The organism is Candidatus Brocadia sinica JPN1 (assembly GCF_000949635.1).
In the GTDB taxonomy this organism is placed as follows: Bacteria; Planctomycetota; Brocadiia; order Brocadiales; family Brocadiaceae; genus Brocadia; species Brocadia sinica.
Genome location: NZ_BAFN01000001.1, coordinates 1,787,161 through 2,248,533 on the forward strand (window position 1 = coordinate 1,787,161; position 461,373 = coordinate 2,248,533).

The 461,373-nt window shown below is 42.6% G+C and carries 426 protein-coding genes, 9 tRNA genes, 8 pseudogenes and 8 riboswitches (2 of these 451 cut by a window edge); of the genes and pseudogenes, 235 read left to right on the forward strand and 208 right to left on the reverse strand.

Annotated elements, in window-relative coordinates; translation table 11 throughout:
* Positions 1–1,148, reverse strand: the 5' portion of a protein-coding gene (locus tag BROSI_RS07930) for a DNA internalization-related competence protein ComEC/Rec2 (RefSeq protein WP_052563202.1). The gene continues 1,354 nt to the left of window position 1, outside the view; 1,148 of the gene's 2,502 nt are visible here — the first part of the coding sequence; its start codon is at positions 1,146–1,148; the stop codon falls past the left edge of the window.
* 290 nt (positions 1,149–1,438) lie between these two features.
* Here BROSI_RS07930 and BROSI_RS07935 point away from each other — a divergent pair, with 290 nt between their 5' ends.
* From BROSI_RS07935 to BROSI_RS07945, 3 genes are all read left to right on the forward strand, one after another.
* On the forward strand, positions 1,439–2,125 hold the full coding sequence (locus BROSI_RS07935) for a phosphopantothenoylcysteine decarboxylase domain-containing protein (protein ID WP_082059112.1): 687 nt from the start codon (positions 1,439–1,441) through the stop codon (positions 2,123–2,125).
* A gap of 195 nt (positions 2,126–2,320) precedes the next feature.
* The gene (locus tag BROSI_RS07940) at positions 2,321–4,714 is read left to right on the forward strand and encodes a glycosyltransferase (RefSeq protein WP_082059113.1); all 2,394 of its coding nucleotides are present in this window, start codon (positions 2,321–2,323) and stop codon (positions 4,712–4,714) included.
* 11 nt (positions 4,715–4,725) lie between these two features.
* Positions 4,726–5,601 (forward strand): class I SAM-dependent methyltransferase, encoded by an 876-nt coding sequence (locus BROSI_RS07945; protein ID WP_052563205.1) that lies wholly within the window; start codon positions 4,726–4,728, stop codon positions 5,599–5,601.
* A gap of 20 nt (positions 5,602–5,621) precedes the next feature.
* Here the strand turns inward: BROSI_RS07945 and BROSI_RS07950 are convergent, their stop codons facing one another.
* Complete coding sequence (locus BROSI_RS07950) at positions 5,622–7,796, reverse strand: TonB-dependent receptor plug domain-containing protein (RefSeq protein WP_052563207.1); 2,175 nt, start codon at positions 7,794–7,796, stop codon at positions 5,622–5,624.
* Between the two features lie 864 nt (positions 7,797–8,660).
* On the opposite strand from BROSI_RS07950, the gene BROSI_RS07955 reads away from it, so the two are divergent.
* Positions 8,661–10,211, forward strand: a complete 1,551-nt coding sequence (locus tag BROSI_RS07955) for a PAS domain-containing protein (RefSeq protein WP_052563209.1) — start codon at positions 8,661–8,663, stop codon at positions 10,209–10,211.
* Positions 10,212–10,483: 272 nt separating this feature from the next.
* Here the strand turns inward: BROSI_RS07955 and BROSI_RS07960 are convergent, their stop codons facing one another.
* The 11 genes from BROSI_RS07960 to BROSI_RS08010 form a co-directional block, all read right to left on the reverse strand.
* Entirely contained in the window at positions 10,484–12,775 is a 2,292-nt protein-coding gene (locus tag BROSI_RS07960) for a tetratricopeptide repeat protein (protein ID WP_052563210.1), read from the reverse strand.
* 29 nt (positions 12,776–12,804) lie between these two features.
* Positions 12,805–13,476, reverse strand: coding sequence for a phosphate signaling complex protein PhoU (gene phoU / locus BROSI_RS07965; protein WP_052563212.1), 672 nt, complete (start codon positions 13,474–13,476; stop codon positions 12,805–12,807).
* Between the two features lie 116 nt (positions 13,477–13,592).
* Complete coding sequence (gene pstB / locus BROSI_RS07970) at positions 13,593–14,378, reverse strand: phosphate ABC transporter ATP-binding protein PstB (protein WP_052563213.1); 786 nt, start codon at positions 14,376–14,378, stop codon at positions 13,593–13,595.
* A gap of 131 nt (positions 14,379–14,509) precedes the next feature.
* Positions 14,510–15,388 (reverse strand): ATP-binding cassette domain-containing protein, encoded by an 879-nt coding sequence (locus tag BROSI_RS07975; RefSeq protein ID WP_157842442.1) that lies wholly within the window; start codon positions 15,386–15,388, stop codon positions 14,510–14,512.
* A gap of 23 nt (positions 15,389–15,411) precedes the next feature.
* A complete protein-coding gene (modB, locus tag BROSI_RS07980) occupies positions 15,412–16,083 on the reverse strand; it encodes a molybdate ABC transporter permease subunit (RefSeq protein WP_052563216.1) in 672 nt (223 codons plus the stop codon).
* Positions 16,084–16,234: 151 nt separating this feature from the next.
* A complete protein-coding gene (locus BROSI_RS07985; RefSeq protein WP_052563217.1) occupies positions 16,235–16,444 on the reverse strand; it encodes a TOBE domain-containing protein in 210 nt (69 codons plus the stop codon).
* 135 nt (positions 16,445–16,579) lie between these two features.
* A complete protein-coding gene (gene modA / locus BROSI_RS07990; RefSeq protein ID WP_082059115.1) occupies positions 16,580–17,389 on the reverse strand; it encodes a molybdate ABC transporter substrate-binding protein in 810 nt (269 codons plus the stop codon).
* 11 nt (positions 17,390–17,400) lie between these two features.
* A complete protein-coding gene (locus BROSI_RS07995; protein ID WP_052563219.1) occupies positions 17,401–18,900 on the reverse strand; it encodes a hypothetical protein in 1,500 nt (499 codons plus the stop codon).
* A 157-nt stretch (positions 18,901–19,057) separates the two neighbouring features.
* Complete coding sequence (locus BROSI_RS08000) at positions 19,058–19,465, reverse strand: TOBE domain-containing protein (RefSeq protein WP_052563220.1); 408 nt, start codon at positions 19,463–19,465, stop codon at positions 19,058–19,060.
* Between the two features lie 160 nt (positions 19,466–19,625).
* Positions 19,626–19,970, reverse strand: a complete 345-nt coding sequence (locus tag BROSI_RS08005; RefSeq protein WP_052563222.1) for a winged helix-turn-helix domain-containing protein — start codon at positions 19,968–19,970, stop codon at positions 19,626–19,628.
* A 153-nt stretch (positions 19,971–20,123) separates the two neighbouring features.
* The gene (locus BROSI_RS08010) at positions 20,124–20,429 is read right to left on the reverse strand and encodes an NHL repeat-containing protein (protein WP_052563223.1); all 306 of its coding nucleotides are present in this window, start codon (positions 20,427–20,429) and stop codon (positions 20,124–20,126) included.
* A 69-nt stretch (positions 20,430–20,498) separates the two neighbouring features.
* On the opposite strand from BROSI_RS08010, the gene BROSI_RS21305 reads away from it, so the two are divergent.
* The 5 genes from BROSI_RS21305 (at position 20,499) to BROSI_RS08035 (ending at position 22,912) form a co-directional block, all read left to right on the forward strand.
* Entirely contained in the window at positions 20,499–20,747 is a 249-nt protein-coding gene (locus BROSI_RS21305; protein ID WP_052565720.1) for an AbrB/MazE/SpoVT family DNA-binding domain-containing protein, read from the forward strand.
* The gene (locus BROSI_RS08020) at positions 20,744–21,061 is read left to right on the forward strand and encodes a type II toxin-antitoxin system VapC family toxin (protein WP_052563225.1); all 318 of its coding nucleotides are present in this window, start codon (positions 20,744–20,746) and stop codon (positions 21,059–21,061) included. Before BROSI_RS21305 ends, BROSI_RS08020 begins: the two co-directional genes overlap by 4 nt.
* 308 nt (positions 21,062–21,369) lie before the next feature.
* Entirely contained in the window at positions 21,370–21,561 is a 192-nt protein-coding gene (locus tag BROSI_RS08025; protein WP_052563227.1) for a hypothetical protein, read from the forward strand.
* Positions 21,558–21,734: a type II toxin-antitoxin system HicA family toxin gene (locus BROSI_RS19040; RefSeq protein ID WP_082059116.1), complete on the forward strand. Its 177-nt coding sequence runs from the start codon at positions 21,558–21,560 to the stop codon at positions 21,732–21,734. Before BROSI_RS08025 ends, BROSI_RS19040 begins: the two co-directional genes overlap by 4 nt.
* A gap of 830 nt (positions 21,735–22,564) precedes the next feature.
* Positions 22,565–22,912, forward strand: coding sequence for a hypothetical protein (locus BROSI_RS08035; RefSeq protein ID WP_157842443.1), 348 nt, complete (start codon positions 22,565–22,567; stop codon positions 22,910–22,912).
* Between the two features lie 170 nt (positions 22,913–23,082).
* Here BROSI_RS08035 and truD (BROSI_RS08040) read toward each other — a convergent pair whose 3' ends face one another.
* The 14 genes and pseudogenes from truD (BROSI_RS08040) to dinB all read right to left on the reverse strand — a co-directional run bounded on the left by truD (BROSI_RS08040) (position 23,083) and on the right by dinB (position 32,264).
* Complete coding sequence (gene truD, locus BROSI_RS08040) at positions 23,083–24,129, reverse strand: tRNA pseudouridine(13) synthase TruD (RefSeq protein ID WP_230400658.1); 1,047 nt, start codon at positions 24,127–24,129, stop codon at positions 23,083–23,085.
* A 47-nt stretch (positions 24,130–24,176) separates the two neighbouring features.
* Positions 24,177–24,578, reverse strand: coding sequence for a tRNA pseudouridine(13) synthase TruD (gene truD, locus BROSI_RS08045; protein ID WP_052563235.1), 402 nt, complete (start codon positions 24,576–24,578; stop codon positions 24,177–24,179).
* Positions 24,575–25,444, reverse strand: coding sequence for an urea transporter (locus BROSI_RS08050; RefSeq protein WP_157842444.1), 870 nt, complete (start codon positions 25,442–25,444; stop codon positions 24,575–24,577). Before BROSI_RS08050 ends, truD (BROSI_RS08045) begins: the two co-directional genes overlap by 4 nt.
* Positions 25,445–25,497: 53 nt before the next feature.
* The gene (locus tag BROSI_RS20455) at positions 25,498–26,133 is read right to left on the reverse strand and encodes a HEPN domain-containing protein (protein WP_200891722.1); all 636 of its coding nucleotides are present in this window, start codon (positions 26,131–26,133) and stop codon (positions 25,498–25,500) included.
* Between the two features lie 173 nt (positions 26,134–26,306).
* Positions 26,307–26,528 (reverse strand): DUF2283 domain-containing protein, encoded by a 222-nt coding sequence (locus tag BROSI_RS08065; protein WP_052563241.1) that lies wholly within the window; start codon positions 26,526–26,528, stop codon positions 26,307–26,309.
* Positions 26,516–26,827, reverse strand: coding sequence for a hypothetical protein (locus BROSI_RS08070; protein ID WP_052563244.1), 312 nt, complete (start codon positions 26,825–26,827; stop codon positions 26,516–26,518). Before BROSI_RS08070 ends, BROSI_RS08065 begins: the two co-directional genes overlap by 13 nt.
* A 50-nt stretch (positions 26,828–26,877) precedes the next feature.
* A pseudogene (locus BROSI_RS21310) lies at positions 26,878–26,967 on the reverse strand (transposase); the annotation flags it as partial.
* 55 nt (positions 26,968–27,022) lie between these two features.
* Positions 27,023–27,145, reverse strand: coding sequence for a HEPN domain-containing protein (locus BROSI_RS21315; protein ID WP_082059355.1), 123 nt, complete (start codon positions 27,143–27,145; stop codon positions 27,023–27,025).
* Between the two features lie 103 nt (positions 27,146–27,248).
* On the reverse strand, positions 27,249–27,884 hold the full coding sequence (thyX, locus tag BROSI_RS08075; RefSeq protein ID WP_052563246.1) for an FAD-dependent thymidylate synthase: 636 nt from the start codon (positions 27,882–27,884) through the stop codon (positions 27,249–27,251).
* 1 nt (position 27,885) lies between these two features.
* Positions 27,886–28,191 (reverse strand): hypothetical protein, encoded by a 306-nt coding sequence (locus tag BROSI_RS08080; RefSeq protein ID WP_052563249.1) that lies wholly within the window; start codon positions 28,189–28,191, stop codon positions 27,886–27,888.
* Positions 28,188–28,862: a hypothetical protein gene (locus BROSI_RS08085; protein WP_052563250.1), complete on the reverse strand. Its 675-nt coding sequence runs from the start codon at positions 28,860–28,862 to the stop codon at positions 28,188–28,190. The genes BROSI_RS08080 and BROSI_RS08085 overlap by 4 nt, the downstream gene beginning before the upstream one ends.
* On the reverse strand, positions 28,855–29,676 hold the full coding sequence (locus BROSI_RS08090) for an ORC-CDC6 family AAA ATPase (protein WP_420886073.1): 822 nt from the start codon (positions 29,674–29,676) through the stop codon (positions 28,855–28,857). Before BROSI_RS08090 ends, BROSI_RS08085 begins: the two co-directional genes overlap by 8 nt.
* A 35-nt stretch (positions 29,677–29,711) precedes the next feature.
* Complete coding sequence (locus tag BROSI_RS08095) at positions 29,712–30,863, reverse strand: IS4 family transposase (protein WP_420886074.1); 1,152 nt, start codon at positions 30,861–30,863, stop codon at positions 29,712–29,714.
* A 651-nt stretch (positions 30,864–31,514) separates the two neighbouring features.
* Positions 31,515–32,264 carry a DNA polymerase IV gene (gene dinB / locus BROSI_RS08100; protein ID WP_157842445.1) on the reverse strand — a complete coding sequence of 250 codons (750 nt, stop codon included), beginning with the start codon at positions 32,262–32,264 and terminating at the stop codon, positions 31,515–31,517.
* A gap of 461 nt (positions 32,265–32,725) precedes the next feature.
* Between dinB and BROSI_RS08105 the strand changes: the two genes are divergently transcribed.
* The 7 genes from BROSI_RS08105 (at position 32,726) to BROSI_RS08140 (ending at position 40,185) form a co-directional block, all read left to right on the forward strand.
* Entirely contained in the window at positions 32,726–33,616 is an 891-nt protein-coding gene (locus tag BROSI_RS08105) for a 3'-5' exonuclease (protein WP_200891723.1), read from the forward strand.
* Positions 33,617–33,857: 241 nt separating this feature from the next.
* Complete coding sequence (locus BROSI_RS08110; protein ID WP_052563255.1) at positions 33,858–34,955, forward strand: two-component system sensor histidine kinase NtrB; 1,098 nt, start codon at positions 33,858–33,860, stop codon at positions 34,953–34,955.
* A gap of 41 nt (positions 34,956–34,996) precedes the next feature.
* Positions 34,997–36,343: a sigma-54-dependent transcriptional regulator gene (locus BROSI_RS08115; protein WP_052563257.1), complete on the forward strand. Its 1,347-nt coding sequence runs from the start codon at positions 34,997–34,999 to the stop codon at positions 36,341–36,343.
* A 443-nt stretch (positions 36,344–36,786) separates the two neighbouring features.
* Complete coding sequence (locus BROSI_RS08120) at positions 36,787–37,440, forward strand: protoglobin family protein (protein WP_052563258.1); 654 nt, start codon at positions 36,787–36,789, stop codon at positions 37,438–37,440.
* A 51-nt stretch (positions 37,441–37,491) separates the two neighbouring features.
* A complete protein-coding gene (locus BROSI_RS08125) occupies positions 37,492–37,698 on the forward strand; it encodes a ferredoxin (protein ID WP_052563260.1) in 207 nt (68 codons plus the stop codon).
* A gap of 578 nt (positions 37,699–38,276) precedes the next feature.
* Positions 38,277–38,771 (forward strand): response regulator, encoded by a 495-nt coding sequence (locus tag BROSI_RS08135; protein ID WP_082059118.1) that lies wholly within the window; start codon positions 38,277–38,279, stop codon positions 38,769–38,771.
* A 139-nt stretch (positions 38,772–38,910) separates the two neighbouring features.
* Complete coding sequence (locus BROSI_RS08140; protein WP_052563264.1) at positions 38,911–40,185, forward strand: multicopper oxidase domain-containing protein; 1,275 nt, start codon at positions 38,911–38,913, stop codon at positions 40,183–40,185.
* 167 nt (positions 40,186–40,352) lie between these two features.
* Here the strand turns inward: BROSI_RS08140 and BROSI_RS08145 are convergent, their stop codons facing one another.
* The 17 genes and pseudogenes from BROSI_RS08145 to BROSI_RS08220 form a co-directional block, all read right to left on the reverse strand.
* Entirely contained in the window at positions 40,353–41,111 is a 759-nt protein-coding gene (locus tag BROSI_RS08145) for a protein-L-isoaspartate(D-aspartate) O-methyltransferase (protein ID WP_230400659.1), read from the reverse strand.
* Between the two features lie 464 nt (positions 41,112–41,575).
* Positions 41,576–42,565: a selenide, water dikinase SelD gene (selD, locus tag BROSI_RS08150; protein ID WP_420886075.1), complete on the reverse strand. Its 990-nt coding sequence runs from the start codon at positions 42,563–42,565 to the stop codon at positions 41,576–41,578.
* 130 nt (positions 42,566–42,695) lie between these two features.
* Positions 42,696–43,190 carry a cytochrome c gene (locus BROSI_RS08155; RefSeq protein ID WP_052563266.1) on the reverse strand — a complete coding sequence of 165 codons (495 nt, stop codon included), beginning with the start codon at positions 43,188–43,190 and terminating at the stop codon, positions 42,696–42,698.
* Positions 43,191–43,302: 112 nt separating this feature from the next.
* Positions 43,303–44,577 (reverse strand): aminotransferase class I/II-fold pyridoxal phosphate-dependent enzyme, encoded by a 1,275-nt coding sequence (locus tag BROSI_RS08160; protein WP_052563267.1) that lies wholly within the window; start codon positions 44,575–44,577, stop codon positions 43,303–43,305.
* A gap of 11 nt (positions 44,578–44,588) precedes the next feature.
* Positions 44,589–45,617 carry an L-threonine 3-dehydrogenase gene (tdh, locus tag BROSI_RS08165; protein ID WP_052563268.1) on the reverse strand — a complete coding sequence of 343 codons (1,029 nt, stop codon included), beginning with the start codon at positions 45,615–45,617 and terminating at the stop codon, positions 44,589–44,591.
* Positions 45,614–46,813: an HIRAN domain-containing protein gene (locus tag BROSI_RS21320; RefSeq protein WP_420886076.1), complete on the reverse strand. Its 1,200-nt coding sequence runs from the start codon at positions 46,811–46,813 to the stop codon at positions 45,614–45,616. Before BROSI_RS21320 ends, tdh begins: the two co-directional genes overlap by 4 nt.
* Positions 46,814–47,380: 567 nt before the next feature.
* A pseudogene (locus BROSI_RS21325) lies at positions 47,381–47,632 on the reverse strand (CPCC family cysteine-rich protein); the annotation flags it as partial.
* Positions 47,633–48,349: 717 nt separating this feature from the next.
* Positions 48,350–49,123, reverse strand: coding sequence for a nucleotidyltransferase domain-containing protein (locus BROSI_RS08175; RefSeq protein WP_052563269.1), 774 nt, complete (start codon positions 49,121–49,123; stop codon positions 48,350–48,352).
* Positions 49,086–49,886 (reverse strand): PDDEXK nuclease domain-containing protein, encoded by an 801-nt coding sequence (locus BROSI_RS08180; RefSeq protein ID WP_052563270.1) that lies wholly within the window; start codon positions 49,884–49,886, stop codon positions 49,086–49,088. The genes BROSI_RS08175 and BROSI_RS08180 overlap by 38 nt, the downstream gene beginning before the upstream one ends.
* Positions 49,883–50,137, reverse strand: coding sequence for a hypothetical protein (locus BROSI_RS08185; RefSeq protein ID WP_052563271.1), 255 nt, complete (start codon positions 50,135–50,137; stop codon positions 49,883–49,885). Before BROSI_RS08185 ends, BROSI_RS08180 begins: the two co-directional genes overlap by 4 nt.
* A 178-nt stretch (positions 50,138–50,315) precedes the next feature.
* Entirely contained in the window at positions 50,316–50,756 is a 441-nt protein-coding gene (locus BROSI_RS08190; protein ID WP_052563272.1) for a hypothetical protein, read from the reverse strand.
* Entirely contained in the window at positions 50,753–53,965 is a 3,213-nt protein-coding gene (locus tag BROSI_RS08195; protein WP_052563273.1) for an Eco57I restriction-modification methylase domain-containing protein, read from the reverse strand. The genes BROSI_RS08190 and BROSI_RS08195 overlap by 4 nt, the downstream gene beginning before the upstream one ends.
* 29 nt (positions 53,966–53,994) lie before the next feature.
* Positions 53,995–55,128, reverse strand: coding sequence for a Fic family protein (locus BROSI_RS08200; RefSeq protein WP_052565728.1), 1,134 nt, complete (start codon positions 55,126–55,128; stop codon positions 53,995–53,997).
* Between the two features lie 298 nt (positions 55,129–55,426).
* The gene (locus BROSI_RS21330) at positions 55,427–55,561 is read right to left on the reverse strand and encodes a hypothetical protein (RefSeq protein ID WP_420886077.1); all 135 of its coding nucleotides are present in this window, start codon (positions 55,559–55,561) and stop codon (positions 55,427–55,429) included.
* 44 nt (positions 55,562–55,605) lie between these two features.
* Positions 55,606–56,562 carry a carbamate kinase gene (gene arcC / locus BROSI_RS08210; protein WP_052563275.1) on the reverse strand — a complete coding sequence of 319 codons (957 nt, stop codon included), beginning with the start codon at positions 56,560–56,562 and terminating at the stop codon, positions 55,606–55,608.
* The gene (locus BROSI_RS08215; RefSeq protein ID WP_052563276.1) at positions 56,559–57,878 is read right to left on the reverse strand and encodes a cyclic 2,3-diphosphoglycerate synthase; all 1,320 of its coding nucleotides are present in this window, start codon (positions 57,876–57,878) and stop codon (positions 56,559–56,561) included. The genes arcC and BROSI_RS08215 overlap by 4 nt, the downstream gene beginning before the upstream one ends.
* Complete coding sequence (locus tag BROSI_RS08220; RefSeq protein WP_052563277.1) at positions 57,875–58,576, reverse strand: dTMP kinase; 702 nt, start codon at positions 58,574–58,576, stop codon at positions 57,875–57,877. Before BROSI_RS08220 ends, BROSI_RS08215 begins: the two co-directional genes overlap by 4 nt.
* Positions 58,577–58,894: 318 nt before the next feature.
* Between BROSI_RS08220 and BROSI_RS08225 the strand changes: the two genes are divergently transcribed.
* Both BROSI_RS08225 and BROSI_RS08230 read left to right on the forward strand, forming a co-directional pair.
* A complete protein-coding gene (locus BROSI_RS08225; RefSeq protein WP_082059121.1) occupies positions 58,895–60,085 on the forward strand; it encodes a M20 family metallopeptidase in 1,191 nt (396 codons plus the stop codon).
* Between the two features lie 157 nt (positions 60,086–60,242).
* Positions 60,243–60,980, forward strand: a complete 738-nt coding sequence (locus tag BROSI_RS08230) for a polyprenol monophosphomannose synthase (protein WP_052563279.1) — start codon at positions 60,243–60,245, stop codon at positions 60,978–60,980.
* A 185-nt stretch (positions 60,981–61,165) separates the two neighbouring features.
* Here BROSI_RS08230 and BROSI_RS08235 read toward each other — a convergent pair whose 3' ends face one another.
* From BROSI_RS08235 to BROSI_RS08275, 9 genes are all read right to left on the reverse strand, one after another.
* The gene (locus BROSI_RS08235) at positions 61,166–63,649 is read right to left on the reverse strand and encodes a DEAD/DEAH box helicase (protein ID WP_052563280.1); all 2,484 of its coding nucleotides are present in this window, start codon (positions 63,647–63,649) and stop codon (positions 61,166–61,168) included.
* Positions 63,646–63,909 carry a PDDEXK nuclease domain-containing protein gene (locus BROSI_RS08240; protein ID WP_052563281.1) on the reverse strand — a complete coding sequence of 88 codons (264 nt, stop codon included), beginning with the start codon at positions 63,907–63,909 and terminating at the stop codon, positions 63,646–63,648. Before BROSI_RS08240 ends, BROSI_RS08235 begins: the two co-directional genes overlap by 4 nt.
* A complete protein-coding gene (locus tag BROSI_RS21335; RefSeq protein WP_052563282.1) occupies positions 63,899–64,174 on the reverse strand; it encodes a GIY-YIG nuclease family protein in 276 nt (91 codons plus the stop codon). The genes BROSI_RS08240 and BROSI_RS21335 overlap by 11 nt, the downstream gene beginning before the upstream one ends.
* Complete coding sequence (locus tag BROSI_RS08250; RefSeq protein WP_052563283.1) at positions 64,171–64,995, reverse strand: PDDEXK nuclease domain-containing protein; 825 nt, start codon at positions 64,993–64,995, stop codon at positions 64,171–64,173. The genes BROSI_RS21335 and BROSI_RS08250 overlap by 4 nt, the downstream gene beginning before the upstream one ends.
* A gap of 56 nt (positions 64,996–65,051) precedes the next feature.
* Entirely contained in the window at positions 65,052–65,489 is a 438-nt protein-coding gene (locus BROSI_RS08255; RefSeq protein WP_052563284.1) for an endonuclease domain-containing protein, read from the reverse strand.
* Positions 65,486–67,453, reverse strand: a complete 1,968-nt coding sequence (locus BROSI_RS08260) for a site-specific DNA-methyltransferase (RefSeq protein WP_052563285.1) — start codon at positions 67,451–67,453, stop codon at positions 65,486–65,488. The genes BROSI_RS08255 and BROSI_RS08260 overlap by 4 nt, the downstream gene beginning before the upstream one ends.
* A gap of 74 nt (positions 67,454–67,527) precedes the next feature.
* Complete coding sequence (locus BROSI_RS08265) at positions 67,528–68,517, reverse strand: ATP-binding protein (protein ID WP_052563286.1); 990 nt, start codon at positions 68,515–68,517, stop codon at positions 67,528–67,530.
* 20 nt (positions 68,518–68,537) lie between these two features.
* Positions 68,538–68,975 carry an AlbA family DNA-binding domain-containing protein gene (locus BROSI_RS08270; protein ID WP_052563287.1) on the reverse strand — a complete coding sequence of 146 codons (438 nt, stop codon included), beginning with the start codon at positions 68,973–68,975 and terminating at the stop codon, positions 68,538–68,540.
* A 220-nt stretch (positions 68,976–69,195) separates the two neighbouring features.
* Positions 69,196–69,609, reverse strand: a complete 414-nt coding sequence (locus BROSI_RS08275) for a hypothetical protein (protein WP_052563288.1) — start codon at positions 69,607–69,609, stop codon at positions 69,196–69,198.
* A 721-nt stretch (positions 69,610–70,330) separates the two neighbouring features.
* Here BROSI_RS08275 and BROSI_RS08280 point away from each other — a divergent pair.
* From BROSI_RS08280 to BROSI_RS19810, 8 genes are all read left to right on the forward strand, one after another.
* Entirely contained in the window at positions 70,331–71,749 is a 1,419-nt protein-coding gene (locus BROSI_RS08280; RefSeq protein WP_052563289.1) for an FAD binding domain-containing protein, read from the forward strand.
* The gene (locus BROSI_RS08285; RefSeq protein WP_052563290.1) at positions 71,736–73,991 is read left to right on the forward strand and encodes a molybdopterin cofactor-binding domain-containing protein; all 2,256 of its coding nucleotides are present in this window, start codon (positions 71,736–71,738) and stop codon (positions 73,989–73,991) included. The genes BROSI_RS08280 and BROSI_RS08285 overlap by 14 nt, the downstream gene beginning before the upstream one ends.
* 6 nt (positions 73,992–73,997) lie before the next feature.
* Positions 73,998–75,125, forward strand: coding sequence for an XdhC family protein (locus BROSI_RS08290; RefSeq protein WP_052563291.1), 1,128 nt, complete (start codon positions 73,998–74,000; stop codon positions 75,123–75,125).
* A 239-nt stretch (positions 75,126–75,364) separates the two neighbouring features.
* Positions 75,365–76,276 carry a bifunctional methylenetetrahydrofolate dehydrogenase/methenyltetrahydrofolate cyclohydrolase FolD gene (gene folD, locus BROSI_RS08295; RefSeq protein ID WP_052563292.1) on the forward strand — a complete coding sequence of 304 codons (912 nt, stop codon included), beginning with the start codon at positions 75,365–75,367 and terminating at the stop codon, positions 76,274–76,276.
* Between the two features lie 28 nt (positions 76,277–76,304).
* Entirely contained in the window at positions 76,305–76,526 is a 222-nt protein-coding gene (locus BROSI_RS08300; protein ID WP_052563293.1) for an addiction module protein, read from the forward strand.
* Positions 76,523–76,828 (forward strand): type II toxin-antitoxin system RelE/ParE family toxin, encoded by a 306-nt coding sequence (locus BROSI_RS08305; protein WP_052563294.1) that lies wholly within the window; start codon positions 76,523–76,525, stop codon positions 76,826–76,828. Before BROSI_RS08300 ends, BROSI_RS08305 begins: the two co-directional genes overlap by 4 nt.
* Positions 76,829–76,834: 6 nt before the next feature.
* A complete protein-coding gene (locus BROSI_RS08310; RefSeq protein WP_052563295.1) occupies positions 76,835–77,440 on the forward strand; it encodes a hypothetical protein in 606 nt (201 codons plus the stop codon).
* A 120-nt stretch (positions 77,441–77,560) separates the two neighbouring features.
* Positions 77,561–77,725 (forward strand): hypothetical protein, encoded by a 165-nt coding sequence (locus BROSI_RS19810; RefSeq protein WP_157842448.1) that lies wholly within the window; start codon positions 77,561–77,563, stop codon positions 77,723–77,725.
* A gap of 247 nt (positions 77,726–77,972) precedes the next feature.
* Here BROSI_RS19810 and BROSI_RS08315 read toward each other — a convergent pair whose 3' ends face one another.
* From BROSI_RS08315 to BROSI_RS08330, 4 genes are all read right to left on the reverse strand, one after another.
* Positions 77,973–79,763 (reverse strand): ASKHA domain-containing protein, encoded by a 1,791-nt coding sequence (locus tag BROSI_RS08315; RefSeq protein WP_052563296.1) that lies wholly within the window; start codon positions 79,761–79,763, stop codon positions 77,973–77,975.
* Positions 79,764–79,798: 35 nt separating this feature from the next.
* Positions 79,799–80,812 carry an MtaA/CmuA family methyltransferase gene (locus tag BROSI_RS08320; protein WP_052563297.1) on the reverse strand — a complete coding sequence of 338 codons (1,014 nt, stop codon included), beginning with the start codon at positions 80,810–80,812 and terminating at the stop codon, positions 79,799–79,801.
* A gap of 278 nt (positions 80,813–81,090) precedes the next feature.
* A complete protein-coding gene (locus BROSI_RS08325; protein ID WP_052563298.1) occupies positions 81,091–82,143 on the reverse strand; it encodes a uroporphyrinogen decarboxylase family protein in 1,053 nt (350 codons plus the stop codon).
* Positions 82,140–82,847: a corrinoid protein gene (locus tag BROSI_RS08330; RefSeq protein WP_052563299.1), complete on the reverse strand. Its 708-nt coding sequence runs from the start codon at positions 82,845–82,847 to the stop codon at positions 82,140–82,142. The genes BROSI_RS08325 and BROSI_RS08330 overlap by 4 nt, the downstream gene beginning before the upstream one ends.
* A 49-nt stretch (positions 82,848–82,896) precedes the next feature.
* Between BROSI_RS08330 and BROSI_RS20190 the strand changes: the two genes are divergently transcribed.
* The 6 genes from BROSI_RS20190 (at position 82,897) to BROSI_RS08350 (ending at position 86,706) form a co-directional block, all read left to right on the forward strand.
* A complete protein-coding gene (locus BROSI_RS20190; protein WP_162183228.1) occupies positions 82,897–83,037 on the forward strand; it encodes a hypothetical protein in 141 nt (46 codons plus the stop codon).
* Between the two features lie 529 nt (positions 83,038–83,566).
* Positions 83,567–83,734, forward strand: a complete 168-nt coding sequence (locus BROSI_RS19815; protein WP_157842449.1) for a hypothetical protein — start codon at positions 83,567–83,569, stop codon at positions 83,732–83,734.
* A gap of 116 nt (positions 83,735–83,850) precedes the next feature.
* The gene (gene hutU, locus BROSI_RS08335; RefSeq protein WP_230400660.1) at positions 83,851–85,536 is read left to right on the forward strand and encodes a urocanate hydratase; all 1,686 of its coding nucleotides are present in this window, start codon (positions 83,851–83,853) and stop codon (positions 85,534–85,536) included.
* A gap of 24 nt (positions 85,537–85,560) precedes the next feature.
* Positions 85,561–85,842 carry a DUF433 domain-containing protein gene (locus BROSI_RS08340; protein ID WP_052563300.1) on the forward strand — a complete coding sequence of 94 codons (282 nt, stop codon included), beginning with the start codon at positions 85,561–85,563 and terminating at the stop codon, positions 85,840–85,842.
* Complete coding sequence (locus BROSI_RS08345) at positions 85,839–86,189, forward strand: DUF5615 family PIN-like protein (protein ID WP_052563301.1); 351 nt, start codon at positions 85,839–85,841, stop codon at positions 86,187–86,189. The genes BROSI_RS08340 and BROSI_RS08345 overlap by 4 nt, the downstream gene beginning before the upstream one ends.
* A 187-nt stretch (positions 86,190–86,376) precedes the next feature.
* Complete coding sequence (locus BROSI_RS08350) at positions 86,377–86,706, forward strand: 4a-hydroxytetrahydrobiopterin dehydratase (protein WP_052563302.1); 330 nt, start codon at positions 86,377–86,379, stop codon at positions 86,704–86,706.
* Positions 86,707–86,819: 113 nt separating this feature from the next.
* Here BROSI_RS08350 and BROSI_RS08355 read toward each other — a convergent pair whose 3' ends face one another.
* The 4 genes from BROSI_RS08355 to cysK all read right to left on the reverse strand — a co-directional run bounded on the left by BROSI_RS08355 (position 86,820) and on the right by cysK (position 90,598).
* Positions 86,820–87,845 carry a zinc-dependent dehydrogenase gene (locus tag BROSI_RS08355; protein ID WP_052563303.1) on the reverse strand — a complete coding sequence of 342 codons (1,026 nt, stop codon included), beginning with the start codon at positions 87,843–87,845 and terminating at the stop codon, positions 86,820–86,822.
* A gap of 75 nt (positions 87,846–87,920) precedes the next feature.
* Positions 87,921–88,718 (reverse strand): 3-hydroxy-5-phosphonooxypentane-2,4-dione thiolase, encoded by a 798-nt coding sequence (lsrF, locus tag BROSI_RS08360; protein ID WP_052563304.1) that lies wholly within the window; start codon positions 88,716–88,718, stop codon positions 87,921–87,923.
* A gap of 213 nt (positions 88,719–88,931) precedes the next feature.
* Complete coding sequence (gene cysE / locus BROSI_RS08365; RefSeq protein WP_052563305.1) at positions 88,932–89,669, reverse strand: serine O-acetyltransferase; 738 nt, start codon at positions 89,667–89,669, stop codon at positions 88,932–88,934.
* A complete protein-coding gene (gene cysK / locus BROSI_RS08370; protein WP_052563306.1) occupies positions 89,669–90,598 on the reverse strand; it encodes a cysteine synthase A in 930 nt (309 codons plus the stop codon). Before cysK ends, cysE begins: the two co-directional genes overlap by 1 nt.
* A gap of 316 nt (positions 90,599–90,914) precedes the next feature.
* Here cysK and BROSI_RS08375 point away from each other — a divergent pair, with 316 nt between their 5' ends.
* The 6 genes from BROSI_RS08375 to BROSI_RS08405 all read left to right on the forward strand — a co-directional run bounded on the left by BROSI_RS08375 (position 90,915) and on the right by BROSI_RS08405 (position 99,120).
* The gene (locus tag BROSI_RS08375) at positions 90,915–91,175 is read left to right on the forward strand and encodes a DNA-directed RNA polymerase subunit omega (protein WP_157842450.1); all 261 of its coding nucleotides are present in this window, start codon (positions 90,915–90,917) and stop codon (positions 91,173–91,175) included.
* 311 nt (positions 91,176–91,486) lie between these two features.
* Positions 91,487–92,431: an ABC transporter ATP-binding protein gene (locus BROSI_RS08380; RefSeq protein WP_052563308.1), complete on the forward strand. Its 945-nt coding sequence runs from the start codon at positions 91,487–91,489 to the stop codon at positions 92,429–92,431.
* Positions 92,432–93,142 (forward strand): ABC transporter permease, encoded by a 711-nt coding sequence (locus BROSI_RS08385; protein WP_052563309.1) that lies wholly within the window; start codon positions 92,432–92,434, stop codon positions 93,140–93,142. It abuts the gene before it with no gap.
* Complete coding sequence (locus tag BROSI_RS08390) at positions 93,139–94,842, forward strand: GldG family protein (protein WP_052563310.1); 1,704 nt, start codon at positions 93,139–93,141, stop codon at positions 94,840–94,842. Before BROSI_RS08385 ends, BROSI_RS08390 begins: the two co-directional genes overlap by 4 nt.
* A gap of 76 nt (positions 94,843–94,918) precedes the next feature.
* Positions 94,919–97,366, forward strand: a complete 2,448-nt coding sequence (locus BROSI_RS08395; protein WP_052563311.1) for a DUF4340 domain-containing protein — start codon at positions 94,919–94,921, stop codon at positions 97,364–97,366.
* A gap of 362 nt (positions 97,367–97,728) precedes the next feature.
* Entirely contained in the window at positions 97,729–99,120 is a 1,392-nt protein-coding gene (locus tag BROSI_RS08405) for a trypsin-like peptidase domain-containing protein (protein WP_157842451.1), read from the forward strand.
* 162 nt (positions 99,121–99,282) lie between these two features.
* Here BROSI_RS08405 and BROSI_RS08410 read toward each other — a convergent pair whose 3' ends face one another.
* From BROSI_RS08410 to BROSI_RS08450, 8 genes are all read right to left on the reverse strand, one after another.
* On the reverse strand, positions 99,283–99,561 hold the full coding sequence (locus tag BROSI_RS08410) for a MoaD/ThiS family protein (RefSeq protein WP_052563314.1): 279 nt from the start codon (positions 99,559–99,561) through the stop codon (positions 99,283–99,285).
* Between the two features lie 192 nt (positions 99,562–99,753).
* Positions 99,754–100,998: a threonine synthase gene (gene thrC, locus BROSI_RS08415; protein ID WP_052563315.1), complete on the reverse strand. Its 1,245-nt coding sequence runs from the start codon at positions 100,996–100,998 to the stop codon at positions 99,754–99,756.
* A 79-nt stretch (positions 100,999–101,077) separates the two neighbouring features.
* Positions 101,078–101,200, reverse strand: a riboswitch (SAM riboswitch).
* 293 nt (positions 101,201–101,493) lie between these two features.
* Complete coding sequence (locus tag BROSI_RS08425) at positions 101,494–104,196, reverse strand: M16 family metallopeptidase (protein WP_052563317.1); 2,703 nt, start codon at positions 104,194–104,196, stop codon at positions 101,494–101,496.
* Between the two features lie 233 nt (positions 104,197–104,429).
* Positions 104,430–104,996, reverse strand: a complete 567-nt coding sequence (gene gmhB, locus BROSI_RS08430; protein ID WP_052563318.1) for a D-glycero-beta-D-manno-heptose 1,7-bisphosphate 7-phosphatase — start codon at positions 104,994–104,996, stop codon at positions 104,430–104,432.
* On the reverse strand, positions 104,993–105,571 hold the full coding sequence (locus BROSI_RS08435) for a D-sedoheptulose-7-phosphate isomerase (protein WP_052563319.1): 579 nt from the start codon (positions 105,569–105,571) through the stop codon (positions 104,993–104,995). Before BROSI_RS08435 ends, gmhB begins: the two co-directional genes overlap by 4 nt.
* 18 nt (positions 105,572–105,589) lie before the next feature.
* Positions 105,590–107,113: a D-glycero-beta-D-manno-heptose 1-phosphate adenylyltransferase gene (rfaE2, locus tag BROSI_RS08440; protein WP_052563320.1), complete on the reverse strand. Its 1,524-nt coding sequence runs from the start codon at positions 107,111–107,113 to the stop codon at positions 105,590–105,592.
* Between the two features lie 29 nt (positions 107,114–107,142).
* Positions 107,143–107,784 (reverse strand): response regulator, encoded by a 642-nt coding sequence (locus BROSI_RS08445; protein ID WP_052563321.1) that lies wholly within the window; start codon positions 107,782–107,784, stop codon positions 107,143–107,145.
* The gene (locus tag BROSI_RS08450) at positions 107,777–110,140 is read right to left on the reverse strand and encodes a PAS domain S-box protein (RefSeq protein ID WP_052563322.1); all 2,364 of its coding nucleotides are present in this window, start codon (positions 110,138–110,140) and stop codon (positions 107,777–107,779) included. The genes BROSI_RS08445 and BROSI_RS08450 overlap by 8 nt, the downstream gene beginning before the upstream one ends.
* Positions 110,141–110,593: 453 nt before the next feature.
* Between BROSI_RS08450 and BROSI_RS08455 the strand changes: the two genes are divergently transcribed.
* From BROSI_RS08455 to BROSI_RS08470, 5 genes are all read left to right on the forward strand, one after another.
* On the forward strand, positions 110,594–110,950 hold the full coding sequence (locus BROSI_RS08455; RefSeq protein WP_157842452.1) for a hypothetical protein: 357 nt from the start codon (positions 110,594–110,596) through the stop codon (positions 110,948–110,950).
* A 57-nt stretch (positions 110,951–111,007) separates the two neighbouring features.
* On the forward strand, positions 111,008–111,160 hold the full coding sequence (locus BROSI_RS19820; protein WP_157842453.1) for a hypothetical protein: 153 nt from the start codon (positions 111,008–111,010) through the stop codon (positions 111,158–111,160).
* A gap of 384 nt (positions 111,161–111,544) precedes the next feature.
* A complete protein-coding gene (locus BROSI_RS08460; protein WP_052563324.1) occupies positions 111,545–111,778 on the forward strand; it encodes a ribbon-helix-helix domain-containing protein in 234 nt (77 codons plus the stop codon).
* Positions 111,775–112,089: a type II toxin-antitoxin system PemK/MazF family toxin gene (locus tag BROSI_RS08465; protein ID WP_052563325.1), complete on the forward strand. Its 315-nt coding sequence runs from the start codon at positions 111,775–111,777 to the stop codon at positions 112,087–112,089. Before BROSI_RS08460 ends, BROSI_RS08465 begins: the two co-directional genes overlap by 4 nt.
* Positions 112,090–112,157: 68 nt before the next feature.
* Entirely contained in the window at positions 112,158–113,243 is a 1,086-nt protein-coding gene (locus tag BROSI_RS08470; protein ID WP_052563326.1) for an MBL fold metallo-hydrolase, read from the forward strand.
* A 10-nt stretch (positions 113,244–113,253) separates the two neighbouring features.
* Here the strand turns inward: BROSI_RS08470 and BROSI_RS21340 are convergent, their stop codons facing one another.
* Entirely contained in the window at positions 113,254–113,610 is a 357-nt protein-coding gene (locus BROSI_RS21340; protein WP_082059360.1) for a type II toxin-antitoxin system HicB family antitoxin, read from the reverse strand.
* Here BROSI_RS21340 and BROSI_RS08475 point away from each other — a divergent pair.
* The 50 genes from BROSI_RS08475 to BROSI_RS08730 all read left to right on the forward strand — a co-directional run bounded on the left by BROSI_RS08475 (position 113,509) and on the right by BROSI_RS08730 (position 178,263).
* The gene (locus BROSI_RS08475) at positions 113,509–115,227 is read left to right on the forward strand and encodes a 2-oxoacid:acceptor oxidoreductase subunit alpha (protein WP_052563327.1); all 1,719 of its coding nucleotides are present in this window, start codon (positions 113,509–113,511) and stop codon (positions 115,225–115,227) included. The two genes, BROSI_RS21340 and BROSI_RS08475, sit on opposite strands and share 102 nt — an antisense overlap.
* A 98-nt stretch (positions 115,228–115,325) precedes the next feature.
* The gene (locus tag BROSI_RS08480; RefSeq protein WP_052563328.1) at positions 115,326–116,189 is read left to right on the forward strand and encodes a 2-oxoacid:ferredoxin oxidoreductase subunit beta; all 864 of its coding nucleotides are present in this window, start codon (positions 115,326–115,328) and stop codon (positions 116,187–116,189) included.
* A 435-nt stretch (positions 116,190–116,624) separates the two neighbouring features.
* Positions 116,625–116,915, forward strand: a complete 291-nt coding sequence (locus BROSI_RS08485) for an RNA recognition motif domain-containing protein (protein ID WP_052563329.1) — start codon at positions 116,625–116,627, stop codon at positions 116,913–116,915.
* A 194-nt stretch (positions 116,916–117,109) separates the two neighbouring features.
* Positions 117,110–117,529, forward strand: a complete 420-nt coding sequence (locus tag BROSI_RS08490) for an FKBP-type peptidyl-prolyl cis-trans isomerase (RefSeq protein WP_052563330.1) — start codon at positions 117,110–117,112, stop codon at positions 117,527–117,529.
* A 120-nt stretch (positions 117,530–117,649) separates the two neighbouring features.
* A complete protein-coding gene (locus BROSI_RS08495) occupies positions 117,650–118,570 on the forward strand; it encodes a 3'(2'),5'-bisphosphate nucleotidase CysQ family protein (RefSeq protein WP_052563331.1) in 921 nt (306 codons plus the stop codon).
* A gap of 59 nt (positions 118,571–118,629) precedes the next feature.
* A complete protein-coding gene (locus BROSI_RS08500; protein ID WP_052563332.1) occupies positions 118,630–118,875 on the forward strand; it encodes an HP1242/YdcH family protein in 246 nt (81 codons plus the stop codon).
* Between the two features lie 106 nt (positions 118,876–118,981).
* Positions 118,982–120,010, forward strand: a complete 1,029-nt coding sequence (locus BROSI_RS08505) for a zinc-dependent alcohol dehydrogenase family protein (protein WP_052563333.1) — start codon at positions 118,982–118,984, stop codon at positions 120,008–120,010.
* Between the two features lie 123 nt (positions 120,011–120,133).
* Positions 120,134–120,249, forward strand: a riboswitch (cyclic di-GMP riboswitch).
* 249 nt (positions 120,250–120,498) lie between these two features.
* Entirely contained in the window at positions 120,499–121,842 is a 1,344-nt protein-coding gene (locus tag BROSI_RS08510) for a sigma-54-dependent transcriptional regulator (protein WP_052563334.1), read from the forward strand.
* A gap of 473 nt (positions 121,843–122,315) precedes the next feature.
* Entirely contained in the window at positions 122,316–122,576 is a 261-nt protein-coding gene (locus BROSI_RS08515) for a DUF3467 domain-containing protein (RefSeq protein ID WP_052563335.1), read from the forward strand.
* A gap of 65 nt (positions 122,577–122,641) precedes the next feature.
* A riboswitch (cyclic di-GMP riboswitch) is annotated at positions 122,642–122,757 on the forward strand.
* 139 nt (positions 122,758–122,896) lie between these two features.
* On the forward strand, positions 122,897–123,139 hold the full coding sequence (locus BROSI_RS08520; protein WP_052563336.1) for a hypothetical protein: 243 nt from the start codon (positions 122,897–122,899) through the stop codon (positions 123,137–123,139).
* Between the two features lie 26 nt (positions 123,140–123,165).
* Entirely contained in the window at positions 123,166–125,115 is a 1,950-nt protein-coding gene (locus BROSI_RS08525; protein WP_052563337.1) for a phage tail sheath subtilisin-like domain-containing protein, read from the forward strand.
* A 31-nt stretch (positions 125,116–125,146) separates the two neighbouring features.
* A complete protein-coding gene (locus tag BROSI_RS08530; protein ID WP_052563338.1) occupies positions 125,147–125,647 on the forward strand; it encodes a phage tail protein in 501 nt (166 codons plus the stop codon).
* Between the two features lie 22 nt (positions 125,648–125,669).
* Positions 125,670–126,575 carry a T4 family baseplate hub assembly chaperone gene (locus tag BROSI_RS08535; protein ID WP_052563339.1) on the forward strand — a complete coding sequence of 302 codons (906 nt, stop codon included), beginning with the start codon at positions 125,670–125,672 and terminating at the stop codon, positions 126,573–126,575.
* Entirely contained in the window at positions 126,562–127,695 is a 1,134-nt protein-coding gene (locus BROSI_RS08540) for a hypothetical protein (protein WP_052563340.1), read from the forward strand. Before BROSI_RS08535 ends, BROSI_RS08540 begins: the two co-directional genes overlap by 14 nt.
* Before the next feature lie 12 nt (positions 127,696–127,707).
* The gene (locus BROSI_RS08545; RefSeq protein WP_052563341.1) at positions 127,708–128,547 is read left to right on the forward strand and encodes a Pvc16 family protein; all 840 of its coding nucleotides are present in this window, start codon (positions 127,708–127,710) and stop codon (positions 128,545–128,547) included.
* Complete coding sequence (locus BROSI_RS08550) at positions 128,544–130,790, forward strand: ATP-binding protein (protein WP_052563342.1); 2,247 nt, start codon at positions 128,544–128,546, stop codon at positions 130,788–130,790. Before BROSI_RS08545 ends, BROSI_RS08550 begins: the two co-directional genes overlap by 4 nt.
* Complete coding sequence (locus tag BROSI_RS08555; RefSeq protein ID WP_052563343.1) at positions 130,787–132,118, forward strand: eCIS core domain-containing protein; 1,332 nt, start codon at positions 130,787–130,789, stop codon at positions 132,116–132,118. The genes BROSI_RS08550 and BROSI_RS08555 overlap by 4 nt, the downstream gene beginning before the upstream one ends.
* 25 nt (positions 132,119–132,143) lie before the next feature.
* Positions 132,144–132,839, forward strand: coding sequence for a hypothetical protein (locus BROSI_RS08560; RefSeq protein WP_052563344.1), 696 nt, complete (start codon positions 132,144–132,146; stop codon positions 132,837–132,839).
* 5 nt (positions 132,840–132,844) lie between these two features.
* On the forward strand, positions 132,845–133,435 hold the full coding sequence (locus tag BROSI_RS08565) for a LysM peptidoglycan-binding domain-containing protein (protein WP_052563345.1): 591 nt from the start codon (positions 132,845–132,847) through the stop codon (positions 133,433–133,435).
* A gap of 3 nt (positions 133,436–133,438) precedes the next feature.
* Positions 133,439–134,557, forward strand: a complete 1,119-nt coding sequence (locus BROSI_RS08570; RefSeq protein ID WP_052563346.1) for a phage late control D family protein — start codon at positions 133,439–133,441, stop codon at positions 134,555–134,557.
* A gap of 400 nt (positions 134,558–134,957) precedes the next feature.
* Positions 134,958–135,773 (forward strand): phage baseplate assembly protein V, encoded by an 816-nt coding sequence (locus BROSI_RS08580; protein ID WP_052563348.1) that lies wholly within the window; start codon positions 134,958–134,960, stop codon positions 135,771–135,773.
* Positions 135,774–135,855: 82 nt separating this feature from the next.
* On the forward strand, positions 135,856–136,221 hold the full coding sequence (locus BROSI_RS08585) for a GPW/gp25 family protein (protein WP_052563349.1): 366 nt from the start codon (positions 135,856–135,858) through the stop codon (positions 136,219–136,221).
* Positions 136,222–136,414: 193 nt separating this feature from the next.
* Complete coding sequence (locus BROSI_RS08590; protein WP_052563350.1) at positions 136,415–137,986, forward strand: baseplate J/gp47 family protein; 1,572 nt, start codon at positions 136,415–136,417, stop codon at positions 137,984–137,986.
* A 2-nt stretch (positions 137,987–137,988) separates the two neighbouring features.
* Positions 137,989–140,025 (forward strand): phage tail protein, encoded by a 2,037-nt coding sequence (locus BROSI_RS08595; RefSeq protein ID WP_052563351.1) that lies wholly within the window; start codon positions 137,989–137,991, stop codon positions 140,023–140,025.
* A gap of 147 nt (positions 140,026–140,172) precedes the next feature.
* Positions 140,173–142,092: a DUF6519 domain-containing protein gene (locus BROSI_RS08600; protein WP_052563352.1), complete on the forward strand. Its 1,920-nt coding sequence runs from the start codon at positions 140,173–140,175 to the stop codon at positions 142,090–142,092.
* A gap of 152 nt (positions 142,093–142,244) precedes the next feature.
* On the forward strand, positions 142,245–144,743 hold the full coding sequence (locus BROSI_RS08605; protein ID WP_157842454.1) for a choice-of-anchor X domain-containing protein: 2,499 nt from the start codon (positions 142,245–142,247) through the stop codon (positions 144,741–144,743).
* Between the two features lie 378 nt (positions 144,744–145,121).
* Entirely contained in the window at positions 145,122–146,066 is a 945-nt protein-coding gene (locus BROSI_RS08610; protein ID WP_052563354.1) for a hypothetical protein, read from the forward strand.
* Positions 146,067–146,110: 44 nt separating this feature from the next.
* Positions 146,111–147,295: a S8 family peptidase gene (locus tag BROSI_RS08615; protein WP_052563355.1), complete on the forward strand. Its 1,185-nt coding sequence runs from the start codon at positions 146,111–146,113 to the stop codon at positions 147,293–147,295.
* Between the two features lie 415 nt (positions 147,296–147,710).
* Complete coding sequence (locus BROSI_RS08620; protein WP_052563356.1) at positions 147,711–149,162, forward strand: hypothetical protein; 1,452 nt, start codon at positions 147,711–147,713, stop codon at positions 149,160–149,162.
* Positions 149,163–149,449: 287 nt separating this feature from the next.
* Positions 149,450–150,346 (forward strand): thermonuclease family protein, encoded by an 897-nt coding sequence (locus BROSI_RS08625; RefSeq protein WP_052563357.1) that lies wholly within the window; start codon positions 149,450–149,452, stop codon positions 150,344–150,346.
* A gap of 661 nt (positions 150,347–151,007) precedes the next feature.
* A riboswitch (cyclic di-GMP riboswitch) is annotated at positions 151,008–151,119 on the forward strand.
* 89 nt (positions 151,120–151,208) lie between these two features.
* Entirely contained in the window at positions 151,209–152,327 is a 1,119-nt protein-coding gene (locus BROSI_RS08630) for a radical SAM/SPASM domain-containing protein (RefSeq protein ID WP_082059125.1), read from the forward strand.
* 252 nt (positions 152,328–152,579) lie between these two features.
* Entirely contained in the window at positions 152,580–152,978 is a 399-nt protein-coding gene (locus tag BROSI_RS08635; RefSeq protein ID WP_052563359.1) for a hypothetical protein, read from the forward strand.
* Positions 152,979–153,107: 129 nt separating this feature from the next.
* Positions 153,108–155,030 carry a M4 family metallopeptidase gene (locus BROSI_RS08640; protein ID WP_162183229.1) on the forward strand — a complete coding sequence of 641 codons (1,923 nt, stop codon included), beginning with the start codon at positions 153,108–153,110 and terminating at the stop codon, positions 155,028–155,030.
* Between the two features lie 50 nt (positions 155,031–155,080).
* The gene (locus tag BROSI_RS08645; RefSeq protein ID WP_052563361.1) at positions 155,081–156,022 is read left to right on the forward strand and encodes a C1 family peptidase; all 942 of its coding nucleotides are present in this window, start codon (positions 155,081–155,083) and stop codon (positions 156,020–156,022) included.
* A 117-nt stretch (positions 156,023–156,139) separates the two neighbouring features.
* Positions 156,140–157,891: a M43 family zinc metalloprotease gene (locus BROSI_RS19825; RefSeq protein ID WP_157842456.1), complete on the forward strand. Its 1,752-nt coding sequence runs from the start codon at positions 156,140–156,142 to the stop codon at positions 157,889–157,891.
* Positions 157,892–158,000: 109 nt separating this feature from the next.
* Positions 158,001–159,119, forward strand: coding sequence for a zinc metalloprotease (locus BROSI_RS08655; protein ID WP_200891726.1), 1,119 nt, complete (start codon positions 158,001–158,003; stop codon positions 159,117–159,119).
* Positions 159,120–159,195: 76 nt separating this feature from the next.
* Positions 159,196–159,585 (forward strand): hypothetical protein, encoded by a 390-nt coding sequence (locus tag BROSI_RS08660; protein ID WP_052563362.1) that lies wholly within the window; start codon positions 159,196–159,198, stop codon positions 159,583–159,585.
* Between the two features lie 97 nt (positions 159,586–159,682).
* Positions 159,683–161,494 (forward strand): flavin monoamine oxidase family protein, encoded by a 1,812-nt coding sequence (locus BROSI_RS08665; RefSeq protein WP_052563363.1) that lies wholly within the window; start codon positions 159,683–159,685, stop codon positions 161,492–161,494.
* Between the two features lie 114 nt (positions 161,495–161,608).
* Entirely contained in the window at positions 161,609–161,911 is a 303-nt protein-coding gene (locus BROSI_RS08670) for a hypothetical protein (protein ID WP_157842457.1), read from the forward strand.
* Between the two features lie 37 nt (positions 161,912–161,948).
* A complete protein-coding gene (locus BROSI_RS08675; RefSeq protein WP_052563365.1) occupies positions 161,949–163,676 on the forward strand; it encodes an alpha-amylase family glycosyl hydrolase in 1,728 nt (575 codons plus the stop codon).
* Between the two features lie 531 nt (positions 163,677–164,207).
* The gene (locus tag BROSI_RS08685) at positions 164,208–165,977 is read left to right on the forward strand and encodes an IS1634 family transposase (RefSeq protein WP_052563367.1); all 1,770 of its coding nucleotides are present in this window, start codon (positions 164,208–164,210) and stop codon (positions 165,975–165,977) included.
* Positions 165,978–166,198: 221 nt separating this feature from the next.
* Positions 166,199–166,972, forward strand: coding sequence for an ATP-binding protein (locus tag BROSI_RS08690; protein WP_052563368.1), 774 nt, complete (start codon positions 166,199–166,201; stop codon positions 166,970–166,972).
* Between the two features lie 160 nt (positions 166,973–167,132).
* Complete coding sequence (gene cooS / locus BROSI_RS08695) at positions 167,133–169,097, forward strand: anaerobic carbon-monoxide dehydrogenase catalytic subunit (RefSeq protein ID WP_082059126.1); 1,965 nt, start codon at positions 167,133–167,135, stop codon at positions 169,095–169,097.
* 27 nt (positions 169,098–169,124) lie between these two features.
* Positions 169,125–171,308: an acetyl-CoA decarbonylase/synthase complex subunit alpha/beta gene (gene acsB, locus BROSI_RS08700; RefSeq protein WP_052563370.1), complete on the forward strand. Its 2,184-nt coding sequence runs from the start codon at positions 169,125–169,127 to the stop codon at positions 171,306–171,308.
* Positions 171,309–171,359: 51 nt separating this feature from the next.
* A complete protein-coding gene (locus BROSI_RS08705; protein WP_230400662.1) occupies positions 171,360–171,998 on the forward strand; it encodes an ATP-dependent Clp protease proteolytic subunit in 639 nt (212 codons plus the stop codon).
* Positions 171,999–172,140: 142 nt separating this feature from the next.
* Positions 172,141–173,481 (forward strand): acetyl-CoA decarbonylase/synthase complex subunit gamma, encoded by a 1,341-nt coding sequence (gene acsC, locus BROSI_RS08710; protein ID WP_052563371.1) that lies wholly within the window; start codon positions 172,141–172,143, stop codon positions 173,479–173,481.
* Positions 173,482–173,498: 17 nt separating this feature from the next.
* Positions 173,499–175,433 (forward strand): ASKHA domain-containing protein, encoded by a 1,935-nt coding sequence (locus tag BROSI_RS08715; protein ID WP_157842458.1) that lies wholly within the window; start codon positions 173,499–173,501, stop codon positions 175,431–175,433.
* A 14-nt stretch (positions 175,434–175,447) separates the two neighbouring features.
* Positions 175,448–176,239, forward strand: coding sequence for a nucleotide-binding protein (locus BROSI_RS08720; RefSeq protein ID WP_052563373.1), 792 nt, complete (start codon positions 175,448–175,450; stop codon positions 176,237–176,239).
* 121 nt (positions 176,240–176,360) lie between these two features.
* A complete protein-coding gene (locus BROSI_RS08725) occupies positions 176,361–177,320 on the forward strand; it encodes an acetyl-CoA decarbonylase/synthase complex subunit delta (protein WP_052563374.1) in 960 nt (319 codons plus the stop codon).
* A 157-nt stretch (positions 177,321–177,477) separates the two neighbouring features.
* On the forward strand, positions 177,478–178,263 hold the full coding sequence (locus tag BROSI_RS08730) for a dihydropteroate synthase (RefSeq protein ID WP_052563375.1): 786 nt from the start codon (positions 177,478–177,480) through the stop codon (positions 178,261–178,263).
* A gap of 214 nt (positions 178,264–178,477) precedes the next feature.
* Here the strand turns inward: BROSI_RS08730 and BROSI_RS08735 are convergent, their stop codons facing one another.
* Positions 178,478–178,675, reverse strand: a complete 198-nt coding sequence (locus tag BROSI_RS08735) for a hypothetical protein (protein ID WP_052563376.1) — start codon at positions 178,673–178,675, stop codon at positions 178,478–178,480.
* Between the two features lie 147 nt (positions 178,676–178,822).
* On the opposite strand from BROSI_RS08735, the gene BROSI_RS08740 reads away from it, so the two are divergent.
* The 6 genes from BROSI_RS08740 (at position 178,823) to BROSI_RS08765 (ending at position 185,575) form a co-directional block, all read left to right on the forward strand.
* Entirely contained in the window at positions 178,823–179,221 is a 399-nt protein-coding gene (locus tag BROSI_RS08740) for an acyl-CoA thioesterase (RefSeq protein ID WP_082059127.1), read from the forward strand.
* A gap of 129 nt (positions 179,222–179,350) precedes the next feature.
* On the forward strand, positions 179,351–179,917 hold the full coding sequence (locus tag BROSI_RS08745) for a lipid-binding SYLF domain-containing protein (protein WP_052563377.1): 567 nt from the start codon (positions 179,351–179,353) through the stop codon (positions 179,915–179,917).
* Between the two features lie 161 nt (positions 179,918–180,078).
* Positions 180,079–180,177: riboswitch (cyclic di-GMP riboswitch) on the forward strand.
* Between the two features lie 55 nt (positions 180,178–180,232).
* Positions 180,233–180,958 carry a tetratricopeptide repeat protein gene (locus BROSI_RS08750; protein WP_052563378.1) on the forward strand — a complete coding sequence of 242 codons (726 nt, stop codon included), beginning with the start codon at positions 180,233–180,235 and terminating at the stop codon, positions 180,956–180,958.
* Between the two features lie 244 nt (positions 180,959–181,202).
* On the forward strand, positions 181,203–182,681 hold the full coding sequence (locus tag BROSI_RS08755; RefSeq protein ID WP_052563379.1) for a B12-binding domain-containing radical SAM protein: 1,479 nt from the start codon (positions 181,203–181,205) through the stop codon (positions 182,679–182,681).
* Positions 182,682–182,905: 224 nt separating this feature from the next.
* Positions 182,906–184,165 carry an adenosylhomocysteinase gene (gene ahcY / locus BROSI_RS08760; protein WP_052563380.1) on the forward strand — a complete coding sequence of 420 codons (1,260 nt, stop codon included), beginning with the start codon at positions 182,906–182,908 and terminating at the stop codon, positions 184,163–184,165.
* A 93-nt stretch (positions 184,166–184,258) separates the two neighbouring features.
* Entirely contained in the window at positions 184,259–185,575 is a 1,317-nt protein-coding gene (locus BROSI_RS08765; RefSeq protein WP_052563381.1) for a DUF1015 domain-containing protein, read from the forward strand.
* Positions 185,576–185,866: 291 nt separating this feature from the next.
* Here BROSI_RS08765 and BROSI_RS08770 read toward each other — a convergent pair.
* The 7 genes from BROSI_RS08770 to BROSI_RS08800 all read right to left on the reverse strand — a co-directional run bounded on the left by BROSI_RS08770 (position 185,867) and on the right by BROSI_RS08800 (position 192,893).
* Positions 185,867–185,940: transfer RNA gene (locus BROSI_RS08770), tRNA-Asp, on the reverse strand.
* 38 nt (positions 185,941–185,978) lie between these two features.
* A tRNA-Val gene (locus tag BROSI_RS08775) sits at positions 185,979–186,055 on the reverse strand.
* 64 nt (positions 186,056–186,119) lie between these two features.
* Positions 186,120–187,601 carry a TrkH family potassium uptake protein gene (locus tag BROSI_RS08780; RefSeq protein WP_052563382.1) on the reverse strand — a complete coding sequence of 494 codons (1,482 nt, stop codon included), beginning with the start codon at positions 187,599–187,601 and terminating at the stop codon, positions 186,120–186,122.
* Between the two features lie 32 nt (positions 187,602–187,633).
* On the reverse strand, positions 187,634–188,989 hold the full coding sequence (gene trkA / locus BROSI_RS08785) for a Trk system potassium transporter TrkA (protein WP_052563383.1): 1,356 nt from the start codon (positions 188,987–188,989) through the stop codon (positions 187,634–187,636).
* A gap of 26 nt (positions 188,990–189,015) precedes the next feature.
* Positions 189,016–191,133 (reverse strand): HEAT repeat domain-containing protein, encoded by a 2,118-nt coding sequence (locus BROSI_RS08790; RefSeq protein ID WP_052563384.1) that lies wholly within the window; start codon positions 191,131–191,133, stop codon positions 189,016–189,018.
* Positions 191,134–191,367: 234 nt separating this feature from the next.
* Positions 191,368–191,982 carry a hypothetical protein gene (locus tag BROSI_RS08795; RefSeq protein WP_162183230.1) on the reverse strand — a complete coding sequence of 205 codons (615 nt, stop codon included), beginning with the start codon at positions 191,980–191,982 and terminating at the stop codon, positions 191,368–191,370.
* Positions 191,983–192,149: 167 nt separating this feature from the next.
* On the reverse strand, positions 192,150–192,893 hold the full coding sequence (locus tag BROSI_RS08800) for a type 1 glutamine amidotransferase (protein WP_157842459.1): 744 nt from the start codon (positions 192,891–192,893) through the stop codon (positions 192,150–192,152).
* Between the two features lie 329 nt (positions 192,894–193,222).
* Between BROSI_RS08800 and BROSI_RS19060 the strand changes: the two genes are divergently transcribed.
* The gene (locus BROSI_RS19060; RefSeq protein ID WP_082059128.1) at positions 193,223–193,405 is read left to right on the forward strand and encodes a hypothetical protein; all 183 of its coding nucleotides are present in this window, start codon (positions 193,223–193,225) and stop codon (positions 193,403–193,405) included.
* A gap of 162 nt (positions 193,406–193,567) precedes the next feature.
* Here BROSI_RS19060 and BROSI_RS08810 read toward each other — a convergent pair whose 3' ends face one another.
* From BROSI_RS08810 to BROSI_RS08825, 4 genes are read right to left on the reverse strand one after another with little or no spacing between them, the layout of a single operon-like run.
* On the reverse strand, positions 193,568–194,317 hold the full coding sequence (locus tag BROSI_RS08810) for a hypothetical protein (protein ID WP_052563388.1): 750 nt from the start codon (positions 194,315–194,317) through the stop codon (positions 193,568–193,570).
* A complete protein-coding gene (locus BROSI_RS08815) occupies positions 194,310–195,125 on the reverse strand; it encodes a hypothetical protein (protein ID WP_052563389.1) in 816 nt (271 codons plus the stop codon). The genes BROSI_RS08810 and BROSI_RS08815 overlap by 8 nt, the downstream gene beginning before the upstream one ends.
* 1 nt (position 195,126) lies before the next feature.
* The gene (locus tag BROSI_RS08820; RefSeq protein WP_200891727.1) at positions 195,127–195,846 is read right to left on the reverse strand and encodes a hypothetical protein; all 720 of its coding nucleotides are present in this window, start codon (positions 195,844–195,846) and stop codon (positions 195,127–195,129) included.
* Positions 195,847–195,899: 53 nt separating this feature from the next.
* The gene (locus tag BROSI_RS08825; RefSeq protein ID WP_162183231.1) at positions 195,900–197,141 is read right to left on the reverse strand and encodes a DUF6754 domain-containing protein; all 1,242 of its coding nucleotides are present in this window, start codon (positions 197,139–197,141) and stop codon (positions 195,900–195,902) included.
* Between the two features lie 384 nt (positions 197,142–197,525).
* Between BROSI_RS08825 and floA the strand changes: the two genes are divergently transcribed.
* From floA to BROSI_RS08840, 3 genes are all read left to right on the forward strand, one after another.
* On the forward strand, positions 197,526–198,554 hold the full coding sequence (gene floA, locus BROSI_RS08830) for a flotillin-like protein FloA (protein ID WP_052563391.1): 1,029 nt from the start codon (positions 197,526–197,528) through the stop codon (positions 198,552–198,554).
* A gap of 53 nt (positions 198,555–198,607) precedes the next feature.
* Positions 198,608–198,693, forward strand: a tRNA-Leu gene (locus BROSI_RS08835).
* Positions 198,694–198,839: 146 nt separating this feature from the next.
* A complete protein-coding gene (locus BROSI_RS08840) occupies positions 198,840–200,207 on the forward strand; it encodes a bifunctional folylpolyglutamate synthase/dihydrofolate synthase (protein WP_052563392.1) in 1,368 nt (455 codons plus the stop codon).
* 107 nt (positions 200,208–200,314) lie between these two features.
* On the opposite strand, the gene BROSI_RS08845 is transcribed toward BROSI_RS08840, so the two are convergent.
* The 11 genes from BROSI_RS08845 to BROSI_RS08895 all read right to left on the reverse strand — a co-directional run bounded on the left by BROSI_RS08845 (position 200,315) and on the right by BROSI_RS08895 (position 212,301).
* The gene (locus tag BROSI_RS08845) at positions 200,315–202,174 is read right to left on the reverse strand and encodes a response regulator (RefSeq protein WP_052563393.1); all 1,860 of its coding nucleotides are present in this window, start codon (positions 202,172–202,174) and stop codon (positions 200,315–200,317) included.
* 3 nt (positions 202,175–202,177) lie between these two features.
* Positions 202,178–203,902, reverse strand: a complete 1,725-nt coding sequence (locus tag BROSI_RS08850) for an FAD-binding protein (RefSeq protein WP_052563394.1) — start codon at positions 203,900–203,902, stop codon at positions 202,178–202,180.
* 130 nt (positions 203,903–204,032) lie between these two features.
* Positions 204,033–204,407: a succinate dehydrogenase, cytochrome b556 subunit gene (sdhC, locus tag BROSI_RS08855; RefSeq protein WP_052563395.1), complete on the reverse strand. Its 375-nt coding sequence runs from the start codon at positions 204,405–204,407 to the stop codon at positions 204,033–204,035.
* Between the two features lie 66 nt (positions 204,408–204,473).
* Complete coding sequence (locus BROSI_RS08860; RefSeq protein WP_261338850.1) at positions 204,474–204,896, reverse strand: succinate dehydrogenase/fumarate reductase transmembrane subunit; 423 nt, start codon at positions 204,894–204,896, stop codon at positions 204,474–204,476.
* Between the two features lie 108 nt (positions 204,897–205,004).
* Positions 205,005–205,577 carry an orotate phosphoribosyltransferase gene (gene pyrE / locus BROSI_RS08865; protein WP_052563397.1) on the reverse strand — a complete coding sequence of 191 codons (573 nt, stop codon included), beginning with the start codon at positions 205,575–205,577 and terminating at the stop codon, positions 205,005–205,007.
* A gap of 40 nt (positions 205,578–205,617) precedes the next feature.
* Positions 205,618–206,553 carry a malate dehydrogenase gene (gene mdh, locus BROSI_RS08870; protein ID WP_052563398.1) on the reverse strand — a complete coding sequence of 312 codons (936 nt, stop codon included), beginning with the start codon at positions 206,551–206,553 and terminating at the stop codon, positions 205,618–205,620.
* Between the two features lie 43 nt (positions 206,554–206,596).
* Positions 206,597–206,827 carry a DUF433 domain-containing protein gene (locus tag BROSI_RS08875; RefSeq protein ID WP_230400664.1) on the reverse strand — a complete coding sequence of 77 codons (231 nt, stop codon included), beginning with the start codon at positions 206,825–206,827 and terminating at the stop codon, positions 206,597–206,599.
* Between the two features lie 21 nt (positions 206,828–206,848).
* A complete protein-coding gene (locus BROSI_RS08880) occupies positions 206,849–207,211 on the reverse strand; it encodes a DUF5615 family PIN-like protein (protein WP_052563399.1) in 363 nt (120 codons plus the stop codon).
* A gap of 40 nt (positions 207,212–207,251) precedes the next feature.
* Positions 207,252–208,496 (reverse strand): isocitrate dehydrogenase (NADP(+)), encoded by a 1,245-nt coding sequence (icd, locus tag BROSI_RS08885; protein WP_082059130.1) that lies wholly within the window; start codon positions 208,494–208,496, stop codon positions 207,252–207,254.
* 349 nt (positions 208,497–208,845) lie between these two features.
* Positions 208,846–211,806, reverse strand: coding sequence for a tetratricopeptide repeat protein (locus tag BROSI_RS08890; protein ID WP_052563400.1), 2,961 nt, complete (start codon positions 211,804–211,806; stop codon positions 208,846–208,848).
* On the reverse strand, positions 211,807–212,301 hold the full coding sequence (locus BROSI_RS08895) for a coiled-coil domain-containing protein (protein WP_052563401.1): 495 nt from the start codon (positions 212,299–212,301) through the stop codon (positions 211,807–211,809). It abuts the gene before it with no gap.
* Between the two features lie 372 nt (positions 212,302–212,673).
* Between BROSI_RS08895 and BROSI_RS08900 the strand changes: the two genes are divergently transcribed.
* Positions 212,674–213,222 (forward strand): Uma2 family endonuclease, encoded by a 549-nt coding sequence (locus BROSI_RS08900; RefSeq protein WP_052563402.1) that lies wholly within the window; start codon positions 212,674–212,676, stop codon positions 213,220–213,222.
* Between the two features lie 6 nt (positions 213,223–213,228).
* The gene (locus BROSI_RS08905; RefSeq protein WP_052563403.1) at positions 213,229–214,386 is read left to right on the forward strand and encodes a glycosyltransferase family 4 protein; all 1,158 of its coding nucleotides are present in this window, start codon (positions 213,229–213,231) and stop codon (positions 214,384–214,386) included.
* Here the strand turns inward: BROSI_RS08905 and BROSI_RS08910 are convergent.
* The 39 genes and pseudogenes from BROSI_RS08910 to BROSI_RS09095 form a co-directional block, all read right to left on the reverse strand.
* Positions 214,358–215,890 (reverse strand): ArnT family glycosyltransferase, encoded by a 1,533-nt coding sequence (locus tag BROSI_RS08910; protein ID WP_052563404.1) that lies wholly within the window; start codon positions 215,888–215,890, stop codon positions 214,358–214,360. The genes BROSI_RS08905 and BROSI_RS08910 overlap by 29 nt on opposite strands.
* 30 nt (positions 215,891–215,920) lie before the next feature.
* The gene (locus BROSI_RS08915; RefSeq protein WP_052563405.1) at positions 215,921–216,697 is read right to left on the reverse strand and encodes a glycosyltransferase family 2 protein; all 777 of its coding nucleotides are present in this window, start codon (positions 216,695–216,697) and stop codon (positions 215,921–215,923) included.
* 7 nt (positions 216,698–216,704) lie between these two features.
* Positions 216,705–217,763: an NAD-dependent epimerase/dehydratase family protein gene (locus BROSI_RS08920; RefSeq protein ID WP_052563406.1), complete on the reverse strand. Its 1,059-nt coding sequence runs from the start codon at positions 217,761–217,763 to the stop codon at positions 216,705–216,707.
* Positions 217,764–217,774: 11 nt separating this feature from the next.
* On the reverse strand, positions 217,775–218,839 hold the full coding sequence (locus tag BROSI_RS08925; RefSeq protein ID WP_052563407.1) for an NAD-dependent epimerase/dehydratase family protein: 1,065 nt from the start codon (positions 218,837–218,839) through the stop codon (positions 217,775–217,777).
* Positions 218,840–218,859: 20 nt separating this feature from the next.
* Positions 218,860–219,651 (reverse strand): glycosyltransferase family 2 protein, encoded by a 792-nt coding sequence (locus tag BROSI_RS08930; protein WP_052563408.1) that lies wholly within the window; start codon positions 219,649–219,651, stop codon positions 218,860–218,862.
* Between the two features lie 150 nt (positions 219,652–219,801).
* Positions 219,802–220,239, reverse strand: coding sequence for a type VII toxin-antitoxin system HepT family RNase toxin (hepT, locus tag BROSI_RS08935; RefSeq protein ID WP_052563409.1), 438 nt, complete (start codon positions 220,237–220,239; stop codon positions 219,802–219,804).
* 9 nt (positions 220,240–220,248) lie between these two features.
* Positions 220,249–220,665, reverse strand: coding sequence for a nucleotidyltransferase domain-containing protein (locus BROSI_RS08940; protein ID WP_052563410.1), 417 nt, complete (start codon positions 220,663–220,665; stop codon positions 220,249–220,251).
* Between the two features lie 353 nt (positions 220,666–221,018).
* The gene (locus tag BROSI_RS20195; RefSeq protein WP_052563411.1) at positions 221,019–221,246 is read right to left on the reverse strand and encodes a ribonuclease toxin HepT-like protein; all 228 of its coding nucleotides are present in this window, start codon (positions 221,244–221,246) and stop codon (positions 221,019–221,021) included.
* Between the two features lie 4 nt (positions 221,247–221,250).
* Positions 221,251–221,487 carry a hypothetical protein gene (locus tag BROSI_RS20200; protein WP_052563412.1) on the reverse strand — a complete coding sequence of 79 codons (237 nt, stop codon included), beginning with the start codon at positions 221,485–221,487 and terminating at the stop codon, positions 221,251–221,253.
* Positions 221,484–221,825, reverse strand: coding sequence for a nucleotidyltransferase family protein (locus BROSI_RS08955; RefSeq protein WP_157842460.1), 342 nt, complete (start codon positions 221,823–221,825; stop codon positions 221,484–221,486). Before BROSI_RS08955 ends, BROSI_RS20200 begins: the two co-directional genes overlap by 4 nt.
* A gap of 568 nt (positions 221,826–222,393) precedes the next feature.
* Complete coding sequence (locus BROSI_RS08960; protein ID WP_052563414.1) at positions 222,394–223,890, reverse strand: hypothetical protein; 1,497 nt, start codon at positions 223,888–223,890, stop codon at positions 222,394–222,396.
* A gap of 360 nt (positions 223,891–224,250) precedes the next feature.
* Positions 224,251–224,970 (reverse strand): glycosyltransferase family 2 protein, encoded by a 720-nt coding sequence (locus tag BROSI_RS08965; protein WP_052563415.1) that lies wholly within the window; start codon positions 224,968–224,970, stop codon positions 224,251–224,253.
* A gap of 189 nt (positions 224,971–225,159) precedes the next feature.
* Positions 225,160–225,612, reverse strand: a complete 453-nt coding sequence (locus BROSI_RS08970) for a type II toxin-antitoxin system VapC family toxin (protein WP_052563416.1) — start codon at positions 225,610–225,612, stop codon at positions 225,160–225,162.
* A gap of 222 nt (positions 225,613–225,834) precedes the next feature.
* The gene (locus BROSI_RS08975) at positions 225,835–226,164 is read right to left on the reverse strand and encodes a DUF5615 family PIN-like protein (protein ID WP_052563417.1); all 330 of its coding nucleotides are present in this window, start codon (positions 226,162–226,164) and stop codon (positions 225,835–225,837) included.
* Entirely contained in the window at positions 226,157–226,480 is a 324-nt protein-coding gene (locus BROSI_RS08980; RefSeq protein ID WP_052563418.1) for a DUF433 domain-containing protein, read from the reverse strand. Before BROSI_RS08980 ends, BROSI_RS08975 begins: the two co-directional genes overlap by 8 nt.
* A 6-nt stretch (positions 226,481–226,486) precedes the next feature.
* Positions 226,487–226,729, reverse strand: a complete 243-nt coding sequence (locus BROSI_RS08985; RefSeq protein WP_052563419.1) for a hypothetical protein — start codon at positions 226,727–226,729, stop codon at positions 226,487–226,489.
* Between the two features lie 70 nt (positions 226,730–226,799).
* The gene (locus BROSI_RS08990; protein ID WP_052563420.1) at positions 226,800–227,015 is read right to left on the reverse strand and encodes a glycosyltransferase family 2 protein; all 216 of its coding nucleotides are present in this window, start codon (positions 227,013–227,015) and stop codon (positions 226,800–226,802) included.
* A 64-nt stretch (positions 227,016–227,079) separates the two neighbouring features.
* Complete coding sequence (gene tnpC, locus BROSI_RS08995) at positions 227,080–228,498, reverse strand: IS66 family transposase (protein ID WP_052561421.1); 1,419 nt, start codon at positions 228,496–228,498, stop codon at positions 227,080–227,082.
* A 302-nt stretch (positions 228,499–228,800) separates the two neighbouring features.
* Positions 228,801–229,763 carry a glycosyltransferase family protein gene (locus BROSI_RS09000; protein WP_052563421.1) on the reverse strand — a complete coding sequence of 321 codons (963 nt, stop codon included), beginning with the start codon at positions 229,761–229,763 and terminating at the stop codon, positions 228,801–228,803.
* Complete coding sequence (locus BROSI_RS09005) at positions 229,750–230,838, reverse strand: DegT/DnrJ/EryC1/StrS family aminotransferase (RefSeq protein WP_082059362.1); 1,089 nt, start codon at positions 230,836–230,838, stop codon at positions 229,750–229,752. The genes BROSI_RS09000 and BROSI_RS09005 overlap by 14 nt, the downstream gene beginning before the upstream one ends.
* Positions 230,839–230,849: 11 nt before the next feature.
* Entirely contained in the window at positions 230,850–231,845 is a 996-nt protein-coding gene (locus BROSI_RS09010; RefSeq protein ID WP_052563423.1) for an NAD-dependent epimerase/dehydratase family protein, read from the reverse strand.
* Positions 231,842–232,573: a class I SAM-dependent methyltransferase gene (locus tag BROSI_RS09015; RefSeq protein WP_052563424.1), complete on the reverse strand. Its 732-nt coding sequence runs from the start codon at positions 232,571–232,573 to the stop codon at positions 231,842–231,844. Before BROSI_RS09015 ends, BROSI_RS09010 begins: the two co-directional genes overlap by 4 nt.
* Positions 232,570–233,400 (reverse strand): TIGR04325 family methyltransferase, encoded by an 831-nt coding sequence (locus BROSI_RS21345; RefSeq protein WP_420886078.1) that lies wholly within the window; start codon positions 233,398–233,400, stop codon positions 232,570–232,572. The genes BROSI_RS09015 and BROSI_RS21345 overlap by 4 nt, the downstream gene beginning before the upstream one ends.
* A pseudogene (locus BROSI_RS21350) lies at positions 233,380–234,285 on the reverse strand (glycosyltransferase family protein); the annotation flags it as partial. The pseudogene BROSI_RS21350 and the gene BROSI_RS21345, both read right to left, overlap by 21 nt.
* Before the next feature lie 9 nt (positions 234,286–234,294).
* Entirely contained in the window at positions 234,295–235,212 is a 918-nt protein-coding gene (locus BROSI_RS09025; RefSeq protein ID WP_052563425.1) for a hypothetical protein, read from the reverse strand.
* A 152-nt stretch (positions 235,213–235,364) separates the two neighbouring features.
* Positions 235,365–236,582 carry a hypothetical protein gene (locus BROSI_RS09030; protein WP_200891729.1) on the reverse strand — a complete coding sequence of 406 codons (1,218 nt, stop codon included), beginning with the start codon at positions 236,580–236,582 and terminating at the stop codon, positions 235,365–235,367.
* Positions 236,554–237,507 carry a class I SAM-dependent methyltransferase gene (locus BROSI_RS09035; RefSeq protein ID WP_052563426.1) on the reverse strand — a complete coding sequence of 318 codons (954 nt, stop codon included), beginning with the start codon at positions 237,505–237,507 and terminating at the stop codon, positions 236,554–236,556. Before BROSI_RS09035 ends, BROSI_RS09030 begins: the two co-directional genes overlap by 29 nt.
* A gap of 132 nt (positions 237,508–237,639) precedes the next feature.
* A complete protein-coding gene (locus tag BROSI_RS09040; protein ID WP_052563427.1) occupies positions 237,640–238,356 on the reverse strand; it encodes a hypothetical protein in 717 nt (238 codons plus the stop codon).
* A 16-nt stretch (positions 238,357–238,372) separates the two neighbouring features.
* Positions 238,373–239,716 (reverse strand): flippase, encoded by a 1,344-nt coding sequence (locus BROSI_RS09045; protein ID WP_082059131.1) that lies wholly within the window; start codon positions 239,714–239,716, stop codon positions 238,373–238,375.
* Between the two features lie 335 nt (positions 239,717–240,051).
* Complete coding sequence (locus BROSI_RS09055; RefSeq protein ID WP_052563429.1) at positions 240,052–240,270, reverse strand: type II toxin-antitoxin system HicA family toxin; 219 nt, start codon at positions 240,268–240,270, stop codon at positions 240,052–240,054.
* Complete coding sequence (locus tag BROSI_RS09060) at positions 240,271–240,489, reverse strand: type II toxin-antitoxin system HicB family antitoxin (RefSeq protein WP_052563430.1); 219 nt, start codon at positions 240,487–240,489, stop codon at positions 240,271–240,273.
* A 337-nt stretch (positions 240,490–240,826) separates the two neighbouring features.
* Entirely contained in the window at positions 240,827–241,342 is a 516-nt protein-coding gene (locus BROSI_RS09065) for a nucleotidyltransferase domain-containing protein (RefSeq protein ID WP_082059132.1), read from the reverse strand.
* Positions 241,343–241,546: 204 nt separating this feature from the next.
* Entirely contained in the window at positions 241,547–241,900 is a 354-nt protein-coding gene (locus BROSI_RS09070; RefSeq protein ID WP_200891730.1) for a nucleotidyltransferase domain-containing protein, read from the reverse strand.
* Positions 241,901–242,035: 135 nt separating this feature from the next.
* Positions 242,036–242,167: a nucleotidyltransferase domain-containing protein gene (locus tag BROSI_RS21355; protein WP_082059364.1), complete on the reverse strand. Its 132-nt coding sequence runs from the start codon at positions 242,165–242,167 to the stop codon at positions 242,036–242,038.
* A 362-nt stretch (positions 242,168–242,529) separates the two neighbouring features.
* On the reverse strand, positions 242,530–242,715 hold the full coding sequence (locus tag BROSI_RS09075; protein ID WP_052563432.1) for a hypothetical protein: 186 nt from the start codon (positions 242,713–242,715) through the stop codon (positions 242,530–242,532).
* 22 nt (positions 242,716–242,737) lie between these two features.
* A complete protein-coding gene (locus tag BROSI_RS09080) occupies positions 242,738–243,226 on the reverse strand; it encodes a ferritin-like domain-containing protein (protein ID WP_052563433.1) in 489 nt (162 codons plus the stop codon).
* A 182-nt stretch (positions 243,227–243,408) separates the two neighbouring features.
* On the reverse strand, positions 243,409–243,876 hold the full coding sequence (locus BROSI_RS09085) for an aminoacyl-tRNA deacylase (RefSeq protein WP_052563434.1): 468 nt from the start codon (positions 243,874–243,876) through the stop codon (positions 243,409–243,411).
* An 85-nt stretch (positions 243,877–243,961) separates the two neighbouring features.
* A complete protein-coding gene (locus tag BROSI_RS09090) occupies positions 243,962–244,537 on the reverse strand; it encodes a flavin reductase family protein (RefSeq protein ID WP_052563435.1) in 576 nt (191 codons plus the stop codon).
* A 141-nt stretch (positions 244,538–244,678) separates the two neighbouring features.
* Positions 244,679–245,278 (reverse strand): peptidoglycan DD-metalloendopeptidase family protein, encoded by a 600-nt coding sequence (locus BROSI_RS09095; protein WP_052563436.1) that lies wholly within the window; start codon positions 245,276–245,278, stop codon positions 244,679–244,681.
* A gap of 452 nt (positions 245,279–245,730) precedes the next feature.
* Here BROSI_RS09095 and BROSI_RS09100 point away from each other — a divergent pair, with 452 nt between their 5' ends.
* Complete coding sequence (locus BROSI_RS09100; RefSeq protein WP_052563437.1) at positions 245,731–249,198, forward strand: DNA polymerase III subunit alpha; 3,468 nt, start codon at positions 245,731–245,733, stop codon at positions 249,196–249,198.
* A gap of 203 nt (positions 249,199–249,401) precedes the next feature.
* Here BROSI_RS09100 and BROSI_RS09105 read toward each other — a convergent pair whose 3' ends face one another.
* Positions 249,402–249,599: a hypothetical protein gene (locus BROSI_RS09105; RefSeq protein ID WP_052563438.1), complete on the reverse strand. Its 198-nt coding sequence runs from the start codon at positions 249,597–249,599 to the stop codon at positions 249,402–249,404.
* Positions 249,600–250,195: 596 nt separating this feature from the next.
* Here BROSI_RS09105 and BROSI_RS09115 point away from each other — a divergent pair.
* The 6 genes from BROSI_RS09115 to BROSI_RS09140 all read left to right on the forward strand — a co-directional run bounded on the left by BROSI_RS09115 (position 250,196) and on the right by BROSI_RS09140 (position 257,481).
* Positions 250,196–251,386 (forward strand): nucleoside-diphosphate kinase, encoded by a 1,191-nt coding sequence (locus tag BROSI_RS09115; RefSeq protein WP_052563440.1) that lies wholly within the window; start codon positions 250,196–250,198, stop codon positions 251,384–251,386.
* An 11-nt stretch (positions 251,387–251,397) separates the two neighbouring features.
* The gene (locus BROSI_RS09120) at positions 251,398–252,072 is read left to right on the forward strand and encodes an MBL fold metallo-hydrolase (RefSeq protein WP_052563441.1); all 675 of its coding nucleotides are present in this window, start codon (positions 251,398–251,400) and stop codon (positions 252,070–252,072) included.
* Entirely contained in the window at positions 252,065–254,590 is a 2,526-nt protein-coding gene (gyrA, locus tag BROSI_RS09125; protein ID WP_052563442.1) for a DNA gyrase subunit A, read from the forward strand. Before BROSI_RS09120 ends, gyrA begins: the two co-directional genes overlap by 8 nt.
* The gene (locus BROSI_RS09130; protein ID WP_052563443.1) at positions 254,571–255,368 is read left to right on the forward strand and encodes a glycosyltransferase family 2 protein; all 798 of its coding nucleotides are present in this window, start codon (positions 254,571–254,573) and stop codon (positions 255,366–255,368) included. The genes gyrA and BROSI_RS09130 overlap by 20 nt, the downstream gene beginning before the upstream one ends.
* Positions 255,369–255,398: 30 nt before the next feature.
* The gene (locus BROSI_RS09135) at positions 255,399–256,907 is read left to right on the forward strand and encodes a lipopolysaccharide kinase InaA family protein (RefSeq protein WP_052563444.1); all 1,509 of its coding nucleotides are present in this window, start codon (positions 255,399–255,401) and stop codon (positions 256,905–256,907) included.
* A gap of 97 nt (positions 256,908–257,004) precedes the next feature.
* Positions 257,005–257,481, forward strand: a complete 477-nt coding sequence (locus BROSI_RS09140; RefSeq protein ID WP_230400666.1) for a cytochrome P460 family protein — start codon at positions 257,005–257,007, stop codon at positions 257,479–257,481.
* Here BROSI_RS09140 and BROSI_RS09145 read toward each other — a convergent pair.
* From BROSI_RS09145 to BROSI_RS09170, 6 genes are all read right to left on the reverse strand, one after another.
* Positions 257,462–257,965, reverse strand: a complete 504-nt coding sequence (locus tag BROSI_RS09145; RefSeq protein ID WP_052563445.1) for a hypothetical protein — start codon at positions 257,963–257,965, stop codon at positions 257,462–257,464. The two genes, BROSI_RS09140 and BROSI_RS09145, sit on opposite strands and share 20 nt — an antisense overlap.
* 18 nt (positions 257,966–257,983) lie before the next feature.
* The gene (locus tag BROSI_RS09150) at positions 257,984–259,102 is read right to left on the reverse strand and encodes an NADH:ubiquinone reductase (Na(+)-transporting) subunit F (RefSeq protein WP_200891731.1); all 1,119 of its coding nucleotides are present in this window, start codon (positions 259,100–259,102) and stop codon (positions 257,984–257,986) included.
* Positions 259,103–259,196: 94 nt separating this feature from the next.
* Complete coding sequence (locus tag BROSI_RS09155) at positions 259,197–259,802, reverse strand: electron transport complex protein RnfA (protein ID WP_230400667.1); 606 nt, start codon at positions 259,800–259,802, stop codon at positions 259,197–259,199.
* A gap of 10 nt (positions 259,803–259,812) precedes the next feature.
* A complete protein-coding gene (gene rsxE, locus BROSI_RS09160; RefSeq protein ID WP_052563446.1) occupies positions 259,813–260,424 on the reverse strand; it encodes an electron transport complex subunit RsxE in 612 nt (203 codons plus the stop codon).
* A 322-nt stretch (positions 260,425–260,746) separates the two neighbouring features.
* Positions 260,747–261,409 carry an FMN-binding protein gene (locus BROSI_RS09165; protein ID WP_052563447.1) on the reverse strand — a complete coding sequence of 221 codons (663 nt, stop codon included), beginning with the start codon at positions 261,407–261,409 and terminating at the stop codon, positions 260,747–260,749.
* Positions 261,406–262,437 carry an RnfABCDGE type electron transport complex subunit D gene (locus tag BROSI_RS09170; RefSeq protein WP_157842461.1) on the reverse strand — a complete coding sequence of 344 codons (1,032 nt, stop codon included), beginning with the start codon at positions 262,435–262,437 and terminating at the stop codon, positions 261,406–261,408. Before BROSI_RS09170 ends, BROSI_RS09165 begins: the two co-directional genes overlap by 4 nt.
* 665 nt (positions 262,438–263,102) lie before the next feature.
* Between BROSI_RS09170 and BROSI_RS09175 the strand changes: the two genes are divergently transcribed.
* From BROSI_RS09175 to BROSI_RS09340, 35 genes and pseudogenes are all read left to right on the forward strand, one after another.
* A complete protein-coding gene (locus BROSI_RS09175; protein ID WP_052563449.1) occupies positions 263,103–263,552 on the forward strand; it encodes an Hsp20/alpha crystallin family protein in 450 nt (149 codons plus the stop codon).
* Between the two features lie 20 nt (positions 263,553–263,572).
* A complete protein-coding gene (locus BROSI_RS09180) occupies positions 263,573–263,977 on the forward strand; it encodes an Hsp20/alpha crystallin family protein (RefSeq protein ID WP_052563450.1) in 405 nt (134 codons plus the stop codon).
* A gap of 64 nt (positions 263,978–264,041) precedes the next feature.
* Positions 264,042–264,239: an indolepyruvate ferredoxin oxidoreductase subunit alpha gene (locus BROSI_RS20995; protein WP_200891732.1), complete on the forward strand. Its 198-nt coding sequence runs from the start codon at positions 264,042–264,044 to the stop codon at positions 264,237–264,239.
* A 33-nt stretch (positions 264,240–264,272) separates the two neighbouring features.
* Positions 264,273–264,638, forward strand: a complete 366-nt coding sequence (locus BROSI_RS09190) for a class II SORL domain-containing protein (RefSeq protein ID WP_052563451.1) — start codon at positions 264,273–264,275, stop codon at positions 264,636–264,638.
* A gap of 40 nt (positions 264,639–264,678) precedes the next feature.
* Complete coding sequence (locus BROSI_RS09195) at positions 264,679–264,873, forward strand: hypothetical protein (protein ID WP_052563452.1); 195 nt, start codon at positions 264,679–264,681, stop codon at positions 264,871–264,873.
* Positions 264,874–264,971: 98 nt separating this feature from the next.
* Entirely contained in the window at positions 264,972–265,322 is a 351-nt protein-coding gene (locus tag BROSI_RS09200; protein WP_052563453.1) for a c-type cytochrome, read from the forward strand.
* A gap of 156 nt (positions 265,323–265,478) precedes the next feature.
* Entirely contained in the window at positions 265,479–265,841 is a 363-nt protein-coding gene (locus BROSI_RS09205) for a c-type cytochrome (protein WP_052563454.1), read from the forward strand.
* A 79-nt stretch (positions 265,842–265,920) separates the two neighbouring features.
* A complete protein-coding gene (locus BROSI_RS09210) occupies positions 265,921–267,003 on the forward strand; it encodes a 6-phosphofructokinase (protein WP_102046791.1) in 1,083 nt (360 codons plus the stop codon).
* Positions 267,004–267,120: 117 nt separating this feature from the next.
* A complete protein-coding gene (locus tag BROSI_RS09215) occupies positions 267,121–268,041 on the forward strand; it encodes a hypothetical protein (protein WP_052563456.1) in 921 nt (306 codons plus the stop codon).
* An 18-nt stretch (positions 268,042–268,059) separates the two neighbouring features.
* On the forward strand, positions 268,060–268,824 hold the full coding sequence (locus BROSI_RS09220; RefSeq protein WP_052563457.1) for an SDR family NAD(P)-dependent oxidoreductase: 765 nt from the start codon (positions 268,060–268,062) through the stop codon (positions 268,822–268,824).
* A 42-nt stretch (positions 268,825–268,866) separates the two neighbouring features.
* A complete protein-coding gene (locus BROSI_RS09225) occupies positions 268,867–269,982 on the forward strand; it encodes a cytochrome-c peroxidase (RefSeq protein ID WP_052563458.1) in 1,116 nt (371 codons plus the stop codon).
* Between the two features lie 3 nt (positions 269,983–269,985).
* Positions 269,986–270,507 (forward strand): cysteine dioxygenase, encoded by a 522-nt coding sequence (locus BROSI_RS09230; protein ID WP_052563459.1) that lies wholly within the window; start codon positions 269,986–269,988, stop codon positions 270,505–270,507.
* Between the two features lie 111 nt (positions 270,508–270,618).
* On the forward strand, positions 270,619–271,878 hold the full coding sequence (locus BROSI_RS09235) for a Glu/Leu/Phe/Val family dehydrogenase (RefSeq protein WP_052563460.1): 1,260 nt from the start codon (positions 270,619–270,621) through the stop codon (positions 271,876–271,878).
* Between the two features lie 433 nt (positions 271,879–272,311).
* On the forward strand, positions 272,312–272,815 hold the full coding sequence (locus tag BROSI_RS09240; RefSeq protein ID WP_052563461.1) for a ferritin-like domain-containing protein: 504 nt from the start codon (positions 272,312–272,314) through the stop codon (positions 272,813–272,815).
* A gap of 36 nt (positions 272,816–272,851) precedes the next feature.
* Positions 272,852–273,862, forward strand: a pseudogene (locus tag BROSI_RS09245) (PLP-dependent cysteine synthase family protein); the annotation flags it as partial.
* A gap of 141 nt (positions 273,863–274,003) precedes the next feature.
* A complete protein-coding gene (locus tag BROSI_RS09250) occupies positions 274,004–275,146 on the forward strand; it encodes a cystathionine gamma-synthase (RefSeq protein ID WP_052563463.1) in 1,143 nt (380 codons plus the stop codon).
* Positions 275,147–275,242: 96 nt separating this feature from the next.
* The gene (locus tag BROSI_RS09255) at positions 275,243–276,595 is read left to right on the forward strand and encodes a cytochrome b6 (RefSeq protein ID WP_052565753.1); all 1,353 of its coding nucleotides are present in this window, start codon (positions 275,243–275,245) and stop codon (positions 276,593–276,595) included.
* Positions 276,596–276,716: 121 nt separating this feature from the next.
* Positions 276,717–277,406, forward strand: coding sequence for a superoxide dismutase (locus tag BROSI_RS09260; protein WP_157842462.1), 690 nt, complete (start codon positions 276,717–276,719; stop codon positions 277,404–277,406).
* A 256-nt stretch (positions 277,407–277,662) separates the two neighbouring features.
* On the forward strand, positions 277,663–278,121 hold the full coding sequence (locus BROSI_RS09265) for a MamS/MamX family magnetosome protein (protein WP_052563464.1): 459 nt from the start codon (positions 277,663–277,665) through the stop codon (positions 278,119–278,121).
* A gap of 163 nt (positions 278,122–278,284) precedes the next feature.
* Positions 278,285–278,476: a DUF4405 domain-containing protein gene (locus BROSI_RS09270; protein WP_052563465.1), complete on the forward strand. Its 192-nt coding sequence runs from the start codon at positions 278,285–278,287 to the stop codon at positions 278,474–278,476.
* A 148-nt stretch (positions 278,477–278,624) separates the two neighbouring features.
* Positions 278,625–279,467 carry a hypothetical protein gene (locus BROSI_RS09275; RefSeq protein ID WP_052563466.1) on the forward strand — a complete coding sequence of 281 codons (843 nt, stop codon included), beginning with the start codon at positions 278,625–278,627 and terminating at the stop codon, positions 279,465–279,467.
* A 298-nt stretch (positions 279,468–279,765) separates the two neighbouring features.
* Positions 279,766–279,838 (forward strand) — tRNA-Cys (locus BROSI_RS09280).
* Between the two features lie 14 nt (positions 279,839–279,852).
* Positions 279,853–279,937 (forward strand) — tRNA-Leu (locus BROSI_RS09285).
* A gap of 102 nt (positions 279,938–280,039) precedes the next feature.
* On the forward strand, positions 280,040–280,273 hold the full coding sequence (locus tag BROSI_RS09290; RefSeq protein WP_052563467.1) for a hypothetical protein: 234 nt from the start codon (positions 280,040–280,042) through the stop codon (positions 280,271–280,273).
* A 50-nt stretch (positions 280,274–280,323) separates the two neighbouring features.
* The gene (locus BROSI_RS21160; protein ID WP_052563468.1) at positions 280,324–281,436 is read left to right on the forward strand and encodes a peptidylprolyl isomerase; all 1,113 of its coding nucleotides are present in this window, start codon (positions 280,324–280,326) and stop codon (positions 281,434–281,436) included.
* Positions 281,436–282,203 (forward strand): cytochrome c biogenesis protein CcsA, encoded by a 768-nt coding sequence (ccsA, locus tag BROSI_RS09300; RefSeq protein ID WP_052563469.1) that lies wholly within the window; start codon positions 281,436–281,438, stop codon positions 282,201–282,203. The genes BROSI_RS21160 and ccsA overlap by 1 nt, the downstream gene beginning before the upstream one ends.
* A 94-nt stretch (positions 282,204–282,297) precedes the next feature.
* Positions 282,298–283,269: a hypothetical protein gene (locus tag BROSI_RS09305; RefSeq protein ID WP_052563470.1), complete on the forward strand. Its 972-nt coding sequence runs from the start codon at positions 282,298–282,300 to the stop codon at positions 283,267–283,269.
* A gap of 102 nt (positions 283,270–283,371) precedes the next feature.
* On the forward strand, positions 283,372–283,524 hold the full coding sequence (locus tag BROSI_RS19830) for a hypothetical protein (protein ID WP_157842463.1): 153 nt from the start codon (positions 283,372–283,374) through the stop codon (positions 283,522–283,524).
* A gap of 403 nt (positions 283,525–283,927) precedes the next feature.
* A complete protein-coding gene (gene uvrA, locus BROSI_RS09310; RefSeq protein ID WP_052563471.1) occupies positions 283,928–286,753 on the forward strand; it encodes an excinuclease ABC subunit UvrA in 2,826 nt (941 codons plus the stop codon).
* A 303-nt stretch (positions 286,754–287,056) separates the two neighbouring features.
* Positions 287,057–288,169: a lysylphosphatidylglycerol synthase transmembrane domain-containing protein gene (locus BROSI_RS09315; protein ID WP_052563472.1), complete on the forward strand. Its 1,113-nt coding sequence runs from the start codon at positions 287,057–287,059 to the stop codon at positions 288,167–288,169.
* A gap of 170 nt (positions 288,170–288,339) precedes the next feature.
* The gene (locus BROSI_RS09320) at positions 288,340–289,560 is read left to right on the forward strand and encodes an efflux RND transporter periplasmic adaptor subunit (RefSeq protein ID WP_052563473.1); all 1,221 of its coding nucleotides are present in this window, start codon (positions 288,340–288,342) and stop codon (positions 289,558–289,560) included.
* Positions 289,560–290,261, forward strand: a complete 702-nt coding sequence (locus BROSI_RS09325; protein WP_052563474.1) for an ABC transporter ATP-binding protein — start codon at positions 289,560–289,562, stop codon at positions 290,259–290,261. The genes BROSI_RS09320 and BROSI_RS09325 overlap by 1 nt, the downstream gene beginning before the upstream one ends.
* The gene (locus BROSI_RS09330) at positions 290,236–291,393 is read left to right on the forward strand and encodes an ABC transporter permease (RefSeq protein ID WP_052563475.1); all 1,158 of its coding nucleotides are present in this window, start codon (positions 290,236–290,238) and stop codon (positions 291,391–291,393) included. The genes BROSI_RS09325 and BROSI_RS09330 overlap by 26 nt, the downstream gene beginning before the upstream one ends.
* Positions 291,394–292,560 (forward strand): ABC transporter permease, encoded by a 1,167-nt coding sequence (locus BROSI_RS09335; RefSeq protein WP_052563476.1) that lies wholly within the window; start codon positions 291,394–291,396, stop codon positions 292,558–292,560.
* 41 nt (positions 292,561–292,601) lie between these two features.
* Positions 292,602–292,925, forward strand: a complete 324-nt coding sequence (locus BROSI_RS09340) for a DMT family transporter (RefSeq protein ID WP_052563477.1) — start codon at positions 292,602–292,604, stop codon at positions 292,923–292,925.
* A 187-nt stretch (positions 292,926–293,112) separates the two neighbouring features.
* On the opposite strand, the gene BROSI_RS09345 is transcribed toward BROSI_RS09340, so the two are convergent.
* Together BROSI_RS09345 and BROSI_RS09350 are read right to left on the reverse strand one after the other, a co-directional pair.
* Positions 293,113–293,349, reverse strand: coding sequence for a toxin-antitoxin system HicB family antitoxin (locus BROSI_RS09345; RefSeq protein WP_052563478.1), 237 nt, complete (start codon positions 293,347–293,349; stop codon positions 293,113–293,115).
* On the reverse strand, positions 293,346–293,765 hold the full coding sequence (locus BROSI_RS09350; RefSeq protein ID WP_052563479.1) for a putative toxin-antitoxin system toxin component, PIN family: 420 nt from the start codon (positions 293,763–293,765) through the stop codon (positions 293,346–293,348). The genes BROSI_RS09345 and BROSI_RS09350 overlap by 4 nt, the downstream gene beginning before the upstream one ends.
* A gap of 686 nt (positions 293,766–294,451) precedes the next feature.
* Between BROSI_RS09350 and BROSI_RS09355 the strand changes: the two genes are divergently transcribed.
* Both BROSI_RS09355 and BROSI_RS09360 read left to right on the forward strand, forming a co-directional pair.
* A complete protein-coding gene (locus tag BROSI_RS09355; RefSeq protein WP_052563480.1) occupies positions 294,452–295,426 on the forward strand; it encodes a putative metal-binding motif-containing protein in 975 nt (324 codons plus the stop codon).
* Positions 295,423–296,574, forward strand: a complete 1,152-nt coding sequence (locus BROSI_RS09360) for a hypothetical protein (protein ID WP_052563481.1) — start codon at positions 295,423–295,425, stop codon at positions 296,572–296,574. Before BROSI_RS09355 ends, BROSI_RS09360 begins: the two co-directional genes overlap by 4 nt.
* 362 nt (positions 296,575–296,936) lie before the next feature.
* On the opposite strand, the gene BROSI_RS09365 is transcribed toward BROSI_RS09360, so the two are convergent.
* Together BROSI_RS09365 and BROSI_RS09370 are read right to left on the reverse strand one after the other, a co-directional pair.
* Positions 296,937–297,617: a rhomboid family intramembrane serine protease gene (locus tag BROSI_RS09365; protein WP_052563482.1), complete on the reverse strand. Its 681-nt coding sequence runs from the start codon at positions 297,615–297,617 to the stop codon at positions 296,937–296,939.
* 254 nt (positions 297,618–297,871) lie between these two features.
* On the reverse strand, positions 297,872–298,366 hold the full coding sequence (locus tag BROSI_RS09370; protein ID WP_162183232.1) for a peptidoglycan recognition protein family protein: 495 nt from the start codon (positions 298,364–298,366) through the stop codon (positions 297,872–297,874).
* Between the two features lie 469 nt (positions 298,367–298,835).
* On the opposite strand from BROSI_RS09370, the gene BROSI_RS09375 reads away from it, so the two are divergent.
* From BROSI_RS09375 to BROSI_RS09395, 5 genes are all read left to right on the forward strand, one after another.
* Positions 298,836–300,194 (forward strand): NAD(P)/FAD-dependent oxidoreductase, encoded by a 1,359-nt coding sequence (locus BROSI_RS09375; protein ID WP_052563484.1) that lies wholly within the window; start codon positions 298,836–298,838, stop codon positions 300,192–300,194.
* 14 nt (positions 300,195–300,208) lie between these two features.
* Positions 300,209–300,727 carry a Crp/Fnr family transcriptional regulator gene (locus BROSI_RS09380; RefSeq protein WP_052563485.1) on the forward strand — a complete coding sequence of 173 codons (519 nt, stop codon included), beginning with the start codon at positions 300,209–300,211 and terminating at the stop codon, positions 300,725–300,727.
* A gap of 251 nt (positions 300,728–300,978) precedes the next feature.
* Positions 300,979–301,959 carry an ABC transporter substrate-binding protein gene (locus BROSI_RS09385; protein WP_052563486.1) on the forward strand — a complete coding sequence of 327 codons (981 nt, stop codon included), beginning with the start codon at positions 300,979–300,981 and terminating at the stop codon, positions 301,957–301,959.
* A gap of 64 nt (positions 301,960–302,023) precedes the next feature.
* Positions 302,024–303,655, forward strand: a complete 1,632-nt coding sequence (locus BROSI_RS09390) for a sensor histidine kinase (protein ID WP_162183233.1) — start codon at positions 302,024–302,026, stop codon at positions 303,653–303,655.
* A gap of 16 nt (positions 303,656–303,671) precedes the next feature.
* A complete protein-coding gene (locus BROSI_RS09395) occupies positions 303,672–304,814 on the forward strand; it encodes an adenylate/guanylate cyclase domain-containing response regulator (RefSeq protein WP_052563488.1) in 1,143 nt (380 codons plus the stop codon).
* 523 nt (positions 304,815–305,337) lie between these two features.
* Here the strand turns inward: BROSI_RS09395 and BROSI_RS09400 are convergent.
* Positions 305,338–307,839, reverse strand: coding sequence for a tetratricopeptide repeat protein (locus tag BROSI_RS09400; RefSeq protein ID WP_052563489.1), 2,502 nt, complete (start codon positions 307,837–307,839; stop codon positions 305,338–305,340).
* Positions 307,840–308,283: 444 nt separating this feature from the next.
* Here BROSI_RS09400 and BROSI_RS09405 point away from each other — a divergent pair, with 444 nt between their 5' ends.
* The 7 genes from BROSI_RS09405 (at position 308,284) to BROSI_RS09435 (ending at position 312,530) form a co-directional block, all read left to right on the forward strand.
* The gene (locus tag BROSI_RS09405; RefSeq protein WP_052563490.1) at positions 308,284–309,180 is read left to right on the forward strand and encodes a DUF4438 domain-containing protein; all 897 of its coding nucleotides are present in this window, start codon (positions 308,284–308,286) and stop codon (positions 309,178–309,180) included.
* Between the two features lie 140 nt (positions 309,181–309,320).
* The gene (rpsB, locus tag BROSI_RS09410; protein WP_082059367.1) at positions 309,321–310,016 is read left to right on the forward strand and encodes a 30S ribosomal protein S2; all 696 of its coding nucleotides are present in this window, start codon (positions 309,321–309,323) and stop codon (positions 310,014–310,016) included.
* Positions 310,017–310,219: 203 nt separating this feature from the next.
* Complete coding sequence (locus tag BROSI_RS09415; RefSeq protein WP_052563492.1) at positions 310,220–310,807, forward strand: translation elongation factor Ts; 588 nt, start codon at positions 310,220–310,222, stop codon at positions 310,805–310,807.
* 33 nt (positions 310,808–310,840) lie between these two features.
* Positions 310,841–311,560 carry a UMP kinase gene (gene pyrH, locus BROSI_RS09420; RefSeq protein WP_052563493.1) on the forward strand — a complete coding sequence of 240 codons (720 nt, stop codon included), beginning with the start codon at positions 310,841–310,843 and terminating at the stop codon, positions 311,558–311,560.
* Positions 311,561–311,572: 12 nt separating this feature from the next.
* Positions 311,573–312,133 carry a ribosome recycling factor gene (frr, locus tag BROSI_RS09425; RefSeq protein WP_052563494.1) on the forward strand — a complete coding sequence of 187 codons (561 nt, stop codon included), beginning with the start codon at positions 311,573–311,575 and terminating at the stop codon, positions 312,131–312,133.
* A gap of 230 nt (positions 312,134–312,363) precedes the next feature.
* Positions 312,364–312,439: transfer RNA gene (locus tag BROSI_RS09430), tRNA-Lys, on the forward strand.
* A gap of 16 nt (positions 312,440–312,455) precedes the next feature.
* Positions 312,456–312,530, forward strand: a tRNA-Glu gene (locus BROSI_RS09435).
* Between the two features lie 112 nt (positions 312,531–312,642).
* Here BROSI_RS09435 and htpG read toward each other — a convergent pair.
* Complete coding sequence (gene htpG / locus BROSI_RS09440; protein ID WP_052563495.1) at positions 312,643–314,553, reverse strand: molecular chaperone HtpG; 1,911 nt, start codon at positions 314,551–314,553, stop codon at positions 312,643–312,645.
* A gap of 572 nt (positions 314,554–315,125) precedes the next feature.
* Here htpG and BROSI_RS09445 point away from each other — a divergent pair.
* Positions 315,126–316,022, forward strand: a complete 897-nt coding sequence (locus BROSI_RS09445; protein ID WP_052563496.1) for a glycine--tRNA ligase subunit alpha — start codon at positions 315,126–315,128, stop codon at positions 316,020–316,022.
* Between the two features lie 64 nt (positions 316,023–316,086).
* Here the strand turns inward: BROSI_RS09445 and BROSI_RS09450 are convergent, their stop codons facing one another.
* A complete protein-coding gene (locus BROSI_RS09450; protein WP_157842464.1) occupies positions 316,087–317,580 on the reverse strand; it encodes a tRNA modification GTPase in 1,494 nt (497 codons plus the stop codon).
* 302 nt (positions 317,581–317,882) lie between these two features.
* Between BROSI_RS09450 and BROSI_RS09455 the strand changes: the two genes are divergently transcribed.
* The 6 genes and pseudogenes from BROSI_RS09455 (at position 317,883) to BROSI_RS09480 (ending at position 327,073) form a co-directional block, all read left to right on the forward strand.
* Positions 317,883–322,310 (forward strand): PAS domain S-box protein, encoded by a 4,428-nt coding sequence (locus BROSI_RS09455; protein ID WP_162183234.1) that lies wholly within the window; start codon positions 317,883–317,885, stop codon positions 322,308–322,310.
* A 181-nt stretch (positions 322,311–322,491) separates the two neighbouring features.
* Positions 322,492–323,373, forward strand: a complete 882-nt coding sequence (locus BROSI_RS09460; RefSeq protein WP_052563499.1) for a Druantia anti-phage system protein DruA — start codon at positions 322,492–322,494, stop codon at positions 323,371–323,373.
* The gene (gene tnpC, locus BROSI_RS09465; RefSeq protein ID WP_052563500.1) at positions 323,360–324,730 is read left to right on the forward strand and encodes an IS66 family transposase; all 1,371 of its coding nucleotides are present in this window, start codon (positions 323,360–323,362) and stop codon (positions 324,728–324,730) included. The genes BROSI_RS09460 and tnpC (BROSI_RS09465) overlap by 14 nt, the downstream gene beginning before the upstream one ends.
* Positions 324,731–325,007: 277 nt before the next feature.
* Positions 325,008–325,871, forward strand: a pseudogene (locus BROSI_RS09470) (DEAD/DEAH box helicase); the annotation flags it as partial.
* A pseudogene (locus BROSI_RS09475) lies at positions 325,868–326,191 on the forward strand (DNA methyltransferase); the annotation flags it as partial. The pseudogenes BROSI_RS09470 and BROSI_RS09475, both read left to right, overlap by 4 nt.
* A 54-nt stretch (positions 326,192–326,245) precedes the next feature.
* Positions 326,246–327,073 carry a restriction endonuclease gene (locus tag BROSI_RS09480; RefSeq protein ID WP_052563503.1) on the forward strand — a complete coding sequence of 276 codons (828 nt, stop codon included), beginning with the start codon at positions 326,246–326,248 and terminating at the stop codon, positions 327,071–327,073.
* 325 nt (positions 327,074–327,398) lie between these two features.
* Here BROSI_RS09480 and BROSI_RS09485 read toward each other — a convergent pair whose 3' ends face one another.
* The 5 genes from BROSI_RS09485 to BROSI_RS09505 all read right to left on the reverse strand — a co-directional run bounded on the left by BROSI_RS09485 (position 327,399) and on the right by BROSI_RS09505 (position 331,828).
* A complete protein-coding gene (locus tag BROSI_RS09485; RefSeq protein WP_052563504.1) occupies positions 327,399–328,427 on the reverse strand; it encodes a DNA polymerase IV in 1,029 nt (342 codons plus the stop codon).
* Positions 328,428–328,610: 183 nt separating this feature from the next.
* Positions 328,611–329,981, reverse strand: coding sequence for an IS66 family transposase (gene tnpC / locus BROSI_RS09490; RefSeq protein WP_052563505.1), 1,371 nt, complete (start codon positions 329,979–329,981; stop codon positions 328,611–328,613).
* The gene (locus BROSI_RS09495) at positions 329,968–330,849 is read right to left on the reverse strand and encodes a Druantia anti-phage system protein DruA (RefSeq protein ID WP_052563506.1); all 882 of its coding nucleotides are present in this window, start codon (positions 330,847–330,849) and stop codon (positions 329,968–329,970) included. Before BROSI_RS09495 ends, tnpC (BROSI_RS09490) begins: the two co-directional genes overlap by 14 nt.
* Positions 330,850–331,196: 347 nt before the next feature.
* Positions 331,197–331,625: a PIN domain-containing protein gene (locus BROSI_RS09500; protein ID WP_052563507.1), complete on the reverse strand. Its 429-nt coding sequence runs from the start codon at positions 331,623–331,625 to the stop codon at positions 331,197–331,199.
* Positions 331,622–331,828, reverse strand: a complete 207-nt coding sequence (locus tag BROSI_RS09505; protein WP_052563508.1) for a hypothetical protein — start codon at positions 331,826–331,828, stop codon at positions 331,622–331,624. The genes BROSI_RS09500 and BROSI_RS09505 overlap by 4 nt, the downstream gene beginning before the upstream one ends.
* A 298-nt stretch (positions 331,829–332,126) precedes the next feature.
* Here BROSI_RS09505 and BROSI_RS09510 point away from each other — a divergent pair, with 298 nt between their 5' ends.
* A complete protein-coding gene (locus BROSI_RS09510) occupies positions 332,127–332,405 on the forward strand; it encodes a helix-turn-helix domain-containing protein (RefSeq protein WP_052563509.1) in 279 nt (92 codons plus the stop codon).
* Positions 332,396–332,782, forward strand: coding sequence for a type II toxin-antitoxin system VapC family toxin (locus BROSI_RS09515; protein ID WP_052563510.1), 387 nt, complete (start codon positions 332,396–332,398; stop codon positions 332,780–332,782). Before BROSI_RS09510 ends, BROSI_RS09515 begins: the two co-directional genes overlap by 10 nt.
* A 121-nt stretch (positions 332,783–332,903) precedes the next feature.
* Here the strand turns inward: BROSI_RS09515 and BROSI_RS09520 are convergent, their stop codons facing one another.
* The 6 genes from BROSI_RS09520 to BROSI_RS20290 form a co-directional block, all read right to left on the reverse strand.
* Positions 332,904–333,152 (reverse strand): hypothetical protein, encoded by a 249-nt coding sequence (locus BROSI_RS09520; RefSeq protein WP_052563511.1) that lies wholly within the window; start codon positions 333,150–333,152, stop codon positions 332,904–332,906.
* Positions 333,153–333,163: 11 nt separating this feature from the next.
* Positions 333,164–333,391, reverse strand: a complete 228-nt coding sequence (locus BROSI_RS09525) for a hypothetical protein (protein WP_052563512.1) — start codon at positions 333,389–333,391, stop codon at positions 333,164–333,166.
* Between the two features lie 3 nt (positions 333,392–333,394).
* Positions 333,395–333,562, reverse strand: coding sequence for a type II toxin-antitoxin system HicB family antitoxin (locus BROSI_RS19075; RefSeq protein WP_082059137.1), 168 nt, complete (start codon positions 333,560–333,562; stop codon positions 333,395–333,397).
* Positions 333,563–333,577: 15 nt separating this feature from the next.
* Positions 333,578–333,853: a type II toxin-antitoxin system RelE family toxin gene (locus BROSI_RS09530; RefSeq protein ID WP_052563513.1), complete on the reverse strand. Its 276-nt coding sequence runs from the start codon at positions 333,851–333,853 to the stop codon at positions 333,578–333,580.
* The gene (locus BROSI_RS09535) at positions 333,850–334,068 is read right to left on the reverse strand and encodes a hypothetical protein (RefSeq protein WP_052563514.1); all 219 of its coding nucleotides are present in this window, start codon (positions 334,066–334,068) and stop codon (positions 333,850–333,852) included. Before BROSI_RS09535 ends, BROSI_RS09530 begins: the two co-directional genes overlap by 4 nt.
* A gap of 240 nt (positions 334,069–334,308) precedes the next feature.
* A complete protein-coding gene (locus BROSI_RS20290; RefSeq protein WP_164468391.1) occupies positions 334,309–334,479 on the reverse strand; it encodes a ribbon-helix-helix domain-containing protein in 171 nt (56 codons plus the stop codon).
* 141 nt (positions 334,480–334,620) lie between these two features.
* On the opposite strand from BROSI_RS20290, the gene BROSI_RS09540 reads away from it, so the two are divergent.
* Genes BROSI_RS09540 through BROSI_RS21360 form a run of 3 tightly spaced genes read left to right on the forward strand, consistent with a single transcriptional unit; the run spans position 334,621 to position 335,877 of the window.
* Complete coding sequence (locus BROSI_RS09540; protein ID WP_052563515.1) at positions 334,621–335,268, forward strand: phage antirepressor N-terminal domain-containing protein; 648 nt, start codon at positions 334,621–334,623, stop codon at positions 335,266–335,268.
* 2 nt (positions 335,269–335,270) lie between these two features.
* Entirely contained in the window at positions 335,271–335,759 is a 489-nt protein-coding gene (locus tag BROSI_RS09545; RefSeq protein WP_052563516.1) for a tyrosine-type recombinase/integrase, read from the forward strand.
* Positions 335,760–335,769: 10 nt separating this feature from the next.
* Positions 335,770–335,877 carry a hypothetical protein gene (locus tag BROSI_RS21360; protein ID WP_157842465.1) on the forward strand — a complete coding sequence of 36 codons (108 nt, stop codon included), beginning with the start codon at positions 335,770–335,772 and terminating at the stop codon, positions 335,875–335,877.
* Positions 335,878–335,907: 30 nt separating this feature from the next.
* Here the strand turns inward: BROSI_RS21360 and BROSI_RS09550 are convergent, their stop codons facing one another.
* Positions 335,908–336,174, reverse strand: coding sequence for a transposase (locus BROSI_RS09550; protein ID WP_052563517.1), 267 nt, complete (start codon positions 336,172–336,174; stop codon positions 335,908–335,910).
* A 78-nt stretch (positions 336,175–336,252) separates the two neighbouring features.
* Between BROSI_RS09550 and BROSI_RS09555 the strand changes: the two genes are divergently transcribed.
* The 4 genes from BROSI_RS09555 to BROSI_RS21365 all read left to right on the forward strand — a co-directional run bounded on the left by BROSI_RS09555 (position 336,253) and on the right by BROSI_RS21365 (position 338,081).
* Positions 336,253–336,483: a Mor transcription activator family protein gene (locus BROSI_RS09555; protein WP_082059140.1), complete on the forward strand. Its 231-nt coding sequence runs from the start codon at positions 336,253–336,255 to the stop codon at positions 336,481–336,483.
* 244 nt (positions 336,484–336,727) lie between these two features.
* Positions 336,728–336,916 carry a helix-turn-helix domain-containing protein gene (locus BROSI_RS09560; protein WP_052563519.1) on the forward strand — a complete coding sequence of 63 codons (189 nt, stop codon included), beginning with the start codon at positions 336,728–336,730 and terminating at the stop codon, positions 336,914–336,916.
* 18 nt (positions 336,917–336,934) lie between these two features.
* Entirely contained in the window at positions 336,935–337,414 is a 480-nt protein-coding gene (locus BROSI_RS09565; RefSeq protein WP_157842466.1) for a site-specific integrase, read from the forward strand.
* Positions 337,365–338,081, forward strand: a complete 717-nt coding sequence (locus BROSI_RS21365; protein WP_082059368.1) for a site-specific integrase — start codon at positions 337,365–337,367, stop codon at positions 338,079–338,081. Before BROSI_RS09565 ends, BROSI_RS21365 begins: the two co-directional genes overlap by 50 nt.
* Here the strand turns inward: BROSI_RS21365 and BROSI_RS09575 are convergent.
* Positions 338,038–338,113: transfer RNA gene (locus BROSI_RS09575), tRNA-Val, on the reverse strand. The genes BROSI_RS21365 and BROSI_RS09575 overlap by 44 nt on opposite strands.
* 86 nt (positions 338,114–338,199) lie before the next feature.
* Positions 338,200–338,499, reverse strand: a complete 300-nt coding sequence (locus BROSI_RS09580) for a SemiSWEET family sugar transporter (RefSeq protein ID WP_082059141.1) — start codon at positions 338,497–338,499, stop codon at positions 338,200–338,202.
* A 238-nt stretch (positions 338,500–338,737) separates the two neighbouring features.
* Here BROSI_RS09580 and BROSI_RS09585 point away from each other — a divergent pair, with 238 nt between their 5' ends.
* On the forward strand, positions 338,738–339,229 hold the full coding sequence (locus BROSI_RS09585) for a DUF456 domain-containing protein (RefSeq protein ID WP_052563523.1): 492 nt from the start codon (positions 338,738–338,740) through the stop codon (positions 339,227–339,229).
* A gap of 60 nt (positions 339,230–339,289) precedes the next feature.
* Here the strand turns inward: BROSI_RS09585 and BROSI_RS09590 are convergent, their stop codons facing one another.
* Positions 339,290–340,750: a TolC family protein gene (locus BROSI_RS09590; RefSeq protein ID WP_162183235.1), complete on the reverse strand. Its 1,461-nt coding sequence runs from the start codon at positions 340,748–340,750 to the stop codon at positions 339,290–339,292.
* 302 nt (positions 340,751–341,052) lie between these two features.
* On the reverse strand, positions 341,053–341,616 hold the full coding sequence (folE, locus tag BROSI_RS09595; protein ID WP_230400670.1) for a GTP cyclohydrolase I FolE: 564 nt from the start codon (positions 341,614–341,616) through the stop codon (positions 341,053–341,055).
* Between the two features lie 398 nt (positions 341,617–342,014).
* Between folE and BROSI_RS09600 the strand changes: the two genes are divergently transcribed.
* Entirely contained in the window at positions 342,015–342,428 is a 414-nt protein-coding gene (locus BROSI_RS09600; RefSeq protein ID WP_157842467.1) for a DUF3568 family protein, read from the forward strand.
* A 38-nt stretch (positions 342,429–342,466) separates the two neighbouring features.
* Here the strand turns inward: BROSI_RS09600 and mutS are convergent, their stop codons facing one another.
* Both mutS and BROSI_RS09610 read right to left on the reverse strand, forming a co-directional pair.
* Complete coding sequence (gene mutS, locus BROSI_RS09605) at positions 342,467–345,115, reverse strand: DNA mismatch repair protein MutS (RefSeq protein ID WP_230400671.1); 2,649 nt, start codon at positions 345,113–345,115, stop codon at positions 342,467–342,469.
* The gene (locus BROSI_RS09610) at positions 345,076–345,534 is read right to left on the reverse strand and encodes a GIY-YIG nuclease family protein (RefSeq protein ID WP_082059143.1); all 459 of its coding nucleotides are present in this window, start codon (positions 345,532–345,534) and stop codon (positions 345,076–345,078) included. Before BROSI_RS09610 ends, mutS begins: the two co-directional genes overlap by 40 nt.
* A 253-nt stretch (positions 345,535–345,787) precedes the next feature.
* Between BROSI_RS09610 and BROSI_RS09615 the strand changes: the two genes are divergently transcribed.
* The 5 genes from BROSI_RS09615 (at position 345,788) to BROSI_RS09635 (ending at position 351,569) form a co-directional block, all read left to right on the forward strand.
* Positions 345,788–346,237: a glycine cleavage system protein H gene (locus tag BROSI_RS09615; RefSeq protein ID WP_052563527.1), complete on the forward strand. Its 450-nt coding sequence runs from the start codon at positions 345,788–345,790 to the stop codon at positions 346,235–346,237.
* Positions 346,238–346,254: 17 nt separating this feature from the next.
* The gene (locus BROSI_RS09620; RefSeq protein WP_052563528.1) at positions 346,255–347,292 is read left to right on the forward strand and encodes an N-acetyltransferase DgcN family protein; all 1,038 of its coding nucleotides are present in this window, start codon (positions 346,255–346,257) and stop codon (positions 347,290–347,292) included.
* Between the two features lie 23 nt (positions 347,293–347,315).
* Positions 347,316–348,362 (forward strand): dipeptide epimerase, encoded by a 1,047-nt coding sequence (locus BROSI_RS09625; protein WP_052565760.1) that lies wholly within the window; start codon positions 347,316–347,318, stop codon positions 348,360–348,362.
* A gap of 185 nt (positions 348,363–348,547) precedes the next feature.
* Entirely contained in the window at positions 348,548–349,729 is a 1,182-nt protein-coding gene (locus BROSI_RS09630; protein ID WP_052563529.1) for a M20 metallopeptidase family protein, read from the forward strand.
* A gap of 67 nt (positions 349,730–349,796) precedes the next feature.
* A complete protein-coding gene (locus BROSI_RS09635; protein ID WP_082059144.1) occupies positions 349,797–351,569 on the forward strand; it encodes a carbon starvation CstA family protein in 1,773 nt (590 codons plus the stop codon).
* A gap of 53 nt (positions 351,570–351,622) precedes the next feature.
* On the opposite strand, the gene BROSI_RS09640 is transcribed toward BROSI_RS09635, so the two are convergent.
* From BROSI_RS09640 to BROSI_RS09655, 4 genes are all read right to left on the reverse strand, one after another.
* Entirely contained in the window at positions 351,623–352,603 is a 981-nt protein-coding gene (locus BROSI_RS09640; protein ID WP_052563531.1) for an acyl-CoA thioesterase, read from the reverse strand.
* A 117-nt stretch (positions 352,604–352,720) separates the two neighbouring features.
* A complete protein-coding gene (locus tag BROSI_RS09645) occupies positions 352,721–354,844 on the reverse strand; it encodes a tetratricopeptide repeat protein (protein WP_157842468.1) in 2,124 nt (707 codons plus the stop codon).
* A gap of 271 nt (positions 354,845–355,115) precedes the next feature.
* Positions 355,116–357,593, reverse strand: coding sequence for a YfhO family protein (locus BROSI_RS09650; RefSeq protein WP_052563533.1), 2,478 nt, complete (start codon positions 357,591–357,593; stop codon positions 355,116–355,118).
* 88 nt (positions 357,594–357,681) lie between these two features.
* Positions 357,682–357,984 (reverse strand): type II toxin-antitoxin system PemK/MazF family toxin, encoded by a 303-nt coding sequence (locus BROSI_RS09655; RefSeq protein ID WP_052563534.1) that lies wholly within the window; start codon positions 357,982–357,984, stop codon positions 357,682–357,684.
* Positions 357,985–358,162: 178 nt separating this feature from the next.
* On the opposite strand from BROSI_RS09655, the gene BROSI_RS09665 reads away from it, so the two are divergent.
* Complete coding sequence (locus BROSI_RS09665; protein WP_082059145.1) at positions 358,163–360,616, forward strand: spermine/spermidine synthase domain-containing protein; 2,454 nt, start codon at positions 358,163–358,165, stop codon at positions 360,614–360,616.
* A 97-nt stretch (positions 360,617–360,713) separates the two neighbouring features.
* Here the strand turns inward: BROSI_RS09665 and BROSI_RS20205 are convergent, their stop codons facing one another.
* From BROSI_RS20205 to BROSI_RS09715, 9 genes are all read right to left on the reverse strand, one after another.
* Positions 360,714–364,166, reverse strand: a complete 3,453-nt coding sequence (locus BROSI_RS20205) for a hypothetical protein (protein ID WP_052563536.1) — start codon at positions 364,164–364,166, stop codon at positions 360,714–360,716.
* Positions 364,167–364,510: 344 nt separating this feature from the next.
* A riboswitch (cyclic di-GMP riboswitch) is annotated at positions 364,511–364,627 on the reverse strand.
* A 31-nt stretch (positions 364,628–364,658) separates the two neighbouring features.
* On the reverse strand, positions 364,659–366,233 hold the full coding sequence (locus tag BROSI_RS09680; protein ID WP_052563538.1) for a thiamine pyrophosphate-binding protein: 1,575 nt from the start codon (positions 366,231–366,233) through the stop codon (positions 364,659–364,661).
* Positions 366,234–366,235: 2 nt separating this feature from the next.
* Positions 366,236–368,098: a thiamine pyrophosphate-binding protein gene (locus BROSI_RS09685; protein ID WP_162183236.1), complete on the reverse strand. Its 1,863-nt coding sequence runs from the start codon at positions 368,096–368,098 to the stop codon at positions 366,236–366,238.
* Between the two features lie 41 nt (positions 368,099–368,139).
* A complete protein-coding gene (locus BROSI_RS09690; protein ID WP_052563540.1) occupies positions 368,140–370,563 on the reverse strand; it encodes a peroxidase family protein in 2,424 nt (807 codons plus the stop codon).
* Positions 370,564–370,714: 151 nt separating this feature from the next.
* Positions 370,715–373,081, reverse strand: coding sequence for a GMC family oxidoreductase N-terminal domain-containing protein (locus BROSI_RS09695; RefSeq protein ID WP_052563541.1), 2,367 nt, complete (start codon positions 373,079–373,081; stop codon positions 370,715–370,717).
* 93 nt (positions 373,082–373,174) lie between these two features.
* Positions 373,175–375,301 (reverse strand): metallophosphoesterase, encoded by a 2,127-nt coding sequence (locus BROSI_RS09700; protein ID WP_052563542.1) that lies wholly within the window; start codon positions 375,299–375,301, stop codon positions 373,175–373,177.
* A 64-nt stretch (positions 375,302–375,365) separates the two neighbouring features.
* A riboswitch (cyclic di-GMP riboswitch) is annotated at positions 375,366–375,477 on the reverse strand.
* A gap of 154 nt (positions 375,478–375,631) precedes the next feature.
* Complete coding sequence (gene sucD, locus BROSI_RS09705; protein WP_052563543.1) at positions 375,632–376,504, reverse strand: succinate--CoA ligase subunit alpha; 873 nt, start codon at positions 376,502–376,504, stop codon at positions 375,632–375,634.
* A 2-nt stretch (positions 376,505–376,506) separates the two neighbouring features.
* The gene (sucC, locus tag BROSI_RS09710) at positions 376,507–377,679 is read right to left on the reverse strand and encodes an ADP-forming succinate--CoA ligase subunit beta (protein WP_052563544.1); all 1,173 of its coding nucleotides are present in this window, start codon (positions 377,677–377,679) and stop codon (positions 376,507–376,509) included.
* 5 nt (positions 377,680–377,684) lie between these two features.
* Entirely contained in the window at positions 377,685–379,094 is a 1,410-nt protein-coding gene (locus BROSI_RS09715) for a 2-isopropylmalate synthase (protein WP_052563545.1), read from the reverse strand.
* Positions 379,095–379,315: 221 nt separating this feature from the next.
* On the opposite strand from BROSI_RS09715, the gene BROSI_RS09720 reads away from it, so the two are divergent.
* The 3 genes from BROSI_RS09720 to BROSI_RS09730 all read left to right on the forward strand — a co-directional run bounded on the left by BROSI_RS09720 (position 379,316) and on the right by BROSI_RS09730 (position 382,488).
* On the forward strand, positions 379,316–379,873 hold the full coding sequence (locus BROSI_RS09720) for a YceI family protein (protein ID WP_052563546.1): 558 nt from the start codon (positions 379,316–379,318) through the stop codon (positions 379,871–379,873).
* A gap of 197 nt (positions 379,874–380,070) precedes the next feature.
* Complete coding sequence (locus tag BROSI_RS09725) at positions 380,071–380,559, forward strand: QcrA and Rieske domain-containing protein (RefSeq protein WP_052563547.1); 489 nt, start codon at positions 380,071–380,073, stop codon at positions 380,557–380,559.
* A 141-nt stretch (positions 380,560–380,700) separates the two neighbouring features.
* Positions 380,701–382,488 (forward strand): cytochrome b N-terminal domain-containing protein, encoded by a 1,788-nt coding sequence (locus BROSI_RS09730; RefSeq protein WP_052563548.1) that lies wholly within the window; start codon positions 380,701–380,703, stop codon positions 382,486–382,488.
* Positions 382,489–382,680: 192 nt separating this feature from the next.
* Here BROSI_RS09730 and BROSI_RS09735 read toward each other — a convergent pair whose 3' ends face one another.
* Positions 382,681–383,238, reverse strand: coding sequence for a Uma2 family endonuclease (locus BROSI_RS09735; protein ID WP_052563549.1), 558 nt, complete (start codon positions 383,236–383,238; stop codon positions 382,681–382,683).
* 161 nt (positions 383,239–383,399) lie between these two features.
* Between BROSI_RS09735 and BROSI_RS09740 the strand changes: the two genes are divergently transcribed.
* The 8 genes from BROSI_RS09740 to BROSI_RS09775 all read left to right on the forward strand — a co-directional run bounded on the left by BROSI_RS09740 (position 383,400) and on the right by BROSI_RS09775 (position 390,914).
* The gene (locus BROSI_RS09740) at positions 383,400–383,999 is read left to right on the forward strand and encodes a TetR/AcrR family transcriptional regulator (protein ID WP_052563550.1); all 600 of its coding nucleotides are present in this window, start codon (positions 383,400–383,402) and stop codon (positions 383,997–383,999) included.
* Between the two features lie 111 nt (positions 384,000–384,110).
* Positions 384,111–384,914 (forward strand): CBS domain-containing protein, encoded by an 804-nt coding sequence (locus BROSI_RS09745; protein ID WP_082059146.1) that lies wholly within the window; start codon positions 384,111–384,113, stop codon positions 384,912–384,914.
* A 19-nt stretch (positions 384,915–384,933) separates the two neighbouring features.
* Positions 384,934–385,977: an HlyD family secretion protein gene (locus BROSI_RS09750; protein ID WP_230400672.1), complete on the forward strand. Its 1,044-nt coding sequence runs from the start codon at positions 384,934–384,936 to the stop codon at positions 385,975–385,977.
* Positions 385,977–386,909, forward strand: coding sequence for an ABC transporter ATP-binding protein (locus tag BROSI_RS09755; protein ID WP_052563553.1), 933 nt, complete (start codon positions 385,977–385,979; stop codon positions 386,907–386,909). Before BROSI_RS09750 ends, BROSI_RS09755 begins: the two co-directional genes overlap by 1 nt.
* Positions 386,910–387,012: 103 nt before the next feature.
* On the forward strand, positions 387,013–387,981 hold the full coding sequence (locus BROSI_RS09760; protein WP_052563554.1) for an ABC transporter ATP-binding protein: 969 nt from the start codon (positions 387,013–387,015) through the stop codon (positions 387,979–387,981).
* A 61-nt stretch (positions 387,982–388,042) separates the two neighbouring features.
* Positions 388,043–388,639: a hemerythrin domain-containing protein gene (locus BROSI_RS09765; protein ID WP_200891734.1), complete on the forward strand. Its 597-nt coding sequence runs from the start codon at positions 388,043–388,045 to the stop codon at positions 388,637–388,639.
* Positions 388,640–388,648: 9 nt separating this feature from the next.
* Positions 388,649–389,782 carry an ABC transporter permease gene (locus tag BROSI_RS09770; protein WP_052563555.1) on the forward strand — a complete coding sequence of 378 codons (1,134 nt, stop codon included), beginning with the start codon at positions 388,649–388,651 and terminating at the stop codon, positions 389,780–389,782.
* Position 389,783: 1 nt separating this feature from the next.
* Positions 389,784–390,914 carry an ABC transporter permease gene (locus BROSI_RS09775; RefSeq protein WP_052563556.1) on the forward strand — a complete coding sequence of 377 codons (1,131 nt, stop codon included), beginning with the start codon at positions 389,784–389,786 and terminating at the stop codon, positions 390,912–390,914.
* Positions 390,915–390,973: 59 nt separating this feature from the next.
* On the opposite strand, the gene BROSI_RS09780 is transcribed toward BROSI_RS09775, so the two are convergent.
* Together BROSI_RS09780 and BROSI_RS09785 are read right to left on the reverse strand one after the other, a co-directional pair.
* Positions 390,974–391,963, reverse strand: coding sequence for an ABC transporter substrate-binding protein (locus tag BROSI_RS09780; protein WP_052563557.1), 990 nt, complete (start codon positions 391,961–391,963; stop codon positions 390,974–390,976).
* 135 nt (positions 391,964–392,098) lie between these two features.
* Positions 392,099–392,551, reverse strand: a complete 453-nt coding sequence (locus tag BROSI_RS09785; protein WP_052563558.1) for a PAS domain-containing protein — start codon at positions 392,549–392,551, stop codon at positions 392,099–392,101.
* A gap of 458 nt (positions 392,552–393,009) precedes the next feature.
* Here BROSI_RS09785 and BROSI_RS09790 point away from each other — a divergent pair, with 458 nt between their 5' ends.
* Complete coding sequence (locus BROSI_RS09790; RefSeq protein ID WP_157842470.1) at positions 393,010–393,402, forward strand: helix-turn-helix domain-containing protein; 393 nt, start codon at positions 393,010–393,012, stop codon at positions 393,400–393,402.
* Positions 393,403–393,433: 31 nt separating this feature from the next.
* Here BROSI_RS09790 and tnpC (BROSI_RS09795) read toward each other — a convergent pair whose 3' ends face one another.
* Positions 393,434–394,804: an IS66 family transposase gene (gene tnpC, locus BROSI_RS09795; protein WP_052563560.1), complete on the reverse strand. Its 1,371-nt coding sequence runs from the start codon at positions 394,802–394,804 to the stop codon at positions 393,434–393,436.
* Positions 394,791–395,672: a Druantia anti-phage system protein DruA gene (locus BROSI_RS09800; RefSeq protein ID WP_052562620.1), complete on the reverse strand. Its 882-nt coding sequence runs from the start codon at positions 395,670–395,672 to the stop codon at positions 394,791–394,793. Before BROSI_RS09800 ends, tnpC (BROSI_RS09795) begins: the two co-directional genes overlap by 14 nt.
* 535 nt (positions 395,673–396,207) lie before the next feature.
* Here BROSI_RS09800 and BROSI_RS09805 point away from each other — a divergent pair.
* The 16 genes from BROSI_RS09805 to BROSI_RS09880 all read left to right on the forward strand — a co-directional run bounded on the left by BROSI_RS09805 (position 396,208) and on the right by BROSI_RS09880 (position 407,901).
* Entirely contained in the window at positions 396,208–397,275 is a 1,068-nt protein-coding gene (locus BROSI_RS09805) for an MBL fold metallo-hydrolase (protein ID WP_052563561.1), read from the forward strand.
* Positions 397,276–397,631: 356 nt separating this feature from the next.
* Positions 397,632–397,814, forward strand: a complete 183-nt coding sequence (locus tag BROSI_RS09810; protein WP_052563562.1) for a ferritin family protein — start codon at positions 397,632–397,634, stop codon at positions 397,812–397,814.
* A 16-nt stretch (positions 397,815–397,830) separates the two neighbouring features.
* The gene (locus tag BROSI_RS09815; protein ID WP_052563563.1) at positions 397,831–398,187 is read left to right on the forward strand and encodes a ferritin family protein; all 357 of its coding nucleotides are present in this window, start codon (positions 397,831–397,833) and stop codon (positions 398,185–398,187) included.
* Between the two features lie 92 nt (positions 398,188–398,279).
* Complete coding sequence (locus BROSI_RS09820; RefSeq protein WP_052563564.1) at positions 398,280–398,822, forward strand: ferritin family protein; 543 nt, start codon at positions 398,280–398,282, stop codon at positions 398,820–398,822.
* A gap of 105 nt (positions 398,823–398,927) precedes the next feature.
* The gene (locus BROSI_RS09825) at positions 398,928–400,349 is read left to right on the forward strand and encodes an aspartate ammonia-lyase (protein ID WP_052563565.1); all 1,422 of its coding nucleotides are present in this window, start codon (positions 398,928–398,930) and stop codon (positions 400,347–400,349) included.
* A 118-nt stretch (positions 400,350–400,467) separates the two neighbouring features.
* Positions 400,468–401,007 (forward strand): cytochrome c, encoded by a 540-nt coding sequence (locus tag BROSI_RS09830; protein ID WP_052563566.1) that lies wholly within the window; start codon positions 400,468–400,470, stop codon positions 401,005–401,007.
* Between the two features lie 244 nt (positions 401,008–401,251).
* A complete protein-coding gene (locus BROSI_RS09835; RefSeq protein WP_052563567.1) occupies positions 401,252–401,779 on the forward strand; it encodes a cytochrome c in 528 nt (175 codons plus the stop codon).
* A 116-nt stretch (positions 401,780–401,895) separates the two neighbouring features.
* The gene (locus BROSI_RS09840) at positions 401,896–402,096 is read left to right on the forward strand and encodes a hypothetical protein (protein ID WP_052563568.1); all 201 of its coding nucleotides are present in this window, start codon (positions 401,896–401,898) and stop codon (positions 402,094–402,096) included.
* 22 nt (positions 402,097–402,118) lie between these two features.
* Positions 402,119–402,280 carry a rubredoxin gene (rd, locus tag BROSI_RS09845; protein ID WP_052563569.1) on the forward strand — a complete coding sequence of 54 codons (162 nt, stop codon included), beginning with the start codon at positions 402,119–402,121 and terminating at the stop codon, positions 402,278–402,280.
* Positions 402,281–402,322: 42 nt separating this feature from the next.
* Positions 402,323–402,919 (forward strand): hypothetical protein, encoded by a 597-nt coding sequence (locus BROSI_RS09850; RefSeq protein ID WP_157842471.1) that lies wholly within the window; start codon positions 402,323–402,325, stop codon positions 402,917–402,919.
* Positions 402,916–403,860, forward strand: coding sequence for a thioredoxin-disulfide reductase (trxB, locus tag BROSI_RS09855; protein WP_082059147.1), 945 nt, complete (start codon positions 402,916–402,918; stop codon positions 403,858–403,860). Before BROSI_RS09850 ends, trxB begins: the two co-directional genes overlap by 4 nt.
* A gap of 101 nt (positions 403,861–403,961) precedes the next feature.
* On the forward strand, positions 403,962–404,405 hold the full coding sequence (locus BROSI_RS09860) for a ferritin-like domain-containing protein (protein ID WP_052563572.1): 444 nt from the start codon (positions 403,962–403,964) through the stop codon (positions 404,403–404,405).
* A 469-nt stretch (positions 404,406–404,874) separates the two neighbouring features.
* A complete protein-coding gene (locus BROSI_RS09865; protein WP_052563573.1) occupies positions 404,875–405,183 on the forward strand; it encodes an MTH1187 family thiamine-binding protein in 309 nt (102 codons plus the stop codon).
* Positions 405,184–405,225: 42 nt separating this feature from the next.
* Positions 405,226–405,840 carry a DJ-1/PfpI family protein gene (locus BROSI_RS09870; RefSeq protein ID WP_082059148.1) on the forward strand — a complete coding sequence of 205 codons (615 nt, stop codon included), beginning with the start codon at positions 405,226–405,228 and terminating at the stop codon, positions 405,838–405,840.
* An 87-nt stretch (positions 405,841–405,927) separates the two neighbouring features.
* Positions 405,928–406,455, forward strand: coding sequence for an NTPase (locus BROSI_RS09875; protein ID WP_052563574.1), 528 nt, complete (start codon positions 405,928–405,930; stop codon positions 406,453–406,455).
* A 636-nt stretch (positions 406,456–407,091) separates the two neighbouring features.
* Positions 407,092–407,901, forward strand: a complete 810-nt coding sequence (locus tag BROSI_RS09880; protein WP_052563575.1) for a sigma-70 family RNA polymerase sigma factor — start codon at positions 407,092–407,094, stop codon at positions 407,899–407,901.
* A 32-nt stretch (positions 407,902–407,933) separates the two neighbouring features.
* On the opposite strand, the gene BROSI_RS09885 is transcribed toward BROSI_RS09880, so the two are convergent.
* From BROSI_RS09885 to BROSI_RS09905, 5 genes are all read right to left on the reverse strand, one after another.
* Positions 407,934–409,154: a transporter family protein gene (locus BROSI_RS09885; RefSeq protein WP_052563576.1), complete on the reverse strand. Its 1,221-nt coding sequence runs from the start codon at positions 409,152–409,154 to the stop codon at positions 407,934–407,936.
* 131 nt (positions 409,155–409,285) lie between these two features.
* Positions 409,286–410,053 carry an Ig-like domain-containing protein gene (locus BROSI_RS09890; protein ID WP_052563577.1) on the reverse strand — a complete coding sequence of 256 codons (768 nt, stop codon included), beginning with the start codon at positions 410,051–410,053 and terminating at the stop codon, positions 409,286–409,288.
* A gap of 95 nt (positions 410,054–410,148) precedes the next feature.
* Entirely contained in the window at positions 410,149–412,305 is a 2,157-nt protein-coding gene (locus BROSI_RS09895) for a serine/threonine-protein kinase (RefSeq protein WP_052563578.1), read from the reverse strand.
* Positions 412,306–412,374: 69 nt separating this feature from the next.
* Entirely contained in the window at positions 412,375–412,842 is a 468-nt protein-coding gene (locus BROSI_RS09900; protein WP_052563579.1) for a SoxR reducing system RseC family protein, read from the reverse strand.
* A gap of 16 nt (positions 412,843–412,858) precedes the next feature.
* Positions 412,859–413,176 (reverse strand): HU family DNA-binding protein, encoded by a 318-nt coding sequence (locus BROSI_RS09905; RefSeq protein ID WP_052563580.1) that lies wholly within the window; start codon positions 413,174–413,176, stop codon positions 412,859–412,861.
* A gap of 373 nt (positions 413,177–413,549) precedes the next feature.
* Between BROSI_RS09905 and BROSI_RS19090 the strand changes: the two genes are divergently transcribed.
* Positions 413,550–413,687, forward strand: coding sequence for a large ribosomal subunit protein bL34 (locus tag BROSI_RS19090; RefSeq protein WP_007220107.1), 138 nt, complete (start codon positions 413,550–413,552; stop codon positions 413,685–413,687).
* A gap of 68 nt (positions 413,688–413,755) precedes the next feature.
* Here the strand turns inward: BROSI_RS19090 and BROSI_RS09910 are convergent, their stop codons facing one another.
* From BROSI_RS09910 to rlmN, 4 genes are all read right to left on the reverse strand, one after another.
* On the reverse strand, positions 413,756–413,944 hold the full coding sequence (locus BROSI_RS09910; RefSeq protein WP_052563581.1) for a ferredoxin: 189 nt from the start codon (positions 413,942–413,944) through the stop codon (positions 413,756–413,758).
* Between the two features lie 134 nt (positions 413,945–414,078).
* A complete protein-coding gene (locus BROSI_RS09915) occupies positions 414,079–415,545 on the reverse strand; it encodes a TldD/PmbA family protein (RefSeq protein WP_052563582.1) in 1,467 nt (488 codons plus the stop codon).
* Positions 415,542–416,933, reverse strand: a complete 1,392-nt coding sequence (locus tag BROSI_RS09920; protein ID WP_230400673.1) for a TldD/PmbA family protein — start codon at positions 416,931–416,933, stop codon at positions 415,542–415,544. Before BROSI_RS09920 ends, BROSI_RS09915 begins: the two co-directional genes overlap by 4 nt.
* A gap of 219 nt (positions 416,934–417,152) precedes the next feature.
* Complete coding sequence (gene rlmN / locus BROSI_RS09925; protein ID WP_052563584.1) at positions 417,153–418,211, reverse strand: dual-specificity RNA methyltransferase RlmN; 1,059 nt, start codon at positions 418,209–418,211, stop codon at positions 417,153–417,155.
* Positions 418,212–418,452: 241 nt separating this feature from the next.
* On the opposite strand from rlmN, the gene BROSI_RS09930 reads away from it, so the two are divergent.
* Positions 418,453–419,592: a phosphatidylserine decarboxylase gene (locus BROSI_RS09930; RefSeq protein WP_052563585.1), complete on the forward strand. Its 1,140-nt coding sequence runs from the start codon at positions 418,453–418,455 to the stop codon at positions 419,590–419,592.
* 261 nt (positions 419,593–419,853) lie between these two features.
* Complete coding sequence (locus tag BROSI_RS09935; RefSeq protein WP_052563586.1) at positions 419,854–420,390, forward strand: REP-associated tyrosine transposase; 537 nt, start codon at positions 419,854–419,856, stop codon at positions 420,388–420,390.
* A gap of 1,603 nt (positions 420,391–421,993) precedes the next feature.
* Here BROSI_RS09935 and murJ read toward each other — a convergent pair.
* Complete coding sequence (murJ, locus tag BROSI_RS09955; protein ID WP_082059152.1) at positions 421,994–423,613, reverse strand: murein biosynthesis integral membrane protein MurJ; 1,620 nt, start codon at positions 423,611–423,613, stop codon at positions 421,994–421,996.
* Between the two features lie 379 nt (positions 423,614–423,992).
* Between murJ and gap the strand changes: the two genes are divergently transcribed.
* The 5 genes and pseudogenes from gap (at position 423,993) to BROSI_RS09980 (ending at position 428,143) form a co-directional block, all read left to right on the forward strand.
* Positions 423,993–424,994, forward strand: coding sequence for a type I glyceraldehyde-3-phosphate dehydrogenase (gene gap, locus BROSI_RS09960; RefSeq protein WP_052563591.1), 1,002 nt, complete (start codon positions 423,993–423,995; stop codon positions 424,992–424,994).
* 41 nt (positions 424,995–425,035) lie between these two features.
* Complete coding sequence (locus BROSI_RS09965) at positions 425,036–426,262, forward strand: phosphoglycerate kinase (protein WP_052563593.1); 1,227 nt, start codon at positions 425,036–425,038, stop codon at positions 426,260–426,262.
* Positions 426,263–426,351: 89 nt separating this feature from the next.
* Positions 426,352–427,035 carry a ribulose-phosphate 3-epimerase gene (gene rpe / locus BROSI_RS09970; RefSeq protein ID WP_052563595.1) on the forward strand — a complete coding sequence of 228 codons (684 nt, stop codon included), beginning with the start codon at positions 426,352–426,354 and terminating at the stop codon, positions 427,033–427,035.
* 218 nt (positions 427,036–427,253) lie between these two features.
* Positions 427,254–428,042, forward strand: a pseudogene (accD, locus tag BROSI_RS09975) (acetyl-CoA carboxylase, carboxyltransferase subunit beta); the annotation flags it as partial.
* Positions 428,043–428,068: 26 nt separating this feature from the next.
* A tRNA-Asn gene (locus tag BROSI_RS09980) sits at positions 428,069–428,143 on the forward strand.
* A 359-nt stretch (positions 428,144–428,502) separates the two neighbouring features.
* Here BROSI_RS09980 and BROSI_RS09985 read toward each other — a convergent pair.
* Complete coding sequence (locus BROSI_RS09985) at positions 428,503–428,847, reverse strand: recombinase zinc ribbon domain-containing protein (RefSeq protein ID WP_157842472.1); 345 nt, start codon at positions 428,845–428,847, stop codon at positions 428,503–428,505.
* Positions 428,848–428,919: 72 nt separating this feature from the next.
* Here BROSI_RS09985 and BROSI_RS21370 point away from each other — a divergent pair.
* From BROSI_RS21370 to BROSI_RS19845, 3 genes and pseudogenes are all read left to right on the forward strand, one after another.
* Positions 428,920–429,376 (forward strand): annotated as a pseudogene (locus BROSI_RS21370) (transposase).
* Positions 429,377–429,461: 85 nt separating this feature from the next.
* Positions 429,462–429,869 carry a hypothetical protein gene (locus BROSI_RS09990; RefSeq protein ID WP_157842473.1) on the forward strand — a complete coding sequence of 136 codons (408 nt, stop codon included), beginning with the start codon at positions 429,462–429,464 and terminating at the stop codon, positions 429,867–429,869.
* On the forward strand, positions 429,850–430,077 hold the full coding sequence (locus BROSI_RS19845; RefSeq protein ID WP_157842474.1) for a hypothetical protein: 228 nt from the start codon (positions 429,850–429,852) through the stop codon (positions 430,075–430,077). The genes BROSI_RS09990 and BROSI_RS19845 overlap by 20 nt, the downstream gene beginning before the upstream one ends.
* A gap of 619 nt (positions 430,078–430,696) precedes the next feature.
* On the opposite strand, the gene BROSI_RS10005 is transcribed toward BROSI_RS19845, so the two are convergent.
* The gene (locus BROSI_RS10005) at positions 430,697–431,773 is read right to left on the reverse strand and encodes a Clp1/GlmU family protein (RefSeq protein WP_052563607.1); all 1,077 of its coding nucleotides are present in this window, start codon (positions 431,771–431,773) and stop codon (positions 430,697–430,699) included.
* Positions 431,773–433,506, reverse strand: a complete 1,734-nt coding sequence (gene recJ / locus BROSI_RS10010) for a single-stranded-DNA-specific exonuclease RecJ (RefSeq protein WP_052563609.1) — start codon at positions 433,504–433,506, stop codon at positions 431,773–431,775. Before recJ ends, BROSI_RS10005 begins: the two co-directional genes overlap by 1 nt.
* 443 nt (positions 433,507–433,949) lie before the next feature.
* Between recJ and BROSI_RS10015 the strand changes: the two genes are divergently transcribed.
* The 4 genes from BROSI_RS10015 to BROSI_RS10030 all read left to right on the forward strand — a co-directional run bounded on the left by BROSI_RS10015 (position 433,950) and on the right by BROSI_RS10030 (position 439,147).
* Positions 433,950–435,839: an ABC transporter ATP-binding protein gene (locus BROSI_RS10015; RefSeq protein ID WP_052563610.1), complete on the forward strand. Its 1,890-nt coding sequence runs from the start codon at positions 433,950–433,952 to the stop codon at positions 435,837–435,839.
* A complete protein-coding gene (gene rfbD, locus BROSI_RS10020) occupies positions 435,836–436,711 on the forward strand; it encodes a dTDP-4-dehydrorhamnose reductase (RefSeq protein ID WP_052563612.1) in 876 nt (291 codons plus the stop codon). Before BROSI_RS10015 ends, rfbD begins: the two co-directional genes overlap by 4 nt.
* A 274-nt stretch (positions 436,712–436,985) precedes the next feature.
* The gene (locus tag BROSI_RS10025) at positions 436,986–438,485 is read left to right on the forward strand and encodes an FAD-binding oxidoreductase (RefSeq protein WP_052563613.1); all 1,500 of its coding nucleotides are present in this window, start codon (positions 436,986–436,988) and stop codon (positions 438,483–438,485) included.
* A 140-nt stretch (positions 438,486–438,625) separates the two neighbouring features.
* Entirely contained in the window at positions 438,626–439,147 is a 522-nt protein-coding gene (locus BROSI_RS10030; RefSeq protein ID WP_052563615.1) for a Slp family lipoprotein, read from the forward strand.
* Positions 439,148–439,172: 25 nt separating this feature from the next.
* Here the strand turns inward: BROSI_RS10030 and BROSI_RS10035 are convergent, their stop codons facing one another.
* From BROSI_RS10035 to BROSI_RS10065, 7 genes are all read right to left on the reverse strand, one after another.
* On the reverse strand, positions 439,173–440,021 hold the full coding sequence (locus BROSI_RS10035) for a universal stress protein (RefSeq protein ID WP_052563617.1): 849 nt from the start codon (positions 440,019–440,021) through the stop codon (positions 439,173–439,175).
* Positions 440,022–440,523: 502 nt separating this feature from the next.
* The gene (locus BROSI_RS10040; RefSeq protein ID WP_052563618.1) at positions 440,524–441,552 is read right to left on the reverse strand and encodes a VWA domain-containing protein; all 1,029 of its coding nucleotides are present in this window, start codon (positions 441,550–441,552) and stop codon (positions 440,524–440,526) included.
* 120 nt (positions 441,553–441,672) lie between these two features.
* Complete coding sequence (locus BROSI_RS10045) at positions 441,673–442,257, reverse strand: hypothetical protein (RefSeq protein ID WP_052563620.1); 585 nt, start codon at positions 442,255–442,257, stop codon at positions 441,673–441,675.
* Positions 442,258–442,314: 57 nt separating this feature from the next.
* Positions 442,315–442,659 (reverse strand): hypothetical protein, encoded by a 345-nt coding sequence (locus tag BROSI_RS10050; RefSeq protein WP_052563622.1) that lies wholly within the window; start codon positions 442,657–442,659, stop codon positions 442,315–442,317.
* 13 nt (positions 442,660–442,672) lie between these two features.
* Positions 442,673–443,731: an S-methyl-5-thioribose-1-phosphate isomerase gene (gene mtnA, locus BROSI_RS10055; protein WP_052563624.1), complete on the reverse strand. Its 1,059-nt coding sequence runs from the start codon at positions 443,729–443,731 to the stop codon at positions 442,673–442,675.
* Between the two features lie 272 nt (positions 443,732–444,003).
* Positions 444,004–444,510 carry a 5-(carboxyamino)imidazole ribonucleotide mutase gene (gene purE / locus BROSI_RS10060; RefSeq protein ID WP_052563626.1) on the reverse strand — a complete coding sequence of 169 codons (507 nt, stop codon included), beginning with the start codon at positions 444,508–444,510 and terminating at the stop codon, positions 444,004–444,006.
* Positions 444,511–444,533: 23 nt separating this feature from the next.
* A complete protein-coding gene (locus tag BROSI_RS10065) occupies positions 444,534–445,307 on the reverse strand; it encodes a phosphorylase family protein (RefSeq protein ID WP_052563628.1) in 774 nt (257 codons plus the stop codon).
* Positions 445,308–445,531: 224 nt separating this feature from the next.
* Here BROSI_RS10065 and hpnH point away from each other — a divergent pair, with 224 nt between their 5' ends.
* Positions 445,532–446,527, forward strand: a complete 996-nt coding sequence (hpnH, locus tag BROSI_RS10070) for an adenosyl-hopene transferase HpnH (RefSeq protein WP_052563630.1) — start codon at positions 445,532–445,534, stop codon at positions 446,525–446,527.
* A 275-nt stretch (positions 446,528–446,802) separates the two neighbouring features.
* On the opposite strand, the gene tnpC (BROSI_RS10075) is transcribed toward hpnH, so the two are convergent.
* From tnpC (BROSI_RS10075) to BROSI_RS10090, 4 genes are all read right to left on the reverse strand, one after another.
* A complete protein-coding gene (tnpC, locus tag BROSI_RS10075) occupies positions 446,803–448,221 on the reverse strand; it encodes an IS66 family transposase (RefSeq protein WP_052561421.1) in 1,419 nt (472 codons plus the stop codon).
* 493 nt (positions 448,222–448,714) lie between these two features.
* Entirely contained in the window at positions 448,715–449,194 is a 480-nt protein-coding gene (locus BROSI_RS10080) for a hypothetical protein (protein WP_052563632.1), read from the reverse strand.
* Between the two features lie 235 nt (positions 449,195–449,429).
* Positions 449,430–449,544, reverse strand: a riboswitch (cyclic di-GMP riboswitch).
* Between the two features lie 38 nt (positions 449,545–449,582).
* Positions 449,583–451,649: a squalene--hopene cyclase gene (gene shc / locus BROSI_RS10085; protein ID WP_052563634.1), complete on the reverse strand. Its 2,067-nt coding sequence runs from the start codon at positions 451,647–451,649 to the stop codon at positions 449,583–449,585.
* A gap of 212 nt (positions 451,650–451,861) precedes the next feature.
* On the reverse strand, positions 451,862–453,628 hold the full coding sequence (locus BROSI_RS10090; protein ID WP_157842475.1) for a mechanosensitive ion channel family protein: 1,767 nt from the start codon (positions 453,626–453,628) through the stop codon (positions 451,862–451,864).
* A gap of 451 nt (positions 453,629–454,079) precedes the next feature.
* Between BROSI_RS10090 and BROSI_RS10095 the strand changes: the two genes are divergently transcribed.
* The 4 genes from BROSI_RS10095 (at position 454,080) to corA (ending at position 457,284) form a co-directional block, all read left to right on the forward strand.
* Positions 454,080–454,751, forward strand: coding sequence for a hypothetical protein (locus BROSI_RS10095; RefSeq protein ID WP_052563637.1), 672 nt, complete (start codon positions 454,080–454,082; stop codon positions 454,749–454,751).
* A 117-nt stretch (positions 454,752–454,868) separates the two neighbouring features.
* A complete protein-coding gene (locus tag BROSI_RS10100; protein ID WP_052563639.1) occupies positions 454,869–455,420 on the forward strand; it encodes a hypothetical protein in 552 nt (183 codons plus the stop codon).
* Between the two features lie 141 nt (positions 455,421–455,561).
* Positions 455,562–456,140, forward strand: a complete 579-nt coding sequence (locus BROSI_RS10105) for a DUF488 domain-containing protein (protein WP_052563643.1) — start codon at positions 455,562–455,564, stop codon at positions 456,138–456,140.
* Between the two features lie 76 nt (positions 456,141–456,216).
* Positions 456,217–457,284, forward strand: a complete 1,068-nt coding sequence (gene corA / locus BROSI_RS10110; RefSeq protein ID WP_052563645.1) for a magnesium/cobalt transporter CorA — start codon at positions 456,217–456,219, stop codon at positions 457,282–457,284.
* Between the two features lie 348 nt (positions 457,285–457,632).
* On the opposite strand, the gene BROSI_RS10115 is transcribed toward corA, so the two are convergent.
* The gene (locus tag BROSI_RS10115; RefSeq protein WP_052563647.1) at positions 457,633–458,610 is read right to left on the reverse strand and encodes a hypothetical protein; all 978 of its coding nucleotides are present in this window, start codon (positions 458,608–458,610) and stop codon (positions 457,633–457,635) included.
* Between the two features lie 307 nt (positions 458,611–458,917).
* Between BROSI_RS10115 and BROSI_RS10120 the strand changes: the two genes are divergently transcribed.
* Both BROSI_RS10120 and BROSI_RS10125 read left to right on the forward strand, forming a co-directional pair.
* A complete protein-coding gene (locus BROSI_RS10120; RefSeq protein ID WP_052563648.1) occupies positions 458,918–460,162 on the forward strand; it encodes a putative sugar nucleotidyl transferase in 1,245 nt (414 codons plus the stop codon).
* A 10-nt stretch (positions 460,163–460,172) separates the two neighbouring features.
* Complete coding sequence (locus BROSI_RS10125; RefSeq protein ID WP_052563650.1) at positions 460,173–460,880, forward strand: RNA ligase partner protein; 708 nt, start codon at positions 460,173–460,175, stop codon at positions 460,878–460,880.
* Between the two features lie 104 nt (positions 460,881–460,984).
* Here BROSI_RS10125 and BROSI_RS10130 read toward each other — a convergent pair whose 3' ends face one another.
* Positions 460,985–461,373: the end of an RNA ligase gene (locus BROSI_RS10130; protein ID WP_052563652.1), read on the reverse strand. It continues 736 nt past the right edge of the window; 389 of the gene's 1,125 nt are visible here — the last part of the coding sequence; its start codon lies off the right edge, out of view; its stop codon occupies positions 460,985–460,987.

Sequence of the window (461,373 nt, forward strand, 5' to 3'; positions counted from 1 at the left end):
TTGAAAAGATCGGATGGGTTTCTGATGAGGATAAAAAACATGGCTGCAAAGATACCACTGGTAATGTCCCATTGCCTGCGCACTAAAAAACTGCAGAAGAAAACAACAGCCATCATACCGGCACGAAGCACAGGTGGATTCAGTCCTGTTAAAATGGTGTATAGGGTAACAATGAGCAGAATAATAAGCGTTGACAAAGTTTGGTTTATTCCTAAGAATCGCAGCGGTAACAGTACGGTAAAGACTACGATTCCTACGTTAAAACCACTAATAGCGATGAAGTGGATGATGCCCGTTTTCATAAAATTATCAATCGTTTCGTTCGGGAGGTTTGCCCTGTCGCCCAATAACATGCTGCTGATCAATGGCGCGCTGTTACGAAAGGTATAGGTGTAGATGGTGTTATTTAAAGAATTATTGAGTGCATAGATAAAACTGTAGAACCAGTTATTGCCGTATGATCCTCTGACCTGTATATTATCCGTATTTACAACCGTCATCAAACCACGAACCGACGGCATTTGACGTTGCAAGTAACTTTTGTAGTCAAATTCGTATGGATTGCCGGGAGGTTTTGGTAGGAATGCATACCCGAAAAGTGTCACTCTTTGCCCATAAACGAACTTGTTTACAACAGGCAACGTATTGTTCGTCTTAAAAATTTCCTCTTTTGACGGATATATATTTACTTTCACAATGCCTGATATATTTTTCCATCCTGATGCCGTTTCTATCTCTTCTGCGCGGATTATAAAAGATATTTTGTAATGAGATTTCCTTGAAATTTGCCCTGATTTGCCCTGAAGTAATTGTTTATTCACTGTGTTTTCATCCAGGAGAACAGGCTGATTTATAATTACCCCCGTGATGCGTTGTAAGGATTTGTGGGTGGTTAGAACACGCTCAATATGGTTAGTGGGAAGAAAATCGGTCCTGGAATCGTAATATGCTATTGATATCACAACAAAAAAGACAGACAGGCACGGTAGGAAAAATATGCTGAATTTGTATGAATATACAAATAGAAAGCAGGACACCCATAATAGAAAACCAGTCCCAAGGGTAAGATAAATGGGAATCTTTGTGCGTGACCCCACGCAGATACCGAATATAAGCAAAAGGGTGATAAAAACGGCAGGTCGTTGCATAATTCATCGTTTGTACATATTTGTAATACCCATAGTGTTTTTTGTGCATCAAGCGGCCAAAAATTTCCCATTAGCACTGGAGACAAAATCTTAGCGAACCTTGTTCCAGTGTGTTGAGTTTTGACTTTACATCCATCAAGTGGATTTTTTCGGCTTAGATTCCTTAAATATTGTAATACATCGTCAGAAATATTATAATTTGTTGCATTACGATTACGGAAAAATAAGAGAACCTTATCATAATTTTACTATAGACTCAACTCTTAATCTTTTCAGAAAGGTCGTAAAATATGGGGAGTTTGGAAGGGGTGCGTGTTATGATAACCTCTGGGCCAACCAGAGGTTATATAGATGCCGTACGATACATCAGTAATAAATCGACAGGGAAGTTAGGGACTGTGATTGCGACTGAACTGCTGAAAAGTGGCGCTTCTGTAACGTTTGTTTATGGGATGGGCAGTAGTATTCCAGATGTCGCTTTATTAGATAAAGGTTGTGCCGGTAGATTGATACTTATTGAAGTTGAAACGATAGACGACTTATTAACCACGGTCCAAGAAAAACTGAAAGGCAATTTATTCGATGCCATTATACATGCTATGGCAGTGCTTGATTATGTCCCGGAAACACAGAGTAGCGACAAGACACCTTCGGATAAAGATAAACTGGTCGTGACCTTTGTAAAGACACCCAAAATTATAAAATTGATGAGGAATTTGTGGCCACATGCCTTTTTCATCAGTTTTAAATTAGAGGTGGGATTATCACAAGATGCGCTTATTGAAAGGGCGTACGCATCCCTGTTAGAAAACAGTGCGGACTTAGTCGTGGCCAACAATCAGGATGAAATTGCAGGAGAGAAGCACCGGGCTTATTTGATCAATTTACATAAGAAAATTGAATTTAGGTGTGAAACCAAGCAAGATATAGCGGAAAATCTGGCGAATAGAATATCAAAACAACATGATAAATATTGATTTATTACCGGATAAAAGGTAGACTTGTATTGTTTTTAGAGTCTGTGTTTGCCTGCAAAAACACAGAAAAATAAGTCTTTTGAGGCTGAAGAGATATGTCTTGATTTAAACATAACAGAACATTCCTTTCCATATTCAGGAAAAAATCAAATTTTTTCCACCATATTTTAACTTTGTTCTGGTAATAAATACCTCATGAAGAGTCTTTATCGGGCTGATTTACATGTCCACTCAAGCTTTTCCGATAAGCCATCCTTTTGGGCAATAAGGAAATTAAATTGCCCAGAAAGTTATACATCCCCTGAATTCATATACAATACGGCAAAAAAGGTGGGGATGGATTACGTCACCATAACAGATCACGATACCATTAACGGCGCTCTTGAGATAGCCCACCTGCCAGGGGTATTTATCAGTGTTGAGGTCAACACCTATTTCCCCGAAAATGGCTGTAAGATACATGTTATTGCGCTTGATATATCAGAAGATGTATTTAAAGAAATAATGGGCTTAAGAAAAAATGTTTACGAGTTGGTGAGATACCTTCGTAAGACCGGCGTAGTCCATTTCGTTGCGCATCCTTTGTTTGACCTGAATGGAAGGCTTACGATAGAAACGATAGAGAAGATGTTGTTGTTGTTTGATGTATTTGAAGTAAGGAATGGTATAAGGGCTGAACGATTCAATAAATTAATAGAAGACATAATATCTTCGTTAACCAAAGAGAAGTTAGATGTCCTCTCAGACAAGCATAATATAACTCCTTATGGAGTTGCGGCATGGAAAAAGGCAATAGTGGGTGGCTCAGACGATCACAGCGGTTTTTTTATTGCCAGGTCATATACTGCGTCTCCGGATGGAAGGACATCAAAAGACTTCATATCCTCCATAAGGGAGCGTAAGACGTGGGCGGAAGGGAATGATGGAGACCCATTGACCCTTGCCCACAATATATACGGAATCGGGTATAGATTCTATAGAGAGCGCATACATTCCGGCAAAAACAGCTCAACGCCTTTTGTCAACTTTCTTTTGAACAGATTCTTTAAAACAAAACCGGAAAAAATCTCTTTGGGTGAAAAAATTAAGTTTTTCATCAGAAAAAACATGCCCGAGACTAATAACAATTACCATGGCAAAACCTTTGAGGAAATACTGGACAGGGAAGCCAAAAGACTGATTAACGATCAGAAACTTCTTGAGAGGTTTAATGCCAAAGATAGAAACAGAAGTATATTTGCAATAATAAGTTATCTTGCTAACAGGATGATTTATATTTATACGAATCAGCTTATGAAGACGTCTTTCGGTAATGGTATTTTCCAGACAGTTCAGTCACTGGGCACCCTGGGCATTATCCATTTTCTTACTTCACCGTATTATATAACCCATTACTATCAGCATAGGAGCAAAAGACTGATGAAACAATTAAGAAAAAGCTTCATGTTGCCAGATGGGGATGGCCACAGAGGGAAAATTGTCCTGTTTACAGACACCATCAATGAAATAAACGGCGTTACGGTGGCAATAAAAAAAATGATAGAGACTGCAAAGACCACAGGGATCAACTTAACAGTTATTACCTGCTGCAATGAAGAAACATCATTAGAAAACGGGATAAAGAATTTTAAATCCATAGGAGACATTTCATTGCCTGAATATCCTGAATTAAAATTGCATTTTCCGCCGGTACTCGATGTAATTGATTATATTGAGAGAGAGGATTTTACGGCAATTCATATAAGCACACCTGGCAACCTTGGCCTTTTAGCCCTTGCTATTGCAAAACTAATGGACATACCGGTACGTGCCACTTATCACACAGATTTTCCGCAATTTGTAATAAATCTAACCAATGATGTATTCCTTGAGAAAGTAGCATGGAATTATATGATCTGGTTTTACAATCAGATGGAAGAGGTATTGGTTCCATCAAAAAGCACACAGGACCAAATTATTGAAAAAGGGCTTTCCCCCGAAAAGATAAGGCCTCTGCCGAAATGGGTCGATATTGAAATCTTTTCTCCTCAAAAGAGGGATTCTTGTATATGGAAAAAATATAATATGGATGGAGAGGTGAAATTCCTTTATGTAGGGCGGCTCTCAAGGGAAAAGAACCTTGGCCTTTTAGCCGATGCCTTTATCAATGTAATAAAGGCAGGTTTCCGCAGCTATCTGATTATCGTGGGGGATGGACCTTACAGGAGTAATCTTGAAAACAAATTAGAGGGATATCCAGTTTTGTTTACCGGCTTTCTTGTAGGCGAGGAACTTTCCGCAATATATGCCTCATCGGATGTTTTCGTTTTTCCCAGTGCCACCGATACATTCGGCAATGTTGTGCTTGAGGCGCAGGCATCAGGGCTTCCTGTCATTGTATCTGATGAAGGCGGACCAAAGGAATTAATGATCCATAATGAGACAGGTTACGTTGTCAAGGCAAATGACCGATCGGCATTGGTAAATACCCTGGTATCTTTAATAAAGGATAGAGAAAAAATCAAAATCATGGGAGAAAGGGCAAGACAATTTGTGGAGGCAAATACTAAAAGCCCGGAAGATATGTGCCTTACTACATTAATTCTTTAAACAGGAACAGTATGTCCGAATGTACTGTATGCAACATTTGTGCGCATCCGGGGAAATTTGAGAATGCTTTAGAAGGAAAGGAAATCTATTCCAATGTGCGAGAATTTAAGCATGAAAAGTTCACTGTATGGCGTTGCCTGAACTGCGGCTCCTTGCATTCCAAAGAGGCGGTAGATCTCAATTATTACTACAAACACTACCCAGTAAAGAACCACACCATGAATTATGCGACCCGCAAGTCTTATCGCAATCGACTTCGGTTGTTACGGAAACACGGATTTAAAAAAGGGCACACGATTCTTGATTTTGGCTGTGGCCAAGGTCTGTTTGTTTCGTTTTTGCTTCAGTGCGGATACAATGCTTCTGGTTATGACTCCTATGTTGAAGAGTATTCTGACAGAAAGGTAGTAAACAATGTTTATGATGCTGTTACCTCATACGATGTAATAGAGCATGACAACCAACCGGTTGAATTTTTTGAGCAACTTGTCCGTTGTTTAAAGCAGGGCGGGTTGCTGGCAATCGGAACCCCCAGCGCCGATAAAATTGATTTGTCCAATCCAAAGAAATTTTCTATGGAACTACATCAACCCTATCACCGTCATATACTTTCGGAGGAAGCCTTATTAAAACTTGGAGTACATGCAGGCTTGGATATCGTAAAGATTTACCATCGCTTTTATTTTGACACGTTATATCCAATGGTGAATACCCGGTTTCTTAAGGCCTATGTTCGTTGTGCCGGCAATTTTATTGACGTCATCTTCGAGGCGCCTCGTTTGGGGCTTTTGTTCACTTCGCCGCAACTGCTATTTTATGCCCTTGCTGGTTATCTCTTTCCGCCGCCGGGAAATATCACCGTTTTTTTCCGCAAGGGGCGCTCCTGACAAATCGCTGAAGACCTCTGTTAGAACTGGTAGCTTAATCCAACAAAAAACGTCCTTTCCGGCCTTGGGAAATCATCTGGAATGGAAATCGGGCCTGGATCACTGTAATCTTTGTCGAGCAGATTAAATACCGTACCTTGTACTTCCATAGTTTTAAAGAATCCTTTTCCAATAACAGAAAGGTTGAGCAGTGCATAAGCGGGTAGGTCGCTCCTTGGATCGTCTCCTTCCCTGGAACGCCTCCCACTGACGAAGGTGCTCAGGTTCGTGTTTATATATTTCCAGTAGTGTACATTTACGCCGAAGTTACCTTTGTGTTTCGCAACGAATGGCAGGTCGTTTCCGTCATTGTCTTCTGAATGCTGGAAAGAATAATTCATGAAGACGTAGTTGTCTTTGATAATATTCACCTTGGTCTCCGCCTCGATACCTTGGACTCGTGCATTTCCAAAATTTTCATACTGTCGGATATTTTGATTTGATTCCATGTCACGGAGGACAATAAGGTCCTCAATGTCATTATAGAAATAATTCATACTGCTCGTAACATGTTTGTTAAACTGGTAACTTAATCCAATCTCATAGGTTTTAATTTTTTCGGGATCTAAATCCCCATTTCCCTGAATGGCAGGGTTATTGTCGGTAAACAGCTCAACGAAGTTGGGGGCACGGAATGCCTCTCCGTAAAGCAGTTTTAGGGCCGCATCTTTCATGAACGCCCATGCTAAGCCTGCCCGTGGGCTGGTCTGGCCGCCAAAATCGCTGTATTGGTCGTGTCGTACCCCTAATGTCAGGTTTAAAGTATCAGTAATGTCCCAAGTGTCTTGCATATAAACTGCCCATATCCTTCGTGTGGTTTCTTTAATGAAGTCGGGAGATTCTGAAAAATCTTTTGGAGCCAGCGTTACTGTATCAAAGTTACTTGAAAAATGGACATTGGTTTGATTTATTAAGCGATATTCGAAACCCCATGTAAGCACATTTCCATCAAACAGTTCATAATCAAAGGGAATTTCTGTACCGACTATCTTTTGAGTCGCTATGCCGTTACCAATAAGTCCGTCAGGATACGTTACAAAATCAGGTATGCCGTCTCCGTTTACGTCCCCCAAAGGTACCGTTGCTCCCTCTGGCAATGATTCAACGTAATAATTATTGTCGAATTGATCGTAATAGACCCTTGGCTTGAGAGTAAATTTTTCATGAAAAGTTTTTTTATACCCGGTTTCGACAAAGACATAGTTACTTTCCAAATCAGTTTCGTCATTTAATGCGAATTGAGGACCAATAAAAGGGCCCTGGTTTTTGTTAATGTACAACCCCTCAACGTAGATATCTTTGTAAGTTACCCGAAGGTTCAGGTCATATTCCTGTCTTCCGTCTTGTATCTTTCCCGGTGCCTGTGAAAAAGGGGCGGGAGAAAGGGAGTCTTCTTCTACAATACCATCAAAGCCGGTGGTCTGCCTGTAGTGGGCCATTCCAGAGATGTTGACCTTCCCGTACGTCCTGCCAAAGACGATGTTTTCTTCATAGGTATCAAAACTCCCGTAACCACTGCTCACCCTTACGCCGTCAACGTCCTTTGCATCTTTCGTAATGATATTGATAGTTGCCGAAAACGCATTTTCACCGTATACGGCAGAACCTGGTCCCCTGATGATTTCTATCTTTTTTATATTTTCCACGGGAAAATCATCAAAGAGAATAAAAGCTGCACCGCCAAAAGGGCTATTCACAAAATGACCATTGATCATTATCCTTACATGCTCTGAACCTGTAAGGCCACGTACGGTGGGAAATACGCCCCCGAAATCGCCACTCTTCAGGATTTCAAATCCTGGTGCGACCCTCAGGAGTTCAACGAAGGTACGGTACCCCAAATTCTTAATCTCTTCCGCCGTGATCACCGTAACAATGCTCGGCGCCTTGCCAACGGGAGTTTCATGCCTTGTAGCAATGGCTACTTCTTCATCAAACCCAAACCAGATAGCCTCTGTTGAGATTTCTTCTTCCAATGCAACTTTCATGTCGCGTGTATGCTTTTCTTTGCTGCGGAATGTGGTTGCTATGGGCGGGGTTGTTTCTGTATCCTCAGCATGAATTTCGGATGAATGAAAAGCGATATCTATGAATAAAATGCTTAAGGACAGGAAGACTGGAAATAAGAACTTGCCACGTATTATCCTTTTGGCCATAAAAGATGCCTCGTTGGCTTGAATCGTAATGTGTTAAACGCTACTACCTATCATAAACCTAGCGGTATTGTTAGGAAATTTCATTCTATTTATGCGGTTTTTAGGGTAGCGTGGGCAAACGGAATTTGTCCATGCTTACGTTAAACAATTTTTTCGTGTTGTTTCTAAAGTATATAAGGGACTTTGTCAAGAGAAATTTTTTGCCCGGTTTTTTACGTTGGGGTAGCGCTTTTCTCTAAGACATGAACCTCTCGCGCATATTACCCAATGAAGTAAAATAAAAAGATCTTTTACTTTGCGCCCTTGCTTACTCAGGGTTTTGCCTGTATTGTGCAAACGTATTGAGTTGGAAAACAATGTAATTGGTTCGCAATACAAATGCCGCATGCAGACAGGGGAAGAAATTTAAGGAAATGTCCATAAGTATTTGAATTTTAAGCGCTTCTGGACAAATAAAGAGGATATAAGCAACAATGCATTTGTTCAAATGAAAGTGCAAAAAGTGTGACATGCTACAGAAGTGTGCCGTCACACATATGTGTCATGACACATTATTGCTTGTAACATGCCTGTAACCAAAAGGGGTTGTTCGGCCAACTACAAAAAGTTTTTACAAAATAACAATACGTTAAATTTCCCCTGTTTCTGATAATTTCCGGTATCTGTTAAATCTGAAAGCTGAATTTGATAAACACGTCCTTGTGTTGTACAATAAAGGGCATATCATTTGCCCTTTGGTATCTTAAAGACATGCATTTAAAATAAAACCGAAGGATGTGATAGTTGTCATATCAAAAAACAATTTTGCGAACCTCTTTGCCATGAAATGTCATACGTGTACACAATCTCAAGGAGTGCTGCAAGATGAGCCTGTTTCCCTCGCTTAAGAGAAAATTACTCACATTAACGCTCTGTATCTCACTCATACCTATTGCTGTAATCACAACAATCTGCTACTTTCATGCCAGGGGCGCCCTAAAGTATCAGATTCTTGAGCAGTTGAAGGCAGTTGCAGAGTCAAAGAGGCTTCACGTCCGGTCGTCTATGGAAACAAGAAAAGTACGAACCATAGATTTCAGTTCCGATGGGTTTATCAGGGATAGGCTTGAAAGGGTTATTCGTGGCAATGTGGTTAAACAGGACGCAGTAATTGGCTTGAATAAATACTTATTAAAGAAAAAGCTGCCGCTGGACAGTTATCTTATAGCAATAGCCATTGCAGACAGGCACGGCAAGGTTGTCTCGTCTACCAATGAGAAGTTGATTGGCAACGATATTTCGGACCAGGATGTGTTTGTGCAAGGGATAAGTGCGGGGCATGGTAAGGCTTATATTACACCACGCTACTTCCCTTACTTTGGCACAACCTGTATCTTAAGCTCTGCGCCAATTATCTCCGGGCAGGATGTCAATCCCCCGGGGATTATTATCAATGCCCATAGCCTTCCATTTCTGAATGAAATTACAACCAGTCGTGTCGGAATGGGAGAGACCGGCGAGGTATATCTCGTGAACAGAGATAAGATAATGGTCACTGAGTCAAGGTTTATAAACGGCGCATCTCTCAAACAGCTAGTGGATACGGAGCCGGTTCGCAAGGTCATCGAGGATAATAAGGAAATCGTTGGTATTTATCCGGACTACCGAGGCGTGCCTGTTGTTGGCGCCGCGTTGAATATACCTGAATATGGCTGGATACTTTTGTCAGAGATAGACAAGAAGGAGGCGTTTAAGCCGTTAAAGACGTTGAGCATTGTAGTATTGATTTTTGGCATAGTTGGCGTTGTTGCAGTTACCTCCATGGGAATCATCTTTGCCGTTTCAATGTCAACGACTATCAAAGACATAACAGATGCTGCGGCGAAACTTGCGGGGGGAGACCTCGACTATAGAGTAAAGGTGACCCGCGAGGATGAGATTGGCGCCCTGATGAATGGTTTTAACGCTATGGCGGATAAACTTTCTCTGGAAATTAAAGAGCACAAACGGGCTGAGGCGGCGCTGCGGAAGAGCAAAGAACAGGCACAGACAATTCTGGACAACACCCCGGCTGTCGTCTATCTCAAAGATACTGATGGCCGCTACCTGCTGATAAATCATCAATACGAAAGACTCTTCCATGTAACGAAGGATCAGGTTATCGGTAAAACCGACTATGATATTTTCCCAAAGGCGTTTGCGGATGCCTTTCGAATGAATGACTTCAAGGTACTCGAAACGAAAAATTCCTTGGTGATTGAAGAGATTGCCCCCCACGACGATGGAATGCACACCTATATTTCCTTAAAATTTCCCCTGTACGACTCCGTTGAAGGTCTTTATGGGGTATGTGGCATATCTACAGACATCACCGATCGTACACGAAAAATCGAAAAAAAATCAAATACCTCAACGCGGCGACAAGCGGATATATGACTGTTTTTTTCTTAAATTTTGCTGAAGGATTTTTCCGATTGGGTCAATGGTCTTACGTTGCAGGTGAGAGCCAGTTGTGAATCGCGTGCAAAAGATTTAGGAATTTCAAATAAAAATTTCCTCCTCCTTAATCCCCTCACTGAGGGGGACAAACAACTGTTCCCCGCTGGCGGGGGCGAAGGGGGTGGACTCCAGTCGGGAAAATTTGTATTTATAAGTAGCCGAAGACCTAATTTAATGTTCACTATAGCAAAGATAAAAGGGAGAAACGGTTATTTCTTTATCAAGTCAAGTTCTGAAATTAGCGGAAATATATTCGAGTCCTTTATATAATTCGGGTCGTATTGCAGCATTTGGAGGAAGTGTTCTCTGGCTTTTTGCTTATCCCCTTTTGTAAAGTAGACCACGCCGATATTCTTGTGAGCGCTGGCGTTTTTCGGATCATACTTTATGGCCATCAGAAACTCCTGCTGCGCTTTATCGAATAATCCCTTTTGGCAATAGACTGCCCCAAGGTTGTTGTGGGCATTGGCATGATTGGGGTGCAATTCCAGGGCCGCTTCGAGTTCAGATATAGCCTTGTCTAAATCGCCTTTTTCGGTATACACATATCCCAGATTGCTGTGTACTTCTGCATAATTATTATAGACTGCCAATGCCTTTTTATACTGAGCTATGGCTTCGTCTAACATGCCTTTTTTAATATACGCACTGCCGAGGTTGTTAAAGACCTGGGGATTATGCATGCCCATACTGACCGCTTTCTGAAAATACGTGATGCCGTTATCCAGCAAGCCTTTTTTAATACAGGCATTTCCGAGATTATAGTAAGCCTGGGGAAATACAGGTTTATATTTTATTGCCTCAACATACTCGGCAATTGCCTTGTCGATGAGTTCCTTGTCTATGTACATCGTTCCCAGGCTATTATGCCCTTCGGGATAATTCTTTTTTAAACGAACGGCTTCTTCTAGTTCGCTAATGGCCCTATCCAATTTTCCTTGCTTGTAAAAATAATTTCCCAGGTTATTATGCGCATCATAATTTTGGGGCTGTTTTCTCAGAATAGCTGTCCAAAAGGTATACTCGTTCTGCCAGACTTTATTTCTCAAGATGGTTTTTGTTGTAAAAAAAATGCATACGAGTGATAGAAAAAGCAGAGTGAAGAATTTGTTCAATGCAGTTTTGCCCTGGAGAAACCTCTTTTTTACAACAAATTTTTTTGACTTTTCTTCAAAAACATCCCTTAGTTTCCCCAGTTTATAGGGGGATTGAGGGTGATTGCCAGATAATTTGGTTGTTAGCTTGCCTAACAAAAGTCCACTCATGACAACACAAAATCCAGCAACCGGAAAATAAAGATACCGTTCTGCCATGATATGACCAATGGGGATAATATTTAAAACGGGCAGTAACGCAACAAAGAAACAAAGCATAAACAGGCCATATATACCCTTTACGGTTTTGAAAATAATGATACCCACGGCAACAAGGAGAAAAACACTGGTAATGAAGGAGAAATTGAAGACGGATAAGACCGGGGAAATCGTATAATCAGCGCTCAGACGGAACGGGAAGAACATAAGCTTTACATAGGCAGCCAGTATCTTGGTCATCGTCATAAAATTTATCGCAATGCTTCCCTTTACATAACCAGGGGATATTTCTAACGGGTTTTTTAAGATGACAAAGCGAATCAATACATAAAAAAGACTTACCAGGATGTATCCAGAATAATAGGTTAAAAAATCTTTAATCTGACTTGATTTTGTAGGTCTAATGGCCTTATCGTTGTTTGGTTTTACGAGAGAAACCGGATTTACTATTCCCTCCCCAATTGAGGGAGTGAAAACTGGGTTTTTCCGTTTACAGAAAAACCAGAAGAAGAGGATAAATAACGGCGTAACGATAGCCGTCTCTTTGGAAAACAGTCCTATCAGGTAGGTTGTGAGAGCCAGCACATAATAAATCCTCCTGTGCCACTGAGATGCAAGGCGGTGTGGTTGTCTGTTGCTTGTCCCTCTTTTTCCTTGCTGAGAAAGCGGGAGAGGCGGTGTGGCCGGGTATGCAATAAGATATCTCCGTCCGGATTTCATCAGACAAAGGCACGACAACAGAGAAAACAGGGCAACGAAGATATCTTCCCGGTAGCTAATGGCATTTACGGCCTCCGTCACGCAGGGGTGGATTGAAAAGAGAACGGACGAGAGCAATGCAACGGAGCGTATTCTTATAAGCCATAGTAAGAGAGAGTACAGGATGACGCCAGTTATTGCATGGAGAATGACATTGGTCAGATGATATCCGAAGGGTTTGATGCCCCAGACTGCGTAATCAAGAAAATAGCTGAGGGTAACAACAGGGCGATAGCTTAATTCATTGGAAAGGTGAAAATAATCTCTGCTGAAAATTTTGGGAGTATTATGGAGTGATCGTATAAAATAATTATCTTCGATCACACCGATGTCGTCGTAAACAAACCCACTATGGAGTGAATTTAGAAAAACACATACGGGTATAAGTACCAGGAGGATATAGGGGACTTTGGGATTTTGTATTGCCACGGAAGAAGGTTTTAAATTTTCTTAAGAAACTAAGGTTCTTCGAGACTATAACTACGGTGTTTGACGACCTTAGCTTTGACAATGTAGACAACTTCTTCGGCAATGTTGGTGGAGTGGTCGGCAATTCTTTCCAGATGGCGGGAAATGAGAAGCAGGTGAACGGCGCGTGTTATATTTGCCGGGTCTTGCATCATATAGGTCAACAGTTCCCTGAATATCTGGTCATTCAGGGAATCAACCGTGGAATCCCGTTCGTATACCGAACGGGCTAGTGCAGTATCCTTGTTTACAAATGCATCAATGCTGTCTTTTACCATGGTTTGAGTAATTGCCGCCATCCTTGGGATATCGATGAGTGGTTTTAGTTGTGGTTCCTGGTTGAGCGGGATTACTCGTTCTGCAATGTTCACGGCAAGGTCACCCATGCGTTCGAGGTTGTTGGTAATTTTGATTGCCGATGTGATAAACCGGAGGTCAATAGCCATGGGCTGTCGTAATGCCAATAAATCCACACATTGTTTATCAATCTCCAATTCTAAGGAATCTACCTGTTCATCACTTTTCACAACAAGCCGGGCCAGCTCGCTGTTCCTCTCGATAAGGGATTTTACCGCATTGGCGATGGCGGTCTCTACCATAGAAGCCATCTGGATAAGATTCTTTCGGAGCGCTCCTAATTGTTGATCAAAATGCCTTTCCATGTAGTATCACACCATAAAAATATTTTTTAAACAAGTTTTTTGCCTCCCCATATCCCCTCCTTGCGAAGGGGAAAGAGGGGTGGTCTATTTGGTTGCAGCTAGGTGGCACTAGGTTATTACCCAAATCTCCCCGTAATATATTCTTCTGTAACCTGTTTTTCAGGATTTGTAAAGATCTCTGTGGTTATATTATACTCTATTAACTGCCCATGCAATAAAAATCCCGTATAATCAGAAATACGCGCCGCCTGTTGCATATTATGGGTGACAATCACGATTGTATAGTATTTTTTTAAATCTTCAATGAGTTCTTCTATTCTGGCTGTTGCCGTGGGATCCAGTGCGGAACACGGCTCATCCATTAACAGGACTTCAGGGTCAACTGCCAGCGCCCGTGCAATGCAAAGCCGTTGCTGCTGTCCGCCGGAAAGTCCCATTGCGCTCTGGTCCAGCCGATCCTTAACTTCATTCCATAGGGCGGATTTGGTCAAACTATCCTCCATAATTTCATCTAATCGTTTCCTGTCTTTAATTCCGGATAGTCGGGGTCCAAAGGCCACATTATCGTAAATGGTTTTGGGAAATGGATTCGGTCTTTGGAATACCATGCCAACGCGCCGTCTGAGGTCGACCAGGTCGATATCGCGGTCATATACATTTTTGTTATCCAGCAATACCTTTCCCTTCACCTGTACTTCATTGGTGATTTCGGAGATACGATTGATCGACTTGATCAGGGTCGATTTCCCGCAACCGGAAGGTCCTATGATTGCCGTAACATTGCATTCAAAAAAATCCATTGAAACATCGTTTATGACTTTGCGATCCCCATAAGAAAAGGTAAGTTCCTCAAGCTTTACCTTTGCCTTTTGTTGTCCTTTTATGCTGTGTTCAACTTCCATGAGAAAAGACCCTCGGATTTAAATCAGGCATTTGTCGATTTATTATGCCACCAAAAGATAAACTACAAAGAAAAATTTCACAAAAATAAAATCTTATACCGTATAATTATTAAGAAATTGTTAAGATTGTGTTAAGATTTCGTAAAGACCTTAAATAAGATCACGTCGGAAGACTTGGCGCCGATTACCACATCATCTCCGACCGTTAAGTTCAGCCGGTGTATTTCTTCCGTATCAATAAGAGTCTTAAAATACTGGCCCTCATGCATAACGGTAACGGCGGCCATAATGGAGTCGGATTCTAGATCCACCACCTTTCCTACGATCTGAATACGCGTGCTTAGTCTCTTTCCCATAAATATCTCTTCCGGTGTCCCCCGCTTCACTACCTTGCCGGACTCCAGCACGATCACATAATCAGCCAGTTTGTACACCTCCGTCACATCATGGGTTACATAGAGCGTGGTTATGCGAAGCTGTTTTAGGATCCGTTTTAAATCCTCCTGTAATTGCCTGCGTGTTTCCCAATCCAGCGCTGAAAGCGGTTCATCCAGGAGCAAGATATCTGGTTTCCTGGCCAGGGCACGGATCAGGGCAACCCTTTGCTTTTGCCCCCCGGATAATTGAGCGGGATAGTGACGTTCGTAGCCGGATAACCCTACCAGGGATAAAAGGTCTTTTGCCTCTTTCAATCTCTCTTTTTCTTTTATCCCATACGCTACGTTTCTTTCCACCGTTAAATGGGGAAATAAGGCAAAGTCCTGGAATACAAATCCCACGGAACGTTGCTGAGGGAGGATATCAATCGCTTTTGACTCATCATACCACACTTCTTCTCCCTTATGGATCATCCCTCCGTCAGCCCTTTCCAAACCGGAAATCAGGCGCAATATACTCGACTTTCCCGCCCCTGAAGGACCAAATAAGGCTGTTACTTTTTCATGAGGAATCTCAATATTTACATTCAGTCCGAATTCTCTCCATGTTTTTTTAATACAGACCTTTATCAAGACAAAAGACCCCCACATTCCCATTAGAACATGCGCATAAAAAAACGCCTATTTATAAAATAAACTACCGTGAGTACGACAAATGAAAATGCCAGTAAAATGGCCGCATAAATATTCGCAGTTCCGTAATTCAACGCCTGCACCTCGTCATAGATAGCTACTGAGGCAACCTTTGTGATTCCTGGAATATTTCCGCCAATCATCAGGACAACTCCAAATTCACCCACGCAGTGCGCAAAGGAGAGTATGCAGCCCGTTATAATGCCTTGCCGAGAGAGTGGAAAAATAACGAAAAGGAAGGTATATAATTTAGACCTGCCAAGGCTCCATGATGCCTCGAGCAATCTTTTATCTACCCCCGTAAAAGCAGACTGAAAGGGTCGTATAGCAAAGGGCAGGTTATAGATGAATGAACCCACAACAAGTCCTTGAAAGGAGAAGGCCAGTGTCTTGTTAAAAATACCCTCGTACCAACGCCCAACAAAACTGTTTCCCCCAATGGCCATGAGGAGGTAAAAGCCCAAAACGGTCGGTGGAAGAACAAGGGGCAAGGCTACCACAGACTCAACGAAGAACTTCCCGCGAAACCTTGAAAAAGCAAGCCAGTTGGCGAAAGGGATGCCCAAGATAAATAATAAGAGTGTTGTAATGGTAGAAAGCTTTAAGGTTAAGAGAAAAGGTGCCGCAAAATCCATGGAAAGATAGTCCTGTAGTTTAAAAGTATTTAGCCTATTTACGTCTGTACATACGGGTATTTTACATAATAACGACTAGTATGCAAGGAGTTAACATAATTTAACGTGTATGATTTCTCTCTAATTGGTACGACCTCTTGTTTTCTTCTGGTTAGTCTACCATGATCATCACGTTGGAAGCTTTGATAACGGCGTAAACCTCCTTGCCTTTTGCCAGTTTCAGTGTTTCTGCCGAGTGTTTGGTAATTACCGATATAATTTCAGCCCCGCCCGGCAATTCTATATCCACTTCCGTGTCCACCATGCCATGCTTCACCTCTTTGACTTTACCTTTCAAAATATTACGAGCACTGATCTTCATGCCTTTCTCCTTTCCTCCAGAGACGGTTCCAGATCACCAATCTCTATGATAAAATCAGGATATCTGGGTCCTCAGGGGAAACCGTTCCCCATTTATAAGCAAGTTAACAATATTTTACCTTGAAATATTGTTACTCTATTTTGGGAGTACAAAACCATACTCTGAAAGTATTTTTCTTCCCTTTTTTCCTTGCACAAACTTCAAAAAAGTCTTTATGTCTGATTTATCTTTACCCCTTTGCAATACTGTACAAACCTGTTCCAGCTTATTATATGATTCATCGGGAATGATCCAATAATTTCCGTCATTCACCATCTTGGGTGAAATTGCCAGAGACAGGGCAATAATCCCCGCATCAGCCGCTCCCGTTTGAACAAACTGTGCCGTTTGTGAAATGTTTTCGCCAAAGACCAGTTTGTTCTGAACCATATCCCATAATTGATAATATCGAAGCGCCTCCTTGGCTGCGCGACCATACGGTGCGTGCTTTGGGTTTGCAATGGTCAGTTTTTTTACTTCAGGCTTCAAAACGATATTGAGCCCTTTTTGGGGATTTAAGGCAGGCCTTTTAGGAATCCAGAGCACAATCTTCCCGATAGCATAAAGGTATCGCTGGCCTTTTACGGCGAGCCCTTCTTCTTCAAGACGAGTTGGATAGGTAGCATCCGCAGAGAAGAATAGGTCAAAAGGGGCACCCTGTTTAATCTGTGCATAAAAATTACCAGAGGAGCCATACGATACATCAACGTGAATGTCAGGATTTGCCTGCTCAAAGATATGACAAATATCATCCATGGCAAACTTTAAATCAGATGCGGCTGCAATAAGGATTTTTTCATCTGCGCGGACGGTATTGTGAAAAGCTATGAATAAAAATAGTAACCAGGTTGCACATGCTATCGATAGAAAACCCGCAACCCGTCTTTTCGGTATTTCCAAACGCATTATGTCCTCCTTTAAAAGATCATTTGATATTGTAATCTGAATCTGTTTTCGTCTTTATCTTCTACTGCGGTCTCTGTTACGAAGTGTCCTACGTCAGCCTGTACCTGTTGGCGATGTCCGCGCATGTAATAATTGATGCCAACCGTATACTCCGTCTGAACATCATCCCGTACATCCTCATTAGGATCAAGCATGGAGTAACGGGCAGCAACTTCCAGTTTTTTGGGCAGCACAAAATACCCTGCCTGGGTATAGAAACCGTCAGAAGTTATTGAATCGCCGTCACCTTCCGGGTCATTCTCCCGTATATAATATTCACTATCCCAGGTAAATCCCCTGTATCTCACACCCAGGTCAACATTGCCGATTGCAGAATCGGTGTCTTCCAGCTTTTTATCCCTCTCCTTTGCATTATAAACGAATGATGCGCCAATGACGGCCTTTAAATTTTCTTCGTATTTCAGGTCAGTTTCATCCCAGCCCGTTGCTAAGTTGTAAGAATTATACCATCCAAAGGGATAATACCGTGCAGTAAGCACATACATGAGTTCGTTGTCGACGTTTTCATCCCTACCAAACGCCTTTGAGGGATTTTGACCGGCGCCGCGGAAAACGGCTGCGTGGTATTCCGTATGGGCATTAAATGGTCGTCCAAAGATGTCCAGGCCGTAATCGCGGTCCTGTTTAAATGCATCGCTGGCAATGGATCTGTCCTGAAGCAGGAGCTTAAAACCTGATGAATTCCATTGACGGTTAGCCGGAACCTTAAAATATCCGGTCTTTACACTGAACGCTTCCTCGGCTGCCGCTGGCGTCCACCAGATATAATAATCCCTCAGATTTGCCTCAAAGCTGTCTGCGTCAAGTTCCACGTTATAATACAGATCCTTGCTATAGATATTGCCGCCAAAGCAAAGCCTCGCCCTGCGCACATCGATATCGGTTATATCAGCTTCGTCAAAATCCTCATCCTTGTCCTTGTAGGTAAAGCGTGTCTGGAATCTGAAACCCACATTTAGGGAATATTTTCCATCTTGTGTTTGAAAACCTATGGAGGCCTTTTCCTTGTCGGGCAGATAGTAGCCGTTAACAGGTTCATTTTTGCCAGGTAAACCTAATCCCAGTTTTTCCCGCGCCTCGTCTGATGCAAGGTAGTTTTCCACTTCTTGTTGTACCTCTTGTTTCATTTCCTGCTTTACCTCTTCTTTGATCTCTTCTTTTGTAGCTGCTACAGGTTTTTCACTTATAGCCTCGAGACGGTTTTTCAATTCTTTTATTTGCTCTTGCTGGCTTAATGCCAATGCCTCCATCTGTTTCATCATTTTCTGCTGAACGAAAAATGCCTCTTCCATCTGTTGTAATTGTCTTTTCAGGTCATCTATTCCACCTTCAAACACTTCCTTGCTCTGAACAACATCCTGGGCAATTGCATTCTGTGCTTTGCCAGCAGAACATAGAGCACAAAATACCATAGCCAGCGATAAACCATATTGAAACCATCTATTTCGCATGTATCCTCCTTTTCGTTATTGTTATATCATTTGTGACATAACGCATATATAAAAATGGGCATCAGATTCTACCGTAGCCAGCCCTATAAGGTATTTCAAATAATATACCCGAAAACAACGTATTCCCGACTGTACACCTCCTTTTAATCTCTTCATGCTAAATTTCCTTTGATAATATCAATTCCGTTGATTTTACAATGGCCGTTACTTCATTTCCTTCCTGAAGGTTCATTTCTTTAAGAGAGGTATTGGTAATGATGGCATGGAGCATATCACCCTGAGATTCCAGATAAATCTTTGACAATACGTCCCCCTGAACGATCTCCCTGACAACCCCTTTAGTCCTATTCCTTGCACTCAGCATCCCCGAAAAGGATTTTGCAAGCATGATATCCGTACCCTTGATGAGCACAGATATAGCATCACCCACCGATAGATGCATATCTTCACATGATGCCCTTGTGATGATGACGCTCAGAGGTATGTCCTTCCATAAGATTTGCACATGGGCATGGATCTGTCCTTGTGTTATGCTGACAATTGTTCCGCAAAGTCTATTCGCCATCCACCACTACCAGAGAATTTCAATATCAGTTCATCCCCTCTTTCCAGCGGTGGGGAAAAACGTTTCCTCCGTCTGTCCCCTCCGTGAGGGGGTAAAAGGGGGAGGTGGATGAATTGATACGAATTTTACAATAAAATACAGACACGAAAAACGGCAAGTTTTATGAGGATTTCTTGCTTCCAAACATATGTTTGAATTCCTTTTCCATCAATGAGGTCATCCGATCTGTGAACTTTTGGTATTTCAGGAGCAGTACCTTTGCATCCGGTGTCAGGGTTGCCCCCCCTCCACCCTTCCCCCCGGTAGTAACCTCCAGTAATTTTATCCCAAGTGCCTTTTCTGTTGCCTTGATCTTTCCCCAGGCAGCCCGATACGACATGCCCAGTTCCTTTGCCGCAGCATTCAAAGAACCCAGACGGTCTACAGCTTCCAGCAACATCCTGCGCCCCTCAGCAAAGGCCACGCCGCCATTTTTTTCAAACCATATCTTAAATTTTACGTTCATATTTGCAATGCATTATGTCGAAATAGATACAACGATGTCAAGGAAAAATTTGTTTAAATGGGGAAAGCCATGCGTATTTCCTCCCTAAAAAGGGGATGCAGGGATGTGTTCTCACTGAAAAACTTCGTTCAGAGAAATAGTTACGTTTTTCCTTCAGACTCCGGTCTTCTGACTAATGACCAGGAGTTGCCGGAAAACCGGGATGAAATCGATAGATATAATACGGCGGCTCATCTTAATCTGCTTTGCGGATTTCATCATAACATCTTGAAGGGCGCTATCGGTAAAGTAGAGAACTCCACCGGGCACGAAACTAAAACCATCAGGGCAGTGAAATTTTCTAGGATCCTTAAATAATGTCTGGAGTTTGCCTCCTTGGTCAATCCTATGGATGGCAGCATTCTCCATATCGGTAATATAGATATTTCCTGCATCATCGGTGGTAAGGCCGTCACTCATTGTTATGTCGGCAAGCTTACCATAAACAGTTTGACATTATTTTGGTATTAGATAAAATTGTTACTTGACATTTTTTATCGATCATACTATTGTTTTACAGGAGATTTATCGACGGAATCAGTAAAAGTTTCCCCAAAATATCAGGTAGTTATCCCACAATCAATCCGTGAAGCATTGAAAATCCATCCGGGAGAAAAATTCCATATTTTGCAATATGAGAGCCGGATAGAATTTATTCCTGAAAAAGAGATGAAATCAATGCGTGGCTTTCTCAAAGGAATTGATACAACAGTAAAATGGGATAACGATCGGATATGAATCTTGTCGATTCCTGTGGATGGCTCGAATACTTTGCTGATGGCCCTAATGCAGACTTCTTTACCCCTCCAATTGAAGACACAAAGAATCTTATCGTTCCTACCATATGCATTTATGAAGTATTTAAGCGAGTCTACCAGCAACGTGGTGAAGGCGCAGCATTACAAGCTATTGCATTAATGCATCAGGGTAAAATTATATCATTAGATGACACCTCTGCTCTTCATGCTGCCAAATGTAGTATAGACCATAACCTTCCAATGGCTGATAGTACTATACTTGCAATTTCTCGATTGAAAAAAGCCACCATATGAACTCAGGATGCGAATTTTAACGGTATCAGGGGCGTCAAATATATCGAGGCACAAAGGAAAAGAAAAAGTAACTAATCCGGCGCTCAACGCGGACGAACAAAAAGTGTGAGCGGTATTTTTGTCTTGATTTATTCCAGTGAGAAGGGTATTTTTACCGGACAAAGGGGAGAAGTACGCCTTTTTCGAGCATACGATTTTAAAGAATATCAGAGTTCTCAAAATATTTCCGTGAAAACATGATGTCCTATGGAGTTTTATTGAAAAACCATAGAATGTGGAGTTGTACAAAAAAATATAGGAGAAATAACATGGAAAGGAAAAAATATGTATATTGGCAAGATGGTGATACGTGGCTGGGTTACCTTGAAGAATATCCAGATTATCAGACTCAAGGAGAATCACTTGAAGAATTAAAAGAGAATTTAAAAGATATTTATCAAGAATTAACTAGCGGTAACATTCCATGCATACGTAAGGTTGCTGAGCTTGAAGTTGCATGAAAAGAAGAGATTTAATAAAGCAAATTGAAAAGATGGGGTGTATTTTAATCCGTCACGGTGGAAAACACGATTGGTACCAGAATCCTACAACAAAAGTGTCGCAGCCTGTACCAAGACACAACGAAATTAAAGAATATTTAGCCAAACATATAATAAAAATGCTTGAAAACTAAGCGCCGAATAAGGTACTCCACCTGACAGCTATTCCGCGCAAGGCCTTTAAGAATAGAATAGATGACGTAATTTTCTGTGTCACTTCAAGAAGTAGTGCAAGTTTTGTAGGTTGGGTGAAGCAAGGCGCACCCAACAAACCATTGTGCCGATGGGTTCACTTCGTTTAACCCATCCTACTCGAATACTCGCCTTAACGGGGTTGGCCCAAGGTTATATCCTTGTTGTGGAAAGAACCGGATAGTGCGGGTGGAAACATTACTCCTCCGCACTCATTCACCGCCTAGAAAGGGGTAATTTTGTCTTGATTTATTCCAGTGAGAAGAGTATTTTTACCGGACAAAGGGGAGAAGTGCGCCCTCTTCGAAAGGATGACTTTAAAGAATACCAGAGTTCCCAAAATATCTCTGTGAAAATATGTTATCCTCTGAAGTTGTTGTATTGAAAACCATCGAATGTGGAGTTGTATAAAAACGTATTTCTGACTGCAGCCGTGTGATTGAATCCCCAAGGGTTGGGAACGGCGGCTTCGTTCAACTATATTTTATCGGTAATTAAGCTTGTGAAGAGGAATCATAAGATTATTACTTTGCATAGCAGATTCTGATAAAATAGGTACGGTTTTATTCCACTGTTCAACTACGGATAATATACTTAATGTTGGCAAGAGCTGAATGACCATCCACTTGAGCGAGATCCCTTGGGAGGCGGTCGCGGCAATCGCAACCTTTTTAGCGGTCGTCGCTGCGCTGGTTCCAATCTGGCGTGCGCACGGCGACGAAAGGCGCACGCCAAAAGCCTCAGAATTCGTCTGTGATCGAAGCTCATCCTCTTGCGGCCAAGCCTGGGCCGGGTTGTGCAGGGAGGCCATATCAATTACCCGGCAGCGGTCCTAAAGAAGGAGGAATTCCGCGAGGCGGTTCGCTCGATTGGCGCCATGATGCAGGAGTCATCCGTTCTGGAGCCGGAGGATCAGGATCGGCTCGGCATGGCATTCGCGAACCTAGAAATGACCGCAGGGCTCTACGACACCCCTGAGCTGACCGTGGACAGCACCAAGGACGTACTGGCATTGATCGACAAGGCGGTTTCAGTCATGGAGAAGTGTGGCCTATTGCACGGCCCCGTCCAGGCGCCCTGGGAAAACGGTGGGAAGGAACAAAGTAGCCGTGCAGGCTAATCTTGCGTTCGAGCGGATCGCCGGCCCGCCTCCGCTTGCCGCTCAAGCGCGGCGTTAGACACTAGAGAATATGGGTGCGAATGCTTTTGATTGCTCTATGAGAGAGTTAGTTATGGCCAATTCAACTGCTTTGATTCCACCGCAATAAAAAACCAAAAGCTATTCGATAATCAACAGAACAATCTCTTGATAAACATGGTGCCATAGCATCCCCTCGGCAGGAAAAACTTCAGGGTTAACTTTTTCTTGCCCTGGTAAATCTCATCCTCCGCATAATCAACAACAAGATCTTCAGGAGTGACTATTGCCTTCCTTTCGATACCCTTGAAAAAGGCCTGTCTTAATTTTCTTATATTAAACATGGGGGATTTTAAGTTGTTTTCTTTCAAAACCTCTGAAAAAAGGTTTTTTGTAAAATCGTCGGGCATCCTGATATTGGAAGCGGGCATGGGAATGACTAACGTGCTTAAATACGCTTTGTTTTTATCGTCTAATTGCGTGTAAAATAAATAATCCCCTGCAATTCCCTTAGAAATTTTTAAATCAGGCCTTCGGCAGCTAATTTCCCCTCCCTTGATGGGACTTCGTCGTGAGCGCTCAGTCGAACGAGGGGAGAGGGGAGGGTGATTCTTTTTTTCTCTCCACTCAACCTCCCCCATTCCTTTGGCTTTGCTCAGGACAGGCAAGGGGGAGGAATTGATCGTTTTGGAAGTCCCGAACATGAAACTATCGTTGCTGACTAATCGAATAATTTTCCGTAAAAATTCATTCCAAATGTGCGATTGATATGCAGAAAAAAAGAGGACCATTTTTTCATGGGATATCCTTTGAAGAATGGGAATAAATCCCTTCGGATGCTTCTCCAGGTATCTGAACGTTTCCTTTTCAAACTTGCTCGTGGCTCCTTTTAGACACACTTGCCAGTTACCCCAGTTTTCATAAAAGAATTTTCTGTGTTCCTTTTCTTCTTTACTGTCCTCCGGATGGATACTGGAAAAATATATCTTTAATGCCCCGTTATAGTGTTTCTTAAGAATTTTTTCGGCGATAAATCCCTGCCTGGCATCAAAACTGCCAAATCGCTGATCATCAAAATAGTTAGGGTAACCGTCCCGTTTTACACGGTCAATCTCATGTAATGCTGACGTTAAATCATTTTCTGCAAGATTCCTGACAACAATTTGAAATCTGTTCCCCGTTATGAGGTCGGGTCCCATAGGCCTGTCCATATAACCCACAAAGCTCAGGGAATAGTTTTCTTCGTCTACCTTTTGCGGGACGGGATATTCATGCAGTGATATTGAATTTGATAGTACTTCTTTGTCGTTTGTATGAAACCGTGAATTCGGGGGCTTAATCCGGGATTTTTTTCTCCTCTCTCTATCCTCCCCTTGCGAAGGGGAGGATAAAGGAGGGGTTGTTTTTTATCGCCCTGCCGTGCGATTGTTATATATTGCGATGTAAAGGCATATTTATCCTTTTTGCCGCCATAGGAAAAATACGAGTGCGGTATGCTGAATTTTCTGGAAAGCATCTTTAAGATGTCAACAGTGTTCCACCCCCTCTTTCTGAGGAGATAGACACGGAAATTTCCGTCTTTTTGTAATGGAAGGTCTGCGACCTCTTCCACAATAAAATCTTCTGGTTTAACCTTTACTTTAATCATGTATTATTTCTTCTTATTTTGCTATTGATCAACAAAATCAACCACGTGGATATCACGAACGGTGCGGTCAGAGTAATTATACCAAGATTCATAATTCCATAGGTTATGAAAACAGAAACAATACTGGATACTGTTGCCAGAATTATATGATGCCACTTTTTATCTGAAAATGCCATGCCGCATAAAACTCCATTAAAACCAAACAACCCTACGTTTATCATAGTGAGGGGAAGTGAAAACAGAAAAGCTATAATAGCCCCAATCAAAGACCCCAGGAGTACATAGAACGCAGATATCCTTGAACTTACCAATATTCCAATAAATACTATGATACCAGAAATCATATTTTCCTGAAACATTACCTGCCCAATACCCTTACTCACAGCGGTAATAATTTTTAGGTTACTTGCATCTGATAATGATGCTGCTTGTAAAGGAACAATCCTGAATGTTACGAGAAAGAACATTACGATCCAGGTTGAGACAATGAACGGTGCGGTATAAGGAGGCAATTTCCACGTGCTCATTACCTTTCTGATGATTGATGATAGGATAGAACCGAAAACTAAGGCAATAGCAGATGAGATGTTGAGTCCGAAGAAACAAACAATCGCCAAACCCACCAGGGCGCCGTTATACCCGTAGAGACCTTGTTCAATATCACTTTTGTTATATTTAAGGAATAGTGCCGTGAACGTACCAACGAAAACACCTATGATAGCACCAATACCCATGGTCCAGGAGTTACAAAAAATCCCTGCCAAAAACAAGATGCCCGTTGTTACATTATTGAGTAAAAATACCTGACTAATTCCCCGGAAAAGGATTTCTGCAAAATTTTTAACATTTATTAAAATCTGTGTCATCTGTGCAATCTGTGGTTTTCGAGAGATTTTCATAGGTCTGAGGCAATACGGTATCAGCCATATATTACTTCACCATCTTTGACATAATCCACAACCGATGATTCTTTTTTTTCCCATTCTTCCAGGGTCATAGCGACAGCTTCTATTGGCTCAAAGACCTTATAAATGGCATCAGAGAGGATGTCTATTCTCTCCCAATAATCCTTGCCTGAAAAGTCCTCGGATATAACAACCACATCGATATCGCTTCCTTCCTTGTATGTACCCGTGGCATAAGAACCAAATAGTATCATTTTTGCTATTCTTATATCTTTGGATTCTAAGGCTTTTCTAAAACGAGACAAAATCTCTAAAACTGCGTTTTTATCCATTCCAACGCCTTCCTTGCTCCTTAAAAGTATATCCTTTACAATAGGCCGTGTAAAATCCTTTTGTAGCTTGTCTAATTCCTCAGGGTATCTCGTAACGATACTGGCTTCGTTAAGTTTTACAAGAAATCTTCCAACAGGTTCTGAAGGTTTAATACCAATTTTGTTTAGCAGGTAAACAAGATTATGAACCTTTGGCGGTATTTCTTTCAATCTTTGAAGGTAAAGTCCTTTTAAGGCCTTTTCAATGGATAAATGACACATAAAGACGGCATAAATATACCTATTGCTGTCAAAATTTCTCTGCCGTGTCCATATCATAATCAGCTTGTTTCAGCCATTCTTGAGGATTTTTAGTCATTTTCTTCTTCTACTATTTCGTGTTATCGGGATTTCCCTTATCAAATTTCATTCAAGCGTTTTTTGTTGCCGCCTTGAACGACGAATTATCGTTGGGATAGAATTGGACGTTGGCCTGCCAAATTGTTCAAATGTCAGTTTTTCTTTAAACTATTTACCAATCGTTCTTTTACCCCGATAAGCGTTAAGCCAACAACCTCTCCTATATCTTCTCTATACCTTACAATAGCCCCTTCTCCAATATCAACTCCGACTGCTTTTTGAGGCTCACCAATACTGATATAGAGGACATCGGCCTCCTCATCATAATCCCAGCTGAGGTTTTCTTTTTTATCAAGTATTTTTATGGCTTCCATAGAATTTTTCTCCTCTCCGAAGGTTTAGGGGTGTAATAGCCTGTTATTATAAAACCATCTGTATCCGTGACTTCCTTGTATACTACAACCAGATACTTGGTAGTAAGAGGACTTTTCTCATAGAATCTCATCGCGATTAGTTCACCAAAATCACCTTGCTGTATAAGATGTGGCTCGGTTACGGTTTCCAGCACACGTTCCTTCTGGTTGTCCATTTCGGGATGCCTCATAATTATATGCTTCCACCTTTCCGTTGTTAGCCTTATGGGTACATTGTTTTTTGACGTAACAATTATCATCGATTTTGCTTATCCCACGAATATGATTTGGTATTCCAATAAATTTCTTTAATTGTTATAAAATATGCGCCTGCCCTGGAATAATCATGTTCCTTCAATCGGATTGACCGTCGGTGGTGTTTGTCCGGGTCGTAGGTCATTTTTTTCCCCCGATTGTACCGTTATGCCGATGTAGGGACACGGTGCACCGTGTCCCTACGGTGTGGATAAATGACACATAAAGACTGTGTAAAAATATCGGTTATTGTCGAACATTATTTCTGCTGTTTTAATATCATAATCAGCCTGTTTCAGCCACTCTTGATGACATTCACCTATAAGTCTTTCTCCTTTTGCTCATTAAGCCCCATTACCTGTATGTGTGTTGAAGACGCAGAAAGGCGTGTTTAATAAGGTGCTTTAATGATATCTATTTTAATAATCAATATACTATGTCGTCGAATATTACAGGTATCCGCTTTTTGAATTGATCCAGTAAAGGGCAGGCTACTTCTCTTATTTGTGGATGAGCAGCATTCGATGTTCTGAGTTTAAAGAAATGTCGCCATTCTCGCAAATTCATTGTGACAACTATTTCTGTCTTTAAGGAATTAGGCAAAACATTTCTTGCCTCTTGGGGGGTAGCACCCAAATTAATAAGTTCAAGATAGGCTTTTTCAGCTTCCTTCATTGCCTTTTCCCATACTTCATATTTCTTTTTATCTGCTTCACTAGCAGAATTCCAAAAACACGGATTAATTACAGTAATTTCTCCACCAAATTTGCCTGCTGAATAATTACAATACCGAGTGGACTCCTGGGTGTAACTTGCCATTCTATGACGGACAATCTCGTGGGTTATACCTCTATCACATATTATACGTACCGTTATATTATAATGTTCGATTACCGATTCATGGTTCATATCCAAAATTTTTTTAACAAACTTCCTTGCAGAATCAGGGGTAATCTTATCTTCTGTTTTATAAGCTGTCCTGCCAGCCTTTTCGATATTCTTTAAAATTATTTCTCCATCAACATCACTTTCGATAATAAATGATGGTTTTATACTTTTCATGTTACTCCTTTTTAGAATCAATTTCAGTTGGAAGTATCCAGGTCTTTCCTATGCCTTCTGAATAAAAGAGATCATTATGCCTTAATGGTGCATTGTAAATCAGTGAAGTATTTGTGGGATTTGTTGCCCAATAAAGATACAGTCCAAATATTTGAGGTTTTGTTCCCATAGGAGAAATCAGACAATTGTATTTTGAACAACTTTCAGAAAGAATAGTTTTTAGTTGCTTAGCTACTAAAACAGGATTTTTCGAATTAATGTATTGAATATTGGAATCTCCAACTATATTTATAATTTCTTTATTCATCTCTTCCGTCCTTCCTCCCATTTTGAATGATATGCGGGCTTTGGAATTAAAAGAAGGCATTCCGTTGGGTCTATATTTTCTAATAATGCCATTGCTCGACTTCCTTCGTAACCCAAAAAAATGACTAATAAACAATCTTTTGCAAAATCATAGTTCCCAGAAAAAAGTGGAATAGGAAAGATTTGTTTTATACCAAAAGAAAGAGGTTGAAAGAGATCGATAATATATTCTTTGGGTTCTGTATATAAAAACCTGCACTTATGGAAAAGACCTTTTTTGTCCAACATATTGAGCAAAATAAGAATATGCCATTTTATTAAAGTACTAACATCAATCGTAATTCTGGGAGATTCAGAATTACAAATTTGTTTCTCGATTTTTTGAATAATTTCATTCATCATCGGCATGGTAGATTCTTCATCGATTAAAAGTTCTTCGATTGGGCCAACTTTATTTAATATATCATGCATTTCTTTAAGATTTTCTTCTCTTTTCTTATTTTTATGAGAATATTTTAAAATGAGCACTTGCTTTGCTTTATAGTTTTTATCTAATTTTTTAAGAGTACCTAAGCATCTTATTTCCGGACTTCCGGATGATATAAATATGTTGTCAGCTACATTGTTTACAATCGTTGTTATTGTTTGAATTTCTAAAAGTTCTTTACTCAAGAGTCATCCCCTTAAACATTGGGTAAGTTGTTTCACTTGTTCTTTGTCTTTGCTGAAGTATTTTCTTTGTTTCTGCACGGCTATCGGAATCTAAAAGGTACGATAATTCTTTGACGGTAAAATTGCATCTTCCCCATCTTGCTCTATAACTAATTTCTAAAGCTGGTGAATAAATTCTATTTAAAACATAATCTTTAGTTCGTATTGTAGTCGTATGTTTTGGACGATAAGAACTCGTTTCTTCCCTTTTATAAAGAATAGATTCTCTTACTGAATGGATTAGAAAATTGTTAAGAAGGCGACTTTCATCCGTATTTAAATTCTGAGGATCTTTTATACTAATGCTTAAAGTCTCAGGTTCGCTTGAGTGGAATAACAATCTTTCTCTAAATATATCACCAATATCGGTTACAAACTGGTACATCATTTCACCATTGATACCACCGTATGCCTCTATATTTTTATGAATTTTTTCCAAATAGCCTTTAGAAACAATATGGGCTGCCCAGTTTTGATCTTCTACCGAAATCTTTTCTCCCTTTTTCACATTTGTACCTTGTCCTTCAGCTCGATAAAATGCCATACCAACTAAATTTAAGAAGATTCTGATTATTCCTGATGACAGATAAGTATATGTATCAAAACCAGCATAAATTTTTCTTCTTGATTTTCTTCCCTCAACTTTTCCCTTTTCTCTTAGAAGTCTGAAAATTGCAGCGACTTCTAATTTATTACGATATTCGCTCATTTTATCTTCTTGAAATTTATCGCCTTTAATTTTTTTTATAAATTCGTCTATTATGGTTTGAGGTATTTCTGGTTCAGAAAGATTTTCTCAGCATTGTCCGGTTAAGTTTTTGCGTGGTCATAATTTTTAGCATGTTCTTTGAAATTGTAGTTACCAAAAGGAGAAAAGTTTAAGTTTCTGGCTTCATTATTTATTTTGATTCTCAACTCTCTGACTCTTTTGATAGAAACTTTTTCTTTGAAATTATTGTGACAGTAAATAGCAAGTAGAAGATAGGTAATTAACCCTGCAAGTATTTGAACCATTAATCCGTGCTGTGATCGTGCGATAAGATGATAGACCTTGAGGTGGCGCTTCCACCAACCAAAGAATATTTCAATATTCCAGCGAAGCTTGTAAAGAGAAGCGATATCTTCAGCAGTAAGGTCATGGCGGTCAGTTGCAACCCAATACTCTTTAGCGTCTATCCAATACCCGATAAGGCGAACAGGTTTTTCTGTCTGATTCACCTGGGGTGTTCCAAGCAGGACAAGGGCATCATAAAAGACTATGCTCCCTGGCTTGAGAGGATTGGTTTTTATAACGGATTTATTTGTATTCTCTTTGATACGGCAGACAAAATGCTTTCCTTCTGTCTGCCATAGGTCAAAGTCTTTATGGCACTGATAATAACGGTCCATGATTCCCGTCTGACCAGGGGAGAGTATTTTGTTTACGAAAGGGCGTTCGTCACCTTTACCATCGGTAAGGTAAATTTTTGATGGAATAGAATGGTTAAGATTAAAACCAAGGTGGGCTTTTGCTTTTTTTGCCCCCTTTCGGTAATCTGCCCAATGCATGGAAAGGACTGCGTCAATGAATGAACCATCAATACTGACGAGTTCCCCCAGATGTTCATATTCCTGGGGGAGCACCTTTGTGGCATCGGCTTGAAGTTTCGTGAAAATAAAGAGGAGTTGCTCGATGCCTCTGTGGTTGATGGCCTCGAAAAAGCTGCTCTTTTTGATACCGTCGGGAGGCGCTATTTCGGTTCTGGCAAAATCATCCTCTTGGAGTTCCTGAAGGAGATCTCTGCCTGAGGAATGTTCTTGGAGATGGTAATAAATAAGTGCTTTGAGTTGTTGTTCGAAATTCATCTGCAACGGCCTGTTTCCTTTTGATTCAAGAGGTGGCACCGAATGAAAAATATTCTGTACAGGACTAAACAGTTCATGAAACGTGGGAATTTTTTGCTGTTTGCAAAACGGATCAATGGTATATGGCATTTTTATAACTCCTTTATAGTTAAAGTGTTATAAAAATTTTGCCATCATTGACTATTTCAAAAAGTCAAGCAAAAAATACCTCTTTCTAAAAAAATTTATTGTCTTTTGTTTTACGCAAATTTCTAACCGGACAATGCTGAACTTTAATGCAGTTTTTTTACCGGAGTATTTTTTTTTTAATTCTTGAAATTTTTTTGCTACTTTATCAGACATTTTATCCTACTTTTTTACGTCTTTTGAAACAATACATTCAATAGTCTAAAACACCTTTCCTAAGTTCGGCAAAGGTATTCTCACGTATACCACTCACAAATCTTGATAATGGAATTGATTTCTTTTCTCGATAAGTGCTTTTTGATTAACCATAAATTTCAATTTATTTATTTGCGGATTCTTTTTTAGTAAGAGTTATAATTGCATCAAGTAATACCCGTCCCTAAAAGACAATTAATTTAAGCTGGTCAATTTATAGCTCATATTCTTTTTCTTTGCAATGTATTTTCAATTTAGTGGATTCGCGTACTCTTAATACACCCTACCCCAAAAAATAATATGTGACGTGTAGGGTGGATTAAGGCCGATAGGTCGAATCCACCTTTTTATAATGATGTCCGTGTAATAAATAGGTGCTACCTGCTGCTACGTATTTTCTTTTCTGATAGATTTTGTTTTACGGTGGGTAGTAATAAGAGGACTCTCATCTATTCCCCTTGATGCCTCATAGAGACATCTCCCCTGAGACTTCCCAAATTTCTCAGAAAGTTTATCCAGAGGTATTGCAGCAAGGTCTCCGATGGTTTCTACACCCATCTCCTTTAAAGATTGCTCAGTCTTCGGTCCTACCCCTAAAAGCCTTCCTACCGGTAATGGCCAGATACGACTTTCTATATCGGCTTTGGTAATGATCGTGATTCCATCCGGTTTTTGCATATCGGAGGCCATCTTTGCAAGGAGTTTGTTGGGGGCTATTCCAATGGAACAGGTAAGACTTGTCTCATCTATAATTATCTTCTTGATCTCCTTTGCAATCTCCTCCGCCGGTTTGTCTATGCGCGATATATCAAGAAATGCCTCATCAATGCCCGCATCTTCCATGATGGGACAGAATTTTCCCAGAATATCTTTTATTCTTTCAGAGACCCTTGCATATTCCTTATGATCTGCGGGGAGGAAGATGGCATGGGGACATAACTCGCGTGCCGTCTTTAATGGCATCTTAAAATAGATCCCAAATTTTCTGGCCTCATAGGATGCAGTTGATACCAAATCCATCTTTGTGGGGTCTCCGCTGTCACCGATTACCAAGGGCTTGCCCCTCAGTTCCGGGTGTCTCTGCTGCTCAACTGCTGCAAAAAACGCATCCATATCTACGTGAAGTATGCGTCTCATAAATAATTCGTAATAATTTAGCTTTTTGAAAAACATCTTTCAACTGCGTAAATCGCAGAAAATCTATTAGCATAATTGCCACATTACAACAATATAGTATAGCGTTTCATAAAAAGGTAAACACAGAAAAAAATGTCATTGCAAGGAGCAGTTGTATAAAAAGGCTTGAGATTGCTTCGCTATCGCTCGCAATGACAAAAGGGTGTATGACTTTTCATGAAACGATAGAGAGAGTATTGCCCCGTAAAAACCTCTTTTATTAGGAAGTTTTTTACCTCCCCTTCATCGTTCGACTGATTCCTCGACTCCGCATTTTATATAATTCTTGACTCTCCTGAATAAAGTATTCAATAATAGTAGTAATAATTCGTATTATTGGCGTTGTACTTTTTCTGATGTGTGAGGTTAATGCCGGGCATGATTGTTAGGCGGATAGTGAAAATTGTTTAATATGATGATCTATGAGTATTAAAATGGCTATTTTGTCCTCTCTGAGGAGAGACACGCTCAAGCGCATCATTCATGCTTTTCAGATAAGAGGCATCGACATTCAGAATAAGAAAAAAATGTGCGAGGCCTTATGCGATCTGCCTGGTGTGTCGGCGAAAATTATTCTCCCCTATCTGAGCGATGCTAAAGTTCAGGCAATTTGTAAGAGCTGTGGTATATCAGGCAAGGGTTGTCGTGAGGAACTCATGGAACTGTTGCTGCAAGAAGAGAGCCGAGGTGCTGGGAATTCTTTTCGGGATAACGTATTTAGTGATAAAGGGATTCCATTAAAGAATCGCCTGCATCCGGCCCGGCCGGAATCGGTTTCTTTGGTACAACCAAAATTAGCAAATAGTCCGGATGCCAATAACTGCTTTGTTGCGATTGATTTTGAGACCGCAGATTATGGCCCTGACAGCGCCTGTTCGGTCGCATTAGTCAGGGTGTTGAACAACCGGATCATTGATAAGGTGCACTTCCTCATCCGCCCGCCACGCCGTACGTTTGTGTTTACGTATCTCCACGGAATTTCATGGAAACACGTTGCCAATGAGCCTACATTCGGTGAACTGTGGCCGCATATAACTGAGAAACTTGCAGGCGCCGAATTTATTGCGGCACATAATGCAGCCTTCGATCGTTCAGTCTTCATGGCATGCTGCCAGACCGCTGCCCTGCCGCCACCGGTACTGCCGTTTCAATGCACGGTACGGCTTGCCCGCAAGACATGGAATCTCCGCCATGCAAATTTGCCCAGCGTTTGCACTTATCTTGGCATTCCCCTGAAGCACCATGATGCGGTATCTGATGCTGAGGCTTGTGCCGGGATTGTAATTGCGTCAAGATTGCACATGAATTCCTGACAGCCCTTCAAATCCTGAGATAATAGTGTGATGCCTCCGCCAGCCTGTAAGAAAATAGCAATGTGTTTGTTTCTGTTTTTTGACATTTACTTTTATTGAAATTTTGATAGTCTTAATAAATGGAATGAGGTTGTTTGGTTAGTCGCTGAATAAAAATATTTTGACATTATTTTTCTCAATTCTCCCTTTCTTCTTTTATTTTTGCTTCCGACTTATTCGGGTCAGGATAAAACGCAAATATATGGATAACAATAGTAATGCAATAACTCAGATCTTGAATTATGCGCTGGACTATACCAGCAAGGGGATTATGATACAGGATACGAACAGGAAGGTGGTGTTTTTTAATCGTGCCTGTGAGGAGATCACAAAATGGCGGAAAGAGGAGATCGTTGGCAAGGATTGCGGTGATATTTTTCAATGTCATACCTCGACAGGTATGTGTCTGACGGAGAAATATTGTCCAGGCATGGAGATTTTCAAGGGCAGGCTTTCTCAAGCTTCCAGAGAGCTGTTGATCCGGCGGGGCGACGGCAGTGAATCCTGGGTGGAGACGAGCGCTGCGGCTATCGCTGATAGCGAAGGGAAGGTGACCCATATTGTTACCGTTATAGAGGATATTGGTGAACGGAAAAGGTTCTCTGATGAAGTCCTCAGGTCAAAAACCTTGTCTACCCTGGGCGCATTTACTGCAGAATTGGCGCACGAAATCAAAAATCCTTTAAATGCCATGCACATCCAGATGATGGTGCTGGAGCGGGAAATACGGGATATTCCAAAAATACATGAAAAATCAAAAAAGGAATTGCTTGAGACGGTTTCTGTGGTTCAAAAGGAACTTACCCGTTTGAGTGGATTTGTCGAAGAGTGCCTGCATTTTTCAAAGACAGGGGAACTCAACAAACGGTATGTCGATATTCATGGGGTACTCGACGAAATTGTTTCTTTGCTCTTGCCTCAGGCGCAATTGAGCGGTATTCAGGTGGAATTAGCAGTTGCTTCTGAACTGCCAAAAATAAATGTGGACAGGGATAAGATCAAGCAAGCAATCCTGAATGTCATGATTAACGGCGTCGAGGCAATGCCTGACGGCGGGAAGCTGCTGGTAAGTGCGAAACAGGTGGAACATGAGATACGGATTTCCTGTCAGGATACCGGTCCGGGCATTCCGGATGAGGTGAAAGACAAAATATTTGATCTGTTTTATACCACCAAGGACGGGGGCACCGGGATAGGGCTTTCTTTTGCCCAGAATGTTGTTCAGGCCCATGGAGGAGCGATACGGCTGGAACCATCGAAAAAAGGCAGCAAATTTGTGATTGCGATTCCAATAAACTAGTTTATCTTTGATTTTTGAGATTCAAGGTATTTGCGATTTTTATGACAAAGCCACGGTTGTTACTTATAGATGATGACAAAAATGCGCTGAACGGATTGGTGAAGATATTGACGCATGATGGGTATTCCGTTTCAGGTGTCCTATCGGGTTATGAGGCATTAAATCTTCTCTCCCGGAAAAATTTTGATATCATCATCACGGATATGAAGCTGCCGGGGATGGGGGGATTATCGCTGATCCATGAGATACGAAAGAAAGAAGTGTCGGCTGCAATTGTGGTTATTACCGCTTACAGTTCCGTAAAAACGGCTGTGGAAGCGATAAAATGCGGTGCCGATGACTATCTGACCAAACCAATCAATCTGGAAGAATTACATGTAGTCTTGGAAAAATTATGGGAGAGACAGCAGCTGATTGCCCAAAACCACATATTAAGGGAGAAGCTCAAAGATAAGTATAAATCTTTCGAACTTGTTGGAAGTACGCTGCAGATGCAGCAAATATTTCATATGATAGAGGATGTTGCCCCCAGCACGGCTTCGATCCTGATTTTAGGTGAAACGGGGACGGGGAAAGAACTCATTGCCAATGCTATTTATTCCCGAAGCGAAAGGGCGAGCATGCCTTTTGTCGCCTTACATTGTGCTGCATTGTCAGAAGGCGTGCTGGAAAGCGAGCTTTTTGGCCATGAAAAAGGAGCATTTACCGGCGCCGTTCAGTCCAGAAAAGGACGGTTTGAGATGGCAGACGGAGGCACACTTTTCCTGGACGAGGTGGGTGAAATGAGTTTAAAGGTACAGGTGAAACTCCTTCGCGTTCTGGAGAAGGGTGAGTTTGAGCGAGTTGGTGGTGAAAAAACCCTGAAGGTTGATGTGCGGCTGATTGCTGCGACGAACCGGGATCTTGAAAAAGAGGTCTCAGAGGGAAGATTTCGCGAAGACCTGTTTTATCGGTTAAATGTTATTACTATCCATTTGCCGTCACTGAGGGAGAGAAGAGACGATATCCCCATCCTTTCCAATTTCTTTGTTATTAAATATGCCAAAAAGTATAAAAAAGAAATCGACGGTTTTGCCCCTGAGGCAATGGAGGCGCTTTGTGCGTATCACTGGCCCGGGAATGTAAGGGAACTGGAAAACGTTGTAGAAAGGGCTATTGTGTTGTGTAAAAAAAATATGATCTCTGTAGATCATTTACCGAAAAATATTATTCCGGTCAAGGAAGATGTTTCAACTATCAAAATTCCTTTAGGAACCTCGTTAAAAGAAGCTGAAAAGGAAATTATCCAGAAGACACTTCAGATGGCGCAGGGAAGCAAGAGAGAAGCCGCCAAAATACTGGGCATATCGAGCAGAAAAATCGAATACAAAGTAAAAGAGTGGAGTTAGAAACGAAATTTTTTCAAATCATTTTTATCCCCATATCCAGATTCCCGCAAAATTTTCACATAACGCATATTTTTCATTAAATCATTTCTTTCACTTAATCACACAGACGAATAATACGGATAGGTCAAGTGCCTTTTAAAAAAGGTGTTTATGACTTTTGTTTGGCTGGAAATTCCGGTTGGCATCTCTTTTGTTGTTGAAGATATGCGACATCAATGTCAGTCGTAAAGATACATGCATTGAAGTTCTTTGTATTGTGTGTTTTTCCTTTGGAGGTATACAGTTAAATGTTTTCATTGGAGGGGAGGTGCAGATGTAGCTCAGTGTATATTTTGTGTGTTGAGCGTCATGTCGATCAACGCATTGTTGTTACGTTGTACGTGCAGATAAACACAGTAATCTTAAGTAAACATTTTTCGGTTTTTAGAGGAGGTTAAAATAATATGTCAATCATGTCAAATGCTTATATGAAAATGTTTCCGATGGAAGCGGAGAAGAAGGTTTCGGCTGGCAAGCGCAATCCCGTTTTGGATGTCCCTGAATTTAACAAGGCATGGAACCTTTACCGGGATACGAGCCTGGACATCATGAAGCGTTACGAATATATGGCCCAGTGTGTTAATTTTACGGATAAGGATACTGCGGCTATTAAGGAATCAAAAGATATCATAGTCGCAAATCTGAAGGCGATTCTTGACCACATTTATTATGAAAAGCTGATAAATGATCCGTGGTTATCCAGATGGTTCAGGGATGAAAATGGGAAGATAGCCAAGGAATACGTCGACATCCGGAGGGCGAGGCAGCAAAGATTTTTGGTTAAGATACTGGAATGCAAATGGGATGAAGAGTTCTGGAATTTTGTCCGTTGGGTTGGCGCAGTGCATGTGCCCATCTTTGGTTTTGAAGACCTGTATATACCGATAAGGCTGAATCTTGCCCTGTGGGGGTATATACATCAGTATTTGTTTAATCTCTTTGCCAACGAATTAAAAAATGATCCGGAGAAGTTGCGCAGGATCACAACTGCCTGGACAAAGCTTTTTTGGATAATTATAGATGTTTATCACATCGATTATTTTGGGCCATGGATGTAACGATGCAGGGCTCAGAGGTGAGTTTCCAGTTTCATGAAGGAGGTTTTGGGTATGAAGATGAAAACAGTCTGGTTTGAGGGCGATTGTATTAAGTGTTCAATGTGTGTTGAGGAGGCATCCGGGGCATTTGATTTTGTGAAAGAACTTGGGCCTCAGGTGAAATCCGGTGTCGATGTTGCCCTCCATGCTGAGGATATAAAACGAGCTGCTGATATCTGCCCGACCCAGTGCATAAAATATCATGTATTGCTTTCTTAAATGGTAAGAAAGTAAACGGTCATGCCACAAGTCACAGAGTTTGTTTTTGTGACTTGTGGCAAAAATTTGAATTTTGAATCAATTGTTATCCTGGTCCGAACGAGTTTGAATGGCAAAATAAAAATTGCAGTGAAAAATATTTCTTCGCTGGTTCAATCGCCTCTGATAGAACCGGAACATGTGGTGTCATTCCATCCTCACGGCGCGTTTTCAGGCTTTAGGGCGCCGTTCAAATATATGGTTCAATCTACAAATTGAATCAGCTATGAGATGTATAATTGGTATACTTTCCTCCTTCTTCCTCCCTGCCTTCAAATGTATTCTCTACAGCTAATGAAGATCCAATAGAATTTCCTCCTGAAAATTAGCTATCAGTAAATTTTCCTTGCTCATGAATTCATCGAAATTGTATCAACGGGAATCGAAAAATTTTCAAGCAATTTTCTTGTAAAATCCATATTCCCGTAAATTTTTCGTTAGCAATGCCCTTTTTCTTACGAACCAACCAATTTCTGTGATGGGGAAATTGAGAAAGTCAGTTTTTCTAACAATTGAATTTATAGATAGATACACCAATTATGGTAATCGTTAAATACCTGATTGGTATGCGACTTGTTATCTACGTAATAACAAGTAATTTTTCTAGTCCCTCTTATTTATTCTCAGTTATGGTAAAACCTCGATTATTACTGATAGATGACAACAAAAATACATTGGATGGGCTGGTAAAGATTCTGAAGGGTGATGGTTATCTTGTTTCCGGCGCTTTATCCGGTCATGATGCATTAAAACTGCTCTCCGAAAAAAGTTTTGATATCATTGTTACAGACATGAATATGTCCGGAATGAATGGATTGGCGCTGATCCATGAAGTGAGAAAGAGGAATACATCAATAGCGATTGTGGTTGTTACCGGGAGTAAATCGATAAAAACCGCTGTAGAAGCTATGAAGTATGGCGCTGACGACTACCTCACGAAACCGGTAAACGTAAATGAGTTAATCCTGGCATTGAAAAAAATATGGGACAAAAGACAGTTAACAATACAAACCCAATTATTAAAGGAGGAATAAAGGATGATCGAAAAGAAAATGATGCCATTTTTTCAGGATTGATGGAGGTATTCCCATTGGTCATTAAGACAGGAAATTTGAATTGTGCAATAGTAATGGTATATTTTGTTTCACGTAATTTTTGAAGAAAGGGAATGTCATGAAAGCGTCAAAGTTATTGGGGTGGACGACTGCAATAATGCTGGCAGGTATTGCAACCTATACTGTTATGCCGGATGTATCTGGTGAAGAGGCAAAACAAGCCGAGGCCTGGGGTCTCAGCCAGGAGGAACAGGAATTAATCAATGTGACAAATGGAGATCTCATTGGGGATCGCGCCAAAGATGGGGCATGGGAATTCCACCTGTACACCACCGATGGATATATAGAGATGGCCAATGGCGAATTGGTGTGGGTGATGGGTTATACTCACGCCAGGGGAAGCTTCAAGGACGTGGGAGAAGTAAAAACAAAAGAAGAGGTGGAACGACTGTTAGAGCCCGTTAAAGTACCCAGTGACACACTTCACCTTTTTGTCGGAGAAAAGGCACGGATTACGTTACATAATACGGGTATACACTCCTGCGATGAACACTCAGGGATTAACCACGTGGCGCATACTATTCACTTTCACGGCCTGGATTTGACACCAGCGGTTGACGGTGTGCCTTCGCTGCCGGTTGACCCTGTGCTGGAACATAAAGCTTTTACCTACGAATTGACTCCACAATACGAAGGCTCTTTTTTGGGTCATTGCCATGTGGACAGTTTTAATCATATCCTGGCCGGTATGTATTTCCCAATTATTATCCATCAGGACAAGACAAAGACGGCGTATGGGTACAAGTATGACCGTGATTACACGTTATTTTTTAGCGAGCTGTCTTCAACGGCAAATGAACAGTTGCAGGAGACAGGCATTGTTCACGGACTCCAGGACTGGAAGGCCGATTATTTCCTGATTAATGGCAGGACTTTTACCGATAACCTCTATCATCCCCGTTCAATAATAAACGATCCCCGTTCGAGGATTGTTGCATACGAGGACGAGACAGTCCTGTTGCGTCTCATGGCTATTGGCGCAGATCATGTGTTTGCTCCTCATCCGCATGGATACCATATGGAAGTAATCGCATTGGATGGAAGGAAATTGAAGAGTTCGTATGAAAAAGATACCCTCTGTCTTGCAAGTGGGGAACGAGTTGATGTGCTGGTGAAAATACCTCACTTTGCCAGCCAGAGGAAATGCATGTCTTGCAATTTAGGCGCGGGGATTACCATCATGCATGACCATAATCTTCGAGGCATGGTTTCAACCGGCAAGTATCCTATGGGTGCATTGACGATATTTGATGTGCGGTCAAAAACAAAGGTTGCAAAGCCTGAAGAACCTCTCATCAAGGAGGGTAAACCGTATAATCCTCTGGAACACTGAGTTTTATTATTACGATCTTTCCTCTGAACCTCCCCTGACCTCCCGTGGGGTCTTTCGTCCTGCGGGAGGTTTTTTTTATTGTGGATGTATGTTGTTTTGGCTTTTTACGCGATCACTTTGTAAAACCCGCATTTTTAGAATTATGAATTCATCAAAATTATGGGATATTATTTTCGGAGAAGAGGAACAAATCGGACGGGAATAATGGACTCTTTTACAACCTTTGAGGATGCATCCTTGGTGATCAACATGAGGTCCTGAACTGCGTAAACACCACCTACAGGAATAACCATCCGACCACCGGCTTTCAGCTGGTCAATAAGGGGCTGGGGTATATGTTCTGCAGCCGCGGTGACGATAATCGCATCAAAAGGTGCATGTTCCGCCCATCCCTTATAACCATCGCCAATCATGACTTCTATATTTGCATATCCCAATTGTTTTAACCGTTGCCTGGCTTCTTCTCCCAAATCTTTTATAATTTCAATGGAGTAGACCTGTTTCACCAGCCTGGCAAGGACGGCTGCCTGATATCCCGAACCAGTTCCCACCTCTAATATAACATCGTTATTTCCTGTCTGTAACAATTCCGTCATAAAGGCCACGATATAAGGCTGGGAGATGGTCTGTCCGTAACCAATGGGTACAGGTTGATCGTAGTAACTATACGAACGGGCTTCTTCAGGGATAAACAAATGGCGGGGTACAGACTCCATGGCTTCTAATACCCTTTTATCTCTTACCCCCCGGTATGCGATTTGTTCTTCTACCATGCGCTTCCGCTGCCGTGTAAACGTATCTTCATCCACGACGGAGTGCATGCCGCCCATGGCAAAGATCATGTTTTTGTCTGGTATGAAACGGGCGGCACAAGAAATTGCAATAATTGTGAATAGAGTAATAAACACGATATGCACGATCTTCACAGAATTTCTTTCTTCCGACCTCTGAAAAAATTTTTTTGAGAAGGTTTTTACTATTCCCTTATCCCATAGAGTTAAGTTAAGGAATCAGTAATCACGGTTAATCTCTTCTTTGTATTGAATCCTCCATGTCCCCCGCTGGCGGGGGACAATGGATTGCAATATCTCCAGCAGTTTTCATATCCTTGTGAGTCATAAGCAGGCACGGACAAACACGGCTTGTCCATGCACCTCAAATCGCTTAACTTAACACCTATGTCCTTTATCCCCTCCCTGCGAAGGGGAGGGAATAAGGATGGTTAATTGAGTTGTGGCTGTGCAGTACGATAGTATTGCTCTGAAAAAACTCCTTTTTCCCGAAAATTTTCATGAACCATAAGGGACAAAAAAAGTTTGAATCAGGAGGTACGATTTTAGATTTGAGATTTAAATCGTACATCTTTGCGCCAACTTATTCCAGGCATGGTTCATGATATAACGATGATAGACACATTCCTCCTTTCAACTACCTCGCCAACGATATTTGCAGTCATAACGCCTCTTTTCTGGAGTTTTGCACAGAGCGCCTCCGCCTTTTCTCTTGGAAGCGAGATAAGCAGCCCGCCTGAGGTCTGCGCATCAAATAGAATGTCAATCAACGCTTCCGGCACCGTGGAATCTATGGTAATGGCGCCCTTCAAATATTTTTTACTGAGCTTTGATACCCCCGGTATCAATCCCATCTTGACATAGCGTTCGCAACCTTCAAATACTGGTATGCGTTCAGCGAAGAAGGACAGTGTCGCCTTGCTGGCCTCTGCCATCTCATATGCGTGACCCAGAAGGCCAAATCCGGTGATATCCGTACAGGCGCTGACTCCTACCTCCAGCATCGTTTCAGAAGCCGTTTTGTTTAACTGGCACATGCTTCTGGTAACAAGGTTTATATCTTCCTCAAAAACCTTACTGGCCTTGATCGCCGAGATAATCAATCCTGTGCCAAGAGGCTTTGTCAATACCAGCACATCACCTGCCCTGGCGCCTGCATTGGTTACGATCCTATCGGGGTGAATGGTTCCTGTAACGGATAATCCATATTTGATCTCATTATCCTGGAGGGTGTGGCCTCCAACAATCGTTGCGCCTGCCTCATTGACCTTGTCAGCTCCGCCCTTGAGTATTTCCACCAAAATATCTTTATCCAGAAATTTTAAGGGATAACAGAGGATATTCATGGCCGTAAGGGGCTTGCCACCCATGGCATAAATATCACTTAAGGCATTGGCAGCGGCTATTTGTCCATAATCATACGGATTGTTTACCACCGGTGTAAAAAAATCCAGGGTCTCTACCAGCGCCAGCTCTTCGTTAATCTTATAAATGCCGGCATCGGCGAAGGTCTTTGGGCCAACCAATACCCGATCATTTGGGTAATCGGGTAAATGTTTGACCACGTACGCCATGTCTTCGACAGGGATCTTGCCTGCTCACCCACCGCAGGTGGCATAATCAATCAATCGCTTTTTCCCCCAAACCACAGAGATCACCCCCCTCTCTTAAAAATGGCAAATACCAATATATAGGTTTTTATGAAATTTTACCTATTGTTTACTGAAACCACGAAGTAGATTCCTCTTTGGGATTGAATTTGGCATGGCATTCGTCGCAACTGTTTACTACCTTAAAAAAGGCAGCCGTGACCTTGTCTTTGTTCTTTTCCTGGCAGGCGCTGATTAACTCCAGTGCGCTCATGTGGAATTTGACATCAAGGTTGACAAACTCTTTCGGCAGGTCTTTTTTGTTAGCTTCTGTGAAGGCCACAGGGCTTGCATTTTTGAGTTTTTTTGTATCCTTTTTAATAGCCTCCCAGTCCTGCTGATGAATCGATGATGACAAATGTTTTAACAACACCTTGATGTCTTTCATGTGCACGATGAAACCTTGCTCATTCTTGATAAAACCAAGTTCTTCGCGTGGTCCTGATTCAGTTTGCTTTTTTTCGGGAGAAACACGGTTTTCCTCTGACACTTTCGTTTCTTCTTTGCCACAACCAAACATGTTCATACTTACGATTGCAATTGTTACAATAATGAATTTCTTCATATGAAAACACCCAAAACCTTATGAAAAAAACCAAAAAGTAATAATTTACGAAAACAGATATACTTTTGCATACTAAATACTTTTCTCCGAAAAATCAACAGAAAGAATATCTTCACGGTAGTATTCCCAGGAATTTTCCAATTTTTTTAAAGCGTTCAATTGCCCATGTAAGATCTTCCCTGGTGTGTGTGGCTGAAAGCATCACGCGAATACGGGCGTGGTCTAGGGGCACTGTAGGATAACCAATAGCCTGAGCAAAGATGCCATCTTCAAATAACCGTTGGCTAAAATCTTTTGCTATTTTAGCGTCCCCTATCATAACTGGGGTAATAGGTGTTTTTGTGTTTCCGAGGTTAAACCCTGCCTGCCTCATCTTTTCCTGGAAAAAAGCGGTATTTTCCCAGAGCTGCCGGACCAGTGAGTCTGAAGCGGTTAAAGTATCTACTGCCGCAATGCAAGCTGCCACGTCGGGCGCAGTAACAGCGCTGGAAAAAAGGAAGGGACGACCCTTTTGTGCCAGAAAATCCGTCAATTTTTTGCTTCCTGCAATGTATCCCCCCACCACGCCGAATGCCTTTGACATTGTGCCCACCTCGATATCAACTCTGCCGTGCAAATTAAAGTGGTCGGCAATGCCCCTGCCGCCTCTTCCCAGCACCCCTTCGCCGTGTGCGTCATCCACCATAGTAATGGCCCCGAAATTTTCAGCAATATCCACGATTTCAGGTAATGGTGCAATATCCCCCTCCATACTGAAAACCCCATCTGTGATAACAAGGAATCGCCCGGTTCTCTTTTCGTTATGAGATACTTTTCTCTCCCCCCCTTGCGAAGGGGGGGATTGAGGGGGTGTATTTTCAGCCTCCTTTGTGAGTCTCTGGTTCATGCGGATTTCATCGGAAATCTTTGACTGAAGATCTTGGGGGTTACAGTGTTCATATCGGACAATCCTGGCCTTAGAAAGGCGACATCCATCAATGATACTTGCATGGTTGAGTTCGTCAGAAAAGACAACGTCGCCTTCCCCAACGATTGCAGGGATAACCGCCAGGTTTGCGCAGAACCCGGATTGAAAGGATACCGTGCTTTCGGTGCCCTTAAAGAAGGCAAGTTTCCGTTCCAGCTCTTTATGGAGGGTCGTCGTCCCCGCAATAGTCCTCACCGCAGCAGGTCCTACGCCATAATCCTCAATTGCTTTTTGCGCGGCTGATTTTAACTGAGGATTATTGGCAAAACCCAGGTAATTATTTGAACAGAGATTAAATACCTTCTTCCCGTCAACAGTAATCCATGATCCCTGAGGCCCTTCAATTGTACGGATGTGAACCAACAATCCCGTTTCTCTTAACTTGCCGAGTTCTTCGGTAATAAAATGAAGTTTGTCCATGATAATATTCCTTAAACAGTTAAAATAACCTTCCCGCACTTCCCATCCTTCATGAGTTTCATGCCCTTTTCATAGTCTTTCAAGGAAAACTGATGGGTAATAATCGGGCTTGGGTCGACGAGTTCTGAGGATAAGAAGCGCGAGGTCTTGTACCAGGTAGAAAATACTTTCCGCCCCGTTATTCCATAAATACGGATCTTTTTGAAAATAACTTCCTTGTTCAGGTCGATGTTAACGCGCCTTTCATAAATACCTAAGATTGAGATTCTCCCCCCAGGGGTAATGACTTTCAGACCTTGATTGAGTGCCTGGTTATTGCCAGAAAATTCAAGGACAACGTCCACACCGTTATTTTTTGTTGCCTCAAGGGCAATTTGGGTCACATCCTGCTTTCTTGGATTGATAACGATATGTGCCCCCATCTTTTTGCCGATAGCCAGACGGTAATTGTTTGGGTCAGAAATGATAATCAATGAAGCGCCACATGCCCTGGCAATACCGGCAGCGAAGAGCCCGATCGGTCCCGCGCCGAGGATTAAGACCGTCTTTGCCGATATATCCTCGGCCAGAACGGTATCGACGGCATTTCCAAAGGGTTCCTGGATGGTTGCCCATTCATCGGGGATTTTTTCATCGTTTTTCCACAAGACGTGCTCTGGTAGAACGAGGAACTCGGCAAAGGTACCATCATGATCAACACCCAACAATTTGAAATTCCTGCAAACCTCCGAATATCCGTTTGCACATTGGTAACAATACCCACAGGTGAGATGGCTTTCGGCAGAAACCCGGTCCCCGACCTTTACCCGCGTTACTTCCTCCCCCATCTTTAAAACATTCCCCACGAATTCATGTCCTATAATGCGCGGCGGTGTGAAGCGGTGTTGTGCCCAGCGCGTCCAGTCGTAGATATGCACATCCGTGCCGCAGATCGAGGCAATCCTGACCTTGATAATCACGTCTCCTGGCCCCATCTTTGGGGTGGGCACTTCAACAAATTCCATACCTTTTGTACGTTTTGTTTTGACAACGGCCTTCATCTGTGAAAATCTCTTTCTGTCTGAGTTTTCATTTTGAGAAAAATTGTTGTATCGGTTTCATTCGTATAATAACGAGCAAAGATTTCTGCTTGTAATTTTACCTCATTATCCATGATGGGCGCTAGTATCTTTGCGACTGAACGTTTTATGTAGCCAAGTCTGCCAAAACTTTCTGTTTCAGCAGCTATTGCATTTTCATCATGTTGATTATTTGGTTCACGAATAAGTGTAACCATTTTATCATTAAGATATTCATCAAGTCTTAAATATTTTGCCCATTCTATAAATCGCATCCCCACAATATTAGTGATTATATTGCCTTTGTGTAACATGTCCATAAATTTTGGAATACAAACATTCGCTTTTAACCATGCAAGCAAGTCTCTATTACATTCGAGCCCGAATCCAAAGCCAGAGTAATTTCCTTCACAGAACAGTTCGTATTCCACTATCGCCCATTCCATACTATTATCCGTAATTATGTTTGATAAATCTTCTTTTTTTGAGATGAGAAATACCTTATCTTTTTGCCATATTTTCTGTATTGTTTTAAGGAATAGGTAAATATCTTTTATCCTTGCGGCATCAAGAACTCGCTGGAATTCGCTGGCAGGGTCAAATTCAAACACCTTCACTTGCGAAATTGCAAGTGTTTTCACCTTTTTATCGTTAACAGAAACTTCTTCAATGAGAAACTCTCGAAGGACATCAATTTTAAAGACAAGCGACATTTCCTTGATTTTATCGGGGTTTTCCAGCAGACCCAGATCTTTGATCATTTCCTTATTGCTATGAAACCCTGGAAGGTAAATGGTCTGTGGCTTTTCTTTAAGGTCTATGAGTTTATCTTTTTTTTCATCACGTTTGTATTGATTGTTGTAAAGGTAACAAGCCTTATGAACAGCATATCCAAGTATCTCTTTTACCGAAGCGCTCACGCCAATTTTTCTCAGCCGGTTTTTCACATACAACGTCCTATCGAGAATTCTTTTGATAACTTCGTCCTTGTCATCGTTTAAAATGGCAAGAAAAAGTAAAGAAACTGGTTGAGTATTTTTAGAATAATTTATGATTTCATCCCCTGTTTGAAATTCTTTGCCTCTGAGAAATGCCCAGGCTTTACTTTCTTCAGCAAATAGTTCTCTCCAATAAACTTTTTCAATTTTATTTTTCCCGTAAGCGCGCGGCGCAGCCATATCTTCATCTTTTCTGCATCTGTAGCAAACATTAGGTCTGATGAAGACTTCCTTAAAAACACGATAGGGGATAAAATCCGACAACGCAGAAGGCCGAACGCTGATATATTGATTCACCGGCCATGAATTTGGATTCCTAAAGAAACACGTGCAACCAACATATGCACCACAGCATCTGCAATTATACAGTGGAGCAAACCCATTACTATCTGTTATTAATTCAAGATGCAAATGGCTACATATCTTAACATTCTCAAGCCATTTCCAAAAACTGTCTTGTGCTTTCACAATAAATTCCACGTCATTGATGCTTTCAGCCTTGAGAAGCCAATACCGTATTTGTTCATCCTTAATTTTGCCTAAAGCATCAGACCTGGCATTGCAATAATTTTCCTGAGATCTTTTGTTGCAACGTCTTATATCCTTTTTTTCATTTCTGCATCTGTTTAATTTCTTCTTAAAAAAAAGAAATGATATTGACTTGAAAAGGTTTACCGGTAAATCTCTGTTTTTTTCGAATTCCTTTTGCAGGGTAAGTATGTTTTCTTGAATTTGGTGAAGCGGTAACCAGGTAGAATCACGAATATCCCACAGGCTGGGTGGTTGAACATAACTCAAACATTCCTGGTCAGAGGCACCGTAAAGGATAAAGTTTAACTGCGCCTGTCTTAGTGAAGGTGAATTTGGGCCACCTTCGAGGTCTGGGTCTTCATATTGTGAGGGATCATCTTCCCAGTAACATATTGGGCACAGGTCATAATTACCTGACTCTGCCAACGTTTTGTATCCACAGCATGGGCAGGTACACTTTACTTCAATTCTAAAACCCCCGATAATTCCCCCGGCAATTAATTTGCTTAAGTCGTCTTCGTCATCATCAGTCCAATACTCATTATCATATTCTGTCGTAAGAAAGTGACGGAACTTATAACTAAATTCTGCTCTAAATTCCCCTTTGTTGAAAAGACCTTCCAGATAAATTTTGTTGTCCTTGTTATAGGTATTTTCAATAATCAAGTAAAACTGTTCCTTGTTATCCACAGGATAAGCTTTCAATTTGAAAATGTCAGATTCATCGTCAATATCGATCTGACAGGGCAATTTACCCTGGTTAATATTTTCGATCCATGTAACTAAGCTTTTGTAAGGTGAATATACCGACGAGGTGTTTATCGTTATTTCATCATTATCCCATTTTAAAGCCATGTCTATCCAGCCATACATATACCCAAATCTTCCATGCAAATGGTAGCCTTTTTTGGGTAAACGATATTTGTATATGGGCAATATCCTTCTTTGAAATATCAACCTTTATATTTTGAGGATATGAAACATACCTGTAAGGATTTTTCTCCATGAGCGAGTATTCCGTTAACGAAGAATTGTGAAACAACTTATCCTTCAATTACTACTGTTTTAAGGCAGGAGAGAAGTATTTGGCTGTGTTTTGTACAACCCTTTATGTTTCTATCTTTTATGCAGGTAAACTTGAGCCCGTTTAAGAAAGAGGAACGCAACCCAACTTTCTGCCTACTTTTACGACCATACCTCATCCAAAGCAGATATAAATAAACCGTTCAACTGATCTGTTGAGCGTTGATCTGTATCATCTGTAAATTGTTTGCCTTCAAATCGTTCAATTTCCCTGTCTATAAAATTACTTATTACCGGAATACGAGGTCCGTAATCTAATTCTTCACCCTGCTCTTTAGATTTTATCAGTTTTTCGATCTCCTGTTTCAATTCCCCCGAGTTAAAGAGTTGATTGACCATTACCCTAAACTCCGTTGGTACAACACCCCACCCTCTTTCAAGCCAGTTGATAGCCAATATGGGGCGAAGCACGTAAAAATACTTTTTTATCCAAACCTGTTCTCCTCTCAGATATTCACGATAGTTGCCGCGCGCCATATGCAAGTAATGATACATGCATGTTTTTGGGGAATAATAGGTCTCTACCAATTGACTCATCTGTGTGACAGTTGAATACTTTTCCCAATAAACGATTGGCGAACCCAGCCATTCTATAAGCGGCGGATTCGATTTGCGAAACAGCCTCAAAGCCTTGCGTAAATCCCAACCACTCAAATCTATCTGGTCATTGATCGGTCGTTCAATAACATCCCGTTTCTGTTCCAGGTCAATGGACAAGTACCAATTTTTGGGATGAAGGTATAAAAAGCGCACATCAAAATCACTATTGGTTGAAGGAAAACCCCAAGCCCGGCTTCCCGATTCACAAGCGTACAGTATTTTTACACATTCTTCGTTTTCAACATTGTTTAATCTGGTTATTATTTCTTCTTTCATATCCCGGCTTGAACCTACCGATCTTTAATTCTACTGCTACAAGACACCTCAGGAGTCTATGATAAAATAACAAATCCACTTTATAATCCTCATTGCCAACAGTCAGCTTTTGTTCTTCTCCTACAAAGGTAAAATACTTACCAAATTCGAGAAAGAATTGTTTTAAATTCCCTAGAATAGCTTTCCGTAAATCTTTCTCAACGAAATCGTCTTTTAATCCAAGAAAGTCAAAAACATATTCATCTTTAAAGTGTGCCAGAAAACCCTTTTCTTTTGTATGAGGTATTAACTTATCTGCCTTTTTGGAAAGCATAAACCTCTCGTAGAGCGATGAGTTTATCTGCCTTTCAAGTTCTCGGCGTGACCATCTCTCTTTTAGACAGGTTTTAAGATAAAATTCTTTCTCTTCTATGCTCTGAGTCTGAAACAATATTAAAAGATTATGTGTCCATGATAATTCTGTCACCAGTGGTGACAGTTTTGGATAGCCTTTATATGTTTCGTATAATTTTTTCATTCTCCAGAGGTTTTCCTTAGAAAACCCCTTCATATCAGGAAATGCTTTTTGTAAATCCTTTGCCAGTGTCTCCACAATACCTTCGCCCCACTTAGAGACCTCTATCTTCTCATGCATGCCCCTTCCTATGAGAAGATACAATTCCGTTAATTGTTTGTTAACAGCCTGGTAGGCCTTCTGTCTTGCAAAAGAAATTTCTCTTTTTAACCTGCCCAGGAATGCACTGTATTCGTTCTTTTTTATCATACAGTTTTAATATCTTGTTTGAGTATTTTGTTTATCTTCATACGAACTTCAATATTCAAAATATACTCATGAAGCAATCTATACAAATCGAAACCGGTTGCAGAGGCAGCAGACATATTGTTAATCAAGACTAATGCAACAATACCTTCATCGATGCCTTGTCCCGTTAACTTTTCATGATATTTTTCATGAGAAATGCGCTCTTTTGTAAATACAGGAAAATCTGGCTCACAATTGTGAAATTCTTTCAAAGCCTCGTATAGTAAGTCTCTGGCTTTTTTTCTTTTTGGCTTTGCTTAGTTAATGTCATAACATTACCTTTCATAAAGAGATTAAGGACAATAAATGTCAAAAATAGTGTCAGGAATTAAAACTGACGGATAAATCAAATTGTTGGGTCAAGTTGCAAACCTGAACCCGCTTTGTGTTTCAAGGTTTATTACTGATTACATCTTCATTAATTTTGCTTATAATAACTTTTACTTCTGACAAACAGATGTAAGCTTCAGATTTCCATTTTTCTATTGGCCAACGTGGTAAGCAATCAATATAAGGATCGCCCAGCAGTACAACATCAAGAAAATTAAGTTCAGAGAGTACATTAGAAATTTTTAACCATAGAGTTTCTGGAGCATATTCACGAAACTGCATCCTCATAGAACCCCAATTGCTGAAATCGGATGAATAACCATGAGCTAATAACCATGCCTCCATTGCCCACATCAGAGCAGAACCCATTTCATTACATACCCAGTTAATCATACTACCAGAATTCAAGCCATAGTTGGCATAATCAATACAGCTATTAGCTGTTTGTAACTTTTGTAAGGCTTTTTTATAAGATGATTCGCAGTTGTTTGGGTTTTTCATAAATTTCCCTTTTCAACAATCACGATTTCATCTTCCGTCAATCCATATGATTCATACACCAACTGGTCAATCAGACGGTCGGTGACGTCTATCTGGCGCTGGATGACAGTTTTGTCATGATTCGTCTTTGACGATACAAGTTGTTTGTGCAGTTCAAGCATCTGTCTAACAAGAGCAACCATATGGCCATGGTACGACTTGTCCGATGGGTTGGATGAGTTGATTGTATGAATGGGAATTTGTGAAAAATACATGGGTTTATATTCAAAATAACCTCCCTGTTTGGTAGAGGAAATCGAATGCATGACGAAATCGGCCACCCTTGAATTCAATATTCCAAGCAGGTATAAATCGTCCGTGGCAATAATAGATGTTTTGTCATTCGAATAAAAACCTGAATTATCTACGGTATATGAGGCGCTTTGCACAATAGTTGGAATAATTATCTTTGGTTTTTCAAATTCCGCATAGTAATCGCAGGCCCTTAGTTCCCACCAGTATTCGCCTTTATCATAACGCTTTTCGGCCTTTTCTTTGAATGGCAACAAATGAGTTGCTATTGATGGGTAATTTTGTTTAAACCACTTCCATGCATCTGCAAAACTGGAAGACTTTTGGCCAGTCCAACCTTTCGGGATAAGAATCAGGTAGCGCCCTTCGTCTTCTATACAATACCTCTTTACGTCTCGCCCAATTAGGAATGGCTTTATAATCTCTCTGCTTTTGGGGTCTTCAGAAATGAGCCTATTTCTTGTTTCTGCATCTATCACAAATGCCTCATTGAGTCCTGTTAAAACACCTCGATAGATTTTACCTTTTACATATTCTTTCAAAGGAATTCCGGCCTTTTTCAGCTTGTTAAGCAACGCAGCGCTTCGTTCATCTGCAAGCGACCAGCCCGTGTCATCAAGGATGGATAGTTTTACAGAATGGCGGTTTTCTTTTACATAGTCCTCCAGACTTTCAAATTCAAGTGTCTTTACCTTGACTGCGGTAAAGGCAGATGAAGGTTTACCTTTCCCGATGACAAGAATGCATGGATACGTCGTAGCTTGCTGGAATACCGGCAAGTCCCCAAAATCGACAATTTGTTCAATACATTGTCGTTTTAACCACTTTCTGAGTGGCTCACCATAATTAGCCCGCATCCACTTGTTTGCAACTATGTAGCCGAAAATCCCTTTATCCCTGAGCAACGAAACACCTTTCTCAATAAAGTACGCATAGAGATCGGCCATCCCATGGTACACAGTGTATTTACACCGGAGATATTCTTTCAGGTCGCCTAAGCCTTCCTGCCTTACGTATGGTGGATTCCCAATTACTACATCAAACCCACCATTCTCCATGATCTCAGGGAACTCGGTCTCCCAGTCGAATGGATTGATCCGGTAGCGTTCCTCGTCTGAGGCCTCCCCCTGTATCCCCCTCCGTGAGGGGGACAAAGGAGGAGGGGATGTGTTATAAAAATCTGTGCCTATGAGCGAGTTGCCACACTTGATGTTGTTGCCGAGATCAGGCAGGGCACGTTCGTGGAAGAGTTTGAGTTGTCTTACAATAGTTTGCTCGGACTCGCCTTCCAGCACCTTCAAAAGGAGGGACAGCTTGGTTACCTCTACGGCCTGTAGGTCGATGTCCACACCATAGATGTTGTTGAGCAGGATGCGCTTGCGCTCGGCGGTGGTTAGACGCCAGTCACCACCCATGCCCTGGTATAATGTTGGAGAGCGTCCGGTTGACCATTTCTCAGGGCCATCAGCTACGTACCAGTCACAATGCCAGTCAAGCAGATATTTATAAGCACCCAGGAGAAAAGAGCCGGAGCCGCAGGCAGGGTCGAGGATTTTTAGGTTGGATACCTGTTTTGGATTTTTGAACACACCCCTAGCCCCTCTCAAGAGGGGAATAGAAAATCCCCTCCCGGGAGGGGATTTAGGGGTGGGTAAATCCCCTCGTGTTTTCCCGTAAGCGGGCGAGACAACCCCACCCTGACCCTTCCCGCAAACAGGGAGGGAAATATTTTTCCCCCTGTTTTCTGGGGAAGTAAAGGGGGGAACAAGGCGGCCAACGGTATTCTTTACGATGTAATCAACGATATAGATCGGTGTGTAGTAAACTCCTCCTGCCTTCTTGACCTCAGGCTTGTCCTCCACCACCGCGCGATGACCAGCCGTAAGGCGGATTACCTTGCCCAGGAATTGCTCGTAGACCTGACCAAGAATGTCGGCAGAGAGGACGGAGAATTCGTACGGGCTATCGGGATAGTACAGATTTTTGATGATATCCTTGAGTACGCCGTCGTCAATGGTCAAGCTCGGCGTGAGGGTATCAGGAAATTCAGAACGTCCCTTTTCCTTTTGGAAATGAAACAAACCGGAGTTGTAACGTTCATCGGCACGGTGGAATATTTCGCAGAGGCGTGCATATACACGGTCGCCGTTCTGCAAGGCCATGAGGCGACCATACCTTTCAATGCCTCGATCCTCGCAGATGCGCAGGAAGATGATGCGGTCAATGATGCGCTGAATGGCAAAGTTCAGGTCATGCTGGGTCAAGTCTGGATTGCGCAGCGCCAGGTTGCGGGCAAGCACGTCACGCCAGGATTCGATTTCTTTTAGAAATGCAGTATCAACCTCAGCGGTGCCTTTTTTGGCCTTGCCCGTTTCGGCATATTTATCAAAAGCGCCCTTGAGTACCGCATCGCGTGAGAAGATGGATGCGATCTCATCCCAGCGCTGTGCATACTCGGTGTAGTTCAGGTAGAGGATGCGGGCAGTAGAAGGTTTGTCAGTCTTGTCCGGTTTTACCCGGCAGTCGTATACGACGAACTCCTCAAAATCAGTAAGGATACTGAGCGGGAGCTTGGCAGACCATGCGTATCGGCGCAATTGAAATGCGGGGTCGACATCCTCTTTGAGATTGACCGCGGGCTTCTTTGTCTCCACAAAAAACTTGCGGACGCCACCGGTGCGGAAGCAATAATCCGGGGCCTTGGTCATACCGCCGACCTTGATGGAGTCCTCGTGTATTACGTCTTTGTAAGCCTCGGCGTAACCCTTCTCGTTGTTCACGTCCCAGCCCAGTATCTTAAAAAACGGATCGACAAATTCACGCCGAAGCTGGGTTTCGTTGTATGTACCGGAGCGATATGCCTCGCGATTGTTGTCGAATCGTCCGATCAGCCCAAGAATTTCCTGAGGAACAGTCATCTTTTTCTTAGTGTGTTCAATTTAATTTACTATCTTTCAAATAAATTCAGATACTCCGACAAGGAAAATAATCGGTTGCGGGCAAATCCAGTAATTTCCTGGAAAAGACCCAATCGTTGAAAATCTTTTACAAGCGCATTGGCAGAAGGGAATGTTATTTTAAGCTTTTCAGCAATTTGATTAGCATTCACTATTGGTTTGGAAAATAAGAGTTTTAACAACTCCTGTGCTATTTTTGCCCGTCTTCCAAGGGTTAATATCTTCGCTTCGTAATTCTGACGGAGTGTAATAATTCTTTCAAATGTCAGCGTTCCATTTTTTGCGGTTTCTATAATTCCGGACAAAAAAAATCTGATCCATTGTTCAATGTTATTCGATGATCGAACCAGTGTCAGTGAATCATAGTAAGCACCTTTGTTCCGTTCGAAAAAATCAGAAAGATATAATGTGGGCCTGCGCAAAATTCCCCGCTCGACAAGTTGCAGGGTAATAAGCAGTCTCCCGATTCTCCCATTACCGTCTAAAAAGGGATGGATAGTTTCAATTTGATAATGGCTCATTGCGATGTTAATCAGATGAGGAATGTTCAATTCCTGATTATGCCAGAATTTTTCCAGGTCACTTAACAATCCAGGAAGCTCATTTTGATGAGGGGGGATAAAGAAGGCATCCTGTAAACTTGATCCACCGATCCAATTCTGACTGGTTCTTATTTCACCCGGATTTTTATGTTTTCCTCGCACGCCTGAAAGCAGTATATTATGAGTCTCTTTCAAAAGTCGCATAGAGAGCGGTAACTTCTCAAGTTCGGCAATAGCATAGTTCATTGCCTTGATATAGTTTTGCACTTCTTCCCAATCATTGCGTCTTTCAGGGTCAATTTCTTCTTCCGGTAACAGCGCCTCGTCGATTCCTGTTCGAGTACCTTCAATACGGCTTGAAGTAGTGGCTTCCTTAACCACATGCATTTGAATAAAAAAATTTACATCCGGCACAAGGAGTGAATAGACATTAAGTTCGCCTAACAACCGTCCCGCCTCCTCCAAAAGAATAGTAATTTTTGCATCACGCCATTCAAAAGGTTTATTGATAAGTGAAGGGCTAAAACTTTTATCATGGTATTTCTGTTTGTAAGTACCGGACAAAAATGTGTTTTCTTTCATATTTAATGGTTGATAAAAACTTTTAATAACAAAATTCATATTAAAAATATATCAAATATTTTTTAATATGCCAATATCTATTAAATATTACAGCGCTATTATTTAATAGATGTTTTGTTAATATCGAGAAGATTGCAGCACTTTTAGAAAATTGCCCTTGCGCGGTTACACCCCAACCGGTTTTAAAGGCATCTCTCAATCGTGCATATCTGATTTGAAGTGAGATCCTGACCACGGGAATCACCCGATAGAGAAATGCACAAAAGGTAAGGGAAATGACCCCGAGAAAAGTTTTTGATTAAATTCCGCAGATAATATCTGCGGTTTTTCTCTTGCTATCTGGTTTTTTTGTATCTCCCTCTGATTCCTCAAATTTGCCAGACACTGTCTGGCAAATCTTATCTGGTGGATAAACCCGGTAGAATTGTCGCATTTGCTGAAGATTTTGTCGGGAAAAACCACGACCAAACCTCTTTATCAAATTGAATTTTTTATAATTTTTGTACCAGTACGGCCATCCAGGGCATCTTTGACCTTATCAATGGACGTGATGATTGCCAGCTCACCGCCCCAGGTTAAAAAATTCATGGCCGCCTGAATCTTTGGTCCCATGCTTCCCGGCGGGAAATGGCCCTCCTGGAAATATCTTTGGGCTTCATTTACTGTTAACCTGCTTAATGCCTGCTCATTCGATTGCTTGAAGTTTAAAAAGGCGTGTTCTACTCCGGTAAGCATCATGAGACAATCAGCTTTCGTATCCCGTGCCAGGACACTGGAGGCAAGGTCTTTATCAATAACAACGTCAACCCCCTCTAAATCTCCGTCTTCTTTCAGAATAACAGGGATACCACCTCCACCAGCGGCTATGACAATTTCGCCAGCCCCTAATAGGGTTTTTATAGCCCTTTCTTCCACAATTTTCAACGGGTTTGGTGAAGGAACCACCCGACGGTATCCCCTGTGGCTGTCTTCAACAATGTGCCAGCCTTTCTCCCGGCGAAAGTTCTCTGCTTCTTCTTTCGTAAAAAAGGGTCCAATGGGTTTGGTGGGATTTGAAAATGCCTTGTCATCTTTATCGACTATGACCTGCGTCAAAACGGTGACGACACATCTGTCGATTTTTTCTTTTCGTAATCGATTTGTTAAGGATTGTTGAATCATATACCCTATCGCGCCTTCGGTGTCTGCCACACAGACGCCCAGGGAAATCTCGGGTACCTGATTCCGGCTGGCCTCTACCATGAGTAACAGATTACCTACCTGGGGTCCATTTCCATGGGTAATGACCACCTCAAAGCCCTGCTTTAAGCAATAGATAATGCCATCCAGACTCTTCTGGACATTCTCAAATTGCTCTGCAATCGTGCCCTGTTGTCCCTCCCTGATAAGGGCATTTCCTCCTAAGGCAATGACGACAGCTTTGGTTTTCTTCATCGTAGCCTTGTTTCAAGGAGTTCTTTGAGTGTAGGTGTGCTTATTTCCTGTAAATTATACCGAACACGGTCGGTGGGTTTGTCAATGGATATGAGCTTTCTCAGGTCGATAGGGGTGCCGATAATTACCGTGTCGCAGGGAACTCGGTGTATCGTTTCGCTCAACTCTTCCATCTGCGAATGACCATAACCCATAGCCGGTAAGAGGCCGCCGATGTGTGGATGTTTCTCAAAGGTTTCGGCAATCGACCCTATGGCATAAGGTCTTGGGTCGATGATCTCTTTTGCTCCATAACGTTCTGCTGCAAGGGTTCCGGCGCCAAAAGCCATACCTCCATGTGTCAGGGTTGGGCCATCCTCGATGATTAATACACGCTTGCCTTGTATGCGATCAGGGTTTTCAACCGTTACAGGCAATGCAGCATCTACGATAATAGCATTGGGATTTGACTGTTTTGCATGCCCTTTAACAAGGCTTATATTTTCTGGCTTTGCAGTATCTTCCTTGCTGATGACGACAATATCTGCCAGGAGAAGATTGGTTTCTCCTGGATAGTAGCTAATCTCATGTCCAGGCCTGTGCGGGTCTGCAAGGGTAATATGAATATCGGGTACATAGAAAGGGGTGTCATTATTGCCACCATCCCATACGATAATATCCGCCTCCTTTTCAGCCTCCGTAAGAATTGCTGCATAATCCACACCTGCATACACGATCGTGTGTTGTTCCAGATGAGGCTCATATTCTTCGATTTCTTCAATGGTACAATCGTGTTTTTTCAAGTCATCATATGAAGCGAATCGTTGCAGGCGCTGTCGGGAAAGGTCACCATAAGGCATCGGATGTCTTATAACAACAACCTTTTTCCTCATTCCTTTTAGAATCTCGCAGACCCTTCGTGAAGCGGGACTCTTGCCACTGCCGGTTCTGACTGCGCAGACAGCAATGACTGTCCTTTTGCTTTTTATCATGGTTTGTTTTGGACTAAGGAGGGTAAATTGCGCGCCTGCTGCATTTACAAGGCTGGCCTTGTGCATAACGTACTCGTGCGATACGTCGCTATAAGAGAATACCACCTCATCAATCGCATGGAGTTTGATGAGGGATGCCAGGTTTTCTTCAGGTTCAATGGGAATTCCGCCGGGGTATAACTTGCCTGCCAGAGAAGGAGGGTATTGCCTTTGTGCAATATTCGGTATCTGTGCTGCTGTAAATAAAATTACTTCATATTCGGGATTATCACGGAAGTGGACATTGAAATTATGGAAATCTCTCCCGGCAGCCCCCATAATGATGATTCTTTTTCTGTTTGTCATAAGGTATCCTGTTGCTGTTTTTGTAAGGTGCTTTTTACCGCGTGCCATACCTTATCCGCAATGAACTGTGTGGATAACAACATACCGTTTCCTGTGCAATCAATAGTTATCCAGTCCTTTTTTCCTTTGGCAATTTCCAGAAAAGTTTGTTGTGCGTATCGTAAGTGATTGATGTCCTCTTCGTGGATATCCTTCTTTTCGCCTGACAGATAAGAGCGTTGTTCTTTTTTTTCTATAAGATGATAAGCGATCTCGGCTGGCACGTATAACAGGATGTTTAAGTTTGATCGCGGAACGGCGAATACCTGGTGTTCCAATTTGTCCAGCCACTGGAAAAAACTTTCTTTCTCCGCAGGGTTACTGATTTTACCGCCCTGGTGGGCCATGTTGTCGCACACATAGCGGTTTGATACGATAATCTTGCCTTCACCAAGCCAGTTGTTTATCTGTTCCTTGCACTCCCAGCGGTCTCCCGCGTAGAGAAGTGAGGCCAGATAAGGACTCACGGAGTCTGCGCTACCGAATTTACCCTTGAGGTATTTTGCGACCATGTCAGCAAAGAAAGTTTTTCCATACTGAGGGAAGTCAGTGATAACGGCGGGGTATCCCTCTTTTAGCAAGCGCTCGTACAAAAGTTTTGTCTGTACCGTCTTACCGCTGCCATCGATACCTGTAATGACCATAAGCTTTCCCTGCATTCAATTTACTCCAGTTAGTTTAAAAGATTATTCAGCGTATTTTCAAACACTACTGCTGTAAGCAAACAAAATCAGGCAATTCACCCTTTAATGCCCGTTTCGTCAACAGGGGGCAAATCTGAGCCGGCTAGTTCCGCATTGACTTTTTCCTCAAAGGTTTCCTACTGCAAAGCCATAACGAAATCGACCTTATTTTATGGAAAACTGAAGGTTGAATCAATCTTTTAATTTGAAATATTCCGGGCTGCACGGTAAGATTATTACGATTGTTTTAACGTTTTCATTATCAAATTTTTAGTTACTTTTAAAAAAATTCTTATGAATAATTCATCTTCGAACAATCTCGTGAATCGTGTGAAAAACTACATGCAAAATGAGGAAAAGGAAATTGTCGACCTTACCTGCAAATTAATAAACGCAAGGACCGAGAATCCCCCCGGCGATGAAATCCTTGCGGTACGTATTGTTGAGGACTTCTTTCAATCATTGCGGATTCCATATAAAATTTTTGAGAAGGTAAAGAACAGGGCAAATATCGTTGGATACATAGGCAAAGGCTCTCCTGCATTGCTGGTTGCATGCCATTTAGACGTTGTACCGGCGGGTGACGACTGGAAACGGAACCCCTTTGATGCGTGGATAGAAAATGGACGCATCTACGGAAGGGGTGCCTCTGACAATAAGGGACAAATGGCATCCATGATGGCCGTTGCAAGATTTCTCAAAGAGAATGAATCCAGATTAAAAGGGCAATTCATATTAGCAGGTGTTGCCGATGAGGAACGGGGTTCCACCCTTGGCTTGGAATATTTAGTGAATGAATGCGGCATCAAAGCCGATTACGCTATTATTCCTGACGTTGCGCATAATATGCAGTTAATCGATGTAACAGAAAAAGGAGCATTATTTTTAGAAATCACGTCACATGGCAAACAGGCACACGGCTCCCGGCCGGAAACAGGGATAAATGCCATATGGAATATGATACCCTTGCTGGAACGTATAAAACAATTAAAGTTCCAAAAAACATCACATCCGCTCCATACCCCACCTACTTTTAATCTTGGATCAATCCAGAGTGGAACAGCCCCGAATATAGTACCTGCCCTCTGCAAGGCACAGATTGACATTCGCTATTTGCCGGATGATTCAGCCGATAACATTGTCAACAATATAAAAAATATTATTAAAGAAGTAGAGGCCCAGTATTCCGCAAAATTTGACTTAAGAGTCATCTCAAACCAGATACCCACTGTCGTCCCTATCGACAATCCTTTGGTGGGGTTAATTTCAAAGCACACTTTAGCAGTATTGGGAACCAGGCCACAACCGAAAGGAATGTCTGGCGCGACGGTAACAAAGCAACTCATTCAAAAGGGTATAATAGCCGTTGGGTTTGGCCCGGGCGATGAGACCGAGGCACATGCAACAAACGAATCCATCAATATTAAGGAACTGGTTGATTTTGCTCAAATTATGTCATTGATTGCCCTTGATATATTATCGTAACTATTTTAATTTCATGAAATATTCACGCCACCCACTCTGCACAACAAGGTATGGGATTTTATCACCATCTCCTTACCTCTCCCATCAAGGGAGAGGAATAATGAGGGGAAGCCCCGTCTCCCCTTGCGGAAGAGGGTTAGGGTAAGGGGTATTTTAGATGAAAACATACGTAATGATCCCGACTTATAATGAACGGGAAAACATAGGAAAATTAATCCAGGAAATAGTAAATCTCAAAATTCAAGACCTTCATATTGTCGTTGTGGATGACAACTCACCTGACGGCACATCTGAGGTGGTAACAAATCTGTCAAAAAAACATCCTGAGGTGGAACTGCTTCTCAGGGCAACCGAAAGAGGACGGGGCTCGGCTGGTATCGCCGGTTTCAAATATGCCCTGGAACACGGGGCCGACTCTGTAATCGAAATGGATGCAGATTTCTCTCATCACCCCAAATACATTCCTCACTTATTAGAAGCGCTCCATGATGCCGATATGGTCATTGGTTCCCGGTTTATAAGCGGCGGGAAAGATGTCAACAGGGGTATCATACGCAAGGCAATCACAATCCTGGCGGGTATCTATGTAAGAGTTCTGTTAGGATTAAAGATCAAAGACGTTTCTTCAGGTTACCGATGCTTTAAACGAAAGGTACTGGAGGCAATAGAGCTGGACTCCGTGGTCTCAACCGGCCCGTCCATCGTATCTGAGGTATTTTACCGGGCACACTTGAAGGGCTTTTCGATCAAGGAAATCCCCATTGAATTTGAAGATCGTACACACGGTCAAACAAAACTCAATTACAAAATCCTTGTAAAAACCCTCCTCATGGTCTTAAAATTCAAACGATTGAATAAAAAGGGATTGTTGTTTAAACCATCCATAGGAAACTAATCTGCAGATTAAACACAACTCTTTGTTTTCTTAAACGTAAGACCGGCATCCTGCCTCTGCGTCTAATTCTTTACCCATGTTTTAGGAGATGAACAGTTTTTGTTAATTTCTCCTGCATGGACAAAGAAATTATTCGCTTTGATACTCATAACTCTTTACCAATGTATCAAAACTCATATTTACCATTACCGCATTATGCGGAATTGGTTAGACGCAGGTCTTAGCCACTTAATCACTGCTCTGTCCTGCTCTAAAATGACCGAAAAATCTTTTTCTGTCTTGAAATCAAATTTATACAGATTGTGGTATGCCTTTCTGAAACCACTGAATACCTTATTGGGAATGGCATTGGTTGGAGTGATTGTCTCGGTAAAATGATGAATGCTGTCTTTCGTGTATTTTGAAAAATTATGTTCTTCTATTCTTGTAAAAGGCCTTACCAGGGGTTTTTCATAACTTGGCGCTTCAAAGTAAAAATGTTGCATTAACTGTGCATAGATATATCCTCCAATCTCTTTTTTATTATATTGAACGACATTCATCAATTTATCGTCATCAAGGTGCATCCTGAATTTCTCAATTGCCTGACCAGTTAATCTAAAAAGCAAATCAGACTGTTCATCATAATCTATTTTAGGGTAATTCATGAGTTCATTCACAACGATATTTTCCGGACTGTCATGTATACCCCTGCCCTTCCCGCTTATAATATCAACACTATTTTCCTGCTCACGAAGCTTTTTTACCAAAATTTCTTCCGATACCGGTTGGTAATTAAGACTCCTCGTATCAAGGTCAAAATCCTTGAAGCCCGACCTTACTTCATTGCTTTGCTGAATAGTAATTCTTGGAATTTCTATAATGTTCTGCACAAAATCATGTACCACCGTTTCATAAGCTGCCTCAACTTCTTTTATCATTTCTGCGGCAAATAAATTTTTCTGTGGTGAACTGAAGATATTTTGCTTAATCTTTTCTACCGCTATTCGTTTGATTTCTGACTTTGTCAATTCATTAACGTTAGTTACCGCATTATTGAGTTCTGGAAGCGTAGAAAGAATGGTCTTTCTGAGTTCTAAATTAATCTGTGCTTTTTGCTGGCTTTCAGGTTCGGCAATAAGCTTAATCTTTTTTTGCTCTTCCTCAAATTTTTGTTCAATGTTTGAAATGGAAGTGATTACCTCTTTTTGCCCAATAATTTCCTGTGGATCAATTTCTATAATATTTTGCCTTTTGATAATAGAATCGGGTTGATTGGCCGCGTCAATTATTTCCTGAAATTTATCATGGGCGACAATCGTAAGTTTATCCACTTTATCAATACCCGTTCTTTTCCCATACGGCAAGCGTAAACCCCTGCCAATAGTCTGTTCTCTCAAGGTCATGGACGTAGCCGTTCTTAAGGGAATAATCGTATAGAGATTAGTTACGTCCCAGCCTTCTTTCAGCATATTGACATGAATAACAATTTCGATTTTATTTTCTGGCTTTTCCAAAGAAATCAGCTGTGCAATATTTTCTTCTTTTTCCGTACCCGTCTGGCTGGAGTGGATTTCCATTACCTTATCGGCGTAATACCCTTCAAAGAATGCGTCTGAAATGATCAAATGCTTTAATTTACCGGCATGGGTCGTATCCTGGGCAACAACCAGCACAAAAGGCTTTACAGGTTTTACTTTATTATCACGTGCATAAATATCCAAGGCCACTTTCGTGTCTTCGTGGATACGAATGCCGTCTTCCAGTTTTATCCTGTCCAGTTCATCATTGGAATATTGGGAAGGGTAAAAGTCTTTGCGGGTAGCCACTGCTGGCTCTTTCACAAAACCGTCTTGGATAGCCTTTGCTAATGAATATTCAAACACGACATTTTTAAACTTAATAGCACCTCCGCTTCGTTCTACTTGTGGGGTTGCGGTAAGTTCTAATCCTAAAATGGGGTTTAATTCATTAATAACCTGCATTCCCCTATCTGCCCTATAGTGATGTGATTCGTCCATCAGCAAAACCAGATCATCAAGGCTGGAAAGGTAATTGAAATAAGAATCTCCTAAATATTCTGAAAGCCTTTTTACTCGTGGAAGCTTACCGCCCTTTGTTTCGGCATTTATTTTCGAGATGTTAAAGATATTGATATGGATATCGGATACAAACATTTTTTTCTGACGTAGTACATTATAACTATAATTATCACCGGTAATAATACGAGGCTGGTTATGAACAAACTCTTCAATGCCCTGAAATACGTATTTTGGGCAATTCGGATTGGAAAAATCCTCAATAAGCTTATTATAAATGGTAATATTCGGCGCTAACACGAAATAGTGCTTTATCCCCTTTGAAAGATACGAATAGGCAACAAACGCCCCCATCAGTCGGGTCTTGCCAACCCCTGTGGCCAGCGAAAAACAGATTGACGGGAAATTTCTCTCAAAGTCAACGCAGGTAGGATAGGCGCTTTTAACTTTCTCCAATTCTTGTTGAAGGAAAGAACCCACCCCTGAATCCCCTCCCAAGAGGGGACTTTTATGCTCCCCTCTCGAGAGGGGATTGGGGGTGTGTTTTTTTAACGTTAGTTTGTCCGTCAGCTCTGCCAGTATATTCAGGCTGTCAGCCTGTGGCGGACGAAGGCTTAAGCGATTTTTAATTGCAATGGCTACGCGGTTCATTTTTTGTCCTTGCTCAGTTTTATTTCCATTTCTATGAGTTCCTTTTCACGTAATATTTCAGTTTTCAATTCTTCTTCTGTCGGCAAATAGGGAATATATCTGGAAATATATATCTGCTTTTGTCCTTCCGGTAAAGTGTACTTTACAACAGCTTTGTTTTTCTCAGCACAAAGGAGTATGCCGATAGGTTCATTTTCTCCCTCTACCATCTGGGTTCTTTTATAATAATTGACATACATCTTTACCCAGTTAGATAACATCGCCTACCTCCTCTACGTAGTTCGCTATTCGATTTTTTAAATATCGTTTACCCCAAGAGGATTTTAGGTACTTTTCCCGTTTTGTTGCATCTTGTTGGTTTAAACATGCTTCGTAATAGACAAGTATAACTGGCAATCGGGATTTGGTTGAATGAACCTTTCCTTTATTATGTTCGTTCATCCGCTTAAGAAGATTATTAGTATAGCCAACGTAATAATAACCATCCTTTTCAGAAAGCAAAGTATATACATAATAAAAACTCATGCAGCTACCTCATATCTAACAGGGTAAATCTGTCCAATATCCTGATGGGTCAGTTTCCCTACCTTCAGGTCTATTAGCACAAAACAACGTGTGAGCCTGTTATAAAAAACAAGATCAATATAAAAATGGTCTCCATCGAGAGTAATCCTCTGCTGGCGTGCAACAAAAGAAAAACCTTTTCCCAATTCAAGCAAAAATTGCTGAAGCTTGTCTATCAATGCCTGCTCAATATCCTTTTCCAAATACCTCTCTTGTTTCTCTAAACCGAGGAACTCAAGCACATAGGGGTCTTTTACAATGTCCGCAGGAGATGCAATATGATGGCCCTTTTTTGCAAGTTCGAGCACTCCTTTTTTGTCCTTGCTCAATGCAAGCCGCTCAAAAAGCAGAGAGTTTATCTGTCTCTCAAGCTCTCTTGTACTCCAATTGCTTGTAATTGTTTCTTTTATGTAAAATTCACGGGCTTCCGGCTTTTCTATTTTTAACAACAACCTGTAATGTGTCCATGTCAATTCTCCACGCAGTGCGTGGAGATTCTGGAAGGAAAGATAAAATTGTCTCATGTACCAGAGATTGGTTTTATTAAATCCCTGACCGTATTCAACCGTCAGTCTTTTAGCAAGCTCTTCGATAAGAGATGCGCCATATTCAGCCCGCTGCTTACCTTGCTGTTCTTCCTCTATAATAATTTTACCAATATACCAATAGGCCCGTACCATTGCTGCATTAACAGCTTTGAAAGATTTTGACCGCGCCTTTTCAAGAACTGTCTTTATGCTTTTATACGTCTGTTCAATCGTGGATGCTGGACTATTTTTCATATGCTTCTTCCTTTGGAAAAAGGCTTTTTTGTCCGCTCATTTTTTTTGTTCGACCATTACTCTTCTTTAGTAATGGGAGAATGTCTCTTAAAATTCCCCTCTTGGGAGGGGTTAGGGGTGGGTAATGTTGCGTGTTCTTTAATCCAATTTTCGATAACCCACAAAACACCTTGCATATTCTTCTTTATGTCTGAATCATAAAACCTCAGAAACCTTATTCCGAGAGATTCCAATTTTGATTGTCTTATTCTATCTTCTTCACTCTTGTTTTCGTGACTGATACCGTCAATTTCGATTGCTAACATCAATTCATTACAGAAAAAATCCACAATATAATTATCTATCGGCTTCTGACGGTCAAAGTCATACCCGCACATCTTTTTCTTCTTTAAATACCTCCATAACAATGCCTCAGATAAAGTGCTGCTTTTTCTTAATCGTCTTGCCACTTCCTTCAATTTAGGGTTATAGGGTATGATGATCTTCCGTTTCATTTGAATAATTTTCTTTGTTTCACATTTTTTCCTGTGGAATTATCTTTGTTGGGCTTTTTATCTCTACCCGATTTACCCACCCCTAAATCCCCTCCCGAGAGGGGACTTTCATGCTCTCCTCTTGAGAGGTGGTTGGGCGTGTGTTTATTCCCCTCTTGAGATATTCCCATCTTATTCCCCTCCTTGGAGGGATTCTTCAAATTCCCATCCTGGGAGGTCTCTTTCTTTATATTCCCCTCTTGGGAGGGGTCAGGGGTGGGTTCAGGCAAATTGATGATATTTAGGCTATAATCCTCTTTTCCAAATTCACACCTGCCAAGCAACATCTTGGGAATCTTTTTTATGGTAATAGCAGCGTAACGATTTTCGCAGGCTTTCTGAAAAGATTTACAACAAATCAGCAGGCTTTCGTCCGGTTTCATTTCTTCGTGAATCTTATCCAGAGACTGTACCGTAACAAACTGTGTAGTAATAAAAATATAATCCTTTTCCGTAGAACGACCCTGTTTCCAGTAAATATGCTCGTCCGGGCAGTATCTAAAGCCTTCGTGTTTTGCCATCGCTGCGGCAAGCATATCGGCATTATAACGTTCGTCAATAATCCAGTTATCATGTTTATCCTTTTTCAGTAAACTCGGGGCTAAATAGTAATATTTGAAACCACCGCCGCCCTGCCAACCCACCCCTTTCTCCCCTCCCAGGAGGGGACTTTTTTTATTCCCCTCTTGGGAGGGGCTGGGGGTGGGTTCATTCCCCTCTTGAGAGGGGTAAGGGGTGTGTACAATTCTTGATATGCCGCCCTGATCCGTTCCGTCAACAACCTTTTTCAACCGCGGCAGACAATGGGTATGGCAATGTTCGCCAAGTTCAATACTTATCCACCTGCGCCCCATCTTATGAGCAACAGCGACAGTCGTGCCTGAACCTAAGAAGGAGTCCAAAACCCAATCGCCGGGGTTCGTAGCTAAGGTTAGAATGCGCTGGATTAAGCGTTCAGGCTTTGGCGTTGCAAAAACATCATCGTCATTAAATACCTTTACTTCACGCTTCGCTTCCTGATTATCTCCGACCTCTGTTCTGTACCAAATTGTTTTTGATACAATCCCTTTTTGAACCTCTGATAAAAATCGTTTAAATCTTGGTTTATTATTTCCTGATGCACCAAACCAAATTCTTTTATCTGCAATAAGTTCTTCCATCTTTTCTTTACCATAAACCCAATGACGATTATTACCTGGCGAAAACACTTTGCCTGTCGGACCTACAATTTCGTATACGCCATATTCAAAAGGTTCTTGAGCGGTTAAATCAGACGATGTCCATGACCCTCTTGGGTCATTGTCTGGATTAGAATAACGGAAATCCATATCCTCAGTTCTTGGCAATAAATTAGGCCTCCAAATGTCTTTATTCTTGGCATAGACCAAAATATGATCGTGACTGTCAGAAAGCCATTTCGCGTCATTTTGCGGTGAAAACTTCTTTTCCCAAACGACATTGCTCACAAAATTCCTTCTTCCAAAAATCTCATCACAAAGCACTTTCAGATAATGACATTCATCATTGTCAATTGTTATCCATAGTGTTCCGTCATCACGTAACAGCCTGTGCAGTATTTCAATTCTTGGCTTCATCAGACTCAGCCAGATGGAATGTTCCAGCCCGTCATCGTAATGTTCAAAGGCATTGCCGGTATTATAAGGCGGGTCAATGCATGCGCACTTTATCTGTCCTGCAAAGTCCTGCTCAAGGGCTTTCAGGGCAAGCAGGTTATCACCATAGATAAGCATATTACCCACCCCTGAATCCCCTCCCAGGAGGGGACTTTTATACTCCCCTCTCGAGAGGGGGTTGGGGGTGTGTCCATACGACTTTTCAGGATCTTCAATCAATATACACGGCTCTAGCTTTGGCTGATTATCCTTGTCTATCCACGTGAGTTCAAGTTTTTGGTTTTTGTTCATGTTTTTTACAGTTCAGCCTTTTATTATTCCTGCAGGATAATAAGATTTTTTGTAAGTTATTGTTAATATTAAAATTATAACGATGGAGACTTCTTATTATCCGAGAGCCAGGATAATAAACTAATAAATTTTCTCTCTGCCGCAGAACCAGCTTTTCGATAGCATGCATTTTTCTTACCTTTACTCATATCCACTTCAAGCATTTCCATGTCAACCCACTTCTTAAGCATTTTTGAAGCTTTCAGCGTGTCAACAGAAGCAATCCTGCACAATTGTCCGTTTGTAATAAATCCATTGCGGTCAATCCAGTTGCTGACCTGCTCCCATATTGGAGGTCGTTCTTCGTTGAGCAGCAGGACAACTATCGAATCCCTCCGCGAAAAATAAAACGGAGGATAAAGTCCCTCTGCACGCATGGTTGCAAACATCATTCTCACTCCTTCTCCGGCATCGATATTAGGTGGTTCGGGAAACTCCCTGAGACAGTTTACGATAAGAGGATTGCGGTTGAAAGAACCTGCGAACTCAATGGTATCTGTCGTTATATCTCCGGGAAAGAGTCCAGGGCTTTCCACTTCAATGCGATTATCGAAAATCCTTATATGGACATCACGATTTATATGATAGTCTCTGTGAATAACGGCATTGGTTATCGCTTCTCTGATTACTCGTGTCGGATAACGATGCACTGTTTCAAACCCCGACTTTGCAAGAGTCAGACCTTTTGCTATTTCATTGATTACGTAAGCATATGCATCGGCAATTTGTTTTATCAGCGGTCCGGTAATTGTTTTCGGCGGCTTGAGCAGATTAGGAACAGCTCCATGTTCGATACGTGTTCCGGCATAATGAAACACTCTCACAGCAGTTTTTGAAGATAAAATGCCTGAAGGGTCTTCTGCAAAACAAAGGATAGCGGCTCTTGTAGGTAAGATAACATCATTTTCTTTCCGTGCTAGGCCGGTTCTGAACATCCTATCCTTAATGTCGCCTGAACTAATCCCTCTGTTTTCGCAGTAGCTTTTCCATGAGTTGGTATGAAGAAGTTCAAATGGAACGTCCACGAGTTCGCTCTCGGCGCTAATTACACCCCTTCGGAAGCGGTCATCTCACGATTGCCTTTATCGAGACGCTTACATGTACCGTCTTCGACAATAGAATGAACCTTCGGACTCTTCGGAACGTTGATAATAATAATCTCTCCAGGATTACCGTCATGCAGTCCGCACTTGAGAGGCGTCCATGTAAGAGCATCTATAGGAGGAGTAATTTGGTGTTGTACTTTTTGTCTGAGTTCATCAACAGCTTCAGCATTCTCATGGATGCCTAGAAGTCGATCGGTTCCCTTTGCCTTTGAGTAATCCTCCATCCCTAAAACTAAAAAGCCTCCTTTTGTATTTGCAAAGGCAACGATGGTTTCCAGGGCTTTCCGAACCATTTTACCTGAAACACGCTTTGCCTCAAAGGATATGCTTTCATCCCATGAAATAAGTGTTTCGATGATTGATTGGTTATTTTCCATTTTTAAACTCTTCTGATGTATCATACAGTTTTATCATACGAGGTCCTCATTAGTTTAATCTCAGTCTGGCATTTCGGACAAGTAATCATGGGCTCTGTCATAAATCTCTCCTTGATGGTCTCAACAAATCGGCATACCAATGAGCAACGCTGTCCAGAGCCAATTCTCCTTGCCTATTCATGTGAGTTCTAATCATTTGTTGTTTTGCATTATTGGCATTTTAAATAAGTTTCCATCTAATTGTAAATAACTCTGATTTTTCAACCTTTTGTTGTAAGCGTGCCTCTATCTCATCTATCAGTCTTTCCTTCCTGTTATCTACTTCATCCTGTGTCTGATACAAATTTAAACGCATGGCGTTACGTTTCTTCTCCATTTCTTTTATCTGCCGATGTGCCGTTACCTTCTCTTCGAGATTCAGTATCTTTTTCGCCTCTGTCTTTCGGCATTTTATCTCTTTATCTAATTCTTTCAATTCAATTTCCATGCTGCTTTTCACATTTTCTGCCCACCTGTTTAATTTTTCCATCTCGGTATCGAAGAAGCCTGCGTTACGTTCAGCATTCATTTGCAAGATTTCGGCTTGCTGTTTTTGGGCTATTTGATTGATAAGATTCTTAACATGAAAACCCACCCCTGAATCCCCTCCCAAGAGGAGACTTTTATACTCCCCTCTTGAGAGGGGCAAGGGGTGTGTTCGTTTTCAACTTTACCATTACCTATCAAATCAGAAATGGGGTTTATCGTTGCAGGTAGGGAAAGTAGCCTTTTACATTGCTCAATAATACGTTGTGCTAAAGGATGGCCAAGCCTGTAAATATTGATATCTTCGGTGTTCCTTCCAAGCCTATAGAGGCCAGGATGTATCTTTTCTTCTGGAAAAGGATTTTTCTGCGGAGTAAAAGAATAATCATCTGCTACAAAATCAGCATAAGGTTCAAGGTAGTATTTGGTAATCTGTCATAGCCAGTTTTCGTATCGTGTCAGGTATTCTTTGCTTTCACTTAGGCTTACCTTTAATTTCTTTTGGTTTATGTACGGAGTATAAGTCATTCAAAAACGTAATTCAATACTATTTTAAGCAAATTCACGTGCTGAATGAGCCTGATAAAAACTTGCTCAGGCATTAGAGGCAAAACGCAGAGTCGACATTCTCGAAGGCAAATACTTTGTAATGCTAAATAAACAACCCAAGGTGTCTGTTTATCACCGACATGAAGGATTATACCCTCAAAGGACAAACCGGATAATTTTAGTTTTTTATTGCATGTTTTGGCATTTTATTGAATTATTTAAGTTCAATTACATGAAAATTACCGTAATTAGAAAAAATTGTTTTTGTGATGGTATGCTTTATGGCATCGGATATTCACTTCATACTTAACGATAAAGAAACATGCACTTCAGAGAGTCCTGGGATGCTCGTGTTAGACTATCTGCGGAGAATACAGCGATTGACGGGCACGAAAGAAGGATGCAAGGAAGGGGACTGTGGGGCATGCACGGTATTGATCGGTGAGTTTGAAGGCGATAAGGTAGTTTACAAACCTGTTACCTCATGCCTGATGCCTTTGGGCGAACTCCACGGAAAACACCTGGTTACTATTGAGGGTTTGAACACGACACACCTTTCGCCGGTACAGCAGGCAATAGTTGATGACGGAGCTACTCAATGCGGTTTTTGTACACCGGGCATCGTTGTTTCTCTGACAGGTTATTTGATGAAAGAGAAAACGGAAATACATGAAGAGGGTGTAAAAAAGACCCTCAGTGGTCATCTCTGTCGTTGTACAGGCTATCGTTCCCTGAAGCAAAGCGCATCCTTCCTGAAGGATACCGTCAACGATCATACGGGAATAGACGCCCTCGTTGCGAACAGGATGCTTCCCGATTATTTCCCCCAAATTTCCGATCGGCTACGCAAGATTCAATCCCCTGTCAGAGGACCAGGGGATACATCAACTGACTATTGCATTGCCGGTGGCACTGATCTCTATGTACAAAAGGGAGAATTGTTGCCGGAATCCAAGGTGTATCTTTTGAATTTGTATCCCGAAATGAAAGCCATCTCGAAAAAGAACGGTTCCATACACGTTGGGGCGCTGACAACTTTTGAGGCATTTGCGAATCATGCTGAAATAATAAATATACTCCCTGAGATTCAAGTGTATATGTCTCGTATAGCCTCCTTGCAGATTCGTAACCGGGCTACTCTGGGAGGAAACATAATCAATGCCTCACCCATAGGGGATCTGACGATCCTTCTCCTGGCCCTGGAAGCAGTATTGGTTCTGAAAAATGATGCAAAAAGCCGAACCGTCCCAATTACCTCTTTTTTTAAGGGATACAAACAACTCGATAAAATGCCATCAGAAATTTTGACAGATATTGTAATACCGGAATTCCCGGTACATACGAAAATTCATTTTGAAAAAGTTTCCAAGCGGAAATATCTGGATATTGCATCGGTGAATAGTGCAATAAAAATTCGTTGTGAAGATGGGATCATTTGCGAGGTTGGTCTGTCAATGGGCGGTGTTGCTCCGATCCCCTTATTTTTACGGGCAACCTCTCACTATTTCACCGGCAAGCGAATTTGCAGGGAAGTCGTTGAAGGAGCATTTCCCATTATTCAGCAAGAAATTTGTCCAATCGGCGATATCCGGGGAAGTGTGGATTACAAAAGGCTTTTGGCCCGACAACTCATCATTGCCCATTTTACAAAACTTTTTCCGGACAGAATGACGGTAAAGGATTTTTATGAAACAGAGTGACGCCGTCTCCCACACACGGGGTGAATCTCAATATGTGGATGATATGCCACCGCCTTCAGAGATGTTGTACGCCGCCGTATTTTCTTCCCCGGTAATGCATGGGAAGATCACAGCGCTCCGCATTCAGGACGCATGCTCGATGGATGGGATCGTTGCGGTATTAACGTCAAAGGACATTCCCGGCGAGAACCAAATAGGGCCGATTATTCAGGATGAAGAGCTGCTCGCCGGCGAGGAGGTTTGTTATGTAGGACAGCCCGTGGTGTTGGTAATCGGCACGAGTCCCGAAATTGCCAGAAAAGGCGTCAGGAAAATTACCCTGGACATTGATGAACTCCCTGCTGTTACCGATCCGAAAGAGGCCTTTTTAAAAGGGAAAACTATCGGCTTACCCAGAACCCTTATTCTTGGTGATGTAGAAACTACCTGGCAACAATGCGATCTCGTTCTGGAGGGTTCTTGTGACATTGGCGGTCAGGAACACGTTTACCTGGAAACACAGCGGGCACGCGCAATTCCTCTCGAAGAAAATAATTTCTGCATTTATTCTGCTACGCAGGGCCCGTCGGCGGTACAGAAGCATGCAGCAAAGGTATTGGGATTGCCAAGTCACAACATCGAGGTTGAGGTAAAACGGTTGGGAGGAGCTTTTGGCGGTAAGGAGGATCAGGCAACATCATGGGCCTGCATGGCTGCACTTGCAGCATGGCATACCAAAAAACCGGTAGAACTGGTACTTGGGCGTGCAGATGATATCAAAATGACCGGGAAACGGCACCCGTATAAATCGGATTTCAAAATTGGTGTAACCAAAGAAGGTAAAATACTGGCGTATGAGGTAAAACATTACCAGAATTCAGGAGCCACTGCGGATTTATCACCTGCTGTTTTAGAACGGACACTGTTTCACAGCACGAATAGTTATTTTATACCAAATGTGAAAATTTTTGGTGTCTGCTGCCGGACCAATCTGCCTTCGAATACCGCTTTTCGGGGATTCGGCGGGCCACAAGGAATGTTTGTCATTGAAAGCGCTATCGCAAAAGTTGCAGAAAAACTGGATATGCCCCGTGAAGAAATTCAGGCAAAAAACCTGCTCAGGGAAAACGATCTGTTTCCCTATGGACAACGAGCCGGAAATTGCAAGAGTCTTTTGACATGGAATAAAGCCGTGGAGAAGTATAAACTGAGTGAAATCCGTAAAAGGGTGAATGACTATAACAAAACTCACTTTGAGACAAAAAAAGGCATAGCAGTAATGCCCATCTGCTTTGGCATCTCATTTACCACGACCTATATGAATCAGGCAAGTGCATTAGTCCACGTATACACAGATGGCAGCATAAGTGTTTCTACCGGTGGGGTGGAGATGGGACAAGGATTGAAATCAAATATTGCAAGTATTGCCGCAAAAGGGTTCGGGGTAGGGGAACATCGTGTTAAGATTGAGAGCACAAACACCACCCGGATTGCCAATATGTCGCCGAGCGCCGCCAGCGCTACCACGGTATTGAATGGAAATGCAACACTGGTAGCGATTGAACAAGTGCTTGACCGTTTAAAATCTGCGGTTGCCAAAGAACTCGGCGTGCAGGATAAAGGGAGAATTACCATTGTTGACGAAAAGGTGCTCTGCGATGGATGCAAAACAGACTGGACGTGGGATCGGCTGATTCAAACAGCACACCTGAACCGCATCGGTCTTTCTGCTCACGGGTTCTTTGCGACACCTGACATATATTTTGACAAGGTAAAAGAAAAGGGGCATCCGTTTGCCTATCATATTTTTGGGACAGCAATTATTGAGGTAACCCTGGATTGCTTACGTGGTACGTACGATATTGATTCTATCAGGATCGTACACGATTTGGGCAGGCAACTGAGTGAACTTGCGGATAGAGGTCAAATTGAAGGTGGTCTGGCTCAGGGATTGGGGTGGATGACTATTGAAGACCTGCGTTTTAATGAAAAGGGGCAATTACTTTCAGGTGCGCTGGCAACGTATAAGGTCCCCGATGTGTATTTTATGCCCGACGATATAGAGCTAACGCTCCTCGAAGATGAAGGAAATGCCTTGGGACCCTATGGGAACAAGGCAGTTGGCGAGCCGCCTCTCATGTATGGAATTGGTGTATTCTTTGCGATCCGGTGCGCCATGCGTGCCTTCAGACCGCAAAAAGAATTTGCCTTTGTCTCGCCTTTAACACCGGAACGTGTTTTATTGCAACTCTATGTTGATTAGGAGACCATGAAAGAAGTTATCGAGGAAGCGCTCGGTTTAATGGAAAAAGGTGAACCTTGTGTACTGGCAACTGTTATCCATACAAAAGGATCCACCCCGCAAAAGGCAGGTGCAAAACTATTAATTCGCAAGGACGGAAGCTGTGCTGGCACTCTTGGCGGCGGATGCGTTGAAGGAGAAATCTGGTCTGTGGCCAAACAGCTATTAAGCACACAAGGAGACCCGTTGTACCGCAAATACGATTTAAACGAAGCGTTTACCGCAAGGGATGGACTTGTCTGTGGCGGCACCATGTTTTTCTTTATTGATCCCCTTGCAAGTACCGGTAATTTTCAGTCATTTGCAACAGAAATTGTACGGGCATATCGTGGTGAAATGCCGGCAGCATTGGCTACGGTGGTAAACTCTCCCACGGGAAGACCCAAATTGGGGTCCAAATTGCTCATTCGGGAAGATGGTACTGTTCAGGGAAGTTTTGACAACCGTAAGCTGGAACTGGAAACTATTGCCATAGGAAAAATACTGGCAATTCATGGGGGAAGCAGACATTTCAAGACCGCGGACGATACAGAAATATTTCTTGAGGGTTTTACTTCTCCACCCACACTGATTTTAATAGGCGGCGGACATGTAAACCAGGCGGTTTCGAAATTGGCTTCACTCCTGGGATTTCGCATGTATGTTATTGATGACCGGGTTGAATTTGCCGATAAAGAACGTTTCCCGGAAGCAGAAACCCTGGTAATTTCTGATTACAGCAGAGGACTCGAAAATGTATCTGTCAATTCAAACACATATATTGTTGTGGCCACACGCGGTCATCGGTATGACGATTTGGCTTTGGCTGCAGCCATCCGGACTCAAGCCCGCTACATAGGATTATTAGGAAGCAGACGGAAAACGATCGAGATTTATAAAAACCTTTTGAAGGAAAAAGTACCGCCGGAACGTTTACGGGGAGTGTATGCCCCGATAGGACTAAACATCGGCGCTATTACACCGGAAGAACTTGCGGTCAGTATCATGGCGGAAATCATCATGGTACGCAACGGAGGCGATGGAATGTCCATGAAAATGAATACTGCAAATCTAGATACCCTCATGAAGCACGAAGATCCCGATCAGGCATTATGAAACTGAGCACATAGCAATTTGATGGCCTTGTTCCGCTTAAGTCATCAAGGAAAAAACAATCATCTCCTCAATTGTTTAAACCATCACAAAATAATACGGTCAAATTTATTTAGGGTTTATTCTAGCTTGACAAATCGCATTAATTCGGATAATTTGGCACAAGTATTATAATGCAGGATATTTGTTACGTATATCTGAATTTTCTTTAAGCATATTTTAGAAAGGAATATTGTAAGTTCATGGCTGCAAAATTAATCAAAGGAACTGAAATCGGAGAGCAAATTCTCCAGGAGATTACGACAGAAGTAGCACACATTAAAGGAAAATATGGCATTGTGCCAGGACTGGTAACCATTCTGGTAGGTCAAAACCCTGCTTCTGTATCATATGTTACTTTAAAAATTAAAACTGCTCACATGTTAGGTTTTAAAGAGATACAGGATAATCAACCCGTTGATATTTCGGAGAAAGACCTTCTCGCGCTTATTAATAAATACAACAAAGATGATTCAATTCATGGTATCCTCGTTCAACTTCCCCTTCCAAAACATATCGACGAAAAAAAGGTAATCAATGCCATTGACCCTGATAAGGATGTTGATGGTTTCCATCCGGTAAATGTCGGACGTCTTATGATCGGCGGCGATGAGATAAAATTCCCGCCATGCACGCCAGCCGGCATTCAGGAACTGATTGTACGTTCCGGCATTGAAACAAGCGGAGCTGAGGCCGTCGTCGTTGGACGCTCAAATATCGTGGGCAAACCGATTGCCAACATGCTGGTTCAGAAAGGAAGAGGGGCTGATGCAACGGTTACAGTTGTTCATACAAAGACCAAAAATTTAGCCGAACATTGCAAGCGCGCAGATATCCTGATCGTTGCCGCGGGTGTGCCGGGCCTTGTAAAGCCGGAGTGGATCAAGCCGGGTGCATGCGTTATCGATGTAGGCGTCAACAGGGTTGGTGAAAAGCCCAGCAAGGACGACCCCAAAAAGATGGTTCCCATTTTAAAAGGCGACGTTGATTTTGAAGCGGCTAAAGAAATTGCCGGATACATAACCCCTGTTCCCGGCGGTGTTGGGCCCATGACTATTACCATGCTGATGAAAAACACCTTAAAATCTCTCAAATTTAAGTTGGGCATCCAATAGAATAAAAAGTAAGAAAGGAGTGAATAGCATGAAAAAAATAACCGCAACCGATACTCTTGTTTTATCAATCCCGGAAAGGATTCAGCTCGTTGAAGATATTTGGGATACCATAGCTGCTGAAGCAGACTCTGTCGAATTAACTGAAGAAGAGAAAAAGATCGTTGATGAACGGCTGGCGGCATACCACAGAAATCCAGAAATAGGGTCTCCGTGGGAAGAAGTTTTAAAAAGGCTCACCGGTAATAAATGAAATACAAAATAATTATCAGGCCTGAGGCTGAAGACGACTTAAAAGAAGCGTTCGTATGGTATGAAGGCAAAAGGAAGGGCTTGGGTTATGACTTCTTGTTGCAGATTGACGCAGCACTGAGATTTATAGAAGAAAATCCGACAATTCATCCGATAGTGTTTAAAGGAACAAGAAAACATCTTATCAGGCGGTTTCCTTACAAAGCAATCTACCTTGTTGAAAGAGAAAATATTGTTGTGCTTGCAGTAATTCATGGTAAACGAAACCCCAAGCTAATACAACATCGAATAGAGAACATCTAATAAATAATGACTGAAAAACAATTTACAGCAGAGTTGCTCGCCGCTGTCTCACCTGCAATTACCGATGCAAAAGCTGATTCTGACGTCAGCGTTCTTTACGAGATGCCTATAGATGATGACGGCGTTGTTCAAATGGGTGTTGACACCGACACAGGGTTACCAATTCGAGGTAAAGGGACTGGATTTGAACAAGATTTCTTAATTTATGAGGAAAAAACTGAGGGTCATACGACTATAATTCCAAGAGTGATTGCAGAAGTAAAATATGGCGGTGTTACAACCCACGATGCAATTGTTTATTCGTATAAAGCAGAGTGCATCAAGCGCATTTACCCTTTCTGTCGATACGGCATGATTCTCGGTGGCATGAAGACAATTCCTGGTAGGGTGTTGCGTCATGGCCGAAATTTCGACTTCATTTGCGTCGTGGCCTACCCTTTCTTATCTGATCAAATTGGGGAAGCAAGCAGACTGCTCCTTGAGGAGTTGTGCATTTCTCGTATCACAGGATCAATTATGAGTGGGAAGAAGAAATTACAAGTGTTTTCAGCGAAGAATTCAAATCAAAGAGTGACATCCTCTAACAAGTCACTCAAGGTCGACCCGGAATAACGCTGGTTTGATTTTGGCAAAAGTCTGTGGCCGGAACGGCTTAGTTATTGTTAGGCACAGGGACAATGAGAAATCGAGCTGATGAACAAATTCTATGTCTTATAACGATATAAATTATGAATGGGCAAAAAAGGGAGGCCCTCTAGGCGAAAGACTGCTTTTGAAGAATTTGATGCCGCAACATGGGATAAACAGATTGAAGAAGATGTAAAATCAGGCAGGCTTGACGCCATTGCAGAGCAAGCTATTTCCGATTTCAAAAAAGGCAGATTCAAGGAGTTATGAGTCACTTTACCAGATTAAGTTAAGCGCTCTCAACAACGCTTCTTCGCTGGGCACGCCAATCTTGCATATTGCACCGAAATGTTTTTAGACTTCAACAGGGTAAAACAGCAAGGACTTTGAACGCTTCAAAAGTCTTGATTCAGGCTACAAGCCTGAACCAGCCGTTAGATAATATCCGTTGGGTAGCGTGGATTAAGCAGCAAAGCGAACCCACCATTCATTACTAGAAAACATTGGTTTATAAAATTTAAAAATGCATCTCCCTGACAAAAACATCCTCAAACTCCGGGATTTGAGAAAGTTCCAACATCTGAGCAGTCCTGGCAATTTGAACCGCTTGGTTCATCAATTTTTTATCTAAGAGCACCCTTACAGCGCCCTCCAGGCTGGAATTGCCCACAAAAGAAATCCTTGTATTTGTTGCCTCAGGTAAAAGACCGATGCCAAAAAGGATTCTTTCGTTCAGGTGATAGCCAAATCCCCCTGCGATGATGATTGTTTTCAGTTCCTCTGCCTTGACGTTACATCTGGCAAGTAAGATTTCAACCCCGGCCCTGATGGCGGCCTTTGCCAGTTGAACCTGCCGTATGTCTTCCTGTGATATTGACACGTTATCCGTCAAACGGAAATAACGTTTCCCATTTTTCTCAAAGAGATTCTTTTTATATTCTATCGTATTGTTGTGTAAAGACTTCTCATTTATGCAAACATCTTTACACCCCCCTTCGCCCCCCTTGATAGGGGGGATTAAATTGGAGCTTGATAGGAGGGATGTTAAATTGCTGCTTGGTAGGGAAGATTCGGTTGCGGGTTGCTGCGCCAGGTTATTTACACGATCGTGGGTCTGCAAACGCCCCCGGGGATTTACAAGGCCAGTCCTGACAAGTTCCGAGACCAAATCCAAAAGCCCACTTCCGCAGATACCTCTTGGCTGACCACCACCGACAACTTCCAAAGACAATTCATCGTCAAATCTGACATGTTCAATCGCACCTTCACCGGCCCTCATGCCGGAGCTTATGGTCATTCCTTCGAAGCAGGGACCGGCAGCAGTAGACGATGCAACGGTGCGGTCGTTCAGGATAAGTGCAATCTCCCCGTTGGTGCCTATGTCGAGAAAAAGGGCAGGTACTTCTAAGGATTTCATGTCAATGGCCAGAAGCCCGGAGACGATATCACCTCCCACATAGGCAGAAATGCATGGGAAGGTTGTTGCCGGGGCTTTTGCAGCAATATGAATGGAGAGTTCCCGGGCTGTAGTAGTACAGATATCAAGGGTTTCGGCCTGATAGGGATACTCACCGATCCTCTTTATTTCTTTATTTAAGAAAATATGCTGCATCGTCGTATTGCCGGACCCTACGATCTGATAGATGTTCTCCGGCCTTACAGACCTTTCAGAAGATAAAACCTGAATCAAAAGATTAATGGCAGAGATGAGTTCTTTGTGCATCCTGAGAAGGCCATCCTGTCGGGATGCGGCATATTTTATCCGCGACATGACATCGTGACCGTAGTACACCAGAGGATTCAGCGTTGACGAACTGTTCAATACCTCGCCACTAGTAAGGTCAACTAACGACGCGACCAGCGTCGTTGTTCCGATGTCTATAGCTATCCCATAGGTCTGGTCTTTTGTATTACCATTCTCCGTGAAAAGCGGATTATCGTTAGCATACACATTTGTAAAACAAAGGTCATGCTCATTATATATCAGCTCTTTTTTTATGTAAGGATCGATACTGTATGCCCTGTTACCTCCTGAATAAAAGCCTTCAACAATCTTCAGCGCTTTCTTTTCATGTGACGGGAGAATAATCTCAATGTCCGCTTCTACTGGAGTTTTACAGGCAAGAACTGTGTGGAGAATTCCTTCTTTCCTTATCTGTACCAGATCCCTTCCGCATTTACCGATGCCACCGCAGGGACCCTCAACATTTACACCAAGACTCCTTGCCGCCTCCAGGATGGTAATTCCCTTTGTCACCCTACCACTGATTTTTATTGGATAAAAAGTTATTTCTATTTCCTGACTCATTTAAATCGTAAATCATAAATCTGAAATCGTACATTTTAAACGCTTTTTGCTGTTTCTGTCATGGCCTTGATATGTCTGACAGGTGTTTTGGCACTGAGGCCACATGCAGGGGCAAGAATATCGATACCGAAATCTAAAAGGTTCTTTGAGACCTTTTGGATTTTATCAGACGGCCCGTTTTGCAGGAGTACGGTACTTACGTTACCCATCAGCTTTTTGCCTGGAAGCGAGCCCCTCGCTTCTTTTATGTTTACAGCAGAATCCACACTGATGCATTTCGTGGCCAGCCTTTCAATTTGTTTGTAGGCGGAACTTACATCCCCGCAGATATGCACGATGACCGGTTTGCCAAGCGCATGCATACGATGTATCATCTTATTGAGATAGGGAAGTGCAAACTCATCGAACATATTCGGGCCGAGTATTTCACCCGTTGCAGAGGGATCGGATATTACGATAAGATCAGCACCGCTCCTGATTAGCGCCTCGCCGTACCTGATACCATTATCCGTTAAAAAACCAAGCATACCGTGAACTTCTTCAGGTATCCGTCTGAGTGCTTTAAAAAGTGCCGTCGCATCTATCAGAGAAGTGGCAAGGCTTAACGGGCCTATCAAATTTCCAATTACCGGAATATCAGGATATCTCTGGTTCAACAGGGAAGTACACGCAAGAATGACGGGAAGGCGCCCATCTTTGTAAGGATTTAATTCTTTTAAACTTCTCCACTCTTCAGCGGATTTCAATGGATAATGTATTATACGGGGTTCGGTAACCTCGTCACCGTCCTCCACTTCTCCGCCCAGGGCCTCGGCCTCTACCGTCATACAGAAAGGGATGCCCAGGTTTTCAATCCCTGCCTCATCGTGCATGGCAATCGAAAGCGTTGCCATCTTTTCTGCATCCCTGTGTACCGCTGGCCAGCGACAATCCGTCTTTTCCATAACCTCTCTGCTGGCCATAGTCATCATGCCACCGGGACTGATAACCGGAGGTCTGTCAACCTTCTCGCCACAAAGAACTTTTAGTAATCTTTCTTTTTCTGTCATAAATATATTCCAAAATACCGCTCACCAAAACCCTCTCTTAGAAGGGGCGAGGAACTTTCAGCTGCTCGCTTCCAAACTCCTGTTTGGGAGTGTAGTGGACGAGAAACTCAGTTTCTCTACAATGGTGTTCCCAAACAGGAGTTTGGGAACAAGCAGTGGTGGTTTATTTAAAGGCTATTTTAAAACTGCTAAAATGTTACGAAATTTTTTGGTAGATTCGCTTCGCTCAATCCACCTTTATACTTCAGCACCTGCGTTTATCCGAGAAAATCCTCGTCCTAATTTACATGAATCGGAAGCCGGGCAAACCTCCTGCCTGCCTCAAGAAATGCAACCATATTCTCGTGCGGCGTTTTGATGGGCACCTCGCATCCAGTAGCCAGTACAAATCCCTTCGGGTTGTCGGATGCCTTAATCACACAATCCTTTACCATAGTGGTTATTACCTCCGGGTTCCCCTTGAGCATGCCATCTGCAGGGCTTACATTCCCCATCAAACAGACCTTATCGCCTACCAGTGTCTTAGCCTCAAACAAATCAATGTTATCGATACTCAGGATATCAGCTCCGCTCTCAGCCATGCACTGTATTACCCTTTTTGTCTTACCGCAAATATGGAGTACACCCGGCAGGCTGAAAGAATGAATATGCGCATATACCTCCTTGAGGTACGGCAGGACAAATTCCCTGAAATGCCTTTCACTTATCATGGAACCTGTAGCTACAGGTTCAACGGTAACAGGCACACCGCCTGCCTTTACAAAGGCATCGATAAGGTTTTTAACCGACTGGGTAGCAACCTTCATTACGGTATGAATCAATTCCGGATCTGTATAAAGTTCTTTAATAAAAGTCTCCGTTCCCCGTAAAGCAGCAGATGTCGTAAACGGCGCCCCGATAACGGGCACTATAAAGACCTCATTCCCAATAACATCTACACATCGCTTCACTGCCTCCAGGTACACCGGAAGTCTCCCGTCCTTCTCCGGGTCTACTGGTTTTAATTTCTTCAAGTCTTCCCGTGTTTGTATAAATGGGGTTTCCACCTGGGGTGCGTCATCTTCGGGAAAATACATTTTGGTGCCCATCGCCTCTGCCAGAGTAGAGGTGGTAGAAAAAATATAAACGATATCGTGATGGTATTTTTTAAAGCAGGCGATATTTGCATCTCCCATGTTTTTGCCATTTGTGCAAAAACTTCTTACCGTGAGATTTAAACTTCTTGATGCATAATTCAGGATCAGGGGACTTACGAGAAACCTGTCGACATCCTTCCCCTGCAGGATTGCAAGCATCCTCTCTTTGGGTGTCATTTCATCAGCACAATTCATCGCGCACCTTCCCGGTTTTTCCTGACACTCACGAGTTCCGGAGTTTTCATCGTTCGTGGTATCTGAATGCCCTGGAACATACCCCTTGCGACCTTGACTGCCTCGGCGGCATTCTTTGCATAGCCATCGGCGCCGATGTTCCCTGCAAATCCCGGGGATATAGGGCCACCGCCAACCATGACCCTGGAAGGTATTCCTGCTTTCTTCAGGTCTTCAATAACCACTTGCATGCCATCCATCGTTGTGGTCATGAGGGTAGAAAGGCAAACAAGGTCAGCGTTTAACTCGCCGGCAGTATCAACAAACTTTGCATAGGGGATATTTCTGCCCAGATCGTGTATTTCAAACCCGGCGTTATCCAGCATGATTTTCACCAGATTTTTCCCGATATCATGGGTGTCCCCCTTTACGACACCGATAACCACCTTTTTCTTGTTCCACGCCGTCTCCTTTGGAAGATAAGGCCTGAGCACTTCGATTCCGGCATACATGGCATCGGCACACAGGAGTATTTCCGGAACAAAGTACTCCTCGTTCTCAAACAGTTCGTTGACCTTTTCCATCCCCCGCGCAAGACCATCCGTTATTGCTTCATAGGGATCAATTTTGCAGCTTATTGCTTCAGCAGCTGCTTTACTGGCGCGAACTATGTCCATATCAATTACGGCCTGAGCCAGGTTATGTAAAATATCCGATTTTTCCATCTGTATAGACACCTCCTGTTTGTTATTTTAAAAAACAAAGAACTATCCAATGAACTATTGGAAGAAGGACGGTGTCTTTCCCTTACAGAATGCTGAGAAATGGATGAAGGAATATCTCTTGATGAACAACCGGTGGATTGCAGGCAAAATACCTTGTGCCTTTAAAAGACGTGTTCCGTGTGGATTATGAAGAGTCCATACCCTGTCCATCGAACCCGGAAATGGCACCGCCACTTCAGTAAGTATGCTCACCCATATTTGAGTAACAGGTGTTTTTCCCTGATCATGGCTGGACTCCAAAAATATTAACGTAAAATGAAGCTAACAGAATCACTCTACAATCTCAGCATATTATGATTATACAAATGAGTCGATATTTTACAACTTCAAAAAGTTAGTTCGATCAGATACCTGACATTACCTGTTATAAAAGGAATTTCAACCTTTTATGATTCCCCTTTAGAAAGAGGGGATACAGGGGTATGTAAATTTGCCGGAACACACCCCCGGCCACTCTTTAATTTAATTGTATAGGAATTTTCACTTCATTTAAGCGGTATTCGGTATAACTTGATAGTCGTTACCGGATGGAAGGAGAACCTTACCGTTGTTGGTTGTTTTCGTACCCGGTACTATACTTTTGTATTTTTTGCATTTTTATGGTTTAATATCCACAAAATTGCAATGAACATCTTTACATTTTCCGGAGGAAAATAATAATGGATATCCTGAAACAAGTTGCCGAGTTGAAGGAATTTTTAGGAAAGATTTATTGTTTTATTGAAGATAATGAAGACTCATTCAAGGACGGAGTTGAGGCCGAAGAAATAAAGAACGAAACATGGAAGTGGATGCAGGAATTGGCTAAATTTCTACCTGAAGTTTAATTCTGAAAATACTTATTTGAACACTGATAAATACAGATACCACAAGCATAAAAAAAGTATTTATCTGCGTGTATCTGCAAAAATCTATGTCCTGATTTCATAAGGAATATATATCTATGACGCGACCGATGTTTTACGATCTCAGACCGCAGATGCCTATCAAGGCGCCAACGGGCACTACCCTTACTTGTAATAACTGGGATAGCGAGGCGGCCCTGCGTATGTTGATGAACAATCTTGACCCCGATGTTGCTATCCAGCCGGAAGAACTCATCGTCTACGGAGGCGCAGGCCGTGCCGCAAGGAATTGGAAGGAATATCAGAGAATAGTAGCTGCCTTGAAGACGCTAAAAAAGGACGAGACCCTGTGCGTTCAGTCGGGTAAACCCGTCTATATTGCCAGAACCCATGAATGGGCCCCGCGCATTGTCATTGCTAACTCCAACCTGGTTCCGGCATGGGCAAAGCAGGATGTGTTTGACGGATATGATGAGATGGGACTTACCATGTATGGGCAGATGACGGCAGGAAGCTGGATTTATATTGGCACCCAGGGCATTTTGCAGGGGACATACGAAACCTTCGCTGCCCTTGCCAAAAAGGCATTCAACGCAGAAACCCTTAAAGGCAAATTTGTACTGACAGCCGGTATGGGAGGTATGAGCGGAGCCCAGCCATTAGCCGTAACCATGAACGATGGGGTGATGCTGTGCGTAGAGGTACGGAGAGAACGCATAGAGAAAAAAGTGAAAGAGGGCTATTGTGATAAAATGACAGATAACCTGGATGAGGCGCTCCAATGGGTCTTCGATGCAAAATCCAAACAATTACCCCTCTCGGTAGGTTTGGCAGGAAACGCCGCAGAGGTCCACCCTGAACTGGTAAAACGGAATATTACCCCCGATGTGGTAACAGATCAAACCCCTGCCCATGATCTGATGTCCTATGTGCCGATAGGAGATGTGAAGGAACTCGATAAACTGAGGGAAAAGAATAAACGAGCCTATAAAGAAAAGGTATTGGATGCCATTATCGACCATGTAAAAGCCATTTTAGACATGCAAAGGAACGGGGCTGTGTGCTTCGATTACGGCAACAATCTGAGATCCCAGGCAGAGATGGCTGGTGTCTCCATGAGAGACTCGAATGGACGATATTGGTATCCTGGTTTTGTGCCTGCATTTATACGACCTTTATTTTGTCAGGGAAAGGGGCCGTTCCGGTGGATAGCATTGTCGGGTGACAAGGCAGATATTGAAAAGATTGATGAAGCGGTTATTAAAAACTTTCCTGATGATACATCACTGGTAAGATGGATAAAGCTTGCCAAAGAAAAGGCGCCACAATTGGGACTGCCGGCAAGGATTTGCTGGTTAGGATATGGAGACCGTGCCAAGATGGGCCTGATAATCAATGACATGGTGAGAAAAGGTGTTGTCAAAGCGCCAATAGTCATCGGCAGAGACCACCTCGACTGCGGGTCTGTGGCATCTCCGTACCGGGAGACTGAAGATATGAAAGACGGCAGCGATGCCATCGCCGATTGGCCGCTGATAAACTTTGCCCTGAATGCCATAAACGGCGCCAGTTGGGTAAGTTTTCATCATGGGGGTGGTGTGGGAATCGGTAATTCCCTCCACGCGGGCATGGTCATCGTGGCCGACGGTACAAGGGAAAAAGATGCAAGACTTGAAAAGGTATTAACGGCAGACCCGGGGATTGGAATTGCAAGGCACGCAGACGCAGGTTACGAAGAGGCTATACAGGTAGCAAGGGAAAAGGAAGTAATAATACCTGAATAAATTTTGGAAAGGAGGTTGGTTTCTATGGGACTTACGGTGAAAAAATCAAAAAAACATCCTTACATTACTAAACAAAAGGGAATATGTGGTGGTAGAAGTGTAATCGAAGGTACCAGAATACCTGTATGGTCTATTATCAAATGGTATAAAGTTGGTATGTCGATAGAAGACATTATAAGAGAATTTCCTCAATTAATTCCTTCACAAATTCATGATGCATTTTCATATTATTATGATAATCAGAAAGAGATAGAAAAAGACATCACGGAAAACGAAACCGAGGCATTTTTCAGAAATGTTAAATGATAAAGTTGTATCTTGACGAAGATGTCCCGGAGGCAGTAGCTATGTCATTACGATTGAGAGGATATGACGTAATAACTGTCAAAGAAACCGGAAAGAAGGGTCTTGCGGATATTGAACAGCTTAAATACGCGTCCTTGGAAAACAGGGTTATATTTACTCATAATATGGCTGACTTTTATAAAATTCATTCGGATTTTATTAAAAAAGGGCTTGATCATAATGGTATCATACTTTCAAAACAACTTCCAATAGGAGTAATCGTTAAGGCTCTGCTAAAGTTATTTTCAAATTTAAATTATGAAAATGTCAAAAACAAAATAATTTGGTTGAGTGATTGGGTTGTATAAAAATGGCAATGGCCCTGGATACAGGCAGCAAACTGGCATTAAATGGTTATATCTGGGAAAAGAGAGTAGAAGATAATTTTCACATTTTGATATGCACCTTTAATCTTTAATTTATAAAGACAAAGTACATTTATAGTTATCCAACTTGAAACAAAGAAAAATAGAAATTTTTACGGAGGGTATTACTATGTCAGAACTGGCTTCTAAAAAATGTGTACCTTGTAAAGGTGGAGTGCCGCCCTTAAAGGGCGAAGCTCTTCAAGCGTTGCAGAAGCAGGTGGAAGGCTGGGATGTGGTAGAAGAACACCACTTATTCAAGACCTTTAAATTTTCTGACTTTCGCACGGCTTTGGACTTTGTGAATCGGGTGGGTGAGGTTGCCGAAACAGAAGGACACCATCCGGTAATCACCCTGACATGGGGAAAGGCAGAGATCAAAATTTATACCCATAAGATTAATGGCTTGACAGAGAGTGATTTTATCCTGGCGGCAAAGATCGACACCCTCAATAAGTGATTCCAATTCAAAATATTCGTGAGCTTTATTGTATGCCCGAATAGCCGTACTAATAGTACGGCTATTTAATGCTGGGCTGGCTTTACTGTACCTGTTACTTTCATTTTTGTTAATCATTTTTGGGGTTCAATAATGACCTTGATGGAATCCTTTGCCTCGGCAACGAGTTTGAAACCTAAGGCAGTATCGGCAAGGCCTAACCGGTGGGTGATCAACTCACGGACTTTTACCCTGCCCGCCCGGATCAATTCGATAGCGGTTGCTGTATCATCCGGGGGACCGGCATAGGACATGATGACAGAATTGCAATTGCGCCAGAGGTCCCAGAGATTCATAGGAGTTGTTACATTGGGTTCTGTGGGGGCAAAAAACAGAATCGTTCCACCCCGCTCCACAGAGTTAAATGACTGCTGAATAGCTGAAGGAGCCCCCGTACATACGATGACGAGGTCCGCCAATCGTCCGTCATTTGTCTTGCGCAGATGGGCAGGGACATCTTCTTTTGCATGAATCGTTATGTCTGCCCCGCATTGTTTGGCCATTTTCAAGCGATATTCAGTGATATCTACAGCGAATATCCGGCCTGCTCCCAATGCACGTGCAAGCTGGATGTGAAGGAGCCCCGAGATACCGCTGCCGATAACGAGTATACTCTGGCCCGGACGCAGATTTGCTTTCTTTTGACCCAGTAAGGTACAGGCCAAAGGCTCAGCAAAGGTCCCCTCTTCAAAAGAGACCTCATCCGGCAGGATAAAGGTGCCCCGATCAACGTTAATTTGAGGAATGCGAATGTATTCAGAAAAACCACCCGGATAAAAATTGGTGGTGCGTAAGGTTTCGCATACAGAATAGTGTCCATTCAGGCAATAGTGGCAGGTGTTGCAGGGAACGTGGTGGGCAACCGTAACCCGGTCGCCCATCTTGAAACGCTTAACACCTTCGCCGAGAGCAACGATCTCCCCGGTAATTTCGTGTCCGAGTACCAGGGGAGCCCTTTTGATGCGATACCATTCCATTACATCACTCCCGCAAATGCCGCTTGCCTGTATCTTTATCAATAACTCGCCCGGACCGATTTGCGGGGTTTGCATCTCTTCGATTCTGACATCCCTGTTATTATAATACATTGCTACACGCATGCTATTTTCCTCATCTAATTCTCACAGAAAGTTTGTTTTGCTGCAGACGACCAAAAGATTACCAGATATTTGAAACTATTTTTTCTTTTCGTTCTTTGTAGCGTTAAATAGATCATTGGCCTCTTTTGCAGTTGCGTTTTCGTGGATGATTGCACGCAATGCCCTGATCATGGCTACCGGCTGTTCGTTTTGCCAGATATTTCTGCCCAGATTTACGCCGATAGCGCCTTTTTGCATTCCGTCATGAACGAACTCAAACACCTCCATATCAGAGTTTGTTTTTGGACCACCGGCCATGACCACGGGTACGGGACAGCCATTGGTTACCTTGTCAAAATTTTCACACCAGTACGTCTTTACAACACGGGCGCCTAATTCTGCTGCAATACGACAGCATAGGGCAAGATAACGGGCATCCCGTTTTTCCAGTTCCCTGCCCACAGCCGTAACGGCCATTACGGGAATGCCGTATCTCTCTGCTTCGTTGACCAGGTTTGACAGATTTAACAATGTTTGGCGTTCATAATCACTACCGATAAAGACGGAGATGCCAACGCCAGATACATTAAGACGAATCGCTTCTTCTATTGAAGTGGTTAGCACTTCATCGGCGAGATCCTTTCCCACCATACTGGAGCCGCCGGATACCCTGAGAATGATAGGCTTGCTATTCTCCGGGTTTATGCAAGCACGCAGTACCCCGCGGGTGCAAAAGAGTGCGTCAGCGTAATCGATAATCGGCTTAATCGTTTCTCCCGGCCTTTCCAGTTTTGAAGTAGGCCCCTGAAAATATCCATGGTCTATAGGTAAAAACATACAACGGCCATTTGATTTAATGAGTTGAGATAAACGATTCTGTATTCCCCAATCCACGTTTTAATCCTCCTTATTAAAGATGTTGAAAAATTTTCTTGTAATTTTCCGGATCTGACGGTGAAATATCCTTTTCCTATCCACCGGTGATGAAACTAATACGTGATATATCTGCAATATTTTTACAAAGCTCTCTTGTTTTTCGTAATTCTGCGTATCCTTGATGATTGGTATAAATCACAGAGAAGTCTTTCTTCGGGAAATTAACCCATCCTAAATCCCATCCCCGTCTTTATAGTTTTTCATAAACACCGTCATTACTTCTGATTCTGTTTCGGAAATGCGATCGTCTTCTCCATTTGAAAGGTTTAATGCGTTCTCCAGTTTTTTAATACGCTGTTTGAGCTTGCAATTCTCTTTTAACACCATCATAATAGCTTCGGCGATAGGGTCGGGCAATTGTCCGTGATCCAGCATTACTTCCTGTTCTTCCTTTTTTCTTTGCTTAATGATTCTGCCCGGCACTCCCACTACGGTTGCATGGGGTGGCACATCTTTCGTTACTACAGAACCAGAACCGATCCGTGCATAATCTCCGATCGTTATGTTGCCAAGAATGCAGGCATTTGAGCCTACGACAACCTTTTTGCCCAGATTAGGATGTCTCTTTGTCTTTTCAATAGTCGTGCCGCCGAGTACAACCCCCTTATAGAGGAGACACCCATCTCCAATTATTGCCGTTTCACCTATCACAACGCCCATACCGTGGTCGATGAATACTCCGCGTCCTATTTCAGCAGCGGGGTGTATTTCAATTCCAGTCAAAAACCGATTCAGGTGGGAAATGAGGCGGGACGATATAGTCCACCTTTTCCTCCACAGGTAATGAGATATCCGGTGCAGCCATAAGGCATGTACGCCGGGATAACACAAAATTACTTCTAACTTGCTCCTTGCGGCCGGATCATTTTGAAAGGCGACATTGATGTCCTCTTTCATGCGTTCAAACATCAAAATTCCTTAAACAAAACGGTGGACAGATATCTTTCTCCCGTGTCAGGAAGCACAACTACAATCAGCTTTCCTTTGTTTTCAGGTCTTGTGGCTACCTGTAGCGAGGCATAGGCAGCAGCCCCGGAAGAAATGCCTGCCAGAATCCCTTCATGTCGTGCCAGCTGACGGGCAACAGCAAATGCCTGCTCGTTTTTTACGGTAATAATTTCATCAACTACCTTCATGTTAAGGATATCCGGAACAAATCCTGCACCGATCCCCTGAATCTTGTGCGGGCCTGGCTTTCCTCCGGAAAGTACCGGTGAATCGGTAGGTTCTACGGCGATCACTTTCAGTGATGGTTTGCGCTTCTTAATGATCTCGCCAACGCCGGTGATCGTTCCGCCCGTACCCACACCCCCGACAAAGATATCGATCTTGCCGTCCGTATCGTTCCAGATCTCTTCGGCCGTTGTCTTTCGGTGTATTTCTGGATTAGCCGGATTCTTGAATTGCTGCGGCATAAATGAGTTCGGGGTATTCTTTAGCAATTCTTCTGCTTTATTGATGGCGCCTCTCATTCCTTCTGCCCCTGGCGTTAGTATGATCTCAGCGCCAAATGCCTTCAAAAGATCCCTTCGTTCTATACTCATGGTGTCCGGCATTGTTAAAACCAATTTATATCCCCTTGCAGCGGCTACAAAGGCCAATGCGATACCTGTGTTGCCTGAAGTGGGTTCTATAATAACAGTAGTTTTATTGATCAGCCCTGCCTTTTCTGCTGCTTCAATCATTGCGATTCCAATGCGGTCCTTTACACTGGCCATAGGGTTAAAAGATTCCATCTTGGCAACCACGGTGGCTTCTAATCCTTTGGTGACATGATTTAATTTAACTAATGGTGTATTCCCAATTGTTTTTGTGATATCTTCATATATCCTTGCCATATTTTTTTCCTTAATTAAGTTCCAATAAAAAGCAAGTATTTTTATAAACAACAAAACAAATATATTATCATAGTAAGAAGTTGTTTCTCAAGAAATTTTTGCGGTTCGATTTCCCTTGACAATAAAGAATTTATATATAGTATATGTGGTTTACTCCATAATTGTTTGAGAATTTCTTGCAGGGAATTCTCTGGTCTGTGGCATTCCTGAATGCCATAAGAAAATAATATGGCTTTTGGTAAAGCCGGGTATCTGTTTAGAAAATACGGTAAATTTACGAAATTTTCGGAACATATTTCATATCATAGGTGTTATCATGAATTATAAAAATATTGACGAACTTGCAAAACAAGTTGGTGGTTCGTTGCGGCTTACAACTTTGATTATAAGCAGGGCAAGGCAAATTATAAAAAAGGCGCCTGTGTTTATTGAAACGGATTCTGACGATCCTGTGAGGGTTGCTTTTTGGGAATTAATGCAATCGAAGATCAGATTGAGTGAAGGTGGTGTGCAACCGATGAAGATTTTAGAATCTAACAAGGCAGGAAGCCTCTTGGAAAGTTCTGAAAAGGTGTAGACATTGATTTTGTAATTGAAGATAGGGGTTTTTGAGTCGCTGTTTTTTTTCGATGCAAGGGGATTTGTTGTGTGTTTGGTTGTGCTGTAATCCGGCTACATTCTCATTATACCTTCCCAAATATTGCACAAACATTGACATTGGTTCTTCAGTTCAAAAATTCATACAATAAAACAAAGGTATGTTTTCAAGTTATACAGATGGGCGAGTACAGCTATGGCGATAGTATTATAATGATGAATTGGATATAACACTCACGGGGACGAAGAAGTTTTTAAAAGATAATTCTAATAGGAGAGTTTTATAATATTATGATTAAAGTTGATCATTTAGCAAAACGTTATGCGGATGTGTATGCAGTAGACGATATCTCATTTGAAGTCAAACAGGGTGAGATTTTAGGGCTTTTGGGACCGAATGGTGCGGGAAAAACCACTACCATGCGTATCCTTACCTGTTACATGCCGGCGACTTCTGGCACTGCTACGGTTGCGGGTTACGATGTCTTCCGTGATTCGATTGATGTGCGCAGGCAAATAGGGTATTTGCCAGAAAACGTGCCCCTCTATCCTGAAATGAGGGTTAAGGAGTATCTCTTGTTTCGCGCAAAGCTGAAGAAGTTGCCCTATCGTGAGCGCAAATCAAAAATCGATGAATGTCTGGAGAAGTGCAGGATTACTGATGTGCAAAATCAGATCATTGGCACACTGTCCAAGGGTTACCGCCAGAGGGTTGGTTTGGCAGACACCCTCGTTCACGACCCAAAGATCCTCATTCTTGATGAACCGACAATCGGGCTCGATCCTAATCAAATCCGACAGGTCAGACAACTCATAAAGGAATTAGGTGAAAAACACACCATTTTACTGTCTACGCATATTCTTCCAGAAGTCGAAATGATCTGCGGTCGTGTAATTATTATTAACAAGGGCAAGATCGTTGCAATGGACACGCCATCCAACTTGGCTACTCAGTTGAGGAGTGGAAACAATATTACGCTGGAAGTGCGCGGCAATGGCGAAAAAATCAAGAATGCCCTGTCCGCCATTAAAGGTGTCAAGAAAGTTGTATGGCACGATGAGGGTGAATTCGGTAATTTTGTCGTTGAGGCAGAAAGAGGTGTGGATGTTCGTGAAGATGTCTTTGTGAACGTTGTAAAAAATAACGGAATTATTCGGGAGATGAAACAAGCCTCTATTACATTAGAAGAAATATTCCATCAGATTACGATGCAGGAACAGGAGGTAACGGCATAAATGACAAGCACAGGCACCATCTTTCAGAGGGAAATTAATGCATATTTCCTATCACCGATTGCATACGTTGTTATTGCGGTATTTACCGTTTTTTCGGGTTATTTTTTTTCCATCATGCTCGGTATCACCCAGGAATCAACATTGCGATATAGTCTGGCCTATACGCAATTTATTCTCTCCATCCTCACCCCTGTTATCACCATGAGATTGCTCGCCGAAGAAAACAAAACAGGTACCATTGAACCCCTTATGACGGCTCCTGTCACAGATTTTGAAGTGGTATTCGGGAAGTTTTTAGCGGCCTGGGCGCTTTACAATGTCATGGTTGCCCCGACAGCTTTTTATATTATATTTTTAGCATGGGTAGGCAACCCCGATTATGGCGCAATTATTGCCAGTTACATTGGACTGGTCCTGATGGGCGGACTCTTTATTTCTATTGGGTTGATGGTGTCCGCCATCACGAAAAATCAAATTGTTGCAGCCGTTATCGGGATTGTGGCCCTTCTTATCCTCTTGGTGATTGGTCTTGCGAGTTCCGGAAACGAAGGATGGTTTTACAGCGCACTGAGATATATAGGCACCTATGACCATTGGGATACATTTACAAAGGGGATTGTGGATACGCGGGATGTGGTTTACTACCTTAGTTTTACTGCATTACTCATATTTATTGTTGTACGCATTGTTGAGAGCAGGAGATGGAGATGAGCACTTTGAATACAAAAAAGAATGATTGGTTTGAGCAATTTAGCGGATACATTATCCTGGCCGGAATTATTGCTGTTGTGGCAGGTTTTGGCATATCAAGGATTTTTAACTCATGGGGATTGTCTTCCATTCTTCCGGTCGGCATCGGCGGAGGTGTCATTATTGGACTTAGCGCTGTTACGGCCGTTCGGAAAAATTGGTTTTCAACTGAGGCATCCAAGAGGAAAGCGCTTGTTGGTACTAATGTAGCCATAATGTCCGTTTTTGCTGCATGCATTTTTGCGGTTATCGGATTTCTCAATAATCGGCATTATGAACGTTTTGACCTCACACTTACCGGCAAGTATTCCCTCTCACCAAAAACAAAAAACATACTCAAAAGTCTTGACAAACCTATTGTTGTCACCACCCTTTTCAATCCGGGTGAGATGTTTTATGAGCAAATTCTGGATATCTTGAAAGAATATGCCTACCACACGGACAAAATCAAGGTGGAAAGTGTCGATCCGCTAAGAAACCGTACCAAGGTTGAAGAACTTGCAAAACGTCTCAATATCAGTGATCTTCAACTCAATACGGTGGTGTTTGAATGCGGTGAGTACAGCAAGCATGTGCAGCAAAGTGAAGTGATAGAAAAACAGTACCCTTTTAAGTTTAAGGGAGAAGAGGCATTCACGGAAGCAATTCTCAATGTTACGCAGGAAAAACAATCTGCTATCTACTTTGCTACAGGTCACGGTGAGCGGCAGTTCGAAGATTTCGACCGTGGGGGAATTTCTGGAATTGCCAATGCACTCAAAAGGGATAACTGTCGTGTGGCTCCGCTCGATATTTTGACTGCCAAAAAGATTCCTGACGATTGCGAGGTACTTGTGATTGCAGGGCCGACCAAGGCTTATCTGACAGAAGAATTAAATATTATTCGCAACTACCTGGAAAATCGGGGCAAGCTTTTGCTTATGCTGGAACCCGCGCTTAGCCCGAACGCTCCTACCGGATTTAAGACACTTTTGCCGGAATACGGCATTGCAGTTCGCGACGATGTCGTTGTGTATAACAAAGTCAATATGCCGCTTTTTGGTATACAGACTGTTGCGGAAATTTATGTGGGCAAGGATGAGTACGCAGAAGAACACCCGATTACCAATGACCTGAAGAATTATAACACGATTATTTTTGGCGCATGTCCTGTTGATGCGTCACCACCGAATGACCAAATGCCTTATCAGGCAACCGTGCTTATGCGTGCGCCTGAAGGGTCATGGGGGGAAATTGACGTTGCAAATTTACGGCAGAAGAAACCTGAATATAATATAGACACCGATGTGCAGGGTCCCGTGTCTCTGGCTGTGGCTGCCCAGGTAAAGGAATTACCCAAGTCTGTTACCCAATCGCATCCGGCTATGGCCAATGACCCGTCAGCTAAACCACAAGGGGCACGATTGGTCGTCTTTGGAGATGTAAACTTTGCAACGAACGAATATGTAGAAAACCCTGGGAATGCGGATTTGTTTCGTAATTCTATTAATTGGCTGGCCCAGAAGGAAACGCAGCTTGGTATTTCTGCCAAACCGCCTGATTTCCGCAAGGCAACGATTAACCCCATACAGATGAAGGTTATCTTCTGGGTGTCGATTGCTGGAATTCCCGTGATACCAGTTATTATTGGCAGTATCGTTTGGTGGAAAAGGCGTCGCTGATTTGAACACATTGCACAGGGAAGATTCCCATCATTTCAATTTTATGATATTCTTTGCTGGAGGAAAGAGTTAAGCTATGAAACTTAAAACAACCATTATCCTTTTAATTGTAGCAGCCATTGGCATTTCGTATATCTTCATTTACGAAAGAAAGCAATTGCCTCATGAGGAATGGGAAAGGCTGCAGAAAAAGGTGATCCCTGATTTCAAGGCATCGATGATCAAAAAGATTGAATTGAGCAATGAAAGCGGCAAGATCATTTTGGAAAAATCAGGAGATAATTACTGGCACATTGTTGAACCGCTGAAACTTCGTTCGGATAATTCCGAGGTAAACAGCATACTCTCCGAATTTGAGTTTATGTACAAGGTTGGCTCGTTTAAAAAAGAAGGGGATAAACCTTTTGATCTCCATGATTATGGTCTTGATGATCCAAAGATCTCTATTACCATGTATACCGATATCCCAGCGAAACCAGATAAAATACAGGTAACCGGGCCGAAAGATAAATATACGGTATTTGTTGGACAAAAACTTGCTGCCGGTGACAACGTATACATCAAGCTTGATACAAGTGATGAGGTTACTGTTGTGCCAGGCACCCTTGTTGATAAAGTTAACAAAAATATCCTGGATTTGAGAAGTAAATGGGTGTTTAGTTTCGACAAGGAAGCTGTAGACACGATACAGATCAAAACGAAAGAATACAACATTGTTTGTAACAGAAAGGGTAATTTTTGGCGTCTTGCTGAACCTGTTAATGACCTGGCAGACCTGGAAAAGATAAAGGATATTCTTGGGAAATTCAAAAACCTGCAAATTGACCGGACAGATTTTGTTACCGAAGACTCGGGTGATTTGGTTAAATATGGCTTGGATTCCCCACGCTTCACTGTTGTCATCAACGAAAAAGGTGTTGAACAGTCTATTGCCTTCGGGCATTCCCTGGATAATAAGGTTTATGCTAAGCGCTCCGATGAACCTACGATATTCTTTCTGAAAGATACCATTCTTGCTGACCTGAGTAAAAAACCAAATGACTTGCGGGACAAGAAAGTGGTCAGGTTTGATTCTATAGGAACCTATGGGATAAATAAATTGGAAATAAAAACACCAACCGATGTAATTGCTATCGAAAAATCTTTGGATCTGGACTGGAAACTTACAAAACCGATTAATATTTATGCGGACCAGGATACAGTTAAAAATTTTATAGAGAAGATCAAAACCCTCGAAATAGAAGATTTTGTTTCTGATAAACCAACAGATTTGTCTGTGTACGGTTTAAAAGATCCCGTCTTTGAGATCTCCGTTACCAAAGAAGAGGATAAGGCTCTGGCTAAATTTTACATAGGTAACAAGTTACCCGACGGTACCAAATGCTATGTGAAACGTGTTGGAGAAGATCCTGTTTATGCCGTCCCTACAGCTGAATTTTACGACAAAATTGAAAATCCACTCCTGAGCTTCCGGGACAGGCTGGTGTGCGATTTTAACAGGGATTTGGCCAAAAAAATCGTTATCGAAAAACCGGATCGTACTTTTGTGTGTGAAATAACAAATAAGAAGGATGCGGAAGGGCAATTCCAGTGGAAACTCTCAAAGCCTGTTCAAACGATAGCAGACGTGAACGCGGTAAACCAGATTGTATGGGACTTATCCTTTTTAAAGGCCGATCGCTATATTACAAAAGCGCCCAAAGACCTTAACGCCTTTGGATTAAATGACCCGAAGATCAAAGTTTCTGTGACTTACGAAAAAGTCCGGGAGCAAGCACCGGAGGGCTCAGATAAAAAGAAGAAAGAAGGACTGTCCGATCATACCGTGGAGCCGAAAGAGTCTCTGGAAAAAATTGTAGAAACAAGGACTTTGCTTGTTGGCAAGAAAGTGAAGGAAGGAGATAAGGTAAGTTCATATTGCATGTTTAGTGATGACGATCATGTATTTGAACTCTCCTGGCCAAAGATTAAAAACTTTAATGCCGAACTTGTGCCGACAAAAATACTTAATTTTGACTGGACGGAATTGAAGGAACTTGCTCTTAACTATGATAAGAGAAGTGTTTTACTGAAGAAAACCAACAATGTCTGGAAGTTGAAGAATAACGAGCAAAAAGACGTGCAGGGAAGGGAAGTGGATTACTTTGTCCGTAATCTTCACGAATTAAAGGGCAATTACATCGAACAATACAAGGCCACCAACCTAACACAATTTTCTTTGGATAAGCCTCAGCTTACTATTGTCATGAGTTTGGAAAACGGTGATGTTGTGCTTTCTATCGGCAAAAAGAAGGATGCTAGCGGCTATTACGTGAAAGCAGGTGGTTCTGATTATATTTATGTTGTTGGTAATGAATCGATCGCTAACTTGATGAAAAACGAAGAGGATTTTACTACGATTGTTCATGAAACTTCATCAAATGCGGCCGAAGAATCGACAAAGGCCACTGGCGGAGAAATACCGTCAGGTGTCAATCCGCACGGGCGACCTGTAGGTAGCTCTCCTCACGGAGGATTTCACTAAAAAGTACCTTCTGGGCAAGCCACTGCCAAAAGCCGAAAAAGGCTAAATAACGGGAAATATCCAAATAGGGAATGTAAAATGGATGCGATTTTACATTTTAATTGCCTGTTTGGATATTTTTGTTGAAATAGTTTATGTAATTCTTCAAAATAAGGTAAAGAGTGAAGGCGGGATGATTTGGGTGGTGTTCCGTCATTACTGCACGGAGCAAGAAGATGAATGAAACAGGTATGTTTCCTGCTCCAGCAAGTTTTGCCCTGTGTGTAACACAGGGAATGGCGAAGAGTTGTATGGCCCAATATGAGATACGATGCTGTGAAAATTTATGAATAATAAATGACAAGATTTTTTCGGTAAATACCTTGAAAAAAACACGTATCATTTTGTCAATTTTTGTAACCCTTGTTTGTATTCCGGTGGCATACGATAAAGCGCCTGCCCTCGAAACCAGTTCTAATCGCAGGACGCCTATTGTTATGGCAGTTGAGAAGGTGGGTCCTGCTGTAGCCAATATCAGTACAGAGAGGCTTATTACCCAGCGGCATGTTGATCCATTTTTCGGATCAAGAAGTGAACTGTTTGATCAATATTTTAATGACTTTTTTGGCCAGAGTCAAAAGCAGATGGTCGAAAGGCCTCTGGGTTCCGGAGTTATTATCGATGAAGATGGCTACATTGTTACGAATGAACATGTCGTTAGTCGTGCATCGAAAATCAAAGTTAGACTGTCTGACGGTAAAGACTTTGAGGCAACCATGATCAGTTCTGACCCGATTAGCGACATCGCCGTGTTAAAGATAAATTCTCCCGCGCCTCTTCCCTATGTCAAAATGGGCACGTCCAAGGATCTCATGATCGGGGAGACTGTGGTAGCGTTGGGCAATCCGTTTGGCCTGGAAAACTCGGTAACCACCGGAGTGTTGAGCGCAAAGAACCGCACCATGACATTCAGCAGTGAATATGGTGATATCAAGTATGATGGTCTTATTCAAACAGATGCGTTGATCAATCCGGGAAACAGCGGTGGTCCACTTATCAATATAGACGGGGAACTTATCGGTATCAATGCCGCAATTGTTAATCAGGCACAGGGGATCGGATTCGCAATTCCGGTCGATAAAGTAAGACAAACCCTCGTCAAACTCTTTAATTTTAGAGAGCTCAACAAGATATGGTTTGGTGTGCAGGTTGAAGAAAAAAATGATGTTTCAAAAGGTATCATGGTTTCCTCCGTTGACGCTGGCAGCCCTGCCGACAAGGCGCAAATCAAAAATGGAGACTATATTACTCAAATAGACTCCAAAGAAATTCAGGACATTCTTGATTTTGAAAAATATATACTCAAAAAAAATGCAGGAGATAAACTGTATATATACCTAAACCGAGGCGGACGTGAAATCAAGGTGGGGGTTACCCTTGAAAAGGCGCCGCTTCCATCCGTTGAAAAGCTTGCGTTGGAAAAGTTAGGACTGTTCGTTCAGGATTTGACACCGCAGCTTGCAAAACAATTAAATTTGTGGTGGTTAAAGAGCGGGGTGTTGATTTCGGGGGTACAAAAAAAAAGTCCGTCAGCGAACGTTGGGATTATGGCAGGTCACGTGCTTGTGTATGTCGGCCAATATCGGATTAACAATATTGAAGAACTTGGCGCCCTACTGAAGATCATGCAAAAAGACGATATCTGGGAGGTAGGTATTGTCTGGTCAGATAAATACGGTGATCACCAGGGTTATGCCAGAATAAAAGTTCGCTGACCGCTTCTGTATCCATATTCTAAGGAAGTAAAGTTATGCGTTTAGGATAATTTTCAAGATAGATCCTCTTTTCAGTACTGGCCGACTTCCACAAATTGCTTATGTTTGTAATCTGCAAAATATTTTTCTGTAAAACTCCTGCTACTTTTTTCTCGTATCGTACTAATTGCCACCGGCAATGGCAGGTACTATGGAGACATAGTCGCCATCTTTGACAGGTGTATTGAGGTTGCCCATAAACCGGATATCCTCATCGTTGAGATAAAAATTAATGAACCTCCTGATTTGGCCGTCATTGTCACAAATTCTCTCTCTAATGCCTTTGTAGTTTGTTTCAAGATTGTCGATAATGTCTTTAATGTTTTTTCCTTCCACCTTTACCTCGTCTGCACCCTTGGTAAGGGTTCTTAGTGGTGTTGGAATGCGTATCGTTACTGGCATATGTATGCTCCTTTCAGGTTTTAAAAGTAACCGCAGATTTCACAAAACAAAAAAACTCATTTCTCGGAAATTGAAAAGATCGGAAAATGGGAAGTTGGGGATATCTGACCCTCCCAGCCTCTCAAATGCCTATCTTTGATACTCAATATTTTTTAATGTCCGGCAACCATGTCTTGCCGGGGCTTATGAAGTTTAATGTACGGCAGCCATCTTCTCTTCCATAATCGCATCAAATTCAGAGAGGGAAGGGTTGATGATTTTGGGTACTTCTAATTTGTCCAGTACAGCCTCCTGGGTTTTTAGCCCATTCCCTGTAACACTGATTACAATAGACTCATCTGTAGGAATTTTGCCCTGTTCAATAAGTTTTTTTGTAACCGCTACAGTTACACCACCTGCTGTTTCGGTAAAAATACCTTCCGTTCTGGCAAGTAATTTAATGCCCTCCACGAGTTCATCGTCGGTTACATCCTCCGCCCATCCCCCGGACACATTAATGGACTTCACAGAATAATAACCGTCAGCCGGATTGCCGATGGCTATTGACTGTGCAATAGTCTTGGGCTTTACGGGTTTTATAACGTCGGTTACCTGCTTAACAGCTGTGGTTATTGGGGCGCTGCCGCTTGCCTGGGCGCCATGAAGTTTGGTGTCCGCTTTATCAATAAGACCCAGTTTCACGAATTCTTTAATGGCCTTTTCAATCTTCGTAATCAAGGACCCGCCAGCCATGGGAACTACAATATGTTGCGGCGCTTTCCATCCGAGCTGTTCAAGGATCTCATATCCATAGGTCTTTGAACCTTCTCCATAGTATGGTCTCAGATTTACATTCACAATTGCCCAGCCATATTTATCGGCAATCTCAGAGCAAAGTTTGTTTACGTTGTCATAGTTTCCCCTGACTTTTATCACATTTGTACCATAAATCAGTGTGCCTATGATCTTGCCCTGTTCAAGATCGGCTGGCATAATAATATAACTTTCCAGCCCTGCCTGCACGGCTTGGGCGGCTACTGCATTTCCCAGATTTCCCGTAGTGGCACACCCGACTGTTTTATATCCAAATTCCTTTGCCTTTGTCAGTGCCGTCGAAACAACCCGGTCTTTAAAGGAGAATGTGGGATAATTCACGGAATCGTTTTTCACATACAGTTCTTTTACCCCAAGGACTTTTGCGAGGTTATTTGCCTTGACGAGGGGCGTGAAACCGACCTGTGCACCCACCGTTGGTTCACCATCAACCGGAAGCAGTTCCCGGTAACGCCACATTGTTTTACCACGGGATTCGATCCGCTTTCTGTTCAGAACCTTCTTGATCCCGTCATAATCATAGTCTACCTCCAAAGGGCCAAAACAAAAGCTGCAGACATGCAGCGGCTCTTTTGGATATGGTTTTCCACACTCCCGGCATTTCAGACCTTTTACAAATTCCATCTATTGCCTCCATCCGTTCAGCAAATAAAAAGGCCTCTTTCTATTCATATAAGATAGGAAGAGGCCTTTTTATGTACCTATCTTATCTTTTCCCAAAACACGAGACAGGAATTAGCACCAGCATCCTGCACAGCTTTTTTGCTGAACAGGACCGGTTGCTGTGGCTTCACAGGGCCAGTCCCTCTGCCACTCTCGATAAGATGAATAAAATTTACAAAATTGTAACGAAAAATATACGCACTGTCAATCAATTATTTTAATTATTATAGTTGCATTTCCACGCCGTATGTGCCAAACTTTTTTAACATTCATCCAGGCTGGCCATACAATCATCCATTTTACCATCGCTTAAAGGTGGAGCAAAAAAACTTAAAATTCTTAATAGGCGTAGGGGGGTAGGCAAAAAAGTAGAAAGATGGCTCTCGAACGTGACTTCGTGGTATTCCAAAAAGTTTTATTCTCTTCGTGTAGATTCGTGGCTAAAAAGGCAATTATCTACTCCACAATCACAATTAAATAGTTTTCTTTTTGGAAGACTTGTCTGGCCAGGCGTTCCACATCCTGTACTGTAACCTTTTTCAGTCTTTCAGCCTCCTGATCGTCTGCCTCTGGTTCTTTGCCGTCAAGCACATTCATGCTTATGTAATATGCCTGGCTTACCCGGTCTAGCCGTCGCATGCCACGTCTGCCCAGCATGGCATTGATTGTCTTTTGCACTTCTTCCCTATCAAAAGTTGTTTCCCGTATGACACGAATCTCTTCACGAATACCCATGACGGCGCGTTCGATATTCTCCGGTCGTGTGCCCATGGTAATACGATACCACTGGGCGCCATGATATTTATGAAATCCCATGCCAAGGCTGTAGGCAAGTCCCTGTTTTTCCCTAAGGTTAAAGGCAAGCCGGTCGTTAAAGATATTTTCTAAGACATACAGCGCAGGCCTATCGTCCTCGCTGACCTCACATGCATTTGCCACAGAGATGTACGATTGCTGCTTCCCCATCTTTTCACGTATTGTAGTGCCAAGGGCATGAAACTGTGGCGTAAATACCGGAGGCTGCCATCCCGCCTCGCCCCATGTACCTCCAAAATATTGCTTAACCAATGTCTGTGCTTTTTCTATTGGTATATTACCGGAGATGACCAGTATGAGGTTTGCCGGGTTGTAAAATTTTTGGTGGAAGTCCTGTACATCTTTCAATTGAATCCGTTCCAGTTGCCTGACATCGCCAAACAACCTGGCAAAACCAGGATTTTCTTTGAACAGGTTATCATAGAAGATACGGTCTGCTACCTTTGGTGTGCTCATCTCAGCATTCGTTGAAAGTGATATGACCTCTTTCTTGGCTTCAGCGAGGGCCTTTTCTGAAAGGTTTGGCTGCAATATCATTTCCGAAAGCAGATTCAATCCCTTCTCAAAAAAGGCGTCTATAAGTTTTAAACGAATATAGGCAAAGCGGGGGGTATGGTAATAGTCATCGAAAGGAACGGATGGGTCATCGCAAAGTTTTATTTCAGAGCCAATGGATTCGAATGCCTGATATAGTGCATTGTCCGGGTGTTCTGTAGTCCCACCATCAAGGAGCATCCGCTGTAATATCTCTGTCATGCCCCATTTCTCTTTTCCCTCGCTCAGGCTGCGCTCCTTTGCCAACCAATGTATACCCACGACCCGGCTGTCCGGGTTCTCTTTCACAACAACCGTTAGGCCATTTTTCAACGTTTCCATTTTGTATCGATTGACCGATTGAGTTGATACCTCTTCAGTTGTTTTCTCAACTGGCGGGGACATCAATGTAACCACAGGCGCCTGGATCCGCATATATTTTTCTGCTGCCTTTTGAATAGTCTTCGGCGTTACCTTCATTAAACCATCCATGTAATTACGGAGCATGGCATAGCCACCAGCAGCCAGATAACCCGATTTCATCATGCCGTAGTAATGTAAGCTCTCCTGCAAATAAAGTTCGTGCGTAGCCCTTGCTATCAGGGTTGATTGCACTTCAGCGTCTGGAACGGTGTTTTTTGTCATGCCTTGCACTGCCTGGATAATTAATTCTACTACACGTTCTGCGTCAGCATTCATGGAGAGTTCGGCAGAGATTTGCAAGGTAGAAAAATCACGGTTGAATTCCATGCTAGTATCAATCGTTTCAACCAGGTTTTTATATTGCTCCTGTTTGAATAATGTCTTCAGGGCAGCATTCTCCCTTCCTCCAAGAAATTCAGACAGCAATACCAGCGCCTGAAAATCATCAGAAGCCGGCGGTGGCAAGGAATAACCCATGGTCAGGTATTGACGATCCTTTGGAAATTTGCCCATACCATTTGCCTTGACAATGCGTAATTTTTGCGGTGAGTTAAGGGTTATGGTTTTGTGCTCCGGTATGCGTCCTGCCGGATATGGACCATACTTTTCTTTTGCCAATTTCACCATATCGGGGGTTGAAAAATCACCGATTACCATCAAGGTCATGTTGTTGGGTACATACCAGGTTCGATAATATTCCCATACGTTTTTCCGTTTGAGATGTGTAATAGTGGAGACTGTTCCAAGCACCGGACGCTCGTACGGTGTCCCGGCATAAAAAGTCCTCTGAAAATGATTGTTAACCTGATACTCTGGCCGGTCTGCGCCTTTGCCTATTTCTTCTATAACAATGCCACGTTCCTTTTCGAATTTTTCTTCAGGCAGGGTGGAATTGAAGAGCATATCCGCTTGAATATCCATCCCCTGGGCGATGAATTCCTTCGGCATGAGGATCATGTAGTTGGTATAATCCGGACCCGTATGGGCGTTGTTGTAACCACCGTAAAAATCCATTTCGTCGTAGATCTCTTTCTGTGTGCGTGCCTTTGTGCCGTTGAATAACAGGTGTTCCAGAAAATGGGCAGACCCATTGCTGGCCTCATCTTCATTCCGGCTGCCGGTCTTAACAACAGTAACCGCCGCAATCATGGGACTGGCGTGATTTTCAACGAGGATAACCTCCATGCCATTGTCCAGATAAAATACCGAGGCTTGTTGAGTTTCTTTAAATAAAGGCGCTATTTGGTTGTTTTGATCTTCTCCATAACACAGGTGGCGCGCCATCCAGATGGATATTACCACGATCGCAATGAGATTTCTTATGCCTTTTTGCGTATTCCACCGGAAACGCGGTGTTTTCAGCAGGAATTTGAGTATATATGACATAGCCCTTTCCTCAAGTTTTTGTTGTGAATGTTTCTTTAAAAATACATTATTTTTCGTAACAATTTAGTTTTTTTGAAAAATCTCAATAAAATTAAGGTTACCGACCCTTATACGGGGAAGGCGCTTGCAACATGAAGCATACCCCTAAACCCCCGCGTCAGGAAATCCTGTTAAGTTCTTACAACTCTTCAGCAGTAGTAATAACTTGTGTACCCGAAAAGATAAAATCTTATTTAGACATTTTTAATATAACATAGCCTTGCAGCCTCCAATAAGTCTTTCACAATGTAATCAGTGTCTGTCATTGGGGCAGCGCTTGTCTCATCTACACCGTTGTTCCTTATCAATACGCATCTGCATCCTGCATTTTTACCAGCCATCATATCCGTTTCTGAATCACCGATCATCAGGGAATGTGGTAAGTCAATGTGATGCTTTCGGGCAGCATCAAGAAGCATTCCCGGTTTGGGTTTTCTGCAATTGCAGTCAATTTTATATTGTTCTACAACTCCTTCTGTATGGTGCGGACAATAATAGATGTCGTCTATTTCGACTCCCTCATTTTGCAGCATGCTCTGTAGTTTTTTATGGATAAGCATCAGGTGTTTTTCTCCAAAAAATCCCCTCGCTATCCCGGATTGGTTTGTAACGACAATAATCAGATACCCGTATTCCTTGAAGCGGCGAATCCCTCGCGTAGCATTTGGCAATAGCTTCAGTTGATCCGGAGAACTGAGGTAGGGCTCGTGGACGACAATGGTGCCGTCCCGGTCGAGGAAGACGGCCTTTCTCTTTTTCATTTGGTCACTGATCCAAAAAGTTCTTTCTCGACAATGGAGCACAGGATGTGTCCAACGGTGATGTGACATTCTTGTATTCGGGGTGTGTTGTCTGAGGGAATTTTTAAGCAGATATCCGAGGCATCTTTTAGGAGGCCACCGTCTTTTCCGGTAAACCCAATGGCAATAGCGCCACGGTCTCTTGCGATTTGAACAGCGCTGAGAATGCCTTTTGAATTTCCGCTGGTACTGAAAGCCAGAATAACGTCCCCTGGGTTTGCCAGGGCCTCGATCTGCCTTGCAAAACAGGTATCATAACCAAAGTCATTTGCAAGTGCGGTTATCACAGAGGTATCGGTCGTCAGTGCAACCGCCGGGAGGGGACGTCGGTTCATTTTAAATCTGCCTACCAATTCCCCGGCAATATGCTGGGCATCAGCCGCGCTTCCCCCATTGCCGATGAGATAGAGACGCTGGTTGTTTTTAAATGCGTTGACAAGAACATCGGCTATTTTCCGAATTACGCCGAGATTGGTTGATAATACCGCTTTTTTCGTCTCGATGCTGTCCTGCAATTGTATTGCAATGTCATCCATAAACAATCCCCTTCGATTTTAGTGGGTTTGGCCAATTGCTTCCTTTGGATTTTGGCTCTGGTTGTGCCTGCTCAGTATTCTTGAAACAATGTTGGTGGTTGAAACACCCTCGACAAAGGGGGCAAAGACGACTTTTCCTCCGTAGGATGCTACAAATTCCCCGCCCACCGCCCCGGCATTTTTCCAATCTTCTCCCTTTACCAGCACGTCTGGTTTTACGACCTTAATTAAATTCAAGGGTGTGAGTTCGTCAAAAAGCACCACGTAAGTCACATCCTCCAATGCAGCAAGCATTTTGGCACGCTCTGTTTCGGAAACAAAGGGACGGCTGGGGCCTTTTTGACTCTTGACGGATCGGTCGGTATTTAATCCTACTACGAGCAAATCGCCCTGTTTTCTGGCAAATTTCAGGTATTCGATATGTCCAACGTGTAAGATATCAAAACAACCATTTGTGAAAACAATCTTATCGTTTTTCTTTCTGTGTTCCTGCAATATGCCCTTCAGTACTTCAACATCTTTGATTTTATCTGATAACGGGCTTTTTCCGCCTATGAGCTCGCTGAGAATTTCACCCTTGCTGACTGGTGTTGCCCCAATTTTCCCAACTTCTATGCCAGCTGCTACATTGGCAAGAAGTGCGGCATCCTCAAAGCTATGACCGGTACCGACTATCATGCCAAACATACTGAGCACCATATCGCCGGCGCCAGTTACGTCAAATACAGCCCGTGGAACAGTTGGTATAATCTTTCCGTTCCCCCCCCTGTCATAGAGGAACATACCATCTTTATCGATGGTAATGATGCAACACTCTAGTGAAAGACTCGAAACAAGTTTGCTTCCGGCACGATGCAGACTGTCATTATCAGCGATTTTTATTCCCGTGGCGAGTTCGGTTTCAAACCTGTTAGGAGTCATCGCAGTAAAACCTTCATAGCAGGTATAGTCGCTCATGAGTTTGGGATCGACGATTGCGATTTTTTTATGCTTTTTACAAATGGTTACTATTGTTTTTAAAAAGGAAGGGGAAAGCAGGCCTTTATTCATATCGGAGATCAGGATGATATCACATGCAGGTATGTTATTATGTAAATAACCGGTAAGTTGTGATTCTATTTCAGCAGATATAACATGGGTCTTTTCATAATCGACCCGCAACAACTGCTGCACTCCTTTCCCGGCTGTTTGTAAATGGCCCATGAAGCGCATCTTCAGGATAGTTGGGCGGCTTTTATCAATAATGATTCCCGTTGTGTCAACTCCCATACCCTGAAAAATATTCAAAAGGGTATGTCCATAAGTATCATCACCGATAATCCCGCATGCAAACACCTGTGCATCTAGCGTCCGCAAGTTGTTCACAACACTTCCAGCGCCTCCCGGGCGCACGTCTTCAGAAGAAACATTAATAACGGGTATTGGCGCCTCTTGTGAGATGCGTTTTACCTCACCCCAGACATACTTGTCGAGCATCAAATCGCCGATAACCATAATCCTGGGGGAACCGAGGTTTGAGATAATATTGAGCAGATTATCCATCTATGAAAAACTCCTACAAAAATAACCCTTTAAAACTGAAAATCCTCGTTAATCTTTGCTGTGGATTCACCAGCTTCCTCATCCAGGAAGTATGCTATCTTAACATTCAGTGAGGCAGATAATTTGTCCAGGGTAGTAAGGGATGCTGCGATTTGTCCGTTTTCGATCTGTGATAATAAACTCGGCGACAAACCGGTACGGTTTGCCAGTTGTTTTTGCGTAATTTTCTTACTCTTTCTTAACGACTTCAGTTTTTTCCCTACAGAACTCTTGAGCCTGTCCTTTGAACTTCCAACAAGACAATACGTTTTTTGTGCATTATTCAGCGCCTTGCGCAAATCGTTCAAATCAAAAGGTTTTTTTAGGTAATCAAAGGCATCAAGCTTCATTGTTTCGACTGCCGTCTTAAATGAAGGGTATCCTGTTAGTATGATAACACAAATATTATGGTGTTTCGATTTTATTTCTTTGAGTAACTCCGTGCCGCTGATTTGGGGCATTTTGAGATCCAGTATGACGATATGAAATTTTTCTTGTTCCAACGCAGAAATGGTGTCCATCGGTTTTGTAATACCCTTGGTAATGTATCCTTCGTCAGACAAAAATTTCGTTAAATACAAGTTATAATCCTTATCGTCATCTACGACCAATATTTTTATCCCTCTATCCATGAACCGCCACCTTTCCAAAATCTATGGGTAAATTGATATCAAAGGTAGTACCTCTACCTACTTTGCTTTTGACATGAATTGTGCCGTGGTGTCTTTTTACGATCCCATAGGTAATAGACAATCCAAGACCGGTTCCTTTCCCCACTTCTTTTGTTGTAAAAAACGGGTCAAAGACTTTCGATAACACATCTTCATGCATACCCGTACCAGTATCTTTGAAATTGACGTTTATGGTATTTTTATCTTTTTGTGTTGTAGTTATTGAGATGGTGTCACCATTGACAGTAGCGTCGTCAGCATTAATCAGCAAATTCATAAACACCTGTTGCAGTTGCTCTGCAAAGCCTTTGATCTTTGGCAAACGGGAAGATAGCTTTAAAATGATATTCTTGTTTTTTGCAGTAAATTGTTCGACAATAAGAGAAATGGTATCCTTGATCAGTTCATTAATGTTGATCGGTTTCGGTTGCTCATTCCCCTCAAGATGAGACAGTTCCAGCAAAGAATCGACGGTTTTTTCAATACGCTTTGTTACTTTGTGCATGGTTTTAAATTCTTTTACAATCTCTTTGGTAAAGGAATTGTTTCGTTCGAGAAACCCCTGGATCATGCCGGAAAGAATCGCAAGGGGAGTATTAATTTCATGCGCAACACCGGCTGCGAGTCGTCCGATGGAAATCAATCTATCGGAATGCACCAGCTGCTGCTGAAGCCTTTTCTGCTTTTCTTCTTCCTGCTTTTTCCCGGTAATATCCTGAATTAACTCCAGTACCTGTACAACATTTCCGTCTTTATCAAAAATGGGAGAGCTGATCACATTGTAGAATCTTTTTTTATGGTGATTGTGTACTGTACGTTCAATTTGGTTTATTCTTCCGGTATCAAACACCTTTGCAGAGGGGCAATCCGAGGGGACAGACTGAAGGTGGCAATAACTGTCAAAGCAGGTTTGATTTATTATTTTTTTGCCTAAGGGATGATTTTCGATTAATCGTTTGTTTGCCCAGCATATCGTATTGTTCTTGTTAATAACCAAGAGGTCTGCCCCTATTTCGCTCACAATATTATCCAGTTTTTTCTTTTCCTCTTTTAATTCCGATTCCAGGTTCTTTCTCCTGGTTATGTCCCTGAAGTGTACCAGTAAATGTAAAACGTTGTCACCTTCTTTTACCACAGTAATATCTAATTCCATAACTAAGGTTTGCTGATTCTTGCTGATAACTTCAATCTCGGTTGTTGGAACCTTGCTGTTAACTGCCATTGAAAGAAGTTGTGTAACCGCCTTCTTCGACGTTTCAGGTAAGAAATCATAAATGTACTTGCCTAAGAGTTCTTCCATTCTGTAACCAATGATTTCTTCTTCGCGTTGGTTTACAGTAAGAATCTTTCCATTCAGGTCTATCATCAGCATGGAATCTGCGGCGTGGTTAAATAACGTTTTATACCGTTCTTCCGAGGCCTTAATACGGTTAAACAGCTTGGTATTTTCAATGGCAATGGCAAGTTGTGGCGCTATCTGCCAGAGGTAATAATAACACTGTTCACTAAAACTGTTTGCCTTTTCACTACCAAAGGTAAGGGCGCCAAGTACTTTTCCTTTATAGGTAAGGGGAAATCCAAGTCGGGAGTGTATCCTTTCTTTAAATAATACCCTGTCTGTCCAGAAACGTCCTGCTTCTGTATTATTTACGATAACCGGTTCTCCTGTTTTGACGATTTCTTCCAGGAGGCTGCCGGACATAGGAAAGGATTCGCCTTCATTGATCTCGCTGAAATTATATGTTTTCGTCAGCGCGAACACCTGAAACCATTGTCCCTGCTCATTGGAAGTAATCAGGCAAGAACGATCGAATGGGATGATCTTTTTTAATTCGTTACATACGCTGGAAAAGCTTTCCCGAATGTCCAGGCTGGCGGCGATGATCTTGTTCGTGTTGCTGATAATTTCTTTTTCTATGACTGTCCTTTTGAGACTGACTTCTAACTGTTGTTTGTAAAGGGCCTTTTCAATGGTCTTTTTTAAATAATCCGGATCAAATGGTTTCAGAATGTAGTCAACCGTATCCAGGCACAGGGTATTTATTACAGCCTTGATTTTATACTGGTCAATCATGACCAGTATAATCGTATCTGCTGAAACCTGTTTAATTTTATTCAAAAGCGAAAACTCACGAACATCGTGTAATCTCAGGTCAAAGAGAATTAAATCTACGTCGTGTTTATTCAGAATTTGAACAGCATTGTCACCATTAGATGCCGTGTACACATGGTATCCATTTTCCTCCAGGAGGCCTTTGAGTGATACACACATCAGCTTATCATCATCAATGATAAGTATATTGTGGCTCTTTTGCATGTAAAATTTAGTCTACTCTATTTAACGGTAAATATCGGATACGACAAAATTTACTTGTGTTCATAATATTAATATTACGGGAAATTTATGTCAAGAGTAAAGCGTACGGCCTACCACGGGAACAACTCAAAATACTGTTCGTTAAATGTGACGGCAGAAACTATTCATAAAAGCGCAATAAGGTTGGGGATTTATCAAAAATTAAAACGTTGACAAACATCCAAGGGTGATTACAATCAAAAATAATTACCTGGCGCAGAAGAGCCGCAACCAAATTCCCTAACAAAGGAAGATACGGGGGGTTGTTGCAACAACTTGCCAAACCATGTCCTTATGAAACTTGTCCCAGTGAAAATGGGGAATGGGGAAAAGAAGTTTTTATAAAGTGATAATAAAAGACGCATAGCCTGAAATAAAACTCTATAAACCTTTGTTGCAGAAAAGGAGAAATAGATGAAGAATAAAAAGAGATTCACTCCAAAAATGTTGGCTTATATCGTCACTTTTTCTTTGATCATTGGATTGTTTTGCATCCCTTCTGCCCTGGCAAGTCAGATGTGTTTTAAGTGTTGCGGAAGCGGGGTATGGCACACCGATAACAAAATTCCATGTAGTGGAAAGGGCTGCAACTACTGCACAAAATGTAATGGTTGTGGCGGATCAGGAAAAATCCCCGATTCCGCCAAACGATGCGGGTCATGCAAAGGATTGGGCCAGGTTCACAGTGGTAAAAAGGCTTGTACCGGGTCGGGGTGTAAAGGTTGTACTCCATGCAAGACTTGCGATACAAAAGGATGGGTAGGCGCTTAATAAAAATATTTTTGATATTTTTAGCAAAAATTTGTGTAAGCATTATTGAGATGATTTATGAAACAATATCGCTACCTATCTTGTGATAGCGCAATCAAGACAATCGAAGGAAAGTCATTCCGGGTGAGCCGGATTCTTGAGTTGAATGACCCCTTCGCGTGGGTTTCCGGACTTGATCCCGTCAAACCAGAAGGTCAGAGATTATGCTAAAACCTGACAGACCCCTATATTTCATATGCAGAAATCTTGAGAATGGCAGTGACTATCGTGCAATGTTAGCAGTCGCAAGAGGATCTTATAATTGAAGCCTAACAAGGTACTGCACATGTATTGGAGGAGAGAATAGGACCTTCATAATTCAATTGCCAAACATGAGAACAAACAAAATATTTAATCATGAAGGTGACCCTAACTGCAACATAAAACTTCAGCTAACAAGACGCTCCACCTGACCACTATCTTGCTGCAATCCATAGTACCACATGAGCATGGTTGTTCGTTGGCCCAAACGAGCATGCCGGGCAAATTGATTGACTTCGGAGATAATGTTGGTTATTATAGCTATAAACATCAACATTATTACAGGAGAATATTATGAGAACGATTCAGATGACATTAGATGATGAATTAGTGGCAACCGTTGATAAGATTGTCAAAAAATTAAAGACAACCCGCTCTGCTTTTGCACGCAAGGCATTGAGGGATGCCATAAGACAAGTGAACGTCAATATGCTCGAAAAACGGCATAAAAAAGGATATGAACGTTATCCTGTTGTCAAAACGGAATTTGATGTTTGGGAGTCAGAACAGGAATGGGGTGATTCATGAAGCGAGGTGATGTGAGATGGTACAAGTTTAAAACTCCTGATAAGAAACGCCCGGTGGTTATTTTAACAAGAAATTCTATACTGGATTATTTAGGTGAAGTTACCGTTGCTCCGATAACTTCAACAGTCAGAGATATACCAACCGAAGTACTTTTATCCCGTGAGGACGGTATGCATAAAGATTGCGCTATTAATTGCGATCACATACAGACAATTTCAAAAGCAAAAATTGGATCGTTGATTACTGCTTTATCGAAAGAAAAGTTGGTTGAAATTCGCAATGCTATTTGTTTTGCGTTAAATCTTTCATGAGAATTGAGCTAACCACGCACTGCTGGAGTTAGAAGAGGTTGACAAAAAATTTAATAAAGGGGTGCCAAATGATCTTCAAACAGTTAAATAAGACGTCTTGCAAAACCTACCTCATCGGCTCAGAAAATACGAAGGAAGCAATTGTTGTAGATGCTGTTCTGGAGCAAGTAAACGAATACGTATCCCTTATTAAAAATGAGGGACTAAAACTGACCCATGTGTTAGATACCCATACGCACGCAGACCACATCTCTGGGTCCGGTGCACTGGCTGATCTGACAGGCGCTGTATACGTCATGCATCAAAATTCTCCTGTCCGCTGTGTAGCATTCCACGTCCCTGACGGGTTTGACTGTCATCTGAGCGATATCCCTGTAAAGGTCATGCACACACCCGGTCATACCAAAGACAGCATGTGTCTTATCTTTTCAGACCGCATTTTGACAGGAGATACATTATTTCTGGACGATGGTGGGGCAGGCCGGACAGATTTACCAGGCGGTGACCCTGGCGAACACTGGGAATCCTTGCAAAAGATCATGCAATTACCCGATCATTTAGTTGTATACCCCGCCCATGAATATCGCGGTCGTGAACCATCCAGTCTGGGTGAGCAAAAAAAGCGCAATCCCAATTTACAACCCCGTTCAAAAGAGGCATATATCAAATGGCTTACTGATATGAAATTGGGCTCTGCCGATTGGATGAAGGACGTGCTGAAGGCCAATTATGCCTGTGCCCGTGACCCCAAGGCTGCATGGATCCCTGTTGATGCACCTGCCTGTGAGATTAAGGGTACGATGTCTCCCGGTGTTAATGAAGAGACAGTGCCTACCATTCCCATTGCAGAGGTTATGCGCCGTGTGGAGGCCAATGAGCTTGATGGCACGGTTATCCTGGACGTCAGAGAACCGGCAGAATTCAAAGGAGAGTTGGGGGTCATTCAGGGTGTTGTCAATATTCCCGTAGAACAGATAACGCAAAGGTTAAATGAGTTAGAAAAGTTTAAAGAAAAGGAGATTATTACTGTATGTCGGAGCGGAGGCCGTGCCCATACCGCAGCTGCCGTCTTGCTCAAGGCAGGGTTCCGGAAAGTCTTCAATATGAGCGGTGGCATGACGGCCTTTCGTCAGGCAGAAAAGATCAAGAAATAATGGTTTAGCATTAGTGTTCATTTGTATCAATTCGTGGTTCCGTGACTGTATCAATCCATAATTGAATTGTTTCTGTGGCATTTTTCAATGCGTCTTCCAGCGTATTTCCATGTGCCATGCACCCTGGAAGTTCAGGAATCTTTGCTACAAAAGTAGTTTTTCTTTGTGACCTGGTGTCTTCGTGGCAAAAAAGTCGCCGGTTAAAATGTATTGCATATCTGAGGGGTGTGCAGGTATAGTAAAAAATAAAAGGAGGTGATACGGCATGGCAAATGAACTTACGATAAAGATTACGGGTGAGGCTGGCCAGGGGATGCAGACCATAGGGGCAGCCTTGTGCCAGATGTTCAAAAACACAGGATTCCATATTTTTGCCAGCCAGGATTATATGTCCAGGATACGCGGCGGTAACAATTTTTTCCAGCTCAGGATTTCAGATAAGCCACTCTATACCCTTCGGCAGAAATCCGATATTACCGTGGCTTTAGATAAGGCAAGCGTAGCCATTCATAGATCCAGTATGAAAGATGGCGGTGTTTTGGTTTTGGATAAGAAGAAATTTACTATTACCGGAGAAGACAGTGCCTTTCTTGATATCCCTTTTTATGATATGGCTACGTGTACAGGCGGCAGCGAGATTTTTATCAATTCTGTCGCATGCGGTGTTATTGCAGGGATGACAGGCGTGGAATTCCACTCTGCTGAACAAGTCATGGAGGCTACATTTGCAGAGAAGAGTGAAGAGGTTGTCCGAAAAAATAAAGAGGCAGCACGGGCTGGTTATGATTTTGTTAAAAATAATTTTAAACAAGATACGTTCTGGATAAAAGCAGGCGCAAGCACGGATACCAGTACACTTGTCATGAACGGAAATGATGCAATTGCCCTGGGAGCAATACGGGCTGGCTGCAAATTTTACTCTGCCTACCCGATGACCCCTTCTACGAGTATCATGAATGTAATAGCTCATTATGGAAAAGAATTTCATATCGCCGTAGAGCAGGCAGAGGATGAGATTGCTGCTATCAATATGATCATCGGCGCCTCGTTTGCGGGAGTCCGGTCAATGACCGCTACCTCTGGCGGCGGATTTGCTCTCATGGTGGAAGGACTAAGTCTGGCTGCCATGACAGAGACGCCAATTGTGGTTGTCGTTGCCCAGAGACCAGCGCCTGCAACCGGTTTTCCCACGAGGACTGCGCAGGCAGACCTTGAGTTTGTGCTTCATGCCGGCCATGGGGAATTTGCAAGGGTGGTATATGTTCCGGGTACGATAGAGGAGGCATTTTCTGTAACGATAAAGGCGTTCAATATTGCAGAAAAATATCAGGTGCCGGTCTTTCTTATGACAGACCAGCACCTTGCAGATTCTTACAGAGATATTGAGGCGTTTGATTTGAATAAAGTAAAAGTTCAAAGATATATCATATCAAAGGAGGATTCAAAAAATATAAAGGATTACAAGCGGTATCAATTTACCGAATCGGGAATATCCCCTCGTGCAATACCTTCATGGATAGAAGATGTCATCTATGCTGACAGTGACGAACATACGGAAGAAGGCCATATTACGGAGGATGCTGATATGGGCAGAAAGATGGTCGAAAAGAGATTTTATAAGAAATTTTCGGGCCTTTTGCAAGAGGTAGAAAAACCCACTGCGTACAACGTGGTCGGAGCTGATATTGTTTTGCTCGGTTTTGGGTCAACCTATGGTGTTATGAAAGAAGTGGCTGATGCAATAGTTGATAAAAAAATAGGCCTTATACATCTGTCACAGGTCTGGCCATTTCCTGCCTCTGCGATGATCGGATTGCTAAAAGATGCTAAAAAGATCTTAACGGTGGAAAATAATGCGGGAGGACAACTTGCCCGGTTGTTAAGGAGAGAGACCGGTTTGCAGGTCAGTGGATCCGTATTAAAATATGATGGCAGGCCTTTTCATTTAGATTATCTTATTGATTGTGTCAAAAAAGAAGGATAACCTGGCGCGGCTATGCTGCGCCAAAAGGCCCCTCTTTTTCAGAAAAGAGAGGGGAGTAAAAGGCTTTCCGAAAAAAGAATTTTTTACAAGGTAATACGATAATGGACGTAAAAGATTTCAAAAGTAATGATGAAATAGCGTGGTGCCCCGGGTGTGGAAACTTCGGTATTTTAAATGCGGTAAAAAAGACACTTGTTCGGTTGGGCAAGCCTCCGAAAGATATTTTACTCGTTTCCGGAATTGGTCAGGCGGCCAAACTTCCTCACTATGTAAGGTGCAACTGTTTTAACGGTCTTCACGGAAGGGCTCTTCCCGTTGCCGCCGCAGCAAAGATTGCTAACCGCAATCTGACGGTACTGGTTACCACAGGAGACGGAGACTGTTATGGAGAAGGTGGCAACCACCTTATCCACAATATAAGAAGAAATACGGATATAACGGTTATCGTACATGACAATCAGATCTATGGTCTCACAAAAGGGCAAGCATCTCCTACAACCGATCCTGGATATGTAACTAAGATCCAGATGGAGGGAGTTATCCTCGATCCCCTGCATCCCTTGGAGATGGCAATTGCATTGGGTGCAGGGTTTGTTGCCAGGGGATATTCATTAGATATCGAACATCTTTCCTGGTTGATATTGGAAGGGATAAAACATAAAGGTTTTTCTCTGATAGATGTATTACAGCCATGTGTTTCTTTTAACAAAAAAAATACGTATGAATGGTATACCAGGAGGGTCTATAAAATTAATGACGATAGTTCGTATAATCCAGAAGACAAAATAGCTGCATATAAGAATGCCCATGAGTGGGGAGAGAGAATCCCTATCGGTATAATTTACCGGGCTGAAAAAGAAACATATGAAGAAAAGAAGGGACTCACTCAAATGCCGCCTTTGGTGGAGGAACAGATAGAAGACATTGACATAAAGGGCATACTAAATGAATTTGCCTATTGACAATTTGTCTGAGAGCGAAGGTTTTTCATGAACGATGCTTTAAAAATACCTTGACAATGAAAAGGGATTTACGCTATAAAGTGGTATAGCATGTTCAATATACCACTCTCGCCAGAAAAAATTTTAAAGGAATGAAAATAATTGCCTTTCCGGATGACCTTTAGCTACGAGCAAAGGACAAAACCATCCCAGAGTATACATGGGACCCCAAAGATAAACAGAGTACTCTTCCAATAAAAAAATTATTTTAAGAAAATACAGAAACGAAAAGAGGTCTTACTCTTTAGCCTCAAAGATAGTTCCGCCATCTGTCACATTATTGAGATTAGTAAAAAAATTCCTGTGAACTTTATCTGAAAGGAAGTGTATCCCCGGGCGAATAGAAACGAGTTTGGCTAAATTTGGGAATAATACTCAATCTGAAAGGAGATTTTTTTGAATATCTATGTAGGTAATTTGTCACGTGAGGTAACTGAGGAAGATTTACAACATGCATTTGAGGCCTTTGGTCAGGTCAAATCCGCTACCGTTATAAAGGATTTGTTCAGTGGTGAGTCGAAAGGATTTGGGTTTGTAGAGATGCCCGCAAAAGCTGAAGCTCAATCTGCAATCAATGGTTTGAGTGGCAAGGAATTAAAGGGGAAAGTCCTTGTTATTAATGAAGCTCGCCCTCGCCCTGAGGGGCGTCGGGGTGGCAGAAGACAGGGTGGGGGTCGTCGTTTCTAGGGGAAGAGATCCTGCTGTAACCGGGTTATGGCAGAAATGCTATTCAGGGTTATCCGGAAAAAGTTTCACAGGTAAGGGCGAACGACCGTTCGCCCTTCTTCTTTCTGTAGAGACAGAACCTTTTGAACAACTTCAAATTGTTGTCGGGCGCTTTTTTATACGGCAATACCTATGAATTATAAAGGAGAAAAATAATGGCACAGGCAAAACATGGTGATGTTGTTAGGGTTCATTATACAGGGAAATTGAATAATGGCACTGTATTTGATTCCTCCGTAGATCGCGATCCCTTACAATTTACTATAGGCAATGGGGAGATTATTCCTGGTTTTGAACAAGCCGTGGTCGGGATGAAATCAGGTGAGACAAAAACCATCAAAATCCCATCAGAGGAAGCGTATGGCCCGCACAATGAGGCGATGGTGCTGGAGGTCGATCGAAACGAATTTCCTGCTGACTTGAATCTAAGTGTCGGTTTGCAGTTGCAAATGCAACAGGATGACGGTAGGGCAATTCCGGTCATGGTGATCGATATTTCTGAATCATCCGTGACGTTAGATGCCAATCATCCCCTGGCTGGCAAAGATCTGATTTTTGATATCAAACTTGTATAATAACTTTGATGGCAGAAGACACTGTCAGGAGAGATTGTGCGGGAAATGTCAGAAAAAGGGATAGGGCTAGAAACTCTTTATAAATAACAATATTAAGAAAGGGGAAATAAACAAATAACGATGAATAACGATCAATACACCCAACTGCTTCTGAATGCCCTCCTTGCTGCAAAACGTGCCGGCGAAGTGATCCTTGAGGTGTATAACTCGGATTTTGCCGTTGAGCATAAGGAGGACGAATCTCCCTTAACCCTGGCAGACAAACGATCCCACGAAATTATTATGAATGATCTTCAAAAAACAGCAACCGGGAGTAACAACGTATATACAATGAATAACCCTGCGTTGCCGATATTAAGTGAAGAAGGGAAAGACATTCCCTTTGATGAAAGAAAAGGATGGGAGTATTTCTGGCTCGTTGATCCACTTGATGGAACAAAGGAGTTTATTAAACGGAATGGAGAGTTTACCGTAAATATTGCACTCATCTATAAAGAAAGACCCCTTCTCGGATGTATTTATATACCTGTAAGGGATACCTTTTACTTTGCAACAGTGGGTCTCGGTGCCTATAAGTTAGCGAATGGTAAGACAGTGACTGATAATTTATCAATAAGAGAGTTACTCGATGCATCACAGAAACTACCGATGAGTACCAGGAAACGGAAATTTCCTCCTTGCAACAACCAGTCCCCACAGACTAAAAAAAGTTCTCTCACCATCATTGGCAGCCGTTCGCATGCAACAAAGGAGCTTTCGGAGTTTGTAGGACAAGCCAGAAAGCAGTACGAAGAAGTTGAGTTTGTATCTGCGGGGAGTTCCTTGAAATTTTGTCTCGTGGCAGAGGGTGAAGCTGACATTTATCCAAGATTTGGTCCCACGATGGAGTGGGACACAGCGGCAGGACAGGCAATTGTCGAACAGGCCGAAGGACGCGTTGTGGATACACAGACCAACGAGCCATTAAAGTATAATAAAAACAATCTGGTAAATCCCTTTTTTATTGTAACCGGAAAGGGTTTTCCCGCTATTTTTCCATAAACGGTGTATTTGACAGATTGAATGGTTTATAACCTCTAACTTTATAAAGGAGGCACGATATGCAGCATGAACACCATGACCTCGTTCACGAATTTCCCGAGTATCGTGAAAAAATTCATAATCTTAAAATGACCGATGAACACTTTAAAGAGATTTTTCGTGAATATCACAAACTCGACCGGGAAGTTTATCGTGTAGAAAACAATATTGAACCCAGGTCAGATGTTGCGTTGGAAGAGCTTAAGAAACGGAGACTTGCCCTAAAGGACGAGCTTTTTCAAATACTAAGCCAGAGCAAGCCCTAGACAAATAGGGTTGTATTTGGTCGTCTTCTCTGTTTGTCCGGGATTGCAAAATCACACAGTATAAGCATTAAATACAGAAGACTTACGATTTTCTTTTGAGATCAAAATGAAGGCAATGGTATTGAATAGGGTTTGCAAACTCAAAGAAAATAAGAATCCACTTGAACTGATTGACCTTCCAGATCCAATTCCGGGAGAAAAGGAAATATTGGTGAAAGTTTCGGCCTGCGGGATATGTCATACCGAATTGGATGAAATTGAAGGAAGAACACCCCCTCCCCGTCTTCCCATTATTCCTGGTCATCAGGTTGTTGGGAGGGTCGAAAAAACCTGTAGCAAAACACGTAACTGTAAGATGGGCGATAGGGTTGGAATTGCATGGATTCACTCAGCCTGCGGGAAATGTAAGTTTTGCCGGGAAGGTAACGAGAATTTATGCGACGATTTCCGGGCAACTGGGAGGGATGCAAATGGGGGATATGCCCAATATATTACCGTTTTGGAAGATTTTGTCTATCGTATCCCGGAAATATTTTCTGATTCGGAAGCGGCTCCCCTCTTATGTGCAGGTGCGATTGGGTACCGGTCATTGAGATTAGCGAATATGAAAGACGGGCAAAATCTGGGGCTCACGGGATTCGGGGCATCGGCTCATCTTGTTATGAAAATGGCAAGGTATAAATATCCAAACTCGAAAGTTTTCGTATTTGCCAGAAGTGAAAGGGAAAGAACGTTTGCCAAGGAACTTGGGGCCGTTTGGGCAGGTGATATCGAAGAGGAATCACCTGGGAAACTGGACTGTATCATTGACACCACGCCGGTATGGAAACCAATAGTAGAAGCATTGGGGAATCTGGAAAGAGGCGGGAGGCTGGTAATAAATGCTATTCGGAAGGAAGAAGTGGACAAGGAAAGTCTCCTGAAATTAAAGTACTCCACACATCTCTGGCTGGAAAAAGAAATAAAGAGTGTTGCTAATGTAAGCAGGAGTGACGTCAACGAATTTTTGAGTCTGGCGGCCGAAATTCCTATTAAACCGGAAGTCCAGGAATTTGCCTTGAAAGAAGCAAACAAGGCATTGGTCGAACTTAAAGAGGGGAAAATTCGGGGCGCAAAGGTTTTAAGGATTGATTAAAGGCGAATCATTTCATCCATTTTTTTGCTATAATCTCAATCAGGAAAAACGTTTATTTTGTCGGTGTTTTTTGGTATTTTTCTTGCCATATAACGTGTAACTAAGCTAATATATAAAAATACATTACGATAAAGGCAAACCCTGAGCGATCAGGGGACGCAAAGTAAAGGGTCTTTAACATACAAGGATGTAGTTAAAGGGACGCCTTGCCAGGAAAAAAAGACAGCCTTACTGCCGAAGATGTTTTACCATGAATATCTTTGCAGTAAGGCTGTCTTTTTTGTTGGTAATGGAGGAATTGATATGTTTTGTTTCTCTCGGGTAAACCGACTGACTAATACGGATTTGGGGGATTGTTTCGGGCTGCTGCCCTTGCAATGACAATGTTCTTTTGGCGTTTATAATAAATCGTTTCCAGCGACTTCAGTAACTCTGAAACTATTCGATGATATTTTGCCTGGTGGATTTGGTGGAAAGAGGGGTGATCAGTGAAGAAGCCGAAAATCTTGCTTGCGGAAAGAAATGATGTCCTGAACAAAAAATTGAAAATGCTATTGTTTGGCAATGGATTTGAGGTCATCGAAACATCAGACAAAGGAGATGCCCTCCGATCCTTTCAAAATAATAGCCCGGATCTCGTCATTGTGGGGTCTTCTCCGGGTGATACCCGGGATGGATTGGGTGTGGCACAACAAATCCGGCAGTCTGGCTGTAATATTCCACTTATCATGATTGCAGCACACAGCTCTGAGGATCAGGCCATCGCCGCACTCAAGGCAGGAATCAACGATTATTTTAAACAACCCTTTTCGTTCGAGGAACTAATGGCGAGTGTCAAACGATGTCTCTCGGGCTTCTTTCTCCGGGAGTCGTCTAGAGAACACGGAGTAACACCGCCTTGCCTCATTGATAGTCAAAAGATGATAGGTGAGAATGTGCAGATACGGGAGATAAAGACATACATCGGGAAGGCCGCATCGACTGATACCAACGTCCTTATTACCGGAGAGACGGGTACCGGCAAGGAGTTAGCGGCTGAACTGATCCACCGGAATAGCCCCAGGAGTAAAAAACCTTTTGTCTGTATTAACTGTACCGCCATACCTGACAGTCTTTTAGAAAGTGAGCTGTTTGGTTATGAAAGAGGAGCCTTCACGGGGGCAGATTCCTTAAAGGAGGGTAAGCTGAAACATGCCGAGGGAGGGACCGTTTTTTTCGATGAGATTGGTGATATGAGCCTATACCATCAGGCAAAGATCCTGAGAGCCATCGAAAGCAAGGAAGTTCAGCGCATAGGAGGTAAGGGAAGCATCCCCCTGGACATCAGGTTCGTCGCTGCTACCAATCGAGACCTGGATCAATTGGTGGAGGAAGGTAAATTTAGAAAAGATCTTTACTTTCGGCTCAATGTGGCCAGAATCCACCTGCCTCCGTTAAGGAACCGGAAGGAGGACATTCCTCTCTTGCTCTGTTTTTACATCAGGGAATTAAACCTCAGATTCGGGAGGGAGGTTGAATGCCTCACAAAAGATGCCCTGGAATATTTGCTCTGCTATGATTGGCCGGGTAACGTTCGGGAACTGAAGAACCTTGTAGAGGCTACCTTTGTTAACCTCTCATCACGGCAGATATCTCTTTCGGATCTGCCTGAGCAGTTCCGCCGGAGGATCGGGGAAGCCCGAGATCTTCCCCGGAGCGAGCCGGACCTTTTGCTTTCCACGCTCATGTCCACCAACTGGAATAAAAGCAAGGCAGCGCAGAAACTCCATTGGTCCAGGATGACCCTCTACCGGAAGTTGGCAAAGTACCATATCGTGAAAGAGGGGACATGAAAGATTACCCATACCAGTGAGATTTGTATAAAGGATAAATATTAATGACATGTAACTGCTATAAAACTGGAAACTGTAACATCTTCTTCGTTGATGTTACAAAAAAGTTACAGTTTGGTGTTACAGAGTAAATACCTTTCGATTCCCGTATTTTACCCAGCAAATCCGTTGATTTTCCATGCCTTTTTGGCCTTTTGCCTTCTTTTGCTGCCTCTTTTGAACTTACCATCTCTTCCCTTTCGGTTCAATTAAGTGTAACACTTCCTGCTACACTTCTTACGTGAAAGTGGAGAACAAAGGAGATTGACTCATGAGAAAAATACCTTAACTATCAACGATTGGAGGAGAATAACCTCTGCGAGCACGGGTTGGTATTGAACTTGCGAGTTGCATCGTGATGATTCATGCTGCTGCGATAGATTCGTACTTTAATAGAGGTGCATACAATAGGAAGATTACTTGCCGAGGTGTTAATGAATTATGAATGGGAGAACTCCCGGAATGAAGATATGCCCGAAGGGCGATACGCTAACTACTTCAAAGTTGGCCAAAACGCCTTCGAATTCCTGATTGACTTTGGTCAGTTCTATCCTAACGATGGTAAAGAACACTTCCACACCAGGATCGTTATCAGCCCATTTTACGCGAATGTCCTTTTCAAGATCCTTCAGGAGTCCATCGATCAATATGTGCAGACGTTCGGGCCTATCCCTGCGGACGGGGAAGATGAATAGAGGAGTCAGCATGGTATTGAAAACAGTGTAGCAGAAAGAAGATAAATTAGGGTAGCACACAAACATTACGATAAAGGCAAACCCTGAGCGATCAGGGGACGCAAAGTAAAGGGTCTTTAGAAGCTGTTTAAACGGCTTAAACTGCTTAAACGGTTTATTAGAAGACAGCCTTACTGCCGGAGATGTTTTCTATGAATATCTTTGCAGTAAGGCTTTTTTATTTCTCTAGGCTGATTTCTTGTGAATCAAAATTCAACTTCATTTATCTTAAAATATTTCTCATATAAGGCAGATGCATATTCAAAGCAAGGAGGGTAATTATGCCTGTTAAGATTGAAAACCTGACTACGAGGCCTGTGTTATTGCGACTAAACAGCGGCCAGACGCTGCACCTTGCACCAAGAACAATCTCGGCTGAGGTATTTGATATGGAAGTAGAGAATAATCCTAAGGTTCAGAAACTACAGAATCGGTGCGTTATTGACCTGCATGCATCCGGAGTAAAAAAGGAGCGTTTATCTGCTGGCGCTGAAAAGGCAAAATATACAAAGGGAAAAAAATAACAGCCTAATCTGAAAGGAGGCGAATAATGGCAACTTTGTCATACCCAGGTGTCTATGTGGAAGAGGTTCCCAGTGGCGTTCGGCCTATTGCGGCGGCCAGCACTTCCATTCCGGCGTTCATCGGAGTGGCTGAGAAAGGCCCTTTGAATAAGGCTGTCAAGGTCTTTAACTTCACTGAATATCAGAATCTCTATGGCGGTTTTCTGGACGGCTCTTTTCTTAGTCATGCGGTCTTTCAGTTTTTCAACAACGGGGGGACTCAATGCTATATCGTCAGGGTATCCGGAGCAAATACGAGGACTGCCAGCATCGTTTTAAATGATCGGGGGACAACTGCACAACAGAGCCTGACGATTTCCGCAATCAGCCCAGGAGTGTGGGGCAACAAACTGGCTGTGGTTATCGCTAATGGCACGAATGATCCGGGAAACGAATTTAACCTGTCTGTCTATTGGCAGGATGAGCTGACTCCTTTAGAGAAACTCGAGAACCTAAGCATGGTGCCGGGTGCCCCCAATTTTGTGGAGACAATCGTTGCTTCCTCAAAGTATATCCGGGTCACCGTGAACCAGGCGAATACCAATGTGCAGGCCGGCACCAGCCGCGGTGCGGCTGCTCCATCAGTGCCATTGCCAGCGGGCAGGTCCCGGTTTCGCATCAATATCGATGGCGATGGTTACCAGGAAGTGAACCTCCAGGATGCGGTTGGGAGTGGCACTGGCCAGGTGGCGGATCTTGATACTGCCGCCAATGTCGCTGGCGCCATCCAGTTCGTGGTCCGACAACTGACCAAGCTGCGGGCATCTACGAATCAGAATGCGTTCACTAACTTTCAGTGTACGGTGGATGCCGGGGTTCTGCTGCTTACCTCAGGGGCCGCCGGCTTATCATCTTCGGCCAATGTGGCTCCGGCCTCCAACAGCGGCCAGGATGCCTCCGGGCTGCTGAATCTTGGAAAGCTTGAGGGGGGCCAGGAGATCTTGGGTGCGGCGGTGACACGTCCGCGCAATAATCCCGCTGGTACACCGCCTGGTAATTACTACCTGGTGGGTGACCATGCTGCCCCCACAGCTGAAGTGTCTTCTGTTCAGGCGGGATCGGATGGTGATCCGATTACAACGGATCAGCCTTATACCGATGCATTCAGCATCCTTGATGATAAAGAGGACGTCAGCCTGATCGCGGTTCCCGGCATCGGGTCTAAGGATGTGGTAGGAGCAGGGATGAATTACTGTGCCAATCGTCCGTTAAGCGATTGTTTCTTTATTGGTGACATGGCCCAGGATGACGATACCATAGAAGAGGCAAAGACCTTTAGGGATGCGATAACACCCAAAAACTCTTATGGTGCGATTTATCTTCCCTGGTTGCGCATGCTTGATCCGACCGGGAAATCACCCGAGCCTATTCTGGTACCACCCTCCGGGTATGTTGCCGGCCTCTACGCAAAAACTGATGCGCAACGGGGTGTTTGGAAAGCACCGGCTGGCACGGCGGCTGCCCTGGGTGGAGCGGTGGGTGTAGCAGTGAACTTTACCGATGTCCAGCAGGGCAACCTTAACCCCTTCAATATCAATGTCATCAGGCAATTTGCTGCGTCCGGGATCGTTCTATGGGGTGCTCGAACGATCACCTCAGATCCTGAGTGGGACTACATTCCTGTCCGGCGCATGGCAATCTTTTTGCGGGTTAGTATCTACCGGGGCATCCAGTGGGCGGTCTTTGAGCCTAACGACGAGGATCTATGGGCTGGGCTTCGTTTGAATATCGGATCTTTCATGATGACCTTGTTCCGGCAGGGGGCTTTTCAGGGGTCTACACCGTCCCAGGCCTTCTTTGTTAAATGTGACAGTGAAACCACCACACAGGACGATATAAATTTGGGAATCGTTAATATATTGGTGGGTTTTGCACCTCTCAAGCCGGCCGAGTTTGTGGTTGTCAAGATCAGCCAGAAAGCAGGACAGCCTTCGTAAAATCTGAGAGTTTATATAAGGAGAAATTAGCATGGCCAAATTTACGGTAAATACTCATCGATTTGATCCATATCGAAACTTCAAGTTTAAAATAAAGTGGGATAATCAGTATGTGGCGGGTCTCAGCAAATGCAGCGCCTTAAAAAAGACCACTGAGATGACCGAGTGGAGGGAAGGGGGCGATCCGAGTACGAGCCGTAAGATGCCTGGAAAAACGAAATACGATGCCATTACCCTTACGGCGGGTGTTACCCATGATGACACGTTTGAAAAATGGGCGAATCTGGTCAACAATTTTCAGGGAGATGCCACCATGTCCCTGAAAAATTTCCGTAAGGATGTTATTATCGATGTCTTCAATGAAGCTGGACAAAAGGTGCTCTCATACAAGGTTTACCGGTGCTGGGTTTCCGAATATCAGGCCTTGCCTGAATTGGATGCCAGCGCTAACGCTGTGATGATCCAGACAATTAAACTGGAAAATGAGGGGTGGGAGCGCGACACCTCTGTGACTGAACCTACAGAAACATAAGGAAGATTTTCTGAACTGATCTATGAGTAAAATAATTTGTCTGTTGCCGGGCGGATACGTAGATAAAGACGAAGTGGTTCATCGGGAGGTTGAATTGATGCCGCTCAGTGGCAGAGAGGAAGAGTTTCTTGCTGAAAACCAAGGCCGGGAAAGTGCATCCCTTGTTACAGCAATTTTAACTCGCTGTATTAGACGAATTGGTACCATGAGCCCTGTATCTGAGGAAGTGGCGCGCAACTTAGTCGTTGCTGACAGGCAATATCTACTCCTCAAGCTGCGCGAAGTGACCTTTGGGAATCAAATTCAGGCTACCATCCTGTGTCCCTGGCCCAATTGCGGTAAACGAGTTGATATAGACTTCTCATTAAAAGATATCCCCGTCAGGGAATCTAAAGATAAAGGGTCGATGTATACAATGGAACTCTCACCTGATGCAGCTTTCATAAGTAATCATGGTGAGGTATACAGGGAAGTCACCTTCAGGCTGCCAAATGGTGGGGACCAGGAAGTAATTTCACCTATTATTTCCAAAAATGAAGCCAGGGCATTAACAATGCTTCTGGGGCGTTGCATTCTTAGCATAGGTACCGTAAAGTATCCCGGAGATGAAATGATCAACCGGCTTTCTCCCATGTCCCGTATGGAGATCGAAAGACAAATGGATGCGGTTGCGCCCAAAATAGACTTGACTATGGGAGCGATCTGCCCTGAATGTGGTCGTGAGTTCGGAGTGCCCTTTGACCTCCATGAGTTCTTTTTTGGCGAGTTAAGAACTAGCCGTGACCTCCTTTACCGCGAAGTACACTATCTTGCCTACCACTACCATTGGAGCGAACAGGAGATCATGGAAATGCCACGGGTAAAGCGACATAAATATATCGAAGTGCTGGCAGATGAAATCGAGAGGTTGAATAATGCAGTCTGTTAAACAATATACTACAAACAGTTATTTACACGATATCCTGAACGATGGTGTCAAGCCTTTCCGCTACAGAAATGGTGTTCGTTCCCTGCTGGGTATCCCGGACAATGATAATGGTAACTTAGCCTTCTCCCCGACTATACCATTAGCTGGATTCGTGTACGAAAATTACCAATATAGAGGTGAACCTTCTATGACAGACCGAAAGTTTTCACATGAAAATGCTCGTGCAGTTCTGCATGGTAAACAATGGATAAAGAGTGGAGACTATCAAAGAATAATCCACAAAAATATTCATCAAAATTCACCCTGTGATGGAACAGATGCTACAGATGCTTCTAAAAATACTCCATGCGATCTTCCAGGAAAAAAGATTAGTAATGATACGTTATTAGTGGATATAGCCCGAAAGGCTGACGTTTCTCCAGAATCAACTGTTGAAAAGGCTTCTCCGGATGGGTTATTTGGGCATTCATACGAAATAGACAACGAAATGCAAACACATTTATCCAATGGTATTGAAAGAGAGCAATGTAAAACTGTTAAGCAGGAGACTACTCAAAACCCGCCTTTTATAAAATATTCAGTTCCGCAAAAAAGCCCCATACCGGAATCAAAAGATGAAAAGGCTTTTACCGCACAGGCTAAAAAATCGGAGAATATTGCTACAGATATCGAAAGAGCAAGTATAGAGATTCCAGACACCCCTGGAAAGAAAGGATACTTTCCTGGCCCATCACCTATAACAAGGCAAAACCCTCTACCTGGCAAAGAAGAAGTATCTTCCTTCTTTCAGATTGTCAAGGAAAAGAAGAATACGTTTCATTCACATCGAATTCCGGGTACATCTCATAGTATAGTTACCGGCACAATTAACGAGCCGAACAGAAACGCATATAATAGAATCGAGCAACTTCGCCAGGCTGTCCATGAGTTAACATCGAAGAAATCTGTACAGCAAGAAAGACCCGATAACGAAACAAGGCCACAAGAGGCTGAAAAGACTCTGCCACCATTAGCACAACGAACTGTCGTTATCAAGCAACCTCCCAATCGGATTAGAACCCATTGTGCCTTTTGGGAAAGGAGATACCTGGGGCGTTTTCATCTGAGAATTTTGCGATGAGGATGACATGAGATGAGTGCTTCAACCGCTATCGGTATGGTCAGCGAATCGTTGCGGAATCTATTAGTCGGGGAAATGACATTAAGCCCACCGGTTAATGTGACGATTCTTGCCCCCGACGAAAGTGGCGGTGACCGGAGGATTAACCTTTTTTTGTATAAAGTGCAGGAAAACTCGTCTTTAAAGAATCTGGATTGGCAGGTAAAAAGGGGCGAACCCACCCGATTGGTTCCGCCACCACTGTCACTGAACCTCTTTTATCTTATGACCCCATATGCACCCAATGACCCGCAAACAGGGAACAGTATCGCTCATGAAATTTTAGGAGAGGCCATGAGGGTCTTTTACGAAAATCCCTTTGTTCCACAGGATTATCTCGTGGATGGACTGAAAGACGCGAGGGAACGGATCAAGATCATTCAAAATACCCCGAACCTGGATGAACTCAGCCAGGTGTGGAGTACTTTTACCCAACCTTTTCGACTTTCTATATTGTATGAAATTTCTGTAGTGCAATTAGATATGCTCTCTGAAAGTGAACGGGTCATGGCAACACGGGTGCGACAAATCGGCGTGCCGGATGTGCGCGCACCCTTCAATCCACCTGTAGTTGAAAAGATAGAACCTATAAAAGGCCCGGCAGGTATAGTCGTCACTTTTCGTGGCGAAAACCTGTCAGGATGGAGGGCATATGTTACTGTAATGGGAAGGCGGATTTTAGAAGGAGTAGAGCTCACTGAAGATGTATTTACGGTAACAATTCCAGATGATCTACCACAGGGATTTCATGAAATACGGGTGGATATTTCCCACCTGTTTAGAAAGACCTTTTTCTTTGAGGTCACAACATGACAGTTCAACAGAAAAAAGATAAAAATAGAGAGATGTCTTTTTATAAGAATAACTATGAACATCTTGCCGATGAATTGAAGAAGCTGGATCTTTTGATTCAACTCCGGACAGCGGCTTTCCGGCTGAAGATTCAGGCAATGCAGAAAACTGCTGCCTCCCAACATATGTACATATCCCACGAAGAGGTTGACTGGCTACTCAGCCAAAATGACCCTTTTGTAGCTGATCACCCCGATTTACAAAAGATTCGTAACCAACTTGAGATACTTCAAAATGAAATCAACACCAGGGTAAACACAACTATTGAACGGGGGGTGTTTCTTGCATTACCCAAATTAGCCAGTCTTTTTGGCTTATCCCCTTTTGAATTACAAACGGTCATTATTTGCCTGGCCCCGGAACTGCATCGTAAATATGACAAGCTTTACGCATACTTACAGGATGACATTACCCGCAAAAAACCAAGTGTTGATCTGGTATTGGATCTACTTTGTGAGACGGAAGTCGATAGATGGCGCGCCAGAACGATCTTTTCCGGTCATGCTTCGCTTTTCCGTGCCGGCATATTGCACATGACCGATGACCCTCAGAGCCCTTCCGGCTCCAGCGGTCTGGCACGGTTTTTAAAACTTGATCCTCGCATTCTGAACTTTCTGTTAGGGAACAATAGTATCGATGCACGTCTTGTTGGTGTAGCCCAAGTATATAATCCGCCATCCACCATGGATCATGTTCTGGTTGATCCGCTGATCAAAACGGAACTGCTCAATTTTGCCCGGAATCATTTTTCCGCGCAAAAGGCTGTCAAAAAACGATTGGTTTTCTATTTCCACGGACCTTACGGCGTGGGTAAACGTGACCTTGCATTGGGAATCTGTGGTCAATTGAATTGCCCAATGTTATGTCTGGACATGGATCTGCTCCTGGCACACGGGTCTGACGTAGAAACTCTTCTAAGACCGGCATTCCGTGAAGGTTTACTCCTGCAGGCAGCCCTTTATCTCGGCGATACGGATGTTTTGTTAAAAGAGGACGATAAGGCGAAGTCCTTTTTCAAAAAGTTGGCTAAAGTGGTTGAGGAGTATGGTTGGCTGACCTTTCTTGCAGGAGAAAAGCCGTGGTCTTCCCGAGGAATATTCGAACATACCACGTTTCATGTCATTAAACTTCCTGTACCAGACGTGCCTTTACGAGTGATGGCATGGGAAAAGGCACTAAAAAATCAGAGTGTGGGCACAGGAAAAGAATTTGCTGCACAATTAGCAAACCAGTTTCGCCTGACACCAGGACAAATATGCGATGCGGCCGAGTTTGCTCAAAATTATCGCGCCTCGAAAAACGGGCAAGATGAAATTACTTTACCTGACCTATACACGGCCTGCCGCAACCAAACGAATCAAAAACTGAGCGAGTTAGCGGTAAAAATAGAACCTCACTATAGTTGGGAGGATATTATCCTGCCTGAAGACAAGGTGGCTCAACTTAAAGAAATCTGTAGTCAGGTAAAGCATCATTATCGTGTTTTTGGTGAATGGGGCTTTGATCAGAAACTTTCACACGGGAAGGGATTGAGTGTCCTTTTCTCTGGTCCGCCTGGCACCGGCAAGACCATGGCTGCCGAGGTTATTGCCCATGAACTCCAGTTGGATTTATATAAGATCGATCTCTCTGGCGTGGTCAGCAAGTATATCGGTGAAACGGAGAAGAATCTCAGTAAGATATTTCAGGAGGCGGAGACTGGCAATGCCATTCTCTTTTTCGATGAGGCTGATGCCCTCTTTGGAAAACGGACGGAAGTGTCAGATGCCCATGATCGATATGCCAATATTGAGACGAGTTATCTCCTGCAAAAAATGGAGGAGTATGAGGGTATAGTCATTTTAGCCACGAACCTGCGCGAGAATATAGACGAAGCCTTCACACGGCGGATCAGGTTCATCGTGGAGTTTCCATTCCCTGACGAGGCAAGCCGACGGAGAATTTGGCAAACCCATTTTCCAAAAAAGGCTCCACTGGGTGAAGGGATTGATTACGAATTTCTCGCAAAACAACTCCAGATCGCCGGCGGGAATATCAAGAACATAGTCCTGAATGCTGCCTTCTTAGCGGCTGAAAACGGGGGTATCATCGGGATGGAGCATATTCTCCATGGGGTAAAAAGAGAGTTTGAAAAGATTGGAAAATTATGGAGTAAGAAGGAGCTTAATAAGTTTCTCAATTCAAAGAGTGGAGGGAGGCCATGATGATAGGGACAAAAGAATGGAAAAGACAGAATGGCGAATCTTCAGATATGGTAAAAAGACGAGACGATGATGCAGGATTGAATCCAAATCCGTGCGGTGGTTGTAACACCTGTCATCAGATGACAAGGATTCACGCCATGCCTACCAGTCATGGACGGGCAGATGACGGTGGCGAAGGACCAGATATGCAAAAGCCTTGTGCATCAAATTTCTTCCAGCGGAATCTGGGGAATAGTTACATGCAGGCTGTTACTAAAGGTAGTGTCCCAATGCTCCAGAGAAAATGCGCCTGTGGCGGTTCCTGCGCAAGCTGTGCTGAAAAAGAAGAGGCACTTGGGAAAATACAGACTAAGTTGACCATTGGCCAGGTAAATGATGTCTATGAGCAGGAAGCTGATAGGGTGGCGGATCAAATCATAGGGATGGCAGATTCATTAATGCAGGCAGAAAATGAACAACCGAGTGCTGGAATCAATATTCAAAGGATCACATCAGATCATAACGATTCACTGAATACTGATTTAGATATCCATCTCAACGAAAGCGGTGGACGCCCTTTGTCACCTTCTACCCGCCAGTTTATGGAGCCACGTTTTGGTGTTGATTTCGACCACGTTCGTCTGCACGCGGACCAGGATGCCAATCAAACAGCCTCACAGATTCAAGCAAAGGCATTTACCTATGGCCACCATATCTGGTTGGGAAAAGGGGAGAGTGAGAGCGACAGGACATTGATGGCACATGAATTGACGCATGTGGTACAGCAGGGTGCAGCCTATAATCGCCAGGTTCAGATGGCGCGTCTCCCTTGTACAAGTCGAAAAAAGATCGATGTGTATGCAGTGAATCTTCCCGGTTCGACAAGATCTATACATGACGATCTTACGATGGCAAACGATATTCTGTGCCAATGTGGGATAGAGATAAACGTTACTGGGGGTGTGTCCTGGGCAACGAATATTTTGGATATGAATGCACCCAATGGCGTACTGAATGAAGATGCTTCACCTACAGTAGATACAGCCGAAGTTCAGGCCATGACCGCTTACCGCCCCGGTGGCGACGTTATACACGCCTATTATGTACCGGCCAATACGTTGGCAGATAGAGGGGGATCCTACGGTTATACAGGTATGCATCCTAGCCTCCCTCACTCAGTCTCGCTAACTAACATTGCTGCAGTGGACACCTTGGCCCACGAGTTAGGTCATGTTTTACTTGATGATCCAAGTCATCACGCTAATCGTGATAACCTTATGGCGTCCGGAGGAATTAGAAATGTGGGTGTCGATGAATTGGAACAAACTCAGTGTAACCGAATGCCGTAACCCTTACTGAAGGAGTGACTGACCTATGCCAGGTGGCTTTGGCAACAAACCAAAAATCTTACGCGGCGCATTTGTTGAATACGGCATTAGCCTTCCACCGCTTGTGGTGGTGTTTCAATTTAATCCGATTCAGCTTACCCGCAACCGTAGTCTTACCTTCTCGGTTCCGAGCAGTGAGACTTCGGGAGGTGCATCAACCTCACTCAGGAAGTTTCATGAAAGACATGATGATCTGACTGATCTGCGTGACACCCAGCAAGTACAGGTGCAGGAAGAATCCATCGGCTTAGAAATCCGTTTAGATGCTACTGATAAATTAAACGAGGGAGACACTATCACAGAACAGTTCGGTGTAGCACCTCAGCTTGCCACCCTGGAGTTGATGGTCCATCCCAAGGGAGAGAGTCTCATCGGGCAAGCCCTGGGCGCATTACTCGGTTCGCCAGGGGGGTTTAGCTTTACCAAAGGGGAAAATCCCCCCCTGATCCTCTTTATCTGGGGACGTAAACGGGTGCTACCGGTGAATATCAACAGTATGAACATCACAGAAACGGAGTTTAGCACAGACCTGAATCCCATACGGGCCACGGTTGCAGTAAACCTGACTGTTATTGAAGGTAAAAATATTCCCTATATGTATTCCAAGGCCATGAAGGAGGCCATGTCGGTGCTGAATCTCGCCAACATTACCGATATCGCCGATGTGGTTATTCCAGGATAAAAAATATGTTTTCAAAGATCTCTCGTTACCGAAAACAGCCGGATATCGTAACAATCGATAATAAAGACCGGGTCCTGGCATCCAGGGACTTGCGGTTGCTTCCTGAGGTGTCGGGCACATTCTTTCATACGGTGGAAGAAGTAGACCGACTGGATCACCTTGCCTATAAGTACTACAAGCAACCAAGGAAATGGTGGCGGATCTGCGACGCTAACCCTGAGTTCATGTCACCACAGGTACTTTTGGGAAAGGAACCGATTGTAACGGATCGGTTTCCTCTGACTTTTCATGGAAATGGAACCCAGCCACCGTGGGCCGATCTTTTGATGAATCTCTCAGAAACTTTGGGCGTTGAGGACGTAAAGGTGGTGGATGATATACGCCCGGTACCAGAAGAACAAACTATCAATGGTCAACTGGTAACGGTTTACGCAGAACACTTCGAGCGTGCTGTAATTGTGAAATACAACCGAATGAATCTGAGCGCAGAAAATTTGGCCAGTATCATAACTGATACTGGTTTCGAGGTAAGTCAGCCTGAGAACGTCGGCAGAATAGGAAAGAAGATTATCATTCCACCGGATGTTGTAGCTTAAAACATGGAATACGAAAATTTTACCATAGAGATTGAAGGCGAAGAGGTAGGCGACCTCTACCCGGATCTTATCAGCCTGGAAGTGGAGCTGGATGACGAGTTGGCCAGCATGTTTAGAATGCGGATCGCCATCTTGCAGCAGCCCGACGGGGTATGGACCTATCTGGATGATGACAGATTAATGATATGGAAGAAAGTGAAAATCACCGCCGGTTTTGAGAGTGGCATAGAAGAACTGATTTCAGGTTATATTACTCATGTAAAGCCCTCTTTTGATCCCGACCCTTCACGATGTACCCTGGAAATCTGGGGCATGGATGGGAGTGTGCTCATGGATCGTGAAGAAAAACTGAAGGACTGGCCTAACAAAAAAGATAGCGATATCGCCACAGAGATATTTCGCCTCTACGGCTTTACACAAGAGGTGGAAGATACCGGGGTGATCCACGATGATGCCGTTTCCACCATTATCCAGCGGGAGACAGATATGCAATTTCTGAAACGGTTGGCCTTAAGAAATGGATTTGAATGCTATGTGGAGGGCACGACAGGGTACTTCCGAAGGCCGCAGGTGGATGCAACACCACAGCCGGTGCTGGCAGCCCACTTCGGGGATGAGACCAACCTCAATCGCTTTTCCATTGAGGTCAATGCCCTAACGCCAGCGAATGTGGCCATGTTCCAGGTGGACCGTACCAACAAAGAGATACTGGATGCAACGGCAGAAAGCAGCCGACAGGCAACCCTGGGCGATACCAATGCTGCCGGCCTGCTTGCAGCCGGGATGGATCCCGGCCGGATCTTTATTGGTATGAACGTAGCAACAGGGAATCCCGAGATGGCGGCTCTCTGTCAGGGACTGTATCACGAAGGTGAATGGTTTGTGACGGGAGAGGGAGAGATTGCCGCCAATCAGTATGGACACGTACTCAAACCCAGGGGAACGGTGACCATTAAAGGTGTGGGTGAGACTTACAGTGGCGTGTATTACGTTACCCATGTAACCCATTCATTTACTCCTGACGGGTATACCCAATCCTTCAGGGTTAAACGGAATGCGGTTATGCCCACAGGTGCAGAGGAATTTTCCGCTTCCCCGGGACTTCTGGGCGGACTGCTTTAGCCTCAAGGCTAGTTCGATATTAAGGAATCTCAATTTTTATGATTCCCCTCTAGAAAGAGGGGATACAGGGGTGTGTAAATTTGCTATAACACACCCCCAGCCCCCTCTTTCTAGAGGGGAGATAAAAGATGTCGCCGAAAGCGCCCAAATTAAATCTTGCAGATTGAACTATACTCAGAGATGGAACTATGCGAAATGTTGCGGTTCAATCGAAGACCAGCAAAGAGAAAATCAATGGTTTGAAAAAAACAGAAAATACACACCCCTTGATCCCCTCTTTCTAGAGGGGAAATAATATATCCTTCATATTTATGGAATTATGGAACTAAAAAACTAATAAAGATGTGGGTAAAAGTTAGACTTGAGGCGAGGGTAAGGGAAAGGTGAAAAAAGGATAAATATGAATTTAGAAAAAGTTGTTGCCAGCTTAGTCCAAAAAATTGAATACAGGTTTTATGGGAAATACCGGGGCTTTGTCGTGGATAACGCCGACCCGGAACAACTTGGCAGGCTCAAGGTCAAAGTCCCCAGTGTCCTGGGCAATGATGTGGTTACCGGATGGGCCGTGCCCTGCGTGCCTTATGGTGGAGATGCAAATCTTGGATTCCTTTTTATTCCAGAGGTCAATGCCGGTGTGTGGGTGGAGTTTGAGGAAGGCGACCTGGAATTCCCCATATGGGTGGGTACGTTTTGGAGCAAACCAGGTGGTGAGAGCGAACTGCCCAAACCAAACGAGGCTGATGGGTCAGAACATGGAAGCGTTCAAGACCCGCCGACACGGAAGATCATCAAAACGAAAAAAGGACATACCATTCAGTTTGAAGATGCCGATGGTGAAGAGATGATTACTATTTTCGAGGCCACCAACAGCCATGTAGTTACAATGAATAAAGACGGAATCAAAATTACAGACGGCGCCGGAAATGAAATCAAAATGGATGGGCAGGGTCTCATCTGTAAAGACAAGAACGACAATGCTATTACCATGGATAGTTCCGGCATTACAATTAAGAGTAATCAAATAAAAATTGGCGAGAATGCGACTGAGCCTTTGGTTCTTGGAAATCAATTGAAGACGGCTCTCAACAACTGGGTCAATACCGTATTCGCAACGCATATGCATACAGGGAATCTGGGTGCACCCACGACACCTCCTTTACCCGGGGCGCCGCTCCTGCTTGATCTGGCGTTATCACCAACCAATAAGGTGAAATAACGATTATGGCACTTGAAACAGGCGAATAACGTAGTGTTCACCCAGAGTAATGATGGTACCGGACATGTGAGGTAATACTATAATGGCAGAGATTATAACATTTCGTTTTCCATTTGCAGTTAATCAGGTGGGAAGTATTAGCGCCACTGGAGGGGATGAGGCCATACGGGGAAAGATTATCCAGGCGCTCTTTACTACTTCCGGGGAACGGGTTAACCTGCCTGAGTTTGGGTGTGGGCTTTTCAATCTGGTCTTTGAACCCAACAACACTATCCTTGCTGCTGCTATGGAGTTCACGGTTGGACAGGCACTGACCCGTTGGCTGAGGGATGATATCGTGGTAGATGGCGTGAATGTGAAATCGTCAGGAGAAACCATTACCATTGAGGTGGCTTACACAAAAAGACAGGAACTCTCAAAACAGGCAGTCCATATTCATTTCAGGTAAGTGTAAAGGTAATGACCGAATAGTAATAATTTATGTATAGGAATTTCAAATTTTCTGCTACTGCCTTACACACCCCCTCCCCCTCTCAAGAGGGGACTAAAGAGGTCCCCTCTTGGGAGGGGATTCAGGGGTGGGTGGGGTGGTAATGAAAGCTCCACACAATATTGAATAATTACAAATAAGGGAGATAGAAATGGCTGAGATAAAGCAAGCAAACAGGCAGGCGATTATTGATTACATGGCCCGTGATTATGACAGTTTGCTGCGGTCTATGAGGGCTCTCATTCCAGATAAGCTTCCGGAGTGGACAGAATATGAGTCCGAAGCCGATTTTGGGAATGTCCTATTACAACTCTTCGCCCATATGGGCGACATCCTGAGTTACTACCAGGATCGCGTTGCCAATGAGAGCTTCCTGGGGACGGCTCAGACCCGCCGGAGCATTATTCATCACTTGAGGCTGATAGGATACAAACTTTCCACTGCTGTGCCTGCATCTACCAAACTCAAAATAACCCTTACCGTACCAGACACGAACAATGATATTATTACAATCAACAAGGGAAATGCCTTCGCCACCAAGAGTCAGAAGGATAAACCAAGTGTCCGCTTTGAGTATACAGGCGATCAACCACTTTCTATAGATTTCAGTGCCGTTCCCATAGTCGCAAATAAAAAACACTTTGAAGGGATGATTCCGGTCGAAGAGGGTAGGCTGGTGAAAGATGAGATCCTGGGCACATCGGATGGCGCCAAAAATCAAAAGTTTCTCCTGGCGCACCCGGGTCTGATTCTCAGGTCTCTGGGGCTGGGTCAGGCGGTTAATAAGGATATTATTCTGCTCACGGAGTTGGGCGGGACGACGGAGGAGTGGACATTGCAGGAGAGTCTGGCCTTCAGCCGTGAGGGGCAGAAGGATTTTATCATAGAGATCGATGAGGAAGACAGGGCCACGGTGATTTTTGGTGACGGTGTCTTTGGCGCAATCCCACCCGGTGGGGCTGTCATTAAAGTTACATATCGTGCAGGTGGTGGTCTCCACGGTAATGTTGCAGCAAATACCATACAGACCATCGTGAACACCCCCCAGTTGGCACTTCTCGGGGCGAAGGTCACAAATCCGGAGCCTGCCACGGGTGGAGCAGACCGTGAAACCATCGAACATGCAGTCATGCATGCCCCCAGCGTGTTCCGTTCGCTCAGGCGTGCCGTAACAGCGGAAGATTATAAGGCCCTTGCCCTGGACTTTAAAGGTGTGGGCAAGGTGCGTGCAGAACCCACCAACTGGAATACCGTAACGCTCTCTATAGCGCCAGAAGGTGGTGGCCAGGTGAGCGATGTGCTTAAGGCCAACCTGCTGGCCTACTTTGAAGACAAGCGACCCCTGTCAACCATTATTGAGATCGAGGATGTGGATTATGTGAAGATATATGTCACAGCGGAAATCGGTGTGCAGAGTTACTACTCCAGAGAGGATGTCAAGGAGAAAATTAAAGGTGCAGCAGGCAGACTGCTTGCCTTTGATAACGTGGATTTTGCCCAGATCATTTACCTGAGCAAATTTTACGAAGCGATTGAGGCAATCGACGGGGTGGAGTACGTGACGATCACCGAGTTCAGACGCAAACCTCCACCCATTAGGCCTGATGATCCTGGGAAGATCCAGTTGGGGAGTAACGAAATCCCCCGAATCCCGGACGATCCTGAGGATGGACCAGAGTATGTTGGCGGTATCAAAGTGATGATCAAGGAAGGAGGTAGCTGATCATGCGTCTAAAAAATATTACTGCGATTTCTCATCCTTATGGAAACAGGATAGACCTGACATGGATCAATTCTGATCCCGTTCAATTTCCCGGTGTGCGCGTTATGCGACGAGAGGGTACCCATCCTGCTTCACCGGAAGATGGTATTGTGGTGGCAGAAGGTGAGGGGCTTACTTCCGCAGCGGATCAAAATCTCAAGGGTGAAACGGTGTATTATTATACCCTGTTTCCCTATAAAGGTGATCCTCCTGAATACCAAATTGACCTTCACAACCGTGCATCCGCAATGGCAACCGCTCCATACAACATGGTCGGACAGATGTACGACCTCTTGCCGGCAATCTATCACCGTTACGACACTGTTTTGCCAAAGATCATTACAGATGGGATGCTGGAAGAGGATAAGCAAAAAGGACAATTACGACGCTTTTTAGGTTTGCCAGGCTGCCAGCTTGATCAATTCTATAGTTTTGCCAGGGCTATGCTGGACTTACATAACCGTGATAACGTGGATGGGCGTTTGTTGCCGTTGCTGGCGCAATGGATTGGTTGGAAGACAGATTACAACCTGGAAATTGACGCGCAGCGTAACGAAATCAGAAACGCACCTGCAGTTTATAAGACGGTTGGGATCATTCCCACGGTAGAGGCTGCCGTGAAGCGCATCAGCGGCTGGGAGAGTCAAACCAAGGAATTTGTTCACAATGTTTTTCTGTCCAATCGCCCCGAACGATTGAATATTTGGGCACGTCAACGCAGTAATACCGGTGAATGGTCGGAACCCCCGGAGCTATTGTCATTGGATTTTGCCTACGAGGGCAGACCATCAGTGGTCAGTGATGGGGACGGGACACTTTGGCTTTTCTACCACACCCTCAGGAATGGCCGATGGAATATCTGGTATAAGACCTATAGTGAGGACCGGGAACCAAGATGGGCACCCAGTCAATCCTTTACGAACCGTGCAGGAATCGACAAATATCCTACAACAGCTATTCAGGGAGGAACGTTATGGGTTTTCTGGAGTACCTATGATGAGACACAGCAAATCTGGCATGTCAATCATCGAACCAGAACTGGCGGAGTTTGGTCTGCGATTGAAACTGAGGAACCTTTTGCAGACACTGGGAACGAACGCAAGAATCCCTGGGCTGTGGTCGATAATACAAGTGGTTTATGGTTATTCTGGCTGGAAAGAGTTGATTCCCGATGGCAGTTGAAATACAACAGACACAATGGCACTACCTGGGGCACAGTTAGCAATTTCCCTTTGGATGTTGCCGGAGCGGACCCCAGGGTGGAAAGTGAACCATTTGTTCTATTCTATCCGGCAGGACCAAATCAAAGTATCCGGGTCTTTTGGGCCCGACGTGAGCCTGCTGCAGAACCCGGGCAAACCCGATGGACGCTCGTACATCGGACGAAAGGAAATATTGATCCGGATGAAACCGGTTGGAACAATATTGAGTCACTCTCCGCTATGCCACCCACATATCACGACCGAGAACCTGCTGCATTTGTTAGTGATGCCGGGAATATCGAACTCTTCTGGAGTTCCAATCGTGATGGAAGCTGGTCAATCTGGAACAACACTCTGGATATAACCACCCAAACCTGGGGAACCGCAGAACGAGTCACAGACGACCCTTATTCCCAGCGTGACCCTCTTCCTTTATTGCTTAATAATGGTATGTTGCTCATCTATCGCTCCAACGAAAGCCTTTCTTATACCAGTAATGTCTATCGAGCCACTGAAACGGTGGATTTTCGTTATGCTGGTTGCACAACGGCTGACACCCTCAATGCCGCAAAGATTGCTCTACGGGACCAGTTCGGGGACTTTCAGACCTATACTTATGATATGGGTAAAAATGGGGGACGGACGAACGAAGACTGGTATGCCCGGGATACCATAGGTCTCTATCTGAAGCCGGATACCATGGATGCAGAGAAGATCACCATGGGAAGATCCCGCATAGCGCAGGTTTTAAGGGAGTTTATGCCGATAACAGATAGGGTAGTATTATTTACGCAGTGATGACACACAAATGCGGTTATATTCACGTGTAAGACTTGGGCACAAAGATTATGCATAATAACATCTATCGCTCTTAATCTCCAAGAGGACAGATGACACTTTAGACCGGATTATTCAGAGAGTGTTTTAAAAAACGAGGATAAGACTATGGGCGACTTTTCAAGAAATACCTTTAAACTAACCAATATAATGCATCAATTGATTACAGGAGAACCAGTTTCGAATCCCACACATTACGTAGGCATCAGACTTCAGCAAGGAGTGCCTGTGTTAGATGCCGACTGGAACGAATTGGAAGACATTCGACGGATGGAACTTCTGACCATGATCCGTTACTTTATTGGCAATGGCGTCCCCGCTGGAAATCAGGGATTTCAAATTTTATCAACGAGTGGACAAAATAACTTTTCTGTAGCTGCGGGAATTGTCATAGTCGATGGCCTTTTGGTAATCAATCAGAACATCACAACATACCAAACTCAACTTAACGTGGCAGGACTTCCCGCCCTGACAACCCCGGTTGCCGACCGCACCGATATTGTTTATTTAGATACCTGGGAAAAGGAGGTCAAGGGAAGTGGTGGAGGAGGTGATCCCCGCCTTATTGATAATCGCATTGGTATTGAAACGGCGGTGAGGGTTAAACGTGAATGGGTTGTGCGTGTTAAAGAAAACGCCAACGACCTTTCTTCGATCGTCAGGGAGAAAGGACACAGCTACTTGCCTTTGGCCCGACTTAATCGCCGGGCAGCAGTGGCAGTTATTACTCCGGATATGGTCATTGATATGCGAAAAACCGGCATCACGCTCGCGGAGCACATCAAAGTTCCGCTTTTTGTCCAAATTGGTCTAGAGATGCTGGATGTCGCCCGTTTTGTTGTGATGCTGACAGGACTGAGAACCTCACTCTTCGCAAGACTCCGGCAGGGGCAATTGCCGCATCAGACCGCTTCGGTTCAGGATGAAAATATTTTACTCGTCGCCTTGCAGGAAGTTATGAACCGCGCCCACATCGGTGAAGTGCAAACTGCCTCCCGCAATATGGACAATCAGGATGCCTTACAATTTATACGCAGTCTTTATGATGCACAAAAAGACTTTCTTGGTGTTCTGGAATCCATAGGTAACGTTGCGAACGCTGCCCAGGCCTTTATCACCCAGTACCGCAAATATTTGGATGGAAGCACAGCGGATTTTATCAAGGGTCTAAAACTAGCCCTGGATAATCAGGATTTGCTGGCAGCAGTTATCGCTCAGGAAGAGCTCAACAGTTTTCTTTCAGCGCCGGTTACCAATCTGCCGGAAGGAACTGTAAACGTATTTTATAATTCGGTTATTCCTTTTGAAGCGCTTGCAGCGGGCTCGACTTATGCCTTCACTTTCGAGGTGGAGAGCCAGGTGACTTCTCCTTTAGGGAGTGAAGAATTTGGTATCCAGGTAGCCATCTCTGCGGCTTCGTGGACTTCCACAGTAAGTCAAAATAGCGTGACTTTAACCAATCTGGGTGGCAAGACAAGTGTTGCTGTTTCTGTGACTCCAAACGCAGCCGAAACACAGGCGATCCTCACAGTAACAGCCATTGCGGTTCGTAATCCTCTCATCCGCTCGCCGCAACCGGGAATCCCGCTCCAAATCGGGGTAGAGCCGCCTGTGGGAACCTTCTTTTTCTATGCGGATACACGTCTTAACGCTCAGGGTCAGCTTGAGATTCGACAGAACCATTTGACCCGAACGACAGGACGTGACATCCTGTTCAAGATCAAAAATGATAATTCCAGTGAAATTCGTACCTACCGTATTAATCATTACATCAGCCCGAATGTCGCAGATACAACCGGTTGGAGTCCGCTTCAGGCATCTCCCACTACCCAGGATGTACAGGTGAATCCGAATACGACTACTGATTATTTTGCCAAAGTCCATGGTCCTAAATCTCCGGCACCACCCCCTCCAATAGGAACAACCGGAGAGATTATCGCAACTGCTACGCTTATTGAAATCAATGGCAGTCCGGTCGTGGGAGGCGCTACCGTGGAGAATCGAATTAATTTTATAGTCATTGCGTAATCATTTTATGGAGAACAGACATGAAAGCTCAAATGCCAAACCACTTGCAGTTCAGTTTGCATCTTCAACGGCCATATTGCTTGATAATTTTTCTGCTCTTATTTTTGACACTGCGAAATGTTTTTGCGGATCAGCCAACGGCAGGATGTCCTTTGGCAGCTGTTGGGGGCGCAGGTGCGGCGAATGATTGCTATACTGTTACTCCACTTTCTGGTTCTGTGACCATTGATGGTATACTTACCGGAATAGAATGGACAGGCGCCCCTTCCAAAGACCTCAGCACCGCTGGCTTTCAAGCAAAAGTGCGTTTCAAAAGGAGCGGAAACAATCTGTATTTTTTGGTTTCGGTTAACGATACAGGTTTTAACGCTTCTGATCGGATTGAACTTAATTTTGATCCTTTCCATAACCATGCCACTACTACTGATGATATAACATTTCTCATTAAACGCGGCAATGCAGATCACCAGAAAATCTCTGGGGGCGGTCCTCCCGTAGCATGGGTGCCTGGAGCAGGCCTGGACATCGAAGATGGCTCTACCGGTGGCGCACCACCCGATTTTGCAACAGGCTGGGCTGCGGAAGTAACGATTTCAGCGAGCGATTTGGGGATGTCCGACTTGTCGGTAATTATGGGGTTTTCCTTATTGGTTACAAACCAGGACACCAGTGATCAGACTTCGTGGCCTGACCCTTTTCCAGCATCACCGGCAACCTGGGCAAATCTGAAGACCCGCTATCCAATCGAGTACATGATTGTGCTGGATCAGTCCGGCAGCATGCTTGATCAAAGTAAATGGGATAATGCCAAAAAGGCCGCTAATTTTATGGCAAACGCTATGGCGATTCTTCGTGATGCAACGTATTTTGAGGATAAAATTGGTGTGGTGACGTTCTCCTGGAACAATGCCGCTAACGCAGATCAAACAACGATTCCAAAGCCACTTGCTCCGGTTCCGGCCTTTCCTTTGGGGAACTATGCCGATGCTCTGCCCGCAGTTTCGCCTCCTCTGCCCAATTATTACACGCCGATCGGTAAAGGTCTGGATGCGGCCTTTACTGCCCTGGGCACAGGGGTAGAAGAGACACAAAGGGTGGCGCTTTTTCTCAGCGATGGTCTGCACAACCGGCCCGTAACTGATGTACCACTCCAGCCGAGTCACTTAAACTATGATCCTTGTAATGGAGTGGCCGTCTGGGGTGTTTGCCCGGCAGGAACTGATCATCGGATACAAGTGAATACGGTTGCCTTAGGTCAGGATTGGGGGGTTGATACAGCGCTTTTGACGAATATCAAAAACCGGTTTGCCGGTCAGCAATTTGGATCGACATATACCATTACCACAAACGTTGAAGATTTGAAGGAGTTCTTTATTCAGTCTCTCGACGACCTTTATCAAATGAACATGGCTTCTTCTGGTCCTGGTGGCACTGAATTTAGTGTTAATGCAGGTGAACGTAAACTCATTGTCATTCTTTCATGGACAAATCCTGCAGGCGCTGTAACTTTTAACCTGCAGCAGAAAGTTAACCCCGGTGACCCATGGAACAATGTCGCGTGTAATGTTTCTGCGGTGGAGAATGCCACGGTTGGCTACGCCATTTGCGTTGTCAACAACCCACCAGCGGGGACCTGGCGTGCCGTTGATGGAATGGGCAATCCCTTAGCGACGGCGGATCGTCAGTTCGTTCTGCTTGATCTTAACCTTCGAGCCAGATTCGCTATTGATCAAAAAGTACATGGAACAGGTCTGGACATCATTTTGACCGCAGATCTGGATGAAGCCGGCGTTCCGGTAACCCACGATCCGGTTAACCGCCCGGTTAAGGTAACCGTTACTATCAAGCGGCCGGGTGAGGGTTTTGGGACATACGTTTCGGTGCGCACCCCTGATAATTGTGAACCGCGTCCACCGTCACTTCCACCCATTCGCAGGGATATAGATTTGATTAAAACAGGTTTAACGATGGGCGTCTTCACAACCGCGGTTACCCAGCCGCCAAATATAGATGTAAAACCAGATCGTTTTGCGAAAATAGACTCACTCTTTAAACTGTGTAATAAAGAGGGTCTGATTTTTATTGAAGATCCTGGCATAGAACTTTACGATGACGGTACGCACGGCGATGTAACACCAAATGATGGCATTTATACCCTGCAATTTTTGAATACCCAGTATGAAGGAAGTTATGTCTTTCGATTCAAGGCTAGTGGGGTTTCTCCATCAGGAAGCCAATTTAGCCGGGTAAAAACCATAGCAGAGTATGTACGGGTTGAGGTTGACCCAGGTCAGACAATTTTTGATGTCCGCATCTATCAGCAAACCGGCAATCTTGTGCTCAAAGAGTACTATGTGATACCCCGTGATAAATTTGGCGGGTATCTCGGACCCGGCTATCCTGATCAAATTCAATTCTACGCGACAGGTGGCCAGTGGGTAGGCCCGGTTATCGATTATAATAATGGCATTTATTCACAACTGCTCAGTTACGACCAAACTCAAGGGCAACCAGAAGTGACCTCGGTAATTCAGGGTAAACCAATTAAGCTCAGTGGACCAGCCATTCCCTGCTGGTGGATCTGTTTAATTATCATAATTATTTTATTACTTATTATTGCATGGTTGATCATTCGTAAACGAAGACCCTAATGGTCAGGCTGGGAGCGAGAATGAAATTATTTTGAAAGGTGGCGCTGGGAAAAAAGCGGCGTCGGATCTCAGGTTACTGGCGCAAACTCTTGACGAAAATCTGAAGAAAAACCAAAGGTGACACTCACGATCTCCGGATAAGGCTGATACCTTGATTGTATAGGAATTTTCATTTTGTTTATGCGTATTTCTGGAATATGTGGTAACCGATTAGGTATTTACTTACATAATTGGCGGAAGACCTTCCTTTCATCCCCTCTTTGCGAAGGTGGGGAAAGAGAGGGGGTTCTACTTTAATAGAAACCGCTCCAGGCGCGGAGATCGATCGGAAGATGATATACAAAAGCTGGACGGGTGGAATCATAAAGGTTAAAAAACGTGGAATTTCAACAGGTAACCAAAACAGACCAACCAAATAATAAAAGGGAAATGCATCCTTCCGCTAAGCAGGTGTTGCCAACTCGGACCCAGGCCCACCCGCTTTTGCAACCCCAACGAGCGATTGGGAACCAGGCTATGGGGCGCCTGATCCAGGCCAAACTCAGGATCGGCCAGCCCAATGATATTTATGAGCAGGAAGCAGACAGGGTGGCGGAGCAAGTGATGCGGATGCCGGAAAATTCAGTTATCAGTGGTCAGCCGTCAGATGTCAGCAAAGAAAACAAATTCATTCAAATAAAACCCATCTGCCCCTTTTCAAACGGTTCCTCGTGCGGAGAAGAGGAATCAATTCAAACAAAATCTCTTTCGTTAAGTATAACCCCGGTAGTTCAACGTCAACCAATAGAAGAGGGGGAAGAAAAACTTGTGCAAGCCAAAGGACTGCCTGGTCAGGCACCCAGAGATATTCCACAAATTATAACCCGCATCAATGCGCTCCGAGGTACCATTCAACGCCAGCCCCAACCGGAACCGTCCAGATTTCCCAATTTTCCGGGATTCCTGGAGGCGATGGAAAGAAACGTGGGAGAGAATCTCTTTAACTACGGGCATCATTTGTATCAAATTTCGGTCTTGTATCCCGATCGTCCAGACCTGTTGAAGGAATCTTTTGCCAGGTACGCACTGGGACGAAACGTGCTGGAAACGGGATTCACCTTTGCCGGATTTGAGCCAGGCACAGCAGAAAAGCTGAGTCTGGGAACTGGCATTCTGTTTAAAGGAATCAACTTTCTCAGGGAAGGCGAGATTGTTCTCGACTTCCAGTTCGATATTGGTCATGGCCTGAAACTGGAAACTAACCTTGATCTGGCGGTAAATCCGGATGGGTATACAGAGGTCAGGAAAGTCGATGTCGGTCTGGGGGTAGTTGGACGCTTTTGAATGGGTGAATTATCATATGATTATTTTAAGAAAGGAGAAATATTATGAAAGAGAAACACATTGTCTTACGGACCACTCGTGAAGCTACTCGTGACGTATTCCTTGGACCACTCTTGCAACCACGGGGAGTCGAATCAATCCCCGCAGGATTGTCAGTCGAGGTCGAGGAGATTGACCGAGGTAAAATCCTAGCATTAACTCGCAATGCCGATGTCCTCGCTGTTGCTCCTTCTTTTCCGATGAGGCTGATTACTCCCTTTGAAGATCAAGCCATCGCAAGGCCTGCCGTCGGTGAAATTGCCTGGGGTGTAAAAGCTGTAGGGGCTGATACATCGCCTTTTACCGGAGATGGGGTCGTAGTTGCTGTACTCGATACGGGTATCGATGGTTCACATCCTGCATTTTCGGGCGTGAACATCGTTCAGAAGGACTTTACAGGCGAAGGCAACGGTGATCAGCATGGGCACGGTACGCATTGTGCCGGCACCATTTTTGGCAGAACAGTCGATGGCATACGAATAGGGGTTGCATCGGGAGTAAAGAATGCGCTGATTGGTAAGGTGCTTGGTGCGCAAGGTGGATCGAGTGAACAGATCGTCAGCGCTATCCAATGGGCCGTAGAGAATGGCGCCAATGTGATTTCCATGTCCCTGGGCATGGACTTCCCGGGCTATGTTGAGTGGTTAAAAACACAAGGTTTTCCCTCCGAATTGGCGACCTCCCGAGCACTGGAGGGCTACAGGGAAAACGTGCAATTGTTCGAACGACTCGCTTCGCTTATACGAGCCCAGGGGGCTTTTTTACAGGCGACTATCATCATCGCAGCCGCAGGCAATGAGAGTCGAAGGGATGAAAATCCAGACTTCGAGATTGCGGTCAGCCCGCCTGCTGTAGCCGAGGGCATCATCTCAGTCGCTGCCCTTGGCCAGGGAGACAATGGCTTCACAGTTGCGGCATTTTCGAATACCGGCGCCAATGTCTCAGCTCCGGGTGTTGGTGTTCTTTCTGCTAAGCTCGGAGGTGGGTTAAGTTCGAAGAGCGGAACCAGTATGGCTACTCCCCATGTTGCCGGTGTCGCTGCACTATGGGCGGAAAAGATTAAGAAAACTGGAGTGCTTACCGCCTGGCAACTGACCTCCCGGCTGATCGGCACAGCAATTACCGATGGCCTAAGTGGATTAGATCCTTTTGACATTGGTGCCGGCTTGATTCGCGCTCCTCAAGGTTAACCGTCGATCTTTTGATAATCCTTACAACGTAACTATTCAAAATAAAGTGTAAAATTTTAATAGGGGTGAAGCATTTGTAAAATTGCGTGAGAATGTATGCGCTCTAGAACAGGAAAATGCTTCGCCCCTATAATAGCCAACATTGTTTTTGGGTAACTCCCTTTCAACTGTACTTTAATAATATAAATTTTACGAATTATTTCATAGCTATAGATAATTAACGCGGTTTTAGATTTGCAATCTGAACCCTTCGTTTCAATCTAATCCGATATCACGAAAAGATCTCAAATACTTTAGATAAGGGAATTCGAGATGACGAATTAAGTTTTGATAGAGGGGGAATTGAAAAGTAGATTATGGGCAAGTGAATTTATCAAATAGAACTCATGAAGTGTCTCTATCGGGAGAATAAGCTATGCCACAATTATTTGATGTGATCTTTGATGATTTGAGGTCGTGCAAGAAGCATGTAAACCGCCTTCTTGGCGCAGGTCTCCTGTTTGCTTTGATTGCCCATTTCTATGTAGTGGAACCTTATTTTGAATATAAAGAGCAAGAGCCCAGATTAAAAAAATCATTAGACGAAAAGAAACTACAGTTTGATCAACTATCAGGCCAGTCTGAGCGCATTACAAACCTGAGCAAAAATATCAAGACGAATCAGACTACTATTGAAAATAAGATAAGGGATTTTCCCCAACATCTGAGAGGGATATTGTCAGATCTTTGGAATGTATTTCTTTCTGAATTATCTCCAGACACATCTAATCGATCAACACAAATCCAACAGTCAGCCCCTGTACAACAATCAATTAATATCCAGAGACCTGCAAAAGAAAGAGAAAAACTGGAAAATGATTCGAATATGCCCTTTCCTGTCCAGCAATCAATGCAAATTCAGCAATCCAGGTTTATCAAGATTGGGGATTTTTCCTTACCATCCGGTATTACTACATTTAATGATGGTGTGCACTGGTATATTGAGACATGGTTTAATAATTTACTCAATGAAATTAGGGAAGGAATCGAGGAACCAATCAAGCAAGCAAACATAACATCGGACATGGTTGGTGATATTGATTTACAGAATATAACTCAGCAGGGAATTAAGGATATTCAAAAGTATATCGATAGAGTTGAAAAAGAAAACCCGAATTTTTGGCGGAGTTATTCTGGCCCGAGAGGTAAGTTAGATGTAGCTCAAGAGCTTCAATATGAAGTAAAAAAGTCATTTGGATTGCTTGGGGATAAGATTAATATGCTCGTAGGAAGGTTAAAAGAGGCCGTAAAAGCGCAAAAAGAAGAATTGGATAAGATGAATAATGATATGACGAAATTGCAGGATAGTAAAGATAAATTAGACTCCCGGCTTAGTTCGCTTGAATCGCCGTTTGGACGGATTCCTGCGGATCTTCCAGACCTCATCAAGTTATTTCCTATCCTTATGGCAGGCTTGATGGTGGCTGTTACGGTTACTCTTCAAAAGAGCGAGGGTTTATATTCAATACTTTGGGAGGAATATAAAAAGAATGCTAGCGAAGTTGATGCAAAAGTATTTCAGAGACAGACAGATTGCTGGTATTTGCCACCTTACCCGAGCCTTTTTCATCCTATGGTATTAGTAATTCTCATGGCCATCATTATAGGTATTTTCGTTCGTGCCTGTTTACTCGTCATCTCAGAACCTGGATTATTTGCTTCATTGACTGGTGAAGCCCAATCTCTCAGAAGAAATCTATTTATAGGTACCTATATAGCCGGAGCCTTTGCTATCCTTGGTTGCTTATGGTTTGTCGGGAAGATATTTATAAGAGATAATCGTTCACAACAGAGTATGCAAAGTGCGCAAGAGAAAAAGCTTATTTAACCACGGATGAGCATTGATAAGCATTTATCAAAAAAATTTCAATTTGGGTCTTCTTCGATTTGTGTGGGTGAAACCGTAATAGGTTCTCAAGAATATGAACGCCGTGATAGAGGCAATACAATGCGTGGTTGAAAAAAGAGAAAAGGGAAAAATTCTTTCTTGATGGATAAAGCGGGAAAGTAGAACCATAAACAATATGCAAGCATTTCAATAATATAGGCGAATAGATACACCGTGTGTTTTTGGAAGGGCGTTAATGTTATTTTGAATAAAAGGAGGTCTTTGCGATGGGATTAAAACTGAGTGGCAATTATGAAATCATCGAGGTAATAGACGGAGACACAGTGAAGGTAAAACTTGATGGAAGCCTTACCAACCTGAGAACTCCCTGTACTGATACTGAAGAGACCAAAAACAGTAAACCCTTAAAGCCTGTAACCCGTTTTGGCGCCAAAACAGTTGAATGGGCAAGAAAATGGTTCCGGGATAGGGGGAATAGAGCAGAGCTTGAATACGAGGCTGATTATAAAATCATCGATTTCTTTAATCGTCCTTTGACTTATGTGATGGCGGAAAATGAAAACTATAATTTAGAGGCGGTTCGATGGGGATACAGCCCTTACTTTCAAAAGTATGGCTATGCGCGTGGTTACCATGACGCTTTTCTGGAAGCCGAAAGGGAGGCCATGCTCGAAGGGAGGGGGATTTGGGACGATGCAACCCATGCGGGGGATGCCACGCGACCCTATCACCTGCTTAAGATGTGGTGGGAGGTACGAGCAAGGTACATCCAGGCGGGCAGAGATGAAAAGAGGGATAACAAAAGGCTTATATTCCTTCCTGATGGACTGGATTACGAGGAGGCGATGGTTGCTGCAAGGAGTGAGGAAGAGAGGGTTGTTTTTGGTGAGATAAGTAATATAAGAGGCGCAGGATCTGGTACGGCCATCGAGCTATCGGTTAAGCTTCAAAAATATTTCTATTTATACGTATTTGAAAATAATCCCCGGCATGACAAAATTATTAATTATCTTCGCATCCGGCATTTGGGTGACCCTTCGGATATTCCCAATGGGCTTATGAAACAGAATTTTGTTTTCGTAAAGGGTGTGTTTAAGTTGTATAACGGTCAACCGGAAATAATTGTAAACGATGTAGATCAAATTAAGGAGGAGCCTTTTTAGCCCCTCCAGAAAGATAAATCCTAACGAGAGAAATACCGGCAGAAAGGACTAAAGTGTCACCCATCTTAACAGGTGGTCCGGGAATGCAGAATTACAAAAATTCGGATGTTGGTAGAGAGAGAAGCTTATGTCATGGGAAATCAGGAAGATGTAACATTTCAGAGATTGATGTTACAGAGATGTTGCAAAAAGTGTAACAGTATAACCCTTCTCGAGAACTCTCTGCCGTGATAGCTAGTCCATTGATTTTATGAGTCCTCCCGGCATTTCAGTTTTATTTATGCATTCAGTTGCCTTTTTGTTATCTGAAAAAGTGTAACATTTTCCTGTTACACTTTTCATTTGGCAGTGAACGGATGAAGATCCCTATGGGGACGAGAACCCTTTATTTATTGGCAAATTGAGGAGGCAAACTTTTACCAATCTGCTATGGAATCGAATTTGCGCCTCAGTTGTGCATAGATTCAGCAAATTACAATAGCGCCCTTCCCTGTCAGCCTTGATGGAAGCAAAGTGCCTTAACGTGCGGGGCGTTTACATTAAAATGGCAGATAAAATTCAGCCTTTGCTGGATTTACTGAAATGAACAAAAATATATTTCAGAAAAAGTCATTTTTTCAATAGTCGAGTGGTCCAATAACGTAACGTAATTTTTAAAACATATCGATAAAGGCAAACCCAGAGTCATCTGGGGACGCAAAGTAAAGGGTCTTGCTAGCCGTTTAAGCGGTTTAAACAGTTTAAACTGCTTATGAGACAGCCTTACTGCCGAAGATGTTTTAATGAACATCTTTGCAGTAAGGCTTTTTTATTTTCATTTGAATGACGTGTAATTACCTGGTAACAGGGAAGGGAATTTACAATGAAATATACACTATGTATTACGCAACAATGTAATATGCGATGCCAATATTGTTACATCGACAAAAGGGACACGAGGATGTCCCTAACCATCGCAAAAAAGATTATTGATTTCGTCTTTAAAAATACTCCTTCTGAAGAAAAGATTGACATCGGTTTCTTCGGTGGCGAACCGCTTCTTGAATTTGAGCTTATGAAAGAAATAACTGAATTGATAGAAAATCATCCATCATTTAAAAATGCATTGGTAGAGCTTACTGTTGTAACCAATGGGACAATTTTTTCTGATGAAATAGCTGATTTTTTGAATGAACACAATATAGGATTCTGCTTAAGTTGCGACGGTCCTCCATTTATACAGGATACTTTTAGGATCTTTTCAAATGGTAAAGGAAGTTCAATTGATGTTACGAACACGATAAAGCGCGCAAAAGAGGTTCTCTCCTCCGTTCTTGTTAATGCGGTTTATCATCCTGAGACTTTTCAATATTTACCTCAAGTTGTGGAATATCTTGCTTCCCTTGGACTAAAGCGGATCTATTTAAATCCTGATTTTTCGGCGCCCTGGTCGAAAAAAGAGGCTGAATTACTTCCTGAAATTTATGGTCAGATATCAAGACAGTATATTGATTATTATCTTCGGCAAAAACCCCATTTTATCAGCTTAATTGACAGCAAGATAGCCGCCATTTTGCGCGAAGGATACAAACCTCTTGAACGCTGCAGAATGGGAACCGGAGAGTTCGCCTTCACACCTTCTGGAAATATTTATCCCTGTGAGAGACTTATCGGCGCAGACACGGGAAATGGACACTGTATCGGCAATATCACCGATGGGATAAAGAGAGAGCGAATGTTTTGCAAAACAGAGCCTGGCAAAGAAATCAACGCCGAATGCCTGTCGTGCAGTCTGAAGGATTACTGCATGAACTGGTGCGGCTGCTCAAATTATTTTTCGTCTGGGTATTATAACCGGGTAAGTCCGTTCTTATGCGCTTCAGAAAGAACTGCAATTATTACTGCATTTAATACCTTCCAGGCCCTTGAGGAGAAACTTGGATCAGTCTTTTTTTACAACCTGATAGAAGCACATACCGCTAACTGCGTGACCGGAGAATAGAATGAAAATTTACCGTCATGCTTCTGTAAGAAGCATCAAAGGCCTGGAAGGGTTTATAAAGGCGAATCACCAAAATAGAATAAATCATTTTCTGGTAAAAGGAAACAGTATGAAGAATGGTCGCCCTCCTCCGCCGGCTTGAAAGCGCTCTATCTGTTCATCTATAAACAATGAAGAGTTAAGAGGTATTACATAGTTTATACATTTTCTTTCTGTATTCAGTAAGTGATATACTTTATGGAGGATAAAACAATGGACGGAATAAATCCTTTCTTAGTAAGACGATGGATATATGGGATACCAGCGCCTATCTGGCTTAAAAGTATGGATCTGATTGGAAAAACTATAGAGGAATATAAACTCAAGCCTGTGCCTATCGAGTCACTCATGGCAGAAAATCCTTTTACTCCACGGAATATTGTGTCAGGAGAACAAGAAAAAGCCCGTTTACGTCCCTGGCAATGGCCTGGAGGAATCAGGATAGCCCATTTGCATTATAGAGGTGATGTCTATCTTCTCAATGAGAGCCAATGGAAAAATTTTTCTGTAAGTGTTATTCGGGACTTTCAGAATAAGCTGGCTAACGTAAAAACTGTAGGTTTTGAACAAGTTGTGGAAATATCCGAGGCGGTAGATGGCGTTGTTACTTAAGTATTGCCCAGGAAGTTGGAGGGAAATGATATCCCTCCAACTTTTGTAAAGATCGAAATCAAGAAGGATCTTTATAAAAAGATTATGAAAACTTTTGACAATACGACGGAGTATCCAAGGAGGACCATTATGAAAAATTTTGTTCCGAGGGTGATTGTAATATTTTTTGTCTTGTGCCTCCGGACTGGGACATCTGTTTCCCATCTATATGCCCAGACAGACCGGCAACTGGCCGTAATCAGTCAATTAAAGCAGATTGATCCAACGATTAAAATCCGATGGGATGATAAAACAGGCGCTCCGGTTCGATTGGCCGGTAAACTGAGTGAAAAGATTGATGCTGATGCCAAAGAAATCGCAATCCGTTTCTTCAAAACAAATAAGGCTCTTTTCCATATGACTGATACAGAACAAGAGCTTACCATTCGGGATGTAAATAAAGACGAGCGCGGGTGGGAACATGTGAAGCTTCAACAGATTTATAAGTCGCTTCCTGTTGAGGGAAAGCAAATCTTAGTTCATATCAACAGTAACAAAGAAGTTCAGGTTGTAAATGGGCATTATTTACCCAATATTGATGTAAACACTTCACCTTCGATCCAGAGTTCGGATGCTATTACTGCTATATTCAATGCGGCCAAACGGGATTTAAAACTTAGGACGGAACCTGTGCAGGAACCGAAAGCTGAATTAATTGTATACAACTATAATGATAAAACACATTTGGCGTGGAAGGCACGCCTGAAGTCTGAGGATCCCCTCGGGGAATTTGTTTACTATGTGGATGCCCATACGGGTGATGTCATCCATTTTTATAATGATCTCCAGTTCGTGTTAAGTCGTAAAACGTACGATGGTAAGAACGGAGCAGCTCTTCCGGGAACTTTAAAGCGATCGGAAGGAGATATTTCTGTAGGTGACGCTGCACTTGATGCAGCCCACGAAAATGCCGGTACCGTTTACAATTATTACAATAACAATCATGGTCGTGATAGCTACGATAACTCAGGCGCAATCCTTAGATCAACAGTACATCATAAAGAGAAGTTTAACAATGCGTACTGGAGTCCTTTTGAACAACAAATGGTATATGGAGATGGTGATGGAACCGTTTTCTCTCCATTATCACAAGCTTTGGACGTGGTGGCTCATGAGTTAACCCACGCAGTTACAGGAAGAGAAGCAGGGCTAATATATGAAAATCAATCAGGGGCATTAAATGAATCTCTATCAGATATTTTTGGGGTTTTGATTGACCCGTTAGACTGGATGCTTGGCGAAGACATTTTTACTCCCGGTACCCCCGGAGATGCCCTTCGGTATATGGATAATCCTCCACGTGGTAACCAGCCCGATCATATGGATGATTTTGTTGTGCCTGACTCGAATGGAAGTAATTTAGATAAGAGATGTTATGATTCAAATGACAGATACAACGGATGTGTGCACTTCAATAGTGGCATACCAAACAAAGCTGCGTATCTTATGTCCGAGGGGGGAACACATCATGGGATTGCTGTTCAAGGTATGGGACTCTTCAATGTGGGTAAAGTTTTCTATGAAGCGCAAATTAACTGGTTGACTTCCAATTCTGACTTTATGGAGGCACGAGAGGCCACTTTAGATGCAGTGGCGGTTATTTTTCCAGGAGACACGCCTAAATACATTACAGTTCAGAACGCCTGGGCTGCTGTTGGAATTGGCAATCCAAACGTTGAAGAGGTTGTTACGCAGCTTGAGATAATTACAGCTCCTCCCCCGCCAACAAATGCCTCTATCGGCAGTCCAGGTGAAAAAGACATCTTTGGGTTTACGGTAGTTGCCGATGGGCAATATACAATAGAGACAGGCGGGAAAACAGATACCTATATGTCTCTGTTCGGTCCCAACAACAGAACAACCCTGGTTGCTGAAAATGATGATATTGGGGGGAACAATGTAAATTCACGGATCAGTAAAGTTCTCACCGCCGGTAACTATTTTGCAGAAATCAGGCACTATTCTTCGACTGGTGTGGGGGCATACACAATTAAAGTTCAGGCGGGACCTTAATTCCTGCAACAAAATGTCTCGAAATTTATACAGGAAAGGAGTCATCTCTTATGGCAATTCTTCTTCGAAATCGTCAGGTAAAGCCTCCGGATTTGAATGTTACCGTTGGTACAGGCTGGCTACCCCCAATTTATGACCGTAGGGATTATATGGACACGCATCCGCAAATTATCCCACTTGTTCAAAAATTGATTTTTCCAAAGAAGACCAACGCATCCCTGGCAGCATCACTCCCCCCGGCAGTTGATCTAAGACAGTATTGTTCCCCGATAGAAGACCAGCGGCAACTTGGGTCATGCACCGCCAATGCAGCAGTTGCGGTCATTGAGTATTATGAGAATCGGGCTTTCAATAAGTACAGAGACGGATCGCGCCTCTTTGTTTACAAAAATACAAGAAATCTGATGGGAGTTACTGGTGACACCGGGGCATGGCTCCGAAATACCATGGGCGCTCTGGTTCTATGCGGCGTGCCGGACGAGAAGTATTGGCAGTATACCGATGTTGACCCTGATTTTGATCGGGATCCATCACAGTTTGTTTATGCGATAGCGGATAATTACGAGGCATTACGATATTTTTGTCACGACCCGCTGGGCAAAAATGTACCGTATGCAGATGTATTGGCCAGTGTCAAAAAATATCTCGCTGCCGGTATTCCATCGATGTTTGGGTTTTGGGGTTATCCGTCATCCTTCTCCGGCGATATACCTGGGGCGTTTCCGCTACCCGATCCAAGTGAGCCAATTAGCTGGGGGCATGCAATCGTAGCTGTTGGATACGATGACACTATCGAGATCAGGAATACCCAATATCCAAAGATTAAATCTAAGGGCGCATTTCTTATCCGTAATTCCTGGGGCACTGACTGGGGAAACATTGGTTACGGCTGGATTCCCTACGAGTATATTCTTCAGAATATTGCCATGGACTTCTGGTCATTAATAAGGATGGCTTGGGTGGATACGGAACAGTTCCACTTTCAGGATTAATAACCGGCAGGAATTATTTTGAGGAAGCTTTTTTCGCAGTTTACTCAAAACAAAAGTCTTTTCTCAAAACTGAACAAAATTTTTGCAACGATATTTTTCTGAAGGAGGATTCTTCACATGAAAAGACCAACACTTATTTTAGGCATGGCATTTTTTTCTCTTTTTGCAATACCGCTTTTGGCATATTCACCTGGAATTTACGCACAGGAAAAGAAAAGGATTTGTGCAACCATGGAGGTCCATGAAAAACTCCTGAAGACTATTCCGGCTTACAGAGATAGCCGGGCAGCAATTGAGAACCTTACAAGAAGTTACTTACTCAGGGAGGTCTTACGGGCAGAAATAGTGAAAATACCTGTAGTTGTTCATGTGGTATATAATACTCCTGAGCAGAATATTTCAGATGATCAAATCAAGAGTCAAATCCGTGTCCTCAATGAGGATTATAGAAAGTTAAATGCTGATGTATCCACGGTGCCATCGGTATTTCAGCCTCTAGCAACAGATTCGAAAATCGAATTTGCCTTTGCTTGTAAAGACCCCGAGGGAAAACTTACCTCTGGTATTACAAGAACAAAAACAGATGTAGCATCATTTACCTATGACGATGCCGTTAAATTTACGGCAAAAGGGGGAAGGGATGCCTGGCCAAGGGATAAGTATTTAAACATATGGGTGTGTAACCTGGGGGGCGGTCTCCTGGGCTATGCTCAATTTCCAGGAGGCCCGGCAGACACGGATGGGGTGGTTATCACCTATACGGCATTTGGCGATACCGGAACAGCTGTCCCCCCGTTTAACAAAGGAAGGACAGCGACCCATGAAGTCGGACACTGGTTAAACCTGTTTCACATTTGGGGTGATGATTGTCCCGGTGGTGACCAGTGCGGTGGCTCTGATTCTGTTGGTGATACACCCAATCAGGAGTGTTCCAATTATGGTTGTCCTGCCTTTCCACATATAAGCTGCAGCAATGGTCCGAATGGGGATTTGTTCATGAACTATATGGATTATACGGATGACGCATGTATGGTGATGTTCACGAATGGGCAATCGGCAAGAATGGATGCCGCCTTGGCTGGGCCAAGGTTGGCCATTCAAAGCTCAGATGGGTTAATCTGTCCTGATGATGTGAAGGCAAAGTTTCGGTACGAAATAAAATTCATCTGCGGAAAGTCCGATGGCAAGGTTGTGGCTCCCGGGTTATATTGGACCGCCATTAATGTGGGTAACCCCACTGACAAAAATGTCATTCTGAAAAAAAGATTTTCTATTGCCTTGCCGGGTGAGAAGCCTGGTCCCGTTTCTGATTTATTTAAGGCCAAACTCGGCCCCTATCAGGCATTTGAAATCGATAACAGGGATATCTTTGAACACACCCGTACGAATGCAGATTTTATCAAGGGATTTGTAGTCATCGAGAGTGAGGTTGAACTGGAAGTAATTGCAGTATACACAGCTGCCGGTAAGAATGAGCAGGTTGAAACGCTCGACGTTGAACATGTTTTGCCGAGGTGTCTTGGAATGAAAGGTTGCCCTGATTTGGTAGTCGAAAAGATCGAAAGGCCAGAGTGGGACGCCCAAAACAAACGTTCGGTAATTCGCGCCACCATTAAGAATATTGGTGATGCCCCTGCCGGTTCTACCGTAGCCCGGTTAACCGATACAAGCTCGGCGTGGGAACCAATTACTACTGCCGATGCTCCCACTCCGGCGCTAGGACCCGGAGATACCGCAACGGTTACCTTCTTTTTGCCATACTGGGTTTATAATCCCGATGCCGATCTTGAGGTAAAAGCAGATTACAAAAATGAGCTTTCAGAATGTAGTGAAGATAATAACGTCAAGGAATTCCATGAGCTAGGTTAACGATAAAAACAGTAAGGCAGTCGGGTGCAATCGTCAAAAATTCGGAAATGAAGACGTTCCCGTTTTTTCTGAACTGATGGTCTCAACCTTTTGAGAGGAGGTTTTTGGGATGAAGATGAAAAGGTCTTTCTTGATGTCAGGCATGATCGTTTTTTGTTTAATGGTAATGTTGTTTATTGTATATTCATCCGGGATTTACTCCCAGGAGAAGAAAAGAACCTGCGCAGCCATGGAAGTTCATGAAAGACTTATGAGAACCGTTCCGGCATACCGGGAAAACCAAACGGCAATTGAGAATCTCACCAGGAATTATCTTCTTCGGGGGGTATTGCGAACCGAAGTAGTGAAAATCCCTGTCGTTGTTCATGTCGTCTATAATACCCCCGAACAGAATATTTCGGATGGGCAAATTAAGAGTCAAATCCGTATCCTCAACGAAGATTACAGAAAGTTGAATGCCGATGTATCCTCAGTTCCGTCAGTATTTCAATCCCTGATAGCGGATACGCGGATAGAATTTGCCCTTGCTTGCAGGGACCCCGGCGGTGGTTCTACAAACGGTATTATAAGAAAATCAACAACAGCAACAGGATTTGGTTCTGACGATACAGTGAAATTTTCCGTCAGCGGTGGAAGTGATGCCTGGCCAAGGGACAGGTACTTAAACATATGGGTATGTAACCTGGCAGACGGTCTCCTGGGATATGCTCAATTCCCGGGAGGCCCGGCGGACACGGACGGGGTAGTAATTGCCTATACGGCGTTGGGTGATACCGGAACAGCAGTCCCTCCATTTAACAAAGGGAGGACGGCTACCCATGAAGTTGGGCACTGGCTTAACCTGCGCCACATCTGGGGTGATGATTGTCCGGGCGCAAACCAGTGCAGTGGTTCTGACTTGGTTGATGACACCCCTAATCAGGAATGTATGAATTACGGATGTCCTCCCTTTCCACATAGCAGTTGCGATAATGGTACGAATGGGGATATGTTCATGGACTATATGGATTACACGGATGATGCTTGTATGGTTATGTTCACCAACGGCCAGTCTGCAAGGATGGATGCTGCCATAACCGGACCGAGATCGACCATCATGAGTTCAGACGGATTAAAGTGTCCACCAAGTGGTGGTAGTTGTGGCCAGGGGTCGATAACAGCCATGGCGTTTATCCTAACATTGTATGGAATAGGAAAAGTACGGAAAAAATCCATCAAAACAAAATAGTTGCATATAGTATATTGGAGGCGGGCATGCAGAAGGTCGCCCTCTGCATGCCCCTTTATAAGGAATGAGTCGAACCATGAAGATTACAAAATCATTACTCCTTTTTTCATTGCTGTTCTTTCATGTCCAAACGGTGCAAACTATGGGAAGCAATAACGGTCTTCCTAAGGAGATTTTCAGGCATTGGGTACATTCTTACGAAGAAGATACAAGAGAGGCAAAGGTTTTCAGACCGGGCAATTATAATTTTCCCAGGTCTAGAGGCAGATTTGGATTTGAGATAAAAGAAAATGGAGAATTTGTTCAATATGGCATAGGTCCGGCAGATCGTCCGGCCCGGATTTCCGGGTATTGGAAAGCTGAAGGAAAAGACAAAATAAATGTCTATTTTGAAGATAAAGAAAGCGCGTCATATGCGATAAACATTATTTCATGTACTGAAGATGTTTTGATGATAAAAAAGTGAATATCATATTCATCCTCAAATGTTAACGATTTCCTGCATCGCGTAACATAATGTTGCGAAAGAATATGAAAATCGCTTCCCTGGAAGGAGGCATCATATGCCTGATCATTTTGATTGTATAGTTTTGGGTGCGGGTATTGCGGGTGTTACAGCCGCCAGAGAACTGAAAAATGCCGGAAAGAGCGTCTTAATACTTGAGGCATCAAATCACGTCGGGGGGCGGATGTGCTCAAAGGACGACTTCGTGCTTACTGATGACGGTGGCGCCAGAAGAGACGGATTCCCGGTTGAGGAAGGAGCTCATTTCATACATGTTGATGATGACCCCTATAAAGAGTTCTGGGCGGAGATAAAACGCCAGAAATTCAGACATGAAAAGTACTCCAAATTCAATCATGTTCGAGTCGCTTTTCCCGGAGATCCGGATCCAAACTGGAGTTTACCCCAACCGGCTACGTGGGCGCATACGTATGACCAGAATTTGTTTGAAATGGGACTGAAAAATTCCGGGCTATTCGGAAAGATTAAAAACTTTGACATTGCCAATGGTGATCAACCGGCAAAAAAATTTGTTGAGTCAATAAAGTATCAGGGAAAAGGGCACGATATGGCATTGTATGCTGTTTCGTCCCATACACCAGGGATATTGGCATTGGACGACTTGCCTGCCAAGCTTTGTCCGCCGAATCATACGGGTGACCCATACTGTAAATCTGTGGAAGACAACATTAGCGTTGCAGGGCTAACCTTTGATAAAGTACCCGATCAGCTCCGCGAAGAGCTTTATGAGTTCAAGATGCTCGGCCCTGATAAACAAAGATACGGTTTTGACCGGCTGCCTAAAGCTATATTGAAAGAATTTGAACAGGAAGAACCTGGTAAAATCAAAGGAAATATCCTTTATGAACATGAGGTTACTGGTGTAGAAAAAATTGAAAAAGGAATCAGGATTAAAACAAGAAATGGGATGGAATTTACCGCGGATGCTGCGATTTGCACCTTTTCTGTCGGGATGCTCCTGCATAAGGGAACTCATATTTTTGGACAGTTCTTTCCTGAAGAAAAAAAGAAAGTTTTTAGTATCATAAAACCAGGGCCAATTGCCAAGTTTGTCATGCAATTCAGGGAATGTGTGTGGGGGTATGATCATAGAACGAACGATAATAATATGGCCCTTTTAGTCAATCCAACCGGGCATAAACAAAAAGAAAATCCTCAGCCGAGGACTTTCTTCACGTCCTTTCCCTATCTGGAAAATGGTCCCTACGTTCTTACCGCCTTAATGATGGGAGTTGATTATTTAATCATAAAGAACATGAGTAATGACAAAATGGCTGCCGAGTATATATTCAGGCGTATAGAAGAAATATACAACAGGAAAGGTCACTGGGACTGGAAGGAAAAACTGGTCTGGAAAAGTAATGATGAACCAAACGTTTACCGCAAGGACTGGGGGGCAGATACATGGTCAAGGGGTGGAAATTCATATATTGGTTACAATGAAGGAAAGAGTATTGAGGAGATTAAAAATGTCCGAGAAACTTTGAAGAATCCACTCGAAACACTCCCTGTTTTCTGGGCAGGGGAAGCTACCGCCCCGGCATACAACAATCAATACCAGCCTTTATCGGTCCACGGGGCTTATATCAGCGGGATAGAGGCTGCCAGGGATGTAGTGACGTATCTGGAGAATCCTGATGACAAATCTTCCTTCAAAAAATATTATAATGAAAAATATAAGAAAGTTTCTGCAGAAAAAGTAATGGTTGCTGTGCCTCATACTTTGAGTATTAACCTCAGAAAAAAAGAGTTTAAAATCATCGAAAAGTATGCAAATAAGCATACGAATGGAGACATTGGTCTTGCTGTAGAGGATTTGCTGGACTATGCTATAAGGGACCGGGGATGATGTTTGATAATGCAAGTACTCATAAAAACAAGCGCCTTTGTGCAACCTCGCACAAAAAGGAGGGCTGTATTTGGGCAAGAGCAGTCTGGGTTTTGCGAAGATAAGGAGGGGAAAATGAAGATTGAAGAATTCTTGCAAGAGGAGAATGGCGGTTTTTCATCTACCCGGTTAGCGCTTTTGCTATGGACGGTAGGTGTGCTTGTGATTTGGATCGTTAACAGCGCCAGGAGTGGCACACTTCAGCCTATTGATAGCTCTGTAATAACAATCATGGGGATATTGATGGGAGGTAAAGTTGTGCAGAAATTTGGCGAAAAGCCAGATTCTGCCGGAGGCGCATCAAAGAGCGGTGGTAAGGGGAAAGCTGATGAATCTAACAAAGAAAATACGGGAATGGATAAAGTTGGAAAGTCATAGAAAACGTGGTTGTGTGCATATCAGGGAGGATTAGGTTATGGCAAACAAAATTACATCGGTAAGGGAACTGGATTTCAAACCACGGGGTAAAGTCTTTCCTTCACCTCGCGACTGGCGGGATGTGTTTGTCTATTTTCTGCTGGTGGACCGGTTCGACAATAATCAGCAAAATCTGCCCGCTTATGACCCTGCATCTGCTCCCAAGGGGCGGGATCCTGAACAGGGCAAGGTATTCCAGGGAGGAAACATCAAAGGCATTATCCACCGGCTGGATTATATTCGGGGGCTTGGCAGCAACGCGATATGGCTGAGTCCTGTTTTTAAAAACCGTCAGGAGAAAAACGATACCTATCATGGGTATGGTATCCAGGATTTCCTTGAGGTAGACCCAAGGTTTGGTACGAAAGAGGATCTGCAGGAACTGGTCAGGCAGGCCCACAAAAAAAATATGTATGTCATTCTGGATATTATCATCAACCACACCGGAGACAACTGGGCGTATCCGGGTGATTTTCCCTTTTATTTTTGGAAAGAAGCGCATGGTCCCTTTGATTTCGGTTTCTGGCGAGAGGTTGATCCTGTGCCGGGATTTCAGGAAGACGATGCCGTCTGGCCCGAGGAACTTCAGCGTCATGAGTGTTATAAGAGGAGGGGGCAGATCAGAAATTGGAGTGATCCGGCGGAGGCTATCAACGGCGACTTCCTTAGTTTGAAAGAGCTGGATATCAATCAACCCGCCGTGCTGGATACCCTCATTAAAGTCTATAAATACTGGATTGCTATTACCGACGTTGATGGGTTTCGGGTGGACACGGTAAAACATATGGAATCGAGCGAAACCGCCATTTTCTGTAATGCGGTACGTGAATATGCCAAGCGCATTGGTAAACAGAATTTCTTCATCTTCGGCGAGATAGTGGGTGATGATTTGACCATACAGAGCTATATTGGCCGTAACAGCCGTGTCGAAGGGACGAATGAGCGCTTTCCCTCACTTGATGCCGCTCTGGATTTTCCTCTCTATTTTATCCTTGAAGAAACCATTAAAGGTTTTGTCAGGCCTTCTGCCCTGCGTGAGCGGTACGAGCAGTTCAAGACGCTGTACGCAGATCACGGGGAGTCAGGTCGTTACTTTGTTACATTCGTAGACAACCACGACCAGATGACCAGACCATACCGGCGTTTTATGCATCATAACTCTTACCCAGGACAGGCAGTTCTTGCTATCGGATATCTGCTAACCAGTCAGGGAGTGCCCTGTATCTATTATGGGACAGAGCAAGGTTTTGATGGTGGGGGAGATAATGACAGCTATGTCAGGGAATGCATGTTTGGCGGTCAATGGAGCGCTTTTGATAGCACCGGACGTCACTTTTTCAATCCGGAGCATCCGATCTACCGGGGTATTGCCAAGATATCTGCAATCAGGCAAGAAGAGCCGGCGCTGCGCTATGGGAGACAGTATTTCCGGGAAATTTCCGGGAATGGAAGTGATTTCGGACACCCCCTTGATGGCAAGTGTACGCTGGCATATTCAAGGATACTTGACAGCGCAGAGATCCTTATCGCTATGAACCTGGATACCAGTTTCCGGAATGATTTTGTTACTGTAGATGCAAATTTGAGCCCGTCGGGAGTGAAGATGGTCAATTTATTGGGGCCCGAAAAGCAGGTGACTATAAAAGTGACAGGCTCAAGGCATGCCGTCAGGATTCCACTCGACGGCCATGAAATGGTTATCTTGAAACGGCCAGAATCCTCCTGACCTTAAGAGGATTCATCAACCATTGCCCATAAGGTGTTTGGGATATAGCCAAAATAATTGAAGGTTAAGAAGACCGTAACTGTTCAGTTCGCGGCAGAGAATGCCGGAATCACAAAGTTTATCAAAGAATAACAGATAACATTCTGTGAATTTTTTCTCCGAAGTTGTTTTCTCTGGCAGCCTTTTTCTAATCCGCCGCGCTTCCATACCCGCATAAACGATAACACAAAAATGTCGGAGTTTGCCTCATTCCTCTTTGTTGTGATGAATTGTCTCATTTCTTTCCCATTTCAAAGGTACGTTTGTGCAATTTCGTGACATGAGCAGAACAGATAAATCGAGGACAAGATTTGTCTCAATCTGTTGATTTGTGTGCGTTAGCCCGACTTTCGCAATTCGCACCCCAAAAAGGTCATTTTTGGGTATTTGTCTCCTGGAAACCATTGATTTTACTGGGGTCGATTTCAAAAACGGCTTGTAGTGCCGACCTACCCTCTTGACGACTTCACGGTGGCGTGAGAAAATGTCCGCATGTTTTTACGAGAAAAGACACGGACAAAAGACGGGAAAACCCACCGGTATTGGAGCGTAGTAGAGAACCGTCGGATCAGCGGAGGCAGAGTGGTACAGCGACAAGTGCTCTACCTGGGAGAACTCAATGACAACCAGCGAGCGGGGTGGGTTCGGACGATAGAGGCGGTCGCGGGTGAAAAGCCCACAGCAAGACAAGTGGCATTATTTCCGGACGACCGGAAAGCCTTGCCCATACCGGATTGTGAGACCGTCCAGGTGAGGTTGGACAAAATAGAATTGCGCTGTCCCCGGCAATGGGGAGCAAGTTGGTTGGGATTATATTTGTGGGATATGTTGGAACTGGACATCTTTTGGAGGAGTCGTCTGCCATCAAGCCGGAAGGGGACAAGCTGGCTGAATATGCTCAAGGCGCTTGTCTGTTACCGGCTGATCGATCCGGGAAGCGAATTTCGTTTTCACCGTGAGTGGTATGTGCGTAGCGCAATGGGAGATTTGTTGGGGGAAGATGATTCGCTGGCACAGAAGGATAAGCTGTATCGTTGTTTGGATTTGCTGCTTGAGCACCGCGACGAGCTGTTTGGTTTTTTAAAAGGGCAATGGGGCAAGCTGTTTGGCGCGAAGTATGATGTGCTGCTGTATGATTTGACGAGTACGTATTTCGAGAGTGAACCGCCGGCGGCGGATGCTGTGAGTAAAAAACGTTTTGGGTACAGCCGTGACAAACGTTCGGATTGTGTGCAGGTGGTAGTGGCGTTGGTATTGACGCCGGAAGGGTTTCCCGTCGCCTACGAAGTATATCCCGGTAATACAAGAGACACTGCGACATTAGAGGAGTTTCTGGATCGGATAGAAAAGCGGTATGGGAAATTTCGGCGCACCTGGCTCATGGATAGAGGTATTCCAACGGAGGAGGTGTTGGAAAAGATGCGTGAGCGGGGGATTGATTATTTGGTTGGTACTCCGAAGGGGCATTTGACGCGGGTAGAAAAACCGTTGCTTGAACAGACGTGGATGCAGGCGCGGGAAAGCGTCCGTGTGAAAATTCTTCAGCAAGAGTCGGAGTTTTACGTTTACGTGGAAAGCCAGGACCGGGTGGCCAAGGAACGTTCCATGCGTTGGCGCAGACTCAGACGTTTGTGGGCGGGTTTGCGCGAACTTCGCAATCGAAAGGTCCTCACGCGCGATGATCTGCTCATGCATATTGGCGCGTTAAAGAAAGAAGCCGGACGAGACTTCAGATTGGTCAATATTTCCATTCCCAAACCGCAGGAGCCGGTCAATGAAAATACGTTCCGGTTCAGTTTGGATCGGGAACGCCTGAGGCAGGCGTATCGGCGCGAGGGGCGTTATTTGCTTCGTTCCAACATGCAAGCCACCGCACCAGAAACCGTGTGGGAAAATTATTTGCTGTTGACGCGGATTGAACAGGCATTCAAGGATTTAAAGGGATCGCTTTCCATCCGCCCCATATGGCACCAATTGGAAAGGAGGATTGAAGCCCATATTTTTGTCTCCTTTTTGGCATTCTGTCTCCACACGACGCTGCGAAATCTTGCGCGGGGACGAGCCGCAGGGTTGACGTCTGAAGCAATTTTGGAAAAACTATCGAGCATTCAAATGATTGACGTTCATTTACCGACAACGGATGGTCGCCACATTGTCATGAGCCGCTATACACAGCCGGAAAAGGATGTTGTTCTCCTTTTGGCACAATTGGGATTGACGCTTCCTGAACAACCTCCGCCCAAGATTTATGCATCAGGATAGGTCGGTCTGTAGTGCCGACCTTTTTACATGACCCCTTGATTTTCATGGCTTAGCGGTTTGCCTACCCCTCGAATTGCGAAGGTCGGGTTAACTCAGGCGTTGTCTGTGGCGTAAAAGAATTTCTTTTTGGAAATATTTGTCGTGTAAACTTTATGAAACTTTGATATACTATGATTTGTAAATAGTAATCATTACATAAATCAATGCGAGGGTGATAATGTATGAAGATTGCAGTCTCTGGCAAGGGAGGCGTTGGGAAGACGACCTTTGTGGCTACGTTAGCAAAGGTTTTTGCAGAAAATGGGAAAAAGGTTATAGCGATAGATGCAGACCCTGTTTCGAATTTAGCTGCAACTTTAGGTATTAAAAACGTATCAGAAGTAGTGCCAATTAGCCAGATGAAAGATTTAATAAAGGAACGTACAGGGGCTTCTGATGAATATGGAAAGTTTTTCTCATTAAACCCCACGGTTTCAGATTTGCCTGAAAAACTTTCTTTGGAGCATGATGGAATAAAGCTTATGGTGCTGGGAGCAATAAAGCGGGGTGGTGGTGGGTGTGCCTGTCCTGAAAGCGCTTTTTTGAGAGCCTTGCTTAGCCACCTTATTGTACAAAGGGATGAGGTCGTAATTGTAGATATGGAGGCTGGCGTTGAACATCTTGGCCGTGCTACCGTGCGATCGGTAAATGCATTGATTGTAATCGTAGAGCCTGGCTCCAAGAGTATTCAGACGGCTTTTCAGGTCAAAAAACTTGCAGACGACATAGGTCTGAAGTCGATTTACGCCGTAGGGAACAAAGTGGCATCCGATGGACACAGATCGTTGATCAAAGATGGGTTACAGAGTATTCCCGTTTTAGGGTTTATTTCCTACAATGACAAGATTCTTGAATCGGACATTGTGGGAAGGGCGGTCTTTGCAGAAAATACCCAGTTGCTGTCAGAAGTAAGACAAATAAAGAACAGTTTGGAAGGTTGCACAAAAGACACGTAAAAGTTTGTATTTTCCCTTGATTTGCATGTATTTATTTTTATAATGTATTGTTCTATATTTCCACATATACGTGTGGTGAATATGCAGTCTGATTTCATAGTTGATTGTAGTTATGGTAGTCAGCCTGGCATTCGTGAACATAGCAAAGGAGGTTGAAGTTATGGAAGAAAAACAAAAGACAGTAGACCAAGTGATGCTTGATAGAATGAAGGAAATGAAAGTGGAAACCATGTATGACAGATATCAGGCGCAGCTTCCACAATGCGGATACGGTAGTCTTGCGTTATGCTGCCGTCATTGTAACTATGGGCCATGCAATATCGACCCATTCGGCAAAGGGCCAAAGAAGGGTATTTGTGGTGCCGATGCCGATACCTTTGCGGGGAGACACTTTCTGAGAATGAGCGGAGCGGGAACTGCCTGCCATTCGGATCACGGGCGTGCGGTAGCGCATCTCCTGGTCGCCACGGCAAGGGGTGAGGCGCCGGGATACAGGATTAAAGACGTCGATAAGCTTATGATGGTAGCAGAGTGTTTCGGGGTAAAGACGAAGGACCGTAAAATAAACGAGATTGCCGAAGAAGTGGGTGAAATGGCGCTGATGGAGTTTGGGAAACCCTACGGTACTTTGTTGTTTCTGAAGAGGGCGCCAGATGCCCGTCAAAAAATATGGGAAAAAATCGGCATTGCGCCAAGGGCTATAGACAGGGAAGTGTGCGAGAGCTTCCATAGAACAGGGATAGGCGGCGATCAGGACTATAAAAACCTGACAAAGCAGGCTATGCGTGTGGCGTTGGCGGATGGTTGGGGTGGCAGTATGATAGCGACAGAATTACAGGATATCTTATTTGGCACTCCCAAACCTGTTCAGGGGAGGTCGAGCATGGGGGTTCTCAAAAAGGATTCTGTGAATGTGATCGTTCATGGTCACGAACCGCAGCTTGCAGAGGCAGTTGTTATGGCCTCCAGCGACCCTGAGATTACCAGGGCTGTTCATGCGACAGGGGCTAAAGGCATAGTGATTGCGGGTCTGTGCTGTACGGCAAATGAACTCCTTGTCAGGCATGGAATTCCGATGGCCGGGCATATGACTATGCAGGAGCCTGCGATTTCCACGGGCGCGGTTGAGTTAATGGTTGTGGACATACAATGTGTAATGCAGGCAATTGTGGAGACAGCAAAACACTTCCACACGAAGGTAGTTACCACATTATCAAAGGCAAAAATAACCGGTGCAGAGCATGTAGAGTTTAGTGATGAACATGCGCTTGATGCGGCAAAGAAGATTCTGCATATGGCAATAGATAATTATAAAAACCGTGACAATAATAAAGTGTTTATACCCGCCGGTGCAGAGCCTAATCTTGTTGCTGGTTTTAGCCATGAAACGATCAAATATATGTTGGGCGGGAGATTCAGGGCGAGTTATCGGCCTTTAAATGATAACATAATAAATGGAAGAATACGGGGGGTTGTTGGGATTGCAGGTTGCACAAGTCCGCGTATGGGTCCTGGCGTTCAATCATATGTAAATCTCGCAAAGGAACTTATTGCTCATGATGTGCTGGTGGTTGCAACTGGTTGTGCTGCAGGACAATGCGCTGACGGCGGGTTGATGTTGCCGGAGCTAAAGGACGCCTGCGGTCCCGGCCTTCGGGAGGTTTGTGAAGCTGTGGGGATACCACCCGTTTTACATTCTGGCGCTTGTGTGGATAACAGTCGTATCCTCATAGCAGTGTCCGAGATGGCGAAAGAAGGGGGTTTGGGAAATGATATCAGCGATTTGCCTGTTGCAGGGGTATGTCTGGAATGGATGAGTGAAAAGGCAATTGCCATCGGGCAGTATTTTGTTGCATCGGGTGTTTATACGGTATTTGGCATGAATACACCGGTGGCGGGAGCGCTTGGCATGCAAAGGTTGCTTACCAAGGAGTTGGAAGAGATGGTGGGCGCCAGGTGGGATTTCGAGAAGGATTTCGAGAAAATAGCCAGGATGGTAATGGATCATATAGAAAAGAAGAGGGATGCGCTTGGCATAAACGTGAAAAAGGAGAGAAAACTGTACGATATGGCTGAAAGAAGGGCATTGGAAAGGGAGTGTAAGCCTGCTCCCGGGCATCATTAATAAAAAATTAAAAAGGGGTAATTTTTTATGTCAAAAATCATCTGTTCTGCCGCCATCCGCGGTGCATATCAAATTGTTGATAAGGCTGATAAAAAGCTGGCTGAGGCAATTGAGCAAAAAGGACGTGATTGTAAAGTGGAATTTCCCAATACAGCCTATTATTTGCCAATCATTTACTCAATGACCGGCATTGCGGTAAAAACGCTGGAAGATTGTGTCCATGTGTTGGGATTGGCAAGGAGTATGTTGCCTCCGTTGCCTGCCGATAAACATTGGGTTCCTTACCTGGGTCATACATTAGATGCAGGTATGGCTACCCTCTTTGCAGAAGAGGTATATGAGGCCTGTAAATATTTAATTGGACCGCATCCTGTGGATGGAATATGGTTGGGGGCGGCAGATGATGTCATCATGCGTGAACGTGGTATAGAATTCGTAGACGGTACAGCTCCTGGTTTTGCTGCTATTGTAGGGTGTGCGCCTGATGCAGACACGGCTGTGAAAATTGCCAGGGAACTCCAGCAAAAGAATCTTTACGTATTTATTCAGTCAAATAATTTCGGGGTGTCTTTCGCTGAGCAACTCGCAGAAAAAGGAGTACAAATGGGATGGGATACCCGGCTTGTCCCCTTTGGCAAAGAGACCTCGGCTGCGGTATATTCTCTTGGCTTTGCAAACAGGGCTGCCCTTTCCTTTGGAAATGTGCCTCCTGGCGATTTCAGAAGGAATCTCCTTTACAACAAGAACCGTATCTTTGCATTTGTCCTTGCATTAGGGACCGCAGTGACAGACGAACAATATGCGAACGCTGCAGGCGCTATAAACTACGGTTTCCCGACGATTACAAACATAGATATTCCGGAAATATTACCAACAGGTGTGTGTACCTATGAGCACGTGGTTTCAAGGGTGCCTGTTGATAAGATAGTTGATAAATGCGTGGAGGTGCGCGGGTTAAAGATTTCCATCCATAAGATGGATATTCCTGTGCCTTATGGCCCGGCTTTCGAGGGTGAGCGTATTCGAAAGGAAGATATGCAAATTGAAGTTGGAGGTCCTGGTACACCTGCTTTTGAATATGTATGTACCAAGGAAAGCCATGAGGTAGAGGATGGTAAAATTCAAGTTATAGGGCCTGATCTGGATGAAATTAAGCCGGGTCCGGGTGTGTCTCTTGGTATTATGGTTGAAGTATACGGTCGAAAGATGCAGCCTGATTTTGAACCTATCTTTGAACGGCAGATGCATCGTTTCCTGGGTGAGGCTCAGGGATTATTCCACATGGGGCAGAGAGATATTATTCGTCATCGTATCAGTAAGGAGGCCTTTAAGGCGGGTTTCAGGATTAAACATATTGGTAATATTATTCATGCGAAGTTTCATGGTGATTTTGGGGCCATTCTGGATAAGGTACAGGTGACGTTGTATACGAAAAGGGAGGACGTGGAAAGATTATTAAAGGATGTACGTGCTGCATATACAGAGCGTGATGCACGGTTGAAAGGTATGACCGATGACTCTGTGGGCATGTTTTATAGTTGCACGCTCTGCCAAAGCTTTGCGCCTACACATATTTGTGTTGTAACCCCGGAACGCTCAGGTTTATGCGGTTCTGTGAGCTGGCTGGATGGAAAGGCTGGGTATGAAATTAATCCTACTGGCCCGAATCAGCCGATAGAACGGGGAAGGGTGGTTGACGAAAGATTGGGGCAGTGGGAAGGAACGAATTCATTTATATTCAATGGCTCGAACCGGTCGCTTGAGAAGGTGAGTTTGTACAGCATCATGACAGATCCTATGACGAGTTGTGGTTGCTTTGAGTGCATTTCCGCCATGCTACCTATGACCAACGGGATAATGGTGGTAGACCGTGACTTTACTGAGATGACGCCTTGCGGTATGAAATTTTCCACACTTGCGGGAACTGTTGGCGGTGGATTGCAAACACCGGGGTTTATGGGGCATAGCAAGTTCTATCTGGGCAGCAGAAAATTTATTTCCGCAGATGGTGGTCTTACTCGTGTTGTGTGGATGCCCAAGGCGCTAAAGGAGGAGCTGGCAGAAACTCTTGCCAAAACAGCTGAGGAATTGGGTCTTGAGGATTTCCTCAATAAGATAGCTGATGAAACGGTAGCGCAGACCGAGGAAGAGGTGCTGACATACATGCAAAAGGTCAATCATCCCGCGCTTGCCTTAGCGCCGATGTTCTAAATGCTCAATGCTTATTTATAAAACTTATTTCTTTAATTCTGGAGTCTATTCATGATCGTTGATATGCCAATCCCTTTCCTGAGAAAGGGACAAGTTGCAAGTAATCAGGATGAGGGTGCTAGTGAAGAGAAGGAAAAACGTTCCGGCGGGGATCTGATCTCACGGTTATTAAAAACACGTACGGTTATGGTCTCGGACGAGGTGAACAAAAAAATGGCACAACAGATCATGACACAACTCATACTTCTTGAAGGGGAAAGTAATGAAGATATTAAAATGTTTATTAATTCCCCCGGAGGAGACGCCGATGCAGGTTTTGCAATCTACGATATGATGCGGTTTGTAAAGCCAAAAATAAAAGCCATCTGCGCGGGGGTGGCGGCCAGCGCTGCCGTGATTATCTTACTTGGTGCAAAAAGGGAAAACCGATTTAGTTTGCCCAATGCCCGCGTCCTTATTCATCAACCTTCAACGGGTATCCATGGAACTGCTGCTGATATCCAGATTGAAGCCGGTGAAATACTCAAATGCCGGGAAAAGATCAACCGGTTGATTTCTGCGGAAACGGGGCAAACAATGGGAAAAGTGGAATCAGATACCAAAAGAAATTTCTGGATGTCTGCCGAGGAAGCTCTCAAATACGGATTAGTCAGCAAAATTATACAGACGAGCGATGACTTAAAATTATAATGTATGGTAATTCCCCAATATAAAATGAAAAATGTTTGTGTTTTATAGCCACCTTTTTGTCCACTTCTTACCGGTAAGACAATCAGGTGGTTTTTCGTTTGATGCTATGCAAATTAATTTATATGTGAAAGGATAGTAAAGAATGGCACTAACTGGATTAGACATTTACAAACTACTGCCCAAAACAAATTGTAAAAAATGTGGAAGGCCCACATGCCTGGCATTTGCTATGCAACTGGCACAAAAAAAAGCAAATTTGTCTGATTGCCCTGACGTAAGTGAAGATGCTAAGAGGGTTTTGGGAGCAGCGGCTGCACCTCCAATTAAATTGGTAACTGTCGGAACGGGTGCCAAACAAGTGCAGGTCGGTGAGGAAAATGTCTTGTTCAGGCACGAGGAGAAATTTTATCATCCGACTGGGGTGGCCGTTACTATCAATGATGATTTGAGTGAAACGGCCTTTAACGACCGTTTGAAAAAGATTAACAGTTTGAAAATTGCACGTGTTGGCACAGAGACAGAGATTGATTTGGTTGCCATTATTAACAAGAGCAATAATGCTGAGAAATTTGCTGAGGCGGCAAAAAAAGTCAGCGCTGGTTCTCATCTGAGCATCATTTTAAGTAGTACATCTGTTGAAAACATGAAGGCAGCCCTGGCATCCTGTGCTGAAAAGAGACCTTTGATCCATGGTGCAAATGCCGCGAACTGTGAGTCTATGGCAGCATTAGCAAAGGAAAAGGCCTGTCCGATGACCGTGACGGCTCCAACGCTTGAGGAGCTTGCCGACCTTGCCGACCATGCAAAAAAGGCAGGCGTTGAAGAGATCGTGTTGGATGTGAGCGGAAATAACCCGAAAGAGATGCTTCAGAAACTGACCAAGGTAAGGCGGGCAGCATTGAAAAAGAATTTCCGTGCACTGGGATTTCCCATGATTGCCTTTGTTTGTGATGAAGACCCGTTTCAGGAAATTTCACTGGCAAGCACGTATCTGCTTAAGTATGCCGGCATAGTCGCTGTTAATGTGTGTGATCCTTGGGCAATTATGCCGTTGCTTACTGCCAGGACAAATATTTTTACCGATCCACAAAAACCAATCCAGGTTGAACCGAAATTATATGCTGTGGGTGACGCTAAAGAAGATGCCCCTGTCTTATTCACAACAAACTTTTCTCTTACCTATTACACTGTTGAGGGCGAAGTTGAGTCGAGTCGTATTCCTGCATTTATATTGTCAGTGGATACCGGTGGGACTTCTGTATTGACTGCCTATTCCGGGGATAAGCTCAATGATAAAGTTGTGGCTAAGGCCATGGCCGATGCGAAGGTGGAGACGAAAGTAAAGCACAAGAAATTAATCATTCCAGGACTCGTAGCCGTGATGTCCGGAAAGTTGCAGGAGACCCTTGGCTGGGAAATATTGGTTGGACCCAGAGAAGCGTCCGGGCTTCCTTCTTATCTGAAAACTGTTTGGCGGGCTTAGCGCAAATTTTATTGTATATGACATTGGAAAACTCACGCTATAAAGTACACTTCCTTCCTGGCGATGTAAGCGTTGAAATCGAAAAGGGAAAGACCGTCTTGGATGCATCATATAAAGGCGATTTATTTATTAATGCCTTGTGTGGCGGAGACGGTACCTGCGGAAAATGTAAGGTAATCCTGAATACGGGAAAAGTGGATAGTTTGCCCACTACCCACATCTCTGAAGCAGAGGCTAAGCAGGGATACGTTCTTGCTTGCAGGACAAAGGTTATGGGTGACCTGGAAGTTTTGATACCTGAAGAATCAAAACTCGATAAGAGTCAAATCCTCATTAGCGATTACCCGCAGTTTTCGGGATCATTGGCCGCAGCAACTTCGGGGCTGGAACAATTTGAAAAAAAGCCGTTAGTGAGAAAGATATACCTTGAATTATCACCACCGAGTTTGGACGATTGCATGGCTGATTATGAACGACTCTGTCAGGGTGTTATGGTCCATGCTAATGTTCCTTGGGAAGTTTTGGCAACAAATTTAACTGTTTTAAAACGCTTACCCACACTTTTGAGAGACGCTCACTGGAAGGTTACAGCAACTCTGGGATACAGGGGCTCTTCAGTGGAGATTATGGAAGTACAGGCAGGGGACGTGAGTGCACAGAATTTTGGGATTGCCGTGGATGTGGGTACGACCACCGTAGTTGCGCATCTCCTGAACCTTTCTAATGCTGAGACCATAGATGTTGAAGCAACGTATAATTCCCAGATAAAATATGGAGACGACTATATTCAGCGGATTATCTATGCTGTACAAAACAATGCGATGGAAATTATGCAAGAGGTATTGGTCGAAGATATTAATCATCTGATCTCAACTCTTGTCAAAAGGAATAAGTTAAGTATCCATGATATTGGCGCTGTTGTTTGCGCCGGAAATACCGTAATGACGCATTTTTTGTTTGGCCTCGATCCCACAAATATCCGAAGAGAGCCGTATCTTCCTTCCGCTAGTTTTGTGCCTCCAATCAAGGCTGATGATGTAGGCATAAAAATTAATGGCAATGGTTTGTTGTATACGCTGCCCTGCGTAGGGGCATACGTTGGAGGGGATATATCGTCCGGCGTATTAGCTATCCGGCTGGACAAGGTCGATGCTGTGTCCCTTCTCATTGATATTGGCACAAATGGTGAGATTGTGCTTGGCAACAAGGACTGGATGGTGTGTTGTTCTGCATCAGCAGGCCCGGCTTTTGAGGGCAGTGGCATTTCCTGCGGGATGCGTGCAGCAAAGGGCGCTATAGAAAAGGTAACCATCACAAAAAATTTTGATGTCGTTTGTAAAACAATCGGAAATACCCCTCCAAGCGGAATTTGTGGTTCAGGATTATTGGATTGCCTGGCTAATTTGGTGAGAAGCGGGGTCATTGACAGGACGGGAAATTTCCAGAAAGGGATAGATACAGAACGTTTCAGAAAAACGGATGACGGGTATGAATTCATTCTGGTGGACAAGAATGAAACTGCTACAAAAAAGGACATTGTTATTACACAGGCCGACATCCAAAACCTGATCCGTTCAAAGGCAGCCATATACTCGGCAATTTCCACCTTAATTGAATCCATGGGTATGGGTGTCAATGATATTGAACAGGTATACCTGGCGGGCGGTTTTGGTAATTATCTAGATATACGGAGCGCCATTACGATTGGGATGCTCCCTGATATCTCTGTTTCAAAGGTACAATTTGTAGGGAACACCTCTGTAATTGGCGCAAAGATGTCTTTGTTTTACAAGGATGCCTATGAAGTGGCACAGACAATTGCGTCAAAGATGACCTATTTTGACCTTATGAGTAACAATAAGTATATGGAAGAATATATGTCGGCAAATTTTTTACCTCATACCGATATTGAAAAATTTCCATCAGTTGCAGAAGAGTTGATGGTTCCATAACAAAGGAATTTTCTATGGCTTTTAATATTGCAGTAGCTGGAAAGGGTGGAACAGGTAAATCAACCCTTTCTGCCCTTATTATCCGGTATATTACCGAAGAGCTTGGTAAACCGGTGTCGGCTGTAGACGCTGATCCCAATGCCTCTTTAGGCGCATTGCTTGGATTGCATATACAAAGTACCGTTGCTGATATACGCGAAGATATTGTTGAAAAAAAGGTAGACTTTTCCGGGATGTCAAAAGACAGATATATTGAGTATGCTATCGAGGAATCCATCATTGAAAAAGAGAAATTCGATCTTTTAACGATGGGCAGGCCGGAGGGCCCGAAGTGCTATTGCTATGTCAATAATCTTCTTCGCAAATATCTGGATAAAGTAGGAACAACCTACCCGTTTGTTGTTACTGATAATGAGGCAGGGATGGAACACCTTTCCCGCAGGACGACCAATAATGTGGATCTCCTGATGATTGTAAGTGAACCTACGATTGTAGGGGCATTGACCTTGCAACGTATCCTTGCGCTGGCTGATTCACTCCCAATCACGATTAAGCAAAAGTTCTGTGTGTTAAACCGGGTGCCCAGGAACGGTATCCACGAGAATCTCCAACAGAAGTTAGATAGTGTGGGAATCGAGATATCTGCAATATTCCCCTTTGATCAGGAGGTATACGATACGGCAGCATGTGGGGCATCTGTATTTGAAATTTCCCGTGAAAATGAGTTATATCAAAAACTGGGTAAGTTCTTACAAAAGCATTTGCCGGCAAGCATGATCGGAAAAAGCACGGCTGGTTGTTTGTAGTGGTAGAAAAAGAAATGCGTGCTCAAGCTTTTGCCTGAAAGAGAATCGAAGGATTCTTTAAAGTTTTTTTCTCTGTATATTCTGTGGTTCGGTTTTTTGATGGATAGTAGGAGATTAATGAATGGAAATACCAAATGTAGCGGACAAGTGGTCTGGCGGTGTTAATGAAATTACCCTCGGCGCGACAAAAGATAAAGGGGGTAGCCGGCAGAAGACAATTACTATTGGTGGCGCAAAAAGTATCCCTTTTATGGATTTTGAAGGGAACCCCGGTCATAAACCTGTAGTTGCAATGGATGTCTATGATACACCACCGGAGGACTGGCCTGAAACCTTGTCCAAGCCTTTTGCGGATGTTCTCAACGATCCGGCACAGTGGGCAAAAAAATGTGTAGAACAGTATGGAGCGGATTTGATTTGTCTGAAGCTGGAAGGAATTCACCCCGATAAAGGTGATAAAAGCGCAGAGCATGCGGTGATGGTGGTAAAATCCATACTCGCTGCGGTGGGTGTACCCTTGCTTATTTGGGGGTGCGAACATGACGAAAAAGATAATGAGGTAATGCCCAAGGTAAGCCAGGCAGCGAAAGGAGAAAATTGTTTGATGGGGGTTGTTACGCAGGATAACTATAAGACCCTTACAGCCACCTGTCTTGCTGATGGACACAGTCTTATTACTTTGGCGCCTGTAGATATTAATATCGCAAAACAGGTTAACATCCTTGTTTCAGAAATGGACTTTCCGCTTAATCGAATAGTAATGTTCCAGTCAACCGGTGCGCTGGGTTACGGCATGGAGTATACCTATTCTATCCAGGAACGTGAACGGTTAGCCGCACTTACCGGAGACAAGATGATGTCCATGCCGGTAATCTGCGATGTTGGACATGAGGCATGGCGAACCAAAGAGGCAAAATCAGACGATAGCGAGGTTCCGCAGTGGGGCCCGCGTGATGAAAGAGGCCCGATATGGGAGGCCATTACGGCTGTCAGCCTTTTGCAGTCGGGCGCTGATATTATTCGCATGAATCATCCCAGGGCCGTTGCAGCAGTAAAAAAGTGTATTGATCGTTTATATTAAAATAATGTAATAGTGAACTGCTGAGACGCAAAGAAAGTTATAAATTGTAAGATCTAAGTTGAACTTACAACTTTTGGCTAATGTTAAACTTTGTGCTCTTTGCGCCTTTGCGGTGAACTGAACTGTTATAATTTTAAAGAGAAAGGGTAAACATACGATGATTTCTATAGCTGAACGCATCAACGGTATGTTTAAAGATGTGCGAGAAGCGATAAAGAATAAGGATCCGAAGGCTATAAGAGAGCTTGCGATAAAACAGACGGAGGCCGGAGCGAGTTTTCTGGATGTGAATGTGGGGACGGCTGCGGCTGATCCTGCTGGGGCAATGAAATGGCTGATTGAAGTTATTCAAGACACGGTAAAGACACCGATTGCCATTGATAGCCAGAAATTTGATGTCGTAAAGGCGGGTTTATCGGTGATCAAGAATGAGGTCTTGATTAATTCTTCAAAGGGAGATCCGGAAGAATTAGATAAGTATATGTCCATTGCCAAAGAGCATAATGCATCTCTCATCTGTCTTACAATGGACAAATGTGGTATTCCTCAGGATGTTGAAAGACGCATGGAGATTGCTATGAAGATCGTAGAAAAGGCAGTGGAGCATGAGTTTGAACTGTCAAAGATATATATTGATCCCGTGCTCTTTCCTATTAATGTTGACCAGAAGCAACCGGCTCTCATGTTTGACATCTTCAATCAGATTAAAATGATTTCCGATCCGCCACCGCACAGAAATGTCGGGCTGAGTAACTTTTCACAGGGAACGAAGGAAAAAAGGCTTTTGGCCAGGACATTCCTGACGATGGGGATTTCATACGGATTGGATGCCGCAGTGATGGATGTGCTTGATAAGGACTTAATGGACGCTGGAATAACTGCAGAGATCATCATGAACCAGCACGTTTACAGTGATTCCTATCTTATGGCATGCAGAAAGTGAATGTATGCCGGCAGGATTTCATCAACTGAGCAAGAGCGTTCAGAAATAAAAATACAACGCATCATTTTTTTTAAAGGCACGATTTAAAAACCGTGCCTTTTTCTTTTTTACGATGTCATCTCGGAATCCTTGGTTTGGTTCTTGTCTGCGAGTTCTTGAACTTCCTTCGGAAGTCGCTGGTAGTAACGCCAAAATTCAGGAGTCGTGTAATGCTTCAAAGCGGTTTGCACCGTCCAGCTTTAAAGTTTTCTTCTGCCTCTTTGATCAATTTATCCAGCCGCCCTGCTTCTATATCCTTTTCGATTTGCTTGTCCCAGGTCCGTGCTTGAAATTCTTCAAACCAAGCAGTAAACTGGGATAATTCTTCAGGTGTAAGTTGTGTAATAGCTAATTCAATTTCTTTGATACCCATATGCTTTCCTGCGGAATTTTTTACTTATTATAAAATACTTGAATTTTGCAGAGTTTCGCATAAAATCAGTTTAGTTTTTATAATGTTTTAGTCAAGGAGAAAATGAGTAAGTGAGAGGTCTCATACAAAGTAATTTAAGAACTCGCTATGAAGATTCACGAAATTAAGACCCGTGTCCGTTATCAGGAAACCGACCAGATGGGTATCGTCTATTACGGCAATTTCTTCACGTATTTTGAGATGGGTCGGACGGAATATTTGCGAAATCTTGGATTGCCGTATTCGGAATTGGAAAAAGAGCAGATCTACTTTCCCGTCACCGAGGCCCACTGCCGGTTTCGTTCTCCCGCCCACTATGATGACATTCTCATTATTCAGACCTGGATTTCTGAACTGAAACATGCCACTGTAGAATTTAACCATAAAGTAATTTGCGAGGGTGATAATAAACTCATCGTTGAGGGTTTTTCAAGGCTCGCATGCCTCAATGCCAACCGCAAGCCAATCCCTATGCCTGAAAAACTGAAAAGGCTTTTCCAGGAGTGAAAAAAGGAATAAAGTAAGAGGATAAATAGTGAGTGTGAGACAAAGGTGTCGGTCCAATAATGAACTCAATTCGTTTTGGGTTTTAAGGAATGCCTCATTCAATCATCATAAAAACAGGAGATACAATTTATGAAAAAACAAATTATCATAACTTTTTTTATACTGATCGTTACTTTACTGCTTATTGCGCCTGTTTACGCAGGCTGGAAACCATCGGCAGAAGATGAACCGGTAAAAAGCCAATTGTCGATGAATACTCCGACTGAAGAAGTTATCAGGAATTTTAAAACTCACTATCCACATTTGACGGTCTATTTTGAAAAAGCCTACGGTTATGCGGTATTCCCCACTATCACAAAAGGTGGCATTGGTATTGGAGCTGCTCATGGTACTGGTGAAGTGTATGAGCAAGGTGGATTTATCGGTACATCAAGCTTGACACAAGTGACTATTGGTCTCCAGTTTGGCGGACAAACATATAGTGAGATTGTATTTTTTAAAGACAAAGAAACCCTTGATGATTTCAAAAAGGGAAACTTCAAGCCCGGTGCCCAAGCTTCTGCTATTGCTTCAACTTCCGGCGCTTCAACAGATGCTGATTATGATCATGGTGTGGCAATCTTCACCTTGTCGGAGAGTGGTTTAATGTTTGAGGCGACGGTGGGAGGACAGAAGTTCAATTTTAAACCGAAGTAGAATGATAGCCTCTATGGGTTTCGGTGTGGGATACACCGTAACATTATAACGGCGCGTCATAAGGAATTTTTGTAGCAGGTACGAACAATTTCCCAGTCGGCCTGCATGCATTTTGTGTTTTTGCTTGACAATAATATCGTTTATATCTATTTATACATATACTTCGATAAGGGCAAACCCTGGGCGATCAGGGGACGCAAAGTAAAAGGGTCTTAAACTTACAGGGAAGTAAGGAAAGAAAAGATAGCCTTACTGCCGAAGATGTGTTTACCGAACATCCTGGCAGTAAGGCTTTTTTTTTAAGGAGTTATGCCTATGCGTTTACTATTTTCCATAGCAGGTGTCTTGTTCATTGTTCTTCTGACCTCCGTTTTTTCTTTTGCGATTGGGAAAGGGCCGGAAGATTCTGATTCAGATATGGCTATTTATGAATACGGTGAAAGGGTGCTTCAGGATCTAAAGAATCAGTTCGATACAGGTCTATTGAGAGAGTGTATGGGGTTTTATCTGGATAACCAACAGTATGATAGTCCACAGGGAAGTTACAATAAGGCTATTCGTCTCGGTTATCAAATCGTCAACATTGATCGCCGGGATATTGACACGTATACAACTGTGGCCTGGCTTTTGTGGTCTAAATGGGTGTGTTGGACCAAAAAACCAAATGGAATGCCTGATGGTGAGGGAAAGGCTGATGAAGCTGTCGAACTTTTGAATTGGGGAAAACAGTGGAACCAGAAATCTGCACTTTTTTATAAAGAGTCTGCGGACACGATATGGCCGTTGGCGAAATATTATCGTGCAGATCTTTATGATTTTGTAATCGAAAACTATCGAAAAGCAGATCTTTTGGCGGGGGGAAACGACCTTCTGAAAGTCAGGGTACGTTTGAACCTTGGTCATATCTATCGCCAAATTGGCAAGAAAAAACCGGCCATGTATTGGTATCAAAGGGTTCTTGAGCTTGCCCCCAACAATGAGGTGGCTGACCGTTATTTTGCTCATTTGGAAAATGAACTTGATAGAAAAAATCTACGATGATAATTGTAAATACGGAAATTAAACGTACATTGAATAGTCTAAAACCGCAAGCTTATCTTTTACATTTTATATTGCGTTTGTTTATGTTATAATAATATACTTTTCATAAAGAAAAAGAATGATTAATGGTACGGTATATATATTTTTTCAGCATTTTCCGATTAGCGGTTACAAACTTTGATAAATTACGGAAGAAAATTTTTTCTTACTCCTTATATCTGACCGAAAATATTAAGGAAGCATAATGAATATACTATTGATATACCCTGAGTTCCCCGATACATTTTGGAGTTTCAAACACGCACTTAAGTTTATACGCAAAAAGGCATCCTTTCCACCACTAGGACTCCTGACAGTTGCTGCAATGCTACCGCCAGAGTGGTCAAAGCGTTTGGTCGACGTCAATGTGACAAGGCTCACGGATAAAGATCTTGCATGGGCGGATTATGCGTTTATCAGTAGTATGGTTGTACAAAGAATATCTGCTCGGCATATTATCAGGCGTTGCAGGGAAGCCAATGTCAAAGTGGTTGCCGGAGGGCCTTTATTCACGAGCGAACATGAACAATTTGAGGATGTCGATCATTTTGTACTCAATGAAGCAGAGATGACCCTGCCATCCTTTTTGGAAGACCTGAAGAATAATTGCGCCAGGCGTACTTACAGCACATCTCATTTCGCTGATATTCGAAAAACACCGGCGCCTCTTTGGGAATTAGCCGATCTGAGACAATACGCCTCGATGAGCATACAGTACTCCCGTGGTTGTCCATACCACTGCGAGTTCTGCAACGTGACGGCATTGTTTGGGCGAAGTCCACGTACCAAAACTGCCGAACAAATTGTTGCTGAGATGGACAGTTTCTATCGTCTGGGGTGGCGTGGACCCGTATTCTTTGTCGATGATAATCTCATTGGAAACAAAAAAGACCTCAAGAACGAATTGCTGCCTGCTTTAATTAAATGGCAAAGAGAGCATGTGTCAATACCGTTTCACACCGAAGTCTCCATCAACCTGGCTGATGATGAATCCCTGATGCAAATGATGTCTGACGCAGGATTCGACGCGGTTTTTGTGGGGATTGAGACGCCGGATACGGATAGCCTGGCGGAATGTAACAAAAAACAGAACAAAAACCGTAACCTGATTGAAGACGTGCGGCGTATTCAGCGAGCCGGACTGCAAGTACAAGCAGGCTTTATCGTAGGTTTTGACAATGATACGCCATCCATTTTTCAGCGACAAATTGATTTTATACAGAAAAGCGGGATTGTGTCGGCGATGATTGGCCTGCTTCAGGCTCCGGCAGGGACAAAGCTCTATGAACGTCTAAAGCGGGAGGGGCGTTTGCTTGGGCAGATGTCGGGGGACAATGTAGACGGTACAACGAACATTATTCCTACCATGGACATTGATACATTCCGGGAAGGATATAAAAATATATTGAGATACATTTATTCTCCCGAAAACTATTATCAGCGCATAAAGACCTTCTTCCGGGAATATAAAGCGCCAAAGATTAAAGCTCAATTTACATTCAATCATATACTGGCGTTATTTCGCGCCATCTACCACCTCGGTATCCTGGGCAATGAACGCGTCCAATTTTGGGAACTCTTGTTGTGGACGTACTTTCACCGTCGCGAATTATTACCATTATCCATTACTCTTGCAGTTTATGGATACCACTTCCGCAAAGTCAGTAAATTACACGTTCTTTAATCCCAAATGCTCAGACCCTCTTAATCTAAAACTGAAATTGAGCGATTTCAGTTTCAGGTGTATCCCCTTATTGTTGATTCCGCCTTCGATTTGAGACATACAGTGAGGAAGTAAAACTCATACATAGGAAATTGGTAGGATTGGTATTACTGAACTTGACATCGAAAACTATTGATGGTAAATTATATCACTGGGAAAAGGTAATCTTATAAAAGGAGAAATTCATGAATTATGATATTAAAGACGGAAATCTTGCTTTGGGTGGCAAGAAACGCATTGAATGGGCAAATAACGATATGCCTGTTCTGGCACAGGTAAAGGAGAGATTTGAAAAGGAAAAGCCCTTGAAGGGAATGAAAATGTCGGCATGCCTTCATGTAACAGCTGAGACAGCAAATCTGGCCAGGACGCTCAAGGCTGGAGGGGCTGATATTGTCCTTTGCGCCTCGAATCCTTTATCCACCCAGGACGATGTCGCTGCCTCTTTGGTAAAGGATTACGGAATCCCTGTCTTCGCTATCAAGGGAGAAGATAACAAAACGTATTACAAGCATATTACATCGGCGCTGGATCATAAACCAACCATCACAATGGACGACGGCGCCGACCTTGTTTCGGCCATCCATAAAGAAAGAAAGGAACTCATCCCGCAAATTCTCGGGAGCATGGAGGAAACAACTACCGGCGTGATAAGGTTAAAAGCCATGGAGAAGGACGGGTCACTGAAGATCCCTGTTGTTGCTGTAAATGATGCCGATACAAAACACCTTTTCGATAACCGTTATGGAACCGGACAATCTACTATCGATGGAATTATCCGGGCGACAGACAGCCTGCTGGCCGGCAAGATCTTTGTTATTGCCGGTTACGGATGGTGTGGAAAGGGATTAGCTATGCGGGCGAAGGGTATGGGAGCGAATGTTGTGGTTACGGAAATCGACCCGATTAAGTCCTTGGAAGCCGCTATGGATGGTTTTATGGTGATGCCTATGAGTGAAGCGGCCAAAATTGGCGATCTGTTCTGCACCTTAACGGGGAATATCCATGTGATCCGGAAAGAACACTTTGAAGTCATGAAGAATGGGGCTATGGTCTGCAATTCAGGTCATTTTAATGTGGAGATCGATATCGCTGCTTTAGAATCCATAGCTACAAAGGTTAATAAAGCAGTTCGTAATTTTGTAGACCAATATGTGCTAAAAAATGGAAAATCTGTTTATCTCCTCGGGGAAGGCCGTCTCATTAATCTTGCCGCAGCGGAAGGCCACCCTGCCTGTGTAATGGATATGAGTTTTGCAACCCAGGCGCTGGCTACAGAATATGTCGTAAAAAACAAAGGTAAATTAGTATCCAGGGTTTATGAAGTACCTAAAGAGATCGATCAGTGGGTAGCCAGTCTGAAGTTAAAATCTATGGGTGTTGCTATTGATACCCTTACAAAAGAGCAAGAGAAGTATCTTGCTTCATGGGAGGAAGGCACCTAAAGTGGATAGGTCAGAATCAAAGTATTTTAGATTTACGATTTCGAATTTTGGATTTCAAATCGTAAATCGCACATCATAAATCGCAAATTTACTATGGCCATTATAAAACCGTTTCGGGGGTTACGGTACAATCAAGACATCATTACGGACATTTCATCCGTTGTGACACCACCTTACGATGTAATCTCACCTCAGGATCAAGAGCGATATTATCAGATTCACCCCAATAATATCATTCGTTTGGATTTGGGAAAGGGCTTCCTCGGCGATACAGAAGAAAACAACAAATATACCCGTGCTGCTGAATTTCTCAAGAGTTGGAGGGAAAAAGGCATCCTTAAACAGGAAGATGCCCCGGCAATTTATATTTACGATCAGGAATTTTTGTCTGGCAACAGATGGCTGGCCAGAAGAGGATTTATTTCATTAGTAAAGCTGGAGCCTTTTGATAAAGGATACATCTACCCCCATGAGCAAACACTTCCTGGCCCGAAGGCAGACCGCTTGAAACTTACCCAATCGTGCCGGGCCAACCTCAGTTCCATTTTTGCCCTTTTCCCGGACGAGAATAACGCAATCGATTCTTATCTGTCAACGACAACTGTCACAAGACCAGAGGTGGATTTTACAGACGATACCGGAGTGAAAAACAAGCTTTGGGTGATAAAGGAAAAACAGACCATCGATAAATTAGTTACCCTCATGAAGGAAAAACCCCTTTTTATTGCAGATGGACACCATCGCTACGAAACTGCATTGGTTTACAAAGAACAAATGCATAAGGAAAATAGCCAATCCGGAAATGATTTGCCTTCAGATTATGTAATGATGGTATGCGTATCGATGAACAATAACGGGTTGAAGATATTGCCTGCTCATCGGCTCGTATGCAATATAAGGGATTATCACCTCGACCGTATTTTAAAGTCGTTACAAGAGTCTTTTACGGTCGAACTGCTAGGCAAGGGATGTGCGGTAGAGGATTTTATGTCACAACTCAACAATGAAACCAAAGGCCACACTTTTGTAATGTATGTTGGTCAGGAAAATGCCTATTATAAATTGCGGCTCAGCAATGAAAAAGTACTGGATATGGCATTTACTAATAACCATCCCGAATGGAAACACCTTGATGCAGGTATTCTTCATGGCATGATTATCGACAAAATATTGGGTATAAATTCTAACGATGTGACCTTGAAAGATTACGTGAAATATGTGAAGGATGAAGCAGAAGCCGTATCGCTTGTACGATCCGGCCAGTATCAATTGGCCTTCTTTCTTAACCCAACGCGTATTGAACAGGTAAGAGAAATTGCTATGGCGCGCAAGGTCATGCCCCCAAAATCAACGTACTTTTATCCGAAATTAATAACGGGTATTGTAATAAACAGTCTGAATTCTATTTAAGCTATAAAAATTAACGCAATTTGTAGCTGCACCGCTTTAGTCTGCATTCCATTTTCTTTTTTAAACTACAATTTCCAGGCTTAGCTTGTTGTAATTCGCTGTTGGTATAGATTTTCTCCTCCCCTCTTTATATCGTTATAAAAATCTTCGAAAAGCTTATCTACGTTTTTAAACACGCAGACTGCTCCTTTATTTAAGACGCTATCTTTTTTAATTTTGTGGACACATTGGGGGAGGTTTTTTGAGGGGGGTTAAAAACGCTAAGTCGTTGACTTATAAATGTATAAAAAACGAGGCCGACGGGACTCGAACCCGCAACATCCAGATCGACAGTCTGGTACTCTAACCAATTGAGCTACGGCCCCAGAATTTTCATCGATTACGCAATTTGTGTTGACAATAATGGTGGGCGATATAGGACTCGAACCTATGACCCCTTGCTTGTAAGGCAAGTGCTCTAGCCAATTGAGCTAATCGCCCATATGAGATTATAAAGTATATCATCTCATTTTTTATGAGTCAACAGAATTCTAACGTTTGAATTTTACCGTTTCCAGAGAATAGGTAAAAATATGAGGATTAAACTATAAATTTCCAGCCTTCCTAAGAGCATACAGAAACTTAAGATCCACTTGCCGGCATAAGCAATTTCACTATAGTTAGCCATAGGACCGACCTTCGCCAAACCAGGTCCACAGTTGGCCATGCATGTCGCCACAGCGGAAAAGGCAGTAATTATGTCCGTATTTAAGGCCATTAATGCCAGTGTAGAAATACCAAAAAAACCTAAATATACGACGAAGAATACAGAACTTTCTGTAATAATTTCTTCACTTACGGACTCGCCATTGAGTTTTACGTGTTTTACCATGCGTGGCCTTAATATCCTGCCAAATTCCCTTGCACTTGATTTTAGCATCAATAGTATCCGAACGCATTTTATACCGCCACCTGTCGAACCAGCGCATGCGCCAATAAACATTAATAAAACCAGGAGAAATCTGGGGGCATTTGGCCATAAGTCAAAATCGGTAGAAACATGGCCAGTTCCGGTACATACAGTTATCACTTGAAAAAAGGCGTATCGAAAAGAATTTCCCAAATCGTAATAACGGTTGTCCTTGATTCCACCATTATACGATTCCGGTTGGCTGAAATATAAAGTCGTCGCTATAAATACAATTGCCATCAAAATTAATCCGGCAAAAAATCGAAGCTCTGAATTTTTAAAAACCTTTTTAAATTCTTTTTGAAAACACTTGTAATAAAGTGCAAAGTTACATCCGCAGATAAACATGAAGGCTGCTACTGCAATTTCAATATAGAGGCTGTTATAATATGCAATACTCGTATTTTTCGTGGAAAAGCCAGCAGTAGAGACGGTGCTGAAAGTATGACATACCGCATCGAAGATAGGCATACCTCCGCAGAAGAGAGTCAATATCATTGAGGCAGTGATGGCGAGATAGATGTACCATAGTAATTTTGCAGTTTCACCTATTCTTGGTTTTAGCCTGTCAGCAGTAGGACCGCTAACTTCAGCACTAAAAAGCTGATAACCGCTTACACCCATAGCGGGGAGGAGGGCAACGAAGACGACGATAATTCCCATACCGCCCACCCAGCAAGTAAATGCCCTCCAAAAAAGGATGCTCTGAGGTAGTATTTCTACTTCTTTAAAAATGGATGCCCCAGTGGTTGTAAAACCACTGGTCGTTTCAAAAACAGCATCACAATACGTGGTGCATGCACCTGAATACCAGAAAGGAAGGGCGCTTAGCAAGATACATATGATCCAGCTGAGTGTTACAATGGCAATACCCTCTCGAATGCCAATATCTTCTTTTTTTCTAAAAAATGCCTTGCTTAAACCACCGAAAATACCCGTGACAATGATGGTATAAACAAATGCCCACATAGCGGCGTCTTCTTTATAATAAAAAGCCACACCTAGTGGAACCAGGAGGATACCGGCCAGCATAAGCACAAGGTTACCTACGGTGTACAATACAATGGAGATTTTCATAAGCGCTGTATTCTCGAAATATGAATTTCTGTTCAGTCTTTTTTCGTAACGAAAAGGGATTGAACCTTTTCGAGAGCATTAGGGAGGGCAAAGACGATGACTCTTTCGTCAGGATTAATGATGGTATTACCTGCAGGTATTTGCATGACACCTTCACGCACAATAGCGCCAAGGATAGAGCCTTGTGGAAAAGATATATCTCTGAGTGGTTTACCCACGATCTTAGAGCCATCTTCGGCAACTAACTCTATGGCCTCGGCCTCACTCTGATGAAATTTTACAACGGAAAGTGTATGGCCGCGTCGAATATACTGCAATATAGAACCCACCGTAATAAGCCGTGGATTTATTACAATGTCCATACCTAAAGAATTGATAATTGGCACGAATGTCGGGTCTACCGTAAGTACGATTGCCTTTTTTGCACCAAGTCTTTTGGCCAATAACGAAGACAGGATATTCGTCTGTTCATTTTCAGACAAAGCTACAAAGAAATCAACGATATCAATAGACGATTCCTTCAGGAGGTCAATATCCAGTGCGTCTCCCTGAAGTATGATCGTTTTATCAAGAACCCTGGCAGCTTGCTGTGTTTTTTCCTTATCAGGTTCAATTATGGTAACCCCGATTTTCAGGTCTTCCAGTTTTTTTGCCAGCTCAAGGCTTGCACGATTTACGCCATAAATAGTGATCTTTTCAACCTCGTCTGCACGCCTGTTGACCATCGGCAAGAAGTAAGGCAATGCTTCTCTGGCCACGAGTACAAAGATGTTGTCGTGCGGGAGTATCTTGGTTTCTCCAGTCGGAATAACCATCTCTTCATTTCGCTGAATGCCAACGATAAGGAAAGAATCAGTAGACTCGATTTCTTTTAATTCAGAGAGTTTTTTCCCTGCTATGGGGGCATCTCCAGGCACATTAAACCCTCTCAGGAGGATATCTCCTTCGGTAAAATCGGCTACATAAATGGCCCCAGGAGTTCCAATAATGTTCAAAATAGAATTAATGGTAATTTTTTCCGGATTCACAATGTGATCTATATGGAATCCGTTTCGACGTAAAAACGGTTGTTCATCAGTAAATTCAGGACTTCTTATCCTGGCGATCTTGGTTTTGACATCATAACTGTGAGCAATCGTGCATACCACCATGTTGATCTCGTCGCTGTTTGTAACGGCCAATACCATATCGGTATTTTTTATTCCAGCATCTTCAAGGACTATGGGAGAGCTGGCGCTTCCTGAAACAACAAAGACATCCAACTTTTCACTGATCCGTTTTACAAGCTCCTGATCTTTTTCTACAACGGAGATATCGTGTCCTTCTTTTGATAATTGCTTTGCCAGATTAAATCCAACAGCTCCGGCACCGACAATAAGTATTTTCATGTTCGTAATGGATACCTCAAACCAAATTACTCTTTATCCTGAAAACCGGCGGTTTGTTCTGCTCCTGAAATCTGGCTTACCCTGTCAGATTTGGCCAAATCTTCTAAGCACTTTTCTCCCAGTTCCTGAAATTGAGACTTAAATGTTTCCCCGCCAAAACTGGGATCCTCTTTTTGCAAGCCATCAATGAGATTCTTCACATGTTCAAACTTTCCCTGATCAAACATGGTCCTGGCAATATCTAAACGACCCTGCCAATAAAGTTGATTATTTTGTGGTGTTTCTTTGATCCATGTTGAGTACCATTCCAAAGCACGGTCATATTGCTTCATTTCTTTTAAACACTGGATGAGTTCCGATTTTATTGTATCGTCGCCGGGTGATCGCTTCATCATTTCCTCGTAAAGGTCAAGCGCCTTTGGCCAATCTTTTATTGCGGACAGCGTTTTAGCTAACTTGATTTTCGTTTGTGAAATCTTTTCCTGCAGTTCAGGTTGTTTTGAGTATTCGGTAATTTGTCTTTCAAGAAGGGTTACTGCCCTTTTATAATCCTTGTTGGTATAAAAGGTAGTTGCCACAGTATCCAGGGTATCAAAATTCATTTTCTTAATATTGACCAGAGATTCTGCAGCTTGTTCTGCCACGCGTTTATCCATATCCTGAAGTGCTTTTATCAGCGATTCCATAGCCTGTTCATTTCCGATCTGTCCTAATGCCGTCACGGCGGATTCTCTTACCCGAGCGCTGGTATCCGAGAGTAATTTGACGAGAGATTCTACACAAACAGGGTCGCCGATTTTACCCAAACTATCGGCAGCGTACCAGCGCACACGCTCCTGTTCGTCACTCAGGACGGCAATGAGAGGTTCCACAGCGCGGGCATCACGAAGCTTTCCAAGGGATGCGGCCGTACACTCTCTTACTTTTGATTCTTTGTGTGTTAAAAAGACAATCAAAGGTTCGACAGCCCTTGTGTCACCGATTTGCCCCAGAGCTTCGACAAGAGAACATACAATAGACAAATTCGTATTATTGTTTAATGCCGAAATTAAAGCCTCTACTGCTTCATGTTTTCCTAATTGGCCTAATGACTTGGCGGCCTTTTCACTGACAACCATACTCTCGTCATTTAGGGTATGGATTAAGGGTTTCACAGCCCTCTCATCACCAATTTCTCCCAGTGCCTGAACTACAACAATACGGACCTCTTCCTCTTTATCTGAAATAGCATCGATCAATACATCGATTACCGTGGGGTCTTTGATCTTTACTAATTCTTTTGCTGCAAATATTCTTACTTCCGGGTATTCACTCCTGATGGCATCAATTAATGGTTTTGTGTCCGTTTTATCAGGCCGAATTTCGAGCAGTTTGATTGACTTTTGAGCCACTTCAAGTTCCATCGCTGCGATCTTTGATTCCAGTTGTTTTGCGTTTTCTTCCTGCTTTAATACGATATCCTCCATCCATTGTTCCCGCGTTTTTGCCTTGTTGAGAAGCCACCATTCATTCCACCACACTATATCATTACTGCTGGCTAACTTGGTAATTTTTTCCAAAGATTTCTTTGCGGCTTCTCTCACGCCCCTGTCATCCATTGCCAGCATTTGAATCAGAGGCTCGACCGCATCCCGGTCATTTGTATTACCCATGGCCTTTGCTAACATGATTTTTGCATTCAGAGATCGTTGTGGATCCAGTAGCGCCTCCGACATCATCTGGATAGACTTTTTTGTTTTTAATTCCCCGAGGGTCTCTGCCGAAGCTGTTTGTATTGCAACAGAATCGCTGTCCAGCAATTCAATCAGGATATCAGCCGCACAATCATCCTTGGTAAATCCAAATGCTTTGATAACCGATATCTTAACATCGTCACGCTCTTTGTCGTCTTTTAATATCCTTATGAGCGGTTCCTGTGCGTTGAGAAGGTTTAGGCCCAATAAAGAAACGGCCGCCGAGCTTCGTATCGTAGGGTCATTGGAATGCAACTGCTCTGTCCACTCGTCCAACTTGCGCCGGAGTTCAATGGCGGTCTTCAGATGTACCTTTTCAATTGCAACCTTTCTCGAAATTGCGGAGCATCCTGTCAGTAAACTTACAGATATGAGTAATGTACTACAAAATGTTTGTGTTATTTTTTGCATAAGTACAAATATTTACAATCAATTGTATACTGTTATCTTGTATAGGAAAAGGCAGCATTCGGCGAGAGCATGTAATGTAGTTGTTATGGAGTAATAAAAATAGTAACAGATTTTACTTTCTCAGTCAATATAAAAGACAAACCGGAAACATGTTAAGCACTCACGGCAGAACATGCGCCACGCAACCCGACATATGTTTCTCAATTTTGGTTGTGGATACACCGCATCAAGTTATTAGGGGATTTCTTTTGATAAATTTATGACAAGCCAGTTTTCGTGACCGGGTTCTAACTGTTGTCCTGCAGAAGGAACTAATTTCCAAAAACCGCTGCGTCTCTTTTTCAGAGGATTTTCTGATGCCGTATAATAGTACTTTTTTTTCTCTGACATGATATCGTTATACGTTTGAAATTTATGAACATGGCTGAAGACAATGTTCAGATTCCGGTCATCCATGAATAATACACAATAATTATGCCTATCGGTTAAAAGCAAACGCTCGGAATAAGACGAAACGGTAACGACTTGTGCCGGTGTTGCAACCGAAAACGCATGCACAATCAGGGGAACTAACTGTTTTGTTTCTTTATCTTGAAAGACATTTAAGGTCCTTATCCTTTTAAACAGCCCCTTTTCTCTGTAATGAATATTTGATAATACTTTTGCGATAACATCTTCCGTAAGCTCATAGGGATGGTTAAATCGGATACGATGGCCGCTCTTCCTGACAGGTAATTCTTTGTGTCCTACAGCAACTATACCGTATTCATAAGCATACGCGTAGATGTTACATACCCTGAAGGAGAACAATGTGCAAACAATTTCCATAGCCAAAATCGCTTGTTTCAATTTTTGATTCCTCACTCATTTTTCTCCTGGAATTTTACTGCTATTATCCAGAGCTGCATCATTGTGGTTTTGATTGTCAATGGATAGACTTTTATGAGGATGTCTTGTGTGGAAATATTTTTTTTCGGAAAAAAATTTTCGAGTTGGTTGAAAATAGAAATCTATTCCTAAACTCTATGGGTAAAGGAAAAAAGCCTTTTTTTCAGAAAACCTGCCACAGTAAAAAAATTTACATAGAACCGTTCCGCTTGTTTCATGTAGTCTTTTTCTAATTTGGTATAATCTTCAAGCATCTTTTGTTTATCTGAGACAATGCCCTTGAGCGATTCCAATTCTCCCTTGTAAGCATCAGCCCACCGGGTGATCATATCTTTTGTCACTTCCACATGAAACTGGATGCCGTAAATATTCCGACCGTATTTTAACGCCTGATTCTGGCATAGTTCCGAAAAAGCTAATCTTTTTCCTCCATGCGGTATGCCAAAGGTGTCTCCATGCCATTGAAATACTTTGAAAACTTCCGGAAGGTCTCTGAACAAATCATCCTTTAGTCCATTATCATTAAGAACAATCTTGTACCATCCAATCTCTTTCTCAGGATTTTTTGTTACTTTCGAGCCGGTTGCTTTAGCGATCAATTGCGCACCCAGGCAAATCCCCAGAAAGGGCACTTCCTCTTCAGCGATTCTTTTGAGCAGGATATCCTCGTCTTTCAAAAACCGGTATTTCTCCTCTTCATACACATTCATGGGGCCACCAAGAGAAATAACCGCCTGGAAATTCTTTTCCAGTTTAGGCACTTTATCACCATGCGAGAGGTCAATAACCTCGTATGGTAACTTATTATCTTCCAAAAAATCCGCAATGGTGCCGGGGCCTTCAATATCTATATGTTTTATGAATAAAATCACGTTTCCACCCCGAAAATAAAATTCAAAAAATTTATTTACCATGAATACTAAAGTTTAAATATACAGAAGTTCATAGGTGAATACAAGATGAAAACTGTGTTGTAATTGGGGGTATTTGTTAAAAAAATATCAAAGTCATAATGCAAGGGGAAAAGAGATGTGATATAATATACCTCAAAAAAGAAGGTATAAAGCAGAGGCTGGCAGAAGTAAAGCTGCAAATCAAAGAGGAAAAGGCACGGATTGCCTCCTGTAAGGGATTATAGACGTAAAGGAAGACATGAAGAGGTCAAATTGAATTTCTCGGATTCAACTATCAGGGTAAGGAATTGAACAATAAAGTACCACGGCCTGTTTCCATAGATAAGGAGCTTCACGTTTGTCCCAATTGCGGATATGATGACGGCTTCCACACTTCGTTTATGCGAGTAACAGAGAAGACCTGCAAGATCATCCTCATCTGCCCGCAGTGCCATGCCAGATATGACCCTGATTGGACGGTTGGGGCGTAAATAATAAATTATAATATCTCAGAAAGGTCTTGTTTATTGACAAATCGAGTGTTATTGGTTTCAGAATGTATTGTTATTCTTTTCAGTAAAAAATGCTTGATTTATTATGCTGGATTATAAATTACCAGATATCGATATCAGGTATGATGAACTGTCTCTGAATTACTGTAAAATTCCTAACCAGTCCCTGAGTAAAAACTGTATCCGGCCAATCAGCAACGACAACCTGCCCATAACTGTATAGCCGAAGGATGCACCGAAGGAGATCATGAGAAACCATATGCCGATCTTTGATACCTTCCCAATTGCGCCTTTGTGTTCGACGGAAAAGATAAAGTAGATAAGTACAGAGATTACTCCCAGCATGATGAGCAAGGTATTAATGCTGGAGAGGAGAGTTTCTCCGCTGGAAAAGACGGGATGCAGGGACGGTTTTATCTGCTCCAGGATAAATGCCGAAATAACCCGTGGAATGCTGACTCCTGCTCCAAGGCCTACCACAAATGCAAATGTCCAACGACTCAACCACGATAATCTTCTTGAAAATCTGAGCAGCATAAAGATCCCCAATAGGGAGGGAATGAGTAATGCATACTGAGGAGCCTTTTCTGAGGCCTTTGAAAACATTGGCACGATAAGGGGGTCATAGAGGTCGGGTTTTAAGAAGTTAAACCAGGTAATAATGATGGTGTATCCTAAGGAAACACCCACATAAAGATTCTCGGCAATCTTGAATGCCGGGTTGTCTTTATAAAGGAAGCTATAAATGGCCAGGGTAAGCCCAGCACCCAGAATTATACCAAATCCATCGAAGGAGAAAGGAAGTTTCCCCGATGCCATTAAAAAGATATTGATGCAGGCGAACAATCCAATTGTGCCAACTAATATGAAAAAGTTAGAATCCTTACGCATGTACAGCCCTTTTGGAGATAAAATAGAAAACGTTGCCAAGTATGACAAAGATAATAATAATTACATGCACCACGCTTTGTGGCCGCATTCCGCTCACGGCATTGGCCTTTTTCTTGACCAATGCCTCATATTCAGCAGCGCCCTTGAGACCACCAAGCAAACCAGTAAGCTGTTTTGATTGGAGAAAGGGATACATATCAGGTCCCATCACAGCGGTGCATCCTGCGCCGAGTTCAAATTTGTATTTTTCTTTTCCAAAGGCTATCCATGTTTCAATAGTTGTGCCTGCTGCAAGGTCAAATAAGTAATCGATTTCCCTGAGTGAATCAATACCATGCAAGACGGGTAATGTCGTCGTGTCATTTCCGTAAAAATCCTTGGGAAAGGCAGAATACAGATTTTCCCCCATATTAATAATGAGAGAAGCAGACCCGGGTTTATAACCCAGAAAGGCATAGTCCACACCATGTTTTTTCTGGTATTGGCTAGCTACCGAGGTTAGCGCTTGCTCTGCAAGTCCCGGGGCACCCGGATAATGTGTCATGCCAATAACTTTCAAATTTCTGCTAAAACAATGATGAAGGAAGGCTATGGCCATGGGTTGTAATTCTTCTTTTGAGGAGGGATCATAATCAAAGGCAATCATGACATGGGAACCTTCAGGCAACGACTCTATCTTCCGGTAAATCCCCTCCACCGGTTCCGAGGCGGGAATGGGTAACTCAAATCGCACGACAAGAGAAACAATAACTGCCACGGTGATGATTGCAAAGATAATGCGGCGGTCTATCTGCAAAAATCTTTCCACTCTAATCACCTCCACGGACAGGAGCCGTCTCCTGACGGCGATAGTTCACGAGAAAAAATCTTCCCATTAATCTCCCCCCCCCCAGATAGGATCGTTCAATACCAATTATGATTTTGAGAGAGGTCGCAATCGCCCCCAGGCTCACACCTAAAAGGATACCACGCTTGGCAGCGAGGTTCGGGACTGCCATGATCCAATCGGCCACGGCAGGGATATAGTGAGAAATGTAGTTCCCGATGGGCACCCTTCCAAGCATAACGATAATAGCCGCAATCAATAATACCGTCGATTCATTAGTACGGGCGCGAAAGGTTCGGTAGGCCGCAGAAGCAATAAAGAAGGCCAAAATGGAAAAGATCGTGGCGCCGGCAGGAACCTGTATATAGTAATAAAGCCAGTCAAACATCGTCCCCTCCTGCTTGTCATTCCAGAAAAATTTTCCCCCATTTAACAGACCAAATACCAGGGTAATTATTGCCCCAAGATAGACAAAGACGCTGTATCCCCAGCCTTCTACCTTCCTTTTCATTCTCGTCCAGTGCAGATGGAACAAGCTATACGCCCCTATAAACACAGCAAAACCTGCAATGATCCTATCCCATTTGGACACCACCTCCAGCAAGTCCTGTGAAAGTTTATGCGGGACATAATACTGCATAGCCATGAGAACACCCATAACAAAGGCAATGATCAGCGGAATGGTACGTTTCAGAAAATTCATATTTCACCACAGATTTTCACAGAATTACACTGAATAATCAAAAAATCCTCATTTTAAAAAGCCTCAAACAGATGCGTAATATATGTCACCCCAAAACTGGCCAGCAAGGTGCCCAATAGTAATATAATAATAAGGAGTCCCTTTCCCACATCCTGTGCCCTGAGCGTCCCCATGAGCATGGGTTCCCTTGATAAATAAGCACTGGCGGCGTAAAGTTCCTCTCCAATCAGGGTGTAGTCACAGGTGGTAATAAAGAAGGGCAGCTGGGTATAGGCATCAGTACCGGCAATCTGGATTGCCCCTGTAGAAGCGCCTGTTTCCGCCAGAATCAGGGCTTCGGCATAGAAGTATCCTACAAAAAAATTGGCAGCTGGTTTTTCCCTGGTCATAATACCACCCACTGCCGCCACATAAGGAAACTGTTCGGATGCCACCAGAAAGACGTTATCAGAATTATAGGCATCGGGACGCCCTGCCTCCAGGTACGATTCCTTCACTACCTCTTGACTCACAGACATCACAATGGGGTCATTATTAACGACCTTCAGGTTGGCATCATAGTCTGCGATCTTTCGCGCGATTCTACCGAGAATACTTATTGCTGCAATAGTCGATATGCTTCCCATGCCGGTTAGTCCATGAACAAAAAGCACGGGTTTACCCATCTCTGTGGCGCGTCCCAGGGCCTCATCCACGGCATCCAAACCACTGATCTTCCTCAGAAACATATTGGGATTTCGCCGTGCGTGCACAATAAAATAGAGAATAATTGCTGAGAGTATGATCATAATTACAAAATTGTTTATCTTTTTTGTGTGTAACCAATTACCGCGTGCCGAAGCAGAGGCGATGGTATCCAGGGTAATTTTCGTATCACCTGCCACCATCGCCAGTTTGAAATAATAGACCTGCTTTTTGTCAAGAGTTTCCTCATTGAAAACCTTTCTGGGGATTATTTGAACATAGTGATAGTCGCCATTCCTCTTTTTATAGCCGTAAATTTCAGGGACGCTTGTCCGATAGCTGGTATTTGACTTTATACGAATGGCCTCCTTTTCAAAGGCGCCATTTTTATCTTTATCGATGTAAATCACATAAAAAACATCAGGAGCGTCATTGGGAGATGCAGGCCACGTCAGTGATACGGTTTCCCCGGCATCATTCGGTGTATCAAAGGCCATGAACTCTGTCGGGGGTATGAGGAAAAGTGGCGATTGTGCAAAGATTATACGAGGTGAGAAAAATACGATAAGAATAATACCGGCAATAAAAAAAAATTTCTTGACGACTGACATCGTTATCAGATTAAAAAACATAGGAAACCATTCAGACGGTAATGAATCTCATTGTACCTGTTAAAAATCCTTCCCTTTTCCCTTGTTTGTACGAAGGTGACAGAGAGAAATTTGCAAAATCCAATAGGGTACCATCTGGAATTATAAACTCATCATAAAATACCTCACTTCACAAATTTTTGCCATTATAATCCATTGCCTTTAAATTACAACAGGAAAGTAGCAAGGGAACATGCCTACGACTTCTTTTCCTTCCCGAAACTCTGGATAGCATCATGCAATTATTTACAGAAAAATACCTAACAATTGTTGACATGAAGGACACCTATGGTATAGTATAACAAGGCATTCAAGGCATCTAAATTAACACTAAGGAAAAAGAATATGCAATATTTGCCAGTTCTTATGATATCTGCAAGCATCTCGATATTTTTATCCGTTTTGCTCTTTTTGTTCCTAAGTATATGTGGATTTATCCTTTTTAAATTTGGATGGCTCTATATCAAGGCCGTTACGTCAGATGCCCACATGTCCCTCTTGCAAATGATCAGTATGACCCTTCGGAAAGTTGATGTGCGATCTATTGTGGAATATCGCATCATGGCAAAGAAAGCAGGAATCGACATCGTTCCATCATCTCTTGAGGCGCATTCTCTGGCAGGGGGAAATATAAACCATGTTGTTCGTTCTCTTATTGCTGCACAGAAGGCAGGCATTAGGCTTGGTTTTGACCTTGCCTGTGCACTGGATCTTGCAGGAAGAGATGTATTTGATGCCGTAAAAATCTGTATTAACCCAAAGGTGATCGATTGTCCTGACCCTGCGAAAGGTTGTACCACCTTAGATACAATCACAAAAGACGGCATCCAGCTGAAGGTAAAGGCGCGCATAACCATCCGCACTGATATAGAAAGGCTTGTAGGAGGAGTTACAGAGGAAACCATCGTTGCCCGCGTTGGTGAAGGAATTATAACAATCGTTGGTTCACTTGAAACGTACAAAAAAGTTATCGAAAGCCCCGATCTGATATCCAGGCTTGTCATGGAAAAGAGACTCGATAGTGATACAGCCTTTCAGATCCTTTCGATTAATATTGTCAATATTACTGTGGGTGACAACATCAATGCGAAACTACAAGCCGACCAGGCTGAAACAGATAAACGTATAGCACAGGCGGATGCCGAGAAACGGCGAGGAATGGCCATTGCGAGAGAACAAGAGATGAAGGTGCTTACAGAAGAAAATATAGCTAAAATACTTGCGGCTGAGGCCGAAGTGCCAAAGGCCATTGCCCAGGCATTTCGTGAGGGGAATCTTGGTGTTATGGATTACTATCATCTGAAAAATATACAGGCCGATACCGAAATGAAGGCATCTTCGGCTTTAAAATCCGGGATTCCACCACCAATATAAAACAATGAAATTTTCTTTGATTATTTCAGATAAAATATTATACTAACATCAAAGCCAGAGTGGTGGAATTGGCAGACACGCCAGACTCAAAATCTGGTCCCCGTCACAGGGGGTAAGGGTTCGACTCCCTTCTCTGGCAATTATCTAAAAATCCAGCAAATACAATCTGTACCCAACCAAAATAAGACAAAACAAGGAAGTTTTTCATCTTAATTTTCCCATCTTCAGCCTGTTCTCCAATTTAATTCTGTATTTCAGTCATTTGATCTTGTAGTCAGCGAAAACGTGAACAAAAAAAATAACCCTGCTTTTCAGTCGTACGAAGAGGCCTTGTCCTTTCTATACAAGGCAATCGATTATGAAAAGCTGATCAATTATCAGTATAATGCATCGACATTCAGTCTGGAGAGGATGAAAAAACTGCTTGCGTATGCAGGGAATCCCCACAGAGAACTGCCTTGCATTCACATTACCGGAACAAAGGGGAAGGGGTCTACGGCCATTATGATATCAACCATCCTGGAACATGCTGGCCTGACAACTGGACTTTTTACATCCCCGCATCTGATCGATATAAAAGAACGTATTCAGATAAACCACAAAAAGATATCTGCCCCTGAATTTACCAGTATCCTCAATGACCTCCGTCCCTACATTCAACACTTGCGGGAAACGGAATTATCTGCATCTCCCACTTTTTTTGAAATGCTTACTGCAGCAGGCATGCTCTACTTCAAAAAGAAGCGGGTAGAGATGGCGGTTCTGGAAGTAGGATTGGGTGGACGTCTTGACTCCACGAATGTGATACTACCGCAGGTAGCAATCATTACCAATGTTGGCCTTGATCACACGGCTATTCTGGGTAACACCCTTTCAAGTATTGCATTTGAAAAGGCTGGAATAATCAAGCAGCATGTCCCTGTTGTTTCTGGTGTAGAAGCCCCTGAAGCCCTTCCAGTAATAGAGAAGGCATGCAGGGAGAAAGATGCTCCATTATACCTTTTAGGCCGGGATATATGGGTTGAAGAGGTGCGAAGTTTTGATAGGAATGGAACAAGGGGCTTGATATGTAAAATAAAAACCTGGCGGCATACTTACCACGATATTGTTCTTCCCCTTGTAGGTATTCATCAGGCACAAAATTGTGCCCTGGTTTTGGGTGCGCTAGAGGTTATGAGGTGCCGAAATTATATTTCAATCAGCGATGATGTCATTCGGGAAGCCCTTGCTTCTCTCTACTGCCCGGCAAGGATCGAAATCTTCTCAAAGAATCCATCCATTATACTGGATTTCGCTCATACGGTTGATTCCATGCGATTCCTGAAAAAGACCTTACTGGAAAATTTCAAATTTCATAAATTAATCTTAATCCTGGGATTTTCGCAGGATAAGGATTTAGACAATATTTTGAAGGAAATTGTATGGGAGGGAGATTGTATTGTGGTAACCAGGAGCAGAAATCCTCGTGCCGCCGAGCCCGATGATTTGTACCGGAGGATAGAAAAATTGTGTGGTAAACGATCAAAAATATTAGATAATGTTCGAGATGCCGTAGCATCCGCAAAACAGATCGCTTCGCAGGACGATTTGATCTGCATTACCGGTTCTGCCTATTTGGCTGGAGAAGCCAGACAATCATTAGATTTACAATAAGCAACTCCATAGACAACACAGACATACGCCTCACCGGTTTATGGTGCCTTCACCATTGACAAGACAGCAATGGTTTGATCATCCATTGTAAAGCTAATGGGGGGGGCCTATGGTACCGGCAATTCAATCACGAACGTTGCACCAGTACCCAACTTGCTTTTGGCATAAATCCTGCCATTATGCTGATGAACAATGCTATGGGCAATAGACAGACCTAATCCGGTTCCCTTGGCATATTTAATATTTTTTGCAGTAAAAAATGGTTCAAATATCTTAGTGAGATATTCTTCAGGTATTCCCGGACCTGTGTCTGATATCATAATTTTTACTGTATCTTTACATCCTTCCGTCTGGATGGTTAAACATCTCTCATTCCTCACTCCTGCCATAGAAGTACACGCATTTTCTATTATATTCAGGAATACCCTCCGCATTTGATGCTTGTCCACAAAAACCAAAGGTAATTTCTCATCCAGCAATTTGGCGACCTTAATAGCGACATAGTCAAACTGGTTGGCCTTTTGTGCAACGATTTCCTCGATAATCTCGTTTGTATTAACCCGCTCTTTTGACAGGGTATAATTTCCTGTAAGGGTCAGCAGACTTTTTATGACACTTTGTATTTGTTCAGCCTCTTTTTGTACCCTGTTTAAATACTTCTTTGCCTTTTCACTAATCGAAGGGTCATTTAATACAAGGTCAGTGCAAAGCTGAATGCCTGCCAACGGATTGTTTAACTCATGGGCAGCCCCTGCCACCAAATTACTCACGGCATAGAGCCTTTCGGATCTTATGATCTGCTCCTGCAATTGATACTCTCGCGTAACGTCCCTTAGCACAATAATAACACCTGTCTTTTCCCCTCCAACACCGTTTACCGGTGAGGCAACGACGACAAAGTGTTTTTCATTATCTCCTTTCGTATGTATTTCAAAGGAAACATATGGTTGTTTTTTCGAGAATATTTCATGATAAATCTCTTTGATACCAACACTATTAAGGCTCACGAGAGATCCATCATCAGTCCTGTTGATATCTAAATACCTGAGCATTTCCTTTCCCGCCCCATTCACCCGGGTTGTCTTACCATGCGTATCCACCAGTATGACGCCATCGACCATTCCCTCCACCATAGAGTGCAGTTTTAACTCTATCTCACCCAGACGTTTTATGGTAAGATCCATATCATATTTTTTAAAGGAATCTTCACAAATGGCCGAAACACTTTTGATATCGAAGGGTGATATGATATAGTCATTTGCGCCCGCTTTCATCAATTCAATTGCCAAGAATTCAGAGCCACGGTCTGTCATTACAATAACAATTGTCTCAGGCATACGTCCCTTTATCCACCTGAGTATTTCCGGCCCATTTAATTTTGGCATATTACAATCCAAAAACAAAATGCGAGGTCTTCCAATTTCCACTGCATGAATCACCCTTCCTGCATCCTCTTCAACGAAGACATCATACCCTTCCTGACCCATGCGATGTTCAAATTGTTTCACGACATCGGAGTCGTCATTTACTATCATTACCTTTGCTTTATATTTTAAAGACCCGGCATTATCTGCAGTACCCCTTCCATGAACTAATTTGTTATGAATCAAGAGCAACAAATCCTCCGTTGCAAAAGGTGCATGGAGGATACTATAAGCGCCGACAGATCTGGCCAATTGAGATGCCATATAAGTTCCGTAAGTTTCCGATAAAAGAATAACGGGAACTGTTTCACATTGCCTGAACACAGCAGATTTCATTATTTTGCACAACTGAAATCCATCAAGTACCGGTAAATTCACATCCAAAATAGCAAAATCAGGAACATGATTATCAAGATGTCTTAATACTTCATTCCCATCGTTTGCGATAATTACGCTAAAACCCCCTTTTTTTTCTAAATATCCGGACACGTTTCCGTATTTTTCTACTCTGTTAGTTGCAAATAATATTTTGGAATTCATCATCTTTTAATACTTTCTTTCCTTAGGCTTGAAGGTGCCGATGTTTACCGGTTTGTAGCCCAACTTTACGCCTTCAGGTGTAAAATATGCCAACGTATGTTTCAGCAAGCCCGTATCGTCTCTTTTGGGAAAATCAGTACGGAAATGTGAGCCACGGCTTTCCTCACGGGCCAATGCACCTGCAATAACAGCCTCTGCCACATCCAGACTTCCTTTGAGTTCCAATGCCCACACAAGACCAAGATTGACCCGTTTGCCCGCATAATTCAGTTTAATTCGTTTGTATCTTTCTTGTAACACCTTAACTTCGTGAAGGGCGTCTTTCAGTTTAGAAGCCTCACGGAAGATGCCCACCTTATTATCCATAACTCTGTTGAGGGCTACTTTTATATCGACGGGGACCTCATTCCCCTCTGATTTACATAAGACATCGACTCTCTGTTCTGCACGTTTTAAGGCATCGTAGGATGCGCTCTCACCCTTTCTACTTTCCAAATCCTGCACATACCTGGCAGCATTGCTACCTGCAATAGCGCCAAAGACAATAGTATCCAGCAATGAATTCCCACCCAACCGATTGGCGCCATGCACACTCACACAGGCAGCCTCACCGGCCGCATAAAATCCTTTTATGGACGTTTCACACTCGGTATTACAATCAATGCCACCCATGGTATAGTGCTGGCCAGGCTGAATGGGAATCGGGGCTGTAACAGGGTCTACCCCGACAAATTCCATAGAAGCATCCCGTATACCAGGCAATCTTTTGGCAATCTTTTCTTCTCCCAAATGTGTTAAATCAAGATGGACATAGCTGTTGTCAAAACCACCGCCTGCCATAATTTCATACATGATATTTCTTGAAATAATATCCCGTGGGGCCACTTCCATATCCTTCTTCGAATCGTTATACTTCTCCAGAAATCTTTCGCCCTTATTATTCAACAAATAACCACCCTCTCCACGACATCCTTCCGTAATCAGGATGTTTTTGCCCAAAAGGGTGGTTGGGTGGAATTGTATAAACTCCATATCCTTCAGTGGTACACCTGTCCAATATGGGATGGCCATACCCATACCGGTATTGATCAAGGCATTGGTGCTTCTTCCGTAAATACGACCTGCACCTCCCGTAGCAAAGATTACCGCCCCTGATTGAAATGCTTCCAATCGCCCGCTCACAATATCCAGGGCTATCACACCTACACAGATTCCATCTTCAACTACAAGATCCGTTACCAACCATTCTTCGTAAATTGTTATCTCTTTCCGCTCGGCTGCTTGTTTAAATTTAATGATTTGCTGATATAAGGTATGCAAAAGGGCATGTCCGGTTTTGTCGGCAGCATAACAGGTACGGGGAAAGCCAGCACCACCGAAAGGCCTCTGTGCAATCTTCCCTTCAGAGGTACGGCTGAAGGGACAACCCCAGTGTTCCATCTCATAGATGCGTTCTGCCGCCTCTTTAGTCATGCGGATAACAGCATCCTGATCTGCAAGGTAATCACTTCCCTTTACCGTATCAAAGGCATGTTTTTCCCAATTATCATAAAGACCGCGCGGATGATTCCCCAACGAAGCATTAATCCCTCCTTGTGCAGCAACAGAGTGTGACCGAATAGGATGTACCTTTGAGATAATGGCAACCCTGACATTGTTACGATTAAGCTCAATGGCTGCCCGCAGACCCGCCAGGCCTCCGCCTACCACAATGGCTTCATGGTAAATCATAGAATTCCTTAAGAAATACAAGCATTCCGCTATCAGCATTCAGCTTCTTAATAACCTGCATATATAATCGCAGCCTTTTACCATTTTCCGTTTATTGTTGAAGGCTGATTACTAAACTTCTGCACTTATATTACAAAAGCACCGTAGTAACCCCAACTGCAGCAATTAAGAGGAAAACGAAGAGCGATATCCACAGTAATTTCTTTTGACTTCGGGTAATGCCCCAAAAATCAGCAACGGTAATTCTTATTCCATTCAACAAGTGTAAGGCCACTGCGAGAAGCAACACATACTGAAACAGGTAACCGGCCTTTGTATCAAACTTGCTGATCGCATAATCATAAGCATCTTTGCCCCGAAAGACAGCGCTCAATGTCCAGATATGTAAAAAGAGAAACAATGTAACCGTGACACCAGTAATCCGATGAACCCAGAAGGCATACATGCCAGGATTTCTATTTTTAACCAGGTCTTTAAAACTTTCCTTTAAACTTTGAATGTTCATGTTTCTTTTGCTGCTGGTTTCCAATCTCCGGACCAGGAACCCATGTAACAGTGAAACTCTGTTTTGTTAAAATCCAGCGTTCGATGTTGCAAACCAAATAAGAATATAAAGCCCAATACCAAAAAGAATAACCCCTATAATCCAGAGGATTTGTTTACAAAAGTAGTTTGTTCTTTTACTAAGATTAAAGTCCGCCAATATACCCCAGAATCCATTCAGGCCGTGAAAAACAACCAGAGCAAGAAGGCAGATATGAAAAGTAATCCATCCTGATGAGCAAAAGCGATTGATAATTTCATCGTAATAGCGGGAGGCATAGCGGCCGGGACTAAAGTGAAAAGTGAAGAAATGGACGGCCATACCAACAACCAGCAGCAAGGCGGTAATCCTTTGCAAGAACCACGACCAGAAACCCCGTTTTTCTATGTTCATTATTTTTTGCCGCAGAGCACGCCGAGTACGCAGAGAATCAGGAAAATTATTAAACAATTCCTAAATACCTGTTTTTATAATTTCTACAATAATTGTTTCTGTTATTTTATTCAGTCTTTCCTCATTACCCGCCTCAGCGTCCTCCGCGACCTCTGCGGTGAATGGTTATCTTTTTTTATACAGATTCATTAAATCATCTCTCGTAAAGATGGATTCAAAAGGAATCTTTTTTCTCTCAATATTTTCTCTCCCACCTTCCTGGCGATCTACCAGGGCAACGGCCTTGATAACGTTCAAGTTAGACTCCCGCGCCCGATCAATAGCTTCTATTGTAGATTGACCTGTGGTCACCACATCATCCACAATCACCACCTTGTCACCTTCCCGGACGTTACCTTCAATCCACTTCATCAATCCATGCTCTTTCGCTTTTTTCCGTACAACAAAAGCATTAATGGCATCGTCCTGCATACCGCTTACCATGGCCGTAGCAAAGGCAATTGGATCGGCGCCAAGGGTCAGTCCCCCGATGGCATTAATATGAAGTGCTTTGACCTTGTTATAAAAGAGATGTCCGATCAACAGCATGGCCTCGGGATCTAAGGTTGTTGTCTTGCAATTAATATAATAGTTACTCATCCTTCCTGACACTAATTTAAAAATAGGCTCTTCACTGTATTTAAAGGATTTCACAAGGAGTATCTCCAGTAATCGCTTTTCCGCTTTAATCAGATTCATAATGTGGGTAGGGGCGAGGTTACCTCGCCCCTGCGATCTCCTATAATAGTTTATCCACCTGATCACATAGGGTTTTTACGGCCTCGGCAGATCGCTTTAAGGCAGCAGATTCTTCGTTGTTAAGTTTAATCTCAAAGACCTGTTCAATTCCCCTTTCACCAAGTTTTACCGGCACACCTACGAAAAGACCATTGATACCATACTCCCCTTCGCACAAAGCTGCACACGGCAGTATCTTTTTTTTATCTTTTACTATAGATTTTGCCATCTCTGCCACCGCCGCAGAAGGGGCATAAAAGGCACTGCCTGTTTTGAGCAGGTTGACAATCTCGGCGCCACCTTCCCTCGTACGCTTGACAATGGCTTCCAAACGTGACTTGGGTATCAATTCCTCTACAGAAACCCCTGCAACCGTAGTATATCGGGTAGAAGGAACCATCGTATCACCATGTCCACCCAGGACAAAGGCATGGATGTTTTCCACAGATACGTTCAGATCCATCGCAATAAAGGTGCTAAAACGTGCAGCATCCAACACCCCTGCCATACCCATAATGCGATTTTTCGGGAATCGGCTAATCTTATGGGCAACATAGGTCATGGCATCCAGTGGATTGGACACGACAATCAGGATGGCATTCGGTGAGGTTTTTACAATATTTTCCACTACCCCCTTTACAATCCCTGCATTGATCTTGAGCAAGTCATCCCTGCTCATCCCTGGCTTTCTTGCTACGCCAGAGGTAACGACTACAATATCAGAATTTCTTGTTTCTTCGTATTCGTTCGTGCCGATAATTTTTGAATCATAGCCATAGACAGGTGCAGACTCCAGAATATCCAGCGCCTTTCCCTGAGGCATGTCCTGGATAATATCCACAAGTATTACATCCCCTATCTCTTTTTCGGCCAATCGTTGAGCAGTAGTTGCCCCCACATTCCCAGCACCAACGACGGCAATCTTTTTTCTAGCCATATAGACTTCATCCTTTAAATTATTCTTTTATTTTTGTTTGAGGTTATATTTGAACAGTTTCTTCGAGTGATACCGTCTTCGCGGCATATAGAAGCGCTGCTTTAATATCTTCTTTCTTTAGAAATGGATATTCTTTCAATATCTCGTCCTCTGTTTCACCATAGGCAAGTTTTTCTAAGATTATTTCTACTGTTAGCCGTGTTCCTTTGATTACCGGCTTGCCAAACATTACCTGAGGGTTTGTTTCTATCCTGTTCAATAATTTTTTTTTCACCTTGATGCCTCCTGCAAATTTTTACATGGGTATAAATCTAACCTTTTCTTTAGCGAGAACAACAAAATGCTTCGATATTCTGTCATTGTGAGAAATTAAAACTTTTCTGAGTAATTTTATCTTTTCCCTAGTATCTTGTCCTTTAATCCTGAACAGAACAATTCCAGAAGAGATTAATTTCTGCCTAAATATAATCTCTCCAAAATCCTTATCATTGGTCAACAGAATACGATTTTCTTTCTGGGCTATTTTAAAAATACTCATATCGTCCAGATATGGATTTTCGTCAGGTATCCAAATTATATCATATCCCAGCGTTTTCAGTTCATCCACAATCAATTTCTCTATGTTTACATCTGCCAGGAATTTCAAATAAGTTCCCATTAAATGCCCTGTTCAAGATGCTTTCCTTTAATTCCGTGCCTTAACTTTCCATATTTTTAATTATTTCATCACCAAACTCTGAACATTTCACCAATTTAGCGTCTTCCATCTGGCGTTCGAGGTCGTAGGTCACGGTCTTCTGTCGAATGGTCTTTTCCAGTGCCTTAACAATCATATTGGCTACCGTGTCCCATCCCAGATGTTCAAACATCATAACCCCTGATAAAATAACGGATCCCGGGTTGACCTTATCCTGCCCTGCATATTTCGGAGCGGTGCCGTGGGTGGCTTCGAAGATAGCGGCCTTATCCCCGATGTTAGCTCCGGGGGCCATACCTAAACCCCCTACCTGTGCGGCGCAGGCGTCGGAGATGTAATCACCATTGAGATTCGGCGTAGCGATAACGTCATACTCTTCCGGCCTCAGAAGCACCTGCTGAAACATGGCATCGGCAATCCTGTCTTTTATAACAATTTTCCCTTTCGGCACGACTCCGCCATGCTTTTTCTGAACGTCTTCCTCTGTTATTGTAACCTTTGAAAATTCCTCTTTGGCCACCTCATAACCCCATTCACGAAAGGCACCCTCTGTGAACTTCATGATGTTACCTTTATGCATAAGGGTCACACTTTTTAGTCCCTTATCAATTGCGTACTGTATGGCTCGTCTCACCAGCCTTTTTGAACCGGTTGCACTCATTGGTTTTATACCAATGCCAGAATCCTTTCGGATCTTTTTCCCCAGTTCCTTTTCCAGGAATGTGATAAGTTTCTTTGCCTCGGGAGAGCCTTTTTTATACTCAATCCCCGCATACACATCTTCCGTATTCTCCCGGAAAATCACAACATTCAATTTCTCAGGCAACTTTACGGGACTGGGTACGCCTTCAAAATAACGCACAGGACGAACACAGGCATATAAATCAAGCTCTTGTCTCAGAGTCACATTAAGGCTTCTGATACCTCCCCCGACTGGTGTGGTAAGCGGCCCCTTGATAGCTACTTTATATTTTTTAATGGTATTGAGGGTATCTTTGGGAAGCCATTCACCATACTCCTTAAAGGCAAGTTCACCCGCAAAGATTTCCTGCCAATAAATGCGCTTTTTGTTCCTATAAGCCTTGCTTACTGCGGCATCAAATACCCGAACGGATGCATTCCAGATATCCGGACCCGTGCCGTCCCCCTTTATAAATGGAATAACAGGATTATTTGGCACAACCAACCGGTTCTTTTCTATTTGTATTGCTGTACCACTATCTGAATTATTTTTCTTTTTAGGCAACGTCTTTCCTCCTTTTGTGCTTCACTATTAATGATACTAAAGACAGTCATAATTTTCTGTCATTACCACTATACGCTGAAAATAGCAAAATGCTTGCACAATAGCAATGGGAAAATATACAAGAAATAAGCAAGATGTATTCAAAAAAATACCATCGTTGTACGCCAGGGATAATCACAGAACTGCGCTAATGTAACGTCAGGGATTTTTTAAGATTCGTTGAAGTGCAAGGATCAATTTACACACATCGGCCACTCTTGATAGAGGAGATACTACGATGCATCCCTTCTAAAAAGAGGGGGCAATGGGATGTGTAAAAAGTTTTTTGCAGCGAAAAGTTACCGAAGAACTAATGTGTTTTTATTCTTTTTGAGATCCTTACCAGTAAGTCTTGCGCCTCCTGGTCGTTGGGATTGAGCGCAATGGCATTGTTTACTAATTTCTCTGCAAGTTCATATTGATGCAGGTTATTATACGCATTACCAAGCATCTTGTACGCTGAGATTGATTTTTCGTCGATCTTAATAGCCCGTTCACATTCGTAAATGACTTTTTCCCAATTCTCATTTTTTGAATAGAGATTAGCTAAGAGTAAATGAATATTTGCATATTTCTGATTCGGATATGTCTTATCAAACGTTTGAAGAATCTGTTTGGCTTCATCATACTGGCCATTCTCAACAAAGGTATCAGCCAAATTATACGTATAAATAGGATTATCCGGCTGCAAAGATAGCGCCTTCTGAAATGACCGAATAGCATTGTCGAATTGTTTTTCCCTTTTATAAATTACACCAAGATTGTTATGGTGATCTGCTACAGAGGGATTAAGGCCGATGAGCCTTTTATAATAAAGTATTGATTCCTCATACTTTTCTAAAGACAGATACAGTTTTGTTAAATTTTCCACATAAATGGGATCTTTCGGGTCGATTTCTATTGCCTTTTTGAACGCATTCACTGCTTCTTCGTGCAAACCCTTTCTGCTAAGTACAGCCCCAAGGTTATTGTAGTAACCAGGTTCTGCAGGGTTAAGCTGGACGGTCTTCCTTGCAAAGATGAGGGCATTTTCCAAATCTCCCTTCTTTAAGTACGCATTGGCTAAGCGGTCAACATGATTCAAGTCATCAGGCCGAATGAGATATGCCTGGCGAAGTTCTCCAATCGCTTGATCCAAACTCCCTTTATTAATATATAGAGAAGCAAGATTGCTATGGAAAGGGGCTTGAAAAGGATCCGACTCAATTGCCCTTTTATAACAGGCAATGGCTGTATCTATTGTGTTCCTGTTAAAGTGTTCAGCCAAAAATTGATGAATCATACCGAGGTGAAAAAAACCCATGTAGTGCTGTGGTATCAGCCTCAAGGTATTGTTTGCCTCTATGTATGCCTTTTGTAGCCATATCTCGTCTTTGGTCTTAAATGCAAGTTGTATATATGTCCTGCAAAGTTCGTCACGGTAAAAGGTCTCATATGGATTTAGGATCACTGCGTGCTTTATAAAATATAGGCCCTTTTCTGTCACGGTTTGCAAGTTTTCCTTTTCGTACTCCAATATCCTTCTTCCGTATTCGAAGTAGGCATCTGCCTTACAAAACCGAAGGACAAAGATGGTAACAAATCCTATTGCCGTTAGTGTAATCCCACAACTTAGCCATCTATAAAAAATACGAAGTGGTGAAGTTGAGAGATTAGGAGCTTGGGTATGTCCCGTCTTTCCATCTTCATAACTTCTCAACTTCACAATTTCACAACTTTTTTTAGTTCTCAAGCCACTCTCATTCGCCGTCAATCCTCCTTCTGTTTCGTTTATTTTTACAATAGAAATACATAATGCCATCATCACCCAGAAAAGCGTCACTATGGGTGTATTGCCAAAACTAAATTCATTTTGGGTAAGGTAACATACGATTCCAGCCAGGATCCCCAACATGAGCAATTTATTTTGACTACTCAACTGCTTATAATTTTTACCAACATACACACCAAAGGCAATGAGCAGCCAGATATACGTGCTAAGGCCAAAGATACCACGAGTAACAGTTGTATCGAGGATATCATTATGAATTCTGTCTTGCCTGGGAAAGTGAAAACAACCATCGCTTTCTTGTACAGAAAATACCGTTGCTAGATTTTTCTGATAAACAATGCCAATGGTATCAGGACCTATGCCTAACATGGGGTAATCCTTAATAATCCTTATTGCCGTCAAATACTGAAATATGCGGGAAAAAGAGGAACCGGTAACAGAAAATTTATTGGCAATCCATGGCCTTTTGTGGATTTGGTTTTTGTCAGGAATTAAATTTTCAGTTGAAGATTCAGTTGATTGTACATCACCAACAAAATGTTTGATAACCGAAGTTTCGTGCCTTACATTAAAGAATATCCCGATAAGAACAAATGAAATAACCAGAAATACAAATTTATACCTTTCTATAGCCTGTTTTTTGAAAAGTAAAAAGAGAAGTGGAATTAAGCCTCCAAGGAGCGCCACAAAACATGCGCGGGTATTTGTGAGCCAGAATGCAGTATAAATGATCGATGACAATACAAAAAAAATCCAAGGGATACACCATTTACCCATAAAAACATCTTTTCTTAATAAATACTCATCCTCCCTTTTCGAAGAGAGGGACAAAGGGAGGGGAACACGGTTGCTGCTTGCCATACGAGAGAGTTTCTTCAAAACCACTTTTTTCTGTTGCAAGGGCTTGCTAAAAAATAAAATAATGGCCAATGGTAAAGTCATCACCAGATAGGCAGAAAAGAATACAGGATTTCCAAAAGTAGAGAATACGCGTCTTGCCTCAAAGCTGCTCCATTTAAAAAAATCAAATCCAAGATATTGAGCAATCCCGTAACATGATGAAATTATAGCGCCAGCAAGGATGGATATGATAAGCAAATAAAGTCTTTTTTTTGTAGTTGTAAAATTAACCGTGGCGTAAAAGACAAAAATATAACATAACGTGGCAGTTAAACCCTCAAATCGTTTATAAGTGCCGAAAAGGCTCATAATGGGGTTTATAGATACGGCGGATGAAATGATAAAGACGAATATGTAAGCAAGGATGGGTATATCTATTGCCGTATGCGAGAATTTAAAATTATGGTTAAAGGCCAGTATAATTGTCCATATAACCAAAATTGCAATCGTTAATAAATATAAGGCCGTTACCTTGCTAAGGTCAAAGACGCTGTAAAGACGTATGTCAAACCAAAGAGGAACAAAGATAACCGTAGCCATCAATAAGCCTACGAGTATTTTATCACAATAGGTGGTTATATTTTTCAGAATGGGTTTCATTTACTTTATAAATTTCAAAATGCCAATAATTGATACACCCTGTCCTATAAGAAATATAAATAACCACTTGATAATTTCGGCCTTTGCGTTAGCCAGTTCATTCCGTAATTTATTTATATCAGCATTCGTCCCTACCCAGAGTTTATTAATATCGTCTTTCGTTTCTCCACGCAGTTTTGCAATATCGCCTTTCACTTCTTCACGCAGTTTTGCAATATCGCCTTTCACTTCTTCACGCAGTTTTGCAATATCGCCTTTCACTTCTTCACGCAGTTTTGCAATATCGCCTTTCACTTCTTCACGCAGTTTTGTAATATCGTCTTTCACTTCTTCACGCAGTTTAACAATATCGTCCTTTGTTGCCAAAAAACTTTCCTGCTTCTTTTGGTATTCCTCCAAAGATTTTTCTAATGCTTTTGTTAAAGTACGCGCCTCTTCTTCTTTGAATTGTGATTTTAAGTCTTCGTAAATCTCGAGGGTATTTATAATGGGCATAATAACCTCCGTATATGAAAGTAACACGCAATATTCATTGGCAAGCGTTCTGATTATGGCAGATTTTTAGCATTTTTGCAATAAATTAACCGTCTGCAGACACAATCGTTCGGACAATCTGCTGCACCTGTATTCACAAAATTTTATCGATTGTTTCAGATATGGGAATGTTATATAATTGAGAAAATTTAGTGTCCGGACTAAAATAAACAAAAAATGTCGAGCATAGCGGGAAATTTGTAAAAGGGAAAAAGTTATATGCCCTTTTTTCCTTTGTGTCCTTTGCGCCTTTGCGGTAGGCTGAATTGTTGCCAGATTCCCATTTCCCTCAACCATATAACCTTAGCCAAAGATATTTGAAGGAGATTGGCCATGCTTAAAACCAAAACAAAATACACCTACGATGACTATGCGGCTATGGACGATGATAAACGATACGAGCTTATTGAAGGAGAATTGTATATGGTGCCAGCACCCGGTTTTTATCATCAAACTATTTCAATGAATATTTCTCATTCTTTGAAACGGTTCGTTAAAGAAAATAATTTGGGAACGGTACTTTATGCCCCCTTTGATGTAGTCTTGTCGGAAACGGATGTCGTACAGCCGGATATCATTTTTGTTTCTAAAGAAAGAATGGGCTTGATGACAGAAAAGAATTTACGGGGTGCGCCAGATTTGGCGATCGAGATTTTATCGACCACTACCAGAGAGAGGGACAAGCTGGTAAAAAAGAGACTTTATAGGGAATATGGCGTGAAAGAATTCTGGATAGTAGATCCAGATAAGAGAACAATCGAAATTATGGTATTAAAAGAAACAGGCTTTGAAACCCTCGGTATATATTTTATTGATGATGAACTTACCTCTCCCCTTTTAAGAGGTTTTAATCTCAATTTAAAAGAGGTATTTTCAGATTAATATTACATGAAGATAGCCATTAATACAACATCAACAGTTGCAGGTGGTGGTGTTACGTACATAAAAAATCTGTTAACATATTTGTCAAAAATAGATGCTACTCATCAATATTTGATACTAACAACCCTTGCAGGAAAAGAAACATTTTATTTTCAACATCCTAATTTCACATTTTTGCCTTTCAAACTTCCCTCAATAAGTTCGATATCACGCCTATGTTGGGAGCAGGTATTTTTACCCATATTCCTCAAAAGGAAAAACGTTGATATACTTTTTTCTCCAGCCAACATGTGTCCTCTCTTCACCAGGCTTCCAAACGTAGTTACAATACAGAACATCGAGCCGTTTAGCAATACTGTTTCAAAAGGTCGGGGTTTTATTCAAAATGTAAGACTAAAACTATTAAAGTTTTTAACATCTTTATCAATTAAAAAGTCTCAAATAGTTATTTTCCCCTCAACAAAGGCGCGTATTGATGCAGAAAAGTCCGGCATTGTGATTAAACGTTCTGAAGTTGTTTATCATGGTGTTAACAAGGAAATATTTTATCCCCGCAATGAAGATGAGATGTCTCAGCAATGTACGAAAAAATATGGGTTAGATAAATTCATTCTCTATGTATCTCATATCCAGAGGTATAAAAATTTTTTAGAACTTATCAAGGCGTTTGTACTTCTGAGGGGTAAGATAGATGATAACATTCAGCTTGTGTTTGCAGGAAGATGCTTTGACGAGGAATATTATAAAGAGATGGAGGCGTTTATTAAAGAGAATAGATATGAGAACCAAATCATTTTTTTGGGAAACGTTCCCTATGAGGAATTACCCTTTCTCTATTCTGCTTGTAAGATATTTGTTTATCCTTCAACCTGTGAGTCGTTTGGAATGACTTTAGTGGAGGCTATGGCTTGTGGTGCACCTATACTAGCTTCTCGGATGGAACCAATGACAGAAATCTGCGCGGATGCCGCATTCTATTTTGATCCAATAAATCCTGCTGCAATAGCAGTGGCGATGGATACAATATTAAAAGACCATCATCGCATTTCTGTGATGTCTGAAAAAGCACAAGAGAGAGCAAAAATCTTTTCCTGGGAGAATACAGTCTTGAATACATTAAAAGTTCTTGAGAGTGTTACTCAAAACGCCCGTCTTGCTCCATAAAGTAATACGTCTTTATTTTTTTACCAAGGACAACGACGCTCTCTTCATGAAGAACATTTTTGGGCGGTGTTCTTCCAACATCAACAACATATTTTTTCTTTCCATCCGGATTTTGGAAAAAATGATATCCAACATGCGGTTTTACTGTATCCGTAAGTCTCGTATCCTTCAAATAGCCATTCAAAATCACCCAATGAACCATATTTTCAGATGCGACTCCCTGTCTTATCTGATAGAGAACACCAAACAAAGTAATCAGCGCCGAAACAAAAACAGAAGTCCAACCTATCCAATGAATCAATCGGGGCATACGAGAACCTAAAATTATAATCAAATAAAAGGTTACAAAAGGAAGGCAAAATGAAAGATAGCGCTGAACTGGTTTGGAAAATGAGGATATAATAAGAAAAGGTATAAGAACATAAAGCAAAAAGAAATTCATTCTCTTTCTTTCTCGAAAAGCAGTATCAACAAGCTCAATAAATAAGAAAAAAGTAAACACAAAACTTCCCACACGAATCAAAGAAATGATTTTTCGATTTAACAACACTTCATAAAGGCCGCCAAAGTCCATTTCTCCCATGCTAAAAGAGGATAAAATATTCCAAAAGGCAAATCCCATGAAAAACACAATCACTGTGAGAATGAAGAAGTTTTTCCTGGTCCATACTTTCCACAAATGAATTACAGGAAGGACGCTAGTCAAAGCAAGTAACATAGTCAAGTAGCTAGCATACATCCCTAGATTGGTAATAAACCCTTTTGCGTATCCTTCAAAGTGGGCAACTTTAAATATCTCAGGCATAAAGACGATTCCAAATCGATCATAAATCACAAGAAAATAAATTCCTAAAACGATTGTTGGCAATAAAGAGTAAAAAAGAAAAGCCGTAATTTTTTCACAACTCCAGATTATCTTACCATTTTGATCTGTAAAAAGAAGATAAACAATGCCCAATCCTAGTAACAATGAATTAAACTTAACAAGAGATGCCAAAGCAAAACATACTCCTCCTATGAAATGAATCCATAAACGGTCCTGAGCACAATAGCAAAAAAGAAACGCCAAAACTACTAGTCCAACAGGCAGAATATCTGCAGTAGCTCTACCACTGTATATCCAAACAAGGGGATTTAATGAAATAATTGCTGCCCACAGGAAAAACAACGAGTCATTTTTAAAATTTTTGCTGTGATGAAATATCCAACCAGCAACTAAGATAGCTATTCCTCCTGCTAATGATGGGATACGAACAGACCAGAAAGATATGTCCAAAAAAGAAGCAATTATCGCAGTAACTAATGAATAACCCAGTGGATTCGCTTCAACTTCCCAGTATTTCTCTAATCCAACGGTATAAGTAGTGTCCAGTATTCCTCGAGATGCTTCTGCAAAGGAGTATTCAAAATTTACCCAGGGAGTATTAAGATAAATTCCATGACCTGCAATAAAAACAAAAACAACAAAAAGAAACAATATATTTAGTTTCAATCTTTTTCCCATAAGCACCTTATTTATTAAAAACGAGTCGTCTCATCTTTTTAATTCTTTATTTTGAATTTTTCCACAAACTTCATTATCTTTTTTTCTATAATCCCCTTTCGAAAACCATTTCTCAATAAGACAGTAAAGTACGATAAATAGATAACGACTTCCCATCTCCTTAATCTTTAATTTAGATTCTCCCGCTTTTCGATTTGTCCAGGAATTAGGCAAAATGGTATAATTATAGCCTCTCACTATCGCTTTCAGCGGAAGTTCAACGGTCAAGTTAAAGTGGTGACTTAAAAAAGGCTTTAAGCCTTCTATAACATGAGCACGATACATTTTAAAGGCATTCGTTACATCATAATATTTAATTTGGAAAAGAACGGCGATAAAATAATTGGCCAAACGGTTAATCAGCCGCTTGAGCCAGGGATAATCAAAAACTTGTCCTCCATCTCCCCACCTTGAGCCAAACACACAGTCATAACCCAGTTCCATAGTTCTAAAAAAATTGACAACATCCTTGGGATTATCCGAGGCATCTGACATATAAATACAAACAGCTTCTCCACGAAAAGTTTCTAAACCTTTCCGAACAGCAAAGCCAAAGCCATTTGGATATTCGTTGTTTACAGCTACAAGTTCTGGAATGCTTTTCACCATATCCTCTAAAATTTCTCCGGTACGGTCTGTCGAATTATCATTTACAACCCTTATTTCAAAATCAATACGAGCATCCTGTAAAATAGTATGGAGATGGCTCACAGTTTTACGGATACAACCTTCTTCGTTATGGGCTGGAATGATGCAGGAAAGTTTCATCTGATATTTATTTTTTCTCTTTTAGCACGTCAATAATCTCTTTAATAATATCCCGTATTCCATATTTAAAGTTCCATTTGGGATAGTGGTTTTGAAATTTCCGGACATCGCTAATCCACCAGATATGGTCGCCAATCCTGGCTGAATTTGTGATTTCGCATTCGAATTCCTTTCCTGTAAAGTCCCGTACTATTTGTGTCGCCTCCAGGATCGAACAATTGTTCTGTCGGCTCCCCCCTATGTTGTACACTTCTCCGATGCGGGGATTTTGATAAAAATGCCAAAAAGCGTTTACTAAATCACTGGAGTGTATATTATCTCTAACCTGTTTCCCTTTATAACCATAAACTGTATATTTTCTACCTTGCACACTGCATTTAACAAGATAAGCCAGAAAGCCATGGAGTTCTGCGCCACTATGGGCGGGGCCGGTTAAACATCCTCCCCTGAAGATACCGGTTCTCATACCAAAATACCTTCCATATTCTTGTACCATAATATCACCGGCAACTTTAGAAGCGCCAAATACACTATGTTTTGACTGATCGATAGACATGCTTTCATCTATTCCATATTGAAAAAACCGATGAGAATGCTCCACTTCCCATCTGGTTTCCAATTCAACAAGGGGTAATTTATTGGGCAAATCACCATAAACTTTATTAGTACTTGTAAAGATAAACACTGCATGAGGGGTGTGGAGTCTGGTTGCTTCCAGCAAATTAAGAGTTCCGGTTGCATTCACACTAAAGTCAGTCAATGGCTCCCTGGCTGCCCAATCATGACTGGGTTGTGCAGCTGTATGGATTACCAATGACAGATTGTTCTTAGCTTGTTTGAAAAGCTTATTTATCGACTCAAAATCACGAATGTCCATGTCAAAATGCTTATAATTATTAAGCTTTAACAGTTCTTCTTTTTTCCATTGAGTTGAGCCATCTTCTCCAAAAAAATACCTTCTCATATTATTATCGATACCCCAAACCTCAAAACCTTTCCCATGGAAGTATTGAGCAGATTCACTTCCTATTAAGCCTGAGGAACCAGTAATTAGTACAACACTCATAAAATTTGCCTTTAAAAAATTGATTGAACAATGTCTTTATTTTTAACAATCCAATGATAAATATCTTTAACGATATCCTCTGCCGAAAATTTGGGTTGCCAGCCAAAAGCCTGGATTGCTTTCTTGTAATCCGAGATATAGTACGGAATATCCACACCAGAGGTTTCCTGAACACTATTTATTGGTACCTCGTTTTGAGTAATTTCCTGACAAAGTTGCGTTAACTCAAGCAAACTTACAGAAATATCCAGCCCGCCTCCAAGATTAAAAATTTCACCAGAAAGAGCGTTCATTTTTTCATTTTGAAGATTTAGTGCTTCAAAAAGGTCTTTTGGGTGAAGAATATCTCTAACCTGTTTTCCTTTACCACCAAAGCCAGTATATTTTAATGGCTTTCTCAAATAGTGATTAACCACCCATAGGGTAAAAACCCCTTGTTCGACTTTACCAAACTGACCAGGGCCACAAATAACACCGCAGCGATTGATTACGGCTTTCAGACCATAAGCTCTTACATATTCTTGTATCAGAAATTCCGAGGCTAATTTTGTAGCTCCATAAAGAGACCGGGCTGTATTGGTAGGGAATTCCTCACTGATGCCTTGAATTGATAAGCCCCTGATAAAATCTTTAGAAGAATCAATATGGAAACGCGTATTTTTTTCCTTGAGAGGGATGCTGAGTAATGGGTCAAGGGAATAAACCCTGGATGAAGACAGGAAAATGAAATGTCCGGCATTTTTAACCGCAAAATTCAAACAATTTATAGTACCGATTAAATTAGTTTGAATAGCATAATTATCAGGACGATTTAAACCAACAACAACTGAAGGTTCAGCAGAGGCCTCAATGAATAAATCAAAAACATCTTCAATTGCATCTAAATCTCCCGCACACCGGATATCACCATGAATAAACCGAATACCTCTATCCTTAAAATCCTTTAAATTAAACTCAGACCCCCTCCTGTGAAGATTATCTAAAGCGATGATGTTGGCAGGCGGGTGCCTTTCCTTATACATCCGACACAGATAAGAACCCACAAAACCCGCGCCACCAGTAACTAAAATGTTCATTTAACCCTGACATCTTTCTTTTATCGAAAGGTACGCTTACGCCATCGATAATTTCTAATAATGGATACTGTTTTGTCTCCGAGAGTGTTCTTAATTATTTTTCTGGTTAGCTGTCTCATAAAATTGTTTATACTGGTTATAATTTCGTAGAAAACCGACGAAATTTTATAAGATCTTCGGACTTTCCAGTCATCAAGCGTAAATATAGAACTTCCCTTTCCTCCTGCTCTCATGCGGACAAGAACATCTTCAAGTATAATACATGGAATGTTAGCCATTAAACATCTCAGCACAAAATCATAATCAGCACCTATTTGGTAACGGGTATCAAAGGGCCCGATACGTTCATACACATTACGTCGCATAAATGTAGCTGGGTGCTGTACCGTTAATCCTTTATACAAATGAAGCAAGCTCGATTTTAAAACAACCTTAGCTCCATTAGGAGAGTCTTCCCATACTTCAATCGACCCGGAAACTATGCCAACATCAGGATTGCGTGAAAATACCGATGCAACACGATCAAGCGTGCCTGGTAACCATGCATCATCACTGTTAAGAATGGCAATTATTTCACCAGTTGCACGTTTAATGCCCTTGTTCATTGCGTCATATATACCGTTATCTGGCTCTGACTGCCAGCCTAATATCGCAGTCGGGTATTTTGTAACGATAGCTTTGGTATCATCTGTGGACCCGCCATCCTGTATAATAATTTGGATATCAGTCCAATTTTGGTCCATGATGCTTTCAAGAGTATCTTCAATGGTCTTTGCGCTGTTAAAGGAAGGAATAATTACGCTGACTTTCACGGTATCTTCAGACTAATTCCACTATCTTTTTTGAAGAGAAATACACCATCATCCACCATAATTAGTTCCCAATTGTTTGTATCCTTTTCAGCCAGCGCAGAATTTTTTTATTTTAAAAAATTTTTCCAAAAAACTGTAACGATACCATTTTCACTCTTTTGCCTTTTCCGCAGAGGAAATAAAACCGGTAATTTGATTTACAAATTCCGTGAGATCATTTTTATTTTCAATGGTCATATCGTACAATTGCTCATCATTAATTACCCAATATCTGTGGATAAGGTTATTTCTGAGATCTGTCAATCTGCGAAGTTTGTTGGCAAGAGATGATGATATGATCCCATGCCTGCCGGTTTTTATTATACAATCTATATAACCATCACATGCTATGCCTTTCTTCCTTGCTAACAAGTGCTGACAAATATCAGTAATTGCCTCTACAGCCTCTATCAATAAATACTTTAAAGCCAGGGAGCTTTTTGGATCAGCCAGGTACTCTTCCTTTCCTGTTAAAATCAGCGTCTCTAGCTGTTCGTAAACGTTAATAATATCTGTTTTTGCTTTAGCAACCCGGTCTTTGTCTATCATTTTGTAGGGTCATGCATCCAATATGATATTTCTAAAGTGTACATACTCACAATATTTTCTGCTAATCTTTTCAATAAAGTCAGTTCTGATATCTTCGGACCTGCTTAAAAGAAGAACGCCTTTCTTCAAAACAGCCATTTGAAATGCAACGGGCGCATCATTTACTACTTTTACTTCGACAGGATAACCTGTCTTTCCCGTAAGTTCGTAAGAAAGAGTAGTTTCTATTTCTAATTTATTAACAGATTCTTCTACAAAAAGTGCAATATCTATATCTCTGAAATCGGCCCCTTCCACGAAAGAACCGTGTAAATATGCAAAGACGATGTCTTTTATCCTATAAATAAATTCTTTTAGTATGCCTAGTATTTGTGTCTTTGTTTCTTCGTCAATTCTGTTTTTCTTTAAAAACCTTGTTTCAATCATGTTTCTTCGCTTCATAGTCATTCGGTATTTATTATAAGATCTGACTTCGTGTTTTGTAGTATATAATTTATTTGCCGAATTTTGCCCTTACGGCCTGTCTGAATGACTTTCATATACGGAAAATCTTTGATTTTTGCTTCTATACACAGCGTCATTAATCAGATACGAATATGTCATTCCCGCGAAAGCGGGAATCCAGAAAAACGCTGGATTCCGGGTCAAGCCCGGAATGACAGACAGTTGTAAACTTATGTCGTTATGTATAATTTCTCAACAGTCAGGTCTTTGGAGTTACCACAAGGGATCGGTGCTACAATTTTTACCAAAAATGCAAAAATTTTTTTTGCAAAGTACTAATCCCTCAGGACGTCTTGTAAGAAGGACATAAAACTGTGCATGTCCTTCTTTATATAATCCCATTTCACAGCAATCTTTTGTTTAAGACTATCTACCCTTTCCGGATCGAGTTCGTAGTCATAAGCATGCCGGAAAATATGCCTGAACCCCCTTAACTCATTAAGGATACGGTAACTCTCCTGAGAGAGCAATTTTGGCCTTATACCCGGGATAGCCATGTACATGCGTTTAAGAAGTTCCTATGGTATTTAGCTGGATCCTCTCTACCTTATTTTCAAAGGTCTTTGCTACCGCCTGAAAGAGATCTTCCAATGAGCAGTACAAATTATGAAGTAAATATGCGAGATGGGTAGTTTCCGCTCTTTTCGATGGCTTTGTGATATGAATCTCCTTCAATATTTCCTCTATAAGTTCCATCTGATGGGTAAAATATCCCAGGAGTATTGCTATAGGTTCTTTTTTCATACAATCTTCAGTCCCTTTTTAACAAGAGAATCCTTAAACTTACACTTCCTCATTTCTATCAAATCAACATCCCTTTCAAGTATCTCTTCAAGTTCCGTCAATGTTTCAAGATAATCTTCCTCCAAACCATCTACAGCCACGTCGATATCTGAGAACGGATAGAACCTTCCTTCAGTAAGAACAGAACCAACAAGAATTACTTTTCCGATATGTTTATCCTTAAAATAAGTCTTTAATGATTCAATAGTTTTTTTGAGTGTTTCTCTACGCCGCCTCTCCCTTTCCTCGTACTCTTCATCAAGGCGTTTACTCAATAATGACAAATCTGTTTTTTTCATAATAAGGTACTTATTTTGTGACAATGTAGTTTTTTGAAAAATATTTAACAGTGTGCTACATGCAGTGTGGAGATTGTCCAAAAAGTATTCCAGGTATGGATGTATAAACATAAAAAATATATTTTAGTACCAGTTTGCGGAGATAACCCATCATTATACAATCTTAAGTGGGAATAAATTTCCAAAAATTTACTCTTTGGTCAGCCCACAACGGCTAGTGTGGTTTATTTTTATTTCCAATCCCGAAGGGATGCCATGATTATAGCAAAAAACAGCAAAAAGAAGTTGAACCCCGAAGGGGTGGCATGTGAAACCTATGTAGAAATGTCTTCTCCTTGAAATTTGCCGTTATTTTGATTTTTATGTTAACCATTTCACCCCTTCGGGGTTATTGATTCGTGGTTGTTTATAATCTATAATCATGTCAGCCCTTCGGGCTTAAATTATATTACCTATTATAATAATAGCATGCGTGCGTAGATTTTAAAAAACTATACTGTTACCTTATATCCTTTACTTCTTAAAAACTATACTACCGTTATTCTATCACTCATGAATAAACCTTTCTTTATTGATATGCATAGATAGTATAAGATTTAAAGTGTTTCAATGGTTTAAATTTCTGCTGAGTGGTATTTAGGCACAAAAGGATCGTATTATGTTTTTGTCTTTCCGAACCTATTCTAAAAACTTTATTTGGCAACAACGTAAGGGGAAATACGCCATCACAAAAAACAACATCATAGTTTGGAAAACTTGAAATGATATAGTTTACAATCTCATTTTGCTCATCATAAACATCGTGACTGACGTTCCATCCATTTAATATATTATAAACAAAGTCAGCCTTTGGTTGTTTGTTTAACAAATAGCTACCATAACCAAATCTGCCCAATTGGAAAATGCAATAAGCTATAATCACGCCGGAAAATAGATAAATAGCATACTTGTAAAGTGGTTTTTTCAGATCGATTAGTAAAAATAATAGGAGAAGATACGGTGGGAAAATACCTATAAGTGAGCGAGCCTGCGGGATCTTGGTCAACCAAATAAAATAATATAATACAATAAATACAAATAGAAAAAGGAGCGGTTTTACATTCCATAGGCGTCGTTTGACGATAAGGTATAGAAGAATCGGGAAGAAAGATAGATACAATATACCAATACAACACGAATTACCGCCTTGATTATTCCGAGTAGATAAAATGAACAATGCTTTTATGGGTCCTAGAAAGCCGGCAAATTCATTTACCGGTAGCCCAACTGAACCAAAATATAGTAAATCTCCTGTAAGAAAATAAGTCCGTATGTAAAAAGGCAGTGAATACGCAATAACAAATGATCCGCTTATAAGGATTAGTTTTGTTAATCTATCCAATGCGTTATAGTTGGCAATAAGAAAAGCTATTAATAAACATCCCACCAGAGCCAGACCTAAGTAATTTACAGAAACAAGTGCACCGCCGACCAAACCTAAAAATAATATGAACGATTTATAAGAATTTATTTTGTCAAAATCTAGTAAAAGAAAATAGAGTAGCGCTGTGCTAAAGTAGGCCACGAGAATGTACGGCCTTCCCGTTGGTATAATAAAATTCATCAGTGGACTGGCTAAAAAAATACAGGTAATTAAACAAAATGAATTTGAATTAATTTTATCTTGAATGTGGGTAGTCAAACACATCCTATACAAAGTCATTATAATAAAAAGCACTAAATAAAAATTAAAAGTTGCGGCGATATCTAAGGTTCCAAAATAGGCCAAAAAGGCAATAAGAGAGGGATGCAACAATGGCATTTTCCCATGATCAATAAAATTTCCCGCCGAAAAATTTCCTCCTGAAGTATAGAGTTTAGGTAAGTAACTATAATGGCTTAAAGAGTCGCCATCGGCTAAGGGAAAAGAACACTTTGTAAAATATAGAAGCAGAAGAAAGACAGGTATAGAAAATTCTGGACAAAACAATTTATCAAAAAGGGAAAAGGGAAACCTCGCTCTTATATTGAAATCTGAAATTTTCGGCCGATTAATAACGAAAATCGCTATTATCGAAATTAACATAAATACAAATATTAAACTTACCGTTAATAAATTAATTCCAAAAATAAAAAGATGTTATAAATTGAAAATGATAAAACGGATACACCAAATGCAAGGGCGAATAGAAAATTATTAAACACTGATCGTCCGATGGCGTAAGATGCGCTGAAAAAAAGTAATAAAATAATATGATTTATAATATTCTCGAAAAGCATAACTAAAACCACTTCAATATTATTTTGAATTTGGAAAAGATAAAAAAATTTGCAAACATAACCAATAAGGCGCCATATAACAATATGAATATAATATCAATAAACCTAATTTTAACTTTCACTTTAATTTCCTCGTAGTCCTCATTCATCAGTGAAATTAAACCAGCTAATCCATAAATCTGTATTTGAATAGTGTGAATAGAGCAGGTATGGCATCCCGCCAGGTTATCTTTTTACCCTCTGCATACCCTCTTCCATAATAGGTAATCGGTGTTTCTACTACACGCAGATGCTTTTTTTTGAATACTTTTGCGGTTAGCTCCGGTTCCACATTAAACCGGTTAGATTTTATTACAATATTTTCTAATGCCTCTTTTTTAAATACCTTATATCCCGTTTCCATATCAGAGAGCATAGTATTATAAAGAATATTTGTTACCCAGGTAAGAATTTTATTACCAAAATAGTGCCAAAACATAAACACCCTATGAACGCCCAGAAATCTTGAACCGTAAACAACATCTGCATAACCTTTTAAAATGGGTTCAATTAAAGCAGGGTATTGTTCTGGTGGATACTCTAAGTCTGCATCCTGAATAATAACAATATCTCCTGTTACTTGCTTTAAGCCAGTTTTTAATGCTGCGCCTTTCCCCATATTCTTTTCGTGAGGGAAAAATTTTACAATATTATTTTGATCAGTCTGATGCTTAATTATTTCAAGTATTAATTCTCTTGTACCGTCTGTTGAACCATCATCCACAACAATTATCTCTTTGTTTATTGGAAGATCAACGAGGCATACTCTTTTTATCAAATCCATTACGGTATTTTTTTCGTTATAGACGGGTATAATAACAGATATTTTTGAAACAGAGGTGTTCATTTATTTTCGCTTTTGAATAAACTACTTTTTGTATTAAAATGCTTTTAGCAGGGTAAGCAGTTACAAATAATTAATTGAAGCAAAGCGCACTATTTTAGTTATTCTTCTTTTAAGATAACGCAACATTTCCCATTTTTCCTTTTATACAAATTTACAATAATTTCTAAAATCCCAATTTCCACAGTGCGGTTATTTAATAATATCTTCGAGTACTATAACTTTGATTTCCTTAATCTTTTTTAAATTACTATCATTCGTTATAAATACCTTCGCTCCATTAATCAGTCCAGATGTTACCTGGATTGCATCTGGTATTTTCATCCTATATTTTACTCTCAGTTTGGCGCTTTCAACTGTTATATTTTTATCCATATCAGTCAATATCAGCCCCTTTGAATTAGTCAGCAAGTCCTCATCTTTACACACAAGTTTTTTGTTCTTTTCTTCTATAGGTTTAGTTAAAACCTCACTGAGAGTAATAAACGAAGTATATCCAATAATACGGCCTTGACTTATATGGGAAAATAAAGGATCTACGGCTTCGATGTATTTCTCATGTTCTTCAATATAATAGATGAATGGTGAAGTATCTATAAAAATCGATTCGGCTCCTTTCAATAGTGTGATAAGCTTTAATTCCATTCCTCTCTCAACTTGTTTACATATTCCTGCGTATCTATTCCCATCCAGATTTTTTTCCCGCAGCCCCTGAGTTCTGTAATATTGGATTTATAGTATTACTTTGTGAAAAACTTCTTTTTTGTGTAAGTTTTTTACCACCCCTTCATCCCCTCCTTGCGAAGAAGGGGATGAAGGGGTGGTAAATTTGGTTGCGGCTATGCTGCGCTAGGTATTACAATATTTCTATAAAAACTCTACATGGTTTACCATGTCTTTTTGTTCTGCGATATCCCAAAGCAGTTTTAACCCTCGTATTAAGCCTCCCACACTATACTTTTGCTGATGTACATACGCAATTCCTGTATGTTCGAATTTCATTGCCATTGCCAGGAAATCGTCATCATGTGTTACAATAACAAAGTTATTTCTTGCTGCATAATCAAGCTGCTCTTTATCTGAAAGCCCCAGGTTGCCTGAATCTCTGGCAGATACAACCTTGACCCCTCTTCTTTTTAAACCTTCTGCAACTGCAACATTAACGCTCTCGTTTGTGTAAAATGCAAGCTTAGCCACGTACTTTTTTCAAGATTGATGGTTTTTTTCTGGCAATTTTTTCAATAGCCTTCATTTTTTTCTTAATTTCCTCATCAAAAAAATCTCTTTTTTCATAATAGTATGAAAGCGCATCATGTACAGCTTCAAGCGTTAAATGCGGATGGGCGTCTATAATTTGGTCAGGAGTAAGACCAATTCTATCATATTCTATCGCTATATCTATTACCCGTATTCTTGTACCAGAAATCACAGGACTCCCTTTTGCAATCCCAGGATCAGTGGCGATATATGGATGATCTAATCTTTTACCTGATGTCGTTCGTTGAGTAGGCATACTTATTTAACCTCCTTTAAATCTTTTATCATATACAGTCAAAAGTTTTATCTTCCCTTCGATTTCTACAAAAGGACATCGTAATAAACCTTTACGCGTTTTTGTCTGCGCAACAAGCGCATCCATGTCGTCAGGAACAATTCGTACAGGATAGATTGCCAAATCTTCCACTTCCTGTCTTGTAACTCCAATCCTTTTCTCCCATTCCTTCTGTCGCTCTTCCGCATTTTTTGTCCATATAATCGTCATACTTCTTCCCCGGCGTCTTTTTCATAATTAAGAATGAGAGACATCTTTTTTATCCTCCTCTTTTCAGTTTTCAAAAAAATTTTATAAGATTATTTTGATCAGTCTGATGCTTAATTATTTCAAGTATTAATTCTCTTGTACCGTCTGTTGAACCATCATCCACAACAATTATCTCTTTGTTTATTGGAAGATCAACGAGGCATACTCTTTTTATCAAATCCATTACGGTATTTTTTTCGTTATAGACGGGTATAATAACAGATATTTTTGAAACAGAGGTGTTCATTTATTTTCGCTTTTGAATAAACTACTTTTTGTGTAACTATTCAGCGTATATTCGCTCATAATTGCTATGAGCGAACAAAATCAGGCAATTCGCCATGAAATAGCATCTTTAATGCCTGTCTCAAATTTACCCCTTGTTTTCGACAAGTTGAGAGGTAGCTGCGAATGCGGCAAAAAATCCTGGCTCCCTCCAAAGAACGAAAGCAGCCCGATATTTTCTGCTGAACCTTTGTCATCCTGATGTCGTTTTCAGCCAAATTATTCGTAAAAGGGACGTTTTTATTGTCCATAAACCTCAGGACATCATCCTCATACTTTCGTAATCGTTCCAGAAGATTTCTGGCTTTTGTCCTTTTCACTCGCCCCCTTTTCCCCTTACGGTTTGTTTCATCAGGGGGAGGGCTTTCGGCTTCTGCGTTTTGCAATATCACCCGGTACCTGTGCCGATATTTTTCAGACTCATCGGCGCCCAACATTCCTCCGGCATCGCATGTTGCACGATTTATCTCTTCAAGCAAGGCCTTCATCTCTTTCGCCCACTGCTGCTTATTGTCCTCTTCCCACACACCCTCTAATTCTCTCAGGTGGTGCGCATTACAGAGCGCGTGCGTACAGGGATAGGTGTAATACGCCTTCAAATGGTCGTGACAAAGAATCCCACGAAATTGGGGCAATATTCCTATGCTATCTATTGCCTCTGTCCCTCTCCCTTCGTGAGGATAAAAACATGTCCACTGCCTATTGGATGCGCTATGCAACCAATATCTATCCCCGTTCTTGTTAATACTCGTTTCATCCACATGCAACACCTCTGACTTGGTGAGTTCTGCTTTGCTTTTCTCCTCAAAGATTTCCAGATATTCGTAGGCTTCCTGATTAAAATTGTACAAGGAACCTTCACTCACCGGCATCGACATCTGCTCTTCAAAATACTCCTGAATCCTCTTGTAGGGTATCAGTTGATACTGTGACATATATACTGCATGCGCCTTCAAATCCGCCCCATACTGCGCCGCCTTTGTTATTCCTTCAGGAAAGGGCGCGATAAATCGGTTCCCCTCCGCGTCCTCAACTATCTCTGCACGATACTCTGTTACCTCCCGTGAAATCTTCATATCAAACACCTGGCGCGCTTCGTAACCCACCACCGTATATTCCCCACGCGGCAACTTCCTTTGGTCTACTTTTATCACTTCCACCTTATCAGGGTTCTCAACCCTTTTCAGCGTCACCCCCTCACGACCCTTTTGTCCACCCGCCTTCCTCTCGCCCTTCGCCTTGCTTTCTCTCTTGCGATTCGGATCACTTGAGGGAGGCTTACTGCTGTTGCGACTGTTACGGTTTAAACGACCAACCAGCAGCGTTATTACTACTACCAATAACTCTACCATGGACCTCATGGCTGGCGACAGCACTTTCTCTTCAGAAAGAAGCTTCTCTACTTTTTGGAGCGTTACCTCTATGTCTATATTGTCTATCGTCAATGAATCCGCCTGTATGATGAGCCACCCATTTATTTACTGCGGCTATTATATCACAGGCTTTTTCATCCTTTTTATTGGCGCTATAAGACACGACAAAAGCACGAATTCCTCTTACCAACACCAGCCTGTCCATGTCTGTGCTCTCTCCTCATGTAGGCTGTACTAACCACCTCTACAGGCCATATATGCCACAAACTAATCCAAACGACTCTCTGTCCCGGATATCCTGTCAAACATATTTTAAAATATTTTCACTGAATAGTTACCTTTTTGTATTAAAATGCTTTTAGCAGGGTAAGCAGTTACAAGTAATTAATTGAAGCAAAGCGCACTATTTTAGTTATTCTTCTTTTAAGATAACGCAACATTTCCCATTTTTCCTTTTTTTGTTCGACATAAGGCACTTCTATATGATGTGCATTTAGGACAGTGAGGCATTTGCGTAAACTCTTTAAATATTGGTCATATAAGCTTAACCCCAGTTTACCAATCTTGTAACCGAAGTACAGTCGAATCTTACATGAACTAACAATTCTTAATGTTTGAAAGTGATAAAAAACAGGATATACTTTTGTGCCTACCTTCTCCTCAAAGAATAATACATTCCAGGGAGCTAAAATTTTTTCAACTTGCTGAACGATGTGTACTATGTCACCAAATAACTCAGGCCAGTAATCCAGATATTTTTGATCACCAAATTTACCGTCTTCTATCCTAGCGAAACACCATTCCAGGCATCGGTTCTGCCACCACTTCATAACCTTTGAGGCTTGTTGAGTCTTTCTAAAAGTCATAAATTGAACACAAAACCGACCACTTGTGTGTGATTGATCATATTCTGGAGCATAGGCATGATCAGTAATTAAAACATCTTTTCTGCTCCGATCAAATTCCCTAAGCAAAATTCTTGGATCATCAAAAAAGAAAATGTCCGCATCCAAATACGTAACGCGCTCAACACTCGGATCTCTATTAAATGCGGCTTGGGGTGCGAACGGCGTCAATGTCCAGCAGTATTCACCCAGCGTCCTTCCAGGCTTTACGGCTAATAGCTCTTTTGTTTCAATCTCTTTAAGTGGAATTAGTGTTACGTTGGATAAGGAAATAAGCTGCAGTTGTTTTTCTGTCAGTTCGTCCATGCATAAAATCCACAAATGAAAAGGTTGCGCATGAGTCATCAGGGAATCATGGAGCGCCATTCCTAAAGGCAAAAAATTGTGGTCAAATAAAGTAACAAAGTGCTCTGTAGACCTATTTGAATTCATTAATGACCTCTATCACCTTGTTAGCCTCGCCATCGCTCATTTGAGGATGGCATGGAATGGAGAGACAACGAGCAGCATGAGCCTCAGCATGAATCAAACCTTTCAGATCGCGTCGTATGCTTTTGCACGGTACTTGATGGTGAACAGGTATTGGATAATGAATGAGATTGTCAACTCCATGCTCCCGAAGGTAATTATTCAGACGGTCCCTTTCGTCGCATAAAATTACAAAAAGATGATAAACATGACTTTCGCTATCTACCGGTTCAGCCATTAAGTGAACAAGTGGATTTTTGATGCCATCGAAATAGGCTTTTGCAATCTCCTTGCGTCTGGCTGTGAAAAAATCAAACCAACCGAGGCGGGCCGTCAGGATTGCAGCGTGCATCTCGTCCAGACGGCTATTCAAGCCAAGTTCTGAATGATGATATCGTTGTGATTGCCCATAATTTCGCAGTACTCTTGCCTGATTCGCTAGTTCTTCAGAATTGGTGATGATTGCACCTCCATCTCCCATTGTGCCCAGGTTTTTGGTTGGATAGAAACTGTAGGCGCCCCAGTCACCGAAAGATCCGGCAACTTTGCCTTTCCATGAGGCCAAATGCGATTGCGCACAGTCTTCCAGCAAATGGATGTCGGCGTGTTTACAAAGTGCAATCCATGTGTCCATATTTCTCACTTGCCCATAAAGATGTACAAGTAACATTGCCCGAGTATGAGAGGAAAGGCATCGTTCAACACTTGCAGGGTCTAACAAAGCTGTTATAGGATCAATATCAGCGAGAACAGGGGTTGCACCGGCACGAATGATCGCCAGCACAGTTGCAAAGGCAGTCATTGGGGTAGTAATCACTTCATCCCCAGGTCCGATGTTAAGGGCACGCAGCCCTATCTCAATGGCATCCATCCCATTGCCCACACCAACGGCATAGCTTATCCCACAACGACTAGCCCAAGCTGACTCAAAATTCCTGACTTCATTCCCAAGAATGTACCAACCAGATTTAATCACCTTCTCGACAGCCGCAATTTCTTGCTGTATAAGCTCCGCAGGTTCTGCCTGAAAATTGTTCATTAAAATCATGCTTATTCCCAGTAATAAGTTCTATTCTGAATGTAATACTCAATAGTTTGCTTCAGCCCGTCTTTAAGGGAAACACACGGCGACCATCCCAAAGATTGATTGATCTTGGTGTAGTTACTGTAATAATCACCAATATCGATTGCTTTGAGATCGGAAGGAAAGGGCACAATTTCATATATCCCATTCCGAAAGATTTCGATCAGCAGGGCAGCCAAATTTTTCAGATTAATATATTCAGTGCTCCCCAAATTAAACACCTCACCATCTGCTTTTGGGTTAATTGCCGCTATCAAGAGCGCATCCACCACATCGCTGACATAATTAAAATCACGTAATTGCAATCCATCACCAAATACTTTAATCGGTTTTCCTTCAATTAGATTTTTCACCCAAATTCCCAGGAATGTCTGTCGCGCATCCTTTACACGCATGCCTGGGCCGTAGGTATTGGTCAAGCGCAAAGCACAGGCTCTGATTTTATAAACATTGTTATAGAGCAAATGATACCACTCGCCGGCGAGTTTATTAATGCCATTCACATCGACAGGACGAATTGGATGTTTTTCATCTACTGGCAGGTACTCTGGCTTACCATAAATTTGGCGGGTACTGGCAAAAACAATTTTTATACCCGGATTATTTTTACGACAGGCTTCAAGAATGGATAACTGGGCTGAAGCATTAATATTAAGGTCGGTTTGCGGATCATTCATAGAATCTATATGACTGGTTTGACCTGCCAGGTTAAATAAATAGTCCTGTTTCTGAACAAGATACGCCATGGCGTAAGGATCCCTAACATCGCTGATATTTACTGCCACCTGGTCTTTTATATCGTGAACATTAAAAAGATTACCACCATAGAGAGGTATGAGACTATCTGCCAATGTGACATTTGCATTAAGTTGAACCAATCGCCGGGCAAGCGATGAGCCAATAAAACCAAGCCCACCAGTTATGAGCACTTTTGCATCAGAAAATTTCAGGAAATCTTTCATACCGTCTTTTTCTTTTTTAATAGAATTATACTATCCAGATATAAATCTTCATTCTTTGGTAACACCTTTGAAAGTAATTCTCCCAAAATAGTAAAAGGAGACATCAAAAAAAATGTAGTGAAGAGATTTACGAACACGTTTTTTGTGAATGTTTTTTTATAGATATAACAATTAAGCAGTTGGAAGATCACTCTGATATCGTTGATGCTTTTTCGATATTCGATTACTTCAAAACCAGATTTTTCTAATAGATGTTTCAAACCAAAAGAAGAGTAGCGTGCATAATCAAAAGGTTGTTCATGCTCATCCCAGACAAATGGAACTGTCATAAGTAGTATTCCATTCGGTTTTAATACCCTGTATATTTCGCTTAAGAAGTCTGATGGACTAAAAACATGTTCAAGGACTTCATTGACAATTATACTGTCAAATTCATCGTTCTGAAACGGAAAGGTAGTTCCAGTATAAAAATAGTCGGCTTTTTTGTTTTTCCTGTTTGCAACGGCATCGAGCTCGAGACCAATGTAACTTGTTGTACTTAAAAAAAGCTTTTCATAAGGCTTCGTGCCACAACCTACATCCAAAGTTCTTCCTGTAATGAGCGGAGCCCATAGGGAAATATGCCGAAATAAGCCTTTTCTAGAAAAATAATATGGGTTAAAGAAAAGTGCCAGAATTCCTGGTTGAAATTGTTCTTTTCTTAATGCGTGCTTTATTTTCTCAATCATCTGTTTTTCAGTTCAAAAATAAAACCCATAAAAGATGAAAATCGAATATTTGATTTATCGGCTGATTCAAAATCTACAATTAATTGATATTTTTCTGAGAAAAAATTGAGAAAGTTAGTTAAATTAAAAAACCACGCGGGATAACTTGCATCATATATTTCGGGAGGGACTTTTTGCACGGTTATTCGATCCCCTCCCCTCTGTAAGAAAGGTGTTCTGTCTATAATGATATGTTCAAATCTATTTTTTATAATTGTTTCCAGCAAGGCATAAGGGTATGGAATGTATTGAAGCACACTTGACAAAAGTATTGCTTGTGGATTCTCTTTTATGATGCATTCATTGAAATCAAAGTAAAATTTTAAATTATCATTTTCAAAAAACTTTTTCCCAACTTGCACAAAATGTTCCTGTTCCACAATACACCATTTTAATTCACTTAAATGGCTTAAAAAAAGTTTATTTTGAAAATACGATGTGCCTAAAGACCCACCGAAATCTAATAAAGTGAGCCTATTATTATTCCGCGATGCAATCCATAGCAACCCCCCTAATAAAGGCCATGAATATTGGACTTTATCAAACAAGACAGAGTCCCGTTCACCAGATGCTTCACCGTTTTTGACTTTTAAAAGAGCATCTGTAACCTTTTTGAGAATGATTTCCGAATCATATCCGGCAGAAGCCTTTTTGGCTGCTTCCCAATCAGAATAATTTCCAAAAAAACCATATTTTGCTGTTTTATTTTTGTAAATTTTAAAAATAACAGGTGGAGTAATTTCGCGTATGATTTGGCCAATCGTAGTTTTTTTACATATCTTTGACACTTTACCGAAAATCTTACCAAACAAGGAAACAGAAGAGAATTTGTTTGTTCTAAAATAGTCTTCAAATATTTTTAGGGCAGATTCGTTTTCTATTATAGGAATGTGCTCGATCCGAATAGGTTTCTTAGCGATTGCCGTGTTAAAAATATCCGTTGCAGAGCAATGCGTTCCACTTTCATCATTTCCGGTATTATGGATCAACGACATGCCAGGATATAAGGTAAGCTTTTCTTTTAAAAATAATGAAGCGTACCATCGGATTGCCCAGGAATGATTCTTCCCTTTAGCCTGATCTTTCAACATTCTTGTGTACGGGTATGTGCCGTTCAGATCAAACTTTCTCAGAAGATTATTTTTCTTCAATTCATATAAAAGCTTACTTCCATCTGTTTCAAACAAATTCCAGCCTTTTTTCCAAGTAGCCCATCCCCAACAGTCAGCGCCTCTTAAAAAAAATGTTTCTGGAAGTTGAGATTTAACTGGATAAATATAACCATGAATACTTGCAACCTTTTCCTCATCTTCATAAAATTCCAAGGCTTCATTCATGAATCTCAAAAAGTATGGGGAACTGATCATATCATCTTCAAGCACAATGATTCTGCTATAACGATTAATTATTTCTGTAACACCTGTAATAATGGAATTCCCAAGGCCGAGGTTTTGTTCTCTCTCTACGATGTTGACGCTCTTAAAGCCTGAGATCGTTTTGATATACTTGCGTACCGCCAATACTTTTTCTTTATCAACTTCAGACTTTGGACCGTCTGAAAACACAAAAAGCTCGCTCGATTCTGCCAACTCGTTTTTCTTCAATGCCTCAACACTCTGGCGTAAATGATAAGGACGATTATAAACAAACAATGCAATTGGCGCTAATTTCACGTTATTATATCACTTTGTTGAGTTGAATTTATTAGTCGCTATAACTCGAGTTACAATAATTTTTAACAACATTTTTATTTTATTTAGTAAAAATTTATGCATTGTAATCGGTTGTTTGTGTTTGTAGATTCTGCTTATATAATTCTTTGCATTACCCTGACAATGTAAAACATTAAATTTTATTTTATCTTTGTTTTCAAAGACTGACCCATAAGGAATGGTATTAATCCACTCAATCTTTTTTGCCCCATAACGCATCTCATAGAGCAGTTGCCCATTTGTAGGTACATTAAAATTATCATCATATGTAGAATTATTAATTATATCCGTTGTCTCTCCAATTTTGGCGTGTTTGTTCAACCTATATAAACGAAAAGCAGTCATATCACAGACTCCTCCAGGAAGGCCTTCACTTTGACGAATTCTGTAATGATCGACCATTTTGTTGTAATTTTCATTGTCCTTTCCCGTGTACATATTCATAATAAATTGACAGAAATGCTCAAGTGAAGCTGTATTATTCCAAAAAGAACAATGCCCTGAGCTTCCTGTGGATAAAGTAAAATCGAATTCCTTAAATTTTTTAAATTCCTCTTCAATATTGAAGTAAACCAGAACATCGGAATCGGCATGGAAAAATTTTTCAATTGTATTTGATATCAAAAAATCTTTTAAGATAAACCATCTTTGAAAACAAAAAAGCTCAAAATCATAAGGATTAGTAGAAAAATGTTTATAATACCTTTTAAAATTTATTGCATCTCTATCGTACTCTAATATATTGTGGTGATCTATAAAATCATATGTATTGTTACTTTCGTCTCCAATTAAATGTATAACTGTTTTGGGATTGAATTTCTTAGCTTGCCTTAAGCTATAGCCAAGAAAATCTGGATTGCCTTTATGAATAAAAATAATATTATACACTTTGTAACAATTTAGAATTTTGAAATTTTTTGTAAGTGGTTACCTCATAGAACTTAAGTTTTTTGAGGCATTTTAAGTTAAACAATATAAACTATTGATTTATATTTCTTAGCAGGTATTTTTTAAAAACTGAAGTAATGCAAGAGTGCATATTAGAGCAATTCGCACATCATTTGTTTTTTAAAATATGAAAATCCATTTATTTGCAAAGAAGCAATATAAGCTAATAAACTTGTATTTATATTCAACGGTAGGTACCGATAACTGTATGAGGATAAACGATTATCACATTCCTGATATAATACATCCTGTGCAAAAGTGTTCCATCGCCCGTAAGGCATCAAGTCTAATGTCATTCCCGCATGGGCAGAAGGCAACAACATATTAGAGCCATGAACTCCAATAACCAAACGACTTTCAGCGTAAGTTCTGCATGCTTCACGCTCTAAATCTTCGTTAAACTGATTAATTCTTAGGTCATCAATCCACTTAGGAAACTTTGTGGACGTACCTAGTCCTGCAATTGTGAATTTGGCATTTTGTATTTTATTACGTAGGAAGGAAAATAATTTACAAATCTTGTAATTTTGCCAGTAAAGTAAGGGTTTCATACAGTTCAACTTGCGTGCGACTCTTAATGAAAAGTCGTGGCTCCACCAGGGACGATCTTCCCGCCATATAAATGTAATTCTAAAATCTACTCGTTTAAAGTCGTGCTTATCAATTCCTGTAAAGTTTGTAATGTTAAAATCTTTGGGATGTGAGTGAGCACGGCTCACATAAATTTCTACGAAACGCTCTGATTCCTTTTGTATCAACTGGTCCAAAAGTGGGTAATGATTTTGAGCCTTTGAAAGTGGAATATTCACAGTCCATGCTTCGGCGACTCCTTGCGGTACCAACCAACGTAAAAATATTGGTACTATTATTATAAGACCAAATTCTGGATTATTTTTGATGTATGATTCAGCATTTAACAACTTTAGAAGGCTATGTCCATATAGGTAGTCAATACAATTAAGTATAATAACTCTTTTAAACTCTTGAAATTTTTCGACTTTAAATTCAATATCCGAATCCGTTTGGGGATTTTGTAAAGATTTCAGCAAAGGCATTCCAAACCAGCATTTTGGCTTGTCGTCTCCAAACAGCGCATTCTTTCTTAAATCAACCTGATAAGGCATATACAGGGCATGGCCAACTTTCAAATCCTCAATGATTTCAGCATGGCAGTGGCGACAGTTCGATACAACACAAATGTGAATGCCCTGCCACAATACTTTTTTAGGTGTGAGTACCTTGCCACAATAAGGACAATTCGACCGATGCTGAATATCCGGTTTAATCTGGATCAATTTTTTTTCTTCCAACTAGATAATAATTTTCTTTCAGATGATCGATTTCGTAATTCCACCAAAAATAATCTGTTCTCTTTCTTGTCAATTCTACAAAATAATCTAAATTGCTAATCTCTCCAAATTTTTTTTGATAACCGATCAGGTAATATTGAACGTTCGGAACGAGATCAAATATTTTCTTTCTAAAGCTTATAGGGATTTCACTGATAGACCATGTAGCAATAAAAAAATTAGTGTCCATTTGGTCTGATAGTTGTTTTGCCAGTTCCTCGAAATCTGAAAGCAGTACTATACTTTTTTCAATATTTGATGTAGTCTTTCTTGTAATTTTAGATGGGATACCCACGGAACTAATAAAATATTCCTGCAAAGCCGTAAACTCTGGTAAATCAAAGATAATATAACGCCCATTAAAACCTAATTGATGAATTAACCTGCACATACTACCGTATCCAGCACCAAACTCCAAAATTTGTGACATATTTTCTATAGAGCACGATGTCTTTAGAAGTAACTGCGAAAGATGATAAGCGTGATGTATAAGAGTCCCGCTACTTTCTTTAAATGCCCAATAAGGTCTTGGATTTCCAACAGGGGATTCTTTGATCGCTTCCTTCCATCGACTCCAGACAGGAAGTTTTTGCATAAATTTAAGTACTTCAATGGGTGGCTCATAAAGCATCGTGTTTTTTATAACTTTCCAGTCAGTAAAATACCTTGGATCATTGTTCAATATCGATTCTCTGATTTGAGTTTTATTATTAAACCAGCAGGAATCAATTTCTAAATCCAACGAGGTATTTATCTTCGCAAGGCTAGTAATTCTTGAACGAAGATTACTAATTAAAATTTGTTCATCAATAGAAGGTGGATTTAATTTTGTTTTCTTGTATGTAAAATTGAAGAAAATCCTTTTGGCTTTTTCAAAAAAATTCACTGTTACGAACCTCCAATTAATGACCTTAAACCACTCGAACTATGATCATAAAAACACCTTAGTCTTATCGTAGTAGTAACTTCTTGGGAATGTAAAGAGTCTGTAGTCTGAGATATAAATAGATATGGAATGTTATTTTCTATCCAAATTAAAGAGATTATTAGCAATTTTCTTCGGGAATCTAACGCATTTTTTCAAGTCCTGACAAATCAATGCAAGTCCTTTTCTGAAGTTGGTTGTATCGCAATTTTCCCAAAGTTTAGTATTTATCTGTTGACAATATTGTGCAACTATTGACTTTGCGAAGATAGGCACTGCGATTATAACATCTTCAATGATCACAATATACCTACCATTATGTACCGAGGTAAGGGAGTTTGATATCATAGAAATATCCGGCCATTGATCAATCAAATGGGGGCGAGGTGGAGGAGACATAAATAGACGCGCATCATCAATGAAAATAAAATTATCGTATGAAGACTTATTTATTGTCTCAATCTCTTGAATTAATGGACATTCATCCCCTTTTCCATACGACTGGCCTCCACACCAATGGGCGTCAAGCCAGAAGATAGCCGGCGCGCCAATATTAGATAGAATTTCAGGAAGCTTATGCTTGGTATCTCCATACAAAAACTCAATATTGTTAATGTATCCGTATTTTTGCTTGGTTTGTCTATATATGCTATCAGAGCGTTCGATCGTTACAACTTTTTCAAATAATTTACTAGCCCAGTAAGCTGTATCACCAAGAAAAGTTCCTGATTCTATGAACTTTGTAATTCTAAAAGTCCTTCTTAACTCACAAACCAACTCAGTTGGAGGTCCCATCCGAACAATTCCCATTTACATCTCCTGCCCTTTACCTAAACCTCATTTCCCATGGAGTTGCCATTGCTTTTAGCATTATTCTAAGATTCTTTCGTACTTTCTCATGAAAAAAATCGACAAAAAAAACAGTGACAAAGAAAGATGCGATTGTTGCCAAAATTGCACCTCTAGATGCATACCTTGGGATTAACAAATAGTTTAAGCCTATATTCGTTATGGCCCCACTTATGGCAGTAAAAAGAGCATATTTAAACAGATTTTCATTTGTAATAAATAAGCTCTTTGCCACTCCAAAATTTGCAAAAAATAATCTTATGCTAAACAAAGCAAGTAACGCTCCTGCCATTTTGTATTCATTACCAAATAATGTTATTACAATTTGATTTGAAAATACATAAATGGGAATTGCAGTAACTAAGAACAAAAGAAACATAAGACGATAAATATTAAGAAGTCTTTCGTAATAGAGTGATTCATTTTCTACCTTTGCACTCGATACTTTAGGTAAAACGGAACTGTAGATTATCATTGGTATAAACCCGAAAACTTCAATTAATCGCATTGCTGCCGAATATTGCCCTACTTCTGTATCGCCGACCATTTCACCAAGCATAACCTGATCAATCCTTGCTTGAATATAAATGGCAATTCCGGATAGAATCAGCGGCCAACTATCATTTACCAGCATTTTCGATCGAGAAATGGTAGCAATCCATGTTTTTACATAAAATCCGTTGATTCGATATACTATTACAAGTCCTACTGATCCAATGACGATTTCTGCCAACCCCGCCCAGGCGAAAACAATAAGCGGTGCTTTCACAAGGATTAAAACAATCTTGACTAGGGTAATGAGTAAAAAAGCTACATTTTTAGCATATACTGTATATTTTGACTGAACCTGCGATTGAAACCAGAAGTCTATGACATCGAATGCCTGAAAAATCATTCCTGCTGCCGTGATGCCCACCAGCCAGCGGGTCAGGTTCTCGTGAGGACGTAACAAGGAAACAGCTACCACTGCTAATATGAGTGTTGATACACCTCCTAAGAGCTTGAGCACAAAAGCAGTTCCAAGTATTTCTTCCTTGCAAGAAGGGTCACGCACAATGTTGCGAACCACAATCCCATCCAACCCCAGGGTGGCAAATGTACTAAATAGTGCAACAAAGGAAAGTGCATAGTTATAAAGACCAAATTGCTCTGGCCCAAGATACCGGGCAACCCATACCCCAACTAGCAACCCCACGCCCATACGTAGTATTTTATCGACAAAGAGCCACCCTGTGTTTGCGAGTATCTTTTGTAAGGCAGTACGACCCTCTAACCGGATACTAATAAACTGTGGTAGGAGTTTAGTTAAAATATAATTCATTACGATTTTGGAAGTGACTGATTTTCGAAGGTCAAGGTTGAGATTGAAAAGATATTAGGTTAAGGCTAAGGTTGAGTCTTTTTTTTCTGAAGAATAAGTAAACAGTAAGAATCAAGCAGTCGAGAGAAAACGGCTGATTTAAAATTTCCTTAATCTCAAATCTGATAGAGGAATCGGCACGAAAAAATATATCCACTTTTTGCAGTTTTTTCATTTCCCCTTTTCGTTAACGACAAAAGAACGTTGCCATTTCAAAGGAGCGGAGCAACTGAGAAATCTTAAGATTCCTATAGTTATTATTTACTTCTTCGATCACAATATGGAAACAGTGCATATTACTTAACCTTTAAGAATTCATCAACAGTTATCCCGCTTTTCCTTATTAATCCCCTTAATAAACCAGGCGCTAATTCCTTATGATTAGGAATCGATAAGGTTGGTCTTGACTCATGATACAATATCATGTGACTGCCGGTTTGATGGTCAAGGACATAGCCAAACTTCTGAAAAATTTTCGTTGCTTCTTTACCAGAAATGTTGGAAAGAATACCCATTTAAACAGTAACCTCTCCCAGGAATACCTCCTTTTCTTCTATGACTTCAAATCTCCCGTGTTTTTTTTCTACCTCCAACCACCCCCTGATTGCGTCTTTGATATTATTTAATGCCTCGTCTAATGTCTTGCCCTGACTCATGCATCCAACAAGTTCAGGCACATCAACTACATATCCATCATATTCTGAGTCATAACTTATTATAACCTTAAATTTCATAATTACCTCCTTGTGCTTCTTTTCTCATAGGATTTCTTTTGTTAACAGGAGACGTGGAGCCATCTTGTAAGTGGTATTATGTAAATTTGTAAATTGTAATGAAGAAATAGTAAGTTGTAAAATAGGAAATCGAACCCGAGTGTTCCAAACACTTATCAAACTTAGTTTAAAGTGGATAATTGACATCTCCACTCCCAATTTACGCTATAGGGTTTCTGGCTATCCTCTTCACAATAATTTCGCACTTGTTCATCTGTCTCCTTTATTCAATTGCTTCATAAATAAACAAGTTATTTTTCTTATCTTGATAAACCTTATCATTATTTGGGTGTCTGATCTAGCTATGGTTCCTTAAAAATCGGCAAAAAGATTCTATCTCTTCTATAAATTTTTCTAATACAGGCTCAAAATGGATAGACAATGCCTCTAGCCTTTTCTCCACAATCTCCAGCTGCCATCGTGTACCGAAGATACTAAAGTCTTCCATCTGAAATATAGCTTCGTCGAGTAAAGCAGCATACCTGTTTTGATCTCTGATAAATACGGGTATCCCAAGGACCATTGCATTATAATAAAGCATAGGTTTTCTGAAATCCAAAAAGACAGGGATGATATTTACCTCTAACTTTATTCTTCCCATGAAAGAAAGTGTTATATCTGTTATCTTCCTAAAAACCTTATCTTCGTCATCTGTTTCAGAGAAAACGATAGCAATATCTACATCCGAAGTTTCTTTTGGATATCCTCTTGCCCATGAACCATAGAGAAAGGCCATTTCGATTCTGTAAGTGTCAGCGGTTTCTTTAAAATAGTTTTCCAATATGTTTTGTAGCTCACGCTGTGAGTATAACATGTCTGTTAGCTTTTAGTGGACAGTAAACAGTAGGGATAGACAGAAAACGGGTAAAGGGCATAAGGCTTAAAGCAAAGACGAAACTGTTCAATGAGTGCAAACCGTTCAAGCCGGTGAGAAAACAGATAAAAAGGTTCAGGTTGAGAGTAAGACCTAATTTTCATTGACATATTCCGCAAGCCTGCAAACTGACGACCTACACATCTAATCGGCAAAAATCTTTCTCATCCATTCACGCATTTTTCGTGCGCTCTGCAATGCCCTTTCAGCATCTTCTCTTTTCATAAATAACACCTTTCCGGTTCTGGCTATAGCGGTCAAAAAGGAAAATTTTTCCTGCATAAGAGCATGAAATTCATCGGGGGTATAAACAAATAAATCTATTCCGACCGTCGGTTTGATTATACGAGATACTTCCAATATCCTGTCTAAAGGCCGTTTTGTTGTCTTTTTGACTATAAGCAGGTCAATATCACTCCATTCGTGAATATCCCCCCCGGACAGAGAACCAAAAAGAATTACCTTCTCCAGCCCATAATCTCTTTTGAGGAGTTCCACAATACGGCTTAATTCTTCTTCTAACAGATTCTTTCTCTATTCAACGGTAAATAATTTCATTTCGAGACCTTTGAACTTTTTATATTTTCATCGAGTTTCATAGTTTATTTGGTCTATAGAAATTTTTCCAATGGACTATTCCTTTTTGTAAATGATATCGAATACCTGGTACTTCGTCTGTATCGGGACACTGCCTTCAGTAATGAGAAGTAAATCGATATCGGAATTTTCGAGAAAATCACCTCTTGCCTTTGATCCATAAAGTATTGCCTTCTTTTATAACAGGATAATTTAACTGGAATATATTTATCGCATCGGTCTTTTTCACCTGAAAATCTTCCTATGGCAAAGTGTATCCTTTATAATCAAGTGTGCCTGTTATCCTTGTCACACTATAAGTCACACTATAAGTATTTATTACATCATAAATATTATTTGACGAAATATTTACAAACAGATAGCCTGGGAAAAGAGGTAGATCGACAAATTTTACTCTTTCTTTGAGGTATAAGAGATTATTGTTTATAACAACAAACGTTTATTTTTTTAAACGTTTACTATTTAAAACATTTCTAAATAAAATATCAACATAAAAATTTAAAAAAGTTTAGATTCATTTAGTGCAGATATTATTCCATGCACCTTTTTAACTCCTCATATTTTTCTTCAAATTCTTTTTCTTTACAACGGCTCCAATAATATTCTGCCTTACTCAATGCCTTATCTGGAAGCATCGCCATTATTTCTTTGTTTGAAATAATTTCTATCAAATCACTTGGCAATTCAATTTTTATTTCCTTTAATTGTTTTACCAAATTGTTGTCTAAAGGATTTTGGTTAATATACCTCCATCATCCATGGGATATCTTCGCTGGCAAAGCGGATTGTGCCTTCTGTCAGATAATTATATTCTGTCCTGAATTGTTCATAATGGGATAATTCCATGTCTGCAAGCGTTTTAAAAATCTTTCGATCATTTTCATCGGTTGAGATTTCGAAGGCCTTTTTATAAAATTCATACGCCCTCCATTCTGTGTCCATAATAACCTTAATGGACTCCCCAAATGATGACGTCCTGGGCGGTGTTTCAGGGCGGACAATCTTGCTTTCCCCGGATTCCTGTACGGTGGGTGTTTGTTGGAATTTCTCCTGATAATACGACAGAAGATATTCGTAGTGCCTTAACTCAATGGCAGCCATGACCTCAAATTTTAAGCGCGCTCCCCTGTCTCCCATCTGGAGCGCAAAATTGGAGTAAAGCCGGCTTGCCTTTACTTCTTCTGAAATGGCCGTTTCTAAAATGCTTTTGATATCATTCATCGCCATGTAATTTCACCTTATTGAAACATCAGTGTAAATCAGAGTCCAGATGCATTTTTGTGTAAGTTTTTTTACCTCCCCTTCCATCCCCTCCTTGCGAAGGAGGGGAAAGAGGGGTGGTCAATTTGGTTGCGGCTATGCTGCACTAGGTAATAAAAAAACCTCTGTGCTTCTGTGGTTTGTAGTTTTTAGGTTTCAACGGAAAACTCCATTACCTTCGGTTTCACCAGCCTCTCGAAATCCTTATAGGCCATCCTGACCAGTTCCCTGTGTGAACCTGCGTTGAACGCTATCTCTTTGTCTTCTGTCAAACTTCTTGCCACAAAAACATCCACTCCATAAAGATTGCCAAAAGGCGGCATGGCGCCAATTTCGCACTCAGGAAACATATCTTTAAATTCCTTCTCATTTGCGATTTCAACTCTACCCGACCCCGTTGCCTTCCTCAAAAGGTCAAAATCCACTTTATAGGAAGCCGGAAGAACGGCCATAGCCATTTTTCCATCGGCTTTCACCATGACCGTTTTGGCCAATTCTTTCCCCGGAATATGGGCAGATATTGCAGTTTCCTGGGCTGTAAAAGCACGGGAATGACTGATGACAATGTACTTAATGTTATGACTATCCAAAAATTCTTTTAATCTCTTCGCTGGCATAGGAACCTCCTTCCTAACAGAATGTTTCTATCTTATTTGTTTCTGTGCGTTCTCCGGGCCCTCTGTGGTAAATAATTACCCTGCATCAATGGCTTTTCATCTGCTTGCCTATAAAAAATGCCTTACCAAGATATTGACCAACCCCATAATACGCCCGATTCTCCGGAGCATATAAAACCGGATGAACTTTTTCTATATCAAGGGCGCCATTTTCTCCAAGCACGGATTCTTCAGCCTTGACATCCATGATCTCCCCAATAAACTGGGTATGTAATCCTATTTCAATGGTGTGAATCAATTTACACTCCAGGACAAGTGGAAACTCTTTAATATAGGGGGCATCGACAAGGTCGCTCTTAACGGGGGTAAGTCCGGTGACGGAAAGCTTGTCTTCCTTTCCTCCTGACGCAATCCCGAAATAATCGGCCTCTTTGACGTGGACTTCAGAAGGAATATTTACCGTAAAAGCCTTTCGCTCTACAATATTTCCATACGTATACGTGGCCTTCCTGACAGAAACTGCTACCGCTGGCGGACTGGAACAACAAAGCCCTCCCCATGCCACGTTCATTACGTTTGGTTTTCCAGCCTTATCGTAAGTGCCTACAATAAAAACCGGGGCTGGGTATACAATCGTTTTTGCGCCTAAAGATTTTTTCATGATCTTCCTCCATGTCTTGAATAATTGTAAAAAGTTTTCAAAATTTTATAACCACTCCCCTTTTCCCTTTTTCGCCAGGGGATGAAAGGGAAGTCTTCCCCTTGATATTGAGCAACTACATCTTATCTAAGGGATAACTCTTTACTGCTCTACTTTGTGTTTACCATCGATAAACTCCAGTGGGTTACAAAGGGTAACGCTCCTGCAATCGCTTATCTTTTCCCAGTCAAGCCTTTCATAAGGGAAAGATTCAGGCAACCATACCATAGAAATGTGCACGTGGGAAGGAATTTTTACCCGCTTCTTTCCGGTATCTGCGATCGCAGCAATCGGATCTCCTTCATTCAGGATTTTCCCTATATCAATGCCGTGGCAGGGATTCGTGTGGCCATAGATTGTATACAGTTTATTTCCCTTATTATCACACATGTCGTGGGCTACATAAACGGATTTTCCGAGAAAATCATCACCAATGTGGACAATTTTCCCTGCATACATTACCGGAATCATTGTTTTCTTGTCAAGGCTATGATATTGACCTGCTTTATCCCGGTAAAAACAGAAATCTAAACCTTCGTGAGGCCTGCGGCGGACTCCCCCGTCTCCCCACCATTTACAAGGATCTTGAAATAACATGCCAGGATAAAAAATCCACTCTTCAAACCCGGATTTATGAAGGTCATTATACCGTGTCAAAAAATCACTGAAACGTGATTTTCTCAGGACAAGTCTCTGATTCATACATATCCACCTTCATTTCCACTGCAAGCTCTATTGACTCCAACCTATTGACTAAAATATGCTTATACCAACCGGACGTTTCAGAAATTTTTGCCGATAAAATTGTTATCAAATTGAGCTTGATTTTCCGGGTAGTATAATACAATAATTAAGTAAAAGGATAAATCACAATTTTTAATTTAATGTTAAGGAATTTCAAAGTTGCGGTTGTAGAGCGAAGGGTCTCTTCGCTTTACATTGAAAAAGCACAGTTTTTGGGGGAGGCATTGACAAACTTCGGTTGCCCGTGTTTAACTTAAATCCGCATATTTTATAATGGTACAAATTATTCCTCTCGTGGGAGGGGGTGGGTCGCATGGGCATGAAATCTCAGTAAATATTTCACGAATTACCGACTTACCCACCCCTAAATCCCCTCCCAAGAGGGGACTTTCTAACGCGAAAGAAAAATCATGAGTAAAGATACTTTTATTCACCTTCACGTCCACAGCGAGTACAGCCTCCTTGACGGGGCGTGCAAAATTCATGACCTCGTAGACAAGGCAGTCCAACTGAAGATGTCTGCCCTTGCCCTGACTGATCACGGCAACATGTTCGGCGCCGTAGAATTTTATGAAGCTGCAAAGTCCAGGGGAATAAAGCCCGTTTTGGGTTACGAGGCATATGTGGCACAGGGCAGCCGTCTTGATAAAGAATCGAAGAACGGAAAAGAAACGCTCAGTCACATCACCCTCCTTGCGGAAGATATTGAAGGTTACCATAATCTTTTGAGACTTGCGACATCAGCATACCTGGAGGGCTTTTACTACAAACCAAGGATCGATAAGGCGCTTCTCAGGACACATTCCAGGGGGCTTATTTGTCTCAGCGGCTGTATGACCTCAGAAATCAATCGTTATTTAATCAATAATCGCTCAGAAGAGGCGGTAAAAGTGGCAAAGGAGTATAAGGATATCTTTGGCCCTGATCATTTTTACCTGGAAGTTCAAAATAACGGGATCGAACAGCAGGCAAGATTAGTTTCAGAAGCGGCAGAAATTGGGAAGAAATTAGGCATTTCCCTCGTTGCAACGAATGACGTTCATTATATGAATATGGATGATGCCACGGCTCACGATGCACTCCTGTGCATCAATACAGGGAAGCACCTGTCGGACGTTCAAAGACTGCGTTTCGGAACGAATGAATTTTACTTTAAAAATTATCAGGAAATGTACAAGGTCTTTCAACACACACCAGAAGCCATTCAAAATACACAGAAAATTGCCGAACGCTGTAATGTGGAAATGACCTTCGGGAAGATGCACCTGCCCAAATTTATCGCGCCGAACGGCATGTCCAATAGCGCCTACCTGAGAGAACTCTGCGAGGAGGGGGCAGTTCAGAAATACGGTTCCATTACACAGAATATCCGTGAGCGCCTGGACTACGAGCTTAAGGTTATCGAAAGCACGGGCTTTGTGGACTATTTCCTGATTGTCTGGGACTTTATTCATTTCGCCGTGCAACAACGTATCCCTGCCACAGGACGCGGCTCCGGGGCAGGCAGCATGGTTGCTTATGTGCTCAATATTACCAATATTGACCCCATCGAAAACGATTTGTTGTTTGAGAGGTTTTTGAATGCAGAAAGAATCTCCATGCCCGATCTGGATATTGATTTCTGTGCGGAAGGTCGTGAAAAGGTCATCCAGTACGTTCGGGGTAAATACGGCGGCGACAGTAACGTTGCCCAGATTATTACTTTTGGGACAATGAAGGCAAAGGCCGTTATCCGGGATGTGGGACGGGTGATGAACATCCCTCTCTCCGAGGTGGACAAGGTGGCCAAACTTATCCCCAACACGCTCAATATCACCTTAAAACAAGCCCTGGAACAGGAACCCGCATTAAAGACGCTGTATGAAAATGAAAAACACATCCATGAACTGTTTGATATTTCAAAAAAACTGGAAGGCCTGTGCCGCCACGCCTCAGTGCATGCGGCAGGCATCGTAATTTCTGACGAGCCGTTAACCGAATACGTCCCGCTGGCAAAAAATGGTGACGTGGTCACGACGCAATTTTATGATGAAATCCTGGTAGATAAGATTGGGCTGTTAAAGGCTGATTTTCTTGGCGTCCGGAAGTTAACGGTGCTTGACAAAGCCCTCAAGTTGATTCGGGAAACCAGGGGGGAGGATATCGATCTCACAAAGATCCCTATGGATGACAAGAAGACCTACGAATTGTTATCCCGTGGGGAGGTGAAGGGCGTCTTCCAGGTAGAAACCAGTCGTGGATTCAAGGAGTTGTTAAAGAAACTAAAACCAGACAGATTTGCAGATATCTTACCGTTGGTGGCACTGTACAGACCGGGCCCCCTGCAGAGCGGTATGGTGGACTCCTTTATTAACCGAAAGCATGGGAGAGAGGAGGTCACCTATCTTCACCCTACCCTCGAACCTATCCTGAAAGAGACCTACGGGGTAATCTTATACCAGGAGCAGGTCATGCGTATTGCCAACCGTCTGGCGGGGTTTTCCCTGAATCAGGCCGATAACCTTCGTAAGGCAATGGGAAAAAAGAAACCCGAGATCATGGCAAAATTCAAAGACCAATTTATCAACGGCGCTGTGGCAAATGGGATCCCAAAAGAAATCGCCATAAGTATATTTGAATTGATGGAATACTTTGCCGGATACGGCTTCAACAAGTCCCATTCTGCTGCCTATGCAGTGATCACGTACCAAACGGCCTATCTGAAGGCAAATTATCCTGTTCAGTACATGGTCGCACAGCTCAGTTGCGAAAAGCAGAATATGGATAAGATCGTGGACTATATTGAGGACTGCCGTCACATGAGTATCGATGTGCTTCCTCCGGATATCAATGAAAGTCAAAGTGACTTCACGATTTCCAGCGGGAACAAGATACGGTTTGGATTAGGGGCAATCAAGAATGTGGGTGACAAGGCTATCGAGTCCATAGTACAGTCCAGGGAAAAAGGCGGCCGGTACACCTCAATCCTGGATGTGTGCAAACGGGTTGATTTGCGTGTTGTCAACAAACAGGTCATCGAGTCTTTAATCAAATCAGGGTGTTTTGACTCGTTACATGACAACCGGGCTAAACTGCTCGTTGGGCTCGATACGGCCATGCAGATCGGAGGTATCGCAAACAAAGACAGGCGGATAGGGCAAAAATCTCTCTTCGATATACCCAGCAACTTAGATCTGCCAGGGAAAAAGGATTTTCCTGGAGAGGCCGATGTGGAACGATGGACCGAGAAGGAGATACGCCAGGCAGAAAAGGAAAGCCTGGGCTTCTATTTGAGTTCGCATCCCTTACATGCCTATAAAGAAAAAATCAAGCAATTATCTACGGTATCTTCCGCTGAAATCTCTGAACATGTTGAAGGGGATGAAGCAATTATTGGCGGTATTATTGCCAACCTTGAAACGAGCACCACCAAACGGGGCGATCCCATGATGTATATTACCCTGGAAGACATGAAAGGTGCGACTGAATGTGTTATCTTCAGCAAGGAAATGAAGGCGTGTCAATCGCTGCTGAACGTAGACGAGGTCGTTTTCGTGAAGGGACAGATTGGTTTCCAGAGTACGGCCCCATCCTTGCGAATAAAAGAGATTATAGCTGAAAAAGATGCTTTAAGGCGTTTGGCTAAGTGCATTACCATTCAAATTGAACCGTCTCAGGAAGAAACAAAGTTATTGCAAATCAGGGAAATCATAAAAAAGCACTCCGGCACATGCCCGCTCTTCTTCGAACTCAGCACACCCGAACAAACCAGTACGGTAATCAGGGCTTCCAGTCAGTATTTTGTGACGGTAACGGATGCTTTTTTATCCAGCATCCATGAACTCCTTGGTCAGGGGGCATGCCGAATCAATCAGGCAGACCTGCTTGCGATGGTATAAAAGGTTCTGGTTAGTCGCGCCTGACGCTATTGTTCTGAATGAAATGGTCTTTTGAAGCCAAAGGCTTCATGGAATCAAACAATTATCGTAGTTCGGTATAATATAAAATTTGGCCACACAACGTTTAATCAAAATGACCGAAGTAGAAGAAACAAAGGAACGGTTTTACGAAATTTTTGTATACGGTATCGACAAGCGGGGGCTCAAGGCATAGGTGTTAAGTTAAGCGATTTGAGGTGTATGGACAAGCCGTGTTCGTCCGTGCCTGCTTGTGACTCACCAGGGTATGAAAATTGCTGGAGATGCTGCAATCCATTATCCCCCGCTGGCGGGGGTGCAGGGGGTAGATTGGACTTCTTTCCCACTTCAACTACCCCTTTATCATGAATACAAGTTTTCATCTTAATCCTTACGGCAATGGTTCACCAATCATTGCATAATAACTGTCCAAACAAACGTATGAATATTCAGATTATAAGACTACCGGAATTTTCGCTCATACCATTCCACCCCCTTAATCCCCCGCCATCGGGGGACATGAAGGATTCAATACAAAGAAGAGATTAACAGTGGTTATTGATTCCTTAACTTAACACCTATGGGGCTCAAGGCGCCACAGGAACCGCTACAAACGGAAATTTTTATATTTTGAACCAATACCACACGCACCGTCGTTTTAATGAATTCCATGGGGTTATTCTCTACCAAGGTGTGTTCGAACACTTTCAGTGGGAGTCAAGTGTCATGGGGAAATACCTCGTTTATTCATGCAACACGGATGATCTCGATAAACGTAAGAAGGAGGCACAACTTCTCGTTGCCAATGGTGGCTTTCTTTGTTGAGTATTTCGTTCCTGTGCTCGTTCCGGACAATCGACCAGAAGTACTATGGAATCGCCTAAAAGTATTTGACCTGCCCTATCCATTCTGTTAATATTATACGTTTAAAATTCATTTTTCTTGCTTATTATTCTGATTTTTGGAGAGAAACAAACCTATGGCGGACGAACTGACGTATGCATTGATTACTCCTTATAGCCTTTTAAAAAGCCGTACCGGCGGTATCCTGGGCCGTTTGCTTTCGCTGACAAACTTAGAGGTTGTAGGGGCAACCATGTTTGCGCCGAGCGATGCCTTTGTTGATAAATATTGTGCAACTATCGAAGAACAAGACTGCAAGCCGGCATGGAAAAAGGTCATGACTGATTACATCAACAGCAACTTTCGCAAGATGAACAAGTTTAGAATTACCAACCGAACGGTATTGCTTTTCTTTAAAGGCCCCCGCGCTCTTGAAAAGTTAAAGGATGATGTGATCGGACCTATTACCAGTTTCCAGGGACATACCATCAGGGGCAGCTTCGGGGATTTTGTGGAAAGCGCCGATGGCAAGGTCGAATATTTTGAACCAGCTGTTGTATCCGCAGCTGACCAGAACACGAACGACAAACAATTAGCCTTGCTTGCCGAATATTTGCCAGGTGACGGGGGAGTTTTAGAGGATATTGTAAAGTTTCCCGAAGGGGTCAGGGCCGAAACAACCCTGGTCATCCTGAAACCCTTTGAGGAGCAAAGTCCATTGCCGGGAAATATCATCGATATGTTTTCGAGAGCAGGACTGTATATTGTCGGGGTAAAGCTTCTGAGGATGAGCATTGCCCAGTCTGAAGAGTTCTATGGTCCGTTAATAAACATCTTCCGGGAAAAATTAAAACCCAAGCCGGAAAAGATTGCTGAGAAGCTGAAAGAAAGTTTTAAATCCGTCTTTACCTTTGAGGTGCCAAATACGATTGTTGCCGGCCATGCGGAACAGCTCTCAGAGCAACTGAAAGATATGAATGCCATGCATGAATTCAACAAAATCGTGCAGTATATGACCGGATTAGATCCGGAAAAAACAAGCCTCCAGGATAAGAAAAAACCTGGAACTGCCCGTTGCCTTGCACTGTTGTATCGGGGTCCGGATGCCATTTCCAAAATACGAAATATTCTCGGCCCTACCGACTCGAAAAAGGGAGAACCAGGCAAGGTACGGAGGATCTACGGAGAGGACATCATGAAAAACGCAGCTCACGCCTCGGATGCCGTGGAAAACGCCGAACGGGAGCGAAAGATTATTGGACTCTGGGACAATAAAGGTCCCTGTGAACTGAAAGAAATGATAGAAAACTATTTACGATCAAAGTAGAGAAAGTAAGCATGCTTATACAGAAGATACATGTAGGGCCTTTGCAGGTATGTTGCTATATTATTGTTGACAAGGGTTCTTCCGAGGCGATGATCATCGATCCCGGCGCAGAGGCAACCACGATCATTACATTTCTGAAAAAAAGACATCTGCTGCCCAAAATTATTGCAATTACCCATGGACATGGGGATCATATCGGCGCCAACGCTGAGATGAAAGAGGCTTTTCCTGATATTCAAATCTGCGTGCACGAAGAAGATCAGGATATGCTCCCTTATCCCGCAAAAAACCTTTCCATACTTGCTGCTTTTTATGGTGGCACAACGGTACGATCGCCTATGGCAGACCGATTGTTAAAGGACGGAGACACCCTTACGATCGGCAGACACTCCTTTGAGATAATTCACACCCCCGGACATACCCCCGGTGGGATATGTTTATACAGCAAAAACCAGGAGGACGAAAACCCACCCGTGTTATTTTCCGGAGATAGTCTTTTCAAAGAAGGTATCGGAAGGACAGATTTTCCTGGTTGTAATCAGGAAGTGCTCATTCAGTCCATTAAAGAGCGATTATTCGTACTGGAAGAAAAAACGATCGTGTATCCCGGACATGGTCCATCAACAACGATTGCAGAAGAAAAGAGGAATAATCCTTTTGTTACTGAGGTGACTTTACATGGTTGAAAGAAGAGAAAATATAAAAGAATTATTTATCGAAGAAGAGATGAAGGATTCGTATCTGAGTTACGCCATGAGCGTTATCATGAGCCGTGCACTTCCGGATGTAAGGGATGGCCTGAAACCCTCACAGAGACGCATCCTGGTTGCCATGAATGACCTTGGACTAGGCCCCCGTTCTAAATTCCGAAAGTGCGCCAAGATTGCAGGTGATACTACCGGTAATTACCATCCCCATGGAGAGCAGGTGGTCTATCCTACCCTCGTCCGGATGGCACAGGATTTCAATTATCGGTATCCCCTGATAGAGGGGCAGGGGAACTTCGGTTCCATCGATGGAGACCCTCCTGCCGCCATGCGTTACACGGAAGCGCGTATGACGGAAGCTACCATGGTCATTATGGAAGATCTGGAGAGGGAGACCGTTGATTATGTGCCCAATTATGACGATACCCGGACGGAGCCGGTTGTCCTTCCCTCGAAATTTCCCAATCTACTCTGCAATGGTTGCTCTGGTATAGCGGTCGGGATGGCTACAAGTATTCCGCCACATAATGTGAATGAAATTTGTGATGGAATTATTGCGGTTATTGACACCCCTGAGATCACCCTTGATGAATTAATGAAGATCATCAAAGGGCCTGATTTCCCCACAGGGGCGCTCATCTGTGGTACCGAGGGGATCAGAGAAGGTTATCGGACCGGTCGCGGAACGATTACCGTACGTGCACGAGCACACATCGAGACGTCCAAGAGCGGAAAAAAGAGCATTGTCGTGACCGAGATACCCTATCAGCTGAACAGGGACAATATCCTGGAACGGATTGCTGAATTAGTGCGGGAAGAACAACTGAAAGGCATCGCAGACATCCGTAATGAAAGTGACCGGGAAGGAAGCCGTCTGGTTATTGATCTGAAGAAGGGGGAGGATGAAGAAGTTGTTTTAAACCAGCTTTACAAACACACCAAACTCCAGGACAGTTTCAGCATCATCATGATTGCCCTGATCAACAACCGGCCGGAGACACTCAATCTGAAACAGATGTTGAGTTACTATATTGAGCATCGAAAGGTTGTTATCATACGCAGGACAAAATATTTGCTGGAGAGGGCACAGGCAAGGGCACATATCCTGGAAGGGTTACGGATCGCGCTCCAGCATATCGATGAAATTATCCAGTTGATCAAGACCTCCGACTCTGTAGAAAGTGCGCGTCAGGGACTTATGAGTAAGTTTTCCCTCTCGGAACTTCAAGCCAACGCGATCCTGGACATGAAACTCCAGAGGTTGACGGGACTCGAACAGGGAAAGATTGAGGAAGAATATAAGAAATTATGCGCTGATATCAAAGGATATCAGGCTATCCTTGCCAATGAAAAATTGGTGCTGGATATTATCAAAAAAGATATTGAGGAGATCAAAGAACGTTTTGGTGATAAACGCCGGACAGAAATTGTCAGCGCTGCTACCGAGTTTAATATCGAAGACCTGATTGCAGAGGAAAGCAATGCGGTTATTATTACTCACGAAGGATATATAAAACGTTTACCTCTCACATCTTACCGAAGACAACATCGTGGCGGAAAGGGCGTTGCAGGCGCCGATATGAAAGAGGGAGATTTCATAGAACATTTATTTGTAGCATCGACACATGACTATATCCTCTTTTTTACCGATCAGGGTCGGGTGTACTGGCTCAAGGTTTACGATATTCCACAAATGGCCAGAACTTCTAAAGGGCGGGCGCTCGTCAATTTGCTGGAATTTAAAGAAGGCGAAAAGGTAACTTCTCTTATTCCCGTGAGAGATTTTGACGAACGGCAGTTGGTCATGGCGACCAGCAACGGCATTATCAAAAAGACCGTGTTAAACGCCTATGGTAATCCCAAAAAGGGTGGTATTATTGCTATTAACCTGGATGAGGGGGACAAGTTGATCGGTGTTAAATTAACGAACGGCAAGCAGGACATCATCCTTGGCACCGAACAGGGAAAGGCCATGCGTTTTTCCGAAGAGGATGTCAGAACCATGGGACGGGTCACCCATGGGGTGAAAGGGATCACACTTAAGGAGAACGACAAGGTAAGGGATATCGTGATTGTTGACGAGAATGCCACTCTGTTGACCGTCTGCGAAAATGGTTTCGGAAAACGTACCGATTTTGCAGAATATCCCGTTCATCATCGGGGTGGACAGGGTGTTATTAATATTAAGACCACCGACAGGAACGGAAAGGTCGTGGCGCTGATTGATGTGAGAGACGAAGACGAACTGATAATGATTACCGCACGGGGACAGGTTATACGTACACCAGTGAATACCATACGCGCCATCGGAAGGAATACACAAGGGGTCACGCTTTTTTCTATAGAAGAGGGAGATAAACTGGTCTCTGTTGCACGGGTTGTTCCGGAAGAAACAAAAGCTGAAGAGGGTACAGAAGAAGCCTTAAGAGGAACGGCGGCGGAAGAAAAAAGCGTTGAAGAAAGCTCTCAAAAGGCAGATGAAGAGGAAAATATCTGAATCACAAACAAAATTTCTCATATCTGCCTGCATTATTACCTTCAACGAAGAATCTCGTATTCGTGACTGCCTTGAAAGTGTAAAGTGGGTAGATGAGATTATCGTGGTAGATTCATTCAGCACGGATAAGACGGTGGATATTTGTAAGGAATACACAGAACGGGTATATCAAAGGGCGTGGCCAGGAAATATCGATCAGAAGAATTATACCATTGGTTTGGCGAAAAACGATTGGATCCTTTGTTTGGATGCCGATGAACGGTTATCTCCGAAACTTATTGGAGAAATCCAGGAAGCAGTTCGCAATCCGGGCGCTATGGTGGGATTCTTTTTCCCCAGATGTTGTTTCTATCTCGGACGGTGGATTTATCATGGCGACTGGTATCCTGATTATCAACTGCGACTCTTCAAGAGGGGCAGCGGACAGTGGCAAGGCACAAATCCCCATGGACGAGTTATTGTAAATGGCAAAACCTGGCGCATGAAACATGATATTTACCACTTTAATTACAAAAACTTCTCCCATCAATTAAGGACAATCGACAACTATTCCAATATCTTTGCAGATGTAAGCGAACGTCGTAAAGGGTTTAGTCTGTTCCAATTAATTTTTCGGCCATTTGGCAAGTTTATCAGAATATATATCCTAAAGAGGGGCTTCTTCGATGGTTTGCCCGGATTTATTATTGCGACTTCGAGCGCCTTCTACGTTTTTGCAAAATATGTGAAGCTATGGGAGCGGAGGCAAAACAAAGAGACGAAAAAGCCCCCCCCATGAAATTTTATAATCTATACTACGATTTCCCGGATGCAATTCTTTTCTCATTTGCTCAGTGCAATTACTTCTCCCTTTTCTCTGCTAAAACCTTTTACATTTGAGGGGTATTTATCAAAAAGGATTGGGCATGTCCATTGGATTATCAGCACCCCTCATTCCTTTTTTATTCCGCTTCTTGAACAAATAAAAGGGCCCACCAGCGATGCCCTGTTAACAAATCCTCTTTTCAGAAGACATCGGTATAAGAAAATGGGTGAATTTGAAATTACCCATGAGAATGAAAAAGAGACGTATCTGGTAAAAATATACAACTATCCGCATCTATCCCAAAAGATCAAGCAACTCTTCAGGCACACGAGAGGATTTAATGAATTTTACACAACCTACCTGACCGCAAGAAGGGGTATTCCGGTAGAGGTGCCTGTTGCTTGTGGGGAACAAAAATGCATTTTTACGAAAGAGTCTTATTTAATAATAAGAAAGATCAAAAACAGTTGCTCGATGAGAGAATATCTGCAGAGTGTTACGGCCCTTAAAGAGAGAAGGGATGTTTTAAAGAAATTTGGCGAACTTGCAAAGAATGTTTATGAAGCGGGGATTAGACAGGATGCATTTTCGTTGGATAATTTTTTAGTATTTAGTGACGAAACTGGAAGCAAAAAGATAATCGTGATTGATTTTGAAATGGTTTCAATACAAGCAAAAGGGCTTAAGGACAAGCTGCGGGTATGGTATCTGGCTAAATTGAATCGGGAAAAAGGCTTTACAAACACTGATCGAATCAGATTTCTCCGGTCTTATACAAGGGGGGATTTTATTCGGTGCAAAAAATTAGCAAGGCAAATTAAAGAGTTAACTGTGCGCATCCAGAAAAAAGACGCCACAAAGTCCTCGAGACTTTGCATTCACGAAAATAGGACATACGGCATCTTTCAATCTGATACATTTTTTGGGCACTACAGGAAGAAATACACACCGGAAATGCTGATAACACTGTTAAATGCTCCGGAAGAAACAACCAGGAGTGCTTTTTATGGAAACCACTTTCAGATTTTGCATTTCAAAGAGGATACTGATCCGAGATTTCATTGCCGTAATATTACCCGAATATGGACGAAGGCAAATGCCTTGTTTGCATTAAAAATCAATGTACCTGTTCCTGTAGCTATTTTTGAAAGATGCTACCCCGTGTCACAGAGAGAAGCGTTTCTCATTTCCCAGATACCTGATAACTGCATTTCCCTGAAACAATGCAGCGGATTATATTCTGACAAAAATCTTCACTTTCTCCTTTTAAGATTCGCGGAACAAGTTTCCCCCTTTGGTGTTTTCTGCAAGGGCTTGAATCCTCAGGATATCCTTGTGCAGGAGAAAGGAAAACATCGGGTTGCCTGTTATTTGGGGAATTACACATCTTTTCGTATAAATCGACATTCTGCACAAAAGAACAAATCGACCAATGCAAATATTATGAAACAACTTTTCCAAACGGGCGATGCATCATCTGAGAATAACAGGAGCGCACAAAATGCAGAATAGCACAGAAAATAAACGACGAACATTGAGCAATGATTCATAAAATGAAAGGCGCTTTTCGATGAATTATATGTACCATGTAAAATATTGGGCGGTTAACATGTTATGTTCAGCTTTACTCTTGTTTATCCTGGACGGGATTGGATTTGGGGAAACATTGAATCGTGAAGACAAAATAGATGCACAGGCATTGTGGACTTATATAACCGTGGGAAATCCGTATCAAAACTACCCCACATGGCCTGGCAAGGAAGGTTTTTACGAGAGCACCATGCCGCCAGGAAACATCCTTAAATTGTATATCAACGACCTTGCACTGGATACCGTCATGAATAAAAAAGGCGTATTTCCAGAGGGTGCATTATTAATCAAAGAAAACTATACGGATGATAAAAAAATATTTTTAATTACGGTAATGTATAAGAAAAAAGGGTTTAATCCGGCAGGACATGACTGGTATTGGGTAAAATATAAACCGGATGGAGAAGTGCGTCTGGAGGGTAAGGTTGATGCGTGTATCAACTGCCATGTAGGGGTGGCGGGCAATGATTATGTATTTACAGGAAGTATAAAATAAAGTTGTCCCTATTTATTTTCCTACTTTCCAAAAGCTTGAAGATTTTTATCGCAACTAGAGGATCGATTCTAAATCTGCATCCCCTGCCCTGAAAAAAATCATGCTTTTCGATAAGGTTTATTCCCAGACTCGTAATGATAAGCGAAAGATTGTTGGTACGATCGATAACAACCGCTTCTCCTTTTTCAAAGACACCGTCCTTGCAAAATGGCGATGGAATGCGTCCCATTGATTCATGAAACACGGCTTTTACATCCTTTTGTATCTCTATTTCTGCACCAAAGGCATTTCTCGCTTTCTGATAGGCGTCTTTCAGAGCCTGTACTAACAATTCCTTTGATACCCCTGTTTTTTCAAGCGTACGTAAATCATCGGTAATGATTCCCTCCAGAGGGCGATTGTCCGTTCCTAAAAAGCCTTCTTTAGAAAATTTAGATGATCCCAAGTTATGAATCAACCTCTGATCTTCCGGCGATAGTTTCATAAGTGAAAACCCCTTATTTTAAACAAATTTATCGTAAAAAATACGATCTTCCGCCATACCTGCCTTTGTCAGGACTTTAACACAGGCATCGATCATGCCAGGCGAACCGCAGAGATAGCCTTCGTTTTTAGAACAATCAGGCATGTGGCGCGCCACAATATCGGTGATGAGACCACGCTCGCCTTTCCAATCTGAGTTAGCTGGCTCGTTGGAAAGTGCTGGAATGAATTTGAACCAGGGGACTTCTTGTTGAAGCCTGGTCAGATCATCAACTAAAAACAGGTCTTTTTGTGTAAGAGCGCCAAAAAAGTACGTAGCTTTGCGCGTATTCCCCTTTTCCTTTAAATCCCTCAACATGCCCCATATCGGCGCCATACCGCTTCCACCCGCAATAAAGATAATCTCAGCATTGGTATTCGAAAGACGAAATTTACCATACGGTCCGCTCAATGCAACTTCTTGCCCTTCCTTGAGATGCTCAAATACCCAGGTAGTGCAAATACCATGAGGAACTTTACGGATCATGAGCTCTATGTGATTTTTATCAGATGGGGGCGAGGACATAGAATAAGCACGCATAACCCGGTCGTTGCGATTATATTCTTCGGATTCAAGCTGAACGTACTGGCCCACAACGAAATCTATGGTTTTCGGTTCAAGGAGTTCTATGCGTAATTCCACAATATCGTAAGTTAACGGTCGTTTGTGGAGGAGTTTCCCTTTGTATTTTCTGACCGATAATAATTCCTTTGGCACGCTGATCCTGATATCTTTTCGTACCTTGACCTGGCAGGAAAGGCGAATTTGGTTCTTACGATCTTCGGGGCCTAGATAAGGTTCTTCGACTGGACCGATCATGCTTCCGCCTTCCATTACCTGCACCTTACAATATGCACAGGTGCCGCGCCCACCACACGCCGATGGAATAAAAATGTTATTCTCCGCAAGTGACGACAGTAAGGAACCTCCGCCGGGAACTTCTAATTTCTTTTCACCCTCGTTAATATCAATGCAGCACGTACCGTAATTCAGGATCTTCTTCTCCGCAAGAATCAGCAGTGCAGCCAAAACCAGTCCCATAATCAGAAGAAACCCGACTGAGATGCCGATAGAAAAAAGGATACTTCCCATTATCATAGTTTCAATCCTTTGAGATGATGAAATATACGCGAGTCAGAATGTCGGGCGCCGGTTCCAAAATGAGGAAATAACGCTCCGATTTCAGCAACGTTCATATTTTTATCATTCCAGAAAATCCCACAAAGGCAAGCGACATAATACCGATAATAATGAGGGTAATGGCGGGACCCTCCAGACCCTTGGGAAGCTCGCTTTCTTTTATCTTCTCACGGATACCGCCGATAAGGGTAATTGCGAGAAACCAGCCAAAGCCCCCGCCAGCGCCAAAGACAAAGGCCTGCCAGAATGTATAGGGTTTATTTAACATAAAAAGCGCAATACCCAGAATTGCACAGTTAACGGTAATGAGTGGCAGAAAAATACCCAGGGCATAGTATAGTTTTTCAGAAAAGCGTTCAATGATCATTTCCAAAAGCTGTGTAAAGGCCGCAATAATAACGATAAAGGTTATTAAGCGCAAATACTCGATTCCCAGCGGGACAAGAACATATTGATAGATCAAAAAATTAAAGGCGGTTGTGCTGGCAGTCACAAACATCACTGCACCGCCCAGACCAATACTGGTATCGACCTTTTTGGAGATTGCCAGACACGAACACATCCCCAGAAACCGGGCCAGCAGGATATTGTCAGTAAAAGCCGCGGAGGTAAAAACGAGCGCCAGTGATACAAAAAAATTCATATTTTGCAGATCCATGGTATTCTCCTTATCGTTTTACTTCTTTGATCAGCCACCTGCGGGCAAACCAGGTAAACATACCAAGCATAAAAAAAGCGCCTGGAGGCATGACCATGATGATCCATGAATGCCACCAGACGTCGCGTGCAGGCAAGGCCATACCCAGAATAGTTCCAAATCCAAGAGGCTCACGCACTGATGCAATAAAGATAAGCACAAGCGAATATCCAACTCCTGATGCAACGCCGTCAAACAGTGAAAGCAGCGGCTTGTTCTGACTGGCAAAGGCCTCTGCCCTTCCCATGATTATACAATTGGTAATGATCAGGCCCACATAAGGACCGATAAAGCGATGAATGTCGGGAGCAAAGGCCTTGATGATGATATCAACGATCATAACATAGGAGGCTATAATAAGTACCTGTACAATCATACGTATACGTTTCGGAACATAATCTCGCAAGAGTGAAATAGTGAAGTTGGAAAGTGCGGTGGTGAAGATTAACCCAAAACACATAAAAAGGGTATTTGTCAGCAGATTGGTAACAGCAAGCGTAGAACAAATTCCCAATACCTGCCGATAGATAGGGTTTTCCAGCCAGATACCATTGAAAAAAACTTGTTTTGGTGTATAAGCCATAAAATGCCCTTACATTAATTGAAGCACATAATTAAATTCGGTTGGGTTTTAAAAGTCTCGCTGGTTCAATTGTCCCCGATTGAACCGAAGCATTTGGAACAATTCCGTCTCATAGCACGATTTCAAGCTACCATTCAAATATCTGGTTCAATCTGCAGGATTGAACCAGCCTTGAGAAATTCCTTAACATTTAATTAGGACTTCAGAGACTTTTTCATGCAGAGCGATGGGGCTCGTTGCTCCACAACCGCAGCATTGGAATTCCTTTTTTGTGGTGACAGGGTTAACTTCTGTCGCCACGCCAATTTCGTATGTAATCCAATCATTCCCACGGCAAAGGAGGCTCAATCATTGTTTTTTCTTTTTGTTCCTTCATTACTTTTCTGAATGACTCAAGCTCGCTATTTAAAAACTTCATGAGCGCCAGGGACGTTTGTGTGGCACCAGTAATAGCATCAACCCGGTTTTTTGCTTTAGGATCCGGCGCCGGACCTACAATAATACGCTTATCAACCGGCTTGTCCCATGAAATAAGAACGCCTTTAAATTGATCAATAAACCAGCCTTCTTCAATACGCGCCCCCAACCCGGGTGTCTCCTTCTGGTCGAGGAATTGAATATTCACGATTTCCGACAGATCCGGCGAAAGCACAAGAATACCTGTGATACGGTCCCAGAATCCTGTACCGCTGAAGACAAAGCCGATATTACCAGTATCCATTTGTTTATATACATCCCATGTACGCCCCTGAGAGACAATCTGCTCATAGCTAATGTCGTCATCGATTGCTTTTTGAAAGGCATCAGCAGAGGCTCTGGCGACCGGCAGATTAAATACACGGCATATGCTCCTGTTCCTATGCAGTTTTTCGTTTTTCCTGAGCATATCGAGCGTTGCATAATGTACAGAAGAAATGGCCGTGCCAAATACCGTGCAAATGATTATCATGAAGCCAAGAATATAGGCAGGAGAGGTTTTTGTCATGGCGATACAACCCCTTTGCTATCCGGCGCAGTTCCTTTTTCAGGGCTTTTCATACGACTAATCCACAAATCCAGGGATGGGGCAAGTATATTGCCAAGCAGAATGGAAAATGCTGCGCCGCCGGCAAAAATGCTTTTGGAACGGAAAACGACAATCATGGTGCCAATAAAGAAACCATAAATCCATTGCGACAGGGTGACCTTGGGAGCGCTGACCGGATCGGTAACCATAAAGACCGCTGCATAGAAGAGCGCACCGGAAAAGAGGGTAAAGAGTGGTGGCGGGACGGTTCTGATGCCGAAGGCATATCTGAAGACAAGTGAAGAGATAATTGCCCCTAGTAATGTCGACAAGGTCAAACGCCAATTTGCCGTTTTGGTCCATAACAAATAGGCGCCCGACAGCAATATGACCAGCGCGGAAACTTCGCCCGCTGAACCGGCAGCCAGAACCATTTTTTTGCCTTCATATTCAAAAATGGTTCCTATATTACCAAGGAACAGGGAAACAATTGAACTGGTAAAACCATAATCCCGATTCGTCCACATGGGTGTTGCAGCGGTTATTGCATCAACAACCTTTAGCCCTGCCTCAGCAATAAATTGCGGCGTTTGTTCCAAACCCGCCATGCTCCAATGGCCGAAACCTCCAGGAAACCCCGTAAATACCGGCACAAAACGACCCGTCAGTTCAATGGGAAAACATACAAAAACAAAGCCGCGTCCAACGATAGCGGGATTAAATACATTTTTCCCAAATCCTCCAAACATCTCTTTCGCAAATAAAATAGCGATAATAATGCCAACAGTAACGATCCATAGCGGTGTGGTTGGTGGAAGAGAAAGGGCATATATCCCTGCAGTAACAAAACATGCATAACTTATTTTCCCTTTTCTCAAAGAAGCCATGACCCATTCTGTCAGGAAAGCAAATATCATTGAAACGGCTATAACGCTGGCGATACACCAGCCAAAAAAATAGACAGCCACTACACCAACTGGTATGAGCGAATACAGCACCCGGAGCATAATTTCCTGTTTCAGGACTTTGGGGGAAGAAAGCATTTTTCTACCAGAAAGAAATAAGATTTTTTTTAAAAGATTGACTTTCCTATTTGCTCAATTACTATACCAAAAGTGACAGATTTTCATAAATATCACATAAATTTGTCCTAGTCATAATCAAATCTGGTAGTTACGGAAAACAGAATTAATCGGCAAGATTAAATTTCCGGATATTTTTATCAAGAATCTTAGACCAAAATTCTATTTAATTAGATTTCAGGAGAAATATTGCAAAGAAAGTTATGAGATATTTTGTTATATTACGAATCTTTCCGAAAATATCCGTTACGAGAATTGGGAGTAATCCCACCAATTGGCATCTTTATTGCCTAATACAATAAAAATTTCTATGATTAACGATTATTTTGGATGCTGAATGGAAATGAACAGATACAGGAATTTTCATAAACCGCTATATCTCAAAGAGAAATGATTTCCATATGCATGATAATGGTAAAGTTTTGAAAACCCCAAAAATGAAAATTAATCCAGGAGTGTGGAACACGACGTCTAAAATCTTGGATAATTCCAAAAGATTTAAAATAATCTATGAATAGAAGCTAAAATTTATGAGATGAAGTGGTCCGTATATTATTTTTCATCCACGTACACACAGGAGGTGAATGTTAATGAACCTTATAAAATGGGACAGATCAGATCCTTTAAATAGCCTTACCCATATCCAGCGAGAGATGAGTGATTTATTAGACATTTTGAGTTCCACACCTCAAATCGAAGGTTATGTGAATGTGGAATTTCCACCAATTATTGTCTCTGCAAATGAAGATAGTGTTTTTGTTCGTGCCGAACTTCCCGGGGTCAGAATCAGTGATCTGGATGTCCAGGTAGTTGATGATGTATTAACGATCAGGGGAGAAAGAAAACCCGTCGTTACCACGGCAAAGATAACGTATTTGCGCAGGGAAAGGAACTACGGAACGTTTGCCCGTTCTCTCATGTTGCCTGAAAAAACCGACGTGGAAAAAGTAACGGCTTCTTATAAAAATGGTGTTTTAACGGTAAAACTCCCGAAAGCCGCGGCGGCGAAACCAAAGCAAGTTGTAATTAAAAAAGCATAACAAAAAAGGAGATTTTTATCATGGATACAAAAGAACATCCAGCTGTCGGAAAAAAGAAGATTACGCCTGATAAGTGTGTCGTGACTGGAAAAGGGGACTGGTACTTTCCTTTGTCTGATATTTATGAAACGCCGGACAACTTCACTATTTTGATAGATATGCCGGGAGTGTCTACCGAAAACATAACCATTGATATGCGTGACAATGAATTAGTCATCAACGGTGAGGTTTCCCAAGAGGCGTATACTGATGAGAAAATACTCCATAATGAGTATAACATCGGACATTACCATAGACACTTTGCTATCTCCGATGCCATTAACAGGGATAAAATTGAGGCAAAGATGTCTGATGGTGTCTTGTCTCTTGTCCTGCCCAAGGCAGAACATGTAAAACCGCGGAAGATTGAAGTCAAGGCGGAATAATCTCATAACCTTTTGCAGGAGGCTTCATGGATGTGGTATTCCTGTCGTTGAAAGGCACCTAATTATGATTTTTGTAGATAACACTGAATGCGTCGGTTGCGAAGAATGTTTGCATGTTTGCCCTATGGAATCCATTATTATGAAACATGAGAAGGCGGAAATTATGCAACACAAGTGTGATGAGTGCGAGCGTTGCATCCCGGTGTGCCCTGTAAAGGCGATCCAGATTGCATCCACACCATTAAAGAAGAGGTATATTTAATTCTCTAAACATTTTTAATAAGGAGCGTGAAAAATGGCAGAAACAAGTTTGTTTTGCCAGGTCAATACCCTGGCCACAGGTCCGGCAGATACTGCAAAGAAACATGTGCCTGTAATTACCATACAAGGCAACGCAAAGGTGGGGCAGCCCTTTACGGTAAACATAAAGGTGGGAGAAGCCCCTCATGGAATGGAAAATGGCCATTTCATTCAATTTGTAGATCTGTATTGTGGCCACATATATATTTCACGGGTCGATTTTACCGCTGAGCTTAATAGACCGGAAGTGTCGCTAAGTGTTGTTTTGCAGCATGAGGGGAAAAGAACACTTCGGGCATTTAGTCGGTGCAATCTTCATGGCATCTGGGAAGGAACAAAGGAAGTGGATGTGACGAAATAATTTCCTACGTTTCTCTTAATGAAAAAAGAAGGAGCAATTTATGGTAAAAGTAAAAACTTTTACTTCATCTCTGAAGATATTCCATGTCCATAACGAACTTATGGAACTGGATAAAACGGTGAATGATTTTTTGCAGCAGAATAATATAAAAAAAGTGGTTTCCGTTTGCGATAGCACTACCAATACCGATGGCGGTACGATGGGCATCATTCGCGTCCTCACCTATGAAGAATAAGATATCCATCGGAGAAAATAATCGCTGAAAGAGGCATCTGTGCCAGTCAGTACTGGATCTTGGTTTAACATCTATCATTTTTAAGGAGGAAAAAAGATATGCGTAAGACAGGAATTTTTGCGGGAATATCATTGGCAGTTATTGGAGGGACAGTTACCTTTTTTTCGGGAATGCCGGCTTCTAAAGCCGCCGATATCGATGCTAAAAAACTATTCATGACCCACTGCAAAACCTGTCATGGCGAGGATGGCCATCCTACGGACCTCGGACTGGGATTAGGGGCGCGTGAGTTTGCTAATGCGGAATGGCAGGCAAAGACAACCGATGAACAGATCATCAAGCAAATTAACAATGGCACTCCGGAAAAGATGATGCCGTTTAAAGAAAAACTTACTCAGGATGAGATTAAGGCATTGGTATCTGTTATCAGGAGTTTTGGGAAGAAATAAATTCGTATTCAAACAGGACACAGATCTTCACAGATACGCACGGATACTTATAAAGTTCTTTCCTTAAATATCCGTAGGTCTGTGTTTATCTGTGTCCATAAGGGAAATTCTATGCGATTAAGATATCAGTATCCTTTTTTGAGGGAGCTTTGAGGTATGGGCGATTGGAAAAGGGCTGTGTGTTATACAATATTCTCTTTTGTTTTCTTCTGTTTGTATTCCGGTTTCTCAACGGTTTGGGGACAGGAGGAGGAAGAAATTAACCCAAAAAAATTATTTGAATACCACTGCGCTACCTGTCACGGTGAGAATGGTAAAGGTACCAAGAGGGGACGGGAATTGAAAGCCCCCGATCTGGCAGATTCAGATTGGCAGGCACAAAAAAAGGATGAGGAGATATTAAATTCCATTATCAATGGCAAGAACAAGATGCCTCGTTGGAGCGACAAGCTAAAACCAGAAGAGATACAAGCACTGGCCGGGTACGTACGAAAATTAGTCCCTAAAAAAAGAACATAAAATCTTGGTTTTTCTACCATCCGGATAAAAATGAATCTATGATTTACTAGCGCTAATTTGTCAAAAAAACAGATGCATCATGAAGAGAATCGGTGTACTAACAGGCGGAGGCGATTGTCCGGGATTAAATGCGGTTATCCGTGCCATTGTAAAATCGGCCACCGTGAAATATAACTACGAAGTGGTCGGGATTGAGGATGGTTTTGATGGGCTTATTTTACCTGATAAAACACGGTCATTAACACCGTGGAACATCAGGGGTATCCTCCCCATCGGCGGAACAATCCTGGGTACAACCAACCGGGCGAACCCTTTTGAATACAAAGCGACAAAAAACGGAAGATCCGAGGTGAGAGATGTCTCGCGGGAGGTAATAAAAAACATTCACTCACTGGGTTTGGATGCACTGATCGTTATTGGCGGTGATGGCTCGCTCAATATCGCTTACGAGTTATTCAAGATGGGCTGTCCGGTTGTCGGTGTTCCAAAGACCATAGACAATGACATCCTGGCAACGGATGTCACTTTTGGATTCAACACGGCCGTGCAAACAGCTACAGACGCATTGGATCGGCTACACACTACAGCGGAAAGTCATCACCGGATTATGGTAGTTGAGGTAATGGGACGATACGTGGGGTGGATAGCTTTACAAACCGGGATTGGAGGCGGCGCCGATGTAATCCTCATTCCCGAGATTCCCTTTGATATCGAAAAAGTATGCCATAAAATTATTGACCGCAAAAACAGCGGCAACAGATCAAGCATTGTGGTCGTAGCTGAAGGAGCAAAACCCATGGGGGGCGATGTTTCAGTACTATGCTCTGCAGAGGAGGGTGGCAGTGCCGAACGTCTTGGTGGAATTGGAAATAAGGTTGGAGCCAATCTGAAGAGCACCGGGATGGAGGTGCGTGTCACCGTTCTTGGTCACTTGCAAAGAGGTGGTTCTCCCTGTGCCTTCGATCGTATCCTTTCAACCCGGTTTGGCGTGGCAGCAGTAGACCTGATCACCGGGAAACAGCTTGGTGAGATGGTTTGTCTCAGGGGGCAGAGGATCGAATCAGTTCCCTTAAGCGAGGTCGCAAAAGGTCAGAAAAGTGTACCAACCAAAGACGGGATGGTAAAAGCGGCAGAATCCATAGGAATTAGCTTCGGCCGGTAAAAGGAGGATAAATCGTAAATAGTGTTTTTATTTCAGGAAGATGTACTCTTGAAGAGGTAAGTATTGAGGGGATTTTTGTATATACCCTCGAGTTGAAATAGTTTGAAAGAGCGGTTCATGAGCCCAGTAACAAATTCTCTATTAGCATTCAGTTTGCTCGGCACGGGTATTATTGCCACTATACATATCGTCATCCTGCTGGGCCAAAATAATACAACGCACGAAAAGTATTTCAAATGGGCGCATCGAATAGGGGGATACATTTTTTTTGCCCTCTATGTATTTATCAGCGTCATAATGTTTCAGAAACTCGAAGAATTTAATGTGTTGCCACCAAAGGCCGTCGTCCATTCTTATATTGGAATCGCTATTTTCCCGCTGATCGTTATTAAGATATGCATCGCCAGACTCTATAAAAAGTTTTATAAAAGCCTGCCGATCTACGGAATGGTCCTTATGATTGCCGTTTATCTGCAGATCCCCTTGTATGCAGGATTATATATGATTTCTGCGATCAAAAGCCAATACGTTATCCTTCAGGAAAAGGGAAGGTTTGTAAAGGTCAATGTAAACATTGGCCGGAAGGTCGTCCAGCAAAGATGTGCTACCTGCCATTCACTGGAAAGGGTCTATGCCCATGTCAAGACGGAGCCTGACTGGCGGGATTACTTGTCACGCATGCGCGCAAAAGATCCGGCAGTCATGACCAATCAGGAAGCATTGGAGGCGCTGGGATATTTAGTCAAAAATCTGGGGATTGACGAAACGAAGATGGATATACAAATAGGTATGAAGATTATTTTGGAAAAGTGTCATAAATGTCATACCCTTGAGCGTGTATTTACCTCCAAGAAGACGCAGTCGGAATGGGTACAAACCATTGAACTGATGAGATCTTTCGATCCTGATTTATTAAATGATTCTGAGGCACGCCAGGTTAATTACTATCTCAGTAAAGTCCTTGCCAGACAAGAGCTGGGACAAAATAAGCTGAAAACGTATCGAATAACCCGAGATATGGATTTGCTCATACGATAAGGATGGGAGTAAGGAAATATGTGTGTCGAATTATTTAGTCTGCGGGATAAAGTCGCGCTGGTAACGGGCGCCGGCAAAGGGCTGGGCAAGTCGATGGCCCTGGCGCTCTCCGAGTCGGGCGCTCACGTAGCAGTAGTTAGCCGTACACGATCTGATATCGAAGCCACGGCCAGGGAGATTCAGGAAAACGGGGTAAAATCAATCCCCATAGTTGCTGATGTTACAAGGCAGGAAGAGGTAACAAGGATGGTGGAAAAGGTCTTAAGCGAATTGAAAACCATTGACATCCTCGTTAATAATGTAGGCACCTATGTTTTTGGTCGTTGCCTTGAATCTTCCCTGGAAGACTGGCATAAGATGCTTGAGATCAATCTTACCAGCACCTATTTGTGCTCAAAGACCGTTGGTCAGCATCTGGTCGAAAAACAGCAGGGAAAAATTATTAATGTTAGCTCAGCTTTGGGAATATTTGGAGCGGGTGGCTCCGCAGCTTATTGTGCCAGCAAAGGTGGAGTAATCCAATTAACACGGGCGCTGGCTATCGAATGGGCAAAATATAATGTCACGGTAAATTCCATTGCTCCCTATTCCATGGAGACGGAAATGACTAAAACCATGCTGGAAGATGAAAAGATTAAAAAGGCCATCATTTCAAAGATACCTTTGAAGCGGATTGGCAAACCCACCGATCTTTCCGGTGTAGTCGTATTCCTGGCATCAAAGGCATCTGATTATATCACCGGACAGGTTATATCTGTAGACGGGGGGTTTTCCGCTCAATAGCAAATTCAAATTTATCTTTTTTTACAGGAGGTTATCGATAGGATGAATATCATAAAAGTCACAAGTTTTATTTTTGGATGTGCATTTGCTTTTTTCGTAACGCAGTCTGCTCAGGGCAGTGACGTTCCCCAGTTTCCTGCTGGCGACAGTAATCCACCTGTAACATCAGCACAGACATCAGGCGCCTCCGGGCGCGCATTTCCCCCTCTTGGCCCCCTGCCTCCGGCAGCAATTCCGGCGTATAATCCTCAAACCAGGGCAAAGATCGATCTGGGTAAAAAACTCTACTTTGATCCCCGCCTGTCGGGAAACAACTGGATTAGCTGTGCTACCTGCCACAACCCATCCCTGGGTTTTGCAGACGGGTTACCCAGGATGCTGGGTGGGCCAACCTCCAAAGAGGGAGGCAGAAATTCTCCCACGATAATTAATTGCGCCTATAATGAATTCCAGTTCTGGGATGGCCGCGCCGCTACTCTGGAAGAACAGGCGCTGGGTCCTATCCAGAATCCTAACGAGATGTTTGAAACCCTCGATAATGTTGTGAGAAAGTTGAGCGGAATTCCCGATTATGTTACGGCATTTAAGGAGGTCTTTGGGACAGGCGTAACCGCTGACGGTATAGCCATGGCCATTGCTGCATTTGAACGTACCATTGTATTTGCAAATTCACCCTTTGACAGGTATATGCAAGGGGACGTAAATGCCATGAGTGAATCGGCTAAACGTGGCATGGAATTATTCAATGCGAAAGCGGAGTGCATCAAATGCCATAACGGTCCGAATTTCACCGATAACAAGTTTCACAACATTGGCGTACCGGCGGATGGGCCGCTCAAAGAAGATTTGGGGCGATATAGCGTCACAAAGAATGACGCCGACAAAGGGGCATTCAAGACGCCTACTTTGCGGAATATTACCGAATCGGCTCCTTACATGCATAACGGATTCTTTCCCACATTGTTTGAGGTGGTTCAGTTTTACAACGGTGGTGGAGGAAGGAGCGAAAACAAGAGCCCTGATATTCATGCCCTGAATTTGACCGGACAAGAGGTCAATGACCTCATTGAATTTATGAAGGCGTTAACCGGAGAACTGGTTCAGATTACCTATGATGCCACGCCTCTTGTTTATCCAAATTTACCAAAAGGATTTTGATTTATGGACAGCATTTTAAGATCATTCATCAATCGCCTGGAATCTTTGCCGGATAAATCGTCTCTGGATATACTGAAAAAATGTGTGATGGAAACAGACGGAAGGCAGTTACCGATTGAAGAGTACATCAGTTTTTCAGACCAGGAATATAAAAGGAACTTCGTTCATGTCAGCAGTAAGTGTGAGGTCACGGTTTTGTGCTTTAAAAAGGGACAGATTACCCCAATTCATGATCATGGCGGTTCCATTGGTGTTACGGTCATCCGGCAGGGCACCATGACAGAGGAGCTGTTCAATAAACAGCCTGCCGGGATGATTGTTCCCACCTTTACCCGCAGATTTCATATGGGTGAGTTGTCTTACGTGAACCTCACAACGATCCATCGTGTATCAAATACTCATACGGGGGGATTGGTCACTATTAATATCTATTTTCCCCCCCTGACCCTGATGAATTTTTATAATCTGGAAAATATCCGCACAGAAAAATGGGTTGCAGATTATTCCGGCACGAAACAGGCATGAATCTGTTTTCTTTTTGCATTCGAATGTGTAATCCTTTTCCATTATTAACTATTTCTAAACAAACCAAAATATGTGATGAATGTTTTGTCCTGACATGGAAGGTAAGATAGTATGCCGGAAAAGACAATGATACATAGTGCCTGGCAAACGGCGCTGACACAACTCGATAGCGTATCAAAATTGATGATGCTTCCAGAGGACATCCATCAGATACTGAGAAGTTTTGATCGTATATTGACTGTTTCCGTACCCGTACGCATGGACGATGGTTTTCTGCGGGTATTCACCGGATTTCGGGTTCAGCACAATGCATCACGAGGCCCTTATAAGGGTGGCGTGCGATACCATTCTGAACTTACCCTCGATGACCTCAAGGCGCTGGCAATGGAAATGACATGGAAGTGCTCCTTGGCAGGGGTGCCATTTGGGGGCGCCAAAGGCGGCATTGTCTGCAATCCCAAAACCTTTTCAAAAAACGAATTGGAAAGGCTCACACGACGCTATACCTACGCTATTATGCCTATCATTGGCATCGAAAAGGATATCCCAGCCCCCGATGTAAATACCAATGAACAAATCATGGCATGGATAATGGATATGTACAGTGTGAAAAACGGTTATTGTACACCGGGGATTGTGACAGGTAAACCGGTGAATGTCGGCGGCTCTCTGGGAAGAACAGATGCAACAGGTCTTGGTATTGTCTTCACTATTACCAACGCCATGAAACAGAAGAAGATGAACCTGAAAGGCATTAAGGTGGTAATTCAGGGGTATGGGAATGTAGGATCGGCCGTAGGGAAATTTCTCAGCGAAATGGGCTGCAAGACTATTGCCGTGAGTAGTTCAAGAGGCGGTATCTATAATCCAAAGGGGCTAAGCCACGATGCACTTATAAAATATTATACGAAAAATGGCTCGTTTGAGCATTTTCCCCATGCAGAAAGCGTAACGAATGCATCCCTGCTGGAGTTACCCTGCGACGTGCTGGTGCCGGCGGCAATGGAAAATCAAATTACAAAAGAGAATGCGGATAAAATAAAAGCGAAGATAATTGTCGAGGGCGCCAACGGACCGACAACAATCGAGGCGGATCAGATACTGTCTGGGCGTAAAATACCAGTAATTCCCGATATCCTGGCGAATGCGGGTGGTGTGATTGTATCTTACTTCGAGTGGGTTCAGGACGCACAATGTTATTTCTGGTGTGAAAACGAGGTAAATGCAAGGCTGAAAAATCTCATGAACCGCTCCTACGAAGAGGTATATGCCCTTTCCCGGGAAAAGAAATTAAACATGCGTACCGCTGCTATGATGATTGCAGTTAAGAAGGTTGCAGATGCAATCTCGGTAAGGGGTATATATCCATGAAGTATACATGGAAAAATTGAAATGCATAATAATAAATCAGGCTGCCTTTGGCAGCGACTTTCAAACTCCCCTCTATCAAGAGGGGCTGGGGGTGCGTTATGGCAGATTTACACACCTCTTAATCCCCTCTTTCTAGAGGGGAAATCACCAGTTTGAAATTCTTATACGTTAAATTAGGCCTTCGGGGACTTTTCAATGTAGAGCGAAGAGTCTCTTCGCTCTACAAACTGCGTAAATGAAATAAAAATTCCTATACAATCAAGTTAAAATTCAAATTTCGGGATAAATGATAGGTTTTTATATTTTCGGCAAAAACAATTTAGCACAACCTTTGTGTAGGGGCGGGGTAACCCCGCCCCTACATTTCGCAGGACAGCGATATAAATGTCACGCTATATATTTCAACTCATTTGGGTCAGGAGAGTAATACTGTATGAAATATGAAAATTTTAATGATGCGGAGGCGCTGAAGATTGCAATAAACGTCGAGGAAGAAGGTCTGGAATTCTATTCCATCCTTATGAAAAATACCCGGGATAACAGGGTAAAAGAAATCTTTTCAAAACTTGCCTCTGATGAGAAGGAGCACCTTGCCCATTTTCAAAAGGCCTATCTCGAAATAACTTCCCCAACAAGCACGGTGCCTGGTTTTGAGGATTATACAGTTGATTTATATCTTAAATATTTAGTCGATACAGGCATTTTTACACAAAAGGGTGAAGCCAGAAGGCTTGCAGCGGAAATAAAGACGGATATCGAAGCATTGAAAATCGGAATCCAGGCGGAAAAGGACTCTATTCTTTATTACACCGAGGCTGCAAAAAACACGAAATACGAAGCCGGAAGAAAGACGTTTGAACAATTGGTAAACGAAGAAAAAAAACACGTAAAGTTACTTGCAGAACAAATGAAAGAACTAAAAAAGACAATCGCATAACATTGCATTTCTTCTATAGTGCTGTGAGCCCGGAAAATGAATACCACAGACTTCGGAATTTTACGAGAAAAATTTGGAAGCATAACCCCGGATATTTTGAAAACCATCGGCTGGACGCCGATTGTCAGGTTAAGCAAGGTAGCAAAAGGTATAAACTCTAGTATCTGTGCCAAGCTGGAATTCCTCAATCCAGCCGGGAGTGTAAAAGACAGGATGGCCCTGTTTATCATTGAGGATGCAGAACGCAGGGGGCTTTTGAAACCTGGCGGAATCATCGTGGAAAACTCATCTGGCAATACGGGCGCTGCCCTTGCAATGATTGCAGCAGTAAAGGGTTACAAATGTATCATCACCATGCCCGATAAGATGAGTGATGAGAAAAAGAATCTGATGAAGGCATTTGGCGCACAAGTCGTTGTAACGCCAACAGACGTTCCTCCGGATTCCCCCGAAAGTTATTACAGCGTTGCCAGAAGAATAGCCAGGGAAACCCCAAACTCATATTATCCTGATCAGTATAACAACCCCAGGAATATCGATTCTCATTACTATACCACCGGACCTGAGATATGGAAACAGACGGAAGGAAAGGTCGATTATTTTGTTGCAGGGATCGGTACAGGTGGTACCTTGAGTGGAGCAGGAAAATATCTCAGGGAAAAGAATCCTGAGATAAAGATCATCGCGGTTGACCCGGAAGGCTCTGTTTTTTACGACTATTTCAAGACGGGGAAACTTATAAAACCACACGTTTACAAGGTAGAGGGAATCGGGGAGGATTACCTCGTAAAGGCTGTTGATTTTAACCTTATTGATGACATCATCCGGGTTCACGATAAAGAATCGTTTCTGATGGCACGGAGGCTGGCAAGCGAGGAGGGAATCTTTGCCGGGGGCTCAAGCGGCAGCGCCGTGTGGGCAGCCGTTGAGATTGCCAGGGGAATGAAAGAAAATAAACGTATCGTAGTAATTCTTCCGGATTCCGGTGACAGATATCTGAGCAAGATCTATAATGACGAATGGATGAGGGCCAACGGTTTTTTGGAATGATTCCGTAAACTGCTATGTCGCACCAAAAGGCCTTTTTTTTTCTCTTCTTTGCGACATTTGTGAAAGAGTATGACTAAGGAAAAAACGAACAACGGCTATCGTGTTGCAATAATGTATTTGAAATGAATGAGGTATATTATGGAACACAGATTTGAAACAAGGGCCATTCATGCAGGCTGTGAGCCTGATGCCGGGACAGGCGCTATCATGACGCCGATATTTCAAACAAGCACATATGTCCAGGAATCTCCTGGCAAGCACAAAGGATACGACTACTCAAGAACGCACAATCCTACGAGAACGGCTCTTGAAAAAAATATTGCCTCTCTTGAAGAGGGAAATTACGGACTTGCCTTTTCGTCCGGGATGTCCGCAATTTTAACAATTATCCAATTATTCAATCCCGGTGACCATATTATCTGCTGCGATGATGTTTATGGTGGGACGTTCAGATTATTTGACAAAGTGCTAAAGAGGTACAAACTCGAATTTGATTTTGCTGATTTAACCAACCCCCAATCCCTGGAAAGATATACGAGAGATAATACAAAGCTCGTGTGGCTTGAAAGTCCTTCAAATCCACTTTTAAAACTCATCGATATTGAAACAATTGTTCGAACTGCTAAAAAGGAAAACATATTCATTGTAGTTGATAATACCTTTGCAACCCCTTTCTTCCAAAAGCCTCTGAAACTTGGGGCAGACATAGTTATGCATAGCACCACGAAGTACCTGAACGGTCACAGCGATGTTATTGGGGGTGCCCTTGTAACGAATAACCGGGAATTATACGACAAACTCCAGTTTCTTCAAAACGCAGCAGGCGCAGTGCCGGGTCCTTTTGACTGTTTCCTGGTTCTCCGCGGAATTAAAACCCTCGCTGTCAGAATGGAAAGACACGCAGAAAATGCAATGAGAATCGCACAATTTTTAGAAACTCACCCCAAGGTAAGAAGAGTTATCTATCCGGGACTTAAATCACATCCACAGCACGGCCTTGCAAGGAAACAAATGGCTGGCTTTGGAGGGATAATAACATTTTTTATAAAGGGAGGACTAGAAGAGGCACGGAGGTTTCTCGAACGGGTAAGGATATTCTCGCTTGCAGAGAGTCTCGGTGGTGTAGAATCTCTTATAGAACATCCCGCGATAATGACGCATGCATCCCTTCCAAAAGAAGTCAGGGAGAAATTAGGGATTTCTGATGAACTTATCAGAGTCTCTGTAGGAATCGAAAATGTTGATGATCTAATAGGCGACCTTGAAAAGGCTTTATCGTAATATTCAATACATAAGACGGATAAACGAAAGGGAGGTAAGATTATGAAACAAGAAGTACTAAAATATGGAAGAGCGCCATTGGCAATGCTTACGGTGATGTCTTTTGCATTCGGGGTATCCTACTCACAGGAAAAGAAAACGGAAAGGTCTAGCTATTCACCCGTGACCATAACTGAGCCTTTCAAAGAGACGATGAGTATGAAAAAGGCTGCCAAGAGAGGGGTTATGAAGCGTCATATGGACTTGCTGAATGAGCGTTATGACTTAAGCAGCAATCCGGCCAAAGAGGTAACAATGTCTCGGGGAAAACCTGTTCAAGCGGGTTTACGGGTAAAACTTCCAAAGGAAGTAATCTGGGAAAATCTGGCGGCGATGACCCCGGAAGAGATCCGTGAAAAGGGTCTTTTCCCGAAAGGGTTTATGCCGCTTCCTCACCCCAACCATGCTGAGGGTGGCATGCTTTTCCCGAAATTCCATATTAACGAAATCAAGAAACAAGAAAAGCGAGATCTTGCCCGTTTTGACCTCGATTATGACTTGCCGGACCACTTTTTACCTGAGTTTCCGCCACCGATATATTTAACCACACGGCCTGATTTAGGCGATGTCTCTCAGGGTAACCTGGTAACCATTGCCAACTATTATGAATTGTTCAATGGGATACTGAATCCCAAACAGCTTGAAGGCTTAAGGCTGCTGGTAACGCCGTTTCCACAGCAGCAATTCAACCAGACGGAAGACCGCCGTTCGGAAAAACCGGGCCGGGGGGTTAGCTGCTTTGACTGCCACGTGAATGGACATACCAATGCCGCAACCCATCTGGTAGGAGATATTCGTCCACAGGAATTCCGCCATCGCCTCGATACCCCTTCTCTCCGGGGGGTAAATATTCAACGGTTATTCGGCTCTCAACGGGCGTTAAAAAGCATTGAGGACTTCACGGAATTCGAACAACGTGCCGCTTATTTTGATGGTGACCCGGTCATAGCCACAAAGAAGGGTGTTAATATCCTTGAACGCGGAAGCCAGGTACACTTCATGGCAGAAGTACAGGAGTTGTTTGACTTTCCGCCAGCTCCCAAGCTAAACATTTACGGCATGCTGGACCCAAGAAAGGCAACAGAGGCTGAGCTACGGGGGCAGGCTATGTTCTTCGGAAAGGCAAGGTGTTCCATTTGCCATCTACCTCCGTATTATACCGACAACCTCATGCACAACCTCAAGACTGAACGTTTCTTTAAGCCGCAGATGATCAACGGGCGTATGGCCAGTGCGGATGGCCCCATTAAGACATTCCCGCTCCGCGGCATCAAAGATTCTCCTCCGTACTTGCACGATGGAAGGCTGTTAACATTGGAAGATACGGTAGAATTTTTTAACCTGATCCTTGAACTCCGGCTTGCAAAGCAAGAAAAGGAAGATTTGGTTGCCTTCCTGAGGGCGCTATAGTTGTTTGCATCAGAACAAAAGTAATTTGATTGCAAATGACAGGAATTTCAATAGTAAGGGCGGCACGGACAAACAAGTTTGTCCGTGCCCAATTTAACTGTTAACGTAGGAGAATATAACTATGCTTAATAGGCGTGAATTTTTAACGGTAACGGGCCTGGGAGGGGCGGCCTTGTTATTTGGTATTACGAACCCTTTAACCGCATCAACAGCAGAAAAGGAGGAAAAAACCATGTCATACAATGCAAAAGATTATTCAAAACTCATTGGAATGGAGGGATTCAGCGACACACTCCTGAAAAATCATTTCACCCTTTATCAGGGATATGTGACAAACACAAACAAGGTACTTGATACCCTCAGCCAAATGTTAAAGGAAGGAAAGACGGCCAACCCGGAATTCGCTGAGTTGAAGCGGAGACTGGGATGGGAATTCAACGGAATGAGGCTTCATGAATATTATTTTGAAAATCTTGGGGGAAAAGCAGGTATTAACAAAGAGGGAAAACTGGCCAAAAAGATGGCAGATGCCTTTGGTGATTATGCAACATGGGAAAAGGACTTCAGGGCAGTAGGGGCCATGAGGGGAATCGGTTGGGCAGTTCTCTACCAGGATAGCGCCAATGGGCAACTCATCAACTTCTGGGTAAACGAACATGATGTCTCCCATCCGGCGGGATGTAATCCTATCTTGATTATGGATGTATTTGAACATGCCTTTATGATTGATTATGGCCTCAAGAGGGCCGATTATATCGAGGCATTCTTTAAGAATATTGACTGGTCAGCCGCAGAAGCAAGGCTAAAATAAACTGATGGATTACAAGGGCACACAAAAACTTACACGAATAATAAAAGGTTTCATCGCTCTGAGTATTTTGTGGGCAAAAATATTCATGCCTTTGTTTAGTCGCCGGGAATTTCGACGTAGAGCGAAGTGGCGCTTCGCTCTACGCAACTGAAAAAAACACTGAAAGGTAGTTGCTGAACAAGTGAAAATATCGCAGAAAATAGCGATTTTGTAATTGGGTGGGTCAGAAATAATAAACAAACGAAAGGAGCATACCATGAGGAAAACAGGAATAGTCATAGTGGTGATTGCTATTTTTAGTCTTCTCCACATCACTCAGTCATTTGCTCAACAAGGAATGCAGTGGAGAGGAGGCGGTGGCTGGGGGATGGGAGCCCCGTACGGCAGGATGTATGACCCAAAGACCGTTGAGACCATCAGCGGAGAAGTGGTCAGTGTGGATACCATTACGCCGGTAAAAGGGATGTGTTATGGCGTGCATCTGATGGTAAAGACAGCCAAAGAAACAATTTCTGTTCATTTGGGACCAGGATGGTACATTGAAAACCAGGACACCAGGATCGAGCCAAAGGACAAGGTTGAGGTTACAGGTTCAAGAATCACCATAGAAGGCAAACCTGTCATTATTGCCGCCGAAGTGAAGAAAGGTGAAGAAATACTGAAGCTCCGGGATGAAAAAGGTTTTCCCTTTTGGAGTGGCTGGAGAAGACGCTAGTTTCATGTTAATGTTAAGGACTTTCAAGGTTGCGGTTGTAGAGCGACGAGCCTCGTCGCTCTACATTGAAAAAGTCACAGAAGGCCTAATTTAACTGAGTTCCATCCAATTACAAAACAGATATTTTTCTCGAATACTTTCAGGAATAGGAACTTAGAAGGCGATGGATAAATCAAAAGTCAATTTGGTAATCGATGCCTTACTGTTCCTCTATGTAATGGCAATGGCAGGGATCGGACTCCCGATAAAGTTTGTCTTACTACCCGGCAAGGACACCTGGGCAGCATATGGCAGAAAAGCAGAGTTGTTCCTATTTGAAATGGACCGCCACCAATGGGGAACGATTCATCTCTAAAATATTAGGGGTCTACAATTTTACTTGAAACTCGATTCATATTTTGCTATTATCCCGTATCGAATTCTGAAAAATTTCTTCCCTAATTGCAGGGTATATTACGAAAATAGTAAAAATTTACTTTAAAATACAATAAAAGGGGGATCTTATGTCTAGTTGTAACACGAAAGCAAAGGCAATTATGGTAGTATTGGTAGGTCTTTTCGGACTACTGTGTGTTGGTTTTGCAGTATCGGTTACTGAAAAGTACAGATTACAGAAGGAGCGGGTACACGGGCTTGAAAGACAGCTTGGCGCGGGGCGTAAGGAGGTTTTGAAAGTTCCTGAACTTATGGAAAACCTCGATAAGGCAGAGGCTGCAAAAAAAGAAGTGGAGGGTAAATTTACCGCTTGTGCCACAGAAAAGGATGGATTGACGACAAAGGTAGCTGAATTGCAGAAGGAGGTAGATACCTTCGGCGCTATAAAAGTCGCGGTAGGTGTTCAGATCAGTGGATTACAATCCACCATACAGGAACAGCAAGGCAAGGTGAACGAATTGGAAGGAGAACGAAATAAATTGGCAGAACGAATTGCCTCGCTTGAAGGGGAGAGTAAGGGTATTGCCGAAAAATTTGAATTGCAGATCGCGGACAAGAAGAGGAGTCAGGAAGAACTAAAAAATCAACTCGTTTATTATACCGAAGCGAAAAAGATCGCCGATCAGGAACTTGCTGAAAAGCAAAAGATTATTACAGAACTCCAAAAGGCAAAAGAAGATTTGGAGAAAGAATTAGCAAAGATCAAGCAACAGGAACCATCTGCTGCGCCGGAAAGTTCTTCCACATCCGGGTCTCATTTTCCGCTCGTGGAATCCGGAAATGCTACGGCAGAAGAGTTAGACAAAACATTTGCTTTATTACGCGAAAGGGTTACTTCTCCCGCAATATCTATCTCTGAAGTAAGTATATTACTTTCCAGAATGGAAAAGGCATTAAAAAATTTAAAATAAAAGTTTACGGATTATCATCTGTTTTCTGTATCGTTTTTGAACTTGTTCAGGGGAAGGGAAAGCCTTCCCCTTTTCATTTGAGGGAATACCGGGACTCTTCTTTTGTTTCTTTATCATACGCAGGTTCTGGTGTCAAATACACCCTGTTTTCCATCTCCAGTTATTCGCACTTTTAAGAATCTGAATTTATCCCAACAAGCTCTTATATTTTTCATCCTTCTGGAAAACATCAAAAACTTCTTGCCTTACGATTTTTTTAATGGTAATATAAATTTTTTGTTCATGTAATGGTAATACTGGCGGCTTCGCCAAGTGGACTAAGGCCACGGTTTGCAAAACCGTTATCCTGGGTTCGAATCCCAGAGCCGCCTATTTATAAATCATTGGGCGAGTGGTGGAATGGCAGACACGAAGGACTTAAAATCCTTTGACCGTAAAAGGTTGTGTGGGTTCGACTCCCACCTCGCCCATATGGCGGTTGTCGCTTGAATTTAGGTGCAGTTCATAGCGTCTTTTGGTAAAATTCTTACATTCAGGGAACTTATTTAATTTGCGACTTGTTATTGAAAGACATGGATACGATCAAATTAATAAAATACCTTGCGTTTAAACCAAAAACCGCAATAGATGTAGATCCTGGAATTTATGAGGCATTAAAGCAGATCACCGCCAGGAATCCGCGGCTTTCTGTCAACCTTCTCATCGATGTAGCACTCGATTACATTTCGAATCTCAAAGAAGAAGACCTCTTGAAGCTTATCACAGAATATTATGGAAGAAAACATACCCCGCCTACTTCTCTGTAGGTAGTTTTTTGTTGGTTCTAGCCAAAAGTATTTTTCATTAAGGAGCGATTATGTTCAAAGGAATTACTGTTTCCGTGTTTATTTCAGGTTTACTTGCATTGTCCGTCTGTGGCTGCGGGAAAAATGAACCGGGCAATCCTCAATTAAGCAGCCAGATGACAGAACAAGATTTTGCAAAGGTACACAAGAATGTTAACTTCAACCAGGAAGACAAAGAGAAAATGCATGGGTCGGGACTAGCGCCAGAAGACAGCGGCTATGGTGGACACGGCATGGGCAGTGTACATGGCAAGAAGGAAAAACCTGATCCGAACAAGGTAATTGCAACCATTAATAGCGAAAAAATCCTTCGCAAAGACCTTGACAAAATTCTGGAGCGGTTCAAAAATCATGTAAATCCGGCCGCGTTACCTTCCATGGAACAGCAAATCACCGATCAGCTTGTTACACAAAGCGTGTTGAGACAATTTGTTGTAGAAAAGAAATTGAGTGTTTCCGGTGAAATCGTAGATAAAGAGATTGCCAAGATGCGGGATAACATTAAAAATAATCCCGCAACGAAAGATAAAACGTTAGAACAGTTTCTGGAGTTTCAAGGCAGCAATATTGATGAATTAAAAACCGCAATCAACATGTCGGCGGCAATTGAAAGCTACGTATCCAAAGGTGTCGATGACAAAAGGATGGAAGAATATTTTATAAAGAATATTGGCAATTTTAATGGCGAGACCGTCACGGCAAGCCACATACTGGTTGACACTAAAGGGAAGAATACGCAGGAAGAAATAGACAAGGCAAAGGCTAAAATAGATTCGATTAAAAAAGAACTTGACGAAGGGGCCGATTTTGCTGAATTAGCAAAGAAATATTCCGACTGTCCGACAGGGAAAACCGGCGGTGATTTAGGCACATTTCCCAGACATGGCGTTATGGTAGAAAATTTTGCAAAGGCTGCATTTGCCACTGAAGTTGGCAAAATTTGCGATCCCGTCAAAACAGAATTTGGATATCACTTAATAAAAGTTACCGCAAAGACCTCTCCCAAAGATGTGAGTTTTTCCGAAGTAAAAGACAAAGTCAGGGAAGAAATGATAGCATATGAAATGAATGCCCTGGTTAAAGATCTGAAGGAAAGAGCAAAAATAGAGATTACCTTGCAATAATGGATACCGCCCAGTTTCTGAATCAAATATCTATAAGTTTATACTGGCTTTGCTTTATTGCCTATACAACGTATTGGGGCATTGGATTTACACGATGGAAATTACGCTTCTCTGTTTTATTGGGATTCGTGCTTCTTCATATTGCAACGATCACGTTACGCGGCATATCAATAGAATATTTTCCACTCACCAATAAATTCGAATCCTTTAATGCCTTCGCCGCTGCGACTTTTATTATCCTGCTCATCTATGCCAGAACAGAAAGCCGTATCTATCGCATGTCTCTGTTCGGGGTTGGATATGCCTTTTTCGTAGCTGCCATGCTTTTCCCGAAAGGGTTAAACTATGCCCCTCCGCTAATGCTTACGATTTGGTATGTATTACACGTTCCCCTTTCCTTCTTTTGCTATGCATTGTGGGTTAGCGCCATGGCTGCTGCTGTAGCACGTTATTTCACATCAGGTGGAAAAAAACCATATGACCAGATTATCGACTCAGGGTTCCAATATGGTCTCATTACATTTTCCATTTCGATGATTTTTGGGGGCTTATGGGGATATGTAGCATGGGGGGCATATTTTCTCTGGGATGCAAAGGTCGTCTGGTCTGTCATTATATGGTTTTTTTACGCTACTTGCCTGCACCTGGATTATTGGCAGGAGGCAAAGCGATTCAAGCCACCTATGGCCATTCTGGGATTTGTAATACTCATAATGACGTACGTAGGAACAAGTTTTTTTATCGGTAGTTCCCATAGTTTCAGATAAATGAAATCTTATTTTGGATTTTGCAATTGTGCTATTTTTAATCAGGACATTTTTGCCATAGATTTGAATAGAGAAGTCGGGAAACAATTTCAAAGTGAAAAAAATTTACCATATCTTTAAATCACAAAAAGTGGGGATTCTTACCGGATTTACGGTCACCGGATTACTTATTATCGGAAGCCTCATCATGAGTTTTTATCCCCGTCAATACGCAGGTCTTTCCGGCGAGGATATTTCCTTTTTTTTCAATCACAGGAAACCGATCCACATCTGGTTTTATCTGTTATTTCTCGCCTGTATTCTTTACGGCATTAATACCTTTTTATGCACCCTCGACTCGATTATAAGAAAGGCGAAGGGTGGTGTAAAGAAGATCACCCTGTATGGGGCGTCGGTGGTACATATTGGATTTGTAATCACCCTCGTTGCTCACCTCATTGGCGGACTTTATTCATCAACGGAACCACCGGTAACCGTGGCAGATGAGTGGACTGATTTGGGCGGTGTTGAAATGAAGGTTACAGATCTTAAAACAAGTTCTTACCCGAATGGAATGCCTAAAATAATAGAAGCTTTTGTTACCGTTCGAAAGGGCGGCATTGAATTCTCAGATACTATTGGCTACAATAAACCCGTTCTTTTGCAACACGGTATCCTCGAAATCCTCATGCAGGATTATGGCTGGATTTCATCAAGCGTAATCCTGAAGATAGATAATCGAACCTGCAACCTGAAGATCAACGATACATTCAATGCAAATGGCACTCAGGTACGCGTAGTAGATCTGTATATGCCTCCACAATATCGTTACCCCGTAGTGCAATTAACTTCTTCCGCTGAAAACAATGAAACCCAACAAACCTTCCTGACAATTGGAGAAAATAACGCAAAAGATATCCATGGGGCAAAGGTTGCATTTGCAGACATCAATTCTGTACCAGGTGTCCTTGTCAGTATAAAAAACAATCCCAGCATTCCACTGACTTTTGTAACTATATTCTTCTTTTCCATCGGTATGATTCTCGTAATTCTCAGGATTATTGGCAGAACGGTCAGTAATTACTGATGCCAGGCACAAACAAAACCAGTTTGCCCTTTGATTGAGTACTCACGATATTGCCGATGCCATTCTTTAGCAGTGAAATTCCCAGAGCATCAAGAGGATAGTATGCATCAATTTCTTTCAACACAGCAGAGACGAAGACCGAAAAAAGGATACAAAAGAAATACTATTCCGGAAAAGAAACGTCATACCATCAAGACGCAAATTACGGTAAACACCCTGTACAATTACGCAATATATCTGCTGAATATCCTCTAAAGAACAATCCTCTGGCAAGCGGTTGAGAAACTCGCTTACCTCTTGTTTAGCTGTTTGCTATTTATCGCCTCCTTAAAAGTATGGCGTTTTGTTTCCTAATGGTTATTATTGATAAACCCCTCGCACTTGTCAAACGATTTTCAACGCTTTTTAACTTAGCTTATTCGCAGCACTTACTAGATTTATCTTGAGAGTACAGCGTGAAAATCTTATATTTAATGTCTTGGAATTTCAATCATTGGGATTCTCTGAATGTCTTAATTCCTTCGGCTTTGTTCAGGACAGGCCCTTGAGAACAAGAAATACAATGATTCTCAATTGGCCACAGAACACACCGGGAACAACGATAAAAGAATATCTGTGTAATCTCTGTAACCTCTGTGGTTAGTAGGTTTTATAAGGTATGAAAAAATCCATTATTGCCCGTGGCATACGGGTGAATAATTTAAAGAATATAGATATTGAAATTCCCCACAAAAAATTGGTGGTGATTACGGGGGTCAGCGGGTCGGGCAAATCCAGCCTTGCATTCGATACCCTTTTTGCAGAAGGGCAAAGGCGATACGTGGAATCATTTTCAGCCTATGCCCGTCAATTCCTGGAAAGGATGGACAAGCCAGATATCGACCACATCGAAGGAATTCCTCCGGCAATAGCCATCCAGCAGAAAAACCCGGTAAAAAACCGGCGTTCAACTGTTGGAACTGCCACGGAAATTAATGACTATCTCAGGTTGTTATTTGCTCGGGTTGGCAAGACCTATTGTGCTAACTGTAAGCGGCATGTGCAGATCGATACCGTTTCTCAAATTGTAGAGACTGTCCTTTCTTTGCCCGAAGGTACAAAATTTCTGGTCACCTTCCCCATTGCTGTCAGCCAAAAAGTATCGGGTCAATCACAAATCAATCTCCTCAAAGAACGTGGGTTGGTAAGGATACTGGCGGATAATGCCATTGTCGATATAACAACTGAAATAAAAGACTGGGATATCCGTACTGCAAAGTCTGTGTATGGAATTATCGACCGGCTGGTTGTCAAGGACGTAATTAAAGAACGTCTTGTGGACGCTCTGGAAACTTCATATCGTTTGGGTGCAGGGCATTTGAGTATTATATACAATATCCTGAATACCCCTGCCTATCCCGATATTCATTTACAAGGACATCCTTTGATTATCCAGGAGTCTCCATGGGTAGAACTGAGATACAGCAAACAATTCTTTTGCAGTTACTGTGCTATTGAATATCCGGAACCTGTCCCTGTGTTATTTTCTTTTAATAACCCGATCGGCGCGTGTCCGAAATGTCAGGGATTTGGATACACCATTGAGATTGATATGGATAGCGTCATGCCGGATAAAGAAAAGACGTTGAACGAGGGGGCTATTGCGCCGTGGAATACCCCTACCTATAGCACGATGTTTGATTCTCTGAAAAAGGCATCTTCCAATTATGGTATCCCGTTGGATGTTCCATTCCGTAAGCTGACGAAAGAACAAGCAAGACTGATTTGGGAAGGCACAGAAGATTTTTGCGGCATCCGCGACTTCTTTGCGTGGTTGGAACAGCGGAAATATAAGATGCACGTTCGCGTGTTTTTGAGTAAATATCGGGGATACACTTTGTGTCCCGCCTGTAACGGAAGGCGTTTAAAAAGCCAGGCACTGAACGTTTTGATAAACCATAAGAATATAGCTGATGTTTGTATTATGACAATCGATGATGCATACCAATTCTTTGAAGAGATCCAGCTAACTGAGTATGAAAAAAATATTGCCCATCTGCTCTTACAGGAAATTAAAAAACGTCTAGACTATATGATTAAGGTAGGCTTGGGGTACCTTACCCTGGACCGTATGACCCGCACACTTTCAGGAGGAGAGGCCCAAAGGGTCAACCTGACAACGTCTCTGGGTTCTTCGCTAGTGAATACCCTTTACATCCTGGATGAACCCAGCATCGGACTCCATCCGAGGGATACGGAAAGGTTAATACAGATACTCGAACGGTTGCGCGATATCGGAAATACCGTTGTCGTAGTAGAACATGATGAAGAAGTCATCAAGGCTGCCGATGAAATCGTTGATCTTGGGCCAGGCGCCGGTGAAAATGGCGGCATGCTTGTTTATCAGGGTCCATTTCAGGATTTGCCTGCCCGCAACGGCTCACTCACCGGACAGTATTTAAAAGGCGATAAGGCAATTAAAATACCCCCTGAACGGAGAAAACCTTCCACCCGGGCTATCGTATTAAAAGGCGCCTCACAAAATAATCTGAAAGGCATTGATGTTGTCTTTCCCCTTCATATGCTCGTTTGTGTAACGGGAGTGTCAGGTTCAGGCAAAAGTACGCTCGTACAGGATACCCTCTATGGGGCGATCAAAAAAAAGCGTGAAGGATATGCAGGATTTGTTGGAAAATATGAAAGTATCCAGGGCGTACAGTTTATTAACGATGTTATTCTTGTGGATCAATCTCCTATAGGGCGCACTCCCCGTTCCAATCCTATTACATACATAAAAGTATTTGATGAGATCCGAAGGCTTTTTTCTTCAACACGTGATGCAAAGATACGCAATCTGAGTGTCGGGTCTTTTTCATTCAATGTCGTTGGCGGGAGATGTGAGCAGTGCGAAGGCGCGGGCTCTATCAGGGTTGACATGCAGTTCCTCGCGGATATCTACGTCACCTGTGATAAGTGCAATGGAAAGCGATTTAACAAAAAGGTGCTCGATGTGCAATATAAAAGCATGAGCATCCATGAGGTACTTGAGATGACTGTAGATGGAGCTATTGCTTTCTTCTCTGATTCTCCCCGGATCACCAGGGGGCTGAAATTTTTACAGGACACAGGGTTGGGCTATTTGAGGTTGGGCCAACCAGCCACCACTCTGTCCGGCGGTGAAGCACAGCGACTTAAGATTGCTACCTATATGGCCCAGGAAAATCCTGATGCAATGCTCTTTATCTTTGATGAGCCCACCATCGGCTTACACATGGACGATGTTCAAAAATTACTTACCTGTTTCCAGCAATTGATTCAGGCAGGACATTCCCTGATTGTAGTGGAACATAACCTTGACGTAATCAAATCTGCCGATTATATTATCGACCTTGGTCCCGAAGGTGGCGGTGAAGGAGGATATATCGTAGGGTGTGGCACACCGGAACAAATAGCACAAAGAGAAACGAGTTACACGGGGAGGTACCTGAAACCCTGTTTTTCCTGAGTATCAATGTGTCTTTTAATTAGGTTGGGTTTTAAAAGGCAAAACCCAACGACTTTTTTATCCACCCCAAAATCCCCTCCCAAGAGGGGACTTCTCAAATTACCCTCTTGAGGGGGGCAAGGGGTGTGTTTATTCATAACTTAACGAAAAAGGAATTGAAATTCCTGTACATTAAATCAGGACACAGATTTTTTCGATACACGCAGATAATCGCAAGTCCTTTATATTTTGTATCCTGATAATCTGTGTGCATCTGTGTCCAAAACAAAAATTCCCCTATCATAAATCACATGAAAGGATACAATGAAACTTAGCAAGAAGAATATCCTGTTTATTCTGAGTATTATAGCCAGTATCGTTTGTACCTGGTTGTTTATAAGAAATATTGATTGGTTGCTCCTGAAAAACGCCTTACGAGATGCAAATTACTGGTTTATCATCCCTACGCTCATTTTAACCCTGCTGGTTTATGTAATAAGGGCAATTCGGTGGCGTGGATTATTGTCACATATTAAATCAATTTCTGTAATAAATTTGTTGTCTGTTACCAGTATTGGCTTTATGGCAAACAATATTCTTCCTGCCCGCGTGGGAGAAGTCTTGCGGCCGTTTATATTGACGAAAAAGGAGAATATAAAATTTTCAACCTCCTTTGCAACGGTAATCGTGGAGCGGATCTTTGACATGCTGGGACTCATTATATTTACGGTAGTCGTCATTGCCCTGTTACCGCATCCATCTGACACTCACCACAACACTTTTGCGCAGGCTTCAGCAAGTCATGTGAGCGCGGTCAAGGAATCAATTATCCCTTCCCTGAAAAAATGGACCGAAATATTTGCTGCAGTTGGGGTCCTTACCGTTGCCGGTATTTTTTTTGTCGTTATGAAACCTGATTTCTTTAAAAAAATCCTTTCAAACCTATGCTCCTTTCTCCCGCATAAACTGAGAGATAAGGTTTTGGGACTGTATGAATCCTTTATTTATGGCCTGAAAATCCTTGAAGATAAAAAACAAACGGTATGGATTTTGGTACTTTCACTTTTTATCTGGTTCCTTGGGGGAGCCGAAATATATCTTCTTGGATTTTCATTTCACATGCATCTCCCTTTTGTGGGGGCGTGCCTTGTCGCTGTTTGTCTTGCACTGGCGGTTGCCCTGCCTCAGGCGCCCGGCTACATTGGCGTTTTCCATATCGCGGTGCTAAAATCTTTACATATTTTTGGAATAGAAACCACAGCGGCTCAAAGCTATGCCATTGTTTTATGGGCTATCAGCATTTTTCCTTCTACGATTATGGGTTTTCTTTTTCTCTGGAGAGAAGGTATTGCCTTCCGTGAGGTAGTCAAACTGGAAGAAGAAATCGCCGAAGGAAAGCTGGAAGAGCTGGAAGGTGTAACACGAGACATAAAATAAACCGGCGAGGCAAAACCTCAGACCAATAAAGACAAGATGCGAGTTTGGCTGAATGGCTAAATGGTTAAAAAACTATCCAGCCATACAACCTTTCAGTCATTATCATGCATCGTATATCGTGTATTGAAAACTTACTCATTTGTGAAGATACATCGCATAGAAAGTATTCAGTGTCACAGGAAGACCTTTTAAAATTAAAGATAGATAAGTCGGCAAGGAGTATTCGTCCGGTACGACACGGAAAACCGTACTATCGTATTGCAATTATAGCAGTCATTATCGCAGTAGTGGGATTCCTTTATTCGGTGGGGATTCTGACACCGGCTGTCCCTGTTGAGGTTGCCAGCGTTACCAGGGCGTATCCGTCTCAGACTCTTACTCTGTTGAATGCCAGTGGCTATGTAGTAGCTCAGCGCAAGGCTGCCGTGGCGTCCAAAATCACCAGCCGGCTTGTATCATTGAGCGTTGAGGAGGGAAGCAAGGTAAAAAAGGGAGAGATCATCGCATGTCTTGAAAATGAGGATGCTATTGCCTTACAGAACCAGGCTGAAGCCAACCTGAATGTTGCACGCTTCGACCTACAGCAGGCGAAGGCAGAACTTCGGAATGCCACAGTCTCCTATCGTCGTGAAAAAAAGTTACTGGCAACGGGGATCGCAACGCCGGCCGAATACGATGCTGCTCTTGCCCGTTACAAGAAGGCCGTTGCCGCTGTTGCCGGTGCAAAAGCTGCGGTTAAAGCTGGCGCCGCAGCGCTTCAGGTGGCTGAAGTATCTTTAGAATATACCCTGATTCGGGCTCCTTTCGACGCGGTGGTTTTAACGAAAAGCGCTGATATCGGCGATATCGTTACCCCAATTGGAGCGGCTGCCGATTCCAAGTCTGCCGTTGTTACTATTGCCGATATGGGTTCGCTTCAGGTAGAGGCTGATGTTTCTGAATCGAATCTGGAATTGGTGAAGGTTGGGCAGCCATGTGAGATACAGCTCGATGCACTGCCAGAGTCCCGTTTCCGCGGAGAAGTCCATATGATCGTGCCAACTGCCGACCGTAGCAAGGCGACGGTCATGGTCAAGGTTCGCTTTATCGATAAAGATATCCGTATATTGCCGGAAATGAGCGCAAAAGTCGCCTTTCTCTCCAGGCCAGTAAAAAGTGAAGAGCAGGAACCGATGACTACCATTAACCACGCAGCTATCGTAACTCGTAACGGCAGGAATGTTGTCTTTCTTATAAAAGACGACTATGTGGTACAGACTCCTGTCACTTCAGGAAGACAGATCGATGATATGATAGAAGTCCTTGACGGGATAAAACAAGGCGATAAAGTGGTAATCAGACCATTGAACAAATTGAAAGACGGCTCAAAGATAAAGGTGATAGAGAAGTAATGGAACAGAAAGCACCTATTGTTGAAATAGAAAATCTGAATAAGTCTTACCGCAGAGGCAACCAAACTATACCGGTATTGGAAAACATTACTTTTGATATTGAGGAAGGTGAATTTCTGGCATTGATGGGTCCCTCAGGCTCGGGAAAGAGCACCTTGTTGAACCTGATTGCCGGTATCGATAAGTCGGATAGCGGTATCATCAAAATTCATGGCGTAGATATTACGGTACTATCAGAAACAGAACTTGCCCGGTGGCGTTCTGCCAATGTTGGCTTTATCTTCCAGTTTTATAACCTGATCCCGGTACTTACCGCCTTTGAGAATGTTGAATTACCCTTGCTTCTCACGTGGCTCTCCAGAAAAGAACGGAGAGTGCATGTTGAAACGGCGCTTCGGGTAGTCAATCTTTCCGATCGTATGGATCATTATCCTGGTCAGCTCTCTGGAGGACAACAGCAGCGTGTGGCTATTGCCCGTGCCCTTGTTACCGACCCTGCGATAATTGTAGCAGATGAGCCGACCGGCGACCTGGACCGTGTTTCAGCGAAAGAGATACTGGAATTGATGGGTCGTCTCAATGCCGAATTTGGCAAGACCATTATCATGGTTACCCACGATCCGCATGCAGCAGAAAAGGCCCATACGATAAAGCATCTGGAAAAGGGCATTTTGGATGTACATAATCAATCTCATTTATAAAAATGCCTTCCGCCACAAACTGCGTACCTCGCTAACCATTCTTGGCATTACCATCGTTATCCTTGCTTTTAGTCTCCTGAGGACTGTGGTAAGCGCCTGGTATGCCGGAGTAGAGGCATCATCAGCAACCCGCCTTGTGACCAGAAATTCCATATCCCTCGTCTTCCCGCTCCCCATTTCGTATAAGGATAAAATACGACAAATACACGGAGTCAGTTTTGTATCCTCTGCATATTGGTTTGGTGGAATTTATATTGACGAAAAAAATTTCTTCGCCAACTTTGCCGTGGAACCAAAAAATTTCCTGGAATTGTATCCTGAATACATACTTCCTCCTGACCAGAAGGACGCCTTCCTCCGCGACCGGAAGTCTGTTATTGCAGGACAAAAACTTGCTTCAAAATATCATTGGGAGATCGGCGATACCCTTACCCTGAAAGGAACGATTTTCCCGGGTAACTGGGAGTTTGTTGTACGCGGAATCTATAGAGGCAGGGATAAAAGCACCGATGAGACCCAGTTCTTTTTCCACTGGGATTATCTCAATGAATCGCTGAAAAAAACCACATCCTTGCGTGCAGATCAGGCCGGCTTTTATCTCGTTGGGGTAAATAATCCCGATCTGGCTGATGATGTGGCGGTGACTATTGATAAAACCTTTAAAAATTCACTTGCGGAAACTTTGACGGAGACTGAAAAGGCATTCCAGTTAAGTTTTGTTTCCATGAGTGAAGCGATCGTTATTGCCATACAGTTAGTTTCTTTTGTGGTAATTATTATCATCATGGCAGTCATGGCGAATACCATGGCGATGACTGCCCGCGAGCGAATTGGAGAATATGCAATATTGAAGACCCTGGGATTCGGCGGCTGGTATATTGCTGCGCTCATATTTGGAGAATCCCTGTTTATTACCGTGGTTGGCTGCGCCATTGGTATTGCTTTTACCTTTCCGATAGCAAAAGTCTTTGGGAATGTTATGGGGACATACTTTCCCGTGTTTAACGTGACAACGAAAACCATCTACCTTGATATAGCAGTCTCTCTCCTGGTCGGGATGGTAGCAGCAATCATTCCGACCTGGCGTGCAATAACGATACGGATTGCTGATGGTCTCAGGAGGATTGGATAGGTGAGAATACCGTTTTCATACAGCTTTCGTAATCTCCTGACCCGCAGGCTTACTACCATGCTGACGGCATCTGGTATGGCATTGGTGGTATTTGTATTCACCTCGATTTTAATGCTTGCAGAGGGGTTGCGGAAAACCCTGGTGAATACCGGTTCTTATGATAATGTCGTGGTGGTCCGCAAGGCAGCGGCCTCTGAAGTGCAGAGCGGGATTGATCGGCAGCAGGCTTCTGTCTTAGAGACGCAGCCGGAGGTGGCTCTTGGGGCAAATGGCCAAAGGTTGCTGGCTAAAGAGATGGTAGTGCTTATCAACCTCCCCAAGAGAGGGAGCAATAAACCATCGAATGTGGTTATCCGGGGAATTTCGCAAAACTCTCTCTTGTTGCGTCCTCAGGTAAAGCTCATTGATGGTCGTATGCCCCGGTCTGGTTCCTCTGAAATAATTGCAGGTCAAAACATTGCAAAACGGTTTAAAGGTGGTGGAGTTGGTGAAACCCTCAGATTCGGGATGAGAGACTGGGCAGTGGTGGGGACGTTTGATGCGGGGAATACGGGTTTCAGCTCGGAGATATGGGGGGATGTGGATCAGCTGATGCAGGCATTTCGCCGCCCCGTGTACTCGTCTGTCATCTTTCAGTTACGCGATCCTTCCGAGTTCAATAAGGTGAAGGCACGCATTGAAAGCGACCCGCGCCTGACCCTGGAGGCCAAACGGGAAATCGCGTACTATGAAGACCAATCTAAAATGATGGCAAAATTCCTGCGCATTCTGGGGCTATCACTCACCATAATCTTTTCTTTAGGTGCAATTATCGGTGCTATGATTACTATGTACTCGGCTGTGGCAAATCGTACCAGTGAAATTGGCACGCTGCGCGCACTCGGCTTTCAAAGAATAAGCATTTTGGGTGCGTTTCTCATGGAGTCATTAATACTCGGTTTTTTGGGGGGGTGCGTGGGTCTGTTTTTTGCCTCATTTATGCAACTGCTTACCATTTCCACCATGAACTTTCAGACTTTTTCCGAACTCGCCTTTACCTTTTCCCTTACCTTTGGTATCGTTTATAAATCTTTTGCTTTTTCACTGATAATGGGATTTCTTGGCGGTGTACTGCCTGCGGCCAGGACGTCACGCATGAATATCGTAGATGCACTCCGGGCGAGTTGACAGTATCTGCAAAAATTCATGAAAAAAAGGAGGTATTCACTATGAGTTGGTTGTATCTGTTCCTGGCAATAATCCTGGAAGTCTCGGGTACCACCTGCTTGAAATTGTCCCAGGGTTTCACGAAGTTATTGCCATCGGTATTGCTCTTTATCCTGTACGGATTTAGTTTTACTTCGTTTTCCTTTGCCCTCAAAAAGCTTGACGTAAGCGTTGCCTACGCCGTATGGTCAGGGCTGGGAACCACTCTTATAGCAACGGTGGGCATTTTGTGGTTCAGGGAGCCATTAAGCGCCGTAAAGATAATTTCAATTGGACTGATTATAATAGGCGTGATAGGGTTGCGTCTGAGCGGAGGAATACAGTAATCGCCAAGAAACCGCCTCCAACTATGGCAAACACAAAAAGAAAGGAATACTTAACGCCAGCGTCACTGACGAGGAGCACAGAATCTTAAAAAAATGCCTAAAACCAATTCGCTTGATTGAAGCCAAACATAAGCAAAAAAAGTGTACTGTACTCCACGTTCATGTGCACGCAGTTGTTATGCATTACCTAAATTTCATCCCCATGAAGGGGTTTCCTATCTGGAACTCTATCAAGTATTCTTCTGAAGTCAGACTTCTTCGCTCTTTTTGCCCTTCTTCCCAGGTAATCTTCAGTCAATATTGCAGATATCTTCTCAGCAACTGCCGATGAAATAAACTGGTTGATTGATACCCCTTCCTTCCTCGCAATTTCCTTTATGTGCCTATGTATTGAATCAGGCAATCTTAAGCTTAACGCACTCACTTTATTTCCTCCAATAATTTCCTCGGTGCTATAGCTCTTACCCCAAACTTATTGGACCCCTTAAAATCAGTTACATTGTGGGTTACAATAGTTTTAGTTCCGGACGCAACTGCCACTTCTAATATGAGGTCGTCCTTGGCGTCCGATAAACATGGTCTCCACAAAAAGTATATTTTCTGATGTTCGCCAAATTTGCACAAATTATCTAATACCTTATCAATATCCCGATCTGATAACCCTAACTCTGTTCTATTTTCCTTCAATATATACTCGTATTCGAATAACAGCGCAGTTGATAAAACTATTTTCACCTTTCCTCGTTCAATAGCTCTAAGAATCTGATGTGATGCTCCTCTCGAGGAATATAGCCCAGCATACAATACATTGGTGTCGAGGACTACCCTTGCTTTAATCATATCACTATGATATTACATATAGTATTGCATTAAATCAAGCTTGTCTTGTAACGTTTAAATGCATAACATGTTATTATACAGTTTCTGTCTTTTAGCAAAGCAAAACTTGAAAGTCAATACAAAACTATAAATATTGGCAAAAAAAACAAACTTTCTGCACAGAAATGCCATGAAAAATTACAAAAAAGTACATTTGTGATCCGTTTTTTTTGTATTTTTCTCCTTGCCACCATTTCCACCCGGTTGTTTTAACTGTTGAATATTCTTACCGTTAAAAAAACTTCATCGCTTTTTTCCCTTTGAAAACATGTTTGGAATATCATTTGTGCTAACAGACCAGAAAGCACAAAAAGGAAGCAAGGGACTTGTATCCTTGTTGAATAATTTCATCGCATAAAATCTTTTGTGTTAAGATACGCCCCACCTGACGATAGTTTTCACTAACCTTCATGATGAGGAGTTCGTTTATGCATACCGTCAAAGGTAGTCTCGTTGTTCTTTTGTTTTACAGATGGAAGGACAGTTGTTCCTTTGATGTGGACGATACAGGAGACAAAGAATGAAAGTTCTATAGATAAGCCACTCTTGAAATTATCGTTACGATTATTATTGTGTCAATTGCAGGGAGCGTAACCTTAGATACCTGTTCCCGTTTATTTCAATGAATATCCTGACAGGAGCAAAATATGAGAAAGTTTATTTTATACGCGAATGTGATGGTGCTTCTTTTTTCCCTGGCAACAAACCTGATGGCAGATGTAGTTACGGTTTTTGAACACACCTATGTGCGCGAGACCGGATCACCCAAAGCGCGGACAAACACATTCTCCGGCATTAAAGGTCCCGCTACTATACGGGTGACCAATGGCGGTCTTGAGGGAGCAGACAACAAGAAGGTAAGCAATGCAGATATTGTATTAAATGGAGAGACCATCATCGACTCATCCAATTTTCATCAAAATGTAGAGGTAGTAGACGTAGAGAAGACCCTTGACGGCAGAATAAATACGATTGAAGTTACCGTAAAAGGCAAACCGGGAGGGGCATTAACCGTCCAGGTACTTGCAGAAGATGGGGGTGTCGACTTTGACGGCGATGGTTTTACGAGAGTCGATGGGGATTGTGATGATAACAACTCCTCCGTAAATCCGGGAGCTACAGAGATCAAGAAGAACGGCATTGATGATGACTGTAACGCATTGACACCGGATGATGATATAGGAGTGAACCTCCCGCCTGACCCCGGTGAGGAAGGAAAGAAAACCCTGCTTGGGATAGATACGGATGGCGATGGGGTACGTGATGACATTCAAAGGTACATATACTTTACCTATCCCGATGACAAGAAACTTCGATTAGGTCTTACGTACTATGCCAAAGAGTTTCAGGGCGTGCTGAAAGACGCAAACGACCGTGAGGCTGCTTATGATCATGCAATGAAGATGGTTCGTCATGGTGATTGTCTTTGGTACCTTAAGGGTGAAGAAGCCATAGACATTTGTCGTGCACTCCGCGCTCAGATTCTGAACACCAGGGAGCGCAGTATTGCATACATTAAGTACAGCGATAATCTGGGTGGCAGATTTATTAGAGGCGCTCCGCAAAAAGAATGGAAAGACAGTTGTTCCTTTGATGTGGACGCTACAGGAGGTGACCAATGAAAATCCGATGGCTACCTAAAATAGTACTTCTTACCTTTCTTGCTATGCCAGGTGTTGTATATGGTGAGGGTGGGCAACAATGTCAACCAAGGACAGTTGTCTTTTTTGGCAATGGCGTGTGGAATGATGTGGAGGACGCCAGTGAAAGCAGACGTAAATTGGAAAATCGTCTGAATACACATATATCAGGAACAAACCTGGATGGTATAATAACATATGAATTAGCATACAATCCTTCCAATGGTTATTTAGAAGACCTGTTGGAGACATTTGAACAAGATTTACAAACGAACTACAGCCTGTTCTGGAATTATCTTGCCGAATGGGATATCATGCCAGACTTCCTTCAAGATAAAATACTTGCGATAGCAAAGGAGGTTGACGCTGCTGTAGTAAGCGCCAACCCATCGGTACAAGAGCATATTGCTTTGTATAATACCTATCTAAGTGAAGGCAAAATGATTGTGCTTGTCGCGCATTCTCAGGGTAATCTGTATGGCAACATTGCATATCTTGGCATAGACCCGCAATATATCGATGGATTTGGCATGGTATCGGTGGCAAATCCAGACAGTTACGTTGCCGGTGGAGGTCCCTACACGACAATTAACGAAGATTTTATCATCAACAGCATTCTATCTGCATTACCACCGAATCTTGACAATTTCTTCGGCCCTCTCAATTGGGGCGATATCTGGGGTGGCCATAATTTTATAAAGTCTTATATGGCTCCCGGCCATAAGGCAGAAGCGAAAATCCTTAATGACGTTGTCTCTATGGTCAACGAACTCATACCATCGAACACAGAAGCCGTAGAAATAGTGCATACGTATAATATTTTCGAGGTGGTCTGCGGTAATCCTGGTACAACATTTATAACCATACCGCAGGATGCATATATCACGGAAATCCGTACCTATCACTGGTGTGATGAAGGCCAGCCAGCAGGAACACATGCTTTATACAATTGCAACTCATTTCTCATGTATGGGCCATTTCCAGGAACGACCGACTTTCGTTCCTGGGTATCGCATCCCAATACCTATGTGCCCGCAGGAAGCTATGAAGTCATCGATTCTGAACCAAGTACCTGGTCACACACGTATGGCGGGGGATTTGTAATAATCAAGGGTATATTGTGTTACTAACGTGCATTCATTGTGGGTGGCAGATTTATTAAAGGCGCTCCACAGAAAGAATGAAAGAACAGTTGTTCTTTTGATGTAGACGGCACGGGAGGCGAACAATGAAAGTTCTATAGATGAGGCACTCTTGTAATTATCGTTACGATTATTATTGTGTCAATTGTTCGCAAAGAATAAATCTTTGTGTCTCTGTGTGAGAAGCAAAAAACACACTTTTCCAACTCGTTTGGGTGTGCATCCAGAAGAAAGCTGATATGTTCAGTGGGAGATAGACCCACCAGGGAAAAAGCTAGAAGCCATATAAGATTCTTTAATGCATAAGTAAAGTAGTAATTGCAATATGCATTTTGCAATCACGCAGATTTTTAGAAATGACGATACCGTGATTTGGGAAATGTTTTTATGAGAATTACGCCTAAAACAAAACCGCCGATATGCGCCCACCATGCCACGCCTCCCCCCTGGACTGAGGAAATAGTGGCTGCACCACTAAAAAACTGGATGAGAAACCAAAAGCCCAGCACAAAAATGGCGGGTAATTCCATCATCTGCCAGATAATAAAGAGGGGTATGATAACCAATATCCTCGCTCTCGGAAAGGTAACCATATAGGCGCCCAGCACACCGGCGATTGCCCCGCTTGCCCCCACGCAAGGAATTCCTGACTGACTGTTGAAATAGACATGCACCATGGCTGATCCAATCCCGCAGATCAGATAAAATAAGGCGAATTTGAAGTGTCCGAGCGTGTCCTCAATATTGTCTCCAAAGATCCATAAATACCACATATTCCCGATAAGGTGAACAAACCCTCCGTGAAAAAACATGTAACTCAGGAAAGGGAAATAGGTATTTACAAAAGTGGAATCCGGGATTTCGGCTGAATAGGACACTTTGATGGGGACAATACCGAATTGGAACAGGAGGGAGTCTAGGCTGGGACCTGCTGAAAGTTCAATGAGAAAAACCACAACATTTATGAAAATAATACCAACCGTAATGAATGGAAAGGTTCCCGAAGGATTTCGGTCTCGGATAGGTATCATTTGGTCTTACACCTTCGTAAATGTCGTCTTTTCTTTGTGTATTCTCTTTTATTCAATATCCCTGAAGATATATCTTGCTGATAATATTCTCCGCATTTTTGTAATAAATTAACTTTGTAAAATCACTAATTAAGTATAACTTATTACATTTCAAAGAGTTAACTACAACATATACTACATCGACAATAAATTGTCGATGAATAGGCGCTAAGCACCTATTCATTTATCGCAGCTTTGTAAAATGAAGCGGGGCATTACCATCGGGTGGTTTTAGCGAGTAACTTATAATAGGGGAAATTTCTTCCGGGACATTCAGTTTCCCTGAAGTGTCTGTGCATGATAATGTTCTCGGAAGGGATACGGCATCGTTCCTGGAGATACTCTACCAGCACCGAAAGTGAGGCCATCTGTGCTGCCGTTGGATAGGAATCGTTGAAGTTTCCAACCAGACAGATTCCGATACCATAGTGATTGTATTCCTCAACGCCTGCATGTGCGCCGTTTATCTGGTTTATCCATCTGTTGCCAATCTCAATCTTCCCATCTCCAGCACCCTTTCCGTTGCCTATCACAAAATGGTATCCTAAGCCATTTTCCCAACCTCTCTTTTCCCGGTGAAACCTGTCAAATTCAGCGGCACAACCCGACACCGAGGCGCTGTGATGGATAACAATATATTTCCAGTCACGTACAAAATAGCGATCCAGCTGTCTACTAATATAAGGTACTTCCTTTTTTGGAGGTTTCACGGTTGTTGTTGTTATTGGTTTGAAAGTAGGCGGGGTAGAGCAACCAGATAAATAAAGAATGACGAGAAAAGACAGGCAAATATACATTTTTTTCCTAAAGCGCATGTGTTATCCCCCGAAATAAGAACTATACCTACCTGATAAATCAAACATATCCTATCCAGTTTGTGGGAGTATATCATAAGTGTTTTTGTTGTCAATTAACAAATTTACTTTTCCTAAGGAATTCATTCATAAATTCTTGACTTTAGACTCTTTCCGGTGTATACACTGGGTCTGGGGCTCGCTTGAAAATTAGCAAAAGATGTGCTATTATACCAACTATTGATGTCATCGGAAAATCAAATAACAAGAATGCTTTTGTACTAAGTGTTCTTAGATTTATGACTTAAGAATATCTTCAGAACTACATTGGTGCTCCGGGATACAAGTGCATACTGCAAAGGCAATTTTATGAAGTGAGTATTACATGGAAAGGATAAAAGGTTTGATCCTAACTGACGGCGCTCGCATAGGAATAATTGGAGGAGGGCCTGCCGGTTCCTTTTTTAGTATTTTCGCCTCAAAATTAGCCAGGGATATAGGGAAAGCACTTGATTTCACCATTTACGAAAGAAAGACGTTCGCCAACCACGGGGCATCCGGTTGCAATATGTGCGCAGGAGTCATCTCTGAGTCCCTGGTACAATCATTGGCGCTGGAGGGTATTAATCTGCCATCTTCCGTCGTACGATGGGGCATAGAGTCTTATTTCTTCCATACGCAGAATGGCAGTGTTCAGATAAAGTCTTCACGCCTCCAGCAACGAGGAATCGCCACCGTCTTCAGGGGTGGTGGACCAGCTGGAAGTCTGGAAAAAGATGTACAGAGTTTTGACGGGTTTCTTCTCCAGAAAGCAATTGATTGCGGGACACAGGTTAAGCATGTTATTGTGGATGAGATTCGTTTGGATGGCGGGAAACCAGGACTCTATTCGGGGGGAAGGATTCTTCAGGATTGCGATCTCCTCGTGGGTGCCTTTGGGGTCAAGGCGAGTACAAGCAAGATGTGTGAAAAACTGGGCACAGGGTACAAAATTCCTCCTACCATCAAGGCTACTCAATCTGAAATTGAACTGGGAAGAGATTGGGTTGCAAGCCGGTTTGGGCACTCCATACACATCTTTCTCCTGCGCATTCCGGGGATAAAGTTCATAAGCATTATACCCAAAGGGGATTATATCACTATCAGTGCGCTGGGAAAGGAGCCGGGCGTAAATCACATAAAGACCTTTCTTGACCACCCGGTAATGAAAAAGATGCTTCCATCAGGTTTTAAAATACCCGAAAGATTTTGCCACTGCTTCCCAAAGATAAACGTAGGCGCTGCGCGAAAACCTTTTGCCAATAGGCTGGTATTTGTTGGGGATGCTGGTAGTTCAAGACTCTATAAAGATGGAATAGGTTCTGCTTACATAACTTCCAAGGCGGCGGCCTATACGGCGTTACTCCACGGAGTAGGAGAGGAAGACTTCAGGGGGTATTACCTCCCGGTTTGCAAAACCCTGAACAGAGATAATCTGTTTGGGCGATTCCTTTTTTCTGCAAACGACTTCATTTCCATTATCCCACCAGTCAGCAGGTGCTACTTTAAAGTAATACAGCTGGAGCAGGATGGTTTGCAAAGAAACACTCCCTATGGTGATGTCCTCTGGGATATGTTTACCGGAAGCAGGTTCTATAAGGACATTTTTGTAAGGGCGCTTAGCCCATGGCTTACTATGCACCTGCTCAGTGTAATGATTGCTTCTTTTTTCAAGAAAGTGTTTTTTCCCCACACAAGAAAGTAGGAAGGAGTAGCTCCGTGTCAGAAGACTCTCTTTTAGGAAGGTTATACAAAGATGGCGAGACTGTCGTTGAGGAAGGTGTGCAGAGCCGCACTATGTATGTGATACAGAGCGGGAAAGTAAAGGTTGTAAAGGACGATGCTGTGGGAAAAGAAACCACTCTTGCCTTATTAGGGGAGGGGGATATCTTCGGTGAGATGAGTCTGTTCGATGCCAGCCCCCGCTCGGCAACGGTTAAGGCTGTGGGGGAGGCAAGGGTCCTTGCCATAGAACACGAAGGCCTTCTCAAGAGGATTAAGATGGATCCCACCCTCGCCTTCCGTATTATTAAGCAGATGAGTCAACGCATCAGGGATCTGAATATCAAGTTAATCTCCGCACAGAAAACAATGAATCAAGCCAATGAGAAACTATTACAGCTCAATAAAACTGAAAACGTTCGTATGGAAGACCTGGAAATGAAAGTAAATCGCATCGTTGCACAACTGCGGGAAAAACTTCAGAAGCTAACTGATCAGTTCATCGACAAGGATTAAATATTTTCTGTGAGACGGTATTATACCAGATGTTACGGTTCAATCGAGGACGATTGAACCAGCGAAGGTGAAGGAATTTTGTCGTAAAAAGGTGTACGTATAAGTAGCCGAAGGCCTGATTAAAACGGATGCCCTGATGATGAAAAAGATAGTAGACAATTTGGCAACAGTCATTCTTTTATTTCCCCATAACTCCGGTTCAATCTCTGCGGCAATACGAAACAGTTTACAAAAGAAGAAGATGCCATACTATGGCAAAAAAATATCCTAAATCATACAGACACCGGAATTTTACCGTGGTATTTTGGTTTGTCCATGTGTTTTTCTTCCAGGCCGCATTCCTCATGCCTCATGCAATACCTGCGGAAAATGCGGTCATTATCATCCGAAGCCAGCAAATCCCGGCCTATAACGAGGCGATCAAGGGTTTCGAGGAAGGATGTAAAGGGGAAAATATTTCCATAAAGGCGATTTACGATCTCAACGGGGATATAGAAGAGGGCAAGAGGATTATTCAGAAAATCAAGGATAACAGTTTCAAACCCAGGGTCATCCTGGCCATAGGGGTACTTGCAGCAACTTTCGTAAAGGAACAATTTCCCGATGTCCCTATTATATTCTGCATGGTTATCAATCACAACCGCTTTAATTTGCAGGGCGCTAATATTACAGGTATTTCTTCAGAGGCATCACTGGAAGATCAATTTGCTATTCTGAAAGGGCTTCTTGGTTCGCGGAAGAGTGTCGGTGTCATTTATGACCCGGCAAAGACCGGGAAAATTATCACGGAAGCAAGTATTGTGGTGAAAAAATTTGAGTTCAATCTTGTCAAGGCACAGGTCTTTTCTGAAAAAGAGGTTGCGCCAGTGCTAGAAAATATTGTCAATAAGATTGATGCCTTATGGATGATACCCGACAGTACGGTAATTACAAAAAACACACTTAGCGCTATCTCCAAAATAACCCTGGAGCATCGTCTGCCCATATTCTGCACTTCCGACGCCATTGTAAAAGCAGGCGCGCTTGTTTCCGTTTCACCAAATTATAAATATACAGGCTTACAGGCAGCCCATCTGGCGCAAAGGCTGTTAAATGACCCGATGACAACTTCGCTGGGCATTAAACAGCCGGATAAATTAAAATTAACCTTAAATACCCAAACTGCGGAGATAATTGGGATAAATCTTTCTCCCATACGCTCTTTTCCGGATGTAGTTTTATACCCACAATAGTTTTTCCTTTTCTGATCACATGATTAGCATCCGTCTAAAACTTATTCTTTTTACGAGTATGCTGGTGATCATTATCAGTACACTCAGTTGCCTGTTCTTTCTCAGCCATACAAAAAGGCAACAGAAAGATGCGCTGAAGAGATTTGGCACGTCTCTTGTCATGTTGCTTGCACAAGACAACGAGGTCAAACATGCCTTGCGTTCTATACAACCTGCATTCCTGGATACCTCTATCCAGAGGGTTCGGGAACTTGACAGGGAAGATGAAATTGGTTATTTGCGTGTATCAAATAACCAGGTTATCATGTTTGAAGAAAAGGCGAGCTGGATTAACAGTGATATGGAAAAAATCCCCCTCAGGAAAGACTATGAAAAACCAGTTGCCACACTCACCCATACTGTGTGGACAAGAGGCGGCTCCCGGCTTGTGGGGGAACCCTCCCAAACTTCGGAAGCGCCGTTCTTCGGTTGCATTACCCTGGATTCAGGAGAGACATTTTGCGATTTTACAGCGCCTATCTTCGAGAAACAAACCTTTTCTGAGGAGGAATTTGCCGCACAGATTTTGGGTGAAGAAGTGGTCTCCGAGGAGAAGGTGCAACAGATTTTGGGTTTCGTGCAGATTGGTTTATCCCACCGCAAATTGGACGAAAGGATTCAGAAAATCATCTGGCAGAGCATTATCCCCATGGGGGTATTTATTGTTCTTGGGGGGATCTGCATCACATTCTTTCTCACCAGATACATTGTTTCTCCATTACGACATATGGCAAGTATTACCCTTGATATTGCCAGAGGGAATCTCACTCGCGCCGTAGATATCCGTTCCAGAGACGAAATCGGGCAACTGTCCCTAAATTTTAACGAGATGACAAAGGCGCTTAAGACGTCTCACGATGAAAAAGAAAAGATTATGACCCAGTTGCGAGAACATATTCATAGCCTGTGTCATGCAAATAGTGAACTGCAAAAGGCGCAAGAGCGTCTGGTGCGCTCGGAAAAATTGGCTGCCGTTGGGAAATTAGCGTCGGGTGTTGGACATGAATTGCGGAATCCGCTGGGAGCCATCAGAAACGCACTGTTCATTATAAAAAAGAAGACCACGGATATGGATGTGTCAACCGGTACTCAAAAGGTAAATCAATGGCTGGAAATCATTGAAAAAGAAACAGAGCGGGGTTTAAAGATCGTTAATGATCTTCTGGGATTCTCAAGGACTGCAAAACCCACGGTATCCCCCACAAAAATTCATGCTATCATTGAATCGTCTCTTTCAAGACTCAAGATATCAGAGAAAATTAAACGTGTCATACAGGTGGAAGACCCTGTGCCTTTGGCGCTTGTAGACGCAAGCCAGATCGAACAGGTATTTATCAATCTGATCCAAAATGCCTGCGACGCGATGCCGATGGGCGGAATATTAACGATTCGTGCTCAAAGAGAAGACAACTCTGTTTTAGCCGTTACGTTTACAGACACCGGCTGCGGCATACCAGATGGTATTAAAAATCTGATATTTGATCCCCTGTTTACCACAAAACCCAAAGGGCTTGGATTGGGACTGGCCGTCAGTTCCAGTATCGTACAAAGACACGGAGGGTGTATTGATATAAAAAGTAAGGAAGGAGAAGGCGCCACTTTTATCGTCAAGTTACCTATTGCAACTATCCCGTACAGCGAAGCTGCAATCAAATAATCAACAACTTACAAAAATGGCAAATGAATTGTCTGATAAAATCTGCATCATGTTAGTCGATGACGATCTTTCTATGCTTCAAACCACCGCCGCAGTACTGGAAGAAGAGGGATACAATGTCCTGGCCTGCAGCGCAGGAAAAGAGGCTATTGATGAATTTCATGATGCTGTTTTTGCAATGGTACTGGATATCAATATGCCTGATATTTCAGGACTGGAAGTCTTTGAAATTATCAAATCCAGAAATCGTTATGTCCCTATTATCTTTCATACAGGGTATGATGAAAGAGAGAAAAGGATAGACATTCGCAGGCATTTTCGACCGCATGCGTATGTGGTTAAGGGCAGTGACCCGGAGCAACTGCTTGATACCGTTGCCGGTGCCGTAGAATCTTACAAGAGTATACGGGAAAACATCGTCCTGAATGAGACCCTCCGGGAACGAAATAAATTGATCGAGGAATTCAATCGGTCATTAGAGGATAAGGTTAAAAGACAGGTGGAAGAAATCCAGAGGACGTCACGGTTAAAAAGGTACGTCTCGCCGCAGATTGCCGAGAGCATTGTTTCGAGCGGCAGTGATAAGTACCTGATGAATGCCAGAAAATTATTGACCATATGTTTTTCCGATCTGAAAGGTTTTACCGAGGCTTCTGAGAGTATGGAGCCGGAGGACACCATAAAATTATTAAACGAATATTTCACGGAGATGACGAAAATTATCTTTCAATACGGAGGTACGCTTGACAAATTCATTGGGGACGGTATCCTGGTATTTTTTGGTGATCCAATTATGTATGAAAACCATGCCGAAAGGGCAGTCAGGATGGCCATTGATATGCGTGAAAAGGTACGCGACCTGCGCAACCACTGGCTTGAAATGGGATGCAATATTGATATCTATTTTGGAATAAACACCGGCTATGCTACCGTTGGAAACATTGGCTCAGCAATCCAAATGAACTATACCGTTATCGGACACCAGGTCAACATTGCCCACAGGTTACAAATGGAAGCCAGGCCAGGACAGATCTTGGTTACCGCCCGTACTCTCTCGGAAATAAAGGATATAGTGGAAACAGAGGAAATTAGGCAGGTAAAACTGAAAGGGATTCATAAACCGGTTGACGTGTATAATGTTTTACGGTGCAAAAGGTAAATCCATGGGGAAACCACGTAGAGGCTCATCTCTATTTTTTCTGCATCTGGGCACTTGTTTCAACGTCTTCGCAAAAAGGGATGATTACCGTGATCCCGCCCCCCCCTTACCATACCGGATGATATCTCCAGGCAGGGGGAGGACGTTTTTTGTCGGGCTGAGCTACCGCTTCTGACAGCGATTTTTCCTTTCATACGCAGTGGCGCAGACAAACGGAGTTTGTCTGCGCTGAACTTGATGATTAGGAATTTCAAACTTTTCGCCTCTCCCGTAGTCCCCCTCGTGAGGGGGGTAAGGGGGTGGAATTTTGTCGTAAAAAAGGTGTACGTGTGAGTCGCTAAAGGCCTACTTTGAAACAGAAGCGCGGACAAACATCGCTTGTTCATGCCGCCCCAGGAGAATAGATACAATGTATCAATTTTACAAATTACAATTTGTGACCCTTTTGGGTATTGATGTTTCGGTGTATCCCCACACCGTAACCATTTGTTGCCTTTATTCTGTCTTGCCTGGGTGGAAGGGCTTACCGAAAATCATCTAAATATTGTTTTGCCTTTGCATGATTTGGATTTAGCCTTAATACCCCCTGCCATGATTTTATGGCCTTTTCTTTTTCTCCCCGCCTGGAATAAATAGTTCCCATACAAAAAAGGGCCTCGGTATGGGTTGGGGCTAATTTCAGCGTCATTTCGAATTCCTTCAGGGCATTTTTCAAATCGCCTTTTTGTAAAAGGGCATATCCGATATTAAAATGGAAATCGGGCTGGTCGGGAAGCAAATCCACAGCCTTTTGAAATGAGGCCAGAGCACCATTCCTGTCTCCTTTTTTGATCAGTGAGGCGCCAAGATTATTATACGAATAAGGATACGCTGAATCGAGCCTTATTGCATGGTTATATTCTGCTATTGCATCTTCCAGACGGCCTTTTTTGTCATAAATAGTGCCCAGGTTATTATGGACATAAACTTGTGACGGATCGACCTTCAGGGCAGTCTGATATACCTCTAAGGCAAGGTCATACTGTTCTCTTGTCTCGTAAATATTACCCAGATTATAATACGCATCGCCGTATTGCGGGTCTAACGACAGTGCTTTTTTGTATGCAATCACAGCATCTTCCTGCCTGCCGAGTTTATTATATAAGACACCAAGATTGTTGTATGCATAGGCAAAATTGGGGTCGATGGCAATGGCATTGTTATACTCGGCGATTGCATCATCATATCGATTCAGAACAAAATAAACCTTTCCCAGGTTGTTGTGCGCCTGTTGGTAATCCGGTTTTATCTGAATTGCTTTTTTGTAAGCAGTAACGGCCTGATTGAGCAGGTTCTTTTTCTCGTAGACATTTCCCATATTATAATACACAGTTGCATACTGAGCAAATCCAACCTCCCTGGCCTTTTGCAGGGCTTTTTGATAGCAAAGCAATGCCGCGTCCGGATAACCCTTCTTGTTGTATTGTGTTCCCAGATTGTTATACGTTGTAAAACTGCACAACGGGCTTTGGGAAGAATTATACCAGAGCGTAAATTCATCCCGCCAAACGTTGTTTCTGGTAACTGTCACAACAATATAGAATATCATCAAAGAAATGATTACAGGATACTTTATTATTGATATCTTCAGCTGTAGCAGGGTAGTTGAAAGAAACAGGCAGAAGCCGAGAATGGGTAAATAGAGATAACGGTCCGCCATGACATTTGCCAATGGGATAATATTCATGACCGGGAGGACAGAGATAAAAAACCACAGTGTGGCAAATATCATTATACGGTAATGATGCCTTTTTTCCCGTAGTCGAATCGCAATAATGACAATGGAAATTAGTACAAAAAGGGGAATAATAAAGGATAATGTCAAAGGCGTTTTCAGATATAGAACATGATAGTCTGCATTCAGGTTTAATGGCAGGAAAATATTGGACATGTATCTCCCCAGTACCTTTGTCATGGTAAGCATATTGACAAAAAAACTGCCTTCCGGATAGACAATCTTTTCCTGGGGATTATGAAAAATGAAGAACCTGATGGTGAGGTATACAAGGCTTATTCCGATATATCCCAGGAAAAAAGGAGAACGTATTATTTTTGAAACGGTTTTGTAAACAGCAAAATACAGAGGCAGGCGGACGTTCTCCCTTATTCTTGCATTGAATAGCAGATCGAAGAAAAAAATCAAAGCCGGCAATACAATGGCGGATTCCTTGGAAAGCAAGGCAAAGAAATAGGCTGCCATGGCGCCCGCACAGAGAAAAACGGTACCGGTGTGGAAATGTCCTGACAATGAGAATCCCCCTGAATCCGCAATTTTTAAAAGGTCACAAAGGGAAGTCTGCGTGCCTTTCCTCTCCCTATAAAGCAAATAGAGTAAAAATGAAACAATCGAAAATGCTGTTGTAATCAAGTCTTCCCGGTAACTGATCACATTGACAACCTCGCTTGATATGGGATGTACTGCAAAAAGCATGCACGTAAGCGATGCAAGACAGGCATAGGAAATTTGGTCAAGACGCGGTTGGGTTTTTGGGGCAAGTTTTTTCTCCCCAGTGGTATTCCCTTTACAAGGGAGTGATTGAAAAGTTTGTTGGCATACCTTTCTCTTCATACGCCCTTGCGAAGGGGAGGGGAGTTGGTTGTGGCTGTATGGCGTTTTATATGTGCTATATTGGCGGAATAAGAGAAGTACGAGAAAATAGATAAGCATTACATTCAGGGTATGCAATACCACATTTACCATGTGGTATCCCATAGGGTTCATGTGCCAGAGGAAATAATCGATGAAGTAGGAGAGTGTAACAAGGGGGCGGTAGGTAAGCTCACCCGAATATTTGAAATAGTCGTGAGTAATTAAGTCATGAAAATTTCCCCAATCCTTGATGAGTCGGTTCTCTACAATGGTAGACGTATCATCGTAAACAAACTGATTTGGCAGGCAGTTCAGGTACGTGATTATCGTTAGCACAACAATTATAGGGATTGTAATATTCTGCAAATAGAGGTTATTTTGATATGCTTTCTTCATAAATTTCCGTAGAGTCGTGTGGAAATAAAACGCTATCCGCGATGATTTCTTTCTGAAGGAATTTTAAAAGACGGTATGTATTAAAGACAAAATATGGTTTTTTTACAATGTAAAACTCTGTTGCCACACGAAAATTCAAAGCGTTTTCATCAAAAATAGATGTCCGGCATTACTACTTGGTTTTGCAAGATGCTCCGCCTTTTTCTATTGCCAAGGAAAGGCTTGCTATGGTAAAGTAAAACCGTTTTTTGTGAAATTTAAACTGGGCATTCGGCAACTTATTCCCGTGTAGTGGCAAGGCTCGCCTTTGCACTGCGCGATTGATTTGAAATTCCAATCGTGTAAATAAGATTCCTCGACTTCCTTTTGAATGACGTCATCCCGGGCGAAGCCGAAGGGTCAAAGTTAAGGTGTAACAAAGGGTATTTTTTTAAGGTAAAGCCAATGGAAACCAACGAAAAAAATCTTGTAGAAATGTCGGTTGTCGGTGAGATTTCGAGTCCACAAAGTGGGCCGTCGCCTTACAGCATAACTCCTGATGGAAAGCCCAAAATATTACCAGGCATTGGGGGGATTACTTACAACGTCAAAGTAGGTGACAATGCCATCCGGTGGGAGGCAGATCATGTGGAGCCCTGCGTATCCGTTAGAAACAAGGACAGAGACGAGAACGGAGCATTAAATTTACTATCCTGCATTGGAAATATTGCCAGGGTTATAACCGGCGATGCGAAAGGTAGCACAGGTGTCGTAACAGGAAAACATGGCGGTATTGAAAACGTGCTGGTTGATTTCGATGACAGGACATTGGAAAAACTCGCCATCGGGGATAAAATACTTATTCGGGGTATTGGTGTGGGTTTGTCTTTTACGGAGTATCCACACATCAAACCAATCAACGTGTCTCCGGATCTTTTAAAGGTGTTACCAATTCGTGAGGACGAAACGAAAGATGTTTTCAATATCCCTGTGACACATGTTGTCCCTGCGGGCATTATGGGTTCAGGCCTGGGATCTCAGCAATGTTACCGTGGCGATTACGATATACAGCTTTTTGACAGGCAAAACGTAGAGAAGTATCATTTGCAAACATTGCGTTTTGGCGATATTGTGGCAATCATGGATGCAGATCATTCCTATGGAAGAATCTATAGAACCGGAGCTGTGAGTATCGGGGTTGTTGTACACAGCAATTGTGTGACGGCAGGGCACGGTCCTGGTGTAACGACATTACTTACTTCTGCTGAGGGTAAAATCGTGCCGTACCTTGATAGTACAGCAAATATTGGCATATACTTGAAAATTGGACGGTTCAGAAAAAGATCAAAAAAGAAAAGCTAACGGGTATTTTGTTTCACTTGATGTGTGATGTGCTTTTAAAATAAACTTGACATTTCATCAGTAATTAATATAATGTTAAACTTTCTAAATATTTATCTGTTTTCGTTTATTTTAAAAGGAGAGGAGATTATTTGTCTACGGTGAGTATTCAGGAGTTGGTCGATGCAGGATTTCATTTCGGTCATAGGACAAGTAAATGGAATCCCAAAATGAAGCCCTTTATCTTTGGCAAGAGAAATTTAATCCATATTATTAATTTGCGTGAAACGGTAAAGGGTCTTGTAACAGCATGTAAGTTTTTGACTAATCTTTCCCGGACAAAAAGAGATGTGTTATTTGTAGGCACCAAATGGCAGGCTCGGGATATAACGGTACGTGAGGCCCAGCGTTGCGGAATGCACTATGCAAGCGAACGATGGCTGGGTGGCACATTAACAAATTTCGATACCATTCGGAAACGATTAGAACGTCTGGAAGAATTAGAAAACCTGGAAAAAACGGGGGAGATTAATCAGTTCAGCAAAAAGGCCATTTCTTCTCTCAATCGCGAGCGAAAAAAGATACTTGCAAACCTTGAAGGTATTCGTAAGATGACATCGCTTCCGGGGGTGCTTGTAATAGTAGACCCACGGCACGAACACAATGCCGTGAGTGAAGCAAAAAAACTTGGAATTCCAACGGTATGCCTTGCAGATACGGATTGTGACCCTGATATGATAGATATTTGTGTCCCGGGGAATGACGATGCTATACGATCCATTGATCTCTTTTTAACGAAAACGGCGGATGCTATTTTAGCCGGAAAAGAACTTGCGGCGACCATGTCAAAGGTCTGATGTGGATATTGAGGGCGTAAGAGAAGTTCCTTCCATTTTTTGTAGAAGACAACACTTTTGTCCGATACATCGCATGTCTGGTAACTGACTTAGAAGAACATTTCTCAAGGGATCTATTTCTGAAATTATTTTTATACAAATAAAGTTGTCTTTGCTATAGAATAATGTTTTTATTCTATCAGTATATCGTACGGAGGATGTGAATGGCTGATACAGCGAGTATCATGAAGTTGAGAGAGCAAACAGGCGCGGGAATATTGGAATGCAAAAGCGCCCTGGATGATGTCAAAGGTGACTTTGAAAAAGCCCTGGAGATTATCAAGAAGAAGGGCTTTGCCAAGGCCGCAAAAAAGGAGCAGCGTGTGACGGCGGAAGGCAGAGTTGGCACATATATTCATACAAATGGGAAGCTGGGTGTAATGGTGGAACTCAATTGCGAGACTGATTTCGTAGCAAAGAATGATGTTTTTCAGCAATTACTAAAGGATATTTGCATGCAGGTGGCCGCCACAAAACCAATAGCTGTAAGAAGGGAGGATATCCCTGCTCATATTCTGGAAGAGCAAAAAAAGATATTTATGGAAGAGGCTAAAGGGAAACCAGCTAATATCATAGAAAAGATCGCCGCGGGAAAGCTGGATAGTTTTTATAAGGAAAAATGTCTTCTGGAGCAACCATTCATAAAGGATAATACCCAGACGATCCAGGATTTATTAGTTGCAAATATTGCTAAAATAGGGGAAAATATTAAAGTTAACCGTTTTGTTCGATTCGAAGTCGGAGAATGTTAACCGACTGCAAGACGTTGTATCATCTCCACGTCCATGAAAAGCGCTATCAAATATAAGAGGGTATTGTTAAAATTAAGCGGCGAAGGTTTTGGTGATGAAGGTGGGCGTGGCCTTGAGTCTGAGCGGTTTGATACGCTGGCCAAAGAGATACAAAAAATTTCCAGGACGGGAGTAGAGCTGGCAATAGTTGTTGGCGGTGGCAATATCCTTCGTGGCGCCAAGCTAAGCAATACGGGTAAGTCGCGGGTGCAGGCCGATCAGATTGGTATGATTGCCACGGCAATTAATGCGTTGTTCCTGCAAGACACATTAGAAGGATTGTCTGTTGAGACGCGCGTTGTCAGCGCTCTTGAAATTAAAAATATAACGGAACCCTTTGTATTGCGAAATTGCCTGCAGTATTTAAAAGAAAAAAATGTTGTTATTTTTGCGGGGGGGACGGGAAATCCTTATTTTACAACTGATACAGCAGCTGCCCTTCGTGCAATTGAAATTAAGGCAGATATCATGTTAAAGGCAACGCAGGTTGATGGCGTGTATTCGGATGACCCCAGAAAAAATGTATCTGCAAAATTATATAAAAAACTAACATATATGGACGTATTGAGCGAACAGTTGGGGGTAATGGATCTAACGGCGATTTCCTTGAGTATGGAGAATAAATTACCGATTATTGTGCTTAACATAAACAACTGTAAAAACATTGAAAAGGCGATTTCAGGAAAACCTGTTGGAACATATATCGGGGAATAACGGACACAGACCATGTCAAAAGAATCAATATGCAAAGAAGCAAGGGCAAAAATGGAAAAGGTAGTTGTCCATTTGCAGGAAGAGTTGAGGGGATTGAGAACGGGCCGGGCAAGCACTGGGTTGGTGGAAAATATAAAGGTGGAGTGTTATGGAGATTTGTCACCTTTAAAACAAATAGCAGTCCTTTCGACTCCTGATGCGCAGTCCATCGTGATTAAGCCCTACGATGCCTCTATAATTGCAAATGTTGAGAAGGCCATATTACAATCGGATCTCGGTTTAACGCCATCGGTTGAGGGGAAAACCCTGCGCATTGTAATTCCGCCACTCAATGAAGAGCGAAGAAAGAAACTTTCCACACACGCGAAAGAATTTGGAGAAACGGCAAAGATCTCTTTGAGAAATATAAGGCACGATGCGAATAAACAGGTAGACAAAGAAGAGAAAGACGATATCCTGACCGAAGATGATGCGAAACGGGCTAAAGATGATATACAAAAACTTATCCACGAGCATGAGGGTAAGCTTAACGATTTGGTCAAGAAAAAGATAGAAGAGATACTCAAGGTATAAAATGTAATTGTTCTTTATTTGATACTATATAGCACTACAAAGATATATGTTGTGAGTGCTCTAATTTCTGATTTCGGATTGCGGATTGTAGATTAATAATAAAATCAATAACAAATCCGAAATTTGCATTCCACAATCAAAAATCTAAAAGGGAGTTTTAGTTGTGGCCACTGAAAGTGTTCTATAGACAATTTTTTTTACGTGCAATTAGAAGTGAAGTGGATATAATAGGGGGCATAGCTCAGTAGGTAGAGCACCGCCCTTTTAAGGCGGGCGTCGATGGTTCGAATCCATCTGCCCTCACCATTTTAGTGTATAAAATGGCCCCATCGTCTAGCCTGGTCTAGGACAACAGATTTTCGATCTGTGAACTGGGGTTCAAATCCCCATGGGGTCAAATCCCTATAGAAACAAAAAGCCATGAGATTTTTCCAATCTCATGGCTTTTTTCTGGATAAAGATATTTAGAAATACTTTGTATCTTTATGAATTTGTGGCTATTTGTAAGTCTAAATAATAATCCTCTTTCCTTCTCCCAGCACTGCCTTCGTCAATTCTTCCATAAGTTCATTCAAGCGCGGAACCATCGCCGTGGGGTCAAAAACAACCCCATCCTGCATTAATGCATTCTCAAAAAGCTGTTGCACCATTTTTTCAATGAGTAGTTGGTAACTGGGATTCTCATTCATCCTGGCCAGATTCTGGATCATCCGATTTTTCCTGTTAATCTCCATGATCTTTTTGGATATCTTATAATTGCCGTCTACCATTTGTATCAGTTTCTGGACATGTACACTGGGTACCCCATCAGGGTTCACCAGGCAACAGGGGCTGTCGACCAATCTGTTTGATTCCTTGACGTCAATAACCTTGTCTGCCAACGTTACTTTGATCGTCTTCAAGAGATGTTTGAATATTGCCTCATAATTTTGAGGTTCTTCAGAAGTGTCGACTATCTTCTTCTCCGTATCCTTGAGTAAGTCAAGATTGGCCTGGTCTGCTGAACGAATAGGCTTCTTTTCAAATTCGTGAAGACCCGAAAGGATGAATTCGTCGTTGGGATCTGTTAAATAGAGTACCTCTACATCTTTCTTTCGGAATATTTCAAGATAAGGACTTTTTTCTATTGTTTCACGGTTTACTGCCGTTATGTAATAAATCTCTTTTTGTTCCGGTTTCATCCGGTCTATGTACTCTTTCAGAGAAATCAGACCACTTGCATCCGTGCAGGTTGAAGAATTGAACCTCAGTAAATGAGATAATTGATCCCGGTTTTCGAAATCAAAGTGCACACCTTCTTTGAGGATTCTTCCAAACTGCCTCCAGAAGGTTTCGTATTTTTCCTTCTCATTTTTGGCCAGATCCTGCAGAAGTGTTATGATTTGCTTAACAAGGATGCTCTTCATCTTGTGAATAATCCTGTTGTCCTGGAATGTCTCCCTTGAAATATTCAAGGGAATATCCGCAGAATCCACTACCCCCCGAACAAACCGCAAATATTCCGGCAGAAGCAGCTTGCAATCAGACTGAATGAGGATTTTATTGGAATAAAGTTGAAGTCCGTGTTCCAATTTTTTAAAGCCGTAGGTTTCATAATTTGTCGAGGGGCAGTACACGATACTGGAAAATTGGATCGGCGCCTCGGCAGAGGTGTGCAAACGGAAAAGAGGGATGTCTTCCGTGTTTGAAATAAATTTGTAAAACTCGTTATATTGCTCTTCTGTAATATTCTTTTTGGGTTCTTTCCAGATGGCCGTAATTTGGTTGGCCCTTTCACCGCAAACCATAATGGGGAAGCTTACAAAGTTCGAATATTTTTTGATAATAGATTGGATCCTGGACTTTTCGGTATATTCCTTCTCGTCATCTTTTAGATGAACTACAATATCAGTCCCCCGTCGTTCTTTTTCAATAGGATTTAAGAAATATTTCCCTGTACCATCCGAATGCCATTCAAATGCCGGTTCATCCTTTTTATAAGATTTCGTTCTGATCCTGACCTCATCAGCGACCATAAATACGGAATAGAAACCCACGCCAAATTGGCCTATGATATTTGAATCCTTCTTGGCCTGTTCCGATAGGTTTGCTATAAAGTCCAGTGACCCCGATTTTGCTATAGTCCCTACATTTTGAATAATTTCATCCTTTGTCATCCCAATGCCAGTGTCGCTGATCGTTAATATCTTACTTTTTTCATCTACATTTATGTTGATTTCGAGGGGCAGGTCTTTTCCTTCGTAATCCGGATTTGTGAGGGAGTAATATCGGATTTTGGTCAGTGCATCGGAGGCATTGGAGATGAGTTCCCTCAAAAAAACCTCCTTATGCGTATAAAGGGAGTGTGAAAGGATGTTTAATAACTTCTTTATCTCCGCTTGAAACTCAAAACCCTCTTCATGTTTCATTTTTTCAGTCATACATTACTCCTGAATTAAATGGACACACATTCTCTTTATTTTTTATCTGCACATGCAAATCAAATCTTAAAAATAACAAATCCATAAGAGATTGTCAATACCATCACAAGTTCCTGATACTCCCAAATTCCAGCCTAAAACAATGCCTGATTCATGCTTGACACATTAAACACATCGTGATACACTTCACACCACAAGATTTAAAATGTGTGTAAGATTGAGGAAGCTGGGTGAACAGGGAGAACAGGAATTAATCCTAAACCCGAACGAGTCGGAAAAGACAAAATCCGAAGCACGAAATTCGTGAGTCAACCCTGGCAGCGCTAATTTAACGTTAAGGAATTTCAAACTTTTCGCCTTCCCCTTAGTCCCCCTCACGAGGGGGGCAACAGCTGTCCCCCGCTGGCGGGGGTGAAGGGGGTGGACTGCCATTGCGAAAATAGATATTTTAAGTCGCCGAAGGACTAATTTTTCAGATTTTTGCTAAAAATGTCAAAATTATCTTTGGAAGATACTATCGGTGTTCTTCAATCCCCTTTTTTCCCAGCACATTTTGTTAGAACAGGATTTTCATGACTTTTCAGGAAATTATCTTAAAACTGCAAAACTATTGGTCTGATTATGGTTGTGTCATATGGCAGCCCTACGATAGTGAAAAGGGCGCAGGGACCTTTAACCCTGCGACATTTCTCAGGGCATTGGGTCCAGAACCCTGGAAGTGCGCTTACGTGGAACCTTCCCGGCGTCCAACCGATGGACGATATGGTGAAAATCCCAATAGACTGCAACATTACTACCAGTTTCAGGTAATGATAAAACCAGCCCCGGATGATGCACAGGATATCTATTTAAATAGTTTAAGGTTTTTGGGGATTGATCTTGTGAAACACGACGTGAGGTTTGTCGAAGACGACTGGGAATCACCCACCCTTGGCGCTACCGGCCTTGGCTGGGAGGTATGGCTGGATGGGATGGAGGTCACCCAGTTTACCTACTTCCAACAAGTGGGTGGTTTTGAACTCGAGCCTATTACACTGGAACTTACCTATGGACTCGAACGCATCGCCATGTTCATCCAGGAAAAAGAGTCCGTTTTCGACCTTGAATGGGTCAAAGGCTGTACATACGGAGATATTCACAAGCAGGATGAAGTCCAATTCTCCACCTATAATTTTACCGTTGCAGATACTGCTATGCTTTTTCAACTCTTCGAGTCATACGAAAAGGAATGCCAGCGGCTCATAAAAGAGGGGCTGGTCCTGCCCGCATATGATTATGTCTTAAAATGCTCGCATACCTTTAACATGCTGGATGCCCGTGGGTCAATCGGAGTTACACAGCGTACCGGTTATATTGGAAGGGTTCGGAATCTTGCCCGGCGCTGTGCAGAAAGCTATGTCCAGCTACGCGAGGCATTGCATTGGCCACTATTGAAGGACAAACCAGCGGCAACAATTTGCCACTGCTAGGCACGGAATATTGCAGAAATAAATCTGCAGGGGAAGGGCGCCGTGCCCTTTCATGCTTGATCTATTAATGCCCCTTTAAGCACGAAGTAAAAATATCCTTCAATTCATTGATTATTTGAAGCGCCTTACTGGTGCCGCCTTTTGCAATCAAACATTCTGCATCCTGTTTAATCAAAATATCAGCTTGTGTCATCAATAGATACTGCCTTCTGTTAAATAGTATTGGTTTCATGGGTTTGTATACTGTATCAAATTCCTCTGTAAGCCTCCTGTGTAGCTCTTCAAACTCATTGCTGTTTACCGCGGATATGCAACATGCTGACTGCTGAAGCGCGGATTCGATCCTTAATCTGTTTAATTTTGTGGGTAGGTCACATTTGTTAATCACGGGTATAATTGCCTTCATATCTCCTTTTTGGCTCAGATTGTCAAAATTCCCTGTCTTCAACCACGAGTTTAAGGTATTCAGGATTCCCTCATCCTCTTGATCAAAAGGTCTGGAATTATCAAAAACGGCAATAACCTTATCAGAACGATGAACTTGTTCCAGTGTCAGTTCTATACTCAAAGCCTCCAGCTTATCGCTCGTATCCCGCATACCTGCTGTATCCACAAGTTCAAAGGGGATACCTTCTATCGAAATAAGCTCGCTCACATAATCACGCGTTGTCCCTGGCTCATGATGGACAATCATCCGTTCTTCCCCAAGGATGGTATTTATAATGGTCGACTTGCCTACATTGGGTTTACCCAGAATTACCAAAACTTGCGGGGAGGTCAGCGCCATACCCAAGGAAGCCGTTTCCAATAAGCTCTCAATGTGCTCTGACAGGGCAGAAATTAACACACTGGTCTCATCCGAAAATCCCCCCTTACACCACTTTTTCAAAGGAGGAATATTTGAAATCCCATTTTTGCAAGGTGGGATTAAAGGGGATTTTCCTTCTCCTTTGTGTTGCTCTGTGTACGGAATTGTTTCATGGCGAGAGGATCCTTTGTGCAAGGCTTGCCTGATTTTTTCAATGATCTCTAACCCTTTTTTGAGCGCTTCCGACAGCGCTCCTGCGTTTTGATCTAGCAAGACCTTTACACCGAACCTGGTCCGTGCCCGGACAACCTCCAGAAGCGCCTCCTTCCGAATAAAATCCATCTTGTTATTTTCATAGGACTGCAATAGCAACGCATCCCATGCAGCACCCTTTGCGCCTGCGAACTGTAAGCATTCATGGATACGCATCAGAACGCGGATGCCGCCGTGACAATTTACCTCTACTACATCTTCTCCGGTAAAACTATCCCCTTTCTTTGCTATATTTACAATAACCTCGTCAATCCTTTGGCCCCCATCAAAAATATACCCGTAATAGAGCTTATAGCTCATGGCTTTACGAAGATCATCAATTCCCTTTCCCTGAAACACCTTATTGACGACGCTCAAAGCATCCGGGCCGGACACAATAACTTTACCAATGCCACCTTCGCCCAAAGGAGTAACAATCGATGCTATGGGTTTACATTCTATAAATCCATCTTCTTTTGATTCATGTATTCTTTCCATAAAAATAGATAATAACAATTATTATCAATGACGACAATAACACACTTTGTTAAATTTTACTTGACATAGAACATTGTCCATGTTAAATAAAACCAGTTAAAATAGAATATACGGAAGGCAAACCCTGAGCAATCAGTGGACTCAAAGAAAAGTGTCTTTATAAATTTAAAACAGAAAAGGCAGCCTTACTGTCGAAAATTGTTCTTGAAACATTTTTCGATAGTAAGGCTTTTTTGTTTTTAAAGGTCTTTCAAAGATAGATACAGACATTAAATTAGGCTTATGGCAGAGAGATGAAAACTGTGAAATTTTTGATTATTGATAATCACAGGGATGACCGCGAACAGATTAGGCAGGTACTCCAAAAGGAGTTTTACGGATTAGAGTTTTGGGAAGTGGTAAAGCGGGAGGATTTTGATGAGGCAATCGTTCGGGGCGACTCTGATGTGGTGTTCACCGACTACCTCCTGGACTGGACAGACGGTTTGTGGATTCTCAAGATAATAAAAGAACGGTTTCCTGATATACCCGTGATCATGGTTACCGATACCGGTAATGAAGAAATTGCTGTGACAGGGATAAAGTCCGGTTTGAGTGACTATGTTCTCAAGAGGCATTTGTACCGCCTGCCGTCTGCCGTAAAGGAAAGTCTTGATAAAATAAGACTGGACAGGAAGTGCGATGACACCAGCAAGCAATTAACGGTTTCTGCAGAACGCTACCATGGTATCTCCAAATACATCCACGACTTTGCATACGACTTCCGAGTTGAACATGACGGTTCACTCGTATGCGAATGTGTGACTGAAGGCTTTGTTTTTATCACCGGGTATATACCGAAAGAACTGGACGAGCGTGGCGGCTTGATTAGTCTCGTTCATCCTGCGGATATGCCTGTCTTCTTACAACACCGCGATAGCCTGTTTTCTGGCAGGTCTAACATCAGCGAATTTCGTATCATCACGAAAAGCGGTGAAATACGATGGTTGCGTGATTATGCTCAACCCGTATGGAGCGAGACACATGGCCGCACCAGCCACATCTACGGCACAGTGCAGAATATTACAGAATACAGGCAGTATGCAGAAACATTACGGGACGCTGAAATAAAATACCGCAATCTCATCGAAACTGCCAATGATGCTATTTTTATAGCCGATGCAGAATCCGGAAGAATTATCGATGCCAATAAAAGGGCGGAAGACTTGATTGGGTATTCTCGCGAAGAGATTATCGGCATGCACCAAACACAACTTCATCCTAAAGAAGAAGTGATGCATTATGCGAAGATCTTTGAAGGGCGCGTTAGCGGGGGTAAGGCCTTTATAGAAGACCTGTACGTTTGTCATAAAAATGGTCATAAAATACCCATTGAAATAAATGCCAGTGTTGCGCTTTTAGGTGATAAGAAGATCGTTCAGGGTGTTTTTAAAGACATTACCGAACGCAGGCGGGCCGAGGAGTGTATCCGGCTCTATGCAGAAATCTTGAATAATATCCAGATTGGCCTGGTCGCCTGGCATCTGGAAAATATTGACGATATAAAAACCTGCAAACTTATCGCCGCCAATACTGCCGCGGCGCAATTTACCGGTGTGGCAATGGGGGAGCTTATTGGAAAGACTATGGCAGAGAGTTTTCCTGCCCTTATGAAGACAGAAGTCCCAGAGGTGTATGCCGAAGTTGTTCGTTCCAGGAAAATAAAAGATTTAAAAGAAGACCATTTTGTCGATACGGGTAATTTTAAAAGTGTCTTATCCGTTAAGGCCTTTCCCCTTTCGAATAACTGTGTGGGTGTAGCATTTGTAGATATAACCGAAAGTGAGAAGATTCATGAAGAAGTGAAAATATTTAAAATACTCTTCTCGGAGATAAGAGACCTCGCGTACATTTGCGATACGCAGGGTAACATCTTGTATGTAAATAAGATATTTGAAAAATTTACCGGCCACAAGCCTGAAGAATTCTTTGGGAAGTCATTCTCGCCTCTCTTTGATGAAGAAAACCTGAAAAAGGCAATGGATGCCCATACAAGAACCGTACAAGGGGAGAGTCTTCAATTTGAGCTTTATTTCAAAGATACCGGAATATTGTGCGAATATAGAAATTTTCACCTGAGAGATGGGAAAGGAAATATCATCAGGACGATAGGTATTGCCAGGGATATTACCGAGCGCAAGCATGTTGAGGAGGCGCTGCGGGAAAAGAACCAAGCACTTCAGGCGTTAATTCATGCCTCGCCACTGGCTATTATGGCGCTTGACCCGCAGGGAAAAGTTGCAATGTGGAGTTCTGCAGCCGAACGCATGTTTGGCTGGAGAAAAGAAGAAGTACTCGGCCACATTCTTCCTATTATTCCCGATGATAAACAAGAAGAGTTCCGTGCATTACGGGAAAGGGTGTTGCGAGGTGAATCATTTGCCGGCGTAGAGGTGCGCAGGCAGAAACGGGATGGTTCCCCAATTGACGTTCGTATCTCTACTGCACCCTTACGGGATAGACAAGGCAACATCAGCGGCATTATGGGAGTAGTCGCTGATATCACGGAGCACAAACGAACCCTGGCTATTGATGCCTTGTTTCACGAAATCGATCAACTTGTATTACAGGGACAAACGCTGGATTTCATCCTGCCTTATGTATGTACACGTCTTGTTGACATCTTTGCCTATCCTCTCATCTGGATCGGCATGAAGGAGCCTGATGGTGCCGTTAGTATTTCTGCAAAAGCCGGTACCCATACGAACTATCTTCATGGGCTTAAGGTGCGCTGGGATAATACATCCGATGGCCAATGCACAATAGGCCTGTCTGTTCGCAGTAAAAAGACACAGACCAGCAGTAATACACAGGAGCCTGCAATTAGACGATGTCTGGAATGGGCTTCCCGGTATGGATTTCAGTCATTTGCCGCCGTGCCCTTGCTCGTTAATGACAAGATACTCGGTGTACTAAACCTGTATGCCCTGGAACCCAATGCCTTTGATACGGAAACCATTCGCATGCTTGAAAATCTGGCCGCACGCATTAGCGTGACCTTGTTGATAGCGATGGATCAACAGCAGTTGCGACTGCAAGGCATTGCCATGGAGTCGGTAGCTAACGCCGTATTTATTACCAACTGTGATGGCCGTATCAAGTGGGTCAATAATGCATTTATCAGACTCAGTGGATACACTGAGGGTGAGGTCAGTGGCAAAACCCCGCGGCTGTTCAAATCAGGCAAACAGGATCCCTCGTTCTATCAGCAGGTCTGGCAGACCATACTTGCAGGAAAAGTCTGGCGTGGCGAAATTATCAATCGTCGCAAAGACGGCGATCTTTACACGGTAAACCAGACTATTACCCCCCTTCTGGATACTCATGGAAAGGTATGCCACTTTGTTGCCATACATGAGGATATTTCCGATAAAAAGAAGATAGAGGAACGCATTCACTATATGGCTCATTACGATGCATTAACAAATCTGCCTAACCGCAACCTGTTTCTCGATTATCTGGAGCTGGAACTGGCCCATGCACACCGTAATGAACGGATGGTTGCGGTCATGTTCCTCGATTTGGATCGGTTTAAAATTATTAACGACACGATGGGACATGTCTTTGGTGATAAATTGCTCAAGGCGGTTGCAGAACGCATGAGGGCTTGTATCCGTGAGGGCGATACTGTGTCACGCCTGGGTGGCGACGAATTTACATTTATTATTCCGGATATTGTCCAGCCGCAGGATGTTGTTCTTATTGCACAGAAGATTCTCAACGCTATGTCCCGTTCCTTTCAGGTCGAAGGTCGCGACATACACGTAACTCCCAGTATAGGCATTGCTTTGTATCCATCAGATGCAGATGACGCAGACAGTTTGATCAAAAAGGCCGATACTGCAATGTACCATGCAAAAGAACAAGGGAAAAATACCTTTAAGTTCTACAGGGAGGACATGAATGTCAGTAATTTTGAAAGGTTAACGCTGGAAAATGACTTGAGAAAGGCTCTGGAAAAGGGAGAATTATTCGTATATTACCAGCCCCTGATAGACCAAGACACGGGACAAATCATCAGTATGGAGGCTCTGGCACGCTGGCAGCATCCGGACATCGGCATGATCTCCCCTGCCAAATTTATTCCCATTGCGGAAGAAACGGGACTGATTGTGCCCATTGGCGAATGGGTACTGATGAAGGCTTGTGACCAAACCAGGGCATGGCATGATGCAGGGTTTCACGCACTCCGCGTCATGGTAAACCTCTCAGCGCGTCAATTTAAGCAACAAAATCTCGTGAACACGATCACACAGGTATTACAAAAGACAGGCCTTGACCCACACTATCTTGAACTGGAACTCACGGAGGGAATTGTCATGCAAAATGACATAACAATCCTCTCGGCGCTCCGTGAGCTGAAGGCGCTGGGAATACTCCTTTCTATTGATGATTTTGGCACCCAATATTCTTCACTGAGCTACCTGAAACGATTTCCCATTGATACACTCAAGATTGACCGTTCCTTTGTACACGACATTACCACAAACCCGGATGATGCAGCGATTGTCACCGCCATTATTGCCATTGCAGAAAGCCTTAAACTGAAGGTAGTTGCAGAGGGCGTTGAAAATAAAGAACAAGCTGCCTTTTTGCGTAAACTCCGGTGTAACAATATTCAGGGATATGTTTACAGCCACCCGCTGCCAGCCCGTGCTATTGAACACCTATTGCAAAAGGGCGCAGTTTAGAATATTAAAAACAGGGAAAACAAGAATATTTGTAACACTTTAGTTCTTTGAAAAATTAACAAGCGATTTTATAGGCCAACCCAGAAGGCGTTTTTACCGTAAGAGCGTTAAAACGCAAAAAAACGCTGGCGTCAGTTTGCCATTTGTGGTATAAAGGGCTTCAGAGAAAAGGAATCTGATTATGAAGCCTATCCTATTCCACTACCGTTCACGAGAACTGCATGCAGACGATATAGCCTTTATCAAGGCTCTCACTGAGCGTCATTTTCTCAGAGGGCGAAGTTATATTTCCCGTGAACTCTGCAAGAGCTGGAACTGGATGCAGCCCAATGGCAAGTTGAAAGAATACGCAGCACGAGACCTCCTTCTGAGATTGGAAGAGCAGGGATTGGTTTCGCTTCCGCCACGAATACGGCCGAAAAACAATCTCAAACCCAAGGTCTTTGATCAGATGCCCCTTTTCGTCAAAAGAACACTGGAAGGTGCCATCACCGAGTATGAAACCCCGACGATCCAGGTGGTAAGAGATCATCAAGAGAGGTACCTCTGGGGTTATCTCCTTTATCACTACCACTACCTCGGATGTCCCCGGCTTGTTGGCGAACACATCAGGCACATCGTACATATCGGCAACCAGGTCGTTGCCTGTCTTGGATGGGCAAGTGCCGCATGGAAGGTCAAAGACCGTGATCGTTTCATCGGATGGGATGAGTCTTCCAAACGGACACACTTGCATTTGATTGCAAGTAACGTGCGATTTCTCATTCCACCCTGGGTTATGATCAAACACCTTGCATCCAAGGTATTATCCCTCGCCCTCAGGCGTTTGTCACATGACTGGAAATCCGTCTATGGCCATCCCGTGTATTTGGCTGAAACCTTTGTTGATACCGCACGGTTTCAAGGCACCTGCTACCAGGCAGCCAATTGGATGCGTGTTGGTAAAACCAAGGGGAGTGCAAAACGGGGCAATCGCTATCAGTATCATGGCCAACCTAAGGAACTCTACCTGTATCCTCTCCACAAAAATTTCCGGAGGTTTCTTACTCATGACCAGGGATGAAGCCATAGCTATTTTGGAGATGGACAGAGAGGATGCGATTCAAGCTATCCTGATACTGGCCGAGAAAGCAGAGAAATATGACCGACTCTGCGATCAACCGAGACCAACTACCCCTCCCGGCATGACACCGCCGTATCTCAAACCCACAAGCAAAAGGAAAAGACGGCCTTGTGGCAGGAAACACGGACATAAGGGGATTTCCCGGAAACGGCCGGAAAAAATAACTGCCTATCAGACACATACCCTCAAGAGTTGTCCTGATTGCCACCAGCCACTGCAAAATCCGGTAAGAACGTATAAGCGATACATCGAAGATATCCCACAGATTGATCCGGTCGTGACTGAACATACGGTTCATGGTTCCTGGTGTTCTTGTTGTAGAAAGATTGTCCAGCCTACGGTCACAGACGCGTTGCCAAATGCCCGACTCGGATTGCGCCTCGTTGTCTTTACCGCCTGGCTTCATTACTTAGTCGGCATAAGTATAAACAATATCGTAAAGATGGTTTCCGTATTTTTCAACTTTCACATAAGCGCCGGTGGTTTAACCCAGGCTTGGAAGTCCCTTGCAACACTCCTGGAATCACGGTATAACGATATTGGACAAAAAGTCTCCGCAAGTGCCGTTTTACACGCAGATGAAACAGGGTGGCGGTTGAACGGGAAAACCCATTGGTTGTGGTGTTTTACCACCAAAACCCTCTGCTACTACCTCATAACACGCAATCGGGGATCGCCTGTCATAAAAAAGTTCTTAGGCAGACTATTCAAGGGCATCCTGATTTGTGACTTCTGGGGCGCTTATAACAAGATAAACGCACTGGCAAAGCAGCGGTGTTTCTATCATCTGTTCACGGAACTGGTAAAAGTCGACACATACAATCGGTCAATTCCATGGAAAGCTTTCCGGAAAAAACTCTCTCGTGTGCTCAAAGACGCATTGCGGTTATCGGAGGAAAAGAACCATTTGAGTCCAGAATGCTTTCTTCGGTTGAAAAAGAGATTACATTATCGGCTTGAACAGTTTTTGATAACACCCTATCAGGATAAAGACGCACAAAGACTGATCAAACGTCTGAATCGCCATAAAGAGGAACTCTTTACGTTCCTGGAACATGAGGGCGTGAGTCCCTATAATAACCATGCTGAGCAACAGATGCGAAAGCCGGTATTGACTCGAAAGGTCTCACAACAAAATCGTTCTGCTCAAGGTGCGAATACCCAGGCTATCCTTATGACATTGCTTCGCTCTGCGGAATTACAAGGTGCTAATCCCGTTGAAAACCTTCTGGCAATTGCCAAAAACGCCCTGACGGTAAAAACGCCTTCTGGGTTGGCCTATAAAATCGCTTGTTAATTTTTCAAAGAACTAAAGTGTTACGAATATCAAAGAATTTTGTAACTGAATGACATAGTAATCAACTGCCATATAGTTTTTCCTTCCTTTGGTAAATTTAAAATGCATTTATCAAAAATGTGCTACGTTGATCTTGAGTGTAACAAATGCTCAACTCAGCACGTGAAATAGTATTGAATTACGTTTTTGAATGACTTATACTCCGTACACAAACCAAAAAATATGTAATTTGGTTCTTTCGTTTTAAGCGTAAATAATTATCTGAATGCTATAATTAATGCAAATAACGCCTTATCATGCCAAATATTTTGCATTCGAACTCACAAAACGCAACTCATCGGATAGTTTGCAAAAACTGGCTTCTTCTCTTTTAGATGCCCAGGTAGATTTAAATCCACATCAGGTTGAGGCAGCTTTGTTTGCCTTCCATTCCCCGCTTTCTAAGGGCGCTATACTGTCGGATGAGGTCGGGCTGGGAAAAACCATTGAGGCTGGACTGGTTATCTCTCAAAAGTGGGCTGAAAGAAAACGGAAAATTCTGGTCATCGTACCATCCAATCTGCGCAAACAATGGAATCAGGAATTACTGGATAAATTCTTCCTTTCGTCAATTATATTGGAAACATCATCTTTTAATCAGGAAATTAGAAATGGAAACTTAAATCCCTTTAACCAGAACGAAATAGTCATATGTTCATACCATTTTGCAAGGGCTAAAGACGTTTACATTAAAAATATCAACTGGGATTTGGTGATTATTGATGAAGCCCACCGTTTGAGAAATGTTTATAAGCCATCAAATAAAATTGCCAATGCCGTCAAAAATGCCGTTGCCAATGTCCTAAAAATTCTCCTTACGGCAACACCTCTCCAAAATTCTCTCTTAGAACTTTATGGTCTCGTGAGTGTCATTGATGATTATACCTTTAGCGATGTAAAGAGTTTTAAGAGCCAGTTTTCCAGGTTAGCCAATGAGAACGATTTTTGTAGCCTGAAAGAACGATTGAAGCCTGTCTGTATAAGAACACTCCGCCGCCAGGTACTGGAATATGTTAAATACACGAATAGAATAGCAATAACACAGGAGTTTATACCATCCCCCGATGAACAAAAATTGTATGATCTGGTGTCATCCTATTTGCTGGCAAAATCAAGATGATATGCATTGACCTGCCCTATAATACAGGCAATGATTTTATTTACCCTGATAACTATACAGAAAGTCCGGATACATACTTACGCTATACTGGGCAATTAGACAGCGAGGGTAGGCGATACTCTACAAATACCGAAACGGATGGCAGGTTTCACTCCAAATGGCTCAGCATGATGTATCCCCGTCTTTTTCTTGCTAGAAACTTGTTGAGAGAAGATGGGGTAATTTTTATTAGCGTTGATGATAATGAGATACATAATCTCCGTATATTAATGAATGAGATTTTTGGAGAAGAGAATTTTATTGATACCTAAATCCTGCAAACAAGGCTTAGCCTTGTTTGCAGGATTTAGGAACAAGTGTTTCTGGACGAAGATTTTGAAAAGTTCTGGAATAAGATTAAGGCTAAAACTACCTATTCCGTTGAGTATTCCACAGAAACGCTTGTGAGCAACGCCGTTGGAGCGATTAGGAAAATGGATAGGATTGAGCCGGTAAAGGTTTCATACGGAGAGGCATCAATAGATATAGAACACAGGGGGATTTGTGTTGCCGAAACCAGAAGTCAAATAACGAATGTCGAGCATTTGGGCGCGCTGCCGGATATTTTAGCTTATTTGCAAAAGGAAACGGAGCTTACCAGAGCAACAATCGTAGTGATATTAATAGATTCAGGCAGGATTGAAGAATTTCTTGTTAATCCCCAAAAATTTATGGATGTTGTGGCTGGAATTATTAAAAGGGAATTGCACAAGCTTATAATAGATGGCATCAAATACGAGAAACTACCGAACGAGGAATACAGTATGATGTTGTTTGAGAATAAAGAGATCATCAGTTATCTGAATAATCGGCTGGAGGTTAAGCATTCTGTTTATGATGCTATCGTGTATGAATCCGAAATTGAAAGAAAATTTGCAGAGGATTTGGACAGGCGTAAAGATATAAAATTATTTGTCAAATTACCGGATTGGTTCAAAGTGGAAACGCCCATTGGCACATATAATCCAGACTGGGCAATTTTGAAACACGATGAAACGGTTTTATATCTTGTGAGAGAAACAAAAGGTACGAAAGGCTTTGAAAAACTCCGAAATATAGAAGTCGACAAGATTCGTTGCGGGCGGAAACACTTCGAGAAACTCGATGTTAATTTTGATGTGGTAGTTTCCGCTAACGAGGTTTAATCCTGCTTCACATTAACTAGACATCAATTAGTGCATGGCTAAAGAATTAGACGCAGAGGATTTTCTATTCTACCAACGCTTTTGTTAAAGCAACTGGTCCAAAAAAGTTTGTTTCCATAATTTTTCTATCCACCTTGATAAGGGTGTCTTTTGTTAACGAACCCTGGCTGATATCTCCCATTGTTGATCGTTACATCAATTTGCCCAAAATGTCGCAACACGTGTTCCACTTTTTTATGTACTGAATTGTGTCTGTTAGATTCAATGGTAAAATCAATACGTTTTCTTTGTTATCAGCGCCAGTTACTTGGATTCGTGCCCATATTCATACCTTTTCCAATCCTCCCACCCTCACGCCTACAAGCCTGACCTTCTTTTTCAATTCAAACCTCTTCAGACAATCAAAGGCAGCCGTTCTTATCTCATTTACGGCATTCGTGGGCTCTGCAAGGGTTTTTGCCCTTGTGTGGGTTTTAAAATCACTGAATCTCACCTTCACCGTAACGGTTCTGCCCCTGTAGCTAGCCTGTTTAATGTCGTTCGCAACCTCCCTCGTAAGTTCTGCAAGGGTCCTGGCTATTATCTGCCAATCGTTCGTATCACTCTGAAAGGTAACTTCTCTGCTCGTGGATTTTGGTTCCCAGTGGGTAATAAGAGGACTTTCGTCTATTCCCCTCGACGCCTCGTAGAGATATCTTCCGTGAGATTCTCCAAATCCCTCGATAAGTCTTCCCCTAGGGAATAAAGCAAGCCCTCCGATGGTTCCGATACCCATTTCCTTCAAGTATGCCTCTGTCTTTGGTCCCACGCCCCAAAGTTTTCTCACTGGTAACGGCCATATACGATTTTCTATGTCACCTTCTGCGATGATGGTTAGTCCATCCGGCTTTTGCATGTCAGAGGCAATTTTTGCCAGGAGTTTGTTGGGAGCTACTCCTATAGAACAGGTAAGACCTGTCTCCTGTTTGATCTTTGTTTTGATTTCTTTTGCAATCTCCTCTGCCGTCTTTTCTATCAGGGATATATCAAGAAATACCTCGTCAATCCCCACATCCTCCATTATTGGACTGAATTTTCTCAAGATGCCCTTTATCTTTCGGGATACCCTTGAATACTCCTCATAATCTACGGGAAGAAAAACGGCATGAGGACAGAGTTTGTATGCAATTCTTAAAGGCATTGCGGAATGTATCCCATATTTTCTGGCTTCATAGGATGCTGTGGAGACTACGCCCCTTTGAGTGGGATCGCCGCTGCCTCCAATTACGAGAGGCTTTCCTACCAGTTCCTGATTTCTCTTTTGCTCAACTGCTGCAAAAAAAGCATCCATATCTATATGAAGGATCCGTCTCATAAAACCAGGGTTTCATCTTCTCTCTAACCCTTTGTTGCGCATGGAGAAAAGACATGAATCAGTTGTATTTTGTTTGCCAGAAGAAAGTGACAAATATCGGAAGGGGTATAATGATAATTACAAAGGATGTCTCTATCGATAAAGAATACTTGCATTTTCGTAACACTTTAGTTCTTTGAAAAATTAACAAGCGATTTTATAGGCCAACCCAGAAGGCGTTTTTACCGTCAGGGCGTTTTTGGCAATTGCCAGAAGGTTTTCAACGGGATTAGCACCTTGTAATTCCGCAGAGCGAAGCAATGTCATAAGGATAGCCTGGGTATTCGCACCTTGAGCAGAACGATTTTGTTGTGAGACCTTTCGAGTCAATACCGGCTTTCGCATCTGTTGCTCAGCATGGTTATTATAGGGACTCACGCCCTCATGTTCCAGGAACGTAAAGAGTTCCTCTTTATGGCGATTCAGACGTTTGATCAGTCTTTGTGCGTCTTTATCCTGATAGGGTGTTATCAAAAACTGTTCAAGCCGATAATGTAATCTCTTTTTCAACCGAAGAAAGCATTCTGGACTCAAATGGTTCTTTTCCTCCGATAACCGCAATGCGTCTTTGAGCACACGAGAGAGTTTTTTCCGGAAAGCTTTCCATGGAATTGACCGATTGTATGTGTCGACTTTTACCAGTTCCGTGAACAGATGATAGAAACACCGCTGCTTTGCCAGTGCGTTTATCTTGTTATAAGCGCCCCAGAAGTCACAAATCAGGATGCCCTTGAATAGTCTGCCTAAGAACTTTTCTATGACAGGCGACCCCCGATTGCGTGTTATGAGGTAGTAGCAGAGGGTTTTGGTGGTAAAACACCATAACCAATGGGTTTTCCCGTTCAACCGCCACCCTGTTTCATCTGCGTGTAAAACGGCACTTGCGGAGACTTTTTGTCCAATATCGTTATACCGTGATTCCAGGAGTGTTGCAAGGGACTTCCAAGCCTGGGTTAAACCACCGGCGCTTATGTGAAAGTTGAAAAATACGGAAACCATCTTTACGATATTGTTTATACTTATGCCGACTAAGTAATGAAGCCAGGCGGTAAAGACAACGAGGCGCAATCCGAGTCGGGCATTTGGCAACGCGTCTGTGACCGTAGGCTGGACAATCTTTCTACAACAAGAACACCAGGAACCATGAACCGTATGTTCAGTCACGACCGGATCAATCTGTGGGATATCTTCGATGTATCGCTTATACGTTCTTACCGGATTTTGCAGTGGCTGGTGGCAATCAGGACAACTCTTGAGGGTATGTGTCTGATAGGCTGTTACTGTTTCCGGCCGTTTCCGGGAAATCCCCTTATGTCCGTGTTTCCTGCCACAAGGCCGTTTTTTCCTTTTGCTTGTGGGTTTGAGATACGGCGGTGTCATGCCGGGAGGGGTAGTTGGTCTCGGTTGATCGCAGAGTCGGTCATATTTCTCTGCTTTCTCGGCCAGTATCAGGATAGCTTGAATCGCATCCTCTCTGTCCATCTCCAAAATAGCTATGGCTTCATCCCTGGTCATGAGTAAGAAACCTCCGGAAATTTTTGTGGAGAGGATACAGGTAGAGTTCCTTAGGTTGGCCATGATACTGATAGCGATTGCCCCGTTTTGCACTCCCCTTGGTTTTACCAACACGCATCCAATTGGCTGCCTGGTAGCAGGTGCCTTGAAACCGTGCGGTATCAACAAAGGTTTCAGCCAAATACACGGGATGGCCATAGACGGATTTCCAGTCATGTGACAAACGCCTGAGGGCGAGGGATAATACCTTGGATGCAAGGTGTTTGATCATAACCCAGGGTGGAATGAGAAATCGCACGTTACTTGCAATCAAATGCAAGTGTGTCCGTTTGGAAGACTCATCCCATCCGATGAAACGATCACGGTCTTTGACCTTCCATGCGGCACTTGCCCATCCAAGACAGGCAACGACCTGGTTGCCGATATGTACGATGTGCCTGATGTGTTCGCCAACAAGCCGGGGACATCCGAGGTAGTGGTAGTGATGAAGGAGATAACCCCAGAGGTACCTCTCTTGATGGTCTCTTACCACCTGGACCGTCGGGGTTTCATACTCGGTGATGGCACCTTCCAGTGTTCTTTTGACGAAAAGGGGCATCTGATCAAAGACCTTGGGTTTGAGATTGTTTTTCGGCCGTATTCGTGGCGGAAGCGAAACCAATCCCTGCTCTTCCAATCTCAGAAGGAGGTCTCGTGCTGCGTATTCTTTCAACTTGCCATTGGGCTGCATCCAGTTCCAACTCTTGCAGAGTTCACGGGAAATATAACTTCGCCCTCTGAGAAAATGACGCTCAGTGAGAGCCTTGATAAAGGCTATATCGTCTGCATGCAGTTCTCGTGAACGGTAGTGGAATAGGATAGGCTTCATAATCAGATTCCTTTTCTCTGAAGCCCTTTATACCATAAATGGCAAACTGACGTCAGCGTTTTTTTGCGTTTTAACGCTCTTACGGTAAAAACGCCTTCTGGGTTGGCCTATAAAATCGCTTGTTAATTTTTCAAAGAACTAAAGTGTTACTGATATTCTAATTTGTAGAAGATGAAAGAATGTTGTAACAGGACAGGGAAAAAAGTTAGCCGAAGAAATAAGCGTTAAACCAGCCAGTACGCAATTAGATATCGATAAAGAATAAACTCCGATTTCCTTAACCTTCCTTTTGAGAATCTCATTACCATTGAGTAAGTAAACACAAGTATTTGTATCAAGAAGATATTTCAAAATACATGCTCCATTTTTGTAGATGATTTTCTACTCGAATAGATAACCTTTATTTGCTCCTCAACGCTTCTATCGTCTTCCCATGCTCCACATACAGAAAGGAATTCTTCTGTTGCAGATTTTTCTTTGAGTTCTGGTTGAACAAACTCTTTTTTGAGAATATTTATATCCAGCGGCGCAATGTCGAAGTTTTCGTATTCCTCTATCTTCTTCACGGTTTCTTCAAAGGACAAAGCAATCTTGCCCCGTTTCGATATATACATAATTTCGGCAAGAACTACAGCAGGGACAACTACGGTGCCTTCTTTGATTGTCCCTTCAAAGACTTTAATGGCTTTCTTGCTCAAACGAGCGTCTTCGGTAAAATACCATACCAACGAATGGATATCGGTTATAAAATCCATATGTACCTCAACGAGATTCATAAAGAAATAGCCTCAAAGAACAATGAGTCTTCGATACTGCTTCCTTTCCAGAGGCCTTTCAAAGAACCGCGCTTTACGGGCTTCTTTGCGCCGGATATAAATTCGGTCGTTATCTGATGAATAACTTTGTAAAGTTTCGGCATTTGTTCTTCGGGAACTTTTCCTAATTTTTTTATTATCCGCTCCTTATACGTTGAAAGCATAACTCCTCCATTCAATAATATTCATTTGATTGTATACCTTAGCTACATTTTTTATTATTTTAACAATTTCAATCCTCTGCGTCTAATGCTTTATCCATGTCGTTCGAAAATTCCAAGTAACCTTGTTCAGTCACAATTTGGTCACAGGGTTAATGATATCAAATACTCCTATTTTGCTAATTTATAAATGATTTATAGTGCAGTAAATATAATGTAAACGTAAAAACATATTGATAAATAATATATTTTTGTGTATTATCATTGAAAATATTAATCACTTGACCACAGGAGATACATAATGCCTATTCAATTAGGGGAATTAAAACTTTACTCACTAAAAGAGTTATCAAAAAGTTTGGGTATCACAACGTTTACCTTAAGAACATATATTCGGCAAGGAAAACTCAGAGCAAGAAAAATGGGGACTAAATGGCTAGTTACAGAGGATGCCCTAAAAGAATATTTCAAAGAAACCCAAGAGTCAAAAAAAGAAGATCGTATTTCCCTGCACGGGATAATAAGCAATAGTAAAGTAACCAAAAAAGATATTGAAGAAGCAAAAGGAATATGGAAATAACTTTGGATACTCACACCTTTATTTGGTATTTGGATAAAAGCCTGAATAATAAGTTATCTCAAAAGGCATTAAAAATCATTAAAGAAGCTGAAGATTCATATACCATTTACTTACCAATAATAGTTTTAATAGAAGTACTTTACTTGATAGAAAAGGGGCGTGTTAATGTATCGTTTCATAAGCTCTTATTAAATTTAGAAAAAAGTATCAATTATGAGATAGTTCCCTTTGACACAAAGTTGTTAAAAGTTGCTGAGACCATAAAAGGACTAGAAGTGCACGACAGATTAATACTCGCAACAGCGATATTAACTGGTAGTCCTCTTGTTAGCTACGACAGAGAAATACACGCTAAAGGAATTAAAGTTATATGGTGAAACCAAATAATAAAACAATCAGGAAATTATCTTGTTTCTGTATAAAAATAAAATAGGTAACATACTATAGCTAATGTTTTTGGATTCGCTAAATTATGCCTGTTTTTATTGACCTCCGTCTTTAATTTATAGTATTTTGAAACCTTTTGATATTACAAATTACCCTCTGTGAGAAATGCGGGTTAGCCTTCCTTCGGGCTATGAGATCATCCAGGGATACAACCTTACCCTCCCTGATATCCGCTAACCCTTCCTCAATCTTTGCCTTTATGGTAGGATCTAACATGATGTAGAGGTCTTCTATCTCATCTTCGATCGTCTTGCGGAGCAGTTCTTCAAACTCTTCGATCGTCAAATCAGATACTTTCATGATAAAATCTCCTATACACTTAGCTTTGACTTTCTCTTTTTGCTGTAGGCTTCGTAATCCTCTCCAGACTCGTTTTCCCTGTCTTCGATAGCCTTTATGTCAGCCAGGTCCTCAATCAACTCCTCTAGCCGTTTCAGCTCTTCCATTTCGATTATAGCTGCTACTTTCTGTCCTTCACTATCGGTTACAAATTGTTTGACCTTGATAAGGCCTTTCTTTTGTTTTACGGCTGTATGCATGTTTTACTCCTCTTCCCGGTTAGCCGCCAGGACTAATTGTACTGCCTCTTCAAGGTTACTCCGTGCTTCCTCTAATGTGGCTCCCTGTGTATTGGCGCCCGGTAGTTCTTCTACAAATCCGATGTATCCTTCGGGTACCTTTTGAAAAACTGCTGTTAGTTTAATTTGCATACTTTATACCTCTTCTCATCCTGCAATCTGTGATATGAGTTTATCGTATTCTGCATGTGGACCGATCCAGAACCAGACAATTTCATCCCCGTTACGAGCGCCAACAGCGCGATAGTCAATGTTAATCCGAACTGTGTAAATGTGTTTCGTGGAATGGATTTGTTTGAAGCGCAAGCTGGGATGATAAGGATTCTGGACAAAAAGTTCATATGCCTTCCTTGCCTGTTTCCGAACATCATCCGGCAATTGTTCAAGCGCCTTGCGAAAGCGCTTAGTCGTGTAAGACTTCATACACTCTCTGGATCAAGCACCCGGGTTTTACCTTCGCGATGTTCTGCAAGCGCTTCATCTGCTAACTTTGCAAGCTTATCCTGTGAGTCAGCAAATGCCTTTTCCCAGCGTTGTTCAGAGGCAAGTTCTTCAAGAATCCAACTGGCAAAGGTATTTTGCCCTTCTTCCGGAAGTTTTGCCACTTCTTCAAATGCCTTTTCTAAAAGTCTTGTCATTGTTCATACTCCTTTGGGTTTACTCAGTTTATTTCTGGCGGACAATGCCCGCCCTATAGACTGGGAGGTGACCGAAGCGGAGCGCGCTACGGGCCGTATATGGCGTTTTTGAGCGGGCGCCCCCGGCGTCATATACGTTCCCAGGGCAATGGAAAATAAGAGCTCTCAGCCTCCGTACAGGCTGCAGCGCCCGACAATTGGTTATTGGTGTCCGGCCCAACCAATGCCTGCATACACATTTTACTTTTTTGTGATTTCTTTTTTGGGAGTGCCCAAGGCTTTTTCTATCAGTTGCCTTACGGCCTCAGCCCTGGATTGAATCCGATTTTTAAAACGATAATCGTCAATCCAATCCAACATCTCCGTTGGAATTTGAATATTTATAAAAGTTTTATCTGTTTTTTCTGGCATCGTATCTCCTTTGGATTTCATTATATTTATACATTTTGTATTGTCAATACAAAAAATTATCTTGACAAATAATATTAATTGTATTATTTGTATTGATAATACAATTCGACTTTCATTTATTTTAATATGGAGGTAAAAGCTATGGAAAGTTTAGTGGAGTTTAAAGAAGTACGGGAAATGTCAGACAGTCAAAGGGCGCTTAAGCCGGTGGATGTGGGATTTGAGGAGTTTAATGGACAGCCTGTAAGGATTGCTATTGTGGTTATATGTGGTAAGAAAGTTCCGATTGTAGCATTATCGGATATCGCTCAATACATAGGACATCAAAAAGATAGCCTTTGGAAGCTGATTAATGGCGATACGCTCTTAAAAGAGTGGTCAGTTATTTCCGTTATGGAAATGACTGACGGCAAAAACTATGAAGTTATGGCCTTAACCCTCGATGGTTTTATCGGTTTGATGGTGAAAATCAATCCAAAAAGGGTAAAAAATGTCGAAAGGCAGGAGAGAATCCTGGCATTTCAGAGGTGGGCTATACCCACGCTCAGGAAGATTATGTTCCAGGAGAGGTATCACCTGGATTCGGACAGGATCCCACTTACTGCACAGGAGATGAACGCTATCTTTGAGATGATCAAGTATTATGAGAAGACTAAAAGCGCCAACACTTGCCAGCTCCTTAAGAAGACGTTGCAGAAGGTGTACCCGGATATTGTTATCTCTGATAGTGAGGCAATGGAAAAGGTGATCACTCAGCTTGGGCTGCCATTTAAAAATGAGGTGAAATAGCCATGAAGACAAAAAGGGTGTCAGAGTTTTTGACGGAGGATGAAATTAGCGCGATCCTCCGGGTACCGGACAGGAGGACGTTACAAGGCAAGCGGGACTATGCCCTTTTGCTCCTGATGTTCTCCACGGGACTGAGAAAGGCTGAGGTGTGCAGTCTCAGGGTGGAACACATTACCACGTACCGGAATCAACCGGTGGTTGACGTAATGGGCAAGGGGGAGAAACACCGGCGCGTTGCCTTGAATAGGGATGTGTTAGAGGCCGTCCTGGATTATCAGAAGACGCTCCTCCCCCTTACCCCCTCCGGAGGGGGGCAATATTTGTTTTATACCTTGGGGGAGCATGGGAATTGTACGATACGTCCGCTTACGCATAAGGCGGTGGATTGTCTCCTACGGCGGGCGAAGAAGGATGCCTTAATCACCAAGCGGATTACCCCACATACCACCAGGCATACCTTTGCGACTACGCTCTTGGACAGGGGGGGTTGACCTGAAGACGGTGCAGGAGCTTTTGGGGCATAGCCACATACGAACGACAGAAAGATATCTGCATACATCCGATGAAAAGAAGATGGACGCCATTACACGGCTGCAGTTTGCAATTTGATGCAGGTTGGACGTACCTAACCCGCATTTCTCACAGAGGGTAATTTGTAATATCAAAAGGTTTCAAAATATATATCCTCTGTGATAATAATTCTTCTACTGTATGCTCTATTGCGTCCTGATCCCGATAATCGGTAAAACACTTTGAAAACTCTTTCATGAAACCTCTTGCCTGTTCTAATTCTCTCAGTAACAGGCCTCCGGCGTCGGTTGTTATTTGCCCTCCATTAAATTGCGATATTACCTTCCTTCCGCTTAACCCTTGATACTCTATTGCATCTTTACACCCTGTTTTCACCTTCAACCCTCCTCTTGCTATGTATAATCTGTTCTTTACAAACATCTTATACCATAAATATCGAGGGTTGTCTAACATATCGGTGAGAAATCCGGGCTAGGCGGGGAACAATTCTATTTGCCTAAATTGGATGTTTGCTTAGCCAGGGTAAAAAAGCGGAAGATCATCGAAGAGTTTAAGGGTGGTAATTACGGAGGGCTTGCCAGGAAATATGGAGTTACCTTGTTTTGGGTACGTGAGATCATCAAAAAACACAGACGTGAAATGATAAATAAAAAGCAAACCGTGAGTACTTTAAATGCCGGGTAATATAAGTGAATCTTTTATTACCCAAGTTAAAAATTTAAAACAGCAAAATCAAGGGTTTCAAGGTTGACGACCTTATGGCATTTTGGGTAATAAAAAATCATTTTCATAAATCGGTGAGGATATAGATTGAAAACTGAGCTTGAACAAAAAGACATTGAAGCGATAGCGCTGAGAACGGTTGAGATACTTAAACCTAATCATAGCGGACCTCGTTAACTCAAATCATCCAAAAAGTGATGAATTGATGAATGTCAAAGAACTTGCTCAGTATCTTAAAGTAAAGGAATCCTGGGTATACGAAAAGAAACTCAAAAAAGAAATTCCATTCCTAAAAGCCGGTAGATTTCTCCTCTTCAAAAAGAAGGATATTGACCTATGGCTAAAAAATCCTTATGCTCCCAGTCTCAATATTTCTAAACAGTATCAAAGGTGAAAGGAGGAGATGAAGGTTATGAGAAGGCATAAAGGATTATACAAGCGTGGGAGAATATGGTGGATGATGTACAGTGATGGACACGGAAGAACAATCCGTGAAAGTGCAGGTACCACTTCGCAGCGAGAAGCGGAATACATTTTGAATTGCAAGAAAAAAGCAGTACGGGAAGGAAAGCTTCCGGATTTAAAGAAGATCAAGCACTGCAAACTTGTTGAACTTGCACAGGATTATTTAAAGTGGTCAGAACGGCAACGAGTACACAAAACCAAGAAATATTGGATACCTCAGCTAATTAAGGCATTTGGCAATTTGAACGTGAGTGACTTAAACCCAAAGATCATTGAGCAGTGGCAAAGCGAACGCTTAAAGACAAATAAACCTTCTACAGTAAATCGTTTGACTACCTGTTTAAAGCACATGATAAATAAGGGAGTTGAATGGGGGAATGGCAACGGAAGAAACTTTGAAATCAGTGAGAAAAGTCAAACAACTTGAAGAAAATAATAAACGGCTCAGGTACTTGACCATAGAGGAATTACAACGACTTCTGGGTTGTTGCTCTCCACACTTAAAACCCATCGTCCTCGTATCGGTCAATACAGGAATGCGAAAGGGAGAAATTCTCAATTTAAAATGGGATCAAGTTGATCTCAGGCATAACTTTATCTTGCTTGATAAAACCAAGAATGGAGAGCGCCGGGAAATACCAATTAACAGTACGCTCAAAGAACTGTTTGCCAGTATGCCTAGGAGTCTTGAAAGTGAATGTGTTTTTGTAGATAAGAATGGAAAGCCTTACGGAAATATCAAACGTGGTTTCCATACGGCATTAAAGAAAGCTGGAATTCGAGATTTCCATTTTCACGATCTGAGACATACCTTTGCCTCGCACTTGGTAATGACCGGAGTTGATTTGCCAAGTGTTAAAGAGTTATTAGGACACAAGTCTTTAACCATGACACTTAGGTATGCACACTTATCGTCTGGGCATAAGAGAAAGGCAGTTGAGATGCTGGATAGGGTATTGAGCGGTAGTCAATCAGAAAAAAGAGTTCACAATTTGTTCACATTTTTAAAAGACGACACACAGAACGAAAATCGTAAGTCCTTATGTGACATGGTGGGCGCTAGTGGATTCGAACCACTGATCCCTTGCGTGTGAAGCAAGTGCTCTAGCCGCTGAGCCAAGCGCCCAACCTTTTCCATAATTTTATAAAAAAATCTTGTTAAATTCCATTGAAAATTATCATGAACCCAGGGAAAGCACTATTGGTGCAAACTTATAGACTATCTTTTGCTCGGTTTCTTCTAAACAAACTGCGCAATAATAAAATAGCCATGACAAACGAAAGGGTAAACCCATTTGCCAGTGCAATGATTGGATTTTTTAAATGCACCCCATAAACCAGCCACAAACTACATCCTACCAGGAGAAGGGTCAACATGACTGGCGAAACGTCACGCAATTCCCTGGTCTTTATGCCACGTATTATTTGTGGTATAAATCCTACCGTTGTACAAATTGCGGCAATTGTTCCCATAATAGACCACAGCATAATTCTTCCCCCATAGATTTTCATTCAGACCTGGCTAATTTTGTTGGATATAAGGCATTATCATGATATAATAATAAACTGTAAATAATTCAATCGCCTTTGGTAACAATCTTGCCTTCGGTGGTTCAGTCGCGAACGATTGAACCAGCCTTGAGCATTCAAAGATTTTTTTTCCAAAGGCATCTTCGCAAAAAAAATTATAATACCATATTTTCTTAAAAATTCATTTCTTAATTTAAACTTTATAACGGATAGGTTGTCGATGGGAGTTTGGGAAATTATTTTATTTACAGTTTCACTCATTATCATGCTCGTGGGGATGGCAGGAATTGTGGCGCCAATAATACCCAGCATACCACTTATCTGGCTTGGGGCATTTTTCTATGCAATATTCACCCATTTTGAGAAGATCACATGGATGGTGCTCCTGGTATTCGCGCTCCTGACTGTTTTTTCCATCGTATTTGAAAATCTTGGAAACGTGTATGGCGCTAAGAGATTTGGCGCCACCAAATGGGGACTCGTAGGCTCGGTAGTGGGCACAGGAGCCGGATTTTATATGGGTGGCCCTATAGGTTTGATATTAGGACCTATCGTCGGCACCATTATCTTTGAAATTGTTGGCGGAAAGGGTTACAAGGGGGCATTAAAGTCTGGACTGGGCAATTTTGTGGGCTTCTTGGGAGGCTCGGTAATAAAAACACTCACTGGTCTGGCCATGATTTCTATTTTTATCTGGAAGGTATTTGGATAAGGGGGGAGTTGCCCGATACCCCCTTTTCGATAATCTTCCACAGTATTGTTATTTCGAATTTCAGGTTTCTGATTCTTCTTCCAGTTTAATATCGTAAACATCGAGGATCGTGCCCTTGGCCTTCTCCAAATTTCCTAACGATATCTCATAATCAATAATAGCCCTCGACGCCTCAAACTCTGCAAGGGCAAGATTTTCCTGTGCGCGCAAAACTTCCAAACTTGTGGTCCTGCCTACGTTAAATTTCTTTTCCTCATTTTCCAATCTTTTTTCAGCCAGCTCTCTGGCCTTTCTTGTGGCATTGACCCTCTCAATATTTGTCATCACCTGCCGAACAAACTCCCTTACCTCCACAACGATATCCAGTTCCTTTTTTCTGACATTAATCCTCGCCTGTCGTTCATTGAGCTTGGATTTATTGTATGCACTCCTTGCCGATCTGTTCCCGAGAGGGATCTCTAAAGTAAGGGTAAAAAATTCGCCCTGAAATGCCTCTGAAAACGTAGAGTCATTGGCGCCCGATACTTCATCCCCAAGACCCGTATAACGCACACCTCCCGTGAAATCTAATCCCGGATACAATTCATTCTTTCGGCGCTTTGTTTGCATACCTGCATTTTCAGTCTCCAGTTGTAGCCCGGTTAATTCCGGACGTCTTTCCATAGCCACTTTGATCGTATCCTTTACTTCAACCTTTATCGGCTCAAAGAAAGGTTTATCTGTAGGAATAATGGTAGCATCGGAGATAATCTCGTTATCTGCAAGATTCATAATTCTTTTGAGATCATCCTCTCGATCCTTAATTGCATTTTCTGCAGAAATTACCGTCTCAACCCTTGATGCTACACCAGATTCAGCGTCAATAATCTCAACTGGTGCAAGGGTGCCAACTTCTACCTGTATCTTGTTCTTCCTCAATAAATCCTCTGCGCGTTCCAGGGATTTTTTTGCCACCTTTAAATTCTCCATTGCCCTTACATAATTCCAATATGCCTCCTGAACTGAATCGGACACCTCCAATGCCTTGCTTTTGAATTGAGACAAAGAGATCTTTTTATTATTTCGGGCAATATAGATGGGGCTTCTGTTATAAAACCAACCGCCGCCCTTCAACAACGGCTGTGTAATCTTTGCCTCGATGTAATTTGTATAGGACGGATTTAAAAGTCGAAAGGGATTTGGATCTACAAATTCCCGGAATATATTGTATTCTACTGATACGGTAGCACCCGTGGGAATCAAAGACTGAATTACGGCATCGGCAGTCTTTCCCTGATCAACAAAAGGGCTAATTGTAGTTGTTTCCAGACCACCAACTAGTCTGCTATTAATAGGTAATTCATCATTTTCGATGTTACCTTCTAATTTCAGTGTAGGATCAAACCTTGCCTTTTCTATCGTGATGTCCTGATCACTGAGTTTTGAATTCAACTTTGATAGCTCTATATCAAAATTATTGCGTAAGGCGTAAATAATGCTGTCTTGGAGGCTCAGACTAATAAACTTCAAATTCGAGTCCATTTCTATATCTGCCTGTGGTGCTGCGGGAGGTATTTGTACCTTAGATGTATTCTCGCTGCCCAAAGAAATATTCTGGTAGTATAAAAAAGAGGATAAGGCAACGGAAAAGGTTAAAAAAAATCTTTTATATTTCGTAATCATCCAGGTAAAAATTCCGTATGGTAAATAGGTAACCAGAGTGCACAACACACAGAGAACTGGTTAAAAATTATGGATTTTAACAGTAAATATCTTTTTGATCAGCCTCTTGCTACTGTTTCTGCTGGCAGATATGTCCCCGGGCTAACAAGTTCGTATCCGGATCAGTATCCTTTGATTAACGCCAAAGCCTCTGCACGGGTAGCAGGGTTGTCACGAAAGATACCACGCACTACAGAGGTTTTTACCCTTGTGCCCGGCTTTTTAATACCCCGCATCGTCATACAGAGATGTTCGGCCTCAATGATAGCAAGTACTCCTTTGGGGCGTAATGCCTTCATGATTGATTCTGCAATATCTGTGGTGAGTCTTTCCTGTACCTGCAGACGCTTTGCCTCTATTTCAACAACCCTTGCAAGTTTACTAATCCCGGTCACCCGGTTTCCTTGGGGAATATAGGCTACATGTGCGACCCCGCTGAAAGGGAGGAGGTGATGCTCGCAGATTGAATAAAAGGGAATATCCTTTAAGAGTACAATTTCATCATACTTTTCAGATTTTAACACCTTGATTTCCTTGTGCGAATCTTGTCCGATACCCGCAAAAATCTCTTCACACATATCGGCAACCCTTTCCGGGGTTTCTACAAGCCCTTCACGATTAGGGTCGTCACCGATGCCTTCGAGAAATAAGCGGATGGATTCTATAATCTTTTTTTTGTCTACCAAAATAAAAACTCCCATATAGTATTACATGTTTCTTTGCATTTCAAAATATGCTAAACATTTTAAAAACCAAAGTCAATGGCAAATAAAATATGTGAGTAATATCCCGGCGTACAAAATCGGGAAATAACAAACGTATACCGATTCATTAAGAAAAATACGACCTTGATTTGTCGGACGTATTGGCGTTATAGTGTATTCATACTGATGGTTTCTCTGTTTTTCGTAGCTGTAAATCACAACTGTAGTGAACGAATTGAATATATATACATGCACAGTCATTGCGGGGGCAATAGCCCGAGGCAATTCCGAATTCCGGGATTACCATGCGGAGTTTACACTGTGCAGGCAAATGTGCTCGCAACGACGACTTTCTTCCGGAGTTCACTATGGATCTTTGCATGAAGAAAGGACTTTGCTTTATGATGCCGAAGAATTTGCTGTATATCGCGTTGCTTGGAATCACGTTGTTCTCGAACTACGGATGTGTTGCTACCCTGCTCGTAGGTGGTGGTGCCGGGGCCGGGACGGTCGCTTATTTAAAGGGAGAGCTGAAATCAACAGAAGAAGCATCGATTGGCAGTGTTTGGCAGGCAGCACACAGAGCCATGAAAGATTTGGGATTTATCGTGACAAACGAGGAAAAAAACAACCTTTCGGCAAAACTGATTGCGCATGGGTCAGAAGATACAAAGATTGAGATTAACCTCGAAAGCGTATCGGCAAGATTGACGAACGTAAAAATCCGTGTCGGAGTATTTGGAAACGAATCGCTCTCCCGGCTTACCTTAGAGAGGATAAAGAAGCATCTCTGATTTTTTACAATAAAAAGGGGCGTTTCGATTGCGCATCCTTATTCACCCTCTAATCTCTTCTTTAATTCATCAAGCTTGTTAAGTGCTTCGAGGGGTGACATCCTGGATATATCGAGTTTCTTAATCTCTTCGGTTACCATGTCCTGTTTTGATGTAAAGAGTTTTAACTGTTTCGGCTGTTTTTTCTCTTGCTCTGTTTTCAGCGGCGCAAATTTTGGTTTACCGTTTACATCCAGTGTCGCAGTTTCAAGATTATTGAGAATAATACGTGCCCGCTGGATAACTTCCTTCGGGATTCCTGCAAGACGCGCAACGTGTATCCCGTAGCTTTTATCTGTTCCGCCGTCCACAATTTTTCTCAAAAAAACAATCTCGTCTCCCCATTCCCTGACAGCGATATTAAAATTCCTGATTCCCGGAAAGAGTAAGGCTAATTCAGTGAGTTCATGATAGTGGGTGGCAAAAAGCGTTCGGGCACGGATATGCTGGTAGATATATTCTGTAATCGCCCATGCAATGCTAATGCCGTCAAAGGTGCTCGTGCCTCGTCCAATCTCGTCTAATATAATCAGGCTGCGTTCCGTGGCGTTATTGAGGATATTCGCCGTCTCATTCATCTCTACCATAAAAGTGCTTTGTCCCCGTGAAAGTTCGTCCGATGCTCCCACCCGTGTGAAGATCCTGTCTACCGTTCCAATAACCGCTTCTTTTGCAGGGATAAAACTTCCCATCTGTCCCATAAGCACGAGGAGCGCCACCTGACGGATATACGTACTTTTCCCGGCCATGTTTGGCCCGGTAATTACCATAATTTTATCCTGAGCTCCATCTAAATGAATATCATTGGGAACGAAGCTTTCACCCCCAAGCCTTCGATCCAGAACGGGATGACGCCCATCAATTATTTTTAATTCCAAATCGTCCGTAATCTCCGGCATGATATATCGATTTTCCGCTGCAAGATTCGCAAGGGTTGCCAACACGTCGAGCACTGCAATTGCCTCGGATGTCCGTTGGAGCCGCGCCGTGTAGACACTGACCTTTTCACGGATCTGGATAAAGAGATCGTATTCCAAATCCCTTGCACGCTCATCGGCCGTCAGCACCTTTGTCTCGTAATCCTTGAGTTCTGGTGTAATAAAACGTTCTGCATTCTTGAGGGTCTGCTTTCGGATATAGGACTGCGGAATATTATCCTTGTGGACGTTGGTGACCTCGATATAATATCCAAACACCTTGTTATAGCCTACTTTGAGGGAATTAATTCCACTCCGTGCAATTTCTTCTGCCTGAAAATTGGCAATCCAGCTCTTTCCATTCTTACTCACGTACCTCAATTCATCAAGAGATGCATCATAACCCTCCCTGATAAGCCCCCCTTCTTTAATCGTGGGAGGAGGATCGGGTACGATCGAGGCGCCAATCAAGATTCGCACTTCCTCAAGGACGTCTAGTTGTTGTTCTAAGGATGCTAAAATATCCGTGATACAGAATCCTAATTTTTCTTTCAGTGCAGGTAGTTTTGAAAGAGATTGCTTTAAACCAATAAGATCACGGGCATTGGCACGACCACAACTTACCTTGGTCGAAATTCGTTCAATATCGTAGATATTGCCTAAAATATCACGGAGTTCCCGCCTTAATGCTGAATTTTCAAATAATTCCTTCACACCAAGCTGCCGATATTTGATATCGGCAGATACCCGCAGCGGACTAATAACCCATTCCCTGAGCAACCGGGCGCCCATCGGTGTCTTTGTCTGGTCTATCACGCCCAGCAACGAGCCCTCCCGATCACGGGTCCTTATTGTCTGTGCAAGCTCCAGACTCTGCTGCGTGGCCTTATCCATGAGCACCCTGTTATCCAGTCGATATTTTTGAACCCTCATTATATGTTTGAGCGATGTCCTTTGCGTCTCTTTCAGATACTGGATAACGGCGCCTGCTGCCCCCAGCGCCGGCCCGACATCTTCACAACCAAACCCCTCCAGGGATGTCGTTCCAAAGTGTTCTACCAGGATCCGGTAAGCAGTGTCTCCTGCAAATTCCCAATCGGGTCTGAAGGTAATCATTACATCACATTCTGCATGAATTCTCTCCATAAAGGAGGTGTTATTCTTTGCGGTCTCTTCAGGCAACAACAATTCCGATGGGTTCAGTCTTGCAAATTCATCAAAGAGTCTTTCCTTCTGAACATCTTCGACCTCAAACCGGCCTGTTGATAAATCGACCCACGACAATCCCATCATGTCCTTTGCCTCCAATACCGCCATTAAGTAGTTATTGCTTTTATCCTCGAGCAAGGTATCCTCGGTAACGGTTCCGGGGGTTATAATCCTGGTGACGCCACGATCAACAATCCCCTTAGCCTCATCAGGGTCCTGCAATTGATCGCAGATAGCGACCTTTTGTCCTGCCTTGATCAATCTTCGGATATACGATTCGGCAGCATGGTGCGGCACGCCTGCCATAGGCACTGCACTTTCGCCTTTGGAACGAGCGGTAAGGGTAATCCCCAATACCTTTGAGGCAAGCTTTGCGTCCTCAAAGAATAATTCATAAAAATCCCCCATACGAAAAAAAAGCAAGGCGTCTTTATGCTGCTTTTTTATCTCGTTATATTGACGCATCATGGGTGTTTCGGTAATCATACGAAAAACGGCCTCAGCTGATTTTGCAATGTGCATTTTGATAATTTCATTTTGATCTTAAGCGCGGATATCTCAGAATCCGGATCATCCGGGAAAAAATACAGATGTGAAGTGCATGGGCAGTCAGATGAACCAAATCCTTTCGCGGGAACTACAGCATTTTTTATATTTCCGATTTTGTGACTCAGTATGCACTCTTTATCTTTTTCGCCTGCATAGGTATAGACAGAAACGAGCTGCCCGTAACGGAGCAAATAATCAATATGCCAGTGTATCTTCTTTTTTTGCCGCAAGTGCCTTTCAATCCGGCGTTCCAGGTTGCTCTGAGCACTCCCGACATAGACGTAAAAACCTGCTGAAAAATGAAAGGCGCCCAGACACCCGATCTTTATATGGCGCCTTTGAGTCAGTTTAATGATGAGACAATATACACCCGTATTTGAAACAAAATCCATTCTAATTCAAAATTTCTTGGCAAATTAAGATTTTGAAAGTTTCTCATTCCAAACTTCTAGCGGACAGCAGATAACTAAATATTCGTAAAAAACAGTATAAAAGATTCTTTTATAAATGAAAAGTCTATATTTTTTTACTACCTGCCATAAAGCCAAAACTACCTGAAAAATCGATTATGCTTGACAATGGTTCGGTTCTATGTTACGATTTTCAGGTATTATCAAGTTATAATTTGTTGTGAGGTATTATGTTATGATTCCTGAACATTTGAAATATACGCCAACTCATGAATGGTTTTTCTGCGATAATAAATCAATCACCGTTGGCCTTACAAAATTTATTCTTGACGAGCTTGAGGACCTCTTGTTCCTGGACCTCCCAAAGGTAGGAGACGAAATACTGTCCGGCATCTCTTTTGGAGAAATAGAGTCATTCGAAAAGCTGATTGATATCACATCACCCATGGCTGGCGAGGTTATAGCAGTAAATGAACGCCTTTACGAAAATCTAATCACTCTGAACAATGACCCTTACAAACACGGTTGGTTAATAAAGTTCGTAACAACTGAAACTCATATCCTCAATGAATTATTGAATGCTAAGGAGTATGCAACACACATAAGTAAACTACGGCCCATCGTCACCCCGGTAAAACAGCGAAAACGACATGCCAAAATTACTAAAGGAAAGAGAAGGAAATAGCCTCTTTTGTGTATTCTATGACTAACCGCAGACTCGTTATTTTAACCGAAGGAAGACTTGACGTCTTTAGTGCAAAAACTGCCGTCAGCGTTATCCGCTATCGTAAGGAAGACGTGGTTGCGCTCATAGACCGGGTGAATGCCGGGAAAGATATCGAATCAATTATCGGCATTGGAAAAGGAATTCCTATTGTCAGTACTATTGCGGAGACATTACATCTGAAACCCACAGCGCTCCTTATCGGCATTGCGCCTCCGGGTGGCATGCTGCCAGCCGAATGGCGTAAGCATATTACGGATGCCTTAATAAACAAGCTTCACATAATCAGCGGCCTCCATTGTCATCTAGACGACGACCCTGAATTTTGTAAACTGGCACACGACCACCAGCGGGAAATCTGGGACGTCCGTAAGCCCCCTGAAGATATTCCTCTTGGCTCGGGAAAGGCAAAAGAGACAAAGACATTACGTATCCTTACGGTGGGCTCGGACTGTAATATAGGCAAGATGGTGACTTCTATTGAAATCGCAAATGCCGCGAAGAAACGGGGTTTTAACGCCTGCTTTGTCGCCACAGGACAGACTGGAATTATGATCGATGGCAGTGGAATCGCCGTGGATCATGTCATTTCTGATTTTATCTCCGGTGCGGCAGAGAAACTCGTAATCGACCGCTCTCATTACCATCTCTTAAGCATCGAGGGACAGGGCACCATTGTACATCCGGCATATTCAGGCGTTACCCTTGGACTCTTGCATGGCGCCGCCCCGCAGGGTCTTATTCTATGCCATCAGCCAACCCGGAAGACACTCCGTCATTTCGCTAATTTTCCTATTTTACCACTTCCCTATCTTATTGACCTCTATGAGAAACTGGCACAGCCCGTGCATCCCTGTAAGGTAATTGGTATCTCACTCAACTGCTTTGGCATGACTGATCATGACGCCTTACAGGAGATACAAAAGGTAGAGAAAGAAACGAAACTCCCCGCCACAGATCCCATTAAGTTTGGCGTGAACAAATTTATCGATGGCATCCGTCCGCTCTTACCATGAATCTCTCTTATCATCCCTTGGATTTGAAACTGAAGCACATCTTCCAGATTGCCAGAGAAACCCGTACTGTTCAAAACAATGTTGTAGCCCTGTTAAAAGACGAAGACGGAATTATCGGATACGGAGAAGCTGCGCCCACCCGCTTTTTTGGAGAAGATGTAATGAGCGTTATGAGGACACTTGTTCAGTCTCTCGACTTGCTCAAAGACGCCGACCCCTTCCAGATAGAAGACATTACCCTCTATCTCAAAAACAAATTTCCCCCTGATGCAGCCGCACGCGCGGCAATTGACATTGCCCTTCATGATATGATTGGCAAAAAACTGAAAATACCACTCTATAAGTTTTTAGGCTTACGTAGGCATGAAGGAAAGGAGACATCATTCACCATCGGAATTGACACCATGGAAAAGATGTGCAAAAAGGTGGAGGAGGCAAAGGATTTTCCTATACTCAAAATAAAGATGGGGTTTCAGGATGACATTAAGGTATTGAAAGAACTACGCAAAATCACAAAGGCCATTTTCCGAGTTGATGCCAATACAGGCTGGACACCAGACGAGGCAATACAGAAGCTGAACCTCATGGAAGAGCTTGGAGTTGAACTCGTAGAACAGCCATTTCCGGTCGGCAGCATTGAACCGCTGAAGAAGGTCAGACGCCACACAAAAATCCCTATCTTTGTTGACGAAGATGTAAAAGATTCAAAAGACATACCTGCATTTTCAGATGCAGCGGACGGGATCAATATCAAACTGATGAAATGTGGTGGAATTCGTGAGGCCATCCGGATGATTTACACAGCCCGGGCGCTTAATCTTAAGATAATGATCGGCTGCAATATCGAAAGTTCGGTATCGATCACAGCGGCTGCCCACCTGATGTCATTGGTTGACTATATCGATCTTGACGGAAATCTGCTTGTTATAAATGACCCTTACATTGGGGTAATAGTTGATAAGGGAAAACTAACATTACCAGCGGGAAACGGATTAGGAGTAGAGGCACGTGACAGTATACCTTTACCGTCTCTGCAGGGTGGCACGGACAAACTTGTTTGTCCGTGTTAACTTGCGTTTACAAGGAATTTCAAACCAAGTGTTCCTCCCCCTTGATGGGGAGGCCAGGTGGGGGGAAGAGAAGAGTGATCACACTCCCCTCCCATCAAAGGGAGGGGAATGTTTAGTTGCCGTAAGGCTTAATTTAAGTCGTTTACTATAGTTGAGAAAGCATAATAAACGCTCTAAAATAAACCATGCAAACGAAACCGCTTACACAAGAAATACTGGCCCATGCCAAAGAGGCGCACGACTATGTTATCAGGATGCGGAGAGATTTCCACAAACATCCTGAAACAGGTTTTACTGAAATTCGCACCTCCGGTGTTATTGCTGAGGAATTGAAACGACTGGGGCTTCATGTACAAACTGATATTGCAAAAACGGGCGTTGTTGGTTCCCTGTATGTTGACGGAGCATCGAGTACCGTTGCCTTCCGGGCTGATATGGATGCATTGCCCATACTGGAGGAAAACAACCTTGAATTTAAATCTCAAAATGAGGGAATATCCCACGCCTGCGGTCATGATGCCAACATGGCAATGCTCCTGGGAGCCGCACGACTTATGGTGCAGTTGAAGGACAAGCTCAAACGACAGGTAAAATTTATCTTTCAACCCTGCGAAGAACAACATCCGGGTGGTGCAAAAGTCATGGTAGAACAGGGTGTCTTACACGGCGTAGATGAAATCTATGGATTGCATATCGAACCGAATATCCCCTCCGGTACCTTTGGGGTACGGGACGGAGCCACGATGGCGGCAACAGACCGCATTGCCATTACCCTTATAGGGAAAGGCGGGCATGCCTCCACCCCCCATCTGTGTGTAGACCCCATCGTTACCGCTGCCGAGGTGATATTGGCAATTCAGACTATAATCTCACGAAAGGTAAATCCTCTGTCTCCCTGCGTGGTTTCTCTGTGCCAAATTTCGGGCGGCACAACCTTTAACGTCATCCCGGATAAAGTCAAAATCATTGGTACAGTAAGAACCCTTGCAAAGGAATTAAGATATAAAATGCCAATACTCCTGGAGGAGACCGTTAGGGGAATTACTTCACTGAATAATGCCACATACCAATTCGAATATTTCAAGGGTCACCCCCCACTCTACAATCCACGACCACAGGCAGATTTTATACAAAACAAAATTATCGAACTGTTCGGCAGCAAATCAGTCGAGCACATAGATCCCAAAATGGGCGGAGAGGATTTTTCCTATTACCTGGAAAAAATAAAAGGGGCCTATGTTTTTCTGGGATCAGGAAACCTGGAAAAGGGCGCTAGTCAACCATTACACAGTTCCCGATTCTTATTGGATGAAGACGTGCTCTCCATGGGGCCAGCCCTGTTTACCTACATTGCCTGCAGCCCATAATCTTCCTATTGATAGTTTCCAAGTTCTCGTTTGTTCAGCATAATTTACGAAAGATATCTTTTATCAAATGAACCCAATTATCATCCTATCCATTTCCGTTGCTTGCTTCCTACTGGCAGGCCGTTTCTATACCCGATTCATATCCAGGAAAATGGGGATCGATTCGAAACGGATTACGCCCGCGGTTGAAATAAACGACGGACGCGACTACGTCCCCACAGCAACACCGGTCGTGTTTGCACACCACTTTGCAGCCATTGCCGGCGCCGGCCCCATTATTGGTCCGGTTATGGCCATGATCTATGGATGGGGACCTGCCTGGCTGTGGATCCTGATTGGCGGAATATTCTTTGGGGCGGTGCATGACTTTTCCGCCCTGTTTGTCAGTGTGAGGGAGGGTGGCAAATCCATTGCAGAAGTTGCCAGAAAATCCCTGGGCACTGCCGGATTTATCATGGTTATCTCATTTACCATCGTAATGCTGATTCTTGTTAATGCCACCTTCCTGAACACATCGGCAACTGCCCTGACATCCGTAATCGACAGTGCACAGATTGGACTGAACAAGGATCAAATCTTTTTTCGCTGGGCAGATGACGGGGGAAGCAAGGTCATCGTTGGGGGAATCGCCTCTATGTCTGTCATCATCATCACCCTCTTTGCCCCACTTATCGGGTATCTTTATATCAAGAGGCATGTTTCTGTTGCAAAGTGCTCGGCCTTCGCAATCCTCATCTGTGTTGTATCAGTTATCGTAGGTTTTTTTGTGCCGGTTTCTTTGAATCCGTTACTCTGGATGATTCTGATTTCCCTTTATACTATTGTCGCAGCGGGTGTCCCGGTCTGGTTATTTCTTCAGTCAAGGGATTTTATCAATGTCCACTTGCTTTACATCGGACTGGGGTTGCTTTTCATCGGTATCTTTGCATCGGGTATCAGAGGCGCTGAGGAGCGCTTTCCCGTCAATAATATCCGGGAAGGTATCTCCCACGTTGGTTTTCTCTGGCCAGGACTCTTCATCACGATTGCGTGTGGCGCTATCTCCGGCTTCCATGCCCTCTGTGCCGGCGGAACGACCTCTAAGCAGGTCAAATCAGAAACAGCAGTCCACAAGATAGGATATTACGGTATGTTGCTGGAGTCTTTCCTTGCCGTGTGTGTTATCAGTACGGTCATTGTGGGCATTGATATGCACCAATACAAACAGTTAGTTTTACCGGCAGCGGACTCGAAGTTTCAAAGCAATCCCATATTGGCCTTTGCCTTGGCCTTTGGTCGCACCCTGCATTCCGGATTGGGGTTACCGATATCTTTTGGTATTCTCTTTGGCATGTTGCTTCTGGAAGGGTTTATCGTCACTTCACTTGATACAGCCGTAAGATTGAATCGTTATCTCTTTGAGGAACTCTGGCGGGTTATCTTTAAAAATCCCCCAAAGATTTTGAACCACTATTGGGTTAATTCAAGCCTGGCAGCGGGACTGATGTTTGGGCTAGCATACCATAATACGGTAAACAATATCTGGTCGATATTTGGGACAACCAACCAGCTTCTGGCCGCTTTGACCTTAATCATCGTGTCCTTCTGGCTGCTTTACCAAAAAAGGAGCGTCTGGTTTACTGCCATTCCAGCCGTATTCATGATCATTACTACCGTGGCCATGCTGGTAATCCTACTCGTCACCCGGTTTATTCCGCAAGGCAATATCACGCTCATTATAGCAGACCTGGCACTTCTGGGCCTCTCCTCAGGAATAATCACTATTGTGGTCAGGACACTCTATAATTTTAAAACAGGTATTCCTCTGAGCGTTCCTGTTATAAACGATATTGAAGAGTGAACAAAACCACACAACCTGGGCAAAACGGAACCATGCGATCAATTCTGATATTATTATATCGGATACCCTTTTAGTCCTTGTGACTGTAGCTCCTTCAATCTTTGCATGCGGTGTTCTTTTCTTTGCTCAGCCTCTGTCCAGCGTTTTTTCCCAATATCCGTAATGGGGGTAAATGGCACAAGGGGGCTCGGCTTGCCATTTCCATCCACTTTGACACAGGTAGAAAAAGCAGTGCAGGTATGGTGAATAACATTGTTCATCGGATCTTCGGCAAGGACTTTGACACCAACTTCCATAGAGGACCTGCCAGCGCAATTGAGAGAAGTTGCCAGGGTGAGCACATTACCCACATAAATAGGGTGGTAAAAATCCAGGGCGTCCAGGGAAGCCGTCACGATCGTCCCTCTGGCAAATTTCATTGCCACGATGGCCATAATCTCATCGAGTATGAGGAGGAGTTTCCCCCCGTACATGAGGTTGCCATAGATAGCGTCTTCCGGGAAAACCAGCCGATAAACCCGAAGACTTAACTGCCCAACATCTTCCAGGCTTGTATCTAATACCCTTTGCTTTCTTTGAGCTATCCGTGCAAACCTTCTTTCCCGTAGATCCTTAGCATACTGATACATTTTTCTTTCATTATCGTCGGCCGGTTCGATACGCTGTTCTATGGGTATTGGCCTGCCCTGAACGTCGCTGGAAACGAAAGACATCCTTGCACGGGTACAGAGTTTTTCTTCTTCGTTAAACGACCTGCAGAATACCACGGCCTCTACCTCCAGTGAAGTATTTCCGATATATTCGACCATTGTCTTAACGGTAACCACATCACCGATTCTCACGGGCTGGAGAAAGAATAAATCCTCGATAGAAGCCAGCAGTAAGGGTCTTTTGGTTAGCCGTAAAGCAGCAAGGTTCCCGGCCGTAACGATCCAGTTCATCATCCACCCGCCATACAAAGTGCCTCCAGGGTTCGCTTGTTGGGGAAAGACATGATGCAGCATTTCTATCATAGTGGAATAAATACTGGGCATAGAAGGAAATTCCCTGGTTCGAAAATTATAAAATGATGGATAATAATTTTTGGTCTACCACGTTTTAGAAAATTAATATAGTTTGAATACAGAATTATTTTTGATGAAATAATGCTTCTATGGCTTCCCTTCTGCAGATGTCAGTTTATTGATGACCTTCTTCATTTCTTCTGCTTGCCTGTGTTTGGGGTTTAATCGTAATGCTTTCTGGATATGTTCCAGTGCCTTTTTATTGTCATGAAAATGGTTCAGATACAAAACACCCAGGCTAATGTGGACATCGGCACTTAATGGATCTAACTGGCAAGCCTCCAAAAGTTTATTATAGGCCTCGTTCATTTGCCCTTTTTTATAATAAACTACCGCTATGTTATAATGTGCAAGGACAAAATTCTTTCGAATTTTTACGGCCTTTTCTAATTCAGAGAGTGCCTCGTCGAGCCTCCCCTGATCAATCAATGCACTCCCCAGGTTGCAGTGTGCATCGGCATAATACGGGGACGTCTTGAGCGCCTCGATATATTCATTGACGGCCTTATCCGGCATCCCATTCCTTTTGTAAAGAAGTCCCAGGTTGTTATGCGCCTCCGGGTATTCATTCCTTAAACGGGTCGCTATCTTTAGCTCTTCAATTGCTTCATTATCAAGACCTTTCAGCGAATATGCGGCGCCGAGGTTGCAATGTGCTTTTGGTTGATTATATCTTACCCGAATAGAATCCCTAAATGCCTGAATGGCTGCATCGATAAAACCATTATGATGATAATAATAGTACCCCAGGTCGTTATACATCCGAAAACTCCCCGGCGAACGGCGTATAGTTTCTGTGCTGAAGGTAAATTCATTGAACCATATCCTGTTTCTGCTCATGGTGCCCCATGTAAGTAAAAGGCAGATGATGGTTATTGATGCTATGCAAAATACCCTCCGGTTTAAGATATTGCCTGAAACGTTTAAAAGACATTTATTTACAAATGTTTTTTGAGTAAATATCGAGCCCAATAGCAGGATAAATCCTATGCCTGGGATATAAAGATACCTCTCTGCCATAATGTTGATTATGGGGATAATATTCATTACCGGTAAGAGTGTTATGAAAAACCAGAGGATGGAAAAAGTCCAGATCCTTGAAAGAAGGCATAGTTTTACTGACAGAACAACAACAAGTATTACTACGATAACGCTCACAATAAAAGACGCATCGGCAGGCGAATAGGTAAGAGGAACCACGTAATCTGCGTTAAGCGGGATTGGAATAAACAAGAGCTTGAAATAATAACCAAGCGCCTTTGTCATCATGATGCCATTTGCAAAAATACTATTCCCGGGAAACTCTGATGATTCGCCGGGATTATGGAATAGAGAGAATCGCAGATAGAGGTAAAAGACGCTGACGACAAGATAGCCTGTATACCGTGTTACCAGCCGCATGATAGCGTTACCCTGTAAAAACCTCTTTTCCTGAAAAGGTTTTTTACCCCCCCTCGTCGTCCCCCTTGCTAAGGGGGGAATCAAAGAGGGGTAATCAATAACACTTCCTCTATCCCTTGCTAAGGAGGCAAAGAGAGAGGTCTTTTGGTTGAGGTAATGCCACCCTGGAGTATTATGGGTGTTTAACGAGATACCTTTTTGAAGGATGAGGTCATAGGCAAGGATCAAGAAGGGAAGGACAATTGCCATCTCCTTCGATAACAGGGCAAAGAGATATGCACACAAAGAAAAGGCATAGCAAATGATGAAGTCTCTTCTACCCGCATTCCTGTTGGATTTAAGAAAGAAGAGAAAGGCTGTCAGCAAAAAGGTGGCAGATAAGAGGTCTTCACGATAACTAACGGCATTTACGGCCTCTGTAAAAAGCGGGTGTATAGAAAAAATTATGGAGGAAATAAAGGCAGACTGCCGATTATAAAAGAGCCGATATGCCATACAATAGACCAGGTAAACATTCAGGGTATGGATGATGATATTTGTCAGATGATAGCCCCACGGTTTTAGTTGCCAAAGAGCATACTCAAGAAAATAGGAAAGGGTGACGATGGGGCGGTACGTCAGTTCGCCGGAGATGACAAAGTATTTCTGGTTAAAGAATGCAGAGAGATACCTCCATTCCCGGATAAAGTGGTTATTGGTTATCGTAACGTAGTCATCGTAGACAAAGGTATTCTCCAGAGAATTCAGGTAAGCCAATGGGGGCAATACCGTGATGAGTGTGAATAATAGTATACGGGTTTTGTTATTCAACGTCTTCGAATTTTTTATTAAAGTGAATAATTAGCCACAGAGCGCACAGAGAAAAACGGCTGGTATCTTTGAATTAGGCCTTTGGCCATTTTTAAATACAAATTTTTACAACAGTGGGGCCCCCCCTCACTCCTGCCAGCGGGGACAGATAATTGTCCCCCTCAGTGAGGAGGATTAAGGTGGATGGCCTTTGATTGAAATTCCTTAACATTTTAATTAGGCTGCCTTCGGTAGCGACGTTAAGGCATCTGCATGTTTCTGTCCTTGCAGCTCAGTATCTTCTGCGATCAACAGAACTATTACAAAACACAGACACTGGAACTAAAATTCCTATACTTATCAGAGTAATAATCATACCAATGGCAAATGATTTAGGCTCGTAGACAAATTTAACTATGTGCTCTCCTTTTTCAAGAAAGACTGACCGGAGGATGTAATTGGTCTTTAGCACCTTACTCTTTTTTCCATCAACGTACGCATTCCATCCGGGGTAAAACGTATCTCCAAGGACAAGATACCCCTCTTCTAAGAGAGTTGCCCTTATGGTAACGCTATTTGGCGAGTATTCAAGAATTGCAGGATGAGGCTCTTGTGGTAAATTTTTTGTGTCTGCATTCTTTATTATATTGGTAGACTCTTCCAGAACAATATATTTTACGGGATCAAATTCAGGGCTAGAGAGTTCTTTGAACATAGCATCTCTCCCCTGCAAGGTTTTAGCGCTATGGACAATGAAGGCGCGCGGTAATGCCTGTGTATTGTCAAAGAGGGCGTATTTTGCGTCACGAAAGACTGGTTTTATCGTTGGGTGTTCTATCTTCACATGGGCTGGAAGGAGTATATATTTTAAATTAAACATGTTGGTCAGCTTTGAAAGTTGGGCAACTTCCATAACGATGCGCGGTTCTTCTACGGGTTTACCATCTGATAGGTTAATGAATTCACTGTATTCTTTAATAACATTGGCGTCATATCCCCCGATATGAGAAATATCATGCGCCATACCCTGGTTGAGTTCAAAGTGACCAACTGTCGTGATGCGGAACGGTCCGGTGTCATTTTTTAAGGCATCGAGAAGTTCCTTATTCCAAAAACATTGCCGGGCATCAAATGTTACCATATATTGATTCCCGAAGCACCAGAGGTCGCCGAATAGTAAAGCCAAGGTAATGGGGATTAAAATCTGACTTCTTAACCTGCCATTCATCCACAAACCAATAACAAGTAGGCTTAATATGCTAAGGATGATAAGTTTTACGGCACCTCTTGTAGCAACGGCAAAGGTTGCATGCAAAAATCCAGTATCTTTCAGGTTGGGTAGTGTGGTATACCGATCACCCCACGAACAAATCTTCTGAATAATGCCATGCCATGTTCCATATCCTGCCCTGAACACAAAGAAGATTAAGAGAAACAGGCTTATTGCAGCAACCATGGCAATGGTAATATAAAAGAAAGTGGAAATCTTTTTTTTCGTAAAAATGCCCTTTTGCAAATATTCTGCCCCAATGCCGGAGAGAACCGAAAGGGAAAAGACAACGATAAATATAAACTTGGAATTACCCCGAAACATGTTAAATCCTGGGACAATGGCATACAGAATTTTAAAGAGCGGGGTAAATTTACCCAGTGCAAGGATCATCGTGATCAATGCCATAATGAGAAAGGTCTTTGTGAATTTGTTTCTAGCATAGAATGAGGCAAGTGCACTCAATAGTAAAGGAAGGATGCCAACGTACAACGACATCTCCCAGAGGTAATATCGACCCCAATAAGGGGTTTTGAGTGAATCTCCCAAAAATTCAGGGATAAATAAAGTGATGAAATTTTCTGGCGCAAAGGAGAACTGGCATACCCATTCATAGGAAATCGTTTGCCGGGCAGAATGTTGAATCATCTCAAAGGCCGGCAATAATTGAATGGCAGCGAGTGAAACACCTGCAACGTAGAGAATGCAAATGCCCGCTGTATGATACCCGACATATTTCCAATTCCTGTGTTCTCTGAACTCCTGGATAATGCGTATAATAAAATAGATTACTACAGCAATGGAGGTATAAAAAAAATATTGGGGATGACCCGCCAATATAGTAAAAGCAACTGCAACCCCACCCAGAAGTGCATAGAAAAATTTCCTGGTACGTATAAACATCTCCGAAAACAAAAGAATAAGTGGTAGCCATATCATGGTGCACAGATTGGGGAGGTGCCCCGGATAGACGTGGAATATCTGCGGGGCGCAAAACATAAATATGATGGACGCGATCATACAACTTGATCGGGAAAGCCTGACGCCTGATTGTAGATTTGGGATTGCAGATTTTAGATTTAAAAATCTAAGGTATAAGTAAGTAAACACTCCTGACAAAAATACATGGAGAATGATGCTATAGTTGATAGCTACATGAATAGGGAAGACAAGAAAGATCAGATTCAGCGGATAAAATAGGGCCGATTGCACTCCTCCCACAAAGGGCGTTCCACCATAGATATATGGATTCCAGAGGGGAACCGTTCCTTTAGCCAGGGTATTGAAACCAAAATATCTCCAGTAAAATAACTGGTGGCGGGTATCGGTATTCTGATCGCTCAGGACGTGATAATCTGTGGGAATAACGACATTGTGGAAATATGCCAGGGTAAGGAGGAATAAAGTGAGTATCGCAAACCAATCGTATTGAGACCATGCCTCCCACTTGTTTGTAATCAAACCTGAAGCTGAATAATTGCTGTAGTCCTTGTCTCGCATGTGTGACTTCTTAATTTCTTCACTAATTGGATGTTGATTTTTATCAGAAGTTGCGTTTTTCACTTGCGGATGATTTCGATAACCTTATCTATAATCTCAGTGAGATTTTCTCTTTTACGACTGCCAACTGATATAAGATAATATGACTGTCTATAGTAAATATGCGATTGGGTCTTACATTACTCGGCTGCTTTAGGCTTCCCGTCTCAAAGTCCTTATCTTCGAGTAAAAGTGCATAATTGTCTTTAATGGTTTGGCTGGTAATCTGACAGAGAATTACGTCATCGCCTTCTAATGCTGTAATAACTAAGGCAGGTCGTCTTTTCGCTTGGGTCAAATCAGAGAAGGGAAAGGAAACAACAACGACATCCCCTTTTATAAATTTTGTCACGCCTCGTCCTCCTCCGGTTTTAGCCAATCTTTTTCAAGCGAAGATTCGCTTGCGATAGCCGTATCAAGCCTTTCCTTAATTATCTTTGTCTTCAAAACTGGATTATATGTTATGATATTGAGTAAATTCTGTGAAGGGTAGTTTACCCTTTTGGTAAGCCATTTCAAACAAAAAAACCATGCAAAACAGAATATCCCATATCTTGCTGTTCCTGTGCATTGCAGCGATTGGTTCTTACGCAACCATTGCACAGGTGATATCAATTCGTGAATTTCTGAATATCTTTTACGGCAATGAATTGTGCCTTGGTATTGTGTTTGGGGCATGGTTTCTCGGTATTGCAACGGGCGCCATTGTGGGCGCAAAGGTTGAGTATACCTTGAAACATGCCTTCAGCGTTTTCATAATCACCTTGTTCATTATGTGTCTTGTATTACCCGTACAAATCTTTTCGGTACGTGGTGTACGGGGTTTTTTGAGTGTGGGAATAGGCGAGTACATTTCCCTGGTACCCCTGCTTCTTATTTCCATTGGGTTAATCCTCCCTTTCAGTTTTATCATCGGTTTTATCTTCCCGTTCTCATCAAAAGTTATACGGGGAGTTACCGGCGACGCATCTGTTGATATTGGCGTGGTTTACATAGTAGAATCCATGGGAAGCCTCGTCGGAGGACTTGTATTCTCATTTTTCCTAGCCTCCAGATTTCATCCATTTAAAATCATAGCGCTTTTGAATGTTGGTATGTTTGTTCTTTTAACTTTTTTACCTTTTCGTTCTGGTGTAAAAGAAAATAAGAGGACAGCAAGGGTTTTAGGGTTTGTTCCCATTGGTTTGACATTATTCATGATAATAGTTTGGTTTTCACCCATCCCTGATAAGGTCGAGGTATTATCCACAAAGATGCGATGGAATACCTTGAACCCCCATATTGAACTGATGACTTCTGCCGACTCAAAATACCAGCATATCGATATAGGCAGGCAAGCCGAACAATACAGCGTCTATCTCAATGGACAATATGCCGCTGCCTTCCCTAATGAATATGAATACGCCCAGATCACTCATCTCGTGATGACCCAGCATCCATCCCCAAAAGACGTCCTCCTCGTTGGTAATGGCCTTGGTGGAATCATTTCAGAAATGCTTTTGTATCCCATCGAAACACTGGATTATGTGGAACTGGACCAAAACCTCTTGCAAATCGCTGGCAAATATCTATCCCACTCAGACAAACAAGCCCTATCCGATAAGCGGGTAACGGTATTTCATCAGGATGGCCGTTATTACGTAAAAAACATATCGAAGAAAAAGCGCTACGATATTATCCTGGTGAACACGCCGGATCCCTCAACGGCCTTTCTCAACCGTTTTTATACCCTTGAATTTTTTCAAGAAATTCAGGCCATCTTAAAATCAGACGGGATTTTGGCCGCCTCAGTTAGTTCTGCAGTAACTTATATTGGAAAGGAGGTCGGAAGTTATACAGGTTCTCTCTATCGCACCCTGCACGAGGCCTTTCAAAATATACTCGTGACACCCGGTCAGACCAATTTCTATTTTGCGTGCAATGCAGAAGGGGGCATTACCCCTGACATAGCAACACTCATGGAGCGGTATAGAAAATTGCAGATAAAATCAGAATATTTTAATGAGTATCTCTTTTATACCCTGCTTCAGCCAGAACAGGTTGCATTTATCGAAAGGCAACTGAGTCAGAGAAAGGACCTGCTTGTTAACACAGATGCAAGACCCGTCACCTATTTTCTAAACCTCATATTGTGGGATTCCCTTACCGGTGGACGTTTGCACGGGTTATTTCATGGTTTAAAGGACGTGGGTTTAAAATCGTTTCTCATCCCCATTGTGATTGCACTGGCAGGGAGGATAATCTACACGATTTTAAGGCAAATCAAACTAGGAACTAACGACACAAAGCAACTCAAAACCAACTGCCTCATCGCTCTAGCCACAACAGGATTTACCGGTATTGCATTGGAGATTGTGCTGCTTTATGCCTTTCAAAATATTTATGGCTATATCTATGAGAGAATGGGTGTTATCGTTGCTGTCTTTATGGTTGGACTTGCACTCGGCGGTTATATTGCTAATCGAATTATCCTGAAAATAGAAGGTAGCACACGTCATTTGTCAGCAAAAGATAATATGCTGATATCTGAAAATTGCCAAATAAAAGGGTGGCACGGACAAACTCGTTTGTCCGTGTCCGAATTCTGGTGGATTAACATCCTGATGATATTTGAGGGGGTTATTGGTTTTTATGCCCTTCTTTTGCCATTTTTAATTCACGCACTGTCTTTTTATTCAGCAGCAGCCGAGGTTGGATTGATTTTTTTTATTGGAATTGCAGGGATATTAACGGGTTTAGAGTTCCCACTGGTCAATAAGATATTTATTCAGCAGAATAAGGACATCGCCATATCTGCAGGGGCTACGAACGGCGCCGACCATATTGGCGCCTTTTTGGGGGCAATTTTGACGGGGGTAATCTTCTTACCTCTCCTGGGTGTATTTGGAACGTGCCTGATCCTGGCTACACTCAATATAGCAAGCCTCATTCTGATAGCTTTTTCAGTCTTGTGTCGTAAAAGATCAGATATACAGTGCAGATGAATACCCAACTGACATTTCTCTTACACAATCGTTCAGTGGTGCGACAATCGAGACGACACCAAGCACCCTCTTGTATTCTGTAATTCACAATTATCAATCATCTCATCTCTAGATCAAACTGCCCATCCTTATATCTAACTCTGACAACGTCATTATTCCTAGTGTTCTTGGTCAGTTCGATACTCTCGATATCGCAGAGTTTAGTAACCACGTCGTCAGGTTGAGGTGGCAACAGAACATCAGGATTTTCAGGGTCAGCACCATTGACACCCTCGATAATTTCAGGCATGAACGTTTCGTTATCAATTTCATTGCCAGTAACCGTGTTGAAAAGATAAGCAAAATGGGTATCTGCAGACGTTCCATTGATAGTTCGACCGATGATCACCAGCAACGAGTCATCTCGGCTACACCAGAACTGCTGCCAAAACATTTGTGTGATAAGTTTGATTTCATTACCAAGGCCATGGGGACCATTGGGCATGGAGAAACCTAAGTTGTAAAGAGATACTGCAGGGTCGTACGCGGGGTCATTCCTCCATGGCGGGATAACAATTCCAACCCGGCATCGGGGGGAAATCGCGTAATAGAGTACTGGCGATGGTGATGAGGAAATACTCCCTGTAGTGATATGAAACGATACAGTAGGAGTATTCCTATCACCGCCAATCGTGGCGGTAATGCTGCCACATGATTGGCTGCTATCGCCATAATGATGTAACGTCACTCGGTCGAACAAACCATATTTTCGCTTAATAACGAGGGAAGCCGGAACGCTACGTGTAAAATTGGTGTCAGAAGCAATAATATTAAAACCTGTCTCTCCTAAACTAGCTACACCTTCCTTATTGCGCACAGTAAGCGTGCTGTATCCAGTATTATCTGGTTCTGGGTTTAACTCGACGTCTCGAGGACCGAAATCATGGTTGACACCTTTGCCGTCAGGAAGATCTGTTGAGAGGTTTACGTTTAGCTTATTGAGAATATTATGCCCTGTCAACATCAACCTGTAATCGGCTTGCCCACCCCATTCGACAGTTTGCTCTGTTGGCTGAACATTGATCTCAAAATGCGGTCGTGCAGTGACAATGAAAGGAAGTCCCGTCGACTGAATAAAGTCACGTTCCGGAATGACGGCATAGAGTTCCCAGTTGCCAGGTGTTAGATATGCAGTTGCATCTCTTTCGCTAAGACTTACCTGGAAAGTTATTTCAGGATATTGTCCCGTAGATGTTGTCTGACTAATACGATGAGATTGCTGGTTTCCGTTGTTCACTTTTTGAAGCAACCACTGCACATTATTCTGTGGAACACAGCCACCAATTACCCTAAAAGTGTAGGCGTCTTGCTCTTGAATGTTCGGTGTAATGCCACTAGCCCAGCTCAAGGATGGTTGATCGTAGATTTCGTAGCGTATGGGTCCCTGGAAAATATGGTCTGCCGCTGAAGCTGTCACTTCAACCGGCATGCACGCTGCAGTGGTTCTGAAATCCACTGCAAGACTGGTTTGACCTTCTTGTATTATCACAGGAGATTGAACCTGTAGCACTGATGGGATACTTGAGGTGATCTCAACCGGTATGCCCCCCATTGGCGCAGGGCAACTGACCCGGACTGTAAATGTACCGCTTGTCCCTCCCCTGAGATCTGTCCCTGTAGGAGACTGTACCAGCCACAATTTTTTGACGCGCTCTACCGTAAGCGAAACTGGTGCAGCGGTACCACAGTGAACTTGGTTTGCTTGGCTTACAGCTCCTATCGTGTAGGTCGTAGTATCAGACCGTGTTTCCAGTACGGAACCGGAGGAACCCCCCTTAGCTACCTGATTACCTTGCTCGTCCCGTATGGTTACCTCAATACTACCGCAAGGTGGAATCGGTGCATCAACAGGCCGGTCTATCAAATGCACGCGCCAGCTGATCTCGACGGGCGTGCAGGCTTCCGCCCGATGGACTGATGACCGGAAGAAATCGATGACAGGTGGGTAAATAATGCTAACCGCTGCGGCGGGAGATCTATCCATGAGAATTTCGGCAGGAAGTTCGGGCATAGCAAGGCCGCAGGTATCCGCCAGCCTTCGGCTCGCTTCTGATGGAAGGGAGCCGAGCGCTCTTAGATAGACAGGGCCTGTATGCGCCTTTGTTGGTGGTATTTGTGGTTTCGGAGGTTTTTTGGAAGGTATGCGGAAACGGATCTCAGTCGGTTGAACAGAGATTGGTGTGATGACTTGATCTCCGAAATACAGCAAGACCCCGGTTGGCAGGGTAGGCGGTATTTGGGGCTTGGGAGGTATTGTGATTGGGAAGAAGCGTCCAGGCTGCGGTCGGGCTACGAGCACTTGATTCGGATCATAATTGCTACAGAGGCAATTTGGCTCGACCGAGGCGATCAGGTCGGTAAATTCGTCGCGGAGCTGAGCGGCCAGGACTTCCCCGTACAAGCCCAGGCACAGGTCGTTGATCTGCTCGCATGGACTGGGTTCGAATCCATCGTCCGGACCTGGCTCCGGTTCGGGAGGGAATCCTTTAGGTGGTCCAGGTGGAAGGATGAAAGTTGTAAGTCCATCGTCACCAGGAAAGACACCAAAAGGGCCTTCGAATTCACGAAACGCCCGATCTGCCAAGTCGTTGTAAAAAGAGATATCCTGCATTCGATCACGGACATAGGCCCGCGCCTGTCTTGTCCATCTTGCATCTTGATTCCGTTCTTTGAAGTCTAGACGAAAGGCACCTTCGAGAACCTTGGCGGTACGCTGAAGAATAGGACCACAGCCTCTCACAGGTTGCAGTTCTCCCAGTGCATCGATGAGTCCCATTTTACTCATATCCTCGATCCGGCCTAACACCCCCGGAGCACCGCCTGGGCTAGTGAATGGAAAAGCACTTAATACCCGGCGTAGCGATTCTTCAGCGTCTTTGTCTCCAGCGAGGCTGCGTGCAGAAAATTGACTGATCTCGTTTATTTCCTTGATTACCTTCATGATCGAGAGAGGGACGCGTGCATTTCGAACATCGACACCCTGGAGCCTTGCGAGTTTTTCCGCTAAGTGTTGCAAGACCGACTTAGTAATGATGTCACTTGACGTAATAAGGGGTGGTTTCGAAACTTGTCCGCTTGTTGGGTGCATGATGCGCAGCTTTACGGCTATGGAATCTTCATCTTTATAGGGAGCTATACGAATATTCCCAAGGACTTTTCCTGTGCGGTCAAGAGCTCTTATTTCTATATTCCCCGGATGAAAGATCTCTTTTACTTCCGCAGTAAGTTCGAATTTCAGAGTAAATGCGCCAACTTCTTCAGGATAAACTGCCTCAACTATCTCTTTTTCCGTGCAGCGATCTCTGGCCTCGACGCGGACTTCAGAGTCCATCCAAGGTTCCCATGGTTCCAGAAAACCAATAACGCTTAAAGTTCCACTCATTGACAGTTCTTGTTTCACTGGTTCCTGACTCATCCGCGCCATTGCAACCTGAACTGAGAGGCTTAAGGAAACTGCTACAAGAGTTACAAAAATAATTACCACCGCTACCTTTAATGAAAACCCTTTCATAAAGCATCTCCTCGATAAGTTTTATTGATGTGCTGGAAGCTTCTACAAGTCTTCATTTACTACACCCAGTTTGGCGCTGAATTCTTGCATCTTCGTTTCATATACATCCTTTCATTTAATTCTTGAATTCATCCGGCATGTAATATTTGGTTGTTTGGCCTGACATCATTTCATATCTATAGTAACAGTCGTCTTCTTTTACGGCTATTAGTACATATAATACTCTTACACTGGCATATTATACGCCTAAATGAGCGTATAATGCGGGATATTAGATCAAAAATAGTTGTTTTTAACTCGTAAAAACAAAAAAGCCTTACTGCAAAAATGTTCATTGAAACATCTTCGGCAGTAAGGCTGTCTTTACTGTAAAATCGTCTTTTGCAATCTGCGTCCGTGTACGTCTAAAAGACCCTTTTACTTTGCGTCCCCAGATCACTCTGGGTTTGCCTTTATCGTGATGTGTTTTTATTGATGGTACTTTTAAATCATTTACATTATCATCATTGCACAAGGTTTTTTGATTTTGCCCTTAACTATATCGTCCCTCTTTATTGACAAAGGGTCTATCTCCTTTACAGGGCAGTCCATGCCTTCTAATACTAATCTCGTGTCTGCAACATTATTGTTCTTATTTACAGTGTCCACGCATATGATGGTAAACTCTAATCCCATTGAGACGGCTGGTTGTAACTCCCTTATATGGTAAAAAAGTGAATTCTTGTCACAAATAAGAACAACGTTATTATCTGGATTACCAATAGCTGCACCTATCGCAAAAGGAAGTCCAGCCCCTGGTATGTCCCGGTCATCCATGATAAAAAGATTTTTATAGATGGCCTTTCTAAAAAAACAAGATGCTGCAAGTGATAACTCTTTCCCATCGACGATAAAGATGTCATTGCTGGAAGAAATATTTTTCAGTGAAGCAAATATTCCCCTTGCATCTTTAAACTCTTTTGACAATTCTATTGCTAATAGGTCGCAATTTTTATAGAAATCATCCCTCCAGGCACGGAAAGCGTTTTTATTCGTTTTCGTTTCTCGTTCAAAATAGGAGAAACTACTCCCGGGATCTGCATGTACAGGACAAAGGTTAGGAATGCTGTCTGCAAAAGATGACGGATCAATTTCTACCTGGACAATACCCTTTACATGCGAAGAATTTTTTATCGCAGAAAGAATACGTTCTGAATAAGGGTCGATTCCTGCAATAATCAAAAGATCCGTCTTATTCAACAATTCCATTCCTGATGTTGAATTCATGAATAATGACGCATCCCCGGCATAACAATAATCGTCGCCACAAAAAACCCCGGAACTGTGTACGGTAGTGATAACAGGTATTCCCAGTCTGTTTGCAGCCTCTTTCATCCCCTGATATCGCCCGGGGCGTCCAAAACCCTGGCCTAAAATAATAATAGGCCTTTCGGACTTTTGAATCGTTTCACAGGCTTCTTTCAGACAAAAGGCATCTCCCGCTATGGCACCTCTATACATCGTCCTCTCAGCCGGAGGCATTATACTCTGCCTTTTCTTTTTTGTAAGTACCTTGTATCTGAACAATATATCTACAGGGATATCGATATGTACCGGCCCTGGTATACCTTGCCATGCCTCCCTGAACGCCCTGTAAATCATTTGAGGTATTCTCTCCCAGGTGTACACGATGGTATTCCATTTAGTGATAGGGAAAAATATTTCATCCTGATTACAACCTTGTAAGTTTTCCTGATGAGGTTTTATTTTCCAGCTTTGAAGCTGTGGGGCAATAGAGAGAACAGGCAGATAATTGAACCACGCCTTTGACAGCCCTGAAACTTCATATATGACCCCGGCCCCTACCGTTGACATTGCTACGCTTGAGCATCCCGTAGAAGCAGTATAGCCGGACGCCATGAGAGCTGCGGCAGTTTCACAACGCGGAACGGTTAAATGAATTTCCGGGAATTTTTCAAATGCATCATATACGGTGCCGATGTGTTCTCCGGATATAGAAAACACATGCTTGATTCCACATTGAACAAGTACGTCTAAAAGCAATGCCCCCCCAGTGATTATTTTCATTTTTAAGACCTCCACTTGGCCATTATGTTCACCCTCAATAAAGCTTTTCTGATATAGGTAAGATTAAAGAACAGCTTGCTCCATCCTAATTTCATTATCAATAATGAACTCTTTAATACCTTAATCGGATTTAAAAGCTTCAGTAAACCATCAAACTCAATAAGAGAGAAACTCGCCAGACAGTCCGGAAAATTGTTTTTGTCAGTTATAATATCAACGAGCGCTGCTTTGCCTTCACTTGCCCCTTTTTCGTACGCGGGTAGTATGTCCCCGACCTTATCCACCCGTGTTGCATGCAAACCAAACCCACGGGCTATTTTTGAGTAATCAATGTCAGGGAGCATAGTGCCAACAAAATTTCCTCCTAACATGAAATACTGCATAGCCCTGATCATATTCCACGCCGAATCATTGGAGATTATTATCATAATGGGTAAGTTTAGCCTGCAAATGGTCTCGAGTTCCTGGATATGGTACAGGAATGATCCATCTCCACTTATCAGCATAACCCGTTTCCCCGGCGAGGCCAGTTGAACCCCAATGGCGTAAGGTATCCCACAACCAATTGCTGCCATGCCAAACGGATAAAAAGATTGCTGGGGTCCCAGTGAAGGCGCATGCGTAGCGAAAAAAACTGGCGTGTTACCACCATCCACTACCAGGACCAGATCATCCCTCTTTATGACTTTCCCCAGCTCTTGTATGATCTTTCCCTGTTGTATAACCGGCCACTTTTTATTGATAAATTTGTTAAGTCTCTTATATCGGCCCTCTTTCAGATGAGAAAGATACTTTGCCCATGACCTCCATGCAGGCTTTCCGCTAAAACCTTCGGAGCGCAATTGCTCTGTTAATTGATTAAGAACGGTTTTGACATCTCCCAGTATTGATATCTCGGGAGACACATTCAGACCAATCTGAAGCGGATCTATATTGACATGAATAAATTTAATCTTGTCAGACCATAGAGGAGGAAGACCAAATCCGTCTAATCCACAAAAGCTTACTCCCAGCGCAAGTACAATGTCGGCCTCTTTTATAGCGACATGAAAGGCTTCACCCGTTGTATAGGCCGGCCCGCCAAGACAGTACTCATGATCTGACGGTATCGAGCCGAAACCACCCATTGTTGTAGCAGCAGGGATCTTAAACGCTTCGATAAAACGGATAACCTCTTCATAGGCCTCAGAAACCTTCACTCCTCCCCCGCAAAAAATGAGAGGTTTTTTTGCATTCTTAATACTCGATGCTGCTTTTTCAATTGCAAGCTTATCCCCAGCCAGCCGTATAGGCCTCGCTTCGTTCGTAATTGGTGAAGACGATGGTGAGAATACGGTAGTGTCAAAAGAGACGGTTTTCTCTAATAATCCGAAAGGTATGTCAATATGTACCGGACCTCTTTTATGCCTGGTACTTTCAAACTTTCCCTTCTTTATAGTGTCTGGAATACTCTCGAGTGTATTGATCCGTTTCCTCCAAATGGTAACCTCATGATACACTGCATTTTGGTCAAATCTGTATCTGTTAAACCCTTTATTGTAATCAACTTCATCATCATTGCAAATTGACAAAGAAAGCAAAGGGGTCTTATCAGCCCAGGAATTTGCAACTCCATAAATCTGCGATAATGATCTGCCATTGTCATCCGTTAATACAACGGCAAACTTCCCGGAGCGCCTAATATAACCGTCTGCCATTAAGGTCGCTGCCCCTTCAGTTCTCGCAATAATTACCTGTATACTCGTTTTCTTTTCTAAACATGTTCTGAGAGGGCTAAGTCTGTCTGAAGATGTAGTAAAAACATAACTGATTCCATTAGCAACAAGACTTCTCGCGATGAGTTCGTTACCTGAAAGATCTTCCACGTTTAAATCTCCCATAGTTTAAATTACCTATTTATTTCACACTATTCCTGTAAAAAATCCCCTCTTTTCTGATATTCTAAAGCAAAATCAGATCTTTTCCGATCCCATAAATCAAAGGGATTTTTAACATTACGTAGTGCCGGCCGAAGCTTTGGAAATTGTCGTTTGATGACATCCACCATATTGGTAGTGTTCACATAGTCAAATCCCCACCGGGTATAAAATTCTGGCCGATAATGTTCGGTAAAAAACCGATCGCTAAACAACCTTCGGGAAGCGTTTAAAATAAAAACCTGAAACTGAGTTTCACTGATCACGAAGCCGTGTGGCCGTGAGAACTCGGCGAGGATACCAACCAGAAGATCTACTTTTTCAATGTCGCTGTCATAAACCTTGCGCATTTCTTCCACCAGCCGTTGCTGACGTTTCAGCTCTGCTTGTTTTGCCTGAAGTTCGTCAGCGGTAAGATTGGGATCTTTACGGAAATCACGCGATCTGTTGTTTTCAATTTCCCACACAAGCTCTTTGTCGATAAAATCAGTAAAATCCTTCAAAGGTTTCAGTTGCAGTTGCCGGCGAAATTCATTAAAGCGCGGGACCCCACGCTCTCTATCCCGAATAATGTCCATTGCAGCAAGGTCAATTTTACCTCCGGGCGCCTGAGGCACCACAAGTTCAGTCATAAAGCAGGGAAAATTTTCGAGGGTGAGCTGCCCACAGCCGGTAAGGCCAAAAGATAATGCGATACTATCGATCCCGATTCCCCGCATAAAACGTTTCGAACCTTCCCGAACAGTATCGACAATGGCGATTTGGTTCTGAACGGTTTTTATACCAGGCACTTTACTTTCTAATTCTCTGCCGCTAAATTGTCGCACTTGACCTTGAGAAAGTACGTCAGCATCATAAATTGCTAAAAAATCTGGTATGGTGGGATGGAGCCGATAGACAGAAGTAAATTCCTCCGTTAAGGTAAATGGTACCCCGAAGTGTTCCGCCCTTGGCATCCCCATGACGCCGGTGCCAGTAACCGCAAGGCTGACTAACTCATCTTTGCGAAAATCCTGTAGCGTAGCGGTAAAGTCATTGATAGCTTTTTTAGAGCCTTCCCTGGCTATGCGCATGATTTCCTCTTTAAATGGGGAATCCCCTTGGGTACTGCCCAACAAGCCTTGCCAATTGGTATGCATAGCCATGTCCCCCAGCCGATTGTAAAGAAGTTGGGGCGTCCATTCGATGGTATGAATTTTGGCTAGTAATGCAGAGATGATTAGCCTGGCGGTATCATAGAGTTCCTCATCACTCCATGCTGCTGCCCCACTCGGGGGGGTAGCGTTTTGCCGCAATTGATCAACGATATAGTTATGCTCTTTAGAAAACATGACGTGCATCAAACTAAGGCCCACCCACCAGTTATCTGCAAAAGCTGATATTTCCTGGTCAAGGAAGCCTTTAGGGGGATGAAGTCCAACTTCGCTGTAAGAGGGGAGCACCCCAGTGTCCGACACTTTTAATTTGGCTTTGTCTTTGGGATCGAGCACCCTTTGCTGCGTTTCCTGGTCCCAGCCGTAAAGTTGCGAGGCATCCCACCAGAAGGTCACCGTATTTTTCCATGTTTCCACGGGAATATTTTTTAAACCAGCCAAACCTTTTTGATCGTCGTGGAGAGTTCGCGCCACCTCCCAACCACCCCCTTGCCCAACTTTTGCTAAGCTTTGCAATTTACTTTCAGAAATGGAAAAGGTGTTGCTATTGTCGTTCCATCCATCACGGGTATGAGAAAACCAATCATGAGTCATAAATTGAATCCAGGCAGAGGCCCAAAGATTAAAAAATGGCGCTGCGTGATGGTTAAAGGGGTCTTTTCTCACTAAAAGGCGTTCACTGATAACGCGGGGATTAGGGTCGCCCGCATCCTGTGAGGAAGTCACTTTGCGATGGAAATCAATGACAGATCTATTAGCGGTCTCAATGGTTACATTCCGCCCAAACCGCTGCCCTACGGCGCCCATCAATGGGTTATCAAAATCGTTGCAGCGGCCATCGAGCGTTCGTGCGCGGTAGACTGGATTTTTCAGGCTCCTTTCCCCACAAGACGAACCATCCTGCATTGCCTTCCAGACAACCCGCCGTTCGTCTCCTGTCTGCCGGCCCCGATCACCCCATGCACCATTGGTATCGTGCATATTATTGGCTACAAGATTTATGCGGAACTTTTCTAACTCGCCTAATGCGGCAGCAATACCAACAGCTTGAGTTAATTGGCGTGAGGCGATATCATAACGGGTTCCCGTAAACCATTGCCAAAGTACCCAGGGGCGGTCCTGATTGCGTTTCACTCTGGGATTCAACCTGGCTGCAATATCTTCTATCACAGATCTTTCTTCACTTATCTCGGTCTCCGGTTTTTTGCATCCAATAAAAACAGATAAAAACATACATGAGATTAATAATATGCGGGTCATAGTATTCTCCACTGTAAAAGATTTACAATACAATGAATGATTTTTAAGGAGAAGTTATTTCAGATAATCTGCTGTATGTGGGGGCCTCCCTTCCCTGATCATTGTCTCTTTTAAAACTATCACTCCGTGTGCACGAAAGCAGGAGTATCTCTCATCCATGAGTTTGTTGGCTGGGTAAGAGATTTTTCATATATGTTTCATATAATTCGCCAAAGAAAAAAGAGGTAAATTTGTTTTTAGCACTGAATGCAGTCTTGACATTAGATCCATTACGAACCCGAATCGTGGCTAACTGTCGGGTAATATCATGTAAATGTATACGAACAATACCTTGTCCTAATACCGGGTCTCGAGTTGTATTCCCTTTGTGAATGGTAATGAAAAGGGTTGTATAATCTTTCCATATTTCCCAGATATCAACATCAGGGTCATCCCGCATCTCTTTATAGCCGTCCAGCAAGCAGGGTTGACCATCATCGCCGAAGAATTGCAATGAAAAGAGCATGCGTTTTGTATGTATTTGCGGGTCTTTGATGAACAAGTTAAACCGCCCTTGTTCGACCATTTGTTTCATGCTGCCCATCTTTATATGACCTTCTGCACGAGCATCATGTGCAGGTTCAATCACAAATTTATCGACACTGTCTATATACGCCGTTAGTTTGAAGCCGATATCGTTCCCTTCCTGTTTCCCAAGCTTTTCAGCTTTATGAAAATCCTCAGGTGTCTTTGCATTTGTCACACTCTTACTGAAATAACCATTCATCTCCGTAGTAAATTCGATACCTAGAGGAGGTGAAATAATCACCGGGGGGGGCAGGGCGCCCTCCCTTGGTTTCTTATTTACGGTGGCATCCTGAACAATCAGGTTAGCGATTCGTTCGGATAAAGCGGAGATTGTAAAAAACGGATTCACTCCTAACGAGGTGGGAATCATTGAACCATCAGCAACAAAAAGTCCATTATGAACTGCACCAGATGTATCTTGTGCCAGATCAAAGACCCTCCCGCGATGATCAACAACGCCTGTATCAGCACTTTTGCCCATAGCACAACCTCCCAGCGGATGAACCGTAATTATATTCCTGCCAAAGAACGGCGTCCACCTGGGATTCCTGATGTAAGTCCCTCCCAATGCTTTCGTTAGTTGTTTCATTTCATCATCAATCTTTTGAAAAATTGGTTTGGACGGCGCCGCCGCCCAGTGAATGCGTATCTTCCCCTCAGAGTCAACTGCGATAACGCCATCTGCGCTGTCGTGCCCTATTCCCAGATATAACATTGAATGGTTGAGGGCGCCTTTTACATCATAATGTGCAATATCTCTCACCACCCGTGCGGCTTCTGAAGCCTCGTCAATGACACTGAAATCGGTATCATGGCCGGCAACTGCACTAATCTTTGGCATGGAGTACCGGGTGAAGTCTACGAAGGCTCTTGGAAAATCACCCTCTTCTATAATGTAACGGTCTTTCAGTTCCAGTTCTTTCCTGCGATAATCGATAACAGAGAGGATCAAGGGGCCGACTTGAATCTTCGAACGTTTATCTCGGATATTGCCAAAACCGAGCACGTCGGTTCTCTGGTCACTATTGTAACCAACCCCAAATGAGTCCGCATTCCCGGAAAAATAATGCCCGATCTTATCAGAAACAGCAAGACCCCGATCGCGGGAATTCAACAGTATGTGCGTAGAACCCAAAGCGCCGGCAGCTATAATGACGACATTTGCATGGATAAACCTTGATTTTTTGTCCTCTGAATGAGAAGTACAATGAACAAAATAACCACCACCATCGGCTTTACTAATGTAGTTGACTTCCATTTCCGTTATAATAGATGCGCCCTGACTTTTCGCAAAAGGAAGATAATTCATGTATAATGTGTTCTTAGCCAGGACGTTACAACCGGTCATGCAGTCGCCACATAAGATGCAAGGTCTTTGATGTACACCAACATGATTGGGTTCATCATTATATTTTTCAAAATTAACTGCCAGATTCAGTTTATAGTATTTACCGGGACGGTCTTTGGCTGATTTTTCATGAGCTTTTATTTTCCCCAAAGATGGACGGTTGTCTGGATAGACAGCACCCTGTAACATGTCATTCGCCTTTTCAAAATATTTATTGAGTTTACCGTTATCCCGGTCTTCACGAATCTCGTCCGGCCATCTGCTATTGTTAAAAACATCATCGTCTGGTTTAAAGATGACGTTCGCATTAATTAAAGATGTCCCACCAAGACCACATCCCACGAAAACATCAACATCCTCAGTTACACGATAGTCATATAACCCTAATGGATTGCTATCTGAACGAAATTGTGCAGTCACTTCAGCCATTTCGTCGGGAAACTCGCCCGGTATCCACTCTTTCCCTCTTTCGAGAAGACAAACTTCATATCCCGCAGATGCCAGTCTTGCCGCAGTTATTGAGCCACCATAACCTGAACCAATGACTATAATTCCATAACGATCTTTCAGTTCTGTTATTGAATTAGATAACTTTGCGTTCATTGTGTTCCTCCCGGTATAAAAGATTAATACTTTTTATCAGTAATTAACAAAGGCAGGATACCATGATAGATTGCCTGGGGCATATCCGCAGCGCTAGGGGATATTTGCATGTGAGAATTCAGTAATCTGCCCCCCATTGTTTATAACCACCAGTCTATAATATGGCGGTTGATTGCCTAGCCTTCGCACCGCACAGGAGGCAGTCTGTACGATTACAGGACTCTGCCCCCACCATGCATACGGCTTATCATGGTTAAAATTTTCGCTGTACCTGTCGTGATATATCCTGATCTTATGATTTTTATCTTTCTCTATTCTAAATTCAATATTCCGGTGGGCGTGTCCTGAAAAAACAATGTCTATTAACTTGAACTTACGATCCACGTCCTGTTTTACCAGATCACCCTCTCTGTAACCCATACAGAGATAAAAGAACTCGCTCAGATAATAATTAACCGTTCCGTATGTAAGATTACATTCCTCTTCAGGAACCCACGCTGGTCCTTCCTTTCTTACAATTTCCCGCATGGTATCCATATCAACATCATCGGATGAGTTGATTGGAGGGGCATGCAAAAAGATGAAATTTTTGCCATGAGCATCCGGCTTCCTGCTCACAGCTTTCATAACTTTTTCTAACCAGACTATTTGGCTCCAATTGTAATAAACCTGTTCTGGGTCAAATGCCTTTGAATCGGGAGCTCCTCCCAGGATATTATCCTTTACACTTATTTTCTTGACATATTTAATCTCTTTCTTATCCAAAAGTTGCCCGATGAAAACGTCGGATCCTGTATCCATAACTATAAAGCAATGTTTTCCATAGTGAAAGGCATAGTCAAGGTATGGGTTTATATATCTGAAATAATAGTGAAGGGCGCTAGCTTCGGCATGGAGGGGATTATCTATAATGAAGTCAGCTATTTTACGTGTCTGATATTTTATAAATTTATGAATTCCCCATGTTGCTATTCCTGCAATTCCGGCAATTGCAAAATGAGAGACGTAATTTGCTATTGGATTTATCTTTTCTCCTATGCCTATCAATCCTAAAAGCGGCAAAATACGTACGAGCCAGGTTCCTACAGCAGTGGCAAGAAACTTTTCTAACTGTATTTTCCATTTATCGGTTTTTTTCAGGACATCAAGGTTCAGTTTATTAAAGGTATCGCTTGTTATCTCTTCTGCCAATTTTACCCTCTTATCCTCTGGATATTCAGAGGAATCAAAGGATTTGTATTTATACTGTTTGAGCTCTTCTTCCGTTAAGCCAAAACTGTCTCTATTGTACTTTGAAAGGTTTGGATCGTAAGGGTGGAGACGCCAATCGTGATTCCCGGTTGATGTAAAAACCGCTATTTTTATACCGGGATTGTTCCGCTCCTTTTCCTTTCCTGCGCCGGTAATTATATTAATAAAAGTTTTCCAATTGTTTTCATCTAAATTTATTTCATCCCCCCAGCCATGAAAGGCAAAATCTACCAAATCTCCTGTAATTACAACAAAATCGAGATTACCCTCCTCAGCCATACTGTTTGCTCTCTGAATAAACTTTCTCAGGTTACGGTTAAAGTTAATGTATCTTTTTGCGATGTCGTCTCCACATTTCTTCTCATGCTTTACTTTCAGAACTTCATCGAGTATCTCGTCATTTCGTGTGGCAACATGAAGATCGGTAACCTGAATGAATTTGCAGCCTTCACCAAAGCTTTTAACAAATTGCACAGAATGGTAGTTAACCCTCTCCCACTTTTCTGATCGGTCTCTGTATACCAGATCGTAAAGACATGGGGGGCATTTTCCTCCTTTTTGAGGTAAAAGAAGAGTTTCATAATCTTCTGTGCTTTTACAATCGATACTGACCATGATTTTCCAATACCGGGTATTCTCCCCCATTACATTGTAATGGAACTCACTAGGAATAATCTCTCTCGTATCGTCTACTGTATTGAAATCCGATAGTTGATACCAATGAATAATCTCCTCAGGTTCATCGTTCATAGACAGTGGAATATCTTTTTTATCTCCATCCCCTTTATGAGAGCGTCGTAAATACAAAGTTCCCATAAAGTCATCCTTCAAGGGCATCTTGTTTTCCCCGTATTGTCCGGCAATTATTAACGGAAACATCTTCTTTTGCCCAAACTCCTCAACTGAAGCAATCTGTGGGCAACCGAGATTTGGGCTTATTATCAATGGAAAATCATCTCTTCTTGTCAATTGAACCTCTTTTCCTTATCCTGAAAATAAAAAAGCCTTACTGCAAAGATATATTTACAACATCTTCGGCAGTAAGGCTGTCTTTTTTAGTAAGGTATTTTATGCTACTTCCCTGTATGCTTAAAAGACCCTTTACTTTGCGTCCTCTGATTGCTCAGAGTTTGCCTTTATCGTATGTTTTTGGTTTATTCCTTCGTGCTGTCAAAAGCTATTGTTTGTTGACAATCTTTCGCATTAAAATATCAAAGTATCGTTGGATGTCAAGGAAAAAACTAACAGAGAATTCTAACATTTCCATAGAACAGGCAAAAATAGGAGGGATTATATCATTCACAGAAAAATTATCTCTGCTACGGTTTTCCCGATATCGGCAGGGCTGTTTACTACAATAACGCCTGCATTTTTAAGCGCTGCAATCTTTGAAATTGCTGTACCTTTGCCGCCTGAAATAATCGCCCCGGCATGACCCATGCGTTTGCCTGGCGGCGCCGTTCTTCCTGCAATAAAACCAACGACCGGTTTTGCAATCTCTCGTTTTATTACCTCTGCGGCTTCTTCCTCTGCGCTTCCGCCAATCTCTCCTATCAATACAATGGCGTGTGTTTCTTCGTCATTTTGAAACAATCTCAATATGTCCACAAAATCAGTTCCCAAAATGGGGTCACCTCCAATGCCAAGGCACGTGGATTGTCCTAAACCGCTCTGGGTCAATTGCCAGACGGCTTCGTAGGTGAGAGTTCCACTGCGTGAAACAACCCCCACCTTGCCTGATTTATGGATATATCCGGGCATAATGCCGATCTTGCATACACCAGGCGTAATAATACCAGGGCAGTTGGGTCCGATAAGACGCGCCTTCCTGTGAGAAAGATATTTTTTTACCCTGATCATGTCCAGCGCAGGTACGCCCTCGGTAATGCAGACCACCAATTCAATGCCTGCCTCAGCTGCCTCCATGATGGCATCCGCTGCGAACGGCGCAGGTACATAAATGACAGAAGCATTTGCCCCCGTATTTTTTACCGCATCGACTACACTGTCAAAGACAGGAACGCCTTGTTGTTTTGTGCCACCCTTGCCGGGAGTGACGCCTGCGACGAGTTTAGTGCCATATTCCAGCATTCGTCCGGCATGAAAACTGCCCGCATGCCCGGTTATTCCCTGGCATATTACCTTTGTATCTTTATTTATTAATATACCCATTTTTATTTTGTATTCTCTTTTGATGCCTTCACTACCATACTTGCGGCTTCTTTCATATCCTTTGCAGAAAGGATACTTAAACCGGAATTGTCGAGTATTTTTCTCGCCATTTCAACGTTAGTCCCTTCCAGCCGGACGACCAAAGGGATACGAATGCCTACTTCTTTGATAGCTTGAATGATACCGGACGCGATAATATCACACTTCATGATTCCCCCAAAGATATTAATCAAAACAGCCTTCACTTTGGGGTCGGACAAAATAATCTTGAACGCCTGTGTGACCTGTTCCAAAGACGCATCACCACCGACATCTAAAAAGTTGGCAGGTTCTCCGCCATGGAGTTTGACAATATCCATCGTGGCCATGGCGAGACCTGCACCGTTCACAAGGCATCCAATATTTCCATCAAGGCTTATATAACTCAGCCTGTATTTCCTGGCTAAAGCCTCAGCAGGAGAGACATCTTGATATGATATGAATTGGTCGAATTCCGGGTGGCGATAAAGGGCATTGTCGTCGATGTCCATCTTTGCATCGAGTGCATATACCTCACCATCAGTCGTCACAGCGAATGGATTTATTTCCAGTAATGAACAATCATTTTCTGTAAAGGCGCGAAACAGATTCATGATAAGGTTATTCAGCTTTGTTGAAAGCGCCCCTGATATGTTTAATTGAGAAGCGATGCGACGCGCCTGGAATGGAGGTATACCAAAGAATATGTCAATTGGTTCTTTGATGATTTTGGCAGGTGTTCGTTTGGCAACCTCTTCGATTTCTACACCTCCTTCAGCGCTGGCAATCAGCATTGGCTTACAAAGGGAACGGTCAATCGTTATAGCGAGGTACAATTCCTTTTTAATCGAAACGGCTTCTTCAACGAGAACATATTTAATTTCTGCGCCGCTTTGGTCAGTTTGCCGTGTTACAAGGTGGGTACCGAGCATGCCTGTTACGCATGCCTGGGCTTCTTCGGGCGTATTAACAAATTGGATACCTCCGCTTTTTCCTCTGCCGCCGGCAAGGACCTGTGCCTTTACGACACAACGGTTGCAACCAATTTCCCGGAATATTGTTGATGCATCATTACCTTTTGATATGGCTTTACCGCGAGGAACACAAACACCATATGTTTTGAGGATATTCTTTGCCTGAAACTCATATAACTTCAAAGATATTATTTTGTTTTAGCAGTTCCGGATTGTTGTAATTTATCTGATTTAATAAAATCCCGGAGGTGGATACGCACCTGCTCTACCATTTCGTCATCAGAAATAGAGGTAATGCGTCCCTCGATGTATTGCTTATCCACCCATTCCTTTATCTTTAAGATACCCTCGTGGCTTTTAGGAATTTGCTCGTTTCCTTTCAGTTCAAAAAAGATATTAATCCACTGTGCAATTCCAGCCACACCAGATTTGTCAGTTACGGAAACACCAATGGGTCTGTTTAAGAGTTTCTTGGTATCAAAAATATTGTATATTTCTTCATTTTTCAGTAGCCCATCCGAATGGATACCTGCACGGGTGACATTGAATTCTGAGCCTACAAGGGGTTGAGTCGGAGAGATTGGATGCCCTATTTCATTTCTGTAATAATCTGCAATTTCCGTAATCACTGTGGTATCGATTAGTTCGTCGTCGCCTCGTAATGCCAGGTATTCGATTACCAGGGCTTCTATCGGTGTGTTCCCTGTACGTTCTCCCAATCCTAACAATGTACCATTAATTCCACTGCATCCATAGAGCCATGCGGTAGTAGCATTGCTTACCGCCAGGTAAAAATCATTATGGCCATGCCATTCGATGTATTCGGAAGGGACGCCTGCAAAGTGGTTGAGTCCGTAAATAATACCAGGTACACTGCGTGGCAAGGCAGCGCCAGGGTAACTGACTCCCATCCCCATGGTATCACAGGCGCGGATCTTCACAGGAAGTTTGCTTTCTTTAGATAATTTCATTAGCTCCTTGGCAAAGGGTACGACGAAACCGTAAAAGTCAGACCTGGTAATGTCCTCGAAGTGACAGCGGGGAATAATACCCTCTTCCAGCGCGGCCCGCACAATGTCCAGATACATATCCATTGCCTGTTTCCTGGTTTTATTTAATTTCAAATAGATATGGTAATCTGATGACGAACATAAGATACCAGTTTCTTTGAGCCCCATTTCTTTAACCAATTTGAAGTCATTCTTCACAGCCCTGATCCATCCGGTAACCTCTGGATATTTATAGCCACGTTCCATACATTTCCTAACCGCTTCCTGATCTTTTGTATTGTATAGGAAAAACTCACACTGGCGAATAAGCCCCTTTTTGCCGCCAAGCTTGTGAATCAGGTCGAAAAGATCAACAATCTGTTTAACCGTGTATGGCGGGCGGGATTGTTGTCCATCCCGAAAAGTTGTATCCGTAATCCATATCTCTTCGGGAGGGTTCATAGGATTGAGACGATAATTGAATGGTATCTTTGGTATTTTGTCATAGGGGAAGACATCCCTAAAGAGATTTGGTTCTGTCGAATCTTGCAATTGGAAAATGTACTCTTCGGGTTCTAATGTGTTGCGACGTTTATTAAATCGAAGCATCTTCAATTTCCCCTTATTGAATATTGTAATTTACTAAACAGAAAAATCTTATGGCATGATTAAAATTTTATTGTAAATACAATATTTTTACAAGTCAAGCGAAATGCTGGAAAATTGTATTATTATGGATTGACATTGTCTGAGAAAATTGGAATACTAGTGAAATTCATTCTCAGCAATGAACATCACATATGATTGTTTGATCCCAAAAGGAGAAAATTATGGCTATTAAAGAAGGTACCTATAATCTAACAGCAAGTTCGGGAAAGTTGTCTGTCTATACTTTTAAGGAAGGATTTCTGAGTGCGGTCGCCCACGATCTATTGATTGAGGTAACCAATTTTCGAGTTGCTCTCAACATTCCAGCCGGAGGCATTAATTCGGCAAGTGTAGATGCAGAAGTTCAGGCAAATTCGTTAAAAGTAGTATGCGCTATGAAAGAGGGCCAACATCGGTATGATCTGTTAAAAGAAAAAGATAAAACAGATATCGAAGAAGCCACTTTCAAGGATGTGTTACACCCCCATAAATATCCTACTATCAACTTTCGTTCTACTGGCATTCAGGAAAAGGAAGGCATTTATCACGTAAAAGGGGAACTTACCTTGCACGGCGTTACACGTTCCGTAGAATTTGATGCGCAACCTACGGAAAAAGGTTTAAAAGGAAAGATTACCCTAGCTCAAAAAGATTTTGGAATAAAACCCTACAAGGCTTTATTGGGCACCCTCAAGGTTAAAAACGAGATAGAGGTTGTCTTTGACCTGTTGTTAGGCTAGCCACAATCGCCGGCCAATCACAACTCTTTCAGTTCGATCAATTTTTCAAAAATTGACTTTATTTTTGGAGCAGAAATCTATACAATCCCTGTTTTCGATTCAAAGTTATGTATTCAAATAAAGAGAAACAGCGGCATAAAAGAGGACTGCGTATTTTGTTAACGATTGTTACCAGAGAAGCAAAAAAGGGGTAAAATGTGGAAAATAGCAGAAGAAAATTTCTAAAGATCGCATCGCACGCACTAGGGGGTACTTTAGCAGCAGGTGTGGTTGCGCCGCTTGTAGGCCTGGCAGTGCACCCATTAATGAAGGAAACGGTATACGGGACAGAAGATTTTATTGCCATTGGCAAGGTGGACGATTTTCCCGTCGGGGTACCAAAAAAGGCGACCATCACATCTTCAAAGGTGGATGCGTGGAATATTTTTGATGGGTTGGTTATGGGGTCTGTATGGGTAATCCGAAAGGATGATAACTCGTTAAACGTATTTTCTGTTAATTGTCCTCACCTTGGTTGTGGCATAAACTGGGGGGAGGATGTAAAACAGTTTCTGTGTCCTTGCCACGAAGGTGTTTTTGACATAAACGGCAAGAAAGTATCGGGGCCTGCCCCCCGTGACCTTTACAGCTTTGAAACAAAAATCGAAAACAATAACATCCTGATAAAATTCGTGAGCTTCACTTAACGCAACACTGCCGTAACCAAATTGACCTCCCCTTGCTCCCCTCCTTCGCAAGGGGGATAAAGGGGAGGTAAAAAACTTCCCCCAAAAAGAAGTTTTTACACAGTAATATTATATAGCATATTTCTGAGGTGGTTTAAATCTATGGCAAATAAATTGAGTGAATGGATAGAAGATAGAACCGGATTGAGCAAACTTTTAAAAGCAGCGCTGGATGAGCCTGTCCACGGCGGGGCCAAGTGGTCGTACGTTTTTGGAAGCGGCCTTGTGTTCCTTTTTATTCTCCAGGCAGTTACCGGAATTATTATGACCAGCTTTTATTCGCCCTCTTCGACATCAGCATGGGGAAGTGTTTACTACATTCAACATAAGACATCCTTTGGTTGGTTTGTCCGTGGCCTGCATCACTTTGGGTCAAGCGCCATGATAATACTCGCCCTTGTACACATGTTTCAGGTTTTTATCTTCGGCGCATACAAAAAACCCCGTGAACTCAACTGGATTTCCGGGGTAATCCTTCTTTTATTTCTGGCAGGTTTCGGGTTAACAGGCTACCTTTTACCCTGGGATCAGAAGGGATACTGGGCCACGCAGGTTGCCACCAACATCATGGGCACTGTTCCTGTAATCGGGAAATATATTAAAATAATACACCAGGGTGGGGGTGACTACGGGAATTTTACCATCACCCGTTTTTACACCCTTCATGTATTTTTATTACCGATTTCACTCGTCTTTTTCCTCTTTATTCATATAGCGCTTTTCCGTAAACATGGTGTAACCCCGTATTGGAAAATGCGTGAAGAGGTATATAAAAACCGTGTTGACCCCTTCTGGCCAGACCAGATATTTAAAGATGCCGTATTTGCCATAGGAATATATGCAGCGCTTGCCGGGGTGGTCTTCTGGGCTGGCGGCGCAGAACTTCAGGCGCCGGCCGACCCTGCGTCGAATTATCTTGCCAGGCCCGAATGGTACTTCCTGTTCCTATTCCAGCTCTTAAAATATTGTCAGGGAAAATTCCTAATTGTGGGTACCGTTATTGTCCCTGCCCTTGCTTTGGCATTCCTTTTTGTGCTGCCATTTATCGACAGAAATCCATCACAATATCCATCTAAAAGAGTACCATTTTTTAGCGCTGTATTTTCTGGATTAGCAGGGATTATCGCCTTAACCGCTGTTGCTATCTATCACGACAGCCACGATGTCCATATTATCCATCAGCGGGAAGATGCCGAAAAACAGGCTGCAAGGGCTGTAAAACTGGCATCAAGGGGTATCCCACCTGCGGGCGGAATGGCTATCTTTCTTAATGACCCTGTATACCTGGGAGAAAAGATTTTTAAAGAAAGTTGTATCGGTTGCCACATGGTGAGAGGGGAGGGAGGAGAAAACGGTCCCGATTTTACCAATTTTGGATCAAGGGAATGGGTGACTGAGTTGCTAAGAAACCCCAAGGACAAAAAGTATTTCAAAGAATCAGGAGCCATGCCGCCGGTAAAACTGCCTGATGAATCACTCCTGGATATGTCTGAATTTCTGCTCAGCCAGTCAGGCGGTCTGCTCAATCAAAATACCGAAAGGGTCGAGAGGGGAAAAGAGCTTGTCCTGAAAGGAAATTGTGTTGTCTGCCATCCCTTTGGCAATAAAGAAATGAAAAAGGTAGCGCCAAATTTGACTGAGTATTTGTCAGAGACGTGGTTAAGAGAGTTTATCAAGAACCCGGCAGATCCTAAATTTTACGGTACAAGAAATAAGATGCCCGGTTTTGATAAGCTTACCGATAGGGAACTGGATGCAGTTATACAATATCTCTTTAGTTTGTCAAAAGATCGGGTGCTTGTTTCCGAGAAGAAAGAAAACGGGAAAAAAGTATATGTGTTTGGCCTGACAAGTCCAAGGACAATGATTACCTTTAAAGGCAAGTCCTGAACAAGGTAACGTCTTAGAATATTGAATAACACCTCCTCCTTTATCTTCAGAGGGGGAGGAACAAGGAATTTTAAATTAGACCTTCAGAAACTTTTCAATGTAGAGCGATGAGGCTCTTCGCTCTACAAATTGCTTAAATAAAATGATATATTTTAGTCCTGAAAGGGCAGTAGGGTACATTATTTCGGTTACTTAAATTTCAGCGAATAATTCAGCAATTGGGAAGGTAAAGCCTTTTAAAACTTCTTCTCCATCCAGAAGATCGTTTTTTGTGAGGAGTTTGCGGGGTTGTGGTGAACGGTATACTAAAACGGTTTGTTCTTCGGAATTGACTACCCATGCCAGATTTGTATCATTCTCAAAATATTCAACGATCTTACCATGAAGGCTTTCTATAGTATCGGTAGGTGAGAGAATTTCAATTGCAATATCAGGAGATCCTTTAAAAAAGCCCTTCGGTGGTCGTTTACATCCCTGTAATCTTTCTTTGCGAATAAATGACACATCAGGAGAGCGAAGATTTCCCGACTTCATCCAATAACCTGCACTTGAACCACATACGATTCCCAGTTTTCGCTCGGAAACAAATTTTCTCAATGCGGTAAGAAGATGTGCGCCGATCTCTTCATGCTCAATACCAGCCGGACCCATAACCAGTTCTCCTTGTATCATCTCGTACTTATATCCCTCTTTTGGTAGAGACATAAGTTCTTTTTCTGTCCAGGTTTTTTTTGTTGTTGTCGTGTCCATTTGTTTTGCCCTCTTAAACAAGAGAGACTATAGCTAAATACTCTGTCGCAGTCAACACAATTCATTGAATTGGAAAAATAGGAGATAACTTTCTCCTTGACATGGTGCATCTGTTTTGTAATCATATTAAGTGAATATTAATTCACACTGGGAAAAGTCTATTGAGCACCGAAAAATTAGATACAGAAGTCAGGCAGGATCAAATAGCCCAGGCGGCTTTAAGCCTGGTCGCCAGTCATGGCCTTAAGGGGTTGAGCATGACAAGGGTGGCACGCCGGGTTGGTATAGTTCCATCGGCAATCTACCGCCACTTCAAAGACAAGGACGCGGTACTGAATGCCGCCATCGGTTACATCCAGAAAGGATTACTTGACAATGTCACTGTTGTCTGCAAAGAGACTTCTGACCCGCTGGATCGTCTCAGGCGTTTGTTGATGCTTCACGTCAAGCTGATCCGGGAGAATCAGGGTATTCCACGCCTCATCTTTTCCGAAGATGTTTATAACGGACACCCCGAGAGAAAGACCAGAGTATACGAGATTGTCAAAGGGTATCTTGATAGGGTGGGTGAAATTGTTCGTCAGGGCCAGCAAGAAGGCCAGATTCGCCCTGGCGTAGAACCTGCAACCGTCTCCATGATATTTTTAGGCATGATCCAACCGGCGGCAATCCTCTGGCACATGAGTGACGGCGAATTCGACGTGACAAAACATACAGAAAAGGCATGGAAGATTTTCTATGAATATCTCATAGTAAAGTAAATTTTTTTAACCATTATGTGAATAAACATTCTCTAGTGAGCAAACCATGCACGTATTAACCCTTTTCAACGAAATATTCTTTGCATCGCTTAAACTGTTACTTTAATCTCTATGGAAAATAATCCTAATCCCCGATCATTTAAAGACCCAACGTATCGGATTGGTAAACTTGCAACTGCAAACAAGCCGCCGGTCTCAGTCTATCCCCAAACTGTTTTACAAGAGGCAATAACGATTATGCTTGCAAACGATGTCTCGCAAATAGCAGTAATGGCATCGGAAAGGGATGTAAGAGGAATGGTCAGTTGGAAATCAATTGGGAGCCGGCTCGCTTTGGGATACAATTGCAAAATTGTCAACGATTGCATCGACAGGCATTATGAAGTAAGTGCTGATGACTCATTGTTTCAGGCAATCCGGTTAATTGCCAGGCACGGTTATGTACTTGTGCGCGATTCGACAAAACGAATCTGCGGTATCGTCACTGTTTATGACCTAAGTCAACAATTTGGCCAATTTGTAGAACCATTTCTTCTCATCGGTGAAATCGAAAACTACATTCGTCACCTGATCGATGGTAAATTTACCGCTGACGAACTCGCATCGATAAAAGATCCATCGGATACACGGCGGGAAATTAATGGCGTACTCGATCTAACATTTGGTGAGTATGTACGGCTATTGGAGAATCCTCGCGGTTGGATAAAGTTGGAACTACAAATTGATCGCAAAATCTTTGTGAAACACCTTGATGAAGTTCGCCGAATTCGGAACGATGTGATGCATTTCGATCCCAAGGGAATTGCAGAAGATGATTTGAATGTGCTCCGGAGATTTGTTCAGTTTTTCCAGCAACTTAACGAGATCGATCGGGGTAGTTCAAGTAACTCACTTCCTTTGAAGGAGTCAAGTTAGAAAGATTATTATACAACCCTTGCATGGTTCTTCGCACAGGAGTAAGGCAATGAGAAAAAAAATGAAATTGCTGGTTGTTGTGATACCGGTAGTCTTGATTATACCGGGGTTGGCCTACCTATACCTCCAAGGTAGGTCACACAATGGTTCAAACATCATTCGTGTCTCCGGCAACATCGAGGTTACGGATGCCGAGGTGAGTTTCAAGATTTCGGGGCGTGTGGATAAGCGGCTGGTGGATGAAGGCGAGGTTGTACGGGAAGGGGATGTCGTAGCCCTGCTGGACAGTTCAGACCTTGCCAGTGAGGTGGAGATACGGCGCGCGGAACTGCAGATGGCGCAGGCCGATCTGTCCGAGCTTGAGGCCGGCTCGCGTCCGGAAGAAATTGCTGAGGCTGAGGCAAAACTAGCTGCAGCAAAAGCAGATAAGGAACATCTGGAGAGCGACTTCCATAGAGCAATGGAACTGTATCAAAAACATGCGATTTCCGCTGAGGAATATATACATGCCAAGGGAACTTACGAGGTTGCGGTTGCCCGAATGCAGGAGGCCGAAGAGCGGTTCAATCTCATCAAGGAAGGTCCACGTAAGGAGAGGATCGAACAGGCCCGTGCAAGGGTCAAGCAAGCCAGGGCTGCCCTCAAGCTGGCACAGATTCGTCTGGGCTATGCAAAGCTTGTTTCACCTCTTTCAGGTATCGTCCTTTCGAAGAACATCGAGCCGGGCGAATACGTTGCTCCGGGAACACCCATCGTGACGGTCGGCGACCTGGAGAGGCCGTGGCTTAGGGCTTACATCGATGAGACAGATCTGGGCCGTGTGAAGGTCGGTCAGCGGGTCAAAGTGACGACCGATACTTACCCGGACAAAGTGTATGAAGGATATATCTCCTTCATCGCCCCGGAAGCAGAGTTTACCCCGAAGAATGTGCAAACACAGAAGGAAAGGGTTAAACTTGTCTACCGGGTAAAAGTGGAAATGGCAAACCCTGATATGGAACTCAAGCCCGGTATGCCCGCCGATGCGGACATTTTGGTAGACCAAACTCAGGAAGGCAAGTGATGGATGCTATAAGAACAGAAGCCCTAGCGAAATCTTTTGACGGCCTTGGCGCTGTTGATAACCTTACGCTAACGGTAGCCGAGGGGGAAATATTTGGCCTCGTTGGCCCTGATGGTGCCGGAAAAACCACTACCATGCGACTTCTGAGTGCGATCATGGATCCAACATCAGGTGATGCCTGGGTTGCTGGTCATCATATCGTGAAAGAGGCAGAGGAGATCAAGGAGGAAATCGGTTACATGAGTCAGAGATTTGGTTTATATGCGGATCTCACGGTACTGGAAAATATTAACTTTTATGCGGACATCTACGGCGTACCGCGCAAGGACCGGGGAGAGAAGATTGACCGGCTCCTTGCCTTCAGCAACCTGACACCTTTCAGGAAACGTTTGGCAGGAAATCTGTCAGGTGGAATGAAACAGAAGCTTGGCCTAGCCTGTGCGCTGATCCATACCCCCAGAGTGCTCTTTCTGGACGAACCGACCAACGGTGTGGACCCGGTCTCCCGGCGAGACTTCTGGCGTATCCTGTATCAATTGCTCCGTGAGAAGGTCACGATTTTTGTGTCGACTGCTTACCTCGACGAGGCCGAGCGTTGCAACAGGGTGGGACTCATCCATAAGGGTAAACTGCTCGCCTGCGGGACGCCGGACGAAGTGAAAAAGCTCATGCACGGAACGATCCTCGAGATTCGTTCCCCGGAACCGCGCAAGGCTGCGTCATTGCTGCGAGATCGGTTAGAAGCCGATTCGGTAGGCCTTTTCGGAGACCGGATTCATGCCGTAACCCGGAATCCGGAAAAGGCCGCGTTGCAGGTGGAAGGGATCCTCGCCAACGCCAGACTTGAACTTGTGGGAATTCGGATTGTAGAACCGACACTCGAGGATGTCTTTATCTCAGTCCTTGCTAAAGAAAAAGAACATAACGCCTAACCCGAATGAATCGGAAAAGACCGTAGTGGCAAGGCACGCCTTGCCACTACAAAAAATATTTTTGCTGAAAATGTCAAAATATTTTTTGTAAGGATCGATAACTATGAAAACCGTTAAAAACACCAAAGCGGTCATTGTGAAGAGCCTGGAGAAGCGGTTCGGTAGTTTCATCGCCGTAAATCGTGTCAGCTTCGAAGTAGACAGGGGTGAAATATTTGGCTTCCTTGGACCTAACGGGGCAGGTAAATCCACAACAATCCGTATGCTCTGCGGCATTCTTGCACCAACCGGCGGCACAGGGACGGTAGCAGGATTCGATGTCCGCACCGAACCAGAAAAGATCAAGAGCCATATCGGTTACATGAGCCAGAAGTTTTCACTCTATGAGGACCTGACCGTTGAGGAAAACATTGACTTTTACAGCGGTATCTATCGCATCGCCCCGGAAAAGAAGAGGGAACGGAAAGAGTGGGTGATCGAGATGGCTGACCTCAGGGAGCATCGTCACTCCCGGACGGCTATTCTATCGGGCGGATGGAAGCAGCGGTTGTCGCTTGGTTGTGCGATTCTCCACGAACCGCCTGTTATCTTTCTCGACGAGCCGACATCAGGAGTAGACCCCATCAGCCGACGCCAGTTCTGGGACCTAATCTACGAACTTTCCGGCAGGGGTGTTACGGTGTTTGTCACTACTCATTATATGGAAGAGGCCGAGTACTGTAACAGGGTGGGTCTTATCTATCGCGGCGAATTGATTGCCTGTGGAACCCCGGAGATGCTCAAGACAGAACTTATGCAGGAGGATGTCCTGGAAGTCCTATGTGAGCGACCTCAGGATGCAATGGATGAAATAAAAAAGGTTGACGGTATCAAAGACGTTGCCCTGTTCGGTAAGGGACTTCACATCGTAGCAGAGGATGGCGAAGCAGTTGCTTCGGAGGTCCGCCGTTTCCTCGACGAAAGAGGCTATCGGATTGTGCGTATCGGGAAGATCGTTCCCTCTCTTGAAGATGTATTTGTTTCCCTTATCGAGGCGCGTGACCGGGCGGAACAACCTCAAAAGGAGGGATAACGATGGTCCGTCTCAGTCTTATCGTTTAATTCATGAAAATTTTTTATGAGGAGATAATGCAATGAGAAGTAAAAATGTAATGATTTCAATGACCGTTTCGGCTGTTTTATTTACAAGTGTTCCTTTTTTGTCTCTTTTTTCTCAGTGTGTGGCGCGAGACCCTGTTCATAAACCAGGATCTCATGAGATCAAAGGAGAAAAGAGCATGGAACTCCAAATTCCCCAATCATTACAGGTAGAGCACGAAGAACTTCATGCTGAACTTGTCAAAGCTACGCAGGCAGGAGGGAATACAGGAGATGCTGCAAAGGCCGTTGCGAATATCTTGCATCCACACTTTGTGAAGGAGGAAGAATTTGCATTACCGCCACTTGGTGTATTGTCCCTTTTAGCAGAAGGAAAAATTACGCCAGAAATGAGGAGCGTTCTCGTAATGACCGATAAATTAAAGGCAGAACTCCATCAAATGCATCAGGAGCACAAGGCAATAGTTGCTGCCCTGAAGGCTTTGATTGATGCTGCAAAGGAAGAAAAGAAGATGGAGTATGTACATTTTGCTGAGAAATTGATGTTGCACGCACAAACTGAGGAAGAGGTTTTATATCCAACCTCACTCTTAATAGGTGAATATCTGAAACTAAAACTCAAAAAGTACTAGAGCAAGAAGATGAAGCTGTTTCGAATCTCGGCAATTGCCCGCAAGGAATTCATCCATGTTGTTCGTGACCCGCGGAGCCTTGGTATGGCCATTGCCATTCCAATGCTCCTATTAGTGCTTTTTGGCTATGCCCTGACACTTGATGTGGATGAAGTGCCAATGGTAGTTTGGGATCAGAGCGAATCCCAGGTAAGCAGGGAGTTCATCAGTCGTTTCGAAGGGTCTCACTACTTCTCCCTTAAGGGGCATGCACGCAACTACCGGGAGTTGGAACAGGCCATCGATTCCGGCCGGGCATTTATGGCCCTCATAATTCCGACAGATTTTGCCAGGCGCATCGAGTCCGGGCGATTGGCGCCCGTCCAGTTGATTGTGGACGGGAGCGATTCCAATACCGCCACTATTGCTATTGGATATGTTGATGCGGTTGCCCAGACCTACTCACAGGACGTCGCTATTCGCGAGATTCAGCGGATCGGCAGACGCACGCTTCATCCACCGGTTGATATCCAGACTCGTGCCTGGTTCAATGCCGATATGGAATCGAAAAACTATATCATCCCCGGCCTTATCGCTGTGATTATGATGGTAATTGCCGCACTTCTTACTTCACTGACCGTGGCCCGTGAGTGGGAACGAGGCACAATGGAACAGATTATCTCCACGCCAGTAACGAGCCAGGAATTGATCCTTGGAAAGCTTATACCTTACTTTGCCATAGGCATGTTTGATGTGCTATTGGCAGCGCTCATGGGAGAATATCTCTTTAAAGTTCCTCTTCGCGGTAATGTCGGTTTGCTTTTTGGCATGGCGGCGGTCTTCCTGGCCGGGGCATTGTCGTTGGGCATGGCGATCAGTATACTTACCAGGAGTCAGCTTCTGGCAAGCCAGTTGGCGATGGTTCTGACATTTTTGCCGTCGTTCCTGCTGTCAGACTTTATGTATGCGATTAGTAATATGCCGAAGGTAATCCAAATAATCACCTATGTAATCCCGGCAAGATATTTTGTGACCATATTAAAAGGCATCTATCTGAAAGGCGTGGGATTGGAGATTCTCGCCCTTGAGGCAGGGCTCCTGACCATTTTTGGCGTCGCCATGATGGTTTTGGCGAATGTGAAATTCAAGAAAAGGTTGATGTAACATGTACGAACGCATCAAACGTATGCTCATCAAAGAATTCATCCAGATATTCCGCGACCCGAAGATGAAGGGTATGATCTTCCTGACGCCCATCATTCAGGTGCTTGTGTTCGGCTACGCCGTGACGACCGACGTCAAACACGTCACCACAGCGGTCTATGACCTGGACAACAGCGTGGCCAGTCGCGAGCTTGTGGGCCGGTTCGTGAAGTCAGGCTATTTCGACATCGTGAACTATATAACCAACGAAGACCGTGACCGTAGGTTAATTGACCGGGGTAAAGCCCGGGTTGTCCTTCGCATGAACAAGGGTTTTGAAGACGACCTGCGGGCAGGGCGGACAGCACAGCTTCAGGTAATTGTAGATGGAACCGACTCTAATACGGCAGGAGTCGTGCTTGATTACAGCGCCAGGATCGTCAGGCAGTTCTCGCAAAAAATTTTGATTACAAGATTCACCCGGATAAAAGGCCCAGCCCAGAAACCCGCACGTGTGGAGATGCAAACGCGCGCCTGGTTTAACGAAAACCTTGAGAGCCGCAACTTCTATGTGCCAGGTGTAATCGCCATCATCGTAATGCTCATCACCCTGATGCTTACCAGCATGGCAGTTGTGCGTGAGAAGGAGATTGGCACGATGGAACAAATTATGGTCACTCCGATTACACAGACGGAGTTCATACTCGGCAAGACCATGCCTTTTGCTATAATAGGTATCGCTGATGTAATCGTAATTACCCTGATTGGGATATTCTGGTTTGGGGTGCCGATCAGGGGAAATCTTTTCATACTCTTCATTGCCACAGCCCTCTATCTGATGACAACACTGGGTATAGGACTCTTCATTTCAACGGTCAGTAAAACCCAGCAGGAGGCTATGATGAGTGTCTTCTTCTTCTATTTCCCCGCGGTGCTCCTTTCGGGATTCATGTTTCCCATTGCCAATATGCCTGTAGTCGTCCAGTGGCTCACCTGCTTGAATCCATTGCGGTACTTCCTGGTGATCATCCGTGGCATCTTCCTCAAGGGAGTGGGGCCAGGCATTCTCTGGCCGCAAATGGCAGCGCTGGCCGTGATGGGCCTAGCCACATTATGGCTGGCATCGAGAAGATTTCGAAAGACCCTTGCATAAGAAGATATTGATTGGTTGAATAATGGATTTACAAATTCACGCTAACATTCGATTTTTCATTATGGATACAAGACTATATCGTCGCGGGGTTTAATCGAGGACAGATTTATTTCGATTATCTCAGCCGTTTGGGTATTTAAGGTTAATGTTAATTTATCTGGTTGTTTAACACCTAATGAGGTTGTCGTCGGGTCGCGCAACAACGTTTGTGCCAGTTGGGCAGCCTGCAGACCCGTGTATCGGTAATCCGGAGAAATAGAAATCAGGGCGCCTGCCTTAACAATTGCGCTTGAAGTACAAAAAGTCGGCAGACGATTTTTCAGGGTTTTTTTGAAGATCGCATCGAGTGAATCTTTTGTAACTACCGTGCCGTCAGGCACTATCCACAATGCATCAATTCCCTTGATACTATTTTTTAATGCAGCTGCAACCTCTTTTTCGGACAAGACCTCTGTTTTGATAAGATTGAATTCAAATCTCTCCGCCACGGCAGTCGCTTCTGAGATAATTTTCCCGGTTTTTGTTGGGTCATAAATAACCCCCACGTTCTTCTGTGTGCCAAGGATCTCTTTGAGAATGGCAAACTGGTCTTCTAACGATGCCTCTGAAGAAATACCGGTGACGTTAGCCCCCTCTAAATTAAAGCGCTCATGATTAATAACCATGCAAAATATCATGGGGATATCGGTAAATTGCTCTTTTGCGAGGGTTGCTGCCAGTACACCCACAGCGAAGATAAGTCGGGGTTTGAGTTCTTCGCTTTTGATAGTTTGAATAACCCTTTTACATTCTTCAATATCCCCTTTTAAATCATAGATTGCCTTTATGGAGATATTTTTCCCTTTACAGCCTTCCTCGAAACCCTTAATTGCCTCGTTATAAGCCGCAATTCGCTGGCTTCGAATTATGATGACGGTATTTTCACTGGCATGAGTCCTGGATGGCGGCGTGATTCTTTCTTTGGCAATTCCCACAGAAATCCGGAATGACACGGAAAAAATAAATATGAGTGCAGACCAAAACACTATGGTCTTCCCATGATTTACCATTGGACAAATTAGACTCCTCGATTTTCACAGCATGAGAAAAAAGAAGAGGCAAAAATCGATTATTGGATGAAAAAGATTGCCCCAGTAACAATCTTCATAAGCGGTTTGCTCCGGATAATCTTTTTATATTTTCACTTATACTGTAGCGTTTGCAGTTTCAAGCGACGTGTAATACTCTGATTCAGATTCCTTAATGCGGTCATCATGTTGCATCTGTTTTGTGATATCCTGTGCCGTCCCATAGATGCGAATAACGCGGCCTTGTGCCTCTCCCCATGCTGGATGAGCGTAATTGCGTAGCCATCGTATTTCATCACTTTTCGTAATGATACGAAATTCGCTTACATTAGACTGGCCAGATAACAAACAATCAAGCTGCTTCGCAAGGATGGGTGCATCATTCGGATATACAAGGCTAAGCCAATAACCATAGACGTTTACCTCCTCAAAAGTATATCCAGTAACATGAACAAAGGTATCAGTGACACATTCACATATAAGGTTACCGTTGGATTCGACCCGGAAGTCATATGCAAAGCTGGAGATACGTTTAAAGATGGAATGATAATGTTCTTCAAAAAAATTCATTGGGTTCTATCGAAAATACCATCGCGTTTTTCAGAATGATTAAATTATAGCCTCAGCAAGTTCCACAACAGTAGTGGCAAGGCGCGCCTTGCCGCTTACATAGTTGGTTGGAATCCAACACTTAATTAGGCCTTCGGCTACTCATAAATACAAATTTTCCAGACTGGAGTCCACCCCCTTCGCCCCCGCCAACGGGCGACAAATGGTTGTCCCCCTCACTGAGGGGGATTAAAGGGGAGGAAATTTTCATTTGAAATTCCTAAACGTCAAGTTAAACACGGACAAACAAGTTTGTCCATGCCACCCAAAAATCCGCGTAAATAAAATAAAAATACCGATACATGTTAACTACCTATTGTTTTATTTTTTCTTTGATTATAACACAGTGTGATATTTCTGCAAGGAAAATATTTCACTGAGAAATTGCATCATATAACAGAGTGCTATACCATATCTTTATGGAGAAAAAGAATGTCGTTGGACATAATATAAGGAAATTTAGATTAAAGGCCGGAATTACCCAGGAAGAACTTGCCCTGACGAGCGGGCTATCACAGGGTTATATAAACCAACTGGAGAGTGGCAAGAGAAACTATACGCAAAAGTCATTGGAGCTTATTGCAAACGCCTTATCAATGCCAATAATCGAGTTCTTCAGAGATGAAAATGAAGAGATTCCGGTTGTTTCAGAAAAGGAAGTCAGTTACCGAAAGAAAGGGCCATACAAAAAAGACTTTATCCAAATTTTGAATGATTTGCCGGAATACATCGTTGAACACTATCTTACCCTTTTGAAATTAGAAAAGGAATTACAAACGAAGAACAAAGGAAATATCTACAAAAACAGATAAAATATTCGTAACACTTTAGTTCTTTGAAAAATTAACAAGCGATTTTATAGGCCAACCCAGAAGGCGTTTTTACCGTCAGGGCGTTTTTGGCAATTGCCAGAAGGTTTTCAACGGGATTAGCACCTTGTAATTCCGCAGAGCGAAGCAATGTCATAAGGATAGCCTGGGTATTCGCACCTTGAGCAGAACGATTTTGTTGTGAGACCTTTCGAGTCAATACCGGCTTTCGCATCTGTTGCTCAGCATGGTTATTATAGGGACTCACGCCCTCATGTTCCAGGAACGTAAAGAGTTCCTCTTTATGGCGATTCAGACGTTTGATCAGTCTTTGTGCGTCTTTATCCTGATAGGGTGTTATCAAAAACTGTTCAAGCCGATAATGTAATCTCTTTTTCAACCGAAGAAAGCATTCTGGACTCAAATGGTTCTTTTCCTCCGATAACCGCAATGCGTCTTTGAGCACACGAGAGAGTTTTTTCCGGAAAGCTTTCCATGGAATTGACCGATTGTATGTGTCGACTTTTACCAGTTCCGTGAACAGATGATAGAAACACCGCTGCTTTGCCAGTGCGTTTATCTTGTTATAAGCGCCCCAGAAGTCACAAATCAGGATGCCCTTGAATAGTCTGCCTAAGAACTTTTCTATGACAGGCGATCCCCGATTGCGTGTTATGAGGTAGTAGCAGAGGGTTTTGGTTGTAAAACACCACAACCAATGGGTTTTCCCGTTCAACCGCCACCCTGTTTCATCTGCGTGTAAAACGGCACTTGCGGAGACTTTTTGTCCAATATCGTTATACCGTGATTCCAGGAGTGTTGCAAGGGACTTCCAAGCCTGGGTTAAACCACCGGCGCTTATGTGAAAGTTGAAAAATACGGAAACCATCTTTACGATATTGTTTATACTTATGCCGACTAAGTAATGAAGCCAGGCGGTAAAGACAACGAGGCGCAATCCGAGTCGGGCATTTGGCAACGCGTCTGTGACCGTAGGCTGGACAATCTTTCTACAACAAGAACACCAGGAACCATGAACCGTATGTTCAGTCACGACCGGATCAATCTGTGGGATATCTTCGATGTATCGCTTATACGTTCTTACCGGATTTTGCAGTGGCTGGTGGCAATCAGGACAACTCTTGAGGGTATGTGTCTGATAGGCAGTTATTTTTTCCGGCCGTTTCCGGGAAATCCCCTTATGTCCGTGTTTCCTGCCACAAGGCCGTCTTTTCCTTTTGCCTGCGGGCTTGAGATAAGAGGGTGTCATGCCGGACGGGGTGGTTGGACTCGGTTTATCGCAGAGTCTGTCATAGTTCTCTGCTTTCTCGGCCAGTATCAGGATGGCCTGAATCGCATCCTCTCTGTCCATCTCTAAAATGGCTATGGCTTCATCCCTGGTCATGAGCAAGAAACCTCCGGAAGTTTCTCTCAAGAGGATAGAGGTAGAGTTCCTTAGGCTGTCCATGATACTGATAGCGATTGCCCCGTTTTGCATTCCCTTGGGTTTTCCCAACACGAATCCAATTGGCTGCCTGGTAGCAGGTGCCTTGAAACCGTGCGGTATCAACAAAGGTTTCAGCCAAATACACGGGATGGCCATAGACGGATTTCCAGTCATGTGACAAACGCCTCAGGGCGAGGGATAATACCTTGGATGCAAGGTGTTTGATCATAACCCAGGGTGGAATGAGAAATCGCACGTTACTTGCAATCAAATGCAAGTGTGTCCGTTTGGTAGACTCATCCCATCCGATGAAACGATCACGGTCTTTGACCTTCCATGCGGCACTTGCCCATCCAAGACAGGCAACGACCTGGTTGCCGATATGTACGATGTGCCTGATGTGTTCGCCAACAAGCCGGGGACATCCGAGGTAGTGGTAATGATAAAGGAGATAACCCCAGAGGTACCTCTCTTGATGATCTCTTACCACCTGGATCGTCGGGGTTTCATACTCGGTGATGGCACCTTCCAGTGTTCTTTTGACGAAAAGGGGTATCTGATCAAAGACCTTAGGTTTGAGATTGTTTTTTGGCCGTATGCGTGGCGGAAGCGAAACCAATCCCTGCTCTTCCAATCTCAGAAGGAGGTCTCGTGCTGCGTATTCTTTCAACTTGCCATTGGGCTGCATCCAGTTCCAACTCTTGCAGAGTTCACGGGAAATATAACTTCGCCCTCTGAGAAAATGACGCTCAGTGAGAGCCTTGATAAAGGCTATATCGTCTGCATGCAGTTCTCGTGAACGGTAGTGGAATAGGATAGGCTTCATAATCAGATTCCTTTTCTCTGAAGCCCTTTATACCATAAATGGCAAACTGACGTCAGCGTTTTTTTGCGTTTTAACGCTCTTACGGTAAAAACGCCTTCTGGGTTGGCCTATAAAATCGCTTGTTAATTTTTCAAAGAACTAAAGTGTTACGCATTTTCTTATCATTGCTGCATTTCCACAAAGAACAACAAAAATCATTCGATAGCATGCAAACACAAGCGTTGTCACTATTTTTGCCGTATATTACAAACTGTAAGCGATATATAACAGCTTCAAAATCTTTTTTCAAGGACAAAATCCGATGGTCACATCTTGTCTCCGGCTTCGAAAAATTGTCAGATTTCATTCATCCGGGTAGTCCAAATTCAGCAATACGCTGAGATTTGCCTTGAGGACGCGGTATAAAGGATTTATAGTTACAAAAAGATATGAAATCTTTAGTATAATTTAATCTGCAAACAAGGCGAAGTCTTATTGCAGGATTTAGGTGTTGTAGGATTTTCATTATTTATTCGAATTCGATGTTGTGGGACGGATGAAAGAATTTCGTTTTAAGATAAGATACCACGCGTTTGTGATACTGATCAGTCTTAACATAGTGTTCAGCGGATGTGTTCCTTCGATCGGGCGCATGCCGGTTTATAACACAAAACAAGAAACACTTCAGATGCAAGGGGAGGAAAAGAATACCATCAATGTTCAGTACCTTGGTGTAGGCGGATATTTGTTCCGGCACGGCCAAAACGCCCTGATGACGGCGCCCTCGATTACCAACCCGAGTCTCTTGAAAATACTGTCCTTGACCAGATTAAAGACAAATGAGGGACTTGTGGATCGTCTGCTTCCTACGGTTGAAGATGTGGAAATGGTACTGGTCGGCCATTCTCATTATGATCATTTATTGGATGTGCCGTATGTGATGCGGAAATATGCAATGAACGCCGTAGTTTATGGCTCCAAAACCATGGGGCATATTATGGCTGCAGCAGTTGATAAATCCCGTATTATTGCCGTGGATACCTATGCCGCAAAGGGCAAAACTCCGGGACAATGGATATATAACCAGGACCGAACCATCCGGTTTATGGCCATTGAGTCAGAACACGCTCCTCATTTTGCAGGTATGAAGCTATTACCAGAGGGCCCCTATGACAAGGATCTGAAACATCTTCCCCGTACGGTGTTTGGTTGGGTAGAAGGTCAGACGTACGCCTATCTTATCGATTTTCTTAATGAACAAGGCAATATTGCATTCCGCGTCCATTACCAGGATGCAGCAAGCACGCCACCGCTCGGTTTTGTACCGGATTTACCGGCAAACGACCTGAAACGGGTGGATTTGGCCATCCTTTGCGTAGCGTCCTTTACGCAAGTGAAAGAATACCCGGAAGGAATAATCAGAGCGATTCGACCGAAAAACATCCTTTTGGGGCACTGGGAAGACTTTTTCAGAAATCAAAAAAGACCAGTAAAAGTTTTGCGGACCACAAATGTACGCAACTTTATCAAGCGTCTGGAATCAGTTATGCCAGGTGATTCACAATGGCAAATGCCAATGCCTTTTACACAGATGCGTTTCCCACTGGTTGAAAAAACCGAGTAGTTGGTGGCTCGTGAATGAAAAACGTCATACTACAACGGCAACAATACGCTGGCAAATTTCCCCTTTGTTGTTTCCCACAAGAGAAAAATCGCTATTCCTGTCAAAGACCAGCGACTGAAAATCTAAATAAATAGATTCCTGGTCTAAGATTCTTGATAAACATATGTGATAACATAAACTCTTTTGTTTGTGATTGTTTTTGCAACAACTTGCTATTATTGCAATTATGATATATTTATGCGCCGCATTCAAAGATTGTGGCTTTGGTATAATAATTGAGTACTAGAGACATGCATAGGCTAAGTGGCTAAAATGGAAAATGTTTGTCTTTATAATTGCGAAAGGAAAGTGGGGTAATGAGCAAAGACATCGAAAATCTAAAATTAGCAATACAAAAGAAAGAACTTGGTATTGAACGATACAGTGATCAGATCAAGGTGTTAAGCGATCCCAAAATCAATGCCTTACTTGAAGGGATTTTGCATAATGAGGTTCGGCATAAGGCAGAATTGGAAGACCATTTCAACAGATTATCCTAAAACCAGGGGGAAATATATGAGAGAGGGATATAGGTCGGTATTGGAATTCTTAGAAGCGGATTTTGAGATAGAAGAAGAACAAGAACATTTGTATAACCAATTAGCCACTGCTTCTCATGATGCGAAGGTAAAAGAAACATTTCAACATCTGGCGAGAGCGGCCAAGGGGCACAAGGATGCTATTGGAAGAATTATTCGGGATATTGAATCAGATAATCACGATGTGTGTTTTTATTGTCTCATGTGTGGGTGGGAGATCAGTTTTGGAAAAATGCCCTCTGTAGGAAACGAAGAACGTTGTTCTTTGTGCTGTCAGAAATTTGCGCTGGTAGACGTGGATAATGATTATGAGATAAAGCCTCTTCCGCAATAATGACCGTTTTCGAAATAAAGATATTTTAGATTTATACAACATTACGGCAGAATTATGACAAGGTTTTAAAGAATAGATCTTAGGAATATAAAATGGGCGAGACTTTAAAGGATATAAAATCAATTGCACTTCAGATGGAAATGGATGGAATAAAGTTTTATAGCGATCTGGCGAGCAAGACCCTTCATCCTATGGGGAAGGCCATGTTCAGATCCTTTGTGGAAGATGAAAAATCGCATCTAAAAAGGCTCCGGTCTCTGTTGTCTGTTCGGAAGGAAAACGATCAAATAAAAGAAAAGGATGCAGTGCACCCCAAAGAAAGATTGATTACTATCTTTCGGAAGATGGGTGAAGAGTTGAAGAGAAAAGTTACTATGAATACGAACGACATAGAAGCTGTTAAGCTTGCCATGGGACTTGAGGAAAAAGGGATTGAGTTCTACGAACAGGCCTCCAGGGAAGCAAGTGATGTAAAGGATAGTGAAATCTATCGTTTCCTTGCCGGGGAGGAAAAAACACATTTTAGCATACTCAAGAATACTCTCGAGTTTTTGGAAAAAACTGAACTGTGGGAAGCCGAGAACGAGGGTCGTATCTACGATATGTGGATGAATATGGTGAACAAGAAAGTATGAGAGGTCTCAGGTTGTGGTGTGTTAAAAACATGGACTTTTTTTATGTTTTTTAACATGCTATTTGTTAAGTCTCAATAGTTTGGTAGACATGGTATATATCAGATAATGAGCGATAAAAAGACCGGTAGATTCCGCGTAGAAAAAGATTATCTGGGCGAGATGAAAGTTCCTGCAGAGGCTTACTATGGGGTTCAAACCGCCAGGGCCATTGAGAATTTTCCCATCAGTGGCCAAACATCCCAGCCTGTATTCACGATGGCTATGGTCTCCATAAAAAAAGCTGCGGCTATGGTTAACGTAGAACTCGGTTGTCTCGATAGCAAGATTGGCAACATGATTATTCTGGCATGCGATCGTCTATTGAACGGTGAGTTTCAGGATCAATTTTTAGTGGATGTGTACCAGGCAGGAGCCGGGACATCCCATCATATGAACGTAAATGAAATTATTGCCAACATCGGAATTGAGATGTTAGGTGGGATAAAAGGGGAATATTCCATTGTGCATCCGAACGATCATGTTAATTATGGGCAGTCAACAAATGACGTCTATCCTACCGCCATGCGCATCGCAGCCCTACAGTTGTCTAAAAAACTCATAAAGAACTTACATGCCTTGGTGGAGACATTGAAACAGAAGGCAAAATCCTTAGATTCCGTTGTAAAGGCAGGCCGCACCCACCTTCATGATGCCGTACCTATCCGTGTAGGTCAGGAATTTTCCGGCTATACGGATTCTTTACTGAAGGCAACCAGAGGGATAGAAAGGGCAAGTGAATCGTTGAAGGAATTAGGAATCGGCGGAAGTGCTGTAGGTACAGGAATCAATACCCATCCGGAATATGCCGGCAGGGTCATTGAAAAACTGAGAAAGATCGTAAACCTGGATATTAAGGAGTCTAAGAATCGATTTGAGGCTATGCAAAGTAACGCACCGTTTGTCGAACTCTCTGGCGCCATGCGTACATTGGCTGTGGAACTTATTCGCATTGCCAACGACATAAGACTGATGAACTCCGGACCAAATACGGGATTTGCGGAGATTGACCTTCCGGCAGTACAGCCAGGGTCTTCTATCATGCCAGGGAAAGTGAATCCTGTTATTCCTGAGATGATGAATATGGTCTGTTTTTCGATTATGGGCAATGATTTATCGATAGCGTTGGCTGCCCAGGCTGGACAATTTGAGCTTAATGTCATGATGCCCTTGATCCAATACAAATTGCTTGATTCTATCTTTATCCTTGCCAATGCTGCAAAGATATTTAATGAAAAATGTGTCAGCGGCCTTACGGTGAATGAGAAAAAATGTCAGGATTACGCCATGCGGAGTCTCGGAATCGCCACTGTTTTGAATCCCATTATAGGCTATTCAAAGGCGTCCGAGGTTGTTAAGGAATCTATAAGTACCGATAAATCGGTGAGAGAAATTATTTTGGAAAATGGCTTCCTTTCCCAGGAACAACTAGATCAGGTATTGTCGCCGGTATCTATGACCGAACCTGGTATAAGGAAGGTGGGGGTATAAAGGTTGTAATTTCCCGTTTAACTTATTACGTGAAAACGTGAGAAAGGAGGTACTTCCAAAAAATGGTTAATCAGGCATATTTGTTTTTTTATTTCATGGAAGAAGAAAGGAGTAATATATGAGAAGGAAATTATCTTTAAACATTGTCTTATCAGGTTTAGTAGGACTGGCAGGAGCAGTGGGTGCTGTTTATCCTACCAAAGTGTTTGCGGGAGAGGGACAACCCATAGCTCATGCACATGAAGGTGGCACTCATGAAGATATTAAACTACCTACCAAGAGGTTAATGATAGAAATTGAAAAACGAATGTATAATATGCTTGAAGGGATTTTGGTGGGTAATTTTCCCTATGTAAAACAGGAGGCGGCCGCTGTTGCAGCAAAAGCAGGTGAGATAAACGAAAATTTCTTTCCCAAAAATCCTGCTATTGATCATTGGTATATGCGATCGAAAGATTTGGATCCAAAGAATATAGAGGCAATTACCAAATTAAAAGAAGAATTTAATACCTATATGAAAAGAATAGATTCATCCGTAAAGGAAATTCAAAAAGCCGCTGATGCAAAAGATACTGAAGCGGCGTACGCGGCTTTTAGCGGTTTGGTTACAAAGGCGTGTTTCGAATGCCATAGAAAACAACGTGATGTAAAGAAATAAAACCTCTTGAAAATCAATGGATGTGAATATGATTCTAATCCGAAGAGATTAAATGAGTTAAAAGAAAGTGCAGATTATTTAATTGTCTGCACTTTCTTTTGTTTCTGGAACAAGGTATTTTTAGATAAATTGTTTCTTGTCTCTTAAGCTTATAATTGTATAATACAAAAGATATGAATATCGATAAAAGCTTTTATCTTTTGTAATTTATTTTTTGAAAATGGTTTGAGAAAAGGAGTGGAACGTGAAAAGGTCAGCATTTTTAATTGTCAGTTTATTTGGTGTGAGTATGGTAGGATTAACAAATGCCATCTATCCTTGTGCAGCCATTGCAACTGAAGAAAAGGTACTCTCCCATGAAAAAGTTACGGAACCTACAAAGGTGTTAATGAATGACATAGCGAATCGGATGGACAATATACTCGATGGAATATTGGCAGGTAGTTTTAAATATGTTGCGCAAGAGGCGGGCGCTATCGTAGATCAAAGTTATATGATAAGCAAGACATTCTTTCCTGCTGAGCCCAGGGAAAACTTATGGTTTAAGCGGGCCAAAATAGATCCAAATGATAAAGAGAGGATTACAAAGCTGAGAGAAGAATTTGATGTCTACCTAAAAGGAATAGCATCGTCAGCGCTGGAAATTCAAAAAGCCGCTAATACAAGCGATCAGAAAGCAACTTTCAAAGCCTTCACCAGCATGATTGAAAAGACCTGTTTTGAATGTCACGAAGGGCTCCGGGATAAAATGATACCCATTGAAAACCGATAGTTCGGTGTCTCGGATGTGTAGAAAAGAAAGTGCAGATGGTTAAAATTCTGCACTTTCTTTTATTTTAAAGGTTGATTACGATACATGAGGTAGTGTAGAATATCTGGGTTATTTTTATGGAAGAGCGTAAAAAAGCAAGGCAAGTCATCGGTTTGGAAATCGCTTTTACATGCCCTTTTTGTCATAAAAAAGTCAAAGATTTTGACCTTAATGCGAATACAATTGATGTTAAGGGTTGTGGCACTTGTGGCGGGGATGTTCAATGTTCTATTACCTGCCCCCTGTGTGATTACGAGATAGAGTTGATGGTCTATTAATGGAGAAGCTGAGGAGGCGATCATGTCAAAGTGGGAATGTCGGGTATGCGGTTATGTATACGATCCGGAAAGGGGAGATCCAGATAATGGTGTAAAACCTGGGACACCTTTTGAGAATTTACCAGAAGATTGGGTTTGCCCATCCTGTGGTGCAAGTAAAGATTCATTTGATAAGCTTGATTAAAAAACCTGTTTGATTTCGATATACCTTTAGGGAAATAATTTTGTGTTAAAATTGCGAAAGCAGCAGTACTTGAAATTTAGTGTATTTATTCTCTGGGGTATGATGTCTCTTTGTTCTGAAGACCTTGCCATGGCGAATGCAGAGCAGGCGGAGAAAGGCCCTCCCAGCGTGACCTATTCGAATCCTTACTTTAAAGGTACGAAGGATGAGAGAGAGGCGCAAATTAAAAGGATGGCATCTCTTTTCGGAGTGGAATGTAATTTTTGCCATAATGAGGATTTAACAATTTTTACAGAAGAGGGGAAAAAATCGAAAGAGATGATGAAGGCCTCTGTTGCCTTGGGCGTCGAATGCGACCACTGCCATATTGACCGGAAGCGCTATAAAGAAAATGAACAGCAGGCAAGAAAAATGTTCGAGCTTTGCGAAATTATGGGGACAGAATGTAATTTCTGTCATGCAGGAAAGGATAAGCTTACTCCAAAAGGGGAAACGTCTAAAACTGCCTTTGTAACCCGTGCATGGGCTACTGAAGGAACAAAACAATGTTTAGAGTGCCATATTGAGAAAAAGCAATTTGCCTTAAATTTTTACGGATGGCAAGTCTTGAATGCTATAAAAGGATTAAAGGGAATGTGAATAAAGACTACGATGTGATTATCGTTGGAGGAGGGCCGGCAGCCCTTGCGGCGGCTGTTTATACCTGCCGTGCTTTACTGAAGACTGTAATCTTTGAAAAAAAATATTTGGGCGGACAGTTAGTCGGTACCGAATTGATTGAGAATTATCCGGGGTTTCCTGAAGTTATTAGCGGCGTTGATTTAACACAACGCATGGAGGCGCAGGCGAAACGGTTCGGAGCAGAAATTCGGTATGAAGAGGTCTTGAAATTAGGGATAGAAAACGGCTTAAAGATTGTAACGACCGATGCCAATACGTATGCAAGCCATGCGGTGATTTTGGCTGCCGGTGCGGACCCGAAAAAATTGGATGTGCCTGGTGAAAAGGAGTTTTATGGTAAAGGAGTTAGTTATTGCGCAACCTGTGATGGGGCTTTTTTTAGAGATAAAGATGTGGTGGTGATCGGCGGTGGCGATTCCGCTATTACTGAGGGTATCTTTTTGACCAAATATGCCAAAACCGTACAGATAATACACAGGAGGAATGAATTCAGGGCCACAAAAATTTATCTGGATGAAGCCTTCTCAAATCCAAAGATAAAAGTTACACTCGATACAGTAATTGAAAGTATTCACGGGACGGAAAAGGTCGAAGGAGTTGTTACTCAAAATGTTTTGACAAAGGAAAAAAAGGATATCCCATGTCAAGGTGTTTTTATATTTGTCGGAAGTGTGCCGAATACCGGCTTTTTAGGCAATTTGTTATGTGTGGATACGGGGTGCCATATTGAAACAAATATCCATATGGAGACTGCTATTGAGGGATTGTATGCAGTTGGTGATATTCGGAAAAATTCTTACCGGCAAATTGCAACTGCAGTGGGAGAAGGAGTTACGGCAGCTATTGCATCAGAACATAAGCTTGCTGAGTTAAAAGCATTGAGTAAAGTAAAAAAATAAACCATATTATTTGAAAAAATATACAGAAGAGTTTCTTTGTAGGACCACTGTAGTCAGTTATTGATAATACCTTGAAATGATGGAAGGAGGAGTTGGCAACTATGGATTTAAATGAAATTGTTAAACAGGCTGCGCAACAAGAAGATAAGGCGTATAAATTTTATATGGATGCATTAAAATATGTAAAGGACGAGCCATCAAGGATATGGCTAAAGGAACTTGCTAATGAAGAACTGAAACATAAGGAGTTGTTGGAGCATTTTGATCCTTCCAAGATCAAAAAATTTAAACCAAGTAAGATTCAAGATCTTCATATAGCGGAGTACCTGGTTGATAAAGATATTTCTGAGATAAAAAGTTTTCAGGATGTGCTGATTGTTGCGATGAAAAAAGAACAAAAGTCCTATAACTTTTACGTTAGTATGGCCAAGTCTGCTGATAATCCTGATATGAAAAAACTGTGCAAAATGTTAGCACAGGAAGAATTGAAACACAAACACAAGCTCGAACTGTATTACGATGATAACGTATATCAATGGGATTAGCGATTCATTGTTCTGCTGTCTCATCTTTTTCCAAGAATTAGCCGCTGAAATTGTAAGAAACGTGTAAGTGCTTATAATCAATCAATGCGAAACACTTCTTACACGAAAGTTTAGCTGGTACGATTAAGACACTGTTAGTATGCATACCAGCTAAACTTTCTATTTCCTTCTGATGGTTTAAACAGCTCGGCAATTATTCGGAGTATATTTCGTATGGGTTCCGTTTGTCCTGAATTCGAATGAGGCTCTCTCTGAAAGCTTTTAATTTTCATTTCTTTCTTCCCAATATCATGTCCTTCATACCACTGTACTTCAGCTTTATAAATTATACTGTCTTCCAGTTCTGCAAGACAATTTCCCTCAATTTTTTCAATTTGTCCTTCAAGACATACTGTTTAACCAGTTCAATTTCTCAAAAGTTATTTTGAAAAAACCTGCAATTATTCTTCAAAACTAAAGGAGGTGTAGCATGATTGCCGAGATTAGTGTGGTCCCCATTGGGAAGGGAACTGATCTGGCTCGATACGTTGCCAAGATCGTCAAAATCATCGACGAGAGTGGATTGGACTACAAACTCAATGCCATGGGTACTGTGATAGAAGGTGACAGTGAACGTGTATTTGACTTGATTCAGAAATGCCACAATAAGATGTTAGAGCTATCAGAAAGGGTATATACCACGGTAAAGATAGACGAAAGGAAGGACAAGAAGGTAAATATGCTTGAGCATAAAGTGCTTGCTGTAGAGAAGGAACTGGGGAAGATTTTGAAAAAATAAAAGCACTTTACATTTTTTAAACTTCGCTATGAGGAATACAAAATGAGAAATAGATTTCTTACGCCAGGTTTGCCCTTCGCATCTTTTATTTTTTTAAGCATGTTGATTGTGAATGTAATGGGAGAAAGTGCTATGCAATCTGCAAAAGAAAAAAAAGCCGTAATGATTATTGCCAGTAATAATTTCAGGGATGAGGAGTTACTAAAACCCAGGGAAGTTTTGGAAAAAAATGGTGTAACAGTAACTGTGGCATCATCTTCATTAAAGGAAGCGACAGGCATGTTGGGAGCAAAGGTAAAGCCGGATATCCTATTTACTGACATTACTGTAACAGATTATGATACTGTTATATTTATCGGAGGTTCAGGAGCAGGCGAATATTGGGATAACCCGATCGCCCATAAGATCGCGAACGATGCAAATAATGCGAAAAAGATCGTAGGAGCTATCTGTATTGCACCGGTAACCCTTGCTAGGGCGGGATTGCTTAAGAATAAGAAGGTTACGACTTATTCCTCAACGATAAACGATATAAAATCAGCCGGTGCAAAATATACAGGTAATGATGTTGAAAGGGATGGGAATATCATTACCGCCAGTGGTCCTGCAGCAGCACAAAAATTTGGGGAGGCTATTGTCAAGGCACTCAGTCAGTAAGTTCCTGACCAAGCAGACTGTGCCAAATGAACAATTTTGCTCTATTTTGAGATGTTTTTTTCTCCTCATAACGCAATGGGAGAGATTATGAAGAAACATATTCTATTAACGGGTAAACCAGGTATCGGTAAGACATCAGTCGTTAAAAAAATCATACCCTTTTTGGGAGCGAAAGCAGGGGGATTCTATACAGAAGAAATCCGTGAGTTGGACAGGCGCATGGGTTTTAGGGTTGTAACACTGGATGGAGAGGATGGTGTTCTGGCGCACGTTGAATTTAATAGTAATAATAAAGTTGGTAAATATCGGGTTGACCTGGATTCCTTCGAAAAGGTTGCCATACCAGCTTTAGAGAGGGCTATGGAGCACAAATCAGTTATCGTTATCGATGAAATTGGGAAAATGGAACTCTTTTCAATGAAATTCAGGGAGATGGTAAGGAAAATTCTCGATAGTGAAAAAACCCTTCTCTGCGTTATAAAAGAAAATGCCGATACTTTTACTGAAGGTATTAAAAAACGTAAAGATGTTACTCTAGTAACGGTAAATTATGAAAATAGAGATACTTTGCCAGAAGTGGTATTTGAGATGTTGAAAACAGTGAAAAAGAGTTAAAACATATCTCCTTTGTTCAAAAAGTCGCATAATAAAATCAAACTGACCAGAAAATATTCCTTCCTTACACTGATTTTTTTTGTTAAAAAGCATTTCCTTGTAGTTACCGAGGCGATTTACCTGTATTAAGAGCAAATAATTCAGATCATATCTTTTCCAAGGTATAAACGAGAAACCTTTTCCAGTTATCCATCCTCCCTCCAGGCCGTAAGATTGTGATTTTGTATACAATCGGCACATATCTATCGTGTTACAAAAAGTAACAGCCCTGTTTGTCCCTAGTTTACAATTATTTAGTGGAATTTAGAAACATGGTTTTCTAAAAAGTGTCACGATTGTTTATATTATTTTCACTTCTCATTTTAGATGCAGAAATATTTTTTATATTTCATAACACCAGTCAAAATCAGGTGTTGCAACTTTTAAAAGACATATGACTCTTTCCGAAATTTACTGGCACACCATCTGCGAATTACTGGTCACATATGTTGAATCAATGTTTTTTGTTCGTTAAACTTTGCAGGTCACATCTTCCCCGCATCCTGTGACCCGCATATTCATGTTTTGAATGACCAGGAGAATATATTCTCACTGATTTTGTGAATCAGAATGTATAAAAATGAAGGAGGATAATGAATGGAATTTGCGCTTCAGGTTTACATAAAAGATTTAAGGAAAATTTCCCCCCTCACCATAGAAGAAGAAAGAAGATTATTTGAAAAGGTTGCCGGGGGTGATTCGAGGGCAAAAGAATCTATTGTGGTAGCTTATCTTCCATTGGTTATAAAGATTGCCAGGCGATTTGTTTACTATGGGACATCTCTTCTGGACCTGGTTAGTGAAGGAAATATTGGGCTTATACGTGCCGTGGAGAGATTTGACTACACGTTGGGTCAACGGTTTGGCAAATACGCTTCATGGTGGATAAAATGGACTATTCAACGTGCTTTGATTAATAACTCAAAAACCGTACACATTCCTATTTATATGGCGGAAAGGGTTTCCAAATGGAAGAGAACATCATCGAAATTGACGAATACCCTTCACAGACTGCCCAATCGGGATGAAATTGCACAAGAATTGAACGTCGATGAAAAACAGGCTCGGTGGATAGAAAGGGCTGTACGACAAACTTTTACTATAAACGAGGTAGATTTACAAAAAGATGATTCAATGGAACTTAGCGACCATATTCGTGATGAGAGTGTGAAGATGCCTGAAGAGGCATTGATTGAATCGCATGACAAGAATGAATTAAGAAGATTGCTTGAGATAATTGATCATCAAGAGGCGAGGGTTTTGAAAATGAGATATGGGTTTGATGGTTTAGAACCCATGACACTTCGGGAAGTAAGCAAAAAGCTCAACATCAGCCGGGAGTGGGTCAGGAAGATAGAAAAAAAAGCCTTATCGAAACTCAACCAACTTATGTGTTGTAATGAGTGAGGCTTGATATGATAACATTGTTGAATAGTTTGTTAGAAATTTAACTCGTATCCTATCGTTGGAATCCAATCAGCTCTGAGGCCATCGTCGTTAAGTGGTGTTTGTATATTAAAAAACACAAGCATTCCCATACGTGGACTCCACTTAAACCCTGTTGAAAAATCTACAATATCATTGCCGATATCTGATCTCTCTGTTTTGTGACGGCCAATAATATCTACCGCAACAGAGAAATGATTATTTTCCATACTAAAGGCATAATCAGTACCGCCGGTATACACGATTCTGTCGTGTCCTTCAGTTCCGCTATTGAACTCATATCCTAAGTTAAAATGTGGTGTAAAATGGTTAATATTTTTTGAAAGTATGATAAACGGCTTTACACTGGTTCTTCCTGTTCCTAAAAGTTCATCATCGTCTCCCGTCGGCAGCTTCAGATCGAGTGCAGTTGAAAAATCTATCCACTTAGATGTTACGAGATTGTACTTGCTCCGTAAGAAGATATCACCAAGTCCTGTGGATGCGCCGGAAACTTCATCACTCATTGTTTCTCCGGAGTCCAGGCTGTAACCCAGAGTTTTACCCGTTATCCCTTTTTTCCGTGTCCGATTTAATATCTTTGCAGTACTGTCGACGTCAAGTTGGATCTGCATGACAGGTACAAGCATGGAGACGTCCCACCGGTCTGTTATTCCATAGGTACCATAAAAAGAAAATAAATTAGTTTTGACATCCACATCAAAATCAAGCTGAAGTAAATTTTTATCTTTTTGTTTTTCATCTAATAATACAATGGACTCTAAATTGTCCAAGTCTCTTCCTTCCAGTGTCGAAAAGTGAATGTAGGTGTAAGAAAAACCAAAATTTAACTTTCCTTTTCCGAGGGTAGGCGCCCTTTCTGCAAAAATAGGCCCAAGGCTGTCTGTCGTCCTTGTGAATACCTCTAATTCGCTATCGTACTGAAAAGTAAAACCACCACTTGTTGAACTTACCGGGAACTCCCCCTTTTCGGTATTTAACACTGAATTCAGACCCTGAATTTCAGAAATTGAATCTAGTGGTACCTGAACGGTTGTAACTACATCTATCCCACCCGTATCTCTTTCCTTTTCAAATACCTTTGTTACAGGGATGCCGTTTCCACTATATAATGTAGTAATTACGTCTGATAGACTTTTGGCTAAACTAATGGTTACAAAACGAGTAACTATTAATAAAGTGACAAATATGATTAAGAGAAATCTTGTTACCATGAAAATATGGTGTATCCAAAGTACTATAAATACAGGATGAATACCTATAATACTTAGTTATTGTCCTTAAAAAGTCAATAAAGTTTTTGGAATAGGAAGATGTAGTAATAAGATGGGCCACTTGGAAGTGCTTATTTGCAGGAGGGCGTTCCGTAGACTTTCCATTCAAAAACAATGGGGTTGGATTGTTGTCCTTTGCATCCTGCTGAAGGCGAAATTCTTCTGATACGGATGGCTCTGGTGGTTATGGGTTTTGTAAAGGAATATTCGATGTCCCCTATTTCTTTTACAAATTCATCGTCTGTAACCCACGTCATTGCATCCGCACTTAAATATTGAACTAATCCGTTGCCGAGGTTTCTGCCTGGATCTATATAGAAAGGATCATCTGAATCTTCACCACAACTTTCATTACAATCCGTTGTCTGAATAGTCATTCTTGTAAGAGTAACTGCTCTATTCCAATCGAGTCGAATCCAAGCGTTTTTCTTTTGCCCGACCTCATTTCGTGTCTTTACCCAATGGTAACTGCAATCATCCTTTTCTTTACCGTCGTTCATCATTTTCGGACCAAAGCTATTTCTGCCGCCGCCACTGCTGGAAGCCATTGCGCAGGGTGCGATATTTGAGACAACGGTAAGAGGCAAGGTATCCGACAGGGTATTTGCGGTAAAAGTTATTATTGCAATTCCGTTTGATATACCATTAATCGTGAAAGAAATTTGTCCATTTGAGTTTGTCAGTCCTTTGTTTGGTGTAACTGTGGCAATATTCTCTTTGTCATTTTTTGCAACAACCATAATGTCACTTAAAGGATTCCCCTGATTACCAAAAATTTTCACAGTTGCAGTGCCTTTATTCTGGACATCCAGAATAAATGAGCCAAAACTAACGCTCATACTATCCGAAAAGGCAGTTTGACAAAATACGAGAGTAAAAATGAGTGGTAGAAGGAAAATATTATATTTATATAACATGGAGTCCGCAGTTCAGTTTATTTTGTAAAACGATCATTGATTTGTTCCCGCAAATGATCATATGTTATGGTAATGTTATTTCTCAAATAATCATATTTTGTGGCAATATTATCCAAAATACTCCGATATATTGGGTTTTGCTTTGCCAATTCGTCGGTCTTTTTGGTAATCTTCCACGTATTATTTTCGTTACGAAGGATTTTGGTTATTCTGGGTAAAACCCTTTGGTGTCGATTACCACGCTCGTCAGTCCACGCATCTGTTCTGTCAAAACTGACGGTGGCGTGGTTGTTATCATCGTGTACCTCAATTATTTCATTTTGAATGGAAACTTTAACATCGTGTACATATTGGTAATGATGTCGGAGTTTTCCTTCTTCTTTTTCGGAAGATATATGCCCAAGCTCTTTTAGCGTCTCAATATCCCCTTTTTCCCATGCCTTCTTATACTCCCGTAGCCAGCTTAATAGTTCCTTTTTTACTGTTTCCTTTGTGCCCGGTTTTATTAGCGTCCCTTTTGCGCTTTTATTAATGTCATATTTTTGAATATTGTCAACAGCAGTATCTAAATAATTATCATGAGTAGTTTTTTTCCCATCAGCAATATGACCTGCATTTACGCTGTTAATGGGATGCGGAACCTTGACTGACATTTTATTGTTGCTAGGGTCTTGTGCCCTCTTGTATTTATTCGTTTCTTTATCTAAAAAACTCCCCAAGTTATCACCTTGTGGTTTTTGTCGTATCGCGTTATCATTTTTTTGGGACCTGCCCGTTTCTCCGGGGGTGTTACGAATATGAACACTCTTGTGTGGAACAGCACTGGATTTTTTATATTCTTTTGGCAAAAGGAATACGTAGAGTGCCAGGGGAACTGACAGGAAGGTTGGAATTATAAGAAGTAAATTATTTCTGGAATAATGCGCAAGTTGTAACTTAGCACTGCATTTTCCTCTTTGTAATAATGATTTGAGTTCATCTATTGATTGTGGTCTCTTCTCCTTGTTTTTTTCCAAACAACAAAATATAATATTTTCAAGATATTTTGGAATCTTTAAATTTTTGTGTAACTTTCGAAAAGGTTGCGGCTTTTCATTTAAATGTTTGTTCATTAACATGATCTGATCCCCCCGAAACGGGGTCTCTCCCGCCAGCATTTCATACATAATTGTCCCCAGTGAATATATATCTGTCCTTTCGTCACACTCACCTCGCCATTGTTCAGGTGCCATGTAAAGAGGGGTTCCTACAATGCTTCCGGTCAGGGATATATTGTCCTGTGTCCGCAGTTTTGCTATCCCAAAATCTAAAACTTTTACAAAATCATCTACCTCCCCTACTTTGGACAACATAATATTCTGAGGAGTAATATCCCGATGAATGATTTTTCTGGGGTGTTTGTGTGCAGTCGATATTACATCACAGACTTGGAAAATAATATTTAACATCCTTGTAATGTCGAATGTGCCGTTGTTCCTTATAGTTTCTTTTAAATTGTTGCCATGGATAAATTCCATAGCCATGTAAATTATACCGCTTGCATCCCGGTCAAAGTCGTATAGGTGAATCGCATTGGGGTGTCGTAATTCTCTGATAGTAGCCGCTTCATTATAAAATCTCTTAATGTCCTGAGGGTTGTCACTTAGGTTTATATGTAATATTTTCACTGCAACAATATCATCGATATTCAGCAACCTCCTTTTGGCTTTGTATATAGTACTCCATCCACCTACGGCGATTTTTTCTATTATTTCATATTTTTTCCCTAATAGCTTGCCAATATAGAGATCGCACGTTTGCTGCGAAAAGGCTGCCAACGTCTTGTTGGACGTGAGAGATATTTGCTGTGGGTTGGTTTGACAAGATTTTTCATGTTCAAATTTTTTCCCACAGCGTTTGCAATCAATAGTTTTCTGGGGATCGTTATTGGCTTTCTTGATTCTTTCATTGCAGTGGGGGCATAATACGACAGTGACCCCCATCTTTTTTAAAAGATAGGTTTCTTGTTCGGATGTTATATAGCCACGATCTTTCATGATAACTTCGAGACTTTTTCTTGGGTCTTCTTCCTCAAAGATATTGGCAACCTGTTGGCAAATATAAACCTGTTCAGGTGTAGCAAATCCTTCGGAGATAGCAAGATTTCCAAACTCTGTATTTACTCTGTTTTCCATAATGATTTTTGATGAAAACGGTTATACAGATAAAAAATCCGGATAAGTTCTTGCCTGAGAAGTGGCAAGTTATCGTGTAATCAAAGTATAATTGTCTTGAGTATCAATTGATATGATTTTTCGGCGTGCGTGTTTTTTGTTTTTTATCTTTTTGTCATAGATACTCACAGCTACGATAGATAATATAAAGGAAATAAACCCGCAGGATACCATTCTCACGTTTTGTGAGCCTGGATAGATAAAGTAAAATTTCTGACCCAGTAAACAGCCTGCTAGTAAGTTTACGATAGGTAATATGAGAATAAGTATCATGCTTTTGTATGGAGAATGTTCGGTTATTTTTAGTGTTATTTGCTGACCGACGCCTAAACCAGGAAATACATTCACTTCTAAAAGATTAGGATTGTTTTCTATACCCATACAAACACCACAACTTTTGCATTCCTGTGAATTAGGCTTTATTATTTCCACAGTCGCGTGATTACCACTGATATATTTTATAATCCCTTTTTCGATAACCTGTTTTTGTTTGAACATTGAGGTATTAATAACTTTATGTTTCCTGAGTAGACTCCTGGGTTGGTGTTGCATTGCCAACCTTTTCTCTCATTAATTTACCTACTTTAAATACTACCACATTTTTAGCAGGAACAAAAGCTACATCTCCGGTCCTTGGATTTCTTGCTTTTCTAGCAGCACGCTGACGTATTTCGAAAACTCCGAAATCACGTAATTCAATACGATTACCTTGTGCTAGCTCACCAATAATCTCGTCTAAAAACATTTGAATCGTTTTTTTTACTACCATATGGGTATTGTCTGTCCTTCTGGCAATCTTTTCACAGAGGTCCCTTTTTGTCGTTGTTTGCATTACAATTCTCCTTTTTAAGACGATAGATATTATTTATTGCGGAAATGGTAATTTTATAGAAAGATTCATGTGAATAGATTAAAAAAACATCTCCCCCCTGCTAAAGCATGAGATTAGGAAAAAAATATTTCCTAGTCTTAACTAATTTCTAGGTATGATATTTATGATTAACTGCGGACATATTATCAATTCAAAAGATTAATGTCAATACGATTTTAACACTTTTAAAGTTCTAAATTTAAGATATAAGCGCGGAAAATCATGATTCAGCAGTTCTTTTAAAATATCTTGACAACAAATTGATAGATGTGATATTTTAATGAAATTCTGCATTTCTGTGTCTTACGTTAAAATTTTGAGGAGGTATGCAATTATGAAGGTTAATATCAGGAAGAGTTCTATAAAACATAAAAGGATGTGCGGTTTTCGAAAGAGGATGCGGACGAAGGGTGGGCGTGCAATCCTTAAAAGGAGAAGAAGAATTGGCAGAAGGCCGCTCCTTGACGTTTAGCAGCATGAATAAAAAAGACCTTAAATATCAGGACTGATATTTAAGGTCTTTTATTTTTGACTGTTTCGTTACTCTTCAATTATAATTGCTTCTACCGGACATTCTTCAGCCGCTTGTCTGCAAGCATCTTCTTGTTCTGAAGGAACTTCAATATTTTTGGCTACAGCCACGTCGCCTTGCATGAAAAATATTTCAGGACACGTCTGGGTACATAGTTCACAGCCAGTACAAACATCAGCGTCTACTTTTGCTCGCATGATCAATCTCCTTTTTATTGAATATCTTAATTAAAGGTATTAGAATTATTGCCAATGAAAGCTACTGATTCATTATCGTTACGTCTCCTTTCTTTGAAATTGAAAAAAATAATGATCAAAACTCAACAATCACCTTAAGATATAAAGTCAGAGATGTTCTCTAACTTAATATCTTGAACTGCAATTTCCGGCGCTAGAACAACCTCTTCGCCTCCCCAGACAACTGTTTGCCTTTTATCGTTTGATACAGCAATAATTTTATCCAAAATATCCGTTATATTATTATTAATCCTTACGGTATTGGGTTTTAGAGGTTTAACAATTTTACCTCCCTTTACTAAGTAGGAATCGGCAATGATGGTGCTGGTAAAGTCACCTGCGGCAAGCCCATTGATGGGGTAAGTATACCAAATTCTTCCGATATAAATACCATCATTTATTTTCGATAATAGAGATTGACTGGGTACTTCTTCCTTGCCTCCTATCACAATATTCGTTGGGCATATTTGGGGTTGCATCGTATAGTTTCTTCCGCCTTTTTCAAAACGGAAACCATTTCTCGGTGTAAATGAAACGATTTTATTCGCCAATTTTTTTGAAAGATAATTGTTTGCAAGAAAACCCACAAGAAAACCATTGTGGATGAGGTCCGTTCTTCCTGTAGGAATACCCTCGCAGGAAATTTTTTTACTCCCGATAGCGCCCTTTATGGTGCCGTCGTCATAAACGGTTAATAATTCAGATGCAATCTTTTGTCCTAATTTCCCCAGAAAAGGGGTATCTGATGTATTTATGGAAGAAAGGCTTAAGGCCGGTATCACAAGGTTTGTAAATAAATCCGTCACTGGCTGTCTTCCAAAGACAACATTGTATGTCCCAGCGGCTATCCTCTCTCCCCCGATTGTCCTTATTGCGCTTTCAGCCGATTCTCGTCCGGCCTCTTCGGGATAAAAACCGGATAAATGGGTACTGGTATTCCATCCTGTACCTTTGACTCTTTCCATCTCGATCATAGAGGTTATGTTGGTTGTAAGAATGGTGGATTCATCGAAATCATCAATACCTTTTGTATTGACAATGGCCATACGTTCTTTCTTGATGGTAACATCGCCGCCGACAATAATTGATTTGATAAAATGTTTTTGATTGTATTCCGTAAGGGCGCCTTTTAGCCCTCGCCAACCCAAATCAATAATTGCCTCATCACTTATTTCCATTACTGCCGGATCGTGATAGTTTTCTAATACTGGTTTACCGATAGATACCGGCAGAGATTTAAAGTCGGAATCGTGGATTTTGTTTTTCTTTGCCTTATTGAATGCCTCCACAATGCCTTTTGGGGTAATCGTATGAGAGGCGCTGCCAAACCCGATCTTGATTTCTTTTCCTGTCTTAAAAACAACCAATAAACCAATACCGCTTAATTGCGTTGATTTGGGTTCTTGGACACCGCTGCAAGGAATGTCTGATGTATAATTGAGACGTACAGTTATTTGTTCATTCCAGGATGCAAAGATTTCTGCATCAATAACATCCTTCTGTTTTTTGACGAAATCTATTCCGTTACGAACACAACTTTGGAGTTCTTCTATACTTATCATGATTCTTGACGTCCTGTTAATCGTGCCCTGGAACGCAATGTGGGCCCACCATTCCCAACGCGCATTACCTGCATGGGTTGTCCTTTTCCGCAATTGGGGATAGGAAAGACTGCAAAATCATTTCCCACGGCATCGACGTTCATGAGAAAATCCTTTGAATCGGCCGTAATGCCGCCTTGTCGATAGAGTTTTGTAAGCTTCCCATTTTCTATCCTGTATACCTTTTGTGCAGAAATTCGAAAATTTTCTCTGGATTCACTAATGGACGGGATGCGGTGGTTGACAATGAAATACCCCTCTTTCACTTCGGCAATTATTTCTGCGGGGGATTTATTCCCGTTTGCAAAGACTGTATTGGTCATTCGTACAAGGGGGACATAATTGGATTCAGTTGCCCTCATAGAACCGTTTGGGGGGTAGTTCAGTATTGCAGCGTATTCACGTCCATTCATAAATTCCTTAAGTACACCGTTTTCGATAAGATTTACCCGCTTTGCAGGAGTTCCTTCCGCATCGTACTTGTAATGTCCATATCCATTGATGGATGGATCCGAATATGCGCTTAAAAGAGGAGACGCAATCTGTTTTCCCAACTCGTTATCATGAAAATCTCTAAATAACCAGGATCGCCCTGCGTAGGCCGTTTCGAGTTTCAATGCCCTGTCTGCCTCTGTCGGATGTCCTACAATTTCATGGACTAAAAGTGCATTAAAATGCGGATTTGTTACAACCACAACAGCGTCGTTCGTGGCGGGTAGAAAATCTGCCTCTGTAAGTTCCAGGGTTTCATGTGTTCGCATGAAAGCAAAATCGGCAAGCGATTGTTTATAAACGTTTTTATCTTTTATAACTTCCCATCCACGAAGATTTCCAAGATAATCGTAACAAACCTCAGGGACACCACCTGCTTTTTGTGCCACAACAGCTACCGTTCCCTGGGTAAGTGCATATGATTGGTCAATGCTGGCACCTTCGGTGCTGCAAAACAATTCTCGCCTTATACCTGTTTGCGCGTCCAGGGCGGCGTATTGCACGTCTTCGGAAATACCATGCATTTCACCAGAAATTTTTGTACAAAGGGTAATGACCTCTTTCAAAGATACATTCCTCGGATCTTCGTCAAATACGGCGCCAATAACATCCCGACTGCTATCGGTCTTTGCAAGATTTACCCCTGTCAGTGCCGGGGCGATTGGTTTGAACTCTGCCTTTTTGTTCGCGTTGGCTATTGCCCTTGCATGCGCCCTGTTTATTCCCAGAGTGACTATTTTGCTGAAAGTTTTTGGGTTGGATTCCGTCTCTCCAATAGGCTGGCCATAAAACCCCCATGCACTCATCTCGCCCGCAAGCATCCTTATGCCAAAAGAAATAGAAGAATCTTCACCCATTCCCTTGGCCTTGCCATTCTCGGCATGAGCGTACTTTATTTCATGTATACCAAGTCGGATGTCAGCGTACTTGCAATTCTTTAGAGAACTGGTCTGTTGAATAACCTTTGCGACAGTTTCTTTTAACTTATCAATAAGTTCTATTTTTATGCGACTTGCGATGGGAATGCTCCTTTTTACTAAATTCTAAAGTGACTAAGTTTATTTAACAAAATATTCTTAGTTTTTCCATAAAAATTTATGCCTTTGCAAACGGAGTTGGCCACATGCTGCGTTAATAGGACTGCCCTTTTTCTTTCGGAGGGTAACTACAAGACCATGCTTTTCCAGCGTTCTGCGAAATATTTCAATCGTTTCCTGGGAAGGGGGTCTCCAATCAAATTCTTCGACGGGATTAACAGGGAGAATGTTAATATTGCATTGAATTCCTTTGAGCAGCATTGACAGTGATTCTGCGTTTTGTTTCGATGCGTTGAGGCCGTCGATCAAGATATATTCAAAACTGATGTCCCTTCCGGTAACTTCAAAATATTCCCTGGCCGCTGCAAGGATGTTTTTAATACCTATTTTTTTATTCGATGGGATTATCTGTGATCGTATAATATCGTTGGGTGCGTGAAGGGATATTGCTGGATTTACTTGGAGCCCTTCATGTGCCAATCGGCGGATACCATCTATAATGCCCACTGTTGAGATGGTGATGTGCCGAGCCCCAATTCCTAGCCCCCATTCGGCATTCATAATCCTAATTGCCTTAACGACATTATCGTAGTTTGCCAGTGGCTCACCGATGCCCATAAAGACAATATTGGTAAGGTGTTCATCGGGAAGAAGATGATTTTTAACATGGAGGGCCTCCTCAACAATTTCGCCTGCCGTAAGGTTTCTTTCAAGACCCAAGAGTCCGCTTGCACAAAATTGGCATGCCATTGCACAGCCTACCTGTGTAGAGACGCACGCAGTAATCCTTTTCCCCTCCCTTAAAAGTACGCATTCGATCACGTTTTCGTCGTGTAAATGAACTAAAAATTTTTCCGTGTCATTTTCAGTTTGTGTAATGGTATCAACTTTGGTTTGAAAGACCTGACACTGATCAGCAAGTTGCTTTTGAAAATTTTTGGGCAGGTTGGTCATCTGGCCAAAGGTTGTTGCGCCTTTGTCATAAACCCAGGAAAGTATTTGTTTTGCCCTGTATGTGGGTTCACCCATTGAGGTACAGAGTGCCTCAAGTTCAGGTAAAGACATATCGGTAATTGATAGAATTTCTGTCTTATTCATAATACGTTGCTTTTCTTTCGCGTATTAATCGTACTTCTCAATTTTATACCTTTCTCTGTTTCGCAATTATACGCTATAAAAACATATATTATCAACTATTGTCAACGAATAATATGCTTCGCCGATATCGTGTAGATTTGAGTGGGAAAACAAAGATTTATTCGTATAATTTGCCATTGAGGAGTAATAAATTCTTTCTTAATCACAATAATAAAATAGAGAATTCTATAGGAGGATACAAATGAATTCAATTAACAAAATTCTTTTGTTAATTTTTTGTGCCAGTAACTGTTCTGTGCTCCTGTTAAGTAATGCATCAGGCATGGAGGATCAAGTTGAACACTCTCCTATTGTTAAAGAATTACAAAAAATTGTGGAGTCAAACGATGATCTTCGTCTAAACCTGGAAAAAGCTTTAAAAGAACAGGAGAAAGGTTCCTACTGGCACAATAGGAAAATGGAAGATATTTTTGATTTTTTCGATGACTGGCTTGTTTTTCTCCCAACAACCGATAATCCTGAAAAATATTCTTACCTCTTCAACGAAATTTATAGAAGAAATCAAAATATTAGAATGCTATTGAGACAACCGCTTTTCATAGATTGGCTAGAAAAATTTGTCATTGGTAGAGGCAACTTTATGGATAGTGAAAAATCAGCTGGGAATATTAAAGAATGGGTGGAAGATTCAACCGTTAATATAGGGGAATATGAAGTTCCATCTGGCGGATTCAAAAGTTTTAACGATTTTTTTACGAGAAAAATAAAATCAGGTGCCAGGCCAATTTACATGCCAAATGATGACTCAATTATTACCTCTCCGGCTGATTGTACCATTAGTAAAATACGTGAAAAGTTAAATACAGAGACAATTTTCGAAGTAAAAGATGAAATATTCGATGTAAAAAAATTGTTAGATAATTCAACGTTGGCTAATAGGTTCTTAAACGGAGACGGAGCAATTTGCTTTTTGATGCCATCAGATTATCACCGTTTTCATTCTCCAGTTAATGGCAAAATAATTGAAGTAAAACAGTCCGGTGGTCTCTATTTTGCCGCACAAGATTGGACTAATTACTTTTTTGAACGTCGCCGTGGTTACTTTTTGATGGAAACTTCTCGCTATGGCATTGTTGGCATTGTCCCTGTTGGCCTTGCTGACATCAGCTCAATAAATTTCGTTCGCAAGGAAAACGATATTGTTCAAAAAGGTGACGAATTAGGTTTTTTTGCATATGGTGGTTCTGCAATTGTGCTCCTGTTTGAACCGAATCGGTTGATAGATCCTATCTATGTTAATAACACTGTTTATGAGGTGAGCAATGTAAAAGTTAAAATGGGGCAAAAAATTGGTTCTCTAAAAGATGAGTCAATGAAATAGCTAAGGAATCGACTGTGATAGGAATCACATTACCCAAACAAGTTGGAAAAGACAAAATCCGAAGCACGAAATTTGTGAGTCAACCCTGTCAGGCTTGATTTTTATTTTATTTGCTTGTTCCCAAACTCCGTTTTGGGAACACAGTGTCAAGTGAAACTCTGTTTCGTGTATGTCCATTGAAACGGAGTTTCTCGACCCATTGCGTTCCCAAATGAAATTTGGGAACGAGCAGGTAACAAGCTGACAGTACAAGGGATAAAAATGAGAACCAGATATAAAATAACAGAAAAGGAATGTATCTATTTTGTTACCTCTACTGTTGTAGAGTGGATGCCAGTTTTTAGATCCCGTACATACTGCGATATAATTATACGGTCATTAAACTATTGTAAGTCACACAAAGACTTGAAACTCTTTGCATTTGTTATTATGGACAATCATATACATCTCATTGTAAAGGCGCCTGAGTTATCAGACACATTGGCTTCGTTTAAGAAGTTCACTGCAAAAGAAATCATTGATCAGTTAAAACAGGATAACAGACAATGGCTCTTAAGTCAGTTTGCATTTTATAAGAAGAAATACAAGACAGAAAGTGATTATCAGGTATGGCAGGAAGGCATCCATCCGCAATTGATGTTGAATGAGGAAATGCTGAGACAAAAGGTTGAATATGTTCATAGCAATCCTGTAAGACGTGGGCTTGTTGATTCGCCCGAGCATTGGCGCTACAGTTCTTACAGGAATTACCATCTTAATGACCATTCGATTATTCATATTGATGAATTATTATTGTAAAAATATTTTATTTCCTTGCTTGTTCCCAAACTCCGTTTGGGAACACGGTGTAATCCAAAACTCTGTTTTGCGTGCGTTTATCGAAACAGAGTTTCTCGGCCATTGCGTTCCCAAATGAAATTTGGGAACGAGTTGAAAGGTTTGATTCAAGTAATCTCTCGTTGGAGTGATTCCCTTTCCGAAGGTTTCTCGCATGAGGAAGTTCCCAGCATATTGGCAGAAACCAGATCCAAAAAGGCCACAAAAAGAAACATGGAAATCTCCAAAAATAAGTATAGTGTCCTCAAAATCTCAAATAGCAATTCTAAGGACCCGACACCAAGTATGTGCTTTTTGGCATTCTTTCGTTTCTGCTGTCTTGATTGCATCTCTACTTGCTGTTTAGATCATTTATCTTTTATCTTTTCTCGGAACGGGATGCCTCATTTTGCATTAGTTGGCGAACCTTGACCACCCCATCTTATACCCATAGGAGGTTTTTTTGGGGAACCATACTAAAGAACCATTTGAAACAGCGAGTGTTCCCAATACTACCCCATCTTGTTTAACTTGAAATTCGACATCTGCTTTCCCAAGTACACGTTGTGGAATGTTGACAAAACATCGTATTTCGCCATTTTATTTCCTTTCTTTGGCCAATGAAAAAGCCAAGGGGACGGTAGCTTTTTGCCGCGTCTCACTTGAGAGCCAAGTTAGGCTTTCATTTTATTAAAGATATATGAGACCTTGAGTAATAATATTTATAGGAATAATGCTCCTCGGTTTTGCCTTAAATTTTGATCCTTGTTCAGAAATTAATGCTCCTAATTTTCGGGCAAAATTAGTATTGGCGACCAAGGCAGCAGTTGGTTCCTTGGGCAGCTTGAAAGTTCCCTTTGCTCTCCATTCCCTCTCGTGGGTCCAATTCACTACTTTAGTTTCTATGCCTTCGAATCTTACAACTTTCCAAAGCTCTCTATCAGGTACGCCAATTTCATCGAGTTCATTATTTGATAAATAAAGAACAGGCCGCGCGCCTTTTCAATAGGCAGTACCAAAAGAAAATTTACAAATTTATTTTTGTCTATTTGCCATCTGCCACCAGGTTTAATGGCTAAGTTATACTGTCTTAACCAGTTAATCACGGTTGTTTTAGTGACAGTATAGCCCTGCTTTTTTAACAAGGCTATAGCATCCGTTGTTGTTATCTTTGATGGTAGTTTACAATTGCCTGGGACCGCGTCGTTCTTCTACATTTTCCCATTATAGCCTCCTTTGTTATTAATTTTTAATGGTTGTTTATTGTAGTAATATTTCTGCTACCATTATTATAATAAATAAATTGTAAAGAAATTTTAAAAATTTTTTAAATAATTTTTATCTTCCCCACTTCCCGCTAATTTCCACGACATTTAATCTCATTATGGTCACCTATAGAGAAAAAAGGCAAGAGTAAATGTAATGTTAAACGTAATATCTCTAGAAGATGATTTCTGATCGAATTAAATTCCAGATTTAAAAAATTCATCCAATTGATTTACACTATTGTAAGAAGAGGATTGAGGTCAGGCCTTGCTTTTAACATCAATATTGTGGCATTTCCTTTGAATCTTAAATGCAATTATTACATTCTTCTTAAGGATAGTTTAACTAGGTGCCCAAACTCTTCGGATTTGAGAAGGACGGATGTTCCAGCAAATGCAGCAAATGCTGAGAGCAGAGGGACAAATAATCGAAGCCCTTTAAAATAAAGACTCCCACTTCCGTTTAAATCAGGAAACATCCTGAGGACGAACCAGCACACAAAGACCATTGATACTGAGGCAATTACGGTTTTTTGTAACGAGACAAAAACCTCATTTCCTATTTTAATACAAAGCCTTTTTTGCAATATGATGGTCAAAATAACGATTTGAACAATGGCGCTGATAGCAGTAGAGAGCGCCAGGCCGCCTTCCTGCAATACCCAGATAAGCGAAAGATTTAAAACGAGATTCAAACCAACGCACGCTGCCCCAACCTTTACTGGGGTAACAGTATCTTTGACGGAGTAAAATGCACGGATCAACACATGGAGACCGCAGTATGCCCATATCCCAAAAGCATAGAAGAGAATGACACGTGATGTCCTGTAAGCGGATTCCGCATCAAACTGATTTCTCCTGTAAAGGAGATCGATGATCGGTTCCCGAAGCATGATGATAGCCATTGATGCAGGAATGCCGATTAAGAGAATAAATTTTAATGCCTTGTTGAAGGCAGTCGAAAAATTGTTCCAATCTTCTCGCACTGCATGGGTGGAAAAGAGCGGAAATACTGCTGTGGCCATGGCGATGCCGAATACGCCTAAAGGGAATTGGATCAGCCGATCACTGTAATAGAGTACCGAGGCGGCACCGGCCTTCATGGGGAAATGGACGGCCATTCCTGCAAAATTGAAGCTGCCTGGTCCACCTTGGGGGGCGGAAAATCCAACGGCGATAAGGCTGTCAAGCAAAACATTGACCTGCACAATGCCGAGCCCGAAGACAATGGGCGCCATGCGTGTCAATACCAATTTCAAGCCTGGATGTGAAAATCTGGGAATGAACCGGTAGTATAATTCTTTTTTCCGTAAGGTAGGAATATGAATAATTACCTGGACGAGGCCTGAGAGAAAGGTCGAGATGGCGACTGCATAAATCATCTTATCCAGCGCTTTTCCCGTATAGGGGGCTAAAACGGCCCCCAATATCCAGCATACGTTCATGACAACCGGTGCAAAGGCCGGCATAAAAAAATGACGAAGGGTGTTCAGTACCGCACCCATAAAAGCGACAAGGCAAATGAAGAAGACATAGGGAAACATAATAATAAGCAGTTTAAGGATGAGTTGCCATTTTTCCTGTATCTGAAACACCCTTGGAATAACAAAGAAAGATCCTTCGCCAAGGAAGACAATACCACCCAAAATAATAATGAGGGCTGTGGCTACAATGTTGAAAAAAACGAGGGCTTCTTCTTTGCCACGTTTTTCGAGCTGTTCTGTGAAAATAGGAATGAAGGCCGCACTGAGGGCGCCTTCACCAAAGAGACGTCGGAACAAATTGGGGATCTTGAATGCAACGGTAAACGCATCCCATACCATACTTGTCCCGAAAATGCTGGCGCATATCATGTCCCTTGCAAGACCGAGTATGCGGCTTAAAAAGGTGCAGACGCTAATAATCCTTACGGAACGAAATAAATTGTGCGATTCAGACATAAACAATTTTGGCAATCTTTAAAGTTTTATGAAATTCTACACTACTTCACTTTAATTATATGTATGTGCATTTTTACGGTTTTTGCTTTTCCTCAATTTTAATGGTATTTTCAATATTTTCAATGTAATTTAGTGTTTTTACGATGGCGCACAGATTCTTACAATAAACCATAATCCATATTTAAATCCGAAAGAAAAGCCCTCTGGTTTTAAAAGGAAAGTCTGTTTATTAGGATTATTAAAATACTTGACAAATTATACCTGACTGTTAAAATACCTTGTCTCTTGTTTGGCATTTTATTATAGTTCTATTTTTCTGTGGTATTAGTTTAACTCCTTCGTAACAGTAGGCATATGTATTGGCAAAAGGATGGTTGCTATGGCTATTAAGGTTGGTATAAATGGTTTCGGAAGAATCGGAAGAAATGTCTTTCGTGCGATTACTCAGCGAGGGGGCATTGACGTTTTGGCTATCAACGATCTTGCCGACTCAAAATCGCTGGCAATATTATTAAAGTATGATTCGGTACATGGCAGATTTGAAGGGAGCGTAGAGGCCAAAGAAAAGTCATTAATGGTGAATGGCAAAGAAGTCAAGCTGTTAATGGAGAAAGACCCTGCGAAGTTGCCGTGGAAATCCCTTGGGGTAGATATTGTAATAGAATCGACCGGGATATTCACTTCCAGGGCAGATTGCGCGAAGCATCTGGATGCCGGGGCTAAGAAGGTCATACTTTCGGCGCCAGCGAAAGACAAAATCGATGCCACGATCGTTGTTGGCGTTAATACGAGAGATCTTAAACCAGAACATAAAATTGTATCCAATGCCTCATGTACCACGAATTGCCTGGCGCCTTTAGCAAAAGTAATAAATGATAGTTTTGGTATTGAAAAGGGTCTCATGACAACAATTCATGCATATACAAACGATCAGCGTATTAGCGATCTCATCCATAAAGACCTAAGGAGGGCAAGGGCCGCTGCGGTAAATATCATTCCCACAACGACTGGGGCAGCCAAGGCTATTGGAGAGGTCATCCCCGCACTGAAAGGTAAATTAGATGGGCTTGCTATGCGTGTACCCGTTGCCAACGGCTCGGTAACAGATTTAGTTGCACTCGTTTCAAAAGATATTACAGTAGAAGCTGTTAATTCTGCTATGAAAAAGGCTGCTGAAGGTGAGCTAAAGGGCATTTTGGAATATACCGAAGATCCTATCGTCTCTTCCGACATTATTGGAAATACCCATTCGAGTATCTTTGACTCTGCATTAACTTATGTAATTGATAAACGTATGGTGAAGGTAGTGTCTTGGTATGACAATGAATGGGGTTTTTCAAATCGTATGGTCGATCTTGTCGAGTTGGTAGCCCGTATATAAATGTATAAAATAATAAATTATTATCAAACCAACCTAATTCCATGCAAAAATTATTTATAAAAGATATCGAAGTAAGAAGAAAGAGGGTAATGGTTCGAACCGATTATAATGTACCCTTAGACGATGAAGGAAACATTACTGATGATACCAGGATAAGGGCAACATTGCCGACTATTAACTATTTGTTAGATGAAGAAGCAAAGGTAATTATAGCTTCACATCTGGGGAGGCCGGAAGGCAAAATAAATCCTAAATACAGTCTCAAGCCAGTTGTAAGGCGACTGCAGCGTTTCCTCGGTGAAAAGGTAAAGGTAATTATGGCGGAGGATTGTATTGGCCCAAAGGTGAAAAAACAGATCGAGGAGATGCACTATGGAGATGTGATTGTACTGGAAAATTTGAGATTTCATCCTGGTGAAGAAAAAAACGATCCTGTTTTTGCAAAGGAGTTGGCCAGTCTGTGTGATGTATTAATACAAGATGCCTTTGGGAACTGCCATAGAAAGCACGCCTCAATGATTGGTATCGATGGATATGTACCATCAGCAGCGGGATTCTTACTCAAGAAAGAGATAGATTATTTTGAGAAGGCAGTCAATAATCCCATGCGGCCCGTTGTAGCTCTGTTAGGTGGGGCAAAGGTTTCTGACAAGATAAAGATCCTTGAAAATCTGGCCAAAAAAATGGATAAAATCCTTATTGGGGGGGCTATGGCATTCACCTTCCTCAAGGCACAGGGTTTTGGTGTAGGCAAGTCCCTGGTTGAGGATAGCATGCTTGATGTGGTAAAAAATTTGATGGATATATCCAAAAAAAATGGCACAAAACTGTATCTGCCGGTGGATTTTGTTGTTGCGGAAAATTTTGATGGACAGGCAGAGACAAAGGTAGTTCCCTATCAGGAAATTCCGGAAAAGTGGATTGCCCTTGATATTGGTCCTGCCACTACGAAGCTGTTCATTGAAGCACTTCAAGATGCAAAGACGATTGTCTGGAATGGCCCTATGGGGGCATTTGAATTTGATGCTTTTAGTCGAGGGACATATGCTATGGTAGACGCCGTAACAACTTCTCATGCATCAACAATCGTAGGTGGCGGTGATACCGATATGGCATTTCATAAATCAGGAAAGACGCACGAGGTAACATTTATTTCCACAGGGGGTGGAGCTTTCCTAAAGTTATTAGAAGGAGGCGAACTCCCGGGAGTTGCATCGCTATCTGATAGAAGAAGAAGCGTAAGAAGCTCTTCTCCTTCGTTATCTTAACATAGATATGGAACATCTGAAAATAAGGGGGGGGTATTTTTCCCTCACACTTGCCAATCAGGAAAATAAACCAAAAAGACGTTAAGAATATGCAACCAAAAATTAAAATCGCAGCATCCATCCTCGCTGCTAATCCTGTACGACTAGAAGATGAAATTAGAAAAGTAGAAACAGCAGGCGCAGATTTGATCCATATTGATGTTATGGATGGTCATTTTGTTCCAAATATTACTATGGGTCCGTTCATAGTAGAAGGAATAAGGCGTATTGCTCAGGTGCCTTTAGACATTCACCTGATGATTGAACACCCTGAACGGTATGTGGATGCATTTGCCGGTGCGGCAGGGGATGGAGATCTGATAACATTTCATATAGAAACCACGAAAAAACCGAAAGAAATTATTTCTCTGATTAAGAATGCGGGGTTAAAGGCCAGTGTATCGCTGAATCCAGATACACCGACCGAGTTGGTTGAAGATCTTCTGGAGATGGTGGATATGGTGCTTGTCATGTCTGTAAATCCAGGTTTTGCCGGGCAAAAATTTATATCAAAGGTTTTGCCAAAGATTGCAAGATTGCGCAGTATCGCACCAGATGAAATGGATATCGAAGTTGACGGCGGTATTACAACAGAAACGATTACTCAGGCTGTACAACAGGGGGCTAATGTGATAGTTGCTGCCTCCTCGATTTTTAAAGCTGATGACCCATGCGCCGCAATCAAAACCCTCAAACAAATTGCAGAGCGGGTTGATAACAAAGTAAAGGCGTAAATTTTCCTATCAGAATTTTAAAAAGGCTTGTTTTTACGAGTTCACTTAGCTGAAAAAACAACTTGTTTTTTCCTTAAAAATTTATAAACTATAGTCTCGTATCTTATCGGATTGGATTTTGAAATAATCTGATATTGGAATTGCTCTTTTAAGATACCTATAAAAAATTTTATAACAGGTGGGGTGTTTTTCCCAATGGTTTTCTTCAGAAAAAAAAGGATATGCCCAATGGTTTGTGGGTACGTTGTGAAGGCTGTAAGGGCATGCTGTTTAAAAAGGTTGTTGAAGAAAAAATGTTTGTGTGCCCTGAATGCAACTATCACTTTCGGATATTCAGCAGAGATAGGTTGAAGCTTTTGGTTGATGAAAACAGCTTTGAGGAAATGTGGGCTAATATGGTGCCGTGCGACCCGTTAAGTTTTAAAGATCGGGTAACTTACCCTGAAAGGGTAGCTGCTGAGCAACAAAAGACCGGTCTCAAAGAGGCTGCAATTGTAGGAAAGGGAAAGATCAATGGGAGAGAGGTGATGATTGGAATTACCGACCCATCTTTTATCATGGGAAGCATGGGTTCCGTGGTTGGAGAGAAGATTGCCCGGATTGCAGAAAAAGCTATGGAACTGAAGCTACCTTTGATTATTATTTCAGGTTCTGGTGGTGGCGCACGCATGCAGGAGGGCGTTTTTTCTCTTATGCAAATGGCAAAGACGAGCGCTGCTATAGCACGATTTCAAGGGGCTGGTGGTTTGTATATATCGATACTAACAGATCCATCTTTGGGTGGAGTAATGGCCAGCTTTGCGTCTTTGGCTGATATTACGATAGCGGAACCAAAGGCACTGATAGGTTTTGCAGGTCCCAGGGTTATTCAAGAGACGATAAAGCGTACCCTTCCGAAGGGTTTTCAAACGGCTGAGTTCTTACTGGAGCATGGCTTTTTAGATAGGATTGTCAATCGTCAGGATATGAAAAAAGAATTATTCAGAATGATTAGTTATCTGCAATAATTTATAGAAAGAGAAGATAAAAAGATTCCCCTGTAGCTCAATGGTAGAGTAGCCGGCTGTTAACCGGTTGGTTGTAGGTTCGAATCCTACCGGGGGAGCCAATTTTGCCCATAGGCAGAACTTCTATTCCCGAGGTTCTGCCTTTTTCATTTATAATTTATAATAGGAATGTTATAGTCAATCTTGATTTCCGGGTGGTTGACAACAATCCTTTTAATAAAGGATCTCAAGAAGGACTTTTGTTCGGCAATTGGGCTTTTATGGAGAAGGTCGGAAAGGTCTTGAACATAGTTTTTTAGGGTCTTTAAATCAAAAGGTAAAGTTTTTGGATTTTTTATTTCCTCGACAATTTCATCCCGATTCGTTTCCAGTGTATTTATTTGTCCTCTAATCTCCTTTATTCTGGGAGCAAGGTCATCAACATTGAGCTTGTCAGATTCAAGGGAGTAATAGAGCTTATTTAGTTTTTCTTGTAAAATTCCAATTGTTTATCAATTATTTTAACTTGGTCCTCTGAATCTCTTTTATGCTGGTTAATTTCGTTAAGTACAATATTGAAAAGCTCTGTCAGATTTTCCTCTGTAAGAATATGAGTTTTTATGTGTTCAATAATAAGAAGCTCAATTTCTTTCTTTTTGATGAGCCTTGCACTGCAAATGTCTTTTCCTCGTTTAATGTAATTATGGCAAGCATAGTAAAAATGTTGACCAGATTTTGCCGAACTCCCTATCATTTTTGCCTTACATTTTCCACAGTAAATAAGCCCGCTTAAAAGATAGTCGTTTGTAATCTCTCTTGGGATCAATTCCGATCAATTAATTCAGGGGACACCATACTTAATTATTGGCTTTGTTTTTAAAATTATTAATATGTCCACATGGCCAGAATTGCTCGTGTGGTCGCACCAGAAGTACCACACCATATTACTCAGCGAGGAAATCGCCGTTTGAAGACATTCTTCTGCAACGAGGATTATGAGGGATACATAGACTTGATGTCCCAGTGAGGTACGCACTGGAACATTGAAGTATGGGCATATTGCCTGATGCCAAACCATGTACACCTAATTGCAGTTCCGCCTTCTAAAAAGGCGTTTAGTCAGGCGATTGGCGAAGCGCATCGGCGCTACACGCGTCGCGTAAACTTTCGGGAAGGTTGGAGAGGACACCTATGGCAAGGACGTTTTGCTCTCAAAGGGTCTATCGGATGAGGAAGTCGAAAAGCTTCGATGTTACGAGCGAACCGGGAGACCTCTTGGCACTGACAGTTTTTTGGCATGGCTTGAAAATGTACTTGGTAGAATACTCCGTAAGCAGAAACCTGGCCAAAGGTGACTCAAAAGAAAAATAAGAATCTCTAAAATTAAGTATGGTGTCCCCGAATTCGCGCAAGAATACCGGAGAGAAGACGAAGGATACTATGGATGGAGACGTCCTGGAACTTACGGGGGATGAGTGGGAGGAGGAGACAGGACAGTTGGCTGGAATATTTGGAGTAAGTAACGAGGAGGAAATACCCCTGAGGTGTGTAAGCGCTTTACAGGAGGATAGTGAGCGGTTTTATGTGTTGGAGGTACTGGGAAAGAGTGAGGATAGTTTGCAGGTGGGTGTGATGGAGTGGAGGAAGGTAGGGTTTGTGAATGGTGGTCTAAGGAGTGTCAGCGGTTTGTCCCTGAGGTGGAAGCCGAGTCATACAGTTATAACCTGCCGGAGATTGCATCAGGAGCCCCCCAATCATACGCCCCCAACACCTGGTCTCCAACGACTGTTACTCCAGCCCCGTCTGCCCGTATCGGGCAGACGGGGGTGTGGACGGGCTCGCAGATGATCGTGTGGGGGGATGGAATGGCACGAATTATTTCAACACCGGCGGACGCTATAACCCCACAACAAACACATGGACGGCCACATCCACCACAGGCGCCCCCTCTGCCCGATTCAGGCACACGGCGGTGTGGACGGGTGCACAGATGATTGTGTGGGGCGGATGGAATGGTACGAGTTATTTCAACACCGGAGGTCTCTATACCCCATAAGAGGCATGGGAAAAAAGCTTCTTGTGGAAAGGGAAGGTACGAGGAGGGACACGGTATTTCCGGGTCCCTCCGTACCTTGTGAAAAAGGGGATTTATAAATGTCTAATTCTAGTCCGAACAAGTCGGAACGTATAGTGCGGGTGGTTTACCCCGTTAGCTATGAGATATCGAACAGGAGACACAATGAAAATTCACAAGTTTCCAAAGTCCCGTTACTCACTACAATACAATATCTCACGGGGTTGATTCCCACTAAAGTGCCGACCACAAGGGTTCGGCGCTAGTGCGCCTGAAAGTGCACAATGCCAGAGGGGGTGAAAGTCCCCTTCAGGGAAAACGCTTTCCGCCCTGCAACAGACCGTAACTGCGAGACTCTATGGCCGGTTCAATCTTGCAGATAGAATCAGAAATTTCAAGTTTGGTAGCCGAACAGCTGACAAACTGAGCATTGTACGCGATGCCAGGGCGCAGACTGAAGTCTACGGCTACCAAATACCCAAAAACCGCATAAAAAAGGAACCATGGGTGACCCTTCTTTCTTCTTACAGTAGTAAGGAAGGTATACACAACGTCTTAAGTAATTGCGCATAAAGGCGTTGTTTAGAATTGATAGCCTATCCTACAAATACTGGATAATCTGTGTCCTTCCATATTCCCTTTCTCCTCTTTCAATCTTCAATGCCCCCAAACGTATTGTTGCAATTTTAGAAATATTGCTCACGGGGGTGAAGAGTGTTATTTTTCCGGCAAAAGGATCTAAATCGGTAACAGTGCCAAGACCCAGGGTAGTATTGTTTTCGTCGTTGAGGCCCACTAAAAGGTCTTTTAATTGTTGTCTTTCAATCAGTACAACCGAGGAAGCGCCAAAATAACCTTTCAGTTTATAGACCGGTATTGATACGTCCATGTGGTCTGGCATGATCAGGAGTTCAGTGCCACATTTTTCCATGTAGAGATGGTTCATACCATGGATGCAGGCTTCTTTTGGTAATTCGGCTGGTTGTATCCTTTGACCGGTACCTATAATACAAGATGGGAATGCCACCTTGTGAATTGGGCAATCTACGATTTTTGCCGATTTGAAATATGCTTTATATTTTTCACTCCTGTATCTCTGCCTTTCGGCCTGTGAACGGGTTACTACGTGTTTCGAACATACCAGCCGCATAACCTGCCAACCCATTTTTTCGTAACCTCTCAAAAGATGTTCCATCTCGTCTTCTGCCTGTAACGCAAGAATCCGTTGCGGACGAAGCATTTCTATTTTATGGAGTTTCAGGATGCGGGCGACGGGCCCATCAATAAAACCTGTCGTGTCTACCAGGGTGATATGTGAGCCTTGTTGCTGGGATTTGTCAACCATCGTTTTTATTGCATGAAGTGTCTGCAATAAAAAACCTTCGGGTGCAGTATTTCCTACAAAATGGAGATATAAGGGGTTTGCAGAATTATTTTGATGCGGAGGTGTGTTGAAAATCTTTAAACTTACCGTTGTTGGCGGGCCTAATGTAGATTGGCCTAAATCGCTATCGACATATCCCACGCGTGTTCCGGAAGCCGCCCATGTATGGATCAGATACTTACACAGGGTGCTTTTGCCGCTATCGGTCTTGCCAAGGACAATACATACTTTTGCGTCTTGCTTTATCCGCTTTGCTGCCTGCTCCCATTCCTTCCGGATATCGATCGTGTCCATTATTCATTATCAAATTTTACGTCTTTAACCTCCAGCTCCAGTTGCTCATTATCCATCCAATTATTTATTTTTACCGCAAAGGCAATTGAACACGTCCTTCCATTTTGTCTAAGTCTGTCCATGTGCTCTCCCATACCAAAGGCAACTGCCCTGATGGCTGCGTCTCCCTGTTTAACATAGAAACTCAGATGTTGTCCTTTCGAGCCGATACGGCGCGGCTGTCCGACAATTTTTAAATTTGTAGCAGCAAATAAGGGTATGGGATTTCCCTCACCGTGGGGGGAGAGGCGTGCAAGCTCCGTTACCAATGCCTTGGACAACATGGAGAGTGTGACTTCCGCATCAATATTCAGGACGGGCACCAGATCCGTCTTGCAAAGTCTTTGAGATGTCATACTATTGAGCATCTCACGAAAGGCATCAATATTATCCGGGTGTATCTTTAATCCTGCGGCTTGTGCATGACCACCCACAGAAAGTAATTTATTCCTGCAATTTTCAAGGGCCTCCAGGATATGAAATGAGGGAATGGAACGTGCGGAACCGTGACCGATGTCATCCGCAACGGCAATCATTACGGTGGGACGATTAAATTCTTCTACAATTTTCGAGGCAATAATCCCAATAACCCCTGGATGCCATCCCTCGTCTGCCAATACAATAGCGGTGGTTTCATCCAGGTCTAATTCGTGTAATACCTTTTTCCTTGCTGACGCCATGATATCAATCTGGATTTCCTGCCTTCTTTTATTCTCCTGTTCCAGAAAATTGGCAATTTCCACGGCCCTTTCCTTGCATCTCGTGATTAACAGTTCAACGACAATGCCTGCATTGCCTATACGGCCTGGAGCATTCAACCGGGGTCCCAAACGATATCCTACATGAAAGGCATCGAGATTTCTGTGAGAAATATCTGCCACATCAAGGAGCGCTCGCAACCCTGGGATTTCAGTATATTGCAACGCACTCAGCCCATATTTTGTAACGATACGGTTTTCACCCAGGAGTGGCACCACATCAGCAATCGTTCCCAAAGCCACCAGACCTACAGCGCTTAGCAGGAAATCCTTGAATTCCGAAGAGACCTTCTTCTGAGGTGAAAAATGCTGCCCAATGGCCCATGCCAGCTTAAAGGCAATGCCAACGCCAGAGAGGTTATGAAACACATGGTTGGATGCATGTAATTTTGGATTGACTACCGCAAAGGCATTGGGTATTTCCTGACCGGGCCGATGGTGATCGGTAATAATCAGGTCGATGCCATGTGTGCGTGCAATATCTGCCTCCCGGCAGGCATTGATACCGCAGTCTACCGTCAAAATGACGTTTGCCCCACCTTCCCGAAGCTTTTTAATTGCGTCTGCATTCAAACCATATCCCTCTTCCAGCCTTTCCGGGATATAGTAACTTACCTTTGCCCCCACCAATTCCAGGCACCGATACATGAGCGCCGTGGCCGATAGGCCATCGACATCATAATCGCCGTAAATGACGATTTTTTCTCCCTTCCGTACGGCCTCGTTGATACGAATGGATGCCTTTTCAATATCCGGCAGAAGAGAGGGGTCTCCCAATGCCCCAATCTGTGGCTGGAGAAAGCTTCTGGCAGATGCGACATCAATGATCCCGCGATTGATAAGAACCTGAGCCAGCAATTGCGATATTTTGAGTCTGCTGGCAAGCTCTGTTTGCAGTGGCTTGTTAGGGGGACAAAATACCCACCGTTTAATCATGGTGTTTTCGTTTATGAGAAAGGTATAATATTGTTAAAATGTAAAACTCAAATTCAAATGTATCAAAAAACAAACGACAGTATGTATTATTCAGCGCCAGGTAACTCTTTTTGGTTGCGGCTTGCTGTGTCAGGTGTTATCATTTTACTTTGATTTGTAAGTCTTTCAAGGAAATTTAATTATTTTTCATTTTTCTCTATTCTTCCCGGTATTTTATCACTTTAACCTTGTGTCCGCATTTTAACAAGGCAAGTGAACAGAAAATCTTTTATTGAAAAACATGCAATGATGTGATAGCATTTTGCTGTAGCTTTGCGATACTTCGCCATTGATGTCAAAAATAGTGGACTGGCCCAATGTTCCTTGTTTTGTTCCTCCACCTTGTATCACGGTATCACGGTAATTCTTCAGAACTTTTCGTTTTATAATCAATTAAGGAATCAATGAGAAAAAGCACTCTTTTTAGCGAATGTGCCAAGTTATTGTCATTCGCAAGACCTTACTGGAAATACATGGCATTAGCCATTATCAGTATGATCATGTATACCTCGGCAAATGGTGTCCAGATTTCATTAATCAAGCCTATCATAGACAAACTTCTGATAGGGAATGCAGAAAAGGTGGAAGAGTTGCCGAGGATCGATATAGAGCAGGATATACAAAAACAAGGTAACCAATCTCCTGTTAAACAGTTTAAAAATCAGATATTCCACAAATTTGCGTTTATAGAAAAACTACAAAAACATGCTACAAGTTCATTTACGAACATCGGCATTGTGATGGCAATTGTCGCCCCCATTATTTTCTTTTCCTGTTATTTCCAGCAATACTTCAGAAATCTTGTCATGTGGGCCGTTGTTGTGGACATCCGGAATAAGGTATGCGACCATTTACTCCCACAACCCCTGAGTTTTTTTGAAAACAGGAAGAGCGGCGACCTCCTTTCCAGGTTAACGAATGACATTGCTGTAACGCAGTCAGGACTTACGGTCCTTTTTGATGAAATCCTGCTGCAACCCTTAAAATTGATTTGCGGATTGACTCTGGCATTTTATTTTAGCTGGAAGCTTTCCTTGTTGACCCTGATTGCCTTTCCTGTGATATTCATTCCTGTGCTGATCATGGGCAAAAAAATCAAGAAGCATGGGAAGGGAAGTTTGCGGCATCTCTCTGACCTCACAGATGCCTTGCGGGAAATGTTTGCAGGCATTCGAATTGTGAAGGCGTTTAAGATGGAGGCTGAAGAGAGCCGTGAAATCCACGACATCAGTGACCGATTCTTCAGGAAAAGGCTGAAGATGGTCAAGGCAAAGGCAATCAACACGAGTACCAGTGAATTCGTTTATGCCCTGGGTCTCGCTGTCTTGATTATTTTGGGAGGCTATGTGGTTGTGTCAAAGAAAATCACTCCGGGGGAACTCGGTGGGTTTATTACCGCCATAGGTTTTATGGTGATTACGACCGTCAAGAAACTGGCCAAGAGTTATGCAAGTTTGCAAGAATCCCTGGCGGGTGTCAATCGGGTATTCGAACTATTCACGATAGAACCCACGATAAAAGACCATGCCGGGGCCGTGACGCTGAAGCACGTAGAAGAAGGCATTTCTTTTAAGGACGTGAGTTTTTCCTACGAAAACAGTGAGGAGTTTGTCTTGAAAGATATCAACCTTACCATCCGCAAAGGAGAGATACTTGCTATTGTGGGTAAGAGCGGGGCCGGGAAATCGACTCTGGTAAACCTGATACCCCGTTTCTATGACCCTGTCAAAGGCGCCATAGAGATAGACGGAATAGATATACGAAAGATTAAACACGAATCGCTCCTCACACACATTGCAATAGTCTCCCAGCAAACCTTCCTCTTTAACCGCAGTCTCCGTGAAAACATACTCTACGGGAGAAGGGATGCTACAATTGAAGAAATTTATGCAGCGGCAAGGTCTGCCAATATCCATGAATTTATTATGAGCCTCTCCAAAGGTTACGATACCGTTGTGGGTGAATTGGGGGTAAAACTATCCGGAGGGCAGCGTCAACGGATTGCCATTGCCCGCGCCATACTGAAAAATGCACCCATTTTACTCTTAGATGAAGCGACTTCGTCGCTGGATTATGAATCTGAGAAACTGGTACAAGATGCACTCAATAACCTCATCGCCGGAAAAACGACCATCATCGTTGCCCATCGCCTTTCCACAATCCAGCATTGTGACAGAATCATCGTAATGCAAAATGGACATATTGTAGAAACAGGCAGTCACGACTCCCTCATGTCAGGTGAGGGAGAATACAAACGCGTGTACCAGTTGCATTTTGATACACTTCAGTCATGAGAATTCTTGTTATTGGCTCTCAGGGCATGCTCGGCAGAGACCTTGTAAATCGATTTCCCAACTTTTCTGACTCAAAATTCCCCTGTATTGAAGTTGTCGCAGCGAATCACAAGCACATAGATATTACGCATGGCCCAAATACCTCCACATTCATTGCTCAAATCAAGCCAGATGTAATTGTCAACTGCGTTGCGTTCGCGGATGTCGATGCCTGCGAAACCCGGATTTCTGATGCCTTCGCTATCAATGCAGATGGAGCAAAGAATGTAGCATTGTCGGGAAAAGAAACAGGGGCAAAGATTATTCATATCAGCACCGATTACGTATTTGATGGCGCCAAGAATGGATCTTACATTGAAACCGACAAACCCAATCCCCTCTCTATCTATGGCAAATCAAAACTCGAAGGAGAACTTGCCATTCAAGAAATAAGCGATAATTACGCTATTATCAGAACGGCATGGCTTTATGGCCTGTATAAGAAAAATTTTGTAACCACCATGCTAAATCTGGGAAGGAAAAACCGCTCCGTGTCTGTTGTTACCGATCAGTGTGGATGCCCAACGTATACGGCAGATCTATCATATGCCATATGGAACATCATATCGCTGGATCTCCGGGGCCTGTACCACGTAACGAACGATGGAACATGTTCGCGCTATGAATGGGCAAAGAAGATCTTTGCATTAACCGGTGATCAGGTATCGGTACTGCCTGTGAAAACCGCAGATTACAAACGCGCTGCCGCAGTCCCTCGAAATGCTTCTCTAAACTGTGCGAAATATGCCAATGCCAGCGGACACAAGATGCGACTATGGCAAGAGGCACTGGAAGAGTATTTAAGGCAATGGAACGATTCAGCCTCGAATTGACACAAATGGGCACGAGGGGAAAGTTTGAGCTGTATAAAAATTTGGATAAAACGCTTTACCTTAAAATAGTTAATCCCATAAATCGATGATCTTCATCAAATTTTGCTTTGGTTGTTAAAATGAGTACTATATTGAAAAATAGAGTGACTGTTACTGCCTTAATATCTGCTGTCGCTGGCAAGATTAACAGAATTAACAGGGAAATTCGGTTATTGCAGGTAAAGTGGCAAATGAGTCCTGTATATATTTGTGAAATGGCCTGTTAAAAGTCACTATGATCCGTAGCTCTGATCCCGATACGATACGTCCTTACCTTAAAGACGCTTCTAACCTTACCGGTGGCTATGCAGGTGAGGTGGTTTTTCCTGAAGACGAAAAAGAGGTCATTCAGGTGCTGGATGAGGCATGCCGCGCCGGTACACCGGTAACGATCGCAGGAAATGGTACAGGTCTCGTCGGAGCAAGGATACCGTTTGGCGGAATTGTTCTCTCAACTGAAAAGCTCGGCGGATTAAGGAAAATTTATCAAATCGACGGAGGTTCCGGTTACGCCGTGACAGGACCGGCCATTACTTTAAGAGCGCTGCAGGAGGCAGTTTCTGCAAGAGGATTCCTTTACCCTCCGGATCCGACAGAACAGAACGCCTTTATCGGCGCCAGTGTCGCAACGAATGCATCGGGGGCGCGCACTTTCAAATACGGAGCTACCCGACGGTGGATAAGACGAATAAGGGTGGTTCTTGCAACAGGAGACGCCCTGGAATTACGCCGTGGGGAATTCGTTGCTGATAAAGAAGGCCGCCTTTTCCTGAATGGGCACAGAAACTCTTTTGAATTAAAGCTACCCCAATACCGAATGCCTGAGGGAAAGCACTCCGCTGGCTACTATGTGGCTCAAGGAATGAGCGCCCTTGATCTTTTTATTGGTTCTGAAGGAACTTTAGGCGTGATCACCGAGGTTGAGGTTGAGTTAATTCCTAAGCCGCAGGAACTCTTCAGTGGCGTTGTTTTCTTTGACCGGGAGGAGAATGCCTGGCAGTTCGCCGACCATGCCAGAGGAGAGTCGCTGGAAAACCGCGCTTCCCGGAGAAGAGATCTCATTGATGCCAGCGCCCTGGAGTACTTCGATTCCCAGTCTCTGGAAATTCTGCTTTCATCCTATTCTCAAATTCCCGGAAATGCTCGGTCAGCCATCTTTTTTGAACAGGAGATGCAACCTGAGTCCGGAAAGATACTCATGGAACAATGGTTTCAGTTATGCAGAGGTCATCAATCGCTGTTTGATCAGAGCTGGTTTGGCAAAAGTCCAAAGGAACATGCTGAATTCAGGGTATTTCGTCATGCGATTCCGGTTCTTGTCAATAGGATCTTGCGGCAGCATCATCAAATGAAGATTGGCACTGATTTTACTGTTCCAAACGAACGCTTTTTTGATCTGTTTAAGCTGTATCGTCAGGGTTTGACTGGTTCAGGTCTTCGGTATTGTATCTTTGGCCATATTGCGGATAATCATCTTCACGTAAACCTCCTCCCGCAGAACGACTGGGAAGCTGACCGGGGGTGGCAACTTTATCGCAAAATAGTCAGACAAATTATTGAATGGGGAGGCACCATTTCCGCTGAGCATGGCGTGGGCAAGATCAAACGTGAATATCTTTTGGATATGTTTAGCCAATCTGGACTACAGGAGATGGCCTTCATCAAAAAGACGCTCGATCCGTACGTAATTCTGGGCAGGGGGAACATTATTCCGGAAGAGTTTTTACTCCGCTGAGGAGTTTAGCCCGGCCATGCACAGTATATCTCGAATAAATTACTTCAAATGATGCAATATTCATACATATTCAAGCCGTCATTGTGATATGATGATGCAATTAAGCCTTGTCAATACAATCTCCGGAATGGGAGGCAAATATGGTAAAAAACGTCAAACGTTTCATTTTTTCTCAATCAATGCCAATGGTTTTTTTGTTATTCATGGTTGGCTGTGCCCCGGTTATATCAAAACAAATCAGAGATCAGGTGAAACCGGATGTCAGTTTTACAGAGGTACTGAATGACCCTGAACGGTACAAAGGCCAAATGATTCTTCTGAGCGGAACCATTGCCGAGACCGAAAATACCAGGGAAGGTACCTTATTACGGGTGTTACAGCGTCCTGCAGGTTTTCGTGGGAAACCCAAGGACGTGGATGAAACCGAAGGGAGATTTCTGGCTCTTGACCACCGCTACCTGGATGTAGCCGTATTTACAAAAGGAAGAGCCGTTACGATCGCGGGAGAAGTTCAGGGAAAGAGAATCCTTCCTTTAGACGAAGCAGAATACACCTATCCACTGATTTACGTGAAAGAAATATACCTCTGGCCGGTTGAAAAAAGCTATTATTCCCCTTCTCCGTCGTGGCACATCGGCTTTGGCTTTGGATATTATCACTGACAAACCTTTCGCCGAGGAATACTCGTTAACGACAGAGCAAGATTGGGCAGTGTGTAGACCGCATAACCCTTACCGTGGTGTTGCCCAGAATCATTTCCTGGAGCCGTGAATGGCCATAGGCGCCCATAACCAGGATATCAAATTTTTCATCTTCATCATTACAGAGTTCAAGGATGCCTTTTGCATGATCGGTTCCTTCTTTTGCAACAGTATTGACGGTAAGGTTGTAACTTTCGAGAAATATTTTTGCCTTTGAAAGTATCTCGGAAGATTCTTCTTTTTTGCCTGCCACGAAGATCACCGTCACAGGCAGCTTCATAAGTTGCGCTATTTCAGCACCACTATGCAATGCCTTATCTGCAAACGAGCTTCCGTCATAAGCAATCAACATTTTGGTAAAAGGTTTGAATTCGGATGGTGTAATAAGTACCGGTTTATGGGTCTGTCGTACCACAAATTCAACATTGGTGCCTAAAAACACGTCTCGCCATTCAGCGTGAGACCCCATCTTTCCCATGGAAATCAGGTCGCAGTCATCGGCGGATTTGATGATCTCGCGGCTCACAACCCCCTCTCTTACTTCCCGGCGAAAAGGTATTCCTGCCTGGCTACATTTTCCCTCCAGCAGATTCAAGGTTGCATCAGCCTGCGATTCCACCATTTCTCTTACGGTTTGATTGAATGTGCCGTAGGGAACCATTCCGCCGATGCTCGTCCCAATGTCATGGATCAGGGGACCAGTCAATACCTTGACGTCTTTAACGAACAATCCTCTGATACCGGCGTTAAATAGGCGTGCCAGATTTATTGCATAATCGGCCGCCGTTATACTGTTTTCAGAACCATCCGTAGGGACAAGGATTAGCTTTATCATAAATGCGGAACCTCCGATTGTCTGGTTTTTGAAAAGTGTGTGCTAAAACAGGATTCTTTGTTCTCTTTAAGGCAGTAATCATTGAGAGCCGATGCGATTATTACCCAAGAGTACTGTTTTGTCAAGTTAAATATGAGGTTTGATACATACGAGATTTCAAATATCGGTACCCAATCGTTATTTTCGGATGTTCAATCATTTTAAAAAGTTAGAGCGTCCATAAAACTGCTCGTTAAAATTACTTGTATTGAAATTCGTAACTGAGGAATGCACTGCTTAATCAATAATGACGGATTTATTTTCACAATAAGCCGTGAAATACCCATGAGAATATTCAGTATTGTTAAATTATTTATATTAAATTATTTTGCTGGCTTGCCGATAATAGTAACGAAAAGTAACATCAATAATACGTCTGAAATGTGTTGATAGTCTCCTGGGGTTTAGCTCCTCCCGTTTATACCTCAAAGACTATCAATACATTTTGGATTTACACACTACGTCATAAAATAAAGTACAGCGCGAGCAGCGCTAGCGCGCCACCGAGAAAATATTGGGAAACATCTTTGATAATATTTTTCTTTTTGATTCCTACGATATTTTTGTGTCTTTCAATGACCTGCGCGAAAATGTGTTTGAGTTCGTTGCCTGTGGCATCATGCTGATAGGTCCCGCCTACCATTTCTGCAATTTCCCGTAAAAAAACAGGGTTGGGCTTGGTATAAATAGTTTCTTCTTCTTCCGTAAGCTCGTAACCTGTCACGTTCCCTTCCTTATCTCTTTTGGGTATAGGTGATGCCTTTTTCGGGTCTCCGATGCCAACGACATAAATAGCGATGTCCTTTCTCTCCAACAGTAGTTTTACGGCCTCTGCGACCTGACTGCGGGTAATGATTTGCTCTTCGCCATCTGTGAGGAGGATCATTACCTTTTTCGTATTTTCTTTGCTGAATGTATCCATAGCCAGGATAAACGCATTGCCAATATTCGTCCCGTAAGGCACAAATCGTACATAATTTTCATTGATCATATTCAATATGCGCAGGAAGACCCTTTCGTAATCATTGGTGGGATACGGCAGAAGTGAAAAAGCGCGGGCTGCAAATACCACCAGACCTACACGGTCACCCTCCAATCCCTGTACAAGGCGGGATATCTCCATCTTTGCGCGTTGGAGTCGGTTGGGTTTCACATCTTCTGCAAGCATGCTGATCGAGACGTCTAAGACGAAGACAATCTCCAACCCCTCTTTTTCATAATGATCCTGTGTTGTTTGCCATTTAGGCTGTAATACCACCATCCCGAGGGCACAGCAGGCAGCGCTCATACAAGTACCTTTCAGGAGGTTTCTGTGGATTTTAGGAATCTTGCTAAACCTGTTGACTAAACTTCTTTGACCAAAGGCCTTTAACCAGGCAGACTTTCTTTGGTAAAGGAATAAATACAAGAGAAAGATTAAACCGGCAAGGACATAAATGAGGATTTTATATTCTTCGTAATGAAAAAATAACATGGTAAAGGTGTTGGACACAGGGGTCAGGGAGGCATGTTTCTAACATCCGGCTTCTGATTACCCACTCCTGATTTCCTGGTATTTATGTGTTTGGTTACAGTTAAAATGCTCCACGATTCTCGTGTTCCCGGCAAGAAATTACCAGCGTATCTTCTGTTCCCCGCTATACTTGTATTTTGTGCCCCACGGAATGAGTTTTAAGGCTTCGATGCGGTCTTCCCGCTCCTGTTGCTCCGGGCTAAACATGGTATTAAACTGCTGTTCGCCCAATCTCATCCTTTCCAAGTTCTTCTTTGCCTGAAAATCATTGGCATCGATCTTCAATACCTCAGCATATTGCATGGCAGCGGTAGAAAAATCCATGTCAGTTGCGATTATGTTCGCGTTGTTATAAATTGCCCTTGCCTTTAATGTCGGGTCGCTTGTTTCCATGGCCTTTCGGTACTCTTCGCCCGCCTTTTTCTTGTTTTCCATGAGGGTATACAATACACCTTTATTATAGGCAACCACAGGATCTTCTTTTTCTAATTTCTCTATGATGCGGATTATTGCAAAATTTTGCAATTCCTGGATGGATGCCAGGGCATCTTTATATTTTCCCATTTTAATCTTCCCTTCAAGTACTGCAAGAACACGGTATTTTTTATAGTATCCGTAGCTATATAACACCAGCAAACAAGCAAGTGTCAGAAGAAATAGCTTTACAAGATTTTTTCCAGACATTGCATTCTCCTTTCAAGACTTCGCAGTGACAAACAAATCAGACTTTAGACTTTGGTTTCATTGTTGTGGTGGCTGCTGTTCAGTTTCCTGTAATAGCATCGTTTCTTCTTCGTTTGTCTGTTCCGGTTCACCCTGGTCTGGCCTGGCCTTTCGTTCTGCCTCTGCTTTGGCCTTGGCCGCTTCTTCTGCCGAGCGTTGTTTTTGTAAGCGTTTCTTTTCTGCTTCTCTTATGTCATATTCAAGTTCTTTGTTTAATTTATCCGGGTCTGTTTTTGTATCATCAACGTAAATTTGCCTGGAAGTCCTGAATTCAATGTTGACACGCTCACTGCCACAGCTGAAAAGCAACAACGGGAACAGACTACTCAACAGGATATACAATATGTGGCCATGAATATGCATAAAAACTCCCCTTTTAAGAAATCGTTGTTCCCAGGAGGCGTTGTATATTCTCAGCAGAAGGTTTCGTAATCACCCCTTTTTCGGTAATGATGGCCGTAATATTTTTTGCAGGGGTTACATCAAAGGCGGGATTAAAGACCTTGACCCCTTCGGGCGCAGTTTTTCTGCCGAATCCGTTGGTAATTTCTTCGGGTGAACGCTCTTCAATGGGAATATCATTTCCCGACTTTATACTTAAATCAAAGGTCGAAACAGGGGCTGCAACGTAAAAAGGAATTCCATGTTCCTTTGCCAGAATAGAGACACCGTAAGTGCCGATTTTATTGGCCGTGTCACCATTGGCGGCGATCCTGTCTGCTCCAACAATTACGCACTGCACCTTTCCCTGCTTCATCACATGCGCTGCCATGCTATCACATATCAGGGTAACATCAATGCCGGCATGCACGAGTTCCCAGGCGGTCAATCTTGCGCCTTGCAGCAGGGGACGCGTTTCGTCTGCATAGACCTTGATATGTTTGCCTTGTTCCTTGGCCTTAAACAGAACGGCTAACGCAGTGCCATAATCAGCAGTGGCTAAACCGCCTGCATTACAATGGGTTAAAATACCGTTACCGTCCTTAATAAGTTTTGCGCCATTCTCGCCAATCTGCCTGCAAATAACCTTATCTTCATTTTGTATTCTTATTGCTTCATGGAGGAGTGCATCTTTTATTTCCCGGACGGATTTGTTCTTGTTTTCCCGCGCAACACGCTCCATACGGGCAATTCCCCAAAAAAGATTGACTGCCGTTGGTCGTGCAGTGCTCAAATAGGACGTTACCTGTTTCAGTTCTTTTAAAAAGGTATCCGCATCCTTTGCACGTATGTCCTTAATTCCTAAGACCACACCCATTGCTGCTGCGATACCAATTGCCGGCGCACCTCTCACCATGAGTGTTTTAATTGCATGCCAGATACTTTTTATGTCCTCACAGTAAACGAATTTTAACTCGGTGGGCAACAAAGTTTGGTCGACCAATCGGATACGACCTTCAACATCTCCTTCCCATTCTATAGTTGGTAACGGCATTTCTTCTCCCTCATAGTATTCACGGTAAAATCTTCTTTTTATAAGCTTTTCGTAATTGCTACGTATTGTACGTTGCGGGTCATTACTTTGGATATTGAACTCTCAACTCATTACAACTCGTAACTTTCACCTTGGTTGCACTTGGGAGCATTCCCGATTTTTTGTAACTGTTCATGAGGTCAGGACGATACAACCCTGTCAGGGTTAACACTCTGCAACATTTCACCAAAACCAGCGGAAGTCACAAAAAATCGGGAATGCTCCCGTTGCACTTACAGTAATCCAAGTTCAGTCCGCGCTTCTTTATCCTTTTTTGCAACATCATCCGACAGTTTCTTTTTATACAGTACCATTTTTTGCCTTATTTTTGGATCGGACAGGCTCACTATCTGGATTGCTAATATTGCGGCATTCATAGCGCCGGATTTTCCAATAGCCATGGTAGATACAGGAATACCCGATGGCATCTGCACCATAGAAAGAAGTGAATCCAGCCCACCCAGCCCGGATGTCGGCATGGGTACACCAATGACAGGAATAGGGGTCAAACTCGCAACAACCCCGGCCAGATGTGCAGCTCCGCCCGCGCCTGCAATAATTACATCGTACTTCTCTTCCGCTTCTGTCGCATACGAGTGAGCTCTTTCTGGCGAGCGATGGGCTGAAATGATATTCACATCGAAATCCACATCAAATTCCTTCAGTATATTCATGGCCTCCTTCATTATCGTGAGGTCAGAATCGCTACCCATGACAATCCCAATCCTTTTTTTTGCCATCATCCCCCCTCTGGAAATGGTTTTTATATTAACAAAGAATTATATATTTGTGTAATAAAATTTGGGAAGAACACCGATAAGGTTTTTGTGGCACACCCGGTCTGTTTGCGCAAACGATTCAGGTAGGGGATACGGTGTGGTCTATTCAAGAGATAACGCACGGTGGCCGATATGCTGACATTTCCCCCCTCGGTTACCATATCTTCGCAAATCTCCATGTCTTCATCTACGCCATCAGAAATTGCACGCACGACAATAAAAGGAATTCCCATGGCATTAGCCCGTTCTCCTATCACAAACGATTCCATATCCACGGCTATCGCAGAAGTTTTGGTCCCGATATGTCTTTTGACTGAAGACTGATGGATTATCTTATGAACGGACAAGATATCTCCGCAATGTGATCTGAGATTATCTGCGCTGCTTAAGGCAACTGCAAGATCTGCAATGGATGTATCACAGGAAAGGGTTGAATCGATTTTGATTGTTTCTTCCCAGGTTTCCTGGGAAGAATACAGAACATGTTTTCCTATAACTAAATCCCCGATGCCGACTTCTGGCCTTACGCTGCCTGCAAAACCAGAAGAAACCATTAATTGTATCCTGAAGCATTTTGACAGGCGGTGTACTACATCCGATACATTTTTCCCTATGCCTGTCTGAACAAGGGTTATCGGAAAACCATGAAATTCTGCCTGATAGAATACGGCATGGGCATACCGAATCTTTTTTACGATATTTACTTGCGATTTTAGGGAGGCCATTTCCTGGCTTAATGCAAAAAATACTGCTATCATAAATCTTCCTGTCTGATAAGAAACGCATAAATGGAATCAAATTTAATTGAAATTTTCAATATAATTATGAAAAAGTTCTCGCCTGATCAATCACCAGACTACGGAAAACTCAACAGTGACCACTTAAATAATCCTTGACAGTATTATCTATTTGATATAGCATTTTGTGTTTACGTCTTTGCTCATTATTTTTTGCTTTGTTACAAAATGGAGTTTTCCCTATTATGAGGGTATCATTATCATTAGGTTCTTCTTTGACAAAATATCTGATTAAGAACAAGTTTTTATCCAGAGAACGGTTTCCACTGGTATTAATGTTAGAGATTACTCATTTATGCAATCTCGCTTGTGAGGGTTGCGGCCGCATACGGGAGTACCGGGAAACCATGCGGGAGATGTTAAGTCCTGAAGAGTGTATTCAGGCAGTGGAAGAATGTCCCGCACCTGTTGTCTCTGTTACAGGCGGCGAGCCACTGATGCACCCTGAGATTGATAAAATTATCCGTGGTATCCTGGATAAAAAAAGGCACATCTATTTGTGTACCAATGGCATCTTATTGGCAGATGCGATAAAAAAACTGAAGCCCAGTAAATATTTTAACATTAATGTTCACATCGATGGCCTTGCTGAAACACATGATGCTATTGCAGGGAAAGGGGTCTTTGATCGTGCAACCAGGGCTATTCGGGAGGCAAAACGGGCGGGATTTAATGTCTGCACAAACACAACCATATATAAGAATACCAGTGAAGATGAGATAGAGGAATTGTTTTCATTTCTGGAGGGGTTAGGTGTCGATGGTATGCTGGTTTCCCCTGGCTTTAGTTTTGAACACAACGAGAATGAGGTGTTCCTTTGCCGGAATGAGATACAGGAACGATTTGGATTCATTTATGGAATTTCAAAGAAATACAAGATACTGAACTCTCCCCTGTATTTAAAATTTTTAAAGGGGGAAAGGTACCTAAGGTGTACACCCTGGGGAAATCCAACCCGAAACTATTTAGGCTGGAAAAGCCCTTGTTACCTTATTACAGACACTCACTATAAAACCTTTGCTGAGTACATGGAAAATACGGATTGGGAGAAGTATCAGGAAGGCAATGACCCGCGTTGCGAAAATTGTATGATGCACTGCGGTTTTGAGCCCACAGTAGTGTTAGAAGGTGGAAAACGATTATCTGATATCATTGAAATGGCCAAATGGAGTTTCAGCTAGAGAAAATAATCACCTTAGCAACTCACGTGGTTGCGGAAGGAAGTGTTGCATCTATACACAGCGTCATTAATCAGATACGAATATGTCATTCCCGCGGAAGCGGGAATCCAGAAAAATACTGGATTCCGGGTCAAGCCCGGAATGACAGACAGTTGTAAACTTATGTCGCTATGTATAGTTGTCTCGTTTAATTATGTTACAGAGTCCTTGAACAGTCCTCTCTTCTGTAAACTCACCCTTACAGTATCTATTCAGCGTATATTCGCTCATAATTGCTATGAGCGAACAAAATCAGGCAATTCGCCATGAAATAGCATCTTTAATGCCTGTCTCAAATTTACCCCTTGTTTTCGACAAGTTGAGAGGTAGCTGCGAATGCGGCAAAAAATCCTGGCTCCCTCCAAAGAACGAAAGCAGCCCGATATTTTCTGCTGAACCTTTGTCATCCTGATGTCGTTTTCAGCCAAATTATTCGTAAAAGGGACGTTTTTATTGTCCATAAACCTCAGGACATCATCCTCATACTTTCGTAATCGTTCCAGAAGATTTCTGGCTTTTGTCCTTTTCACTCGCCCCCTTTTCCCCTTACGGTTTGTTTCATCAGGGGGAGGGCTTTCGGCTTCTGCGTTTTGCAATATCACCCGGTACCTGTGCCGATATTTTTCAGACTCATCGGCGCCCAACATTCCTCCGGCATCGCATGTTGCACGATTTATCTCTTCAAGCAAGGCCTTCATCTCTTTCGCCCACTGCTGCTTATTGTCCTCTTCCCACACACCCTCTAATTCTCTCAGGTGGTGCGCATTACAGAGCGCGTGCGTACAGGGATAGGTGTAATACGCCTTCAAATGGTCGTGACAAAGAATCCCACGAAATTGGGGCAATATTCCTATGCTATCTATTGCCTCTGTCCCTCTCCCTTCGTGAGGATAAAAACATGTCCACTGCCTATTGGATGCGCTATGCAACCAATATCTATCCCCGTTCTTGTTAATACTCGTTTCATCCACATGCAACACCTCTGACTTGGTGAGTTCTGCTTTGCTTTTCTCCTCAAAGATTTCCAGATATTCGTAGGCTTCCTGATTAAAATTGTACAAGGAACCTTCACTCACCGGCATCGACATCTGCTCTTCAAAATACTCCTGAATCCTCTTGTAGGGTATCAGTTGATACTGTGACATATATACTGCATGCGCCTTCAAATCCGCCCCATACTGCGCCGCCTTTGTTATTCCTTCAGGAAAGGGCGCGATAAATCGGTTCCCCTCCGCGTCCTCTACTATCTCTGCACGATACTCTGTTACCTCCCGTGAAATCTTCATATCAAACACCTGGCGCGCTTCGTAACCCACCACCGTATATTCCCCACGCGGCAACTTCCTTTGGTCTACTTTTATCACTTCCACCTTATCAGGGTTCTCAACCCTTTTCAGCGTCACCCCCTCACGACCCTTTTGTCCACCCGCCTTCCTCTCGCCCTTCGCCTTGCTTTCTCTCTTGCGATTCGGATCACTTGAGGGAGGCTTACTGCTGTTGCGACTGTTACGGTTTAAACGACCAACCAGCAGCGTTATTACTACTACCAATAACTCTACCATGGACCTCATGGCTGGCGACAGCACTTTCTCTTCAGAAAGAAGCTTCTCTACTTTTTGGAGCGTTACCTCTATGTCTATATTGTCTATCGTCAATGAATCCGCCTGTATGATGAGCCACCCATTTATTTACTGCGGCTATTATATCACAGGCTTTTTCATCCTTTTTATTGGCGCTATAAGACACGACAAAAGCACGAATTCCTCTTACCAACACCAGCCTGTCCATGTCTGTGCTCTCTCCTCATGTAGGCTGTACTAACCACCTCTACAGGCCATATATGCCACAAACTAATCCAAACGACTCTCTGTCCCGGATATCCTGTCAAACATATTTTAAAATATTTTCACTGAATAGTTACCCCTTACAAAACTCTGGATCCCTTGTTGTAGGAGTTAAATCATATGCCCCCCCTTCCTATTTCAAAGATGCGAGGACGTATCTTATTTAAATCGGCATCATCTTCATTTAAGATGCCCAGTGTCTGTAACGCAGCAACAAAGACGGAAGTTTGATAGGTGGATCTAAACGGAGGAACATCTCGTTGCCATTTACCAGGAAATTCCAGTCCATAACTCGATGCGGCGATCAGGTTCCTTGTAAAAGGTAATTCTGTGTATGCCAGAGGCGTGCGTCAAGGTCTGTGGTAAAAAAGATGGTGTTAGGAAATTCATTACGAAGCGCTTGCAATATCAGCGTATCCTGACGATACCACTCGTATGGAACTAGACGTTCTTCCCCATTAATCTCTGCTTTAAACGCTCCAATATGTGTTTCATTCCTGGGTTGATATCCGGCAACATGAAGCGCTGAAAGCACGGCATATCGAGTTCTCTGTCGCTCCTCTGCATCTTCTGTATAATGACCATCAGTAATCATAACGGGCATGATCAATACCTTCTTAATATCTTTTTGAGGTATGAATATCTTTGAACAGGGGTCATTGATATTACGAATTGTAAAATCTTGATGTGACACCTTGGCATCTTTTCTATAACTTTCAACGGCTTGAAATGGATCCTGCCACAGACGGGCAAGCACCTTTTCCTCATCTACCTGCCGTTCCATCCACCTGCGATAATTGCAGCAATAAGCAGGGTAATAGAAAATGGAAACGATGCTTGTTGCTCTTGTTGTTCGGTCATAGTTATGGTATTAATTTTTTGAAATAAAAAGGATGCAAAGTTAAATAGCTATTATGTTTGTTCAGCAAAGAATCAAATAGGTGGATAAAAAATTATGCCCCTTTTTTCTTGTCCTAAAAATAAAAAAGCCGTACTGCAATATATTCATAGCAAACATCTTTGGCAGTAAGGCTGTCTTTTTCAAAGCCGTTTGAACGGTTTAAGCGGTTTAAACCGCTTACAAGACCCTGTCCTTTGCGTCCCCTGATCGCTCAGGGTTTGCCCTTATCGTGATGTGAATTTTTCAGTGGAAACAGACAAAGTGTGCCACGTCACACCTTGTTATGTATGGAATTGCGATATCTCCCCAATGCCATCAAGGGGAAATAGTTGCGATACATATGGTATTTTAAATAAAAGACCTTAGGGAAACCCGTTGCGGTAAATTCAACTTCATCCCAGCTTCCGTCTTCTTTTTGTTTCATTAATAAAAATTTTATACCCCTTTCTACTGCATCAGAATGTATCTCACCTGCGGCCATTAAACCCAACAAAGCCCACGCCGTCTGCGAAGGCGTACTTTTGCCAATTGCCTTAAGGAATGGGTCATCATACGATTTTATCGTCTCGCCCCATCCCCCATCGGAATTTTGGACACTTTTCAACCACGCAACGGCCTTTTTGATATACGGCTTGTTCATGTCCTCTCCAACTGCTGCAAGTCCGGCGAGCACAGACCATGTGCCGTAAATATAGTTTGCGCCCCAACGCCCAAACCATGTTCCGTCTTTTTCCTGTTCTTTTTTGAGAAATTCTATCGCCATGCGAATCTGGCCCGAGGTCTTACTAAACCCAATACGACCTAAAAATTCTGTACATCGGGCAGTAACATCGCTCGTACTCGGGTCTAATAATGCATTAAAATCCGCAAACGGTATGTGATTGAGAATAGCTCTGTTATTGTTGCGGTCAAATGCGCCCCAACCTCCATCATCACATTGCATAGCCATAATCCATCGTAATCCACGTAAAACCGATGCCTCCTTGTGGGCAGTTTCAGGCAATGATACCCGCTGTAATGCCATAAGCACGGCCGCACTGTCGTCGGTATCGGGATAAAACTCGTTTGCATATTGGAAATACCAGCCGCTCGGTTCTTCCACCTTGCACTTTAAAGCCCAATCTCCAAAATTCCTGACTTCCTTGCTGATGAGCCATCGCCCTGCTTTTTGTAATGCCGGATCGCTGCCGGGTATCCCCGAGTCATGAAGCGCAATGATTGCCCATGCCGTATCCCAGACAGGCGATACGCATGGTTGTAAATAGAGTTTATTCACTTCGTATACAACCAGGTTTTCTACCTCTTGCAACTGGCTCTTTAATGCGGGGTGGTCATCCGGATATCCAAGGCATTTCATGGCAAAGATCGAGTTGACCATTGCGGGCCATATAGCCCCTAAACCACCGGATTTTTCCACATGGTCCAGCATCCATTTTTCTGCCTTGCGGAGGGCCATCCTTCTGATAAATTTAATGGGTTGCTGTTCATATCTCCTGAAAATACTATCGGCATCAATAAAGAAATTATGCCAGCTCAATCCCGATTGGTCCCGCTTAATACGGTAAACTACCTTTTCGCGCGGGATCAGGTAAAGTTCCTTCAGCATGTCATCCCCTACCGGAATATGCGGCTTTTTAGCTATGGCAATGGAAAGGGGAACAACAATACATCTCGACCAATACGACATCTCGTAGATGCTAAAATAAAAACCCGGTGGAAACAGGATCATTTCGGCCGGAACAGCGGGTACGGCCTGCCAATCAACCTGTCCAAACATGGCAAGATAAATCTTCGTAAAACAGTTGGCCTTCATGATGCCGCCCATCTCAAGGATGCGCTTCCTGGCTTTTTGCATAAAGGGTTCGTTTGCAGAGTATCCTGCCAATTTCAAGGCAAAATAGGCCTTTACCGAAGCGCTGATTTCGCTCGGCCCTCCGTAATAAATATTCCACCCCCCGTCAGAGATCTGATGTTCACAGAGTAGATTCGCTGCCAATCTTTGTTTTTCCTGGTTTACCTTTCCAAGAAAATGCATGAGCATGATGTATTCAGATGTTATGGTAGTATCTGCCTCTAAGATTCCCACCCAATGTCCATCAGACCGGTTTTGATTGCGGAGAAGGTATTGTTGTGCCCTATATATGGTAATGTCTAGGGGATTTTTTGTTGACAACGGAGTATGGAAACCTGCCCCAAGAGGCATACTTTCGAATCTTAATTCATGCTCGGATAATTCAGGAATAGGGTGATTGCCGTTCCCGTTCCCATTTCCGTTGCCGTTGAATTTATGGATACTTGTTTCCAATCGTTCAAAAAAGCTAATTAAGAAATTTCTCATACTTTAGAATCTCCCAAACAACACTCCAATATCAATTTATTATCATTCTAAAATAGTAAGTAGATGATTACCATAAGGTTAAGGAAATACTTTGGCCAACAAAATAACAAATTTAGGAATTAATTGCAAGGAAAACTTACATTGTTACTAAATTTCTTGATAGAAAATACCTTCTGTTATTTTTCTATTGAAACAGGCCAAGGTGTCGACCATCAAGATGAAGTCTCTGTGACCTTTGCGGTATCTGTGGTGGGTTGAATCGGCACAGAAATTCTTTGCTGAGACTGAGATGGAGCAGTATGGATGGTGTATGTCGTGTAAGGAATTTCCCACCCAAATTTATTGCATGTGTTTAATGCAATTTTTTGAATGATTCGGGAAAGTTTATAATAATCTTTTGCAACCTGCCCCGAAAAATCAGCAAGAATTATATAGTCGAGAGATGAATCGCCGACTGCTTTAAATTCCACAGTAAGCTTGATGATGTCATTCCCATAACCTTCGTTTATAAGCCCAGCCTTTATCATTTCTCTCAGTTTATCAGGAATTTCTGTAGTGCTTATTGACTGATACTGGTAATCAATACCAAAGGTAACATTAACGCGAAAATTCCTGGAAATATTCGTTGGATTTTGTTTCAAAAATTCTTCCGTAGGATAAGTTTTATAACTGCCACCGCCGATAATAAGTTGTACAGTCTCGGGAGTCTGTGTAACCACCCTACCCATTGTCCCATCTGCCAGAAGCACCCAATCGTTTTCTTTGCAAGGAAACCAGGGTTCATCCGGATGATATGGGCGCGATCTGATATCTTTCAAATCCCGTATGGGAATCCTGAGCATTCCACCCTTCAATTCCGGATTAACCAGGAGGGTATAGAGGTGCAACGAAGCCACCTTCCATGGAAGACCATTGTATATCACGCGTTCATTTTCCTTCACAGTTCCAAGGTTTAATAAAAGGGTGCCTTGTTCATAGAAACGAGGAAGAGTTTGTTTCGCCGCCCAAATAAGCCCTATAATAAAAATGAATGCAATACCCAAAAGTACCCAATCACCGCAAATATACAATACGATCAATAATGCCCCGGTAGCGCCGACAAATGTGAGTACATAATATAACACTTCTGCAAGGCGAATGTAAAACGAACTCGCCACCGTCTTGTGAATAAAACTGCCTCTATAGATATGCCGGTGAATGTAACGAAGCAAAAAGAATACAAAAAGGAATGCTAATACGGATAAGACAAAATTTCTCCCCCGGCTTTTGAAAAATACCTGCACGATATTTTTGCTCGATTCAAGAAAAGATTTCCTTTCACTCAATTTATCAGCCAATTGGTATTTTGCCACGGTAAGCTGGCTTGAAATTTGTTTTCCTTTATTATACCATTCAGTTTCAAGGTCAATGAGTTGATTTTTCAGATTTTCACCCTTCACTTGAGCAGCAAGATTGTGGATATTTTCTATGGCATTTCTTACCAGGAAAATTTGCTTTTCGTAGTAATCCACTTGTGTCCGCAGATTTTCAATTAACCGTGGGCGGGCAGTTATGCTTTTCAAGTCATTAATAATCGGCCCTATCAGGGTTTGGATTTCCTCCTTCCAGTCAAAACGTTTTTGAGGTTTTGCATAAAACGTCTCCAAATCCAGACCAGTTGCAATTTCCTCAAAATTTACCCTGAGAGATTCCAATCGTTCATTCAGTTTATCAATTTCTTTCGATATTTCTGATCTCTCTTCATGTGTTTCCGCCTCATGGAGTTTCGTTTTTTTGTCTTCGATTTCTTTCCCTAATTCCCTAATTACTTGAATAACGCCGGTAAGGGCGTCTATTGTATTCACCGATCCTGTGGCATCCGGGTTACCGGCAGCAGGGAGTTCCCGGTTTTCTGCTTGCCCGCATACCGGGATATTCTTCAAAAAAAGGAAAGACGAAATGACGATAAGAAGCGCAATAAGACCTGTCTTCGCTTTCATTGTATTTGTACAGCCTCCATAATTGAACACCGTGATAACAATTTCTTTTGCATCAAATTGATAAGACCGAAAATTTATGAAAACTGAGCGGATTATACCCAATACGATACCAAATACTTCCTCAAATGCATGGACATATGTTGTCTGCATAACGAAGCATTCGTGCAAGTATAGCTTATTTAAACGAACACTCAAGGAGAAATTTTCAACATCGTGATCCAATGGATAGAGGATCTTTTTTATCTTTGAAGATCAATGCTGACCATCAATACCTTATGATTCCAATCCGACGACCAAGTTACATTTTACCTTGAGAAAATGCCGTAAAAAATTTATATTCAACAAATCAAAGATTTTTTGACACATATCTGAACTTCCGTGTAATATAATGGGTAAGTCATTTTATTTAAGAGGTACAAAATGAAAGTACTAAAGCATTGGAGGAATTAAAATGATTCTGGAACGATTTTGCTTGAGTTGGGTTTATTTGACTATTGTAACAACTACATTCGTGTCTGGCTGTTACAGGGACAAATCCCCGCAAGAAGTAGCTCAACACTTTTGGGATACCATGAAAATTCAGGACATGGAGAATGCCCGTAAATATGCCACAACATCGACCCGAACTTTGATAGACACATCCAACGAACAATTCAAAGATGCGTTTGTGACGTTTGGCAAGATTGTTATTGATGGTGACCTTACTACCATAGAGACAACGGCGCGAGTACAGAAACATGGCACTGAAACTACTGTTCCACTCCAAACGATTCTTAAAAAAGAGGATGGAAAATGGAGGGTAGATTATGCACAAACAAAAGAAACGATACAGGAAGATGATACCTTTTCTGATATTGCTAAAAAATTAGAAGCGCTGGGCGGAAAATTGTCAGAGCGTATGGATGAAGCCCTCGGAGAGATAAAACAAAAAATGCCTGAATATGAGGAGAAAATGAAAAAGGCGGGTGAAGCTGCATCAAAAAAACTGGATGAAGCATTGCAGCGATACGTAACGGAAATTAAGAAGGGTATAGAAAAATTAAGTGGAATCCTGGATGAGGTTCTGAAAAAAGAGAGTGAAAAAGACCAACAGGAAAAGCCTGAGGCTGAGGTCCAACTATGAATTTGAAACAGCTTCAAAATGAATTTACCGAAACAGTCCTCATGAAACCAGTCTTCGTAAAAACGGAGAACGGAGAAAAGAGGTTTTTACGCAGTAATACTATAAAAGGAGTTTGATGTGTTAAACTATCATTACTTGAGAAATGCCATTCTTTTTCTTTTGTTTTTGCCTTTCATTATTCCTGTTTCTGTCTCTGCACACGAAGGACATGATCATAATAATGAAACGGTAATTACTATCGCAAAGAGGACATATATTCATTTTCAATCGGTCCTGCTGGGTTACCAATACATCTATAGTTATATGGTAAAAGGCGGGGCAAACGAGATCTCCGGTCTGGCTCAGAATGTAATAGACGCTGCCACTCTGGGTACTCAGACCGAACCAGATGGGCCTGGCCAACACATGATGCAGCATATTCTTGAAGGGGCGGAGTTATTAAAAAATGCAAAGAATGTGAGTGAACGACAGGAGGCATTCGCTACAATCAGCAATGCCCTTTTCCCTTTTTTTAAGCAATGGCCAAATCAGCTCATGCGCAGCAGGCTGAAAATATGTCGCTGCAAGAGCGGACACCAATGGCTTCAACCGGACAATTGTCCCACTGCATGCCCCTATTCTTTGAATAAATCCTCAAATTGTTTAACTATTGAGGAAACAATATACTAACAAAGGCTTGTTCCTGGACCCGAACGAGTCGGAAAAAACAAAATCCGAAGCACGAAATTCGTGAGTTAACCCTGTCGGGGTTAATTATTTTTGCTAAAAATGTCAAAATTATCTTTGGAAGATACTATGAGGATGCTTTCCATGAAAAAAGGCGCACCCGAAACATCTTCTGCCGTACTGACGATCGGTCATTCTACGCATACACTTGATGTCTTCATAAAACTCTTACAAGCCCATGGCGTAAAACATGTAATAGATGTTCGTACCGTACCACGCTCACGGCGCAATCCGCAGTTTAACCGGGAAACACTGCCAAATAGCCTGAAAGCTGCTGGGATAGCTTACACACATATGCCAGGACTCGGAGGTCTTCGGCGTCCACGTCCCGATTCACCTAACGCAGGATGGCGTAATGCATCCTTCAGGGGTTTCGCCGACTACATGCAAACGCCGGAATTTAGGGAAAACTTAGAAACACTCACTGAACTGGCAAGTAAAGATCGCATCGCATTGATGTGTGCGGAAGCTTTGCCCTGGCGCTGCCATCGCTCCCTGATTGCCGACGCATTACTTGTTCGGGAAATTCAGGTTGAACATATCATGAATGAGAAACACAGACAGGCCCATAAGCTCACACCCTGGGCCGTGATAAATGGCGCAAACATCACGTATCCTCCAGCATCAGCTCAGACCGGCATTGAAGCTGGAAAAGAATGTTGAGTTCCGCGGGTAAGTTGGTTATTATCACTCCGTATCTTATGTAATAGCAACACACTTTCTTGAGAAGGTACCTACTATGGCGAAACTAATCAAAAAAAGATCGGAGAAAGCCGGCCTCCTGCCAGACGCACTGATCCACATTGGAGAGAGAAAGACTGAAAAGGTAAAGATTACGATCACAGAGTATGATGAAATGCATTTTCATGAACAAGAGGCGAAGGCAATTGAGGAATGTTTTCCTTTTAAGGATAAGGGCCGGCCTACGATAGCGTGGATAAATATCGACGGAATTCACCGGAGTGATATATTGGGGAGACTCGGTGAAGGTTTTGGGCTTCATCCACTCACTGTGGAGGATATTATGAATATCGATCAGCGGCCAAAGATTGAGGATTTTAAAGAATATAGTTATATTGCGCTTAAAATGCTGCAGTTTTCTGGTAAGGATGGCGAGGTTATCTCTGAACAGGTTAGCCTGGTTTTAGGGTCAAATTTTGTCATTTCATTCCAGGAACGAGAGGTTGATATTTTTCATGTAATCAGGGAACGGATCAGAACAAATAAAGGCCGCATAAGAAAGATGGGCGCTGATTACCTTGCGTATTGCCTGCTCGATGCGATAGTTGATAACTACTTCATCATCATGGAAACGCTGGGAGAAAAGATAGAATCATTGGAGGATGAACTAGTCAGCAATCCAACGCCTGTGACTTTACACGCTATTTATAAGTTGAAAATGAATACCATATTATTGCGCCGGTCCGTGTGGCCATTGCGGGAGGTAATCGGTGGGTTGGAGAGGGGAGAATCTTCACTGATTCGGGAATCGACTAGAATTTATTATAAGGATATTCACGATCACACCCTCCATATCATTGATACGCTGGAAACCTTCCGGGAAATGGTTGCAGGGATGCTTGAAATCTATCTTTCAAGCATCAGTAACAGATTGAATGCCGTCATAAAGGTGCTTACCATGCTTGCCACCATATTTATGCCACTTACCTTCATTGCCGGCATCTACGGAATGAATTTTAAATACATGCCGGAGCTTGAGTGGCGCTGGGGGTATCCAATAATTTTATTTATAATGGCTGCTGTAGGTATTATCATGGTGTATTACTTCAAGAAGAAAAGGTGGTGATAAGTGATACACAAATCACGCATCAACCACAAGTAACTTAAACAATCGATAAAACTGAAAAGACGTCACAAGTTAGCTTTTTGAAAAGTATTTGTTTTGAAATGGCAAAACACACCCTTCAATCTCTTCTCGAGGGGCAGGCAATCCGCTAAGCCAGCAAGTTCAAGGGGCTATGTAAAAAGGTCGGCGCTAGCCGGACTTTCGCAATTCACCCCTTTAATATCAAGGATTTCCCGGCATTACATGCCCAAAAACAACCGTTTTGGAGCGCGAGTTGTGAAAGTCCGGCTAACCCACGCGAGCTTCCGAACACGCAAAATCTCACGGTGGTTTGTTGGTCGAATATTTTTAGGTTGGTGTTATAAACCCTTGTTCTTCCGGATTGACATTGATAAGCTTATTTACTGCATCCAGAACAGGTTCTTTGGAATTATGGAATTTGGCAATGGGATTCACGATTGCAAGACCACGATAATAGGTAACAAGTCCTTCTGCGATCTCCGCCATGATCTTGTTGAAGGTATTCCGCTTCTTTGCCCTTGCAAGCTTCACCTCGGGACCTTTATCACCGGTAATCGGAATCCTTTCGTAACTCCCAAAATCCATACGCAATATATTAATCATACCGCCCTGTCCGGACAGTTGATTGACAATCTCTGCTGAGGGCAGTGAGGCAATATAGGCCAGTGGGTAGGTGTAATCTTTGTATCCTTCTTTCTGGAAATAAAAATCACTTCGAATCCCCAGCGTCTCAAAATAGTCTTGCACCCTTGCGAAACATTTTTTATTTACGGTTTCTTCGTCTATTTCTTTGACCTGTTTGCTTGCAGTTTTCAATCTCCCCAGGATGATAGTAGTGGCAATTACCCTGTCTTGCTGATAGGTTTTTACTTCAATTTGAATGTAGTCGTTACTTACAAATTGCCATAAAAACAGACTGCATGTCCTCTCGCTATAATAGGCCGAACCGGTAAATTTTATATTTACAGAGGATATTTCTAATTCTGAAAAGAGGATTTCTAAGGGAAGGATGATCTTGGAAACGGTCATTGCGCCAGGAACAATGTTGCCTTTTCTGTGAATGAGATTGTTGTCGTTCGTTACATCAACGAAACGTTCCCCCTGCTGTTTCGGGATTCTATATTCATGCTTGATTAAAAATTTATCCCAGACCACTAACCGGCGTTCGTTATGATCGTCAGTTCTCAGTGTTAAACCTGGGTGCGGGGTTCGTGCCTTTGCATCTCTAAAACAGATTTTATCGGTTGAAAACCCATCTATCCTTCTTAATGGCATGGAAAATATAGGGGATTGTAATCTGCTCATAAGATATTACCGATAAAAAATGTATCTTCTCTGATTTTTCCCGATTTTATTATGCAACCTGCCTTATGTCAAGGATATAAAAAAATTTTTTTCTGATTTTTTGCCGAAAACTGCTGTCGACAAAAACCATGACTCTGTGGATGCTTGAAATCAGCAGATGGATACTGCTGCATGGTGTGAAATAGTGCAAACGTATATTAACTTGACAAAGATTACAAGTCTCAGTATGCTACCGACACGCAACAGAACGATATCCTGTTGTGTATTACAAAAAGACGCGTTCTTAATTGATAGGGGGGGCTTTCAGGTGACATATATCTGTGTATTTGAAGACAGTCAATACTCAAAACTGGTTCCACTTATTCATACAAGAACGGCCTTCGAACTTCGATGCGGACTGTTTACCCCGTTGGAAAGGGTTGTTAAACATTATCCCAATACCTCGATTACCCTTTTTTGCAGAGACTATTTGTCCGATCTATTGCAAGAGCGATATCCCTATCGTATCAATGACCTGCGTACACCCGATGATACCTGCCTTTTTTTAAACGGTCGTGCTATCTTTTCCTTTCCTGTTCCTTTAGAAGGTCGGGAGGAAATTGGGATGCAGGATAATACCCTTGTTTATGCCAGACTTAAGGGGGAAAATGCAAAAAAAATACTACCCGGGATGCTTCTTACTGGAGATCCAATTGAATTGTTAAAAGGTACAGTTCCGGTCGCTAATACCCAGGTACCTCTCATAAACTATTTTTGGGATCTTGTTAAACACAACAAGTCTCAAATAGAAAAGGATTTTATGTTGTTTGTCAAGGAAGGTTCCATCTTAGGGAGACTCTCTGAAGGGGTTCACCTTATGAACGAAGACCAGATATTCATTGATAAAAATAGTCGGATTAAACCGGGCTGCGTATTTGATGCCGAGGGAGGGCCAATTTATATTGGTCAACACGTTACCATTGCCCCTAATGCTACGATCGAGGGTCCCGTTTATATTGGCAACCATTCTGTGGTTCAATCTAATTCGAGAATCCGCGGAGGCGCAAATATTGGAGAGGTTTGCAAGATAGGAGGAGAAGTTGTAAATACGATCTTCCACAGTTACACCAACAAACAACACGACGGATTCCTCGGTGATTCTTATATCGGCTCATGGGTTAATATGGGGGCTGGTACCCTAAACAGTAATCTGCTTAACACCTATGGAGAGGTAAAAGCTGAAATCGATGGGACTGTGATAAATACAAATCATATGTTTCTTGGTATGGCGATGGGAGACCACACGAAAACGGCTATCAACACGACCATCATGACGGGTAGCATCATTGGTTTCTCTTGTAATATCGTCACTTTTACCTACCCTCCCAAATATCTCCCGTCTTTTGCGTGGTATTCATATCATGGCATGAAGGTCTATATCTTGGAAAACGCATTGCATGTAGCAAAGATTGCGATGAAAAGACGGGATAAGGAAATGACTTCTGCTGAAGAACGGCTCTTCAGGCTGGTATTTCAGCTTACAGAAAAAGAAAGAAATTCCATATTAAAATGAAAGGTCTTTTATGGAAAAGGACATTAAACGCGAACGGATTATTATTGATACGAGTATTTTTACCAATCCGGAGGTTTACCAATCGTTTGGCGCAAGTCCAACGGAGGCATTACGCACGTTTCTGGAGATTATTGGCAATTTGGATGGGCCGGCTTTTTATATGCCTCCAACGATCTATCAGGAATTACTCAATTTTGTTGAAATAAAAGATATCCCGCCCGACCTTCAAATTCGTATAATCCAAAAACCACCAAAGCGATACGAACTGTCGGTTCCGGCTTTTTTACTGTATGAACTTATCGAGGATGTGCGTCACAGGATAGACAAGGGATTGCGGGTAGCAGAAGAAGCCATACGGAAAAGGATTAACAAGGGGTTAAAGGTAGCCGAGGAGATTGAGCGGAAGCGGAAGTCCGCGCATGAAAAGTCGGTGCTTCTTTTCCCGGATGTACGTATGGCCACAGAGATTCCACACAGAACTGAGTCTGAAGCTTTAGAGGCTATTGCTATTGCTGATCTGAGGAAAAAATATCGTGCAGCCCTCAGGGAAGGGATTATTGATAGCAAGGAGGACGTTGACCTGATTCTCCTGGCCAAGGAACTCGACGGCATACTGGTGACGGCTGATACTGGTATTGTAAAGTGGGCTGATAAACTGGGCATCCGTTACATCGATCCCCGTACGTTACGGGGTATACTCGACAATCTGAGGAAGTGAGTCTGCAAAAACAAATGATAAATTTCTCAGATTTTTACTCACAACGGTTTTTCTATCGGCTCCGGATTCCACACGGCGCCTATAATGGTTTTTTCTGATAAAAATTAGTCAACGTGGGCTGAACCTTCCAGGTGTTTTTGGAGAATTTCATACGAGGCGTAACACTTTCTTACAAACTTGACACACCAGTAAGCGTCCTCTTTATTTTCGGATAGCACATCAAACTTTACCTTACATCGATACAGGTGATCGATCATCTTCTGAATATTTTTCTCCTCCCGAAAACGGAGGGAAAATTTTTCGTCAATAAGTTTATCCTGCGCTGCCTTAGTAACGCTTTCGTATACGGGTTTTAACAACACCCTTCCTAATTGAACGAAAACCTCAGGCTCCAGTGAATTGCCATGCTCGTGGATAAACATGGCCGCGCGAATGATCCGGTGGGTAAAAAACTCCGAAGCCATCTCTGCCATTAATGGGGCGGTAACGCGAA

Bases quoted from the DNA above. Each gene is read 5' to 3' on its own strand.
- BROSI_RS09910 (WP_052563581.1), bottom strand. From the start codon at position 413,944: ATGCGAGCAAAAGTAGACGCTGATGTTTGTACTGGCTGTGAACTATGT.
- BROSI_RS08725 (WP_052563374.1), top strand. From the start codon at position 176,361: ATGGAAATACCAAATGTAGCGGACAAGTGGTCTGGCGGTGTTAATGAA.
- gmhB (WP_052563318.1), bottom strand. From the start codon at position 104,996: ATGAAAAAGAGAAAGGCCGTCTTCCTCGACCGGGACGGCACCATTGTC.
- BROSI_RS08540 (WP_052563340.1), top strand. From the start codon at position 126,562: ATGCAGTCTGTTAAACAATATACTACAAACAGTTATTTACACGATATC.
- BROSI_RS09510 (WP_052563509.1), top strand. From the start codon at position 332,127: ATGCCTATTCAATTAGGGGAATTAAAACTTTACTCACTAAAAGAGTTA.
- BROSI_RS08500 (WP_052563332.1), top strand. From the start codon at position 118,630: ATGCAGCATGAACACCATGACCTCGTTCACGAATTTCCCGAGTATCGT.
- BROSI_RS08825 (WP_162183231.1), bottom strand. From the start codon at position 197,141: ATGTCAGTCGTCAAGAAATTTTTTTTTATTGCCGGTATTATTCTTATC.
- BROSI_RS09930 (WP_052563585.1), top strand. From the start codon at position 418,453: ATGAATTCAATTAACAAAATTCTTTTGTTAATTTTTTGTGCCAGTAAC.
- BROSI_RS08495 (WP_052563331.1), top strand. From the start codon at position 117,650: ATGAATAACGATCAATACACCCAACTGCTTCTGAATGCCCTCCTTGCT.
- BROSI_RS08990 (WP_052563420.1), bottom strand. From the start codon at position 227,015: ATGAACACCTCTGTTTCAAAAATATCTGTTATTATACCCGTCTATAAC.
- floA (WP_052563391.1), top strand. From the start codon at position 197,526: ATGCAATATTTGCCAGTTCTTATGATATCTGCAAGCATCTCGATATTT.
- BROSI_RS08475 (WP_052563327.1), top strand. From the start codon at position 113,509: ATGGCAAATGAACTTACGATAAAGATTACGGGTGAGGCTGGCCAGGGG.
- BROSI_RS19825 (WP_157842456.1), top strand. From the start codon at position 156,140: ATGAAAAGACCAACACTTATTTTAGGCATGGCATTTTTTTCTCTTTTT.
- hpnH (WP_052563630.1), top strand. From the start codon at position 445,532: ATGAGGGTATCATTATCATTAGGTTCTTCTTTGACAAAATATCTGATT.
- BROSI_RS21320 (WP_420886076.1), bottom strand. From the start codon at position 46,813: ATGGCTGCGCCGCGCGCTTACGGGAAAAATAAAATTGAAAAAGTTTAT.
- mutS (WP_230400671.1), bottom strand. From the start codon at position 345,115: ATGCACATTGCAAAATCAGCTGAGGCCGTTTTTCGTATGATTACCGAA.
- rlmN (WP_052563584.1), bottom strand. From the start codon at position 418,211: ATGAATAAGACAGAAATTCTATCAATTACCGATATGTCTTTACCTGAA.
- BROSI_RS09885 (WP_052563576.1), bottom strand. From the start codon at position 409,154: ATGGTAACAAGATTTCTCTTAATCATATTTGTCACTTTATTAATAGTT.
- BROSI_RS09100 (WP_052563437.1), top strand. From the start codon at position 245,731: ATGAGTAAAGATACTTTTATTCACCTTCACGTCCACAGCGAGTACAGC.
- BROSI_RS08755 (WP_052563379.1), top strand. From the start codon at position 181,203: ATGAATATACTATTGATATACCCTGAGTTCCCCGATACATTTTGGAGT.
- mtnA (WP_052563624.1), bottom strand. From the start codon at position 443,731: ATGCCGTTACCAACTATAGAATGGGAAGGAGATGTTGAAGGTCGTATC.
- BROSI_RS09360 (WP_052563481.1), top strand. From the start codon at position 295,423: ATGAAAATCCGATGGCTACCTAAAATAGTACTTCTTACCTTTCTTGCT.
- corA (WP_052563645.1), top strand. From the start codon at position 456,217: ATGGCGAAACTAATCAAAAAAAGATCGGAGAAAGCCGGCCTCCTGCCA.
- BROSI_RS09500 (WP_052563507.1), bottom strand. From the start codon at position 331,625: ATGAATCTCGTTGAGGTACATATGGATTTTATAACCGATATCCATTCG.
- BROSI_RS08850 (WP_052563394.1), bottom strand. From the start codon at position 203,902: ATGATTTACCATGAAGCCATTGTGGTAGGCGGAGGCCTGGCGGGTCTG.
- BROSI_RS08980 (WP_052563418.1), bottom strand. From the start codon at position 226,480: ATGCCTACTCAACGAACGACATCAGGTAAAAGATTAGATCATCCATAT.
- BROSI_RS09355 (WP_052563480.1), top strand. From the start codon at position 294,452: ATGAGAAAGTTTATTTTATACGCGAATGTGATGGTGCTTCTTTTTTCC.
- BROSI_RS09820 (WP_052563564.1), top strand. From the start codon at position 398,280: ATGGGCGAGACTTTAAAGGATATAAAATCAATTGCACTTCAGATGGAA.
- BROSI_RS09585 (WP_052563523.1), top strand. From the start codon at position 338,738: ATGGGAGTTTGGGAAATTATTTTATTTACAGTTTCACTCATTATCATG.
- BROSI_RS09235 (WP_052563460.1), top strand. From the start codon at position 270,619: ATGCCGGAAAAGACAATGATACATAGTGCCTGGCAAACGGCGCTGACA.
- arcC (WP_052563275.1), bottom strand. From the start codon at position 56,562: ATGAAGAAAACCAAAGCTGTCGTCATTGCCTTAGGAGGAAATGCCCTT.
- BROSI_RS08705 (WP_230400662.1), top strand. From the start codon at position 171,360: ATGATCGTTGATATGCCAATCCCTTTCCTGAGAAAGGGACAAGTTGCA.
- BROSI_RS10015 (WP_052563610.1), top strand. From the start codon at position 433,950: ATGAGAAAAAGCACTCTTTTTAGCGAATGTGCCAAGTTATTGTCATTC.
- BROSI_RS08375 (WP_157842450.1), top strand. From the start codon at position 90,915: ATGAATTATAAAAATATTGACGAACTTGCAAAACAAGTTGGTGGTTCG.
- BROSI_RS09190 (WP_052563451.1), top strand. From the start codon at position 264,273: ATGGCAGAAACAAGTTTGTTTTGCCAGGTCAATACCCTGGCCACAGGT.
- BROSI_RS08635 (WP_052563359.1), top strand. From the start codon at position 152,580: ATGGACGGAATAAATCCTTTCTTAGTAAGACGATGGATATATGGGATA.
- BROSI_RS09485 (WP_052563504.1), bottom strand. From the start codon at position 328,427: ATGAGACGGATCCTTCATATAGATATGGATGCTTTTTTTGCAGCAGTT.
- BROSI_RS08200 (WP_052565728.1), bottom strand. From the start codon at position 55,128: ATGAAAGAAAACACATTTTTGTCCGGTACTTACAAACAGAAATACCAT.
- BROSI_RS08520 (WP_052563336.1), top strand. From the start codon at position 122,897: ATGCCTGTTAAGATTGAAAACCTGACTACGAGGCCTGTGTTATTGCGA.
- tdh (WP_052563268.1), bottom strand. From the start codon at position 45,617: ATGAAGGCCGTTGTCAAAACAAAACGTACAAAAGGTATGGAATTTGTT.
- BROSI_RS19820 (WP_157842453.1), top strand. From the start codon at position 111,008: ATGAAACAATATCGCTACCTATCTTGTGATAGCGCAATCAAGACAATC.
- BROSI_RS08310 (WP_052563295.1), top strand. From the start codon at position 76,835: ATGACTGAAAAACAATTTACAGCAGAGTTGCTCGCCGCTGTCTCACCT.
- hutU (WP_230400660.1), top strand. From the start codon at position 83,851: ATGACGCGACCGATGTTTTACGATCTCAGACCGCAGATGCCTATCAAG.
- BROSI_RS09130 (WP_052563443.1), top strand. From the start codon at position 254,571: ATGAAGAGGAAAATATCTGAATCACAAACAAAATTTCTCATATCTGCC.
- BROSI_RS08065 (WP_052563241.1), bottom strand. From the start codon at position 26,528: ATGGAAGCCATAAAAATACTTGATAAAAAAGAAAACCTCAGCTGGGAT.
- BROSI_RS20995 (WP_200891732.1), top strand. From the start codon at position 264,042: ATGATTTTTGTAGATAACACTGAATGCGTCGGTTGCGAAGAATGTTTG.
- BROSI_RS08745 (WP_052563377.1), top strand. From the start codon at position 179,351: ATGAAAAAACAAATTATCATAACTTTTTTTATACTGATCGTTACTTTA.
- BROSI_RS09765 (WP_200891734.1), top strand. From the start codon at position 388,043: ATGAGAAGTAAAAATGTAATGATTTCAATGACCGTTTCGGCTGTTTTA.
- BROSI_RS09520 (WP_052563511.1), bottom strand. From the start codon at position 333,152: ATGAAAGTATCTGATTTGACGATCGAAGAGTTTGAAGAACTGCTCCGC.
- gyrA (WP_052563442.1), top strand. From the start codon at position 252,065: ATGGTTGAAAGAAGAGAAAATATAAAAGAATTATTTATCGAAGAAGAG.
- BROSI_RS09375 (WP_052563484.1), top strand. From the start codon at position 298,836: ATGGAAAGGATAAAAGGTTTGATCCTAACTGACGGCGCTCGCATAGGA.
- BROSI_RS08235 (WP_052563280.1), bottom strand. From the start codon at position 63,649: ATGAACCGCGTAGCCATTGCAATTAAAAATCGCTTAAGCCTTCGTCCG.
- recJ (WP_052563609.1), bottom strand. From the start codon at position 433,506: ATGATTAAACGGTGGGTATTTTGTCCCCCTAACAAGCCACTGCAAACA.
- BROSI_RS09880 (WP_052563575.1), top strand. From the start codon at position 407,092: ATGGAATTTGCGCTTCAGGTTTACATAAAAGATTTAAGGAAAATTTCC.
- thrC (WP_052563315.1), bottom strand. From the start codon at position 100,998: ATGGAATTTGTAAAAGGTCTGAAATGCCGGGAGTGTGGAAAACCATAT.
- BROSI_RS09565 (WP_157842466.1), top strand. From the start codon at position 336,935: ATGAGAAGGCATAAAGGATTATACAAGCGTGGGAGAATATGGTGGATG.
- BROSI_RS20290 (WP_164468391.1), bottom strand. From the start codon at position 334,479: ATGCCAGAAAAAACAGATAAAACTTTTATAAATATTCAAATTCCAACG.
- BROSI_RS08970 (WP_052563416.1), bottom strand. From the start codon at position 225,612: ATGGAATTAAAGCTTATCACACTATTGAAAGGAGCCGAATCGATTTTT.
- BROSI_RS08455 (WP_157842452.1), top strand. From the start codon at position 110,594: ATGAAGAATAAAAAGAGATTCACTCCAAAAATGTTGGCTTATATCGTC.
- BROSI_RS09935 (WP_052563586.1), top strand. From the start codon at position 419,854: ATGAGAACCAGATATAAAATAACAGAAAAGGAATGTATCTATTTTGTT.
- BROSI_RS09560 (WP_052563519.1), top strand. From the start codon at position 336,728: ATGAATGTCAAAGAACTTGCTCAGTATCTTAAAGTAAAGGAATCCTGG.
- BROSI_RS09395 (WP_052563488.1), top strand. From the start codon at position 303,672: ATGGCAAATGAATTGTCTGATAAAATCTGCATCATGTTAGTCGATGAC.
- BROSI_RS08580 (WP_052563348.1), top strand. From the start codon at position 134,958: ATGAATTTAGAAAAAGTTGTTGCCAGCTTAGTCCAAAAAATTGAATAC.
- BROSI_RS09830 (WP_052563566.1), top strand. From the start codon at position 400,468: ATGAGAAGGAAATTATCTTTAAACATTGTCTTATCAGGTTTAGTAGGA.
- BROSI_RS09105 (WP_052563438.1), bottom strand. From the start codon at position 249,599: ATGAAAACTTGTATTCATGATAAAGGGGTAGTTGAAGTGGGAAAGAAG.
- BROSI_RS09775 (WP_052563556.1), top strand. From the start codon at position 389,784: ATGTACGAACGCATCAAACGTATGCTCATCAAAGAATTCATCCAGATA.
- ccsA (WP_052563469.1), top strand. From the start codon at position 281,436: ATGGATACCGCCCAGTTTCTGAATCAAATATCTATAAGTTTATACTGG.
- BROSI_RS10090 (WP_157842475.1), bottom strand. From the start codon at position 453,628: ATGAAAGCGAAGACAGGTCTTATTGCGCTTCTTATCGTCATTTCGTCT.
- BROSI_RS08740 (WP_082059127.1), top strand. From the start codon at position 178,823: ATGAAGATTCACGAAATTAAGACCCGTGTCCGTTATCAGGAAACCGAC.
- BROSI_RS20200 (WP_052563412.1), bottom strand. From the start codon at position 221,487: ATGAAAAAAGAACCTATAGCAATACTCCTGGGATATTTTACCCATCAG.
- BROSI_RS09270 (WP_052563465.1), top strand. From the start codon at position 278,285: ATGGATAAATCAAAAGTCAATTTGGTAATCGATGCCTTACTGTTCCTC.
- purE (WP_052563626.1), bottom strand. From the start codon at position 444,510: ATGGCAAAAAAAAGGATTGGGATTGTCATGGGTAGCGATTCTGACCTC.
- BROSI_RS09340 (WP_052563477.1), top strand. From the start codon at position 292,602: ATGAGTTGGTTGTATCTGTTCCTGGCAATAATCCTGGAAGTCTCGGGT.
- BROSI_RS09640 (WP_052563531.1), bottom strand. From the start codon at position 352,603: ATGCCCAGTATTTATTCCACTATGATAGAAATGCTGCATCATGTCTTT.
- BROSI_RS09165 (WP_052563447.1), bottom strand. From the start codon at position 261,409: ATGACAAAAACCTCTCCTGCCTATATTCTTGGCTTCATGATAATCATT.
- BROSI_RS08135 (WP_082059118.1), top strand. From the start codon at position 38,277: ATGGTAATCGTTAAATACCTGATTGGTATGCGACTTGTTATCTACGTA.
- BROSI_RS08655 (WP_200891726.1), top strand. From the start codon at position 158,001: ATGAAGATGAAAAGGTCTTTCTTGATGTCAGGCATGATCGTTTTTTGT.
- BROSI_RS19075 (WP_082059137.1), bottom strand. From the start codon at position 333,562: ATGCAAATTAAACTAACAGCAGTTTTTCAAAAGGTACCCGAAGGATAC.
- BROSI_RS09120 (WP_052563441.1), top strand. From the start codon at position 251,398: ATGCTTATACAGAAGATACATGTAGGGCCTTTGCAGGTATGTTGCTAT.
- BROSI_RS09825 (WP_052563565.1), top strand. From the start codon at position 398,928: ATGAGCGATAAAAAGACCGGTAGATTCCGCGTAGAAAAAGATTATCTG.
- BROSI_RS08905 (WP_052563403.1), top strand. From the start codon at position 213,229: ATGAAGATAGCCATTAATACAACATCAACAGTTGCAGGTGGTGGTGTT.
- BROSI_RS21160 (WP_052563468.1), top strand. From the start codon at position 280,324: ATGTTCAAAGGAATTACTGTTTCCGTGTTTATTTCAGGTTTACTTGCA.
- BROSI_RS10030 (WP_052563615.1), top strand. From the start codon at position 438,626: ATGGTAAAAAACGTCAAACGTTTCATTTTTTCTCAATCAATGCCAATG.
- BROSI_RS09545 (WP_052563516.1), top strand. From the start codon at position 335,271: ATGAAGACAAAAAGGGTGTCAGAGTTTTTGACGGAGGATGAAATTAGC.
- BROSI_RS09220 (WP_052563457.1), top strand. From the start codon at position 268,060: ATGTGTGTCGAATTATTTAGTCTGCGGGATAAAGTCGCGCTGGTAACG.
- BROSI_RS08730 (WP_052563375.1), top strand. From the start codon at position 177,478: ATGATTTCTATAGCTGAACGCATCAACGGTATGTTTAAAGATGTGCGA.
- BROSI_RS08555 (WP_052563343.1), top strand. From the start codon at position 130,787: ATGATGATAGGGACAAAAGAATGGAAAAGACAGAATGGCGAATCTTCA.
- BROSI_RS08025 (WP_052563227.1), top strand. From the start codon at position 21,370: ATGGAAAGGAAAAAATATGTATATTGGCAAGATGGTGATACGTGGCTG.
- BROSI_RS09365 (WP_052563482.1), bottom strand. From the start codon at position 297,617: ATGATACCTATCCGAGACCGAAATCCTTCGGGAACCTTTCCATTCATT.
- BROSI_RS09800 (WP_052562620.1), bottom strand. From the start codon at position 395,672: ATGAAGCCTATCCTATTCCACTACCGTTCACGAGAACTGCATGCAGAC.
- BROSI_RS21330 (WP_420886077.1), bottom strand. From the start codon at position 55,561: ATGCGACAATTCTACCGGGTTTATCCACCAGATAAGATTTGCCAGACA.
- BROSI_RS09200 (WP_052563453.1), top strand. From the start codon at position 264,972: ATGCGTAAGACAGGAATTTTTGCGGGAATATCATTGGCAGTTATTGGA.
- BROSI_RS09745 (WP_082059146.1), top strand. From the start codon at position 384,111: ATGGAAAATAATCCTAATCCCCGATCATTTAAAGACCCAACGTATCGG.
- BROSI_RS09915 (WP_052563582.1), bottom strand. From the start codon at position 415,545: ATGATAAGTATAGAAGAACTCCAAAGTTGTGTTCGTAACGGAATAGAT.
- BROSI_RS08890 (WP_052563400.1), bottom strand. From the start codon at position 211,806: ATGAAACCCATTCTGAAAAATATAACCACCTATTGTGATAAAATACTC.
- cysK (WP_052563306.1), bottom strand. From the start codon at position 90,598: ATGGCAAGGATATATGAAGATATCACAAAAACAATTGGGAATACACCA.
- folD (WP_052563292.1), top strand. From the start codon at position 75,365: ATGGCTGCAAAATTAATCAAAGGAACTGAAATCGGAGAGCAAATTCTC.
- BROSI_RS08790 (WP_052563384.1), bottom strand. From the start codon at position 191,133: ATGCAAAAAATAACACAAACATTTTGTAGTACATTACTCATATCTGTA.
- murJ (WP_082059152.1), bottom strand. From the start codon at position 423,613: ATGTCTGAATCGCACAATTTATTTCGTTCCGTAAGGATTATTAGCGTC.
- BROSI_RS09195 (WP_052563452.1), top strand. From the start codon at position 264,679: ATGGTAAAAGTAAAAACTTTTACTTCATCTCTGAAGATATTCCATGTC.
- BROSI_RS08810 (WP_052563388.1), bottom strand. From the start codon at position 194,317: ATGCGTAAGGATTCTAACTTTTTCATATTAGTTGGCACAATTGGATTG.
- BROSI_RS08900 (WP_052563402.1), top strand. From the start codon at position 212,674: ATGCTTAAAACCAAAACAAAATACACCTACGATGACTATGCGGCTATG.
- BROSI_RS09590 (WP_162183235.1), bottom strand. From the start codon at position 340,750: ATGGACTCGAATTTGAAGTTTATTAGTCTGAGCCTCCAAGACAGCATT.
- BROSI_RS09990 (WP_157842473.1), top strand. From the start codon at position 429,462: ATGGATGGAGACGTCCTGGAACTTACGGGGGATGAGTGGGAGGAGGAG.
- BROSI_RS08470 (WP_052563326.1), top strand. From the start codon at position 112,158: ATGATCTTCAAACAGTTAAATAAGACGTCTTGCAAAACCTACCTCATC.
- tnpC (WP_052563505.1), bottom strand. From the start codon at position 329,981: ATGACCAGGGATGAAGCCATAGCTATTTTGGAGATGGACAGAGAGGAT.
- BROSI_RS09790 (WP_157842470.1), top strand. From the start codon at position 393,010: ATGGAGAAAAAGAATGTCGTTGGACATAATATAAGGAAATTTAGATTA.
- BROSI_RS08115 (WP_052563257.1), top strand. From the start codon at position 34,997: ATGACAAAGCCACGGTTGTTACTTATAGATGATGACAAAAATGCGCTG.
- BROSI_RS09315 (WP_052563472.1), top strand. From the start codon at position 287,057: ATGAAACTTAGCAAGAAGAATATCCTGTTTATTCTGAGTATTATAGCC.
- BROSI_RS08050 (WP_157842444.1), bottom strand. From the start codon at position 25,444: ATGACACAGATTTTAATAAATGTTAAAAATTTTGCAGAAATCCTTTTC.
- BROSI_RS09530 (WP_052563513.1), bottom strand. From the start codon at position 333,853: ATGAAGTCTTACACGACTAAGCGCTTTCGCAAGGCGCTTGAACAATTG.
- BROSI_RS08005 (WP_052563222.1), bottom strand. From the start codon at position 19,970: ATGAACGTAAAATTTAAGATATGGTTTGAAAAAAATGGCGGCGTGGCC.
- BROSI_RS20195 (WP_052563411.1), bottom strand. From the start codon at position 221,246: ATGTACATGGCTATCCCGGGTATAAGGCCAAAATTGCTCTCTCAGGAG.
- BROSI_RS08915 (WP_052563405.1), bottom strand. From the start codon at position 216,697: ATGAAACTTTCCTGCATCATTCCAGCCCATAACGAAGAAGGTTGTATC.
- BROSI_RS19815 (WP_157842449.1), top strand. From the start codon at position 83,567: ATGGATATCCTGAAACAAGTTGCCGAGTTGAAGGAATTTTTAGGAAAG.
- BROSI_RS08565 (WP_052563345.1), top strand. From the start codon at position 132,845: ATGTTTTCAAAGATCTCTCGTTACCGAAAACAGCCGGATATCGTAACA.
- BROSI_RS08560 (WP_052563344.1), top strand. From the start codon at position 132,144: ATGCCAGGTGGCTTTGGCAACAAACCAAAAATCTTACGCGGCGCATTT.
- BROSI_RS09920 (WP_230400673.1), bottom strand. From the start codon at position 416,933: ATGGGTGAAGATTCTTCTATTTCTTTTGGCATAAGGATGCTTGCGGGC.
- BROSI_RS09045 (WP_082059131.1), bottom strand. From the start codon at position 239,716: ATGAATTATATTTTAACTAAACTCCTACCACAGTTTATTAGTATCCGG.
- BROSI_RS08240 (WP_052563281.1), bottom strand. From the start codon at position 63,909: ATGTTATCTAACTGGGTAAAGATGTATGTCAATTATTATAAAAGAACC.
- BROSI_RS21340 (WP_082059360.1), bottom strand. From the start codon at position 113,610: ATGGAATCCTGTGTTTTTGAACATCTGGCACAAGGCTGCCCCTATGGT.
- BROSI_RS09630 (WP_052563529.1), top strand. From the start codon at position 348,548: ATGCAAACGAAACCGCTTACACAAGAAATACTGGCCCATGCCAAAGAG.
- BROSI_RS08105 (WP_200891723.1), top strand. From the start codon at position 32,726: ATGAGTATTAAAATGGCTATTTTGTCCTCTCTGAGGAGAGACACGCTC.
- BROSI_RS08675 (WP_052563365.1), top strand. From the start codon at position 161,949: ATGGCAAACAAAATTACATCGGTAAGGGAACTGGATTTCAAACCACGG.
- BROSI_RS09780 (WP_052563557.1), bottom strand. From the start codon at position 391,963: ATGGTAAATCATGGGAAGACCATAGTGTTTTGGTCTGCACTCATATTT.
- BROSI_RS08160 (WP_052563267.1), bottom strand. From the start codon at position 44,577: ATGGACAAACTTCATTTTATTACCGAAGAACTCGGCAAGTTAAGAGAA.
- BROSI_RS08435 (WP_052563319.1), bottom strand. From the start codon at position 105,571: ATGGATGACATTGCAATACAATTGCAGGACAGCATCGAGACGAAAAAA.
- ahcY (WP_052563380.1), top strand. From the start codon at position 182,906: ATGAATTATGATATTAAAGACGGAAATCTTGCTTTGGGTGGCAAGAAA.
- BROSI_RS09505 (WP_052563508.1), bottom strand. From the start codon at position 331,828: ATGCTTTCAACGTATAAGGAGCGGATAATAAAAAAATTAGGAAAAGTT.
- BROSI_RS07945 (WP_052563205.1), top strand. From the start codon at position 4,726: ATGTCCGAATGTACTGTATGCAACATTTGTGCGCATCCGGGGAAATTT.
- BROSI_RS09400 (WP_052563489.1), bottom strand. From the start codon at position 307,839: ATGAAGAAAGCATATCAAAATAACCTCTATTTGCAGAATATTACAATC.
- BROSI_RS08920 (WP_052563406.1), bottom strand. From the start codon at position 217,763: ATGAGTGTTGTACTAATTACTGGTTCCTCAGGCTTAATAGGAAGTGAA.
- phoU (WP_052563212.1), bottom strand. From the start codon at position 13,476: ATGGAAAGGCATTTTGATCAACAATTAGGAGCGCTCCGAAAGAATCTT.
- BROSI_RS09600 (WP_157842467.1), top strand. From the start codon at position 342,015: ATGAAGAAAGGACTTTGCTTTATGATGCCGAAGAATTTGCTGTATATC.
- shc (WP_052563634.1), bottom strand. From the start codon at position 451,649: ATGAGAAATTTCTTAATTAGCTTTTTTGAACGATTGGAAACAAGTATC.
- BROSI_RS08585 (WP_052563349.1), top strand. From the start codon at position 135,856: ATGGCAGAGATTATAACATTTCGTTTTCCATTTGCAGTTAATCAGGTG.
- BROSI_RS08620 (WP_052563356.1), top strand. From the start codon at position 147,711: ATGCCACAATTATTTGATGTGATCTTTGATGATTTGAGGTCGTGCAAG.
- BROSI_RS07995 (WP_052563219.1), bottom strand. From the start codon at position 18,900: ATGCGAAATAGATGGTTTCAATATGGTTTATCGCTGGCTATGGTATTT.
- BROSI_RS08180 (WP_052563270.1), bottom strand. From the start codon at position 49,886: ATGATAAAAAAGAACGAATACAGTGCATTCCTGGGCAGGTTAAAAAGA.
- BROSI_RS08955 (WP_157842460.1), bottom strand. From the start codon at position 221,825: ATGAAAAAAACAGATTTGTCATTATTGAGTAAACGCCTTGATGAAGAG.
- BROSI_RS09665 (WP_082059145.1), top strand. From the start codon at position 358,163: ATGCAAAACAGAATATCCCATATCTTGCTGTTCCTGTGCATTGCAGCG.
- BROSI_RS08380 (WP_052563308.1), top strand. From the start codon at position 91,487: ATGATTAAAGTTGATCATTTAGCAAAACGTTATGCGGATGTGTATGCA.
- BROSI_RS08965 (WP_052563415.1), bottom strand. From the start codon at position 224,970: ATGAACACCTCTGTTTCAAAAATATCTGTTATTATACCCGTCTATAAC.
- BROSI_RS20205 (WP_052563536.1), bottom strand. From the start codon at position 364,166: ATGAAAGGGTTTTCATTAAAGGTAGCGGTGGTAATTATTTTTGTAACT.
- BROSI_RS10115 (WP_052563647.1), bottom strand. From the start codon at position 458,610: ATGAGCAGATTACAATCCCCTATATTTTCCATGCCATTAAGAAGGATA.
- BROSI_RS07950 (WP_052563207.1), bottom strand. From the start codon at position 7,796: ATGGCCAAAAGGATAATACGTGGCAAGTTCTTATTTCCAGTCTTCCTG.
- trkA (WP_052563383.1), bottom strand. From the start codon at position 188,989: ATGAAAATACTTATTGTCGGTGCCGGAGCTGTTGGATTTAATCTGGCA.
- BROSI_RS09720 (WP_052563546.1), top strand. From the start codon at position 379,316: ATGGCTATTAAAGAAGGTACCTATAATCTAACAGCAAGTTCGGGAAAG.
- BROSI_RS08595 (WP_052563351.1), top strand. From the start codon at position 137,989: ATGCGTCTAAAAAATATTACTGCGATTTCTCATCCTTATGGAAACAGG.
- BROSI_RS09055 (WP_052563429.1), bottom strand. From the start codon at position 240,270: ATGGGTATTCTTTCCAACATTTCTGGTAAAGAAGCAACGAAAATTTTT.
- BROSI_RS09415 (WP_052563492.1), top strand. From the start codon at position 310,220: ATGGCTGATACAGCGAGTATCATGAAGTTGAGAGAGCAAACAGGCGCG.
- BROSI_RS09680 (WP_052563538.1), bottom strand. From the start codon at position 366,233: ATGAAAATAATCACTGGGGGGGCATTGCTTTTAGACGTACTTGTTCAA.
- BROSI_RS09170 (WP_157842461.1), bottom strand. From the start codon at position 262,437: ATGCTCCGGGTGCTGTATTCGCTCATACCAGTTGGTGTAGTGGCTGTC.
- BROSI_RS09580 (WP_082059141.1), bottom strand. From the start codon at position 338,499: ATGAAAATCTATGGGGGAAGAATTATGCTGTGGTCTATTATGGGAACA.
- BROSI_RS08925 (WP_052563407.1), bottom strand. From the start codon at position 218,839: ATGAACATTTTAGTTACTGGTGGCGCGGGTTTTGTGGGTTCTTATCTG.
- BROSI_RS09135 (WP_052563444.1), top strand. From the start codon at position 255,399: ATGCAATTCTTTTCTCATTTGCTCAGTGCAATTACTTCTCCCTTTTCT.
- BROSI_RS08300 (WP_052563293.1), top strand. From the start codon at position 76,305: ATGAAAAAAATAACCGCAACCGATACTCTTGTTTTATCAATCCCGGAA.
- BROSI_RS08735 (WP_052563376.1), bottom strand. From the start codon at position 178,675: ATGGGTATCAAAGAAATTGAATTAGCTATTACACAACTTACACCTGAA.
- BROSI_RS08445 (WP_052563321.1), bottom strand. From the start codon at position 107,784: ATGGATAGAGGGATAAAAATATTGGTCGTAGATGACGATAAGGATTAT.
- BROSI_RS08685 (WP_052563367.1), top strand. From the start codon at position 164,208: ATGTTTTTACGAGAAAAGACACGGACAAAAGACGGGAAAACCCACCGG.
- BROSI_RS08960 (WP_052563414.1), bottom strand. From the start codon at position 223,890: ATGTTAATTTCGATAATAGCGATTTTCGTTATTAATCGGCCGAAAATT.
- BROSI_RS08625 (WP_052563357.1), top strand. From the start codon at position 149,450: ATGGGATTAAAACTGAGTGGCAATTATGAAATCATCGAGGTAATAGAC.
- BROSI_RS08780 (WP_052563382.1), bottom strand. From the start codon at position 187,601: ATGAAAATCTCCATTGTATTGTACACCGTAGGTAACCTTGTGCTTATG.
- rfaE2 (WP_052563320.1), bottom strand. From the start codon at position 107,113: ATGGATAATCTGCTCAATATTATCTCAAACCTCGGTTCCCCCAGGATT.
- BROSI_RS08385 (WP_052563309.1), top strand. From the start codon at position 92,432: ATGACAAGCACAGGCACCATCTTTCAGAGGGAAATTAATGCATATTTC.
- BROSI_RS09900 (WP_052563579.1), bottom strand. From the start codon at position 412,842: ATGTTCAAACAAAAACAGGTTATCGAAAAAGGGATTATAAAATATATC.
- BROSI_RS08465 (WP_052563325.1), top strand. From the start codon at position 111,775: ATGAAGCGAGGTGATGTGAGATGGTACAAGTTTAAAACTCCTGATAAG.
- BROSI_RS08820 (WP_200891727.1), bottom strand. From the start codon at position 195,846: ATGAATTTTCTGAAACGTACCATTCCGCTGATCATTGCCTTTGTTATG.
- BROSI_RS08525 (WP_052563337.1), top strand. From the start codon at position 123,166: ATGGCAACTTTGTCATACCCAGGTGTCTATGTGGAAGAGGTTCCCAGT.
- BROSI_RS08535 (WP_052563339.1), top strand. From the start codon at position 125,670: ATGAGTAAAATAATTTGTCTGTTGCCGGGCGGATACGTAGATAAAGAC.
- BROSI_RS08340 (WP_052563300.1), top strand. From the start codon at position 85,561: ATGGGACTTACGGTGAAAAAATCAAAAAAACATCCTTACATTACTAAA.
- BROSI_RS08230 (WP_052563279.1), top strand. From the start codon at position 60,243: ATGAAAACATACGTAATGATCCCGACTTATAATGAACGGGAAAACATA.
- BROSI_RS09895 (WP_052563578.1), bottom strand. From the start codon at position 412,305: ATGGAAAACAGAGTAAATACAGAGTTTGGAAATCTTGCTATCTCCGAA.
- BROSI_RS09260 (WP_157842462.1), top strand. From the start codon at position 276,717: ATGCTTAATAGGCGTGAATTTTTAACGGTAACGGGCCTGGGAGGGGCG.
- thyX (WP_052563246.1), bottom strand. From the start codon at position 27,884: ATGAAAAGTATAAAACCATCATTTATTATCGAAAGTGATGTTGATGGA.
- BROSI_RS09180 (WP_052563450.1), top strand. From the start codon at position 263,573: ATGGATACAAAAGAACATCCAGCTGTCGGAAAAAAGAAGATTACGCCT.
- BROSI_RS08765 (WP_052563381.1), top strand. From the start codon at position 184,259: ATGGCCATTATAAAACCGTTTCGGGGGTTACGGTACAATCAAGACATC.
- BROSI_RS21335 (WP_052563282.1), bottom strand. From the start codon at position 64,174: ATGAGTTTTTATTATGTATATACTTTGCTTTCTGAAAAGGATGGTTAT.
- pstB (WP_052563213.1), bottom strand. From the start codon at position 14,378: ATGGAAGTTGAACACAGCATAAAAGGACAACAAAAGGCAAAGGTAAAG.
- BROSI_RS09255 (WP_052565753.1), top strand. From the start codon at position 275,243: ATGTCTTTTGCATTCGGGGTATCCTACTCACAGGAAAAGAAAACGGAA.
- BROSI_RS09905 (WP_052563580.1), bottom strand. From the start codon at position 413,176: ATGCAAACAACGACAAAAAGGGACCTCTGTGAAAAGATTGCCAGAAGG.
- BROSI_RS09230 (WP_052563459.1), top strand. From the start codon at position 269,986: ATGGACAGCATTTTAAGATCATTCATCAATCGCCTGGAATCTTTGCCG.
- BROSI_RS08225 (WP_082059121.1), top strand. From the start codon at position 58,895: ATGAATAATTCATCTTCGAACAATCTCGTGAATCGTGTGAAAAACTAC.
- BROSI_RS09870 (WP_082059148.1), top strand. From the start codon at position 405,226: ATGAGAAATAGATTTCTTACGCCAGGTTTGCCCTTCGCATCTTTTATT.
- BROSI_RS09080 (WP_052563433.1), bottom strand. From the start codon at position 243,226: ATGGCGATGAATGATATCAAAAGCATTTTAGAAACGGCCATTTCAGAA.
- tnpC (WP_052563560.1), bottom strand. From the start codon at position 394,804: ATGACCAGGGATGAAGCCATAGCCATTTTAGAGATGGACAGAGAGGAT.
- BROSI_RS08630 (WP_082059125.1), top strand. From the start codon at position 151,209: ATGAAATATACACTATGTATTACGCAACAATGTAATATGCGATGCCAA.
- BROSI_RS08750 (WP_052563378.1), top strand. From the start codon at position 180,233: ATGCGTTTACTATTTTCCATAGCAGGTGTCTTGTTCATTGTTCTTCTG.
- BROSI_RS08845 (WP_052563393.1), bottom strand. From the start codon at position 202,174: ATGATGAATTCCAAAATATTATTTGCAACTAACAGAGTAGAAAAATAC.
- rpe (WP_052563595.1), top strand. From the start codon at position 426,352: ATGCAACCAAAAATTAAAATCGCAGCATCCATCCTCGCTGCTAATCCT.
- tnpC (WP_052563500.1), top strand. From the start codon at position 323,360: ATGACCAGGGATGAAGCCATAGCTATTTTGGAGATGGACAGAGAGGAT.
- BROSI_RS08410 (WP_052563314.1), bottom strand. From the start codon at position 99,561: ATGCCAGTAACGATACGCATTCCAACACCACTAAGAACCCTTACCAAG.
- BROSI_RS09175 (WP_052563449.1), top strand. From the start codon at position 263,103: ATGAACCTTATAAAATGGGACAGATCAGATCCTTTAAATAGCCTTACC.
- BROSI_RS08175 (WP_052563269.1), bottom strand. From the start codon at position 49,123: ATGAAAGAAGAAATAATAACCAGATTAAACAATGTTGAAAACGAAGAA.
- rd (WP_052563569.1), top strand. From the start codon at position 402,119: ATGTCAAAGTGGGAATGTCGGGTATGCGGTTATGTATACGATCCGGAA.
- BROSI_RS09140 (WP_230400666.1), top strand. From the start codon at position 257,005: ATGTTATGTTCAGCTTTACTCTTGTTTATCCTGGACGGGATTGGATTT.
- BROSI_RS08690 (WP_052563368.1), top strand. From the start codon at position 166,199: ATGAAGATTGCAGTCTCTGGCAAGGGAGGCGTTGGGAAGACGACCTTT.
- acsC (WP_052563371.1), top strand. From the start codon at position 172,141: ATGGCACTAACTGGATTAGACATTTACAAACTACTGCCCAAAACAAAT.
- BROSI_RS08155 (WP_052563266.1), bottom strand. From the start codon at position 43,190: ATGAAGAAATTCATTATTGTAACAATTGCAATCGTAAGTATGAACATG.
- BROSI_RS09770 (WP_052563555.1), top strand. From the start codon at position 388,649: ATGAAGCTGTTTCGAATCTCGGCAATTGCCCGCAAGGAATTCATCCAT.
- sucD (WP_052563543.1), bottom strand. From the start codon at position 376,504: ATGGGTATATTAATAAATAAAGATACAAAGGTAATATGCCAGGGAATA.
- BROSI_RS09620 (WP_052563528.1), top strand. From the start codon at position 346,255: ATGACTAACCGCAGACTCGTTATTTTAACCGAAGGAAGACTTGACGTC.
- BROSI_RS09005 (WP_082059362.1), bottom strand. From the start codon at position 230,838: ATGAACAATTTTCAGGCAGAACCTGCGGAGCTTATACAGCAAGAAATT.
- BROSI_RS09405 (WP_052563490.1), top strand. From the start codon at position 308,284: ATGGAAACCAACGAAAAAAATCTTGTAGAAATGTCGGTTGTCGGTGAG.
- BROSI_RS09815 (WP_052563563.1), top strand. From the start codon at position 397,831: ATGAGAGAGGGATATAGGTCGGTATTGGAATTCTTAGAAGCGGATTTT.
- BROSI_RS19040 (WP_082059116.1), top strand. From the start codon at position 21,558: ATGAAAAGAAGAGATTTAATAAAGCAAATTGAAAAGATGGGGTGTATT.
- BROSI_RS09890 (WP_052563577.1), bottom strand. From the start codon at position 410,053: ATGAGCGTTAGTTTTGGCTCATTTATTCTGGATGTCCAGAATAAAGGC.
- BROSI_RS08140 (WP_052563264.1), top strand. From the start codon at position 38,911: ATGAAAGCGTCAAAGTTATTGGGGTGGACGACTGCAATAATGCTGGCA.
- BROSI_RS08425 (WP_052563317.1), bottom strand. From the start codon at position 104,196: ATGTCATATATACTCAAATTCCTGCTGAAAACACCGCGTTTCCGGTGG.
- acsB (WP_052563370.1), top strand. From the start codon at position 169,125: ATGTCAAAAATCATCTGTTCTGCCGCCATCCGCGGTGCATATCAAATT.
- BROSI_RS21365 (WP_082059368.1), top strand. From the start codon at position 337,365: ATGGCAACGGAAGAAACTTTGAAATCAGTGAGAAAAGTCAAACAACTT.
- BROSI_RS10025 (WP_052563613.1), top strand. From the start codon at position 436,986: ATGATCCGTAGCTCTGATCCCGATACGATACGTCCTTACCTTAAAGAC.
- BROSI_RS08270 (WP_052563287.1), bottom strand. From the start codon at position 68,975: ATGGAAAATAACCAATCAATCATCGAAACACTTATTTCATGGGATGAA.
- BROSI_RS10005 (WP_052563607.1), bottom strand. From the start codon at position 431,773: ATGGACACGATCGATATCCGGAAGGAATGGGAGCAGGCAGCAAAGCGG.
- BROSI_RS09385 (WP_052563486.1), top strand. From the start codon at position 300,979: ATGGCAAAAAAATATCCTAAATCATACAGACACCGGAATTTTACCGTG.
- BROSI_RS08345 (WP_052563301.1), top strand. From the start codon at position 85,839: ATGATAAAGTTGTATCTTGACGAAGATGTCCCGGAGGCAGTAGCTATG.
- BROSI_RS09635 (WP_082059144.1), top strand. From the start codon at position 349,797: ATGAACCCAATTATCATCCTATCCATTTCCGTTGCTTGCTTCCTACTG.
- BROSI_RS08615 (WP_052563355.1), top strand. From the start codon at position 146,111: ATGAAAGAGAAACACATTGTCTTACGGACCACTCGTGAAGCTACTCGT.
- BROSI_RS08220 (WP_052563277.1), bottom strand. From the start codon at position 58,576: ATGCAGGGAAAGCTTATGGTCATTACAGGTATCGATGGCAGCGGTAAG.
- BROSI_RS08325 (WP_052563298.1), bottom strand. From the start codon at position 82,143: ATGAATTGTGCTGATGAAATGACACCCAAAGAGAGGATGCTTGCAATC.
- uvrA (WP_052563471.1), top strand. From the start codon at position 283,928: ATGAAAAAATCCATTATTGCCCGTGGCATACGGGTGAATAATTTAAAG.
- BROSI_RS08670 (WP_157842457.1), top strand. From the start codon at position 161,609: ATGAAGATTGAAGAATTCTTGCAAGAGGAGAATGGCGGTTTTTCATCT.
- BROSI_RS07940 (WP_082059113.1), top strand. From the start codon at position 2,321: ATGAAGAGTCTTTATCGGGCTGATTTACATGTCCACTCAAGCTTTTCC.
- BROSI_RS09215 (WP_052563456.1), top strand. From the start codon at position 267,121: ATGAGCCCAGTAACAAATTCTCTATTAGCATTCAGTTTGCTCGGCACG.
- BROSI_RS08515 (WP_052563335.1), top strand. From the start codon at position 122,316: ATGAATTATGAATGGGAGAACTCCCGGAATGAAGATATGCCCGAAGGG.
- BROSI_RS09735 (WP_052563549.1), bottom strand. From the start codon at position 383,238: ATGGACACGACAACAACAAAAAAAACCTGGACAGAAAAAGAACTTATG.
- BROSI_RS19090 (WP_007220107.1), top strand. From the start codon at position 413,550: ATGAAGGTTAATATCAGGAAGAGTTCTATAAAACATAAAAGGATGTGC.
- BROSI_RS10080 (WP_052563632.1), bottom strand. From the start codon at position 449,194: ATGGAACGGCAGGTAGATGAGGAAAAGGTGCTTGCCCGTCTGTGGCAG.
- BROSI_RS09715 (WP_052563545.1), bottom strand. From the start codon at position 379,094: ATGCTTCGATTTAATAAACGTCGCAACACATTAGAACCCGAAGAGTAC.
- BROSI_RS09460 (WP_052563499.1), top strand. From the start codon at position 322,492: ATGAAGCCTATCCTATTCCACTACCGTTCACGAGAACTGCATGCAGAC.
- BROSI_RS08125 (WP_052563260.1), top strand. From the start codon at position 37,492: ATGAAGATGAAAACAGTCTGGTTTGAGGGCGATTGTATTAAGTGTTCA.
- BROSI_RS08190 (WP_052563272.1), bottom strand. From the start codon at position 50,756: ATGAAAAACCCAAACAACTGCGAATCATCTTATAAAAAAGCCTTACAA.
- BROSI_RS08940 (WP_052563410.1), bottom strand. From the start codon at position 220,665: ATGATTGAAACAAGGTTTTTAAAGAAAAACAGAATTGACGAAGAAACA.
- BROSI_RS08285 (WP_052563290.1), top strand. From the start codon at position 71,736: ATGAAACAGAGTGACGCCGTCTCCCACACACGGGGTGAATCTCAATAT.
- BROSI_RS09785 (WP_052563558.1), bottom strand. From the start codon at position 392,551: ATGAATTTTTTTGAAGAACATTATCATTCCATCTTTAAACGTATCTCC.
- BROSI_RS09760 (WP_052563554.1), top strand. From the start codon at position 387,013: ATGAAAACCGTTAAAAACACCAAAGCGGTCATTGTGAAGAGCCTGGAG.
- BROSI_RS09015 (WP_052563424.1), bottom strand. From the start codon at position 232,573: ATGATTGAGAAAATAAAGCACGCATTAAGAAAAGAACAATTTCAACCA.
- BROSI_RS10050 (WP_052563622.1), bottom strand. From the start codon at position 442,659: ATGCATATTCATGGCCACATATTGTATATCCTGTTGAGTAGTCTGTTC.
- BROSI_RS09515 (WP_052563510.1), top strand. From the start codon at position 332,396: ATGGAAATAACTTTGGATACTCACACCTTTATTTGGTATTTGGATAAA.
- BROSI_RS09445 (WP_052563496.1), top strand. From the start codon at position 315,126: ATGACTTTTCAGGAAATTATCTTAAAACTGCAAAACTATTGGTCTGAT.
- cooS (WP_082059126.1), top strand. From the start codon at position 167,133: ATGGAAGAAAAACAAAAGACAGTAGACCAAGTGATGCTTGATAGAATG.
- BROSI_RS08545 (WP_052563341.1), top strand. From the start codon at position 127,708: ATGAGTGCTTCAACCGCTATCGGTATGGTCAGCGAATCGTTGCGGAAT.
- BROSI_RS08550 (WP_052563342.1), top strand. From the start codon at position 128,544: ATGACAGTTCAACAGAAAAAAGATAAAAATAGAGAGATGTCTTTTTAT.
- BROSI_RS09535 (WP_052563514.1), bottom strand. From the start codon at position 334,068: ATGACAAGACTTTTAGAAAAGGCATTTGAAGAAGTGGCAAAACTTCCG.
- truD (WP_230400658.1), bottom strand. From the start codon at position 24,129: ATGGGACCCGACCTCATAACGGGGAACAGATTTCAAATTGTTGTCAGG.
- BROSI_RS08880 (WP_052563399.1), bottom strand. From the start codon at position 207,211: ATGGGAACTTATTTGAAATTCCTGGCAGATGTAAACATAGAGAAATTG.
- pyrE (WP_052563397.1), bottom strand. From the start codon at position 205,577: ATGAATCTGATTAAAGCGGAAAAGCGATTACTGGAGATACTCCTTGTG.
- BROSI_RS09450 (WP_157842464.1), bottom strand. From the start codon at position 317,580: ATGGAAAGAATACATGAATCAAAAGAAGATGGATTTATAGAATGTAAA.
- BROSI_RS08910 (WP_052563404.1), bottom strand. From the start codon at position 215,890: ATGGGAAAAAGATTGAAACTAAATATATTGTTTCTTTTTGTTGTTTTT.
- BROSI_RS09810 (WP_052563562.1), top strand. From the start codon at position 397,632: ATGAGCAAAGACATCGAAAATCTAAAATTAGCAATACAAAAGAAAGAA.
- BROSI_RS08110 (WP_052563255.1), top strand. From the start codon at position 33,858: ATGGATAACAATAGTAATGCAATAACTCAGATCTTGAATTATGCGCTG.
- BROSI_RS09210 (WP_102046791.1), top strand. From the start codon at position 265,921: ATGAAGAGAATCGGTGTACTAACAGGCGGAGGCGATTGTCCGGGATTA.
- BROSI_RS08330 (WP_052563299.1), bottom strand. From the start codon at position 82,847: ATGGAAAAATCGGATATTTTACATAACCTGGCTCAGGCCGTAATTGAT.
- BROSI_RS08315 (WP_052563296.1), bottom strand. From the start codon at position 79,763: ATGAGTCAGGAAATAGAAATAACTTTTTATCCAATAAAAATCAGTGGT.
- BROSI_RS08390 (WP_052563310.1), top strand. From the start codon at position 93,139: ATGAGCACTTTGAATACAAAAAAGAATGATTGGTTTGAGCAATTTAGC.
- BROSI_RS10095 (WP_052563637.1), top strand. From the start codon at position 454,080: ATGATTCTGGAACGATTTTGCTTGAGTTGGGTTTATTTGACTATTGTA.
- BROSI_RS08645 (WP_052563361.1), top strand. From the start codon at position 155,081: ATGGCAATTCTTCTTCGAAATCGTCAGGTAAAGCCTCCGGATTTGAAT.
- BROSI_RS09155 (WP_230400667.1), bottom strand. From the start codon at position 259,802: ATGGATCTGCAAAATATGAATTTTTTTGTATCACTGGCGCTCGTTTTT.
- BROSI_RS09225 (WP_052563458.1), top strand. From the start codon at position 268,867: ATGAATATCATAAAAGTCACAAGTTTTATTTTTGGATGTGCATTTGCT.
- modB (WP_052563216.1), bottom strand. From the start codon at position 16,083: ATGGATTTTGCGGCACCTTTTCTCTTAACCTTAAAGCTTTCTACCATT.
- BROSI_RS09860 (WP_052563572.1), top strand. From the start codon at position 403,962: ATGGATTTAAATGAAATTGTTAAACAGGCTGCGCAACAAGAAGATAAG.
- BROSI_RS09805 (WP_052563561.1), top strand. From the start codon at position 396,208: ATGAAAGAATTTCGTTTTAAGATAAGATACCACGCGTTTGTGATACTG.
- rsxE (WP_052563446.1), bottom strand. From the start codon at position 260,424: ATGGCTTATACACCAAAACAAGTTTTTTTCAATGGTATCTGGCTGGAA.
- BROSI_RS09330 (WP_052563475.1), top strand. From the start codon at position 290,236: ATGTACATAATCAATCTCATTTATAAAAATGCCTTCCGCCACAAACTG.
- BROSI_RS09010 (WP_052563423.1), bottom strand. From the start codon at position 231,845: ATGAAAGATTTCCTGAAATTTTCTGATGCAAAAGTGCTCATAACTGGT.
- BROSI_RS08720 (WP_052563373.1), top strand. From the start codon at position 175,448: ATGGCTTTTAATATTGCAGTAGCTGGAAAGGGTGGAACAGGTAAATCA.
- cysE (WP_052563305.1), bottom strand. From the start codon at position 89,669: ATGTTTGAACGCATGAAAGAGGACATCAATGTCGCCTTTCAAAATGAT.
- BROSI_RS08530 (WP_052563338.1), top strand. From the start codon at position 125,147: ATGGCCAAATTTACGGTAAATACTCATCGATTTGATCCATATCGAAAC.
- BROSI_RS08255 (WP_052563284.1), bottom strand. From the start codon at position 65,489: ATGAAACGGAAGATCATCATACCCTATAACCCTAAATTGAAGGAAGTG.
- BROSI_RS08000 (WP_052563220.1), bottom strand. From the start codon at position 19,465: ATGGCGAATAGACTTTGCGGAACAATTGTCAGCATAACACAAGGACAG.
- BROSI_RS07935 (WP_082059112.1), top strand. From the start codon at position 1,439: ATGGGGAGTTTGGAAGGGGTGCGTGTTATGATAACCTCTGGGCCAACC.
- BROSI_RS10065 (WP_052563628.1), bottom strand. From the start codon at position 445,307: ATGATAGCAGTATTTTTTGCATTAAGCCAGGAAATGGCCTCCCTAAAA.
- BROSI_RS09145 (WP_052563445.1), bottom strand. From the start codon at position 257,965: ATGAAACTATCGCCGGAAGATCAGAGGTTGATTCATAACTTGGGATCA.
- BROSI_RS09040 (WP_052563427.1), bottom strand. From the start codon at position 238,356: ATGGGAATTGTTCGGATGGGACCTCCAACTGAGTTGGTTTGTGAGTTA.
- BROSI_RS08570 (WP_052563346.1), top strand. From the start codon at position 133,439: ATGGAATACGAAAATTTTACCATAGAGATTGAAGGCGAAGAGGTAGGC.
- BROSI_RS09690 (WP_052563540.1), bottom strand. From the start codon at position 370,563: ATGACCCGCATATTATTAATCTCATGTATGTTTTTATCTGTTTTTATT.
- BROSI_RS10035 (WP_052563617.1), bottom strand. From the start codon at position 440,021: ATGATAAAGCTAATCCTTGTCCCTACGGATGGTTCTGAAAACAGTATA.
- BROSI_RS08320 (WP_052563297.1), bottom strand. From the start codon at position 80,812: ATGACAGAAAAAGAAAGATTACTAAAAGTTCTTTGTGGCGAGAAGGTT.
- BROSI_RS09650 (WP_052563533.1), bottom strand. From the start codon at position 357,593: ATGCGAGACAAGGACTACAGCAATTATTCAGCTTCAGGTTTGATTACA.
- modA (WP_082059115.1), bottom strand. From the start codon at position 17,389: ATGCGTTTGGAAATACCGAAAAGACGGGTTGCGGGTTTTCTATCGATA.
- BROSI_RS09525 (WP_052563512.1), bottom strand. From the start codon at position 333,391: ATGCATACAGCCGTAAAACAAAAGAAAGGCCTTATCAAGGTCAAACAA.
- BROSI_RS08355 (WP_052563303.1), bottom strand. From the start codon at position 87,845: ATGCGTGTAGCAATGTATTATAATAACAGGGATGTCAGAATCGAAGAG.
- BROSI_RS08020 (WP_052563225.1), top strand. From the start codon at position 20,744: ATGAATCTTGTCGATTCCTGTGGATGGCTCGAATACTTTGCTGATGGC.
- BROSI_RS09275 (WP_052563466.1), top strand. From the start codon at position 278,625: ATGTCTAGTTGTAACACGAAAGCAAAGGCAATTATGGTAGTATTGGTA.
- BROSI_RS09265 (WP_052563464.1), top strand. From the start codon at position 277,663: ATGAGGAAAACAGGAATAGTCATAGTGGTGATTGCTATTTTTAGTCTT.
- BROSI_RS08070 (WP_052563244.1), bottom strand. From the start codon at position 26,827: ATGATAATTGTTACGTCAAAAAACAATGTACCCATAAGGCTAACAACG.
- BROSI_RS10105 (WP_052563643.1), top strand. From the start codon at position 455,562: ATGAAAAAAGGCGCACCCGAAACATCTTCTGCCGTACTGACGATCGGT.
- gap (WP_052563591.1), top strand. From the start codon at position 423,993: ATGGCTATTAAGGTTGGTATAAATGGTTTCGGAAGAATCGGAAGAAAT.
- BROSI_RS09065 (WP_082059132.1), bottom strand. From the start codon at position 241,342: ATGTTATACTCACAGCGTGAGCTACAAAACATATTGGAAAACTATTTT.
- BROSI_RS09730 (WP_052563548.1), top strand. From the start codon at position 380,701: ATGGCAAATAAATTGAGTGAATGGATAGAAGATAGAACCGGATTGAGC.
- BROSI_RS08590 (WP_052563350.1), top strand. From the start codon at position 136,415: ATGGCTGAGATAAAGCAAGCAAACAGGCAGGCGATTATTGATTACATG.
- BROSI_RS09095 (WP_052563436.1), bottom strand. From the start codon at position 245,278: ATGAATCAGAGACTTGTCCTGAGAAAATCACGTTTCAGTGATTTTTTG.
- BROSI_RS08895 (WP_052563401.1), bottom strand. From the start codon at position 212,301: ATGCCCATTATAAATACCCTCGAGATTTACGAAGACTTAAAATCACAA.
- frr (WP_052563494.1), top strand. From the start codon at position 311,573: ATGTCAAAAGAATCAATATGCAAAGAAGCAAGGGCAAAAATGGAAAAG.
- sdhC (WP_052563395.1), bottom strand. From the start codon at position 204,407: ATGAACATTCAAAGTTTAAAGGAAAGTTTTAAAGACCTGGTTAAAAAT.
- rfbD (WP_052563612.1), top strand. From the start codon at position 435,836: ATGAGAATTCTTGTTATTGGCTCTCAGGGCATGCTCGGCAGAGACCTT.
- BROSI_RS20190 (WP_162183228.1), top strand. From the start codon at position 82,897: ATGAACTATTGGAAGAAGGACGGTGTCTTTCCCTTACAGAATGCTGAG.
- BROSI_RS09350 (WP_052563479.1), bottom strand. From the start codon at position 293,765: ATGATTAAAGCAAGGGTAGTCCTCGACACCAATGTATTGTATGCTGGG.
- BROSI_RS08305 (WP_052563294.1), top strand. From the start codon at position 76,523: ATGAAATACAAAATAATTATCAGGCCTGAGGCTGAAGACGACTTAAAA.
- BROSI_RS07985 (WP_052563217.1), bottom strand. From the start codon at position 16,444: ATGAAGATCAGTGCTCGTAATATTTTGAAAGGTAAAGTCAAAGAGGTG.
- BROSI_RS08985 (WP_052563419.1), bottom strand. From the start codon at position 226,729: ATGACGATTATATGGACAAAAAATGCGGAAGAGCGACAGAAGGAATGG.
- BROSI_RS09205 (WP_052563454.1), top strand. From the start codon at position 265,479: ATGGGCGATTGGAAAAGGGCTGTGTGTTATACAATATTCTCTTTTGTT.
- BROSI_RS08460 (WP_052563324.1), top strand. From the start codon at position 111,545: ATGAGAACGATTCAGATGACATTAGATGATGAATTAGTGGCAACCGTT.
- BROSI_RS09840 (WP_052563568.1), top strand. From the start codon at position 401,896: ATGGAAGAGCGTAAAAAAGCAAGGCAAGTCATCGGTTTGGAAATCGCT.
- BROSI_RS07955 (WP_052563209.1), top strand. From the start codon at position 8,661: ATGAGCCTGTTTCCCTCGCTTAAGAGAAAATTACTCACATTAACGCTC.
- BROSI_RS09240 (WP_052563461.1), top strand. From the start codon at position 272,312: ATGAAATATGAAAATTTTAATGATGCGGAGGCGCTGAAGATTGCAATA.
- BROSI_RS19830 (WP_157842463.1), top strand. From the start codon at position 283,372: ATGCATCAATTTCTTTCAACACAGCAGAGACGAAGACCGAAAAAAGGA.
- BROSI_RS08010 (WP_052563223.1), bottom strand. From the start codon at position 20,429: ATGAGTGACGGCCTTACCACCGATGATGCAGGAAATATCTATATTACC.
- pyrH (WP_052563493.1), top strand. From the start codon at position 310,841: ATGAAAAGCGCTATCAAATATAAGAGGGTATTGTTAAAATTAAGCGGC.
- BROSI_RS09755 (WP_052563553.1), top strand. From the start codon at position 385,977: ATGGATGCTATAAGAACAGAAGCCCTAGCGAAATCTTTTGACGGCCTT.
- BROSI_RS08600 (WP_052563352.1), top strand. From the start codon at position 140,173: ATGGGCGACTTTTCAAGAAATACCTTTAAACTAACCAATATAATGCAT.
- hepT (WP_052563409.1), bottom strand. From the start codon at position 220,239: ATGATAGACAAAGACCGGGTTGCTAAAGCAAAAACAGATATTATTAAC.
- BROSI_RS10125 (WP_052563650.1), top strand. From the start codon at position 460,173: ATGGAAAAGGACATTAAACGCGAACGGATTATTATTGATACGAGTATT.
- BROSI_RS09090 (WP_052563435.1), bottom strand. From the start codon at position 244,537: ATGAAAAAATCTTTAGGCGCAAAAACGATTGTATACCCAGCCCCGGTT.
- BROSI_RS09540 (WP_052563515.1), top strand. From the start codon at position 334,621: ATGGAAAGTTTAGTGGAGTTTAAAGAAGTACGGGAAATGTCAGACAGT.
- BROSI_RS08350 (WP_052563302.1), top strand. From the start codon at position 86,377: ATGTCAGAACTGGCTTCTAAAAAATGTGTACCTTGTAAAGGTGGAGTG.
- BROSI_RS09695 (WP_052563541.1), bottom strand. From the start codon at position 373,081: ATGAACGCAAAGTTATCTAATTCAATAACAGAACTGAAAGATCGTTAT.
- BROSI_RS08120 (WP_052563258.1), top strand. From the start codon at position 36,787: ATGTCAATCATGTCAAATGCTTATATGAAAATGTTTCCGATGGAAGCG.
- mdh (WP_052563398.1), bottom strand. From the start codon at position 206,553: ATGGCTAGAAAAAAGATTGCCGTCGTTGGTGCTGGGAATGTGGGGGCA.
- BROSI_RS08715 (WP_157842458.1), top strand. From the start codon at position 173,499: ATGACATTGGAAAACTCACGCTATAAAGTACACTTCCTTCCTGGCGAT.
- BROSI_RS09115 (WP_052563440.1), top strand. From the start codon at position 250,196: ATGGCGGACGAACTGACGTATGCATTGATTACTCCTTATAGCCTTTTA.
- BROSI_RS08660 (WP_052563362.1), top strand. From the start codon at position 159,196: ATGAAGATTACAAAATCATTACTCCTTTTTTCATTGCTGTTCTTTCAT.
- htpG (WP_052563495.1), bottom strand. From the start codon at position 314,553: ATGACTGAAAAAATGAAACATGAAGAGGGTTTTGAGTTTCAAGCGGAG.
- BROSI_RS09085 (WP_052563434.1), bottom strand. From the start codon at position 243,876: ATGCCAGCGAAGAGATTAAAAGAATTTTTGGATAGTCATAACATTAAG.
- BROSI_RS08450 (WP_052563322.1), bottom strand. From the start codon at position 110,140: ATGCAAAAGAGCCACAATATACTTATCATTGATGATGATAAGCTGATG.
- dinB (WP_157842445.1), bottom strand. From the start codon at position 32,264: ATGAGACGCATACTTCACGTAGATATGGATGCGTTTTTTGCAGCAGTT.
- BROSI_RS09290 (WP_052563467.1), top strand. From the start codon at position 280,040: ATGGATACGATCAAATTAATAAAATACCTTGCGTTTAAACCAAAAACC.
- BROSI_RS08260 (WP_052563285.1), bottom strand. From the start codon at position 67,453: ATGAACAAAAACCAAAAACTTGAACTCACGTGGATAGACAAGGATAAT.
- BROSI_RS09150 (WP_200891731.1), bottom strand. From the start codon at position 259,102: ATGATAATGGGAAGTATCCTTTTTTCTATCGGCATCTCAGTCGGGTTT.
- BROSI_RS08280 (WP_052563289.1), top strand. From the start codon at position 70,331: ATGGCATCGGATATTCACTTCATACTTAACGATAAAGAAACATGCACT.
- BROSI_RS08290 (WP_052563291.1), top strand. From the start codon at position 73,998: ATGAAAGAAGTTATCGAGGAAGCGCTCGGTTTAATGGAAAAAGGTGAA.
- BROSI_RS09060 (WP_052563430.1), bottom strand. From the start codon at position 240,489: ATGAAATTTAAGGTTATAATAAGTTATGACTCAGAATATGATGGATAT.
- BROSI_RS09610 (WP_082059143.1), bottom strand. From the start codon at position 345,534: ATGGATTTTGTTTCAAATACGGGTGTATATTGTCTCATCATTAAACTG.
- BROSI_RS20455 (WP_200891722.1), bottom strand. From the start codon at position 26,133: ATGATATGGACACGGCAGAGAAATTTTGACAGCAATAGGTATATTTAT.
- BROSI_RS08080 (WP_052563249.1), bottom strand. From the start codon at position 28,191: ATGAATAAAGAAATTATAAATATAGTTGGAGATTCCAATATTCAATAC.
- BROSI_RS08395 (WP_052563311.1), top strand. From the start codon at position 94,919: ATGAAACTTAAAACAACCATTATCCTTTTAATTGTAGCAGCCATTGGC.
- BROSI_RS08490 (WP_052563330.1), top strand. From the start codon at position 117,110: ATGGCACAGGCAAAACATGGTGATGTTGTTAGGGTTCATTATACAGGG.
- BROSI_RS09875 (WP_052563574.1), top strand. From the start codon at position 405,928: ATGAAGAAACATATTCTATTAACGGGTAAACCAGGTATCGGTAAGACA.
- BROSI_RS09250 (WP_052563463.1), top strand. From the start codon at position 274,004: ATGGAACACAGATTTGAAACAAGGGCCATTCATGCAGGCTGTGAGCCT.
- BROSI_RS10045 (WP_052563620.1), bottom strand. From the start codon at position 442,257: ATGTCTGGAAAAAATCTTGTAAAGCTATTTCTTCTGACACTTGCTTGT.
- truD (WP_052563235.1), bottom strand. From the start codon at position 24,578: ATGATTAAAGTAAAGGTTAAACCAGAAGATTTTATTGTGGAAGAGGTC.
- BROSI_RS08640 (WP_162183229.1), top strand. From the start codon at position 153,108: ATGAAAAATTTTGTTCCGAGGGTGATTGTAATATTTTTTGTCTTGTGC.
- BROSI_RS09000 (WP_052563421.1), bottom strand. From the start codon at position 229,763: ATGAATTCAAATAGGTCTACAGAGCACTTTGTTACTTTATTTGACCAC.
- BROSI_RS08215 (WP_052563276.1), bottom strand. From the start codon at position 57,878: ATGACAAACAGAAAAAGAATCATCATTATGGGGGCTGCCGGGAGAGAT.
- BROSI_RS08195 (WP_052563273.1), bottom strand. From the start codon at position 53,965: ATGACTGTTCCTCAGGAAATTCTTGGGCTGATCGGACGATTCGACAAC.
- BROSI_RS08250 (WP_052563283.1), bottom strand. From the start codon at position 64,995: ATGAAAAATAGTCCAGCATCCACGATTGAACAGACGTATAAAAGCATA.
- BROSI_RS09965 (WP_052563593.1), top strand. From the start codon at position 425,036: ATGCAAAAATTATTTATAAAAGATATCGAAGTAAGAAGAAAGAGGGTA.
- BROSI_RS19810 (WP_157842448.1), top strand. From the start codon at position 77,561: ATGGGCAAAAAAGGGAGGCCCTCTAGGCGAAAGACTGCTTTTGAAGAA.
- BROSI_RS09615 (WP_052563527.1), top strand. From the start codon at position 345,788: ATGATTCCTGAACATTTGAAATATACGCCAACTCATGAATGGTTTTTC.
- BROSI_RS08665 (WP_052563363.1), top strand. From the start codon at position 159,683: ATGCCTGATCATTTTGATTGTATAGTTTTGGGTGCGGGTATTGCGGGT.
- BROSI_RS09325 (WP_052563474.1), top strand. From the start codon at position 289,560: ATGGAACAGAAAGCACCTATTGTTGAAATAGAAAATCTGAATAAGTCT.
- BROSI_RS09865 (WP_052563573.1), top strand. From the start codon at position 404,875: ATGATTGCCGAGATTAGTGTGGTCCCCATTGGGAAGGGAACTGATCTG.
- BROSI_RS08505 (WP_052563333.1), top strand. From the start codon at position 118,982: ATGAAGGCAATGGTATTGAATAGGGTTTGCAAACTCAAAGAAAATAAG.
- BROSI_RS09495 (WP_052563506.1), bottom strand. From the start codon at position 330,849: ATGAAGCCTATCCTATTCCACTACCGTTCACGAGAACTGCATGCAGAC.